This window comes from Chitinophagales bacterium, assembly GCA_041392475.1.
Classification (GTDB): Bacteria; Bacteroidota; Bacteroidia; order Chitinophagales; family UBA2359; genus JAUHXA01.
This window is the reverse complement of the sequence record JAWKLZ010000001.1, coordinates 1,384,117-1,845,489: the sequence shown is the minus strand read 5'-3', so window position 1 is coordinate 1,845,489 and position 461,373 is coordinate 1,384,117. Positions and strand designations below refer to the sequence as shown.

Annotated in this window: 326 protein-coding genes, 2 tRNA genes and 2 pseudogenes (2 of these 330 cut by a window edge); 176 read left to right on the top strand and 154 right to left on the bottom strand. The window is 39.2% G+C overall.

Annotation, left to right across the window (positions count from 1 at the left end; all coding sequences use genetic code 11):
- On the bottom strand, nucleotides 1-2,372 hold the 5' portion of the coding sequence (locus R3E32_06685) for an Ig-like domain-containing protein (protein MEZ4884411.1). It extends 5,395 nt beyond the left edge of the window; only the first 2,372 of its 7,767 coding nucleotides appear in the window; it begins with the start codon at nucleotides 2,370-2,372; its stop codon lies off the left edge, out of view.
- 232 nt (nucleotides 2,373-2,604) lie between these two features.
- Between R3E32_06685 and R3E32_06680 the strand changes: the two genes are divergently transcribed.
- The 3 genes from R3E32_06680 to R3E32_06670 are packed head-to-tail and all read left to right on the top strand — an operon-like array spanning nucleotide 2,605 to nucleotide 8,664.
- Nucleotides 2,605-3,609: a FecR domain-containing protein gene (locus R3E32_06680; GenBank protein ID MEZ4884410.1), complete on the top strand. Its 1,005-nt coding sequence runs from the start codon at nucleotides 2,605-2,607 to the stop codon at nucleotides 3,607-3,609.
- A 20-nt stretch (nucleotides 3,610-3,629) separates the two neighbouring features.
- Entirely contained in the window at nucleotides 3,630-6,269 is a 2,640-nt protein-coding gene (locus R3E32_06675; GenBank protein MEZ4884409.1) for a carboxypeptidase-like regulatory domain-containing protein, read from the top strand.
- Between the two features lie 43 nt (nucleotides 6,270-6,312).
- Nucleotides 6,313-8,664, top strand: coding sequence for a TonB-dependent receptor (locus tag R3E32_06670; protein ID MEZ4884408.1), 2,352 nt, complete (start codon nucleotides 6,313-6,315; stop codon nucleotides 8,662-8,664).
- 77 nt (nucleotides 8,665-8,741) lie between these two features.
- On the opposite strand, the gene R3E32_06665 is transcribed toward R3E32_06670, so the two are convergent.
- Nucleotides 8,742-8,939 carry a hypothetical protein gene (locus R3E32_06665; protein ID MEZ4884407.1) on the bottom strand — a complete coding sequence of 66 codons (198 nt, stop codon included), beginning with the start codon at nucleotides 8,937-8,939 and terminating at the stop codon, nucleotides 8,742-8,744.
- 447 nt (nucleotides 8,940-9,386) lie between these two features.
- On the opposite strand from R3E32_06665, the gene R3E32_06660 reads away from it, so the two are divergent.
- A complete protein-coding gene (locus R3E32_06660; GenBank protein ID MEZ4884406.1) occupies nucleotides 9,387-10,304 on the top strand; it encodes a site-specific tyrosine recombinase in 918 nt (305 codons plus the stop codon).
- A gap of 75 nt (nucleotides 10,305-10,379) precedes the next feature.
- On the opposite strand, the gene R3E32_06655 is transcribed toward R3E32_06660, so the two are convergent.
- Entirely contained in the window at nucleotides 10,380-11,000 is a 621-nt protein-coding gene (locus tag R3E32_06655; GenBank protein ID MEZ4884405.1) for a hypothetical protein, read from the bottom strand.
- 200 nt (nucleotides 11,001-11,200) lie between these two features.
- Here R3E32_06655 and R3E32_06650 point away from each other — a divergent pair, with 200 nt between their 5' ends.
- The 3 genes from R3E32_06650 (at nucleotide 11,201) to R3E32_06640 (ending at nucleotide 15,136) form a co-directional block, all read left to right on the top strand.
- A complete protein-coding gene (locus R3E32_06650; GenBank protein MEZ4884404.1) occupies nucleotides 11,201-13,201 on the top strand; it encodes a S9 family peptidase in 2,001 nt (666 codons plus the stop codon).
- 182 nt (nucleotides 13,202-13,383) lie between these two features.
- A complete protein-coding gene (locus R3E32_06645) occupies nucleotides 13,384-13,962 on the top strand; it encodes a thioredoxin family protein (GenBank protein MEZ4884403.1) in 579 nt (192 codons plus the stop codon).
- 112 nt (nucleotides 13,963-14,074) lie between these two features.
- Nucleotides 14,075-15,136, top strand: coding sequence for a saccharopine dehydrogenase C-terminal domain-containing protein (locus tag R3E32_06640; protein MEZ4884402.1), 1,062 nt, complete (start codon nucleotides 14,075-14,077; stop codon nucleotides 15,134-15,136).
- A 494-nt stretch (nucleotides 15,137-15,630) separates the two neighbouring features.
- On the opposite strand, the gene blaOXA (R3E32_06635) is transcribed toward R3E32_06640, so the two are convergent.
- Nucleotides 15,631-16,458 carry a class D beta-lactamase gene (gene blaOXA, locus R3E32_06635; protein ID MEZ4884401.1) on the bottom strand — a complete coding sequence of 276 codons (828 nt, stop codon included), beginning with the start codon at nucleotides 16,456-16,458 and terminating at the stop codon, nucleotides 15,631-15,633.
- A gap of 206 nt (nucleotides 16,459-16,664) precedes the next feature.
- A complete protein-coding gene (locus tag R3E32_06630; GenBank protein MEZ4884400.1) occupies nucleotides 16,665-17,276 on the bottom strand; it encodes a hypothetical protein in 612 nt (203 codons plus the stop codon).
- A gap of 930 nt (nucleotides 17,277-18,206) precedes the next feature.
- Here R3E32_06630 and R3E32_06625 point away from each other — a divergent pair.
- The 3 genes from R3E32_06625 (at nucleotide 18,207) to R3E32_06615 (ending at nucleotide 25,151) form a co-directional block, all read left to right on the top strand.
- Nucleotides 18,207-21,200 (top strand): TonB-dependent receptor, encoded by a 2,994-nt coding sequence (locus R3E32_06625; GenBank protein MEZ4884399.1) that lies wholly within the window; start codon nucleotides 18,207-18,209, stop codon nucleotides 21,198-21,200.
- A gap of 128 nt (nucleotides 21,201-21,328) precedes the next feature.
- On the top strand, nucleotides 21,329-22,942 hold the full coding sequence (locus R3E32_06620) for a RagB/SusD family nutrient uptake outer membrane protein (GenBank protein MEZ4884398.1): 1,614 nt from the start codon (nucleotides 21,329-21,331) through the stop codon (nucleotides 22,940-22,942).
- Between the two features lie 133 nt (nucleotides 22,943-23,075).
- Nucleotides 23,076-25,151 (top strand): hypothetical protein, encoded by a 2,076-nt coding sequence (locus R3E32_06615; protein ID MEZ4884397.1) that lies wholly within the window; start codon nucleotides 23,076-23,078, stop codon nucleotides 25,149-25,151.
- A gap of 158 nt (nucleotides 25,152-25,309) precedes the next feature.
- On the opposite strand, the gene R3E32_06610 is transcribed toward R3E32_06615, so the two are convergent.
- Nucleotides 25,310-25,477 carry a hypothetical protein gene (locus R3E32_06610; GenBank protein MEZ4884396.1) on the bottom strand — a complete coding sequence of 56 codons (168 nt, stop codon included), beginning with the start codon at nucleotides 25,475-25,477 and terminating at the stop codon, nucleotides 25,310-25,312.
- A gap of 85 nt (nucleotides 25,478-25,562) precedes the next feature.
- On the opposite strand from R3E32_06610, the gene R3E32_06605 reads away from it, so the two are divergent.
- Nucleotides 25,563-25,703: a hypothetical protein gene (locus R3E32_06605; protein MEZ4884395.1), complete on the top strand. Its 141-nt coding sequence runs from the start codon at nucleotides 25,563-25,565 to the stop codon at nucleotides 25,701-25,703.
- A gap of 95 nt (nucleotides 25,704-25,798) precedes the next feature.
- Here R3E32_06605 and R3E32_06600 read toward each other — a convergent pair whose 3' ends face one another.
- Genes R3E32_06600 through R3E32_06585 form a run of 4 tightly spaced genes read right to left on the bottom strand, consistent with a single transcriptional unit; the run spans nucleotide 25,799 to nucleotide 30,514 of the window.
- Nucleotides 25,799-27,913: a hypothetical protein gene (locus R3E32_06600; GenBank protein ID MEZ4884394.1), complete on the bottom strand. Its 2,115-nt coding sequence runs from the start codon at nucleotides 27,911-27,913 to the stop codon at nucleotides 25,799-25,801.
- Between the two features lie 6 nt (nucleotides 27,914-27,919).
- Nucleotides 27,920-28,375 carry a hypothetical protein gene (locus R3E32_06595; GenBank protein MEZ4884393.1) on the bottom strand — a complete coding sequence of 152 codons (456 nt, stop codon included), beginning with the start codon at nucleotides 28,373-28,375 and terminating at the stop codon, nucleotides 27,920-27,922.
- The gene (locus R3E32_06590; GenBank protein ID MEZ4884392.1) at nucleotides 28,368-29,465 is read right to left on the bottom strand and encodes a hypothetical protein; all 1,098 of its coding nucleotides are present in this window, start codon (nucleotides 29,463-29,465) and stop codon (nucleotides 28,368-28,370) included. Before R3E32_06590 ends, R3E32_06595 begins: the two co-directional genes overlap by 8 nt.
- Entirely contained in the window at nucleotides 29,462-30,514 is a 1,053-nt protein-coding gene (locus R3E32_06585; GenBank protein ID MEZ4884391.1) for a hypothetical protein, read from the bottom strand. Before R3E32_06585 ends, R3E32_06590 begins: the two co-directional genes overlap by 4 nt.
- A 1,311-nt stretch (nucleotides 30,515-31,825) precedes the next feature.
- Between R3E32_06585 and R3E32_06580 the strand changes: the two genes are divergently transcribed.
- A complete protein-coding gene (locus R3E32_06580; protein MEZ4884390.1) occupies nucleotides 31,826-32,017 on the top strand; it encodes a hypothetical protein in 192 nt (63 codons plus the stop codon).
- Nucleotides 32,018-32,388: 371 nt separating this feature from the next.
- On the opposite strand, the gene R3E32_06575 is transcribed toward R3E32_06580, so the two are convergent.
- Complete coding sequence (locus R3E32_06575) at nucleotides 32,389-33,159, bottom strand: hypothetical protein (protein ID MEZ4884389.1); 771 nt, start codon at nucleotides 33,157-33,159, stop codon at nucleotides 32,389-32,391.
- A 328-nt stretch (nucleotides 33,160-33,487) separates the two neighbouring features.
- On the opposite strand from R3E32_06575, the gene R3E32_06570 reads away from it, so the two are divergent.
- The 6 genes from R3E32_06570 (at nucleotide 33,488) to R3E32_06545 (ending at nucleotide 36,384) form a co-directional block, all read left to right on the top strand.
- A complete protein-coding gene (locus R3E32_06570; protein ID MEZ4884388.1) occupies nucleotides 33,488-33,679 on the top strand; it encodes a hypothetical protein in 192 nt (63 codons plus the stop codon).
- A gap of 504 nt (nucleotides 33,680-34,183) precedes the next feature.
- Nucleotides 34,184-34,375, top strand: a complete 192-nt coding sequence (locus R3E32_06565; protein MEZ4884387.1) for a hypothetical protein — start codon at nucleotides 34,184-34,186, stop codon at nucleotides 34,373-34,375.
- Between the two features lie 521 nt (nucleotides 34,376-34,896).
- Nucleotides 34,897-35,088, top strand: a complete 192-nt coding sequence (locus tag R3E32_06560) for a hypothetical protein (GenBank protein ID MEZ4884386.1) — start codon at nucleotides 34,897-34,899, stop codon at nucleotides 35,086-35,088.
- 500 nt (nucleotides 35,089-35,588) lie between these two features.
- Complete coding sequence (locus tag R3E32_06555; GenBank protein MEZ4884385.1) at nucleotides 35,589-35,780, top strand: hypothetical protein; 192 nt, start codon at nucleotides 35,589-35,591, stop codon at nucleotides 35,778-35,780.
- Nucleotides 35,781-35,856: 76 nt separating this feature from the next.
- A complete protein-coding gene (locus R3E32_06550; protein ID MEZ4884384.1) occupies nucleotides 35,857-36,042 on the top strand; it encodes a hypothetical protein in 186 nt (61 codons plus the stop codon).
- A gap of 213 nt (nucleotides 36,043-36,255) precedes the next feature.
- Nucleotides 36,256-36,384 (top strand): hypothetical protein, encoded by a 129-nt coding sequence (locus tag R3E32_06545; GenBank protein ID MEZ4884383.1) that lies wholly within the window; start codon nucleotides 36,256-36,258, stop codon nucleotides 36,382-36,384.
- Nucleotides 36,385-36,684: 300 nt separating this feature from the next.
- On the opposite strand, the gene R3E32_06540 is transcribed toward R3E32_06545, so the two are convergent.
- On the bottom strand, nucleotides 36,685-41,067 hold the full coding sequence (locus R3E32_06540) for a hypothetical protein (protein ID MEZ4884382.1): 4,383 nt from the start codon (nucleotides 41,065-41,067) through the stop codon (nucleotides 36,685-36,687).
- A gap of 707 nt (nucleotides 41,068-41,774) precedes the next feature.
- Between R3E32_06540 and R3E32_06535 the strand changes: the two genes are divergently transcribed.
- The gene (locus R3E32_06535; protein MEZ4884381.1) at nucleotides 41,775-43,568 is read left to right on the top strand and encodes a wax ester/triacylglycerol synthase family O-acyltransferase; all 1,794 of its coding nucleotides are present in this window, start codon (nucleotides 41,775-41,777) and stop codon (nucleotides 43,566-43,568) included.
- A 530-nt stretch (nucleotides 43,569-44,098) separates the two neighbouring features.
- Here the strand turns inward: R3E32_06535 and R3E32_06530 are convergent.
- The 4 genes from R3E32_06530 to R3E32_06515 all read right to left on the bottom strand — a co-directional run bounded on the left by R3E32_06530 (nucleotide 44,099) and on the right by R3E32_06515 (nucleotide 49,573).
- Nucleotides 44,099-45,931, bottom strand: coding sequence for a tetratricopeptide repeat protein (locus R3E32_06530; protein ID MEZ4884380.1), 1,833 nt, complete (start codon nucleotides 45,929-45,931; stop codon nucleotides 44,099-44,101).
- A 275-nt stretch (nucleotides 45,932-46,206) separates the two neighbouring features.
- Nucleotides 46,207-47,106, bottom strand: a complete 900-nt coding sequence (gene era, locus R3E32_06525) for a GTPase Era (GenBank protein ID MEZ4884379.1) — start codon at nucleotides 47,104-47,106, stop codon at nucleotides 46,207-46,209.
- An 89-nt stretch (nucleotides 47,107-47,195) separates the two neighbouring features.
- Nucleotides 47,196-47,990: a T9SS type A sorting domain-containing protein gene (locus R3E32_06520; GenBank protein MEZ4884378.1), complete on the bottom strand. Its 795-nt coding sequence runs from the start codon at nucleotides 47,988-47,990 to the stop codon at nucleotides 47,196-47,198.
- 41 nt (nucleotides 47,991-48,031) lie between these two features.
- On the bottom strand, nucleotides 48,032-49,573 hold the full coding sequence (locus tag R3E32_06515) for a hypothetical protein (GenBank protein MEZ4884377.1): 1,542 nt from the start codon (nucleotides 49,571-49,573) through the stop codon (nucleotides 48,032-48,034).
- 272 nt (nucleotides 49,574-49,845) lie between these two features.
- Between R3E32_06515 and R3E32_06510 the strand changes: the two genes are divergently transcribed.
- Complete coding sequence (locus R3E32_06510) at nucleotides 49,846-50,193, top strand: hypothetical protein (protein MEZ4884376.1); 348 nt, start codon at nucleotides 49,846-49,848, stop codon at nucleotides 50,191-50,193.
- A gap of 15 nt (nucleotides 50,194-50,208) precedes the next feature.
- Here R3E32_06510 and R3E32_06505 read toward each other — a convergent pair whose 3' ends face one another.
- Nucleotides 50,209-50,964 (bottom strand): hypothetical protein, encoded by a 756-nt coding sequence (locus tag R3E32_06505; GenBank protein MEZ4884375.1) that lies wholly within the window; start codon nucleotides 50,962-50,964, stop codon nucleotides 50,209-50,211.
- Nucleotides 50,965-51,006: 42 nt separating this feature from the next.
- Between R3E32_06505 and R3E32_06500 the strand changes: the two genes are divergently transcribed.
- Both R3E32_06500 and R3E32_06495 read left to right on the top strand, forming a co-directional pair.
- Nucleotides 51,007-52,341: a hypothetical protein gene (locus R3E32_06500; GenBank protein ID MEZ4884374.1), complete on the top strand. Its 1,335-nt coding sequence runs from the start codon at nucleotides 51,007-51,009 to the stop codon at nucleotides 52,339-52,341.
- A gap of 157 nt (nucleotides 52,342-52,498) precedes the next feature.
- Nucleotides 52,499-54,193 (top strand): hypothetical protein, encoded by a 1,695-nt coding sequence (locus R3E32_06495; protein ID MEZ4884373.1) that lies wholly within the window; start codon nucleotides 52,499-52,501, stop codon nucleotides 54,191-54,193.
- Nucleotides 54,194-54,409: 216 nt separating this feature from the next.
- Here R3E32_06495 and R3E32_06490 read toward each other — a convergent pair whose 3' ends face one another.
- Complete coding sequence (locus R3E32_06490; protein ID MEZ4884372.1) at nucleotides 54,410-55,633, bottom strand: hypothetical protein; 1,224 nt, start codon at nucleotides 55,631-55,633, stop codon at nucleotides 54,410-54,412.
- A 493-nt stretch (nucleotides 55,634-56,126) separates the two neighbouring features.
- Between R3E32_06490 and R3E32_06485 the strand changes: the two genes are divergently transcribed.
- The 5 genes from R3E32_06485 to R3E32_06465 all read left to right on the top strand — a co-directional run bounded on the left by R3E32_06485 (nucleotide 56,127) and on the right by R3E32_06465 (nucleotide 62,760).
- The gene (locus R3E32_06485; protein ID MEZ4884371.1) at nucleotides 56,127-56,591 is read left to right on the top strand and encodes a phosphatidylglycerophosphatase A; all 465 of its coding nucleotides are present in this window, start codon (nucleotides 56,127-56,129) and stop codon (nucleotides 56,589-56,591) included.
- 31 nt (nucleotides 56,592-56,622) lie between these two features.
- On the top strand, nucleotides 56,623-57,405 hold the full coding sequence (locus R3E32_06480) for an amidohydrolase (protein ID MEZ4884370.1): 783 nt from the start codon (nucleotides 56,623-56,625) through the stop codon (nucleotides 57,403-57,405).
- 205 nt (nucleotides 57,406-57,610) lie between these two features.
- Nucleotides 57,611-58,501, top strand: coding sequence for a helix-turn-helix domain-containing protein (locus R3E32_06475; protein ID MEZ4884369.1), 891 nt, complete (start codon nucleotides 57,611-57,613; stop codon nucleotides 58,499-58,501).
- Nucleotides 58,502-58,574: 73 nt separating this feature from the next.
- A complete protein-coding gene (locus R3E32_06470; protein MEZ4884368.1) occupies nucleotides 58,575-60,788 on the top strand; it encodes a hypothetical protein in 2,214 nt (737 codons plus the stop codon).
- A gap of 475 nt (nucleotides 60,789-61,263) precedes the next feature.
- Nucleotides 61,264-62,760: a serine hydrolase gene (locus R3E32_06465; GenBank protein ID MEZ4884367.1), complete on the top strand. Its 1,497-nt coding sequence runs from the start codon at nucleotides 61,264-61,266 to the stop codon at nucleotides 62,758-62,760.
- A 115-nt stretch (nucleotides 62,761-62,875) separates the two neighbouring features.
- Here the strand turns inward: R3E32_06465 and dnaA are convergent, their stop codons facing one another.
- Nucleotides 62,876-64,303 (bottom strand): chromosomal replication initiator protein DnaA, encoded by a 1,428-nt coding sequence (gene dnaA / locus R3E32_06460; protein ID MEZ4884366.1) that lies wholly within the window; start codon nucleotides 64,301-64,303, stop codon nucleotides 62,876-62,878.
- 315 nt (nucleotides 64,304-64,618) lie between these two features.
- Between dnaA and R3E32_06455 the strand changes: the two genes are divergently transcribed.
- Nucleotides 64,619-66,148, top strand: coding sequence for a DUF4301 family protein (locus R3E32_06455; GenBank protein ID MEZ4884365.1), 1,530 nt, complete (start codon nucleotides 64,619-64,621; stop codon nucleotides 66,146-66,148).
- Here R3E32_06455 and R3E32_06450 read toward each other — a convergent pair.
- On the bottom strand, nucleotides 66,108-67,130 hold the full coding sequence (locus R3E32_06450) for a DUF2891 domain-containing protein (GenBank protein MEZ4884364.1): 1,023 nt from the start codon (nucleotides 67,128-67,130) through the stop codon (nucleotides 66,108-66,110). The two genes, R3E32_06455 and R3E32_06450, sit on opposite strands and share 41 nt — an antisense overlap.
- A 154-nt stretch (nucleotides 67,131-67,284) precedes the next feature.
- Here R3E32_06450 and R3E32_06445 point away from each other — a divergent pair, with 154 nt between their 5' ends.
- Together R3E32_06445 and R3E32_06440 are read left to right on the top strand one after the other, a co-directional pair.
- Nucleotides 67,285-67,806: a hypothetical protein gene (locus tag R3E32_06445; protein MEZ4884363.1), complete on the top strand. Its 522-nt coding sequence runs from the start codon at nucleotides 67,285-67,287 to the stop codon at nucleotides 67,804-67,806.
- Between the two features lie 113 nt (nucleotides 67,807-67,919).
- Complete coding sequence (locus R3E32_06440) at nucleotides 67,920-69,026, top strand: VWA domain-containing protein (GenBank protein ID MEZ4884362.1); 1,107 nt, start codon at nucleotides 67,920-67,922, stop codon at nucleotides 69,024-69,026.
- Between the two features lie 38 nt (nucleotides 69,027-69,064).
- On the opposite strand, the gene R3E32_06435 is transcribed toward R3E32_06440, so the two are convergent.
- The 4 genes from R3E32_06435 to R3E32_06420 form a co-directional block, all read right to left on the bottom strand.
- Nucleotides 69,065-70,306, bottom strand: a complete 1,242-nt coding sequence (locus R3E32_06435) for an HD domain-containing protein (protein ID MEZ4884361.1) — start codon at nucleotides 70,304-70,306, stop codon at nucleotides 69,065-69,067.
- A gap of 153 nt (nucleotides 70,307-70,459) precedes the next feature.
- Entirely contained in the window at nucleotides 70,460-71,914 is a 1,455-nt protein-coding gene (locus R3E32_06430) for a SusD/RagB family nutrient-binding outer membrane lipoprotein (GenBank protein ID MEZ4884360.1), read from the bottom strand.
- 188 nt (nucleotides 71,915-72,102) lie between these two features.
- The gene (locus R3E32_06425) at nucleotides 72,103-75,279 is read right to left on the bottom strand and encodes a SusC/RagA family TonB-linked outer membrane protein (GenBank protein MEZ4884359.1); all 3,177 of its coding nucleotides are present in this window, start codon (nucleotides 75,277-75,279) and stop codon (nucleotides 72,103-72,105) included.
- Between the two features lie 919 nt (nucleotides 75,280-76,198).
- On the bottom strand, nucleotides 76,199-77,497 hold the full coding sequence (locus tag R3E32_06420) for a DEAD/DEAH box helicase (GenBank protein MEZ4884358.1): 1,299 nt from the start codon (nucleotides 77,495-77,497) through the stop codon (nucleotides 76,199-76,201).
- A gap of 67 nt (nucleotides 77,498-77,564) precedes the next feature.
- Between R3E32_06420 and R3E32_06415 the strand changes: the two genes are divergently transcribed.
- The 4 genes from R3E32_06415 (at nucleotide 77,565) to R3E32_06400 (ending at nucleotide 83,616) form a co-directional block, all read left to right on the top strand.
- On the top strand, nucleotides 77,565-79,178 hold the full coding sequence (locus R3E32_06415) for an AAA family ATPase (protein MEZ4884357.1): 1,614 nt from the start codon (nucleotides 77,565-77,567) through the stop codon (nucleotides 79,176-79,178).
- A gap of 81 nt (nucleotides 79,179-79,259) precedes the next feature.
- A complete protein-coding gene (locus tag R3E32_06410) occupies nucleotides 79,260-80,336 on the top strand; it encodes a glycosyltransferase family 2 protein (protein ID MEZ4884356.1) in 1,077 nt (358 codons plus the stop codon).
- 155 nt (nucleotides 80,337-80,491) lie between these two features.
- Nucleotides 80,492-83,089 carry an AsmA-like C-terminal region-containing protein gene (locus R3E32_06405; GenBank protein MEZ4884355.1) on the top strand — a complete coding sequence of 866 codons (2,598 nt, stop codon included), beginning with the start codon at nucleotides 80,492-80,494 and terminating at the stop codon, nucleotides 83,087-83,089.
- Nucleotides 83,090-83,151: 62 nt separating this feature from the next.
- Complete coding sequence (locus tag R3E32_06400) at nucleotides 83,152-83,616, top strand: hypothetical protein (GenBank protein MEZ4884354.1); 465 nt, start codon at nucleotides 83,152-83,154, stop codon at nucleotides 83,614-83,616.
- A gap of 129 nt (nucleotides 83,617-83,745) precedes the next feature.
- Here R3E32_06400 and R3E32_06395 read toward each other — a convergent pair whose 3' ends face one another.
- Both R3E32_06395 and R3E32_06390 read right to left on the bottom strand, forming a co-directional pair.
- Nucleotides 83,746-84,663: a hypothetical protein gene (locus tag R3E32_06395; protein MEZ4884353.1), complete on the bottom strand. Its 918-nt coding sequence runs from the start codon at nucleotides 84,661-84,663 to the stop codon at nucleotides 83,746-83,748.
- Between the two features lie 25 nt (nucleotides 84,664-84,688).
- Nucleotides 84,689-86,536 carry an HAD-IC family P-type ATPase gene (locus tag R3E32_06390; GenBank protein ID MEZ4884352.1) on the bottom strand — a complete coding sequence of 616 codons (1,848 nt, stop codon included), beginning with the start codon at nucleotides 86,534-86,536 and terminating at the stop codon, nucleotides 84,689-84,691.
- Between the two features lie 179 nt (nucleotides 86,537-86,715).
- Between R3E32_06390 and R3E32_06385 the strand changes: the two genes are divergently transcribed.
- The 4 genes from R3E32_06385 to R3E32_06370 all read left to right on the top strand — a co-directional run bounded on the left by R3E32_06385 (nucleotide 86,716) and on the right by R3E32_06370 (nucleotide 88,215).
- Nucleotides 86,716-86,789: transfer RNA gene (locus R3E32_06385), tRNA-His, on the top strand.
- A gap of 109 nt (nucleotides 86,790-86,898) precedes the next feature.
- A complete protein-coding gene (locus tag R3E32_06380; protein MEZ4884351.1) occupies nucleotides 86,899-87,117 on the top strand; it encodes a hypothetical protein in 219 nt (72 codons plus the stop codon).
- 381 nt (nucleotides 87,118-87,498) lie between these two features.
- Entirely contained in the window at nucleotides 87,499-87,990 is a 492-nt protein-coding gene (locus R3E32_06375; GenBank protein ID MEZ4884350.1) for a hypothetical protein, read from the top strand.
- A 15-nt stretch (nucleotides 87,991-88,005) separates the two neighbouring features.
- Complete coding sequence (locus R3E32_06370; GenBank protein ID MEZ4884349.1) at nucleotides 88,006-88,215, top strand: hypothetical protein; 210 nt, start codon at nucleotides 88,006-88,008, stop codon at nucleotides 88,213-88,215.
- A 207-nt stretch (nucleotides 88,216-88,422) separates the two neighbouring features.
- Here the strand turns inward: R3E32_06370 and R3E32_06365 are convergent, their stop codons facing one another.
- From R3E32_06365 to R3E32_06315, 11 genes are all read right to left on the bottom strand, one after another.
- On the bottom strand, nucleotides 88,423-90,480 hold the full coding sequence (locus R3E32_06365; protein ID MEZ4884348.1) for a copper-translocating P-type ATPase: 2,058 nt from the start codon (nucleotides 90,478-90,480) through the stop codon (nucleotides 88,423-88,425).
- A 15-nt stretch (nucleotides 90,481-90,495) separates the two neighbouring features.
- Nucleotides 90,496-91,143, bottom strand: a complete 648-nt coding sequence (locus R3E32_06360) for a Crp/Fnr family transcriptional regulator (GenBank protein MEZ4884347.1) — start codon at nucleotides 91,141-91,143, stop codon at nucleotides 90,496-90,498.
- Nucleotides 91,144-91,238: 95 nt separating this feature from the next.
- Entirely contained in the window at nucleotides 91,239-92,333 is a 1,095-nt protein-coding gene (locus tag R3E32_06355; protein ID MEZ4884346.1) for a cytochrome c peroxidase, read from the bottom strand.
- Nucleotides 92,334-92,352: 19 nt separating this feature from the next.
- Nucleotides 92,353-93,369, bottom strand: a complete 1,017-nt coding sequence (locus R3E32_06350) for a cytochrome c peroxidase (protein MEZ4884345.1) — start codon at nucleotides 93,367-93,369, stop codon at nucleotides 92,353-92,355.
- 88 nt (nucleotides 93,370-93,457) lie between these two features.
- Entirely contained in the window at nucleotides 93,458-94,426 is a 969-nt protein-coding gene (locus tag R3E32_06345) for an MbnP family protein (protein MEZ4884344.1), read from the bottom strand.
- A gap of 127 nt (nucleotides 94,427-94,553) precedes the next feature.
- A complete protein-coding gene (locus tag R3E32_06340; GenBank protein MEZ4884343.1) occupies nucleotides 94,554-96,374 on the bottom strand; it encodes an efflux RND transporter periplasmic adaptor subunit in 1,821 nt (606 codons plus the stop codon).
- Nucleotides 96,375-96,386: 12 nt separating this feature from the next.
- Nucleotides 96,387-97,628 (bottom strand): TolC family protein, encoded by a 1,242-nt coding sequence (locus R3E32_06335; GenBank protein ID MEZ4884342.1) that lies wholly within the window; start codon nucleotides 97,626-97,628, stop codon nucleotides 96,387-96,389.
- Between the two features lie 105 nt (nucleotides 97,629-97,733).
- Nucleotides 97,734-101,303 carry an efflux RND transporter permease subunit gene (locus R3E32_06330; GenBank protein ID MEZ4884341.1) on the bottom strand — a complete coding sequence of 1,190 codons (3,570 nt, stop codon included), beginning with the start codon at nucleotides 101,301-101,303 and terminating at the stop codon, nucleotides 97,734-97,736.
- A gap of 244 nt (nucleotides 101,304-101,547) precedes the next feature.
- Entirely contained in the window at nucleotides 101,548-101,997 is a 450-nt protein-coding gene (locus tag R3E32_06325; protein MEZ4884340.1) for a hypothetical protein, read from the bottom strand.
- A gap of 190 nt (nucleotides 101,998-102,187) precedes the next feature.
- Nucleotides 102,188-103,096: an alpha/beta hydrolase gene (locus R3E32_06320; protein ID MEZ4884339.1), complete on the bottom strand. Its 909-nt coding sequence runs from the start codon at nucleotides 103,094-103,096 to the stop codon at nucleotides 102,188-102,190.
- Nucleotides 103,097-103,367: 271 nt separating this feature from the next.
- Nucleotides 103,368-104,123 carry a superoxide dismutase gene (locus tag R3E32_06315; GenBank protein MEZ4884338.1) on the bottom strand — a complete coding sequence of 252 codons (756 nt, stop codon included), beginning with the start codon at nucleotides 104,121-104,123 and terminating at the stop codon, nucleotides 103,368-103,370.
- A 452-nt stretch (nucleotides 104,124-104,575) separates the two neighbouring features.
- Here R3E32_06315 and R3E32_06310 point away from each other — a divergent pair, with 452 nt between their 5' ends.
- A complete protein-coding gene (locus R3E32_06310; protein MEZ4884337.1) occupies nucleotides 104,576-106,474 on the top strand; it encodes a PDZ domain-containing protein in 1,899 nt (632 codons plus the stop codon).
- A 244-nt stretch (nucleotides 106,475-106,718) separates the two neighbouring features.
- Here R3E32_06310 and R3E32_06305 read toward each other — a convergent pair whose 3' ends face one another.
- On the bottom strand, nucleotides 106,719-107,294 hold the full coding sequence (locus R3E32_06305) for an RNA polymerase sigma factor (protein MEZ4884336.1): 576 nt from the start codon (nucleotides 107,292-107,294) through the stop codon (nucleotides 106,719-106,721).
- Nucleotides 107,295-107,874: 580 nt separating this feature from the next.
- Here R3E32_06305 and R3E32_06300 point away from each other — a divergent pair.
- Nucleotides 107,875-108,045 carry a hypothetical protein gene (locus R3E32_06300; GenBank protein MEZ4884335.1) on the top strand — a complete coding sequence of 57 codons (171 nt, stop codon included), beginning with the start codon at nucleotides 107,875-107,877 and terminating at the stop codon, nucleotides 108,043-108,045.
- 291 nt (nucleotides 108,046-108,336) lie between these two features.
- Complete coding sequence (locus tag R3E32_06295; protein MEZ4884334.1) at nucleotides 108,337-110,304, top strand: tetratricopeptide repeat protein; 1,968 nt, start codon at nucleotides 108,337-108,339, stop codon at nucleotides 110,302-110,304.
- Nucleotides 110,305-110,427: 123 nt separating this feature from the next.
- Here the strand turns inward: R3E32_06295 and R3E32_06290 are convergent, their stop codons facing one another.
- Entirely contained in the window at nucleotides 110,428-111,411 is a 984-nt protein-coding gene (locus R3E32_06290) for a DUF1028 domain-containing protein (GenBank protein MEZ4884333.1), read from the bottom strand.
- A gap of 83 nt (nucleotides 111,412-111,494) precedes the next feature.
- Nucleotides 111,495-112,427 (bottom strand): SUMF1/EgtB/PvdO family nonheme iron enzyme, encoded by a 933-nt coding sequence (locus R3E32_06285; protein ID MEZ4884332.1) that lies wholly within the window; start codon nucleotides 112,425-112,427, stop codon nucleotides 111,495-111,497.
- A gap of 145 nt (nucleotides 112,428-112,572) precedes the next feature.
- Between R3E32_06285 and R3E32_06280 the strand changes: the two genes are divergently transcribed.
- The 3 genes from R3E32_06280 to R3E32_06270 all read left to right on the top strand — a co-directional run bounded on the left by R3E32_06280 (nucleotide 112,573) and on the right by R3E32_06270 (nucleotide 115,634).
- Nucleotides 112,573-113,556, top strand: coding sequence for an alpha/beta fold hydrolase (locus tag R3E32_06280; protein ID MEZ4884331.1), 984 nt, complete (start codon nucleotides 112,573-112,575; stop codon nucleotides 113,554-113,556).
- Between the two features lie 43 nt (nucleotides 113,557-113,599).
- Nucleotides 113,600-114,418, top strand: a complete 819-nt coding sequence (locus tag R3E32_06275; protein MEZ4884330.1) for a D-Ala-D-Ala carboxypeptidase family metallohydrolase — start codon at nucleotides 113,600-113,602, stop codon at nucleotides 114,416-114,418.
- 181 nt (nucleotides 114,419-114,599) lie between these two features.
- The gene (locus R3E32_06270) at nucleotides 114,600-115,634 is read left to right on the top strand and encodes an SPFH domain-containing protein (protein MEZ4884329.1); all 1,035 of its coding nucleotides are present in this window, start codon (nucleotides 114,600-114,602) and stop codon (nucleotides 115,632-115,634) included.
- A 246-nt stretch (nucleotides 115,635-115,880) separates the two neighbouring features.
- On the opposite strand, the gene R3E32_06265 is transcribed toward R3E32_06270, so the two are convergent.
- From R3E32_06265 to fbp, 6 genes are all read right to left on the bottom strand, one after another.
- A complete protein-coding gene (locus tag R3E32_06265) occupies nucleotides 115,881-117,722 on the bottom strand; it encodes a T9SS type A sorting domain-containing protein (protein ID MEZ4884328.1) in 1,842 nt (613 codons plus the stop codon).
- 116 nt (nucleotides 117,723-117,838) lie between these two features.
- Nucleotides 117,839-118,597, bottom strand: a complete 759-nt coding sequence (locus tag R3E32_06260; GenBank protein ID MEZ4884327.1) for a hypothetical protein — start codon at nucleotides 118,595-118,597, stop codon at nucleotides 117,839-117,841.
- A 374-nt stretch (nucleotides 118,598-118,971) separates the two neighbouring features.
- Nucleotides 118,972-119,925, bottom strand: coding sequence for a hypothetical protein (locus tag R3E32_06255; protein ID MEZ4884326.1), 954 nt, complete (start codon nucleotides 119,923-119,925; stop codon nucleotides 118,972-118,974).
- Nucleotides 119,926-119,998: 73 nt separating this feature from the next.
- Nucleotides 119,999-120,415 (bottom strand): hypothetical protein, encoded by a 417-nt coding sequence (locus R3E32_06250; GenBank protein MEZ4884325.1) that lies wholly within the window; start codon nucleotides 120,413-120,415, stop codon nucleotides 119,999-120,001.
- Between the two features lie 190 nt (nucleotides 120,416-120,605).
- Nucleotides 120,606-121,271, bottom strand: coding sequence for a SprT-like domain-containing protein (locus R3E32_06245; GenBank protein MEZ4884324.1), 666 nt, complete (start codon nucleotides 121,269-121,271; stop codon nucleotides 120,606-120,608).
- Between the two features lie 104 nt (nucleotides 121,272-121,375).
- Nucleotides 121,376-122,389, bottom strand: coding sequence for a class 1 fructose-bisphosphatase (fbp, locus tag R3E32_06240; protein MEZ4884323.1), 1,014 nt, complete (start codon nucleotides 122,387-122,389; stop codon nucleotides 121,376-121,378).
- 102 nt (nucleotides 122,390-122,491) lie between these two features.
- Between fbp and R3E32_06235 the strand changes: the two genes are divergently transcribed.
- Nucleotides 122,492-122,968: a GNAT family N-acetyltransferase gene (locus tag R3E32_06235; protein ID MEZ4884322.1), complete on the top strand. Its 477-nt coding sequence runs from the start codon at nucleotides 122,492-122,494 to the stop codon at nucleotides 122,966-122,968.
- Nucleotides 122,969-122,993: 25 nt separating this feature from the next.
- On the opposite strand, the gene R3E32_06230 is transcribed toward R3E32_06235, so the two are convergent.
- Both R3E32_06230 and R3E32_06225 read right to left on the bottom strand, forming a co-directional pair.
- Nucleotides 122,994-124,283: a carboxypeptidase-like regulatory domain-containing protein gene (locus R3E32_06230; protein ID MEZ4884321.1), complete on the bottom strand. Its 1,290-nt coding sequence runs from the start codon at nucleotides 124,281-124,283 to the stop codon at nucleotides 122,994-122,996.
- A gap of 226 nt (nucleotides 124,284-124,509) precedes the next feature.
- Nucleotides 124,510-127,602: a DUF5011 domain-containing protein gene (locus R3E32_06225; protein MEZ4884320.1), complete on the bottom strand. Its 3,093-nt coding sequence runs from the start codon at nucleotides 127,600-127,602 to the stop codon at nucleotides 124,510-124,512.
- A 485-nt stretch (nucleotides 127,603-128,087) separates the two neighbouring features.
- Between R3E32_06225 and R3E32_06220 the strand changes: the two genes are divergently transcribed.
- From R3E32_06220 to R3E32_06155, 14 genes are all read left to right on the top strand, one after another.
- Nucleotides 128,088-130,868: a substrate-binding domain-containing protein gene (locus R3E32_06220; GenBank protein ID MEZ4884319.1), complete on the top strand. Its 2,781-nt coding sequence runs from the start codon at nucleotides 128,088-128,090 to the stop codon at nucleotides 130,866-130,868.
- A gap of 219 nt (nucleotides 130,869-131,087) precedes the next feature.
- Entirely contained in the window at nucleotides 131,088-132,413 is a 1,326-nt protein-coding gene (locus R3E32_06215; GenBank protein MEZ4884318.1) for a sugar porter family MFS transporter, read from the top strand.
- A gap of 20 nt (nucleotides 132,414-132,433) precedes the next feature.
- The gene (locus tag R3E32_06210) at nucleotides 132,434-133,324 is read left to right on the top strand and encodes a carbohydrate kinase (protein MEZ4884317.1); all 891 of its coding nucleotides are present in this window, start codon (nucleotides 132,434-132,436) and stop codon (nucleotides 133,322-133,324) included.
- Nucleotides 133,325-133,355: 31 nt separating this feature from the next.
- Nucleotides 133,356-134,117, top strand: a complete 762-nt coding sequence (locus tag R3E32_06205) for an HAD-IIA family hydrolase (protein MEZ4884316.1) — start codon at nucleotides 133,356-133,358, stop codon at nucleotides 134,115-134,117.
- A gap of 111 nt (nucleotides 134,118-134,228) precedes the next feature.
- Nucleotides 134,229-135,884, top strand: a complete 1,656-nt coding sequence (locus tag R3E32_06200; GenBank protein MEZ4884315.1) for a glycoside hydrolase family 32 protein — start codon at nucleotides 134,229-134,231, stop codon at nucleotides 135,882-135,884.
- A 127-nt stretch (nucleotides 135,885-136,011) separates the two neighbouring features.
- Nucleotides 136,012-139,116 (top strand): TonB-dependent receptor, encoded by a 3,105-nt coding sequence (locus R3E32_06195; protein ID MEZ4884314.1) that lies wholly within the window; start codon nucleotides 136,012-136,014, stop codon nucleotides 139,114-139,116.
- Nucleotides 139,117-139,173: 57 nt separating this feature from the next.
- Nucleotides 139,174-140,883 (top strand): RagB/SusD family nutrient uptake outer membrane protein, encoded by a 1,710-nt coding sequence (locus tag R3E32_06190; protein ID MEZ4884313.1) that lies wholly within the window; start codon nucleotides 139,174-139,176, stop codon nucleotides 140,881-140,883.
- 24 nt (nucleotides 140,884-140,907) lie between these two features.
- Complete coding sequence (locus R3E32_06185) at nucleotides 140,908-142,149, top strand: DUF4960 domain-containing protein (protein ID MEZ4884312.1); 1,242 nt, start codon at nucleotides 140,908-140,910, stop codon at nucleotides 142,147-142,149.
- A 91-nt stretch (nucleotides 142,150-142,240) separates the two neighbouring features.
- On the top strand, nucleotides 142,241-145,633 hold the full coding sequence (locus R3E32_06180) for a VCBS repeat-containing protein (GenBank protein MEZ4884311.1): 3,393 nt from the start codon (nucleotides 142,241-142,243) through the stop codon (nucleotides 145,631-145,633).
- Between the two features lie 86 nt (nucleotides 145,634-145,719).
- Complete coding sequence (locus tag R3E32_06175; protein MEZ4884310.1) at nucleotides 145,720-149,049, top strand: VCBS repeat-containing protein; 3,330 nt, start codon at nucleotides 145,720-145,722, stop codon at nucleotides 149,047-149,049.
- A gap of 10 nt (nucleotides 149,050-149,059) precedes the next feature.
- Nucleotides 149,060-151,555 (top strand): LamG-like jellyroll fold domain-containing protein, encoded by a 2,496-nt coding sequence (locus R3E32_06170; GenBank protein ID MEZ4884309.1) that lies wholly within the window; start codon nucleotides 149,060-149,062, stop codon nucleotides 151,553-151,555.
- Between the two features lie 61 nt (nucleotides 151,556-151,616).
- Nucleotides 151,617-153,452, top strand: coding sequence for an FG-GAP-like repeat-containing protein (locus R3E32_06165; protein MEZ4884308.1), 1,836 nt, complete (start codon nucleotides 151,617-151,619; stop codon nucleotides 153,450-153,452).
- 65 nt (nucleotides 153,453-153,517) lie between these two features.
- The gene (locus R3E32_06160) at nucleotides 153,518-155,815 is read left to right on the top strand and encodes a GH32 C-terminal domain-containing protein (GenBank protein ID MEZ4884307.1); all 2,298 of its coding nucleotides are present in this window, start codon (nucleotides 153,518-153,520) and stop codon (nucleotides 155,813-155,815) included.
- A gap of 518 nt (nucleotides 155,816-156,333) precedes the next feature.
- Entirely contained in the window at nucleotides 156,334-158,790 is a 2,457-nt protein-coding gene (locus R3E32_06155) for a GAF domain-containing protein (protein ID MEZ4884306.1), read from the top strand.
- Nucleotides 158,791-158,903: 113 nt separating this feature from the next.
- On the opposite strand, the gene R3E32_06150 is transcribed toward R3E32_06155, so the two are convergent.
- Nucleotides 158,904-160,118: a sterol desaturase family protein gene (locus R3E32_06150; GenBank protein ID MEZ4884305.1), complete on the bottom strand. Its 1,215-nt coding sequence runs from the start codon at nucleotides 160,116-160,118 to the stop codon at nucleotides 158,904-158,906.
- Nucleotides 160,119-160,268: 150 nt separating this feature from the next.
- Here R3E32_06150 and R3E32_06145 point away from each other — a divergent pair, with 150 nt between their 5' ends.
- Genes R3E32_06145 through R3E32_06130 form a run of 4 tightly spaced genes read left to right on the top strand, consistent with a single transcriptional unit; the run spans nucleotide 160,269 to nucleotide 162,541 of the window.
- On the top strand, nucleotides 160,269-160,658 hold the full coding sequence (locus tag R3E32_06145) for a DoxX-like family protein (protein ID MEZ4884304.1): 390 nt from the start codon (nucleotides 160,269-160,271) through the stop codon (nucleotides 160,656-160,658).
- Nucleotides 160,655-161,425, top strand: coding sequence for a DUF2071 domain-containing protein (locus tag R3E32_06140; GenBank protein MEZ4884303.1), 771 nt, complete (start codon nucleotides 160,655-160,657; stop codon nucleotides 161,423-161,425). The genes R3E32_06145 and R3E32_06140 overlap by 4 nt, the downstream gene beginning before the upstream one ends.
- A complete protein-coding gene (locus R3E32_06135; GenBank protein ID MEZ4884302.1) occupies nucleotides 161,392-162,159 on the top strand; it encodes a methyltransferase domain-containing protein in 768 nt (255 codons plus the stop codon). Before R3E32_06140 ends, R3E32_06135 begins: the two co-directional genes overlap by 34 nt.
- Nucleotides 162,143-162,541: a hypothetical protein gene (locus R3E32_06130; protein ID MEZ4884301.1), complete on the top strand. Its 399-nt coding sequence runs from the start codon at nucleotides 162,143-162,145 to the stop codon at nucleotides 162,539-162,541. The genes R3E32_06135 and R3E32_06130 overlap by 17 nt, the downstream gene beginning before the upstream one ends.
- Nucleotides 162,542-162,746: 205 nt before the next feature.
- Here the strand turns inward: R3E32_06130 and R3E32_06125 are convergent, their stop codons facing one another.
- Together R3E32_06125 and R3E32_06120 are read right to left on the bottom strand one after the other, a co-directional pair.
- Nucleotides 162,747-163,136, bottom strand: a complete 390-nt coding sequence (locus R3E32_06125; protein ID MEZ4884300.1) for a response regulator — start codon at nucleotides 163,134-163,136, stop codon at nucleotides 162,747-162,749.
- Complete coding sequence (locus R3E32_06120; GenBank protein ID MEZ4884299.1) at nucleotides 163,102-164,163, bottom strand: ATP-binding protein; 1,062 nt, start codon at nucleotides 164,161-164,163, stop codon at nucleotides 163,102-163,104. Before R3E32_06120 ends, R3E32_06125 begins: the two co-directional genes overlap by 35 nt.
- Nucleotides 164,164-164,741: 578 nt before the next feature.
- On the opposite strand from R3E32_06120, the gene R3E32_06115 reads away from it, so the two are divergent.
- The 8 genes from R3E32_06115 to R3E32_06080 all read left to right on the top strand — a co-directional run bounded on the left by R3E32_06115 (nucleotide 164,742) and on the right by R3E32_06080 (nucleotide 173,851).
- Entirely contained in the window at nucleotides 164,742-165,341 is a 600-nt protein-coding gene (locus tag R3E32_06115; protein MEZ4884298.1) for a TetR/AcrR family transcriptional regulator, read from the top strand.
- A gap of 8 nt (nucleotides 165,342-165,349) precedes the next feature.
- On the top strand, nucleotides 165,350-166,525 hold the full coding sequence (locus R3E32_06110) for a hypothetical protein (protein ID MEZ4884297.1): 1,176 nt from the start codon (nucleotides 165,350-165,352) through the stop codon (nucleotides 166,523-166,525).
- Between the two features lie 26 nt (nucleotides 166,526-166,551).
- Nucleotides 166,552-167,259, top strand: coding sequence for an ABC transporter ATP-binding protein (locus tag R3E32_06105; protein ID MEZ4884296.1), 708 nt, complete (start codon nucleotides 166,552-166,554; stop codon nucleotides 167,257-167,259).
- Between the two features lie 57 nt (nucleotides 167,260-167,316).
- On the top strand, nucleotides 167,317-168,480 hold the full coding sequence (locus R3E32_06100) for an FtsX-like permease family protein (GenBank protein MEZ4884295.1): 1,164 nt from the start codon (nucleotides 167,317-167,319) through the stop codon (nucleotides 168,478-168,480).
- A gap of 21 nt (nucleotides 168,481-168,501) precedes the next feature.
- Nucleotides 168,502-169,665, top strand: coding sequence for an FtsX-like permease family protein (locus R3E32_06095; GenBank protein MEZ4884294.1), 1,164 nt, complete (start codon nucleotides 168,502-168,504; stop codon nucleotides 169,663-169,665).
- A 310-nt stretch (nucleotides 169,666-169,975) separates the two neighbouring features.
- Nucleotides 169,976-171,250 (top strand): FtsX-like permease family protein, encoded by a 1,275-nt coding sequence (locus R3E32_06090; protein ID MEZ4884293.1) that lies wholly within the window; start codon nucleotides 169,976-169,978, stop codon nucleotides 171,248-171,250.
- Nucleotides 171,251-171,370: 120 nt separating this feature from the next.
- On the top strand, nucleotides 171,371-172,108 hold the full coding sequence (locus R3E32_06085) for an outer membrane lipoprotein-sorting protein (protein MEZ4884292.1): 738 nt from the start codon (nucleotides 171,371-171,373) through the stop codon (nucleotides 172,106-172,108).
- 87 nt (nucleotides 172,109-172,195) lie between these two features.
- The gene (locus tag R3E32_06080) at nucleotides 172,196-173,851 is read left to right on the top strand and encodes a DUF4139 domain-containing protein (GenBank protein ID MEZ4884291.1); all 1,656 of its coding nucleotides are present in this window, start codon (nucleotides 172,196-172,198) and stop codon (nucleotides 173,849-173,851) included.
- 112 nt (nucleotides 173,852-173,963) lie between these two features.
- Here the strand turns inward: R3E32_06080 and R3E32_06075 are convergent, their stop codons facing one another.
- The 4 genes from R3E32_06075 to R3E32_06060 form a co-directional block, all read right to left on the bottom strand.
- The gene (locus R3E32_06075; GenBank protein ID MEZ4884290.1) at nucleotides 173,964-174,563 is read right to left on the bottom strand and encodes a hypothetical protein; all 600 of its coding nucleotides are present in this window, start codon (nucleotides 174,561-174,563) and stop codon (nucleotides 173,964-173,966) included.
- A gap of 22 nt (nucleotides 174,564-174,585) precedes the next feature.
- Nucleotides 174,586-175,224, bottom strand: coding sequence for an RloB family protein (locus R3E32_06070; GenBank protein MEZ4884289.1), 639 nt, complete (start codon nucleotides 175,222-175,224; stop codon nucleotides 174,586-174,588).
- The gene (locus tag R3E32_06065) at nucleotides 175,205-176,536 is read right to left on the bottom strand and encodes an ATP-binding protein (protein ID MEZ4884288.1); all 1,332 of its coding nucleotides are present in this window, start codon (nucleotides 176,534-176,536) and stop codon (nucleotides 175,205-175,207) included. Before R3E32_06065 ends, R3E32_06070 begins: the two co-directional genes overlap by 20 nt.
- A 79-nt stretch (nucleotides 176,537-176,615) precedes the next feature.
- The gene (locus tag R3E32_06060; protein MEZ4884287.1) at nucleotides 176,616-178,835 is read right to left on the bottom strand and encodes a VIT and VWA domain-containing protein; all 2,220 of its coding nucleotides are present in this window, start codon (nucleotides 178,833-178,835) and stop codon (nucleotides 176,616-176,618) included.
- A 667-nt stretch (nucleotides 178,836-179,502) separates the two neighbouring features.
- Between R3E32_06060 and R3E32_06055 the strand changes: the two genes are divergently transcribed.
- A complete protein-coding gene (locus R3E32_06055) occupies nucleotides 179,503-180,243 on the top strand; it encodes a DUF4377 domain-containing protein (protein ID MEZ4884286.1) in 741 nt (246 codons plus the stop codon).
- Between the two features lie 78 nt (nucleotides 180,244-180,321).
- On the opposite strand, the gene trpD is transcribed toward R3E32_06055, so the two are convergent.
- Nucleotides 180,322-181,308, bottom strand: a complete 987-nt coding sequence (trpD, locus tag R3E32_06050) for an anthranilate phosphoribosyltransferase (GenBank protein ID MEZ4884285.1) — start codon at nucleotides 181,306-181,308, stop codon at nucleotides 180,322-180,324.
- A 94-nt stretch (nucleotides 181,309-181,402) separates the two neighbouring features.
- Between trpD and queG the strand changes: the two genes are divergently transcribed.
- The 3 genes from queG (at nucleotide 181,403) to R3E32_06035 (ending at nucleotide 184,415) form a co-directional block, all read left to right on the top strand.
- Nucleotides 181,403-182,335: a tRNA epoxyqueuosine(34) reductase QueG gene (gene queG, locus R3E32_06045; GenBank protein ID MEZ4884284.1), complete on the top strand. Its 933-nt coding sequence runs from the start codon at nucleotides 181,403-181,405 to the stop codon at nucleotides 182,333-182,335.
- Between the two features lie 143 nt (nucleotides 182,336-182,478).
- Nucleotides 182,479-183,639 carry a sensor histidine kinase gene (locus R3E32_06040; GenBank protein ID MEZ4884283.1) on the top strand — a complete coding sequence of 387 codons (1,161 nt, stop codon included), beginning with the start codon at nucleotides 182,479-182,481 and terminating at the stop codon, nucleotides 183,637-183,639.
- Nucleotides 183,636-184,415, top strand: a complete 780-nt coding sequence (locus R3E32_06035; protein ID MEZ4884282.1) for a LytTR family DNA-binding domain-containing protein — start codon at nucleotides 183,636-183,638, stop codon at nucleotides 184,413-184,415. The genes R3E32_06040 and R3E32_06035 overlap by 4 nt, the downstream gene beginning before the upstream one ends.
- 140 nt (nucleotides 184,416-184,555) lie before the next feature.
- On the opposite strand, the gene R3E32_06030 is transcribed toward R3E32_06035, so the two are convergent.
- Nucleotides 184,556-185,779 carry a crosslink repair DNA glycosylase YcaQ family protein gene (locus R3E32_06030; GenBank protein MEZ4884281.1) on the bottom strand — a complete coding sequence of 408 codons (1,224 nt, stop codon included), beginning with the start codon at nucleotides 185,777-185,779 and terminating at the stop codon, nucleotides 184,556-184,558.
- 88 nt (nucleotides 185,780-185,867) lie between these two features.
- Between R3E32_06030 and R3E32_06025 the strand changes: the two genes are divergently transcribed.
- The gene (locus tag R3E32_06025) at nucleotides 185,868-188,828 is read left to right on the top strand and encodes a CHAT domain-containing tetratricopeptide repeat protein (GenBank protein ID MEZ4884280.1); all 2,961 of its coding nucleotides are present in this window, start codon (nucleotides 185,868-185,870) and stop codon (nucleotides 188,826-188,828) included.
- 119 nt (nucleotides 188,829-188,947) lie between these two features.
- Here R3E32_06025 and R3E32_06020 read toward each other — a convergent pair whose 3' ends face one another.
- From R3E32_06020 to R3E32_05970, 11 genes are all read right to left on the bottom strand, one after another.
- Nucleotides 188,948-189,232 carry a hypothetical protein gene (locus tag R3E32_06020; GenBank protein ID MEZ4884279.1) on the bottom strand — a complete coding sequence of 95 codons (285 nt, stop codon included), beginning with the start codon at nucleotides 189,230-189,232 and terminating at the stop codon, nucleotides 188,948-188,950.
- A gap of 321 nt (nucleotides 189,233-189,553) precedes the next feature.
- Complete coding sequence (locus R3E32_06015) at nucleotides 189,554-190,915, bottom strand: CAP domain-containing protein (GenBank protein MEZ4884278.1); 1,362 nt, start codon at nucleotides 190,913-190,915, stop codon at nucleotides 189,554-189,556.
- A 128-nt stretch (nucleotides 190,916-191,043) separates the two neighbouring features.
- Nucleotides 191,044-192,636 (bottom strand): sodium:solute symporter family protein, encoded by a 1,593-nt coding sequence (locus R3E32_06010; protein MEZ4884277.1) that lies wholly within the window; start codon nucleotides 192,634-192,636, stop codon nucleotides 191,044-191,046.
- Between the two features lie 99 nt (nucleotides 192,637-192,735).
- Nucleotides 192,736-195,036, bottom strand: a complete 2,301-nt coding sequence (locus tag R3E32_06005) for a hypothetical protein (GenBank protein ID MEZ4884276.1) — start codon at nucleotides 195,034-195,036, stop codon at nucleotides 192,736-192,738.
- Complete coding sequence (locus R3E32_06000) at nucleotides 195,020-198,595, bottom strand: hypothetical protein (protein MEZ4884275.1); 3,576 nt, start codon at nucleotides 198,593-198,595, stop codon at nucleotides 195,020-195,022. The genes R3E32_06005 and R3E32_06000 overlap by 17 nt, the downstream gene beginning before the upstream one ends.
- A 224-nt stretch (nucleotides 198,596-198,819) precedes the next feature.
- Complete coding sequence (locus R3E32_05995; GenBank protein ID MEZ4884274.1) at nucleotides 198,820-200,340, bottom strand: glycosyltransferase family 39 protein; 1,521 nt, start codon at nucleotides 200,338-200,340, stop codon at nucleotides 198,820-198,822.
- Nucleotides 200,341-200,605: 265 nt separating this feature from the next.
- Nucleotides 200,606-201,940, bottom strand: coding sequence for a hypothetical protein (locus R3E32_05990; protein MEZ4884273.1), 1,335 nt, complete (start codon nucleotides 201,938-201,940; stop codon nucleotides 200,606-200,608).
- Between the two features lie 267 nt (nucleotides 201,941-202,207).
- The gene (locus tag R3E32_05985) at nucleotides 202,208-202,942 is read right to left on the bottom strand and encodes a hypothetical protein (protein MEZ4884272.1); all 735 of its coding nucleotides are present in this window, start codon (nucleotides 202,940-202,942) and stop codon (nucleotides 202,208-202,210) included.
- A 194-nt stretch (nucleotides 202,943-203,136) separates the two neighbouring features.
- The gene (locus R3E32_05980; protein MEZ4884271.1) at nucleotides 203,137-204,405 is read right to left on the bottom strand and encodes a PP2C family protein-serine/threonine phosphatase; all 1,269 of its coding nucleotides are present in this window, start codon (nucleotides 204,403-204,405) and stop codon (nucleotides 203,137-203,139) included.
- Between the two features lie 343 nt (nucleotides 204,406-204,748).
- Nucleotides 204,749-205,975 carry an ABC transporter permease gene (locus R3E32_05975; protein MEZ4884270.1) on the bottom strand — a complete coding sequence of 409 codons (1,227 nt, stop codon included), beginning with the start codon at nucleotides 205,973-205,975 and terminating at the stop codon, nucleotides 204,749-204,751.
- A complete protein-coding gene (locus R3E32_05970) occupies nucleotides 205,976-207,052 on the bottom strand; it encodes a glycosyltransferase (protein ID MEZ4884269.1) in 1,077 nt (358 codons plus the stop codon).
- A 278-nt stretch (nucleotides 207,053-207,330) separates the two neighbouring features.
- Here R3E32_05970 and R3E32_05965 point away from each other — a divergent pair, with 278 nt between their 5' ends.
- Both R3E32_05965 and R3E32_05960 read left to right on the top strand, forming a co-directional pair.
- Nucleotides 207,331-207,993: a metal-dependent transcriptional regulator gene (locus tag R3E32_05965; protein MEZ4884268.1), complete on the top strand. Its 663-nt coding sequence runs from the start codon at nucleotides 207,331-207,333 to the stop codon at nucleotides 207,991-207,993.
- Between the two features lie 154 nt (nucleotides 207,994-208,147).
- Nucleotides 208,148-209,524, top strand: a complete 1,377-nt coding sequence (locus R3E32_05960; protein MEZ4884267.1) for a peptidoglycan DD-metalloendopeptidase family protein — start codon at nucleotides 208,148-208,150, stop codon at nucleotides 209,522-209,524.
- A gap of 2 nt (nucleotides 209,525-209,526) precedes the next feature.
- On the opposite strand, the gene R3E32_05955 is transcribed toward R3E32_05960, so the two are convergent.
- Both R3E32_05955 and R3E32_05950 read right to left on the bottom strand, forming a co-directional pair.
- Entirely contained in the window at nucleotides 209,527-209,859 is a 333-nt protein-coding gene (locus R3E32_05955) for a type II toxin-antitoxin system PemK/MazF family toxin (protein MEZ4884266.1), read from the bottom strand.
- On the bottom strand, nucleotides 209,844-210,035 hold the full coding sequence (locus R3E32_05950; protein ID MEZ4884265.1) for a hypothetical protein: 192 nt from the start codon (nucleotides 210,033-210,035) through the stop codon (nucleotides 209,844-209,846). Before R3E32_05950 ends, R3E32_05955 begins: the two co-directional genes overlap by 16 nt.
- Before the next feature lie 313 nt (nucleotides 210,036-210,348).
- Here R3E32_05950 and R3E32_05945 point away from each other — a divergent pair, with 313 nt between their 5' ends.
- Entirely contained in the window at nucleotides 210,349-212,202 is a 1,854-nt protein-coding gene (locus R3E32_05945) for a glycosyltransferase family 39 protein (GenBank protein MEZ4884264.1), read from the top strand.
- Nucleotides 212,203-212,232: 30 nt separating this feature from the next.
- Here the strand turns inward: R3E32_05945 and R3E32_05940 are convergent, their stop codons facing one another.
- Entirely contained in the window at nucleotides 212,233-212,856 is a 624-nt protein-coding gene (locus R3E32_05940; protein ID MEZ4884263.1) for a L,D-transpeptidase, read from the bottom strand.
- A gap of 67 nt (nucleotides 212,857-212,923) precedes the next feature.
- On the opposite strand from R3E32_05940, the gene R3E32_05935 reads away from it, so the two are divergent.
- Nucleotides 212,924-213,787, top strand: coding sequence for an alpha/beta fold hydrolase (locus R3E32_05935; protein MEZ4884262.1), 864 nt, complete (start codon nucleotides 212,924-212,926; stop codon nucleotides 213,785-213,787).
- 172 nt (nucleotides 213,788-213,959) lie between these two features.
- Here R3E32_05935 and R3E32_05930 read toward each other — a convergent pair whose 3' ends face one another.
- Complete coding sequence (locus tag R3E32_05930; GenBank protein MEZ4884261.1) at nucleotides 213,960-214,514, bottom strand: hypothetical protein; 555 nt, start codon at nucleotides 214,512-214,514, stop codon at nucleotides 213,960-213,962.
- A 304-nt stretch (nucleotides 214,515-214,818) separates the two neighbouring features.
- On the opposite strand from R3E32_05930, the gene hisIE reads away from it, so the two are divergent.
- The gene (hisIE, locus tag R3E32_05925) at nucleotides 214,819-215,406 is read left to right on the top strand and encodes a bifunctional phosphoribosyl-AMP cyclohydrolase/phosphoribosyl-ATP diphosphatase HisIE (protein ID MEZ4884260.1); all 588 of its coding nucleotides are present in this window, start codon (nucleotides 214,819-214,821) and stop codon (nucleotides 215,404-215,406) included.
- A 14-nt stretch (nucleotides 215,407-215,420) separates the two neighbouring features.
- Here the strand turns inward: hisIE and R3E32_05920 are convergent, their stop codons facing one another.
- Both R3E32_05920 and R3E32_05915 read right to left on the bottom strand, forming a co-directional pair.
- Nucleotides 215,421-216,011, bottom strand: a complete 591-nt coding sequence (locus R3E32_05920; protein MEZ4884259.1) for a hypothetical protein — start codon at nucleotides 216,009-216,011, stop codon at nucleotides 215,421-215,423.
- A 142-nt stretch (nucleotides 216,012-216,153) separates the two neighbouring features.
- Nucleotides 216,154-218,115 (bottom strand): transglutaminase domain-containing protein, encoded by a 1,962-nt coding sequence (locus R3E32_05915; protein MEZ4884258.1) that lies wholly within the window; start codon nucleotides 218,113-218,115, stop codon nucleotides 216,154-216,156.
- A gap of 470 nt (nucleotides 218,116-218,585) precedes the next feature.
- Between R3E32_05915 and R3E32_05910 the strand changes: the two genes are divergently transcribed.
- From R3E32_05910 to coaD, 5 genes are all read left to right on the top strand, one after another.
- Complete coding sequence (locus R3E32_05910; GenBank protein ID MEZ4884257.1) at nucleotides 218,586-219,602, top strand: MBL fold metallo-hydrolase; 1,017 nt, start codon at nucleotides 218,586-218,588, stop codon at nucleotides 219,600-219,602.
- 160 nt (nucleotides 219,603-219,762) lie between these two features.
- On the top strand, nucleotides 219,763-220,332 hold the full coding sequence (locus tag R3E32_05905) for a hypothetical protein (protein ID MEZ4884256.1): 570 nt from the start codon (nucleotides 219,763-219,765) through the stop codon (nucleotides 220,330-220,332).
- A gap of 130 nt (nucleotides 220,333-220,462) precedes the next feature.
- Nucleotides 220,463-221,326 carry a DUF3822 family protein gene (locus R3E32_05900; protein ID MEZ4884255.1) on the top strand — a complete coding sequence of 288 codons (864 nt, stop codon included), beginning with the start codon at nucleotides 220,463-220,465 and terminating at the stop codon, nucleotides 221,324-221,326.
- Between the two features lie 141 nt (nucleotides 221,327-221,467).
- Nucleotides 221,468-222,052, top strand: coding sequence for an RsmD family RNA methyltransferase (locus R3E32_05895; protein ID MEZ4884254.1), 585 nt, complete (start codon nucleotides 221,468-221,470; stop codon nucleotides 222,050-222,052).
- A 28-nt stretch (nucleotides 222,053-222,080) separates the two neighbouring features.
- Complete coding sequence (gene coaD, locus R3E32_05890; protein MEZ4884253.1) at nucleotides 222,081-222,554, top strand: pantetheine-phosphate adenylyltransferase; 474 nt, start codon at nucleotides 222,081-222,083, stop codon at nucleotides 222,552-222,554.
- Nucleotides 222,555-222,571: 17 nt separating this feature from the next.
- On the opposite strand, the gene R3E32_05885 is transcribed toward coaD, so the two are convergent.
- The 6 genes from R3E32_05885 to R3E32_05860 all read right to left on the bottom strand — a co-directional run bounded on the left by R3E32_05885 (nucleotide 222,572) and on the right by R3E32_05860 (nucleotide 228,522).
- On the bottom strand, nucleotides 222,572-223,873 hold the full coding sequence (locus R3E32_05885) for a serine hydrolase domain-containing protein (GenBank protein MEZ4884252.1): 1,302 nt from the start codon (nucleotides 223,871-223,873) through the stop codon (nucleotides 222,572-222,574).
- Nucleotides 223,874-224,191: 318 nt separating this feature from the next.
- Nucleotides 224,192-225,136, bottom strand: a complete 945-nt coding sequence (locus R3E32_05880; GenBank protein ID MEZ4884251.1) for an alpha/beta fold hydrolase — start codon at nucleotides 225,134-225,136, stop codon at nucleotides 224,192-224,194.
- A 19-nt stretch (nucleotides 225,137-225,155) separates the two neighbouring features.
- Nucleotides 225,156-225,572, bottom strand: a complete 417-nt coding sequence (locus R3E32_05875; GenBank protein ID MEZ4884250.1) for an SET domain-containing protein-lysine N-methyltransferase — start codon at nucleotides 225,570-225,572, stop codon at nucleotides 225,156-225,158.
- A gap of 21 nt (nucleotides 225,573-225,593) precedes the next feature.
- Nucleotides 225,594-226,532: a T9SS type A sorting domain-containing protein gene (locus R3E32_05870; protein ID MEZ4884249.1), complete on the bottom strand. Its 939-nt coding sequence runs from the start codon at nucleotides 226,530-226,532 to the stop codon at nucleotides 225,594-225,596.
- Nucleotides 226,533-226,585: 53 nt separating this feature from the next.
- The gene (locus tag R3E32_05865; protein ID MEZ4884248.1) at nucleotides 226,586-227,518 is read right to left on the bottom strand and encodes a T9SS type A sorting domain-containing protein; all 933 of its coding nucleotides are present in this window, start codon (nucleotides 227,516-227,518) and stop codon (nucleotides 226,586-226,588) included.
- A gap of 53 nt (nucleotides 227,519-227,571) precedes the next feature.
- A complete protein-coding gene (locus tag R3E32_05860; GenBank protein MEZ4884247.1) occupies nucleotides 227,572-228,522 on the bottom strand; it encodes a T9SS type A sorting domain-containing protein in 951 nt (316 codons plus the stop codon).
- A gap of 229 nt (nucleotides 228,523-228,751) precedes the next feature.
- On the opposite strand from R3E32_05860, the gene R3E32_05855 reads away from it, so the two are divergent.
- Both R3E32_05855 and R3E32_05850 read left to right on the top strand, forming a co-directional pair.
- Nucleotides 228,752-231,232, top strand: a complete 2,481-nt coding sequence (locus R3E32_05855) for a von Willebrand factor type A domain-containing protein (GenBank protein MEZ4884246.1) — start codon at nucleotides 228,752-228,754, stop codon at nucleotides 231,230-231,232.
- Entirely contained in the window at nucleotides 231,229-231,510 is a 282-nt protein-coding gene (locus R3E32_05850; protein MEZ4884245.1) for a hypothetical protein, read from the top strand. The genes R3E32_05855 and R3E32_05850 overlap by 4 nt, the downstream gene beginning before the upstream one ends.
- Here the strand turns inward: R3E32_05850 and R3E32_05845 are convergent.
- A complete protein-coding gene (locus R3E32_05845; protein ID MEZ4884244.1) occupies nucleotides 231,507-233,051 on the bottom strand; it encodes an acyl-CoA carboxylase subunit beta in 1,545 nt (514 codons plus the stop codon). The two genes, R3E32_05850 and R3E32_05845, sit on opposite strands and share 4 nt — an antisense overlap.
- Nucleotides 233,052-233,248: 197 nt before the next feature.
- On the opposite strand from R3E32_05845, the gene R3E32_05840 reads away from it, so the two are divergent.
- Complete coding sequence (locus tag R3E32_05840) at nucleotides 233,249-234,079, top strand: T9SS type A sorting domain-containing protein (GenBank protein MEZ4884243.1); 831 nt, start codon at nucleotides 233,249-233,251, stop codon at nucleotides 234,077-234,079.
- Between the two features lie 102 nt (nucleotides 234,080-234,181).
- Here the strand turns inward: R3E32_05840 and R3E32_05835 are convergent, their stop codons facing one another.
- Nucleotides 234,182-234,823 (bottom strand): putative DNA binding domain-containing protein, encoded by a 642-nt coding sequence (locus R3E32_05835; GenBank protein ID MEZ4884242.1) that lies wholly within the window; start codon nucleotides 234,821-234,823, stop codon nucleotides 234,182-234,184.
- 229 nt (nucleotides 234,824-235,052) lie between these two features.
- On the opposite strand from R3E32_05835, the gene R3E32_05830 reads away from it, so the two are divergent.
- The 4 genes from R3E32_05830 to R3E32_05815 all read left to right on the top strand — a co-directional run bounded on the left by R3E32_05830 (nucleotide 235,053) and on the right by R3E32_05815 (nucleotide 241,199).
- Nucleotides 235,053-235,784 (top strand): rhomboid family intramembrane serine protease, encoded by a 732-nt coding sequence (locus R3E32_05830; protein MEZ4884241.1) that lies wholly within the window; start codon nucleotides 235,053-235,055, stop codon nucleotides 235,782-235,784.
- Between the two features lie 292 nt (nucleotides 235,785-236,076).
- On the top strand, nucleotides 236,077-239,730 hold the full coding sequence (locus R3E32_05825; protein ID MEZ4884240.1) for a HAMP domain-containing sensor histidine kinase: 3,654 nt from the start codon (nucleotides 236,077-236,079) through the stop codon (nucleotides 239,728-239,730).
- Between the two features lie 57 nt (nucleotides 239,731-239,787).
- Entirely contained in the window at nucleotides 239,788-240,621 is an 834-nt protein-coding gene (locus R3E32_05820) for a T9SS type A sorting domain-containing protein (GenBank protein ID MEZ4884239.1), read from the top strand.
- Nucleotides 240,622-240,677: 56 nt separating this feature from the next.
- Nucleotides 240,678-241,199 carry a ferritin gene (locus R3E32_05815; GenBank protein MEZ4884238.1) on the top strand — a complete coding sequence of 174 codons (522 nt, stop codon included), beginning with the start codon at nucleotides 240,678-240,680 and terminating at the stop codon, nucleotides 241,197-241,199.
- Between the two features lie 134 nt (nucleotides 241,200-241,333).
- Here R3E32_05815 and R3E32_05810 read toward each other — a convergent pair whose 3' ends face one another.
- Nucleotides 241,334-243,628 carry a TonB-dependent receptor gene (locus R3E32_05810; protein ID MEZ4884237.1) on the bottom strand — a complete coding sequence of 765 codons (2,295 nt, stop codon included), beginning with the start codon at nucleotides 243,626-243,628 and terminating at the stop codon, nucleotides 241,334-241,336.
- Between the two features lie 399 nt (nucleotides 243,629-244,027).
- Between R3E32_05810 and R3E32_05805 the strand changes: the two genes are divergently transcribed.
- Both R3E32_05805 and R3E32_05800 read left to right on the top strand, forming a co-directional pair.
- Nucleotides 244,028-244,570 (top strand): sigma-70 family RNA polymerase sigma factor, encoded by a 543-nt coding sequence (locus R3E32_05805; protein MEZ4884236.1) that lies wholly within the window; start codon nucleotides 244,028-244,030, stop codon nucleotides 244,568-244,570.
- 238 nt (nucleotides 244,571-244,808) lie between these two features.
- On the top strand, nucleotides 244,809-245,081 hold the full coding sequence (locus R3E32_05800) for a hypothetical protein (GenBank protein MEZ4884235.1): 273 nt from the start codon (nucleotides 244,809-244,811) through the stop codon (nucleotides 245,079-245,081).
- 164 nt (nucleotides 245,082-245,245) lie between these two features.
- Here the strand turns inward: R3E32_05800 and R3E32_05795 are convergent, their stop codons facing one another.
- Nucleotides 245,246-246,091 carry an anti-sigma factor gene (locus R3E32_05795; GenBank protein MEZ4884234.1) on the bottom strand — a complete coding sequence of 282 codons (846 nt, stop codon included), beginning with the start codon at nucleotides 246,089-246,091 and terminating at the stop codon, nucleotides 245,246-245,248.
- Nucleotides 246,092-246,587: 496 nt separating this feature from the next.
- Between R3E32_05795 and R3E32_05790 the strand changes: the two genes are divergently transcribed.
- The 5 genes from R3E32_05790 (at nucleotide 246,588) to R3E32_05770 (ending at nucleotide 257,291) form a co-directional block, all read left to right on the top strand.
- Entirely contained in the window at nucleotides 246,588-248,345 is a 1,758-nt protein-coding gene (locus tag R3E32_05790) for a DUF4331 domain-containing protein (GenBank protein ID MEZ4884233.1), read from the top strand.
- Between the two features lie 55 nt (nucleotides 248,346-248,400).
- Complete coding sequence (locus R3E32_05785) at nucleotides 248,401-250,920, top strand: DUF4331 family protein (protein ID MEZ4884232.1); 2,520 nt, start codon at nucleotides 248,401-248,403, stop codon at nucleotides 250,918-250,920.
- Nucleotides 250,921-251,277: 357 nt separating this feature from the next.
- Nucleotides 251,278-253,038, top strand: coding sequence for a DUF4331 domain-containing protein (locus R3E32_05780; GenBank protein MEZ4884231.1), 1,761 nt, complete (start codon nucleotides 251,278-251,280; stop codon nucleotides 253,036-253,038).
- A 136-nt stretch (nucleotides 253,039-253,174) separates the two neighbouring features.
- The gene (locus R3E32_05775; GenBank protein ID MEZ4884230.1) at nucleotides 253,175-255,682 is read left to right on the top strand and encodes a DUF4331 family protein; all 2,508 of its coding nucleotides are present in this window, start codon (nucleotides 253,175-253,177) and stop codon (nucleotides 255,680-255,682) included.
- Nucleotides 255,683-255,920: 238 nt separating this feature from the next.
- Nucleotides 255,921-257,291 (top strand): tetratricopeptide repeat protein, encoded by a 1,371-nt coding sequence (locus R3E32_05770; GenBank protein MEZ4884229.1) that lies wholly within the window; start codon nucleotides 255,921-255,923, stop codon nucleotides 257,289-257,291.
- Between the two features lie 102 nt (nucleotides 257,292-257,393).
- Here the strand turns inward: R3E32_05770 and pgmB are convergent, their stop codons facing one another.
- A complete protein-coding gene (gene pgmB / locus R3E32_05765; GenBank protein ID MEZ4884228.1) occupies nucleotides 257,394-258,071 on the bottom strand; it encodes a beta-phosphoglucomutase in 678 nt (225 codons plus the stop codon).
- A gap of 42 nt (nucleotides 258,072-258,113) precedes the next feature.
- On the opposite strand from pgmB, the gene R3E32_05760 reads away from it, so the two are divergent.
- From R3E32_05760 to R3E32_05730, 7 genes are all read left to right on the top strand, one after another.
- Nucleotides 258,114-259,112, top strand: a complete 999-nt coding sequence (locus R3E32_05760; protein ID MEZ4884227.1) for a PfkB family carbohydrate kinase — start codon at nucleotides 258,114-258,116, stop codon at nucleotides 259,110-259,112.
- A gap of 214 nt (nucleotides 259,113-259,326) precedes the next feature.
- Nucleotides 259,327-261,852 carry a T9SS type A sorting domain-containing protein gene (locus tag R3E32_05755; protein ID MEZ4884226.1) on the top strand — a complete coding sequence of 842 codons (2,526 nt, stop codon included), beginning with the start codon at nucleotides 259,327-259,329 and terminating at the stop codon, nucleotides 261,850-261,852.
- A 341-nt stretch (nucleotides 261,853-262,193) separates the two neighbouring features.
- Nucleotides 262,194-264,101, top strand: coding sequence for a peroxidase family protein (locus R3E32_05750; protein MEZ4884225.1), 1,908 nt, complete (start codon nucleotides 262,194-262,196; stop codon nucleotides 264,099-264,101).
- A gap of 21 nt (nucleotides 264,102-264,122) precedes the next feature.
- Nucleotides 264,123-265,223, top strand: coding sequence for a hypothetical protein (locus tag R3E32_05745; GenBank protein MEZ4884224.1), 1,101 nt, complete (start codon nucleotides 264,123-264,125; stop codon nucleotides 265,221-265,223).
- A 208-nt stretch (nucleotides 265,224-265,431) separates the two neighbouring features.
- Complete coding sequence (locus R3E32_05740; GenBank protein ID MEZ4884223.1) at nucleotides 265,432-267,408, top strand: AAA family ATPase; 1,977 nt, start codon at nucleotides 265,432-265,434, stop codon at nucleotides 267,406-267,408.
- Between the two features lie 394 nt (nucleotides 267,409-267,802).
- A complete protein-coding gene (locus R3E32_05735) occupies nucleotides 267,803-268,369 on the top strand; it encodes a hypothetical protein (protein ID MEZ4884222.1) in 567 nt (188 codons plus the stop codon).
- A 33-nt stretch (nucleotides 268,370-268,402) separates the two neighbouring features.
- Nucleotides 268,403-269,533, top strand: coding sequence for a glycosyltransferase (locus R3E32_05730; GenBank protein MEZ4884221.1), 1,131 nt, complete (start codon nucleotides 268,403-268,405; stop codon nucleotides 269,531-269,533).
- A gap of 135 nt (nucleotides 269,534-269,668) precedes the next feature.
- On the opposite strand, the gene R3E32_05725 is transcribed toward R3E32_05730, so the two are convergent.
- The 3 genes from R3E32_05725 to R3E32_05715 form a co-directional block, all read right to left on the bottom strand.
- Nucleotides 269,669-269,752 (bottom strand) — tRNA-Leu (locus tag R3E32_05725).
- Between the two features lie 118 nt (nucleotides 269,753-269,870).
- Nucleotides 269,871-270,395, bottom strand: coding sequence for a Fe-S protein assembly co-chaperone HscB (hscB, locus tag R3E32_05720; GenBank protein MEZ4884220.1), 525 nt, complete (start codon nucleotides 270,393-270,395; stop codon nucleotides 269,871-269,873).
- A complete protein-coding gene (locus tag R3E32_05715; protein MEZ4884219.1) occupies nucleotides 270,395-270,985 on the bottom strand; it encodes a hypothetical protein in 591 nt (196 codons plus the stop codon). Before R3E32_05715 ends, hscB begins: the two co-directional genes overlap by 1 nt.
- Nucleotides 270,986-271,345: 360 nt before the next feature.
- Here R3E32_05715 and R3E32_05710 point away from each other — a divergent pair, with 360 nt between their 5' ends.
- Nucleotides 271,346-272,644: a DUF2254 domain-containing protein gene (locus R3E32_05710; protein ID MEZ4884218.1), complete on the top strand. Its 1,299-nt coding sequence runs from the start codon at nucleotides 271,346-271,348 to the stop codon at nucleotides 272,642-272,644.
- A gap of 580 nt (nucleotides 272,645-273,224) precedes the next feature.
- Complete coding sequence (locus tag R3E32_05705) at nucleotides 273,225-284,978, top strand: Ig-like domain-containing protein (protein MEZ4884217.1); 11,754 nt, start codon at nucleotides 273,225-273,227, stop codon at nucleotides 284,976-284,978.
- A 336-nt stretch (nucleotides 284,979-285,314) separates the two neighbouring features.
- Here the strand turns inward: R3E32_05705 and R3E32_05700 are convergent, their stop codons facing one another.
- From R3E32_05700 to blaOXA (R3E32_05685), 4 genes are all read right to left on the bottom strand, one after another.
- Nucleotides 285,315-286,751 (bottom strand): ATP-binding protein, encoded by a 1,437-nt coding sequence (locus R3E32_05700; GenBank protein ID MEZ4884216.1) that lies wholly within the window; start codon nucleotides 286,749-286,751, stop codon nucleotides 285,315-285,317.
- A 420-nt stretch (nucleotides 286,752-287,171) separates the two neighbouring features.
- Nucleotides 287,172-290,306 carry an NB-ARC domain-containing protein gene (locus R3E32_05695; protein ID MEZ4884215.1) on the bottom strand — a complete coding sequence of 1,045 codons (3,135 nt, stop codon included), beginning with the start codon at nucleotides 290,304-290,306 and terminating at the stop codon, nucleotides 287,172-287,174.
- A 216-nt stretch (nucleotides 290,307-290,522) separates the two neighbouring features.
- Nucleotides 290,523-291,479, bottom strand: coding sequence for an alpha/beta hydrolase (locus tag R3E32_05690; protein MEZ4884214.1), 957 nt, complete (start codon nucleotides 291,477-291,479; stop codon nucleotides 290,523-290,525).
- Nucleotides 291,480-291,531: 52 nt separating this feature from the next.
- Nucleotides 291,532-292,398, bottom strand: a complete 867-nt coding sequence (gene blaOXA / locus R3E32_05685; GenBank protein ID MEZ4884213.1) for a class D beta-lactamase — start codon at nucleotides 292,396-292,398, stop codon at nucleotides 291,532-291,534.
- A gap of 212 nt (nucleotides 292,399-292,610) precedes the next feature.
- Here blaOXA (R3E32_05685) and mscL point away from each other — a divergent pair, with 212 nt between their 5' ends.
- From mscL to R3E32_05570, 23 genes are all read left to right on the top strand, one after another.
- Nucleotides 292,611-293,039, top strand: coding sequence for a large-conductance mechanosensitive channel protein MscL (gene mscL, locus R3E32_05680; protein MEZ4884212.1), 429 nt, complete (start codon nucleotides 292,611-292,613; stop codon nucleotides 293,037-293,039).
- Between the two features lie 1,581 nt (nucleotides 293,040-294,620).
- The gene (locus tag R3E32_05675) at nucleotides 294,621-296,732 is read left to right on the top strand and encodes an SdrD B-like domain-containing protein (protein ID MEZ4884211.1); all 2,112 of its coding nucleotides are present in this window, start codon (nucleotides 294,621-294,623) and stop codon (nucleotides 296,730-296,732) included.
- On the top strand, nucleotides 296,689-296,889 hold the full coding sequence (locus R3E32_05670) for a SprB repeat-containing protein (protein MEZ4884210.1): 201 nt from the start codon (nucleotides 296,689-296,691) through the stop codon (nucleotides 296,887-296,889). Before R3E32_05675 ends, R3E32_05670 begins: the two co-directional genes overlap by 44 nt.
- A complete protein-coding gene (locus R3E32_05665; GenBank protein MEZ4884209.1) occupies nucleotides 296,828-297,472 on the top strand; it encodes a SprB repeat-containing protein in 645 nt (214 codons plus the stop codon). Before R3E32_05670 ends, R3E32_05665 begins: the two co-directional genes overlap by 62 nt.
- Complete coding sequence (locus tag R3E32_05660) at nucleotides 297,453-297,713, top strand: SprB repeat-containing protein (protein MEZ4884208.1); 261 nt, start codon at nucleotides 297,453-297,455, stop codon at nucleotides 297,711-297,713. Before R3E32_05665 ends, R3E32_05660 begins: the two co-directional genes overlap by 20 nt.
- A gap of 5 nt (nucleotides 297,714-297,718) precedes the next feature.
- Nucleotides 297,719-297,904: a hypothetical protein gene (locus R3E32_05655; GenBank protein MEZ4884207.1), complete on the top strand. Its 186-nt coding sequence runs from the start codon at nucleotides 297,719-297,721 to the stop codon at nucleotides 297,902-297,904.
- On the top strand, nucleotides 297,901-298,113 hold the full coding sequence (locus tag R3E32_05650; protein ID MEZ4884206.1) for a hypothetical protein: 213 nt from the start codon (nucleotides 297,901-297,903) through the stop codon (nucleotides 298,111-298,113). The genes R3E32_05655 and R3E32_05650 overlap by 4 nt, the downstream gene beginning before the upstream one ends.
- Complete coding sequence (locus tag R3E32_05645; protein MEZ4884205.1) at nucleotides 298,062-298,229, top strand: SprB repeat-containing protein; 168 nt, start codon at nucleotides 298,062-298,064, stop codon at nucleotides 298,227-298,229. The genes R3E32_05650 and R3E32_05645 overlap by 52 nt, the downstream gene beginning before the upstream one ends.
- On the top strand, nucleotides 298,168-299,124 hold the full coding sequence (locus R3E32_05640) for a SprB repeat-containing protein (protein MEZ4884204.1): 957 nt from the start codon (nucleotides 298,168-298,170) through the stop codon (nucleotides 299,122-299,124). Before R3E32_05645 ends, R3E32_05640 begins: the two co-directional genes overlap by 62 nt.
- Nucleotides 299,125-299,316: 192 nt before the next feature.
- Nucleotides 299,317-299,577, top strand: a complete 261-nt coding sequence (locus tag R3E32_05635; protein ID MEZ4884203.1) for a SprB repeat-containing protein — start codon at nucleotides 299,317-299,319, stop codon at nucleotides 299,575-299,577.
- Nucleotides 299,516-300,025, top strand: a complete 510-nt coding sequence (locus R3E32_05630; protein MEZ4884202.1) for a hypothetical protein — start codon at nucleotides 299,516-299,518, stop codon at nucleotides 300,023-300,025. Before R3E32_05635 ends, R3E32_05630 begins: the two co-directional genes overlap by 62 nt.
- A 127-nt stretch (nucleotides 300,026-300,152) precedes the next feature.
- Nucleotides 300,153-300,404 carry a SprB repeat-containing protein gene (locus R3E32_05625; protein MEZ4884201.1) on the top strand — a complete coding sequence of 84 codons (252 nt, stop codon included), beginning with the start codon at nucleotides 300,153-300,155 and terminating at the stop codon, nucleotides 300,402-300,404.
- Nucleotides 300,405-300,409: 5 nt separating this feature from the next.
- Nucleotides 300,410-300,628 (top strand): SprB repeat-containing protein, encoded by a 219-nt coding sequence (locus R3E32_05620; protein MEZ4884200.1) that lies wholly within the window; start codon nucleotides 300,410-300,412, stop codon nucleotides 300,626-300,628.
- On the top strand, nucleotides 300,598-300,852 hold the full coding sequence (locus tag R3E32_05615; protein MEZ4884199.1) for a SprB repeat-containing protein: 255 nt from the start codon (nucleotides 300,598-300,600) through the stop codon (nucleotides 300,850-300,852). Before R3E32_05620 ends, R3E32_05615 begins: the two co-directional genes overlap by 31 nt.
- A complete protein-coding gene (locus R3E32_05610; protein MEZ4884198.1) occupies nucleotides 300,822-301,079 on the top strand; it encodes a SprB repeat-containing protein in 258 nt (85 codons plus the stop codon). Before R3E32_05615 ends, R3E32_05610 begins: the two co-directional genes overlap by 31 nt.
- Complete coding sequence (locus R3E32_05605) at nucleotides 301,042-301,446, top strand: SprB repeat-containing protein (GenBank protein ID MEZ4884197.1); 405 nt, start codon at nucleotides 301,042-301,044, stop codon at nucleotides 301,444-301,446. Before R3E32_05610 ends, R3E32_05605 begins: the two co-directional genes overlap by 38 nt.
- 109 nt (nucleotides 301,447-301,555) lie before the next feature.
- Nucleotides 301,556-301,762, top strand: a complete 207-nt coding sequence (locus R3E32_05600) for a hypothetical protein (GenBank protein MEZ4884196.1) — start codon at nucleotides 301,556-301,558, stop codon at nucleotides 301,760-301,762.
- Between the two features lie 48 nt (nucleotides 301,763-301,810).
- A complete protein-coding gene (locus R3E32_05595) occupies nucleotides 301,811-302,059 on the top strand; it encodes a SprB repeat-containing protein (GenBank protein MEZ4884195.1) in 249 nt (82 codons plus the stop codon).
- Nucleotides 302,060-302,064: 5 nt separating this feature from the next.
- Nucleotides 302,065-302,271: a SprB repeat-containing protein gene (locus tag R3E32_05590; protein ID MEZ4884194.1), complete on the top strand. Its 207-nt coding sequence runs from the start codon at nucleotides 302,065-302,067 to the stop codon at nucleotides 302,269-302,271.
- Entirely contained in the window at nucleotides 302,253-302,423 is a 171-nt protein-coding gene (locus R3E32_05585) for a hypothetical protein (GenBank protein MEZ4884193.1), read from the top strand. Before R3E32_05590 ends, R3E32_05585 begins: the two co-directional genes overlap by 19 nt.
- Entirely contained in the window at nucleotides 302,410-302,574 is a 165-nt protein-coding gene (locus R3E32_05580; GenBank protein MEZ4884192.1) for a hypothetical protein, read from the top strand. The genes R3E32_05585 and R3E32_05580 overlap by 14 nt, the downstream gene beginning before the upstream one ends.
- A 304-nt stretch (nucleotides 302,575-302,878) precedes the next feature.
- Nucleotides 302,879-305,104, top strand: coding sequence for a hypothetical protein (locus R3E32_05575; GenBank protein MEZ4884191.1), 2,226 nt, complete (start codon nucleotides 302,879-302,881; stop codon nucleotides 305,102-305,104).
- Nucleotides 305,105-305,121: 17 nt separating this feature from the next.
- Nucleotides 305,122-314,982, top strand: a complete 9,861-nt coding sequence (locus R3E32_05570) for an SdrD B-like domain-containing protein (protein ID MEZ4884190.1) — start codon at nucleotides 305,122-305,124, stop codon at nucleotides 314,980-314,982.
- 233 nt (nucleotides 314,983-315,215) lie between these two features.
- Here R3E32_05570 and R3E32_05565 read toward each other — a convergent pair whose 3' ends face one another.
- Nucleotides 315,216-315,512, bottom strand: a complete 297-nt coding sequence (locus R3E32_05565) for a LytTR family transcriptional regulator DNA-binding domain-containing protein (GenBank protein ID MEZ4884189.1) — start codon at nucleotides 315,510-315,512, stop codon at nucleotides 315,216-315,218.
- Between the two features lie 289 nt (nucleotides 315,513-315,801).
- Between R3E32_05565 and R3E32_05560 the strand changes: the two genes are divergently transcribed.
- The 7 genes and pseudogenes from R3E32_05560 to R3E32_05530 all read left to right on the top strand — a co-directional run bounded on the left by R3E32_05560 (nucleotide 315,802) and on the right by R3E32_05530 (nucleotide 323,547).
- Nucleotides 315,802-316,197, top strand: a complete 396-nt coding sequence (locus tag R3E32_05560) for a hypothetical protein (protein MEZ4884188.1) — start codon at nucleotides 315,802-315,804, stop codon at nucleotides 316,195-316,197.
- A gap of 255 nt (nucleotides 316,198-316,452) precedes the next feature.
- Nucleotides 316,453-316,998, top strand: a complete 546-nt coding sequence (locus tag R3E32_05555; protein ID MEZ4884187.1) for an RNA polymerase sigma factor — start codon at nucleotides 316,453-316,455, stop codon at nucleotides 316,996-316,998.
- A gap of 100 nt (nucleotides 316,999-317,098) precedes the next feature.
- Nucleotides 317,099-318,529 carry a DUF6265 family protein gene (locus tag R3E32_05550; GenBank protein MEZ4884186.1) on the top strand — a complete coding sequence of 477 codons (1,431 nt, stop codon included), beginning with the start codon at nucleotides 317,099-317,101 and terminating at the stop codon, nucleotides 318,527-318,529.
- Between the two features lie 113 nt (nucleotides 318,530-318,642).
- Nucleotides 318,643-319,866: a VWA domain-containing protein gene (locus R3E32_05545; protein ID MEZ4884185.1), complete on the top strand. Its 1,224-nt coding sequence runs from the start codon at nucleotides 318,643-318,645 to the stop codon at nucleotides 319,864-319,866.
- A gap of 409 nt (nucleotides 319,867-320,275) precedes the next feature.
- Nucleotides 320,276-322,567, top strand: coding sequence for a VIT domain-containing protein (locus R3E32_05540; protein ID MEZ4884184.1), 2,292 nt, complete (start codon nucleotides 320,276-320,278; stop codon nucleotides 322,565-322,567).
- A 96-nt stretch (nucleotides 322,568-322,663) separates the two neighbouring features.
- A complete protein-coding gene (locus R3E32_05535; protein ID MEZ4884183.1) occupies nucleotides 322,664-323,263 on the top strand; it encodes an HNH endonuclease in 600 nt (199 codons plus the stop codon).
- 77 nt (nucleotides 323,264-323,340) lie between these two features.
- Nucleotides 323,341-323,547, top strand: a pseudogene (locus tag R3E32_05530) (helix-turn-helix transcriptional regulator).
- Between the two features lie 95 nt (nucleotides 323,548-323,642).
- On the opposite strand, the gene R3E32_05525 reads toward R3E32_05530, so the two are convergent.
- Complete coding sequence (locus tag R3E32_05525; protein MEZ4884182.1) at nucleotides 323,643-325,055, bottom strand: ATP-binding protein; 1,413 nt, start codon at nucleotides 325,053-325,055, stop codon at nucleotides 323,643-323,645.
- Nucleotides 325,056-325,254: 199 nt separating this feature from the next.
- On the opposite strand from R3E32_05525, the gene R3E32_05520 reads away from it, so the two are divergent.
- On the top strand, nucleotides 325,255-325,782 hold the full coding sequence (locus R3E32_05520; protein ID MEZ4884181.1) for a GNAT family N-acetyltransferase: 528 nt from the start codon (nucleotides 325,255-325,257) through the stop codon (nucleotides 325,780-325,782).
- A complete protein-coding gene (locus R3E32_05515) occupies nucleotides 325,779-326,339 on the top strand; it encodes a DUF1697 domain-containing protein (protein MEZ4884180.1) in 561 nt (186 codons plus the stop codon). The genes R3E32_05520 and R3E32_05515 overlap by 4 nt, the downstream gene beginning before the upstream one ends.
- Before the next feature lie 139 nt (nucleotides 326,340-326,478).
- On the opposite strand, the gene R3E32_05510 is transcribed toward R3E32_05515, so the two are convergent.
- A complete protein-coding gene (locus tag R3E32_05510) occupies nucleotides 326,479-327,261 on the bottom strand; it encodes a DUF481 domain-containing protein (GenBank protein ID MEZ4884179.1) in 783 nt (260 codons plus the stop codon).
- A 685-nt stretch (nucleotides 327,262-327,946) separates the two neighbouring features.
- On the opposite strand from R3E32_05510, the gene R3E32_05505 reads away from it, so the two are divergent.
- The 4 genes from R3E32_05505 to R3E32_05490 all read left to right on the top strand — a co-directional run bounded on the left by R3E32_05505 (nucleotide 327,947) and on the right by R3E32_05490 (nucleotide 336,882).
- Nucleotides 327,947-329,722, top strand: coding sequence for an ATP-binding protein (locus R3E32_05505; protein ID MEZ4884178.1), 1,776 nt, complete (start codon nucleotides 327,947-327,949; stop codon nucleotides 329,720-329,722).
- Nucleotides 329,723-330,371: 649 nt separating this feature from the next.
- Nucleotides 330,372-330,578: a hypothetical protein gene (locus R3E32_05500; protein ID MEZ4884177.1), complete on the top strand. Its 207-nt coding sequence runs from the start codon at nucleotides 330,372-330,374 to the stop codon at nucleotides 330,576-330,578.
- Complete coding sequence (locus tag R3E32_05495; protein MEZ4884176.1) at nucleotides 330,575-331,012, top strand: PIN domain-containing protein; 438 nt, start codon at nucleotides 330,575-330,577, stop codon at nucleotides 331,010-331,012. Before R3E32_05500 ends, R3E32_05495 begins: the two co-directional genes overlap by 4 nt.
- Nucleotides 331,013-331,455: 443 nt before the next feature.
- Nucleotides 331,456-336,882 carry a hypothetical protein gene (locus R3E32_05490; protein MEZ4884175.1) on the top strand — a complete coding sequence of 1,809 codons (5,427 nt, stop codon included), beginning with the start codon at nucleotides 331,456-331,458 and terminating at the stop codon, nucleotides 336,880-336,882.
- Between the two features lie 127 nt (nucleotides 336,883-337,009).
- Here R3E32_05490 and R3E32_05485 read toward each other — a convergent pair whose 3' ends face one another.
- From R3E32_05485 to R3E32_05470, 4 genes and pseudogenes are all read right to left on the bottom strand, one after another.
- Complete coding sequence (locus R3E32_05485; protein ID MEZ4884174.1) at nucleotides 337,010-339,619, bottom strand: valine--tRNA ligase; 2,610 nt, start codon at nucleotides 339,617-339,619, stop codon at nucleotides 337,010-337,012.
- A 204-nt stretch (nucleotides 339,620-339,823) separates the two neighbouring features.
- Nucleotides 339,824-340,255, bottom strand: a complete 432-nt coding sequence (locus R3E32_05480; protein ID MEZ4884173.1) for a DUF1801 domain-containing protein — start codon at nucleotides 340,253-340,255, stop codon at nucleotides 339,824-339,826.
- A gap of 29 nt (nucleotides 340,256-340,284) precedes the next feature.
- Nucleotides 340,285-340,620 (bottom strand): hypothetical protein, encoded by a 336-nt coding sequence (locus R3E32_05475; protein MEZ4884172.1) that lies wholly within the window; start codon nucleotides 340,618-340,620, stop codon nucleotides 340,285-340,287.
- 216 nt (nucleotides 340,621-340,836) lie between these two features.
- Nucleotides 340,837-343,800, bottom strand: a pseudogene (locus R3E32_05470) (class I tRNA ligase family protein).
- Between the two features lie 477 nt (nucleotides 343,801-344,277).
- Here R3E32_05470 and R3E32_05465 point away from each other — a divergent pair.
- Both R3E32_05465 and R3E32_05460 read left to right on the top strand, forming a co-directional pair.
- Nucleotides 344,278-345,183, top strand: a complete 906-nt coding sequence (locus tag R3E32_05465) for an Rpn family recombination-promoting nuclease/putative transposase (protein MEZ4884171.1) — start codon at nucleotides 344,278-344,280, stop codon at nucleotides 345,181-345,183.
- 66 nt (nucleotides 345,184-345,249) lie between these two features.
- Nucleotides 345,250-346,197, top strand: a complete 948-nt coding sequence (locus R3E32_05460; protein MEZ4884170.1) for a hypothetical protein — start codon at nucleotides 345,250-345,252, stop codon at nucleotides 346,195-346,197.
- 22 nt (nucleotides 346,198-346,219) lie between these two features.
- Here R3E32_05460 and R3E32_05455 read toward each other — a convergent pair whose 3' ends face one another.
- The 6 genes from R3E32_05455 to R3E32_05430 all read right to left on the bottom strand — a co-directional run bounded on the left by R3E32_05455 (nucleotide 346,220) and on the right by R3E32_05430 (nucleotide 352,397).
- Nucleotides 346,220-346,978 (bottom strand): phosphodiester glycosidase family protein, encoded by a 759-nt coding sequence (locus tag R3E32_05455; protein MEZ4884169.1) that lies wholly within the window; start codon nucleotides 346,976-346,978, stop codon nucleotides 346,220-346,222.
- A 47-nt stretch (nucleotides 346,979-347,025) separates the two neighbouring features.
- Complete coding sequence (locus R3E32_05450; GenBank protein MEZ4884168.1) at nucleotides 347,026-348,366, bottom strand: LamG domain-containing protein; 1,341 nt, start codon at nucleotides 348,364-348,366, stop codon at nucleotides 347,026-347,028.
- Between the two features lie 33 nt (nucleotides 348,367-348,399).
- Nucleotides 348,400-349,632 carry a phosphodiester glycosidase family protein gene (locus tag R3E32_05445; GenBank protein MEZ4884167.1) on the bottom strand — a complete coding sequence of 411 codons (1,233 nt, stop codon included), beginning with the start codon at nucleotides 349,630-349,632 and terminating at the stop codon, nucleotides 348,400-348,402.
- An 84-nt stretch (nucleotides 349,633-349,716) separates the two neighbouring features.
- On the bottom strand, nucleotides 349,717-350,643 hold the full coding sequence (locus tag R3E32_05440; GenBank protein MEZ4884166.1) for a phosphodiester glycosidase family protein: 927 nt from the start codon (nucleotides 350,641-350,643) through the stop codon (nucleotides 349,717-349,719).
- Nucleotides 350,633-351,670, bottom strand: a complete 1,038-nt coding sequence (locus R3E32_05435) for a hypothetical protein (protein MEZ4884165.1) — start codon at nucleotides 351,668-351,670, stop codon at nucleotides 350,633-350,635. The genes R3E32_05440 and R3E32_05435 overlap by 11 nt, the downstream gene beginning before the upstream one ends.
- A gap of 13 nt (nucleotides 351,671-351,683) precedes the next feature.
- The gene (locus tag R3E32_05430) at nucleotides 351,684-352,397 is read right to left on the bottom strand and encodes a hypothetical protein (protein MEZ4884164.1); all 714 of its coding nucleotides are present in this window, start codon (nucleotides 352,395-352,397) and stop codon (nucleotides 351,684-351,686) included.
- 268 nt (nucleotides 352,398-352,665) lie between these two features.
- Between R3E32_05430 and R3E32_05425 the strand changes: the two genes are divergently transcribed.
- Complete coding sequence (locus R3E32_05425) at nucleotides 352,666-353,382, top strand: Bax inhibitor-1 family protein (GenBank protein ID MEZ4884163.1); 717 nt, start codon at nucleotides 352,666-352,668, stop codon at nucleotides 353,380-353,382.
- A gap of 146 nt (nucleotides 353,383-353,528) precedes the next feature.
- Here the strand turns inward: R3E32_05425 and R3E32_05420 are convergent, their stop codons facing one another.
- From R3E32_05420 to R3E32_05410, 3 genes are all read right to left on the bottom strand, one after another.
- Nucleotides 353,529-354,170: a DsbA family protein gene (locus R3E32_05420; GenBank protein MEZ4884162.1), complete on the bottom strand. Its 642-nt coding sequence runs from the start codon at nucleotides 354,168-354,170 to the stop codon at nucleotides 353,529-353,531.
- Nucleotides 354,171-354,318: 148 nt separating this feature from the next.
- Nucleotides 354,319-355,566 carry an ABC transporter permease gene (locus tag R3E32_05415; protein ID MEZ4884161.1) on the bottom strand — a complete coding sequence of 416 codons (1,248 nt, stop codon included), beginning with the start codon at nucleotides 355,564-355,566 and terminating at the stop codon, nucleotides 354,319-354,321.
- Nucleotides 355,567-355,660: 94 nt separating this feature from the next.
- The gene (locus R3E32_05410) at nucleotides 355,661-356,905 is read right to left on the bottom strand and encodes an ABC transporter permease (GenBank protein MEZ4884160.1); all 1,245 of its coding nucleotides are present in this window, start codon (nucleotides 356,903-356,905) and stop codon (nucleotides 355,661-355,663) included.
- Nucleotides 356,906-357,055: 150 nt separating this feature from the next.
- On the opposite strand from R3E32_05410, the gene R3E32_05405 reads away from it, so the two are divergent.
- The 4 genes from R3E32_05405 (at nucleotide 357,056) to R3E32_05390 (ending at nucleotide 362,043) form a co-directional block, all read left to right on the top strand.
- Nucleotides 357,056-359,557, top strand: coding sequence for a T9SS type A sorting domain-containing protein (locus tag R3E32_05405; protein MEZ4884159.1), 2,502 nt, complete (start codon nucleotides 357,056-357,058; stop codon nucleotides 359,555-359,557).
- Nucleotides 359,558-359,677: 120 nt separating this feature from the next.
- Nucleotides 359,678-361,237: an SDR family oxidoreductase gene (locus tag R3E32_05400; GenBank protein MEZ4884158.1), complete on the top strand. Its 1,560-nt coding sequence runs from the start codon at nucleotides 359,678-359,680 to the stop codon at nucleotides 361,235-361,237.
- A gap of 28 nt (nucleotides 361,238-361,265) precedes the next feature.
- A complete protein-coding gene (locus R3E32_05395) occupies nucleotides 361,266-361,469 on the top strand; it encodes a hypothetical protein (protein ID MEZ4884157.1) in 204 nt (67 codons plus the stop codon).
- Nucleotides 361,470-361,515: 46 nt separating this feature from the next.
- On the top strand, nucleotides 361,516-362,043 hold the full coding sequence (locus R3E32_05390) for an O-acetyl-ADP-ribose deacetylase (GenBank protein MEZ4884156.1): 528 nt from the start codon (nucleotides 361,516-361,518) through the stop codon (nucleotides 362,041-362,043).
- 51 nt (nucleotides 362,044-362,094) lie between these two features.
- Here R3E32_05390 and R3E32_05385 read toward each other — a convergent pair whose 3' ends face one another.
- Nucleotides 362,095-362,505: a secondary thiamine-phosphate synthase enzyme YjbQ gene (locus R3E32_05385; GenBank protein ID MEZ4884155.1), complete on the bottom strand. Its 411-nt coding sequence runs from the start codon at nucleotides 362,503-362,505 to the stop codon at nucleotides 362,095-362,097.
- A gap of 120 nt (nucleotides 362,506-362,625) precedes the next feature.
- Here R3E32_05385 and R3E32_05380 point away from each other — a divergent pair, with 120 nt between their 5' ends.
- Complete coding sequence (locus tag R3E32_05380; protein ID MEZ4884154.1) at nucleotides 362,626-363,678, top strand: gliding motility-associated C-terminal domain-containing protein; 1,053 nt, start codon at nucleotides 362,626-362,628, stop codon at nucleotides 363,676-363,678.
- Between the two features lie 484 nt (nucleotides 363,679-364,162).
- On the top strand, nucleotides 364,163-365,971 hold the full coding sequence (locus R3E32_05375; protein ID MEZ4884153.1) for an ABC transporter transmembrane domain-containing protein: 1,809 nt from the start codon (nucleotides 364,163-364,165) through the stop codon (nucleotides 365,969-365,971).
- Between the two features lie 2 nt (nucleotides 365,972-365,973).
- Here R3E32_05375 and R3E32_05370 read toward each other — a convergent pair whose 3' ends face one another.
- The 4 genes from R3E32_05370 to purF all read right to left on the bottom strand — a co-directional run bounded on the left by R3E32_05370 (nucleotide 365,974) and on the right by purF (nucleotide 371,398).
- Entirely contained in the window at nucleotides 365,974-366,645 is a 672-nt protein-coding gene (locus tag R3E32_05370) for a CoA pyrophosphatase (GenBank protein MEZ4884152.1), read from the bottom strand.
- A gap of 260 nt (nucleotides 366,646-366,905) precedes the next feature.
- On the bottom strand, nucleotides 366,906-367,898 hold the full coding sequence (locus R3E32_05365) for a hypothetical protein (GenBank protein MEZ4884151.1): 993 nt from the start codon (nucleotides 367,896-367,898) through the stop codon (nucleotides 366,906-366,908).
- Nucleotides 367,899-368,481: 583 nt separating this feature from the next.
- Nucleotides 368,482-369,669, bottom strand: coding sequence for a methionine aminotransferase (locus tag R3E32_05360; protein MEZ4884150.1), 1,188 nt, complete (start codon nucleotides 369,667-369,669; stop codon nucleotides 368,482-368,484).
- Between the two features lie 295 nt (nucleotides 369,670-369,964).
- Nucleotides 369,965-371,398 carry an amidophosphoribosyltransferase gene (purF, locus tag R3E32_05355; protein ID MEZ4884149.1) on the bottom strand — a complete coding sequence of 478 codons (1,434 nt, stop codon included), beginning with the start codon at nucleotides 371,396-371,398 and terminating at the stop codon, nucleotides 369,965-369,967.
- Between the two features lie 234 nt (nucleotides 371,399-371,632).
- On the opposite strand from purF, the gene R3E32_05350 reads away from it, so the two are divergent.
- Nucleotides 371,633-376,972, top strand: a complete 5,340-nt coding sequence (locus R3E32_05350; protein ID MEZ4884148.1) for a translocation/assembly module TamB domain-containing protein — start codon at nucleotides 371,633-371,635, stop codon at nucleotides 376,970-376,972.
- Here R3E32_05350 and R3E32_05345 read toward each other — a convergent pair.
- The 6 genes from R3E32_05345 to miaB all read right to left on the bottom strand — a co-directional run bounded on the left by R3E32_05345 (nucleotide 376,969) and on the right by miaB (nucleotide 383,584).
- On the bottom strand, nucleotides 376,969-377,739 hold the full coding sequence (locus R3E32_05345; protein MEZ4884147.1) for a methyltransferase domain-containing protein: 771 nt from the start codon (nucleotides 377,737-377,739) through the stop codon (nucleotides 376,969-376,971). The two genes, R3E32_05350 and R3E32_05345, sit on opposite strands and share 4 nt — an antisense overlap.
- Before the next feature lie 225 nt (nucleotides 377,740-377,964).
- Nucleotides 377,965-379,254 carry a sigma-54 dependent transcriptional regulator gene (locus R3E32_05340; GenBank protein ID MEZ4884146.1) on the bottom strand — a complete coding sequence of 430 codons (1,290 nt, stop codon included), beginning with the start codon at nucleotides 379,252-379,254 and terminating at the stop codon, nucleotides 377,965-377,967.
- 48 nt (nucleotides 379,255-379,302) lie between these two features.
- Nucleotides 379,303-380,295 (bottom strand): DNA cytosine methyltransferase, encoded by a 993-nt coding sequence (locus R3E32_05335; protein MEZ4884145.1) that lies wholly within the window; start codon nucleotides 380,293-380,295, stop codon nucleotides 379,303-379,305.
- The gene (locus tag R3E32_05330; GenBank protein MEZ4884144.1) at nucleotides 380,296-381,372 is read right to left on the bottom strand and encodes a HindVP family restriction endonuclease; all 1,077 of its coding nucleotides are present in this window, start codon (nucleotides 381,370-381,372) and stop codon (nucleotides 380,296-380,298) included.
- Between the two features lie 79 nt (nucleotides 381,373-381,451).
- Entirely contained in the window at nucleotides 381,452-381,943 is a 492-nt protein-coding gene (locus R3E32_05325; GenBank protein ID MEZ4884143.1) for a Uma2 family endonuclease, read from the bottom strand.
- A gap of 201 nt (nucleotides 381,944-382,144) precedes the next feature.
- On the bottom strand, nucleotides 382,145-383,584 hold the full coding sequence (gene miaB, locus R3E32_05320) for a tRNA (N6-isopentenyl adenosine(37)-C2)-methylthiotransferase MiaB (GenBank protein ID MEZ4884142.1): 1,440 nt from the start codon (nucleotides 383,582-383,584) through the stop codon (nucleotides 382,145-382,147).
- Between the two features lie 203 nt (nucleotides 383,585-383,787).
- On the opposite strand from miaB, the gene R3E32_05315 reads away from it, so the two are divergent.
- Nucleotides 383,788-385,125, top strand: a complete 1,338-nt coding sequence (locus tag R3E32_05315; GenBank protein MEZ4884141.1) for an ATP-binding protein — start codon at nucleotides 383,788-383,790, stop codon at nucleotides 385,123-385,125.
- Complete coding sequence (locus tag R3E32_05310) at nucleotides 385,122-385,874, top strand: hypothetical protein (protein ID MEZ4884140.1); 753 nt, start codon at nucleotides 385,122-385,124, stop codon at nucleotides 385,872-385,874. The genes R3E32_05315 and R3E32_05310 overlap by 4 nt, the downstream gene beginning before the upstream one ends.
- Here R3E32_05310 and R3E32_05305 read toward each other — a convergent pair.
- Both R3E32_05305 and R3E32_05300 read right to left on the bottom strand, forming a co-directional pair.
- On the bottom strand, nucleotides 385,864-388,149 hold the full coding sequence (locus R3E32_05305; protein MEZ4884139.1) for a glycoside hydrolase family 3 C-terminal domain-containing protein: 2,286 nt from the start codon (nucleotides 388,147-388,149) through the stop codon (nucleotides 385,864-385,866). The two genes, R3E32_05310 and R3E32_05305, sit on opposite strands and share 11 nt — an antisense overlap.
- 30 nt (nucleotides 388,150-388,179) lie before the next feature.
- On the bottom strand, nucleotides 388,180-388,407 hold the full coding sequence (locus tag R3E32_05300; protein MEZ4884138.1) for a 4a-hydroxytetrahydrobiopterin dehydratase: 228 nt from the start codon (nucleotides 388,405-388,407) through the stop codon (nucleotides 388,180-388,182).
- A 67-nt stretch (nucleotides 388,408-388,474) separates the two neighbouring features.
- Between R3E32_05300 and R3E32_05295 the strand changes: the two genes are divergently transcribed.
- Nucleotides 388,475-389,104: a hypothetical protein gene (locus R3E32_05295; protein MEZ4884137.1), complete on the top strand. Its 630-nt coding sequence runs from the start codon at nucleotides 388,475-388,477 to the stop codon at nucleotides 389,102-389,104.
- Between the two features lie 35 nt (nucleotides 389,105-389,139).
- Here the strand turns inward: R3E32_05295 and R3E32_05290 are convergent, their stop codons facing one another.
- Entirely contained in the window at nucleotides 389,140-389,841 is a 702-nt protein-coding gene (locus R3E32_05290; GenBank protein MEZ4884136.1) for a lysoplasmalogenase, read from the bottom strand.
- Nucleotides 389,842-389,883: 42 nt separating this feature from the next.
- On the opposite strand from R3E32_05290, the gene R3E32_05285 reads away from it, so the two are divergent.
- On the top strand, nucleotides 389,884-390,450 hold the full coding sequence (locus R3E32_05285; protein ID MEZ4884135.1) for an NADPH-dependent FMN reductase: 567 nt from the start codon (nucleotides 389,884-389,886) through the stop codon (nucleotides 390,448-390,450).
- Between the two features lie 110 nt (nucleotides 390,451-390,560).
- On the opposite strand, the gene R3E32_05280 is transcribed toward R3E32_05285, so the two are convergent.
- The 4 genes from R3E32_05280 to R3E32_05265 form a co-directional block, all read right to left on the bottom strand.
- Nucleotides 390,561-391,220: a 4'-phosphopantetheinyl transferase superfamily protein gene (locus tag R3E32_05280; GenBank protein ID MEZ4884134.1), complete on the bottom strand. Its 660-nt coding sequence runs from the start codon at nucleotides 391,218-391,220 to the stop codon at nucleotides 390,561-390,563.
- Between the two features lie 59 nt (nucleotides 391,221-391,279).
- Nucleotides 391,280-393,883 carry a membrane or secreted protein gene (locus tag R3E32_05275; protein MEZ4884133.1) on the bottom strand — a complete coding sequence of 868 codons (2,604 nt, stop codon included), beginning with the start codon at nucleotides 393,881-393,883 and terminating at the stop codon, nucleotides 391,280-391,282.
- Nucleotides 393,884-393,925: 42 nt separating this feature from the next.
- The gene (locus tag R3E32_05270; protein ID MEZ4884132.1) at nucleotides 393,926-394,519 is read right to left on the bottom strand and encodes a hypothetical protein; all 594 of its coding nucleotides are present in this window, start codon (nucleotides 394,517-394,519) and stop codon (nucleotides 393,926-393,928) included.
- 79 nt (nucleotides 394,520-394,598) lie between these two features.
- Nucleotides 394,599-395,555: a D-2-hydroxyacid dehydrogenase gene (locus tag R3E32_05265; GenBank protein ID MEZ4884131.1), complete on the bottom strand. Its 957-nt coding sequence runs from the start codon at nucleotides 395,553-395,555 to the stop codon at nucleotides 394,599-394,601.
- Nucleotides 395,556-395,640: 85 nt separating this feature from the next.
- On the opposite strand from R3E32_05265, the gene R3E32_05260 reads away from it, so the two are divergent.
- Entirely contained in the window at nucleotides 395,641-396,330 is a 690-nt protein-coding gene (locus R3E32_05260) for an NgoBV family restriction endonuclease (protein ID MEZ4884130.1), read from the top strand.
- Here R3E32_05260 and dcm read toward each other — a convergent pair.
- The 3 genes from dcm to R3E32_05245 all read right to left on the bottom strand — a co-directional run bounded on the left by dcm (nucleotide 396,317) and on the right by R3E32_05245 (nucleotide 400,929).
- Nucleotides 396,317-397,693 (bottom strand): DNA (cytosine-5-)-methyltransferase, encoded by a 1,377-nt coding sequence (gene dcm, locus R3E32_05255; GenBank protein MEZ4884129.1) that lies wholly within the window; start codon nucleotides 397,691-397,693, stop codon nucleotides 396,317-396,319. The two genes, R3E32_05260 and dcm, sit on opposite strands and share 14 nt — an antisense overlap.
- A complete protein-coding gene (locus R3E32_05250) occupies nucleotides 397,680-397,964 on the bottom strand; it encodes a DUF6471 domain-containing protein (protein MEZ4884128.1) in 285 nt (94 codons plus the stop codon). The genes dcm and R3E32_05250 overlap by 14 nt, the downstream gene beginning before the upstream one ends.
- A 97-nt stretch (nucleotides 397,965-398,061) precedes the next feature.
- A complete protein-coding gene (locus R3E32_05245) occupies nucleotides 398,062-400,929 on the bottom strand; it encodes an AsmA-like C-terminal region-containing protein (GenBank protein MEZ4884127.1) in 2,868 nt (955 codons plus the stop codon).
- Nucleotides 400,930-401,060: 131 nt separating this feature from the next.
- Here R3E32_05245 and R3E32_05240 point away from each other — a divergent pair, with 131 nt between their 5' ends.
- The gene (locus R3E32_05240; protein ID MEZ4884126.1) at nucleotides 401,061-401,513 is read left to right on the top strand and encodes a hypothetical protein; all 453 of its coding nucleotides are present in this window, start codon (nucleotides 401,061-401,063) and stop codon (nucleotides 401,511-401,513) included.
- A 30-nt stretch (nucleotides 401,514-401,543) separates the two neighbouring features.
- On the opposite strand, the gene R3E32_05235 is transcribed toward R3E32_05240, so the two are convergent.
- From R3E32_05235 to R3E32_05225, 3 genes are all read right to left on the bottom strand, one after another.
- A complete protein-coding gene (locus R3E32_05235) occupies nucleotides 401,544-402,098 on the bottom strand; it encodes a hypothetical protein (GenBank protein ID MEZ4884125.1) in 555 nt (184 codons plus the stop codon).
- Nucleotides 402,091-402,525, bottom strand: coding sequence for a MerR family transcriptional regulator (locus R3E32_05230; protein MEZ4884124.1), 435 nt, complete (start codon nucleotides 402,523-402,525; stop codon nucleotides 402,091-402,093). Before R3E32_05230 ends, R3E32_05235 begins: the two co-directional genes overlap by 8 nt.
- 149 nt (nucleotides 402,526-402,674) lie before the next feature.
- On the bottom strand, nucleotides 402,675-403,955 hold the full coding sequence (locus tag R3E32_05225; protein MEZ4884123.1) for a dipeptidase: 1,281 nt from the start codon (nucleotides 403,953-403,955) through the stop codon (nucleotides 402,675-402,677).
- A gap of 163 nt (nucleotides 403,956-404,118) precedes the next feature.
- Here R3E32_05225 and R3E32_05220 point away from each other — a divergent pair, with 163 nt between their 5' ends.
- Complete coding sequence (locus R3E32_05220) at nucleotides 404,119-405,696, top strand: bifunctional metallophosphatase/5'-nucleotidase (GenBank protein MEZ4884122.1); 1,578 nt, start codon at nucleotides 404,119-404,121, stop codon at nucleotides 405,694-405,696.
- 177 nt (nucleotides 405,697-405,873) lie between these two features.
- Nucleotides 405,874-407,772 (top strand): T9SS type A sorting domain-containing protein, encoded by a 1,899-nt coding sequence (locus R3E32_05215; protein MEZ4884121.1) that lies wholly within the window; start codon nucleotides 405,874-405,876, stop codon nucleotides 407,770-407,772.
- Nucleotides 407,773-407,895: 123 nt separating this feature from the next.
- On the opposite strand, the gene R3E32_05210 is transcribed toward R3E32_05215, so the two are convergent.
- Entirely contained in the window at nucleotides 407,896-409,116 is a 1,221-nt protein-coding gene (locus R3E32_05210; protein ID MEZ4884120.1) for an IS4 family transposase, read from the bottom strand.
- Between the two features lie 429 nt (nucleotides 409,117-409,545).
- Here R3E32_05210 and R3E32_05205 point away from each other — a divergent pair, with 429 nt between their 5' ends.
- Entirely contained in the window at nucleotides 409,546-412,527 is a 2,982-nt protein-coding gene (locus R3E32_05205; protein MEZ4884119.1) for a T9SS type A sorting domain-containing protein, read from the top strand.
- Nucleotides 412,528-412,600: 73 nt separating this feature from the next.
- Nucleotides 412,601-413,578 carry a Dam family site-specific DNA-(adenine-N6)-methyltransferase gene (locus R3E32_05200; GenBank protein ID MEZ4884118.1) on the top strand — a complete coding sequence of 326 codons (978 nt, stop codon included), beginning with the start codon at nucleotides 412,601-412,603 and terminating at the stop codon, nucleotides 413,576-413,578.
- A gap of 3 nt (nucleotides 413,579-413,581) precedes the next feature.
- Here the strand turns inward: R3E32_05200 and R3E32_05195 are convergent, their stop codons facing one another.
- The gene (locus tag R3E32_05195; protein ID MEZ4884117.1) at nucleotides 413,582-414,331 is read right to left on the bottom strand and encodes a hypothetical protein; all 750 of its coding nucleotides are present in this window, start codon (nucleotides 414,329-414,331) and stop codon (nucleotides 413,582-413,584) included.
- A gap of 154 nt (nucleotides 414,332-414,485) precedes the next feature.
- Nucleotides 414,486-420,785: a matrixin family metalloprotease gene (locus R3E32_05190; GenBank protein MEZ4884116.1), complete on the bottom strand. Its 6,300-nt coding sequence runs from the start codon at nucleotides 420,783-420,785 to the stop codon at nucleotides 414,486-414,488.
- Nucleotides 420,786-421,252: 467 nt separating this feature from the next.
- On the opposite strand from R3E32_05190, the gene R3E32_05185 reads away from it, so the two are divergent.
- Nucleotides 421,253-423,142: a gliding motility-associated C-terminal domain-containing protein gene (locus tag R3E32_05185; protein ID MEZ4884115.1), complete on the top strand. Its 1,890-nt coding sequence runs from the start codon at nucleotides 421,253-421,255 to the stop codon at nucleotides 423,140-423,142.
- On the opposite strand, the gene R3E32_05180 is transcribed toward R3E32_05185, so the two are convergent.
- The 3 genes from R3E32_05180 to R3E32_05170 all read right to left on the bottom strand — a co-directional run bounded on the left by R3E32_05180 (nucleotide 423,114) and on the right by R3E32_05170 (nucleotide 425,944).
- Entirely contained in the window at nucleotides 423,114-424,001 is an 888-nt protein-coding gene (locus R3E32_05180) for a hypothetical protein (protein MEZ4884114.1), read from the bottom strand. The two genes, R3E32_05185 and R3E32_05180, sit on opposite strands and share 29 nt — an antisense overlap.
- A gap of 21 nt (nucleotides 424,002-424,022) precedes the next feature.
- Nucleotides 424,023-425,309, bottom strand: coding sequence for a GNAT family N-acetyltransferase (locus R3E32_05175; GenBank protein ID MEZ4884113.1), 1,287 nt, complete (start codon nucleotides 425,307-425,309; stop codon nucleotides 424,023-424,025).
- Between the two features lie 107 nt (nucleotides 425,310-425,416).
- Entirely contained in the window at nucleotides 425,417-425,944 is a 528-nt protein-coding gene (locus tag R3E32_05170) for a DinB family protein (protein MEZ4884112.1), read from the bottom strand.
- Between the two features lie 380 nt (nucleotides 425,945-426,324).
- On the opposite strand from R3E32_05170, the gene R3E32_05165 reads away from it, so the two are divergent.
- On the top strand, nucleotides 426,325-427,797 hold the full coding sequence (locus R3E32_05165) for a PLP-dependent aminotransferase family protein (GenBank protein MEZ4884111.1): 1,473 nt from the start codon (nucleotides 426,325-426,327) through the stop codon (nucleotides 427,795-427,797).
- Between the two features lie 56 nt (nucleotides 427,798-427,853).
- Here R3E32_05165 and R3E32_05160 read toward each other — a convergent pair whose 3' ends face one another.
- Nucleotides 427,854-428,675, bottom strand: coding sequence for a mechanosensitive ion channel (locus R3E32_05160; GenBank protein ID MEZ4884110.1), 822 nt, complete (start codon nucleotides 428,673-428,675; stop codon nucleotides 427,854-427,856).
- A gap of 301 nt (nucleotides 428,676-428,976) precedes the next feature.
- Here R3E32_05160 and R3E32_05155 point away from each other — a divergent pair, with 301 nt between their 5' ends.
- Nucleotides 428,977-430,377, top strand: coding sequence for a T9SS type A sorting domain-containing protein (locus tag R3E32_05155; GenBank protein MEZ4884109.1), 1,401 nt, complete (start codon nucleotides 428,977-428,979; stop codon nucleotides 430,375-430,377).
- Nucleotides 430,378-430,498: 121 nt separating this feature from the next.
- On the opposite strand, the gene R3E32_05150 is transcribed toward R3E32_05155, so the two are convergent.
- The 4 genes from R3E32_05150 to R3E32_05135 are packed head-to-tail and all read right to left on the bottom strand — an operon-like array spanning nucleotide 430,499 to nucleotide 431,525.
- Nucleotides 430,499-430,720 (bottom strand): T9SS type A sorting domain-containing protein, encoded by a 222-nt coding sequence (locus tag R3E32_05150; protein MEZ4884108.1) that lies wholly within the window; start codon nucleotides 430,718-430,720, stop codon nucleotides 430,499-430,501.
- A gap of 12 nt (nucleotides 430,721-430,732) precedes the next feature.
- Nucleotides 430,733-430,999, bottom strand: a complete 267-nt coding sequence (locus R3E32_05145) for a Txe/YoeB family addiction module toxin (GenBank protein MEZ4884107.1) — start codon at nucleotides 430,997-430,999, stop codon at nucleotides 430,733-430,735.
- A gap of 11 nt (nucleotides 431,000-431,010) precedes the next feature.
- Nucleotides 431,011-431,325 carry a hypothetical protein gene (locus tag R3E32_05140; protein ID MEZ4884106.1) on the bottom strand — a complete coding sequence of 105 codons (315 nt, stop codon included), beginning with the start codon at nucleotides 431,323-431,325 and terminating at the stop codon, nucleotides 431,011-431,013.
- A gap of 17 nt (nucleotides 431,326-431,342) precedes the next feature.
- Nucleotides 431,343-431,525: a hypothetical protein gene (locus R3E32_05135; GenBank protein ID MEZ4884105.1), complete on the bottom strand. Its 183-nt coding sequence runs from the start codon at nucleotides 431,523-431,525 to the stop codon at nucleotides 431,343-431,345.
- Nucleotides 431,526-432,049: 524 nt separating this feature from the next.
- On the opposite strand from R3E32_05135, the gene ltrA reads away from it, so the two are divergent.
- On the top strand, nucleotides 432,050-433,294 hold the full coding sequence (gene ltrA, locus R3E32_05130) for a group II intron reverse transcriptase/maturase (protein MEZ4884104.1): 1,245 nt from the start codon (nucleotides 432,050-432,052) through the stop codon (nucleotides 433,292-433,294).
- Nucleotides 433,295-433,396: 102 nt separating this feature from the next.
- On the opposite strand, the gene R3E32_05125 is transcribed toward ltrA, so the two are convergent.
- The 3 genes from R3E32_05125 to R3E32_05115 all read right to left on the bottom strand — a co-directional run bounded on the left by R3E32_05125 (nucleotide 433,397) and on the right by R3E32_05115 (nucleotide 435,916).
- Entirely contained in the window at nucleotides 433,397-434,926 is a 1,530-nt protein-coding gene (locus R3E32_05125; protein MEZ4884103.1) for a T9SS type A sorting domain-containing protein, read from the bottom strand.
- A gap of 73 nt (nucleotides 434,927-434,999) precedes the next feature.
- Nucleotides 435,000-435,524 (bottom strand): T9SS type A sorting domain-containing protein, encoded by a 525-nt coding sequence (locus R3E32_05120; GenBank protein MEZ4884102.1) that lies wholly within the window; start codon nucleotides 435,522-435,524, stop codon nucleotides 435,000-435,002.
- Between the two features lie 143 nt (nucleotides 435,525-435,667).
- Nucleotides 435,668-435,916, bottom strand: coding sequence for a T9SS type A sorting domain-containing protein (locus R3E32_05115; GenBank protein ID MEZ4884101.1), 249 nt, complete (start codon nucleotides 435,914-435,916; stop codon nucleotides 435,668-435,670).
- Nucleotides 435,917-435,993: 77 nt separating this feature from the next.
- On the opposite strand from R3E32_05115, the gene R3E32_05110 reads away from it, so the two are divergent.
- Together R3E32_05110 and R3E32_05105 are read left to right on the top strand one after the other, a co-directional pair.
- Entirely contained in the window at nucleotides 435,994-437,028 is a 1,035-nt protein-coding gene (locus tag R3E32_05110; GenBank protein MEZ4884100.1) for a DUF6268 family outer membrane beta-barrel protein, read from the top strand.
- Complete coding sequence (locus R3E32_05105; GenBank protein ID MEZ4884099.1) at nucleotides 437,028-438,422, top strand: hypothetical protein; 1,395 nt, start codon at nucleotides 437,028-437,030, stop codon at nucleotides 438,420-438,422. Before R3E32_05110 ends, R3E32_05105 begins: the two co-directional genes overlap by 1 nt.
- 396 nt (nucleotides 438,423-438,818) lie before the next feature.
- Here the strand turns inward: R3E32_05105 and R3E32_05100 are convergent, their stop codons facing one another.
- Nucleotides 438,819-440,321: a redoxin domain-containing protein gene (locus R3E32_05100; protein ID MEZ4884098.1), complete on the bottom strand. Its 1,503-nt coding sequence runs from the start codon at nucleotides 440,319-440,321 to the stop codon at nucleotides 438,819-438,821.
- Nucleotides 440,322-440,418: 97 nt separating this feature from the next.
- Here R3E32_05100 and R3E32_05095 point away from each other — a divergent pair, with 97 nt between their 5' ends.
- Entirely contained in the window at nucleotides 440,419-441,957 is a 1,539-nt protein-coding gene (locus tag R3E32_05095; protein ID MEZ4884097.1) for a hypothetical protein, read from the top strand.
- Nucleotides 441,958-442,125: 168 nt separating this feature from the next.
- A complete protein-coding gene (locus tag R3E32_05090; protein MEZ4884096.1) occupies nucleotides 442,126-443,058 on the top strand; it encodes a glycosyltransferase family 2 protein in 933 nt (310 codons plus the stop codon).
- Nucleotides 443,059-443,336: 278 nt separating this feature from the next.
- On the opposite strand, the gene R3E32_05085 is transcribed toward R3E32_05090, so the two are convergent.
- Both R3E32_05085 and R3E32_05080 read right to left on the bottom strand, forming a co-directional pair.
- Nucleotides 443,337-444,605 (bottom strand): DUF4105 domain-containing protein, encoded by a 1,269-nt coding sequence (locus R3E32_05085; protein ID MEZ4884095.1) that lies wholly within the window; start codon nucleotides 444,603-444,605, stop codon nucleotides 443,337-443,339.
- A gap of 46 nt (nucleotides 444,606-444,651) precedes the next feature.
- Nucleotides 444,652-446,013, bottom strand: a complete 1,362-nt coding sequence (locus R3E32_05080; protein ID MEZ4884094.1) for a cytochrome P450 — start codon at nucleotides 446,011-446,013, stop codon at nucleotides 444,652-444,654.
- A gap of 671 nt (nucleotides 446,014-446,684) precedes the next feature.
- Here R3E32_05080 and R3E32_05075 point away from each other — a divergent pair.
- Nucleotides 446,685-447,419, top strand: coding sequence for a DUF2064 domain-containing protein (locus tag R3E32_05075; protein MEZ4884093.1), 735 nt, complete (start codon nucleotides 446,685-446,687; stop codon nucleotides 447,417-447,419).
- A gap of 102 nt (nucleotides 447,420-447,521) precedes the next feature.
- Here R3E32_05075 and R3E32_05070 read toward each other — a convergent pair whose 3' ends face one another.
- The 4 genes from R3E32_05070 to R3E32_05055 form a co-directional block, all read right to left on the bottom strand.
- A complete protein-coding gene (locus R3E32_05070) occupies nucleotides 447,522-449,033 on the bottom strand; it encodes an FAD-binding protein (protein ID MEZ4884092.1) in 1,512 nt (503 codons plus the stop codon).
- 44 nt (nucleotides 449,034-449,077) lie between these two features.
- The gene (locus R3E32_05065) at nucleotides 449,078-450,541 is read right to left on the bottom strand and encodes an alpha/beta hydrolase-fold protein (GenBank protein MEZ4884091.1); all 1,464 of its coding nucleotides are present in this window, start codon (nucleotides 450,539-450,541) and stop codon (nucleotides 449,078-449,080) included.
- Nucleotides 450,542-450,659: 118 nt separating this feature from the next.
- Nucleotides 450,660-451,589 (bottom strand): hypothetical protein, encoded by a 930-nt coding sequence (locus R3E32_05060; protein MEZ4884090.1) that lies wholly within the window; start codon nucleotides 451,587-451,589, stop codon nucleotides 450,660-450,662.
- Nucleotides 451,590-452,063: 474 nt separating this feature from the next.
- Complete coding sequence (locus R3E32_05055; GenBank protein MEZ4884089.1) at nucleotides 452,064-454,895, bottom strand: T9SS type A sorting domain-containing protein; 2,832 nt, start codon at nucleotides 454,893-454,895, stop codon at nucleotides 452,064-452,066.
- Between the two features lie 189 nt (nucleotides 454,896-455,084).
- Between R3E32_05055 and R3E32_05050 the strand changes: the two genes are divergently transcribed.
- Entirely contained in the window at nucleotides 455,085-455,429 is a 345-nt protein-coding gene (locus tag R3E32_05050; GenBank protein ID MEZ4884088.1) for a XisI protein, read from the top strand.
- Nucleotides 455,430-455,739: 310 nt separating this feature from the next.
- On the opposite strand, the gene R3E32_05045 is transcribed toward R3E32_05050, so the two are convergent.
- Nucleotides 455,740-461,154, bottom strand: a complete 5,415-nt coding sequence (locus R3E32_05045; GenBank protein MEZ4884087.1) for a T9SS type A sorting domain-containing protein — start codon at nucleotides 461,152-461,154, stop codon at nucleotides 455,740-455,742.
- Nucleotides 461,155-461,323: 169 nt separating this feature from the next.
- On the opposite strand from R3E32_05045, the gene R3E32_05040 reads away from it, so the two are divergent.
- On the top strand, nucleotides 461,324-461,373 hold the 5' end (the start) of the coding sequence (locus R3E32_05040) for a MerR family transcriptional regulator (protein ID MEZ4884086.1). It continues 835 nt past the right edge of the window; the window shows 50 of its 885 coding nt (coding positions 1-50); its start codon is at nucleotides 461,324-461,326; its stop codon lies off the right edge, out of view.

The window sequence follows — 461,373 nt, the reverse complement described above, 5'->3', positions numbered from 1 at the left end:
CATATATCTTCAATGATCAATATCTGAGCTGCCGAAGCCGTACACCCTGTTGGGTTGGTAATCGTCAATTGAACTGTATAAGTACCAGGCTGTTCATACAAATTGGTAACATTGGTAAGCCCTTGTATACCATTGCCATCTCCAAAATTCCAGTTGTACAAAGCTCCTTCTTCCACCCCAGTTGAAGTATCTACCAAAATACTAACAGCTCCCGCACAATTGGGGGTCAAATCAAAACTTACTTGTGGAAATGGCTCAAAGTCAATACTGATGGTGTCTGTCAATATACATCCTCCAAAATCTGCCAAGACTACAAATTTTTGCAACCCTTTTTGTGTACTCTTCAACGAGGCATTGGCTTGAGAACTCAATATTTCGTTTGGTTTGTTTGCATTTATCCATTTGAAATTGCAGTAATTTCCTACGGCTTGAACTGGTATTTTTTCACCAACACAAACGGTTGGTGTGGTAAAAGGCTGACCATTTCCGTTTAGGACTGCCAATGCAGGCATTTCTATAACCGATACATTGTCAAGATAATAGTATGCCGAGTTATCGAACAAAAAGGTGCTATCCAAGTCTAATACCTCGCTATTGCTATTATCTTTGAAGTTTCCAATTGTGAGCCAGTTTGTAGCATTGGTGGCTTTGTAAATGCCTGATATTGTTGTCCAATTGTTTTTGTCTGCAATTGTATTTCCTGAATTGTTAGCGATTTGGGGTGGAAAACCAAATAGCGGTGCTTGTGTATTGACTGCAATAGGATTTGCCGATAAATGTGCTCCTAAATTGCTGATTGCCTTACCCGAACTGTCTGCTAAACTCACATCAAAACGCACACAATAGTTTTTACCGACTTCCAAGGGTTGCAAAATCGGCACACTTGCATACTCCCGATAATCGTTTGCTGCATAGCCAAAAAAGCCTAAATATCCCTCTCCATCCGAAGGCATTTGATTGCCGTATAGATTTGAAGGCACAGTATTGGCGCAAGTGTGGAGGTAATCGGTGCTTCCGTTGGTCGGTGCTTTCCATTGGCTTGCCCCCCCAATTTCTCCCAAATCATTGGGGCAATCGTGGTAGTATTCTATAGAGGGATTGGCGGCTAAATTGCGAAAACCATCCATACAAGGTTGACAATTTTGCTGCAAATCTACCAAGAGTGTATCGCTTGCGCTGCAATTCTCTAAATTATTAACTATCAGTATCACACTGTCAATCAGTATATTGAAAACCTCTGCCCCCCCTCTTGTACTATCCGTAGCTACGATATTGCCGTTTTGATAAAAATCCCATTGATACGTTGCCGCTTCTACAATGCCAGTTCCCAACTCCGTAAATTGCAGATTGTAACCTTCACAAGTGGCTTCAAATCCTATTTCAACTTGTGGCATTGGTCTTACTTCAATAGTAAAAATGTATTCCCGCACACAATTGAAGTCAGTTGTCTGCAAAATGAAACTTTGGGTAGTCATTGTAGCAAAAGCCAAGGTATCGGCATCACTCAAGACTGTAAAAGGGTCGTTCAAACTAAACCATTCATAGCTCTCTGCTCCTGTTGCAGTCAATGTTTGAACATCTCCTTCGCACAATACAGCCGTTTCGGGCTGTGCCAAAATATTCATGTCTTGCATTACTACACTTACAGTTTCCAAAGCAACTACCGAAATGCTATCTATGTAATAATATCCCAACTCTGTAAACCCCGTTTCGCCACCGACTGCCAAGTTTTCAGCATTGGTATTGGCGTTGTTGTAAAAGTTGCCTATTGTAAGCCATTGAAGGGGAGATTGGGCAGTGAAAGTACCGCTGATGCGCTGCCATTCGTTTTTATTTTTTAATACACCTTCTCGGTTTTCAACTTGCGGAACGAAGCCCAAAGGCAGCCCGTTGTTGTTGGGAACAGCATTTTCTGAGAAATATGCGCCAATGTTTTCTACTGCAAAATAACTAAGGTCTGCCAAACTCACATAAAACTCCACACAATATTCGGTATCAGGCTGCAATGCCTCGCTCAACTGAATGGTGATGTAATCCCGTTGTGAAGGCGTGCCTGTGGTATAGGCGGTAAATCCTGCATAAGCTACTCCAGAAAAAGGATTTTGCACACCAAATACATTGTCAGGCACATCTGCCCCGCCGCCATCTTCTACACAAGTATGAAAATGGTTGGGAATTCCTACCTCTTCCCATTCTAAAGCTGTATTGCTCAGAAATCCCAAACCTGATGGACAGGAAAGGGTGTCTTCAAAACTGGGATTGGGTACAAGATTGGTTTGGGCTTGGAGTGAAGTGGTAATAGATACAATAAGTAGTAAAAAATACAAACTGACTGTGTTCGCAAGTGTTACGATGGTTTTTTGTCGTTTCATGGTAGTAGCGTATGCGTTTTTTTGAAGAGGTAAAATTAACAAATATTATCAAATAACATTTTAGATTTACGATAGGTAGTTTAATAGGGTAGCTAATGGTAGATGTAGATGGATGATATATTTTTCAAAGAATTAAAGATTTACTTTTTTTTCAAAAAAAATCTCCCTTCAATAGTGGTAACTCTTTCTTACCTTGTCACTATTTATAAAAGCACGACATTTCAATCAATCAATGGACACATCTATCGAGCATATCATCATTCGCCATCTGAGCAGAACAGCTTCTAAAGAAGAAGAACTACAGTTGCATATATGGCGAGAAGAATCGGAGGCGAATCAAAAAGAATTTGAAGCGACTCAAAAACTATGGCAGTTGACTGAAGGGATTCACAAAGAAGTTGATTTTGATACAGAAGCGGAATGGGAAGATTTTCAAGCAACAATTGGAGCTGAGCCTGTCATTAGAGAACTGCAAACGTCAAAACGACCTTTGTTCAAAGATTTTCTGAGGATTGCAGCCGTATTTTTACTCATGATAGGTGGCGTATGGTTGGCCAAACAAGTTATTCAACCTTCAGGAGCCATCGTTGAATCTGTACAAATTGAAACCCTTCGCAATATGCAAAGAGAGGTGAAATTGGAGGATGGATCGAAAGTTTGGATGAATGAATACACTGTTTTGACTTTTCCCGAAAAATTTGACAGTACAGAGCGCAAGGTTCGACTGGTGGGAGAAGCTTTTTTTGAAGTGGCGAGAGATGAAAACCGCCCTTTCGTCATCCTCAATAAAAACACAGAAACCCGAGTGTTGGGAACTTCCTTCAATCTTCGCACAACGGAAGAAAATGTAGAAGTGACAGTTAGAACGGGTAAGGTCAGTTTGGCTTCAAGAGCCGATAATGCACAATCGGTTACATTGGAGGCGGGTGAAAAAGGAGTATTTGATGTGGAAACTAAAGTTTTGAATAAAGTGAAAGTGGAGGATGAAAATGATTGGTCTTGGCAGACAGAACGATTGGTTTTTACGGATACACCACTGAGTCGGGTGATGAGGGTGCTGTCCAAACACTACAATATCCGCATGGATGCCCGCAACAAAATGCTATTGAATTGCCTGTTTACCAGTGAATTTGAAGCCGCTACACTGGAGGAAGTAATGGAAGTATTGGCTACTTCTCTGCAAGTTAAAATAAAGTTGGAAGCGGGAACGTATTGGATTGAAGGAAAAGGTTGTTGAAATACTAAAGAATTACGAGATTGAAGAAAATACTACTTTTTTGTTGGCTACTTTCTGCAATAACTGTGTTTTTGAACGCCAAAAACAACGGTAAGGAAGAAGGTTTGCTCAATAAAAAGGTAACAGTGAATCAATCCAATGTGTCCATTGAAGAGGTCTTGAAAGAACTGAGCAAAAGGTACAATATTCGGTTTTCGTATAGTAAAAATTTGGTGGCGGTAGAACAAAAAGTAGATATTGACTTCAAAAATAAGCCTCTTCGATTGGTATTGGAGGAATTACTGCAATCCATTGACGCAGACTACAAAATTTTAGGAAAACGAATCATATTGAAGCCGTTACCTAAAAAAAATATACCAACATCTACACCCAAAACACCTGCAAAAAAAGCCATTTTGAAGCAGACAATCCGAGGACGGGTGATTGACCAAAGTACTCAATTGCCGATTGTTGGGGCAAATGTTGTGGTGAAAGATTCTCAACCTTTTATGGGAGCAAGTACAGATTTGGAAGGTAATTTTAGGTTTCCAGATATAGCTGTTGGGCGACATACCTTGTTGGTGTCTTACATTGGATATGAAGGAAAAACGCTTTCCAATGTGTTGATTGGTACAGGCAAAGAGTTGGTTTTGGAGGTTGGTTTAGAAGAATCTTTAAACGAGTTGGATGTGATTGAAGTCAATGCGAGCGCACAAAAAGCCAAACCTATCAATGAGATGGCATTGATCAGTGCATGGTCTGTTTCGGTTGAGGAAACCAAAAGATTTGCAGCAGGAGTAAGTGACCCTGCAAGGACGGTGACGGCTTATGCAGGGGTGATGAGCAATGGGGATTTGGAGGAAAATGCGGTCATTATTAGGGGCAATTCACCAAGAGGAGTTTTGTGGCGATTGGAAGGTGTAGAAATCCCTAATCCCAATCATTTTACTTCGGAAGGTAGCTCAAATGGTGCGATTGGAATACTGAGTACCAATGTGATAGGGAAATCAGATTTTTATACAGGTGCTTTTCCATCAGAGTTTGGAAATGCCCTTTCTGGTGTATTTGATTTGCAACTTAGAAATGGAAATAACGAAAAGAGAGAATATACACTGCAATTGGGGATGTTGGGGCTTGAAGCGGCGATGGAAGGCCCTTTGGTGGAAAAAGGTGGAGCCTCTTATTTAGTGAATTACCGTTATTCAACTTTGGCGATGCTCAATCATCTGGGCATTAATATTGGAGGAAATGGCGATGAAACGAGCTATCAAGATGTGGCATTCAAGTTTCATTTTCCCAATCAAAAAGGGTATTTTTCGTTGTTCGGAATAGGAGGAGTAAGTAGTCATTGGGAACAATTTGAACGGATTGAAGATAATGAAAATGAAAAAATGGGGATTGTAGGGCTGTCTAATTTGCACATTTTCAATGAAAAAACCTATTTGAAGACTTCATTGTCACTTTCTGGAACGAAAATCAAAGATTTAGAAAAAGTTAGTATTGAAGTACCTACTGCAAATTATGATGAAAATTTGAAGAAGACTTTTGGAAAGGCAAAAGTGGCATTGAATTCCAAAATCAATTCACAGCAAAGCATCGAAACGGGCTTGATTTATACCCATTGGTGGTATAACTTCAATACACGTATAAAAAACGATTTATCTGAACCTCCTTACGATGATTTTATGCTTTTTAAAAGTAAGGAAACGACCACTATGTTGCAGGCTTATGGAAGTTGGAAATACCGTTTGGCAAAAAATTGGACTATGGTAAGTGGACTTCACGCTTTGTATTTTGGACTAAATGGAAAGGTGAGTGTAGAACCTCGTGCTTCACTGCAATGGCAATACAATGAGCAAAGTAAGCTTAGTTTTGGATATGGTTTGCACAGTCGAATAGAGTCTTTGGAATATTATTTGGCGAATTATACGTTACCTGATGGCAGTTTGGTACAACAAAATCATGATTTGGATTTGACCAAATCCCATCATCTGGTTTTGGGTTATGATCATTATTTTAGCCCTAAATTGCATTTGAAGGTAGAAACCTATTACCAAAAAATATTCAATGCGCCTGTGTCGGAAGATCCTTCAAGTATTTTTTCCGCCCTTATTTTAGAACAAGGTTTAACGAATAGAAGTTTGCTAAATGATGGTAAAGGAACTAATTACGGTTTAGAGTTTACATTAGAACGTTTTTTTGCAGACAATTACTACTTTCTGACAAATGCTTCTTTATTTCAGTCGAGCTACAAATCATCGGACGGAGTACGCCGCAAGACTCCTTTTGATAGTGGACGCAACTTCAATGTATTGGTAGGCAAGGAGTTGGTAATCGGCTCTAACCAGCAAAATATTTTGGGGCTAAATCTAAGAGGAACTTGGTCGGGCGGCAAACGATACACGCCGATAGATTTAGAATATTCACGTCTCTACAAAGAAGAGGTGAGAGATTTTGCCCATGCTTATGAGCGCATAATGCCCGATTACAAACGCTTGGATGTTCAACTGAGTTACCGCCATAACAAAAGAAAACTGACTGTTGAATGGCGGCTGGATTTGCTGAACGTTACTGGAAATAGGAATATATTGCAGAAGTATTATGATGTAGAAAGTCAGCAAATTGTGGACTATAAAGGCAATAGCATTGTTCCTGTATTAAGTTGGAGATGCGAATTTTAAAGAAAAATTGTAACAATCAAAATACCTAATAAATCAATTAAATATGAAGAATTTTATTTTTATCATGGCGGGTTTTCTATGCCTATACCTCAACGATGAAACGTTGGCACAAAATAGCCAATTGCATCAAACCATTCGTGGAACAGTCATTGACCATGATACCCAAATTCCCATCATTGGCGCAAATGTGGTGGTAGTGGATTCTGATCCGTTTTTGGGTGCAAGTACGGATGTGAATGGCAACTTCAAAATCGAAAAAGCTCCTGTCGGACGACATACTTTGACAATTTCTTTTTTGGGCTACGAAAGCCAAAGCTTACCCAATGTATTGTTGGGGGTAGGGAAAGAATTGGTTATCAATATAGAATTGATAGAGTCAGTGGTCGAAATGAATGAAATCGTAGTGAAGGCAACTCAAAACAAAGCACAGGTTTTGAACGAAATGGCGACGGTAAGCGCACAATCTTTTTCGGTGGAAGAAACCAAACGTTATGCCGCAAGTGTCAGCGATCCTGCACGCATGGTATCGGCTTTTGCAGGAGTTAGTAGTAACGGAGGTGATGACCAAAATGCCATTATCATTCGAGGCAATTCACCAAGAGGTTTGTTGTGGCGAATGGAGGGCGTGGAAATTCCAAACCCTAATCATTTTGCTTCGGAGGGAGCTTCAAGTGGAGGGATTAGCATTTTGAGTGCCAATGTATTGAGTAAGTCTGATTTTTATACAGGAGCTTTTCCGTCAGAGTTTGGCAATGCACTTTCGGGTGTATTTGATTTGAAGTTGCGGAATGGTAATAATGAAAAAAATGAATACACTTTGCAGGCAGGTATTTTGGGGATGGAAGCCGCAGCCGAAGGGCCTTTGAAGAAAGGTAGTGGAGCTTCTTTTTTGGTGAATTACCGCTATTCAACTTTGGCCTTGTTGAACGATTTGGGCGTAGGAATTGTCGGTGACGAGGATGTGACAACTTACCAAGATGTTTCCTTCAAACTGCATATTCCTACCCAAAAAATGGGTACTTTTTCGCTTTGGGGAATCGGCGGTTTGAGTAAAAATACCTACCAACCCAAAGATATTGACTATTCGGATGTCGAAAAAGCAAATATGGGGGCAATGGGTTTGTCGCATCTGGCAATTTTGGGTGATAAAACCTATCTCAAAACTACTTTGTCTTTATCTGCAACGAGCATTGGAGAAGATGAGGAGGACAATGAAGGAACTTATCAAGGGACTTATAAAGAACAATTTAACAAAACCTATGCCCGTGCTTCTATGCGTTTCAATACCAAGTTGAATCGCCAGCATATTGTAGAAAGCGGATTGACCTATACCGCTTTGGGTTACAATTTTTTAGAAAGTTTTCAGTTTCCGAGCATTGAACCACCTTTCAACAATTTTGAACGCTTCAATGAGAAAGGCAATGCCAGTACTTTACAAGCTTATACAAGTTGGAAATTTCGACTCACCGAAAGTTTATCGTGGGTAAATGGAGTCCATTTCCTTCGATTTGGCTTGAATGAAAGTACAGCCGTTGAGCCACGTTCTGCATTGAAGTGGCAATTGCAGCCCAATCAATCTTTGAGTTTTGGTTTTGGAATTCATAGCAAAGTGGAATCATTGGAGTATTATTTGGCGAATCAGTTGTTGGAGGATGGCACAAAATTGCAGCCTAACCGAAACTTGGATTTTTCCAAAGCGCAGCATTATGTTTTGGGCTACGATGTATCGGTCAATAACCAATGGTATTTCAAGACAGAAGCCTACTTTCAAAGGCTTTACAACCTACCAATTAGTTCGGTTGTAGGTTCTATTTTTTCACCGATTTTGTTGGAGGAAGGTTTCAGTACTCAGGATTTGATGAATGAAGGAACAGGACGAAACTATGGGCTGGAATTTACGGCACAGCGATTTTTCTCCAAAGGTTTTTACCTGCTAACGACTGCTTCGCTTTATGAAGCCAAATTTACGGCTTTGGATGGAAAAGAAAGAAACACACCCTTCAATGGAAACTTCAACTTCAATGTGTTGTCAGGAAAGGAATTCAAAGTCGGAAAGCGCAAACAAAATTTGATTGGAGTGAATATGCGGGGAACTTGGGGTGGAAACAGCCGTTTTATACCTATTGATTTAGAACATTCTCGCCAAAATGGAGAAACTGTTCGGAATATTGACGGAGCTTACGAAGAGCGTTATCCCGATTTCATGAAGTTTGACCTACAATTGAGTTACCGCAAAAACAAACGCAGCAAAACAACAGAATGGCGTTTGGATTTGCTCAATGCCTTGAATCGTGAAAATATTTGGGGGGATTATTACAATGTCAATTCACAGACTATTGAGTATGATTATCAAACAGGTTTGATTCCTGTATTAAGTTATCGAGTAGAGTTTTAGATGACACAATAAAAAATGGATATTAGGGATAAGAAGTTGTTGATAGCTTCACTTCTCTAATATCCATCTTTTCGTTGCTAATTATGTGAAAGTCCAAAGTCAAAAGTAGTAGGAGGAACATCTAATTTGCTACGGAGTCGGTCAATCTTCTCAATAATATGGATTATTTCATCTACAATGGTATCATTGTAAGACTTGGTAGAAGACTCAGCAGCATAATGCAACAAGGTTAATTGCAAAATCTCGTTTACTTCAAAAAGAGTATTGGAAAGCATGGCATTAACATTTAGTAAAGAAAATAATCGCTTACATATATAAATAAAAATATTTTTTTAAATGATTTTTATTTTTTGTCAAATTATATTGTTTAAGCCTATTACATTAGCAAAAACGCAACTTGACCGAATAAAAGTTTTAATGAAAATCAGCAATAGAAAAGAAAGGTGAGTTTGAGAGTAGAACAATAGGAGATCAATAATCTTATATCAAAGACGATTTCAGCTTCTTTATGTCACCTGTAAATGTATTATTTTGCAGTGTTTATTTGACTCATGGATATTTTTAGTGGAGTAGTTAAAGACTTTTGTAGTTTCCTTTTGTAGAGCATACTGATTTTCAAACATTCCATATCTTTAAGAATAAACTACAAAAATCTGATTCCACTAAAATCTTCGATGAGCCGTTTATTTTTTTTAAGCATACAAACTTATTTTTGATCTGCAATGCCAGAAAGTCACCTCACATGGAAAACTGCTTTAGTAGAGTTCAAAGCTTATTTGCAGTTGGAACGCTCATTAGCCATAAATTCAGTCGAAGCCTATATGCGTGATATAGAAAAATTGAAGTTATTTGTAATTCAAAGTGAATTAGAATTGCTACCCCAAACCTTAGAGCCAAAACACTGCGAACTTTTCCTCCAAACCTTGACCGAAACGGGCATCAGCATTCGATCACAAGCCCGTATCTTATCGGGAATCAAGGCTTTTTATAAGTTTCTGATGCTCGAAGAATGGATCAAACGCAATCCTGTAAAGCATTTAGAGAGTCCCAAAATAGGAACCAAAGTACCTACTATATTAAGTGTCGAAGAAATCAATCAAATGATTGCAGCCATAGACCTTAGCAAACCTGAAGGCGAACGCAACAAGGCAATTATTGAAGTATTGTATGGTTGTGGGTTGCGTGCATCTGAGCTCACCAGCCTCAAAATTTCCAACCTTTATTTGCAAGCAGGTTTCGTCAGGATTATTGGCAAAAGCAACAAAGAACGACTGGTTCCCATCAATCAATCTGCACTAAAACAAGTTCTTATCTACAAAGAACAAGTACGGGTTCATCAACCCATCAAGCCCAAAATGGAAGATTTTTTGTTTCTAAATCGAAGGGGAAAAAATTTAAGTAGGGTCATGATTTTCAACATTGTGAAACAAGCTGCAAAAGAGGCAGGCATCCAAAAGGTAGTCAGCCCACATACGTTTCGCCACACGTTTGCAACACACCTCTATGAAGGAGGAGCAGATTTAAGAGCAATTCAAGAAATGCTTGGACATGAATCCATTACAACCACCGAAATCTATTCCAAAATTGACCAAAGTTATTTGAGAGATACCTTGATACAATTTCATCCAAGGTTTGGGTAAAAAAAAGCCCGCGATGTTGCATCGCAGGCTCTATTTGCATGAATATGAAAAAAATACGAATTGTTATTGCAGTAACTACAAAGCAACGCCCACGGTGATTTCACCTCTATAGTCCATGTTCTTCAATTTGATGCTGCTCGTTTCTCCAGGGCTGAGATTCTTCAAAACTTCTTTATTGAAGCTATTAAAGCCCGTATTGAATTCAAAACCTATTCGCAATATCTTGAAAAGCGAAAGGTTGGCACCTGCCAACACATTGAAGCCTGTTTTTACGCTGCTATTGTCAATACTATTGTTGTTTACAGTATCATCACCATCGAAGGTAATCGGCACATTCACACCCAAGTAGGGATTGAGCGGTAAACGAAAATGTTTTTCCAAGCCAACATTGACAAAAAAGCTTTCTCGATTCACATCATAACTTGTATTCAACGTGCCATCTTGAAATTTATACTCCAAATCTTTCACACCCGCACCCAAACGAATTGCCCAGAGATTTTGGTCGTAAAAGCGAAGATTTAGGGAAGCAGTTGTGGTATTTTCGTCCAGTACATTGACATTTTCACCTTCCACCCTGTCATTTTCGATAACACTGAAATTGCTGGTTACAGACACTCTTTGTGCGAATACATGACTGGTAGCGAAAAAACTTAAAATAAAAATAATCAAAGGGATTCTATTCAAAATGTTTTTCATGAATTGACTTTTTTAATGATTGTTTTAAATTGAATTAACAAAGTAAAGCGTTTCCTCATGCCTAAATAAGTTATCTAATGTAAATTGAAAATGTTAATAAAAGTCATTAAGTTTTTAACGTTTTTCAATAGTAGTTTGACTTTTGTATCTTGCAAACGTATAATCTAAAGGCAAAAAATAACCTAAAAGTTGCATCAATCATGACAAAAAACAACACAGAAAAGAGAATTACTTCAAAAGACCTATACGATATCCAACTGATTAGCACTTGTGCTTTATCACCCGATGGTCAAACTGTGGTGTATCCTGTGCATTGGGTAGAGGAAAAAACCGAAAAAAAATATGCCAATCTGTGGTCAGTGGATACGAATACTGCAAAAGCCAGACAAATCACTTTTGGCAAACAAATGGATACCAATCCTCAATGGTCACCTGATGGTAAATCCATTGCTTTTACCTCCAATCGTGAAGAAGAAACACAGCTATACATCATACAGTTTGGAGGAGGAGAAGCCGAGAAAATGACAGATGTGAAAGGCTCTATTGGTTATTTTGAGTGGTCGCCCGATGGCAAAAAAATTGTCTTCAATCTGCAAAGAAAAAGCAAAGAATCCATTGAACAGGAAACAGACGAACAAAAAAAGAAATTGGGTGTCGTAGCACGACATTACACCAAAGCTTCCTACAAATTTGACGGAATGGGCTACAAAACTGACACACATTGGGGAATCAGTGTTTTGACAGTGAAAGGCAAAAAAGTGGAAGACCTCACCAAAGGCAAAAAACACGATGAAAACCATCCTACTTGGTCTCCCGATGGCAAAAAAATAGCCTACACCAGCAATATCAGTGATGATGCTCATTTGGCGACCGAGGCAGAGGACTTGTTCGTGATGGAGATAAAAACCAAGAAAAAGCAGAAAATTAGTACACAAGCTGGTCAGCTTCAATTGCCTTCGTGGTCACCCGATGGAGAGTGGATTGCCTATCTTGCCAAAGACGGATTGGAGTGGTATCGAAACAACAACCTGTGGCGGGTAAAGGCAGACGGTTCTTCCGAACCCGAAAACCTCACCAAACAATACGATCTCAACCTCGATACCTACACGACTAATGACACAATGGGCGTACCCGCTCACTCTGCACCTGTATGGTCGAAAGACAGCCAATCCATTACCTTTCAAATCGCCAAACACGGACGGGCCTCTATTCACAATTTGCAGCTTTCGGACAAATCATTGTCCACCGTTTTGGATGAAAAAGGCGTAGCAGGGCCTATCAGTTATGATGCCGAGCAAAACATATTGGCAGTCGTTTTGGGGACAATGACTGATCCTTGCCAAATTGCAGTAAAAAAAGGAAAGAAAGTCAAGGTATTGACGAATTTAAACCATAAACTGCTGCAAAAACGGAATTTGGGTGAAATTGAAGAAGTTTGGTTCAAAGGCGCAGACGAGAACGACCTACAAGGTTGGATAGTGAAACCGCCTAACTTCAATCCTAAGAAAAAATATCCTTCCATTCTACAAATTCACGGCGGCCCTTTGCTGCAATATGGCGAAGCATTTACCCACGAGTTTTACTATTTGGCTGCAAAAGGTTATGTCGTGTATTTTTGCAATCCGAGAGGTGGGCAGGGCTATGGTGAAAATCACGCAAAGGCAATCTGGAACGATTGGGGTGGAGCAGACTACAAAGATTTGATGGCTTGGACAGATTACATGACCAAACTACCCTATATTGATATCAAACGAATGGGCGTGACAGGAGGTAGTTACGGTGGATATATGACCAATTGGATTATTGGGCATACGGATCGCTTCAAAGCAGGAGTAACCCAACGTTGTGTCAGTAATCTGGTGAGTATGTGGGGTTCAAGTGATGGCAATTGGATTTTCCAACAGTGTTTTGGCGACAAACCTCCTTTTGAAGACATGGAAAATTTTTGGCGAATGTCACCCATCAAATACATCGGAAATGCCAAAACGCCTACTTTGGTGATTCACAGCGAAAAAGATTACCGATGCAATTTGGAACAGGGAGAGCAAGTCTATATTGCCTTGAAGAAATTGGGAGTAGATACAGAATTGGTGATTTTTCCCGATGAATCACATGGATTGTCACGCATTGGGCGAACAGATAGAAGAGTAGTGCGTTTAGAACACATTGGACGTTGGTTCGACAAATATCTGGCAAAATAATATTCGATAAACAAAAAAGGTTCTCTGACAATTTTTGTGGAGGTGGCAAAGACTTTGGAAGTTTTGTTTTCCAAAACGTTAAATGAATACCTAAAATAACCCTATTGTTTTTCAATATCTAAACTTCCGAAGTCTATTTTCACAGATTTTGTCTGAGAACCACAAAAAATAACCATCAAAACATGGCAGCAACAGAAACTGTATCCGTAGAATTGGGTTTTGAAGCCCCTGATTTCAATTTATTCGACACCATTTCAGGTGAATACAAAAGCCTTACAGACATCAAAGGTGAAAAAGCAACCGTAGTGATGTTCACCTGCAATCACTGCCCGTTTGTGCTTCACGTCAATGAACAGTTGGTACAATTGGCAAACGATTATATGCCGCAGGGAGTTGGATTTGTAGCCATCAGCTGCAATGACATTGAAAAATACCCACAAGACAGTCCCGAAAAAATGACCGAATTGGCTGCAAAAGTAGGCTATCCTTTTCCCTATCTTTTTGACGAAACACAAGATGTCGCAAAAGCCTACAAAGCTGTTTGTACGCCCGACTTCTCCATTTTTGATGCCGATTTGAAGTGCGTTTACCGAGGTCAATTGGATGCTTCAAGACCAGGCAATGGCAAACCTGTGACGGGAAAAGATATTCGTGCGGCATTAGATGCGACCGTAGCAGGGGAGGAGGTCAATGCTCGTCAAATTCCGAGCATTGGCTGCAATGTCAAATGGAAAGGAGGTATTTTTCCAGACTATGCCTAACTGAAAAATTTAGTATAGCTTCATGTTTATATAATCAGGATAAGTTTTGGCTTGTAGTCAAATTGAATAAATTTGCTGCCTCAAATTTTATCAAAAAATTGTAATTTAAAACATGAAGAAAATATTGACCCTTGGCTTAGGGAAAGTGGGAACATTGGTCGCTACCTTGTTGAGCAAAGATTTTGAAGTGACAGGAATGGACAAAGACGCTCCGCATTATGATTATGACCTACCTTTCACGGTATTGAAGGGAGATGTGAGCGATGGAGAATTTATGGAAAAAATGATTCAAGACTTTGATGCAGTGGTATCTGCATTGCCTTTTTTCCTCAACAAGCCGATTGCAGCACTTGCACACAAACACAGCAAGCACTATTTTGACCTAACCGAAGATGTCGAAACCACCAACTATATTCGTTCATTGAGCGAAACGGCAACATCGGTCATGGCTCCTCAATGTGGTTTGGCTCCAGGTTTGATTGGCATTATTGGGGCTGATTTGACTAAAAGTTTCACCAAAGTTCGGGACATTGAGCTCAGAGTAGGCGCATTGCCTCGTTATCCGAATGGTTTATTGGCCTATTCGTTCACTTGGTCACCTGCGGGAGTCATCAATGAATACTTGAACGATGCAGAGGCAATTCACAATGGAGTCCGCAAAATGATGCCTTCCTTGAATGGTATCGAATACATCAATATTGAAGGTCAAGAATTTGAAGCTTTTACTACTTCTGGCGGTTTGGGAACGATGTGTGAAACCTTTGAAGGAAAAGTAGATACCTTGAACTACAAAACGATGCGTTATCCTGGTCATGCCAAATTGATGCGGTTTTTGATGTATGAATTGATCATGAAGAACGACATACAACAGTTGGAGAATATTTTGAAAAACGCTAAACCTCCTGTTAAAGAGGATGTTGTGTATGTCTATGCAGTTGTTGAAGGTTGGCAAGGTGATAAATTGTTTAGAAATGAATACTACCGTGCATTTCATCCCATCGAAATAGACGGTCAGCATTGGCGGGCGATTTCTTGGACGACGGCTGCAAGTTTGGTGGCGGTGATTGAAATGGTGGCAAATGGTACATTGCCTAACAAAGGTTTTATCAAACAAGAAGAGATTCCTTTTGATGCGTTTTTGGAAACCAAAAATGGTGGTTACTTCAAATCTTAATTTACGGTTTGAAGCATAAAATGTGATTTTGGTTTTTACTTAAATTTTTAGCATTAGACTGAATTGATAAGTTTTTAGTATATAAACGAGCCATCCAAAGTCTTGCAGAGGTCACATGAAAAATCGTCTAAATAAAACAATTTGAATAATTTATTTAGGTATGTTTTTTTGATATAAAAAAATATACGAAATTGCACCCACAACCTCATGTAAAGCACTTGCTGCTAAGGAGTATTCTCCATTAAGAAAGAAAGATAACCACAGACAAACAAAGTGTGTGCAATTTTGTGTATGTAGTGTTGTGAGCAGTGCTTTTTGCCTTATGAGAGGAATGATATAAATTCCAATAGGCGAAGTCTGTGTCCAACGTTTTCGGGCTTGACGAAAGGGGCGATTTTCATCACTGATGCAGACAACCAATGTTTGAATAATGACAAACTATCTGCGGAGTACTGAACCGCCACTTTTGCCAAATCCGTTTTAGCAGCAAATTCTCATTTGTTTGTCAGTTTGAGATTGTTAAGTATTGTATAAACAATTGCTATTCTTGAGTTATCAAAGCTAATGGCACGATTGACATCATTTAATTTCTCGGTGTCTATTAGAACACAATTAGTAAAATAATAAACATTGTCTTTTGTCTCAACATAGCCAACATACCAACCAACGTCTTTGTTGCCATGCTCTCCCCAACCGGTTTTACCTCTTACTACATAATCCAATGTATCCTTTGCAATCATTATGTTCTTTACAATTTCCATTGAGCGTTGGGAAAAAGGCAGGTTATTGTTGCGAAGTTGTTTTAGAAAGTCTATTTGCTGTTCGGGTGAAATATGAAGTCCTCCAGTTAGCCAAAACTTGTCTATGCCGCCCGAAGTGTCTGCATTGCCGTAGTTTGCTTTGTCAAGCCAGTAATTCATACGTTGCCCGCCAACCCTTCTTGCAAGCTCTTGATAATACCAAACTGTTGAGTTTGCAAATGCTGTTTTCATATCGTGGTCTTGGTCCCATAAAGGATTTCTGACTACACTGTCCCAGGGAATAACAAATTTCTCGTCTTTTATTACCCCAGTCTCCAGGCCGATAAGTGAATTGCAAATTTTAAAAGTTGAAGCAGGAGAAAAGACCTGTTTGAATTGGTCTTGATTGTAAAAAGTGTATTTATCCTGTTGTTGGTCGTAAAGAGCAAAAGAACCCTCAACTTGAAATTGGTCATAATATTTCTTGAAGTCATCACGGATTTCAGTCACATGTTTTTGCTTACAAGCAATCAGACCACAAACTGCCAAAGTCAAAACTAATATAGTCTGTTTCGTTGTCATATTTGTTGCTGCTAAAAGAGCGAGTGTACACGCAATTGCACCTACAACTATGTGTAGCGAAAACTCGCTGCTAAGATAAATATATTTAAATACTTTACAGAGTGTAAAGAAGGGGTGGCCTGAACTAAGGACAATCCTAAAGTTCTAACGGAGCAAATGAGATCGAAAACAACCTCACTTATGTCGTTGGACGTTCGCTTTCTTTTTTAATTAATTGGTAATTTCAATTCACTTGTTTTCCAATTTGTTTTTTCTTCCATTTTATTGGTGAATTCCTTCAACCCTACTAAGTGTTGGTGAATTGTAATTATTTTGTTTAAACCTCTTATTTTCAGATACCCTGAGAACGGATTGAATTTGATTTCATTTATTTCGCCCCAGGTAATTTCTTCAACTTTTTTTCTCCAATTTTGAACAATTATTCTTTCATCGTTGAATTGCAGCTTGTGATTTTGATAATACATCAAACAAGGTATTCCTAATCCTCCAAATAAAAAAAGCATCAAAACTCCTATTATATACAATTCTTTTTCTTGGTAATACAATGCTGTTATTACAAATATTGAGGCAAAACATATACTTACATACCCTAAAATTTGATAGAGCTTATTCATTCTCAACTCTATTTCACCATTCATATTTTTAGCAATTTCTTGGCTTGCTCCTTTATTCATATAATTCATTGTCAAGCTAACTGCTAAGCCAATTAATCCGTATAATATAACTTTCTCCCAATCCATTGATTTTTCCTTTTTTCTTAGTGAAGCCCAACTCAAAGGAATGTCTGCGCTCACCAAGCATTCGGCTAATCGCTCCACTTTGATAGTGCAGACATTTCTTTGAACGAAATCGGTGTATAGGGAAGAGGTTCTTGAGTTTGACTGCCTTCCCTACTTTGTAAATATAGCCAAATTCTGTTTTTGGTCAAAAAAAGTAGATAGCAGAATTGTATTGTAGTTTCTGATTTTTAAGCGGTCGTCTATTGTTTCAGTGATAGAGCTACAGCCTAATAATTTGCACACACCAGTTTGATCTGATTGTGTACACCAAACTACAATAGTTTAAACGATTCACGCCAAAAAACTTTTACATCATCTCCAGATTTATTAAAAATAAATATAAATTGTGCAGATTGCTATTTCGCCAAGAAAATACAAGGAGGTGAAAATCAATCAAAAGATTGTGGAAAACAAATTGTAGTAGTAATGATGTAGTCAAAACAAATTGTAGAAAACAAATTGCAGTAGTGATGATGTAGTCAAAAAAGCACAAAATTTGGTTCAATTGTAGTATTGTTGCGCAAATATGTTATTTTTAGCTTTAAGCAAACAATTTCATTATCCATAGAACTTTGCTTGAAATTTGCCCAAAGTTGAAAGTTGTTCCAATAAAAACCTTGATAACCTATTTAAAGGATTATCAATTATTGTTGAGTACGATACTTAGTCAGGGTACACTCTACAATATTCGTAGAGCAAGCTATGAGGCAATCCGTAGCATGTTTACCTAATCACAATGTTCTTCAAAGTTTAATTAGTAATGTTTTGTTTTAGAAATATTGGTTTCCGCATTGATTGTTTATATTACTTAAACCCACCCCTTACCCCTCCCAAGAGGGGAATTTCCCACTTGGTACAAGTATTCCCCTCCTTGGAGGGGCAGGGGTGGGTTGCGATTTATTCCTTTTTAATGCGAAGACCTATAATTACTGTAAATCTAATTTATCATCAACATAAACCAAAATCATTATGATAAAACTGAAACTAGCAATAATTGCTATCATAATTCTAAGCTCACTCAATGCTTTTTCGCAAACCAAGACGATAAGTGGTATTGTGACGGATGCATCTGGGGCCTCACTACCAGGTGCGAGTATTGTTGTGCAAAACACCAATAAAGGTACGGTAACAGATATTGACGGTAATTATACGCTTCAAGATGTCAATGCCTCCGATCAACTGGTATTTAGCTTTATAGGAATGACTCCTCAAGTAGTTGTAGTAGGAGAGCAAACAACCATAAACATCACGCTTCAAGAATCTTCTGAATATTTAGATGAAGTAACCGTAGTAGGTTATGGAACAAGAAAGAAAAGTAATGTAGTTGGAGCCGTTACCAGCGTGAACCTTGAAGAAGCTACTGCTTTGCCTACGACCAATGTTTCAGAGATGCTGAGGGGAAGAGCGGCGGGCGTACAGGTAAACCTTGCTGATGCCAGACCGGGAGGTAGCTCCAATATTGTGATTAGGGGAAATGTATCGGTTGCTCCTAATGGAAATTCTCCATTAATCATAGTTGATGGTTTGCCTTTCGACAACCTCAATGATGTGGCTCCAGATGATATTGCCAATATTGAGATTCTTAAAGATGCTTCTTCAACTGCAATCTATGGTTCAAGGGCTTCAAATGGAGTTATACTTGTCACCACAAAATCGGGTAAAGCAGGTCAAATAAACCTCAATTATCACGGGTTTACGACTACTCAGACGATTACAAGAAACTTTAATCAATACGACGGACAGCAGTATATTGACCTAAAAAGAGAAGCCAATAGAAATCGTTTTACAGGAGAGTACCTCAATGACCTAAACGTTTTTTCACCTTTTGAATTAGATGCTATTGCCAACCAAGAATTTGTAGATTGGGAGGACTTAATATTGGATAATGCACTGCTACAAAGCCATGCCCTTAGCCTTTCTGCTGGTAGTGAAAAAACCAAGGTATTTTCAAGTATAAATTATTTTGACCAAGACGGTATTATTCCCAATTCTGGCTATCGCAGAGCTGCTTTCAAGCTAAATCTCGATCAGCAAATTACGGATAGATTGAGTCTAAAAGGTATTTTCAATTACCAAAATGCCAATCAAGATCAGGAAACAGGTGACTTGAATTTTACAAATATTACTCCTTTGGCAAAACCGTTTGATGAAAATGGAGAGTTGGTGAAATTTTACTTAGGGCCTAATAATACAGCCGTTAGCCCTTTGTGGAACCAAAGAGAATCCGTTGATGAAACCAAAATAAACCTGACGGATGTCAATATTACTCTGAATTATCAAATCTTCCCTGGACTTTCTTATTCACTAAGAACATTTCAGCGAAACAGAAATACCAATAGGGGATTGTATCGAACCTCTCTACATTCGGCAGGAGATGAAGGTGTAGGTGGTTTTGCACAAATCGAAAATACCTTGTTCAGACAATCATTAATTGAAAATATTGTGACCTATGCTCCTGAAATTGGAGAGAATCACTCTATTGATTTTACAGCGGTTCAAGCGTTTGACGAACAAAAGAAAGAGTTTAATCAAATTCAAAAATCAGGCTTCACCAATGATGCCTTAGCTTATAATGGAGATGCAACTAACTTGTTGAGTAATGCCAGAGATGTTTCCAAGCGAAGATTACTTTCCTATTTGGGTAGGGTGCGTTATGACTATTTGGATCGTTATTTATTGGAACTTACTGCAAGAGCAGACGGTGCTTCTGTATTTTCTGAAGACAATAAATGGGGCTTTTTTCCTGCTGCATCTGCTGCTTGGAAAGCTCATTTAGAACCATTTATGGCAGATGTAACCGCAGTCGATGAATTAAAAATTCGCCTTAGTTATGGTGCAACGGGTAACCAAGGGATTAATTCTTTGGAAACCCTTGGGAAAGCCGATGACATACCTTATGTATTTGGTAGTGGAACAGTAAGTGGTGCTACTGCTTCTTCAAGATTGCCGAACCCTAACCTAAAATGGGAAACTACCAGAACCTTCAATATAGGAACGGATTTCAGATTGTTCAATAATTTATTTGAAGGAACGATTGAGTATTATCATGCCAAAACAAGTGATTTGCTATTGGATAGAGCGATTGCAGGAACGACTGGTTTTAATGTCATTCGATTCAACGTAGGTGAGTTGGAAAACAAAGGATTAGAAGCGAGTCTGACAACTAATCTGATTAGAGGAAGTGAATTTAGTTGGTCTGTCGGTACGATTTTCTCCAAGAACAGGAATAAAATTCTTGCCCTTACAGGAGAAGTTGATGATGAAGGAAACCCGATTGACATTACAGGTACGGATGGACGGCGTTTGTCAGTTGGACAATCTATCAACAATATATGGCTACCACAATACGATGGAATTTATCAAGAAGGAGATGATATTGCTGGGAGTGGAAACCCGTTGGCTTCACCTGGCGATATTCGTGTAGTGGATCAAGATGGAAATGGTCAAATTGATAATAGAGACAATGTCTTTACCAATACAGACCCAGATTGGTATGGCTCTATCAACTCAAACATAAGTTACAAAGGATTTAGCTTGTTTGTGGATGTATTTATCGTACAAGGTGCTACAAAATTGAATAACGTGCTGGCAAATGGTGAGTTGTGGAAAGGTGCTCTCAATGGTATTAGGGCTAAGTATTATACTCCCGAATTTCCTTCAACGGAGTATCCTCGCCCCAAGCCAGATACGCACTTACATTTGTTTCCTTTTGCAGTAAGAGATGCCTCTTATGTTCGATTGAGGACAGTAACTTTAGGCTATACTTTTCCAGCGAAGATGTTGGATAATATAGGAATCAGCAATGTGAATATATATTTTACTGGAACTAATCTATTGACAGCCACTGATTTTCGTTCTTACAGTCCTGAACAAGATTTGGTTCAAAACAATGATGATGGAGGAACATTTACTGGTTTCCCAGAAACTCGAAATTTGACCTTCGGTCTTAAATTGGGATTTTAGTCACAACTATTTAGTAGAAGACAGAGGGCAGACCATTTCATTGTCAGAAGTCAAAAAAAGTCATCTGCCTTCCATGTTCTAAAAAGAAAGCAGTCTAACTTGTAAAAAAAATACTTAAAAAAATAAACATGTACATATATACTCAAATAAATTTTAAGAAAAGCATTTGGATGCTGTTCATTGCATTAATTTTCACCTCCTGTGGCGATGATTTTCTGAAAGATGAATTACTTTCTGATACCTCTGTAGATTTCTTATACACTACAGCAGAAGGACTGGAATCGGCTGTAGTTGGTTTATACACGCTTAATCGCCAAATCTATGAAGACAATAGTTTGAATGGGGCCTATCCACTTATTCTTCAGGCTAAAAGTGACCTTGGAGTAGGAGTTACGGGAGAAGTTTCCCTGTATAGTCGCCTACTTTGGGGCGCAAGTATCGGAGATTTTGGGACGGAATCAGGGATCAACAAATACTGGGTTCATTTTTACAAAATTGTGGATCGTTCGAATGCGATTATTCAAGCAGCAGAAAATTTGGACGGAATTGATGAAGATAGAAAAAATCAGATTCTATCAGAAGCAAAGTGTATGAGAGCCAACTCGTTTTTCGTACTATACCGTCTTTTTAACAACATATTTGTAACGACCGAACCTACAACTCCAGAGAATGCTTTTGATGTACCTCAAAATAAATCTTCTAAAGAAGAAATATTTGCTTTAATAACCAGCGATTTGGATTTTGCTATCCAAAATTTAGACTATACAACACCTCAATTTGGGAGATTTACGCAAGGTGCGGCAAGACACATTCGAGCAAAGGTAGCTATGTGGCAAGAAGATTGGGCAACAGCAGCAGCGCAAACAGATGCTGTTATTGAAAGTGGCAGCCATAGCTTGGTGCCGACAACAAAAGAAGTTTTTGCAGGAGATATAAACCATTCCGAAACATTGTTTGCAGCCTTGTTTGCAAGAGAAACGATTGGAGGTGGTGGAGAACATATTTTAAATTGGAATATTGTTTCGCAATACCATGCAGCTCCTGGTCTTGTTCATTCTGTAGAGAATGGAGGAGCTGGAGTAGGGTTTTTGTCTCTAAACAATTATATGATAAACCTCTTAAATGAAGATCCAAACGATGATAGAAAAAATGGTACTTACTACATTTTTGAGTACTTGTATAATGATGAAGAAACATTACCCGCAGGAAAAAATATTGGTGACCCGCTCGATTTGTATGTAAATGATCCAACCGATCAAAACGAGTTTTTGACCTATTATCTTAGACAAAATCCAGGAGTGATTAAATTTTTGGATGAAAATGCAGAACCAACAGATAGAAATCATTATAAAAATATCATGGTCTATCGTTTGGCTGAGACGTATCTAATTGGAGCAGAAGCTCACATGATGTTGGGAGAAACTGCTAAAGCTTTAGAATACCTTAATGCGGTGAGAAACCGAGCAAATGCAGCTTCCAAAACCACTATAGATTTACAAACTATTTTGGACGAAAGAGCAAGAGAATTGGCTTTTGAAGGGCAGCGATGGTACACCCTCAAGAGAACAGGTAAATTATACGAATTTCTTTTGGATCACATGAATAATGACAACATGAATGAGTCTTATCCCGAAGGAAATCCAAAAGTTATCCTCAGAGAATATATGGAAAACTGGCCTATCCCTCCACAACAGATAGACCTATTGGGACCATCATATCCTCAAAATGAGGGGTACAATTGATGGTTAGATGGTTAGATGGTTATACAAGACAACAATATCCAGTGAGCAACAGTTCAACAATCAAACCATCAGCGAAGCGAAACCATTGAGCCATCTACTTAAATTTTAAAAAATAAATCATAAAATTCAAACGATGAAAAACAAAAATATATATATTAAAAAAGCAAATAACGTTCCTGTTTTGCTCATGCTGGTACTTTTCAGTATGACAATTGTATTCTTTGCCTCCTGTAACAAAGAAGATGACATACCCCCACCTTCAGCTTATATAGCTCCTGTGCCAGATACTACTGGAGCCTGCGTTTTTTTAACAGGTAGATCTCCTGAGTTGAATGGAGATGAGGCAATAGATTTTGAATGTGAAGGGCCAGATTACACATTTTTTGGAGAGAAAGATGGAGCTATTACTATCGAATATGTTGAGAATCCTGCAAAAGGAGGTATCAATACTTCTGAAAAAGTGGTGCAAGTAACTCAAACTGCGGGAATAGAACCTTGGGCAGGATTTTTCTTTGATTTATCTTCAAAGATAGATTTTTCAACTTATCAAGGTGTCAAAATCAAATTTTATTCCCCATCTGTAGGTCAGATGATGACCTTAAAATTGGAAGATAGTGCCGACGGAGATATCAATTCAGAAATATCACTTCCTACTACGGTTGCAAATGAATGGGAAGAATTGACCTATACGTTCTCTTCAGGTGATACGGATAAATTTGATCGGGTTGTCTTGTTTTTTGATTACCAAGGCCCCAAAGATGCAGAAACTATCCATTATTTTGATGACATTATACTTGGAGAAGGTGAGATTATCGTTCCTCCAACAGAACCAACTACTGCTGCGCCGACTCCAACTGTTGCAGAGGTAGATGTAATCTCTCTATTTAGTGATGCTTACACCAATGTTGAAGGAACGGATTTTAATCCTAATTGGGGACAAGGTACGGTAGTGACACAAGTTGATATTGCAGGAAACAACACCTTGAAATATGAGAACCTAAATTATCAGGGAATTGTATTGGAAAACTCAATAGACGTTTCTGGAATGTCTTTTTTACATGTTGATTACTGGACGGAAAATTCAACAGGATTTAATGGTTTTCTTATAAGCTCTGGGCCTGCAGAAACACCACATGCTTTTGAGGTAACTATAAGAGAGTGGGTAAGTATTGATATTCCTTTGTCAGAATTTTCGAGCGTAGTAGATTTAATGGATGTTATCCAAATGAAGTTTGATGGTAATGGAACCATTTATTTAGATAATATTTATTTCCATAAAGAACCAACGGGACCAAGCACTGCTGCGCCAACTCCAACTGTTGCAGAATCAGATGTGATTTCTCTATTTAGTGATGCTTACACCAATGTTGAAGGAACAGATTTTAACCCTAATTGGGGACAAGGTACGGTAGTAACACAAGTTGATATTGCAGGAAACAACACCTTAAAATATGAGAATCTAAATTACCAAGGAATTGCATTGGCAAGTTCAATAGACGTTTCAGGAATGAATTTTCTACATGTTGATTATTGGACTCCAAATTCAACAGGATTTAATGGTTTCCTTATCAGCACTGGCCCTGCAGAAACTCCTCATGCTTTTGCAGTAACTACTGGAGAATGGGTAAGTGTGAACATTCCTTTAGAAGAATTTTCAAGTGTGGTAGATCTAACGGATGTCATTCAAATGAAGTTTGACGGCAACGGAACGATTTATTTAGACAATATTTATTTCCATAGAGGACAAGCAACAGAACCTTTTACCGCTGCACCAACGCCAACTGTTCTTGAATCAGATGTAATCTCTGTATTTAGTGATGCTTACTCCAATGTTGAAGGAACAGATTTTAATCCTAATTGGGGACAAGGTACAGTAGTGACACAAGAAAATATTGCAGGAAACAAGGTCTTAAAATATGAGAATCTAAATTATCAAGGAACGCAATTTGCATCTGCATTGGATGTATCAGGAATGAGTATGCTGCATATTGATTATTGGACTGCAAATTCAACAGGATTTAATGGCTTTCTAATCAGTACAGGTCCTGCAGAAACGTTACATACTTTTGAGGTGACAACTGGACAATGGGTAAGTGTGGATATTCCTTTGTCAACATTTTCAAGTGTGGTAAATTTAATGGATGTCATTCAACTGAAGTTTGATGGTGATGGAACGATTTATTTAGACAATATTTATTTCCATAAATAGTTAATTTAAAAACAAAAAATCCCCTTCAATATAGATTTTGGATTCAAAAGAAGGGGATTTTCTAATAATTAACTTTCAGGAATTATTACATGTATTGCAGCTGCAATAAATCCAAAATACCATCTATTCAAAACCGTTCACCTATTCCCTTTCCACCATCACCGCATCCACTTCCTTCTCTCTCTCTCCATCTGATTAAAAGCAGGAATATCCTTCTCCACAATCGCATACCAAGCCGCCAATTGTTCGTCAATCTTAACCGTCACCTCCTTGAAAAAAGCAAGCGTTTGGTCAGTTGGTTGGTAGTCACCGATGCTTGTCGGCAAATCCAAGAATCAAATAAATGCTACCTCTTTAATCTATCCATGACACTATTTTTTCGGTAAAAGGATTGTAAACAATTATTTTCGCTTGAATACGCTATTTTTTTATATTTTTATAGATTCGGTTGTCCAAAGCTTAGGTAATGATACGACTATCAATCTCAAACGATTAGAAGCAGAGGATTATGAAAGTTTGGTGAACTACTATCACCGCATTAGGCATCAATAACGAACCGCCGTATACGAGACCCGTATGTACGGTGGTGTTAGAGGTACTCCCGTAGGCGTTCAATGCCTATGGGCTACCTACTCGATTATGTGCATTTATCTAAATCTTTTAATTACCTTATGAAGATTATCTAATCTAATAAGATTATAACTATCTACCTCCAAGTTTTCTATTAATACATCCAAATCTATTTTTTCGTTTTCATCATTATTTAAAGGTTTATCAATAGAAGTAAAAATTATAATTTGCTTTTCTGTAATTTCTGAACAAACTCTAAATAATTCTTTCAAACTACTAAGATTTGTCCTATGCTGACCTGGTTCGTCAAACATAACAACACCTGGATGATTCGCACCTTTATTCAACAACGCTAGAGTGTAAGCCCAAATGTTGCGTACAAAATCAGAAGCGGAAGAATTTATTCTGATAGATTGTGGAACTTTATCATATTTATGATTCTTATAAACAGGAAAGTATTTAAAAGGTTCTTTCCTGTTCAGAGAGATTTGATATTTCTCATTGCTTTCATAACCAAAATCAAAAAGGAAATTTTTATACTGAGATTCAAATTCTTTTATTCTCTTTTCATCTTCTTCCTCCGATTCTCCCAAATTACTTATTTCTATGTCATTATTATGATATTTATTAGCCAGTACCACTAACTCTTCTTTCAATTCTGCAATTGACTCTCTAAGAATTCTTAAGTTTTCAATTTCGCCCTCAAGCTGCAGTTTTTTCACAACCTCTGATTCAGAAAAAGCTCTATCATCAGAAATCAAATCTTTAGATATAGACTTAATTAGTACTTCTTTTTTCCGTAAACTGTTTTTAAAATACGATAAAAGAATGTTTTTTTCTTTTAGTGTTCCTCTAAGGCTATTAATAGAAGATTCTATTATTCTTTTTTGGCTTTTCAAAAAGCTCGTATTTTCTTCTAACGTTAATTGTGGTATATGTATATTTCTTGTAGAAATGAGATTTGTAGTCACCTCTTGAGCACATGTAGGACATTGATTAGCACCACGCTCATTTATGATATTCTCACTAAAAACTTTACGTAAATTTATGTGGTCTTTTATTTCTGATTCGACTATACTTAGTTGATTAGTGAGGTTGATCAATTGCTGATTATCTACACGTAATTTACTTTCAAATTTTTCAACATAATCTTTTAATTCAGAGTACTCTTTTTTTTGGCTACTGAATTCCAAAATTGTTTGTTCTCTATTTTCTTTTATCCTTGAAACTGGCCTGTTTTCCAATTCTTTCGCTTGCTCTTCTTTGTCCAATAAAAATTGGTTAAATGTAATTTTATCGCCTTCAGCTGTAGAAAACAAAACTGTAATTTTATCAATCGCTATTTTTTCGGTAGTTAGTTCCTGTGGAATATTAACAATAGTTGAATTTGTTTGCTTTTCTAAGTAGGAGAATGCCTTGATTTTTGTTTTCCAATCTTCTGTTATACGATTCTTCTCTTTATTCAATACATCTTTCTTCGTAGAAAGCCGAATTTCATTAAGCTCTAGGAGAAATTCTACAATTTTTTCTTTTGCTCTTGTGATACCAAAAAATGGCATGGTAGCGAAAAAATCTGACCATCCTTTTGTTTGTTCTATAAATAAGGCCGAAAATATAGTTTGTAAATATAAAGGGCTATAATTGCCAGATCGAGAATTATTGCTGACTTGAGGTAGCTCTATATTAATAAAATTACTTAACCAATTATAAAACCCGTTAGGGTCTTCATTATTTCCCCTTGAGTTAACAAAATATATGTCTTTATTAACTTCATCAGTTAATAAATCTAATGATGCTAAATAAACAGTAATATTAGTTGTTTTTACGCTTTCTGAATTAGGAGTAATATATCTTTCTAAACAAACAATTTCATTGTTTTCATTTTCAATTTCTAAAAAAATTTTTGAAGATTGCACTCTATAATTAACCCCTTTTTCGTCATTTTCATTGAGCTTAATTGTAAATTCTTTTTTAAGAGCTTTGTCTAGAGCTTTTTCATTATGAGCACCAAGAAGTTCTTCCATGCCTAAACCGTAATAGACACAAGTATTAATCGTAGTTTTCCCTCTTGAGTTTGGTCCTGCTATTATGTTCAGACCTTTATCAAAGTGAATTTCAAATCCATATAAATCAGTTATATCTTCACTTCTATCTGATAGAATTTCCGTCTTTAGCTTGTTTATCCAGAACATCTTTTTCTATATTAATGACCAATTTTTGTTTGCAAAAATCAATCTCGATTTAGGTATTATTCCCAATGTTTTAATTCTCCCTATTTCGTCTTGGAATAAGTTAAATTTATTAATTGAATCTATCGTATCAACCCCCTTCTTTGTCACTTTAACTTCGAGAGTGTTGCTTACTATGATACGCTCTAGGTAATCATTAATAAAACCTAACGCTAAGACTTCATCAATACCATATTCAAATGTCCATGGTATCAAGCTATTCCTTTTCTGATTTGAGAAATCAAGTAGAACATTATAATTTTCTTCATTCCGTAAGCTCCAAAAAACAATGTGAATAAGTTCTAAATTTGCCTTTTTGCCATACCCACAATACCTTATTATTGCCAACAATAACACAATTTTATAGTAACCATTGTATCTTATAGATATAGAAGTTGGTTTTTGATATAGTTCAACATTAATCATTTGTAGTGAAATTTAATGTGCATATTCCAAGCCATTCAATTATTTGATAATCAGATAGGTCTAAGTTAGTAATATCAGGTAAAATTTCAAGTTCATCCTTTAACTGAGACTGAAGCTGAAGCTTTAGATTGAGTGCTTCACTACTTTCTTTTACGCTTCTTGAATAATCATCTTCTACTTGGTCTACAAACCGCTTAACAATGCTCTTGAATTGTGAATAAAGAATAGGGTAATCGTTTTCAATTGTTCTAATATTCTCTTTCATCGCTAGAAACTTTCGTATTTGTTTTGCAGTCACCCTGTCTATTTTTTCAGAATCAGAATATAGTACATGATTTTTTTTATAAAGTAAGTCGAAGAAATCGCTATTCTCTTCTTTAAATGCCTCTATTTCTCTATCTGTTCTTTCATTTTCTAAATTTTCATTCCATTTAATTAAATTATCAAAATCAGATAAATCTACATATTCTGAAATGTATTCTTTAATGTGTCTTATAGAACAACATTCAATATCATCATTCCAAGCTTTATCTGTAATAACAGATTTTAATATTCCAATTAAAAATGGTGAATTATGTCTATAAATAAACACACCACTTCCTGACAATCCTTTCGCAATAAATTGGCCAGATTCTCCACCTTGATCAAAAGTAATATCTTGTAAAGTGATCTTAAACTGACCTTGATCTTCGCTAATTGATAACACCTTTCCTTCAAAAGGCCTATATTGATCTATGTTGATGCCTTGATAACCGCAAAATTTTATGCCATTTTCTGCTAATACACCTCCACCTAATTTATAGGTATAAAGCATTTTTTGCTCGTTCTCAAAATCTATTTCAATAAGGGCAAAATCATGAATTTTATTGAACTCTATAATTTTTATACTTGTAATTTCTTTAAAACTACAGGTGTAATCATTTTGTTTTTCTATTATGATATCCTTTATGTCAGGCTTGCTATCACCTAAACAATGAGCGGCCGTAAATACATAAAAAGTTTCATCCCCTGGAATAAGCACCCCACTCCCTGTATGTCCATTGCTTTTAATTCGAACACAATATTTTTCAACTTGATTATGTATTCTCATAAACTATAAAATCTATTTTGATTATCAGCACTCCAATTACCATGCTTTAGATCGTTATCATTAATAAAATGGCCTATTCTGTTCTTTAAATCAACAAGGTCGTAATTAAAATAAATTTTCAATTCTTTTTCAGACCTATTGGAATTATAAACTATCCGCGCAATAGTTTCTCTTGCTGGATGTTTATTATTGGCCGTACCTCCATTAGTTGAGATTAAGTAATTATTGCAATTAATCAAACTTAGTAGCTCCTGGGAAGTATTATTCGAACTTCCATGGTGTGAAACCTTTACATAATCAACAATTAAAGGTTTTTTTTCGTTAAAGCCAAGCTCTCTTAGTTTTTTGGATATAATTTCTGGTCTTGAATCAGCAAGCAGCAATAATGAAGTATCTGGGCATTTTAACAAAAATGAAATAGATGATGCATTTAAAACATCATTATCAATATTTTTATCAGGGGTAAAATGTTTTTTACTAAGTTCTTCTAAAGACTGAATATCATTTTTCTTATCTGAAGAAATTTTCGCCTCTATTACTGGTTTATTTACACCCCTTAACAACTCCCATTTCTCATAAAGTTTATTTACAATTTCAGGAGTTGGCGACAAAAATGTAAATTCAATTCCAAGTTTATTTATTTTTCTTTTTTCCGTTGAAATTTGATGAATTTTGACTGCTGGTTTTTTTTCTAGAATAAGTTCTTTTAAACTATCTCCTTGCTTCACACTAATTAGATTACCAGTATTAACTTCGACCAAATCGGGGTTGTTCATCCATATTTCGTCGATATCAATAATCTCTATTAAGCTATTATTAAAGAAACTAATCAAGCCTGCAATATGGTCAGAGTCTATATGACTAAGAACTAGCAGGTTGATACGAGAAATGTTTTTTAATTCATCTCTTAATGAATACCTAAATGTTTGAGCAGTTCCTCCATCAACAAGTATTATAAATTCTTTAGAATCCTCATCAAAAGTTTTAATAAGAATTGAATCACCATGAAAGGCTTTAAGCATTGTTATTTCTGTAGTTGTTCTGGTCAAACTATTTATAATTAAAGCTTTTATAATCAAAAACTAACATCTATTAGTCTTCAAATTTATAACTAATTTATATATTTTTAGTAATAGTTTTCATCTGTCTTTTAAAAGAGTCGAATATTTAACCAATAGGCAAGTCCTATCGAATTGCACACAACTCAAAGGAATGTCTGCGCCTCCTACCCCTTCCAACAATACTCCAAGCTTCCTTAGCGCAGACATTTCAGTTGAACGAAATTGGTGTATAGGGGAAAGGCTCTTAGTTCGGACTGCCTTTTATACTTCGTAAATATAGCCAAATTTTGTTTTGGGGCAAAAAAATGTATGGAGAAATTGCTTTATTTTTAGAATTGGAGGTAAGGACTGGATAAATAGAGCTTTATCAAGTGGTTTGTGAGGTTGTTTGGTGCTTTTGGGGTGCTACTTTTCCATTAGCAATAGTATTGCTTTTCTCCAATGGGTTATTGGAGCAAGATTTTCTTATGTCGTGTTTTTTGGGTGAGGCTCTTGGATTGAAGTTTCTGATGTTTTTAGCCAACCATTCGTGGTCGGGTTTTTCGATGTTTTTTTCGAATTCGACTGCTCCACATTGCTCACAGGCTAAAAGTTCTATGCCTAATAAGGCTCGTATGATTTGCAGGGTTGTGCGAACTGTTGCGCCATTTCTTTTGAGCTTTTGGGGGATTTGGTCTTTGATTTTTGTTTGTTTTATGCTGGCATGTAAGCCATAATATCGCAGCCGCTGAAAGTGTCGGGGTGGGAGGTGTTGTAGGAATTGATGGATGAAATTGAGGGGGTCAAAGGTTTTGATTTTTTTTGGGGCTGCTTGTCCTGTGATTTGATTGCGGTAGTCGTTGTGGATTAATTCTACTTGTTCAACGTCCCGTATAGCTGACGTTGCCAGCTTTTGCTGCCAATGAACGCTGATGCTTTGTGGTGCGCCTTGAATGGTAAATATAACGAAGATTTAGCTTATTGCCTAAAGAATCGTTTGATTTTGTGAAGAGAAAGCAAAATGTCCAGAGAGTGAAAGTCTCTTACAGGCGGGTGTGACGACTCGAACTGTTAGCAAGCTGCAAGGCGGTTTGGGGCGACCCAAGCACTGAAGTAAGCAGGACTGCAAAGGTCGGTACTGACGAATAGTGAACGAAGAAGAGTTTCTGAAAGAAACCAAAGACATAGATATGTCTTTGTCGAAGAGAAGAGCAAAGCGGTAGGATAAGAGGCTGTATAGGTCGGGTAAGGTAGCACATCATACTAACGCCCAAAACGTTGCGGAAGCAATGAGTACCTATACAGTAGATTCAGCAGGGATTGACCGAAGGATATTTACCTTACCGAGGGAGGTCTGTAATTGTAAAGACGGAGGCAACGCATCAGCCGAAGAGCAAACACCGCTTGGTAACAAGCAAGGTGGCAATTGCAGAAGTCAGCAGAGGTCATAGTAGCCGAGTATTGATTGCTCATGGCGAAGGACTGAATCTTACCCTTTTGGAAATTCGATAGGGAGCTATGTTGTCATCCATTGCTGTAAAAGCATAGACAGATAGTAGCCCTATGTTAAAGTACAAAATAGCTGGTGATGGTGAAAAGAGCATCATCGGAGATGGGTAGGAAACCGCCGTATACGAGACCCGTATGTACGGTGGTGTGAGAGGTACTCCCGTAGGCAAGCCGCTTACGGGCTACCTACTCGATTGGCAGTAGTTATTATTATTCTTCCATCCAAAATTCTTTCCATAGTTCCAGTTTTCCAGTTTTTCTGTCGTAAAAGAATTCAAATGGAATTTTTATTTTATGTTTTGGCAAATCGAGATAGGAAATATTTATAGGTTTCAAAGCTTTCTTTATTGTTTTCCTACATTTTCTATCATCTGTCATATTCCACCACCAATCATCAATTTTTTCTCTAAAAGTTTCTCCTTCCCAGTCAACCAAACCTTCTTTAGTTTTCCTTTTCTGTTGTATGTTAAAATATATTTTTCGGCACATAGGTCATACCAAGGTGTAGCAATCGTGTCCCAATCAATTTTCATTTTGACTTGGTAAAAAAGAGTGTCTTGAACTTTTTTTGCAATCTGCATTTGTTTTTTCTCGAGTTCAATCTTATTTGCTATTTTTTCGTTTGAAACAGTTCTTTCGTTTATTTGTAATCCATTTTTAAATGAAATATGAAGTTCCCTATAGATTGAAGCATAGCCCATATGAATGTATTGAATTTGATTTCCTTGAGGGATTACAATTTTTCCAGTAAACCAATTTGCAAATACGGCATCTGTTCCAAACATTTTCTTCAAGTCGGCATTCTTAATTTCAAGTCCACAGTCTTTATGACAACTTGTAATCTGTCTTAAAAATAAACTGTCATTTTTGAGTTCCCAAATCGCTTTATAACCGCGCCAACAAGCTGTTGAGCCACAACCCACAAAGTCTATAAGTTCTCTTTTTCCAATCTGTTCAAAATATTGCTCTAATGGATTTGAAAAAATTGCTACTGTATCACCTTTGTAAATCATATAATCTGGAACTTGCCCTGTTGCAAAAACAGAATTTCCGATTAATAGTCCGAATATGATTGTTATGATGTGTTTCATTCTAATTACTGCCAACGTCCTCGCATAGCCGCCGTAGCCAGCTTTTGCTGGCAATTGCCGACTGCACTTTGTGTGCGCCTTGAATGGTAAATATAACGAAGATTTAGCTTATTGCCTAAATAATCGTTTGATTTTGTGAAGTGAAAGCAAAATGTCCAGAGAGTGAAAGTCTCTTACAGGCGGGTGTGACGACTCGAACTGTTAGCAAGCTGCAAGGTGGTTTGGGGCGACCCATGCACTGAAGTAAGCAGGACTGCAAAGGTTGGTACTGACGAACAGAAACTGGATACGAGGCTGTATAGGTCGGGTAAGGTAGCACATCATACTAACGCCCAAAACGTTGCGGAAGCAATGAGTACCTATACAGTAGATTCAGCAGGGATTGACCGAAGGATATTTACCTTACCGAGGGAGGTCTGTAATTGTAAAGACGGAGGCAACGCATCAGCCTAAGAGCAAACACCGCTTGGTAACAAGCAAGGTGGCAATTGCAGAAGTCAGCAGAGGTCATAGTAGCCGAGCATTGATTGCTCATGGCGAAGGACTGAATCTTACCCTTTTGGAAATTGGATAGGGAGCTATGTTGTTATCCATTGCTGTAAAAGCATAGACAGATAGTAGCCCTATGTTAAAGTACAAAATAGCTGGTGATGGTGAAAAGAGCATCATCGGAGATGGGTAGGAAACCGCCGTATACGAGACCCGTATGTACGGTGGTGTGAGAGGTACTCCCGTAGGCAAGCCGCTTACGGGCTACCTACTCGATGGTGCGCCTTGAATGGTAAATATAACGAAGATTTAGCTTATTGCCTAAATAATCGTTTGATTTTGTGAAGTGAAAGCAAAATGTCCAGAGAGTGAAAGTCTCTTACAGGCGGGTGTGACGACTCGAACTGTTAGCAAGCTGCAAGGTGGTTTGGGGCGACCCAAGCACTGAAGTAAGCAGGACTGCAAAGGTCGGTACTGACGAACAGAAACTGGATATGAGGCTGTATAGGTCGGGTAAGGTAGCCACGCATACTAACGCCCTAAACATCAATTATTTGATGCTGTACTTATACAGTAGATTCAGCAGGGATTGACCGAAGGATATTTACCTTACCGAGGGAGGTCTGTAATTGTAAAGACGGAGGCAACGCATCAGCCGAAGAGCAAACACCGCTTGGTAACAAGCAAGGTGGCAATTGCAGAAGTCAGCAGAGGTCATAGTAGCCGAGTATTGATTGCTCATGGCGAAGGACTGAATCTTACCCTTTTGGAAATTGGATAGGGAGCTATGTTGTCATCCATTGCTGTAAAAGCATAGACAGATAGTAGCCCTATGTTAAAGTACAAAATAGCTGGTGATGGTGAAAAGAGCATCATCGGAGATGGGTAGGAAACCGCCGTATACGAGACCCGTATGTACGGTGGTGTGAGAGGTACTCCCGTAGGCAAACCGCTTACGGGCTACCTACTCGATTGCGCCTTGAATGGTAAATATAACGAAGATTTAGCTTATTGCCTAAATAATCGTTTGATTTTGTGAAGTGAAAGCAAAATGTCCAGAGAGTGAAAGTCTCTTACAGGCGGGTGTGACGACAAAGTCCAGTTCCTTATCTTCGAACTGTTAGCAAGCTGCAAGGTGGTTTGGGGCGACCCATGCACTGGAAGTAAGCAGGACTGCAAAGGTTGGTACTGACGAACAGAAACTGGATACGAGGCTGTATAGGTCGGGTAAGGTAGCACATCATACTAACGCCCAAAACGTTGCGGAAGCAATGAGTACCTATACAGTAGATTCAGCAGGGATTGACCGAAGGATATTTACCTTACCGAGGGAGGTCTGTAATTGTAAAGACGGAGGCAACGCATCAGCCGAAGAGCAAACACCGCTTGGTAACAAGCAAGGTGGCAATTGCAGAAGTCAGCAGAGGTCATAGTAGCCGAGTATTGATTGCTCATGGCGAAGGACTGAATCTTACCCTTTTGGAAATTGGATAGGGAGCTATGTTGTCATCCATTGCTGTAAAAGCATAGACAGATAGTAGCCCTATGTTAAAGTACAAAATAGCTGGTGATGGTGAAAAGAGCATCATCGAGATGGGTAGGAAACCGCCGTATACGAGACCCGTATGTACGGTGGTGTGAGAGGTACTCCCGTAGGCAAACCGCTTACGGGCTACCTACTCGATTGCGCCTTGAATGGTAAATATAACGAAGATTTAGCTTATTGCCTAAAGAATCGTTTGATTTTGTGAAGAGAAAGCAAAATGTCCAGAGAGTGAAAGTCTCTTACAGGCGGGTGTGACGACTCGAACTGTTAGCAAGCTGCAAGGTGGTTTCTCGTGAGGGATGCACTGAAGTAAGCAGGACTGCAAAGGTCGGTACTGACGAACAGAAACTGGATACGAGGCTGTGTAGGTCGGGTAAGGTAGCACATCATACTAATGCCCAAAACGTTGCGGAAGCAATGAGTACCTATACAGTAGATTCAGCAGGGATTGACCGAAGGATATTTACCTTACCGAGGGAGGTCTGTAATTGTAAAGACGGAGGCAACGCATCAGCCTAAGAGCAAACACCGCTTGGTAACAAGCAAGGTGGCAATTGCAGAAGTCAGCAGAGGTCATAGTAGCCGAGTATTGATTGCTCATGGCGAAGGACTGAATCTTACCCTTTTGGAAATTGGATAGGGAGCTATGTTGTCATCCATTGCTGTAAAAGCATAGACAGATAGTAGCCCTATGTTAAAGTACAAAATAGCTGGTGATGGTGAAAAGAGCATCATCGGAGATGGGTAGGAAACCGCCGAGTACGAGACCCGTATGTACGCTCGGTGGTGTGAGAGGTACTCCCGTAGGCAAACCGCTTACGGGCTACCTACTCGATTGCGCCTTGAATGGTAAATATAACGAAGATTTAGCTTATTGCCTAAATAATCGTTTGATTTTGTGAAGTGAAAGCAAAATGTCCAGAGAGTGAAAGTCTCTTACAGGCGGGTGTGACGACTCGAACTGTTAGCAAGCTGCAAGGTGGTTTGGGGCGACCCATGCACTGGAAGTAAGCAGGACTGCAAAGGTTGGTACTGACGAACAGAAACTGGATACGAGGCTGTATAGGTCGGGTAAGGTAGCACATCATACTAACGCCCAAAACGTTGCGGAAGCAATGAGTACCTATACAGTAGATTCAGCAGGGATTGACCGAAGGATATTTACCTTACCGAGGGAGGTCTGTAACTATGGAGACGGAAGCAATGCATCAGCCGAAGAGAAAACACTACTTGGTAACAAGTAAGGTGGTAGTTACAGAAGTCAGCAGAGGTCATAGTAGCCGAGTATTGATTGCTCATGGCGAAGGACTGAATCTTACCCTTTTGGAAATTGGATAGGGAGCTATGTTGTCATCCATTGCTGTAAAAGCATAGACAGATAGTAGCCCTATGTTAAAGTACAAAATAGCTGGTGATGGTGAAAAGAGCATCATCGGAGATGGGTAGGAAACCGCCGTATACGAGACCCGTATGTACGGTGGTGTGAGAGGTACTCCCGTAGGCAAGCCGCTTACGGGCTACCTACTCGATTGTGTTTTCGTGCTTTATTTTTCATACTCAATTATATTTTGAAATACTTGATGTTCTTTAAAAGGATGAGTTGTAAAAAAATCTTGCCTTCTTTCATTCGTTTTAAACCTAACGTCTCTTTCACCCCAAATTGCCCAAACGAATCTTAATTTCTTTTCGCTTAAAAATTTGTTAAGTAAGTCTTTTCGCAAATAAACCAAACTGTGATTATTATTGTAATCATCATGATAATTAATATTGATTGACGCTTTATTTCCATTGGATTCAAACAAGTCAAAAGTTTGTGGCTGATTGAGTAGTTTTAAATGATTCGCAACTTCCTTAGCAACAACAGTTGAATGCCCTGCATCATTGAGGTGACTATGATAACTCTCCCAATTATATTCCATTACTGGCATTAAAGCATAAAACTCTTTTATCTCTGAAACTTCTTTTTCAATTTCATCTGGAAATTCTTTTCGCAAACCTAATTTTTCGTCTTCCATGTCAAAAAACACTGAGGGAAAATAGCCAGGGTCGCCTCTTTTAATTTTGATTTTCTTTTTAGCAGTTATGAATTCCAGAGTTGTGTCGTTTTCATAAGTCGAATCTTTGCAATAATATAACTCACCTGCATAAGTATAATAATTTTCTCGCTTTTCACTTATCCATCTTCCACCTAAATTTTGTTTCTTTAAAAAAACGATTGCCTCATCATATTCTTCTTCTTTTATAAGTAAACTTCTGATAAAAGTGAATCTATGTCTTTCAGCAGGTACATCTTCTTGACATACGTATGCATCTAAGCAAATCCATTCTCCATTATTTCCTGCTACATCTTTCATTGAAAGATAATCTTCAATGAAAGGCATACCACCGTTCTCATACCAATCAACAAGTGGGGTTGCTCTATCCCCTAATAAATCATCTTTGATGAATAATTCTCCTTTTGGCTTTGAAGGGAAACTTGGGTCAATGTCTGCACCTGAAATTCTGAATCTATCCCAATCCCTATCCATTAATCCTAAGTCGTCTCTTAGTCCTGCATTTTCAAAATATGCAATCCATGAATACTTTTTTCCATACCGTTCAATCTTGGCTCTTTCTGTTCTTCCTCTGTTGTAATAGTTGTCATTACCAAGAGCATTTTCTGCGTCTTTAAACAGTTCAGCGTTCCAACCCAAGTCATAAATTCTCCAATAGATTTGTCTGCGAACTTTAATTTTTTCTGGCGGATTAGAATATGAACCACCATCTTTCACGATGTGCCCCAATGTATAATTGCTAAAGTCCATTCGTATCGGACCTGAATAATCATAGTCATTTTCACCATAGTTATGCTCTCCTAAATCTCTTATTCCTCCAAATGAATACGGTGGTCTGACATTTTTAATTTCGTCTTGAGCAAGTGAGGTTGGATTGTGAAGAAGGCAAATTTCAATTGTCCTTCTCGCATAGTCCCTCGCCAAAATATGTGTAGTTGAAAACAGTGCGTTCTCTTTGAAAATTAAATTATAAATACTCTTGCAAATTTCAGGTAGCAAAATATTTCTGAACTTGTCCGACTTAAAGGAGTTATGTTCTGCCATAGTCACTCCATATAAAGCAGCTAAAGTTCTCTCCCAAACATAAGGGTCATTAATTTTCAAAGAATCATAAACCAATGAAGAAAACTCATTCGGGAATTTTCTTCCGTAGTAATAAAGTGCTCTTGTAGCATCGTCTCGCAAAGCCCTGTTTGTGCTTGTCAAAAACCATAAAATTATTTTTGAGAGAACATGTTGCTTCTGAGTTACAATAACAGATTCTTCATTGATGTTCTTACACTGGACTTCAAACTCTGAAATAAAACTTTCAAGGTCATGCGACTTCTTTCTTATGTATTCTGTCCAACTTATATCTCTTTGATTCATTGGCATTGATTCCAAAACCTTTGAAATAAAGAGTGCATTCAAAGGGTGCTTAATATCTCCGAGTGTTTTAAAAGAAAGGTCAAAGAAAATTTTCTTTTTTTGATGAGAACCAAAGAAAAGGTTAGCTACTAAATTTTTGTCTTCGCTTTTTACATATTGAGCAGGTAACTTATACAGTGAAATAATTGATTTACCAAATGCAGAATTCGCAAATGAAATTCGTTTTGAAAATTGGTTGGTAATAATTTTAGGCAAATACTTAAATACCTTGCTTCTTGTAAACTTTACTTTTTTATCTCTTTCAATAAGTTCATGAACAGAAATTCGTTTTAACTGAGGCAACAATAAACAAAGAGAAGAAATTACATCTTCAAAAAATGGATGCTGTCCAGTGTCTTGAATAATTTTTTCAATAAACTCTGTGCTTGTGAAATATTGTAGATTCTGATTCTTGTGGATTAAGTTCTCACTAATCATGTATCCAGCAAGAATATCGTAAGTAAAACTTACATACTCTTGTTTGTCTCTCATGTCACGGGTAACTACAAGCCCTTCGTTAATTAGAATCTCTGCTTTTGATTTATCCTTTTCGTATGGCTTGTTGCTGTCAATTAGACTGTAAAAGTCTTTTACAGGAATTTCCCTTAAGTTATTTTTCCACAAATGATTTGAGAGGACAGCAAGACTTTCAGAGATGAAAGACTCACCTGTTTTTAATAGATGATTGTTTTGTGTAACTCTTTTATTTACTTGGTTCAAGTATTCATTGAATACATCGTAGGTGGATTCTTCTTCAATGTTTACTCCAACTTCATCGCTTGTTTTCCAATTCGGGTTTTTTATTTCACAGAATATTTTAAGAAATATTGGGTCACTAAATTTTTCTAATGGTGCAAAGAATAAATCAGCTTTCAATTTGTACTTTTTGAAATATTTATTTACCGCTTCAAGAATTGTTTCATAATCTTCAAAGCCATATAGGAAATTAAATATTTTATCTGTTGTTTCATTCCAAATTCTTCCTGTGTAAGAACTTCGACAAGTAGTTACAATAATTAAATTATTTGTCTGTGAAATTTTAGAAATCAAACTTCCTAAATGATTCTTCCAGATTGGAGAGAAGAAGCGATTGAAAGTTGTTTCATTTAATCCGTCAATAACAATTGGAATTTTACAGTTCACAATTGAACCGTAAATGTCAAGTGCCTGAATAAATTCATCAAGGGTGAACTCCTGATTAATGTCAAGAATCTGTTTTAATGCTTCGGATAAATTTGTTTCGTCTGTAAACTTATCTCCAGTGATGAATATGCCTGGCTTATCTTCTTTAATCTTTTTGTAAACAATATCACATGAGATATGCGTTTTCCCCTTGGCTGCACCAGCTAAGAAGTGAAGTTCTTTTTGCTTTTCGTGAAAGTAATTTCTAAAGAACTGATTGTAGATGTTTCCAAAGTCTGAAATCAAATAAGAAATACTCGAAGCATCTTTGAATGCTCTTGATTTTTCTTCAAACACTGTATAGTCAATCTTACTGAAGTGCTCAAAGAAATTTTCTCTTATTTCCTTAATATCAAAATTTGAAATAAGGTCTTCAGAATAATTTTTGAAACAGTTGGAAACAAACTCAACTCTTTCAAAAACATAAGCAATGTGATTTTTAAATTCTTTGCAGAGGAGGAAATAATTCTCTCGTTGAACTACTTCCTTTTCACTAATCATTTTTTCATCACGAAAATCTTTTAGGGCAACCTCAATTTGATTTGACTTTTCAAGAAGGTCTTTTTTTAATAGTTCAATGTGTTTGCAATAATTTGAATCAAAGAGTAAGAAGTCTATTTTTGATTGTGTGTATTTGTCAATGCTGTGTAAGTCTGGGTCGTATTTATCTTTTACCTTTTCAAAGTTTTCATCAAATATTTTCTTAAACCACTCATTGGAGAATTCAAGTTCCCCGAAAAAGAAACTCCGAATTCCAATATGTTTTAAATCTTTTAGGAACAAAATGAAAGATGATTCACCCCAATGTTCAAGTTTAATTGTTCTTCCTGTTGGAATCTTGTTTGGTAATTCATTCTCAAACCAGTTTCTTTCACCCTTGCTAAATTTCCCTTTGCTTGAAAGACTATCTGTTGTCAAATCAGTTTTTAAACACAAAAACCATTTCGTTAGGTCTGTATGATTTCTACAAGCTGTTTCCAAAGAATTTTCAATTGCAGAATCTCTTGAACTAATATTCAATCTACCGTTATCTCCAAAAAACTTACATTGCCAGCCCCATTTTTCACCATTTGGTAGATGTAAATAAAATTCAACGCCTCCATCTCCGCCAGCACCATCAATTGGAGTGAAGGTTCCTAAATGTCCAAATTCTTTTTGAGCAATTTGATAGCATAAATGCTCAAAACATTTTTTTGAATCACCCCCATATGGTTTGAGTTTTGTAAAATCTATTTTATCAATTGTTACCATTTTTAATTTAATGTCAGAGATGCCTATGAGCAAACTATTTTGAAAACTGACTAATTTGCTTTCGTTATGAAATTAGTTATCTGCGTTTTTTTTGCATGAAACACAACGGTTGAAATATATGTAGTAAAAATTTTTTAATTTTTATTATCATATATTTCGTTGTTCCAAGCAGTTTTAACTCCTCTCGGAGTTGACTTTCAGTAATTTCATTTCTTTCAGTTATTTAATAAAAATCGAAATGAAATAAATGTCCATATATGGTTGATATATGACTGTTTATTTCTGGTTTTTTCACTACCTTAGCGTTCCCCTGAAACTCATTTCGATGTTCCGCTAAGGTAGTGAAAAAATCGTATTTTTTATAATAACGCCAACCAAATTGCTTGAAGTCAATATTTTATATATTATAATTGATTGGAACTCGTCAATATGTACACCAAGGTGCACATATATCGCAAGTCATTTTTGAATAATTTAGTTGATATTTGTTAGGTACTTTCTTGACAACCAGAAACATCAATAAAAATAAATGAGAAAAAGCCTCAAATAGTTGATATTTCTATATGTCCAAACCCAACCCCGTTCAAAACTACCCATTCCCCACTAAAAATCCAAATTAAATCTAAATTATACCGCAAATATCTGTCCTTGCAGCCTAAGAAAGCCCTCCAAAAACATTTCACCACCAATACCCGCTTTTACCCTATCTTTGTATTCCAAAACAAAACAACCCCTACAATATGTTAGATAAAATCCTCAATCAGTTCAACTCTCCCAATATCCAAGCCATATCAGGTTTAGATGCCACCTTTTTGTATGGCGAAACCCCCACCAGCCCCATGCACGTAGGCAGTGTAGTCGTCATTGAAGGCTCTCTAAAATTTGAGACTTTCCGACAAATCATCCTTTCACGCATCCACCAAATCCCCAAAATGCGCCAGCGATTGGTCTCTGTGCCATTGAGCATGGACTATCCCTATTGGGTTGACGACCCCGAATTTGACATAGATATGCACCTCAGTCACATCGCCTTGCCCCAGCCAGGCGGCTGGCAAGAACTGCGAGATACTGCCTCCCAAATATTCAGCGAACATCTCGACCGTTCCCGTCCCTTGTGGTCTTTTACTTTCGTTGAAGGACTCGACAGTGTTTCGCAAGTGCCAAAAGGTTCGGTGGCGGTCATTTCGAAGATACACCATGTAGCCATTGACGGAGTAGCAGGAGCAGGAATTTTGAGTGTTTTGTACGATATAAGCCCCAAACTAAAAGAAATTCCTGCGCCAAAACCCTATAATCCAGCACCCTTGCCGAATGAATTGGCATTGATAGCAAAAAGTACGGTGAGTTTTGCCACCAATCCCCTCAAGTTTCCCAAGCTGATAACCAATACTTTATCTGCAACCCTCAAAGCGGGTGTATTGTCTCGTGTCCAAAGACTCGATCCTCCTCCAAGTCCATTTAGTGCCCCTTCTACGCCTCTGAATGGCATCATTTCGTCCAGACGCAAATGGAACGCTTCTATTTTGTCATTGGAACGCATCAAGGCATTGAAGAACATCATGGGTACTACGCTAAACGATGTCATATTGGCAATTTGTGCAGGAGCATTGCGGCGGTATTTGTTGGAAAAGAAGAAGTTACCGAAAAAATCTCTGGTAGCCCTTGTCCCCGTTTCTACCCGAACAGAGGCAGAAGCGAATAATGCGGGCAATCAAATTTCTTCCATGTTATTGCAGTTGGCAACTCATATTGAAGATCCGATCGAACGTTTGGAGGTGATTCACGAAAATGCTATGCGTGGAAAAGCCTACCAAAAAGCCCTCGGTGCAAAAACGCTGGCAAATATGGCGGAAGCCGTTCCTTTTGGTTTGGCCAATCAAGCAGCACGTTTGTACTCCCGATTTCATTTGGCAGAAAACCACAAGCCAGTCTTCAATGTTTTGATTACCAATGTACCTGGCCCCAATTTCCCATTGTACATCAATGGGCACAAAGTCTTGTCTATCATGGGCATGGCTCCAATCATTGACGGAATGGGCTTGATTATCACCATTTTTAGCTACAATGGTTTGGTGACGATTTCCCCAACTTCGGATGTCAAAACAATGCCCGATTTGGACACTTTTTCTCGCTATTTACGAGAATCGGCAAATGAATTGGAGGCGGCGATATTGAAGTTGGAAGCAGACAAGAAAGAAGCGGCGGCAAGTAAGGTGACTACTGAAAGCCCTGTTGATTTTTTCCAAAGATTAGAAACCTACTTCAAAAAACATCCTTCTGCAAAAAAAGGCAAGATTCAAATTCATGTCACGGGTTCGATGTCAGACAATTGGCAGATAGACTTCAATGTCATTCCTGCAACAATCAGCGAAGGACAAGCTGAAAATCCCGACTTGGTTATGACCATCCGCAACGACCATTTGAAGCGCATTGCAGAAGGGGATTTGGAAATGGAAACGGCTATTGTTCAAGGTAGGTTGAAAGTTGAAGGAGATGAGGAGTTGTTGAAGGTTTTGAAAATGATTCATGTTTAGTCACTTCAACCAAATAAATTTCCGATTCAGACTTTTGAAGTTTTGTTTAAAAAATTGTTGATTATAAAGAAAATCAACTTCCTTCAAAGAGTAAACTACAAAAGTACCCAGCTCAAATGTGGCATTTATTTGGCTCGCAATCCTAGGCAATGCTTCAAAAATAACTTTGCCAATTTTATTTGGCCCTTTGACAAAATCTGTGATAGGAGGCTTCGGAAGTTTGTCGCTTAAAAAATCAACAAACTATTTTGCTAATATTGGTTTCCGCATTGATTGTTTATATTACTTAATCCCACCCCTTACCCCTCCCAAGAGGGGAATTTCCCACTTGGTACAAGTATTCCCCTCCTTGGAGGGGCAGGGGTGGGTTGCGATTTATTCCTTTTTAATGTGAAGACCTATAATTAATTGCTTATAAAATGAAACTTCCGAAGTCTTTATGGCTTCTACAAAAATTGTCAAAGAACCTTTTATTTGATAAGAAGCTGATATTGAAGTCCTTTTTTAATTTTTATTCCCATTTTAATTCCTTAAGGTATTATATGGTGCTTGATTTTGGGAAACCTCGGTAAGCTAAAATAGAAGGTTGAGCCTTTGCCTTTCTCAGAATTGACCCATATTTCGCCGCCATAAAATTTGATGATTTTATCGCAAATAGCCAAGCCAATACCTGTACCTGTATGGTTGTGTTTTTCTAATTGATTGAAGATTTTAAAAATTTGTTGTTGGTAATCTTCTTCAATGCCAATGCCATTGTCTTCAACCGAAAAAATGTAGGAATCGTTGTTGGTTTTGGCTTTCACTTTGATTTGACACGGCCTATCGCTGCGAAATTTGATAGAATTATTGATAAGGTTCATCAATAGTTGGGTCAAATGCAAACGGTTGCAATAAACAATGGGCAATGCTCCAACTTCAATGTCTGCTTGAGTAGCTTTTATTCGTGATTCCAAAATACGCTGTACTTCTTCAACAACTGACTGTGTTTTCACCTCTTCAATGACCAATCCCTGCACATCTTTGTTCACAGTAGCATATTTCAACAAATCCGACAACAACTCATTCATGTGTGTGGTGTTTTTCAAGATATACTGCATAAATTCAATTGCAGTGGCATCTAAACTATCGCCATATCTTTTTTGAAGCAATGCCGCAAAACTACCAATGTTTCGTAGAGGTTCTTTGAGGTCGTGTGCCACTACATAGGCATATTGCTGCAATTCTTTATTGTTGTATTCCAATACTTTGTAGGATGAAGAAAGGCTTTGGTTTTGCAATTCTACCTTTTTGCGTTTTTCTTCTAACAAGGCAACTTCTTCTTCTTTGTCTAGCAACAAAGCCGCCATTTCTTGTTCCATTTTTTGGTTGTATTGCTTGTCTTGCACCTCTATCACTGCCTTCAAAAAACGATTGGCATTGGCATAGTCTTCCAACATTTCGTAGGTTTCATAAATGCCTTTTAAACAATCAATTCGCTGAGATTCAAAAGAATACTCGTCAATCATTTCCAAGCATTTGTAAAAATATTTCAGTGATTTGTCATACAGTTTTTGCTTCAATCGAATATTGCCGATTCGGTATAGATTCATACACGAATCCAAAAAATAAGAACAATTCCTACTGATTTCTAAAGCTTTGCGGTAGTTTTCCAGAGCCATTTCATAATTTCCCAAATATTCGTGGGCAGAACCTATATCGTGTAAACACTTCACACTCTGCTTCGTAAAGTTGCGGTATTGCATTGCTGTTTCTAGTGCCTGATTGAAGTGTTCGATTGCTTTTTTGTATTTTCCCTGCAAATAATAGTTGCTACCAATATTTATTAAGCAACTGATCAAAGGCTCTGTTTCATTTTGAGATTGGGCAAGACTCATACCTTTTTGAAGATATTCTACGGCTTTATCGTATTTTTTGAGGATAGCGTAGGCGTGGGCAATGTTGTTGTAGAGTGTGGTATTGAAGGATTTGACATCGTATTTCAAGGCTTTGAAGTAATATTCCAAAGCCAATTTGTTGTTGTCTTTGAGTTTGTAGCTATCGCCAATAGCGTTGTATGTTTTTACCAAAGTTGTGGTATCAAAGCACTTTCTGCAAAGATCCAAAGCTTGATTGAAGTATTCCATGGCTATCTCCAAACGACCTTGATGCAAATAGGTCGTTCCCAATATATACATGAGCTTACATTCTGCTGATTTGTCAGCTTTTAAAGTAGCAATCTCCAGTGCTTCTTCTGCCTGCAATATTGCTTTTTGGGGTTGTATGGACGCATGCCATTCTGCCAATTCTAATAATCTATTCAATCGTTTTTCGCCGTCAGATGCTGTTGGCGCTTGGGCCTGAGTTTGCGTAGCTATTGTTGCCATAGTCCTTAGTTGCTTTGGGATTTACTGATAGTTCTTTACTACTGAAACTGTATTTGGAGAAGGGAGGACTAAGAAAAAAAATAACTTTTTAGCTTGTAATTGTATTCACGCTGTTAAATGCAAAAACCAAACCAATTATCACTTCAATATCAAATTATTTTGGTGGCTTGGTGATTTAGGAAACAAAATTCCACGATATTCGGGTTCTTTGACAATTTTATTTGATAACAAACTGATATTGAAGTGTTTTTTTCATTTTCATTTTCATTTCTTCCTTAATGATAGCCCATGTTCTTCAAAAACAAATCGTCGTCACGCCAATTTTCCTTGATTTTTACAAACAATTCGAGGAAAACTTTTTGGTCGAGAAATTTTTCAATGTCTTCACGAGCCTGAGTACCAACTCGCTTCAACATCGAACCGCCTTTGCCAATCAGAATCGGCTTGTGCGATTTTCGATTGGTTAGAATCAAAGCACGGATTCGGGTGAGGTTTTCTTCTTCTTTGTAACTCTCGACCACAACTTCGACCGAATAAGGGATTTCTTGTTTGTAGTTGAGAAGAATTTTTTCACGGATAATTTCCGATACAAAAAAGCGCATGTCCTTGTCGGTCAGCGATTCTTTGTCGTAATACGGCGGATGTTCGGGCAAGTTTTGCAGAATCGTGCCAAACACCAAATTCATATTGGCTTTGAGTAAGGCAGAAATGGGAAGCACTACTTTGGGCGCAAATTTGGCCTTTTCCCAAAGGTCAATTTGGTCGTCCACAAATTGAGGAGTCACCAAGTCTATTTTGTTGAGCAACACAATGATTGGCACTTTGATTTTCTTCAATTTTTCTTCGTACCATTCTACCATGCTGTGTTTTTCGGTAATGTCCAAAATCAACAACACAATGTCGGCATCTTTGAAGGCTACGTTCACAAAACGCATCATGGCTTCCTGCATTTTGTAGTGAGGGTCAATGATTCCTGGCGTATCGGAATACACAATTTGAAAATCTTCACCGTTTACTATCCCCATGATGCGGTGACGGGTTGTTTGGGCTTTGGAGGTGATGATTGCCAAATTTTCGCCCACCAATACATTCATCAAGGTGGATTTGCCTACGTTGGGTCTGCCGATAATGTTCACAAAACCTGCTTTGTGTGCTTGTGTTGTTTCTTTGCTCATTTGCTAGTATTTTTTTGCAAAGATACGGATAGTAAATAGCATCGCCATGAAAACCTTGTTTCAGCTTTAAAATTCTTCCATTATGAGTCTTATTGAACAACCACCCACTTGGTTTGATAAGTGATTTGTTCACCAATACTTAAAGTACAGATATAAATACCATTTTTCAGTCCTTCAATAGACAATTGCGTATGTCCTATAGCAGGATTTACTGCATAATTAGCTATTTGCCTTCCTGTTAAATCAAAGATTTTTAGTTCTCCGAAAGTTTCTTCTTGTGGAGTCCAATAGATATTGGCTATTCCTTTGCTTGGATTGGGCAAGATTTGGAGTTCCTGTTTACCCACTCTGTTACTAAGCGGAGGCAGTATCGTTCTTTTGTGACTTCCACTTCCGTCCAAATCAGGGATATGTGTTTCAAATTGCTCTCCAAAAACCCAATGCAAAATTGCTTGAGCATGAACGGCTACTCTTGTTGGACTACTTGCAATACTGCGAATCGTTGCTTCCTCTTGGGCAGTGATGTCATACCAACTTCTGCCTGCTGATTGCAAACCAATGTGTAGGTTTTGTAAGGCAATGTATTGGGTATTTTCTGCATTGTGGGCAGAGATAAGATTCAAATACTGTTGGGCATTCGCTGTATCGCCTTTTCGGAGATAAAGCGGAATCACTGCTTTGTAGTCGGCTTCATCAGCTTCGTAGAGAACTGCTTGAATCGCTTGGTCCAAGTCCTGTGCTTTTAGGTAGTGCTGAACGATGTATTGCTTTTGCAGTTCTTTTTTGTGCTGCAAATAAGCAATACGGCTTTCGAGTTTGTGGCGTTCCGATACAGGTGTATTGGCTTCGGCTTGTTGAATCGCTTGAATGGAACTGTTCGGCAAATTGGAGCTATTTGATTAATAAATTCTTATGAACTGCCAAGTCAATTCTCCACTTCCAATTCATCCACTCTTTTCTTTACCTTCAATAATATCCCTCCACTACTCCAATTTCGAAACACTTCCTCCCATTCAAAATCTTTCTTCAAAGTTTCCAAATCACTTTCTTCTACATAGACATAGTGCAAATTGAGGTCGGGAGTCAATTCCATCCTTGGGTCAATTTTATTGACCAAGTTGATTTGATTTTCCGTCTTCCATTTCTTTTCGTAGAAGTAAAAAGAAGGAACAAATATCCACTTCAATCCTACATTCACTCGCTCCCCTTCTTCAATCGTAGGAGCAACTTCATCCCGTAAATATTCCATCATTGCCTTTGAATCCCTATCATAGTACCAATCTCGGTAGGTAGTTGTATTGCAAGCACGAATGGTATGGTACACCACAAAAATACTCAAAACGCTTACAACCAATATACCGATTTTTTTGAAGAAAGCAGACCGAAACGCATATTGAAGAGCAAACGAAAAACTCAGAAAAAATAAAGGTATGTAAAACAGCGCAATTCTTTCAAACAAATATTTGGTATCAATCAAATGAAATTGCACAACCGTACTCAACATCGCCAAACTAAATATCAACAACATAGCAGTGAAAGCCCAATCTACATTCCTACCTCTTTGTTTACACCAATGAACCAATAAAATCAAGAGGCTGGTAAAGAAAAAAACGGCAAAAATAATGCTGGTAATGATTTCAATATCACCGCCATAGGGCATTCCATAGATGTAGCTTCTCGCCAAACTCCTCACCGTATCTTGCCAAAATCCATTTATTCCTGCAAAGTAAAACTGATCGGTTTCGACCAATCTTTTGAGGGGTGTGTAAATGATGGCAGCCATGATGAGGGTGACAGTTGGTACAGACCAATGCTTTTGAAGCAGTTCTGGGAGGACAAATTTTTTCGATTGCCAAACATGATAAAGCACATACAAACCCCAAGTTCCCAATAAGGCAACATAATAGTTGAGTAGGGTAAAATTGGTATAAACTGCTAAAAACCCTGCAAAAAATGCCCCAAATAAATATTTGGAGGACTTTCCTTCTTCTTTTACAAAGCGCAAAAAATAATAACAACTCACCGTCATCATCGCTATCGCCAGACCATATCCCCTCCCAATGGAATAGAAATCCAACAAATAAGGATTGGCATTGAGCAGCAACCATGTACAAATCCGAACCCAACGATTTTGATGCAGCAATACCACCAAACGATAGGTGAAAATCAAATAAATGAGGTGGGCTATCAAAGTTGGCAATCGTAGCGTAAATTCACTCGCTCCAAAAAGTGTAATAATGGGTTTGGCTAAGAAGGTCAAAAATATATGACATCCTGCATAGGGCGGGTCTATGATAAAAATACCGTAATAGGAACGCTCTGCATAAGACAATAGCGTAAATTCATCGTGTGTAAACGAGGCATTTAAGGCTTTGTAAATGGTGAATCCCCATAGTAGAATTCCCATCACCACGAACATCAAAAAAAAGCCTTTATCCTGTTGTGAGTAGGGTTGATTATTTCCCATTTTGTCGTTTTTGTGGATGTTGAAATCTCTGCAAAATTAATGATAAAGTTGCCCAAGAAAAATTAGACATTCAAGTTTAACTATCAGATTTTCTTCTCTAATACTTTGCATTTGAAATATTTATCCTTACATTAGCTATATAGTAATTGAAACTTTTTTTGAATCATAACCTTTTTTTGTAATAAAAAATAATGAACGGCAAGAATTTTGTTTTATAAAAGTCAGCCAATTTCAAGAAACAAATTATGCTCAACCAAGTAAAAACAAACAACATGGAAAACTATCAACATGACTTCATTGAAGCACCAGCCGAAGATTTTGACAAAGAAATCTCCTCTCGCAATATCACTTATCGAATTGAAGCAACTGACTCTACTCTAACAAGGGTTTTATATACCAATGAATTTGGGAAAACCATTGACGAAGAAGGGCTTAACCTGCCTTTTGAATATAGTTTTCACAAAAGTTTCAATCCTGCTTCTGCCATCAGTTTGCGTGCCTACAACTATGGAGGCGATGATCTGCAATTGACGATTTTAGTAGATGGGGAAGTAGTCAGTGGTAGAAAATATTTTGGAGAAAACTTCGTGTCAGGTGATTTGATTTACTTCTTCTTATAAACCTTTCCTCTCCCTTTAATCTGTGTAAAACCGTTCGCTCGGTTCTCGGTAAATGGGTAAAATCCACCCAACTCTCGGGCCAATCAATATATCTGTGCGGCTACCTGAGCCATCTGCTTGCGTATTGAAATGGGTGGTACGGCGGCCTTTTGTGAATCCTTCAGTGGCTTCAATGCCAATGTAGAAATTGATACGGCGGTTGAGGCTTAAATGCGTATAACCGATAAATTGGGTAAAAGCCAAGCCACTGGTCAAACGATCGTAGCCCTTTCGGTATTCGCCTTGAAACTGTGGTACGGCACTATTTCTGTCTTCAATCTGTATTTTGTGCTGCAAATAACCCGCACCGAACAATACCGTTATTCCAGAATTAGGATTGACCGTTCCCATCGAAAAAAGTCGCCCAATTTTACCGACCAAAGACAAACCTTGCTGTCGTGCATCCAACTCTGCATACAAGCCATTCACTCCCAATATAAAACCGCCTGCGGTAGTGAGATTTGAAGTATAATTTTCTTCAATGTTTTTTCCAAATAAAAAATGTCCATCTATGCCTAATAACCAATTACTTTTGGTCTTATAAAGCATTCCTACGCCAATGTTCGAATTGCTTCCAAATCGGTCAGCCATGTCACCACCAGGCAATTGGTAAGCATAGTCAAAATGAATCAGATAGGCAGGCAGATTTCCCCCATCTTCTTTTGCGGACTGTGCAAAATTGAAGGTCAAGGTTAAGAATAAACAGCTAATGAGTGTCAATGTATATTTCATAAGCACAAAATTACTATTTTTAGCACAAAAGATGCGCTATCAATGAAAAGGTTCAATCACTTGTTGCAAAAGCGATATTGTTTCTACCTGCTAATTTTCTTGTTTACTTTTTTAGCTCGGCTTGTTTATGGCTTGTGCAGTCCTTTTTGGGGAACAGACGAAAAACAAATTTACTTATTGGGGCTAAAATACTACGCCACAGGAAATTTCCCCTATTATGGGCCAGATGTGGTTTATACACAGACCCAAATTCCTGGTGCACTTCAAGGTATAGTCGTTGGATTACCATTTTTCATCCTCCCCATTCCCGAAGCCCCGTTTCTACTCCTCAATCTATTGAGTACCGGCACACTGATTTTGTTCGCTTACTACCTTCACAAACGTATTCCTACGCTAAGTGGTTGGCTCATCTATGGCTGGTTATTGACTGCTCCGTGGACTCTGAATTATTCTACACACATTGTCAATCCATCCTACGTTTTGCCTGCTGCCATCTTATTTTTCATAGGCACTTTTGAGTTGTTGTTGTTCAACAATCGTCCAATCCTGCGACCACACCACGCCTTTGCAATGATGGGTTTCTCAATTTGTTGGGTCATGCAAATACACCTTTCATTTGTATTGTTGATTCCTTTTACTGCAATTTGTTTCTTGCTCAATATCAGGAAAAAATCTTTTTCGACAATCAGCCGAAACCTATTATTCTTTACATTGGGAGCTGCAATAAGTGGCAGTTTGCTCTTGCCAACTTACTGCAAATACGGCATAGAAGGAGCAGGGCGCATTGAAGCAAATATCGTTTTGCACTTAGAACATTTGACCCAACTACCCACAATCATCACCCGTTTTTTATCATTTTCCAGTTACGAAACAAGCGTTTTTTTAGGCTACAACCTACAAAGTCGCCTTCAGTTTTTGCAGCAGTATCCTTGGTTTTCACCATTTACCGTATTACTTACACTTATAGGTTTTTTGCAGGTAGCCTATTTATTTGTTTCATTTTTCTGCAATTCTGTATTCCATTCAAAAGAAGGAAAACGTTTAAAATGGTTGGTTGCAGCGACCATCGTTATGCTCTACCTTAGTTTTATATTTTCTATAAAAGGGCCTTCACCTCATACTTTTTATGTACTTTTACCTGTTAGTATGTTATATGCTTTTTACTGCTACCAACCACTTTTATCAAAACCCATTTGGAAAAAAATGGCTGCTTTGATGCTTATTCTTGGTCTATTTTTTCATCTTCATTTGGCTCACAACAATTTCAAACACCACTCTTTGTATAAAAATCGAACCATTCCTGAAAAAGCTATTGACCAAAAAAACAATAAAATTTTGGGTGATAGACGTGCAGAAGATTGGGGATGTTGTTATTGAAGTAATCCCTATCGGCAAGCTCTTTGGAACAATATTTGAATTGTAGTACATTTATAGCCAACCACCATTTTACTGCAAAGGTTTCCACTCAAACTTTACTTTTGTATTCTAAACTTCAAATACTGTATTGACTACTGTAAAACTTGTATTAAAAAACATGAAAAAACTATTTTACTTATTGTGTTTTGTATTGATAGCGCACACACTATGGGGACAATCTGAGGCAACGCTTCAACTGGAGCAGGTACGCAGTTTTACCTTTTCTAATAAGGGCAAAGTGGAATATTTGACCTTCAATAACAGCGGCAATCGAATAGCGAGCGTTGGTTATGGACATGTCATCAATATTTGGGATGCCAATTCTGGCAACCTTATATTAAGTCTTCAAGGTCACCAAAATATAGTGAATGACCTGATGTTCAGCAAAGATGGTAATCGCCTGGCAAGTGCTTCAACGGATGGCAATGTCAAATTGTGGGATTTGGAAACGGGTAGAGAAATACAATCCTTTAAAAACCCAGTGTACTTCAAAGAAAATGCAGCATATTTTGTCTTATTCAGCCCTGACGAAAAATACCTCTATTATGGAGGGAAAAACTTCAAACTGATAAAGGCGGAAATTGGCAGTAGTGAAACACCTGAAATCTTGTTTTCGGGTAACTATCGTACGACTACTGCTGACATCTCTCCTGACCAAAAAACACTGGTTTTTGCTTGTGGAAGTAAACTACATTTTCTTGATTTTGCTTCGGGCAAAATTGAAGAATCTAACAACAATGGAGGCCATTATATCAATGACGTGAAGTTTTCGCACGACGGTACTATGCTTGGTGGTTGGAGCGAAGAAGGTAGTCTCCGATTTTGGAAGTACCCCAGTTACAACGAAATATGGCACATTCCAGCCGGGGACAAGGATTATAGTTACATCAGTTTTTCGGCAAATGACCAGCTTATTGCACATGGGAATGCGGCAAATATGTTTAAGATTTGGAATGTGCAAACGAAAAAATTGGAACTAGTGGCTGCAGGACATCAAGACATGGTGAGAAGTGTGTCATTTAGTCCAAACGGGAAATACATTGCCAGTGGTGGCTATGATGGGAAGGTCATTCTTTGGGAATTAGCCTATAAAGAAAAAGCTGTTCCAAAAGTGGAAGAGCCCAAACCTGAGTCTAAACCTGTGATAGAAGAAAAAACTGCTTCTATCCTGCCTCCAAAGGTACTCACTTCTGCCATTACACCTCCTAAAGCGGACACACCAAAACCTACTCCCAAACCTAAAGTGGTCAAAGAAATTCCCAAGCCTGAACCCGTAGTAGAGGTGGTCAAAGAAACTCCTAAACCTGAACCCGTAGTAGAGGTGGTCAAAGAAACTCCTAAACCTGAACCCGTAGTAGAGGTGGTCAAAGAAACTCCTAAACCTGAATCCGTAGTAGAGGTGATCAAAGAAACTCCTAAGCCCAAACCTGCTTATGGTATTGACCTAAACGACAACGGTTTTGTGAACGCCATCAATGGTAGAAAGGTAAGATTGGTAGGCACTATGACTGTTTCGGGAAATCAAGTAGCTTTGGACACTTGGGATGATGGAGAGGTGGACGGTGATAAGGTTTCGATATTCCTAAATGGTGAATGTATTTTGGATAAATACGAGTTGATGGCAGAAAAAAAACGTATTACAGGTACAATTAACCCCACTAAAGACAATTATTTAATCGTATATGCCTACAATGTAGGTCCCAAAGCTCCTGCAATTGCAGCTCTCTGCAAAGCGGAGGAAGATGAAGAAAATCGTATCAGAATGACCGCAGACTACGATTATTGCGAGGCATTGAAGATAATTGTGCAGTAATCATGTAAGAGATAAAACATTGGAAGTATCGCTTTTATAAATAATCATAGGCTTGGAATACAAATACCCATTTTGAAGAAATAAATACTTCCAATGTTTTTTTAGTTGAGTAGTCAGTCATATTTATTTTAACAATTAATATTTTTCAAATAACTGTTTATCAGTGTATTTTTTCATTTTAATTGTCATTTCAATTTTAATTTACTACTTATCGTACTACCGCTTACCTTCCTGCATTTCCATCATTTCTTCCACATCTCCAGAAATCACATGCCCTTTCCGCATAAATATTTCGGACCGAACCTGAATAGGACGAATACCTTCTATGTCTTCAATCACCGTAGTCAAAACCATAAAATTAGGTAGTTCATCAGGAGGGTTTACCTCCAATTCGGTATCTATTTCGAGAGTCCTATTGGTAGAAAAGGTAGTAAACTCAGTACCTATCAACCCTTCATAAATCGGCTCCAATACTTTCTGAGTCCCCAAACTACAACCATCTTTTTCGTCTTGACAATTCACCCAAACTCTGATTTCGCTGTCAAAAATATTCAAACGAAGAGTCGCCGCATTTGGGTCAATATTTTCCCAACTACCGTCAAGCGTAGCAATCAATTTTTCGGCAAGTGCCTTAACCTCTGCATCTGGGTCTTTCACAAAAAACTGACGGTAAACACTCTTTGGTACACCATCCTCATACACTTCCTCTACAATCATGTCAATTCCTACTACCTGCCAATCCTCCATAATCGGACGAATACGCAATTGCGTTTCCAAGCTATTATCTACCCATTTTACCAGTTGTGTACCATCTCCCAATTTCAGGTTTTCCATCTTATATTCACCCATTGCCTTTACTTTGTTGTTCTGTTTCATGAGTTTATAAGGCTGGCAGTACAATTCATTGTTTTTAGAATAGATATTAAAGCGTGGAATTTTCATATCCTCTTCCCACTCGTTCATCCACGAACCTTCCAAAGTCCAAGGGTCAAAACTCGGTCCAATGAGTAAATCATTCGTTTTCACTACATCTCGATGCAATACATCCGTAGAGACCCCTATCCAAGAGCCATTCGGATCAACTATGATAGAATATACCCTAAGTTGTTCGCCAGCAGGCGTTTTCATAGGCATAATCATACATTGTGCTTCCATCAATTTAGTTTCATAACACATTAGCTTTTCAGAAATGTCTAATTTTACTTCTTGGAAGGGAACTCCAATGCCACCTAAGTCAAAATAAGGCAAACTACGGTAGGTATTAACGATGGTTTTGCTGATTTCCATTTTTGAAATCCGCTTAGTTACTGTATCATTGTTCACCCATTCTCCTGCAATATCAAAAAACTGAGAACTGCCCACATATTCATTTTGGGCATTAATGGGCTGTGTGGAGGCAAAAATACATGCCACAACAAAAAAATAAATAAATCTATTCATGTTTTCGCAACTTTTGGGAGTAGCTTAGTCGAAATAATTGTAAAAAACCAAATGCAAGATACAATCTTTGCAATAAGTAACGCAAACAGCTTTAGGTAAGATTGGGAAATTTTACTTTTCTATGTAGTGATGATTCTATTCTACTAAAATAACACTTTTTAGTGACATTGTGTTTTTCATTCGTTTATTTAACTTTTTATGGAAATAAAACCATTAAAAATTTCAAAACTAATTTCTATTATACTTCTAACAATGAATTAATTACGAGCAATTAATAATTTACTATGTGCAGTAGCAATGATAAATCTTTTGAGCGAGCAATTATGTTTAAGGATACAGGTGAGGTAGCTAAGGAAATTGTGAACTAAATTATAGGTATGAACTTACCATACGACTCTAATGGTGAATGAGTTTAGAAATATTGAAGTGGATTCCATCTTTTTATTTTACAATAAGCAATACACCCAGAACAACATTAAAATAAATAAATTCAATGTCTAAATTATATATGTTTTTTGCAACTGGCTTTTATTCAGGACTTGCCCCTAAAGCACCAGGCACAGCAGGTAGTCTGTTTGCCGCCATATTGCTATTCGCAAGCACCAGTTTTGTCCCCGACTTAGTGACAACTTATTCATTATTAGGAGTCATTGCCCTCTTTTTTGTGATAGGTGTTTTTACCACCAATCATTTGGAAGAAACCCTCGGCAAAGACCCCGGATGTATTGTCATTGATGAATTTGTCGGCATGTGGATTAGCCTTCTATTTCTTCCGCTTCAATGGTGGACAATTGCTCTCGGCTTTGTTCTTTTTCGTTTTTTCGACATCCTCAAACCGTTTTTTATTGGAACAATTGACCAAAAAGTCAAAGGTGGATTGGGTGTAATGTTGGACGATGTTTTGGCGGGAATATATGCCAACATTTGCTTGCAACTAATCGTAAGATATTTTATTTGAATTATTTGTCAAAAAACAATAGTATAACATCATGAGTAACCTCAACATCAACCTTATTCAGTCTTTACTTCAATGGGAGAATATAGATGCCAATCTCCACCATTTTGACACCCTCATCAAAACCATTGATACACCTACTGATTTGGTAATACTGCCCGAAATGTTCAACACAGGCTTCACCATGAATGCTGCAAAAGTAGCCGAAAAAATGGGTGGAAAAACGCACCAATGGCTTCAAAACAAGGCACAATCGCTACAAACCACTATCATGGGCAGCGCAGTTATTGAAGAAAATGGCAAGTACTTCAACCGCTTGATTTGGGCTTTTCCTGACGGCACTTTTCAAACCTACGACAAACGACATTTGTTTAGAATGGCAAAAGAGCATGAAACCTATTCTGCTGGCGAAAAACGCCTGATAGTAAATTACAAAGGTTGGAATATTTGCCCCATGATTTGCTACGATTTGCGCTTTCCTGTATGGAGTCGAAACACTGCAAACGAATACGACTTGCTGATTTATGTAGCCAACTGGCCTCAAATGAGGGCATACGTCTGGTCGGGTTTGTTGCACGCAAGGGCAATGGAAAATTTGGCTTATGTTGTTGGGGTCAATAGAATTGGGGAAGATGGCAATAACATCCCATATTCAGGTGATAGTTCGGTAATTGATTCTACTGGAAAAACAATCTGGACTTACTCCCATCAAGAAACTGTTTATTCCTGTACGCTCTCTAAATTGGCTTTGGAAGAATACCGAAATTGCTTTCCTGCATGGATGGATGCCGATAAGTTTGAAATAAACACACTTTAGTCAAAGAGTTCGTGGTAAATTTCTAACCTTTACACAGGCTTGTTGAATATTTGGGCTTTTCGGGGCAATCCTACATTACTCAAATTATTATGTCCTTTATCAATTCGCTGAACATCTGCGTTCTAACATTCCTCATAGATTTTTCACGAACTATTGGCTATAAATGGAACAATGACTTTAAGCCAAATCTTTGATACTATTACCCATGAATACAAAAATACTTCCAACCTATTCTTTTGCCAAAGACAATCCGACAAGCATTGCTTTTCAGCTATTTCCATTGAAAACACGCAAGCAAAAACCGCCGTTTCGTCCACATCGACACAATTTCTATGAGTTGTTTTTCTTTGTAAAAGGAGGAGGTGAGCATATTTTGGACTTCGAACCGATTGAGATATTAGACCGAAGCATTCATTTTGTAGCACCAGGACAGGTGCATTTGGTGCAGCGGGATTTGGATTCTCATGGATTTGCGATTTTGTTTTCGAGAGATTTTTTTCATTTTGATTTGGCGGACAAAAGCTTTTTGAAGGACTTGCCTTTTTGGGAACACACTTCTATGCTGCAAATTGAAGCGGGTGATTTGGAGGAATTTCGGACATTGTTTGAAGCGATGCAGCGGGAATACAAACGAAAAACGAGCATCCAAAAAAGTATTTTGCGGGCTTATTTGCAGATTTTGTTGTTCAAATCGCAGCAGTTGTTTGTCGAACAATATCCGGATTTGAACACGCTGTCCACGCATTTTTCACCTGCAAAAATACTCCTCAAAAAGTTTGAAAGTTTGGTCGAACATCATTTCATCGAGTTGCATCAAGTAAACGATTATGCCCAGCTGCTGGCAGTTACACCCAATCACCTGAACAATGTGGTGAAAAAATTGAAGGGGAAAAATGCAAGTGGGGTAATTTACGAGCGTTTGGTGTTGGAGGTCAAGCGGCTTTTATTGCAGGGAGAACTGTCTAACAAAGAGATAGCCTTTGCGCTTTCCTTCAAAGACCCTGCTTATTTCAGTCGTTTTTTTAAGAACCAAACGGGAGTCAGTCCGAGTGTTTTCAAGCAGCAGATTTACGAAAAGTACCAACTATGGCAGTAATTGTGTATTTTTAGGGAGTAGCAGATGGCTTATCTTTGTGGATATACTTTTGGCTTTAGACAAATCAACGAGCATGAAAAACATTTTTATATTTTTTCTTTTCTTTTCTTCTTTCCATGTTTCCTTCATTGAAGCACAAACTACTCAGTGGCAGCATCTTTCGGGTAGTCATCGAATCAATAGTCTTATCCATGATGGCAATATTATTTGGTTTGGAACAGAGGCGTATGGGGTAGGTCAATACGACCGAACTAGAAACTATACTACTTACTTTAATACAGAAAACTCCAACATTCCTACCAACAATATTAGTCAAATATATTTGACTCCTAAGGGTCAGTTGTGGGCAAGAGGAGAGAACAATTGGTTTGTGTATGATGGTCAAAACTGGACGGTTTTTGATGAAACCAATAGCCCATTGCAGTCGGCTTCAAACTCTACGGCTTATGACATTGCAGGAGCAAAGGATGGAACGGTTTGGTTGATTTCATCGAATGGATTATTGAAATTCAACGGTACAAGTTGGACGACAATTGAAGTTCCCAACCAAGAATTAAATAATTTCACTTCTCAAATAGCAGTGGATGCTGATGATTATTTATGGCTGAATGGCGCCACTCATTTGCTTCAATACGATGGAAACAACTGGCGAGAATTTGTCTATCCAGAAGGAGATATCCTATCGTATAGTTGGGTAAGTGATTTGAAAGTGGATAGCGAGCAGAATGTTTGGATGAGTTTGAGTGGTTATTATCCTGTTGATTTACAAACAGGTGGCTTGGTCAAATTTGATGGCGAAAAATGGACAATTTACAGTGCCTTGGAAACGGGTGTTTCGCTGAACAGTTATTTTTTGGCGATAGATCAAATGAATAAAGTATGGGTGACTTCCAACTCCAATACGATTGTAAGTTTTGATGGACAAGACTTTGAGAGTTATTCTACGATAGTATCAAACGCAAGTATGAATCCATCTGGAATAGCAATTGACGCTCAAAATGAGGTTTGGATTGGTACAAATCGGGGTTTGGAGAAATTGCAGGATGTATGGTTTGAAGAGGTAAAAATTGCTTTTCCCGAACCGTGGCTACTAGAGCGTTTGGCAATCAAACAACATTTGCAGGCTAGTAATATTTGGTTCAAATCACTCGATGGTTTTGTGGTGTTTGATGGTACAAGTTGGACTTATGAGCCTTTTGAAGGTAAATTGGAGGTGTTTAAAACAGGATTTGGTTCTGTAGTGCCTACAACAGACGGCAGTTTTTGGAGTATTAGCCAAGATAAGATTTTTCAGTGTGTGAATAGTGAATGTGTTGAACATGCACCTTTTGACATTGGGACACAACACGGTAGGGTGAATGACGGAATGGAAGATAGGGAGGGCAATATTTGGTTTGTGGTAGATAGGCGGCAGAGGTTGTTTCGATACGATGGTGCGAAATGGACAGATTTGACCGAATCTATGAAACATTTGAACATCAGAAACGGTGAAAGCATTTACGGAATTACCGCTGACCTTAACAACCATATTTGGATTGGTACTTCAAAAGGGAACTTGCATAAATGGGATGGTGAAAGATGGACAAGTTTTGACCTCCGAGACCCACAAGATTTTTACAGCCAACAACCTATTCATGACCTCGCAGTGAACAGCAACAACCATATTTGGGTAGCACATCAGCAGTTTTTGAAGTTGTTTGATGGAGAGCAGGTGATTCAAACACTTGCTTCCGAAGACTTGGGCATCCATGAAACCAATTTTTGGAATTTGAATGTAGATGTTCACAACAATGACCTATGGGTCGGTACGGCAAGTGCAGGGATGCTTCACTTCAACGGCATAGATTGGCAACAATATACTCCTGAAAACAGTCCTTTGACTTACAATTCGATAGACTATATTTTGATTGACCCTAAAGGACACAAATGGATAGTGCCACAATATGGAGGATACGATGTTTTCAGGGAGGAAGGTGTTGCACAACTGATGATGGTCATAGAACCTGATGAGGATGAAGAATCGCATCCTGACTACACTGTGGGGGAAAATATTCCCAATCCATTTACGGATTCTACTCGAATCCCGATAGAACTCGCCGAAGCAAGTTGGGTGAAAATCACCTTATTCGATAATATTGGTCAACTCGTTGCAGAATTTAACGAGCCGCAAGTTTTGGCAGGAAAACATTATTTTGAATTGGATGGAACCCATTTGAAGCCAGATATTTATTACTATACTTTGGAAACGAAGGAGGGTAAAATAAATGGAAAGATGCTGAAACAATGATTTGGTGATTACTCAAAAAAAACTATTTAAGCGAATGCCCATTAATGTATCATTTTCATACATTAATGGGTATTTTAAATATATTCATGTCGTAGTATCTAATATAGGGATTGTTTTAGGTGTTTATACGTTTCCGTGTTTGGGGAATATATCAAAATTCCAATTAACAGAATTTCATTACTATTTACATTTAATTAAAATAAAATATTCAGTCAAGTTATTCCGTTATTTTTTGTTCATCAATACAAGAATTGTTTGTCGTGTAATCACCAAGATTAGTATTCCTTCAATGGTTTGGTATGTAGTTTGCTAATAGGAGATTAGAAAACATCTCCACACGGAGAAGAAAATCACATTTGTCCAAAGAAATTCCCTCCCATTCTTTTCAAACCAGAAAAGCATTTATTTTTTCACATTCCACTCCTCTTTCAAATCCATTTTTTTAATTCTTAACCATTAAAAAGATAGACAAGCCATGAAAAAAAGTCTGCACCTAATTGTGCTGATGCTGTTTTGTATTCAATACAGTAGTTCAGTACAAGCTCAATCAGTACAAGAACTCAAAAGTTGGAATATGGACATAGATAAGGTAGGAAAAATGCACCGATTGTTAGAAGCCTATACATGGATGAAGCAGTTTTCGGGAGTTGTTATTGTTGCCAAGGATGAACATCCAGTTTTTAAATACACCACTAGCTATGCCAATCTTGACTACAAAATACCCAACTCGCTGAACACCCGCTACAACCTCTCCAACATTACACACATCCTCACCGCAACAATTATCATGCAACTCATTGAAGAAGGTAAAATTAGTCGTTATAATTACATCAAAGAATACTTGCCTTCACTGCCATTGGGTGAATTTGAACAGATTACCATACACCATTTATTGACCCATACTTCAGGCATCAAAGATTACTACCAAACTCCAGAATATATCTCCAATTTTACCGAAATCAAAACCATAGATGACTTAACTGCCATTATCTTAAAACAACCACTTTTATTTGGAGTCGGCACAAAAGTCGAAATTTCTGAGTCCAACTATGTACTGCTTGCCAAAATCATTGAAGAATACGCCCAAAAACCCTTTCGTGAATATATGCAGGATAAAATATTTGACCTTGCAGATATGCAAGATTCAGGAGCTTATTTTTGGGATGAAATCGTTAATAACAAGGCCATTGGTTATACCTTCAAAGAAAGTGGAACTCCAAGTAGTCCTCCCAGCCATCTGGGAGCTTTCCCATTTGGTGCAGATGCCGTTTACAGCACCTCAGAAGACCTACTGAAATTTATGATTGCCTTCAATCAACACTTATTTATCACCGCCGAATCCATCAAAAAAATGTTGTCGTATGGTTTTCCTATTGCCGATGGGACAACATTTCAATATGGTTGGCGAACCAAGAAATTGGGTACACAAGATGTAATGTTTCAAAATGGAAGCATTGAAGGTTTGAGTGTAGATTTAAGACATTATCCTGGAGACGGTTATACACTTATTGTTTTGTCAAGTTACTTTGAAGACAAAGCCATAGAACTTGCAGATCACATAGAAAAGGTTTTGTATGAAGAAAATTATGTAGTTGCCAGACATCCGCTTGCCTTCTTTTTAAACGAAATCATCAAGGAAGATGGCATTGAATTTCTTGTTGATAATATAGATTTTATTCTAGAGGTCAACAACTATAAGTTAGATAAAGTATGGACGCTTTATTCACTGGGATATGATTTAATGGATACAGGTAGGATGAAAGAAGCAGGTGAAATTTTTAAAATCAACATCGCCAAATTTCCCAATCAACCAATGGCTTACGACAGTATGGGTGCATTTTACAACAAAAATGGAAACTATGAACTTGCTCTTCAAAATTTTCAGCAAAAATTAAAATTTATTCCTGGTGATAAAAGAGCTTTGTCTATGGTTAATTATTTGCTCGAAAAAATAACAACCGTAAATAATTAAGGTTATGGAGTATATAAAGACTTCGGTAGGTTAGTTTCGTAAAAAATTAATTTTCAACAAAATGCCTATCTCATCCTTTCAAAGGATAAACTACCGAAGTCTCATTTCACAATTCTCACCGACTCATATTGATTTGCTTCTGCAATTCGGTTACATCCTCTTGAAACATTTTGTCAGTTTCCATCAGGTTAAGTACAGCACGACAAGCATGAATCACCGTACTGTGATCCCTTCCGCCAAAGAATTTTCCGATGGCTTTCAGTGAGTTGTCAGTAAAACTTTTGGCTAAGTACATAGATATTTGGCGGGCTTGTACGACTTGACGTTTGCGGGTTTTACCTGTGAGTTGGTCAATCGGCACTTTGAAGTAGTCACTCACAATTTTTTGAATATATTCTACCGATATCTCTTTGGATAAATTGTTCACAAAACTTCGCACAATCGACTTCGCCAAATTGATGTCTATTTCCTTGCGACTCAAAGAAGATTGAGCCAAAAGAGAAATCAATGCCCCTTCCAATTCCCGCACATTTGTATTGATGTGATACGCCATGTATTCTGTCACAGAGCGAGGTACTTCAATGCCATCCATGTAGAGTTTTTTCTCCAAAATGGCAATGCGGGTTTCCAAATCAGGTACTTGTAGGTCAGCCGTCAATCCCCATTTGAAGCGGGAAATTAGCCGTTCTTCCATGCCTTCCAAATCTTTTGGTGGACGATCGGAAGTAAGGATAATTTGTTTGCCAGATTGATGTAAGTGATTGAAGGTATGAAAGAAAATGTCTTGTGTACGGTCTTTATTTGCAAAAAACTGGATGTCGTCCACAATCAACACGTCAATGATTTGATAAAAATTCATAAAATCATTGATAGAACCGTTTTTTACAGCGTCAATGAATTGATTGGTAAACTTTTCGGAAGAAACATACAAGACGGTTTTCTCTTTGAAATTTGCTTTCACGTAGTTGCCAATCGCTTGCGCCAAATGTGTTTTTCCCAAGCCTACTCCTCCATACAGCACCAAAGGATTGAAGGACGTCCCGCCAGGATTATTGGCTACTGCTATTCCTGCCGAACGTGCCAATTGATTACATTCTCCTTCAATGTAATGTTCAAATGTATAATTGGGATTAAGCTGAGATTCGATGTTTTTCATATCTCGAATACCAGGAATTACAAATGGATTCCTGATTGTTGGAAGAGGCTTACCTTTGTTATCCGTTTTAGGCTGCACATTGTCGTTGGCACTCGTAGGCATGTTGATGGTAAGCGGATTGGCATTGTCGTAGTTTCTATCTACGACTATTCGATATTCCAAACGTGCATCTTCCCCTATTTCTTGTCGGATTGTTTTGCGAAGCAGTGCTACATAATGTTCTTCGAGCCACTCATAAAAAAACTGACTTGGCACTTGTATGGTCAACACATGACTCTCTAACTTTACTGGTCTGATAGGTTCAAACCAAGTACGAAAGCTCTGTTCGCTCACATGCGTTCGGATTGTTTCCAAACAATTAGACCATACAGTTTCAAGAGTTTTCATCATAGTTGGCTTGGCTAAAGGTATTTATAAATAATATTTAACCACAAAACATTTAACTTCATTTGGCTATTTTCATTCAAAAAATGAAAGATTTTGAAGCAGTTTTGTGTAGTCGGTGTGAGTTAGGTTATTGAATTAGCGAAATAGCCTACGAAATTCCAAAAAATTTTTGAATAAAAGAAACAATTAACCGCTTGTTTTTCAAGAAGACAGTTGTATTATTAAAAAGCATGATGCACGCTGTTTTATTATGAAGAAAACCGTAATTTTGCTTTGAAAAGCAGTTTTTTTTCTTTAATAGCAAAATACGATACCATGTTTTCGGCAAAAGACCTCACATCTATTTCTCAAAAAGGCATCTCATTGGAAACCTTAGAGACCCAAATTCAAAATTTTCGACAGGGTTTTCCTTTCATGAATCTTGTGAAAGCTGCTACCATTGGAGAGGGCATTTTGCGCTTCAATGATTCACAAAAAAAACAAATGATTGAAAACTTTGAAGAAGCTAGCAAACACCATCGAATCGGCAAGTTTGTTCCTGCTTCTGGTGCTGCAAGTCGAATGTTCAAAGATTTATTTGAAGCCTATCAATCCGATAACTCTCTTATCCAAAAGTATCCCGCTGCTTTACATTTTCTGAATCAAATAAAACACTTTGCATTTTACGAAGAATTGAAGCGAGTTTTGGCAATAGATGGTCACAATCTACAAGATTTATTAGATACTCAAAATTACACTCCTATTTTTGCGTATTTATTGACTGCAAAAGGTTTGGACTATGGCAACCTTCCCAAAGGTCTGCTCAAATTTCATCTTTATGGGGGGAATGTTGTGCGAACTCCTTTTGAAGAACATCTCGTTGAAGGAGCTGATTATAGCCGAAATACAAATGGAAAAGTTTATCTGCATTTCACCGTTTCGCCCGAGCATCGTTCCCGATTTGAGGCATTACTGCAAAAGGTTCGTGCAAAGTACGAGGAGCTTTTTGAAGTACATTTTGAAGTGAGTTTTTCTGAACAACATGCTCACACAGATACCATTGCAGTGGATATGCACAATGCTCCATTTAGAGAAGAAGATGGCAGCATTTTGTTTCGTCCTGGAGGGCACGGCGCATTGATTGAAAACTTGAACGAATTGGGGGAAGTGATTGACATTGTGTTTATTAAAAACATTGACAATGTAGTGCCAGATCATTTGAAAGATACGACTTTCACCTACAAAAAACTCATTGGAGGTGTATTAATGGATTATCAAGAAAAAATCTTTAGCTTTTTGCAGCAGTTAGAAGTACAAAAAACGAATGAATCCCTTAATGAAGAAGTCACTCATTTTCTACAAAAGGAACTTTGTACGATTCTACCCGACCATTTTCACAAATTGACTACCTCCGAAAAAGCCGACTATGTTTACCAAAAATTAAATCGTCCAATACGAGTTTGTGGAATGGTGAAAAATGTTGGGGAACCAGGCGGCGGCCCATTTTGGGCAGAAAATGCAGATGGAAGTATTTCGCTTCAAATTGTGGAAAGTTCACAAATAAATCCCCAAAATGACGAGCAGCAATCAATTCTGCACCATGCTTCTCACTTCAATCCTGTTGATTTAGTCTGTGCTACCAAAAACTACAAAGGGGAACGATTTGACCTGCTCGATTTTCGGGATTCACAGACGGGCTTTATCACCCAAAAATCAAAGGATGGCCGTGAATTGAAGGCCCAAGAATTACCAGGACTTTGGAATGGAGCAATGGCGGATTGGAATACCGTTTTTGTGGAAGTGCCTATTCTTACTTTCAATCCTGTCAAGACGGTGAATGATTTGCTGAGAAAAGAGCATATATAGCAAAACTCGCCAACCAATGTTCTCCCGCATAATCTCCACTCGTCACATTGGGCAGCGCAGCAGCTAAATGCCTGTCTGATGCTGCCTTCAATATGCTTTGTTGAGCAATCGGCAAAGTTTTCACAACTTCTCGAAAACACCATGCTCTCGACAAATTCAAACCATCTAAATGCACCAGTTTCCCATCGCTTCTATCTGTCACCGAAACGGGTGTGAACAAATTTTCGGGATTGCCGTCTGTTAAATTGGGCAAAAACCCTTTTAGCCAAACTTCAAAATCTGTTGGCTGCAAAATGCGACTCATTAAAGCTGCTTCTTGCAGGCTTGGGGAAAAAAAGTCAAACCCATTGGGTTCCCAATTGGCAGGCGCATTTTTGTCGGTCAAAAAGAACACTTTAGCCTTTTCTTCAATTAATTTCTTCAATGCTTCATTTCCAACTGCAATGGCATAATCCCACGCAAAACTCAATCCAAAAGCAGTATTCGGATGTTGTCCCGTGCGAATCGGATAGTTAAGTTTGGGTAAAAAATCAAAATACTTTTTAATCATCAAATCGGTCAATGGCTGCAAATGTTTGTGCCAAACCACCGCATCCTCGTCCTCCCACTTCAATAAGGTTTCGGACAACTTCAACAGCCACGCCCAACCATACGTGCGCTCAAAAGTTTGGTTGTGAGGAGTATGAAAAAAAGCGACTTCTTGCTGTATGTTTTCTTTGGTAAAATGTTGGTAAATGATTTGGCGAATCTTGACAGCTTGCGGCAAGTCGGGAAACTTTTGCAGCAGCGTCACCAACATCCAATGACTGTGTACCGCCGAATGCCAATCGAAGCAACCGTAAAAAGCAGGATGCAATTGTCGAGGTGTTTTCAAATCAGCATTGCTCCCCAAAACCTGCCCTAATTTATTGGGGTATTCTCGCTGAATCCCTTGCATGGCAAGCTCTGCAAAAGATGAAACGGTGTCAAAAGTCAGTTGCATGGCAGAAAAATTGATTTGTATGGTGAATTCTGCAAAAATAGCAAACTCATTGCACTATCGCAGCAAAAATAGGGTGAATGTCAAAATATATAAGCGATGTTTTACAGTTATTGAAGCATATTTTTCTTCACTTCATCCCAAAAAATATTTCACTATGCGAAATCTATTTGTATTCGTTGTCCTCACTTATGTTTTGGTTTCCGCCTGTACCAAAGATTATGAAACTATTTCTACCATTGAAGATACTGCTACAATAGCGGAAGGAACTTACCCAAATGTTGCCGAAGAACTCTGGGTTTATTTTGCTCGTTTTGAAAAGGAAGCGGCTGAAAGGGGGCAAACAATTGACCTAAACAGTTTGAACTTAACAGCAGCTATTGAAGAGCTACATCCCGATGATGTGGCGGGTGTCTGCAATTACAATTCAAGAAATCCCAATCACATAGGTATAGACCAGACTTTTTGGAATCGTGCTGCTAGCCGATGGCGAGAAATGGTGGTCTTTCACGAACTCGGTCATTGTGTTTTGGGTAGAGGACATCGTGAAGATAACTTTGACAACAATCTATGTGTAAGCATTATGCGAAGCGGAACAGGAACTTGTAGAGATGCTTACCAAAGCAGCACAAGGGATTATTATTTGGACGAGTTGTTTGACGAAACAATTGTGCCTTAATCTCGCAACTGTAATCCTTGAACTTACCATGACTTTAAGTGTTGTAGTGATATTATAGAAAAATTTTCGTAGATTAGTTCCTTGAGAACAAATTCACCAATTAACAAAAAAACATGATAGGCTACCGTTTTGGACAATACGTTCCTGAGGAAGACAATCGTTCCACTTTCGAAAAATTGTTGGAGGCGTTTATGGAACTCCTTACCTACACTTCTGGTGATGTACAAGAAGCCTTAGACTGGCTTCAACAACTTGACGAGCAGTACAATCTGACAACGGAGGATTATACAATGGAAGATTTTATTGAAGATTTGAAAAAGCAGGGATATATTGACGGAGACGGCAATTTGCGGAATCCTGCAGGCTTCAAAATGACGGCAAAATCAGAGCAATTGATTCGCAAGCGTTCTTTGGATCAGATATTTGGCAAATTGAAGAAAGGACGACAAGGAAATCACCGTACTCCTTTTAGTGGAAGCGGTGAGGAAACTACTTCTGACCGCCGAAAATTTGAGTTTGGAGATTCTTTGGACAAAATCGCTATGACTGACTCTTTGCGAAATGCACAAATTCAGCATGGCATCAACAATTTTATGCTTACCGAAGATGATCTTGAAGTGCAAGAGAATGAGTACAAAACTCAAAACTCAACGGTGCTGATGATAGATATTTCGCACTCCATGATTTTGTATGGTGAAGACCGCATCACACCTGCTAAAAAAGTGGCAATGGCTCTTTCGGAATTGATTACGACCAAATATCCAAAAGATACACTGGATATTATCGTATTTGGAAACGATGCTTGGCAGATTCAAATAAAAGACCTTCCTTATTTGCAGGTGGGACCTTACCACACCAATACTGTTGCAGGATTGGAGTTGGCGATGGATATACTTCGACGCAAAAAAACGGCCAACAAGCAAATATTTATGATAACCGATGGAAAACCTACTTGTATCAAAGAGGGCAATAAATACACCAAGGTAAGTTGGGGCTTAGACCCAAGAATCCTCAACCGCACGCTCAATTTAGCAGGTCGTTGCCGCAAATTGAAGATTCCGATTACCACTTTTATGATTGCTACTGACCCTTATCTTCAACAGTTTGTACGGGAATTTACGAAGGTAAACAATGGCAAAGCATACTATTCGGGATTGGATAAATTGGGCGAGTTTATTTTTGAAGATTATGAAAGGAATAGGAAGAAAAGGGTGAGGTAAATACAGTTTCAAACCCAAAGCAAAGTCCAAAATCGCCTCTACTTCAATGTTTTTCGTACAATTTCTGGATAACAAATATAATGCTTCACTACAGGATTTGCCAACATTTCAATATTGAAATAGTCAGAAGCATCGGTAATATTTTTAATGTTTTCATCTTTGTACAAAATATTGATTTGAGAGCCTTTGTGCGTGTAAGCACTGTTGCTCGTTTCTCCTACAAAAACCAAATAGCAGGCATCTTCCGAGCTAATTTTGTATTTTTTGGCGACAATTTGAGTGTATTCCTCTACTTTTTGTGGTGAAATCAATTCGTGTCCCAATTCTATCTTCAATAGTTTTCGCTGCATAATTCCTTTGCACAACTCCTTCAATACGATATCTTTTTGATAAAATTGCCAAACCTTAATAGATGCCAAAATATCCGTATCGTCTAACAAAGCAAATTTTTCAAGTATATTTTCATGGTTGTAAAAATCCTCTAAACTGAACTCATTTTGAAGAAAAAACTGCAAAGCAGGAGTTGCAAACAGCTCATGTCCATTTTGAATCAATTTTTTGGCTCTTTGCAAGATTTTAAGCAACATCAATTCTGCTGCAATAACCGTTTTGTGAAGATACACTTGCCAATACATCAATCGGCGAGCAATCAAAAATTTTTCGATGGAATAGATGCCTTTTTCCTCCACGACCAAATGATTGTTTCTGACTGCCAACATTTTGATGATTCTATCCGAACCAACAACTCCTTCTTGTACGCCTGTAAAAAAACTATCACGACTCAAATAGTCCAACCTATCCATATCCAGTTGACTTGATACCAACTCGTGTAAAAAAGCTTTATGATAGTCACCTTTGAAAATTTCAATCGCCAAATCCAAACGACCTCCAAACTCTTTGTTCAATCGTTCCATAAACAAAAGCGACAACATTTCGTGTGGAACGTGGGCCACAATACTGTGTTCCAAAGCGTGAGAAAATGGGCCATGTCCAATATCGTGCATCAAAATAGCAGTAATTGCAGCTTTTCCTTCTTCTTGGTTGATTTTCACTTTCTTTGCCCTCAATCCTTCAATTGCTTGCTTCATCAAGTGTGTTGCACCAAGGGCATGATGAAAACGTGTATGCAATGCGCCAGGATAAACCAAAGAAGTAAGCCCTAACTGTTGAATCCGTCTGAGTCGTTGAAAATAAGGATGTTCTATGAGGTTGAACACCATTTTGTGGGGAATATTGAGGAAACCGTAAACAGGGTCGTTGATGATTTTTTTCTTGTTCAAAGTGAAGTTTGTGTTTAAAAAAAATTGAAAGATGCTTTATTTTGTATATAACATTCGCTTCGATGCTTTGTTTCCAAACAAAAAAAAGCCCCGACCTTACGGTAACGGGACTTTCATTTATCCAAAAAATAGAAGTAAAAAATTGTTTAATACTTATCTCATTATCCACCACATTTCATTTCCAAATACACCACTTGCATCATCAGAAAGTCCCTGACTTTCAATTGCAGCCTGTAGGTTGGTTTCATTTACCAAATATTCAGAAGTTGGATAGGCAAAACGGTGAGGAATGCCTCTACCAGGATAGACAGATTGAGGAACCTCCTGAATTGAAGCAGGATATTTGGTTCTTCTGTATTCAGTATAAGCTTCTGGACCATTTCCAAAAAGAGTAATCCATTTATGCGTAATAATCGCTTCTAGTGCATCTGTATCGTAAAAAGCACTTGCTGCATCCATATAGTCTTGATCTGCAGAGACTCCCATTTTATCCATAGAAGCAGTGATTCCATCCATATATGCCTGTTTATCATTCATTGCCTCTGCTTTGATGAACATTAATTCAGCATAGGTAATAATGCAAGTAGGAGCAGTAGGGTCGTCTATGAAAGCACTGCCTACATAAGAAACAGCGGTTAAGCGCACAGGCTGAACAGAACCATTTGGCTGGCCAACATAGTTTCCTTCATCATTAGATGCTGCAATTACAGGAAGACGAGGATCATTGATAGATGATAAAAGGTCAACCATAGTCTTACTTACTGCGTGATCCACACGGTTATCTATGTTGCGATTCTCATAAATAGGATTTGTTGTATCTGCTGCGCCACTTGTGTAATACAAATCTGCATCATCCGCATTGCTTGTCATCAAATCACCAGAATTCAAAAGCGCAGTCAAAGCACTTGCAGCGGCAGCATCTTTGTGCTTGTAGCGGTTCAAAATTCTTGCACGAAGTGTATTGGCAAATTTGCGCCATTTGCTAATATCACCACCATACAATACATCTCCTTGCCCCAAGTCATCTGCACCTTCGTCAAACATCGATGCGGCAGTAGCTAATTTTTGTTCTAAATCTTTATAAATCGATTCCTGTGTGTCGAATTTAGGCTGAATAGCCTCTGTACCTTTCAATGCTTCAGAATAAGGAATATCTCCCCACATATCTGTCATCACACTGAAATAATATGCCTGCATCACCATTGCTGCAGCTTTCATATTCGGTTCATCTGACCCAGTTTTGTTGATAATGATTTGCAGGTCTTGTAAAGGTCCTGGAACAACTAAACCACTAGTCAATAATGCCCCTGCATACAGGCGTCCCCAATGACTATCAAATGCATCACTACGATAAGCATATTTGTCTTCATCAATATACTGAATTTTAGCATACTGTTGAGACCACAAACCTGCATAGGTCATGTTAAAATTCTCTCCAAGAATTCTTCTGGTTCCACTTGTAATGGACGAAACTAATAAGTTGGTATTGGGAACCGCAGTTGGTTGATTTGGATTGACGTTCATTTGCTCAAAATCATCTGTACACGCAGTAAAGGTGAGGGGTATGAGCATGATAATTAATAAAAATTTGATTAATATATTTTTCATTTTATTTTATTTTTTGATAAATGGATATCTCCAGTGACCTGCTTACTTTAATAAAGTAAGATTGGAAATGGAATGTATCTGTCATAAAGAACTTCACTCTCCACCTAATAAAAATCTATTCGGTGGAGAATGTAAAGTCTTTATTAAACAATCAAAACATTATTTGATTAAAATTATAACTATATGGATTAGAATCCAGCACTCAAAGTGATACCAAAGGTTCTTGCAGATGGCAATTGACCAAACTCAAAACCTTGAACGCCATATTCATTACCAAAAGAAGTTTCAGGATCAATATGAGGTGCATTTGAATCAATCAACCACAAATTACGACCATATACTCCCAAAGACAATCTTTGGATAGGTGTATTTTTGAATACAGAAGAAGGGATACGGTAGTTCAAAGTTACTTCACGCAATTTGATATAACCCCCATCAAATACAGAACGATCATGACCAGCTAATGCATAGTAGAAAAATGCATTCCAACTTTCGGCATCCATAGGCACATCATTTGGACGGTAAGTACCATCACCATTGTCAATAACCCCTTCGTAAACATAACCATTCATGATTTCATCAGTCGTATTGCGACCTTCCAATGATTCCTCTAGTACTCCCGAGTAACGTCCCCACATATTGGTCATTGAGAAAATATCTCCACCTTTTTTGATGTCAATCAAGAAGCTCATATCCAAATTTTTGTAGCTAAAGCTATTGCGAATGCCTCCCAACCAATCAGGTTGAATATTTCCCAATACAGCATTACCTTCAGGATCCAATTGAGGTAAACCACCATCTAATACCAATTGTCCATCATGATATAAGGCTTTTCCTCCTCTAAAAGTACCATAAGGTTGTCCTTCACGAGCTTCCAAATCTAAGCCCCAATAGCGCCCAATACGAACTGCATCTACCCCATCAGGAAGATCTTTTACAGTAGAAGTATTTTTAGACCAGTTCAAAGTTAAGTCCCAAGAAAAGTCTGTTGTTTTGATAGGAGTTACATTCAACATGACTTCCACACCATTGTTCTCAATAGTACCAGCATTCAAGGTACGGAAAGAATAACCAGTAGTTGGAGAAGAATCCACTGAAAGAATTTGATCATCCGTAGCAGCATTGTAGTAAGTCACATCCAAACCAACTCGGTTTAAGAACATTCTCGATTCCAACCCTACTTCAATAGAAGTCGTGCGTTCTGGTTTCAAAACCGCAGGAGGAAGGTTATTACCTTCTGTAAACCTTGGAACACCATTCCAAGATGTAGCAGATTGGAAAGTAGTTGCCAAGCGATAAGGATCTGTATCAGAACCCACTTGTGCCCAAGATCCTCTCACTTTCAACAAATCAAAATTAGAAGAAAGTCCCAATGCTTCTACCAAAGATAGACTCAAGTTGACAGATGGATAGAAATAAGAATTTTCTGCTACAGGCAATGTAGATGCCCAGTCATTACGTCCAGTTACATCTAAGAACAAGAAATCTTTGAAGCCCAAAGACAACATACCGAATACAGAATTCACTTCTTTTTCGTTAGTGACTTGCTCAACTAATGGGTTACCATTGGCATTACCTACGTTGTAAATATCAGGTACTGTCAATGATTCAACAGTAATAGAACTACGAGTATAATCCAATTTACGGTGATTAGCCCCTGCAATGAAGTTTAGATTCAAATCATCCGACAATTTGCGGTCAATATTCAATGTTATTTCAGAGTTGAACTCTTTTACATAAAATTCATCTTCTTCAAAACGGCCACTTGGGTAATCTGCTGTACCTTGTGCAAAAATACGTTTTCTATTTTCCGAGTAAAGATCTGTCATCACTTTACCTTTCAAGGTCATCCAATCTGTTATTTTGTATCCTGCTCCTAAGTGTCCAGTAATACGGTCACGCTGTGTTGGTTTCACGTTTTTGAAAAGTGTGAAGAAAGGATTGTTTTGGTAGTTGTGATTCCAGTTGTACACATTTCCATACTCATCAAATGTATTCCAGTTAGCCCGCAAATCTTTTGTATCAATTTGACGACCAGACCAAATAAACTGCTGCAAAATGTTATCACCAGCATAACCCGTACCAGGACGGTTATCTGAAGATGTATTGGTATAGATAATATTGGATTCTACATCAATCTTAGGCCCTACATTTACACCAAAGTTCAAATTTACACTGTTCTTTTTGTAATCTGTATTAGGAACCATACCTGTTTGATCTACATTTGTATAAGACAAACGAGCGTGTACATTTTCTGCATTACTTGAAATCGCAACATTATTAGTAATCGCCACTCCCGTTTCAAAAATATCTCTAACGTTATCAGGTTGAGCTACCCACGGTTGTTGTGCACCACTGTACTGATCCAACAATGCAGCCTCGCCAGTTTCGTCAATCTCACCATCACCATCGTTGTCTATGCCATCGTTTTCGTTGATGCTAGTATCAAAAGAAGGTCCCCAACTTTCATCTACCCCATCATTCAAACCACCTCCAGCACCATCTACATAAGAGAACTGATGACCTACACCTTGACCAAATTTGTTTTGGTAGTCAGGCAACTTGAAGGGATTGGAGAAAGCAACATTACCTGAGTAATCTACACTCCAACCTTTCCTAGCACCTTTACCAGTTTTGGTAGTAATCAAAATTACCCCATTTGTTGCACGAGAACCATACAATGCAGAAGCATTAGGACCTTTCAATACAGTAAGAGATTCAATATCTTCTGGGTTCAAATCAGAAGCAGCATTACCATAATCTACTGAACCTAATCCATCATCTGTGTGGTAGGTACCATTGTCAATAGGTACACCATTGATAACAAATAATGGTTGGCTATCACCACGTATAGAACTTGATCCGCGAATAACTACACGAGAAGAAGATCCTACACTACCAGAGGCACCAGTAATCTGTACACCAGATACCTTACCAGAAAGTGCGTTCAAAACGTTGGCATCACGAGCACCTGTTAAGTCATCTCCACCTACTTGTTGAACAGAGTAACCCAATGCTTTCTTCTCCCGAGAGATGTTCAAAGCGGTTACTACTACCTCTTCCAAGTCAACACCTGCTTTTAGGTTAACATTGAAAGTAGTTTGAGAACCAATATCTAATGTTTGGCTATCGTAGCCCACATAAGATACTGTCAGCTTTTTTGCATCAGCAGGAACTTGTAAAGAAAATTTACCATCAATGTCGGTAACTGTTCCAACAGTAGTTCCCGTTACGACAATACTAACGCCAGGTAAAGGCTCGCCATCATCAGCGATAGTTCCTGTAACGGTACGTCCCTGTGCAAAAACTTGAAATTGCACACAAAGTGCAAGCATAAGAATGCAAAATCCGTAAAATCTTTTCATGCTTTTCTTTTTTTGTGAAAAATACATTAAAAAATAAATAGTATTATTATTTTTTTATTTCAATCATAGATGTCTTTTCATGTAGTCATCTAAGCATATTTGTGTAGGAAGTTCCTCACATAATTATGTAGGAATAAAGGTGCAGATGGTTGCATACTTTATACTAAAAAAGATGTTTTTTAACATTTAGGAAACAATAATTTTACATTTTGAATATAAGGAAGGTAGGAAATTTGCAATATAAAAATATTGAAAATCAATATTTTGAATAAAAAATGCTAAACATTGCAAAAGGAGACCTGAGCAGTATATTTTTTGCTACCCAAAAAGGTAGGAAATAGTACAAAAGAAGGAAAAAAATGTAGTCTTTAACTCTAATTACAGCATAAACCAGATAAGTGGCAAATTATTTTTTGCACAAAGAACTGACAATTAATAGTTTTAAAAACTAATCACCAGTCACTGTACTAGTACAACTTTTACTAAATAAGTGGTAACATAAAAGGTTGTTCTACCCCTTGTCGTGACTTAAAAATCAAACTTTATATATCATGTAATCTTAAATCTACCTGATAATGTGTATAAAAATGGTTCTCCAAATAGGAAGGATATATGATGTACCATAGACGATATTTGAATACTAAACAGCTGCCATTTATTTAATTTTTTTGTTGTACTAGACTGCCCAAACACGTGTAAAAAGTTCCCCCGTATTATTTTAGTGAAAAACTCACCCCGTGCTTGTTTGCTTTTTCTTCAAACGTAAATTCTTACATTTAAGATTTTCAAGAGCGAGTTTAGCCTCTAATACCGAAAAAGAGCGTCCAAAAGTAGCAACAGTAAAAATAAATTCTGTCAATCCACTGCGATTATTAGGGTTTACCTTGGCTTTAAATTTTAATAGGCTCTCAACTTCTCTTCAACGGTAAATCCCTGCTACCGCCGCAAACTCCAATACACGTTCATCCACAATAATATCATTGTATTTGATGGGATTTTTCAATACAATACCCTCCAATGTCGTACAGCGACTCAGAGCTACATAGATTTGCCCAGGCGCAAAAGCTCCTCTACGCCCCATGTCAATCAATACCTTATCAAAAGTTTTGCCTTGACTCTTGTGAATCGTAATCGCCCAAGCCAACTTCAAAGGATATTGCTCAAAACTACCCAACACTTCCGTATCAATATTACTTTTCTCTTCATTGTAAACATACTTCAACAACTCCCATTTTTCCTTACCCACTGTATGTACGACCTCACCTTTCTCTGTTTCTACTCGTACACTGATTGTGTCGGCATCCAAATATTGAATCGTGCCAATCGTACCATTCACCCACCGTTGATAAGGATCGTTTCTGACAAACATTACCTGCGCTCCTTCTTTGAAGTTCAACAACATATCGTTTGGCAACCTCCTATCTTCAAATTTTCCTTCAATAGAACCCTGATACAAATGCCTTTTGGTGGATAATTTTTCCAACTCTGCCTCATTGATGCGTTGAGCAATCGCATTTGTTGAAGTCAAAGTAATGAACTTTTCTGCTTTTGGAGGAACGAAATAAGGTTTGTAGCGTTCATTGAGGTGGCGAAGCGTGAAATAATCGAGGTTTTTGGTGCGAATCTGGTCCAATAAACCCAAAAAATGACCATCCTTTTGCCGATATACTTTCTTCAATTCGATGTACTTCACATCCACATTGTAGAGTACCTGCGAACTGTAAAAAAACGGTGTTTCGTACATAAATTCAAACAAGCGTTTTTCGACATCATTGGACACCACAGGTGGCAACTGAAACAAATCGCCAATAAAAATCATCTGTACTCCGCCAAAAGGGCGGCTGCGGTATTTGCCATTGACACGCATAAAATAATTAATGGCATCCAACATATCTGCCCGCACCATCGAAATTTCGTCAATGATAATCACATCCAATTCTTCAAACAGCTTGCGGTCTTTGCGCTTGCGAATGTGGTCGGAACTAACGGGATGTGGCGGAAATCCAAAAAAAGAGTGAATCGTTTGTCCTTTCACATTGATGGCCGCAACACCCGTTGGAGCCAAAATCACTGCTTTTTTCTTCGTCGTTTGCCTAAAATGCTGCAACAGCGTAGATTTGCCCGTTCCGGCACGACCCGTCAAAAAAACGTGTTCGTCCGTATTTTCCATCAGGTTCAAAGCCTGTTCAAATTCTTTGTTAAATTCGATTTGCTGCATGAGTACAAAGTAAGTAAAATGAAAATTAAAACCACAATCAAAATTAAAAAATTAGTATCTTCGAAACATGATGCAGAAATTACCCATAGGAGAATCCGATTTTCGAGCCATTATTGAAGATAATCGGTTATACGTAGATAAAACTCAACAAATCTACAATGTCATTACAGGAAGCAAACCGAATTTCTTCTCACGCCCTCGACGCTTTGGAAAATCTTTGATAGTTTCTATCATGGAACATATTTTTGCAGGAGACAAAGAGTTGTTCAAAGATTTATGGATCTATGACAAAATAGATTGGAAGCCACGTCCTGTCATTCGTATTTCTTTAACTGAAATTGATTACAAAAATACAGATTTAGAAACGGCACTTTGTAAGTATATTGATTTGATTGGAGAAAGACATAATGTAAAATTAGATACCCATACCTCAAAAGACAAACTCACCAAACTGATTGAATTGTTATCTGTTGAACAACGAATTGTTATTTTGATTGATGAATACGACAAGCCCATTATAGACTATATTGATGATGAAAAAAAAGCGGAGGAAAATAGAGATATACTAAAAAATATGTACGGGGCATTAAAAGATGGAGTAGTAGCAAAACACCTTCATTTTTTATTCATTACAGGCATTTCTAAATTTTCTAAAACCTCCATTTTTTCAGAACTAAACAATTTAGACGACCTTACCTTAGACCCTTCAACTATAGATATTTGTGGCATTACCCAAACGGAACTCGAAGCCTATTTTGAACCCTATATTCCTCAGGCTACTGCTAACTTGGGTTTGACACATAAGAGCTTATTGAAAGAATTGAAGCGTTGGTACAATGGCTATTCATGGGATGGGAAAACCTTTGTTTACAATCCTTTCTCTATTCTCAATTTTTTCAAAAAAAACGAAATTGCCAATTTCTGGTTTGCCTCGGGAACACCTACTTTGTTGCTGAAGTTTATTAAAAAGCAGAATATAAACCTTGAATACATAGACAAAGTTAAGTTGAGTGCTCATTCTTTTGATACCTTCTCCATCAAAAACATAGACTTCAATCATTTGCTTTTTCAAACAGGTTATTTGACGGTCAAACAAAAAACCTTTAGAAAAGGAAGGGCAACTTATACTTTGGGTTATCCCAATCAAGAAGTCGAAGAATCATTTTTGAAAAACCTAATGGAATACCGTTCCCATCAAGTAGCTTCAGTAGTTGATCAAGCATTGTTGTACATTCAGGATGCCTTGTATAAAAATGATTTAGAGAGTTTTATTGACCAACTTAAAATCATCTTTTCCGATATTGCTTACCAATTGCATCCCAAACACAACAAAAAAGAACCAACAGCCGAAGACGAAGCCAAATTGTTTAAGGCTTGGGAAGGGTATTTTCACAGCATCATTTACTTGCTTATCAAATTTTTAGGACTGCACATTGATGCGGAAATGAGCAAACATCAGGGTCGAATTGATGCCAAAATTGAAGTTGATGATTATATCTATATCATGGAATTCAAATTGGATGCAAAGCCATATAAAGCGATTGAGCAAATAAAAGAACAAAAATATGCCGAGGCCTTCAAAAACACGTCAAAACAAATCATTCTAGTTGGAATCAGTTTTGATAGCAAAGAATGTAATGTGAAAGATTGGACGATGGAAATTATCTCAAGCCAACACTAAAAAACGCCCATCTTCTTCAAATACCCAAACCTCTGTGTCTTTGTACCTCCGTAATCTTAAAAATTAATAAAAATCAAGAAATTGTCTTCAAAATCTCCCAAAGTAGCTGTCGTCATTCTCAATTGGAATGGGATTCATTTCCTTCAAAAATTTCTGCCATCGGTACTTGCTTCAAAGTATAAAAACCTCGACATTTATCTAGCCGACAATGCTTCAACGGATGAATCAGTTGCCTTTGTTGGCTCCAGTTTTCCTTCAATCAGAATTATCCAAAATGCTGAAAATTATGGTTTTGCAAGGGGGTACAATGAAGCATTGAAGCAGGTGGAGGCAGACTATTATGTGCTGCTCAATTCGGATGTGGAAGTCACCGAAAATTGGATTCACCCCATCATTGACCTCATGGAATCCAACAAAAGCATTGCAGCCTGTCAGCCCAAAATTTTGGCTTTTCACCACAAAACCCAGTTTGAATATGCAGGAGCAGCAGGAGGAATGATGGATCGATTTGGTTATACTTTTTGCAGAGGGCGTTTTTTTGACCATTGCGAAGAAGATGTAGGGCAGTATGAAGATATCAGTGAGGTGTTTTGGGCAAGTGGTGCGGCACTGTTTATTCGAGCCAATTTGTACCATGAAATAGGAGGTTTGGATGGTGATTTTTTTGCCCACATGGAAGAAATTGACCTTTGTTGGCGGTTGAAGCGAGCGGGGTACCGTATTTTTTACCACCCCAATTCCGCTGTGTATCATGTAGGTGGAGGCACTTTGCCGCAAGGAAATCCCCGAAAACTCTACCTCAATTTCCGCAATAGTTTGGCGATGATGTACAAGAATTTGACGACATTGCAGCTCTTTACTCTTTTTCCTTTTCGCATTGCATTGGATTTGATTGCAGCCCTAAAGTTTTTGTTATCAGGTGATTTTGCAGATTGTAAAGCTACTTTGAAGGCACAGTTTAATTTTTTTAGCCATCTTTTGAAGTGGCAGCGAAAACGCAGCACTACGCAAAAATGGGTGAATAAAGTACAGATTTCAGTACAACCGAATCAACTTGGATGGTATAAAGGGAGCATTGTTGTGGATTATTTTTTGAAGGGAAAAAAGAAATCGCCAATGAATACAAACGAAAACTTTGTCAACTGTCAAAGACCTTGACAACAGTTGGAGTGACTTGCGTGTTTATTGTTCAACTGTTGAGAGGTTTTCAACTCCTGTCAGAGTTTCAACTTGGGCAACAGTAAGGTAGGTGAAGCCAATAAATTCCCTTATTTTTACAAAGCCAACCAAACCAAGCCAAACCACCAAATACTATGCGTTTCATCAAAATATTCCTAACACTAATCATTTTTGCCTTGATTCTGATTGTGGCAACCGCTACTTTCTTTGAAGAAAAGGTGGAAAACTTTTTGATTCGACAAATCAACAACAACCTCACCACCGAACTCATCATCAAAGGCGATATTGGTTTTTCGTTTATCAGTGATTTTCCCTATGCTTCGCTGACCCTCAATAAAGTATCCATACGAGAAAGCCTTCCGAATAGTAAGCGAAACTTATTGGAAACCGAGCAGATGGCTTTTTTGCTGAATTGGGGAGATGTGTTTGCGAATAGCTACCGCATTCAAAAATTGGTCATCCGAGATGGACAACTCAATTTGCGAACTTTGCAGGAAGGACAAATCAACTACGATATTTTGAAGGAAGAAGACAGTATAAATACCGATCCAGAGGCTGCTGCGGAGGAGGATATGATGTTGAGTTTACAACAAACGGAATTGTACAACATTGAAGTGCACTACATTGACGAGCCGCTCGAACAAGAATTTACCTTCACAATTCCCGACGGTACTTTTGCAGGAGATTTTGGGGCGAATCACTATGTTTTGAACGCCAAAGGAAACATTGAGAGCAAGCAGTTTTACATCGGACAAACGGATTATTTGCCCAATAAAAAAGCGGCTTTGAACCTGCAAATGGATATTGACTGGATCAAAGAACTCTACACTTTTCAGAAAAGCAGTTTGGACATTGAAGGGAATGTATTTGAAATGAATGGTACGCTGCAATTTTTTCAGGGTTACTCCAATTACGATTTGAAGCTCAAAGGAGTAGATTTGGCGTTTGCTAAAGTACTGAATATGATGCCCAATGAATACAAAAGCAACTTGGAGGGGCTGAGTAGTAGTGGCGAAATGTTGTTTGATGCAACGGTAAAGGGCAAATATTCACCCTATCAACAGCCGCAAGTAAATGTGAATTTTGAGTTGGAGAAGGGCAGTGTGAGTCACGAAAAACTGGATTACCCACTGAAAAATATGCGCTTGAAGGGAGCGTTTACGAATGGAAGCAGTCAGAACCAACGCACTTCAGAATTGAATATCGAAAATGTGAGTTTTGAAATGGCGGGTGAATTGCTGCAAGCTTACGCCAAAATCACCAATTTTGAAAAACCGCAACTGAATGTATCGTTTGATGGTTTGGTGTATCTCAAAGCTTTTCGCTCGATGGCAGGGGAGTTTGGGTTGGACAAATTGGATGGAAATGTAAAGGTGGACAAGTTGAAAATGGTGGGCGGTTTGGAGGAATTTTACAACTACGATACCACCTATCCAACTATGCAAGGGAACTTGAAAGCCAAGGATGTAGTGTTTAAATACAACAGTCATTGGGTCGAAAAGATGGAGGGCGAAATGGTGGTCAATAATGGTGATTTGCAGCTAAAAGACCTTCAAATTGACCTCGATAAAAGCGATATTCAACTCAATGGGAAACTGGAGCGTTTTGTGCCTTTGTTGTTTCAAAGTGCGATGAAAGATTCGGTGGTGTTGAGTCGTCCAATTAAAGCGGATTTGGATTTAACCTCCGATTTTATCAGCATGGACGAACTTTTGGAATTTCGCTCAGAAGAGGAAACCGCAGAAGTGGATTCAACAAAATTGGTTGATGCAGTGTATATTAGCAGCGATAGGCAGGATTATATTGTCGGTAGAATTCGACCACATATTGAAAAATTGCAGCGGGAGAAATTGACGATTGAAGACATTGAAGGAGAACTGACTTTCAACAATACGGAGTTTATCATCGAACAGATTTTGATGAAAATTGCAGAGGGAAAGGTGGATTTGAGGGGTGATTTTTCGGTTAATAAAAACGAGGGACTGATTGTCAAATTGGGGATGGATGCTCAGGGAATTGATGTGCAGCAGTTGTTTGAGGAAATGGACAATTTTGGGCAAACCATGATGACGGACAAGAATATCAAAGGTACGCTTTCGACCAAAATGCACCTCAAGGCTTACTTCAATAAGCGGCTGGAATTGGATATGCCTAAGTTGTTGATGGCGGCGGATGTGGCGATTGATGATGGCGAATTGATTGATTTTGAGCCAATGAAGTCGCTTTCTGCTTTTGTGAAAGTTTCGGAGTTGGAGCGGGTGCGATTTGCTCGTTTGGAAAATCAAATCCAAATTGCCCACCAAAAAATGCGTATTCCCACGATGTTTATCAACTCCAATGTGACCCGCATCACCTTTTCAGGTTTGCATACTTTTGAGAACCGCATTTTGTACTATGTGCGGGTGAATCTGTTGGATATTTTGTTGGGCAAATTCAAGAAGAAAAACAAGGAAATAGACCCAGATAAAAATCCGAATGGCGGTGTAAATCTGCATCTTGTGATGCAGGGAGATGCTTTTGACCCCGACATCAAATACATGAAAAAGAAGGCGGTGAAGCAGCAATTTGAAAACGACTCGAAACGCTCGAAAACGGATATTGGACGTATATTGGAGGAGGAATTTGCGGTTGGACGTGGCACGATTCCCGCTTTTGCACCCCGCACTTTTCAGTACGATGATTCGGATGTGGGGATTATTGATTGGTCTGAATTGAAGGAGATTGAGCAGTGAGGAAAATTCAAAACAAACTCAAAATTCAAGTTCAAATAGTTGATACAGAAATTTTAACGACAATGACAAAAACCCTACAAGAACTTTTTGACACGCTTCCACAAGTTGGACGGGTGACATGGATTGGGATTCGCCCCGAAAAAAGAGGCTCTTTGCAGACAGTAGAAAGTGTGGAAGCAGATACCGAACAAGGACTGTTGGGTGATCATTATGGTGGAGGCAGTGGCAAACGGCAGGTGACCTTGATTCAGGGGGAGCATTTGGACAGTGTGGCTTCAATGTTGGGCTTGGAGGTGATTGACCCGCTTTTGACCCGCCGAAACATTGTGGTGCGGGGCATCAATCTGCTGGCATTGAAAGAAAAGCAGTTTCGGATAGGGGAGGCGGTGTTGGAAACAACGGGGCTTGTGTCACCCTTGTTCTCGAATGGAACAAAACTTGGGCGCAGGTGGCTACAATGCGATGCGTGGTCACGGAGGTATTACCGCAAGGGTATTGCAGGGAGGAGCGATTCGCTTAGGGGATGAGGTGCGAAAATTGTAGGGCTGCAAAAAAAGCGGTAAAGACTTCGGAAGTTTTGTTTCTAAAGACATGGAAGGCTTGAAAATCAGTATGTTCTGAAAAGGGAACTTTCGAAGTCTCACCCCTTGAAAAAACTACCGCCAATCATTTTCGGTTGTTTCTCCCAAACCAATGTCCTGTATGCGTTCCATCATATTGACCCCTTCCTTGAGTTCTACCAAACTGAAATAACGGAAGGCAATGAGAATGGAAAAAACAACGCTGGTGAGCAGACTGACGAGAATGGAAATGACGTAAAAAACGCCAAAAAGAAGTTTGCCAATCGCCTCGGAGTCAAGCATACTGCCAATTTGAAATCCAAAATTGGAAAACAGACTGGGAACAGCACTGATGCTGTATAAAAGTAAGGCAGTAACAAGGTACAAACCGAAAGTTTCCCACCAATGATCTTTTATAAGATACATACACCTTTTGATAGCATCTGAAAAGCCGATTTTTTCGTGGATGCGGAGTAGGAAAATGAAGGAAATCGGAATGCTCAGATAAATCCAGCCAAAAAATACAGTCAAAGCACCTAAAAATGGTATGATGGCGATGAACATGGATGCAAAAAACATGAGAAACAAACCCATGTAGGAGAAAAATACGATTTTGCTGTCTCGCCCTAAATAGCGTTTTATGTCGCTAATAGTGAGGCTGTTGTAGTTGTCTTGGGTAATGTATTCTAAGATATAACGATAGCCAGCAGCGGTATAAAAAATACTGCCAATGATGAACATAACAATAGCCAAAAATGAAAGCCCTCCAATCATACTCCAATTGAGGTTTTCGATACCGTTTATATCAGTTAAATTCATCAAATCTACTAGTCCAAAATAGAAGCACATGATGAGTAAAACCAGCCCCACTGCAATGTAAACTCCTGCAACCTGCATCAATATTTTGATCATGGGTACTATATTTTGCCGAGTAAACATAGCTGTCGCGTTGATATGATCACTAAAACTGCGAATCTTTCTAAATTCAATTTTTTCGGTCGAGGAATAACTCATGGTATTGGATTTTTTGAAGTAAGAATTATATTTTCAAGAATAAGAATGTGATAGCCCATACAGTAAAACTGCAAATTGCTGCTAATATAAGGGAAAAATAACCCAAACTCGCAAGAATGACCATAGAAATATTGTAAACAATCGCAAAAATGCTTATCCATCGAACACGAAGCACCAATGACCTACACATTGCTATCAGTTCATTGACGAGTAGCAGACGGTGGTTAAAAATGGCAACTTCTGTTGTTGTTTGATTGGAGGTGTGCTGCTCAGGCAGGTTTTCGAAGGTCATGCCCACAGATACTTGCTTCAATAAATTTTCTTCTGTCGGATGTTCTACAATCATTCCCGCCAAACCTTCCGTTTGAATTTGCTGAAGGATTGCCTTTTTTTGTTCGGGAAATTGTTGAAAATGATATTCTTGAATACCCATTTTTTGGGCGATGTATTGAGTAGGGATTTCCCTGTCACCACTGAGCAGCATCACCTTCAATTGCAGTTCCTTCAATGCAGACACACAAGGTTCTGCTTCTTCTCTCAGGCGGTCTTTCAAATCGAGCCAACCGACCAATTGATTGTTGACCAATACATACACGCTGTGGCCGTCTTCTTTGGTTAATTCCGCTGCAATGTTGTAAGCACCAGCCATATAGGTGTTGCCGCTTGCATCCTTTCCCATGATGCCCAAACCGTGTATAGAGCGAACCTCTTGCAGTGCTAAAGGTTGGACTTCTCCTTCAAAATGCGCTATGATGGCTTTGCCGAAAGGATGTTGACTGTGTGCTTCAAGAGCCAATAGTATGGCTTTGAAGTCATTGGAGGAAATGGTCGTGTGGAAATTGTGGATGTGGAAAATGCCTGTAGTCAAGACACCTGTTTTGCTGAAAATCATGGATTTGAGTGCAGCTATTTTTTTAATGACCAAGCTGTTTTGAAGGCGAATCCCTTTTTGAAACAATTGATCCAACGTCCGCCTATAAGCCAAAGGAACAACGGTTGCCAAGGCTATCGGGCAAACGACGATGAGCAGGCTAGCGAAAAGGGTGAGAACATTGGTTCCTATTTGAAGGGCAGGCAGGGCAGGTTCTATGCTGCTGAGTGCTTGATAACGTCCATAAGCGAGCATTGAAGCCCAAGAGAATACAGCGATTACAAAGGCATTGTTGAAGTAGCGCATCCATAGATGTTCGGACGGAAAATGTCGTTTCAATCGTTGAAGCTGCTCTAAAGATTGGGCCAGAAAAGTGGGAGAGGGGTCTTCGTTTTTTTCAAAAGAAACAATGTTCAACTGCCCCAATTCCAGTTGACTACCTGCCCATACTTTCATGTCCTTGTGTTTGTCTTGCAGCAGATTATTGCCCGTTAGAGCAGATTCGTTTACCAATCCTTCGCCCGAGACGACTCTGCCATCTATCGGAATTAAGTCACCTGCATAAATGGTTAGTGCGGCATTGAAGGGGGCTGTGTTCAGCAGTTGTTCTTTTAGGTCGCATAACCGAAATTCATGCGTAGAAGTGTGCTTTTGCAGGGTTTCTAATAGGTACAAACTCACCAACGAAAAACTCGTGAAGACAGCAAGTGCCTGCCAGAAATAGGGCGTTTGTTGTTCTGCTGCTATGTAATGCACTAGGCTCAAAGTCCACAAAGTGAGCAGGGCAACAAACCACAAAACATTGTTGTGCAGTGTTTTTCGATTGGTGTCTATGTGCCAACTGTCGCTTAGATAATACAAACCCCATACAACAACTGGCAAGGTGAGCAATAGATGCAAAGTGGGATTTTGGAGTAGTGGAATGTGCAAAAAAGGAGCTATACAGAGCAATGCTGCAATCCCAATAGTTACCATGATTTGTCCAGTAGTGGGAGTGTTCATTTGTGGTTTTAGGGCTGTATAGGGTTAGAGAATGACTGCAATATCTTCAAAAAAAATCATATTGCCTGATTTTTTTTAGTAGAAAGGAACTTTAGTGCTTTGAAAATAGTTTAAAAGGTGTAAATTTGCGCTGCTAAAAAACGAATGAGTTGTTATTTGTTTTTTTACTTCAAAAAATGGTGGTTGTAGCTCAGTTGGTTAGAGCGCTGGATTGTGGTTCCAGAGGTCGTGGGTTCAATTCCCATCATCCACCCAATAATCAAATAAAAAACGCCTATTGATGGACAATCAATAGGCGTTTTTTTTATTTTACTGCAGTTCCCTTCTTCTTTTTAGAAGCAAAACTCCAACTATACGCCAAATTGGCTCGCAACTCTGTGAAAATAGGGAGATTGCTACTTATTACTTTCGGCTTCCGATTGATTAGGTTGAGAGATAGCTGGTGTTGTAGTGGCGTTACAAACGCTGGTGGTAATAGACTGTTGTTGAATAGAAGTGATTTAAAAGCAGGGGTTTATTTCTTTGAAGTACTGGAAAATGGTGTGGTGATAGGGAAAGGGAAATTGATGATTAACAACTAAACTTAGGTATAGTGTGAGAATTTGACTAATCCTTGTTGTATCAAATTGCAAGGGATAGGATATTGGATATTGAAAGATGAAAGTCATTTTAAAAAATAGTTTGGTTTACAGTTATGGAAATTTGAAGAAGTACCAAAAAATTTCTATGTATTTTTATATATTTGTGAACATTTTAAAATTAGTAAGACATGAACAAATTTTTTACACTTCTAATCCTCACCCTTCTACTATTCGCTACCTCTTGTAGCAAAGACGAGGAGAGCTTTCTTCAAAGTATTGTAGGTTAGTGCATTTGTTGAATAAATGTAGTTATTTTCAACTGTATTGTTTTAAGCTTTTGTTTCAATTTTTGTATATCTTACGTTTTCAAAACAATACTGTATGGAATTGACGTTTGACATTAGAGGACACTTGATACCCCATAATAGAATTGAAGTAAGTCTTGACCAATTTGAAGAAATCTTTGTAAGTTTGTTTGATACGGATTCTACAAGAACCCATATATTTCAAGAATACCTTCGTTTTTTGAAGGATTTTAAAGAGGAAATCACCGAGAATTTTACACATTGGATAGATGGCAGCTTCGTCACTACTACAAAGAACCCAAGAGACATTGATTTTGTTACCTTAATCCACCATGTAGATTATGAGCAAAAACGGGAACTAATTGACCATAAATACAGGTTGAAACAAGCGAAAGAAGACTATGGAGTAGATGCTTATACGGTTGAGGTTTTCTCCAAAGAACACGAAAAACATTTAATTTGTAGGTCAGATTTGTTATATTGGGATGAATGGTTTAGGAAAACCAAGCGCAATAGAGCCAAAAGAAGTTTTCCCAAAGGATATATTGAAATTAAATTTGGTAATTAATTCAAACATAACAAAATGGAAAATCCACAAATCATAGATGAAAAAATAGTCCGAGTAACGGATATACTCGAACAGGTAGATGAACTCAACAAAATGATTGAATTACACAAGGGTAAATTGGGTAATCCTTCTATGTTGTCGCAATACGAATACATGAAAAACGAATTTGTCAAGGAACTAAACAATATCCTCCAATCTTTTCAGCTTCAATTGCAGGCTGCATAAGAACTTGATTCCGAAGTAACACCCGTCCTTAGACTGATAAAAATGGGTATAACCAAAGAAGAATTTGATAGGGCCATACAAATAAGTCATGCCATCAAAAGATGCTAAATTAGCACAAATAATCTGTGCAGTTTTGCATGAAAATAAATTATGAGGCGTGCTAATAAATCAGGACACACAACTATCTCATCCACAAAAAATCAAAGACTATTCACGCATTTTTCTCTTCAAAAGCTGAGCATTAATCGCCACAATAACGGTACTCATACTCATCAACACAGCTCCAACAGCAGGACTTAACACAAAAGTAGGATACAAAACCCCTGCTGCTAATGGAATTGCAAGTGCATTGTAAGCAGTTGCCCATACCAAATTTTGAATCATTTTTTGATACGTAGCTTTGCCAAACAAAATCAATTTGGCAATATCTTTTGGATTACTATTCACCAAAATAATGTCGGCAGTTTCAGCAGCGACATCTGTTCCCGAACCCACTGCAATACCCACATCCGCATTTGCCAAAGCAGGTGCATCATTGACTCCATCGCCTGTCATTGCCACAAATTCACCTTTCGATTGTAGTTTTTTCACAATATCCACTTTCTCATGTGGTAGAACTTCTGCATAATAACCATCCAAGCCCAAGTGGTCGCTGACCGACTTCGCCACCATTTCATTGTCGCCTGTTGCCATATACACCTTGATGTTGTTCTCCTTCAAAGTTTGTATGGCAGCCTTTGATTCAGGTCTGATTTCGTCTGCCAAAGCAATGAATCCCACCAAATCATCATTGACCAATACAAAAACAACCGTTTCGGCATTGTCAGAAAAAGCATTGTCAGGAATTCCAATATTTTTGTCTTTCAAGTAGTTGGGGCTAACCACACCAATTGATTTCCCATCTACTTGCGCCTGCACACCTTTACCTGTGATGGCTTCAAATTTTTCAGTCTGTGGAGTTTGTATGCCTTCTTCTTTTGCTTTTCGCATGATGCCCGTCGCTATGGGATGCTCCGAATTCTGCTCCAAAGCACTCGCCAATTGCAGTACTTCTTTTGCAGAGTATTCTTCTTCATTGACCGATTCAAAACGGCTTACTCCAAACTCTCCTTTTGTAAGTGTCCCCGTTTTGTCAAATACTACGGCAGATATTTTTCGGGAATTTTCAAAAGCCGTTCGGTTGCGAATCAACAAGCCATTTTGGGCAGACAAAGCGGTAGAAATAGCGACCACCAAAGGAATCGCCAATCCCAAAGCATGAGGGCAAGAAATGACCATTACCGTGACCATTCGCTCCAATGCAAATACAAACTCTTTGCCAAGAGCGAGCCAAGTAAACAATGTACCAAAGCCTGCGGTGAGAGCAACGATGGTGAGCCATTTTGCAGCCGTATTCGCCAGATTCTGGGTTTTCGACTTCGTTTTTTGGGCTTCTTTCACCATATTGACGACTTTATTCAAATACGAATTTTCGCCTGTATTTTCTACTCTGATTTTCAGCGAACCATTGCCATTGATTGCCCCTCCAATTACTTCATCATCTTTGCCTTTTTGGACAGGTTTGGATTCGCCTGTGAGCATGGATTCATTGACATAACTTTCGCCTTCAACGATAGTACCATCAGCAGGAATTTTCTCGCTTGATTTGACCAAAATCATATCTCCTTTCTTCAATTCTTGCAGTGAAATATCCTTAATATCACCATTGTCCAAAACCAAATGCGCTTCTGAAGGCATCATTTCAATCAGCAATTCCAAAGCTTTTGAAGCTCCCAAAACTGATTTCATTTCTATCCAATGTCCCAACAACATAATGGCTATCAATGTAACCAACTCCCAAAAGAATATTTTTCCAGCCAAACCAAACACGACCGCACTGCTATAGGTATAAGCTACAATGATAGCTACTGCAATGAGGGTCATCATTCCCGCCTCCTTTTTCTTCAATTCTTCAACCATGCCCTTCAAAAAAGGAAACCCACCGTAGAAAAATACAAGACTGGATAGCGCAAAAATGACATATAGATGTCCTGGGAAAGTAAGTTCATAGCCCAACAATCCCTGTATCATGGGAGATAGGATGACGACGGGAATACTCAAAATGAGTGAAACCCAAAACCGTTTTTTGAAGTCTTCTATCATCATTCGGTGGTGATCGTGGTGTTCTTCATGTCCGCCATGACCTTCGTGCTTCATGGTTTTTTTATCTTCAGTTTGTGCATGTTCTGACTTGGTTTTTTGATGATGTTGGTGTTCGTGATCCATGTTTAAAAATTTTATTTATTTAGAAAACATTTGCTTCAATTTTTTCAAATCTCTGATTAATATTTTCTTTCGGTTATAATAAATTATATTTTGTTCTTTCAATTCATTGAAGGTAGTTGTTACAGTTTGACGAGAAGCTCCAATTATATCTCCAATTTCTTGGTGTGTAAAGGGATTTTCGATCATTGTATCAAAACCTACTTTTTTGCCTTGTTTCAAGCCCATTTCCAGAATAAAGGAAAGCAACCTTCTGCGGGTAGGCATACTACTCAACAGTGCCCATCTTCTTTCCAATTGAATAAGTCTATAGCTGATTGTTTGTAGAACAAACAGATTGAAGCTTTCATCTGTATTGATTTTTTGAAAGAAATCAGCTTGGCTCATGCTGGCAATTTCCGCATTTGAACTCATGACTTCTGCATAATTGTAGGTTGCTTCTTGGTGAAATAAGCGCAATACGCCAAATATATCTCCTTGAAAAAGTATGGCTTTCGTTATATTCTCGGAATTCTCATTGTAATAACCAATTCTGATTATTCCTTTGTGAATAAAGAATATTTTTTGAACAATATTTTCTGGAAGATATATATAATTGCGTTTTTTGAAGTGATAAGACTTCTCCGAAAAATGTTCGCTGATATTATTGGAGTAAAGTGTTCTCATCTGAATAATCTGTTATTGTTTATTAAGGAAAATACAATTCATTGGATGGTAAGTAGTTGAGTTACAAACCACCCAATGAACTGCAAAACCCACTCTTAGAATGGCGTATCATATTCTTCGTTTTCCAAAAATGTCTGGTCGGTCAGTGTCTTCAAGAAATTCACCAAATCTTGTTTGTCTTGCGGTGTCAAAAACAAACCTGTGTCTTTGGTATTTAGTATTGCAGGATCAACCGTTGCAGACGTTCTGATACCTTGATTGTAGTGGTCAATGACTTGTTCTAGCGTTTTGAAGCGACCATCGTGCATATAGGGGGGGGTAACTGCCACATTCCGCAAACTTGGCACTTTAAACTTCCCTTTGTCAGCTGCATCTTTGGTAACATTTTCTCGTCCAATGTCAGTCAAATTGGCATCTACGTCTAAGCCATTGTTCATGTATTGGTCGTTTTCGAAGTTGATTCCGCCGTGACAGTGGGCGCAATCAGCCCCCGAAAACTGAGGAAAAAATGGATTGTACTCCGTTTCAAACAACTCTTTACCCCGTTGTTCACTTTCGGTCAATTCCACCTCTCCCGCTAAAAATCGATCGTATTTGGAATCATTCGATACGATGCTCAACATGAACTGCTCCATTGCCAAAGCCATTTTTTCGGGGGTAATATCGGGGCTGCCAAAAGCACGGGAAAATTGGTCACGATACATTTTTTCGTTGCTCAATTTTGCCACCACATTGTCCAGTGTTTCGTTCATTTCCAAAGGGTCTTGAATGGGCTTCAAAGCTTGGTCACGTAACAAATGTGCTCGACCATCCCAGAAAAACTCATTGCTGTGCCATGCCATGTTGAATACAGGCATGGCTTGCCGTTTGCCTGGTAGCCCTTCCACTCCAATCGAAAACTTCAAGGTATCGGAAAAACCGTCCAATTGTCGGTGGCAACTCGCACAGGATTGTGTGCCATCTTTCGATAGCTTTTGTTCGTAAAACAACATTTTTCCCAGATGTACACCCTGTATTGTCAAGGGGTTGTCAGCAGGCAAATCTGGTTCGGGAAAATTTCCGTACTTCAATAGGTAAGGTGTTTCGTCTATTTGAATCACCTCTTCTGGTGGACTATCATCTTCTTTGCTGCAGGCAACCGCCAATAAAATGCTGCAAAATATTATTGATAAGTATTTTATTTTATACATGTAATTATGTGTTATTTTTCTATTTATTAAAAAGAGGATTGTTAACAAATTCTTCATCAGTCAAAGACTTCAAAAACGCAATCAACTCTTGTTGTTCTGTTTCGGTCAAGTTGAGGGGCTTCAATAGGTCACTTTTATGGGGATGATTCTTTCCACCTGATTGATAGTGAGCAATTACTTCCTCCAGTGTGTTCATCGAACCATCGTGCATATAAGGAGCTGTCAGTTCAATATTTCGCAAACTCGCCACTTTGAACAAAGCCCTGTCTGCTTCTTTGCTTGTGAGTCGAAACCTTCCTTCGTCCGTATAGTTTTCATACAAACCATTGTTTTCAAAGGCGTAATTGGTGAAATTGAAGCCGCTATGACAGCTACTGCAATGGGTGCGTTCCCCAAAAAAGAGGTTCATCCCATTTATTGCAGCCTCTGAAAGAGCATCCGTTTTCCCATAATTCACATACTGGTCATAGGAACTATAGCCACTCAAAAGACTCCTTTCGAAGCAAGCCAAAGAACGGGTAATCACAAAAGCATCTGGCTCTCGGTCATAAGCCTCCTTCGACATGACCACATATTCTGCGTTTTGTTTCAACCGCTCTGCAATCAACAGAATGTTGAAGTTAAACTCATTATGCTCTTGAATCGGTACCAATGTTTGCATTTCTAAAGTCGGCACACCACCTTCTCGAGTGAAGTAGGGATGGTAAGCCACGTTTGCCAAAGTAGGGCTATTCCGAGTGCCTATTGCTCCTTCTACTCCCAAACTAAAAGGCAAGTTGTCACTAAATGCCAACTGCGGATGGTGACAACTTGCACAACTAATAGAGGAGTCTGCCGATAGAATGGGGTCAAAAAACAGTTTTTTACCCAAATCCCAACGGGCCTGTGTGAATTCGTTTCCTTCTGGCGCATCCACTTCTGGAAAACCCTTGGGAATTTCCATCAAATCAGGCACATACAATGGCTCTATCGCTCCTTCGTCTTGACAGGCAGCCATCGTGAAACATATCAGAAAGAAAAAGCAGATTTTTTTCATTGTAATTGGTTGTATATTAGTAACTGATAATTGGCAACTGTGGATTAGTAACTGATTACCAGTCACCAATCCACTAATCACCACTCTATTAATTCACCTGCAATTTCTTGGTGATAACAGACTTTCCTTCTTTCACCAAACTAATGATGTACAAACCTGCCACATTCAAGTTTAGTGCCATAGGTACATTGCTTTTCACATTGTCCAAAGACTGAATCTCACGACCCAATACATCGTAAACGACTACTTGATATTGAAGGTCTTGAGTGGCTTCAATAGCAATAAAAGCACTTCCTACATTGGCAGGATTTGGGTACAAATTGAAGCCATTGATTTCACTAAAGTCCACAATTGAAGTAGCATTATCAGAAGCGGTGAACACGTAATCTCTAAAGTTTTCGAGTGCTTTTTTAGCTGGGCCATTGTCTCCATGAAGAATCACACCCGAGTTCACGTTGATATTTTCTATCACACGAGTATAGTCTGCATCTAAGTTGATAAGAATCTCATTGTTTGCAGCAGTAACATTCATATCAATGCTGGTTTTGAAGTAGTTGTTATCTCCCAAACCGTGCAATTCGCAATCTTGGTTGAGGAAGTTTCCACCATTTCCTTCATAAGCAATGAAGCGATAACCCGCAGCCCATCCCCAGTGCATGGAAGGGAATTTTGGAGCCAAAGCATGACCATTTGGATAACTTGCAGGGTCGGAGTGATTGTGCTCTTGGTCGACTCCAATGTGGAAACGGATACCTTCAATGGCATCAATGTTGTGCATTCCCAAATCCACTACGGTTTCTCCAGCAGCATCTACCAAAACCCACAGGTCTTTGATTTTCGTCTCGATTGTGCCATTGTGAAGGATAGAAATTTCGGAAATGTAATACTGCAATCGGCTCACATTGAATCGGTTGCCGAGGTTGTTGGTCGCTTCTGTTTGCATCACAAAAGCTTCATCCCCCAACTTGTGGTGAATGTTCAGTTTAATACTGTTTTGAGCGAAGCTGCTGACATTCAACAAGCAGAATGTCAGGGCAAAAAGTAAGAAATTTTTCATCTTGAGTAAAAATTTAATTGATTAAAAATATGTATGTTTAACACATTTTATTCGTGTCAACACATTATTTATTATTTTGAGTATTAAATATTAAGTGGACTCAGTAATCTATCAGTTTACACATCTACTAATCTGCCTTTAGTGTATCTGTCACTGAACCACACTTCATCATTTTATCCCCGAAATAGGGGTTTTGAATTTGGGCCACCTCACTCAACCAATAAGCCCCAATATTGTCAAAACCCATAGGACAAAACTGTACGTACAAATCCGTTCCATCAATGCCAAAAGCCTTCACCATCACTGTCAGCAAATCCGAAACATTGGAAAATTGCTTGCGCTGATCTTCCACACCTTTTGCTTTTTGTAGCAAATCCAAATGCACATTCAAAGGCTTCAATTGCTCCATCCAATAAGTATGCACTTCTCCCTTCAATAGCATCATATCTGTTTTCTCCATCGCTTGCTTCAATGCCATGCTTGCCAAATTCGCTGCTTCAAAATCGGTAGCCACAAGCGCATCCTTCAATTGAAGGTAAGCCGATGCTGTATTTCCCAATTGCAGCTTGAAAGCTTTGGGCGTTTTAGAATGGTAATTAGGTATTTTCACGGCCATATCTTCTTTCGCCATTGCTTCATTTTTAATCGCCACTTGCTTGTTCATCATGCTCGCCTTATTGCTCAACTGTGCTGAAGCATCAATCTTAAATGCACCATTCGTTACTACCTCTGCGCCCGCTTCCAAGCCACTTTCCACCACATAAGCATCGCCCAAACTTACACCCAATTTGATAACTCTGTACTCAAAAGTAGGAATGTCCATTTCTTGATTTTTGATATAAACCACCGACTCCTTGCCTGTCCACAAAACCGCAGTTTTGGGAATGGTCAAAGGTGTACCGCCTTTTTTTGAAGTAGCTGCAATAGGCAAAGGGTTGGTTTTCAGTATGCCTTTGGCAAACATATCGGGCTTCAATTTGCCGCCATTGCTGCTTGCCTCTACCCGCACTGTCGCCACCCTCGTTTGTGGGTCAATGAAAGGGTCAATGAAAGTGATTGGAGCTTTGAAGGTTTTTTCGGGCATTGCAGCCACATTGAATTCGATGACATCGCCTTTCCGAATCCACTGCAAATCTTTTTCATAGATATCAAACAAAACCCATACTTTGCTCAAATTCATTACTTCAAACATCGGACTCCCCGCTTTGATGTGATCGCCCAAATTCACCATCTTTCGCATCACTGTACCATCCACATCCGCAAAAATGTCAATCTCTGTTTTCACCACGCCTCTTTGCTCAATTTCCTGAATCGTACTGACTGGAATTTTCCACAGTTGCAGCTTGTTTTTTGCAGCCTCGTACAAAGCAGGCAGGCGATTTTGCAATTTTTTGGCTTCAAACAATTCCTTTTGTGCCGCCACCAATTCGGGTGAATAGACCGAAGCGATTTTCTGCCCTTTGCGGATATTTTCCCCTTCCGAATTGACATACAACTTTTCAATCCTTCCGCCTACATGTGCTGTTTGCGTACTACTCAACGTTTCGTTCATTTTCACCTTGCCCGCTAATAAAAGTTCTTTGCCTCCGTTTTCTTCGAGACTCGCAGTATTTCCAGCACCTACTTGACCGATTATCGTTGTTTGAATATTCGCCAATTTGACCGCATCAGCAGTCATGGTCAATTGTATGGGATTGTCGCTGTTGCCTGCCTCCAATGGAATCAAATCCATCCCACAAAGCGGACAATCTCCTGGCTCGTTTTGGCGAATTTGGGGGTGCATCGAACACGTCCAAATCGTTTTGCTTTCTGCCGTAGTTGTCGCTTCGAGTTCGTGGTCGTGTGTGTCCATTGCAGCATCGCCGCTGCTTCTGCCAAAGAGCAAAAAGCCAATGCCAATACCCAAAATGAGGGTTACTATTGCTGTGATAATGACTGATTTATTCATAGTTTTATTGTTTCATTCAGTATAAAGTGACTCAATAAAAGCCACTGCAATATTGCCTTCCTTCTGTGCCTTCAATATTGCCAATTGGTCATTTAAAATCTGTCCTTGCATCCGCAGCAATTCTTCAAAATCCTTGTTGTCGGTGCTATAAACCGTTACCAACAAATCGAGCGCACGTTCTGCTAAGTCAATTTGGTCTTTGTAGAGTGCAATTTGTCGTTGGGCGGTGCGGTATTCGGTGAAACCTCGTTCTAAGGCGGTCAATAATTGAAGGCTTATATCGTGTTCTTTTTCCTTCAATGCCAATATTTTGTATTCCTGCTCTTTCACGGCAGCCTCGTATTTTGATTTGAACAAAGGCAATTTTACCATCACCTTGGGCATCAACATATCTTTGCCATTTCCTTTGACTTCCATATCTTTCCGTTTATCGGTCATGGCATATTCTAAGCCCACTCCAAAGCTCGGTTTGAAAGCCCATTCTTCTACTTTGATGCGCTGTTGAATGGCATCTTGTTGAAGCTGAAATTGCTGCAAAGCAGGGTTTTGGGTTTTGATTTTTTCGGCTACAATGTTTTGGTCTTCTGCAATTTCCTTCAATGGCATCGTGTCGGGAATCGCAATGGGTGCTTGTGTATCTCGGTTCAGAATTTGGTTGAATTTCACTTGCAGAAATTGCAGTTTGTCCTGCAAATTTTCGATTTGGGTATTCACCTTATTCTTCTCCATTTGCACCCGCAAAACGTTGGTCATACTTCCCAATCCTGCTTCAAATTTAATTAATGCCAACTGCTCGAAAGCCTCCAACAATTCCAAGTTCTCCTGATGCACTTCAATTGTTTCTTTGGATTCGTAACGTTCGTACCAGATTTGTTTGAGTTCATAGAACAACTGATTTTTTACCACCTCCAATGTTTGTTCTTTTGCTTTTGCCATTGCAGTCACTGCCTCTGCTTTGGCGGTTCGGCTACCTTTTGGTGGAAGCATTTGACTGGCGGATAGCCGCAATCTTTGTGCGCCAACTCTCGTTTCAACGGGTAATAAAAATATACCTCCGCCTACTTCGGGTTCTGGTAATGCGGTGACTTGTGGTATTTTTTCGAGTTCGGATTTTACTTCGTAATTGATGGCTTTTAGTTGGGGGTGGTTTTCAACTGCAATTTGTAGATAATCCTCTAATTCTTGACTGTAAGTGATTTGTGAACAAATACTTAGCAGGCTGATGATGAATATTTGAATTGTTTTTATTTGCATTTTTTTTAATAGTTTCTGTTTTCTATTGTCACCGCTTCAACTGTTGCCAATGTCTTCGACCGTTGACAAAGTTTCCGCTAAACCAAAAAAATCCTCTGTGTTCAATCACCTCAGTTTCAGTTTCGTTTCTTTCCAAATCGCAAACAACACAGGGACGGTAAACATGGTAATCATCTGAATCAACATTCCTCCAAAAGAAGGAATCGCCATCGGTATCATGATGTCCGATCCTCTTCCCGTAGAAGTCAAGACAGGTAACAGAGCCAATATCGTTGTGGCGGTGGTCATCATTGCAGGGCGCACCCGACGTTTGCCCGCTTCAACGACTGCATCTCGAATTTCTGCTACTGTTTTTGGTTCATTTTCCTTAAAAGATTGTTGCAGATAAGTACCTACCAAAACCCCGTCATCTGTAGCAATTCCAAACAAAGCTAAGAATCCCACCCAAACAGCAACGCTTAGGTTAATTGTTTGAATTTGAAGCATATTTCGCATGTTGATTCCAAACAAATCAAAATTCATGAACCAATCCGTGCTGTACAATCCAATCATGATAAAGCCCCCTGCAAAAGCTACTGCAACGCCTGAAAAAACCATAAGAGATAAAGGTATTGACCTAAATTGAAGGTAGAGAATCAAGAAAATCAGCATCAAAGCTAGAGGCATGACCACGCTCAAACGTTTGGAAGCCCGCACCTGATTTTCGTAATTTCCTGCAAAACGGTAACTGATGCCCGCAGGTACGGTGATTTTTCCAACTTCAATTTGTTGTTCCAAATATTGCTGTGCATTCTCCACGACCTCAACCTCCGAAAAGCCCTCTAATTTGTCGAAAAGCACATAACCCACCAAAAAACTGTCCTCACTTTTGATAGCTTGTGGGCCTTGTTCGTATAAGATTTCACCCACTTCGCTCAATGGAATTTCGGTTCCCGAAGGCGTGGGAATCAGCATGTCTTCGATGGCAGCAGGCGAATCCCGCAAAGTCCTCGGATAGCGTACTCGAATTGGGTAACGCTCTCGACCTTCCACGCTTTGGGATAGGCTGATACCTCCAATGGCGACTTCCACATATTGCTGTGCATCTTTGATGGTCAATCCGTAACGTGCCAATTCTGCTCTGTTCCAATCAATCTCCAAGTAAGGTTTGCCGACGATTCTATCTGCAAAAACAGCTTGGGCTTTTACGCCTTCGACTTCCTTCAATGCGGATTCCAATTGCAGCCCAAAGTCTTGGATGATTTGTAAATCAGAGCCTTTGACTTTGATGCCCATTGGCGCACGCATCCCCGTTTGAAGCATTACCAGTCGGGTTTCGATGGGTTGCAATTTGGGGGCAGAAGTTACGCCAGGGAGTTTGGTGGCTTTCACAATTTCGTTCCATATATCATCAGGGCTTTGGATTTCGTCTCGCCATTGTCGAAAGTATTTACCATTGGAGTCGGGGATCAATTCGCCTTTTTCGTCTTGCAGGTATTTACCCTGTTCATCGACTTTGAAGCGGATGCGTTGTCCGTCTTCATCGGTTTTGTATTCGGTTTTATAATTTATGATGTTTTCATACATCGAAATCGGTGCAGGGTCTAAGGCAGATTCTGCCCGCCCTAATTTGCCGACAACGGTTTCGACTTCAGGAATAGATGTTGCAGCCATGTCCAACATTCTCAAGACTTCCAAGTTTTCTTCCATACCTGAATGTGGCATTGAAGTGGGCATGAGGAGGAATGAACCTTCATTCAAAGAGGGCATAAATTCTCGTCCTGTTTTTTGGAAAATGGAGAAGCCTACGTAAATGATGAAAATGGGCAAGAGCAAAAACAACCATTTGAGATGCAGACAAAACCGCAGGATATTTTCGTAGAAATGGATAACCATTTGAAAAAATGCCAATATTGCTGCAATGATCAAACCGACAAATAGAAAATTGATAAGCAGGCTGTTGTTTACGCCTAAGGGCATCCATTTTTGGGTCAAAAAGTAGGCTACGAATAGGGCTACTATATAATTGAGAATGGTTAATGGAGAAACCTTCCATTTAGATTTGGTATTGGATATTGGATATTCAGTCTTTTTGGATTGAAGGAATTTTGGGGTTTTGATTTTGAAGCCAAAAAGCCAGTGTGCGAATGGCGGAATCAAAATAACCGCTACAATGATTGAAGCCAACAATGCAAAGGTTTTGGTGAAAGCCAATGGGCGGAATAGTTTTCCTTCGGCGGCAACCATTGTGAAAACGGGTAAAAAACTGATGATGGTCGTGGCTACGGCGGTAATCACAGCAGAGGCAACTTCGGTAGTCGCTCGATAAACGACCTCCAATTTGTCTTCCGATTCATCGGCTTCCTTCAATCGTTCTAAAATATTCTCGCATAGCACAATGCCCATATCGACCATCGTTCCAATCGCAATTGCAATACCCGACAAAGCCACGATATTGGCATCTACTCCGAAATAACGCATGGCAATAAAACACATCAAAACAGCAATCGGCAGCAATCCCGATACCAACAAAGATGCCCGAAAATTGAGGAGCATGATGATAACGACAATGATGGTGATGAGGATTTCGAGATAAAGGGCTTCCTCCAATGTACCGATGGTTTCGTGAATGAGTTGGGTGCGGTCGTAAAAAGGCACGACTGTCACCTGTGAAAACGTTCCGTCTGCCAGAGTTTTGGTGGGCAAACCACCTGCAATTTCGGCGATTTTGGTTTTGACATTGTTGATGACCTCCAATGGGTTCGCTCCATATCTCGCCACAACGACACCGCCTACAACTTCTGCTCCCGACTTGTCCAATGCGCCCCGACGGGTGGCGGGACCCAAATAGACTTTCGCCACGTCTTTGATGCGAATGGGGGTGTTTTGGCGGGCGACAATGACCGTTTCCTCCAAGTCTTCCAAAGATTTGATGTAGCCCAAACCTCTTACAAAATACTCTACTCGATTGATTTCAATGGTTTTTGCGCCTACGTCAATGTTGCTATTTTGGACGGCTTTGACGACTTGTGGGAGGGTGATGTTGCTGGCCTTTAGCGCATCGGGGTCGAGGTCTATTTGGTATTCTTTGACATATCCTCCCACCGAAGCTACTTCCGAAACGCCCTCTGCTGCCCCCAAACCGTATTTGACATAAAAATCTTGTATGCTCCGCAATTCTTGTAAATCCCAACCGCCTGTCACGTTTCCGTCTGTATCTCGCCCTTCCAATGTGTACCAAAATATTTGCCCCAAAGCGGTGGCATCTGGGCCGAGTGTGGGCTGTACGCCATCTGGCAACAGGCTGCTGGGCAGCGAATTGAGTTTTTCGAGGATGCGGGAACGGCTCCAATAAAATTCTATGTCGTCATTGAAGATGATGTAGATGCTAGAAAAGCCAAACATGGAATTGCTGCGGACTGTACGCACGCCTGGTATTCCCAACAAGGCGGAAGTCAATGGATAGGTGATTTGGTCTTCGATGTCCTGGGGCGAACGTCCCATCCATTTGGTGAAAACGATTTGTTGGTTTTCGCCAATGTCTGGAATGGCATCTACTGCCACAGGGTCTTTGGGTAGCCCGCCTACTTCAAAATTGAAGGGGGCGGTCGACAAACCCCATACCACCATGATCACTAAAAAGAGTATGGCGAAAAGTTTGTTTTCGAGAAAGAAACGGATTGTTTTGTTGAGCATTTAGATATGTTCAAATATTTTTTTCGGTAGCTACGGATTTTCACTGCGTATATGCAATGGCTCACACAGTTTGTATTAAACGGAGAGACAGAGAGATGCAGGGAATTGATATGGTGTGACTACAATTAAAATTGCCGTTACAGAACATCATCTGCGTGCAAATAATTAGCACCGAATAAGAAAATAGATGTAATAAAATCTAATAGACAATGACAAAGGAATAGGTCATCGTTTGAGGAAATGCTCAACAAAGGAAAGATTGTACCAACAATGTGATGTCTCGACAGAGCAGCGGAGGAGAATAGTGTTGAAACTTTGCGTTGGTATGATTGGAAGAGGAATAGATGTCATTGAAGGTAAAATGAAGGATTGCCGCCCATTCAAAAATAGGTGTTATGTCTTGTGAAATAGAAGGACTGATTAGGTTCTGTTCTAAATGGACATATTCCGATTCATTACTGCAACAGCCTTTTACATCACCCTTTTCTGCATGTTTGCAAGTGGGTTTGGGTGCTTGATGGTGTTTGCAGCCCGATGTTTTTTGGCTTTTGATTAGATCATGGCAATTCGGGGGCTGAAAAAACACAGCCATTCCTTTCAATTGATTTTGACAATAGTGTTTGTTGATTGTCAAGCCCATTGAAGTCCCTAAAATGAGTAGGGCAAGGAGGATATGGATTGCTTTTTTGAACATTGAGTGCAAATATAACGGAAAAAAGTCAGAATTGTTTGTTAGAATTTGGTGGAAATGTTATAGAATTTTATTCGCAAATCACATTGAGTGTAGATGCCAAGAATTTGAAAGATTGGGAAAAGCTAGTTTGGTTTTGGAAACTTCTGATGTTTCCATTGAAGGCTTCCGTTTTATTCATCCATTGCCTTCCTTACAAATGTTCTATGAACTCTGCAATATTCCGAATGGCCTTTTTGCTTTCGGGCATGAAATCCGCAAAAAACTGCCAAACGTGGAGCATGTTTTCCCATATTTGTAGGGTGACATCTACACCATCTTGTTTGGCTTTTTCCGCCAATTTGAGGGAATCGTCTATGAGGACTTCATGTGTGCCGACTTGAATAAGCAGCGGCGGCAAACCTGATAAATCTGCATATACGGGAGATACAAGGGGATGTGTGGGAGCGGTGTTTTTGAAGTAGTCTTTGGAGTAGCGGCGTATATCGGCTACGGCAATGATGAGGTCTTTGTCGGCTTTGGTGTGGTAACTTTCGTTTTCACCTACCAAGTCGACCCACGGAGAAAGCAATACGGCTGCTTTGGGTAGTGGAATTTGCAATTGTTTCATTTTGAGTAAGGAAGCAGCGCTGAGTCCGCCTCCAGCTGAGTCGCCCATGAGAATAATTTGAGAAGGGCGGTAGGATTGAAGGAGGTGTTGATAAACGCTGATGGCATCTTCAATGGCTGCTGGAAAGGGATGTTCGGGCGCTAATCGGTAGTCAATTGCCAATACTTTGGCGTGACAGGCTTTTGCGATGTGTGCGATTAGGCGTTGGTGGGTATTGACAGAACAGATGGCGTATCCTCCACCGTGTAGGTAGTAAATGATGTGATTGGCGAGTGGTTTTGAAGGGATTGGTTTTGGGGTGAACCATGTGGAGGGGATGCCCTTGATGTCGGTTTTCTCCGTTTCTACCTTCAAGTTTTTGACGGAAGGTAGTCTTCGGGCTTGCTGCTCAAAGTATTTTCGGACGACTTGAATGGGGTAGTGTTTACCTCCTCTTTTGTGTCGTTGCCATTTGAAGTAAGTTTTGACGGCGAGGCTTGAGAGGCTCTGCATTTTTTTTGGGGATTAAGTGATTTGGACTTTGGATGTAAGACGTAAGACAAAATATTTTGATGTCGTTAGCAGTAAATAATTTAAGGATAATTACATTGAAAATGCAATTTGCTCATAGTCAAATATTTATTGTGCTATTTTTTGAATTTATTTATATTCCAGCAGCATCGCTGCGATACTATTCCGATTTCATTGGAATAGGGACAAGGCTAAAGCCCTTTTGAAGGTATAAATAACTTTAGAATCAGTGTATGTACTTTTTTGCAAGCCACTACATTAATCCTGCAAAACGCTCACTAACACTGCTCCAATCCACTACATTGTAGAAGTTGGCAATGTAGTCGGCTCGGCGGTTTTGGTAGTTGAGGTAATAGGCGTGTTCCCAAACATCTATGCCAAGAATAGGCGTTCCTGCTTTTTCGACCAGACTCTTCATCAAAGGGTTGTCTTGGTTGGGAGTGGTGGTAATGAACATTTTTTTGTCCTCTCCAACACAGAGCCATGCCCATCCCGAACCAAATACAGAACTGGAAGCAGCAGAAAATGCTTCTTTGAATTTACCGATGCTGCCAAATGTCGCATTTAGAGCCTCTTCTAATTGACCTTCGGGTTGTCCGCTTGCTTCGGCAGGGCCTATGACCGACCAGAAAAGACTGTGGTTGAAGTGACCACCGCCATTATTGCGAACAGCAGTGTCAGCGTCTTTATCGGACACACTTTTGACGATTTCCTCCAATGTTTTGCCTTCAAATGATGTTCCTTTTATGGCGGCGTTGAGTTTTTTGACATAGCCCGCATGGTGCTTATCGTGGTGAATTTCCATCGTTTCGGCATCAATATTGGGCGCAAGTGCCGCAAAACTATAGGCCAGAGGAGGTAAGGTAAAAGCATCAGCCGTAGTGGACAGTTCGGCGGGTTTATCAGTAGTTGTATTTTTTTCAGTCGTTTGCTGACAACCTGCTAATGGATTGATGATTATTCCAGCAGTTGTAATTGCAGTAGCTTTGAGAAAAGTTCGTTTGTCCATAGTTTATTTTTTAATCATGCAAATTAATAAGACTTTTGCAGTTTTGGTGATGTTTTGATTTTTTATTACTGTAAATCTTCATTTTGTTGTAAAAAAACCAAAAAAATGTGTCAAAAAATAGGTAAATGTTATGGATTTTGTTTTTTTTGACGATATTTAATGCTTTATATTTACATACTCATTAGCACAACCCTAGATTTTTTCAACTCCTAATTTTAGTAATTTATTCTTCTAATATATTACCATAAAATACCTATGTTTTTGTTTTTTATTATCCAACTCTGTGACAAAACATTCAAAATCAGACTCCTCTCATTTGGTTTGAATGAATGATTTTATTGATGTTTGAAATAGTACGTTTTTTGTAAAAAAACCTTCAAAATGCTACTAGTTCGTCAATATTCAATAAGTGTCCCATAGTCTATTTTTTACTCTAAAATCTCCCAATTGCCATGAGAAATTATCTATTGTTGTGGATTTGTACATTATTATGTCCTTTCGTATTGTCAGCGCAGTTTGAGTCCAATACCATTATTCCTACAAGTCATTATGAAATAGCTTTTCCCAATGCACTGCATCACGAGGCAGAAATCAGCATCACCTATAGACATTTGCCTGATGAGCCATTTATTGTTACGATGAGTTCCACTTCCCCTGGACGATATGCCATTCATCAATTTGGCAAAAACGTGTACAATGTGGCTGCACTAGATGAAGCGGGTCAGGCATTAGAAATAGAACGTATTACCCCTGAGTCTTGGCAGATATTAAAACACAATGGGACTGTAAATGTTCACTATACCTTATTTGCAGATAGAGCAGATGGAACCTATGCCAAAATTGATGATACACACGCACATCTCAACATCCCTGCTACTTTTATGTGGGCAAAAGGTTTGGAAAAATACCCGATTACGGTTGAATTTCATATCCCTGAAAATAGCAAATGGAAGATTGCTACACAGCTTAAATCAACAGCTACTCCTTCAATTTTTTTAGCCCCAAATCTGCAATATTTTATGGATAGTCCCACCAAATTGAGTGATTATAGCTTGCGAGAATGGTCTGTTCAGAATCCTGATGGCAATAAATTGGTTATGCGATTGGCAGTAACGCATGATACGGAGGAAACTGTTATTGATGATTTTGCAGAGATAGTAAAAAGAGTAGTTTTGGAGCAACAGGCTATTTATGGAGAACTACCGAGTTATGATTTTGGTAACTACACTTTTATTTGTGATTACCGAACAGGAATCAATGGTGATGGTATGGAGCATCGAAATTCCACCATGCTCACATCTTCCAATAGTTTGGCTAACAATATAGTACCTTTGATGGGAACTGTATCCCATGAGTTTTTTCATTGTTGGAATGTAGAACGGCTTCGTCCTGCTTCTTTAGAACCTTTTGACTTCGAACATGCCAATATGTGTGGAGAACTGTGGTTTGCAGAAGGTTTTACATCCTATTATGATGATTTAATACTTTGCAGGGTAGGTGTTCACACACTTGATGATTATGCAGCTAAATTGAGTACTGATCTTCAGTATGTATTGAATCAACCTGCAACTGGCTTGTATTCAGCTATTGACATGAGCCAACGTGCGCCTTTTGTAGATGCTGCAAGTCAAATGGATAAAACCAATTTTCAAAATTGCCACACGTCTTATTATCCTTTAGGCAGTGTGATTGGTTTGGCTCTCGACCTTCAATTGCGTAGTTCTTTTGATAATGTGAATTTAGATGACTATATGTATGCGCTTTGGCAATCTTATGGCAAAGAAGAAATCCCATTCACGATACAAGATTTGGAAACCACACTTGCAGAAGTGACAGGGGATAAAAATTTTGCCGACACTTTTTTCAAAGAATATATCTACGGAACTGCTATCAACGACTACAAAGCATTGCTGGCCAATGCTGGTCTGTTACTGCAAAAAAAATATCCTAATCGTGCCTATTTGAGTCGCTGTCAGTATTCTTTTCAAAAAGACAAAGGACTTCAAATCAATTCTGGTACGGTGAAAGGTACTCCACTTTACAATGCTGGCTTAGATGTAGGAGATGTGATTACGGCAATTGACGGAAAAATATTGAAGAATAGCCAATCGCTTCAAGATATATTGAAAACACATGCCGTTGGTGATGAGGTAGAAATCACTTATTTACATCATGGGAATTCTCAAAAAACCGTTGCTACATTATCCGAAGACTATCGTTTGGAAGTGATTACTTATGAGGATGCAGGTTTGAAGGTGGACAAAAAAATCAAGCAATTTAGAGAGGATTGGTTGTCTTCAAAAGTAGTTAAAGCTAAAAAAGGATTGATATTGATGAATGATAGCTATTAGGAAATTTTGCAACTGTTGGATTGGTTTCGAGGAATTTAGTCATATAGTGCCTATCCTCAATAGTAGAATAGATGCGATGGCTTCCATCTACTCTAAAAACAAAACCATCGAATAAGTTGGATACTCATTCGATGGTTGTATATGACTCTACTTCAAATATCAGAAAAATGAGAGTCTATAAAGTAAAAATTGGTCTTGATAACTTAATGTCTAATAGCCCTTAAAATATCTCATAATTAGTTCTCTATTGAATGAACTCTTTATCATATAAGTCAGCAATTTTTCTTTTTGCTCTAAGCAAACGCATTTTTACTGCACTTTCTGCCAAACCGTATTTATCCATAATTTCTTTTAGGGAATATCCTTCTAAGTATTTTAATTCAAGCATTTCTCTAGTTTCGCCAGTAAAACGGCTCAACAATTTTTGAACTCTTTTGAAACGTTGGTAATCGTCTTCTTTATATTCCTCGTAAGGCATCTGTTCTGCAATGTGGATTTGCGTTTCCAAGGATATTTCTGCCCTCTTCTTCTTGTTTCTAACATAGTCTATGCAGTAGTTGTAGGTGATTCGGTACAACCAACTCGAAAAAGCAGATTTACTCTGAAATGAAGAGACATTGCGTAGTGTCTTTACCAGAATATCCTGAGTCAAATCAAAGGCTTTGTCCTTATCTTTTGTGAATGTCAGGCACTTATGATAAACCTTTTGATAGTAACGACTATACAATGTGGCAATACATTTGTCGTCGTTTGTGGCACTGTAGGTAGATAATAATTCGTTGTCGGTGAGTTTTGTGAATTCTGCGTGATGATTAAGCATTTTAAAATTGTGTTAGTGAAAGTGTTGTGGTTTTTTAGTATTTGAATTGTTTATTGTTAATTAATGGCACAAAGGTAACGGCAAAGCAAGGCTAAGAAAACGGCTTAAAAACGTATTTTGAAAAAACGGTAAAACTCGCAGAAACTACGCAAATCACTTAGTTTTCCTATGAATGAAAAAAAGTAGGCAATACTTTATTGAAGAAAAAACCAATACTATGATGACAAATAAGTCTATGCTGCTCCAAAATCAGCCAATAGTCTTTTGGCATAATCTTTTGAAAGTATAGGCCAAAATGATACTATCCTTTTCGATGACAGATAGATTTATTGCTGTGTAAATACTTGTTTATCAGTTTGTAATTGTATTTTTTTATTGTTTTTGAAAAAACTTTTCATGTCATTATTTTATTTTTTTCTCTAATATTTTGGATAGCTATCATCAAGTTTTTTTTAAATATTTTTCTTTTTCAAAATTGGAATTGTTTTTGCTCTTTAGAAAGTGAATCCAAAGCAAGCCATTTGGTTTCACATCTAATTTTACTTTTGGCAAATTTATTAATACTCAAATTTATACGGCAATGAAAAAAGTATCTATTTCTGAATTGAAGCAATTAGACAACGTTAAAGAAATTAACGGTTCTAAAGCAACTGATCTAAAAGGGGGACTTGGCAATTCCTCTCCTATAGCTAAGATTGTACGGGGCATCGTTACTCATTCTTTAGGATTTATTCCTCCTCCTGGCATCTAAACAATACAGGGATTAAGATGTATATACAATCTTCTTTAGATTGTTGAATGTAAGTGGAATAGTTAGGTTAAAATGCCAATTTCTCAACAAACGATAATAGAAGTTGGCATTTTTTTTGCTTTAAGCTGAATATATTCATTGTTACATAACAGCAAATTTTATATCAAAAATAAGCATCTCCCATTTTTATCTATGGCATCTATAAAACCATACTTTTACTGTATTATTTGCTTCTTCTTAAACTCACTTGTCTTTTCTTATGCTGATACTACGGATAGTTTAAAAACTGTTTTGATAGAAATAGGCAACCAGAAGGAAGATAAGTTTATTGAAGTTTTTGAAGATATGGGGACTCTAAGCCTTGAAGAAGAAGAATTGTTGTCTTTGAAACAATCATTGGAAGAAGCTATCACAACAGCAAACTACACCAAACAATTTTCCAAACAAAGTAAGCTGTACGCTTTACTAGCAAAGGTACATATACTGCTCAATAACAATGAAAAAGCATTCGAATCATTTGGGAAATCTATAACAATAGGAAACAATCTATTGGTAAAAAAAGACCAGATTAAAATTTTGAAGAGTATAGCCGAACTATCCCTCACGATGGGTGAATACGAAAAAGCCTATGGTTATCGCCTTCAAATAATGAAAATGTATGAAGAACTGAATGACAAAGAGGGTATTTATTCAACCCTTTACAACATTGGCTCTATCTTCTTCTATCAGCAAAACTTTCCACAAGCATTGGCGCATTATGAGCAAGCACAAGAAATGGCTCAAGCAGCTCAAGACAGTTCTATTATCTATCGAAGTCTTGCTGCAATTGGAAGCGTCTATGGTGAAATAAAAGACAATGATAAATCTGTAAAATACAACTTACAATCTCTAAAAATGGCCGAAAGTATGTCTTTCGATTTGGGGATTGCTTATGCTTCTCATAATGTAGGCTTGAATTACATTATCTTGGAGATGCCCGATAAAGCACTTAGTTATTTTGAAAGAGCCTTAGACTTGATGCAAAAATCAGGAGATAAATTTGGAGAAGCCAATTGTTTGCAAGCCATTAGTGGAGTTTATTCTCAAAACAAAGACTACGCAAAAGCCATTGATTATCTAGAACAATCACTTCTTATACACCAGCAATTGGGAGACCGTTCGAGAATAAGAGAAATATACTTAGATCTTTCCAGAGCTTATTTTAATGATGGTAACTCTGATAAGGCGTATCAAGTGCAAAAAGGATACATCGAACTTCGTGACTCACTCATCAAGGATGAGGCAATGCAGCAAATGGCAGGTTTGAAGCAAACCTATGAATTGGAGAAAAAAGAGAATGAAAAACAAATCGCCATCATGCAAAAAGAGAAGCAAATCGAACAAGTCTATCGGTATGCTTTTTTGGTCGGATTGAGTTTTTTGGTATTGGTAGCTTGGTTATTTTTTAGCCGTTATCAAGAACAAACGGCGATGAACAAACTCTTGGCACAAAAAAATGAGGAAATCCAACTCCAAAACAATAAACTGGCGACTTCAAACCGTGAACTCGAACAGTTTGCCTACATCGCCTCCCACGATTTGAAGGAACCCCTGCGAAACATTGGCGGTTTTACGACACTACTCGAAAGACGTTATCTTATTGAAGGTGATGAGGATGCAAAAGATTTCATGCACTTTATTTCTTCTTCCGTCACCCATATGCACAAGCTACTGACCGACTTATTGGCCTATTCCAGAATTGGGATGCAAGAGGACAATCACGCCGAACATCTCTCACTGAATGACATTGTAAATCAGGTTTCTGGCAATTATCAAACGGCTATCAAACAAAATGAAGTGCGAATAATTGCTGAACATTTACCAACCATTTACGCCAATCGCATACAGATGATACAGTTGTTTCAAAACCTCATAGGAAACGCTATCAAATTTAGAAGTGAAAAAAATCCAGAGATACACATACATTGTGCCGATAACAGCAAGGAATTCATCATTTCGGTGAAAGACAATGGTATTGGGATGGAACAAGAATATACCGACAAGATATTTGTGATTTTCCAACGACTACACAACCGTACCAAATACGAAGGTACGGGCATTGGCTTGGCTATCTGCAAAAAAATTGTAGAACAACACCATGGAAAGATTTGGGTAGAATCACAATCGGGTGAAGGCAGCACTTTTTATTTCTCCCTACCAAAAGAACAAAAAGTGGATATTCTCGCTTCAAAAGCAACTCGAAAAACAGCAGTTGCTTGATTGACGGTTTAAGGGTCAATAATTAACAAGCCATTCGGTTTCTCGTTTAATTTATTAATTATCAATGATTTATGAAAAATTCACAAAATATGGTGCTACAAGCAAACCATTCAACACCTCTCCTTACTGCTTCAATATCTTCTTCAAATCCTCCTCCGACACCTTCAATAAATCCGAATCAATCAAGCGAGGAGTCAGTACCTTCCAGTTTTCGTTTTTAGTAAAAACCTCTTTGAAAATAGGCAAAGCCTCCTTCAATCGGTCATTGTTCACCAGCGTAACAGCGTGCCAAAACTTCATCTCCTCATTCTCTGGAAACATCTCTTCCGCTGCCACATATTCCTTCATTGCCAAATCCATGTCACCATGTTCCACCGCCAAATCACCCTTGTTCATGTGTTCATACGCCCTATGCACCTTCAAAACCCGTTTGATTTCCGCAATCGGATTCTCATGGTCCTCCACCCTCAAATCCACCAAACGGTCTTCCCAAACCTTACCCGTTGATTCACCCCTCACCACCAAAATCGCAGCCGACTGTTTGCCCCGAATATCACCACCCACCGATTCTGCCGCCTCCAAAGCCGCCATCATGCGTTCCGCCAAGGGTGCTTCTGTCGTTTCAAAAGCCTTCGCCATCGCCCCCCAAACTTTATCGTTGAGCATCATATTGGCTTGAACCGAATAGTGCTTTCCTTCAATGTGTCCCGCCGCTTGAATACACTTTTCGCCTGTATGAGCCGCCACTTCACCTTTCGTATTCAACAGTGCTACTTGCCGCACATCCCGACCTTCATCTGCTGCAATCATACTCTCCAAAGCCTGTTTGGGCGATAAACCCACTTTCATCAATGCCAAACCTTGTGGCCCAAAAGCGGGATTCACAAACGACTGCGTAGCCACTACTCCAACCCCTGCTTCGCCCCAAGTCACCAAACTCCCCACCGAAAACCAATGCGACTGAACCGCCACACCCATCTCGCCCGTTTTTTCATCGTAAGCCACTATCGAATAGGTATGTGCAAAGGGTTCGGAACCGTAGAATGTTTGTGCTTTTGTGGTCATGGTCAATAGAATCAATAGGATGGTGATGGAAAGATGTTTCATATTGTTGGTTAATTAGATAATGAATCGTAGAAATCGAGTGCTTAAAATTACGTTTTTTTTCATTTTGATTTCAATTTTAATTTTCATTTCACTGGATTCTCCCAACTACAAACACACCGAAAACCAAGCCATTTGGTTGGTTTATCATATTCGATGTTCGCTTCAATTTTGCTTTCCTCCAATGAATGGCACCAACTTCCACCTTTGGCAATTCCTTTTTCGGAGGTCATTTCGGCTACATTGCCGATGGTGTGGAGAAAGCCGAAGTTGTTGGGGTAGCCTATATTGGCATCAGTACTTATTTCTTTAGAGCCATAAAAATGAAGAGGTTCTTCCTTGTCTATCTGTTTTACCGTATAGACCTGATAGCCTTTCTTAGTTACCTTTTTCCATCCTTTCGATAATTCATCATAACCATGGGGATATTTTGCCTTATCCAAACCACCACTTGCCAAATATTCCCATTCTTCAATAGTTGGAAGTCGGTATTTAGGATAGGGATTTTCTTCTAATAATTGGCTGTCAGCATTATTTTCCTTCAAAAAACGGTCTATCGAAAAGTAATTGGTAGAATCTTGGGAAAAAGTATGACTGATAACTTTCTTATCAATTAACCTAACTTCATAAACCCTATCCGACCGCCAACTACAAAAAGCCAAGGCTTGTTCGTAAGACAATCCCACTACTGGAAAATCATTCAAAGCAGGATGACGAAAATAAATATCAATTAAAAAATCTTCGGTTTCAGTATCCCAAACCAAAGTATCAGGCAATGCTTTCTGGTAGGTTTCTGATTTTTCACCATATATTTCCATTATCCAATACAAATACTCTCGATAATTTATGTTTGAAGCCTCCATCTTATCCGCAAACAAATTCTCTCCAATTTTTATCGTACCAGGCGGATTCTTCAATTTGAAGGTTTCACCACTTTCGGTGACAAACAGGCTTTTATTTGAAGTATTGCAGCCAAATAGAAAAAGCGAGGTGAGGAGTAGAAACAGTGTTTTTTTCACAATATAGAAGATTTGAAGTGTGAGTAAATGGCACAACATTTTCTTTACAAAAGCATTGTATCATTTGAAAACAATTTTTCAAGTAATTTCATTGTTATAAATAACCAGTTTTTTTCCAAAACCTGATAGCTAATATCTCCCTACAATGAAAAAATCCCGCTTCAAATTTTTCCTAAGAATAACAATTTGGCTGTTCATCCTCTTGAACGTCCTTACCTATATACACGCCTACAAGTTCACGCATTTCAGCCTCGAAGACAAAAAGATAGAGCGAAGCAAGGGCATCGAACAACTAACCATGATGGACAAATTGGCTTTGATACCCTTTGGAGTCGACCATCCCAAACCGCAAAACGAAGTCTTGCCTACCAAAAAGTATGAGCGGGTCACATTTCCCTCAAGAGGCGAAAAAGAAATTGAAGGATGGCTTTTGCCTGTCGAAAATGCAAAGGGTACAGTCATATTGTTTCATGGATATTTGGGAGTCAAGTCATTGCAGTTGGAAGAGGCTTATGGCTTCAATGAAATGGGCTACAATGCCTTGATGATAGATTTTTTAGGGCATGGCGGCTCAGAAGGCAAAAGTACAAGCATTGGATATGGCGAGGCAGTAGATGTAATATATGCGTATTATTTTGCAGAAGAAGAACTTATGGAGGACAACATTGTGCTTTTTGGAGCTTCCATGGGAGCAGCAGCTATTCTGCGGGCTTTGAGCATTTCGGATATTCAACCTGCCGCTATTTTGGTGGAATGTCCCTTTGGTTCGATGCAGCAAACCATTCAAAACCGCTTCACCGTCCTCAATGCCCCAAGTTTCCCAACTTCCCAGCTTTTGGTGCTTTGGGGTGGGCTGCAAAATGGTTTTTGGGCCTTCAAGCACAATCCAGCCGATTATGCCAAAGCAGTGCGGACACCTACTTTGTTGATGTATGGCAAAAAAGACAGTCGGGTAATGCTCGAAGAAACCGAGAGCATTTACCAATCCCTTTCGGGCTACAAACACCTCCAAATTTTTGAAAACAGTGGCCATCAATCCTATTGCCGCAATGAACACGAACTTTGGATGCAATCGGTTGAAGTTTTTTTGGAGGAGGTGATGACTGGCGAGCCGTTTCTTTCTATTTGATGTTTCAGCCTCAACTTTATTTCGAGTAATTTCACTTTTCACAATGAACCATTGGAACACTCTATTTGCATTTCTGCTGATAGCCACACTTTGGGCTTGTCAAGAACCGCCGAAAAATTTTGTCGAAAACATTGCCGAAAACATAGAAGTCCATGTATCACAAACCTTTTTAGCAGATGCGATTCCCCTTCAATTGTCTTTTCACATTCGATGGTCTATTGTGGACACCCTACTTTTTCACGAGCAGTTTGACACAACAAAAACCTACAACGAGTCCATCCTCCTTCCCCGCACCAAAGAACTGTGTACCAAAATCACTGCTGCTTACCGTATCAATGATTTCAAGCACAGCAAAAAAATACAGCAGTTTCGGGCAGATGTTGCCTCCGCTCTGCTCCATCATCTTAGTGAAGAAGGTACACTCATTGAAGAAGTGCAACTCACTGATATCCAATTCCCTCCAAAATTCGCCTCCTTCAATCAGAAAGTGTTACCGCTACCTTCCAATTCAAACCTTCCGCCACCGCCAATCGGTGTGGACGAACTTCTTGTGAGTCAACAAGAACGCCTCAAGTTGCAGCTAACAACGCTTCAAATGTTGGTGAAAGCAGAAAAGATTGCAGGAGAAAAGTTTGTATTGAACTCGGGCTATCGGGATAGGGTGAGAAATCGCATGGTTGGCGGAGTAGCCAATTCTGCTCACCTTCGAGGTTTAGCGATGGATATCTCCTTCAATGGCACTGCACAGAAAAAACGCATCCTTGATGCCCTCAAAAAAGTGGGCTTCCAACGTATTGGCGTGTATTACAAACACATTCATGCCGATAATGACCATTCTTTGCCCACACCAGCGAGATGGTGAGATGTGTGTGCAGATGTGTTTCATTCAAAAAAACATTACATCTTTTAAAAAAAAAGGAACTATTTGCAGAAAAAAAATGTAGAAAAAATATACCAAAATTTTTAAGAAGTACGTTAAAAATAGGTACATTAGCAATTGCAAGTCAATTCCCTTCCTTTACACTTTTCAATCAAATATTTCCATGACCAAAAGACCACATTTCACCATTTATGTGTGCCTTGCTGCCTGCGTATTGCAGTTTTGGGCCTGCACCCGTTATAGTAGCACTGCCAATCGTGACCACGTTTTTCAGACAACTTTAAAAGATGTTCGACTGGGTGATGGTGTTCCCATCAACTTAGTCCTATCAATTCGTTGGAAAATCGATGATGCTTCATTGTTTTACGATCAATTCAACAGTTTGGGCGCATACGACTCACTGATGTTGATTCCTCGTGGGCGAGAATTGGCCGGTAAACTATCGAATACATATTCGAGCGTAGATTCTGTATTTACTACACAACGAGAGCCTTATATCCGTGATTTGAAGCAAAGACTACTGGGTGGTTTGGGCGAAGATGGAGTAGAAATCAAGGAAATCATTGTTTCTGATATTTATTTCCCCAAGACTTTTACCGATGCAATGGAGCAAATTGGCTTGCGAGAGCGAGAGTTGGAGCAGATTCGCCTCAAAAACATTCTCGACCTCGAACAAGCCGAAGCCAAACGCAAAAAAGCAAAAGCCGAAGGAACTGTGACAATTGAAGAAGCGAAAGTGGAGGGTGAAGTGGCAGAAATCAATGCCCAGATTGAGCGCAAAAAACGATTGACCAAATTGGCAGAAGCCGAAACCGAAGCACAGGTAATCGAAAAAAAGGCATTGGCAGAAGCTCGCAGAATTCAAGTTTTGGCAGATGCAGAGTTGGAAAAACGCAGAGACCTCAACAATTTGGATGTGGATCAAAAACGAAATTTGCTGACTGTGGATAAGGACAATCAAGTGAATTTAGCAGGTTTATATCAGACTAATCCCGTTTTTGCATCTTTTTTGGTCAATAAAGAGTTGGCTTCTAAAATTCAAATTGCCGTTGTTCCTCCCAATACGGACATCAGTACCTTGAGTGGATTGATTCAAACTGATTTGCAGCAAACTGCAACAGGACCTGTTTACAATTTGGATATAGAAAACCAAAAGAGAAATTTGGAAAACCAGAATGAAGATGAGGAAGATTATTGATGAGATATTGGACTTTGGACGAAAGACATGAGTAGAAACACAAAAGAAGTAAATGTTTGGTTATGAGCAAATTGTATTCCTCTTTCGATTTTGCTTAATTCCTTTGCTGTCAATGGCTTATTCTTTTTTTCTTATGTCTTTTGCCCAAAGTCTAATGAATGTTAAGTGTTATAAAAAAGCCTCTTCAAATAATTGTAAATTTTAAGGAGGCTTTTTTTGAGTAAGAATTATAGGTTTTAGAACCAATTATTTAAGAACTATTGCTTCTGTTTGTTGTCCGTATTTTTCTGAATTCCACTGCAAATAATACAATCCTTTTGGTAATTGACTGGTATCTAATTTTAATGACACTTCATTATCAACTTGTATTTGTTGTATCACTTGCCCATGTAAATTGTGCAATTGAAGTATTCCTTGATGTGCCACTTGAAAATAAACATTTAGAAAATCGTTGCTTGGGTTTGGATAAACTTTCATGTTTAAATGAGTATTCTCAATCACATTTTCCGTAGGTATGTCTGTTATCAAATCATCTTTGTCTATAAGTCCAATAAATCGTTTTCCTATTCTATTAGTAAGGGTTTCTCCAAATTGATTTGTAATAGTGGTATCTCGGTACACAAACATGGAAATTGCAATATCACCATTTTGTAAAGGTATAAGTTTGTCAACAATCACCTTTTGATAGTTTTCGCCTACATTTAGCTGCCAATTAGCTATTTCATCAGTATTTCCTTCTTTGTCCAATTTCACTAAAAAACACTCACTTTCCTCTCTTACCCCTGCAAGAAGGTAGGTATCTTCATTGTATTCGACTGCAGTTTGTAATTCGTCTGTTGTAGGAAAAGTTTGTTTCCACAACAACTCTCCTTCATCATCAAAATTACTAGCATAATAGGGGGCATTATCATCAAATGGTATACTTCCAGTATATAATTTTCCATAAACCAAATAAGTATTAGATGAATGTGATACAAATCTTCCGTTTATACCGACATCGGAGGTGATATCTTTTTTCCATACTAAAGATCTATCACTATCAAGTTTAGCCAATTCAATATGGTGAACAGGGTTGACGAAATTTTCAGCGTTCCATTCTTGTAGAAAAAGCATAGCCCCATCAATACCTGTTCTACCTAAGCCTTTTATTTGATAAAGGTATCTGTTGATAGAATCATTAGTGGCTGTCAAATATTTCTCTTCCCCACTTATTTTGCAATCTCCGTTTGCTTCTAATGTTTTCCAAATTCCTATTGGAGTTAGTGCATTATTTGGAAAGAATTCGGTGATTAAAAATTTATTTTGTTCTGGGAAATGTAACAACTTAGCATTTATGCCCTGTGAATTAAATACAAATGTACCGCCATCTTCCTCTTTCGGGTTTATGTAGCTTACTACTGCTCCATCTATTAGTGAAATACTAGCTTTGAACATATAGCCAATATCCCCAAATATAGCAGCAATAGGTCCTAATGAATGCTCATACCCTATTAGTTCTATAGTAGATTCACTACTTTTATACAAATAGATTGGAGATGTACGAAATTCTGCATTGTTAGTGGGTCTGCTCCTAACTGTAGTCCAATTCGTTCCACCTGTTTTTTTATCAATGCTGGTCAATAGCCATCCTTCTCTTGATTCCAACTCATAAACTAATATAATTTCTTCTTCTAATATTAAACTGGTTCTTAAAAATATTATGTCGGCAGGAATACTTCCTATATCATCAGGATGAGTAGAGGCTGTTTCATTTCTCATAAGCGAGAGCCACTGAATAGGAGTGCCGTCAAATACTGGCAGAGCATCCTGCTTTTTTAGTAGAGGAATGCGTGTAACTCCACCGTCATTTGTTGTATATTGTGTACCATTGTTTCTAGTTTCAATCAGCGTATAATTTGTTGGAGAAATGTAATTTTTGAAAACTTGTCGTCGGGTTACACCTCCATCATCTGTAATGAAAACATCTCCATTTGCTCTGGTTTCCATCAAACTATAATTATCAGGATTGAGGGATTGAGCGTTGGTATATAAGCTTAGGATGGTTAGAAATAAAATGAGGGCTATATGTGTATTTTTTATTGCCAACATACTATTATTTTTTTAGGTTAATTAATTAAAACAAAGAAAACTCTACTTTTATGCAAAAAATAAAGCTTTCTTTGTCTATATCTTATCTCTATATCTTCAATTAGAGTATATTAATTTCATTCTTCATCACCACAAAGAATAGTGCATCTTGTTTGTCCAAGAAATTCATGATTAGAAGGTAGATTACAAGTGGGTACGCTTGTTCCTTCTCCACAAGCAGGATTGCCGACAGTTGTAACAGTTTCTAATGCCTCCACTTGTCCTGTTTGGGTATTAAAACAATGTTGACGTTTTATTATGCAACATTCTGTTTCGGAACATGGTGTTTTAGTAACCCTAACAATTCCTGGGTTATCTCTGTCATAACTGATACAGTAAGATATGCAGCTTTTCAATTCAAAGTTTATTTGTGCTATAGGATTGTATTGAGGACAATGAAGTGTTTGTTGTGTAGATGTTGGTAATTGGTTATAAGTATCAATAAATAACTGATCTCCCAACGAACGCATGACCTCTAAATCTATTTGAGCAAGGACATCCTGATCTATTGTTATAGGAGAGACAGCAGGCCAAGGCGTAATGAAAGTTGACATAAAGGCATCACAGTTTCCATTAATAAGCCCCCAGCCTGAAATATCAACCTGTACTGAGTTATCAACACATTGTTTTGTTCTATAAAAAACGGCAATGTCACAATTAGGATAATTAGGGGCTGGAATAATTATTTGTTGTTGGGAAGACCATGTCCCTCCACAATCATCACCACAGCCTTTCTGTGCATAAGAATCAATGGTGAAAATCGAAAAAATAAAAAATAGTAATGAAATTTTTATTACATAATTTACTGATAATGGAGGGGTATTTACATTTTTCATAGTTAAATGATTTTTAAAAAAGTTAAAAAAATAGTAATGCATTTTATTGTAAACGTTATATAAGTTTTAATAGTTTTAAAAAATAGCAAAAAAAAATCAGTGATTTGAAAAATAATATATGCTTGTTAGTTATTGGTTTGAAAGTCTTTTACTTTTGAAATAAATAAATATTTTGCTTTAAATCATTGACAGCAAATTATTTAAGTGGAGTTTTATTAAAAATGTAATTTACTCACAACCAAAGATTCACTACTATTATAGGTTCATTTAAAAATTTATCAAAAGGGAAAAAATAGACTTTCTATTAAACAGAAAACTACAAAAGTCTTTATTGTATAAATGAAAACTTATAAAATTTAAAATCAATTTGTTTTCTACTTCTTCAACCATTTCACCGCCTTAGGAAGCGTATTTTTAGAAATCAAAAGATAGGGTACAGGATTACCTCCAAAATTGCGAAAAAACCGTTCGACTCCTTCAATCATCGAACCTTCAAAATCAAAAAAATCCACGCCATCAGCCTCTTTTGCCATCTGAATGGCTTCACTTAGCATAAACGCAACCGCTCCCGTTTCTTTGTTTTCGGGATTAGAGTTGCTGCCAAAAATGGTAATCCATCGCTCCGTATCCTTCAAAAACAAACCTCCAGTCTGCAATTCCCCTGCTTTATCTCGCACTTCCAATACCATTCCCTTTTCCCTTTGCTTCAATGCTTCCCACAATTGAGGCAACTTTTGATATTGATTGTCAGGCAAATACTTCTTTTGTTGAAGCGAAAATTGCAGTAAATCGCCAATACTGTCCGATTCTATGAGTGTCAAACCTTGTTCTTTAGATTTGCGAATGGCCTGCCGAACAGATTTGTCAAAACCTTCCTCCAATTCTTTTGCCGTAGCCTCCAAAGATAGCCAATAGGTATATTTGACCTCCAATTGATAGTCCCTCCAATAAAAGGGAAGCGGATAGTCGAATTGAGGTGCAAAGGTAAATTTGAAGAGTTTAATAGAAGTGGGAATATGCTTTACAATCGCCTCACACCATCTTTTTTTGTTGTTCCACTGCGTCAATTGTTTGCCTTCTTGCGGCCGAAAAAGCACCCCCGAATATTGGGCAAATTGGGGTTGAAGGGCATAGGTCACACCCATTTTTTGCGACATAGGCAGGGGCATCACTGCGTTCCAATGTTGCTTGTTTCCAATGACGATTGCCGACCAGTTTGGGCAAACAACATCCAAATACCATGTGCAATGATAGATACAACCTTGTGGCGATGCTGCTACAAAGTCATTCCATTGATGGTCTGCTATTTCATTTCGGGAGAGGAACATGGATATTGGATATTTGGGATTGGATAAGCAAAAACTCAAATTCAAAACGTTAACACCTTAACACTCCAACACCTCAAAACCTCGTTAATTGAAGGGTAATTTCATCGTAATCGTCAGGGCCATAATCAATATAAGTACGCCAAACTTGAAAGTCTGAACCATTCTGCAAGATTTCATAGACCTCAGGTTGATTGTTCATCACTATCACCAACTCAAAACCATCTGTATTCCACACAAAATTTTGGAAAAAGCCATTTGAATTGTCATAAAATTCGCCGCTGCCATCGTCAAAAAAGGTGTATTCGCCGTAGTTGAATACAACCAATTCGTTCAACAAACTATTGTTGGAAAACTCACGCAATTCAAACTGTTGGACATTCCAAATACCGCCCGCCAACTGATTGCGGATAATAGCATCATCGCTGCAAGCAGTATAAAAAAGACTGATAAACACCAACAATACAAGCAATATGTTCGATTTGCTACTCATTATTAGATGAATTGGTTTACGTTTAGGAATGTATAAAAAATAAGTTCCCGATTTAGACTTTTGTAGTTTCATTTAAAAATGTATCAGAAGGAAAAAAATCAACTTTCTATCAACAGAAAACTACAAAAGTCTTTTTATCAATTTAGGAAGTTATTTTTTCGTTATTGCTTACGAAATTTTTGGAAGTACTTCAAAAATCTCTTTTTTCCTCCAAAATAGGGCGGTAATACACTTCTGCAATAGGACTGAAAGCGTACCATTTACCTGTGTTAACCTCTTGGCATTTAAATCGTTTCCTCAATTTGATTCCTTTCACAAACACTTGTCCCGTTGCTGTCACAAATTTAGTTCCTTGTGTCAATTCTTCCACAAAAATCTTTTTGAAGCCATGCGGCAATGCATCAGTAGGAGCATCATACTTTTTGAAAAATTTGTATAATTCCGCATCTACGCAACTCGAAGCAGCAGGATTTTGCATATAAGCTTTAATCGCATTTTCCAAATCAGGCGGAAAAATCTGTTTACCGAGAAAAACAGCCATCAAATCTTGGTAATTTGATTTCCATTCAGTACCATGTGGTTTCACTTGGTTTCGGTATTTTTCGTAGGTTACCAAATGTGCCAATTCATGCACCATCACATTCAAAAAAGAATAGGGATTCAGGTCGTGATTGATAGAAATGCGGTGTCCTTGACCATTGAAGGGAGAGCGATAATCGCCTAATTTTGAAGTCCTTTTTTGGGTGATTTTTAGATAGACCTTGTATTTTACCAGCCAATTGACGATTGTTGGTAGGGCTGCCTTGGGCAAATAATTTTGCAGCCCTTCGGTTATTTTCTTTTCTAAATTGTTCAAAATCAATATGATGCTATGGGTTCAATGTTGTTTGCAATAACAAATATACTGATTCTTAGGTGAATTTAATAAAATCCCGACTTTCTACTCCTCCATCATTGTTCTTATTCTTGCACAAACTGCATGGCTTTTCTTACCATTGCAGTAGAACCCAAGTAGATGGGTAATCGCTGATGCAATTCAGTTGGTAGAATATCCAAAATACGGCGTTTGCCATCCGTAGCCATACCACCCGCTTTTTCTACGATGAATGCCAATGGGTTACATTCATACAGCAGGCGCAATTTGCCTTCTGGATTGTCTTTGGTAGGCGGATAGGCAAAGATTCCTCCTTTGATAAGATTGCGGTGCACATCTGCTACCATCGAACCAATGTAGCGCAAGTTGTAAGGGCGGTTGGTGAAAGGGTCTTTTTCTTTGCAGAAATCCAAGTATCTATTCATGCCATCTAAAAAGTTGGATTGGTAACTTTCATTGACAGAATAAATAGTCCCTTGCACAGGCGTTTGGATATTTCGATGTGACAAACAAAACTCACCAATCGAAGGGTCTAAGGTAAACCCATTTACCCGTGTACCTGTGGTATAAACCAACATGGTAGAAGAACCATAAATGATGTATCCCGCTGCTACCAACTGATTGCCTGGCTGCAAAAAATCTGCTTCAACGCATGGCTGACCATCAGGTGAAATTCGACGGTAAATACCAAAAATTGTTCCTATAGAAACATTTACATCAATATTAGACGAACCATCCAATGGGTCAATACACACTACATATTTAGCATTTCTGGCACGTTCACCTTCAAAAATCACACAATCCTCGTCTTCTTCTGAAGCCAATCCTGCACAAAATTCACTGTTTCGCAAGGCACTTTTGAAGTGCATATTCGCAAAAACGTCTAACCGTTGGACATCTTCTCCATGTACATTGTTGCTTCCTGCAGCTCCCAAAATTCCAACCAAACCTGCCTTGTTTACCTCTCGATTGACTATTTTTGCAGCCAAACCAATGTGGTGCAATAAACCAGACAATTCACCTGTCGCAAAATCAAATCCTTTTTGGCTATCAATAATGAATTCGTTTAAAGTAACGATTTTATGGGTTTCGGAGAACATAGATTTTTGTATTTTTAATTATTAATACTAATATTGGCACAAAGATAACCAAGGGATTTTAAGCAAACCCCTATCAACTGCTAAAAACTTATAGTAATCAATATGCATATTTTTATTCGCAAAGCAACATTGGCAGATTTACCTTCTGCATATCAATTGATTAAAGAATTGGCGGAATATGAAAAGGCTGCCGAAGAGGTAGTTTTGACGCTTGAACAGTTCACCAACGACTTTAAAATAGCACAACCTATCTATCAACTACACGTTGCAGAAATCACCCAGTCAGGCGAAAAGGTGATTGCAGGAATCGCGCTCTTTTATTTTGCCTATTCTACATGGAAGGGCAAAATGGTGTATTTGGAGGATTTAGTGGTCAGTCAGGCTTATCGCCGTCTTGGAATTGGGGAACAGTTGATTGAATCTGTTTTTCAATTTGCGAGAGATGAAAAGGCTAACCAAGTTCGATGGCATGTCTTGGATTGGAATGAACCTGCTATTCGGTTTTACGAAAAACTGGAGGTAAAAATGGAAGAAGAATGGGTGACTTGTAAATTGGAGAAGGATAAATTGTATTTTTAAGGATTAATTATGCTATAATTATTTGTTAATCAATTGTTTTGCTCTTATTTTTATCCAACTTTTTCACATTTTCCTTCAATTCCTCATCAGGTAGAATCACATTGTAGTCCTTCCAAAATTCAGCATCATATTCACCCAATTCTTGCGACAAAACATCTTTGCTGCCAAAAGTTTCCTCCTCTGAGAAATTGACCACCGCTTTTTCGGGAAAAACTGCTGTCACCAAAAAATCAGCGTTGGCATCAATAATCGAAGTAAGTCCTTTTTTCGAGCGTATCAGTTTGAATACAAATCGGTTGTTGGTATAGTGTAGATACCATTTATTACCGTATTTTTTGTAGTCAATTTTGTAGCGCATTTGGATGGGTGTGTATTGAATTCCCATGACTTTTAGAATCAAACGATTTGCCAAGCCAGGAATTTTGTGGTATTCCAAGCCTTTCTCACTCAATCCAGCCTCTACTGTTACAATCGCCAGAGATGCGACTTCAATAAATATTTTTCCACTGAACAGCGATTTTTTGACCTCCTCTTTTTGGTCAAAATCAATGATATATACCTCATGTCCGTTGTAAGTCGTGATGTTGGTCAGTTCAAAATCGTAGTATTTAAAATTTTTGGCTTCAAATGGGCCATCGGGGTTGCGGAGAATATCCGATTCCAAGCCATTGGTAGGCCCACCGTTAATCACAAAAGGCGCAATTTCGGGATCAATCAAACCTTCTCCTTTTCGGGCTTTGAGGATGCGAACTTGGTCTTCTTCTGATTTTTTGGAATACTTGAAGCCGTAGGGTGATTTGCGAACCTCACAAACGGCTTCAGATAGAATCACAAATTTTTCATTTTCAAGCAATTGTTCTCTATAAAATGCATCTGTCATCACCACTTCTGTTGGATAGTTTTCGGGAATTTTCTTCAATGCTTCCTTCAAAATACCCAATGCTCCATCGGCTCTCACTTCAATAGTTGCCAGTGATATATCGAAAGGGGTGAGTTCAATCTTTAAAAATTGATTGAAATCCACTTCCTTCAATGACATACTGTATTTTTCATAGCCCAAATAAGATATTTGTAAACTATCGTTTTGTTTCGATACTGGTATTTTGAACACAAAGTTCCCTTCAATATTGGTGACGCTTCCTATATTGTTGTTTTGTAGTCCAATGTGGGCAAAGGCAAGCGGTTCTTGGGTTGTCTTTGAAGTAATTTGACCACTGATTTGCAAATATTTTAGACTTTGGGCTTGAAGGCAGTTACTGATTAGGAGTTGAAGGAAAATTAGTATTGAAAATAGCAGAAAATGGATTCGATTCATATTTTGGCTGTTGTTGATTTTAATTATAGGAATCGAAGTTTTGAAAGATTGGGTTGTTTCTTACCTTTTATTGCCATCATTTAAATTTTTTCCTACAAAAGAAGAATTTTGATTTTTGGAACATAAAAAAAACTGAGCAACTACAAATATTTCGTTTCTTAACATAATTGTAGCTACTCAGTTACTGGTAAAGTGAATGATTTTTGATCTTCTGTTGTCCAATTAACTAATCCCTAATCACCAACTTCTTGGTCAGCGAACCTTCAGGGGTTTGAATTTTTACGAAATAAATACCTGCGGCTACATTTGCCAAGTCTATCTGCAATAAAGGGTTAGAGCCTATTGTTTGCCGACTTTCATACACCAATTCACCGACAATGTTGTAAACTCCAATTTGGGTTTGCAGATTGATTAAATCCTGAAAATTGACAATGAACTGATTTTTGGCGGGGTTGGGGTAGATGGTGATATCCGAATCAAATAAATGGTCACCAATACCCACATATTCACAGCTATCACTCGTACAAGTTCCTTGCACGATGACCAACCTTTCTGCAAAGCCCACATTGCCGCTCGCATCAGCTACTGAATAACGCACAACATAACTACCTGCTTGCTCGGTACAAACCTCCACTAGCTCTTTACCTTCACTATCAAAAACTTGCGTAACAACTTGATTGGTCAAAGAACCATCAATATCATCAAAAGCATTTGCGCCAAATTCGTTGTAAGTACCTCCACAAGGAGTTACAACAGGCACTGGTCCAATGATAGAAACGGTAGGCTCAGTCGTATCTCTCACCTCGACAATGCGTGTAATTTGGGTTGAATTTCCAGCATTATCCGTTACCATATAAACAACGGTATAATTGCCAATGACTTCCAGATTGACTTCACCCGTTACTACCACTTCATCGGTAATCAAACCGTCCACATTGTCAAAGGCAATAAACCCAGGGTCCACCCATGTTTCACCAATCTGCACCTCTGTCACCACCACTACTCCATCCTCATCCGTAGGATTGAAGGGGTCGTCTATGGTGAGTAAGATGGTAGGAGAAGTTAAATCCGCACCAATCACATTTACCCATCTGGACAATACCGTTTCATTGCCTGCTCTATCCGTTGCCGAATAGATAATTTCAAAAGGTTCAGTTGTTACCATGCTGGTATTCACAAAACCATTTATACCACTATTAGGAGGACAACCAAACAATTCCCCATCGTCAAACACACCTACCCCCAATTCCAAATAAGGCGTATTGACTACTACATCTACCGTATCAAAGGCTGGGAACAATGACAAAATCACCTCATTTGGGTCAAAATTCACAAACGCATCCTCCAAATCCTCTGCCCCCAACAAAATGTAGGGCTGACCAATTATAGCAGGTGAAAAGGTATCTTCAAAAACTTGAGTCTGTCCATCATTTGCCAACAGTATAGTATCTTCAATCTCATTGCCATTCGAATCTGCTACATACAGTACCCAAAGGCCCATATCACCAGGTACATTCACATCGAAGGTAGAACGCACTTCTACATCTTGTGTCAAATCGCCATCAGGGAAGTCAAATACATGGGTATCCAACGTTTCGATAGGAGGAGTACAACCTTCAATGGCATTCGGTACAGTGCCATTGACAAACGGGAAATAGTTGGGGCAAGTGTTGTTCAAATCATTGGGCGTTTGAATATCTTCAACGGCAATCTTGATGTAGTTGATTTCATTCACCACAAAATCATCTTGACCCACCAAAACTCCTGTGGTAGAACTCGCATTGTCCACGGCCGTTCCTGTGAAGGCATCTCGCTGATAAACCAAATGAACATGACTGCCCACATTTCGCTGAATTGAAGGATATACATCTTCCGAAGCAGGGTCGTCTGTAGCGTTGAAAGGACCCTCCCAAGTTTGGCCGCCATCTGTGGATTTGATGAGGTAAATATCTCTATAGATGCGTTCTTTTGGGCGAAGTGTTTCGGCTGCACCATCCCTCACAGAAGAAAACGCTAAATACAAATTGCCCTCAGCGTCAATACCCGCACTTGGATGCCCGACCAAAGAATTGCCATAACTTTGGGTTTCGATATTGATGTCGTTGCCGTCCGTACCATCCACAAAATCAACCCCAGTTTGGCAATCACCATCGTAATCCATTCGCACAGTTTTACCCAAAATCCTCCCTTCATTGGTGTCCATTTCATCGTTCCAATACATCAAACAATTGCTATTCGGCAAATAGCTGATTCCGCCACCGCTTTCAATGTTGAACAAACGATCGTACCACACATGCACTTTGTCGTTGTTGTCAATCAACAAAGCAATGTGTCCGTCGCTAACCACAGCGGGATCAAATTCTCCTGTATCGGGATTTACCACGCTCATATTGGGGGAACTTGTGCTGTTGATAATGGTCACATTCCAAGTATCGCCTTTGTCCATAGACTTATACAAAAACGTTTGAGCGCCATATCTGCCTACTGCAAAAGCCACTACATCGCCACGAGCATCCATAAAATAGCTGTCAGCAGTGATACCCTCTTGTGGCAAATAGTTTTCCATATCGGGAAAAGTCATCACTTGACTCCACGTTTCACCTTCGTCAAACGAGCGAAAGTAGTGCAGTTCGCCATTAATACCATTGATACCCGTTAGCTGTGAACGTGAGGTAATTACGTGAATGTCCTTGCCCGAATTTCCGACCCTTGCCCAAGTTGCATCTACATCTCCTTCAATGATTTTGGTGTTCCACGGGCCATTGCCATCTCGCCAAGTAAACGCCAAACCACCAGCACCCGCTGTTTGGTTGGGAATTGCAGCGTGCGTAACGACAAATACCCGTCCGCTTTCGGTCACGCCAATGTTGGGCCAACCAACTCTGGTGTTTTTCTCTAGTCGTTCGGTCGGTTCGGCAGCCCAAGAACTGCCATTGTCTGACGATTCATTAAAGCCTGTGCCTCTGTCACTTGCGGTGAGGTCAAAAGTTTGACTCATCGTCCAAGTAGCATACACTTTGTCGCCGTCAACAGCTACTCGGCGGCACATACCTGTATTGGTTTGAAGATCGTAGGTCGTTCCACCGAGTCGCACGCCTGCCGCTTTTTGAAGCGGGGCAAAAGGTTTCAACCCATTTTCACTGGGTTTGTTGACGGGCATGCCAATCTCATTTCCGCTAACAGATTGATGGTTAGATGGATTGGTATGTTTGATGATGGAACGTTTCGGACTGAATTGTTGAAGAATAGGCGTACTTTGTTGCGCCTGAATAGTGATGCTCAGTCCAAGCAACACTGTCGTCAGTAAGAATCTAAACATAAGATTTACAGTTTATTGGTTATAAAATAAAGCGTCAAAAAAAAAAGTTTTGTTCGCATTTATTTTTGTCGACCAATAATCCCCTCTGTAAATAGAAAATAGTTTAGCATTTAATGTTGTCAACCAATAATCCGATCTGAAATAATCTCAAAATGTTGTCAATCATTTTGACTTTATCTCTTCAATATTTTTTTTAGCAAAAGTTGTGGCGATTTTTCTACTAGCAATTTAGAGAAAAAAACGTATGTTTCCAAAAGAATAAGTCTTTTTAAAATTAAAACATCAATAAAATGAATTTCAGGTGATAATTTTCTCATTACTGTACTGTAAAAAACGTTTATAGTTTCTATACCAAAGTATTGCCAATTTTTGAAGTGATTTCAATAAAATGAAGTAATTTTGAAAAGATGGATATTGTATCAAAAAACAGGATGTCCTGTGACTTTCAAATTGTCTATATGTTAGAATGTAATAAATAACACCAAATGACTGATAGCCAAAAGCTTCAATTAATCTTAACTATATTTTTTATCTCATTTTTGTTTTCTTCTTGCAATCAAGCACCTCAGGAAAAGAAATTCACTATAGGTTTCTCCCAATGCTGTGCTGACCCTTGGCGAGATGTGATGAACGAAGAAATGTACAGAGAATTAGCTTTTCATCCGGAAATCAATTTTTTGATGAAAGTAGCCAATAACAACAGTCAAGTACAAATCGAACAAATAAAGGAATTGCAGCAAAGCGATATTGACCTACTTATCGTTGCTCCAAATGAAAGCGAACCCTTGACACATATCATCGAAGAAATTTATGAATCGGGCATTCATGTCATTTTGATTGATCGTAAAACCGAATCAGAAAAATACACTGCTTATGTCGGTGCTGATAACTATCAAATCGGCAAAACTGCTGCCCAATACCTGTCCAATCAGTTTAGACGAAAAGGAAAAATCATTGAATTACAGTTGCCTCTATCTATTTCACCTGCAGTAGAAAGAAGTAATGGGTTTAGAGATGCCTTGAAAATGCATCCTGAAATGGAGCTTTTACAAATTCTTGGTGTGGGTTTTTACCTCGAAAACATTGAAAAAAAACTCCCTGATTATCTTAGGAAATATTCTGATATCAATATCATTTTTGGACATACCGATTTGATTTCTGAAACAGCTTATAAGCTAGTGGCCAAGGAAATGCCTGAAAGATTGGATAGCCTCTTTTTTGTAGGAGTAGATGGCATACCTGGAACTGGCAGAGGTATTGAAGCGGTGGAGGAAGGAATTTTGGATATTTCTTTGTTGTATCCTACAGGTGGAGGAGAGGTTATACGATTGGCGTTGTCTATTTTAAACAATGAACCTTTCGATAAGAAAAACTTCCTGCAAACTACTGTTATTGACTCGTCTAATGCCCGTATTCTCAATCTTCAATTTAAAAAGGTAGCTAGTTTGCAAAAACGGATAGATCAACAAAAGAGCTTAATTGAAGCGCTAGAAGTTATTTATCACAATCAACAAACTTTCATTTTTATATTGATTTCTACATTGTTAATTGCCCTACTTTTGTGGATAGCACTTTGGAGGTCGCTCAAAACCAAACAAAAAATCAATGAAAACTTGAGAGCGAAAAATAAGGAGGTATTTGAGCAAAAGGAAGAATTGTTAAAAAAGCAAGAAGAAATTATAAAAATGTCAAATGAAGTAGAGGAGGCAACGCAGGCGAAAGTCAATTTCTTTACCAATATATCTCACGAATTTAGAACTCCACTTACCTTAATTTTGGTTTTCACTGAAGACTTAATCATTCATTCTGACAATCTTGATAAACTTGTAAAGGAAAATATTCGACCTATTCGCGACAATGCCTTGCGCTTGTTGAGGTTGGTCAATCAATTGATGGATTTTAGAAAAGTGGAGAGCAATCGAATGCAGGTCAGAGCTGGTGAAAACAATCTGATTGAATTTGTACAAAACATGATGTATTCTTACTATAAAATTGCAGAAAAGCGGGGGATTGACTTCAAAATGATTTGTAAGGATGAAAATTTAATGGTGTGGTTCGATAGAGATATGATAGACAAAGTGTTGTTCAACATTTTATCAAATGCCTTTAAATTTACGCATGATAATGGCAAGATTTCAATTATTATTTCTGTTGATACTTTTGAAAAATTGGTGAAAATTAAGATTGAAGATAATGGTAGGGGAATGACAGAGGAAGAAGTAAAACATATTTTTGAACCTTTTTATCAAGCAGAGAACAACAATGTGAACGGTGGTACTGGTCTTGGACTTTCGCTTTCTATGGCTCTTGTTAAACTAAACAAAGGGGATATTGTAGTTAGAAGCGAAAAAGGACATAGCACAAGTTTTACTATATTACTACCATTGGGGAATGCTCATTTTGAAAAAGATCAGTTATTTAACAAACAGAATAATCAATTTTTGAACAATGAGCAATACGAATTTGAGACAGTTGAAAGGGATAGTTTACCCTTATCTTCCTTCAAAACGGAATCGGAATACAAACTCTTGATTGTTGAAGACAATGAAGAGTTATTACAATTTCTACACAAAAAATTAAGTTTAGATTATCAAGTATTTATAGCGAAAAATGGCAAAGAGGGTTTGTCTGGAAGTTTTGAAATTATACCTGACTTGATTGTCTGTGATATAGGTTTACCAGAACAAGATGGTTTGGAGATTACAAAAATTCTCAAATCTGATTTAAGAACATCACATATCCCAATTATTTTATTGACTGCTCGCAGTACAATAGAACAACAAATTGAAGGAACAAAAGCAGGAGCAGACTCGTATATAACAAAGCCTTTCAATATACAATTTTTAGAGGAAAAAATTAAAAATCTTCTTCATAACCGACAAATCCTACAAAAGGTATATAGTCAGGATTTAATTGATTTTCAACAACATAATGACCTTAACTTAATTGATCAAGAATTTGTGAAGAAATTTATTACTTATGTTAGTGACAATTTTCATAGACAAGACTTTCAAGTAGCTGATTTATGCGAAGAGTTAAATATTTCACGTTCACAGCTTTATCGCAAAATCAAAGCTTTATTAGACCAAAGTATCAGTGATTATATTCAAAATTTCCGCTTGAAAAAGGCTGAGGAATTGTTGGTGAAAGACGAGTTGAGTATTGCAGAAATTGCCTATCAAGTCGGTTATTCTTCTCCTGATTATTTCACCAAGGTATTTAAATCCAATTATAAAGTTACTCCTACCCAATTTCGTAAGAATTGAACCCACTTTTTCTGCAACTAAAGTACCGATTTGTGAAACAATAATACGGACACTCCAATATTCCTTTTGAATATACTTCATATATTAATGATTGTCAATAATTTATAAAGGTTCTAAGAATTGCGACAATTATAGGTTTATTTGGAATAATAGTTAAGTCTATTTTCATTTTCTATAGATAATTTTGGGCTACAAACAAATGCAAACAAGCAATGCTTTATGAAAAATTACAAAATTATCTTTTGGTCTCTCACCGTTGCCTTGGCAGGATTCCTTTTCGGTTTCGATACAGTCGTTATATCTGGTGCCGATTTATCTCTACAACAACTTTGGGATAAAGGTGAACTTTTTCACGGATTTGTAGTCATGGCATCTGCACTATGGGGAACTGTCATTGGAGCATTATTTGGTGGAATTCCGACTGATAAATTGGGGCGTAAAAAAACACTCTTTTGGATAGGTGTTTTTTATTTTGTTTCAGCAGTTGGCTCTGCATTGGCAAGTGATCCTTGGATATTTGCTTTCTTTCGTTTCTTGGGTGGGTTAGGAGTTGGTGTTTCAACCATAGCTGCACCAGCTTATGTTGCAGAGATAGCCCCGCCCCATGACAGAGGAAAATTGGTAGCTTTGTATCAATTCAATATCGTCTTTGGTATCCTCATTGCCTTTGTTTCCAATTACTTATTAAGTGGCATTGAAGTAGATGCTTGGCGTTGGATGATTGGAGTCGAAGCCATTCCTGCTTTTATTTACACCTTGATGGTATTGACTGTACCTAAAAGTCCACGTTGGCTATTGACCAAAAAGAACGATAGGGCAGCAGCTGCTAAAACACTAAAGTTAATCAATCCAGATACAGACATTGAGGCAATTATAGACAAGATTTTAGCTGAAGAAGAGAATACCAACAAGTCCGAAACCATTTTTCATAAAAAATATCGTTTCCCACTAATGCTTGCTTTTTTGGTTGCTTTCTTCAATCAGTTTTCAGGTATCAATGCGCTTTTGTATTATGCCCCAAGGATTTTCGAATTAGCAGGATTAGAAGCCAGTTCTGCCCTTTTGAGCAGCATAGGAATTGGGATTACAAATATGGTTTTTACCCTTATTGGCCTTTCGTTGATAGATCGTTTGGGGCGAAAGCAACTGATGTATATTGGTTCTATAGGCTACATCCTTTCTCTCTCTTTGGTGGCTATGGCATTTAGCTTTGGATGGAAAGGAATGGCAATACCTACCTTCTTATTCATGTTCATTGCAGCCCATGCTATTGGACAAGGAACAGTGATATGGGTATTTATTTCTGAAATTTTTCCGAATCATTTAAGAGCAAACGGGCAGGCTTTTGGAAGCAGTACACATTGGGTATTGGCAGCAGTCATTCCTTCATTAGTACCCATTTTATTTACCTTAATTGGAGCTGCAACCGTATTTGCATTTTTTGCTTTCATGATGTGTTTACAATTGATTTTTGTTTGGAAGATGATGCCTGAAACGAAAGGTGTTTCATTGGAAGATTTACAGCAACAATTAATTAAACAATAAATTGAAAATCAAATTACAAAATGCTTAATACAAAAATTATTTGTTTCGGAGAAGTTTTGTGGGACATACTGCCTAGTGGTAAAAAAGCGGGAGGTGCGCCTATGAATGTAGCTTATCACTTACAAAATTTCGGTATTTCTACTTCAATGATTAGCAGTGTTGGTAAAGATAATTTAGGATTAGAGTTGATTGCATTTTTACAACAACATTCCTTGCCTACAGATTTTATCACCCAAGATGATACACTTCCAACAGGAACAGTTCATGTTCAATTAGATGAAAATGGGAGTCCATCTTATGAGATAGTGTCGTCAGTTGCATGGGACAACATTCCTCTGGACGAAGCAAGACAAAAAGCTGTGAAAGAAGCAGATGCCTTAGTATTTGGCAGCCTTGCCTGTCGTTCTGTTGGCTCAAGAGAAACCTTGATGTCATTGGCACAACTGGCTCCAATGCGAATATTTGACTTGAATCTTCGCTCACCTTTTTACTCTCAAGAATTAATTGAAAAGCTTTTATCAGTTGCCAATGTAGTAAAAATGAGTGATGAAGAATTAGAAATTATTGGAAATTGGTATTTAGAAGATTTTGATGTAACAACTGTACTTCAATTGGTCTCTAAAAAATTTGGGATAGATACCATCGTATTGACCAAAGGCAAAGAAGGAGCAGTTTGTTTGAACGAAGATAAGATGTACCATCAATCCAGTTTCCCAATAAAAGTGGTAGATACAATTGGTAGTGGTGATTCATTTTTAGCAGCTTTTTTGAAGAAAATGTTTAACTTAGATGATATTCAATCATGCCTCGAATTTGCGTGTGCTATGGGTGGTTTGGTGGCTTCTTCAAAAGGAGGAACTCCAAAAATCACAGAACAGGACGTTTATGAATTTATTGAAAAATGCAAATAACTATTTATAATATACAATAAAAATTAACACCATGAGGCAAGGATTCTTAATTGACATGGATGGGGTAATATATAGCGGTGAAGCATTGATACCAGGAGCGAAAGAGTTCATTGATAAGCTAAACGAGAAAAAAATACCTTACTTGTTTTTGACCAATAACAGCCAAAGAAGTCGCCGTGATGTGGTTAATAAATTGGCAAGATTGGGTATTGAAGCACAAGAAGAAAACGTCTTCAACAGCGCAATGGCAACTGCAAGATTTTTGGCACGCCAAAAGCCACATGGAACAGCTTATGTGTTGGGTGAAGGAGGCTTATTGACCAGTTTACACAAAAATGGTTATGAATTGGTATTGCAAAATCCTGATTTTGTAGTAGTAGGAGAAGGTCGAAATTTTACACTTGAAATGGTCAACAACGCCGTAGATATGATATTAGCAGGTGCCAAACTGATTGCAACTAATTTAGATCCTTCACCTAAGAAGAAAGGTTGGAATAATTTGGGTATCAAAGCAGTAGTAGCCATGTTGGAAGAGGCAACAGGTCGAAAGGCTTTTTCTGTTGGCAAGCCAAGTCCGGTCATGATGCGAGCTGCCCGTAAAGAATTGGGACTAATGACTGAAGAAACAACCATGATTGGAGATACTTTGGATACCGATATTTTAGGAGGTATTCAGATGGGATACCGCACCATTCTATGTTTGACGGGAGTTTCCAAAAAAGAAGATGTAGCAAATTATGCTTTTAGTCCTGATATAGTTGTAAACAGTGTAGCTGAAATTGAATTGTCTTAAAATTAGTTCTGTATAAATAATAAACGTAAAGTTTCATAAATCATGTTTGAGAGTTTTGAAAGCAAGCTTTTGAAACTCTCTATTTTAAATATGCCTAAACATCAAATCAATATGAACCAAAGAAATCTACTACTGACAACTGTATTTTTAGTTATCGTGATTGGCTTATTTGCTTGCAAACAATCACAAACGGATTCTGAAAAGGATAGTACAAAAATCATGGAGCAAGATTCGCCAGCAATTGCCGTAGATGCAAATTTCTACACAGAGCCACACCGCCTTCAATACCATTTTTCGCCTGAGAAAATGTGGATGAACGATCCCAATGGAATGGTCTATTTTGAAGGAGAATACCATCTTTTCTATCAGTACTACCCTGATAGCACTGTTTGGGGGCCAATGCACTGGGCACATTCTGTTAGCAAAGATTTGCTGCATTGGGAACATTTACCCATTGGTTTATATCCTGATTCGTTGGGATATATTTTCTCAGGAAGTGCCGTAGTAGATTGGAAAAATACAAGTGGTTTGGGCGAAAATGGACAAGCACCTTTGATAGCCATTTATACCTACCACGATATGAAAGGTGAAAAAGCAGGTAAAAATGATTTTCAGACACAAGGCATTGCATATAGCAACGACAAAGGACGCACTTGGACCAAATATGAGGGCAATCCCGTAGTTCCAAACCCAGGTATAAAAGATTTCCGAGATCCCAAAGTCATGTGGCACGAAGCAAGCGAACGTTGGGTAATGGTTTTTGCAGCAGGAGACAAGGTTCATTTCTACAATTCTCCTAATTTGAAGGATTGGACACTGACAGGTAAATTCGGCTTAGGGCATGGCAGTCAAGCACGTCCGTGGGAATGTCCTGATTTGTTTGAGTTGCCAGTTGAAGGAACAAGCGAAAGTAAGTGGGTTTTGATTGTAAGCTTGGGTAAGGGCGGCCCCAATAGTGGTTCTGCTACCCAGTATTTTATAGGAGATTTTGATGGTAAAAACTTCACCAATGGCAATGATTCAAAGGAAATACTGTGGATTGATTATGGCAGAGACGACTATGCAGGAGTTACTTGGTCAGATGTTCCTAAAGAAGATGGACGACGATTGTTCATCGGTTGGATGAGCAATTGGGAATATGCACAGGTCGTTCCCACCGATGTTTGGAGAAGTGCAATGACCTTGCCCCGCACATTGACCCTCCAAAAGACTCCAAAGGGAATCCGCTTGTTTTCTAATCCCATTGCAGAAACTCAAAAGTTGAGAACAGGCAAAAAAATGACTTTGGATAAAAAAACCATAGAAAATTCAGAAGATTTAACTGCAAAAATGGACTTCAATCCTTCAATGATAGAAATAGATATCCAATATACACTTTCTAAGAATACCCCTACCGATGTAGGTTTTGCCCTAAGCAATTCAAAAGGAGAAACTTACAAAATAGGATACAATTCCGCCACCCAGCAATTTTACAGCGACCGAACCAAATCGGGAAAAGTGGATTTTTCAGATAAGTTTGCTTCAAAAGTACACACCGCTCCAAGAATTTCTGACAGCAAGACTATTCGTTTACACCTATTTTTTGATTTAGGCTCTGTAGAATTATTCGCTGATAATGGTGCTACTGTATTGACTGATCTCTTTTTTCCAAATGAAGATTTCACCCAATTGCAATTATACGTTGAAGGTGAAGGAATTGAATTGAAGGAAGGAAATATTTATGAATTGAAAAATATTTGGCGGGCAAGTTCAACCGCAAATCCTTAAAACGATAGCCTACTCTAACCTCTTCCTCAAAGGAATTAAATTATACTAATGACAATGTAATCTCTTATGGGAACTGGGAAGATACGGCAAAATATCAACATTTTATTATTAACTAAATACAATGCACATGAAACTTAAATTACTAATTTTCTCTGCACTCCTCTTTTCCTTACAGTTCCTGTATGCACAGCGAACTGTTACAGGAACCGTTACGGATGTAGGGTCTAAAGAAACACTTGTTGGTGCCACAGTGGTTATTACAGGTACCATCACAGGCACAACAACAGACTTCGATGGCAACTTTTCTCTTGAAGTTCCTAATGATGCCAGTTCGCTCACCATTACTTATATTGGATACACTCCACAAGAAGTGTCCATTGTAGGAATCAACAGTGTGAATGTAAGCATGAAAGCGGGAGCAGAGCTAGATGAAGTAGTAGTAGTGGGTTATTCCACCCAACGTAAAGCAGATTTGACAGGTGCGGTTACACCCGTTGAACTGAAAGACATTGAATCGCTTCCCGCAGGTAATCCGATTCAAAATATACAAGGACGCATCCCTGGCGTACAGGTATTCACCAATGGTAATCCAAACTCAACAGCTGCTGTGCGAATCAGAGGGGTTGGTTTAGGACGCTTAGGTTTTAATGATCCTTTGTACGTAATTGATGGGATTCCCACCTTATCAGGAATGCACGAATTGAACCCCAATGACATTGAGTCTATGCAGGTGTTGAGGGATGCAGCTTCTGCCAGTATCTATGGTTCAAGAGCTGCAAATGGTGTGATTATCATTACTACCAAAAATGGGAGTAATGGATTGAAAGTCAATTTAAGAGCCAATGTTTCGGTCGAAAATTTTGATTTTCAAGTGAATCCATTGAATACTGAACAAAGAGCACAAGTTATTTTTCAAGCAGCAGTAAACGATGGCACAAATCCAAACAACGCAAGTCCATTGTATCAGTACGAATGGAATGGTGATTTTGATAATCCTCAGCTCAATAACATATTGCTACCACAATTTATTGATGGACTTCAAACCATGAATCCTGCCAATACAGACTGGTTTAATGAAATCAGTCAAAATTCGGTGATTCAAGATTACAATCTATCTGTTTCTAATGCTTCTGAGCGAGGAAGATACTACCTATCAGCAGGTTACTATAACCACGAAGGAATTGTCAAGGAATCAGAATTTGAACGTATTGCAATAAGAATGAACTCGGAATACGATATTGTTCCAAATAAATTAACGATTGGTGAAAACTTCACAGTAACGAATCAACAAGCCAATCAAGTAAACGATATTGCAGAAGGGGCAATTGGGTTGTCTATCGAACAACAAACCATTGTACCTATACATACAGTAGATGGTGTTGGTTGGGGTGGTCCTACGGGCGGTATTACGGATAGAGACAATCCTGTTCGTTTAATCGAAATGAACAAAGACAATACGAACAACTATAACAGGGCGCTTGGAAATATATTTGTGAACTACGTACCCATTGAAGGGCTTAACCTAAAATCAAGTTTTGGAGTAGATTATGCTTTTTTCTACTATCGAAATTTTACCAAAGCTTTCACTGCAGGAAGTCTCAATTTTGAGGATAGATTGAGTACCCAACACAATAGACAAGGCAACTGGGTTTGGTCAAATACTGCTAACTACAAATTCAGTTTGAACGACAACATGAACTTTGATGTGTTGGTTGGTACCGAAGCCATCAAATTCACCAAAGAGTATTTTGAAGGTATTGCCCAAGGATTTGCCTCTCAAGATCGCAATTTTGCTTATTTGAACCAAAGTACTGCTGGGCAATTGGTGTATGGAACAGGTGACGAATGGGCTTTGAACTCCTACTTCGGTAAATTCAACTACAGCCTTGCCAACAAATACTTATTGTCTGCAACGGTTCGACGTGATGGATCTTCTCGCTTTGGAGAAAATAATCGTTGGGGAACTTTTCCCGCAGCTTCAATAGGATGGGTTATTAGCGAGGAAAGTTTTCTGAGCAATGGTCTTTTTGACTTCTTAAAAATCAGAGGTAGTTGGGGACAAAATGGTAACCAAGAAATCAGCACCCGTGCTGCCCTTTCCATTTTTGAACCTCGATATGCTACGACTTCTCTGTTTACGACTCAACAAGATAATGGTACTGCCTACGATATTAGCGGAGCAAATTCAGGTACATTGCCTTCTGGATTTGCCAGAACCCAAAGTGCCAACCCTGATTTGAAGTGGGAGACTTCTACTCAAACCAATTTTGGATTGGACTTCAATATTTTCAATTACAAAGTATCTGGAAGTGTAGATTATTTCACCAAAGAAACCAAGGATATTCTAACCGCTACTCGACCACTAGCAACAGAAGGAGAGGGAGCACAAAGAATTGTAAATGGTGGTACGGTCGAAAACAGTGGATGGGAATTTGTGTTGGGCTACCAAGACAAAATTGGACAATTGGGTTTTGATATTCAAGGAAACCTATCAACTGCAACCAATGAGGTCGTTTCTTTACCGAGCCAAGTCGTCAACTCTTTCCCTGGTAATGGTCAAGATAAAACGATTTTGGGACGTTCTGTTAACTCTGTTTATGGATTCATTGCAGATGGATTGTTTCAGAACGAAGCAGAAGTAGAAAGTCACGCTACTCAAACAGGTGCAGGTGTAGGACGGATTCGATGGAAAGACTTGAACGAGGATGGAGTAATTGACGAAAATGACCAAGATTTCTTTGCCATTTTTGACAATCCAGACTTTATTTATGGACTAAACCTAAGCTTGGATTACAAAGGTTTTGATTTAGGAGTCTTCTTTCAAGGAGTATCTGGAGGCCAAATCAAAAATGGCTTTAAAATCTTTACCGATTTCACTTCAGTCAACGTGGGTTCAAACTATGGAGACAGAACATTGGAGGCTTGGAGTCCTCAAAATACAGGTTCTTCTATCCCTGCTTTGACTTTAGTGGATAACAACAACGAGGCCAGAGAATCTTCTTACTTATGGGAATCAGGTTCTTACTTAAAACTTCGCAACCTCTCTTTTGGCTACACACCAAAAGCAGATTTTCTCGAAAAATTTGGTTTACAGAGCGCACGTTTTTTCGTGCAAGGACAAAACATCTTGACTATCAAGCCTTCTGAAACAGTTGCTCAAGACCCCGAAACTCCTAATGCAGTTTTCCCTGTTCCCAAAAGGTTTACTGTAGGGCTTAACTTGACTTTTTAAAGCTAAAGTGCTTTAGACTTGATGATTTTAAAAATAACTTAGTAAACAATAAATTAAATGAAAAATATAAATAAATATTTAATTATCCTGCTAGTAGCTATCCTGTTTGTGGCTTGTAGCAAAGACTTTTTGGAGGTAGAACCCAAAGAAGTCCTGAGTTTTGAACAGGCTACACAAGATGCAGATGCTTTGGTAATTGCCGCCTATTCTTGGTTGGGTAATGACCACTACACGGCACCCAATTTTTTATGGCCCACTGGTAATCTAAGAGCTGGTGATTCGCACAAAGGGGGTAATGGCCCTGGTGATATTTTTTCGTATCATGCCTTGTCTGTATATCAGCCAATAATTGCAGACATGAGTACTTTTCCGCCTGATTTGATTGACTTGAACAACAAAAAATGGGAGCGTATTTTTACAGGTATTTCTCGCTGCAATACGGCATTGAGTGTATTGAATGAAGTAGATCCTGCTGTCTTTCCATTGAAAACAGTTCGTCAAGCAGAAATGCGTTTTTTGAGAGGGCATTTCTATTTTGATTTAAAAATTCACCACAAACAAGTCCCTTATATTGATGAAAATACCCCTGCTGAAGAAATATTACAGGTATCCAATGTGGCACTAACCGATCAAGAATTGTGGGATAAAATTGCAGCAGATTTCAGGTTTGCAGCAGATAACTTACCTCCCTCTCAGTCTGAAGTAGGAAGGAGCAATAAATTTACTGCAAAATCTTACTTAGCAAAAACCTTGTTGTACCAAGCCTACGAACAGGACGATAACAATGCTGTGGTTAATATCAACCAAGAAAAATTGAATGAAGTAGTGAGTTTGGTAGATGAGGTTATTGCTTCTGGACAATACGGTTTGGCAGGTGATTATGCTGAGAATTTTCTTTTTCAATTTGAAAATGGATCAGAATCGGTCTTTGCTATCCAACGCTCTATTGATGATGGTTCTCCAGATGGTCGTGGTACTTGGTCTTCGGCTTTGAATTATCCACAATCTGCACAATTTGGTTGCTGTGGATTTCATGTTCCAACGGATAATTTTGTAAACTCTTTCAAAACAAGTAACACTGGGCTGCCACTTTTTGACACATTCAATGAATTTAACTACAATAAAGCTACTGATTCCGTTGATCCACGTTTAGACCACACGGTATATATGGATGGCAAACCCTTCAAATACGACCCGACTTTAATTGTTCAAGGTGATACATGGGCAAGAGCACCCAACGTATATGGAAGTTTTGGTTCAATGAAAGAATTGGAGCATCCTGACTGCGTTTGTAGGGCTGCAAACGGTCCTTTCACCATCACATCAAAAAATACGGTCTTGATTCGGTATGCAGATGTTTTGTTGTGGAAGGCGGAAGCTTTGATTGAATTGGGGCGACAAGCAGAGGCGTTGCCTATCATCAACGAAATTCGCCAAAGAGCAGGAAACAGTACAATTCGTCTGAACAATGCTTCTATCTACAACATTGGACTATATGATGGGTCTAATTGGTCACAGGATTTTGCTCGCCAAGCACTTAGAATGGAACGCCGTTTAGAGTTAGGCTTAGAAGGACACCGTTTCTTTGATTTAGTGCGTTGGGGTATTGCCAAGCAATGGATAGACCAATATTTAGCTGTCGAAAGAACAAGAAGGGAATATTTGAATGATGCAAGTTTTCAAGCGGGCAAACATGAGTATATGCCCATTCCACAAACCCAAATCAATTTGAGTGGCGGATTGTATCAGCAAATCTCTGGCTATTAATTCTTAACAAAAATATTTTTTATAATGAAACATATAAAATTTCTCTTACTGCTGTTCATAACAGCATTTTTCACCTGCGTTTTTTACAGTTGTGAAAAAACAACTTTACCCGATACTACATTGGACATCAATCCAAACAAGGAATTGTTGATAACGGATTTTACCATTCCTGGTGCTCAAAATGTCGTGATTGACAACAGCAAACAAACTATCAATATCTCTGTGGCATGTGGTACAGACTTGACAAGCATCACGCCTACTTTTACGGTGTCTTCGGGGAGTTCTGTTACACCAGCTTCTGCTACTAATGTGAATTTATCCACCACAGTGGAATATACCTTAGTCAGTGGAAATTTATTCAGCACTTGGAAAGTAGAAGCAGAAGTGCTTTGTGTTACTGGCTTTTTAAGTCATGCTGCTACAAGAGGCGATATTAGTGATGATGATGAAAAAGCTGCTGCGAATTGGTTTTTCAGCAATTTTAATGCAGATGTGGCAAGATTCATTAGTTTTGACGACATCAAAGCAAATCCAACTGTTTTGAATGATATCAAAGTGCTTTGGTGGTTGTTGGATGGTGATCCAGTGAATCGCGCCTATTGGACACCCCCTATGGCTACTGATCCAGACGTATTAGGAGCGATTACAAACTGGTACAAAGCAGGAGGCAACCTCTATTTGTATCAATATGGTTGTCAAATGATTTTTCTCACTGGTCGTATGCCTACAAGTACCATTTTAGGCCCTGCAATTGGAGGCGGTGGTGCTGGAAGTGACAATCCTGATACATGGGGCTTGGGAGTGACACCAGGTGGTGATCGTAGTCAAGATATGAGTGGACACCCTATTTTTGCAGGCGTTCCATTTGAAGACAATGGCACTCAAAAATGGATCAAACTTTTGAGTCCAGGATGGAGAGAGGATCGAAACTATATGATGGATAGAATTGCAGATTATTACGGCGAACCATTTGATCAACCAGTACAAAGGATTTATGATGAATTTACGAGTGAATTCGATGTTGTTTGGTTAGGTTCTTGGGATTGGCAAAATGATTACCGAGTAGCAGGTATGTTGGAGTTTTTACCCAATGATGAGTTTCAAGGACGTGCCATTTACAATGGTGTTGGTGGTGCTGAATTCAATATGAATGCAGCAGGTGTAGATGGTTCTACCTCCGAACTCAGCCCAGATGGAAACAATCTTTACCAATCTAACTTAAACAGAATGGCAAGAAACACCATCAATTATTTGATTCAGAATTAATAAGAAGTAATTGGATTGTGAGCAAGTTGAATAAGTATGATTCATGCTTTCGTTTGACTTGCTCTTATTTTTTTTAACATTACCAATAATCATGTCAAAGGGGCTTAACTACCTAGTGTGTATTTCCATTTTCATCAACTTTTTCTTATTTGCCTGCCAAAAAGAAGAAGTTCAGGATACCTCTATGTTGCCCCTTTTCTCTATTCTGAAATCAGATACTACAGGAATTACCTTCAACAACGAAGTCAAAGAAACCTTACAACTGAATGCACTTTTCCACGATTATTACTACAATGGAGCAGGTGTAGCCGTTGGCGATGTCAATGGCGATGAATTACCAGACATTTATTTTGTTTCCAATTTAGACAGCAATCGTTTATACCTCAATGAAGGAAATTTTCGATTCAAAGAAATCACCCATGAAGCCAACGTATGGGGAGGAATAGGATATCACACAGGTACTTCAATGGTGGACATCAATGCAGATGGTCTATTGGATATTTACCTCTGTAAATCAGGAGCTTTTACCGAAGAATTTACCCGAAATTTTCTCTACATCAATCAAGGATTGAATAAAAACGGTATTCCCACCTTCAAAGAAGAAGCCCAAAAGTACAACCTCGATGTACCTTTCACAACTACACAGGCTGCCTTTTTTGATTTTGATAAGGATGGTGATTTAGATGTATTTTTTTCTAATTATGGATTAAAACCTTACAATAGTGACGACTTAGCATCTTTTAGCCAAACGAAGGCGGAAATGTGGGGTGACCGTTTGTTTCAAAACAACAAGGGAGTTTTTGAAGATATTTCAGCATCTGCGGGAATGAAAAATTCACTTCTGGGAGATGGCTTAGGCATAGGAATAAGCGATTTGAACAATGATGGTTGGGCAGATATTTACCTCTGCAACGATTTTTCTGAAAGAGATTTTTTGTACATCAATAACCAAAACGGCACATTCTCAGAAGTAGCACGTGAAGCCCTCAATCATACTTCCAACTATGCAATGGGCAATGACATTGCAGACATTAACAATGATGGATGGTTGGATATAATATCATTGGACATGGTTTCGGAAGACAATTATGGTATCAAAACCAGTATGTCGGCCATGAATCCTGCTATTTTTCAACTGCATATAGATTTGGGCTTGCATTATCAATATATGTTCAACACACTGCAACTGAACAATGGAAAATCTGGTGAAAATGCTTATCCATATTTTTCCGAAATTGGACAAATGGCGGGAATTTCCAGTACCGATTGGAGTTGGTCGCCTCTATTAATAGATTTTGACAATGACGGATTTCGAGATTTGTTTGTATCCAATGGAATCAAAAGAGATTTTAGAAACAACGATTTTTTGAATTTCAAAAAACAACGCTTGGCGCAAATGCAAAGCCAAATGAAGGGTAAAGAAAACCCTCAACTTTTAGAACAATACATCAAAGATGTTTTGGGAAAAATGCCTACTCGTCCCAAACGCAATTATTTTTTTAGAAACAAAGAAACGCTTCAATTTCAAAACGTATCCGAAAGTTGGGCAAATAAGGATTGGGAAAACGTAGCAACGGGAGCCGCTTACGCCGATTTTGATGGAGATGGAGACATGGATATGATCGTCAATATGACTGATGAACCTACGGTTATTTACCAAAACCATGCGAAAGAATTGACCTCTCACCGCTTCCTTCAAATTCAACTTAAAGGTTCAGACAAAAATACATTGGGCATCGGAACGAAGGTGACACTAAAATACAATAAGCAAATCCAAACACATGAAATGCACTTGAGCAGAGGATATATGTCTTCAGTAGAGCCTCTATTGCATTTTGGAGTAGGTGTGCAGAAAAAGATTGATACTATCCTAATAGATTGGCCAGATGGTAAAAAACAATTGCTAACCAATGTGGCTACTAATCAGAAATTGAAGATAAATTATGGGGATGCAATAAACTCAAAATCGACAACTGTAAACAAGCCATTTTTGGTATCAAACAGAACCAAAGCAGCAAAATTGCAGCACCAACACCTCGAAAACGACTACAATGACTTTGAAAAGGAAGTCCTGTTACCACACAAATTATCCGAGTTGGGACCAGCTTTAGCCGTTGCAGATGTAAATGGTGATGGCTTAGAAGATTTTTATGTGGGAGGGGCAATGGACAAAGAAGGTAGCCTATTTTTCCAACAATTGGATGGTACTTTTAAAAAGCAAAATACCAAATTTACTGCACAAGACAAACGCTTTGAAGATACAGATGCACTCTTTTTTGATGTGGAAAATGACGGAGATATGGATTTGTTTGTAGTAAGTGGAGGAAATGAAAAAGAAAACTTTCATTTGGACTATCAAGACCGAGTGTATCTCAACAACGGAAAAGGTGTTTTTGAAAATACTGCTATTCCATACATCAACAGCAGCGGGGGAAAAGTGATTGCAGCAGATTATGACAAAGACGGCAAAACAGATTTATTTATTGCAGGACGATTGCTACCACAGCAATACCCTAAACCTACCAGTAGCTTGATTTTGAAAAATCTAAGCACAAAAGAAAAAATAATTTTCAAAAATGTGACAGGGGATATATGTCCAACTATGAAAGACATTGGCATGGTAACAGATGCCAACTGGGTGGATATGACAGCAGATGGAAATTTGGATTTAGTGTTAGTGGGTGAATGGATGCCAATTGTTATATTTGAACAAAAGAATGGCATATTCGAAAAATTAGAAACTCCAAGTTTAGCGAATACGACAGGTTGGTGGTTCAGTCTTCAATCTGCGGATTTTGACAAGGATGGCGACATGGATTTCATTGCAGGGAACTTAGGGTTGAATTATAAATACAAAGCTTCTGAGGAATCGCCCTTTGAAATATATGCAGGTGATTTTGATGAGAACGGAAACTTGGATATTGCTCTCGGTTACTACAATGAAGGCAATTTGTTTCCGCTAAGAGGGAGAGAATGTAGTTCACAGCAAATTCCCGATATAAAGAAAAAATTTCCGACCTATGATTCTTTTGCCAAAGCAACTTTGAAGGAAGTTTATGGTGAAGCTGCCTTTGAAAATGCCATTCATTACGCTGCCAAGACTTTTGCTTCCACGTATTTTGAAAACAAAGGGGACGGTACTTTTAGACTTCATGCGCTACCAAATCTGGCTCAAATTTCAGCTATCAATGTGGTGGAAGTTGCTGATTTGAACGAGGATGGTTTTGATGATGTGATTGTTGCAGGAAACCTCTATCAATCCGAAGTCGAAACGCCAAGAAATGATGCAAGTTATGGATTGGTTTTGTTGAATGATACCAAAGGTTTTTTCAAGGTTTTACCTCCTTTTGAAAGCGGCTTGTATTTGAAGGGAGATGTGAAAAAAGGAGCCGCTATTCAATTGGCAAACCACAAAGAAGCTTGGTTATTTGCAAAGAACAAAGGTTTTTTGGAGCTAATAGAAAAGAAGATAAGTAAGGAATAAAAATTAAAATGAAAAAACGCGCTGATAAACAGTTGTTTGACTACTTAAAGCAGCATTTTTATTGAAACAATCAAGAATAAAAAAAAATGAAAAAATTAGTTTTATACATATTGTTACTGTTTACTGCAATGTCTTGCCAACAAGAACATCTGGTGGAAGATGCGACAAGTATAAAACTTTTTGAATTCATTCCATCTGAAAAGTCTGGGATTGATTTCAATAACTTTATTATAGAAAATCGAACCATCAATTATTTTGTTTTCATGCAGTTGTATATGGGAGCAGGTGTAGCTGTCGGCGATATCAACAAGGATGGATTACAAGATTTGTACTTCAATGCTAATTTTGGTCAAAACAAACTTTATCTCAACAAAGGCAACCTACAATTTGAAGACATTACCGAAAAAGCAGGAGTAGGCATCAGCGAAGGATTCAGAACGGGTGTAAACATGATAGACATCAATCAAGATGGATTTTTAGACATTTATGTTTGTCGTTCAGGTTGGTATGAAGAAGATTTTATCAAACGCAATTTACTTTATATCAACAATGGAGATGAAACATTTACTGAATCTGCTGCAAAATATGGTTTAGACGACCCTCGAAATTCTGTTCAATCTACTTTTTTCGATTACGACAAGGACGGTGATTTGGATATGTTTTTAATCAACACCACCACCGACTTTTCCTATACCCGCAAAATGGGAAAAATGGATTATTTCCACCAAGAAGAAGGTTTCAAAAAACTCAACTCCAATGATATTTTATATCGAAATAATGGCAACAATACGTTCACGGATGTATCTGCCGAAGCAGGAATTTTATCAGATATTGGTTTTGGACTGAGCGTATTATCTGTAGATTTCAACGATGATGGGTGGACAGACATTTTCATTGGAAATGATTTTGTAACCCCTGATTACCTGTATATCAATCAAGCCGATGGCACTTTCAAAGAACAAAGCAAAGAGTATTTTAAGCACACCGCTTTGTTCAGTATGGGTTCGGATGCAGGAGATATCAACAATGATGGCTTGACAGATTTGTTGTCTTTGGACATGATGCCCAAGGATTACAAACGCAGTAAAACCTCTATGGCAATGGTGGATGCGGTGGCATTTAAAACATCCATTGAATGGGGCTACAATTATCAATATGGTCACAATATGCTGCAATTGAACAATGGAGGCAATCAAAATCCCAGTCAAGAAGTTATACCTTTCAGTGAAATGGCAGAATTGGCTGGAGTGGCAAAATCCGATTGGAGTTGGGCGGGGCATTTATCCGATTTCGATAATGATGGCTACAAAGATATCTACATCACCAATGGATTGAAAAAATATGTCACCGACCAAGATTTTAACACCAAGATTGAAGAGCGGTATCGAACCAAGAATTTTCCTCAAAAATTAGAAGACTTATTAAATGATTTGCCATCGGGGGAAGCCCAAAATTTTATGTACCATAACAAGGGGCAATCAGGCATTCTCTTTTCGGATGTATCAAAGGCTTGGGGCTTGGATACACTATCTTTTTCAAGCGGTTGTGTGGTAGCAGATTTGGACAATGATGGGGATTTAGACATTGTGACGAATAATTCTGATAGCCCTGCTTTTTTGATGGAAAACAAAAGTGAACTATTGCAAAACACCTACTTACGCATCCAATTGCAGGGAAACAAACAGCTGCAATCACAAAATGCGAAGGTCTATTTGAAGGATGAAAATGGGGCACTATTACAGTTTCAAGAAGCGATTACCACAAGAGGTTATTTGTCCAATTCTGAAAGCACACTACATTTTGGCACATCACTTTTGACCGAAGTTCCCTTGGTAGAAGTCCATTGGTTGGATGGTGAAATAAGTCGGATGGAAAATGTTAAAACCAATCAAGTATTGGTCATAGCGTATGAAAACGCCAAAGAAAATACGGTTGAAAAACAGCCTATTGCTACCATTTTTCAAGATAAAACCAACAATATTTCTCCTGCCTTTGTGCATCGTGAAAATGAATTTGATGACTACAAAAACCAAGTATTGCTCCCGCACCGTGAATCTACCAACGGGCCTGCATTGGCAGTTGGAGATGTGAATGGAGATGGTTTGGAGGATTTCTATGTAGGAGGTGCATACCAACAATCTGGAGCTATATACCTTCAAAATGAAACAGCTAAATTTCAGAAAATAGAGGTACAAGCCTTTGAAATAGACAAGGATTTTGAAGATATAGATGCATTGTTTTTTGATGCGGATGGAGATGGAGACCAAGATTTGTATGTGGTCAGTGGAGGAAGCGAATTTGGTTTGAGCAGTCCAAAATACCAAGATAGACTTTACTTCAATGAAAAAGGTGAATTTTCGGAATCTCCGAATGCCTTACCAACGATAGAAGCAAGTGGAGGCAAAGTGGCTGCTAATGATTTTGATGGAGATGGTGATTTAGATTTATTTGTAGGAGGGCGCATTGTACCCAATCAATATCCGTATCCTCCCCGAAGTTATTTGATGAAGAATGAAAAAGGTAAATTTGAAGAAGTGACTACGGACGAACTGCAAAAAATCGGTATGGTCACTGATGCGATATGGCAAGACTTAGATGGAGATAAAGACGATGATTTGTTGGTCGTAGGTGAATGGATGCGGATAGAAGTATTGATTAACAACAATGGTAAAATGCAATTGGCAACAGATGAATGGGGTTTGAATGAAACAAGAGGTTGGTGGAATCGAATTGCGGCAGAGGACATAGATGGAGACGGAGATACGGATTTTGTGGTTGGAAATTTGGGCTTGAACTACAAATTTCACACCTCCAAAGAACAACCTTTTAAGGTATATGCAGGAGATTTTGACCAAAGTGGTACGGTAGAAATTGTGCTAACCAAAGAAGTAGCGGGGGACTATATGCCCATTCGAGGGAAAATGTGTTCTTCTGTGCAAACACCCAGTTTAGCTGAAAAATTTCCCACCTTCAATGCCTTTGCCGATGCGAATATTACAGATATCTACGGCAAAGAAAACCTCCAAAAAGCATTGACATACGATGCACATATCTTTGAAAGTGTGGTGTTAATCAATGAAGGCAATCATTTCACCATCCAATATCTACCAATTCAAGCACAAACTTTTCCCATCAAGGGAATAGTTATTGAAGATGTAAACGGCGATGAAATCAAAGACCTCGTTTTGGGAGGAAATCACTATGCAGCAGAAGTAGAAACGACCCGTGCTGATGCAGGGATAGGTTTGGTATTTTTGGCAGACCAAAAAGGCAACTTCAAACCATTGACGGTTTCAGAAAGTGGTTTTTTTGTTCCAAATGATGTAATTCGGATGAAAAAAGTGGCTTTGGGAAAAATGCGTTGGGGGGTTTTGGTAGCCAATAACAATGGGGAATTGCAATTATTTGAAAAATAAAATATATAAAATGAAAAACACTACATACATAATTATTTTATTGGTCTTATTTTCAAATTTAGGATGGGCGCAAGTCCTTCAATTCAATTTTGAAGAGGAAACAGGGGTAAGCACAACGATAGACTCGGTCAGCTTGGTTGAATTTGCCATCGCCAATCACTTCAATCGTCCCGAACGTATTGAAGGTGTAAAAGGAAACGCTTTGAGACTTGACGGTTGGACGACTTGGATAGAGAAACCCAACTACCAAATTCCAGGTATTACCAACAAAATGACCATAGAATTGTGGTATGCGACCGAAGCTTTTGCAGCGGCAAACGGTGGACTCATAAGTAAGATTGGAGGAGGTACGGGGTTTTCATTGGAGGTAGATAAATTTGGTAAAATCATCTGGGCATTTCATGCCAATGGACAGTTTTATGTGTTGATTTCTGACCAAAAAATTGAGAAATACAAGTGGAACCACATTGTAGCAACGGCAGATTTAGAGAGCAAGGTGGCTAAAATTTACGTCAATGGGGAAGAATGGGCAACCAAAAATTTGGGTGCACACACCGTTTTAACACCCGCAACAGAACCTTTGTATATTGGTCGTCAAACGAATCGCATCCAGTTTGACCAATTTGTTATTTCTGCCTCCAATGGTGCAATAGATGAGTTGTTGATTTACAATGAAATACTTTCAAGTGAAGACCTAATCAATCATTATCAACTTTACGCCAATATGGTTTCAGAATTGACCATTGATCCCAACATTCGACACATAGGGGATCATCTCCGCCCCAAATACCACTCTATGCCCAATACTGCATGGGCAAATGAACCCTATGGCTTGACTTATTTTGAAGACAAGTACCATCTATTTTTTCAGAAAAACCCCAATGGCCCTTATCTAAATTTTATGCACTGGGGGCATTTGAGTAGCCCCGATTTGGTGAATTGGACAGAAGAAAAAATAACATTAGCACCCGATGAAATGCCAGGATTTGACAATTTTGGTACTTGGTCAGGAACAACCATCAAGGATGAAAACGGTGTTCCTGTGATTGCTTATACAGGTGTAGATGGTGCAAAAGCGGGTATTGGTATGGCATTTTCACAAGACAATGATTTGGTAAATTGGGAAAAATATGGACAAAATCCCGTCATTGCAAAAGCTCCAACTATTCTCTCTAATACTGATTTTCGAGACCCTTATATCTGGAAAGAAGGAAATGTTTATTATATGATTATCGGTTCAGGTGTGCCCAACAATGGAGGAGGTATTCTGTTTTTGTATCGCTCCGAAAACTTGACGGATTGGGTAGAATTGCCTTTCTTTTACCGAGATATTATCAGCAGTCGGTCTGGTGTTTTTTGGGAAATGCCTTTCTTTTTGCCACTCAATGACAATGATTACATTTTAGGAGTCACTCCAACTCCCCAAGCCAATCAGCGAGCGCAAGTATTGTATTGGATTGGAAAGTTTGAAAATGAGCGGTTTATTCCCTACAACGCCAACCCGAAAAAATTTGAACTCATCAACGAAAATCTATTAGCTCCTGCAATTGGTATGGACAAAGCAGAACGATTGACTTATATTGGTATAATACCCGAAGACCGTTCGGTAGCAGATCAAGTTGCAGCAGGTTGGCGACAAACTTTTAGCATTCCGAGGTTTATTCGTTTGTTGGAAGATGGGGAAATAGCACACATTCCGCACCCAAATTTGTGTCGTTTGCGGGGAGAAGTCACTCAGATTCTTGATAAAGAAATAAACTTCAACACTTTTAACAATCTACCTGAAATTGCAGGAACACAAACAGAATTGCTTTTTGATATTGAAGCTTCTTCCGATGCCAAATTTTCTATTGAAGTGTACAAAAACTTAGACAACTTGGAGAAGACCGCCATTGAGTTTGATTTTTCGACAAATACGATTTCTCTAAACCGCTTAGAATCTTCTCTTTCGCAGACTTTGGAGGACAAACGAACTGCCAATTATATATTCTCACCAGACAACACTTTGAAGGTGCATATTTTTCTGGACCATTCTACACTCGAAGTATTCATTGATCAATTGGTGGTTTTTTCGGCACGGGTGTACCCTTCAAGAGTAGAAAGCAATAAAGTAGATTTGAAGCTAACACAAGGCTCAGTAAACATTCGACAATTAGATGCTTGGCAACTCAAAAGCATTGGTGAAGAATTGGGTATGGATGTCTGTGAGCCAATGGATTTGCCCAATATGCTTTATACAAGTATAAGAGACATTCATCTTTCAAAGTTGCTCTTTATGATTACTCCCAATCCTTCAAATGGATCTATTTCAATGGACTATTTGGGTACTGAAATATTGAAAAATACCAAACTGCAACTATTAACTACACAAGGTAAATTGATTAGGCAAGAAGATTACGATTTGCAGCCTTCCTCACTTCAATGGTATGACTTAGAAAAAGGGCTTTACCTTTTGAAAATTTCAGCAGAAGAAGGAAGTCGTACCTTCAAATTGTTGGTAAATTAAAATAATAGATATGTTCAAAATACTACAATCATTTTTCTTGCTTTTCTTATTTCAAACAATAATGGCACAAACCCATTTTGAAGAACGTTCGCAAGAGGTAGGTTTAGATTTTATCCACCACGAATTATTTTTGATGGGAGGAGGTGCTGCTGCTTTTGATGCAGATAAGGATGGCGATGAAGACCTTTATGTAACTGGTGGACAAGGCGCAGATGCCTTATTTTTGAATGATGGAATGGGCAATTTTACCAATGTGAGCGTGGAATACGGAATTGAAGCTTTGACCAAAAATGTGGTGACAACATCGGTAACAACAGGCGATATAGACAATGATGGATTTCGAGAAATTTTTGTAGGAACAGTTAGACCCGTTGGCGAAAGCAGTGGTTTTAGTAAAAACTTGCTCTTATGCTTCAATATAGCCAAACAAAAATATGAGGACATTGCAGTGGAGGTAGGCTTGTACAATGAATCCTTTTGTATGGGAGGACATTTTTTTGATGCCAATTTAGACGGTTTACTTGATTTGTATGTCTCAAATTATGTGGAAGTACCCAATGTGGTTGTGAACAATGGACAATTGGTGGCATTTAAGCATGAATGTGGGCGCAATCAGTTGTATATCAATAGCAATAAAAGATTCTTTTCGGAGCGTTCTTCCGTTTATGGGCTGACCGATGATGCCTGTACTTTGGCTGCAACTTCTGCTGATATGGATGGAGATGGAGATGCAGATTTGATACTTGCCAATGATTTTGGAGAGTGGATTGAACCCAATATCATGTATCGAAACGACCATCCTTCTCCTACTTTTACCAATATTAGCGAAAGTTCGGGAACGAATGCCGCTATGTATGGAATGGGGATTGCATTGGGGGATTATGACGAAGATTTGGATGTGGATTGTTATGTGACCAATATTGCTAACAATCGTTTTTTTGAAAATCAAGGGGACAATCTATTCCTCAACAAAGCTCCTCAATTGTCTATCGAAGATGTCTATTCAGAGGAGTCAGGAAATTACACAACAGGTTGGGGAACTTTTTTTGCAGATGCCAACAATGATACTTATTTGGATTTGTTTGTTGCTAATGGTTATGTACGCTCGACTTTGGATAGGGATGGTAAAAAGCAAAAAGACCGTTTGTTTATGGGAAATGCTTTGCATCAGTTTGAAGATAAGAGTGATGAATGTGGGGTGAGTTTTGAAGGTTTGTCTCGTGGGGCGATTCATGCTGACTTCAATGGAGATGGCAAATTGGATATTCTGACTGTCACCAATGAGATTTTGTTTCCAAGTGGCACCAATTTTTTGCAGTATTACGAAAACCAATCAAACGACCAAAACTGGATAGCTTTTCGACTGGAAGGGCAAGCGACAAACCGAGATGCTTTTGGAACTAAGGTGCTTTTACATGCAGGTGGACGGACGTTTTTGCAGGAAGTAAGTGGTGGTAGCAGTCATGCTTCTCAAAATTCGTCTATTCTTCATTTTGGTTTGGCAAACTTAACTGCTGTAGAAAAAGTGGAAATATTTTGGGCAGGAGAAACAATGGAAACAGTGCTGAATCCTGCCATCAATCAAATACACGAAGTCTTACAAATAACTGAAAAAAAAGAGCGCATCATAAAATACGACTCTTATGGCATAGACGGATTAGACATTCGATACATTTCTGCCAACCAAACCCTCGAATTGTTGTTTCAAGGACAGATTTATTCACGCATTGAGTTGTTAATCTACGATTTATCAGGAAAATTATTGAAGCAAACAAATCTTTTATTGCAGCCAAATGAAATGCAAATTCTTCCAACAGAATCTTTGGTGAATGGCGTTTTTATCGTTCAGGCATTGGGTAGAGAAGGAGCGGTTGTGAAGAGATTTGTGAATTACTGATGTAGTTTTGAGCTACATTCTTATGAATTATTTATTGCTTAATACGTATAAAATATCTCTATATAATGAAGTTAGGTTACCAAATTTTCACCGCTGTTTTTTGTGTATTTTTTCTTCAAATTTCTTCCTTTGCACAAGACAATTACAACCAAGAAGCAAGACTTCAATACCATTTTTCTCCACCTCAAAATTGGATCAATGATCCTTGTGGCACAGTTTATTTTGATGGAGAATACCACTTGATGTATCAATACAATCCCTTTGGCAATCAATGGGGTAATATGTCTTGGGGTCATGCGGTTTCAACAGATTTGGTACACTGGGATAACTTACCTTTGGCATTGGGCAAAGATCCTTTGGGGGATATTTTCTCTGGTGGGGCAGTAGTAGATGTTAACAATACTGCTGGCTTCAATACCGATGAATCGGCAGCCATAGTAGCTGTGTTTACACATGCAAGTACGACCCAAAAACAGAGTATGGCGTATAGCACCGACAAAGGGCGAACTTGGACAAAATACGCCAATAATCCCATTATCAACAATCCTGGTATCAACGACTTTAGAGATCCTCAAGTATTTTGGTATATGCCACAGTCCAAGTGGGTTATGACCCTTGCATTGGGCAATCGCATTCGTATTTATTCCTCATTTGATCTCAAAAACTGGAAATTTGAAAGTCATTTTGGAGAAACAATTGGCGCACATGGTGGGGTTTGGGAATGTCCTGATTTGTTTTCGATTCGGGTGGAAGATACCAATGAAGAAAAATGGGTGATGATGGTGAGTATCAATCCTGGTGGACCTGCGGGTGGCTCTGCTACGCAATATTTTGTAGGTGATTTTGACGGAACTACCTTTACACTTATCGAAGAATTTGAACAGGCACTGAATGTTTCCCAGAATGTACCGACTGGTATTTTATTTGAAGATTTTGAAGGGAACGACTATGGCACATGGATAAAAACGGGCAATGCTTTTGGCAATAAACCCGCCAACGGAACTTTAGAGAACCAACAAGCTGTGACGGGTTATCTCGGCAATGGTTTGGTCAATACCTATTTGGGAGGTGATGGTTCACAAGGAAGCCTGACCTCTTCCATATTTACGATAGAAAAACCATTTATTAATTTTCTAATTGGAGGAGGTGCACACGTCAACAGTACTGAAATGCGTCTGCTCATCAATGGTGAAAAAGTGATAGGAACTACTGGCAAAGAAGCAGAACAATTGACTTGGGATTCGTGGGATGTTAGTAATTGGATTGGAAGTGAGGCTCAAATTCAGATTGTAGATTTTCATACAGGAGGATGGGGACACATCAATGTAGATCATATTTTGTTTTCGGGCGAACCTGCTGAAAATACGACAATGGAGGGTTTTTGGACAGATTTTGGCCCTGATTTTTATGCGGGTAGGTCATGGGAGAATATGTCTGAAAGTTCAGACTATCAACGAGTCTGGCTGGCATGGATGAACAACTGGACTTATGCAGATGGATTGCCAACAAGTCCTTGGAGGGGAAGTATGTCACTTCCAAGAGCTATCAAGTTGAAGCAATTAACTCAAGGACTTAGAGTAGTACAAGAGCCTGTGGAATCCTTGCAGAATTTGAGAAAAACACATTTTTCTTTTGGAGAAAAACAATCCGTTGAAGCTGCCAATCAATTTATTATTGATAACTCAATAAAGGGAACTTCTTATGAAATGAAAGTCACTTTTTCTCCAAATAATACAAAATCGGTAGGATTATCCATTCGTGCTAACATCCTTTATGAAACCATAATAGGCTATGATGCAGTTAAGAATCAGGTATTTGTAGATCGTTCTCAATCCAGCCAAACCAATTTTGAGGGAAATTTTAGAGAAGTGTTCAACGCTCCATTGGAGAATACCTCATTAGACATCACTTTGCATATTTTTGTAGATAGGTCTTCCGTTGAAGTATTTGTGAATGAAGGCGAAAGGGTGATTACTGCCCGTATCTTTCCCAGTTTAGCGGCGGATGGTTTGTCGTTTTTTCAAGAAGGAGCTTCTGATGCTACTGTATCTTCTTTTGATTTTTGGAATTTGGCTTCGATTTGGGAAACTGATACGGCTATTGAAAAAAATGAACCTGATGAGTTTCGATTGTATCCCAATCCTGCAAAGGATGTATTTTGGCTGGACATCCCTTCCTCCAAAAATGCAATTTTATCCCTATGGAGTATTGATGGACAAGAAATACCACTTATCTATGTTACTCAAATTAGTACAACAAGTTTGAGAATTGAATTGCCTTTAAGCTTAAAGGAAGGTGTCTATTTTTTGAAAATGGAAGAAGAAGGAAAATCATTTTGTCATAAGGTGGTTATTGGGAAATAGTATTTTTTCTTGTTCTTCAAAGCTATACTTCAAATTTGATAATAAACTGATATTGAAGTATTTTTTTAATTTTTATTCTCATTTATTCCAAATCCATGATTATTCTGTAAGATTTATGGATTCTTTGTTCTGATAGTTTGCCTTCTTACGCCAATTTTTTTGCTCCTACATAATGCCTGAACGGAAATAGATAATTGTGTGTCTATCAAAACATAACTAATGGTTAAAACAAACGAATTTTTTCCTTCAATTTTTATATTCTTATAGCAACTTGATGTTAATTTATTAGGAATTTATTGAAGGTATTGATATATGGGGAAACCTTAAAAAGTCTGTCTGTTTAAGTGTTTAGTTATATTTGGACATTCAATTAGTTAAGAGTTTCCGTTCAAGCACTACATACAAAAAGCTACGCTTGATTGCATTCATTATTTTCCAGTTAAAACCAAAAATCCCCTTTTAGTGTTATACTGTTCAATAAAATTTAACAATACCTTCTCCATAATTTACGATTGAGTATGAACACTTACGAACCTTTCCATATAGACAACCTCACGGCTGCAACCAAAGAAGAATATGAAATGTGGAAAAAAGATTTTCCATTTCAAACCAAATTGAGTTTGAAACCTCTGATTGATTATTGGCGCAATATAGCTGCAAATGGCAAACAAACCTTTGCCATTGTAGCAGATGAAATCATCAAAGGAGTAGAAGCTGCACCAGAGTTGTTACTACCCATTGAAGATGTGGCTTCATTACAAGAGCATCAATCATTGATCAACTTATTGATGTGTTTGGTCAGCCCCTACGCCATCAAAGAAGATGAAATCATGGCTGCAATCGGCCCTTACCAATTGGAAAGAGTGTATGCTACCCCAAAATTCATTGAGGTATTGGGCGAAAACTTTGAGCAGTTTAAGTCCAAAGCCATGTTGTGCGATGAATCCTTGTACTACAAAACCCTAAATGCTTATGCAGCCATTTTGCACAAGTATTATGAAGTGGACATAGAATTGGACAAACCCATGTTAATGCCAATTGCAGATGCCGAAACAGGTTTGCTTCGGTTTTACAAAGGGCATTTTAATGCAAAATTCACGGAAATCATTGCCATAAAAGAGCCTCCAAAATTGACCAAAGAAGACATTGATACACTTTTGAAGAACTTCAATGATTTGGCACTTTGGAAAAAATACATTCCTACGGATGTATTTGAATTACATGGTATCATGTTGTTTAATTTAACAGAAGTAACTGAACAATCTGTCCTTTCTGCCCTTCAATTTGACCTATTGAAGAAAAATGCACTGACCAATCCACAAAATATTACTTTCTTAGAAAGGGAGTTGAAATCCTTATTTATGCTGCCTGATTTGCGTTTAGGTTTGACACCCTATCAAAAGAATTTCAATAAATTAATGAACTTCAATGCAGAGGCACACAGCAGCTTTATACTTCAAAGCAATCATGTTACTTCAAGGATGGCATGCCCATTTCAAATGGGTATGGGCAATGTTTTCCAAGAATTTATCAAAAACAAAACTCCCTACTTTTTCAATAACTTGGGTAAAAAAGCGAATCCCAAACCTTTTGAAGAAAGCTTATTGGAGCAAGACATTCAGAGTGGGGTAATCGTACCTTTGTTCTTTGACAATCAGTTTGTAGGAGTCATTGAATTGATGTCAAAGAATCCACAAGACTTTTCTTCTACAGATTCGATATTCAAAGTAAATGCCATTAATCCTCTATTCTCCATTGCATTTGAACGTGCTTTGGATGAAATGGACGCACAGGTTCAATCTTTTATTAAAGAAAACTATACTTCATTGCATCCTGCTGTTGAATGGAGATTTACACGAGCCGCCATGAATATGTTGGAGCGTAGATCACTTGGTTTAGGAGGTGATTTAGAAAACATTGTGTTTGATGATGTCTATCCTTTGTTTGGTGCAACAGATGTGCGAGATTCTTCTACCAAACGCAACCATGCTATACAAGAGGATTTGATTGCACAATTGAATCTGGCAAAAAATGTATTGGACAGTGCTACGGCTAAGAGTCCTTTACCCTTTTTGGACAGTCTTTGCTACAAAATCAACCAACACATTGGTCGCATTGCGAAAAACTTGGGTTCGAGTGACGAAGTGAATATGCTTAGTTTTTTGAGTCGAGAAGTAGAAAGCCTCTTTCCGTACTTTGAAGAAAATATTCCCCATACCAAAGAAGCTATTGAAGCCTACAAAAATGCTTTAGACCCAGAATTGGGCGTATTGTACGAAAAACGAAAGCAGTTTGAACACAGTATGACCAAGATGAATGAGAAAGTTGCAGAATTTATAGATAAAAGAGAAGAAGAAGCACAGGCTATGTTTCCCCACTATTTTGAAAAATACAAAACAGATGGGGTAGAATACAACATTTACATTGGACAATCACTCAGCGAAAAACAGAATTTCGATCCGCTTTATCTAAAAAACTTGCGTTTGTGGCAATTGATTACCACTGCACAAGTTGCCCAATTGACTGCAAAATTGAAGCCGACTCTGCCTGTTCCTTTAGATGCCACACATCTACTTTTGGTACACAGCGCACCGCTTGCGATTCAGTTCAGAATAGATGAAAAGCAGTTTGATGTGGATGGTGCATACAATATTCGCTATGAAATCATCAAAAAACGCATTGACAAAGCCTACATTCGAGATACAGAAGAACGCCTAACCCAGCCCAACAAAATTGCGATTGTGTATTCACAAGACAAAGAGGCATTGGAATACCGTGAGTATTTAGAGTACCTCTTTCATCAAGGATACATTGAAGAAGATATTGAAGATGTAGAGTTAGAACAATTGCAAGGAGTACAGGGACTTAGAGCTTTGAGGGTAGAGGTGAAATTGCCTTTTGAATTGACGAATAGAGTGCATAAAAATGGCAAAAAATTGAAGAAGGAAATAGTTGAAATGGCTTATTTGGGTTAGAATGGATTCAGATAGGTGTTTTAATAAAGTTTTTTGTAATGTAAAAAAGCAATGTTCCTATTCTAAAAGATAGGAACATTGCTATATCAAGATAGGTTTTGATAATCAATGCACTATGATTTTCGCTTCCAAATGTGCGTTCGACTAAATCCCATTAATTTTCCTGTTACCTGCAATTCGCCAGAAGGCAACAACTTCAAATCTCCATTCACACTGCGCTTTCTACTTAACAAATACAGCGTACCGTTTTTCCAAGTATTGTCACCCACATAGTCAAAATTGCGGAGCAGTAAAATTTCGGATACCGACTTTTCCGCCTTTGCTTCCTCGATGCGTTGTTGGTGTTCAGGGTCAAGCGCACGAATCAATTTACCTTGTATTTTGTGGTTTGCATCTTCAAAAATTTCGATAACCGCATCTCCCATTTCACCCGTTGCCGTCCATTCGCCCAAAATATTGGCTTGCTTTGCAGGTTGGGTATTGAAGGAAAGGCTGAAGAAACCAATCGCCAATGCTCCCCACAAAAAAGCAGCCCTTGAATAACTCTTTTTAGGCGTTTGTATTTCACCAAACCGACGTTCTTGAATTTTGTCAAATTCTGCCACATAGTCAGGATTTTCCGTTCCCATCAGCCTATCCCAAAAGCGAAAATACAAACCGTAATTGCCGTGAAATTTTTTGTGGTGCAAATTATGGTGAACAGAAGTATTGACGACTTCAAATAGAAAAGAATGTCTATACCACTGTGGCATAATCTCATAGCCCAAATGCCCATATACATTGATGGTAAAACTCACCAAACCAAACAGTATCAATGCAATCGGATGCAAAGGCAAGGTAAACACCAATATAAACAAAATCAGATTTTCGAGCAAGGCTTCCAGAATATGGAAGGAGTAAGAAGTCCAAGGCGAAGGATTGACCGATTCGTGATGCGTGCGGTGTACGAGGCGAAACAATGTCTTGCCGTGAACCAAGCGGTGCATCCAGTAGAAATAAGTGTCGTGAATCACCAAACTCAAGACCACACTCACAGGAATCCACCAAAGCGGAAATGTATGAATATCAGCGTAAATTGTGGTGTAGGCTCGAAAAGGACTGAAAAAAACAAGTGCCCCCGTAGTAGCAAGAACTGCCAATGTGACCAGCGAATTTTTGACCTCACTTACGAACCTTTTTCGTTTTTCAGAGGAGGCTTGAATCTTGTTTTTGTGAAAATGTTGTTTGAAAAATACATAAAAAATGAGGAATGGAATCCCTGCAAAAAGGAAATACCGAAAACTGGTGCCGACCAAGATGTACGGCAACTTTTGAATGAACTCTTCCATGATATTGGTTTTTAAAGGATAAATGAAAAATGCGATTTTTTTTTCACCAATTAATTAATTTCGTGTTGTCAAGGACAAAGAAACCTTTTTTTCATTCGGATAGAAAAAATATTCTACCAATCGTTAGAGAACTTCAACGAACAACAAAAAATGCAGAGAGCTCCTAATTACCACAAAGTACTCACCTTCTTAATCGCAATGGTTTGGCTTATCAACGGACTTTTCTGCAAAGTGCTCAATTTAGTGCCTCGACACCGAGAGATTGTAGCCAACATATTGGGCGAAGAATACGCAGGAATTCTGACGGTTTTGATTGGATTGGCAGAAATAGCCATGGCAATATGGATAGTGAGCCGAATTTCACCTCGCTTCAATGCAATAGTTCAAATCGGTATCGTATTGACCATGAACATTCTCGAATTTATACTCGTCCCCAATTTACTACTTTGGGGACGAATCAACATCCTTTTTGCCATTGGATTTGTTTTGTTGGTGTATTACAATGAATTTGTCCTAAAACAACAATTCCTAACTGAATGAATAATCCACTTCAATTCCTAAAAAACCACCCTTTTGCGGTCGAAGCCTTCTTTGAAAGCTCAACTGTATTGACCTTTGCAGCTCCTAAGGAACAACTGCAAGGCCTCATTCCGCCCTGCCTACAATTGGACACATTTCAAGATAAATACGGCTTCATTGCAGTAGCGATGGTACAGACTAAAAATTTGAGACCCAAAGGATTTCCGAAATTTATGGGGAGTAATTTTTTTCTGATTGGTTATCGCATATTCACAAAATACCACAACAATGCTGGTAAACGATTGAGGGGTTTGTACATATTGAAGTCCGAAACAGATCAGAAAAAAATGGAATACTTAGGTAGTATTTTCACCCAATACAAATACGCTACTACCGACATTCAGCAAATTATAACACCCGAAAAAAATCAAATAATTTATTCAAAATCAGGTTTCAAAGTAGAAGTTGTTAAAGATAAACAAGAGACTTCTCTACCTTCAAAATCACCTTTTGCAGACTGGAAAGAAGCACGCCGATTTGCAGGGCCACTGCCTTTCACGTTCACCTACCAGCCCAAAAATCAAAGCGTACTCATCATTGAAGGAGTGCGCCAAAATTGGAAACCGACACCCATTGAAGTCGGCCAATACCATATCCCATTTTTAGACGAACTTCAAATAGAAAATCTTACTTTAGCCAATGCGTTTATCATCAAAAATATTCCGTATCATTGGAAAAAAGGTAAAATCGAACAATGGAAACCAATAGAAAACCCTTTCAAGGAGTAGGCAACATCATCCGTTTCAATTGGCATTTTTATGTACTGTCATTGCTTGCTTTGGCAGTCTTGTTTTTCCTTCAAAGCTACACAGTGGGATTACTTCAATGGCTCATTTTGCTTTCGATTTTGGGCATTGTAGTCACCACTTTTGTTTCACTTTTGGTGTCTTATTATGTTTATGACCTTTCTCCGCTTTATCAATTGAAGTGGATAGATAATTTAAAATCAATGCCTAAGTCGGCTAATATTGTAAATGTCAATGCAGGTTTTGACGAAACAAGCGTTCTACTCAAAGACCAATTTCCAGATGCCAACTTAACCGTACTCGACTTCTACGACCCCACCAAACACACCGAAATTTCCATCAAAAGAGCTAGAAAAGCCTATCCTCCATATCCCAATACCCAAACAATTGCCACCAACTTCATTCCATTGAAGGACAATGCTATAAATGCGGTATTCGCCATTTTATCCGCCCATGAAATCAGAAACGAAGCAGAAAGAATTGTCTTTTTCAAAGAACTGCAAAGAGTACTTCAACCAAGAGGACAAATCGTTGTTACAGAACATTTGCGAGATACTGCTAACTTTATGGCATACAACATCGGATTTTTTCACTTTCACTCCAAATCTACTTGGCTCAAAACCTTTGGAGGGGCGGAATTGAAGGTGGTAAAGGAAGTTAAAACCACCCCATTTATCAGCACTTTTATACTCGAAAAAAATGGAACTACATCTTAAAATAATCGGTTCGCTGTTCGTAATATTGGCATTCGTCCATGTCATTTTCCCCAAATACTTCAATTGGCGTACAGAATTTCAGGCAGTTAGCTTAATCAATCGACAAATAATGTATGTGCATACTTTTTTCATTGCATTGGTTATATTCTTGATGGGGCTTCTGTGCCTAAGTTCTTCCACCGAAATCACTACAACTCCTTTGGGAAACAAAATTGCTTTGGGCTTTGCTATTTTTTGGACAATTCGCCTTGTGATTCAATTCTTTGGATATTCTTCGGAGCTATGGAAGGATAAGTGGTTTGAAACGGTCGTCCATATCTTGTTTTCTATTTTGTGGACGTATGTGAGCGGGGTATTTTGGTGGGTTTATTTGGGGAAATAGGGGTGAAATAGTAGCAAAACTTCTTGTATTGGAGTTTTCAAGCAAAAAAGGAAGTTTCCAGAATTGTTTTGGATGAAAGTGGCGGAGGATTGAGAAGATAAGTAGTAAATCAAAATTAAAATGAAAAAAACACACTGATAAACAGTTGTTTGAGTAATTTTAATTATTAATATAAATATGGCTGACTAATGAGAAGCAGATAAACTTACAACACCGCTATTATCTCCTCCAAAATTTCTTGTGTAAGCGGTTTGTGCTTAAACTGTGAAATAATTTCATACTTAAATGCCTTTTCTTCATCCTTGATATTCCGTGAAGTAGTCAGCATCACAATCATACAAGCGTTCAGTTTTTCATCCAGTCCGTTTTTCAGAATGTTTTCAATGAGTTCCCACCCATTCATTTTAGGCATATTGATATCGAGGAAAATAATGTTGGGCAGTTCCTGCGTGTCTTTCAAATGCTCCAAGGCTTCAGTAGGGTCGTCAAATACATCAATGCGCTCACAACAATTGACTCTTTGAATGATGATCTTGTGATAAAAATTGGTTACCGCATCATCATCTATCAGCATGATTGAATTTATCTTCTTCATATTTCTTTATAGTGAAGTAAAAAATTGAGCCGTGTGGGGTATTAGATTCTACCCAAATATTTCCTTCGTGTAGTTCAGCGACTTTTCTGCAATGTGCAAGCCCAATACCCGTTCCATTGTATTGTTTTTGTGAATGTAATCGCTTGAACATTTGAAAAATAGTATCATAATGATTATTATCTATCCCAATTCCATTATCTGATACACCAAAAGTATAACAATTTGCGCTTTTCTCACAACTTATTTTGATTATTGGATTTCTATTAGCATGTTTAAACTTGATGGCATTGGATAGCAAATTTTGAAGAAGTGAGCGCAGTTCATTCCGATAAGCCATCATGGTAGGGAGTTTTTCGGATTCCACGACCGTATTAGTTTCTTGTATTTGCAAGTTTAAGTCCAGCATCACTTCGTCTAAAAGAGCCTTCATATCCACCCAATCAAGGGCTTGCTCATATCCAATCTTAGCGTAGGTCATGATGCTTTCTATCATATTGCTCATTCTATCAGTCGAATCGTTCAGAAACTGAATAGATTGTTTGGTTTGATCATCCTCACTTTCCACCGTATTAACGACCAAGTTTGCCATATTTTTGATATTTCTCAAGGGTTCTTGCAGGTCATGAGAGGTCACATAAATAATATTTTCTAACTGTTCGTTTTTGTTGTGAAGTTGCACATTTCGCTGCCTTATCTCCTCCAAAGCATCTGTATTTCGCTGTTCATAAATTTTTAACTCTATATACAATGAATGGGATAAATTGGCTGCCGTAGCCAAAGCAATGATAAAATTGATGTATTCCCCTATATAAATTCTTGACCCCTCATTGATTGGGCCATTCTGCAAAACGTAAGTGTAAACGACAATGTGTATAATGGACATCAATATCAAAAATAAAAAGGGAATATAATGATTTTTGAATAAAAGAAATGAGGTCGCCATCAATATGGTAAAAAACATCTGCGATTGAATGTCGTAACCTGCATAAATCAAGGTGTAGAAAATCAAACCGTTTGTAATAAACATTATCAAAATTCGATTGGCAAAAAAGCGTTTTCGATAATTCAAATAGAAGCAAATTGCAGAAAGAACACTCGTTAGTAGATAAGGAATGATTTCTACGATTTTGTTTTGATATAAAAACAAAACACAGTACAGCGCACACACACAAATAAGCGATGCCGCAATGGTATTGCAAACCTTTATTCTAAATTTTTCAATTTGGTTTGAATTTTCAGACGTTCCCAATTCCGAAATATTCGTCCAAAGTTTGACTATTGATGTGATTGGATGGAGATTAGTAAACATATTAATATCTATTCGATAGAGTGTACTCTTTTGAAAGCTAAAAGTTGCGTAGGATTAAGCAAGCCTAAGTGAATTTGGGAGGCTTTTTGTCATTGTTTAGATTCCAAATGTCAAATTAGCTTAGTTTGCTTATATGACAATAATCACTCCAATCTCCCACTTTGCTACCCTGTTTTTCCACCTAATTTTTCTGCTTACTCTAATAGTCTATGCGAATATCTGCTATTTTAGAAAAAAAGTGATACTATTTAATTAGAATGAAACTATTTTAGTAACTTTATAATTACAATAGTAACATGACCAATACAGTAAATACAAAAAGAAACAAAAGTCAGAAAGCCGTCCTCCAAAGTGCCAAAACACTCTTTTGGAAACATGGCATTCGTAGGGTGACAGTCGAAGAAATCTGCAAAGAAGCAGAGGTGAGTAAGATGACTTTCTATCGCAACTTCAATAATAAGAATGAAGTTGCCCAGCAAATTTTGGAGGATTTGGCAAATGAGGGCTTTGAACAGTATCAAGCCATCATGCGCCAAGAAATTCCTTTTCCAGAAAAAGTGACTCAACTCATTGAATTGAAGCACGAAACATCAGACGGAATCAGCCAAGAATTTGTGAGCGACATTTATGAACACAATCATTCCGAGCTGCAAGACAAACTGACACAATACCATCAGCGATCTATGAATGAATTGAAGAAGGACTTGGAAAATGCACAGCGAGAAGGTTGGATTAGGCAAGACCTCAAAATATCCTTTGTCCTATACATGATCAATGCACTCAACGACAAAATGTTGGACAAAGAATTGACGGCGATGTATGACACCCCAACTGATTTGATTATGGAATTGACCAAGTTCTGTTTTTATGGAATGTCACCAATGAATGAAAATTGAAATTAGGCATGAAATACAAAAATATGGTGGAAAATAAATACTTAAAGTTTACCTTCCGATTTTCGATTGTAGCATGGTTATTTATTTCCTTCAATGGTTTTGCACAAAACAAAGTAGAATTCGATGGACAAATTTCTGCAATAGGAAGCTTTGCACCCGACAATGAAATAGATGTGTTTTTGGGTGTACGCTACATACCTGAATTAAACTATCAAGTTCCATTGGATTCTGCCCAGACCAAATCATTTGATTTTGAAGCATCTGTAAATATAGCAGGCTCTATTTTCTCCAATTCTTTCAAAACCAACACCACCGATGGAGATATTCAGCCTTACCGAATATGGGCGAGATACACCAACAAACAATTTGAAGTAAGAGTCGGATTGCAGAAAATTGACTTTGGCGCAGCCGCCATTATTCGTCCCCTCCAATGGTTTAACCAAATAGATCCTCGTGACCCACTGCAATTGACCAATGGAGTATATGGTATTTTAGGACGTTACTATTTTTTGAACAATGCAAACATTTGGTTGTGGACATTGTATGGCAATGAAAAAACAAGAGGATTTGATTTTGTAGAGACCAATAAGAAAATACCCGAATTTGGAGGACGCATACAATATCCTACTTCAAAAGGAGAAATTGCACTATCTTACCATCACCGAACCGCCTCTTCAATGGCCCTGACTTTAATGCCGCAATACCAGAAAATACCAGAAAACAGAATCGGCATAGACGGAAAATGGGACATTGGAGTAGGCTTGTGGTTTGAAGGAGTATTGGTACACAAAACCAAAAACCTCGGAAGCCTCACCAATCAAGCTCTCTTCAATATTGGAACAGATTATACTTTTGGCATCGGCAACGGACTCAATATAATACTTGAACATTTACTTGTATCTTTTGACGAAAAACCTTTGCAGCTTGAAAATACGGTCAACATCACTGCCACTACCATTAGTTATCCGCTTGGTTTTTTCGACAATGTAAGTTCCGTTTTTACCTACAATTGGGGGGTACAAGATGTCACTTTTGCGCTAAATTACCAGCATCAATTCAAAAAAATAATTGGCTATCTTATTGCTTCCTATACACCTTCTAACCAATTTGGCATTCAACAAAACGATTTGGTAAATCAGTTCGCAGGGCCAGCAGTGAGGGCAATGTTGGTGTATAATCATTGATTAATCAAAGAGTTCAATCCAATACTATGGAAACAATCATTTCATTACACAACCTAGTCAAACGGTATCCCGTAGGAGAAGGCGAGTTCACCGCTTTGAGTGACATCAATTTGCAATTCCAAAAAGGAGAATTTGCAGGATTTGTGGGACCCAGCGGTTCAGGCAAAACCACTTTGCTAAACATCATCGGCTCATTGGACAGCCCAACCGAAGGAACGGCAATGGTCATGGGAAAAGACATCGCCAAACTATCGCACAAAGAATCCGCCATGCTGCGAAACAAACACATCGGATTCATCTTTCAAGTCTTCAATCTGTTGCCCGTTTACACCGTTTACGAAAACGTGGAATTTGCCCTTTTGCTGCAAAATATTCCTGAAGCCGAGCGCAAAAAAAGGGTTATGGAAGCCTTAGAGTGGGTAGGATTGACCAAACTCGCCCAAAAGAAACCCGACAAACTTTCGGGTGGAGAAGGGCAGCGAGTAGCCATTGCAAGAGCGATTGTGAAACGTCCACAAATCCTATTGGCAGACGAACCCACCGCCAATTTAGATGCTGAAAATGCCCACATCATTTTGAAGATTATGAAACGATTGAATAAGGAGCTGGATACTACTTTCCTCTTTTCGACACACGACGAAAAGGTGATGAAATACCTTGATAGAATTGTGTCTTTGCGGGATGGGAAGGTGGAAGAAGATGAACTTCAATTTGATGCAAGACAAAAGATGTAAGACAAAAGATGTAAGACAAAAGATTTGCGACTGTTGTCTTACTAAAATAACCAAACAATGAAACTAGCATTTCAATTGGCCTATCGAAACCTTGTTGGTGCAGGTCTGCGGACTTGGCTCAATGTTCTTGTGTTGGCTTTTGCTTTTATTCTCATTATTTTCTTCAATGGTTGGCTCGACGGTTGGAACCTACAAGCCAAAACTGATACCATTGCCTGGGAATACGGAAATGGGCATTTGCTGCACAAGGACTACGATCCGTATGATGCGTTTACTTTGCAAGATGGACATGGTGAATTTGGTGCAGACTTATCCCAAAATGCCTGTCCCATTTTGATACGTCAAGCCTCCATTTATCCAGAAGGTAGGATGGTGGCAGTATTGCTGAAGGGCATTGACCTTAATCAAACAATCCTTGATCTTCCGACCCAATCATTGAAAGGCAGTCAAGCAAATATCCCAGTCATGATGGGGGAAGGAATGGCGGCATCTATCAAATTGAAGGTAGGGGACGAAGTTTTGTTGAGGTGGCGAGACAAAAATGGTACTTTCGATGCTTCAAATCTTACGCTTGTCAAAATATTTGATACCGATGTCCCCACAGTCGACAGAGGTCAAATTTGGATGCCGATTGACCGACTTTGGGAAATGACAGATTTGGAAAATCATGCTACAATGTTCGTTGTCAATGAAAAATTTAAAGTTCCTCAAAACACCACAGACTGGACTTTTATAAGTCAAAACGAACTGCTCTACAACCTTAACCAAATCATGAAAACAGAAAGGGTAAGCAGTAGTATTTTATACATCTTGTTGTTGGCGATTGCCTTGCTTGCCATTTTCGATACACAGGTATTGTCAGTTTTTAGGAGGCAAAGAGAGATAGGAACTTATATTGCCCTCGGTATGACTCGGTCACAAGTCGTTGGTTTATTTACCATTGAAGGAGGAATGTACAGTTTATTCGCAGTAGTGGCAGGCTCCATCATAGGTTTCCCTATTTTTGTATGGTTGGCAAATGCGGGAATTCCTATGCCAGTCGACTCGACTAAAGATATGGGAATTTCGGTTTCGGAAATTATTTATCCTGTCTTTGGCTTTCAATTGATTGTGGGGACTTTTTTCCTTGTTGTTCTTTCTGCAACGATAGTTAGCTATCTCCCCGCAAAGAAAATTGCTAATATGAACCCTGTCGAAGCATTGAAGGGAAAGCTGCAATGAAAAATCAAAAATAATCAAACAATGAAGTTAGCCTTTCAATTAGCTTACAAAAATCTGATTGGAGCAGGTCTGCGGACTTGGCTCAATGTCAGCGTGTTGACTTTTACTTTTATTCTCATCATCTTCTTCAATGGAATGTTGGATGGATGGCACCAACAAGCCAAAACCGACAGCATTGCTTGGGAATATGGCAATGGTCAATTGCTTCACAAAAACTACGACCCTTTTGACCCTTTCACGCTACAAGACGGGCATGGAGAATTTAGTGCAGCATTGGCAAAAACCACAGTGCCGATATTGATTCGTCAAGCCTCAATTTATCCCGAAGGACGTATGTTGTCGGTTGCGCTCAAAGGGATTGATATAAACCAGAATATCTTGGCATTGCCAACTCAATCATTGAAGGATAGCGAAGCAAACATTCCCGTCATGATGGGAAAAGGGATGGCAGAATCTGCCAAATTGAAGGAAGGGGATGAGATTTTGCTCCGATGGCGAGACAAAAACGGCACATTCGATGCTTCAAATATTACGCTGGTCAAAATATTCGATACCGATGTGCCAACTGTTGATAAAGGACAAATTTGGATGGGAATCGATCAACTTTGGCAAATGACGAGCCTGCAAAATCATGCTACCATGTTGATTGCCAACAAAAAATTTGAAGGAAATCAATCGGGAGATTGGAACTTCAAAAGTCAAGAAGAACTTTTGAGTGACATCACCGAAATCATTTCCATGAAAAAAGCAAGCAGTTCGATTATGTATCTTTTGTTGTTGGCGATTGCACTTTTGGCGATTTTTGACACACAGGTTTTGTCGGTTTTTAGGCGGCAAAAAGAAATCGGTACGTACATTGCGCTCGGCATGACCCGCCCACAAGTCGTTGGCATTTTTACGGTTGAAGGAAGTATGTACAGCATTTTTGCGACCATTGTAGGTTGTATTATCGGGATTCCACTTTTTATTTGGTTGGCAAAAACAGGTATTGCGTTGCCTGCTGCTTCAACTTCGCAAGACATGGGAATTGCGATTTCGGAAGTTATTTATCCCGTTTATGGTTTGACGCTTATTTTGGGTACAATTTTATTGGTCGTTCTTTCTGCAACAATAGTGAGTTATCTACCTGCAAAGAAAATTTCGAGGATGAATCCCGTTGAAGCATTGAAGGGGAAGCTGCAATGAGAGGCGAGAGGAGGGAAGCATAGGAAGTAGGAGGTGAGAAGTAGGAAGTAGGAAGCGAGAAGTAGAAGTAGGAGGTAGGAAGCGAGAAGTAGGACGTAGAAGTAGGAAGCGAGAAGTAGGAAGTAAGGTAAGGTAAGGAACACTTCAAAAATAAATTTACAAAGTTCATTTCATAAATAGCTGATTGTAAAGTGTATTTTTCATTTTCATTTGTTCCTTAGGTACTGACTCGTTCTATTTCTTACTTCTCACCTCCTATTTCACGCTTCCAAATTTTAATTTTTATTTGAGTTTTTAATTTTAATTTTCCATGATAAAATTCTTACTAAAAGGCATCTTGCGAGATAAAAGCCGAAGCATTTTACCGATTATCATTGTCAGTATTGGCGTGGCACTAACTGTTTTGTTGAGTGGCTATATGCGGGGTGCAATGGGGGACGTGACCGACCAAAATGCCCGATTTGATACAGGACACGTCAAGGTTATGACGAAAGCGTATGCCGAAAACATTGACCAACTTCCTAACGATTTGGCACTCCTTGAAGTCACTAGTTTGATTGAGTCGCTTCAAAATGATTTTCCTCAAATGTATTGGGTCAAACGCACCCGTTTTGGAGGCTTGATTGATGTGCCTGATGAAAATGGAAATTCGAAGGGGCAAGGCCCTGCTTCTGGATTGGCTATCAATTTGTTGGGGAAAGAAAGCGGCGAAGCCAAAAGAATGAACATCGAAAGTTCTATTGTGACTGGTAACCTACCTGATGAACGAGGTGAGGCTTTGATTGGGCATGATTTCGCTCAAAAATTAGGGCTGAAAATTGGCGATGAATTTACTTATTTTGGAACGACTATGAACGGTAGCATGAGTTTCCAAAACTTCAAAATTAGTGGTACAATTCGTTATGGAATGGCTGCAATGGACAGGGGGGCCTTGGTGATTGACATTGCGGATGCTCAGAAAATGCTTGATATGGAAGATGGAACGGGGGAGGTGTTGGGCTTCTTGAAAAGCAAAGTCTATGACGATAAACAAGCCATTGAAGTTGCCGATGCCTTCAATGCCAAGTATGTCAATGATCCTGACGAGTTTGCACCTGTGATGCAGACCTTGAAGCAGCAAAACAATTTGGCGGATTTGTTGGACTATGCGGATGTGATGTCGGGTTTATTCGTTTTTATGTTTGTGGCTGCAATGTCGGTGGTGCTTTGGAATACAGGCTTGCTGGCAGGCTTGCGGCGCTACAAAGAGTTTGGGATTCGCTTGGCATTGGGAGAGTCGAAAGGGGCGATTTATAGAGCATTGATTTTGGAGGCAGTTTTGATTGGTGTGATTGGTTCGATTATTGGAACGGTTGTTGGGTTGGGCTTTACGTATTATCTGCAGGTGTATGGTATTGACATCAGCAGTTATGTTGAAAATTCGAGCATGTTGATGCCTTCGGTGATTCGTGCCAAAATCACGCCTGAATTGTTTTACATCGGCTTTGTTCCTGGTTTGGCTGCAATGGTTTTAGGGAATATGCTTTCGGGAATGGGAATTTATAAGCGAGAAACTGCGAGTTTGTTTAAGGAGTTGGAAGTTTAGTGGATTGGTGAATGGTAACTGTTCGTTGGTGACAGTTGGTTCCTCTATTCTAAAAAGTGAACTTTCAATCAAAAAAGTAGTCTAATCATACAATTAAGCTCATTAAAAACAGCATAAAACATGAAAATCCTATTAACAGCAATCTTTTCAATTGCACTACTTTTCTTTAATTATCCTGCACCTGACGCAGCGGAAATCCTTAAAAAAGTAGATGCCAACATGGTGTCTAAAACGAGTATCACCGAATCTGAAATGGTGATCCATGGTCGAAGAAACAGCCGAACGGTTGTATCGAAAGGTTATGCGGAGGGCAACAAAAAATCCTTTACCGAATACCTCGCTCCTGATAGAGAAAAGGGGACGAAAATGCTGAAATTGGAGGATAAATTGTGGATTTATTCGCCTTCAACGGATAGAACGATTCAATTGTCGGGTCACATGCTTCGACAGTCGGTGATGGGTTCTGATTTGTCGTATGAAGATGCGATGGAAGACCGAAAATTGACGGATATGTACAATGCGAAAGTGATGGGTGAGGAAACGATTGACGGAAGAAAAGCATGGGTTTTGGAGTTGAACGCCAAAGTGGAGGATGTGAGCTACCAAAAACTCAAAATGTGGGTTGACCAAGAGCGTTTTGTGCCATTGAAAGAGGAAATGTACGCTAAAAGTGGTCAGTTATTGAAGAAAACGACCATGAGTGATTTTGCGAAAATGGACGGTCGTTGGTATCCTAAAAAGACGAATTTCAAGGATGTTTTGAAGTCGGGCAAAGGCACGGATTTTATCGTCAAAACGATTGAGTTTGATGCGGAGATTCCTGCGTACTTGTTTAGTAAGGCGGCATTGAAGAAATAAACTTCATTTTTCCAGACACCCAAAACAATCGAATTGACATCTAATAGAAATGGAAACATTTTTTATTCATTTCACAATTCAATTCGTATGAAATCATTGCATTTCTTTTTGAATCTATTTTGCATACTTTTTTTACTTCAAAATTTCAAACTTCAAGCCGATCCAATCAAGGTAAGTACCAATATTGAAGGCGTTACCGTTTACCAACAACAAGCTAAAATAATTCGGAATGCCCAAAAATCAATCCCCGCAGGAGAAAGCGAATTGGTATTGCAGGATTTATCGAGTCAAGTAGATGGACAAAGTTTGCAAGTTTCTGTCAATGATGGCGTTAAATTGCTGTCTGCAACGTTTCAGGTGAATTATTTGAAAGACCCAAAGAAAACGGTCGAGATTGCTACTTTGGAGGATTCACTTACTTTGTCGCAGTTTGAATTAGACTGGGTAAAGCAGCAAATTTCTGTGTATCAAGGGGAAGAAAAATTGATGGATTTAAACAGCCAGAAAGTGGGAACGGAAACCAAAGGGCTATCAGCGCAGGATTTGAAGGAGGTGATGGTTTTTTACCGCAAACAATTGATGGAAATCAAAAAGGAATTGTTGAAGTTGGAGCGTGAAAAAACGACTTTGCAGAATAGTGTGAACCGTATTCAACAACAATTGCGACAAGTACAAACCGAAAAGACGAAAGCAGTGGGAGAGGTGGTCTTGAAATTGGTCGCCAAATCACCTATGACTGCCAAAATTGAACTTTCTTACATCGTACAAGAGGCAGGTTGGAAGCCCATTTACGACATCCGAGCAGCCAATATTGAAGAGCCTGTCACACTTTCTTACAAGGCAAATATCTTTCAACATACGGGACAAGATTGGAGTAATGTGGCACTAACGGTTTCGACTGGCAACCCTTCAAAGAGCAATAACCGCCCTATTTTATCGCCTCACTATTTGGCGTTTGTGGAGGCGTATAGCTCTTATTTTTCGGGAACTGCAAAGAAGGATGCTACTCAGTTGATGAACACCATGCAGATTCCTGCTGATGGAGATTTGGCAAGAAACAGAAATAATTTAGCTGAAACAGAATCTCTGTACCTTGAAGATCGCAAGGAGGAGGATGTGGTGTTGAATCAAAATCAATTGAATCTATCTTTTGAAGTGACTGCAAAACAGACAATTCCTACAGATGGGCAGTATCATCTAGTGGATTTGAAGGACTACGAAATTGCGGCGGAATACGATTATCACACCGTTCCAAAATTGGACGAAGGGGCGTTTTTGTTGGCGAAAATCACGGATTGGGGCAGTTTGAATTTGTTGGCGGGCAATGCCAATATTTTCTTTGACGATACCTACATTGGTCAATCATTCATCAATCCTGTGACAACTGCCGATACTTTGCTGTTGTCTTTTGGAAGGGATGAGCAGATTCAGGTGAAGCGCACAGAATTGAACGATTTGAGTGAAACCAACTTTTTGGGCAACAAACGTATTGAAACCAAAACGTATGAGATAAGTGTGCGAAACAACAAAAGCACAACGGCTCACATCGAAATTTTGGACCAAGTTCCGATTTCTCAAAATGAAGAGATTGAAGTCAAATTGATTGACAAAGATGGAGCAGAATACACCGAAAGATACGGCAAATTGCTTTGGCGTTTGGACATTCCTGCGGGTCAAACCAAAAAGCTGAAATTGCAGTACAGTGTGAAATATCCTAAAAGTAAGTTGGTAGCAGGTTTATAGACATCTAAAGTGAGACTTTTGAAGATAGTTGGTTGCTGACCGAAAATATTCACCAATTGTAAGATTGTGAATGTTTTGTGAAGCTAAACTTCAAAAGTCTTAATTGCGAAGTTTATTTTTTCAATTTCTTCAAAAAAGTCGGATATCCGATGGAATCTAAGTGCTGCAAAACGGAGAAATCCATATTGAGGTATTGAAGGGCTGCAAAAAAGTTTTGGCGGCTGTCATTGTATGTGCCAAATGCTTCTAAACCAAAAGTATAAAAGGTTTTGGCGTATTGTTCTATCCACAATTCGGTAAATTCTACGCCACAACCTTCTGCTAAAAATACTTCGGTCGTATAGCGCACTTCATTGAGGTTCACTATTTCGTACTTCTTTTTGTAGCGTTTCTTTTCTATCGACACCCATTCACCCAACAGTCTGTTGTCAATGGTATTGAGGATGTTTTGAGGTTCTTTGGTACTCCATTTTTGCCAATGTTCTATCACACCGTGATTTTGAAGTTCATCGTCAGCGCATTTGACCTTTATTTCATGGTTTCCTTCACGGATTTTCACGCCTGTATTCAGAGAATCCGATTGCAGGTAATAGTCCGTTCTGTCTGATTCTCTGATACCTGCGCCAATTTGGGGTAGGTTATGGTAGATATTCCATAAAAGGTCTTTGTCTTCTGAGAACCAACGTATTTCTGTGCTTTTGAAAGGGGGCATAAGGTTTTGGTTTTTAGTGTTTTTACTCAATACCTAAAAGCTCGAATATTTTGTAGATTTCGGCTTTTGCAGATTCGGGATCTTCAAAGTCAAAATCACCCAGTTTTTGGGCATTTTCTACGGCTGTTTTTTGGTGAGGTTTGAGTTGACTGTAAATATCGTTGTCTCGTTTTTTGTAGTATTTTTGTGATTTTTCATAGTCAGCTAAGTATTTCTTTTTAAGTTCTTTACCCGCATCATCGCACTTGGAGTAATACTTGCTTGTTGACTCAAAATGCAGCAAATACCAAAATTCCAAGCACGGATTGTTAATCAGAACATAGACATTTGGGTATTTTTCCAACTGCTCAGCATATTCTCTAAATTCTTGAATTTTAGATTTTTGACCTTTTTTTGTGTCTTTGCTTTCTTTGACAACAGTATCAAAATCCAATACCCATATAACTTTATCATAGCCTTTTTCGATATTTTCAACAATCGTATCATATTGCCCCTTCAATGCCTTTTTCTTGGCAAGTTCTGGTTTGATGTCGACCTTAGTTGGCAGCGACTCAAATTGTTTCAACATCTGAAAGTACCAAACCTCCGTTTCTCCATCTACTACAATGGAATACGTCTTTTTGCCGCTGTTTCTATCCCTTCTATTTTTTCTCCTCGCCATCTTCCAAATCAATATAGTAATCTCCTAAATCTGGTACTGCACCCAATTTGCCAATTTTGTAGGCATTGTAAACAGAACTTGTGTTGCCTATCACAGAAGAATCAAAGTCGGCTATTGAAAACAAATCGGTACTGCCATCCTCTTGTTTTTCGGTCAGCCAAATCGCATCGTTCCTAAAAATGTCTTTTTCCATCAATAATTCTCGCAAGTGTGTTGTCGCAATCAATTGAGAATGTTTGGCATTCACCAAAAAAGTCAATAAAAAGTGTTTCAATAAATCGGGGTGTAGGGAAGATTCCAATTCATCAATAGAAAAAATAGTTTCATTCCGAATCATCAAATCTAATAAGCCACTGAATTGAAAATAGCGTTGTGTACCTTGTGATTCGTTATTATAGGATAATATATAGCTATTATCTTTTTCATCACTTTTTACGGTATGTTGGAAAAAAATGTCTTTAATTTCAAACTCTCCTTTTCTTACATTTTCAATTAAATCATTAAGAGGAATTGATAATGATTTAGAAATGCTAAACAAATCACCCATTTTTATTTCATTGTCATCTAATGACTTAATTTTAAAGTCTGAGATATTAAAATCTGCCTTTTTCAGAAATTGAAGAACATTGAATTTATCAATATTGCCATTTTCTATTGCAGTAGAAATAGAATCTGATAAATTATTATGAGGTAGAATTAAAGGCTTCAATCTGATTGAAAACCAATTAGTCACTTCCTGCAATTCATTCGATTCAAAATTGGTTTTCAAATACCCACCCAAAACCGTATTGTTCCAAAGTGTATTTGCTTCTAAAGTCGCTTTTGATTCCTTGTTGATTTTGATTTTACTGCCAAATTTAATTGAACTGAGTTGTTTATGTACATCGGTTTTGCGCTTATAGACAGTAGTTTTATTGGGATTGTAGAAATATAATTTTTCGTTTAGGATGGCATTCTGATTAAATTCCAGTTCATATAAGTATTTTACTTTGTTCTGCATGAACTCCAAAGTAAAAAAGGAATTTTCAGTTGGGGTATTTTTGTCAAACAGAAAAGGTTGAAAATCGAAGGTTTCGGTTTTTTTTTCCAATGGTTCTAAGACCATATTTCTCAAAAAATCCAATGCTTTCAAAATATTGGATTTTCCCGAACCATTGGGGCCATAAATCAATCCCAACTTCAATAAGCGCAAGTCTTTTTTGGGGGTAATGATATAATATTCTTCCAAATCATCTGAGGTAGAAGCCTCAAATGATAAGGTGATTTCTTCTTTTATAGAAGTGAAGTTTTTGATAGAAAAATTGATAATCATGGTTTTTCTTGATAGAAATTTGTAAATGACTTATCAAATCTAAAGAGAAAACCATGAAAATTGTTTTCTCATCGAAAAATTATTTCTTCTCCTCCTTCACCGCTTCCACCAACCAATACGCCTTCTTATTCCCAAACAAAATAATTTCTTCCCCTTTCCAAACAATATCCGTCAATTCGGGATTGCTCGATAACATCGTGTAGTATTCAGGCGAATTGAAGGGCGTTTTTTTCGGAGTCAAGTCGTATTCTTGTACACGAGCATCCATCCAAAGCCCAGAAGTAGTTTTGTAAAAAGGCATATTTTCGATGTACATCACATCCGTACTACTAGCAGTTGTTTCGTTGAGTGCCAGTAAACTATGCACATCGTGCAATTTTTGAATCAAAGTACTTGCTTGCATACTACCCTCACCTTTGGCTTGTTTCATCGCTTCAAAATCAGCCCTACAAGCCGCTTCATCTGCAAAAAACGATACCGCAGGTTCAAAATCCGTATCGTAATAACCTTCCTCCAAAATCACATAATTGCTATAAGGTGAAACAATTCCGTTTTCGTGAGCTGTTTCCGCAATCTGTTCCATCCAATCTTCATCGCCCTCCAATCGAACCTTGTCCAATTGTGCAGCCACCGAACGTGCAGCCCACAAACGTTTCACATAAGGGTAAGCCGTGTTTTCTTCGGGAAAATCAAACTCCATATCAAAACGCTGCAAATCACCATTGCCCGAACCCGTAATCGAAACCTTTGTTTTACCCGCTTTTTGGTAGCGACCAATCACATTCAAAGGGCGGTTTTTGAAAAGGTTGCGAACATTTGCAGGATAACTATCAATTACATCAAAATTATCAATATTGTAGAGGTGTAAGTTTACTGCAATAGGGTCATTGATGTTGCTATAAATCTCGTTGATGCGCTCCTCTACCTTTTCATTCGACAAGATATAGTGACTTTCTGCCAAAGTATGAGCTGCAATTTGATCTAACAAATGTACATGTGCTTGTTTGCCCATGCCGATGGTATAAAAATGCAAATTGCGGAGGCTGATGTTTTTTACCAGTGTCAGCAAATCTTGATCCGATGTTGCGCCTACCGAAGCCTCGCTGCCATTGATAAAAACCACAAAATACGGGTGTACTTTTTCGGGATTTTGAGGGATAGAAGCCTTCAATGCCGCTTCAATATTGGATTTCCCGCCCGATTTTGAAGCATTGATAAAAGTAGTTGCTTTGGCAATGTTGGCACTATTTGCAGCTTGATTGGTGTCAAACGCTTTTTCGACATCATCGGCATATCGAACGATATTGAAGCGGTCTTTGGCGTGCAGTTGCTTCAATGCCGCTGTCAATGCCTTTTTGGAAGCCTCCAAATTTGCAGAACCCATTTCTGCGGAAGCATCCAATACAAATAATACATCCTTGTTGGTGATTGCATCATCCGTCACATAACCTGCATCAAAACTCAACATAAAATATCCATCCTCACCTGCTTCTTTGTATGGATAGAGTGTGTAATCCACTGTACCTTTTGCAGTACTGTAGTAAAAACCCAAGTTTTTGGTTTGGTTCGCTTGTCGGCGGCTGCTGATTTGTATGCTTCCTTCACTGTCGTTTTTGCGCTTAAATTCAAGCTCTTCGGGTTTGTGGGTTGTAGAATAAAACTGCTTGATTTTTTCGCCAGCAGGAGCTTTGATATTAATATTGAGGTCAAACTCTCGAAGTGGCTTGTAAAACGACTGTGAACTCATATTGTAGGCAAAAAAGTTCTTGTTGTCATCTTGAAGCAGTTTCTGTTTGTATGAGATTCGCATGGTGTAAAGGCTGCGAGGGGTAAATGTATAGATGCTTACTTTGTATAGATTTTGGTTGGCAAATTCCCAATAACGAGGATTTTTGGTCCGCCTCACCATTTCTTCAATGACATTGTGTGCTTGTGCGTCAGTGTATAAATCGGCTTTGAAAGTGCGGTCTGCAATCTTCATTTCAAAATCCTCCAAAGGTAAATCTTTGGGGATTGGCAGTAAAAAATAGGCTTGAATGGTATCGAAAGAAGGATTGTAAAAACTCTGGGTTAACTCCGTAGTTGCTACTCCATCTGCAATGCTAATGTCTGCTTTTTCAGACCAAAACTCAGTAGTATGGGGATTGAAGTCATCGGGAAAAGCACGCATATAAGGACTGATTCTTTCGGTAGGTCTCCAATAATAATCTTCTGGACTGACCATCATAAAACCACCTGCAAAACTGGAAACTATCGGGAAACAGGTCAAGAATAGGAAAAGTGAAAATATTTTCTTCATGGTTAGATACAATTGTGTTAAGAAGCAATAAATAGCAAATAATGAGTGTTGTAGTCGAAATCAAAATCGGGATCTTTTTTTGAATTTCAACGATTTTGGTGGGTGGTTTATAGAAAATTAGTGCGAAAAATACGGCTTTTTTAGATAAAATGTTGTTTTTTGGTTCATCTACGTCTTCAAAAGTACAAGTTGTGTGCTTAAATTTTATTGGTGATTTGACAAAATCTGTAAAATGCGACTTCGGTAGTTCAAGATTCTTGCATTTAAGTCATAAATGCAAGAGTTAACAAATTTTGGACTTTGGACAAAAGAAGTAAATGTTTGGATATGAGTAAATAGCATTTTTAATGTAATTTCACTTAATTTCTTTGTTTTCAATGATTTAAAATCTTTTGTCTTATGTCTTTAATCTTCCGTCCAAAGTCTAAAATAAATTGGACCTTTATTATTGATCTATTTTCTGGAAAATGCGTTCAAATTTAGCGGTATTTACCGAGACTTAAATGTTTGGATTGAAGTGACTTGTAGTGTTGGGAAGAACCAAGCATTGCATTTTATGATATAAACAGCCACCAAAATGGTCAAAAAGTGCATCTAAGAAGTAGTGGCATCTTTGAGAACAGGGTGTAGGAAAAAAATGATTCAAAATATAAATTGTAAAAAAAATATGAATAACCAATTGATTTTTATTGTATTATTATTTGTGTTTGGTGCTGTGGGATGTACTGCAACCAAAAACACGACCAACAAAAAAGAGACAACTATGGATGCGAACAAAAATACGACTTCAAAAGAGGGTGAATACATCTATTGGGTAAACAGTAGGAGAGTGGATTGTGTGGGTGAAGGGCCTCAAAAATGCTTGCAGGTTCAGAAAGGGGAAATTATGGCGGATGCGAACTGGGAGTTTTTTTACTCCCGTATTGAAGGGTTTAACTACGAAGAGGGGAATATTTACAAATTGATAGTGAAAGAAACCACTAAACCCCAAAATCAAGTGCCAGCAGGAGGTTCTTCTATTCGATATGAGTTGGTGAAGGTGATAGACAAACAGGTGGATGCGAAATTGAGGCTTTACGATATATGGGCTTTGGAAAGTATTGATGGTCAGGAAATAGATATTAAAACGCTTCGCAAGCATCCAAGCATAGAAATCAATTTGACGACCATGAGGGTGATGGGTAATGATGGCTGCAATAGTTTGATGGGAGACATCAAAAGTGTTGGAGCTAAAAATTTGGTTTTTGGAGCATTGGCTGGAACTAAGATGGCTTGTCCCAATATGGAATTGTCCAGCCGATTTAATCAGCGACTTGCTGAGGTTCAGTACTATCAACTCAAAGGACTTAAATTGTATTTGTTGGATGGAGCATCCAATGAGTTGCTGCGCTTTAGGAAGGTGGATTGAGGTCAAATAAAATTAAATTATAAAAATAAAATTTATTCAATTCGTATTGTTTATACGAATTGAATAAATGAATAAAAATTACTCCACTAATTTCTTAAAACTTTTAAGTGCCTTTCCGCTCTTCAATGAATTTTCAGCTACTGCAATGGCATCTTCTATACTCAATTCAGGACGAGCTGTTTTGATGGCCATTCCTGCATTTGCAAAAACCACACTGTTTTGTTCAGGCGTGCCTTTTCCCTCCAAAATGGTGTAAAATAATTTTGCAGCTTCTTCAATAGTAGAGCCACCTGCTAAGTCTATGGAATTCAATTGTTTTAATCCTAAATCCTTTGCTTCAAGAAGTTGTTCCTTTCCATTGCTAATAGCCTTGAAAGAGCCTGTCAAGGATATTTCGTCATAACCATCCAAAGCGTGTAAAATACAAAATCGTTTATCCGTTTTTTGGTAAAGGTAGGCATACAAACGTGCTAATTCCAAACTAAAAACACCTACCAATTGCTGTTGTGGGAAAGCAGGATTAACCATAGGTCCCAGCATATTGAAGAAAGTTTTTACGCCCATTTGTTGACGCACAGGCGCAACATTTTTCATGGCGGGATGGAAAAAAGGGGCATGAAGAAAACAGATATTTGCTTCATCTATTTTTCGGCGTAGATGGTCTATGTTGTTGGTAAATTCACAGCCGTGGTATTGCATCACATTGGACGAACCCGAAACCGAAGAAACGCCATAATTTCCATGTTTGGCAACCTTGATGCCCGAACCTGCGACTACAAAACTCGACAAGGTAGAAATATTGAAAGTATCTTTCCCATCACCACCTGTTCCACACAAATCAATGACTTCACGTCCCTGCATATCCACAGGAATACACAGTTCGAGCATTGCATCTCGGAATCCCTCCAATTCTTCGACGGTAATACTCCGCATGATAAAAACGGTCAGAAAACTGGCGATTTGTGGGTGGTTGTATGATCCATTTGCGATGTTTTTGAGGATTTCTTTTGCCTCGGATTTGGATAAGGTTTTATGCTCAAATAAATGGTTGAGTATTGCTTTCATCTGTTTGGTGTTAAACTACTGCGGTTGAAAATGAAAATTGATTTATATTGCAGGTAATGATAGTGCATATTTGCAGAAAGAAAAAGAAATTGGGATGAAATCATTTGTAAACAAACATACACATCAAATCAAACAAGCAGCTTATCAGATGGGTTTTCAATATGTGGGAATTTCTAAAGCGGAATTTTTGGAGGAGGAGGTTGCAAATTTGGAGGAATGGCTGAAGAGAGGATATCACGGCAAAATGACTTATATGGAGAATCATTTTGACAAACGTTTGGATCCAAAGAAGTTGGTAGATGGGGCAAAATCAGTGGTTACGCTACTGTATAATTATGAAACACCTAAAAAACAAATGGATGAATCTGCTCCCAAAATTTCTAAGTATGCGTATGGAAAGGATTATCATTTTGTGATTAAGGATAAGTTGAAGGAGCTACTGCAATGGATTCAGGAGGAAATAGGCGAGGTAAATGGAAGGTGTTTTGTTGATTCAGCACCCGTTTTGGAGCGTGCTTGGGCTGCAAAAAGTGGCGTGGGGTGGATTGGTAAACATTCGTTGTTGATTACTCGGTCTGCTGGTTCTTATTTCTTTTTGGCGGAGTTAATTATAGATCTTGAGTTGGAAGCAGATGGGCCTATCAAGGATTATTGTGGCACATGTACACGGTGTATAGATGCTTGTCCGACAGGAGCAATAGTAGGAGATAAGATTGTAGATGGTAGCAAGTGTATTTCCTATTTCACAATAGAATTGAAGGAAGAAATTCCTACTTCAATGGCTGGGAAGTTGGACAATTGGATGTTTGGTTGTGATGTTTGTCAACAGGTTTGCCCATGGAATCGCTTCGCAAAACCACACAAAGAGCCTGCTTTTGAGCCTCATCCTGATTTACTGCAAATGAATCGGCGAGAATGGCAAGAGTTGACGAGGGAGGTCTTCAATGAGGTTTTTAAGAAATCGGCGGTGAAACGTACTAAGTTTGAAGGATTGAAACGGAATATATCGTTCAATGAGGAGAATTGACGTGACGTTATAGAACATCCTTATTTTGCAGGTTGTTTACCCCCAAGATTTGGTTTTATATCCCAATTTTTGAAGTGGTAGGGGCTTGTTTATCTAAATTGCGTTTTTATTTAGAATAAAGATGGTAATAGATTAGTATGACAATGCGAAAAATCACAAAAGGCCAAGTAAAAGTCTATCAGACATTGCAAAATGATGTTTTTCAGCATTTTGTGTTTGGCGGATTGGTGTATGTTATTACTTTTTGTGTGTTTGCTATTCACGCATGGCAGTCTGGTGCAGCATTGCAGAATCCGCTTAGAAATAATTGGGAGGCCTTTATTGTTATTTTTCGAGAAGCACTTATTTATACATTGTTGATGGGAGTTCCTGTTTATGTAAACTTTTTTTTGGTGTATAAACGTAGTTTGCAGTTTTTTTCAGAAAAACGGTATCTCAACGAAAAAGGGATTGAAAGTTGGCGTTTTTACTTGTTTTTGATGATGAGTGGTTTATCTGCGGCTATTTTTGCATTGCCTGTTACTTGGATACTCAATCATTATTTGGAACTTATTTCTCCTCCCTATACACATAGTTTAATTGTTATTTTACTGCTAATTATCTGTACAACAGGGATTTCTTTTGTGAAAGATATGCTGGAGCGCAGTCGTTATTGGGAGCGCAAAGAACGGCAGGAAACGATTGCAAGACGCAAAAGATTGGAGCAGGAGTTGTTGTTTATTAAAAAACAAATACGCCCTCATTTTTTGTTCAATACGCTTCAAAATCTGCAAATTTTGGCAAAACAAAAATCGGACTTGCTACCTGATTTGATGGCAAAATTATCTAAGTTATTGCGCTATTTATTGTATCGGACGAATGAAAAAAGAGTTCCTTTGGATCAAGAATTGGATTTTATTCGCTCTTATATAGAATTAGAAAAAATTCAGATGGGAACTTCAACGGAGTTTAGTTTTGAAGTGATGGGAGAGGAGACACAGGGGCAAGTGATAGCACCTATGATTTTACTTATTTTTGTAGAAAATTGTTTCAAACATTACAATAAAGGAAGTGTAGATAATAAGAGAATTGATATACATATTGAAGTGAAGGAAAAAGAGTTGATTTTGAATACTTCCAATACTTTTAAACCCAATGTTCACAATGAAAATACGCCATTACAGGATGTAGAGGGAGGACTTGGTTTGGCCAGTGTAGAAGAAAATTTACGCTTGATTTATAAAGAAAATTATCAATTGAAGACCTTTGTGGAAGACAATCAAATTTTTAAAACCTCTTTAAAACTACCATTGACCTATACATGAAAACACATTTTTCTTACATTGTAGTAGAAGATGTTCCGCTTCAAAGAGCGAACTTGATATATATGCTCTCTAACCGATTGGATTTGAAGCTGCTGAAAGAGTTCGAAACGGCAAGAGATGCGTACACTTATTTGAGTCAAGAGGATGCTGCCATGCCAGATTTGCTTTTTTTGGATATTGAAATGCCTGAGGTGAATGGCTTGCACCTATTGGAGGCAACCAAAAAATTTGTGCATCAACCTCGGGTAATTATCACTTCTGCCCATGAACAATACGCTATACCAAGCTATGACTACGATGTGTCGGGCTATGTATTGAAGCCTTTGGAAACGGAAAAACTATACAAAGCCATAGACAAGGCAATCAATGAATTGAAACCTACTGTTAAAGATAAGCAAGAGGCTTCGAGTCTTTCTTCATTTGGTGGGGCAGAGCCTTCGTCGTTTTTGATTCAAGTGGGAGATAGAATGGTGAAAATTAATTTTGAAGAACTGATTTATTGTGAAGGAGCTAACAACAATATCAGGGTTATTACAATCAATCAAGAATATGAGACACGTAAAACCTTGAAAAGTATGTCCGATGAATTGCCTGATAGTCAGTTTTTTAGAGTTCATGATAGTTTTATTGTTAATTTATTTTACCTCAAAAGTTACACAAAACGCCTTACAGCTATTGAACTGTGCTATGAACAGGATTGCTACAATGTTGTAGTCGGTCGAAAATATCGGGCAAATTTGAAGGAACGTTTGCAGGAGAGTGAAGCCAAAAAATGAACTAACCACAATCTGCATCAGTCAGATATTTTATAAAGCCACGAACTAAATAATGAAAACCAATTAGTTCGCACAACACAGGTTAAATGTTTTGTGGTATTATCAATTTGACCAGACTTTCCAATGCAGCAATAAGATTTTTATATGCGCCTCATTGCTTCAACCAATCTATCCCCAAACTCTCTTGGTACAACCCGTTCTACTTCAATTTTTTCACACCCATTGAATTGAGCGAATACCCAAAACTGTTGCACCAAATCAGGCATTGCAGCCTCCAAATTTTTTAGGGTAAAATGGCTTTCAAATACCAAATTTCGGAGGAAGAAAGTTTTTAGTTTTCGGTCGGCTTTCGCATCTAAGCGTCCGATAAATTGTGTTCCCCACAAAATCGGCAAACAAAAATAACCATATACCCTTTTTGGTGCAGGTACATAACACTCAATCGTATAATCGTAGTCAAACAACTCCTTCAATCGTTTGCGTTGTATTACCACATTGTCAAAAGGCGAAAGAATGTGTACTTTTTCGGTTGAATTGTGGGCTATTTTCTCCAATTGCGACAATTGTTGGGGAGTCGTATAGTAAGTAGCGGAGGGAATGCCTTCGACTTTTACAACTTCAATGATTTTGTCTTCCAAAAGCTGTGGAATACGGGCTTTTACCCAATCTTTCGTTTCCTTACTCCGCAAATAGGGAATCTGTTCATAACTTACCAATCCATGTGCTTCAATAGCACTCAGAATCAAATAATCCGCCATTTCGGAAGGTGTAGGAAGTTCGGTTTTCACATGACTTGGCAGCACATTTTCGGTGAGGTCATATACTTTCTGAAAACCCGTGCGTGCGCTAATCATCAGTTTACCCTCCATAAACAACTGCTCCAAAGCACGTTTTGCTGGCTTCCAATTCCACATACCCGTTTCAAAATCCACAGGTTTCTCAAAATCCTTGCTTCTCAATGGACCTTCCGCTTTGATGCGATCCATCACAAAGTCTTTCATATTTGTTTCTGGACGAGTCCAGTGTTGTTTGCCATTGGCGTAGCGGTTCATTCTGGGCAAACTAAACCGAAAATCATCTATCGGAAGGTAAGCGGCTGCATGACTCCAATATTCCCAGACCAATCGCTCATTGGCTTGCAAATCTAAGAGCTTACTTTTTTGGTAATCAGGCAGACGGGTCCACAAGGTGTGGTGATGCGCCCGTTCCACTACCGAAATGGTGTCAATCTGAACATAAGTCATTCGCTGCAAAGCTTTCACAATACCCTCTTTCCCTTTTCCGAAAGAAGCCGATTGCAGCAAACCTTGACTTTGAAGTGCCATTTGTCTGGCTTGTCGTTGGGTGATGTTGCTTGTTTTCAAATCTTTTATTTATTGAACCAAGTTAAGATTTTTTTTAAAACACTCACAAACTAAATTTTTAGTAACTTAATAGCCTAAAATCCGATTCATGAAAAATCCAATCCAACAAGCAGAGGCATATTTCACCGAAGCCAAAAAAGAAGAAGAGAAAGGACGTTACAAGGAGGCGATTCTTTTACTGCAAAAAGCGGCAGAAATATACCAAAAGCAAGAGGATGTTTTGCAGTATATTGAAAAACAGGTCGCTATAAGCGATATGTATGGTCATGCTCATAAGTTTGAGGAAATGTATGTGCTACTTCAGGTCATTTTGAAGCAAACACTCGATTTATCTACATCTAAACAACAACAAGGATTATTAGCGGGGATTTACAACAATTTTGGAATTTATTATCATCAGCACATTGGAGATTTTCACGAAGCACAGATGTATTATGAAAAAGCATTAGGGATTCAAAAAATAAACTTCGATGCACAAGACCTCTCTTTAGCAACGAGTTATAGTAATATTGCCTTTTGTCAAGGATACAAAGGAGATTACCAAGACTCGTTCGATTATTTTAAGAAAGCCTTAGAAATCTATCTTTTTCATTATGGAAAAACCAGTTTGGAAGTAGGCAATTCCTACAATAATTTGGGTTGGAGTCTTACCCAATGTGGAGATTATGTTCAAGCAGAAGTGTATTTTAAAAAAGCACTGCAAATTTACACCCAAATTTACGATGAACCCAATGAATCTATGGCTCTTAGCTATAACAATATTGCTTTTTGTTTGCTTCAAAATCAAAATTATGAAGAGGCACTCAATTACTACAAAAAATCATTGGAAATACGGTTAAGAACAGAGAACGAAGCGCACAATATGATTGCACCGCTTTATCGAAACATCGGTATAACACACACCAAATTAGGGAACTATGAAGAAGCGACTGTTTCTCACCGAAAGGCATTGAAGATATACTTGCAATTGTTTGACGAAAACCACTTGTCTGTCTCCTTGCCTTACATGGCATTGGGATACAATTTATTTGTCCAGCAAAAGTTGGAAGAGGCTATTTCGGTTTTTGAAAAAGCATTGAAGATAAGACAAGGTTCATTGGAACAAAAACATCCGCTCTTGGGAGAAAATTACATGGCTATTGCACGATGCCTTCAAGAACAAAAGCACTTTGCAGCAGCACTTCAACAATATCAAAATGCCTTAATTAGCCTCTGCGACCACTTTGAAGTGAAAGATACGTACATCAATCCCTCCAACTTACAAGACAATAAATCTGCAATATTTTTAAGCAAAACCTTGTACAACAAAGCCCAAACTTTTTACCAATTATACACTGAAGAATCGAAAGAAATCACAGACCTAAATGCAGCTTACCAGACCTATTACACTGCCATACATTTCATAGACTACCTACGCCAAAACTATCAGGCAGAAGGCTCCAAGCTCATCTTATCACGAGAAAACTTACCTATTTATGAGGGAGCGATAGAGGTCGCTTTTGCACTGTATCAACAAACAGACGAACTTGCTTATTTATACCAAGCCTTCGATTTTTCCGAAAAAAGCAAGGCATTGATTTTGCTCTCCAATCTAACAGAAGCCGATGCCAAAATTGCCGCACACATACCTGGCGAGTTGCTGCAAAGAGAAAACAAACTCAAAAGCGACATTAGTAATTTGGATAAAAAAATCAGGCAGGAAAAATTGAAGTACACTGAGGCCAACGAAACCCTTGTCAGAGAATGGCAAGGGCAGTATTTCGATTTAGACCAAGCTTATCAGCAGCTAATTGCTCATTTTGAAGTCACTTACCCCGAATACCACCAACTGAAATATGAAATACAAACACCCAAAATCGAGGATATTCAGCAGCAAATGTCTGTTGCTACTGCTATGATTGAATATTTCATGGGTGAACGGAATATTTATATTTTTGTGCTGACCAAAACCAATATGAGATTGGTAAAAGTTGATAAACCAAAAGATTTTGAAAAGAGTATCAGTCATTTTCAAAGAGCGATCGATACAGGCTCAATTACCCGTTTTGTGGCAGCATCGAGTCAAATGTATAGCTACCTGATTTACCCCATTGAAGCCCAACTTGTCGCCCAAAAACGACTCATAATCATTGCCGATGACCAACTGCATCGCCTTAGTTTTGAAACGCTTATAAACCCAATGGGAGTTGACGAAACTACTTACTCGAAGCTACCCTATTTGATTGCAGACTACCAAATCATCTATCAGTATTCGGCTGCATTGTGGCTGCATACCTACCACAAACATCAAAAAACCGCTCAACAAAAGGACAGTTTCTTTGGAATTGCACCCGTTTCTTTTGGGACTACTCAGCGACCAACAAAAGGATATATCATCAAAAGTGGGCAAATAAATACTGAAAAATATCGGCGCAATGTGGTATTGAAGTCGGCAAATAGTGAGCATGAAGTATTGGTGGATTTGGAGGCAACTGAAGCTGAGGTCAAGGATATTTACACCCTTTTCTGCAACAAACAATTGGATGCCACGGCTTTGTTTTATGACCAAGCTTCAAAAGAAAACTTGCAGCAATACATCTCCAACACCAAATATGTGCTGCTTTCTACGCATGGATTTGTCAACAAAAAAATGCCGTCTTTGTCGGGTTTGTATCTTTATCGAACACCCAAAACAGCACTTCAAGAAATAGACAATGGAATGCAACAAGAAGAAAACGACAAATTGTATATCAGTGAAACCTATCATCTACATTTGTCCGCTGATTTGGTGGTTTTGAGTAGTTGTGAAAGTGGTATCGGGGATCTCCGTAAAGGGGAGGGAATGATTGCGCTCAATCGGGGATTTTTGTATGCAGGAGCATCGAATGTAATTTATTCTTTGTTCAAAATTCCACAGGATGCTTCGAGTGAAATCGTTCGTTTTTTCTTTCAACAAGTGCTTGACAACCAATCTGATTATGCCGATGCATTGCGAAATGCCAAACTGAAACTCATTGCAGAAAATCGAGAAATGAGGGACTGGGCAGGGTTTGCACTGTTGGGGGTGTAAGTAAAACCCTTGTGGATGTTTTATTCTCCTCCCATCACCAACTCCCTTGCGGGACAGCTTTTTTGTGTCAATCTCGATACCACAAAAATACCCAACAAACCGCTGACCATCGCCAAAGTTCAGAAAGGAAAAACCACAACTCTATTTTCAACCATAGGATAAGGCAGCAATTGTGGAACTTCCAATGTGACTTCTCCTCCTCCAAATCGCAGCACAAAAGACACGATAAGACCGACCAAACTACCATAATAATTGGCCTTTTTGTCGAACAAAGCCATGACCAATTGTGGGAATAAAATGCAGTAAACGAAGTCGCTACACAAAAACCAGAGCGCATACACACTTTTTACCTGCAATGCCAACAAAGTCGCTGCAATGCCAATAATCCAAATACAACGCTTCAACACCACTGCCAGTTTTTCAGGGCTGACATCAGGCTAAATCAAGGGGCGATACACATTGCCATACTCGAAGCCGACAAAATAGAAGAATCTACGGACGACATCACCGCTGCCGCAATCGCACCCAAGGCAATGGTGCTGACTCATGGATTGGTCAAATAACGGGCTACTTAAGGGAGGGGCAAAGAAGCATTTTCAGGAGCTGCCACACCCACGCTTGACCAATCTAACACATCTCCAATCTTCCTTTTCCGAAAGAAGTCGATTGCAGCAAACCCTGGCTTTGAAGGGCAAGTTGTTGGGTGATAGAATTTGGTTTCAAATTTACTGTTTCTTTATGAAAATATGTGTCAAATAATACATACCATTGCCTTTATTGACTACGCCAATACCTGTATGTGTATAGTTACTTTGTTCGATATTGTCACGGTGTCCTTTACTCTCAAGCCACGCATCGAAGGCTTCTTGAGCAGATGGCTGTATGGCTACATTCTCGCCACGCATGATTACACCACCAATCACTTGTGTCAACTGTGTCATTCTTTCACTAAAGTTGTCATGACTTATCTTGCCTTTGTTTTTCATGTACATCGAATGGTTACGAGCATATTGCTGAATGGTTGTATGCATCTGTAAAACTCCTAATCCTAAGCTTTTTCGGTGATTGTTCACCAATGCCAAAATTTGTTCTTCCATTGTTTCTTCTACTGATTTATTGGGTGTTGGAGTCGGTGTTGGAGTCGGTGTTGGTGTTGGAGTCGGCGTTGGAGTCGGTGTTGGTGTTGGAGTCGGTGTTGGTGTTGGAGTTGGAGTCGGTGTTGGAGTTGGAGTTGGAGTCGGTGTTGGAGTTGGTGTTGGAGTTGGAGTTGGTGTTGGAGTTGGAGTCGGTGTTGGAGTCGGTGTTGGAGTCGGGGTTGGAGTTGGAGTCGGTGTTGGAGTTGGTGTTGGAGTCGGTGTTGGTGTTGGGGTCGGTGTTGGTGTTGGAGTCGGGGTTGGAGTCGGTTTGGGTTTACCTTCAGGTTGTTTTCCTAATCCATTTCCAAAAGCGTATGTTTGTTGTATTTGTTCATTGGCAATTACCATACCGACCAATTTTCCTGTTTCTGCATGTCGAATCACCCACGAATGGTCAATATAGGTATCCTGTTTGTAGCTATCCCCTGCTTTTAACATGAAAAATTTTTTCTCTACTCCTCGAAAATCTTTCCAATAAACAATGACATCGAAGTTGTTGCTATTTTTAAAGATTAAATTTACTTTTTGTGTAGATTCAAGAGACTTAACGGCACTCAAATCTATTTGAATAGTAGGTTTATTGGCACTGGCTGCAAATTGAAGGATATCTGCTTTGCTATATTGGTCTTGCGCTAGCCATTGCTCATTTTCGGATGTTTGGTGTTTGTAGGTTTCACCATGCGCCAAAGATTTGACCAAAGTTGGTTTACCATTTTTATCTTTTTTAAAAAGATTCAGGGTAAGCAAAGTCTGGTTTTTAAAGGTCATCACAAAACTACTCGAATTGGTACCATAAGTTCGAGGAGTGTCATGCCCGTCTTTTTCATCATGGGTACGTTTTCCAAAACGATACTTTGTTTGTGCTTCCACTTGTGGGGATAGAAAATAACAGCTAAATAGACCAATAAAGGCCAATAATAAAATTCTGTTTAGAACTTTTCTTTTGTTCATAGTGAAAAAGGATTTTAGGAAAATTTGAAATTATGATTAGTTATAAGAGTGGGCAATGGCTTATGTAAATTAGCATAATAAAACTAAGTTAAAACTTTTTTACCAAAGAAAATCGAATAAATCTACTTTTATTCCTCCTCCATCACCAACTCCTTCGCAGGACAACTTTTCTGAGTCAATCTCGATACCACAAAAATACACACCAAGCCGCTGACCATTGCCAAAGTTCGGAAAGGAAACAAAACCACTCCATTTTCGACCATCGGATAGGGCAGTAATTGCGGAATTCCCAAAGTTGCCTCTCCCCCACCGAATCGCAGCACAAACGACACAATAAACCCCACCAAACTACCATAATAATTGGCCTTTTTGTCGAACAAAGCCATGACCAATTGTGGGAATAAAATGCAGTAAACGAAGTCGCTACACAAAAACCAGAGCGCATACACACTTTTTACCTGCAATGCCAACAAAGTCGCTGCAATCCCAATAATCCAAATACAACGCTTCAACACCACTGCCAGTTTTTCAGGACTTACATCGGGCTGAATCAAAGGACGATACACATTCCAACTCGCCATGCTTGAAGCCGATAAAATCGAAGAATCCACCGACGACATCACTGCTGCTGCAATAGCACCCAAGGCAATCGTACTGACCCACGGATTGGTCAAATAGCGGGCCACATAAGGCAGGGTCAAAGACGCATTCTCAGGAACTGCAACGCCCACACTTGACCAATCTACCACATCCCCAATCACGCCAATCATAATAGCAGGAATAGCCGCCGCCATACACACAAAACCTGCAATGATGGAAAGCCATACAGCTGTGTTTTCGTTTTTTGCAGACAAAACCCGTTGAAAATACACTTGCCATGCCACGCCACCAAAAATGAGCAACAAAGCATAGTCGAGCCAATTCCAATAATAATTGCCCCATTCGGGATGCCGCCAACCGTCAATTGGAGGAAAAAAACTGCTCAAACTGCCTTTTTTGTCCACATACATCTGCCACGCATTTTCCCATCCACCCACATGCTGCAATGCAAAGGGGATGACCAATATCAAGCCAACAAACAAAAAAATCAACTGCACAATATCGGTCAGCGCAACTGCCCACAACCCACCTAAGGCAGTGTATGCAATAGCAATCATAGCAGAAAGTACAATCGAAGTATTGAAGTCCAAGCCCAGAACCGTTCCGAAGGTCGTTCCCAAAGCGGTCAATATTGCAGCCGACCAAAAAATTTCACCTGTGAGGGCGGGAAGAAAGAGTAGGGCAGCCATCTGTTTGCCAAAGCGTTGTTCCAAAGGGTCGAGCATGGTTTTGAATTGGTAGCGGCGCATTTTTCGGGCAAAAAACAAACCACCTACTACCAAACTCAGCGCATATCCCCACGGTGCTTGTACCCATGCCAAACCAGAACTGACTGTGTATTCGGCAGTTCCGTTGATGTATCCGCCACCTACCCATGTTGCGCTCATCGTAAATACGGCAATGAACAAGGGGATGCTTCGCCCTGCCAACATGACTTCGGTGACACTATCAGATTTTCGGAGGCTTGCAGCATAAATACCCAAGTAGAAAATGAGTCCATAAAAGACCATCATGGACACGAATCCTCCCCAATGTACTTCTTTTTCAAGGTAATACAAGGCAGCGGCAATGACCAACATGGCGGCTAAAAGGATGAAAAGTGGACGAAATTGTTTGGACATTGTTTTTTGGTGGAGTAGATATTTTTTATTCTATGTTTTTTATATTTATAATTCTGATTTTGATGTACTCAAAGTGAGTATATTATCTTCTACACATGATTATTTTTTTAACTCACGCAGATATTTAAATGGAAACGGTAAAACAGTTAAATTACCTTGCTTTACAAAATCAACTGCCATTGTTTCTAAAAGTTGGTCAAAAACAAGTTGGCTTTGTTTCCCCTTCAAATTTCTAACTGCTTTGATTTTACGTATATTGGTAGCATTTTGGAAACTTGTCTGAAGTTGTTCTGGAACAATGCCCACAAAATAAAAAGCCTCCATTAAATTTTCGCTTTGAAAGTAAATATTTGTGCTTGAAGCAAAAAGCTCGTCCATATCTTCTTTTCCCTTGAAAAAATGATGTAAAACATCTTTTTTGCCCAGATAAGAATATGAGTTTTCGTAATAAAAACGACAGAACTCTTTCTTAATTTTTGTTTGATTACTTAAACTCTCTGACTTGAATTTCTGAATTCTTTCTTCAAGATTTTTAATTTCAGATTGTAATCCATTTTTTTTTGCTTCTTTTAAGTCTTTTTCTAAATGTTTGATTTTTTTTACATCATAAAAAAGGGTGTTCAAATCGTGTTTTGTAAATTTTTCTTTATAAGACTTAGTTTTTGAAATTATTTTATCAAACCTCTCGTCTTTTGCAAATAATTCGTTTTTTTGAATAAATTTTTCGAACATTCTCAAAATAGCTGATTTGGATATTTCTGTGTCTTGATTTTCTAATTCCAAAGTTTCTCCAATTTTCTCAATTTCTTGAATGGTAAACAGTGGCGTTTCGAAAATCAGATTGATATCTTGATGATTAGAAACTAACAAACAATTCAAAAATTCCCTTCCATTGAACTTATCGTATTGTTGGTAAATCGCCTTATATCTTTCATAGGCGGAATTTGAGAAAACTTCATTATATAGGCAAGTTTTGTAAGTCAATCTACCATCTGTTGAAACTTTTAATAAGTGATAGTTAAATTTTTTATCTTTTTTATCTTGATTTTCTTCTTTTACTTCTTCCTTACCCATAAAAAGCCACTCCCCGAAAGTCCAATCTATAATGGTAATTTTGCCATTTCTTATATCATTTTTAATATAACTTTCTTTAAAAATAACATCAACAGCAGCTTTTTCAATTGTTCGTTTTCTTGTTGTCTTATTTTTCTTTTCAAAATCATCGGTAGTGATGTGATGTATTAAATAATTTTTGTTTTTACAATATTCATCTGTAAGGTTATTATTTTTATAATACTGCTTATTACGAATTATGCGAATATTAATGGATTTTTTTGATAAATTACCAATACATATATTTCCAATGTTGTAATTTGTATTGGTCAAAAAAACTTGTAAGTTTTGAGCCAATTCCTGTGCCTCCTTATCATTTTTTAAGCTATCTGCAATATTAATAACAATAGGGATACTGTGACAAAATTCTTGTATTCTTGTTTTCACCTTATTAGAGAGGGTTTTGTCAAATTCTGTTTTTTCTGCATTAAAAGGTAATTGAACGAAATTAACATTAATATATTCATTCAAATGTTCTTTTACCTCTTTCAAAAAAAGATAGAGTACCCCACTTTTTGAAACTTCAAATTTTTCCCAATTTGAAAAGTCTAAAAAAGGAATATTACTTTTTTTACCATCTATTTGAGCTAATATGTATGTGCTGTTAGGTTTTTTATTATATTCGGTACTTTTCAATCTTCGCATACTTCGGATGTTATCTGATAGAATTTCATATTGGACATAATCTTTTAGTTTAGTCTTTCTATTAGTAAAATTCATCTTACCTGTCATTTTCAAGTTGGAAAAAGTTTTTACATGTAATCTTAAATGTAAATGATAATCTAATTCTAATTTTAATGTGATGTATTGCCAAGTAATTTTTGGAGAATCTTTTTTTTGTTTTGCCTCATTTGTTTTTACTACCCAATACAATCCACCCGTTATATTAGAATACTTAGTGTTTTTTGTAGCAGTATTTGCTAAACTATTAAATAAAAGTTGTGCTAAATGGCGTGTATCAATTTCATTTTTATCTCTTAAATTAGTAATTTGAGAAAATTGTACTTCATCAGAATTTTTAATGAGGTTTTGTATTTTCTCCTCCAACTCAAATTCATTCTTAAATTTTGTTTTTTCAAATAAAGCATAAAAAGCTTTAGAGGCAAGATAGACAACAGATTTAACCCCATTTAGCTCTTGTTTCACTTCATCTATTAAAGAATACTGATAGCCAACCTTTTTAGCATCAATCTTAAATTTATACACCCAAAAATCTTTAGTTATATTTTTATAGTTTTCACTTGAAAACAAAATTATTTTGTCTAATTGATTAGTTTTGTATTGCACTTTTTAAGAGTTTTATAAGGTTATGTAATTTTTCAGAGTCAATAGTGAAAGATTTTTTGTCAATTAAGAAAGGGACTTCAATCAATTGTCCTTTTTGACTTTCATGAATCTTAAACCTATTATCTGATAATATATTGATAATAAAAACTTTTTTGAAAACAAATCCTTTTCGTTTAATATCAGCTATTTTTAGTGAAAATATTTTTTCAATTTGTTCTTTGTAACTTTGGCTATTATTATCATTCCAAAATTTAAAATCTATAAAAATACCATCATCAAGCATAAAATCAAACCGTTCAAAAATATTTTGTGGTAATTCTTGCAAAATCTTTTCAGGCATAATATAATTTTCAAAAATGAATTTGCCTATGACTTCGCCTAAAGCACCTTTATAGATATTGTTAAAAATTTCAGGAGCAATGATATAATCGTTTACTTGAAAATCAGTCGCATAGTCTTGTGTGTTGAAATAATCTTGTATATCTTTTATTTTCATCAAATCAGGTAAATTAATCGCTTTGGCAGAAACTTCTTTTCCCTTTCCTGAGAAATCAATTTTAATATTGGAATAGTCATTTATTTGGGTAAAATGATAACAATTTTTTGGTTCAAACTCTTTAAAATTGCTGTCTAACATTGGCACATAAATGAACTGCCAGTTTTTCAGATTACTTGATTTCTCAAATTCTTGTTTAGATATAGTAGGGTATTTCAGCACAATTTCCCGAAGTTCTTGCCAATCTCTAATGTTTTCTTCATTCCAGTATTTGCCTTTTACTTTAGCATTTATCCAATTATGGGAATAGATGTTATTTTGTTCTATTTCCATAATTTTATCATTATTTAGTAATTCTTCCTCTTGTTCAAATTGTGCCTTCTCAATCAACGCTTCAAATTCCTTTAGGCATAGATAGTTTGAAGTATCAAAATATTTGATTTGTTGTGCTATTGCTTTATCTGCATAAATATAAATTTCATTGTTTTTGAAATGAGTGCGATTAATTCTACCAATAGCTTGTATTACTTCTTTGGCTACAAAGTTCCTGTAATCTTCTGTAAGATATAGACTTTTATATATTTCCTTGGGAAAGAAAACATCAAAACGCCTATCCTTATAATAAGCTTTTTTAAATGTAAGTTTGATTTCATAAACAAGTTGTTGATAAAAAATCTTATTAGCTTGAAAAAGCATTTCAGCTTGAAAAATACGTTTATTCACGTCAAAATTCGTTAGTTGTTCATTATTGACGTTGACCAGAAGATTGCTTGGTTTATCCAAATAAATAGCATCAAAATCTTTTAATCTTTCAGGTATATAGCCTTTAGGAGTATAAGTTTGTTTGATTTTTCCTTTTGTGAGAAATTCATCAAAGTTATCTAAGGCGTATTGAATATTTTGCCCTGCGCCCAAAGTTTGGTAAGTTGTTATCAAAAATAATTTTTGTCCTTTTTTAAGTAATTCCAAAATTTCTGTTTTCTTATCATCAAAATCTTTGGAATTGAGAACCTTGAATGATTTTTTGACATCAAAATTATCTTTATTAGAAGAAAATAAACTTTCTTTTTGATATTTTTGAATAATAGCACTAAAAAACATTTCTAATATTTTCAAATCACAAGAGACTTTATTATAGTCAGGGTGTGTATTGAGGAAGCAAAGGAAAGATTGGATATTATCGTTTTGTATAAATTTTTGATAGACGTTTGCTATTTTTAAATATCTTTTTAATTCAAAATCATTTTCTTCTGAATTTTGATATTTTTCAAGTTCTGTTAATAGCTCGTTGGTTTTAAGTTTACCAAATTCGAAATTCCTTAAAGTTTTTTTCCAACTTTCAATGCTTAAAAAATCTGCTTTGACAGAAACATAATCTTTATTTCGTTTGACAAATTCATCTTTCAGAGTTTGTATTTCATTATAACTTAGTTCAAGGTAATTTTCTTTTAAATTTCTATGTAAGTATTTTAAGTCATAGTTCCCTATAACTGTTTTCATTTTAGCAGTTGCAGAAATACCTATAACTAAGTTATTAGTTGCTAAATTAAGTAATAATTTTTCTGGTGTAGTATCAAATTCTGTTATGTATATTTTAGATTTAGTGTCATGTAATTCGCTATCTTCAAAATTATAATAGCGAAATCCATTGTTATGAAAACTAAAGTCATTTTTTATTTCACTTTCTTTACTTTTTTGTTTGTGTTGGAATTGTTTTATTTGAATACTATCAATGAGGTGTAGTTTCTGTTCTCTTGTTAGCTTTAATTCATCAAAAAAAGTATATAAAGCATTTTCAAATGTAAAATTATCAATGTTTGGGTTTTCATTTTTGATTTGTTTATAATTTTCTGCTATCAATTTTGCACCCTTTTTGAAAAAGTTGATGAAACTCTTAATAGCTGTCAAAAACTCTGTGATACTTGGCTTATCTCTACGGGCAGCATCTTTTTCAACAAAGTGAACATTATTTATTCTCTCATTTTCGTCTTGTTGTAAATAAATAAAACTCTTTTTATCACCTACAATGGTGTGATATTGATAGTCATGGAAAAGAAAATTTTTTTGATTGTTTAGTCCAAAAGTCTTTACTGAATAATTGATATTATATTCATCGTTTATTTTAGTTGCTTCGCTTTTTAGGTTTTCAATGATATGGGCAATGTCTTGTAAATCAGCTTTTTTTTCTTTGAGTTTTTCCCACTGCTGTGAGTTTTTGTAAAATATTTGAGGAATGGTCAAAGATGTAAAGCTACTGTATATTTGCTCAAATAAGCCGATAATATCAACTCGTTTTTTGAGTTGTGTTTCAATAATATTTTTAAGTATAACCTCTTTGCTCGCATCGAATTCGTCAATAAAAATAAGTGCATTTTTTAAAAAATTATTATCAAAAAAGTAATACGATTTCTCTATTATTGGACTATTTTTCACTAAAAACTTATCTACACTCAAAAAGAAAATTCGTTTTTCAAAACTTAACGCTGCTGGATATACTTTTGCAACCCATTGAAAATCTTTGTCATTTTTCAATAAATCAATACGGACTTCTTTTTTTTTGCCTTTTTCGTAAAAATATTTTGTGAGTAATTTTCTAAACCTTGGTTCATAATCGCTTTGGATTTCTTTTCTTACTTTGTCTTGTAATTGAATAAACAAAGAGTTTTTTTTTCTTTTATTCAAATCCTCATAAAATTTGATGTTAGCTTGTAAAGTTTTAAATTCTTCGGTTTCTTTAATAAATTCAGGAATCTTATTAAGATTAGGGAGCAGATTTTCAAGTACGCAATCAAGATTTGAATTAATGAATACTACGTCATTCTCAAAATCTTTTAGTCTATTTTCTTTTTCAAAAAAATGTTTGAAAGTGGTATCATGTGGTAGGTTTTTTTTGAGTTCAGTAAGAAAAATAATTTTCTTATCTGATTTTTGATAGTCTTGATAAATGTATTTCAAAACTTCATAAGTCTTACCAAAGCCTGTTGGTAAATCTATTAATAAAAGTCCTGTTTTTTTAGGATTTGAAATATCACAATATTTTTCAAGAAGGGGAAATAATTTCATTTTGCAAGTTTTCTATAATTGTAAGTTTAAGGAAATGTATAGATTTGTTTTTATTGCAGTATAAATTTTTTAATAGAATAAATCTATCTTCTAAAAATTGCATTTAATGTTTGATTTCAAGTGATTTTAGTTAGGTGTAAAAATAACAAAGCTTTATACAAAATCAAACATATTGTATTATTTTAAATAGTTTTAATAAAAATTAAAATGAAACATCAAAACCTTCACCAATCCTCAAACCCAACCTTCAATCCTCGACACAAAAAAACATGTGTTCCATTCTCCCTTGCAATAGGATGACTCAATTGTGTAGCCAATTCAACCGCCTCACAATCCACTGCAAAATCTGCCCTTGAATCTCGGTTGTCCACCACAATCAAGTTTTTGGGTTTCAAAGAATCGTCCCACCAAAGAAGGTAGCTGCTGTTGCGGCTATGGGCTTTAGGTAAACCGTATTGTTTTCCATACCAATTGATTGCGCCTGCCTGACCATAATTTCCTGCATAAATCGCTGTTTCAGAACGTTCTGATTCGGGAATTTGCTGATAGATATACGCCACCAACTCGACCAATTCCCCCCAACCGTGCATATCGGCATAATCTTGCGTTAGGTCGTGTCGTTCGCCATCCTCCCAACGAATCGGCCCATCCAAACCATAGTTATCCGCCATATACAACATATAACTTTTGGCTTCTGCAACAGGCAAAATGGGCAGAACGTAGGGAATTGCAAACAGATTGCAGAGCAATACCCAAATTATGAGAGCAGGGCGTAGCCATTTTCGCCAATTATTCCCCTTCGTTCCTACTTCAATCGCCAATGCTCCCGCTGCAATCAACATCGGATATGCACCCAAAGAATAGTAATCTTTACCGCTCAACAGCAATAATACAACGATGATACTCAAAAATATCCATGCCAAAATACGGTAGGATTGCATCTTGGGAGAAAGCAGCAAATAACCCAATCCCAACAAAACTATCCAACAATTCAAACCTTGCATCAACAACTGACTTATCAGGAAATCAAATACATTGACGTGCGCCAATTGGTTGTCACTCAATTCTTGCAGGTGCGTCAGTTCGGGGAAATCATGGGCGGTTTGCCAAATCAAATTGGGTAACCAAATCAGTAGTGCGGTCAAAACTCCCAAGTACAACCACTTAGATTGAAAAGCTTTTCTGTGTATCGGATGCAGCAACAAACCCACAAAAATCCCAAAAGCAAATAGTAGAACAGAATATTTATTGAGCATTGCCAAACCCATGGCTATACCTAAGTGAATCCAGGTATGTGGATTTTGGTGGTTGATCCAACGCAGCAAAATGTAGGCACTCAAAATCCAGTAAAACTGATTGAAGGAAACGGGTTGAAACAAAGTATTGGAACCCAAATAAGCAGGTGACATCAGAAAAACCAGTCCTGTCAATACTTGTGCAAATTTACCTCCACCCAATTCTCTCGCAATTAAAGCGGTAAATATCAATCCTGCTGCGCCTACCATTGCAGGAAAAAAACGTATGGCAAAAATGGTGTCACCCAACAAATTGCGGCTGATATTGGCGAATATTGCTATTGAAGGAGGTATTTCTGCAAAACCCCATGCCAGATGTTCTCCCAAAGCAATGTATAGAAATTCATCTCGATGGAAACCGTATTGCCCATTTGTAAAGAAGTGAACCAAGAGTTTTGCAGTGGCTAAAAAAACGAGCCATTTGTAGGGGATTGGAGTAGGGTTTTTCATTTTGGGATTGGATAAAGTAAAACAGAATCTAAGATTACTGATGTTTGTTGGGTATTTAGTGTTATGTAAAACCAAAAACGATGTCGCCAAAAATAGAACATACTTTTAATACAGCCAAAAAAGAAGATTTATTGAAAATATTTTAATTGCTAATTTTACATAAAACAATGATTATGAGATCAATAATAATTGTTTGATTTTATTCACCATTCACCATTCACCATTCACCATTCACCATTCACCATTCACCATTCACCATTCACCGTCATTTCCCCAACTGCTCATAATACCATTCAATTCTTCTTTTGCAAACTTCTTGAAAATCTGGTACTTCTTTATCCCTATCATCTAACATGATACAAACTGAAGCATTCGGACGGTACCAGATTGTGTCTTTTATCAACAAAGCTGTACAATCATTGAAAGGTAGTTGATTGGCTCGGTTGTAGTCCTGACAAGCAGAACGGGTGGTGAACAAAACTTCTTCTTCTGGGGTAAACCATGTTTTGCCTTTGCTATCAATGATTGGGCGACAAATACTTGTTTTATAGTTGTTTTCACGTTTGTATTGTTCACAAAGTAACTTCGATTCAAAAGCATTGGAGTGTTGTTCCAACTGTTCATAAGGTGCGCCACTGTATTCATCGTTGAGATTGAAAATGGCGTGGGCGGTTTCGTGGACTACCGTTCCGAGGTTGTAGGGTTCGGCGGTGAAGAAACTGTGGGTGACGATGTTGGTTCTTTCTGCAATGAATGCGCCGTCTGTGATGTCTTCTTGGTGCAAAAGGGCATAGGCATCAATTCCCTGCAATGGATTGGTGGTCACGATGGAAGGCATGGGCATATCGGTGTGAATGATCAAATCTGCGCTGGTTTCAAAGCGGGTATAATAAAAAAGCCATTTTTCTTTGTAGGCTTCAATCATGTTGTTGGCATGATAACCTTTGTAAATCAAGGTTTCTACATCCTTCAAATATTTCCGCAAATCTCCGTGGTAGTCAGTATCTATCAAAAAACAGATGTTGATGCGGTTTTTGACTGCAATGGTATCGGTGGAGGAATACAGCAAAATTTTATCCGTTTCCCACGGTGAATCCCCAGCGTCAAATATGGCTTGCCGTTCGCTGGTATGCCCTTCGGTGTTGGTAACTTTGAATTGGAAGAAAACATTGGAGTGAGCAGGAAAACCTTCTGTGGTGAAACTCAACTCAATGGTATCTTTTGAAGGAGAAAAAAGCCATGTTTTCACTAGTCCCCAATTGCCGCCTTCCCGCCTTTTTTTACTCGGCAAATTTGCCTCATTTCTATACAATTCGTATTCATAGACTCCAAGTGTTACTTTTTCGATTCCACTGTCATCAAAGGCTTTCACACTATATGTCACAGGTATTTCATTGTTAGGATGTAAGGGACTGTATTGCCAATAAGCGATGGTAGGAGCAAGGGTTTGTTGGATGTTATTGGGTTCTGAGGAATTGTCTGATGTAGTGTGTTTTGTACCCTTATCGCCTCGCTCTGATACTCGCTTTGCATTGTCACAACTGATACACAGGCAAATAGCTAAACAGATGAGTACATATCGGAAAATGTGGTTTATCACAGTGCTAGTTTTTTGTGGGTTTTAGATGCAGCTATTAAAACGATGCTTCAAGTTTACATAATCTACAAACGAGTTGGTTCTTTTGAAGGTTGTGAACATCTTAAAGATATAAACTTCTGAACTGTTCTCAATCTTCACTATTGTGTGGGAAAATAGCAATAGGGGCTAGTGCAGTTAAAAGCAAGAAAGTGGTAACTTCATCAAGGCACAGTTTGAATGAATTCAACGATACTAAAGTTGCCATTTATTGATTTTTATTACAATAGGTTACTTTTCTTCCATAAATGCCGCAACACCTTGTGTAATTTGCTCAAGTACACCCAAAACAGCTGATTTAATGGCTCTTTTTTGCATGGTTTCCACATCAAAATCAGTGTCTTGTTTTTCGGCTAATTCTTCGTGCGTCAATACATCAGCGTGTGGAATCATACCTGTACGAATGTCCATCAGCAATGCCTCACAATTGGCAAAAGCTTTGGCTTGGTCTTTTTTGAAGAGTTTGTATTTGTAGTAAAGGTCACTTTGAAGGTGAAAAATCAGGAGTGCATCTGCCTGCAATCTCACTGCAGCTTCTCGTAGTTGGGTGATAGATGAACGTTCGTTTGCCAAAATAGAAGGCATCAGAATCACCTTTTCAACTCGTTTTGAAGCCTTCAATCCATTGACTACGGCTTCCATGTAGTCTTGCTGCAAATGCAGGTATTCCTCATTGTCCCAATAAGTTCCGTAGTAGCGATTGGAGTAACTGTTAGCTGTTGGCGTATAATTGAAAATGGCAATTCGCACTGCCTCTGGAAACACAATTTTTCCATTCAATAGTTTTTGAATGTCTTCTTCTGATAAAGTGCTGTCTTTGCTTTTGAATAGGGATTCAGTTAGTGTGGGTTTGTCCTGCTGCAAACGGTAACTGTTTGTAGGAGGGAGGCTTGCAGATTTTGGAGTACTGCAGTTGGTGAAAAATAGCAAGATAAATAGGGTGTAAAGAAATTGAAGTGGTTTCATTGTAATCATATTTAAACACCAAATAACATGTTACTAAAGATTGCGAATAAAATAGTTTCCTGATTTGGAGCAAAGACTTTCTAAATTTTTGCTTTGAAAAGAACGGAACTGCAAGACTAATCCGTCATTTTTTGAGAATAAATTTCGGAAGTTGATAGCGTTATGCTGGCGTTCTAAATTATCTTCTCTCAGTACTAATGCAAGCGATAACTCAATATGGTAATGTCATCTGTATAGGTTTGGTTTCCTTTGAAGGTTTTGATTTGCTGCAACAGTTCCATATTGAAGTCGTCCATAGAAAGTGTGTTGTTTGCCTGCACAAAAGAGGTCAATCTTTCCATTTCAAAATATTCGCCAGCTTCGTTTTCTAAGTCAGTCAGCCCATCGGTATAGGTGATGATTACAGTATTTGGTAAAACATCCAAAGCCGTAGATTCTACCAATGGAAGTTTGTCAAATGCCCCGAGAATGGTACAGCCTTGATCTAATAAACTGAAAGAACCATTGTTGGACAAAATGGGAGGGTTGTGTCCAGCATTGATGTATCGGAGGGTGCGTTCCTTCAAATTGTGTCGGGCAATGAAAAAGGTGATAAATTTATCGCCATTGGTTATTTCGAGGATGCGTTGATTCAGCTTTTGTATCAATTGCGGTAAATCGTTGTTTTCCTTGGCCAAAGCCCGAAGCATTGCTTGAAAGTTCGCCATAATCAATGCCGCTGCAATACCTTTTCCTGAAATGTCTGCCATACAAACCAATAGGTCGTTGCCTTCCTTATCGAGTTTGATGACATCATAGTAGTCACCGCTGATGTTGTGATGGGGCATATATACAGCCGCCATTTCGATGGCAATGCTATTAGGTAAACTGCTCGGAATGAGCATGTTTTGTACACGTTCAGCTACTTCGAGTTCTTTTTTGAGGCTTTCCTGTTCCAGTTCTTTTTTGAAGAGTCTTTTGTTTTCGATGGCAACCACGATGATGTTTGTAATCGTCTGAACGAATTTAATCATGTCTGTAATAGAAGATCTGTTCATATCCATTTTGAGGTGCATATCACCCAACAAGATAAAGGCCAGAGGCTCTTTTTTGTGATAAACGGGAATGATTAAATCAAACTGCTCTAGAATATTGGTTGTCAAGTTTGTCAAACCGTGTATAAAAGTAGCTTTGGTGAAACCCAGAAGATGATCTTCAACTTTCATCTCACTTGATTCACTACTCACACCATACTTACACACACACTTCCATTGGTAGTTTTTGTGGAAAACGATCACTTTGTTGATGCCTTCTGTTCGCATCATAAACTCGTAAATGCGAAACAATTCTTTTGCGCTCACATTGTGATTGATGGCATTGGTGATTTCCAATACCGAATTGATTCGCATATCTCTCATTTGCAGCTTTTTTTGCAATTTTTCGAGATTTACTTTATATTTAGAGTTTTTTAAATCGCTATCCATTGAAATATTTTAGGACTTAATGAGCAAGCTAAGTAATGAAAATTATATCAAGAATTAAAATGAAAACTGTTTTTGTGTATAGGCAGTTTGAAATTTCAAATCGGGAAATGAATTTTTGACCATTACTAAAAATGAGAAACTGTTGGTAAAATTGAAATCTAAGTGATGCACGTCCGATAGCTTTATCCAAGTTTTGTATGCTTGAAACGTCTAAAAATAGTGAAAATTTTTGTGGCTTTACTATTTTTTGATAAATAGACTTGAAGGAATTGTCGATTTTTATACTTTTTAGTGTGTGAAAATAGCAAAAATTTTGCCGATTGTCATTGTTTTGCAATAAAAATTAAACCTGTGTTTTTACATCCAATGCATCTCGAAGTCCATTCCCCAACAAATTGAAAGCCAATACCATAACGGAAATGGCAATGCCAGGAAAAAGTGCCAAATAAGCCTTGTCGGTGCCAATATAATTTCGATATTCATTGAGCATCGTTCCCCATGAAGGGGTGGGTGGCTGAACGCCGATACCTAAAAAGCTCAAACCTGCTTCAATGATGATAGCGGATGCAAAATTGGCTGCAGTCACCACCACCAAAGGGCCTACAATGTTCGGCAAAATATGTCGAGCAATGATGCGTACGTTTCCAAATCCCAGACTTTTGGCAGCCTCTACATACTCTTGTTCTCGCAGACTCAAAATCTGCCCCCGCACAATCCGAGCTACTTCTACCCACATCGTCAGCCCAACGGCTAAATATATTTGCCAAAAATCTCGCCCCAAGGTCAAGACCAGCGCAAACACCAACAACAAAAGCGGAATAGACCAAAAAACATTAATTAACCACATCACCAGATCATCTACCACGCCTCCAAAATATCCACCGATTGCGCCAATTGTAATGCCGATTATCAAAGAAATCAACACTGCCATCAGCCCAATAGAAAGCGAAATCCGCACGCCCAATATCAAACGACTCAAGGTATCTCTTCCAAATTTATCCGTACCAAGTAAATAGCGTTTTTCTTCAATGTGGTTTTCTTTGACCACTTTTTGAAGTGCTTCAATACTCGTTCTGTGTTCCTTATCTTCTAAATCCAAGTAAACAATTTCTTGTCCTTCGGTGCGAATACTATTTATCGTTGCTGAAATAGGAAAAACTACTTCCGCCAAATTGAAAGTATCAATATCCGAAGTATTGACCCCACCTGTATAGCGGTGTATAATGATATTGGTACTATCAAAATGGTATTCTTTCATCGGAACGAGTTTGTAAGGATTTTCTCGTCCATCTATGAGTAGCTGAAAAAAACTCTCTTGGCGATCTGCTCGATTTTTTTGAACCTTGAGCATTTCGATGGTAAAGCCAGGAGGCTCAGTTGCTATTTCGAGTACTTGGTCGTTGGCAGAAGGCGTAGAATCAGGAGTCAACAGATAACCGAAAATGGCAATCAGCACGGCCAATACAATCACAACAAACCCACCCACTGCAGGCTTGTTTTTTAGCAAACGCTTCAGTGCTTTTTGATTGGGAGATAAATACTCTCTTTGTTTCTGTGTTTGTTCGTTCATTTATTTTACTTTTCGCCCTTTCCATTCAAATTGACCAAATTGACTCCACACACCAATCACAATGATGTATAGAATGTGTGCCAATTGAGCAGGTAAAAATAGGGATAATAATTCATTTCGATTGAAAAAACGACAAGCTGTTCGTAGATAGGCAAAATCGAAAATAGATTTGAGTACAAATTGAAGGAGAAATAACTGCAATAGGTCTGCATTCCAAAAAATACCTGCTATCAAATTGAAGAAGATGCTTATATTGAAGAGGTACACTGCTACAAGAAAAAAAATAATGCGTTTGTCTTTGTACTGTGCTGATTTTGAAGCCCATCGAAGGCGTTGCTGCACAAAACTTGCCCAATCTGGTTGAGGATAGGTGTAAACAGTGGCATCCAAATTTTTGAGGAAACGAATTTGATTGGGAAATTTTTGAGCTATTTTGGTCATCAACAACATATCGTCACCCGAAGCTATATGATCTATTCCTTCAAAACCATTCACTGTTTCAAAAGCAGCTCTTGTGTAAGCCATATTTGCGCCATTGCTCATATCTGCAATGCCCAAATGAACAGAAGCACCTGTCGATACCATCATTCCCATAAAATCCAATGATTGAAACCGTTGTGCGAAATTCTGCTCTTCTTTGTAACAAACAGGTGCTGCAATTAACTGTGGACGGGTTTCTTCAAAATATCCTACAATCGTTTGAAGCCAAAGCGGATTCATCACACAATCTGCATCCGTAGTGACCATCAATTCTTGCTGTGACTGAGCAATCGCTAACTCCAATGCTTTCTTTTTGAAGGAATTGAGTGACTTTCTTTCTTCTTCAGTCACCATATCTGCCAATCGCAACAATTGAAGATTCGGCACTCTTTCTGCCAAATATTCTACTAAATCCGCCGTTTTATCTGTTGAAAAATCGTCTATCACTATGATTTGCAGTAAATCAATAGGATAACGCTGCTCCAGAATCGCCCGTAAGCAGTTGATAATGTGTTCTTCTTCGTTGCGGGCAGGAATGAGGACACAGACAGTTGTTTTGAAGGGGGTAGATTTTTGTTGGGGCTTCCAATTAGGCATTGTTGTCCACCCAAAGACATACGTACCAATGAGTAACAAATAGAACACCGTCAGTAACAAACAAAATAAAATAAAAAAAAGCATACGTAAAACTTCAAATTCAAGATGAAAGCTGAGAACTTGTTCAGTTTTTTTCAATCGGCATTTAATAGAAAAAGTATGTAATCTAAGCAATAAACCTTCAAAATTACAAATGCGTTTGAATTTTCATTTCAATTTTATTTTCATTTCAATCCTGATTTATTCTTTATCTTTGTAACATAACCAAACAATTGTTAATGATTTCTACGACCGAAGAAGATTACCTCAAAGCCATTTATCATATCCACGAAAACATGGAAGGCAATCACGTAAAAACGAGCGCTATTGCACAATCCATGAATACATCAGCGGCCTCTGTTACCGATATGATGAAAAGGCTCAATGAAAAACAATTGGTCATACATGAGAAATACAAGGGGGTGCGACTGACCAAAATAGGAGAAGATATTGTCAAAAAGCTGATTCGCAAACACAGACTTTGGGAAGTCTTTTTGGTCGAAAAACTCAAATTTACTTGGGATGAAATACATGAAATTGCCGAACAACTCGAACATATTCACTCACCTACATTGACCAACCGTTTGGATGCTTTCTTGGGGCATCCAAAATTTGATCCACATGGCGACCCGATTCCCGATGAACAAGGCAACATTTATGAACGCAAACAATTTTTGCTTTCTGACCTTCAAAAAGGACAAAAAGTAGTCATTGTAGGTGTTGTCCAACATGAACCTCGATTTTTGCGTTACCTTGCAGAACAACAACTGGTATTGGGAACAACTTTGGAACTGCTCAAATATTATGAATTTGACGGATCCATGACTTTGCAGGTAAGCGACAATCGAACTCTCACAATTTCTAGTAAGGTCAGTCAAAATTTGTATGTTAAAAGTGTGTGAGGAACAAATGAAAATTAAAATGGAAATTAAAATGAAAAAGATAATTCAAAATCAGCTTTTTATGAAATTGCATTTGTTTTCTGAGTTTTACTAAACTTGGATAGTTTGTTCTAAGATTTTAACTTAGCCACCGATTACAACAAAAAAAAGGATTTTGAAAAAAACAGGTACGCTAATAGCTCTTGTAATGGGATTGATGGTTGGTGCAATCTTAAATTTTACCAACTTATTGGATTTCATACATTTCGATTTTAACACCCCAACCGTAAAAAAGAAACTTCCTTCAATGGTCAATGGCTTGACTTTCCTGCAATCGGAAGCTGCCCGAAAATTTGACATAGATGCAAGCAAATATTTTGTGCACCACAATGAAATTCAGAAGAATGAGTTTTTGAGTGATATTTTGCTCGGCTGCAATGTGCCTTACCCAATCATAGACAAATCTGCCCGAAAAGCTACCGATGTATTTCCCGTCACCAAATTGCGAGTAGGCAAACCCTACACCGTTTTGTGTGATAGTACACAGCGAGCTGCTTTCTTTATCTACGAACCCAATCCCATTGACTATGTGGTGTTTGACCTTCGAGATTCTATTCAAGTATATGCCGCTGCCCGACCTGTCGAAACCCGTATTCAAACCACTTCTGGCACGATTCATTCCTCTTTATCTGTGGCGATGGAGAGAGGCCTTACAGACCCACAACTTTCTTTGGATCTTTCCGAAATATTTGCATGGACCATTGACTTCTTTCGCATCCAAAAAGGCGACCAATACAAAGTCATTTATGAACAAAAATATGTAGATGGCGAACCTGTAGGCATTGGTAAAATCCATGCCGCCTACTTCAAATATTGGGGCAGCGACAACTATGCTTTTGCCTTCAATCAATCCGACGAAGGAATTGAAGAAGACCTGCAATATTTTGACGAACAGGGACAATCTGTCCGCCGAGCCTTCCTCAAAGCTCCTCTTAAATACAGCCGCATTTCTTCAAAATTTACCCACAAACGTTTTCACCCCGTCCTCAAACGCTACAAATCTCACCTCGGTACAGACTATGCTGCTGCAACAGGCACGCCGATTTTGGCAGTAGGCGCAGGAACCGTCACGGATAGGGCGTATGGTCGAGGAAATGGACGATTTGTGAAAATTCGCCACAACAGCGTTTACACTACTCAATACCTTCACATGAGCAAATTTGCAAGCGGTGTGAATGTCGGCACAAGGGTTCGGCAAGGGCAAGTAATTGGTTATGTGGGAAGTACGGGCTTGGCAACGGGGCCACATCTGTGTTTTCGGTTTTGGAAGAATGGTCAACAGGTGAATCCTCTGACCGAAAAAATGCCGCCTGCCCATCCTGTCAAGCCCGAATTGGCAGACGATTATTGTGTCTATAAAGATTCTATCAAATTGGTGTTGGATGCCATTGAGTTTCCTTTGGAGGAAAATGATGGGTTTTTGGAGGAAGTGGAAGACGACTTGGAAGAAGAAAATGACTCTACTGCTATGGAAGAAACTTCCATGCTGTAACTTTATAAATCAAAAATTTCTTCTATTTTCTGTTTGACTTCAATCCTTTTTTGGTGGTTGAGTTTTCCAACTTTGTAGGCAATAATATTATTAGAGGCAGTAAAAAGCCGATTTGTCCGAATATTACTTGACCTATTTAGACTGCCTTCCTCAAAATCTGAATTGCTCAATAACACTGCATACCGATCACTTCTGTTTTGTCCTGTGATTTGACATAGCACTACATCATCACCTTGTAGAGTGGCAACTATTAAAGCGGGTCTGCGATGTGAACCAGACAAATCTGAAAAAGGAAAAGGAACGACCACTATATCGCCTACTATAAGTCTTTCCATAGTTCCATTTCATCTTTACTCAACCAATCTTTTGCCAATATTGCTTCAGATGCCAAATGCGTTTGAAGTGTATCATCTTCATGTCCATTCAGTTTTTCTATCAAATGCAAGAATTCATCTACCCATTCATCAGGCATTGCTTTTACCTGCTCAATTAATAAAGCTTTTTTTGTCATTAATGTATCTTTTTTAGTTAGCACGAGAATAAATGTAATAAAAATTATTCTTTCTCTAAAGAATGTAAGATTTTCATTTGCCCCTATGACTTCTTCAATGTTCGTATAAACCACCTCATCGCTGCAATTGGAGTGCATACTACAGCAGAATGTAACTATGAATAAATATTTTAAAAAATAGACCATAAGAATATTTTTTTTGACCAATGTTTGGAAAGAAAGAAAGGCGGTATTTTAAAGTAGTCGTAGTGTGATTTTTGATGACTAAAATTAGTACCTTAACGCCTGTAAAACCTATGCTGTTTTGTTACCTATGAAAAAATACCATTTCCTACTATTTCTTTATTCTCTGCTTATCCTTGAACGATTCTACGGAATTTGGTTCTTGCGTTGGGCATTTGATGAGGAGCAAAATTTTGGAGGCGGTACGGCAATGCTCAAAGGGGGTTTGAACTTGTTTGGGGCAGGTATTCCGAATCCAGAAATGGAGTATTTGGTGACTATTTATGGTGTTGTGGGTAAATACCTTGCAGTCATTCCTGCTGCAATGGGTTTTGCATTGGAGAAAATATTGCCAATAGATTTGCCGATTCCTTTGGGCTTGATTTTTACCCGTATTGTAGTGTCTTTTTTGCCGAGTGTGCTGACGATTGTTTTGATGCACCGAATCGTTGGTTTGATTAGTGATAGTAAGGTGTTTCTTTTTTCTACGCTTGCTCTTTTCTTGTTTACCTTCAAGCACATAGAAACCTCACATTATGGCGTGTCAGACGCACTTTCGACTTTTTTTGTGGTGTTGAGTGTGTATTGTTTTTTGCAGTATTCATTGAAGGGAAAGCGAAAGTATTTGATTTGGACGGCTGTAGTTTGTGTGTTGACAGTTTCTACCAAAATCAATGTGGGGGTGGTGGTTACGGCGGTGGTGTTTGTGTGTTTGATTTTTGAAGGGAGAGACGGAGAGGTGGAGAGTTTTTGGGAAGAGGGAGAAAAAAGTAGAGGAAACCTTACCAACAGTTGCAAACTTTGGCAATGGTTGAAACGAGCAGAACACAGAGGCACAGAGGCACAGAGGATTTTTGAAGGGACAGATGGAGAGGTGGAGGGTTTTTGGGAAGAGGGAGAAAAAAGTAGAGGAAACCTTGCCAACAGTTGCAAACTTTGGCAATGGTTGAAACGAGCAGAACACAGAGGCACAGAGGCACAGAGGATTTTTGAAGGGAGAGATGGAGAGGTGGGGAGTTTTTGGAAGAAAATGATGGTGTTTGGAGGGGCTTGGGGACTTGCTTTTGTGGTGATTAACTTGCCTTATTTGATTCAGATTGAAGTGTGGTACAGTGAATTGGTTCGACACATAAACGAATATCCCTATACAATCAAAGGAACTTGGCAAACTCCTTTTTATTTTCATCCTCCTTTTGGAGTAGGTTGGGGAATTTTGTTGTTGACTTTTGCAGGGATAATACACTATTTGTTTGATAAACAGGCTTTTTTGTTCAAAAGTAAAATGGCGGCAAATAGTGTATTTTTTCCAGCCTTGTTCTTTTTGATTTTGTTCTATATGTATCTTACTTTTAGTCGGGGCATCATTCACCGTTGGACGATTCCGATGACTCCTTTTTTGGTGTTATTTGCAGGGTATTGTATTGCTGCTCTTTATGATTGGTGTTTGTGTTATGCCCAACAATTTGACAAGTGGATAGGAGGGGGCGTTGTATTGCTTATTTTGGTGATGAACTTTCAAACTATTGGTCATGTACTTCAATATGATTTGGCATTGACCGCTAAGCCAACTACTTATGAAAAACTCCAAAACTTTGTTGATGAAAATGTATCACCCAATACCTGTATTTACAATGTGGAAGGAATTGTATTGACACATTGCAGTGAAGAAGCCCCTGCGAATATTGAAGCGTTGAAAAGCAGTGAACTTCAATACATCATTTTTTCTGATTTTTGGTTTTCCGAAAGGCGTTACCCTGTTTCTATTTTATACCTTGATGTGATTGATGAAAGAACGCATGGCAATTGGCGAAGCATCCGAAACTACATTGAAGGAGAGGGGAGTGGCTGGAAATTGGAACAAATTATTGAACCTGAATTTTTTAGCTATTGGAGTACGAATATTGCACAAGCACCTATTTTTTATGTGTATAAATCATTGAAGTAATTTGGTGAAAATTGATTGGAGGAACATCCTTCAATTTTCTGTTCCGAAACCCTCGATTTCTATTTTTGTTCCTTTGCTGATGTAAGGGTAAAATTCATCAATGTGTTTGTTTTTCAAAGAGATACAACCCAAAGTCCAGTTTTTACCCATATCAATCAAAAAATCCTGTCCGTTGGGTACTCCATGAATACCGATTTGTCCGCCGATTGTTGCTTTTTCTGCAATCTTGCCATCTTTTTTCGCTTTTTGATGTTTGTGCCAAGAGTCTTTGGTGGGATAATCCACCCAAATAAATTTTGACCATTTTTTATGTGGATATCGATCTCGTACTACAAAAAGCCCTTCTGGTGTACAGCCATCGCCTTCAGTTCGTTTGTCGTCAATTGGATTGAAACCAAAGACAACGGGATAGGATTTGAGTGTTGTGCTATCTGCCATAATGTGAAGTTCACGTTTTTTTTTAGAAATGTAAATGCATAGGGCTTTTTGGGGAATTTGAAGCGAATCTATAATGTGTGAAATAGGAATAGATTGATTTACATATACTTTTGGAGGAGGTTGTTTTATTTGCTCTTTGAAATGGTTGCAGCTCACTGCGAATAGTAAGCAGCAGATTGCTAAAATGTCAAATAGATTTGGGTGTAGTTTGGTCATTGGACAGATGATTTTTTGCTATATTGAACGGTGATTTTTCCGAGAATATTTCCAAACCGTGTAAACTATGATTCCGATTACTTTGAATGATTCCAGAATCAAGAATTTAGTAAGTATTTGTTTTCTTCAAATTGGGAAGATGTTGGGAACTATCCTATTACTTAGTGTGTTTTTAAGTGCTTGTCAATCAGGCCAAAATAACACACAGACTCAGGTGATTACTGAAAACAATACTCCTGACATACAACCTCCAAAGCCTTCTCCTTCAACTTCCTTTACACTGCCCTATAGATTGAATCCGAGTAACTTACCCGAAAATGAAAAAGCTCCTATTGTATTTGCATTGCACGGCTTCAAAAGCAATATGGATGATTTGTTTGGACTCAAAGATTATATAGATCCCCGATTTACCTTTGTTAGTGTTCAAGCACCTCATAGCGCAGGAGAAAATCAATACAAATGGTATGACTTAGTGTTTTCCAACAAGGGGGATGTGAGTAGCAATACGACCGAAGCGGCTGAAAGTGTGCAGATTTTGTCCAGTTTCATTGATGCAGCAGTTGCACAATTGAAAGCGGATGTAGATCAAGTTTATTTATTGGGATTCAGTCAAGGAGCAATGATGAGTTTGTACTTAGCTTTGTCTGAACCCCAAAAAATTGCAGGTGTTGCCGTTTTGAGTGGCAAAATGATTGAGGGCTTGGAAAGTCACATTAGTCAAAATAGAGATGATTTATCCAATCTTTCTGTATTGGTGACACACGGCAAAAACGACAATGTTATAAGCATTGAACAAGCAAGAGAAATGAATCAGATGCTTGAAAAATTACCTGTTCGCCTTAGCTACAATGAATACAATATGGGACATCAAATCTCAGAGCAATGTTTGAAGGATATAAGTAAGTGGTTTGAAAATAGTATAAATAGATAAATGACAGATGGGTTCTACTTAGATATACTTGGACTTTGGACGAAAGAAGTAGGAAGCAAGAAGCAAGATATAAGTAATTGATAATTAGATTCCTGCTTCTTGTATCTTTGCTCTCTCGTCAAAAGTCTAAATACATTAAATCCTTCAAAAATATGCTACTGAATAGTTGGCTCTATTCTGAATCATTTTGAATGATATTCAAGCTTTTGGTTTTACCAAACCATTCAACTGATTTGCGATTGTACGCCAATGCAGCTTCTTCGGCAGTTTCAAAAACACCCAGTTCATGTGGTATTTTGCCTTTGAAAATAGCTGCTCGATAGTTGCCACTTGGAAGTTTGTAAACACCACGGTAATTGCTATCTGTATTCCCGCTGTACGGAATGTTACGGATAATTTGTGAGGAAGTAGCCCACATCAAATTGTTCGTACGACAATCCAACCTTTCTGCATTTTTGAATGTTACCAGCAAGCGTTTCTCGCTCTCTGGTTGAGGAATAAGGCGTTCTGCTAAATAGCGGTGCACATAGATTGTTTCATTTTTATAGCCTTTCCCATCAGGTTTCGGGTGATTCTTTTGGTAAAAAGCATAGCCATAAGAATGAATTCTTAGGTGTTTCAATAAATCAATAGATTTGAAGTATGGGTTGTTGGTCAACAACTCATAACCGTCATCGGATACCAATAATAGTTTATCGGTATTTTTTAAAGGGATTTTGTAAAGCATTTGATTAAAAAATTGAACGTTTGAAAAAAAATAATAACAAAAAAATGTATTGTAAAATGGGTGTGTATTATCAAAATTAAAAAATGTAAAATTAACAAATATTCATTACTATACAAACTAAAAAAAGCATCTGCAATCAATTCAAATAATTAAATAGTTAAAATTAATTGTAAAACAGTATATTTCTTTAAATATACGATAGGATAATTTTTTGCTAAAATAACATTTTTCTTAATTGAAGCAAAATATCTTTTGTTATTAATAGCTTTGTAGATGATTATTCTCAAAAAAACTGAAAAATACAATGAATCTTGATTTTATCAAAATGGATGGTTTGATTCCTGCAATAGTGCAAGATGCGGATACACACAAAGTGTTGATGCTTGGATATATGAATGAGGAGGCACTTCAAAAAACACTTGCCGAAAAACGGGTGACTTTTTACAGTCGGTCGAAAGAGAGGCTGTGGACAAAAGGAGAAACTTCAGGCAATTTTTTGGAGCTTGTCAGTCTAAAGGAAGATTGTGACAGTGATGCCTTATTGGTGAAAGTACGTCCTAAAGGGCCTGTTTGTCATACAGGTAGTGATACTTGCTTTGAAGAGAAAAACCAACAAGCACATTTTTTGGCGCATTTGGAGCGGGTGATTCAAAACCGAAAAAAACACCCTCAAGCCAATTCTTATACCAGTAGTTTATTTGAAAAAGGTATTAATAAAGTAGCGCAGAAAGTAGGAGAGGAGGCAGTAGAGTTGGTGATTGAAGCGAAGGACAACGATAAAACTCTTTTTTTGGGAGAAGCTGCCGATTTGATGTATCATTACCTCGTACTTTTGGCTGCAAAAAATTACACTTTAGAGGAAGTGATTGAAGTATTGAAGCTACGTCATTGACAGATAGAGGTTTGTTATTCTATTGTTGGTGAACGCCTTTTGCTAACAAAATACCAGATTCTTAGAATGAGTACGACTACTAATATGACAACTAAAGGAATGTGTGCGGATTCGGTCAATGAACGTTTCCAATAGCTACTCATAAATATGCTCCAAATCCAATATCCACCTACTGTGTGTAAGATTTTCCATTGTCGGGTTGTTAAATATTGTGCGAAAAAGGAAAATGAGGTCAGCAACATCAATACAATAAATAAGTAAGCAATGCTACCTGCTGCAATAGAAGTTTTGGCTGCTAAATCAAAAACTGGATGGAAATAGTATTGAAGGATGAGTAAGAATTTTAAGTGAATAAGGTGAATGATGGCAAAGGAAATGCCTATGTATTTTCGATTAGTCAATAACCAAGCAGAAAAAATATTTTGAAGTAGGTGATGTAAACTCGAGGCTACAAATGCGCTGCAAAACAGCAGGAAACTGATTCGTGCTGACCACTTAATAGCTTCTCTTGTAGATACTTCATTGAAGCCAAGCACCATGAAAAACGATAGAAATATCATTATAGATAGTCCGACAGTTACTTGAACAATGCTCCATTTTTTCATGAAATTACGAATTAAAATGAATTTTCTTTTGAAAAGGGCGCAAGATTTTAAAGAGTTGATGAGGCGTGTTTTAAAAGAAATTTGTTTGCCATAATTAGATTGTATATTTGCACTTATTTTTTGCCTAAAATATAGTACAGTATTAGTCTGTTTCACCTGCTTCTCGCAATATGCCATCTACTATCTTCATTCTATCCTTGCACTTAGTGGTTATTTCTGTTAATTGCTCTTTTCTCAATTCGGAAAGTGATTTCACAAATGCCACTCGTTTTTCAAACAATTGATCTTCAATTTGTTGCTCTAATTCCAATAGTTTGTTTTCCGCAATCGCCAATTTTCTATCCTCCTGCAGTTTGTTGAGAAAATCCTTCTGATAGCTCATTTTGTCATAATAATCTTGGTTTTTCAGGTCGTATGCTACCTTTAACTTTTGGTTTAGTGCATCATACTGAGCATCTTCTCCCATATCAGCAGCCATCATGCGTTTGTTTTGGCGCAGTAGTTTTTTGTTTTCTTTCAGCATAGCGATAGCAGAACTATCTTTTATTCCCTTTATGTCAATCAGCATTTCTATAGTATCTAAAATGGCATCATTGTGATTTTGAATGTCTTGAATACAAATACTTTTCAAACTGTCAATTTTTTCGCCATAAGGCTTCAATTGCTCTAGTTTCGCTTGAGAGATGTTTAATTGAATCCGCAAGTCAACATTTTGTAGAACTTGAGGTGCGAAGGCATGCTCGAACTCCCAGTTTTGAGCAATTTTTTTGTAGTAATACTGTGTGCTATCTCTCAGCGATTTGGAGTCAGACATCGCTTCTTCAATCATAAGCTCATTTTTTTGAATGATTTCTTGGTTGATTTTTAGTAAAGAATCTGCCTCTTCTCGTTGATTTTTAGGTTTGGTCGTATCTTTAAGATTATCACTAGTCGCTTCTTTTGCTTTACTTTCCCAATCCTTAGCCCGTTCAGATAAACGGCTGATGCGTTCACCAATTCTATCGGATTCTCTATCAAACCCTTCTATCATTTTTGTATTTCGGATAGTGTAGCTTTTATTTGGAGTTAAAATTTCGCTTCGTTGGGTAGTAAGTTTATTCTTGTCACGACTGTACATTGCAGATATATCTTCCTTGTATTTTTGTGCATTTTCTAAAGCAAGCAGATAGTGTTTTTTGGCTTGTTTACACACACTCACATTGCGAGTCCTACTTTCGGTAAGGTCAAGTGCATAACTTGCGCTGCTATAAGTGATTAGCTTATGATTGCGGGGATTGAACTCCAATGCGTTCTCTGCAATATAAACAGGTTTGTAAAAGGAGTGAGATAGGTCGTACTTCGCAAGGTGGCGATTGTAGTGTAGTGTGGTATCAGTAGGATTGGCTGCTAAAAATGCTACAACAGATTCGTTGCCGTGTTCAAATGTATCTAAAGGCATTGGATGGTAATTCAACTGCCACATGGGATCGGCAGGTAAATGGGTTAAAATCCAATCCTTCGGATGTGCCAAAAAATAGGCTTCTCTAAATCTTGGTGTCCACTCCAGAGCTTGGCTATTAGGGTCGTGTTTCGAAGCATCTTCGGGTCGTGCTATTTGCTTGATACTCTCTATCGAGCCACTTAGCAAAGCCATATCGACCATGTACCAAGTGCTGTCCAGCTCGACAGCATTCCATGTATGGTTGGTAATATAGAATGAATCACCCTCATCGTAGAACATATCTTTTAAATATCCTCTCACTTTATAGCATTTTATTTTTGCTTCTTGACACATTGCCAAAAACAAATGGGCGTGGTGCTCAGGGCCTGCCAATCTTCTCAGAATAATATCGGTTGGCAAAACATCTTCCTCCTTTTGGTTTAATACCGCATCTACATCTATGGCAATATTGTTGCTTATCCATACTGCAATTGCCCTGACCTTATCAAAATCATTGTCGTATTCTTCGGTTAAATATTTGGTCAAAGTAGCCATGTCAATTGCCTTACCTGCAGGATTGGTTTTGGAATGAGCATCGACTTGACTGAAATCTCTATCTTTTTGCGCCATTATTGAGCCACTTACCAATAGAGAAAAGAATAAAAAAGTAATTAGTTGTTTCATATATTTATGTGTGTTGAAAACTATTTGCAGAAATTGATTCATATAAGTATTAAGAAGAATGACCGAGAATCTTGAAATTTATTTTATAAAATGCTGATTTTCAAAATTAGTAGGAGCAAAAGGATAAACTTCAAAGAGTTTTCGCTACCAATATCTTCAATGAATTCATAATTTTGAAATAAAGCTAAAAGATTTTGAAGGATTTTGGCAAACGCTGCAATAGAAAATGTGTAATTTGTCTTACCAAAGGCTTAAACTACAAAAAAGGAGCGTATTTTCATCCTTCCGCCGAACCCCAAAAATATAAAATTGGTGGAGTATAGCGTGAGGACACTTTGGTAAAGCTAAAAATACTGCTGCCTACACCTATAAGTGGTTAAAAATATAAAACACAAAAAATCATAGTATTAACATGCTTAATTGGGTAATTAAATTTATTTTTACGAAAATTTAATTACTTTTTTTTACTTATGGACAAGAACATCACCTATCGTTTCAACCCACAACTTCCATTTGTCAAAGAGAACCTAAAAGGCAATAAGATGGAGAATGGAAAATATGTCAATGACAAACGCCGCAAACATCCTGCCTATTCGACCATTCTAAAATGGCAACTCGGAGGAAACCCACAAGCAAAAGAAAAAAAAGCAGATAACTATAAACCTGATTGGCAGGAAAATAGGAACATATTTGAGAGTCAGGAAAATACGCTTATGTGGCTTGGGCATGCTTGTTTTTTTATACGAATCAATGGCGTTTCCCTTTTGACTGATCCCTGTTTGGGGCGTGTAAGTGGCTTATTGAAGCGAAATGTTCCAATTCCCTGTGATGTCAGTGACATAAGAGGTATTGACTATATTTTGATGTCGCATGGACATAGAGATCATTTCGATGTTCCTTCTCTCAAAAAAATCCTTCAATACAATCCAAAAGCACATTTTTTAGCACCAATGGATTTGGGAAGCCTCATTCTCCCTCTTGGGACTCAAAATTATCAAGAAGCAGCGTGGTACCAACAATACCAAATCCCACAAGACGATTTGCAAATTTCTTTTTTGCCTGCTATCCATTGGAATAGACGTGGTTTATTTGACTTCAATGACATGCTTTGGGGCAGTTTTTTGATTCAAAGTCCTGACTACAATATATACTTTGCCGGAGATACCGCTTATGGGCAACATTTTCAGCAGATTAGAAACACTTTTGGCGACATCACGATTGATGCTACAATGATGCCAATTGGTGCATACAAACCAGCGATGGTCATGCAAGGGTCACATGTCAATCCTCAAGAAGCTGTGCAGGCCTTCAATGAATTGCAGTCCAATACTTTTATTCCAATGCACTTTGGTACTTATGATTTAAGCGATGAACCGATTGGAGAACCTATTCGTAGTTTAAGAGCATTGAGTCAACAAGGAGAATTGAAGGGAAATCTGAAAGAATTGGCAGTAGGAGAGGCTTGGAAATTGAAAAGAAACCCTTGAAAAAATATAAAAATGGTTTTTATGATAAAAATTTCACCAAAGATTTTTCATTTCACTTAAAATCTCGTACTTTTCAACTTAATAATTGACAAAGATTTCTTTTAATTTTTCAAAAATCGTATTATTGCGTATTGTAAAAATCTGCAACTAAACACAAGATATGAACGGATTAAAAATAGGTTTGAATATTGCGCTACTTTTGATTGTAGCCTACTTGTCTTATGCATTGGTTAACACTGTCAAAGAACCAATTGACTTCGAAAACGAAAAAGTGAGAAGGAATGAGGATCTCATTTCAAAACTGGAAAAAATCAGGCAAAGTCAAACGGCGTTCAAAGATTTGTACACCGAGTATGCAAGTGATTGGGATACTTTGGTGACTGTTGTAAAGAACGATAGTTTCCAGGTAACGAAAATAATCGGGAATCCAGATGACACTACTATTGTCACCAAAAAGGAAATCATCAAAATATCAATTTTGGATTCTCTTTTTGCAGGACGAACCTCTATGGCAGATTCGCTTCCTTTTGTACCCAATACCAATGGTATAAAGTTTGACATTCAAGCTGATACTATTGTTAGAAGTGGTGTGACCATACCCGCTTTTGAAGTTTCTGTACCTTATACAGATGCTTATAACGGACTTCAGAAAAAGTATTATGCTCAAAAAGTAGGCGAAGCTTTCAAAGTAGGTTCCATCAAAGAAGGACATACCAATATTTCCTACTAAGACACAAGTTTGACATTTTAATAGCGATTCGATTGAAAAATCGTTATCAAGCTGTACATTCACAAAGCGATGCTATGATGTCCTATTCATAGCATCGCTTTCTTGTTCAATACATTAAATACCTTGACCTCTGGAAACACTAAGCAACATACAGGTAAACCACCAAATAAAACATCGTTTTTTTGACAATCTCAATGTCAACAACCATGTTTTGTCTGTTTATATCGGGCGAGATGAAATTTCTTATGCCATCATCAATTATGAAGACCATGTAGTCGTATTTTTGAAGTCCTATCGTTTGCGGGAAATCAATAACTTCTTTGCCTACAAACTATTGGTCAAAGAGTGTTTGGAACAAGAAGAACTGTTCAATCGAGAATTCAAAAAAATAAATGTTGGAATCAATGCGGCCGATTTTACTCTAGTACCACACGATTTTTTTGACAGCCAAAAAATGGAAGAATACCACCGCTTCAATCATCATACAGAAGGAAATCTTGAGTATTTTTTCGATGTTATTGACGAACCAAAAATTGTCAATATTTTTGGAGTAGAGAGTTACTTGTTGGATACCTTTGAAAGCACCTTGGGAATTTTTGACATCAAACACAGCCAAACACATTTGATTCAAGAAGTCCTGAAAACAAGCAGCATGGTAGAAGGTCGAAAAATTTATATCAACCTTCAAAGAAATCACGTCGATGTTGTAGGTATTTACCGATACAAACTACTGATCGCCAATTCTTATCAATATGAAAATGGAGAGCATTTACTGTATCAAACGCTCAATGCTGCCAAGCATATAGGTTTTGATTTTGAAAACGATACATGCGTTTTGATTGGAGATATTGGAGTTGATGACAAAACTTACCAATTATTATCCAAATACATACAACACTTAGAGTTTGGTGAGCGACCGAGTTTGGTCAAATATTGCAGCGAATTGGATGTCATTCCCAACCATTATCACTTCAATTTGTTCTGTATTTCTTAAGTGATTTTAGTATAGCCAATAAAATAAGTTCCTCTATAGCATAAAGACTTTCGCCCAAAGTCTAAATCAGGATATTATTTTATGGATAATCCCTATTTATTTGTATATCAAAAACTTTTTCTTCAAAATTAATTGTCAAATATGAGAATCATTGGCGGCAAGCACAAAGGTTATAAATTTACCCCTCCCTCCAAAACCCCTGCTCGTCCGACAACCGACCGTGCAAAAGAAGGGCTATTTAACATTCTCTACAATACCTTTGATTTTGAATACACAAAAGTGTTGGATTTGTTTGGAGGTACAGGTAGTATCAGTTATGAATTTGCATCGAGGGGGTGTCAAGACATCACTCTGGTTGAAGTGGATAAAGGCAATATCAAATTTATCCATAGAATCGTTGAAGAACTGGAATTCCCCATCAAGATTGTGCAGTTGGATGTTTTCAAATTTATGCGAACCAACCCACTGCAGTATGATTTGATTTTTGCTGGGCCACCTTATCCGCTTACCAATTTAGACACAATTCCAGATAAAGTGTTTGAACATCAAATCATTGCGCCCGAGGGTTGGCTCGTTTTGGAGCATAATCCGAAGCACAAGTTTGATGACCACCCATATTTTTTGGAAAAGAGAAATTATGGCACCACCATATTCAGCATTTTTGAAGCTCCAAGTGTGGAAATAGAAACAGAACAAACAGATATTCCACCAGTACAAAATAATTAGCTACAGCTTTTTTAATTACTACAAACGTATGTCCAAAATAGCAGTTTTTCCTGGTTCTTTCGACCCGATTACCAAAGGTCATTTAGACATCCTTCAAAGGGCAGTACCTCTTTTTGATGAAGTAATCGTTGCGATAGGCATCAATTCTCAGAAAAAATACCTCTTTTCGCTCGAACAAAGATTGGCATTTATTGAAGCAACCTTTGAAGATGAGCCAAAGGTGAAAACTGCTACTTACGAAGGATTGACAGTGGAGTTCTGCAAAAACATTGGCGCAAAATATTTGGTGAGAGGCTTGCGCTCCAACTTAGATTTTGAATACGAAAAACCCATTGCCCAACTCAACAACGACCTTTATCCTGATATGGAAACCATTTTCCTAATCAGCCAACCACAATACGGACACATCAGTTCGACCATCATTCGTGAAATCTACAAAAACGATGGCGATATTTCGCAGTTTTTGCCCAAAGCAGCTTGGAACTTGATGAAGAAAAATTGACTCCTCAATCACCAACTTCAATCTTCCAAAGCTCCATAAATAATCGCATACAATTTCTCCCAAAATTCGGGGTGATAAGAAGGATACACTTGAGTCATGGCAACCATCACCATATCTTCAACTGGATCTACCCAATATTTTGTGTTGAAAATACCACCCCAACCAAAAGTACCAACAGAACCTGATGTGCGAGAAAGACTGGATTCGGTCAGCATCGAAAAACCAAGTGAAAAAGTAGCCCCGTTTTTCCCCATAAGTCCATAGTCTTCAATGCCCAAATGCTGCAATTGATCCGTTGCAGTCATCAACTCTACCGTTTTTCGTCCCAAAATATGCTTGCCATTGTAGCTGCCCTTGTTGAGCAACATCTGTGCAAAAATGGCATAATCCATTGTTGTCGAACTCAAACCTGCACCTCCCGAAAAATAATCCCTTTCCTCCATCATTGGATAAGCATAGGTATAGGTACGGATATCATGTTTATTCAAACCCTTGTTTTGTACTTCATAATAAACTGGAACTAAACGAGCAGATAAGTTTTTGGGTAAGTAAAAATGTGTTTCTTTCATGCTCAAAGGCTTGAAAATGTATTCACTGCAAAACTGCCCCAAAGTCTGTCCCGACAAAACTTCGACCAAACGGCCCAAAACATCGGTGCTGTGTCCATAAGTAAATTTTTCACCAGGTTGGTGCATCAAAGGTTGTTCTGAAAGCCGCTTAGACATACTTGCAGTCGTCATGCCTTGACCCGCTAAATCCATCACCGTTGCACCATTTTTGGCGTAAATCGCTCCTGAAACTTTGCTTATAAAATCGTAGGAAATTCCCGAACTGTGCGTCAATAAATGTCGAATCGTTATTGGATTTTTGGCTTCAACCGTTGTGTAAGTGCTGTCTGCCTCATTGAAGCTATCCAACACTTTTGCGTCTTTCCATTCGGGCAAATACCACCAAACAGGGTCGTCTAAACGGAACAATCCCTTTTCGAAGAGCATAAAAGTGGCTACGGTTGTCACGCTTTTGGTCATGGATGCCAAGCGAAAAATATCGTCTTTTTGGTAAGGTATTTTCGCATCTACGTCCTTGTTACCAAACGTTTTGAAGTAAGCAACTTTACCTTTTCGAGCAATCAAAACAGTGCCACCTGGTAGCCAGTTTTTGTCAATATACTGTTGAAACAGGGCATCAATGTTTTCCAACTGTTTAGAGGATATGCCCACAGTTTCGGGTTTTGCCTCAGCCAAAGGTTGGGCTTGCAGATTGACTGCTATAAAAAGGCAAACGGTCAAAAAGAGAAAGTAAGTCGTTTTGCAGTTCATATTTGTATTTTGAAAATTGTTTGTGTTTCTATGACAAAATCTATGATTTTTAGACTTTGGACGAAAGAAGTAGGAAGCAAGATGCGACATATAAAAAATTGATAATCAAAACCTTAACCTATTGATGTGATTGAGTACAAATAACTGGTTATCAATTAATTAAACTCTTACTTCTTACATCTTTGCTCCTTCGTCCAAAGTCTAAATGATTTAAGACTTCAGAAGTTTATCTTTTAAGAAAATCAAATGGCTGCTATTGACATGGCAATTAAACTTTTGAACAACGAAACTTCCGAAGTCTTGCCTTTTTATTGGTAGCTATTGCTTCAAAAAATCTCCCTCCAATCCCTTCAAAAACACATTCACCAATTCTTTGTATTCTTCGGTATGAAACAACACATCACGGGTATGGTCGCCGCCCCAATCCAAGTGATGAAAGGTGAAATTGTTGGGTTTCAATTTTTTGGCAATGTTCACCGATTGTTGAGAGTTGGTCTGTTCATCTGTTTGAGAATGAATTAACAAAACAGGTTCTTCAATTTTGGAAGCAGCTTCGAGGATATTTGCTTCATGGTAATCTATTCCCGCCCGCCAATTGACCACACCCATCACCCCAACCGAAAGAGCAGATGCCGCCATGCCATAATCACGGTTGGCTCGCTCAAAAATAGCTGAATACCAATCCTGAAACGGTGCGTCTGCAATGATGAACGCCACATTTCGAGCATCAGCTCCAGCCGTCAAAACAGTTGCAGCCCCCCAAGATGCTCCCAACCAACCAATTTGTTTATCAGTTAAGCCTTTTTCTTTTTCTACCCAATCCGTCACCGCCAATAAATCTTTGGATTCCTTGATACCGCCCGTAGCATAGATGCCCCCGCTTTCGCCATGCGCTCGATGATCGTACAAAACCAAATCACAACGACAGTCCTCTAATGCAGGCACATACTTCAATGAACCCGCCCAAGTGTCGGTCCATCCATGCGCCAAAATGACTACACAATGAGTTGTATCTGATTTTTGAAAATATTTTCCTTTGATTTGAATGCCGTCAAAAGAAGTGACCGAAATGTCTGTTGGAGAGGGGAGTAGTGCCATCATGGATTCATAAGTCTTTCCCCAATTAGAGATGATTCTGGATTTGGTCAATGCGTCCGAACTATGGGGAAACAAAATTCGGTCGGACAAAGCCCAAGATACATATACATAAGCTGCTGCAAAAACAACCAACAAAAAGAGAAAAAAGCGTTTGAAGAATTTCATCGTGGATGGTGTTTGGTGTTCACTTTTCGCCTGTAAATATCTCACTTTCTTCCACATTCTCAAACCACAATTTGGGGGCATCTTTCAAGCCACCTGTGTAGTCAATAAAAATCTCACTGCATTTCTCAATCATTCGAGTACAATGTATTTCGATTTTTTGGTTGTCTATGTCAAAGACTATTTCCGCATTGGGTGTATAACTGTGGTTGTAAATAGACCCGTAGCCCAACACAAAACACCTTTGGGGATGGGGTTTTGGAGAAATAAAATAATAGTCAAACAGAGAAGTTTGGTCAATCAGCTTGTAGTCTTTGGGAGGAATAATGAGGACAGGACACAACTCAATGATGTCTCCTTTCTGCAATGGGTGAAGTGTGAAAACACCTCGCCCTCGCCCTTCTGATTCGGTGATGTAAAGTCCTGGTACGTGCATCATATCAGCAAGGTACGAAAAAAATCACTCTACCAACACTTTCCCATTCGCCAATACTTCTCCCTTTGCCTTCAACTGAAAGAGGTACAATCCTTTCTGCAAACCTTCGATGTTAACCTTTGAAGTTCCGACATTCGACACAGGATAAATTACCTGCAATTGACCTACCGTATTGAAAATCAATAACTCAACGTTTCGTTTTGCAGCCAAATCTGTTCCTACTTCAATGGTGAGTAGGTTTTTTGCAGGGTTTGGGAAAATTTGAAGGGAAGGGTAAGTTGGGTTTGCTTCAATTGAAGTTGTGCCTACTTCGATGATGACAAGGGCAGTATCTATAAAAGTTAAACTTCCAACTGTCCAATCCTGTATACTTTTTACCTTGTATTGAAATGAATCTATACCTACAAAATTATCATTAGGAATATAGTTAATGTGCCTTTCTTCAACTATGGTAGCTATTCCAAAATTAGCACCATCAAGAATTTCAATTATTTTCATATTAATGCCGTTATCATTGTTCAATACATAAACAGTGACTGGTGTATTGACTTGAGTATAAGCAGAATCATTCTGAGTGATTAAAGGAATTGGTGATATATCAGGTTCGGAACAGTTAGGGTCACAATATTCTTCACAATTTCCTTGGACAATTACCAATCGATATTCTGTTGAACTATTTTCACTATTATCTGTGGCAGAATAAGTTACGATATAAGAGCCTGCATTAACAGTACAAACACAATCGCCTCCAATTTTCACCCCCAAAGTTCCATCTATATTATCAATAGCATTTGCACCAAATTCGATGTAATTGCCATAACAAGGTATCACAATGATAGAAGAATCTATAAGCGTCACCACAGGCGGAATCGTATCTTCTTGAGCATTAATATCAACAACATTCGAGAAGAAAAATATAAAAAGTATATTTGTTCGCAAAAATAAAGTGAATAAGTATTTCATAATGAAAATATTTTGATGGTTGGAAAAATTTGAAATATAAAAAAACAGTAAAATCACTCTACCAACACTTTCCCATTCGCCAATACTTCTCCCTTTGCCTTCAACTGAAAGATGTACAATCCTTTCTGCAAACCTTCGATGTTAACCTTTGAAGTTCCGACATTCGATATAGGATAACTTACCTGCAATTGCCCTACCGTATTGAAAATCAATAACTCAACATTTTGTTTTGCAGTCAAGCCTGTTCCTGCTTCAATGGTGAGTAGGTCTTTTGCAGGGTTTGGGAAAATTTGAAGGGAAGGGTAAGTTGGGTTTGCTTCAATTGAAGTTGTGCCTACTTCGATGATGACATAAGCTCTACTGGTCCAATCTGAATGGTTTTTAGATTGGTATTGTAAAGTATCTTGCCCTATATAACCCAAGTATGGTTCATATTGAATCAATTGTTCGTCAATAATGGTGGCGATTCCGTGGTTAGGAATTGTTAGTATATCTGTCACTCTTGGATTTGAAGTAGTTGTCCCGTAGTCATTTGCTAAGACGGGTATGGTAATAATTGTATTTATTTGAGTCTGAACAAAATCATCTTCTGCAAAGAAATAACTCATCAGTAATTCTTGAGGACAAAAATCATCGGGACAAACTCCGCTACATTCCCCCTGAACAATGACCAAGCGAGATGCCTCTCCGATATTTCCACTTGCATCTGTTGCTGTATAAGTAACAACATAGGTATTTGGGTGAAAATAGACATCACAAATACAATCGCTGCTTACTGAAACATCTAAAACTCCATCCACATCATCATAAGCTATTGCTCCAAATTCGATATAATTGTTATCACAATGTTGAAGAATAGGCACAGGCCCAAAAACCGTCACCACAGGCGGAATCGTATCTTCTTGAGCATTAATATCAACAACATTCGAGAAGAAAAATATAAAAAGTATATTTGTTCGCAAAAATAAAGTGAATAAGTATTTCATAATGAAAATATTTTGATGGTTGGAAAAATTTGAAATATAAAAAAACAGTAAAATCACTCTACCAACACTTTCCCATTCGCCAATACTTCTCCCTTTGCCTTCAACTGAAAGATGTACAATCCTTTCTGCAAACCTTCGATGTTAACCTTTGAAGTTCCGACATTCGACACAGGATAAATTACCTTCAATTGCCCTACCGTATTGAAAATCAATAACTCAACGTTTCGTTTTGCAGCCAAATCTGTTCCTACTTCAATGGTGAGTAGGTCTTTTGCAGGGTTTGGGAAAATTTGAAGGGAAGGGTAAGTTGGGTTTGCTTCAATTGAAGTTGTGCCTACTTCGATGATGACAAGGGCAGTATCTTCTTGAGTTATAAGCCCGTAATCTGGTATATTGTGAGAACTTTTAATTTCATATAGCATTGTATCAACACCAACGAAATTATTATTAGGTTGATATTCAATCCATTTATTATCAATTATCATTGCAGTGCCTGATTTGGGTTCTGAAACAATGCTATTGACGATTAAATTTTTGCCTTCATCATTGGCTAAAACAGGAATGGTAATGGGTTGATTAGAGTTTGTTTCAATGAAATCATCTTGCGCTTTTGTTACTTGTGGAGAGATAATATAATGATGGTCGCATTCCCAGTAAGGTTCACACCATATATTACACGACCCCTGAACTATCACTAAGCGAGCTTCTATTGAACTATTTCCACTTGCGTCTTCTGCAGTATAAGTAACAAAATAAGAGCCTGAATATGTTTCACAAATACAATCCCCACCTATCGTTACAGGTACAAAACCATCTACTTCATCATACGCTTCTGCACCAAATTCAGTATAATCTCCATCACAAGGCACCACTACTATGGGAACAGGAACAGGACTAAGTATATTTATTATAGGCGGAATCGTATCTTCTTGAGCAAGAAGTACATTCGATTGAAGGAGGCAAAAAATAACGGAAATAAGAAAGTAGCTACATAAATTTTTCATAACAAAATCAGTTGTGATTTGAGAAAATGGAAGTGAATGAAAAATGTAGCATTTGTTGTCTAATAAATCCCTTAATGCTAATGTATTACTTATTCTGCAAAAAAACAAGTAAGACAGATAAAAACACAGAATTTGAATTGTTAATAAAGCGTTAATGTTTCGTTAATGGATGCATAAAATTTGGTAAAAATGTAAAATGGGTAATAACTTGCAGCAAAACCATCAAACTATGCGACAATTACTACCCATTATTTTTTTCGTTCTTTCGTTTTATTCTTCTATTTTGTCTGCCCAAAACGAACTTCCCTCCAATGCACAGCCCGGCAAATGTTATGCGAAATGTTTGATTCCAGACCAATACGAAACGATAACAGAACAGGTTTTGCTCAAAGAAGCCGCCACTCGAATCGAAATTATCCCTGCTGTTTACGACACCATTGAAGAACAAATACTCGAAAAAGAGGCTTATACAGTTCTGAATTTAGTGCCAGTTGTATTTGAAACCAGATCAGAAGAACTGTTGGTTAAAGAAGCGTCAAGTCGGTTGATTTATCAAGCACCTGTTTTTGATACGATTAGCGAGCAAGTTTTGGTGCAACCTGCAAGAACAATGTGGAGCAAAGGCAGAGCAATTGCAGGTTGTTTGAGTGCAAACCCTGAAGATTGTACAACCATGTGTTTAACAGAAATACCTGCTGAATACCAAACCCTTACCCGTCAGTTATTGCAAAAGCCTGCAACAATCGAAGAAATAGAAATACCCGCCGAATACAAAACCATCACCAAAGCTGTTGTTAAAACTTCTGCTCAAATTGTAGAAAACACCATTCCTGCCGTTTACCGAACCATACAAAAAGTAATTGTCAAAACTCCTGCAACAACAAAAGTAGTAGAAATTCCTGCTGAATATAGTACGGTAGCAACTCGAAAACTGGTCAGACCAGGAGGCTTTACCGATTGGGTAGAAGTGCTTTGTGAAGCTAAAATCACTCAAACCAAAGTTGCCGAAATTCAGCAAGCATTGAAGGCGAGAGGCTATGATGTCGGCGCAGTTGACAATGTGATGGGAGCAAAAACCAAACAAGCCTTGGTCGAATATCAAAAAAAATCAGGTTTACCTGTTGGAAATTTGAACATAGAAACAATGAGGAGTTTGGGAACAGATAGCGGTTCGCCCAATATTCGATACAATTCAATTCCTCCACCAAATTCACCTCCTCCTTCATACCCTTCAATCGTTGCTCCAAATGCCCGACCTGTTCCTCCACCGCCTCTCATTGCAGTCGAGGAGGTGAACACAGAACAATACGACAAAATCACAGAAAACGGTTTTGAAAAATCCACCGAAAAGCCCCTTTCCACTTTCAGCATTGATGTCGACAAAGCTTCGTATAGCAACATTCGCCGATTTATTAATGGAGGGCAATTGCCGCCCAAAGATGCGGTGCGTATTGAAGAAATGGTCAATTATTTCGACTATGATTATCCACAACCGACCGATGAACATCCTTTTTCTATCAATACCGAAATGGGAAAATGTCCGTGGAACACCGACAACTATTTGCTACACATTGGATTGCAGGGAAAGGATATTTCTTTAGAAAACATTCCTGCCAACAATTTGGTCTTTCTATTGGATGTATCGGGTTCGATGGATTCACCCAATAAATTGCCCCTATTGAAGGAATCACTGAAAATGTTGGCACGTCAGATGCGTCCGCAAGACAAAGTTTCGGTGGTTGTGTATGCAGGGGCAGCAGGATTGGTTTTGCCACCCACATCGGGAACGGACAAATTGCAGATTTTTGATGCCCTTGACCGATTGAATGCAGGCGGTTCGACAGCAGGCGGAGCGGGGATTGAATTGGCCTACAAAGTTGCTCAAGAACAATTGATACAAGACGGCAACAATCGGGTGATTTTGGCAACAGATGGCGACTTCAATGTGGGTATTTCCTCCGATGAAGCATTGGTAGAACTCATTGAGAACAAACGACAAACGGGCATTTATTTGACTGTACTGGGCTTTGGTACAGGCAATTACCAAGACTCCAAAATGGAAAAATTGGCGGACAAAGGAAATGGCAATTACGCTTATATTGACAATATCATGGAAGCCAAAAAAGTATTGCTCAACGAGCTGAGTGGCACGCTTTTTACGATTGCCAAAGATGTGAAAATTCAAGTGGAATTCAACCCTGCAAAGGTTGCCTCCTATCGTTTGATTGGTTATGAAAACCGCCTGTTGGCAGCCCAAGATTTTCAAGACGACACCAAAGATGCGGGTGAAATTGGCGCAGGGCATACCGTCACGGCACTCTACGAAATTGTGCCATTGAAGGGCAAACCAAAAGCGAAAGATTTGAAGGTGAATCCATTGCAGTATGAGGAAGCCGAGCGAAAACCGACCAAATTTAAACAAGACGAATGGGTAAACATCCATTTTCGCTACAAACCTCCAACTTGGGACAGCAGCAAGTTATTGACCCATTCTGTCAAAACCAACCAAATCGCTCAGGTTTCCGACAATTTCACCTTTTCGGCGGCGGTCGCTTCTTTTGGGATGTTGCTTCGAGATTCGGAACACAAAGGCACTGCTTCTTATTCAACCGTGGAGCGTTTGGGCAAAGCTGCAAAGGGAGAGGATAAAGAAGGCTATCGGAAGGAATTTTTGGAGTTGGTGGGGACGGTGAAAGAAATAGAGAAATGAAACACAATTACCAAGCACATAAGGAACTGTTCGATAGACTTGGAATAAAGGCAACCGAGCAAAAAAACGGTGTCTTTTGTGAATTTGCCACCGACCAAATCAAAGCCTATCAACTCCTACACATCCTACTCCACGAACTGGGACATCACTACGACCGAATCAAAACAAAAAGTAAACGCAAAGCTCCAAGAGGAGAAAATCTTGCAGAGAATTTCGCTTTTGAATACGAAGAACAAATGTGGTTGGATTACCAGAATGCTTTTGGGGTGGTGTTCTAAAGCGGCATATTCCCATGTTTCTTCTTGGGCAACTTCAATACCTTGTTTTCCAGCATTTTGAATCCTTTAATCAACTTGATGCGGGTATCTTTGGGGTGAATCACCTCATCAATAAAACCCCGTTCGGCAGCACGGTAAGGGTTCGCAAATTTTTCGGTATAATCGTCCACTTTTTCCTGCAATTTGGCTGAGGGATCTTCGGCTTGAGCAATTTCATTGCGGAAAATAATCTCGGCAGCTCCCGAAGCACCCATCACTGCAATTTCGGCAGAGGGCCAAGCAAAGTTGAGGTCTGCGCCAATGTGTTTGGAGTTCATCACATCATAGGCCCCACCATAGGCTTTTCGGGTAATGACCGTCACTTTAGGCACAGTCGCTTCACTAAAGGCATAGAGCAATTTTGCACCGTTGGTAATGATGGCGTTCCATTCTTGATCCGTTCCTGGCAAAAATCCTGGCACGTCCACCAAGACCAATAAGGGGATATTGAAGGCATCACAAAAACGCACAAATCTCGCTCCTTTTTTGGAGGAATTGATATCCAAAACGCCCGCCAAATACGCAGGTTGATTCGCCACGACTCCAATGCTCCGCCCTGCAATCCGTGCAAAACCCACTACCATGTTTTCAGCATAGCCTTTATGCACTTCCAAAAACGATTCGCCATCTACCACTCCTTCAATGACTTCTCGCATATCATAGGGTTGGTTTGGTGATTCGGGCAACAAATCGGTCAATTCTGGACGGGTTTCGTCTTTTTGGACTTCGTAGGGATAAACAGGTGCATCTTCTTCGCAGTTTTGCGGCATATAGCTCAACAAGTCTTTGAGGGTGTTGATGCAAACGACTTCGTTGGCGCAGGCAAAATGTGTGACTCCCGACTTCGTTGCATGAGTTGTCGCTCCGCCCAATTCGTCGTGTGTCACCGTTTCATGTGTAACCGTTTTGACCACATTTGGACCCGTCACATACATGTAGGAACTGTTTTCGACCATCAAAATGAAGTCGGTAATCGCTGGAGAATAGACCGCACCGCCCGCACAAGGGCCCATGATGGCAGAAAGTTGTGGAATCACCCCAGAAGACAGCGTATTGCGGAGGAAAATATCGGCATAACCTCCCAAAGAATTTACGCCCTCTTGAATCCTTGCGCCTCCCGAATCGTTCATCCCAATCAAAGGCGCACCGTTTTGCATCGCCAAATCCATGATTTTGCAGATTTTTTCGGCATGTGTTTCGGAGAGCGAGCCTCCAAAAACGGTGAAATCTTGCGAAAAAACATAGGTCAATCGCCCATTTATCGTACCATAACCTGTCACGACTCCATCTCCCAAAAACTTCTGATTTTCCATCCCAAAGTCCTTAGAGCGATGTGTCACCAACATCCCAATTTCTTCAAAACTACCTTCGTCCATCAACAATTCGATGCGTTCTCTGGCGGTTAGTTTGCCTTTTGCGTGTTGTTTGGCAATGCGTTTTTCGCCACCTCCCAATTGGGCTTGGGTGATTTTGGATTGGAGGTTTTGGAGTTTGTCTTGCATGGTTGTAGATGCTTTAGCTGCTTGTTTGATGCGTTTGATTCTATGGATGCGAAGGTATTGCTTGTTTGGTGAAAATCCAAATTTGATGTAAGGTGGAATTGTAGAGAGTGAATTGTTAATGCTTTGTTAATGAGTATTTAAAAATTGCAGCAAAATAAAATGAATATTAAATTGCAGCTATCAAAAATTTCAAAGTTATGCAACGATTTTTGCCAATTCTATTTTTCCTTCTTTTCTGCTGTCCTTCAATGGCACAAATGGACTCAAATGTTCAATACATTTTTCTGCCTCCTGTTTTTGAAACGGTTAGAGATAGTGTGATGGTGAAGCCTGCAAGAATTGAGTGGAGAAAAGGTGGAATACCTATTTGTTGTATATCAGAGTGTCCGCCTGATTTCAGAATGTGGGTACTACGAGAAATTCCACCTCAATATGAAACTACTACCCATGAGATTCTAAAACAGGCAGCGAAAAAACTCATTTACCATCCTCCTGTTTTTGAAACAGTTAGAGATAGTGTGATGGTGAAGCCTGCAAGTGGGAAATGGATTAAAGCCCTTGCATCGGAAGAGGAACTACCGAAAATGCTTTGTTGCTATCCATTAGAAGATTGTAAAGTATGGAAGTTTATAGAAACACCTGCTGAATATCAAACCATCACTTACCAAATCCTTAAATCACCTGCCTATTTTGAAGACCCTTCAATGGCGGATGAAGAGGAAACAGAAGTCTTTGAAGAAAATAAAATTGTAGAAAAAACAAGCTTCAAAAAATCAGTTGAAGTTCCAAACTCCCATTCCTCACTTCAATTCTATCCAAATCCTGCAAATAATCTCGTTACTATTGAAGTCCAAACACCTATTGAAGAACTGTTTGTCACCGATTTTGCAGGTAAAATTGTACTGCAATTTGACCGAATCAACGAAAAAATAAGCTTTTCTGTTAGTACATTTCCGTCGGGTATCTATTTTTTGAGGTACCCTGATGGGAATTTTTGGAGGAGTGAGAGGTTGGTGATTGTGAGGTGAATTGTCTATAATTTCTCCAAATGAGTGATGGCATTTGAATCTTCTCTTTCACCTTGACAACACTTAAAAAGTTCATCAACGGTTGGAATAGCATATTTGCCTCTAAGCCAACACATAATAATTCTCCCCACTGGCATCTATTTCTCGCAGTACGCCATCGAGGGTCAGTTTGACGAGTGAACGGCGGGCTCGGCGTTTGGAGATGTTGACGAGGCTCATGTATTGTTTGAGGGTGATTTTTTCACGATTTTCCAAATATTTCAACAATCCCTTTTCTTTGGAGTCTAAGTCCAAGTCGGGTTCTTCGGAAGATGATTCGGGAGTTTCGATTTGAAGGGATTTTTGGACAATGGGGTTGGCAATCATGGTTTTGTCACGGGTTCGGATATAGGCTCGTTTTTGTCCTTTTGAGTCGGTGATGTGGTGGGGTTTGTTGTTGCTGCGGGGCACATAGGCAGCTACGACGACCAGGGATTCGTTTATCTCTAATTGGTCAAACTGCACAACGACAGGGAGTTCTGACATCATGGCGGCATCTTTTAGTTTTTGGATGGTTCGCTTGGGGTCTGTCAGCCCGACTATTTCACCATCATCTGCTACGCCTACGACAATCGTGCCGCCTTTGGTATTGGCGAATGCACAGATGGTTTTGGCAATTTTGGAGGTGTGGGTAATCTCCATTTTGAATTCCAAATTGGTGCCTTCGCCTTGGTCAATCCATTGAAGTAGCTCGGTGAATGTCATGTAGATAGATAAATATTGAAGTGAAAAGAAAAGTCAAAATTATACATTCCTGTTCGGAATGTCAATTCTGCTTCAAACAAGTGTTGATTGTTTCGGGTTTTGATTGGATTGAACTATTTTGAAGACTCAGGCATTAAGCAGTAGATATAAGTCATTTTTTAGAAATTCTACTTCGATGAGTTGGTAAAATACTTCATTGAAGTGAAGGAGGACACTTCAATTTTTCTTTATGAATCCTTTAGACACAGAAAAACAAAAGGTAAAGTATAGCTTGCTGCTTCCGTCATTATTTGTCGTGTTGTTGTGGGTGATTAAGTTGGTGGAACTCGGAAGTGGTTATTCCTTTTCCAATTGGGGAATCGAGCCTCGCACGCTTTTGGGATTGAGGGGCATTGTTTTTTCACCTTTTTTGCATGGTGATTTATCCCATTTGTTCTCCAATTCATTTCCGATTATACTATTGGGATTCATTGTTTTGCACAATTATCGTCCGATTGCTTTTGAGTTGTTGTTTTGGTTGGTGGTGATGAGTGGTTTTTGGACTTGGGTGATTGGGAGGCCTTCGTATCACATTGGCGCAAGTGGAGTTATCTATGGCATGGCGTTTTTTGTATTTTTTAGTGGTATTTTGCGAAAAGATGTGCGGTCAATGGCCTTGGCATTATTGGTGACGTTTTTTTATGGTGGTTTGGTTTGGGGTTTATTGCCGATTCAGGAGGGAGTGTCTTGGGAAGGTCATATTGCAGGAGCATTGGCGGGGATCATTTGCGCTTTTTACTTTAGACATGAGGCCAAACAGGATGTACCGCTTTATTTGCAAGAAGAGGAAGAAGACCTGGAAATTATTGAAGAACCCTTTTGGATGCCCAAATCGAAAGAACTCCCCAACACCCTAGCGGATAATAAACAGCAGTGGAATGTTCAGTATCATTACATTAAGAAAAAAGCAGAAGAAGATTGATTTTTGGTTTATAAATCAAGGCATTAAAATTCGACATTAAAGTTTTATGTTGGCATAATTTATGCGTATTTTGCATTAAACCTTGAATAGTTACGCTTAACTCTACTTATCCACCAAAATCTATCCAAGAATTAAAAAGGCATTACTATTGCAAACTCTATTCAAATACATATACCAAATTTTACTGGCTTCAATAGTATTGCTATTGGTCTCCTTTATAGGGCAATACTATTCTTCACAATCTCCTTCTCTTCCTAAAACAGCCAATAAAATCAATTCCAAATTGCAAAAAATGGAAGCTGATTTCTATGAGTTGATTCAAGACAATGAATTGATAAGAAAAATAGAAAAAAGCGAGTATTCGAAGGAGGAATTACAGCAATTGATAGAAAAGCCATATATTATTCTCACTTATTTTCAGAATCAAATATTTTTTTGGAATTCCAATGAAGTGGTGATTCCAGAAGGGATGATTACAGAATCGAAGGATGGCGCAAGTATTGTAAGCCTGAAAAACGGTTATTATCAGTTGGTGAAAAAAACCATTAGTGCAAGTGAAAGAGGAAGTCAACAAGGAGAGATGAAAATCATTGCGCTTCAATTGATTCAACACAATTATGACTCAGAAAATAAATACTTAAAAAATCAACTGAGTGCTGATTTCAATATTTCGACAGGTATAAAGGTAAGTGTTGATAGTTTGGTCAGTAAAAATAAAGTACAACTCGCCAATTCTGAACCGCCACTTTATGTATATTTTGATCACAACCTCACTGCTTCCAATTTTCATTACCTCTGGTTGTTTATATGGATTCTCGGTTTATTGGGGTTTTTACTTGTTTTGGTAGTCATTGCCAACTATTTGCAGAGCAAGTACCGGCCTTGGAGTGGATTTTTATTTTTGTTTACAAGTATTGGACTCCTTGGGTTTTTGATTACAAAATATTACATACCAACATTTCTCAATGTTTTTCCTATCTTTTTCTCAGAAAATGTTGATAGTCCGTCTTATCTTAGTTCTTTGGGTAGTTTATTGTTGATAGTCTTTTTGGTTCTTTGGTTGATTGTTTTTTTCTACCGAAAAATTAATATACCCCTACACAGTGATTATCCATATTTCAAGAAATTAAGTATTTACCTTGCTTTTTTGACTGTTTTGTTGGTCTATACTTCCGCTACCTTTTACGTCATCAGATCCTTGGTGCTACATTTCAAAGTAGCTTTTGACATCACCAATTTCATCTATTTGGAATTCAAAACGATTGTAGGTGGATTCATTTTGATGATATTATTGATAGGTTTCTTTTTGGTCTGCAAAAAAATAGCAAGTATTGTTCATCAATTGGGCTTGTCAGTTGAGCAAAAAGTAATAGGTTTTGTGGTTATTTCTGTTTTGTATATTGCCTACCTACAATTGATTACTTTTGAACAATATCACATATTTGTGTTGGGCTGGATACTCATCTTCAATTTGTTGTTGGATTGGTTTTTAAATACGCTCAGCAAAGAAAATGGATTGAAGAGAATGTTGTTGTGGGTATTTGTTTTTTCGGCTTTTACAGCGATGTTGCTACACAACCTTAGTATGGAAAGGGAACAAGAAATTCGGCAACAAATTGTAGAACAGGTAATTACGGAAGAGGATAAGATTGCAGAATTTATGTTTGAAGATGCTGCAAAAAAAATCATGCTGGAAGACGATGTGATTCGTTTGTATTACCGCAATCCGCTTTTGCCTGAAAAAGAATTGAAGGAACGTATTTTGCAGAAACACTTTGGGGGCAGCTTCAATAAATACAAAATTGACATTGAAGCCTACAAAAAAAGAGGTCAATCCCTCAAGAATACTGAGAAAACTGTGCGTTTGGAAGATTACGAAGGACGCATGAAATTTCAGAAAAAGACCTTGGCGCACTATCTTTCTTTGATTCCCAATACTTCAACAGGTGGCTACAACTATCTGGCAAAACTTCCCATATTTCCGTTGGATGATGACCTAACCTTGTTGGGGTATTTAATCATTGAAATGGAGAAAAAATCTGATAAGGAGAATGTTTATCCTGAGTTGATTATCGAAGATAAATTTAGAGAACCCGCTGAGTTTATTGATTACAGTTATGCGGTTTACAAAGACGGTGATTTGAGAACACACAAAGGAAACTTTGCCTATGATTATCGGCAAGACTCCCTTTTCTCCTCTCATGGTAACGAAAGCAAACACATCACCTACGATGGTTATTCGCACTTTATTCAAAATTCAGAAGATGGAAAAACCATCATCGTTTCGAGGGAAAGCAAAGGAATCATGGATTACCTATCTATGTTCTCCCATTTGTTTTTGATTTCAGGCTTTACGGTATTGTTCATATCCTTTCTTATTTATATCATTAAACATTCCAAGAATATTCGTATTAGGGATTTATTTTATTCCTCTTTGAGGATGAGAATCAATGTAGCCATGTTGTCCATTTTGTTGGTGTCGTTTGTGGTGATTGCATTGGTGAGTATCCTCTATTTTTACCAAAAAACAACCCATTATCACCAAGAAATACTGCTGCAAAAGCAAAAAGAAGTGCTGACTTCCATAGAAAATACCCTTCAAAAAGATGCCAATTCTATACGGCGCTACGACTCTTTTACAAATGCCAGCGAATGGGAAAGTAGGGTAGATGCTCTGGCGAGTATTCATTCAATGGACATCAATCTTTTTGATAGCAATGGTCAGTTGCTGCAATCTTCTCAAGATGCCATATTCGAAAAACAATTGCGGTCGACACAGATGGATCCAGTGGCATTTCACCAGATGTCGCAAGCTTATAAGAGCCAATTTATTCACCATGAAACGATTGGCACACTTTCATACCTGTCATCTTATGTGCCTATCAAAAACGAAAAAGGGACAGTTGTTGGATTTTTGAATCTTCCCTACTTTGCGAAAGAAAAGGAATTGAGAAGCGAGATTTCTGCCTTTTTGGTCACATTAATCAATGTATATGTAGTGATATGGCTCATTGCAGCATTGTTGGCTTTGGCTATTGCCAATTCTATTACCAATCCATTGAAGATGATTAGCGACAAACTCAAAAATATTCGTCTAGGTCAGCAAAATGATTTATTGGAGTGGCCTGACAACGATGAAATTGGAACTTTGGTGACACAGTACAATGAGACCATCATAGAATTGGATAAGAGTGCCAAAAAATTGGCTAAAAACGAACGGGAGTATGCTTGGCGGCAAATGGCAAAGCAAGTAGCACATGAAATTAAAAACCCATTGACTCCCATGAAATTGAGCATTCAACACCTTCAAAGGGCTATCAAAGACAATCGCCCCAATGTAGGAGCATTGATGGATAGGGTAAGCCGTACTTTGGTAGAACAAATTGACACCCTTTCTCGGATTGCAACAGAATTTTCATCTTTTGCTCAAATGCCTACACCTATCAACGAAATGATGAATATCAACGAAGTAATCGAGAATACAGTGACACTCTATAAAGATACCGAAAATGTGCGGGTCTTCAAACTCATGCCAGAAGATACTTGTTATGTAAACGCAGATAAAGATCAATTAATTAGGGTATTTAACAATCTAATTAAAAATGCGATTCAAGCCATTCCAGATGGAAAACAAGGTATTATTGTCGTGAATGTAAAAAAAGCCAAAAACTCTATTGTGATAGGTGTAGCAGACAATGGCTGTGGAATTGACGAAGAGAAAAAAGACAAGGTTTTTGTGCCGAATTTTACAACCAAAAACTCAGGCATGGGTTTAGGCTTGGCCATGTCAAAAAGCATCGTAGAAGCAGCAAAAGGTTTGATATGGTTTGAATCGAAAGTAGATGAAGGAACTACTTTTTATGTCAAACTTCCATTGGAAGAAATGGAAGAACCTACTTTTAGCATGGCATTTAGATCTACCTATTTACTTGACGAACAAGAATAAATAATAGTCAAATCACCTAAAAAAAATAACCTATTCACCACCAAATACTCTACTCCAATGACACAAAAATCACAATCTTCATTTTTGACTTTACTGATTGGCTTGTTGTTCACTACAACCATTGCAATGGCACAAAGCGATTGCCAAACAGAAGAACCTCCTTATTCTGGTTTTTTTGGCGTATATCCAAGACCTCAAAATGATACTTTACCCGATGGAAGTATATTGTTTAGTGACGGATTGCCTGCGGCCTGTCAAGGACAGCCTTATACCTTTGACCTAACCGTAATCATGCCTGATTCTATCTATGCAGGTGAATTTTTACCCGCATTGACTATTTTCGTAGATATAGACCGAGCAGTCCTCACCAATCCTAATTCTATTGGTTTGCCTTCGGGTTTCACCTTTGAAACAAGTGCGACCAATTGGACGATTTATGGTGGTGTCGTTGAATGTATCCGCATCACAGGAATGAGCAATCAGATTGGAGAATATCCTTTGCTGCTAAAAATAACTGCCTATTCACCCGACATATTTTTTCCCGTTCCAATTGAATTTGGAGGATATGTATTGCGGGTTGTAGCACCACAAGAAGAATGTTTCACTTCAATAAAAGATACGCATTCAATCACTTTTGATCAAACCTACAATGCGCCCAATCCTTTTCAAGATCAAACAAGTATTCACTTGACTTCCAAACAAAACACTTCTTTGACCTTGTCCATTTTTGACATTGCAGGCAAAAAGGTGCATGAACGTTCACTTCAAGCTCAAATTGGGGAAAATGAGTGGACAATTGATGCCCATTTGCTTTCGCTGCAATCGGGTGTTTACCTATATACGTTAGGGAATGGTACGGATATAGTTGGAGGGAAAATGATGGTGAAATAGTTAGAAATAAATTAAAAACACACAAAATTTTATTTGTAATAAATATTTGATTAAGTATGATTTCTGAAAAAATGACGGATGCACTCAACAAACAAATTGTTTTGGAGGGCTATGCTTCCTTTTTGTATTTATCTATGGCAAGTTGGTGCGACAAACAAGGTTTAGAAGGTTGCGCCCAATTTATGCACCGCCAATCTTCTGAAGAATTACAACACATGCTTCGCTTGTTTAGCTACATGAGTGAGGTCGATGCCCATGCTTTGACTCCTGCCATTCCGCAGCCGCCACATGAGTTTGAGTCCGTGAGGATGATGTTCCAAAAGGTTTATGAACATGAACAAAAAGTAACCCAATCTATTCATCAACTCATGCACCTTGCAACGAGTGAAAATGATTATGTTACCATAAATTTCCTTCAATGGTACATTACCGAACAAAGGGAAGAAGAAAGCCTAATGCGAACCATTTTGGATAAAATTAAGCTGATTGGAGATGGCTCACAAAGCCTGTATTATGTGGATAAAGAGTTGGCACGTATCAATGCGGCAGAGGTGGCTGCTGAAGGTACAGGAAATTAAATTGAATTCAAATAATTACTTGTAAACAAATAAGTTGAATTTCAAGAAAGGCTATGCTAAATCATCTCATAGCCTTTCTAATATTATAGTTTTTCGTACCATTTGTTGAACTTTTCACTCATCTGTAATTCATATTAGAAAAATACCCCAATACTCATCTTCCCAAAAAACGGAGTACCAGGAGTAAAGTGAATCTCCGACACTGGCTCGATTTCATTCGCCAAACGAGACTCCGTATCAAATTGAGTTTCATTCCAAGCTGTATCCAATAGATTTTCTATCGAAAGACCAACTTCAAAACGAGAGTTGGTGTATTTCACCACCGCATCCAAAATAAAGTAACCTTCCGCCGTGATGCTATTGTCTTCATTTGCAGGACGGTCGCCCATCTGTCGATAGCGCAAACTGCCATTGAAGCCAGAAGGATGCTGAACTGTCAAACCACCAATACTTGTAAACAGAGGAGCTAAAGGAATGTTATTTGCACCTTCAGGTTCACCGATTACTTTGGCTTTGGTTAGGTTGATGTCTGTATCCAAAAATAACCAATCGTTGAGCTGATACCGAAGAGAAAGATCCAATCCATAGCGTTCGGTTTCGCCACTTGGCTCTACCACACCTGCATCGCCTACATAGACAAATTCCTGCTCCAAATTCAATCGCCACACGCCCATATTGACCAACAACCTATTCAGTGGTTTCCACAACATACCGAAGTCTGTACCAAAAGCTTTTGGGAGAATTTCAGTGCCATTTTGTGCCACAACTACTCGTGTATCATTGGAGTGAAAGCCAATACCTGCTTTGCCGTATAGTTGTAAATTTTTGCTGACATCATAATAAAGGCTGAGTTTGGGTGCCAAAATACCTTTGTTTTGAGACTGATTTTCATAGGTTGTTTGAAGAAAATCAACGTATTGAAATTGAAATTGATCATAACGCAAACCACCATGAATGTTTAGCTTATCCGAAACTTCCCAAGCCGCATCTACATACGCACTAAGGTTGGTTTCGTCAATATCACCATACGCCAAACGCTCCAAAGTTGTCGTGCGGTTTTTGGTGTGTGACAGTTCATTTTCATCACTGTTGTCAAAGCGAATACCTCCTCCGATTTCGGTGTAGAGTGGACGGTTTGCCAAGTTACTTTCTATATCATAAGAAGTATTGTAGCCAAAAATATGTCGGTCTTCTTTTTGGCGAATTTGGTCGCCATTTTCGGCATCCTCTAGGAAGAAGGTGAAATTGGAGTAAAGTTCAAAATCGTAGTGTGAATAGTAAAATTGGTTTTTGAAGAGGTTGCCATTTTCGGTAAAAGAAGTCATCTGCAAATTGAGATTGGTACGACTTGTATTGCCTCCCTCTGTATCATCAATCGCTCCAAAACGCCCAATCAAGCCCCTGTCAACTGCCCGTTGCGGTATTTGTCCAGAAGCATCCCACTGACTATTGAAGTGAGAGAAAGTAGCGGTCAATATTTTGTTTTCATTGAGGTGTTGGTGGTATTTTCCCATGAGATTGATGCGCCGAAAGTTTTGGGAACTTTCAAAGGGACCATTGGTGAATAAATATTCGGATGCGATATAAGCACTTTGTTTGCGTTCATCGCTTTCCTTACCCAATACATCTACAAGGGCAACGGCTCGTTTGGTATCAAACTGACCTGCCTCCAATTTGACCATGCTTTTGTCGAGTGCATTTTTGGTGCGAAAATCCACATATCCTGCCGTAGTGAAATCACCTTGACGAGCGTAATAGGGTCCTTTATCAAACTGGGTAAGTCCAATTGTTTCAGGAATCAAGAAGTGAAGATCAGCATATCCTTGACCATGTGCATGAGAGACCATATTGACGGGCATTCCATCTACATTGAGTCGAATATCAGTTCCATGGTCTATGTCAAAGCCTCTAAGAAATATTTGTTCAGCTTTTCCTCCTCCTGCGTGTTGTCCGATGAAAAGTCCTGGCACAGCACGCAAAATATCTTGTGAAGAATTGGCAGGTCTAAGTGCAACGTCAATAGCTTGAATGCTGCTGAGTTGATCTTTCATACTGCCATTGGCTCTCACAATGGCTTCATTGAGTTGTAAGCTACTGGCTTTTAGATAAGTGACAGGTGTAACAGTTGCTTCATCTTTTACTTCAATGGCAAATTCTTGCGCTTCAAAACCTATAAAAGATATTTTGACTTGGTAAATTCCTGGTGATAAATGATTGAAACGGTATATACCAAATTCATTCGTTACAGCTCCTTGTTCCGAATTGTTGAGCCAGATATTTGCGCCAATCAAGGGGAGTTTTGTGTCATTATCATATACTGTGCCTTTTACTGTACCCTGATGTGCAAAAAGACAGATATGCGACAAAAACAGTAAACTTATTACAGCAGTGAATCTAAAATATTTAAGATTATTAAATATCTTTGTCATGATATGTTTTTTTTGAAGGATAGACTTTAAAAAAAGAAAAGTATTCTTTGATAGCATTTTAGGGAATATTTTATTTTGTAAAAATAGAGTTCAAATATAAATTCTTTCTTGAAGAAAGACTGTCATTTTAGCGACTCGTCATTTTTGAATGAATGATTAGAATGTTGTATAATTTTTATTTGACGTGAACTAAGTTAAAATTTGAGTGTTAGTTTTAGTATATTTACTTTCACCTACGAATTTAGCTACTATTTGGATTATATTAAATTTAAATCTTGAGCAATATTATTTTTGTTATTGCTTAATCTTTCAGTATAATTTCTTATTTTTGAGGGAAATAATTATTTTTTAAAAGTGGACTTAACAAACTCTACCAAGACATTACAAAGCCAACAATACTTGAAAACAAACAGTCCCAAAATATCAGAGGAACAGTTAGTTGCCTTGTTGAAGTTACACAATAAAGTAGCATTAAATTTATTGTATGATAGCTATGCAGCAGCACTATATGGCGTGATTATGCGGATTACCCAATCAAAGCATCATGCAGAAAATATTTTGCAGGATACGTTCATCAAAATTTGGAAGAACATAGACAGTTATGATGCGTCAAAAGGTCGTTTTTTCACTTGGATGCTGAATATCGCTCGAAATGCTTCTATAGACTTCGTTCGTTCTAAAGCATACCGCAAAAACTCCAAAACGGACAGTATCGATGATCAAGTATATACTCCCAATGAATTGAGTACTGAAACCAATGTTCATGCAATTGGCTTACAATCAATAGTTGAAAAGTTAAATCCTGATTTAAAACAAATTATAGATTTGGTCTATTTTCAAGGTTTTACTCAAAGAGAAATAGCGGATCAATTCGACATACCATTAGGAACGGTAAAATCACGCGTACGAATAGCGATAAGAGAATTGCGAAAATTGATGTAACTGTTCTGATTGAATAAAACAAAATCTAATCCAAAAGCGTTTAATTAACCTACCAATCATTATTAAAAGATAAGTAACAGAATTGACGAGAATTTTACCTGCCTTATTAAACTATCTAAGCAAAATTTAATCTTATTTTTATAAGATCTTCGATTTTTACTATTCCTTTAAATAAAATCCCTATTGTTTAAAAACTTACCTAAGAACAAATTAACTGTTAACTTAGAATACCAAAGTTATGTCAAAAATTAATGAATTTATCAATTCGGGTACATTAGAAGCATATTGTTTAGGGATGGTATGTGATGGAGAAAGAAGATATGTTGAAAATATATGTTCAAAAAATAATATTATTCAGGCAGAACTAGAAGGCATTCAAAGAAGCCTTGAATACTATGCGGCTAGTTTCCAACTTGCACCACCTGCCTATATTAAAGATAGAATATTGTTTGCTATTGATAATTTAGACCTAAACATTGGCTTGAGTAAAAAGAAGGGCAGGAGAAGATAAGCCTATCAGCAATTATTTATTTCCAATTGAACTGTTCTGTTCTTCAAATACTCATCCGATGAATGTGATACTGAGATATAAGAAAATTACAAAAAAATAGCCTGCTTAGAATTTCTAAGCAGGCTATTTTTTTGTAATGAAAGTGAAATAATACAATTTATTATCTAAATTAATTTAACCTCTCCCACGACATATAGTTGTTCGAGTGTAGGTTGTTCGCTACCACCTTTGTTTTCAAGCGTTACGGCAAAAGCATCTGCGGCTTCGATGTTTTTAACCTTCAATATGCCCGTTTCTACATTAAAAACACCCGCATCAATGGGCTTTCCATCCTTCAATGCCCACAACTGATATTGCTTTTCGGAAGGAGGAGTAGGTAATTCTGCAACTTTAACATATACTTCTTGAGACTCTACATTCCAATATACATAAGCCAATGATTCGGGATGGTTTTCATTGCCCGCCATCTTGATAATTCTATTATCGGGATTTTGCAAAACATTCAATTCTAAGTTTGCAACATTGTATTTTGCCTGCATACTATTGAAGTTGTCAGAAATAGATTCTTTTTCTTGATTAAGTAATGCTATTTCAGTCTTTGCCTCCTTCAGTTGCGTATGGTATTTCCAGTTTAAAGCAGCACTTAGTATCAGTAGAATAGTAGCTGCTGCCGTAAGATATTGTAAATTTCGTATGCGTTTTGTAGAAACTATGGATGGAATTGAATTTTCAACAACATTTTTTGTGGGAGGATTAGTTTGGATTGTATTCTCCAATGTGTTGTTCATATTTTCAGTTGCAGCAGCCACACTCTGAAATATATTTTGTGGAGGTTCTACAGAGTGGAGAATGGCATAAAACTCTAAAGCTTCTTGAATTTCTAACAATTCAAGTTTTATAGCATCATACCCATCAAGTATTACTTCAACTTCTTGTTTTTCTATTTCCGAAAGCATATCCAAAGCATACAGCTCTAAAATACCCGATGATATGTAATTTTGTATGTTCAAAATATTGAAGGTATATATTTATTATAAATTAAAAACCTATGATAATAATAGTAGACAAAAATCTAACAAGAAATGATTATTAAAGTTAAAAAATTAAGGTCGTTCCATACATACGAAGAAAACAAATGGTTGGATTATTCATTTCTTGCAAAAAAAAATAATCTCTATTCAACTATTCACAATTGATACTACTTATAGCTAAATATTCCCAAAAAAAAACGACACCGAATAAATAATTGCTACAAAATTGAAGGGTTTTTGTTCTCAATTTTCACATTTTATTTTTACTACCAAATCATAACTGGGTGCTTTATGTTAGAGGGAAAATCTAAAAAATCCATAAAGCATTGATAAATAGCATTTCAGGAATTTAATTTTGTCAATACTATATTTTTTTTTTTTATCGTAATCCAAGCTTCTTTTTCTGTCGTAAGTTAGAATGACAATTAAAAAGGTAAACAATATCCTTATTCATTTTAATTCTAAATACTTAACTATGTTTTCATTAAAGTTACTCCAACCTCATGGCAGTATTCAAACTATGTGGCTAATGTTTCTGGGCATGATGTTGTCCATCGGAATAGTTAGCACACCAGTTGAAGCATCTAGCCATAGAGAAGCACCATTAATTTCTAATGACCCCTTGGCAGACAACACAGATGTTTATGCTTTCAGAAGCCCTGATGCTCCAAACACTGTTACAATCATTGCCAATTACATTCCCGCAGAACTTCCACAAGGAGGGCCTAACTATTATTCTTTTGGGGAGAATATTCGCTACGAGATTCATGTTGACAACGATGCAAGTTCTTCTTGCGAAGAAATCATTTACAGATTCACCTTCTCCAAAACAAACGAAGACCCTACTACTTTCTTCAATATTCGATTTGGAGAAAACTTAAAAACCACATATACACTTCAAAGAAGTATGGATGGTGGTGCAAGTTTCACAACCATTGTGTCTAATGGTGTTGTTCCTCCAAACAATATTGGACCTCGTTCTATCGAAAGTCAAAACACAGTAGTTGGATTGGGAGCAAGCAGCTACGAAGAATTAATGACAGCAGCTATTACAACGGCTTCAACAGGAGAGAAAGTATTCTGTGGGCCAGTAGATGATCCTTTCTTTGTAGATTTAGGAGGCATTTTTGATTTAGGTGATGCACCTCGTCAATCAGGCACTTCCAGAGATGGATTGGGTGGCTACAATTGCCATACCATCTCTATTCAAATACCGATTTCAACGCTTCAAAAAGATGGAAAAGATGTAAGCGAAGCAACCGATATTTTGGATGGCGATTTTGTGATTGGTGTTTGGGCATCCGCTAGTCGTCCTTCTGTAAGAACCTTGAGCAGCAGTGGAGATTTGATTAATGACAGTGGCACTTGGGTTCAAGTTTCTCGTTTGGGCATGCCATTGACCAACGAAGCCGTTATTCCAATCATGTCAAAAGACTATTGGAATTCTTTAAGTCCATGTGGTGAAGATGCAGCATTGTATGAGCATTTTTACAATCCAGAATTGGCCTTGTATATGGACGACGATTTGTTTGGTGGCGCAGTACCCGCATTTGCTCCATTGCGTATTCAGAAAAACTCTTTGGGTCTTGGATTAGACTTTACCAATGGTGCTGACGGTGCTTTTATATTGAAGGGATCGGCTGCCGTAGCAGGAACTGCATTAGACGATGCAATTTTTGGTACATTGTTACTACCCAAAGCAGGTGCACCTCGTTCAGTGGATTTATGGCCAATTTTCTACACAGGAGCACCGAATTTTCCTCCTTATCAATTGGCAACAGGCAAAGGGGGCAATCCATTAGCAGCAGGTAAGCCATTCATCAATAACTTTTTGCCAACTGCTGGCGATATGCTTCGATTGAACATGGCAGTACCTCCAACCCCTCGCGATGATGCTGCTTTCAGCTCATTGGGTTTGGTTCAAGCAGCAGTTTTAGGATTGTTAGATCCACAATTTGCAAACACCAGCATACAGTTCATTCCAAATATGGATGGTTTCCCAAATGGTCGTCGTTTAGAAGACGATGTAACCCGTATCGAATTGCAAGCAGTTTCAGGTATTGTATTGGCTGCAATTGGCTTATGGTATGATGATTTTGATGGCACAAATCCTGTTACCGAAGATTTATTGAATGTATTAGGCTACACCACAGGTGTTGAAGCCAATGACAAACCATTTCAAGCTATTTTCCCTTATGTAGCGGCTCCGTGGAGAGGAACAGAAGGTTTCTAAACCAAACCTCATTCTATTCTAAAACAATATCTAATAAAAAAATAAAATTTATATAATGAAATTTATCAATTTTTTAACAAGCTCTATGCTTTTGGCAGTGCTATTGACCTGTTTTAGCTACACAGCGTCAGAAGCTTCCAGTCACCGAGAAGCTCCCCTCATTGCCAACGATCCATTGGCGGACAATACAGATGTTTATGCTTTTGTAAGTCCCGACAATCCAGAAACAGTTACCATTATTGCCAACTACATCCCCGCCCAGTTACCTCATGGTGGACCTAACTATTACAACTTTGGTGAAAATATAAGATATGAAATTCACGTTGACAACGATGCTAGTACACCAGGTGACGATATCATTTACCGCTTTACATTTACCCAAACCAATGAAGATGGCACTACCTTCTTCAATATCCGATTGGGCGCACAAAACCTAAAAACGACCTATACCTTGCAGCGCAGTATAGACGGCGGAGCGACTTTTTCTACCGTTGTTATGAACGGTGTAGTTCCTCCAAACAATATTGGCCCACGTTCTATTCAAACAGGCGTTGGTTTAGGTGCAACAGATTACGAAACATTGATACAAAATGCTATTACGACTTCAAGTACAGGTGAAAGGGTATTTTGTGGCCCCGCTGACGATCCATTTTATGTAGATTTGGGTGGAATTTTTGACTTAGGAGATTCTCCACGATTAGATAGTCCTCCAGCTACAGATGGTTTGGCGTGCTACAATGTACACTCTATTGCCCTTCAAATCCCCATTTCTACTTTGCAGAAAGACGGTAAAAGTGCAAGCCAAGCAGCTAATATTTTGGATGGTGATTTTGTAATTGGTGTTTGGGCATCAGCAAGTCGTCCAAAAATCAGAACATTGAATGGTGATGGTACAGTAACAGTAGATGGTAGCCAAGGTTGGGTACAAGTATCTCGCTTGGGAATGCCTTTGACCAACGAAGCAGTTATTCCAATTGCAGCAAAAGACCAATGGAATGCAGATACTCCTTATTCAGAAGATCCTGCAAACTATGAATATTTCTACAATCCAGAATTGGCATTGTATATGGATGAGAGTCAATTTGCAGTTGCAGTACCTGCTTTCAATCCTTTACGTATTCAAACAGCTTCCCTTGGAGCATTTGATTTCAGAAACGGTGCAGACGGCTTATTTGCTTTGAAAGGTAATTCAGCTTTAGATGGAACTGCATTGGATGATGCCATTTTCGGTACATTATTGTTACCAAAAGCTGGCGCACCTCGTTCTGTGGATTTATGGCCTATTTTCTTTACAGGGGCGCCCAATTTCCCGCCATATCAATTGGCAACAGGAAAAGATGGAAATCCATTAGCGGCAGGTAAACCATTTATTAACAATTTCTTACCAACAGGTGGAGATGTGCTTCGATTGAATATGGCAGTACCTCCAACAGATAGAAACAGTGATGATTTTAGTTCATTGGGTTTGGTACAAGCAGCAGTTTTGGGTTTGGTAGATCCACGATTCAATACAAATGCTGATTTAGAGTTTATTCCAAACATGGATGGTTTCCCGAATGGTCGTCGTTTGGAAGATGATGTTACACGTATTGAATTACAAGCTGTTTCAGGAATCGTATTGGCTGCAATTGGTTTGTGGTACGATGATGGAGCTGGAGTTACCGAAGATTTGTTGAATGTATTGACTTATACAACTGGAATCGAACAAAACGATAAATCTTTGAAGTCAGCTTTCCCTTACGTAGCCAGTCCATTTATTGGAACAGGAGCATGTGGAGGTACAGAAGTTGTGAATCCAAGAGATTGTGACATCAGTGTTACACAAACATCTGGTTCTGCTTTTGATTATTATACTTTAGCATTGACAGGAGTAGCACCATTTACGGTTAGTTTTGACGATAGATCAGGAGCAGTAACTTTCAGAAAACGTGGCAACAGCGTCACTCTATCCGTAGGCACAGGAGCAAGCTTTACACTAAGAGTAGTGGATGCAAACGGTTGTGTGGCTACTATTAGTGGTGGTATTGGTGGAGAATTGTTGACCGTTGCATTGGTTAGTACAACCATTGAAAGTGGAAAAGATGCCGATGATGGTGCATTGGATATCAGCGTGTCTGGCGGTTCTGGAGACTACGAATACATGTGGTCTAATGGAGCAACAACACAAGACATTAGTGGACTTTCTACGGGAACTTACACCGTTACGATTACAGATGGAACTTATACTACTGTCAAGAAATTCATAGTACCAGTTGCAGCAGGTGGCAGTGGTGGTCGTGGTGGCAAAGCAGCCATTGCAGAGTTATCAGATGCTTCTTTGTTGATTTCTCCAAACCCAGCTAGTTTGAATGCTGACCTTCAATTTGTGGTGAACCAAGCACAAACAGTTAGCTTAGAAATTTACACGATTTCTGGTCAAAAATTGGCTACCCTTTTCAATGGTGCAGTTGATGCAGAACATTCTTACCAAATACCTTTGGATGTTACTGAATTACCTGCGGGTATTTACATTGCCAGATTGAGTGATAGTCAAGGCAACATGATTACCAACAGCAAACTGATTGTTTCTAAATAAATGATTTAGTATTGTTTAATAAAAGTTTTTAAAATTGTTAGATGCTATCTTTTTTTAATTAAGAAGATGGCATCTTTTTTTATTTTTTTTTTGAATCTCCGTAATCCAAACATTCTTTTCTCTCGTAAGTTAAACCGAGCACCGACAATACAATTAGTGTTCATCTATTAATTGAAAAAAATAAAAGGAAATCGAAATCATAAATGTGTACCTATTCATTTCCTTCAAAAAAACACATAACAATTAATTTTTTTGAAGAATTACAGCATATGTTTGTATTAATAGCTTGGTAATCATCCTAAAGTTTTTATTTCTTTTCATTATTAATCTCATTTCTTAATTCTAAATACTTTAACTATGTATTCAACAAAGTCACCTCATTTTATGGGGAGTACCCAAAGTCTATGGTTAATGTTCCTTTGCCTACTCATGACATTCGGAATATTTTCTACTCCCGTTGAAGCTTCCAGCCATAGAGAAGCTCCATTGATTGCCAATGACCCACTGGCAGACAACACGGATTTATACGCTTTTAGAAGCCCAGACAATCCGAATATGGTAACTATCATTGCGAATTTCATTCCTGCTGAATTGCCACAAGGCGGTCCAAACTATTACACTTTTGGCGAAAACATTCGATATGAAATTCATATTGACAATGATGCAGGAGTAGTGGGCGACGAAATTATTTACCGAGCCACATTTACCCACACAAACGAAGACCCAACCACCTTCTTCAATATCCGATTGGGCGCACAAAACAGAAAAGCTACCTACACACTCGAAAGAAGTGTAGATGGCGGTGAAACCTTCCAAATCATTGTAGAAAATGGTATCGTACCTCCTACAAATATCGGCCCTCGTTCTATCGAAAGTGGCGTTGGTTTAGGTGCTACAAGTTATGCTTCTCTTTCCAATAGTGCTATCACTACTGCCTCTACTGGTGAAAGAGTTTTTTGTGGTCCAGTAGATGATCCATTTTATGTAGATTTAGGAGCTGTATTTGACTTAGGAAACTTGCCACGTCAAGGAGGCGAAAACCCTCGTGATGGTTTAGGTGGTGTAAACTGCCATACAATTGCCCTTCAAATCCCTATCAGCACCCTTCAAAAAGACGGAATGGGCGTAAATATGGCAGACAATATATTAGATGGAAACTACGTCATCGGCGTATGGGCTTCTGCAAGTCGCCCTTCAATGCGTACACTCAACACAGATGGTACAAAACCTACCGACAGTGGTATGTGGGTACAAGTATCTCGCTTGGGAATGCCATTGACCAATGAAGCAGTTATTCCTATTGGCTCAAAAGACGAGTGGAATTCAAGAACTCCTTACAACGAAAATCCAGACCACTTCGAATATTTCTACAATCCAGAATTGGCATTGTACATGGATGATGATCAATTTGGTGGTGCTGTACCAGCATTTGCCCCTTTACGTATCCAAACAAACTCATTGGGTCTTGGATTAGATTTCACCAACGGTGGAGACGGATTATTCCCATTGAAGGGTTCAGATGCAGTTGCAGGAACAGCTTTGGATGATGCAGTTTTCGGAACCTTGTTGTTACCAAAAGCAGGCGCACCACGTTCTGCCGATTTATGGCCAATTTTTCACACAGGAGCACCCAATTTCCCACCTTATCAATTGGCAACAGGCAAAGCAGGTAATCCACTTGCAGCAGGTAAACCATTCATCAACAATTTCTTGCCAAATGGTGGTGACATGCTTCGTTTGAACATGGCCGTACCAGCTACTCCAAGAAATAGTGCAGACTTTAGCGCATTGGGTTTGGTTCAAGCAGCTGTTTTAGGATTGGTTGATCCTCGCTTCAATACCAATACAGATATCGAATCTATTCCAAATATGGATGGTTTCCCGAATGGTCGCCGATTGGAAGATGATGTAACACGTATTGAATTACAAGCAGTTTCAGGTATCGTATTGGCTGCAATTGGTTTGTGGTACGACGATTTTGATGGAGAAAATCCAGTATCACAAGATTTGATTGACGTTTTGACCTACTCTACTGGCGTAGATGAAAACGACGCTCCTTTTAGAAGTGCTTTCCCATATTTGGCTTTGCCTTGGAGAGGAACAGAAGTTGGACAGTAATAGAGGTAGATTTCAGAAGTTCGTTAAAACTTCTGAAATCTGATTCCCATAGTTCAATCAAACATTTTAACAATCCTTACAATAAATATAACAAATGAAATCAATAAAATTTAATATATCATCCAAAGCAATCCAGATGTTGCTTTTAATACTGGTGCCGCTCATGGCATTTGCTTCCAGTCATAGAGAAGCACCCCTTATTTCTGACGACCCTTTGGCAGACAACACGGATGTGTATGCTTTTGTGAGTCCAGACAATCCAAACATGGTCACAATTATTGCGAACTACATTCCCGCAGAATTGCCACACGGAGGACCTAACTACTATACTTTTGGAGAAAATGTGCGTTACGAAATTCACATTGACAACAACACCGCAACAGCAGGAGACGACATCGTTTACCGTGCTACTTTCACCCGAACCAACGAAGATCCAACAACTTTCTTCAACATACGTTTGGGCGCACAAAACATCAAAGCGACCTATACACTCGAAAGAAGCATAGATGGTGGAATGAGTTTTCAAACCATTGTAATGGATGGGGTTGTTCCTCCAAACAATATTGGACCTCGTTCTATCACAGGAGGAGCTGGTTTAAATGCTCCTGATTATGCAAGTCTTATGCAATCAGCCATTACTACTGCTTCAACAGGCGAAACCATATTTTGCGGTCCAGTTGATGATCCATTCTTTGTAGATTTAGGTGGTGTATTTGACTTAGGTGATTTACCTCGTCAAGACGGTACATCAGTTGATGGGCTTGCATTTTTGAATACACATGCTATCGCTCTACAAATCCCAATTTCCACTTTGCAGAAAGACGGAAAAGGTGTGAGCGAAGCTGCTAATATTTTAGATGGTGATTTTGTAATAGGTGTTTGGGCTTCTGCAAGTCGCCCTCAAATCAGAACACTTGGTATGGGAGGCAGCATGTCCTTCGATGGTGACTGGGTGCAAGTTTCCCGCTTAGGTATGCCATTGACCAATGAGGCAGTTATTCCTATTGGCTCAAAAGATGAGTGGAATGCCCGAACTCCTTATAACGAAAATCCAGACCACTTTGAATATTTCTACAATCCTGAATTGGCATTGTACATGGATGATGATCAATTTGGTGGTGCTGTACCAGCATTTGCATCTTTGCGTATCCAAACAAACTCATTGGGTCTTGGATTAGATTTCACCAACGGTGGAGACGGACTATTCCCATTGAAAGGTTCAGATGCAGTTGCAGGAACAGCTTTAGATGACGCTATCTTTGGTACATTGTTATTACCAAAAGCAGGCGCACCACGTTCTGTGGACTTATGGCCTATCTTTCACACAGGAGCACCGAATTTTCCTCCATATCAATTGGCAACAGGCAAAGCAGGTAATCCACTTGCAGTAGGTAAACCTTTCATTGGCAACTTCTTGCCAAATGGTGGTGACATGCTTCGTTTGAACATGGCTGTACCAGCTACTCCAAGAAATAGTGCAGACTTTAGCGCATTGGGTTTGGTTCAAGCAGCTGTTTTGGGCTTGGTTGATCCTCGCTTCAATGGAACTGCTGATCTTGAATTCATTCCTAACATGGATGGTTTCCCGAATGGTCGCCGATTGGAAGATGATGTAACACGCATTGAATTACAAGCTGTTTCAGGCATCGTATTGGCTGCAATTGGTTTGTGGTACGATGATTTTGATGGAGAAAATCCAGTGACAGAGCAATTGTTGAATGTATTGACTTACTCTACTGGTGTAAATGAAAATGACCTTCCTTTCCAAACGAGTTTCCCATACCTTGCTGAACCACATAGCGGAACAGGTGCTGGTAGCGGAAAAGAAATCATTGAAGAAGTTGTATGTGCTATCATGATTCAAAACCAAGTAATTTGTGATGAACCGAATGGTATCTATACAGTTGATGCTTGGATTGATGGAGGAACAGGCCCTTACACAGTTTCTGGTACGTTCAACGGACAAGTTGAGAACCAAGAACCATTTTTGATTGGCCCATTGGCAGACGGAACCAACTATGAAATCTATGTAGTAGATGCAAACGGCTGTGAGCAATCATTTATCTCTGATATCATCGCTTGTACCAAATTACCAGTTGAATTGTTGGCTTTTGAAGGAGAAGTTCAAAAAGAAGGCAACTACTTGACATGGGCAACAGCATCTGAATCCAACAACGCTTACTTTACATTGGAGCGTTCATTGAACGGAACTGATTTTGAAGCTATCACTAAAATAGTGGGCGCTGGAACTACTTCCGCTTCAAATAGTTACAACTTCTTAGACAGAGAAGCACCTATTGGAACCTCTTACTACCGATTGAAACAAACAGACTTCAATGGTCAGTCAGAATCCTTCAAAACGATTGCTTTGAACAGAGGAGAACGCAACATCAATTTGAATATTGAAGGTGTAAGAACCCTACAAGGTGGTGTGGTTTCAATTGACTACACTTACAATAGCGACAATATGGTGAACATTCATGTTTACGATGCAGTTGGTAAATTGCTTTATTCAGACAAAGCAAACGCTACAAGAGGAGAAAATACGCATCAAATTAACTTTACGGCTGCAAACAGCGGTATGTATATCGTGACGATTACAGACGGTAAAGAGGTAGCAAGCACCAAAATCCTCAAACAATAATTGAACGATAAGGATTATATAAAAGAAAGGGAGCAAGTGGCTTCAAAACTACTTGTTTCCTGACTTTTAAATTTTAGAACACAGATAAATCATCAAAAGAGAAGTTGCCTATTAAAAGATGTTTTTGATTACCGCACATAATCAATTTCATTAATCTACTTTTTTTAATGTAAATTTTACCTGTGTTCTATTTTTCTATACAAAATAAAATCATCTAACTTTAAAAATTCTCACAACAATGCAAATCATCATCAAACAATATCTATTAACCATCCTTGTTTTATTCAGCATTTCTTTCACCAGTTGTCAGCAAGGAAGCAGCACTACTACTGCAAGTGCTAGCACTATAAACGAAACAACCTCTGCTATTTCGGATTTTGAAATTCCTCAACTATTAGAAAGAGAAGGAGCAATAGCCAAACTTAGCGAATGGGACTACGTACAGAAAACCGCCAAGGAATTGCAGGCAAAAATGAAAAAGAATCCTGCTGACCACAAATCTTCTATCTATTTGGCACTTTTATACATGCAAGAAGCCCGCATTACTGGAGAACACCCTTATTACTATCCTGCTGCACTAAAAATTTTGGACTACGTAATTGCTCAAAAACCTGCAAACAAGCAAATGCACTTTCAGGCATTGGTCAGTGAAGCATCCGTATATTTATCGCAACATGAATTTCAAAAAGCATTGGATGTCAGCAAAGAAGCATTGGCTCTTGAAGACCACGATGCACAAGTATATGGCGCATTGTGTGATGCAAATGTAGAATTGGGAAATTATGCAGAAGGAGTGAAAATGGCTGATAAAATGGTGAGCATTCGCCCTGATTTACGCTCTTATTCCAGAGTATCTTACCTTCGAGAATTGCACGGCGACTACAAAGGAGCGATTGAAGCCATGAAATTAGCCGTTTCAGCTGGACTTCCTGGCGACGAAGCTACCGCATGGTCACGCATCACTTTAGGCAATCTATACCGAAACTATGGCGACTTGGAAAATGCTGCAATTCAATACAAAACAGCCTTAGCAGAACGCCCAAATTATGCTTTTGCTACCGCAGGATTGGCTAAAATCGAAATCGCAAAAGGCAACTATGAAGAAGCTAAAAAAATGCTAAACGAAGCAACAGAAGTGATGCCTGAGTTTTCATTTTATCAAACCTTAGCTGAAGTAAACCAAATAGAAGGAAATACTGAGGAGGTAAACAAACTCAATTCTGAGTTGATTCAAATGTTGCAAGAAGACCAAGAAAGTGGTCACAACATGGATATGGAATTGGCTAACATTTATTTGACTCTTGACAACAATCCCGAAAAAGCTTTGACCTATGCAGAACGAGCATACAACAAGCGTCCTAACAACATTACTGTCAATCAAGCAATGGCAAAAATTTACTACAAACAAGGGAATTATGAAACGGCTGCAAAACACATCGAAAAAGCACTTCAAACGAACTACAAAGATCCAGAACTACTCTGTTTGGCAGGTTTGGTGAAATACAAAATGGGAGCAAAAACGGATGGTATCACCTTTATCAAAGAATCCATGGCCTTGAATCCTAAAATGAGCAACGACTTGACAAAAGAAGCAAAAGCTATTTTATAGAAAAGAGGTTTTTAATAGATTTTATTTTTGGTTTTAAGGCACAGCCCGTGATGAATAATTGCGGGCTTTTTTTAATGAGATTCAAGTAATAAAAAAGTAAGATTACTCAATTCCCAATTTCTGTTTCAGCCCTTCAAAATTCAATCCTTCAAAACCTTCAATCACACAATCTGCGTGTCCTAAATGGCTAGGTGAGCCAACACCCACCGCATGGAAACCACCTCTCAAAGCCGCCTCTACACCCGAAGCAGCATCTTCAAATACAATGCTATTGTGTGGATCAATACCCAACTCACTTGCTCCCATCAAAAAAACATCGGGTTCTGGTTTAGAAATGGTACATTTCTGCCCATCAACAATGCTTTCAAAATAGTGAGCAATGCCAATGACTTCCAACACAGTAGGGGTATTTTTACTCGCCGAACCAATACCCAACTTGATGTTGTATCCTTGTAGTTCATGAATAAAATCCATCACACCTGGCAAAATTTCATCGGCAGTCATGGTTATAATCAAAGCCTTGTACCATTCATTTTTGATGGTTGCCAATTCCATTTTTTCCTTTTCGGTGAAATTCAAATTCAAACCGTGTTCCTCATTTCCCCAGCCAATAATCAAATCCAGTGAACCCAAACGGCTGACCCCCTTCAATTCTTCATTCTTTTGTGCATCAAAATCAAAACCAAATTTCTCATTGGCCAATCGTCGCCATGCCTGAAAATGATATTTTGCCGTATCTACAATCACTCCATCCAAGTCAAAAATACATCCTTCAATCATTTTTATCTATTTTTGCGCCAAATATACACTAAAACTGCAACAATGAACAAAAAACACAAAATAGCAGTGGTCGGACCAATCCCCAAAGACCATATCACTACGCACAAAGGTTTGGTCGTTGAAAAATATGGCTGCATCACACATCCTACCATAGCACTTTCTAAGCTTTTGAAAGACAGTGGATATGTCTATCCAATAGCTCATATCAGCCAATCACATGAATTGCCAATACATACTATTTTTTCTGCGTATAAAAATATTGTGGAGGAAGGTGTATCGTCAGTACATGATCAAGGAACAGTCATAAAATTGCGTTTTGTGGATCAAAATAATCGCTTGGAAAAACAAATAGCTTATATGCATCCTATCATAGCAGAAGATATGGCAGTAGCTTTGGATGCAGATGTATTTGTTTTCGTGCCTATTACTGACTTTGAAGTGCCATTGGAAACACTCAAATATTTGAAAGCGAATAGCAAAGGCTTGATTATTTTTGATGCACATGGCCCTACTTCAACAGCGACTACAAAAGGTGATCGTTACCGAAGGTTTTGGATTGACCGTGATTTGTGGCTGCCTTATATTGATGTATTGAAAATGAATATTGAAGAAGCTGGCTGTTGCTGGTTTCCAAAAGAAATTCAACCTAAGGATTTGGAAGATGATTATATAGAACTCAGCGAAAAACAAAGGGCGGATTTTGCAGAACATGTTTTGTCAAAGGGAGTGAAAGCGGTTTACATCACTTTAGATTCGAGAGGTTGTGCTATTTACACTATGAAAAATGGTCAGATGCAGCAAGATTTCGTTCCATCTGTTAGGGTGAGTGAGGTGATAGATACGACAGGTTGTGGTGATTCGTTTGCAGGAGGGCTGGCTTTTGGGCTTTTGGAGGACAAAACCGATTACATCAAAGCGGCACAATACGCCAATGCACTGGGCGCACAACGCACACAGGGTACTACTTTTGAAGTCTTCAAATCTTTGGAAGAAACCAACGAGATGATTCGAAAAAATTATGGCGATCAATCAAAAGTGTAACTTTCGCTTCAATTTAGATGAAGGACTTAATATTGTTAGATGAAAGATACAAGACACAAGATGAAACACTATAAGGAATGGGCAATGAAAGATTTGGGTAAATTTGTATTGATTTTTTCTTTCTTTAGTAACTACTCATGTCCAGCTTATGTTTTTCTACTGATGTTTTTTGCCTAAGTAGAAAAAAATGTTTGACTAAAATTGCAGTAACACAATGAATAAATGGATACTTTTAGTTTGTAGTTTTTTGATTACAAACGGATTATACGCACAATTTCAAACGGTTTTTCAAGGAACGTATGGTGGTGCAAACACAGGAGATTTTGGAGAATCTGGCATAGAAACGGCAGATGGGAATTTGGTTTTTGCAGGAACAACGGCCAACTTAGGCAATGGAGGGTATGATTTCTATTTGGTCAAAACGGATCGTGATGGCAATGAGCTTTGGTCAAACGCTTACGGAACGATTGCCAATGAAGTAGCTTATGGAGTCCAAGAGTTGGCAGATGGAAGTTTGATTTGTGTCGGCAATACCGACTTGTTTCTGACTACTCCTCAAATCTATGTGGTTAAAACCGATGTAAATGGCAATGAAATTTGGGCGCAAACAGTAGGCGATCTCAACACTTTTGCCGCAGATATCACCAAAACTTCTGATGGTGGAGTAGTCATTGCAGGAGATAGAAATGACGATCCTTATTTGCTCAAAATAGACTCAGAAGGAACTTTACAATGGGACAATACGCTCGGGTTTGGTGCAATTAGGGGATTGGAGTCGGTTAGTGAAACAACAGATGGAGGTTTTATTGTGTTGGCTACTGCTACATCGAATGTCGGACCAGAAATAATTTTAATCAAAACAGATAACGAGGGTGATTTTGAATGGTCGAGTTTCATATTGGAACAGCAAGAAGTCAGCCGTTTGGATGCACGGGATGTTATTCCTACGTTGGATGGCGGCTACTTGGCAATGGCGAGTGTAAGAGGTGGATTGGATGCTATTTTTCTGCACAAAACCAGTGCAGAAGGTGATAGCATTTGGTCGAAACAATATTTGGTGGATGGTGTAAATATTGACCCTCAGCGAATAGTGGAAATGGCAGACAATAGTATATGGATAGTTGGTGAAGGTTTGATGAACAATACAGATGGTGGAACCGATGTATTTGTATTGAAGCTGGATAAAGATGGAAATGTGCTTTTTGAACAAACGTATAGTTATGGCGGATTTGAAGGTGGTTATGATATTGTGGCTACAATTTCCAATGATTTGGTCATTGTAGGTACAACAGATTCGTTCAATGGTTCGGGAAATGACGTATTGGCTATTCGTGTCACTTCAACGGGGGAAACGGTTTGGCAAGAAAGTTATGGAAAAATCGGGAATGCAGATTTTGACCAAGCTTATGGAGTACTGCAAACGGCGGATAGTGGCTATTTGATTGCAGGTCATTCGGATAGCTTCAATGAAAGAGGAGATTTGGATATGTACCTCATCAAACTCAACGAAGGGGGAGAAGTAACATGGACAAAAACCTTGGATTTCTTCAATGGCAGAGATGTTTGTTACAATGTAGTGCCGGCAAACGGACTGGGGTATGCACTATATGGCAGTAGTGAAAACGAAGAAGGTCTTTCGATTTCTCAATTGACCCGCATTGACGAGGATGGAAATGTAATGTGGACACATCGGTTTGAGAACCTTCTGCCTGTTTTTACAAAAGGAATCAGTGCTTTAGCTGATGGCGGTTTTGTGATTTGTGGACGGTTATCGGCAGGCGGTGTGTATTATGCCAAGTTGAATTCAGATGGAGATATTGTTTGGGAAAACAGTTATGTAGGAAATGTGGCCTACAATATCAAACCGACAAGTGATGGCGGTTATGTGTTGGCGGGTCGAGGTAATTTCCTTCAAGATTCGGAAACCAATGCTTTTTATACGCCACTTCAAGTGGTGAAAACCGATGAAAATGGGGAGGTAGTTTGGGAATATATAGCAGGTAGTGGGTTGAATTTATTGTCGAGAGCTTTTGATGTAATCGAAACCATATCAGGCGGTTTTGTATTGATTGGCGCACGGACAGGTGAAAGTTCGGACGATTCCAATTTATTGATTGCCAAATTGAGCGATACGGGCAGCCTTATTTGGGAGAAAGAATTGTTGTTGAATGATTACAGTTTCAATAACTATGTAGTACAACAAACAAGCGACAATGGATTGATGTTTGTAGGAAATGTTGGCGACTCAGGCGATCCCAGTAGGCGAGGTTTTCTATTGAAGACAGATGGCATTGGCAATCAAAAATGGATTCGCTATTTAGGTGAAGATGTTGGGACGTTTCCTACTTTGTATGGTGCTTTGCAAACGAATGATGGTGGTTATGCTACAGTAGGTTCTATAGTGGTAAACAATTCGGTAGATATGTATTTTGTGAAAGCCGATGAATTGGGTTTCACTGAAATAGTAGGCATTTTTTCGCCCACAGTTCGTTTACTGCTACAATTGGCTCCAAATCCGAGCAATGGTCGCTTCCAAATGACCTTTGAAGGGGAACAAATTGGTGTGGTGGATGTACACATTTTTGATACAGCAGGTCGGAAAGTTTTTGATCATTCAGGCTACAAAAACAGCCATATCTACCAACAAGAACTGGACATTAGTGACTTGAACAGTGGTATTTATGTCATTGAAGTGATTAGCGGTGACAAAAGGTATTCACAGCAGTTGATACTGAAATAAAGAGCAACTAGTAAATTATTAGATTTTGGACGAAGGAGCAAAAATGCAAGAAGTGAGAATTTAATTAATTGATAATCAATTATTTGAAGTTAATTACGTCAATGGGTTAAAATTTTGATTATTAATTTTTTATATCTCGCATCTTGCTTCCTATTTACTTTCATCCAAAGTCCAAATGAACAGATAATTGCAGTATTTTAATGGGTAAAATAACGCTCACACACTACTTGTTTTGTGAGTTTCGTACTCAATTTTTTGCCTGATTATTGTATAGATGGAGAAAAAAAACGTAATTTGGGTCAATAAACACAACCCTTTAATCCAAATAAATCACCATCATTATGAAATTATCTTTATCATTTCTCACTGTACTATCTTTTTTTACACTTTTCATACAAGCACAAGACAATCGTTCGTTTGATGGCCGTATGAACAATGTATCGTCTCCTGATTGGGGCGCAACAGGCGAAAAACTTACCAGAGTTGTTACCAATGGATATGCTGACGGAATGTCTGAACCAGGTATGGTGGATTATCCCAATCCAAGAATGATTAGCAACCTCCTTTACGATCAACCCGAATCCATGCCCAACCCCATGAATATTAGTGATTATGGATGGGCATTTGGACAATTCATAGACCACGACATTACCTTTGTGGACGATATGTTGGATGAAGTAATCAGCATACCTGTTCCACAATTTGATCCCATTTTTGACCCAACGGGTACAGGTACTTCTGAAATATTTATGCGTCGCTCAAAGTACGACCTCTCCACAGGTTTTACCACAAACAATCCCCGTGCCCAAATCAATGATATAACCGCTTGGATAGATGCCTCCAATGTATATGGTTCGGATGAAAATCGAGCCAATTGGTTGCGGACCTTTGAAAATGGAAAACTCAAGACATCAGAAGGTAACTTCTTGCCGTTCAATACGCTGACTGGTAATTTTGAAGGAGATATTGATCCCAATGCACCTTTTATGGTGATTGAAGGTGCGCCAATGCCCAAGCATTTTGTTGCAGGAGATGTAAGAGCGAATGAACAACCGATTTTGACTTGTGTGCATACCTTGTTTATGCGTGAACACAATCGCTTATGTGGTGAAATTGCAGCAATGCACCCAACTTGGAACGATGAACAATTGTACCAATATGCTCGAAAAATGGTAGGAGCATATATTCAATCCATTGCCTTCAATGAATGGTTACCTGCTTTGGGAATTACACTGGATGATTATACAGGATATGATGAAACGAGAAATCCAAATATAATGAACGTCTTTTCTGCTGCTGCCTTTCGTTTGGGGCATACTTTGTTGAACGATCATTTGGTAAGAATGGACAATGATGGACAAACCATTTCAGAGGGTAATATTCGTTTGAAAGATGCTTTTTTCAACCCTTTTGTTGTGGTAGCACAAGGGGGAATAGATCCGATACTGAAAGGAATGGCAACCCAAGCTCAACAGACGTTTGACACAAAGGTAGTAGGCGACTTGCGTAATTTTTTATTTGCTCAATCAGGTGCAGGAGGTTTGGACTTAGTGGCTATCAATATCAATCGAGCAAGAGAAAGAGGTTTGCCTGGTTATAATAAAATTCGTAGTGATTTTGGAATGGGGTCTGTCGCCGATTTTGCTGCAATAACATCTAATTTAGAACTGCAAAATCAACTACAATCAATTTATGGAAATGTGGATGCAATCGACCCGTGGGTTGGTATGTTGGCGGAAGACCATAAGATAGGATCAGCAGTTGGCAGTACCGTTTACCTCATTTTGCAGCATCAATTTCAAGACTTGAGAGATGGTGACCGCTTTTTTTATAAAAACGATCCCGCATTTACGATAGAAGATATTGAAGCAATCGACAACACAAGTTTGGCTCAAATTGTATTGAGAAATACAGATATTACTTTTCTTCAAGAAAACATTTTCTTTGCGAAATCACATGACGAAGTAGTGGCTATTCAAGATGTTACTTCTATTCAAAACTTAGTATCACTTTATCCAAATCCAACACAAAACGAATTTACCCTATCTTTGGATATTTCTAAAACCGTCAATGCCCAACTTCAAATTTTTAGTATCAACGGAGAACTCATGGATACACAAAACTTTGAAGTAAAAAAAGGTAAGCAACAAATGAAATATCAATTTCCTGACAATCTTACAAATGGAATCTATTACGTTGTGATGACAATAGACGGAGAAATAAGGAGAGAGAAGGTGGTGAAAATATAAAATAAATTATTCTATAAACAGATGTATCAAAATTTAGACTTAAAGCTCACAAGAGAACTTCCACACATTGATCGACAGCCTATTGTATGGCAAAGTCCTTCAAACATAGCCTTGGTGAAATACTGGGGAAAATATGGGCGGCAATTGCCTCGCAATACCTCCATCAGTTTCACCCTCTCGCAAGCCTACACCGAAACATCCGTAATGTATGGCATGAAAAAAAATAAAGGAATTTCTTTGGATTTTCGCTTTGAAGGAGAACACAACGAAGCTTTTGCAGAGAAAATTCGCAGTTATTTAGCTTCTATTACCGACATATTTCCTTTTTTGGTTCAACTACATCTGAGCATCAAATCCTCCAATTCTTTTCCCCATTCATCAGGTATCGCTTCCTCTGCATCGAGCATGAGTGCTTTGGCTTTGTGCCTTTGCAGCATTGAGCAACAACTGTTTGGCACACCTGTAAGCGAAGGAGAATTTTGGCAAAAAGCCTCTTATGTAGCTCGTTTGGGTTCTGGAAGTGCTTCAAGATCGGTTTTTCCCAAATTAGCTGTTTGGGGGCGGCATCCCGAAATCAATGGCAGTGCGGATGAATATGCGCTGCCTTTTGCCCATCATTTACACCCTAATTTCAAGGAGTTTGAAGATGCCATATTGATTGTTAGTAGCGACACCAAATCGGTATCAAGTCGAGCGGGACACACCCTTATGGAAGGGAATCCCTATGCGGCTACACGCTACAAAGAAGCCAACCAAAATGTGCTGCAAATAGTAGAGGCATTGAAGTCAGGAGATTACGAAAAGTTTATGCAGGTTGTTGAAATGGAAGCATTGACGCTGCATACCTTGATGATGACCTCTAGCCCTTCTTTTATTTTGATGCAACCGAATACGCTTACCATTATCCGAAAAATTCAAGATTTTCGCCGTCAATCAGGACATCCAGTTTGTTTCACTTTAGATGCAGGGCCGAATGTCCATGTGTTGTATCCTTCCTCTTCCAAAAAAGCCGTTGAAGCCTTCATTGAAGCAGAATTACTGCCTCATTGTGAAGACCGATATTGGATTTCGGATAGGATAGGGAGTGGCCCGACAATAGTTGCAGCTGATTTATTGGCATAGGTTTTAGGACAGATTGTGTTTGATATTGGATTTTTCATTGTTTCCATCACATCCGACACATTACATACCTCACATAAAATTAAATTCAATTATTGCATTTTTAGGAAACTAATTTGCTCAAAATTAAGTTTATAGGGCAGAATATATGAACATGAAAAATCCCGACTTAAAACAGTACATTCTTAAGCGTAAGAAAACCCTTGAATTTGTGAAGCAACAACTCAAGGAAGAATTCATTGGACTGGATGATATCATTGATGAAATCATCAGTTTGATGCACCCATGGTATTTGTTTCCCGATAACCAAATGCGCCCTACGGTCATCAATCTTTGGGGAATGACAGGAACAGGTAAAACGGCTTTGGTTAGGCGTTTGGTCGAAATACTGGACATTCTGCAAGCTTATCTTCACATTGATATTGGCGAATTTGGCAGCACCAATACAAGCGGTACGTGGCTTAAATCTATGTTTACCCAAGATTTGCAGCATCACCACGAACGGGAGTGTATCATCTGTTTAGACGAATTTCAATTTGCCCGCACCATCAACGAATCAGGAGCAGAAGTGGATCGTGACAAACTTCGAATCATCTGGGAACTATTGGATTCGGGTAAGTTTAACTACAATGCTTCACCCAGTCAATACTACATCAATCGAGGCTACAAAGCGATCAAACTACTCAACAAATGTATTGAATTTGGAGTAGAAATTGCCGATGGGAAAGTGGTCGAGAACTACGAGGCGTTTGCCAAAATATTTAGAGGTTTCGGCTTTTTTGGCTACAATTCTGGCAAAAAGAAACTGAAAGCCAACTATTTCTCTTCTCCCGATTTTGTGGGCGGTTTGAACTCATTGGTAGGTGACAAATACACCTCTTCACTCGACATCAAAGATGAGTTGAGGCGAATGGGTATTGAAGAAATAGTGGATTACCTCTATGAAGCAGTGAACTATGAAGGTTCGATGAAAATGATGGATTTGTCAAAAGCCTTGATTTTTGTGATTGGCAACTTGGATGAAGCTTATTATATGAGCTACAACATCAATCCCGACATCAGTGCAGACGATTTTCACAAAAGCACTTTGAGAATCACCATTGCAGACATCAAATCTGCTTTACAACACCGATTCCGAAACGAGCAAATTGCACGTTTGGGGAACAACCACATCATTTACCCTGCCTTCAATGCCGAAAATTACCGCATCTTTATTGAGCGGAAATTGAAGGAAATGAACGCAACAATTGAAGAACGCTTCAAACTTCGATTGGAGTTTGACGAAAGCATCATAGACATTATCTACAAAGAAGGTGTTTTTCCGACTCAAGGCGCACGTCCTGTACTGACAACCATCAAAAACTTGGTGGATTCTTACATCAGCCAGATTATCTGCGATATGATTGAGAATGATTGGCAACCTGCCTACATTACTTGGGCCTTTGATGAAGATAAATACCACATTCACTTCTACGATTTGGTAGGTCAGTTGATTGCCGAAAAAAGCTACAAAGTCAACCTCAAAGTTCACGAACTTCGCAAGGCGAAAGACGATGATGTGCAAGCACACATTGCTGTGCATGAATGTGGACACGCTGTTTTGGCGGCTTTGACCCTTCACATTGTACCCGATTTGGTGGTCACTCGTACGGTTGACAATGAGGCAGCTGGCTTCTGCAAAATCAATTTTCCCGAGCATATTCTGACCCGTGAATTGATTGAGAAAAATATTACCATCACTTTGGGCGGATATGTAGCCGAAAAGATTATTTTTGGTTTAGACCACACTTCTTCTGGTGTGCGTCAAGACATTGTGCAAGCAACTCAGTTGGCAAACAACGCCATCAAATCGTATGCTATGGGTAAGGATCCTATCAAAGTAGCGGTGATGGAATCGGAGTTCAACGACTTTTTCTTCCACAAAGACGAACACGAAAATGAGGCTTTGGACTTGATCAAAAGGTGTGAGCAAGAAGCTGAAAAATTACTCAAAAACAACAGGCATTTATTGCTGCAAATGGCGAATTATCTTACTTCTCATTCTCGCATGACCAAAGATGAGATTCAGGAATATGTGGTCAAATACAGCAATGAGGAATGGGTGAAAAAAGAAGGCTTTATGCAGCAGAATGATTACTTCAAGTTTAAGCAAATCATTCAGTCGGAATTGAAGGAAGGGGAGAAGTAAGTAGTGTATCAAAATTAAAATGAAGAAAAAACATACTGATAAACAGTTGTTTGAGAAATTTTAATTGTTAAGATAAATATGGCTGACTACTTAGGTTGGAAATTCAATTCGACTTCAAACTAAAAAATCGACCTCAAGTATTTTAGACTTTGGACGAAGGAGCAAAGAAGTAAGAGTTTAATTAATTGATAACCAGTTATTTGTACTCAATCACATCAATAGGTTAAGGTTTTGATTATCAATTTTTTATATGTCGCATCTTGCTTCCTACTTCTTTCGTCCAAAGTCTAAAATACTGTAAGAAAAAAGGAACTTTATCGCCCAAACTGATAAAGTTCCTTTTGTGTTTTCAATAGAATCCAAAAAAGGTTTTGGGCTTAAAAAATGAAGTAGTATGAAATATTTCTTTGTGACCTTATTGGTGTGTCTGTTTGGCTGCAATTACAACTCCAACAAATCAGAAAGTCAATCAAATTCCGATGACAGCAATGTTGTAAACATCCCCGAAGGTGCAGTTGAAGGGGATTACAATGGTGATGGTCATTCGGAATATATGTGGCTAATTGCTCCAAAAATTGTAGTAGAATCAATGGATTGTGAAGGAGAATGTGAGTGCTTGATTCAGTTTTCTGACCCCAATATTCTACCCATCAAAGTGGAAATGTGTATTGGTGGTGAACCTGTTAATGAAAGCGATTTGAATGAAAACGGGACGGATGAAATTGGATTGCTTCCCAGTTGGTTCACAAGTTGCTGGATGGCTTATTATGTTTGGACTTTCTCTAATGGAAAGTGGATTCATGCCGTAGAACCGATTTCTACTCACTGCAATCAGTGGGAGGAAGGAGTAAAACCGATTGAAAAAGACCCCAACCACAAAGGCAATGTTCTCATTCATTACAGCTTACACGCAGACACAAGCATTGTGACACAATCAAAGTCGGTGGAAATCGCTAAGTGAAATGAAAATGAAAGAAGACTAGATTGTAAAAACATGAACCTTCACATCTTATCCTTCGATATTCCCTATCCTGCCAACTATGGCGGTGTGATTGATGTATTCTACAAACTCAAAACGCTCCATCAATTAGGTGTGAAAATCACCCTACATTGTTTTCAGTACGGCAACCGCAAAGAAGCGAAAGAATTGGAGCAATTCTGCGAAATAGTGTATTATTATCCTCGTCAGACAGGAATCAAAGGTTTTTCACTGCAACATCCCTACATTGTCAGTTCTCGAAAATCCAACGAATTATTGGCTAACCTACTCAAAAACAATACTCCGATTCTGTTTGAAGGTTTGCACACTTGTTATTATTTAGACCACCCCCAATTGCAGCATCGGCAAAAATGGGTGAGAATGCACAACATCGAGTGGGAATATTACCAAGCCCTTGCAGAATCTGAAAAAAGCTGGATTAAGAAAATTTACTTCAATGTTGAAGCACGTTTACTGAAACGATTTGAAGCCAAGTTGCAACATGCACAGACTATTTTTGCCATTTCACCCAACGACTGCAATTACCTTCAACAACGTTTTCAAAACGTTCATTATCTTCCTGCATTTCATTCCAATGAAACCCTGCAAAGCCAAACTGGAAAAGGTACTTATGCGTTGTATCACGGCAATTTGAGTGTCAATGAAAACCACGAAGCTGTTATGTTTTTGGTAGATGAAGTCTTTGGTCAATTGAAGTATCCGCTTATCATTGCAGGCAGCAAACCCCAAAAAGAACTCATTGAAGCCGTTGGAAACAAAGCCAATGTCGAATTAGAAATTTTTCCCTCCAATGAGCGATTACAGCAATTGATTCAAGATGCTCACATTAACATCCTCCCTACATTCCAAGCTACGGGCATCAAATTGAAGTTGTTAAATGCTTTGTACAATGGGCGTTTTTGCTTGGTCAATAAGCTGATGGTTGTGAATACAGGTTTGGAAGGTCTTTGCAGTATTGCAGATTCGGCAGAAGAATTTCAGAAGCAAATTGAGGTATTGAAGGAGCGAGTTTTTTTGAAGGAGGATATTGAAGCACGTAGTAAAGTATTCGAAGGACAGTTTTCAAATCAAGAAAACTGTAGGAGGTTGGTTGATTTAATGAGTGATGTGAGTCAAAATTTATAATCGTCCGCTCTTTTTTATCTAAAAGTTCTCCTATTTATTCATCAGAGCAGACTCTGTTCAAAACCTCAAGACTTAACTCAAATAAAAAAAGCCTACCACAAATAAATGTGATAGGCTTTCTATCTTTTGGAATAGTACCCAGGGCGGGGCTCGAACCCGCACGAGTTTAACCTCACTGGTGTTTGAGACCAGCGCGTCTACCAATTCCGCCACCTGGGCATTTTGATAAGATTAAGTAGGTGAATTATACAACTTTTAACGGTGTTAAAAAGTTCCTTCCACCCGCTCATTCAACCAAAAAATTAAGAACAAAAATTGATTGAAAATCGCTTTTCTCTCAATCGGCTGCAAATTTATTCAAAGATTCTCGAATACGCAACAAATAACGCTTTTTAAAATAAAAATCTTTCACTTTTTTTAAATCGCTCTCATCCGACACTCCATCTTTGTAGTTTTCAATGATGTATGATACACTTTCAAATAAGTCTGCTTCAATGCGATTTACTTGTTGGGTGATTTGCTTCAAATTGGCGGCATCTGCTTCAAATTGAAGATCCATCAAAGCTTCATTGACCTCCATCATTTCCATCAAAAACATTGGAGGCAATTGGTACTTTTCACCCTCTTCTATTATCCCCTTACATTCCAGCACATACTTAATGCGGCTATTTAAGTTAGAAAGTGTTTTGAAGGCTTTGTTGTTGATAGTAGCCTTTTCCAATACATCTTCCTGTTCAGAAGCAGATGCTTGCACAAAAAAATCGGGATGGTATTTTCGGCTGTATTCGTAAAACTTGCGCTTTAGCTTTTTCGCATCAATTTTGAAGGCAATGGGTAACTGATAGAATTCAAAGTAATTCATTAAGCCATAGCAGGTTTAAATTGAGGTCCATAAAGCATCAAATAACGCTCGTCACCCGAAGTAGATCGTTCTTCCATATGTATACCTTTGGCATACCACTGCTTCAATACATCACCCATTTTTTCGGCATCCTCTTGACTTGGAAGTACAAAATTGAGTTCGTATGCTTCTCCGTCTGCCACAAAACTGATTACGTTACCATCTCCTTTTTTGGGACTTAACAATCCGCCATAACCGTCATAAATAACTGTCAAATCTTTGACTTCTGTAATGGGGCAATGCCATTTTCTATCCACACCTTCTAACTCAAACTCAATAGCGTCTGATGTCAAATTCAATTCCCCTACTTCTTCATAGTTTTTGTGGTACCAATTGTAGAAAAATAGGAATGGAATCAACAATAAGAGTAGGAAAATAAAGCTACTGCTGAACAATACCGGAGTATCCAACATATTCATTTTGTAATACGCTGGTATAAAGCTCAATAAAACGACTACTAAAAAACTTGGAAGAATCACTTTGAATAAGCCACTTGTACTTTCAACCTTATCTGGTTTAGCAATTTCTGTATGAAAACCTGTGCTTGCCATAATTAATTGACGATTGGTTATAAAATGAAATATTTTAGGCTGCAAAGATAATGTTAAAAGGCAAAATCAGAAGCATAATAGTAAAAATCCTTTAGTAATCGTTATTTTGCTCCCCCAAAAAGTCAATTGATAATCTATTTAGACTTTGGACGAGGGAGCAGAGATGCGAGAAGTGAGATATTAATCAATTGATAATGAATAATTTACGATTAAATGGTAAGGATAAGTAAATAATTGATTATCAAACATTTACATCTTGTTTCCCGCTTCTCACTTCTTTCGTCCAAAGCCCAAAATCTATAAACCTAATTCAACACACCCGGTTATTTCCGTAGAACTTCAAATATTGCAGCCAGCTCTATGATAAAAATCAAAAACAAAGTTTTATCCTTCTACCGTGCCATCATTACCAGCATTGCCTTTTACCCAACCATCATAGCATCGGTAGGCTTCATTTCGATATTCATCATCACGGTACTAAAGAACTATGAAATTACAAATATCATTGAAGACTTCATTCCTGATGCAATAGTAGTAAAAGACATCGAAACGGCTCGTGTCGTATTGAGCGTTATTATAGGGGGATTATTCAGTCTTACTGTCTTCAGCTTTTCGATGGTAATGGTTGTATTGAATCAAGCCGCTAGTAATTTTTCTCCTCGTTTATTACCCGGACTTATTTCCAACAAACGCCATCAAATAGTCTTGGGTGTTTATCTAGGTACCTTGATTTATTGCATTTTCACCCTTATGAGTATATCTCCATCTGAAAAAGAATATCAATTAGACGAATTTTCAATTTTATATGCCATTATTTTGAGTATTATATGTTTAGGCTTATTTGTTTACTTCATCCATTCTATCTCACAAGAGGTGCAAATCAGCCACATATTGCGTCAGATTTTTCGAAGCACCAAAACACACTTATTAGAGCTAAAAGAAGACGCAAATCGCCAAATCAAGAAAGCACCCAATACAGATGGATGGCAAGAATTGTTTAATAAAGAAACGGGATATTTTCAGGATTTTTCGGACAAAACCCTCGCTGAAATTGCCGAAAAACACGATACTGTTTTTTACATCATACCTTCCAAAGGCATGTTTGTATTGGAAAATACTCCTGCAATAAAATCCCAAAAAACACTTAGCGAAGAAGTCGGTCAAGAGGCCTTGTCTTGTCTTCAATTTTCTGATACCGAACTTATTGAAGACAATTATTTGCTGGGTTTCAAACAGATTACCGAAATTGCGGTGAAAGCCATGTCCCCAGGCATCAACGACCCAGGAACTGCCCTCAATGCCATTGATTACCTCACCGAACTTTTCGGCCTCAGAATGAAAATAGACGATACCCAGTCCTACAAATCCGAAGAAGGAACGGTTCGTGTACATCTTCATGTGGTTAACTTCAAAGATTTAATATACAGCACCTTCGCATCTCTTCGTCAATACTGCAAACACGATGTTATCATCGTCCGAAAACTTCTACAAGTCCTTAAATATCTACATTTTCAAACTACCGAAGATTCCGAATACCACAAAATCATTAACGAAGAAATTGACACACTATTAGCCGACGCCAACTATTCTATCCAAAACGAAACAGACCTTCAAGTTATCAAAGAATTCGTAAAACGGCTCAAAAAAAAATATCCATAAACTGAGGCCAATGCTTGTAGTAATCTAAACGGCTAACCTCCACGAAGTCTATCAAGTATGCCTATATTACCTATGCTTTCCAGAAAGGAAAAATTGAACTTGCGATAATATGACAATACAATGACAATATTTTTTTATAGTAATTACCTCTCATTTTATTGAGATATAATTATTTGTCTGTCATTGAATTATTGAAAAAATGCTTCGTATCTATTCTCCTTTTCCTCTTAACTACTTCCTTCAAAGTGGAATAATTCTTGATTGTGCTTCATCAAACTAATGAAAGTTTTTATCCATTGGTTATTAACCATTAACCATCAAACTTTCCTTCAAAAAATAAGACAATTTGAAATAGCGCATTCAAGTCAAGCTTTTACCACACTAAAATAAAATTTTACTTCAACCTGCCACTTCTCAAACCAGTTGAGCAAATTAAAATAAAAAGCTCAAAAGAAACCGTAAATAATTGCCAGTCAGCTTCTTTTTGATTTTTTTTTTAATAGGTTTTCCCCTAATAATTAATGCTGTTGAAATTTACATTATGAAATCAATACGTACTTTTTTTGTATACTTACAATGTTTGTTCCTTCCATTGCTCGCCTCCGCAATGACCTGCAATGAACTACAAATAGTGAGCATCACCCAAACCCCAACAGGCTGCAACAACAACATTGCAACGGCCGTCATCAACATTGCAGCAACAAGCGGCAATTACAGTTATCAATGGACAGACTTATCCGACAACAGCCTCCTTTCACAAACCATAGGCACAAATCAAGTTCAAGACGATATCTCCAATCTGGGAGCAGGTTACTACCAAATTGTGGTTGAAGATTTAGACAACAATTGCAGTGAAACTGCCTATTTTTCTATTGAAAACCAAGATGCTGCAAAAGTTGACATCGTTCATGTAGCAGCACCAAGTAACTGTGAAACAAATGATGGTTTTGTCCTCTTCAATGCCGATTCTGAGGATGTAGAAATCACCATTATTGATCTTCAAAATACCAATAAAAAACTAACAGGAGACTTCCCCAATAGTACCATTGCAGGACTCAGTAGTGGTGAATACATACTTCAAATAAAGAACAATGGTGATTGTTCCAATTTTTACTTCTTTGAAGTACCCATAGGCGAACCCAATTTTGAAATAAGTGCAGGTATCTCGAAGCCAAATTGTAATGCCAACAATGGCATCATTACCTTAAACGTGACCAATGATTCGGGCAATGCTATAACTTACAATTGGTTAAATCCAAGTGGCAATCCCATGAATCCTGCCAATCCACTTCAAATACCGGGCTTATCCGCAGGAATATACACCCTCAACGCCAGCAGTGGTATGGGTTGTGAAAAACAATACCAATTCAAAATAGAAAGCAATACCACCATGCGAATTGATGTCACCACCATTTTGGATGTAAGGTGTACAGCAGATGGTAATGGTAGTTTTGACTTTAGGATGATAGATGGTTCAGCACCCTATACTTATTCTATTCCAGAATTGGGAATAGTAGATAAAGAGATCAACAGTGCCACCACCACCGTTGATGGTTTGAGCAGAGGAACATATACCCTTCAAGTCACCGACAATTCTAAATGTAGCGTTATCACAAGCATTGAAGTAATCGAGCCTACATATTTTGAGTTGGATTTCATTGGCACAAAAGAAGTTGCTTATTGCGATGCAACAGATGGTGAAATTTGTTTTTACCTAACAGGCGGAACACCTCCCTATCGAATCAGTGATGACAACAATGATTTTGGCGTTTTTGAGGCAAGTAACCAAGCACACTGCATCTCCAATTTAGCCGCCGATACTTACAATCTCAACATCATAGACGATAGTGGCTGTATGGTATCTGTACCAAGCATCGTTGTTGCAGCCCCCGACGACTGTACCTGTTGCAACAACTTTCGAATGTTGAGTAGCAGTGAAACCAATACCAACTGTGGTAGCACCAATGGAATATCCAGCATCACATTAGATGGAGGTTCAGGCAATTATACTGTCACATGGCACAATGCTTTGACCAACGTCATTGTCACAGACAAATCCAGTTCGCAAGCACTTATTTCAGCAACATCCATGGGACCAGGTAGCTACTATGCCATTGCAGAAGACAGCGATTGCAACTGTATGCCCCTGCGTCACGACTTCAATATCAATGAATCCGATGCTGCAACAGTCAACATCATTTTTGAAAACATGACCCTACTTTGTGCAGACGAAAATAGAGCATCATTTGAGTTTGAAGTAGTGGGCGGAAACGAACCTTTTACCTATCAAATACTCGGTAGTGACATCATCGGTACCGTTACAGATATCCGTTCTACACTCATAGATAATTTACCTGTTGGAGAATATGTGGTAGAAGTCACAGACTTTTTTGGCTGCAAAGGATACAGCACCTTGGTCAACACCGTTGCTCCTGAACCCATTGTAATAGACGCAGAAGTTTTCAACATTGCCCAATGCAATGACAATCAAGCAGGAAGCATTGGTTTGAATATCACAGGCGGAACACCTCCATACCGCATAACCGATGCCAATAATGATTATGGTTTCTTCAATGCAGGTCAAGCCTATATAAGAGATTTAACAACAGGAACTTACAGTTTTGATATCACCGACGATAATGGTTGTGCCGTAAATATGGGAGCTTTGACCATCACCTCTACCTTCAATTGTGCTAACTGCAATTGTGCTGCTTTCGACCTTCAAAACATCAGCAGCACACCCGAATCTTGTGTAGGCAATGATGGGAGTTTGGATTTAAATTTGAGCAATGGCGTGGGCCCTTTCACCTACACCCTACGAAAAGATGGAAACACTCTTATCCAATACCAAACTACTGCAAACATTTTTACCTTCAATGGTTTACCTGCGGGCAATTACGACATTGATGTAGTAGATGCCAACTGCAATTGTGAAATTCTCAACGAAACAAGCAGCATCGGAAGTAGTGGTATTGAAGCGACTTCTGCCCAAACCGACATAGACTGCAATACCCCAACAGGCGAAATTTGCCTAATCATTTTAGGCGGCAATGCACCCTATACGGTCAATAACGGAACAAGCGACATCGGCAGTTTTGCAGAAGCAACGGAGCAATGTATCTCTGATTTGACAGCAGGCACATACAACTATACCATCACCGATGAGGACGGTTGCAGCACAGTCAAAACCTTCAATATCCAATCAAGTGATGTGCAAATTGAAGTTGACCGAATTTTACTGAATGCTACACAAGGCAACAGCGACGGCGAATTTTGTTTGACCATCACAGGCGGTGCAGCCCCATATCAAGTGACCGACAACAGCACTGATTACGGCAATTTCTCGGAAGCAAGCACACAGTGCGTAAGCGATGTGCCAGCAGCAACTTACACCCTGACCATCACCGATGCCAACGGTTGCACTACCACCGAAACCTTCACCATTGAAGAAGAAATCGTAGTGAGCAGCATTGAAGCAGTCGTTAATTCCACAACAGATGCTTCTTGCAGTGGAAACGATGGTGCATTTTGCGTAACGATTTCAGGTGGAATTGCTCCCTATACTTTAACAGACGGTGACTTGAGCATCTCTGATATTGCAGAATCAACTGAAAACTGTACCAATAACCTAACAGCAAATACGTATAATTTTACCGTTTCTGACAGCAACGGAAATACAGCATCTCAAACATTGGCCATTACCATCACACAAGCAGACGGCAGCATCAATGTAAGCCCTACGACTACTGGCGAAACTTGTGTTGGTGGAGATGGTTCATTTTGTGTGACCATTTCGGGCGGAACGGCCCCTTACAGTGTCACTGATGGCACAACAGATTTTGGAACTTTTGAAGAAAACGCTGAAAAATGTGTGTCAAACTTGTCCTCAGGAATCTACTCACTCATCATTTCAGATGCCAACGCTTGTACAACAGCAGAAAGTGTGACAATAGGTTTAGAAGGAAACAATGTGGCGGTAATACCCGAAGTCAGTGATGCTTCTTGTGGAAACAGTGATGGCGAAATTTGCCTAACAATTTCGGGTGGTTCTGCTCCATACAGTGTGAGCGATACGAACAACAACTATGGAGATTTTGACGAAAATACACAGGCTTGTATCCCCGGATTGGGAGAAGGCACGTATGAATTGAACATTGCAGATGCCAATGGTTGTCAAAAAACGGAAACAGTTACTGTAAATACTTCAACAGCTAACAACAGTATCGCCATTACTGCAAATGCAACTTCGGGATGTAGCGACAATTCTGGTCAAATCTGCTTGACCATTTCGGGTGGAATGGCCCCTTATGCGATCAGCGATGAATCGACCAATTACGGTGATTTAGCTGAAGCCACCGAGCAGTGTTTCAGTAGTTTAGCCGCAGGTGCATACAACTTTAGCGTCACTGATGCCAACGGTTGTACAGCTATCGAAACGGCTACCATCAACCAAGGTGCAGCCAACAACATCGCCATTACAGTGGATAGCAAAAGCTCCTGTAATGGCGCATTGACCTGTGTAATCATTGAAGGAGGAAATGCTCCTTACAACTTGTTAATAGATACCAAAACCTATGGCCCTTTTGGTGAAGGCACAGAAAATTGCTTCAATGCTTTGTCAAATGGTTTTCATAACCTTGTTGCGACAGACAATACTGGATGCACCAAAGCCAAAACCGTTTTGATTAGCAATCCAAGTGGAGGTGGCGATACCAATATCACCGCAACTATCAATACAATTCCTGCAAGCTGCAATGGCGTTAATACAGGCTCGGTTTGTTTGACGATTTCGGGTGGAGTAGCTCCTTATTCGGTTCGTGAATTAGATGCTGTTTTCCCCTTAGAGTTTTTGGAAGCCACCGAAAACTGTATTGACAACCTTGCCGCAAGAACCTATACATTCACTATCACCGACAGCGACGGATGCAGTTTTGAAGAAACCGTAGCGGTGGGCGATTCTGCTGGCAATCTTTCGGCAACCGTGAACACAATTCCTGCAAGTTGCAATAGCGTTAATACAGGCTCGGTTTGTTTGACGATTTCGGGAGGAGTAGCCCCTTATTCAGTGAGAGAATTGGATGCTGTTTTTCCTTTAGAGTTTTTGGAAGCCACCGAAAACTGCATTGATAACCTTGCTGCAAGAACCTACACATTCACCATCACCGACAGCGAAGGATGTAGTTTTGAAGAAATCGCAACAGTTGGCACAACGACCGCCAATATTTCGGCAATGGTCAGAACCAATCCAACGACTTGTGAGGGCAATGGCAATGATGGCGAAATTTGCTTGATCATTTCCGGTGGAACTGCTCCCTACATCATAACAGACAACAACAACCAAACATATACTAATTTTGAAAACGCCACTGAAAAATGTACAGCGAGTTTTGCAGCAGGGGATTATACGTTGAACATCACGGATTCAAACGGTTGTACTTTTACTACAAGCGCAACGGTAGCAGCTGCAACGGATTGTGGAGAAAAGACACCTCCCGTTGCAGTGAATGACAGTTTCAATTTTGAAGGAAATGATATTCACTGTTTCAATGTGCTCAAAAATGATACGCAAACAGAGGGTGATGATTTGACGCTCCAAAACTTTAGCCAACCGAGTCAAGGAAAAGTTGCTTTAGGAACAAGTGTTGGTGAATTGTGCTACACGCCTCCAACGGATTTTGAAGGAGTAGTGAGTTTCACCTACACTGTTTGTGACGACGATGGATGTGTGGACGGAACGGTAAGTTTGACCATTACGCAAGACAACACGCCTTGTGAAAATCCATCTGGACTTTGCACAGGCATCATGACTCCGATTAATTTCTGTGTCGAATTTTGCGAATTGGAAGGAGTGATTGAAATCGAAGATGTGCAAACAACCTTCGATTGTGGAATCACCACCGAAGGACTTTGTGTAAAATATGTCCCTCTGCCTGGTTTTATTGAAATGCAAGATATTTTGCAGGTGATTGGTTGCAATTCACAAGGAGTCTGCGATACCGTTTTTGTGGATATTTATGTAGGAGACTGTTCCAATGTGAACCAAGCCCCTGATGCAGTGAATGATAGCGCAAATTCTGTTGGAAGTCCAGTGAGCATCAATGTACTTCAAAACGATTCAGACCCTGATGGAGACCCCATCAATATTACCGAGTTTACCCAACCTACAAACGGTACAGTCACGCAAGTCGGTACAGAATTGGTTTATACGCCCAACCCAGGTTTTGAAGGAAACGATACGTTCACTTATACCATCTGCGATGATAGCGGAGCTTGTGATACTGCAACAGTAACGGTCAGCGTAGAATTGCCTTGCGTCAATCCCGATGATTTGTGTACAGGATTGATGACACCTATCGAAATTTGTGTAGAGTTCTGCAATGTCGAAGGAATTGACGAGGTGGACGATGTAATCACTCTTTTCGATTGTGGCATCAACACAGAAGGTTTGTGCGTTACCTATACGCCCCTTCCAGGCTTTATTGACATGACCGAACATTTGCAAATCATTGGCTGCAATGCACTCGGGGTTTGTGATACCGTTTTTGTGGACATTTATGTGGGAGATTGCAGCAGTGTCAACAAACCTCCAATTGCAAACAACGACTTTGCAGTGACCACTGAAAATATGGCTATTCCTATAGCTGTTTTGGTCAATGACAGCGATCCTGATGGCGACCCGATTACCATCACCGAATTTACGCAGGGGGCTAACGGAACAGTCAAAATAGACGGAAATACTTTGGTTTATACGCCCAATACGGATTTTGTAGGAGAAGATACTTTTACCTATACAATATGTGACGACAGCAGTGAATGTGACACGGCAACAGTGACGGTTCAAGTAAATGAATTGAATAGCAATCTGCCTCCCATCGCAGTCGACGATACGGCTGAAACGGATGAAAATGTACCTGTTACCATCAATGTGACTGCCAACGATAGCGACCCTAATGGTGATACCTTTACTATCACTGGTTTTACCAGTCCTGCAAATGGCACGGTGGCTTTGGTAGGTGGTGCTTTGGTTTATACGCCCAACGCTGGTTTTTCGGGTACAGATACTTTTACCTATCAAATTTGTGACAATGGCGGTTTGTGTGATGAAGCAACGGTAACGGTGACAGTGAACGACAATTGCAGTGAGTTTGGTCAATTTATATGTGCCGAGCCACTTCAAACCATCGAAATCTGTCCGGTTTTCTGCGATTTGCCCGGTGAAGAACTGCACATCATTTCAGCACACTCCACATTTGAGTGTGGCACAGATATTCCCGAAAATTCGCTTTGTTTCGATTATACGCCACTTCCAGGCTTTAATTTGACTGATTCTATTGAAATAATTGCTTGTACGATGGATAGTTTGCTGTGTGATACGGTGATTTTCTACGTATTCTCTGGTTGCTCCAATCCGATTGCATTTGACGATACAGCCACAACTCCCAATAACCAAACGGCAACAATTGACGTGTTGGCAAACGATTGGGGTGTGAATTGTATTGAAGAACTGGATATGAACATTATCAGCAATCCTTCAAATGGTATTGCGATGGTGAATCAGAACAATGAAGTGGTTTATACGCCCAATCCCAATTTTGTGGGCGTAGATGTGCTTCAATACCAACTCTGCGACCTGTGTGGTGATAACAAATGCGATGAAGCAACAGTGACCATTACCGTAACCGATGGTGGTGGTGATCCGATTGTGATTGCCCAACCCGATGTGGTTCAAACACCTTTTGGCATTTCGATTGACATTGATGTATTGGCGAACGATACAGGTAACAATTTGCAGATTACAAACGTTACGCCCGCTTCAAATGGAACGGCTGCAATCAACCCAGGTGGTGGAAGCATCATTTATGAACCCAATGCAGGATATTCTGGCACCGATTATTTCTTTTATACAATATGCGACCCAACAGGCGTATTTTGCAGTACGACCATTGTTTCCGTGACCGTTTTGCCTGAAAATACACCCAATCAGCCTCCTACTGCAAATGATGACACGGCAACTACGCCTGTTAATGTCGCTGTAACGATTCCCGTTTTGGCGAATGACAGCGACCCTGAAAATGCTCCTTTGAGTTTGATTTCGATTACCGAGCAGCCTACCAATGGTTTGGTTACGATTGTAGGTAGTCAAGTAGTTTATACGCCTTTCCCTGGGTTTGAAGGAACGGATGTTTTTGTTTATGTCGCTTGTGATCCAGGTGGATTGTGCGATCAAGCAACGGTGACGGTTGCAGTAGGAGAGGGAGGTATTCCAAACAATCCGCCTGTGGCAAATCCTGATGAAGTCAGTACTCCTCTGAATACACCGATTACGATTGGCGTATTGGCAAACGACAGTGACCCCGATGGCGACAATTTGACGGTAACATTGGGTTCTGATCCGATGAATGGTATTGCAGCAGTTTCGCCCGATGGCTCTATTATTTACACGCCTCAAACTGGTTTTGAAGGAGTGGATTATTTGACCTATATTCTCTGCGATGATGGCAGCCCAATCTTGTGCGATACGACTTATGTGACCATCAATGTGACGAATGACGGTGGAGGCGAAGATCCGATTGTGATTGCAGCCCCAGATGTGGTGCAAACACCTTTCAATATTTCTATCAACATTGATGTGTTGGCAAACGACACAGGAGAAAATTTAGTGATTACCAACGCAACTCAAGGCGAAAACGGCATTGTAGCGATTGCATCGGATGGTGGAAGTATTGTCTATCAACCCAATGCAGGTTTTTCGGGAACAGATTATTTCTTCTATACGATTTGCGACCCGACGGGTGTGTTCTGCGATAGCACGATTGTATCGGTGACAGTATTGCCCCAAAACAATGCGAACTTGCCGCCAAATGCGAACAACGACATTGTGGTAACACCTCAAAATACGCCGATTACAATTGATGTATTGGCAAATGACAGCGACCCAGAAGGTGCTCCTTTGACGGTAGTTTCTATCTCGAATCAGCCAACAAATGGAACGGCTGAAATTGTAAGTGGAGAAGTAGTTTATACACCGAATCCTGATTTTGTGGGTGTTGATAGCTTCACCTATATTGTTTGTGATCCTCAAGGATTGTGTGACGAAGCGACGGTAGGTATTGCCGTGGGCTTGGAGGAATTTCCAAACAACCCACCGATTGCCGTTGAGGATGTGGCAAATACTACTACAAATACGCCTGTCACGATTCCCGTTTTGGCGAATGACAGTGATCCCGATGGCGACGATTTGACTGTTACTTTGGGCTCTGACCCAATGCACGGAACGGCTTCTGTAGATGAAAATGGCAACATCAATTATACGCCTGAAGCAGGTTTTGAAGGCACTGATTTCTTGACCTATATCTTGTGTGATGATGGTCAGCCTGTGTTGTGTGATACAACTTTTGTGACCATTACAGTTGAAGCTGACAATGGTGAAAATCAACCGCCTATTGCAGTAGATGATACGGGCAGCACTTTGATTGGTACGCCTGTGGATATTTTGGTATTGAACAATGATAGTGACCCTGATGGCGACAACATTGTGATTACCGCCATTTTGACTCAACCTGCAAATGGCTCTGCTTTGATAGGCATGGATACAGCGAGTATTACTTATTTGCCGAATGCTGGTTTTATCGGTACGGATTGTTTTGAGTATCAAATCTGTGACCCTGAAGGTTTGTGTGATGTGGCTACGGTTTGTGTGACGGTTCAGCCTCCTGCGGATGCAAATCCTGATGTGGCATTTACACCTATTAATACGCCTGTTGCCATTGCAGTTTTGGTGAACGATTTGGGAGTGGAATTGACGATTACTGGCTTTACCCAACCCGAAAATGGTTCGGTGGCTTTGAATCCAGACAATACGTTTACCTACACGCCAAATACTGGCTTTACAGGAGACGATTATTTCACCTACCAAATTTGTGATGTTTTCGGCAATTGCGATGAAACTGTGGTAGCGGTGAATGTGTATGACGGTGAAATTACGGGTAATCATCCGCCAACTGCCAACAATGATACGGCAGAAACGCCTATCAATACACCTGTGACGGTGCCTGTTTTGGACAATGATAGTGACCCCGATGGCGACCCATTGACGGTGACAGATTTATTGGATATTCCTGTGGGAGTAGGCTTGGAGATTACGGATGATGGAACAACGGTAACGGTTACGCCTGACCCAGATTTTGAAGGTTGTGTGGTGTTTAGCTACATCGTTTGTGATTCCTTCAATGCCTGCGATACGGCACAAGTGGGTGTGGCTGTGGGTGATGTAGATTGTTTGAACAATGCACCGATTGCAGTTGATGACGATTTTACAACTCCACAAGGCACTGCAATCAGCTTCGATGTGTTGGAGAACGACAGCGACCCCGATGGCGACAATTTGACGGCTGCGCCCATCACCGAACCTGCAAATGGTACGCTATTGCAGGAAGAAGATGGCACGTTTACCTACATTCCAAATGCGGATTTCATAGGTACAGACTACTTCTTATATACGGCTTGTGACGATGGTACTACGCCTCCGCTTTGCGATACGGCTGTGGTGACGATTGTTGTTCAACCATCAGAAGTTGAGCCAATTGTAGCGAATCCTGACATCGTACAAACTGCTGTGAATACACCTATCGACATTCCTGTTTTGGACAATGATGAAGGAGCAGGTTTGACCGTGAGCGGAATTGTGACCGACCCCGAAAATGGTACGGCAACAACGGACGGTACAACGGTGATTTACACGCCCGACACCGACTTTGTAGGAACGGATTACTTCATTTACGAAGCCTGCAATGCGACTGGTCAATGCGACACAACTTTGGTGACGGTGATTGTTTTGCCCGATTCAGTGACTAATATTGCACCTGTGGCGGTAAACGATGTGGCGACAACGCCTGTGAGTACGCCTGTTCAGATTGCAGTTTTGTTGAACGATTTTGACCCCTTTGGCGGTGATACTTTGGTAATTACCACTTTCACTGTTCCAACAAATGGCACCACAATTTTTGATGCAAATGGTGTGTTTACCTACACTCCTGACCCTGACTTTATCGGAATTGACAGCTTTACTTATACGATTTGTGACAACGGCACTCCGATATTGTGTGATGTAGGTACGGTGGTTATCAATGTGGGCAGTGATGAATTGCCGAACAATCCTCCGATTGCGGTAGATGATGAAGTGACTACGCCTCCAAATACGCCTATCAGCATCCCGATTCTCGGCAATGATAGTGACCCTGATGGCGACAATTTGGTGGTAACATTTGTTTCTATACCGATTCACGGAACGGCTGAATTGGTAGGGGATGAGGTGCTTTATACACCCGATTCGACCTATTTGGGCGACGACTTTTTCAGCTATATTATCTGCGATGATGGTCAGCCTGTGTTATGTGATACGGCTTATGTGACGATTCACATCATGGACGAAATCGTGGACAATACCATCAACATTACCGTCACTGAAAATAGCGACAATGTGATTTGTTTGGACAGTTTGATTGCATTGGGTATCTTGACTTTGGACTTTATCCCCGATAGCCTCAACATTACTTCGCTTCCTTCAAATGGCATTGCAACGCCAAGCGATACGAGTTTGATTTGCTTCAATTATGCACCTGATACGGACTTTACGGGAACTGACCAATTGATTCTGGAAGTGTGTGAAGGTACGGTTTGCGAAACAGTGACTGTGAACATCAATGTAATTCCTTTGGATGGCATTGTGGTCATTGCAGAAGATGATGCGGTGACGACTGACCTCAATACACCAATTGACATTCCTGTTCTCGGCAACGATGCCTACCCGACTGATGGTAGCGGTGTGGTGGACTTGATTATCATTGACTTGCCCTCAAATGGTACGGTCGTGGTGAATGGCGACATCTTGGGGGATACAACGATTACCTACACGCCCAACATTGATTTTGCAGGAGTGGACAGCTTCCGATATGCGTTGTGCTATACTTTCCCTGATACGGCAATCTGTGATACGGCTTTGGTAATCATCACGATTGATTCGGAAAACAATGGTTGTGATTTGAAGTTTGCCAATGCTTTTTCTCCAAATGGCGACAATATCAACGACTTGTTCTTGATTGAGAATGCAGACAATTTGGAGGAATGTTTTGAGACGATTGGCGAGTTGGTGATTTTCAACCGTTGGGGGGATGAGGTCTATCGTGTGGATGGCTACGACAACTCTGTGGCTTGGGATGGTACTTGGCAAAACAATGGGAAGGATGTTCCTGATGGTACTTACTTCTATGTGTTGAGGTACATTGTGGATACCCGTCCTGTGGCGCAGAATGGTTTTGTGGAGGTTTGTCGGTAGGAACGGTTGACGATTGACGGTGGACGACTGACGGATATTGATTTTGAAACTGTGCTTTCTTTTCACTTTGATGGGAAGCGGAACTAAAGAATGATTTTTTTGGAGACCCTTCAAATTACTTGGTAGTTTGGAGGGTTTTTCTTTTTGAACTGCTGCCCGCTTCTATTGTCGTCAAGTTCTGCGAACGTTGGCGAAATATATGCTACCTCTACAACTAAGTGAATTTCGCCAACACCTGAAAGGTTTGGCGACACTTGAACGAAACGGAATGGAGCCTGCCCCAGAAGTCGGGGAATTGGGTACTCAGAGGAATTTTTGCTTGTACTGTACGGTTTGTTACTCCAAAAACAAATCCTTCAATGTCACTACTTGGTCAATAAAATTGACTTTATGGCTATTTTCAACCACTCCCATCGTGGTGATAAGGGTCGTGAACAGGTGTTTTTTTGTTTTGGAGTGGTAGCGAAAGACCTTCTTTTTGGTTTGAATGTTGTCGACATCTTTTTTGGTGACAACATAATCTTCTATACTGAATTTGATTTCACAAATATTGATGGATTGGTCGCTACGGTCAATCAAAAGGTCTATCTGGGCACCAGGTAAGCCGTCTTTGGGGCGGGTAACGAAAGAAGCAATAGAAGAAGTCATTCCTGCTATGCTCAAAGCCTTTCGGATTTGGTCAATATGTGTGAGGCAAATATTTTCAAAGGTATAACCACTCCAAGTTTTCCACAAAGGTAGGTCGCTCAATTTATTGAAGTCCAATTGATTGCTTTTTCCCAAAGGCTCTAAAAACGTGAGGTAAAACAGCGAATAGGCATCTGTCAGCCGATAAAGACTCTCTTTTACCTTTTTGCCATATCCTCCATAAATGGTCAAGAAACCTGATGATTCCAATTCGTACAAAATATCTGTCAATTTTCCGCTATTGGTCAGTTTGGTCGTTTGGATAATTTCTTGCCTCGTCAATCCCTTTCGTTTGCTCGCCAAAGCCCGAACAATGGCAACGTGTTTTTGGTAGTCTTTGAAAAGAGAGGCAAACAAACGCTCAAATTCGTGGCGCAAATAACCCGAAGGTGCAAAACAAATTTTTTGTATGTTTTGAATAACAGAAAGCCCTGGCTTGATTTGGTCTAAATACATCGGAATACCACCCATGACCATATATAACTGCAAGATTTGATATTGGTTGAGTTTGATGTTGCTTGCTAGGCAATAAGCTGCGGTTTCGGCTAAAGTGAATGGATAGAGAAACAACAAGCGGGTCACTCTGTTGTGCAATCCTCCTCTATTGTTGATGACTTTTTTAATCATCCAAGAAGCGGCTGAACCACAAATAACGACCACAATGTTCTGCTTCACCCCCCAACTGTTCCAAAAATAACTCAAACCAGTCAGAAAACCCGATTTTGGAGTGGCTAACCACGGCAATTCATCCAAAAAAACCACCATTTTTGCCTGTTTTTCGAGTCCCTCCAAAGCAAGGGTCAAATGATCGAAGGCTTTTAGCCAAGATTTGGGCATTTTCTCCAATTTGTAGTTGGGAAAGTGTTTGCTCATTTTGAGCATGAAGTTTTCGATTTGGTCACGTTTGTTTCCATATTGCAGTCCTGTGATTTCAAAATCAATGTGTTCGGCATACACCTGACTGACCAAATAGGTTTTTCCCACGCGTCGCCTACCCACCAAAGCGAGCATTTCGGGTTTGGTTGAAGCCAATGCTTCTGTTAGTTCTTGTTTTTGAGCTGTTCTGCCTATGATAAACTGATTCATGCACATCATTTTTTTCTGCAAAAGATAGATTAAGCAGATTATTGAAAGGATAAAGTGCTTAATCTATGTAAATATAGGTAGATTAAGTAGATTATCGAAGCGTGGAGTGAACAGGAATTTGGTATTCGGAGGCTTTACAAACAGAGTCGGAGCTATGCTCCTGATACGCAGTTTCTTAGGAGCGTAGCTCCGACCCTGTTTGTAGGACATTATTGGAGGAGTCAATAAAAGGTACAGCGTACCGACACAACCTTGCGACAATTTGGGATGCACCCAAAACTATGCTTCCAAAGTCAAGTGTGATTCTTTTTCGTAAACGATTCGTGTTCAAAGCTATTAGAGTAAAAACCTTGACAATCTTGGATGCCGAAAAAATCGGTACACCTGCAAGGTTTGGCAACGTTTGAAACGGAACACCAACTACCCCAATCCCTCCAAAACATTCCGAACTATATCTAAATACTGCTTAAATTGAGCATGTTGAGGAGCAATTTGATGCAATTCTGCAAAATGTTGTTCCGCTTCTTCCAAATAAGGTTTTGCTTTTTGTGCGTCAGAAGAAAGAAAAATAGAAGCCAACTTGACATACGAGATCGCCAAGCCGTTTTTAAACCCTACATTCGACGGATTCGCTTCATACAGTTCTTTCTCCAATTGATTGTAGTCCTCAAAATATTGCAAGGCTTTCGCCAAATTCCCAAGGCTGCTCTGCGTAGAGCCCAATTTCTCGTAAGAAATCGCCAAGCCGTTTTTAAAGCCAACATTTGACGGATAGGCAGCATACAGTTCTTTGGTTAATTGTGCATCCTCCTCAAAAAATTTCAAAGCCTGCTCCAAATTCCCTAAGCTGCTCTGCGTAGAGCCCAATTTCTCGTAAGAAATCGCTAAGCCGTTTTTAAAGCCAACATTCGACGGATAGGCAGCATACAGTTCTTCAAATAAGTCCGTTTCATCCTCAAAAAATTTCAAAGCCTGCTCCAAATTCCCTAAGCTGCTGTGGGTCTCACCCAATTTGGAGTAAGAAATCGCCAAGCCGTTTTTAAAGCCAACATTCGACGGATAGGCAGCATACAGTTCTTTACTTAACTGTGCATCTTCCTCAAAAAATTTCAAAGCCTGCTCCAAATTCCCTAAGCTGCTGTGGGTCGAACCCAATTTCTCGTAAGAAATCGCCAAGATATTTTTGTTATAGGGTTCATTGGGTTCTAAGACACACAATTTTTGAGAAATATCTTTGCATGTTTCGTAACAATTAATTGCCTGTTGTAAATTGCCCGTTATGGTATGATAGCCTCCAGTTCTTTCGGCAAGTAGAGCCAAGTTGTAATGAGGTTTTTGAATGGTTGAGAGGATAGAGAGGGCATAACGAGCAAATAAGATTCCTTCTTTGTAAGTGCTGCCTATGATGTGCGTCCCTTCGTAGTCCAATTTATCAATCAACTTGCTCACCAAAACCCCACAATCCTCCAATAAATCAGTATGTTTGCTTCTGCTTACTTCTTGCACGACAGGACTGATTCTAAAAGTCACCTGTTGTTCTTCAAAATCCAACCACCCTTTTTGGGCAAGTGAAAGTAGCTGGGTTTCCAATTTTTCAGTTTTAGAATCGCTTTGCAGAGCGTTTTTAATCGCTTCCCATTGAAGTGCTTCCATGCCCTCTTTTAGGAGGAATTCTTTTATCCGTTCTTCGCCATGTTCTTCTATCAAGCCTTTGATTTGCTGCGTTTCTTCCTCACTTAGCGAAGCTATCAACAAAGACTCCAAGATCCCAAACTCAATATTCTCCGCAGGCAAGACCGAAAACACCGCCAACAATGCCTTTTCAGCCTCCGACAATTCCCCCAAATCGTACATCGCTGCAATAATCGTTTCGGGTGTCGCTCGCTCGAAGTGTTGGTAGTCCGCATCCACGACTTTGCTTTGGCTCAATTGCAGCAAGCCACGGTTTTGAAGGTCGTGTAGGAGGTCTTGCAGGTGGTAGCGGGTGCGGATTCGGTTGAGGCGAGCGAGGTTTTTGGCGAGCAGTTCTATTACCAGGGTATTGCTGCCAACTGCTCGTAGGATGCCTTTCAGCAAGTCGTTTTCTTCGGGTCGGTGTTTGGGGTAGTGGGTTTGAAAGAGTTCGATGGCTTGTGCTTCGGGCAGGGCTTCTATGGGATAAGTTGCGGCATTGCGAAAGGTGGTGATGCGGGTCGTCAGCAGCAGGTGTAAATTGGAGCAGGTTCGCAGGGCTTTGTAGTGTGTGTGTAGGTCGTCGAGCTTGTTGGCATTGTCTATCACCAACAGGCAGGGCGCAGGGAGGTTTTGCAGTTTTTGGAGGAGGAGGTCGAGGCGTTGTTCGGTCGTTTCGGTCGGGGCGAATTGCAGCTTTAGCGGAATTGCCAAGGTCAAGAGGGCTTCGGCGATGCTTTTTTCGGCAAATACCCACGCCAAGTGTCGGTAGCGGTCGGCGTTTTGGTGGTAGTAGTGCGATGCCAAAGTGGTTTTGCCCATGCCACCCCTGCCATTCACCAAGAGCAAAATGTTTTCGCTTTTGCCATTTCCATTTCCATTGCCTTTTGCTTGTGCTTTGTTCCAGAGGCGTTCAGAGATGGCTTTGAGGTCTTCTTGTCTGCCGATGAATACTTCGGAGAGAAAGGCGGCATTGGTGAGGTGTTTGGGGATGTCAGCTTTGGTTTCGATATTTTTGACTTCCTCCAAGATTTTTTCGGAAAGTTTGATGTGTTTCTCTTGTTTCGCTGCAATGTTTCCCATTTCTTTTTGCAGTTCGGTCAATACCTGCCGAATCGTCCGCAAATCTTCTATCACCAATCGCATACGGTACTGCAGACTTTGGATAGTGGTTTCCAAAGCAGCCGATAGAACCGTTCCGCCCTGTTCGCCCTCCAGTTTGGCAAGCACTTTTTGCATTTGCAGCTGTGTCAACACCTGCCCTTTCTTCAATCCGTCTATGACCATCAACTGATAGGCTTTCCAGACTTTTACATTGTTTTCTTGGCTGTCTTTGAGGATTTCGCCAAAATAAAGCTGCACCAAAGGCTGCAAGTTCTCCAAAAAGTAGTTTTGAAAATTCCCGTCAATGCGTTCGGCAGTTTCGACATAATCCGCCAAAGTTTGCTGCATTTGGGCTTTGGCGTGTGTTTGGTTGTTGAGGTAGTGCTGCACAAAATCTTCGGTTATCGCCTCCTCAAAGGGCGGTAACTGTGCGGCTACATCGCTTTGCAGTTCCTCCAAAAAATCGGTGACTTGTTGGCGAATGGAGTCGTCTATGTTTTTTTCGCTGTACGCACGTTTGATTTCCTCCAATGCGGCTTTGACGGCTTCCCGAAAACCTCTTTGTAGGTCGTGATTGGCGGCATCTTGTCGGGGTATGCGGTTGTTGAGGGCTTGCAGCATTTGTTCGCCTCCCCCAATGAGTTGATGGCTCGCCAAATCTGCGAATACATTGCTAATCAGTTGTCCTGTGGTTTCGTTTATCAAACCGCCTGTGACTGCGGACAGCCCTGCAAAGGCAACAGAAGTGGCGAATTTGGTGGCTATTTCTTTATTGGGCATTGTATGGTTTTGATTTTTGTCTATATATAGAATCGTTTGAGGAGGGGTAAAAGTTCCGTTTGGTTGTTAATTTTCAAGTGTTGGCAAGGTTTTGCGCCTCGCTGATTTTGTCAACACTTGACAAAATAGTGGACTCACTACCTTATCTATGGAGACCCTCACCGCAATCGGCAGAAACGATTTTGAAGTAATCTTGGCTGACTAAAAATGTTGCAGTCAATAAGTATTGTTGAGAAATAGCAAGACATCACGGGCCGTTTCATCGGGAATTTCCTCCATAGGTACATGGCCAATGCCTTGGTAAGTCACCAACTTAGCACGGGGTAAATCATCGAAAAAACGGGTGGCATTTTCTACAGGCAGCCAATTATCGGCTTCTCCCCAGAGAATCAATGTAGGTTGTTGGATATTTTGGATAAGAGCGATTTCTTGTTCCAACGTTTCACTGCTCACCAGATTGGCACGAACAATAAAGGCACTTCGATTGCCTTCACGCAACTGCATATCATAGTAGCGGTCAATCAATTCATCGGTTACCAAGCTATCATTTCCATAGACATCATACAGACTCTTGGCAACCAGAGAACGGGGAGTGATGTAGCGCATAAGGGTACTTGTCATTTGGTTGCGGGCCAATTTGAAGGCAATAGGAGTAGGCTTGTTATTGGGATACCCAGAAGCATCAATCAAGACCAATTTTTGAACTTTTTTGGGATATTTTGAAGTGTATCGCCAAGCAATATGCCCGCCCAGTGAATTGCCAACCATAACACAACTATCTACTTTCAGTTTTTGAAGTACCTGATCGACAAAATCTACATAATAATCCATGCTGTAATTGTGCGATGGATTCGGGCCTGTCAATCCAAAAGCAGGTAGGTCAAAGCGAATCAAGCGGTAGTTTTTTTCAAAATGTGGTATCCAGCCTTCCCATGTATGTAGTGAAGCAGCTGTGCCATGAATCAATACCATTGCAGTAGAATCAACCGCACCTTCAATGCGATAATGCACAGGCATCCCGTCAATTTCTACAAACTGAGAAGGAGGAGGGGCATATTTTTCTTTTAAATCAGATAATGAAATATCTGTATGAAAGTGAATAGCACTAAATATCAGAACTACTGCCAGTAGTACGAGCAGTGTAATTAAAGCGATTTTTTTGAATAGTTGCATTTTGGCAGATCAATTTAGTAATGGCCAAAAGTGACCATTGTTCTTCAATTGGCTACTTTTCTTCTTCGATTGCTTTTGTATCCAAATCTTTCAAGTTCATGATGCCAGGTTGAGATAAAATAGCACGGGTAATTCTCATTCTAGCAGCAGCTTGTTTTTCTTCTGTAATGTCTATGTTGATACAGAAAAAGTAAGCATTGTCACCCGTTTCAATATAGCCAACCCACCAGCCTATTTGTGGGTCAAACAGTTGCGCCCATCCAGTTTTTGCACGCATCGTAAACTGATTATTCTGTTCAATGATAAGAATTTTTTTCACAATATCCATGCTCCGCTGCGAAAAAGGTAAATCATTGGAATAAAGCCTACTCAAAAACTCAATCTGTTCTTTGGGGGTAATTCGCAGGTTGCCCTCCAACCAAAAATCATCAATATTCTCCGAAATATCTTGATTCCCATATCCCACCTTATCTATCCAAGACTGCATTTTTTTTGCACCGATTTTTCGGGCCAAAACCTGGTAAAACCACACTGCCGAATATTGAATAGCTGACTCCATATCGTGATTGCGGTTCCATTTATCCCAGCCTCTATCTACACCGTCCCATTTAATCACCTGTTTTTCGTCCTTCACCACACCCTCTTCCAATGCCACTAAGGAATTGAAAATCTTGAAGGTCGAAGCGGGAATATAAGGATGCTCATTGCGTTGAGGATCATAATCTACAATATAATCTTTTGCGTTCCAATCATATAGCAAGAAAGAACCTTTCACCCCTTCTTTGATAAATTCCCTATCCACATCATATAGATTGGCTTTCTTAACACTACCTGTAGAAGAGTTATTCGACTGACAAGCATTAAATAAAACGATGATTATCAGGCTACAAAAAACTCTCTTCAATAACTTCAATTTCATATTTTTTCTATTATTTTTTTTGTTAAAAGGCTGCAAAGGTAAAACGATAATTGTGTAGAAATACTATAACTGTAAAAATTATAGCCAGTATTTAACCACAAACGATTGATTAATGCATCTCTATAAAGCCATTTCAGTACACAAATAATTAAACGTTTTTAGGTCTTTTGCGTTTTAAGCGTGTATCAAAAACATCATAAAATAAGCAACCGATGAAATTTTTTCAAGAATTCAAAGAATTTGCAGTAAAAGGAAACGTAATAGACATGGCAATTGGTATCATCATTGGTACAGCCTTCAATAAAATTGTCAGTTCTTTGGTCAGTGATATTATCACTCCGCCAATCGGTTATTTTTTGGGAAATGTTGATTTTACAGACCTCAAAATTGTCCTTCAACAAAAAGAAGTTGCTGCAAATGGAGAAGTCCTTCAAGAATTGGTTGCCATCAACTACGGCAATTTTATCCAAGTAGGAATTGATTTTCTATTGATTGCTTTTTCCATGTTCATTGTTATCAAAGTTATGAACAGTGTCAAACGAAAATCGGAAGACGAAGGAGAAGCAAGTGTTCCTACCCCCAAAAATATTCAGTTGCTCTCCGAAATTCGAGATTTGATGAAGCAGCAAGTCAACAAATAATTCTATTTTTTATACAAAATAGAGTGATGAAGTACCGACATAACTACAATTAAAATATATCGTTAGTGTACAATATAAATTTATTATATTTCAAAGGCTCATCCCGTCGATTCACTGGAACAGAAATTTTTTAATATTTCAGCAGCATCACCACGGCTCTATTAGTAGGAATAATGGTATCTAACTTTTATGTAGAGGAATCGTTTCGATGCCGTATATAATCAATCGTTTGGCTATGTAAAAGCTACGCTACTAATCGCTTCAATTCAATCTGCTTTTCTACACATCTGAGATTCCAATTAAATCGGAATGGGGCTTGGGCTATGCGCTTTTGAGTTTCAAACAACTTTCCTTACAGTGTATTAGCCATCTGACTTAAAAGTGCTAATGTACTCATTAGCAGCAAACTTCCTCTTTGAAGGAGATTTAACCTGAATAATTCATAAACTATGGCAATTATGTGAAATGAGACTTCATTAGTTTGTCCTTTGAAAAAATCAGATGAGCATTTTATTGAAGATTGATTTTTTACGAAAAAACTACCGAAGTCTTTATCATCAAATCTCTGTGTTCTCTCTGTTTCTCCGTTTAACAAAAAGTACCTGAGCTATTGGTTTTCAACAATAGTCAAAAATTTGAGAATTATTCAGGTTAGACTTTGGACAAAAGATAAAATGCATAAGACAAAAAGTTTTAAATCATTGACAGCAAAGGAATTAAGTGAAAATACAATTTATTCATAATCAAATATTTACTTCTTTTATCTTTCTACTTATGTGTTTCGTCTAAAGTCCAAAAGAGATGAGAGGAGGAAATTTAAAGAGCTTTGCTCAATGAACATACTACGGCATTGTTTATCTAAAAAAGAGTAAGCTTAACTATTTGGTATGTTTTTTGTGAAGATTCATTACACACTTAATTTTTTATCACAACTCTCTCTACAAGTAACCCTCCTATCCTTTTAACCAAATATTATTGATGCATTAGGTTTTATCAAAACCAATAAACCAACTCCTATATCTTCTCATTTTACTAAAAAAAGGGGATTTAGATACAAGAGTATGTTGTTTTTTGCACAATAATCCATGTGTATTTTTTTAATTTAAAATAATATTTTTATTGAAAACATTATTTTTTAAAAACATATTAATAAAAATATATTAAATTGTCATTTTATTGTCAAGTTTATGATTGTATATTATCAATACAATTTTCAAAAGTATTTTGGCATATTATATGCTTGTAAAAGTAAGAAGCCATTAAAGGAATGACCAATTCCATACCTACCACTACCTACTCCTACCATAAACATCTTCAATTAGTCATTTTTATTATTACTTATAAATAATTATTAGGCAGAGATTTGAGTAAATTTTTGTCATTATTTTAGAATATATTTATTTATAACATTTGTACACACACACACAGCCTAATTAAGGTTCTTGAAAAAATAATTTTATGAATTTCCACCCCTACTGTCGTAAAAAGAATACACAAAGTCCGTGTAATCCTAAAACTATTTATTTCCTAGGCAAAAGATTGTCAAGCATTTTTATCCATTCAAATTCGTTTTTCCACGCCATGAAAAAACCGTTACATTCCCTCAATAATTATTGTTGGATAGCTCTTCTTATGCTATTCACTTCTTTTTCTATTCAAGCTCAAACAGACCTTTCTGTCACAAAAACGGTCACCAATAGCGAACCTGCAATAGGAGACCTAATAACCTATACCATTATTGTAGAGAACCAAAGTGCAACAGAGGCCACAGGAGTTGTTCTTACAGATAATTTGCCTATTGGCGTTGACTATCAAGCCAATAGTGTTACTGCAGGAAGTTTTGCACATTCATCTGGAACAGGAACATGGACAATAGGAACAGTATCTGCCAGTAGCTCCGAAACCCTTACAGTTACAGTAGAAGTGCTGTCCAGCGGAATCCACTTCAATGAAGTAGAAGTCACCGCATCCGACCAAACAGATCCTGACTCTACACCCAACAATGGGCGAAACGACGAAGACGATTTTGCAGATGTCTGCATTAGTGTTCCCGAATATTTGTACGGAGGCAGTTTCACCGCAACAGTTGAAGCAGGCTTAACCGACATTCAATGGTATGAAGGTAGCACAGACCCCGGAGACGCTCTAATAGGAGAGAACAATACAACCCTTAATATTACCACAATAGGAAACTATTATTATACAGGAAAAGATGCCAATGGTTGTGATATTAGCCTTTGTTGTCCAATAATAATTGAGTCCGAACCCCAAAAAGTAGCTGTCGGTAATTTTGTCTTTTTAGACAATGATTTAAATGGAACCTTCAATGTTGGAGATGCCGCAATACCAGGTGTTACTGTTCAACTTTTTCGAGCTGATTCATCATTTCTCTCTACTCCACTTGCAACAGCTATTACCGATGGTAATGGCTATTACTATTTTGATATGCTTGACCCAGGCGAGTATAAACTATTTATACCCGATAATCAATTTGATGTTGGACAAGCTTTAGTAAACACACAAAGTACTATAGGAACAGGTGATGCTACTACCGATGACGACGACAACGGGAGATATATTGGTGTGACAACAGGAAGAGGAGTTGGAACAATAGTCATTGAACTTTTGGTTGGAGGTGAGCCAACCTCTGAAACTGGACAAGGAGCAAACCAATATCCAGGGCTATTAAGCGACGGAAGTGTCAACGAAACCATTGACTTTGGTTTTATGGAAAGCGTGGCAATTGGTAATCTTGTTTACAATGATTTAAACTGCAATGGTATTTACGATGCAGGAGATACCGGTATTGAAGGTGTGGAAATGAGACTATACAAAGAAGGAGCAATTCTTCCAAAACCTGAAAGACTCGTTGTAACTGCTGCAGATGGAAGTTATATTTTTGATGATCTCGCACCAGGTAGATATTTTGTCGGAATCTTATCCTCAGAATTTAATGTAGGAGAACCCTTGGAAGGACTTATCTCCCTTGAAGGTGGAAGTGATGATGAAACCATTGATGATAATACGGATTCGAATGGCAGACTCAATGCAAGTTTTTTTAATATGATTACCTCTGGAATCATTGATGTAAAGCCAAACGTAGAACCTTTGAATGAGCAGGGCTTTTCTTTTTATGCAGGTACTTTGCCAGACGATAATGTGAATTTGACAATCGACTTTGCATTCACAGGCTCTAATGCGTGTTCTATAGATGTAGCTCTAACAGGTATAGACATCTTGTGTTTTGGTGAAAACACGGGTAGCATAAGCACAGCAGTAACAGGCGGCGTAGGCGGCAATACCTATATATGGTCGAATGGTGCAACAACCGCCTCCATTAATACGATAAGTGCAGGTACTTATACAGTAACCGTTACTGATAGCAATGGTACAAAAGCAACAAACGAAGTGACGCTTAGCGAACCAAGCGACATCGTTCTTACTACTTCAAACAGCCCAGTCAGCATCAACAGCGGCAACGACGGCACAGTAGGAGTCAGCGCAACAGGCGGGAACTACACCTATGAATGGTCGAACGCAGGCAAATGCCACTATAACAGGCTTAACCGCAGGCATTTACACCGTCACCGTGACCGATGCCCACAACTGCACCGACACGGCCGAAGCCACGGTAAGCGAACCCGACCAATTGACCATCAATTTAGTAGGAGTCGACATCTTGTGTTTCGGTGAAAACACAGGCGAAATCACCAGCAGCAGCACAGGCGGCGTAGGCGGCAACGAATACCTTTGGTCAAACGGTCTGCACAACCGCTTCAATAAACACCTTGACAGCAGGCACTTACACGGTAACTGTAACAGACGACAACGGCGCAACCGCCACGGATGAAATCACCCTAAGCGAACCAAGCGACATCGTTCTTACTACTTCAAACAGCCCAGTCAGCATCAACGGTGGCAACGACGGCACAGTAGGAGTCAGCGCAACAGGCGGCACTCCGAACTACACCTATGAATGGTCCAATGCAAATGCCACTATAACAGGCTTAACCGCAGGCATTTACACCGTCACCGTGACCGATGCCCACAACTGCACCGACACGGCCGAAGCCACGGTAAGCGAACCCGACCAATTGACCATCAATTTAGTAGGAGTCGACATCTTGTGCTTCGGTGAAAACACAGGCGAAATCACCAGCAGCAGCACAGGCGGTGTAGGCGGCAACGAATACCTTTGGTCAAACGCCACAACTTCAAACATAAGCGATTTAATTGCAGGCACTTACACGGTAACGGTAACAGACGACAACGGCGCAACCGCCACGGATGAAATCACCCTAAGCGAACCAAGCGACATTACATTAAGCACCTCCAACACCCCAGTAAGCATCAACGGCGGCAACGACGGCACAGTAGGAGTCAGCGCAACAGGCGGCACTCCGAACTACACCTATGAATGGTCGAACGCATAGGCACGATGCCACTATAACAGGCTTAACGGCAGGCATTTACACCGTCACCGTGACCGATGCCCACAACTGCACCGACACGGCCGAAGCCACGGTAAGCGAACCCGACCAATTGACCATCAATTTAGTAGGAGTCGACATCTTGTGCTTCGGTGAAAACACAGGCGAAATCACCAGCAGCAGCACAGGCGGTGTAGGCGGCAACGAATACCTTTGGTCAAACGGTGCACAACCGCTTCAATAAACACCTTGACAGCAGGCACTTACACGGTAACGGTAACAGACGACAACGGCGCAACCGCCACGGATGAAATCACCCTAAGCGAACCAAGCGACATCGTTCTTACTACTTCAAACAGCCCCGTCAGCATCAACGGCGGCAACGACGGCACAGTAGGAGTCAGCGCAACAGGCGACCCCAAACTACACCTATGAATGGTCGAACGCGATACACCGATGCCACTATAACAGGCTTAACCGCAGGCATTTACACCGTCACCGTGACCGATGCCCACAACTGCACCGACACGGCCGAAGCCACGGTAAGCGAACCCGACCAATTGACCATCAATTTAGTAGGAGTCGACATCTTGTGTTCGGTGAAAACACAGGCGAAATCACCAGCAGCAGCACAGGCGGCGTAGGCGGCAACGAATACCTTTGGTCAAACGGTCTGCACAACCGCTTCAATAAACACCTTGACAGCAGGCACTTACACGGTAACGGTAACAGACGACAACGGCGCAACCGCCACGGATGAAATCACCCTAAGCGAACCAAGCGACATCGTTCTGACTACTTCAAACAGCCCCGTCAGCATCAACGGCGGCAACGACGGCACAGTAGGAGTCAGCGCAACAGGCGGCACCCCGAACTACACCTATGAATGGTCGAACGCAGGCGCCGATGCCACTATAACAGGCTTAACCGCAGGCATTTACACCGTCACCGTGACCGATGCCCACAACTGCACCGACACGGCCGAAGCCACGGTAAGCGAACCCGACCAATTGACCATCAATTTAGTAGGAGTCGACATCTTGTGCTTTGGTGAAAGCACAGGCGAAATCACCAGCAGCAGCACAGGCGGCGTAGGCGGCAACGAATACCTTTGGTCAAACGGTGCCACAACTTCAAACATAAGCGATTTAATTGCAGGCACTTATACGGTAACGGTAACAGACGACAACGGTGCAACCGCCACGGATGAAATCACCCTAACCGAACCAAGCGACATCGTTCTTACTACTTCAAACAGCCCAGTCAGCATCAACGGTGGCAACGACGGCACAGTAGGAGTCAGCGCAACAGGCGGCACTCCGAACTACACCTATGAATGGTCGAACGCAGATGCCACTATAACAGGCTTAACCGCAGGCATTTACACCGTCACCGTGACCGATGCCCACAACTGCACCGACACGGCCGAAGCCACCGTAAGCGAACCCGACCAATTGACCATCAATTTAGTAGGAGTCGACATCTTGTGTTTCGGTGAAAACACAGGCGAAATCACCAGCAGCAGCACAGGCGGCGTAGGCGGCAACGAATACCTTTGGTCAAACGGTCTGCACAACCGCTTCAATAAACACCTTGACAGCAGGCACTTACACGGTAACGGTAACAGACGACAACGGTGCAACCGCCACGGATGAAATCACCCTAAGCCAACCAAGCGACATCGTTCATTAAGCACCTTCAACAGCCCCGTCAGCATCAACGGCGGCAACGACGGCACAGTAGGAGTCAGCGCAACAGGCGGCACTACGAACTACACCTATGAATGGTCGAACGCAGGCATAGATGCCACTATAACAGGCTTAACCGCAGGCATTTACACCGTCACCGTGACCGATGCCCACAACTGCACCGACACGGCCGAAGCCACCGTAAGCGAACCCGACCAATTGACCATCAATTTAGTAGGAGTCGACATCTTGTGTTTCGGTGAAAACACAGGCGAAATCACCAGCAGCAGCACAGGCGGCGTAGGCGGCAACGAATACCTTTGGTCAAACGGTGTGCACAACCGCTTCAATAAACACCTTGACAGCAGGCACTTACACGGTAACGGTAACAGACGACAACGGTGCAACCGCCACGGATGAAATCACCCTAAGCCAACCAAGCGACATTACATTAAGCACCTCCAACACCCCCGTCAGCATCAACAGCGGCAACGACGGCACAGTAGGAGTCAGCGCAACAGGCGGCACTCCGAACTACACCTATGAATGGTCCGATGCAGGCACCGATGCCACTATAACAGGCTTAACCGCAGGCATTTACACCGTCACCGTGACCGATGCCCACAACTGCACCGACACGGCCGAAGCCACGGTAAGCGAACCCGACCAATTGACCATCAATTTAGTAGGAGTCGACATCTTGTGTTTTGGTGAAAACACAGGCGAAATCACCAGCAGCAGCACAGGCGGTGTAGGCGGCAACGAATACCTTTGGTCAAACGGTCACAACTTCAAACATAAGCGATTTAATTGCAGGCACTTACACGGTAACGGTAACAGACGACAACGGCGCAACCGCCACGGATGAAATCACCCTAAGCGAACCAAGCGACATCGTTCTTAAGCACCTCAAACAGCCCAGTCAGCATCAACGGCGGCAACGACGGCACAGTAGGAGTCAGCGCAACAGGCGGCACTCCGAACTACACCTATGAATGGTCGAACGCAGCGCCACTATAACAGGCTTAACGGCAGGCATTTACACCGTCACCGTGACCGATGCCCACAACTGCACCGACACGGCCGAAGCCACGGTAAGCGAACCCGACCAATTGACCATCAATTTAGTAGGAGTCGACATCTTGTGCTTCGGTGAAAACACAGGCGAAATCACCAGCAGCAGCACAGGCGGTGTAGGCGGCAACGAATACCTTTGGTCAAACGGTGCTGCACAACCGCTTCAATAAACACCTTGACAGCAGGCACTTACACGGTAACGGTAACAGACGACAACGGCGCAACCGCCACGGATGAAATCACCCTAAGCGAACCAAGCGACATCGTTCTTACTACTTCAAACAGCCCCGTCAGCATCAACGGCGGCAACGACGGCACAGTAGGAGTCAGCGCAACAGGCGGCACCCCAAACTACACCTATGAATGGTCGAACGCAGGACCGATGCCACTATAACAGGCTTAACCGCAGGCATTTACACCGTCACCGTGACCGATGCCCACAACTGCACCGACACGGCCGAAGCCACGGTAAGCGAACCCGACCAATTGACCATCAATTTAGTAGGAGTCGACATCTTGTGCTTTGGTGAAAACACAGGCGAAATCACCAGCAGCAGCACAGGCGGTGTAGGCGGCAACGAATACCTTTGGTCAAACGGTGCACAACTTCAAACATAAGCGATTTAATTGCAGGCACTTACACGGTAACGGTAACAGACGACAACGGCGCAACCGCCACGGATGAAATCACCCTAAGCGAACCAAGCGACATCGTTCTTACTACTTCAAACAGCCCAGTCAGCATCAACGGCGGCAACGACGGCACAGTAGGAGTCAGCGCAACAGGCGGCACTCCAAACTACACCTATGAATGGTCGAACGCAGACGCATCGATGCCACTATAACAGGCTTAACCGCAGGCATTTACACCGTCACCGTGACCGATGCCCACAACTGCACCGACACGAAGCCACGGTAAGCGAACCCGACCAATTGACCATCAATTTAGTAGGAGTCGACATCTTGTGTTTCGGTGAAAACACAGGCGAAATCACCAGCAGCAGCACAGGCGGTGTAGGCGGCAACGAATACCTTTGGTCAAACATAGGTGCCACTATAACAGGCTTAACAACCGCTTCAATAAACAACTTAAACAACGGTAAACGATTGAAATCACCTAAGCGAACCAAGCACATCGGCACTTCAAACAGCCCAGTAAGCATCAACGGTAACGGCACAGTAACAACAGGCGGCACGAAACTACACCTATGAATGCGCAACCGCCACGGAACCGCAGGCATTTAAATGACACCAACTGCAAGCGAACCAAGCGAACCCGACCAATTGACCATTTTAGTAGGAGTCGACATCTTGTGCTTCGGTGAAAACACAGGCGAAATCACCAGCAGCAGCACAGGCGGCGTATCAACGGCAAACGGTCTGCAACAACTTCAAACATAAGCGATTTACGCACTTACGGCAACGACGTAAAGACGACAACGGCGCAACCGCCACGGATGAAATCACCCTAACCGAACCAAGCGACATCGTTCTTACTACTTCAAACAGCCCAGTCAGCATCAACTAACGACGGCACATAGGTCAGCGCAACGCGGCACTCAAACTACACCTATGAATGGTCGAACGCAGGCCCACTATAACAGGCTTAACCGCAGGCATTTACACCGTCACCGTGACCGATGCCCACAACTGCACCGACACGGCCGAAGCCACGGTAAGCGAACCCGACCAATTGACCATCAATTTAGTAGGAGTCGACATCTTGTGCTTCGGTGAAAACACAGGCGAAATCACCAGCAGCAGCACAGGCGGTGTAGGCGGCAACGAATACCTTTGGTCAAACGGTGCACAACCGCTTCAATAAACACCTTGACAGCAGGCACTTACACGGTAACGGTAACAGACGACAACGGCGCAACCGCCACGGATGAAATCACCCTAAGCCAACCAAGCGACATTACATTAAGCACCTCCAACACCCCCGTCAGCATCAACGGCGGCAACGACGGCACAGTAGGAGTCAGCGCAACAGGCGGCACTCCAAACTACACCTATGAATGGTCGAACGCGGCATAAGCACAGGTGCCACTATAACAGGCTTAACCGCAGGCATTTACACCGTCACCGTGACCGATGCCCACAACTGCACCGACACGGCCGAAGCCACCGTAAGCGAACCCGACCAATTGACCATCAATTTAGTAAGTCGACATCTTGTGTTTCGGTGAAAACACAGGCGAAATCACCAGCAGCAGCACAGGCGGCGTAGGCGGCAACGAATACCTTTGGTCAAACGGTGCAACAACCGCTTCAATAAACACCTTGACAGCAGGCACTGGTAACGGTAACAGACGACAACGGCGCAACCGCCACGGATGAAATCACCCTAATACAGGAACTTAATCAACAGCAACGACGGCAAACTGTGAGTCATCTTGTGCTTTGGTGAAAACACAGGCGAAATCACCAGCAGGAGTCAGCGCAACAGGCGGCACTCACGGTAACGGTAACAGACGACAACGGCGCAACCGCCACGGATGAAATCACCCTAAGCGAACCAAGCGACATCGTTCTTACTACTTCAAACAGCCCCGTCAGCATCAACGGCGGCAACGACGGCACAGTACAATGGTCGAACGCTGCCACTATAACAGGCTTAACCGCAGGCATTTACACCGTCACCGTGACCGATGCCCACAACTGCACCGACACGGCCGAAGCCACGGTAAGCGAACCCGACCAATTGACCATCAATTTAGTAGGAGTCGACATCTTGTGTTTTGGTGAAAACACAGGCGAAATCACCAGCAGCAGCACAGGCGGTGTAGGCGGCAACGAATACCTTTGGTCAAACATCAACGGCGGCAACGACGGCACAGTAGGAGTCAGCGCAACAGGCGGCACTCCAAACTACACCGATGCCCACAACTGCACCGACACGGCCGAAGCCACCGTAAGCGAACCCGACCAATTGCAAATAGGAGCAAGTGTTGTAGATGTATTGTGTTTTGGTGATAATACAGGAACTGTAACTACTTTGGTAAGTGGTGGTGTTATTCCTTACACTTATAATTGGTCTAACGGTATCATTAATAAGAGCATTTCAAATGTTGCGGCAGGTACTTATACTGTTACAGTTACAGATAAGAATGGTGCAAGCAGCACGGCACAGGCAACAATAAACGAGCCTACGGATTTGGTTTTAACTACTTCTGGAACGGATGTAACCATTAATGGAATCAGTGATGGTACAGCAAGTGCGAATGTGGGTGGTGGAACACCTCTCTATACCTATTTGTGGTCAAATGGTAGTACCACTGCAACTATTGACAATTTATCAGTAGGTGCTTATACTGTGACTGTTACCGATGGAAACAATTGTCAAGAAATAGATGCAGTTGCCATTGGTGAACCTGATGCAGTAGTAGTTGCTTTAATAGATGTAGATGTTTTGTGTTATGGAGAGAATACTGGTAGCGCATCAACTACTGTTAGTGGTGGTGTTGGTAGCTATGCTTATGTTTGGTCAAATGGAAGCAGTAGCAGCAGTATTTCAAGTGTTAGTGCAGGTATTTACACTGTAACTGTTAGCGATGATAATGGGGCAACGGCTACAGCGAGTACAGAAATTACCGAGCCAAGCGAATTGACCGCAAGCGTAGAAGATGCAGCATTGGCTTGTTTTGGTGATGACAATGGCGAATTGACAGTGGTAGCAAATGGCGGCACAACGGATTACAGCTATGTATGGTCAAATGGCGATGCAACGGCAGCAATTACAGGCTTAACCGCAGGCACTTACACAGTGACTGTAACAGATGCAAACAATTGCAGCACAACTGCAACGGCAACCGTAAGCGAGCCAAGCGAATTGACCGCAAGCGTAGAAGATGCAGCATTGGCTTGTTTCGGAGATGACAATGGCGAATTGACTGCAACAGCACAAGGCGGCACAACGGATTACAGCTATGTTTGGTCAAACGGTGATGCGACAGCAGCAATTACAGGCTTAACCGCAGGCACTTACACAGTGACTGTAACAGATGCAAACAATTGCAGCACAACTGCAACGGCAACCGTAACAGAGCCAAGCGAATTGACCGCAAGCGTAGAAGATGCAGAATTGGCTTGTTTTGGTGATGACAATGGCGAATTGACTGCAACAGCACAAGGTGGCACAACGGATTACAGCTATGTATGGTCAAATGGCGATGCAACAGCAGCAATTACAGGCTTAACCGCAGGCACTTACACAGTGACTGTAACAGATGCCAACAATTGCAGCACAACTGCAACGGCAACCGTAAGCGAGCCAAGCGAATTGACCGCAAGCGTAGAAGATGCTGAATTGGCTTGTTTTGGTGATGACAATGGCGAATTGACTGCAACAGCACAAGGTGGCACAACCGATTACAGCTATGTTTGGTCAAATGGCGATGCAACGGCAGCAATTACAGGCTTAACGGCAGGCACTTACACAGTGACTGTAACAGATGCAAACAATTGCAGCACAACTGCAACGGCAACCGTAAGCGAGCCAAGCGAATTGACCGCAAGCGCAGAAGATGCAGAATTGGCTTGTTTTGGTGATGACAATGGCGAATTGACTGCAACAGCACAAGGTGGCACAACGGATTACAGCTATGTATGGTCAAATGGCGATGCAACAGCAGCAATTACAGGCTTAACCGCAGGCACTTACACAGTGACTGTAACAGATGCAAACAATTGCAGCACAACTGCAACGGCAACCGTAAGCGAGCCAAGCGAATTGACCGCAAGCGTAGAAGATGCTGAATTGGCTTGTTTTGGTGATGACAATGGCGGACTGCAACAGCACAAGGCGGCACAACCGATTACAGCTATGTTTGGTCAAATGGCGATGCAACAGCAGCAATTACAGGCTTAACCGCAGGCACTTACACAGTGACTGTAACAGATGCCAACAATTGCAGCACAACTGCAACGGCAACAGTAACCGAGCCAAGCGAATTGACCGCAAGCGTAGAAGATACAGCATTGGCTTGTTTTGGTGATGACAATGGCGAATTGACAGTGGTAGCAAATGGCGGCACAACCGATTACAGCTATGCTTGGTCAAACGGTGATGCGACAGCAGCAATTACAGGCTTAACCGCAGGCACTTACACAGTGACTGTAACAGATGCAAACAATTGCAGCACAACTGCAACGGCAACCGTAAGCGAGCCAAGCGAATTGACCGCAAGTGTTTCCGACCACGATTTAGCCTGTTTCGGAGATGACAATGGCGAATTGACTGCAACAGCACAAGGTGGCACAACGGATTACAGCTATGTTTGGTCAAATGGCGATGCAACAGCAGCAATTACAGGCTTAACCGCAGGCACTTACACAGTGACTGTAACGGATGCAAACAATTGCAGCACAACTGCAACGGCAATCGTAACAGAGCCAAGCGAATTGACTGCAAGCGCAGAAGATGCTGAGTTGGCTTGTTTTGGAGATGACAATGGTGAATTGACAGTCGTAGCAAATGGCGGAACAACCGATTACAGCTATGTATGGTCAAACGGCGATGCAACGGCAGCGATTACAGGCTTAACCGCAGGCACTTACACGGTGACTGTAACAGATGCAAACAATTGCAGCACAACTGCAACGGCAACCGTAAGCGAGCCAAGCGAATTGACCGCAAGTGTTTCCGACCACGATTTAGCCTGTTTCGGCGATGACAATGGCGAACTTTCTGCAATTGCAAATGGCGGCACAACCGATTACAGCTATGCTTGGTCAAACGGCGATGCGACAGCAGCAATTACAGGCTTAACCGCAGGTACTTACACAGTGACTGTAACGGATGCAAACAATTGCAGCACAACTGCAACGGCAATCGTAACAGAGCCAAGCGAATTGACTGCAAGCGCAGAAGATGCTGAGTTGGCTTGTTTTGGAGATGACAATGGTGAATTGACAGTCGTAGCAAATGGCGGAACAACCGATTACAGCTATGTATGGTCAAACGGCGATGCAACGGCAGCGATTACAGGCTTAACCGCAGGCACTTACACGGTGACTGTAACAGATGCAAACAATTGCAGCACAACTGCAACGGCAATCGTAACAGAGCCAAGCGAATTGACCGCAAGTGTTTCCGACCACGATTTAGCCTGTTTCGGCGATGACAATGGCGAACTTTCTGCAATTGCAAATGGCGGCACAACCGATTACAGCTATGCTTGGTCAAACGGCGATGCGACAGCAGCAATTACAGGCTTAACCGCAGGTACTTACACAGTGACTGTAACGGATGCAAACAATTGCAGCACAACTGCAACGGCAATCGTAACAGAGCCAAGCGAATTGACTGCAAGCGCAGAAGATGCTGAGTTGGCTTGTTTTGGAGATGACAATGGTGAATTGACAGTCGTAGCAAATGGCGGAACAACCGATTACAGCTATGTATGGTCAAACGGCGATGCAACGGCAGCGATTACAGGCTTAACCGCAGGCACTTACACGGTGACTGTAACAGATGCAAACAATTGCAGCACAACTGCAACAGCAACAGTAACCGAGCCAAGCGAATTGACCGCAAGCGTAGAAGATACGGCATTGGCTTGTTTTGGTGATGACAATGGCGAATTGACAGTGGTAGCAAATGGCGGCACAACGGATTACAGCTATGTTTGGTCAAATGGCGATGCAACGGCAGCAATTACAGGCTTAACCGCAGGCACTTACACAGTGACTGTAACAGATGCCAACAATTGCAGCACAACTGCAACGGCAACCGTAAGCGAGCCAAGCGAATTGACCGCAAGCGTAGAAGATGCAGCATTGGCTTGTTTTGGTGATGACAATGGCGAATTGACTGCAACAGCACAAGGTGGCACAACGGATTACAGCTATGCTTGGTCAAACGGTGATGCGACAGCAGCAATTACAGGCTTAACCGCAGGCACTTACACAGTGACTGTAACAGATGCAAACAATTGCAGCACAACTGCAACAGCAACCGTAACCGAGCCAGAAGGTATTGAAATGAGTATTGCAGCAACACATTTGGATTGTAGCAATGACGATGATGGAACGGCAGAGGTGACTGCAACGGGAGGTACAGGTTCATTGACTTATGTTTGGTCGAATGGAGAAACAGGTGCGGCAATTGACGGATTGATTTTGGGCAACTACACAGTGACCGTAACAGACGAAAACAATTGTTCTGCAACAGAGCAAGTAGCAATTACCTCCGCTTCTGACTGTTCTTCTTTGGGGGATTTTGTATGGCTGGACGTAAATGGCAATGGAGTGCAAGACGATGTTGCGATTGAAGAAGGGATTGAAGGAGTGAAAGTAGTCTTGTATGAAGCAAACGGCACATTTGTAGCGGAAACAACGACTGATGAAAACGGTTTCTACTTATTTGACGACCTTCAATCAGGCACTTATTATGTTGTATTTACTGCTCCTGATGGGTTGATTGCTACATCTGCAAATCAAGGCGATGACACAAAAGACAGCGATGCAAAGACAACAACTGGGCAAACTGATGACATCGTATTGGGTGTTGGAGAATTCAATGAAACCATCGATGCAGGGTATTATGAGCCTGTAAACTTGGGTGATTTTGTGTGGTTGGATTTGAACAGCGATGGTGATTTTGATGAAGGCGAAACACCTCTTGCTGGTATTCCTGTGAAGTTGTTTGATGCAGATGGAAATATCGTGAGTTCAACGACGACTGATGAAAATGGCATTTACGGATTTGACAACTTGCCTCCAGGCACTTACACTGTGAGCGTACCGAACTTTGGTCCTGATGGTGAAGAATTGACTACGGACAACCACCAAACAACAACTTTGCTTTCAGGCGAAGAAGATTTGACTTTAGACTTTGGATATGGTGCGATTGTGAACAGCTTGGGAGATTTCGTTTGGCTGGATGAAAACGGCAATGGTTCGCAAGGCGGTAATGAAGAAGGTATTGAAGGGGTGACGGTAACGCTTTATAATGCCAATACGGATGAAGAATTGGCAATTACAACCACAGATGAAGACGGTTATTACTTGTTCACAGGCTTGTTGGATGGCAACTACTATGTAGTGTTTGGCGATGTAGCAAATATGGTGAGAACCGACAGAGATGCAGGCGGAAATGACGGCAACGACAGTGATGCCGATGAAAACGGCAAGTCTCATACAGTGAAATTAAGTGGTGGGGAAGAAAATCTAAGTATAGATGCAGGTTATTTACCGTTGGCACGTTTGGGAGATTTCGTATGGCTGGATTTGGACAAAGACGGCAATCAAGATGAAGGTGAGCCTGGCATAGAAGGCGTGACGGTTACTTTGTTGGATGAAAACGGTGATGAAATTGCTACAACGACAACAGATGAAAACGGCTTGTATAGCTTTGAAGGTTTGATGCCTGGTACTTACACTGTATTTGTAGCGGCAAATGGACCAAATGGAGAAACGCCAACAACTGGCACTTCTCAAACGACTACCCTTACAGCAGGTCAACAAGATTTGACACTCGACTTTGGTTATGCGCCATTGTTGAACAGCTTGGGAGATTTCGTTTGGTTGGATGAAAACAAAAATGGCACACAAGGTGGCAATGAGGAAGGTATTGAAGGAGTCACTGTAACGCTCTACAATGCAGACACAGACGAAGAATTGGCGACTACTTCAACGGATGAAAATGGTTTTTACTTGTTCACTGAATTACCTGATGGCAACTACTATGTAGTGTTTGAAGGAATTGACAGTATGGAAAGAACAGAAGCAGACAAAGGTGGAAACGATGCGAAAGACAGTGATGCAGACGAAAATGGACAATCACACACCGTTACCTTAGAAGGTGGCGACAACGATTTGACCATTGACGCAGGATACTATTTCGTTACAAACTTAGGTGATTTCGTATGGTTGGATGTCGATAGAGATGGTATTCAAGACGAAGGTGAGCAAGGCATTGAAGGAGTTACTGTAACACTTTACAATGCAACAAACAATCAAGCACTTGATGCAACGACTACCGACGAAAACGGTTTCTACTTGTTTGAAGACTTAGACGCAGGTGAGTATTACATCGTGTTTGGGGAAGTACAAGGATATTTATTAAGCCCTGCAAATGAAGGCGGTAACGATGCAAAAGACAGCGATGCCGATGAAAATGGACAGTCACAAACCGTTACTTTGGCGTTGGGCAACAGCGATTTGACGATTGATGCTGGTTTCTTCCCTGCTTGTACATTAGTATTAGTATCAGAAGTAAGCGATTGTTTCTACAATGAAAATACAGGTAGCAGTAAAGCAACGGTAACTGTGACTGTTAATTGGACAAATGCTGTATTTGGCGACAATGTAGTGGTAAACGTTGGAAGTAATAGCCAAACATGGTCAACAGGAGATGGAAGCGGTAGCATTGACTTTGAATTCTTAGTTCCTGCAAACGGCAACTTCGGCAATATCACCGCTTCAATTGGCGAATTCTGCTCAGAAGACAGTTTCTTTGAAGCTCCTGCACCTTGCGAAGTGGTGAACAGTTTAGGAGATTTCGTATGGTTGGATGAAAATGGTAATGGAATTCAAGACGTTGGTGAAGAAGGCATTGAAGGTGTACAAGTAACCTTGTTCAATGCGGACACCAACGGATCAATTACTTCATCAACTACGGACGAAAGCGGTTTCTACTTGTTCGACAACCTACCTGACGGCAACTATTTTGTGGTCTTTGGTGATGTAGAAGACTTCAATAGAACAACTGCAAACGAAGGCGATAATGATGCAACAGACAGCGATGCAGGCACGAATGGACAAACAGCAAGCGTTACCTTAGAAGGTGGCGAAAGCGATTTGACCTTCGATGCGGGCTATTATGCACCTGTTACGATTGGCAACTATGTATGGTTGGATTTGAATGGTGACGGAGTACAAGATGATGAAGAAAACGGCTTGGGTGGAATCACCGTAACACTTTTGGATGCTGATGGAAATGTAGTTGCAACAACTACGACCAACGGTAATGGAATCTATACCTTCAACAACTTGCCTCCAGGCACTTACACGGTTAGCGTTCCTGCAATCGGCAACAATGGCGAAACGCCAAGCACGCCTACAACCATTACCCACACATTGACTTCTGGCGAAACCAACTTGACTTATGACTTTGGTTACACACCATTGTTGAACGGTTTGGGAGACTTTGTATGGCTAGATGACAATGGCAATGGCTTGCAAGATGCGGGTGAAAGAGGCATTGAAGGTGTAACAGTAACGCTTTACAATGCAGATACCGACGAACAATTGGCAACAACTTCAACAGACGAAGACGGAGCTTATTCCTTCAATGGTTTGTTGGACGGCAGCTATTATGTAGTCTTTGGCGATGCAAACGGATTGGATAGAACTTCTGCAAACGAAGGTGATAATGAAGCAGCAGATAGCGATGCCAACCAAAACGGACAATCTCACACCGTTGATTTGGCAGCAGGAGACTTCAATAGAGATGTAGATGCGGGTTATTACGCACCTGTTACCATTGGAGATTACGTATGGTTGGATGAAAACGGAAATGGACAACAAGGTGGCAATGAAGTTGGATTGGGAGGCGTAACGCTGACCTTGTTCAACGAAGATGGCGCAGTAGTCGCTACCACAACTTCCGACGAAAATGGTTTCTACTCATTCACTAACTTGGCACCAGGTACTTACACCGTTAGCGTGTCCATCTTAGGCCCTAATGGCGAAACCATCACGACTGCCAGCAGTATGACAACTACCTTGTTGTCTGGTGAAAGTGATTTGGACTTAGACTTTGGTTATCAAACAATAGCCGAGCCATTGGGTGCAATAGGAGATTTCGTTTGGATTGACCAAAACGGCAATGGCGTTCAGGATGCAGGTGATACAGGCATTGCAGGCGTAGAAGTTGAATTGTTCAATGCAGACACAGGAGCTTCAATGGGAACAACTACTACTGGAACGCTTGGAGATTACTTATTCACAGGCTTAGCAGCAGGCAACTACTACGTACAGTTTGATTTGCCAACGGGCTACCAAACTTCTCCACAATTTGCAACAGCCGACTTTAGAGCAGACAGCAATGCAGATGAAAACGGCACAAGCGATACGATTGCATTGGGTGAAGGCGAGCAGAATTTCACCATTGACGCAGGTATTTATTTACCCGTACAGTTGGGAGATTTTGTTTGGAATGATATGAATGGCGATGGTGTTCAAGATGCTGGTGAGCAAGGCATTGAAGGAGTTACGGTAGTATTGTTGGGCGAAAACGGCAATGTCTTGGCTACAATTGATACAGACGAAAACGGGTTCTACTTGTTTGACAATTTGGCACCAGGGACTTACAGCACATTGGTTCCACCATTGTTACCAACAGGTGAGGAGCCAACGACCTTTATTCAGATGACTACTACATTGGAGTCAGGAGAATCAGACCTTGATTTGGACTTCGGATATTGGATTCCACCAGTGAATGGCTTAGGAGATTATGTTTGGTTGGATGAAAATGCCAATGGTATTCAAGACGAAGGTGAGCCAGGCTTGCAGGACATTATCGTGAATATTTACGATGCCAACACAGGTGAGTTGGTAAACAGCACCTTGACCGACGAAAATGGCTTCTATTGGTTTGGTGGATTGGCGAACGGCAGCTACTACATCGTGATAGACAAAATATCAGGTACACTACAAGTGACCGAGCAGAATGAAGGTGGTGATGAAACCAATGACAGCGATATCGACAATACCTTGACTTCAGACGTTGTTACCTTAGAAGGAGGCATTGACTATCCTGATTTGGATGCAGGTTTGTTTGAACTTGCAGGATTAGGTGGAACAGTTTGGTTGGATTTGAACGGAGATGGTGTAATGGATTTGAATGAAGTAGGTATTGAGGGCGTTCCTGTGACACTTTTGGATGCAGACGGCAATATCTTCGCAACAACTACTACTGACCCTGATGGAAATTACACTTTCAGTGGATTGGTTCCTGGCGAATACACGGTGATGGTTCCTGAATTTGGACCAAATGGCGAAACCCTTACGACTCCAATGGAATTGACCACTGTTTTGTTCTCTGGTGATTATGTAGGCAATCTTGATTTTGGTTACGAACCAGTTGATGGAGTGAGCAGTTTGGGCGGTTTGACATGGTTGGATTTGGACGGTGATGGTGTGAAAGATGCTAACGAAGACATCTTGGGAGGCATTGAAGTAACACTGTTGGACGGCAACGGAAATGTTATTGCTTCAACGATTACCAATCCTGATGGAACATACATTTTTGTAGGCTTGAATTCTGGCAATTACAGCGTTCAAGCAGAAACAACAGGACCAAATGGCGAAACCATTACGACCCCAATCGTTCTTGTGACGGAATTAGGCTACAACGAACACATTGACGGCTTGGATTTTGGTTATCAGCCTTCTGATGGATTGGGTGCAATTGGAGATTTGGTTTGGTATGATACCGATGGTGATGGCGTGAAAGATCCATCAGAAGTAGGGATTGCAGGTGTAACTGTCACTTTGACCTTGCCCGATGGTACAAGCATCACAACGACGACCAATGTAACAGGATATTACTTGTTTGACGAGTTACCAGCAGGGAATTATGTGGTGACAGTAGGTGCAGGGCCATTAGGCACAACGATTACGACTGTCAATAGCTTCAATGTGAACTTAGGTGAAGGCGACCAATACTTGATAGCTGACTTTGGGTTCATGCCAGAAGAAGAACTGTTGGGTGCAATTGGAGATTTGGTATGGTTTGATATTGACGGAGATGGCGATTTGGATTCGTTTGAGATTGGAATTGGAGGCGTGACCGTTACCATTTATGATGCTGGTGGACATCCGATTCGCACTGTGATTACCAACTTGGATGGTTACTATTTGTTTGAAGATTTACCAGAAGGTGAATACACTGTGATAGTGGACGAAACGACTGCACCTGTTGGCTTGATTCCTTCAACACCGATTACTGTCACTTACAATTTGGCATCGGGTGAAATCTATTTGGATGCCGACTTTGGATTTACAATAGACGGTGGTGGTTCACCAGCCGAATACTGTACAGGACAATTGACAACCATTGAATTGTGTGTAAATTTGGAGGCAGGTGAAATTCTGTTGCCAGATGCCACACATACACTCTTCGATTGCAGCATCCAATCTTCTTCCAGCAATTGTGTGGAATACACGCCACTACCGGGTTTTGAAGGAAACGAAATTGTGACGCTTACGATTTGCAACGAAAACGATTTGACCGATTGCCACCAAGAAGTATTCTTGATTGCAGTAGGTTGTTTGCCGCCAAATGCTGTAAACGATGTCGCTTCCATTGCGCCTACTTCAACAATGTTTAATGGCAGCGTTACCAACACTACTTCTGGCTACGATGGCATCAGCGTCAATGTGTGGGCAAACGACTACGATATGTGTTACGATGGTTGGACAACAGCCATCACCAGCAATCCTGCAAATGGTACAGCAACGATTAGCACCAACGGTATCATTGATTATGTACCCAATGAAGGTTTTGAAGGTGTGGATCAATTGACCTATCAAATTTGCAACGAATGTGGTTCTTGTAATACAGCAGTTGTGACCATTGATGTAACCTTGCCCGATAATCCTTGCGAAACGGAAGATTTCAATATCTGTGTGAAACCGATTACACCTATCGAAATTTGTCCTGACTTCTGTTTGGACGGCGAATACGAAATTACTTCTGCCAAAACGACCTACAATTGTAGCATTTCAGTAGCCGATCAATGTATCACCTACACAGCCTTGCCACTCTTTGCAGGGAACGATGTCGTAGAAATCATTGCTTGCACCTTGGACGGAACGGTTTGCGATACGAGCTATGTTTACATCACTGTATCCAACGATTGTAGCGATGTGAACAATCCTCCGATTGCGGTAGATGACAGTGCGGTATCGCCACTTGGCAATACGATTGCCATTGCAGTCATGGACAATGATTCTGACCCTGATGGCGATACCTTCACCATTACTGCCTTTACCGAACCATCTTCGGGTGTTGTGGTATTGAACGGTAACTTGTTTGAATACACGCCGCTTCCTGGTTATGTGGGTGAAGATTCGTTTACCTACCAAATCTGTGATTCCCATGGTGCGTGTGATGAGGCTACGGTAACGATTGAAGTGACAGGTAAATCCTGCAAAGACACCTTGTACTTGTGTGCTGAACCATTGCAACCTTTGGTCATTTGTCCTGAATTTTGCGGACTTCCTAATAGCGATAATATAACGATTACCTCTGCAAATACGACTTACAGTTGTAGCTTACAAATGTTGGACGATGGATGTATTCAATACACAGCCTTGCCGCTTTTTGCAGGACAAGAAATTATTACCATCGTTGGCTGCAATGCTTTCGGTCAATGTGATACTTCTTATGCAGTGATTCAGGTGACAGGCTGCAATGACGATGGCCCTGGTAAATCGATTTCTACACCATTCTCTACTACTGAAAATGTTGAGGAAACGCTTACCGAACTGACCATCAACAGCATCTTGCCTGTTCCTGCCAAAGATTTTGTGACCATCAACTTCACGATGATTCCTGGTGATGCAACGATTGAAGTGTATGGAATGACGGGACAACGCATGAGTGTGAATGAACTTTCTTCTGCGAATATGCAGAACATGATTCGCTTGGATGTGATGGATTATCCTGTGGGTGTGTATGTTGTGAAGATTCAGGCGGGAGATGAAGTGATTAGTAGCAAGTTTATCAAACGATAGACGGTGGACGCTTGACGGAGAGATTTTTATAGATTTCATCAATAAAAAAAACGGCTTTTTCTACTGTGAGGGTAGAGGAAGCCGTTTTTTTGTTCAACCATTGACAATATTAGAAATTGTTGTCAAGGTTTCGCCTTTCACTTGAAATATTGCTGCAAATTTTGTTATGTCGTAAAACCTTGACAATACCTAAAAAGTTGGACAACGGGTTATGAATGCCATAATTAACTTTCTTATAACTTCTCAATGTGCTTCAAAAAAGCAGTATGTTGTCGGTGTGCAATCGGCACTTGCCATTGCCATTTGGGATGCAGATATACCATGCGCTCTCGGCTGTCAATAGTGTTAATGTGGAGCAGATTGAGGATATAGTGTTGGTGGGTGCGGACAAAGGAAGTGGGGAATTTTTCTTCAATGACTTGAAAATGGTGGGGAATAAGACGGTCTTTGTAGTAGAAAAAATCGGCAGAATCAGCAGTTGAAATAGGAGAGGAGTAGGCTGGGAGTTGCGCTGTAATTTTGTGGTTCATTGCCAAACGTTTGGCTTTTTCTTCTCGTTTCACCAACTTCATGCACTCTTTCTGGAATGCGCCAATCTCTTTGGTCAGTGAAATTGTCCGAGTTCTTGGTAGGTCATGGATTTGGTTTATGTGAAAATGGGAATTGTCGGGGCGAATTTACGGAGAATTGGAGGAATAAATGTCGCTGTGTTTTTTCAAAGTTCTGATTTATTCGGAATGTTCCCAACGATGCTGCTGAATGGAATAATGAAAGATTTGGTTAGAAAAAAATATTATTTTAATTCATTAGTCTATGATTATGAATAATTTGCAAAGTATTTGGGCGATGGAAATACCTGCAAAGGAAGGCAAACAAATAGAAGAAGAATATAGAAAAGAACTGATTGGAAATGGATTTAGAATAGCTGAACAGGACGAAATATACAACAAAGAATATGTCGCTTGTAGTTTTGCATGGCTGTCAGTTTTGCTGTCCTACATCAAAGGTGTCATTGAAGATGATAAAAAATGGGGAAGAAGTAGATTCAGACAAAGAATCATCAATGGTTTGGAGAGGTTTATTGAAATCTCAGCAGAAAAGAAAAAATTTGACAATTTGTTGGAATTGAGTAAAATAGTGTTGGGAAAATTATTGAAACTTTGGGGCATTGAAGAAAGCAGCATTTCAGTCTATCCTGGGCTGGTTAAAAAATAAAATTCAAGATTTTTTCACTTCAATGTGAAATGTATAAAGCATTCATAGCTAAATTATTAAAATGGAAAATGACGAAAATTTTAACCCTTTCATCATCCTTACAAATACAAAACCCTAAGTTTTTTTCAAAAAATCTACTTTCCAGACACCAAAACCACCCCTTTACATCATCTATAGAAATAGAACGGCAAGTCAAGAAGAATGCAACAATAAAGCCATTCGACAGTCAAATAATAAACCATTTAGCAAAATCCCTTGACCGAAACACAACTCATAGCAGCCTGTAAAAAAGGCAACCGAAAAGCACAGCGTATTTTGTACGAACGCTATGCCGCCAAAATGTTTGGGGTGTGTCGAAGGTATGTCCACAATGAAGCAGATGTAGAAGATACTTTATTAAACGCTTTTTACAAGGTATTTGCCAACATCCACACATTTGAAGACAAAGGAAGTTTTGAAGGTTGGATTCGGCGAATAGTGGTGAACGAGGCCCTGATGTTTTTGCGAAAAAAAAAGCGGGTCAGTACCCTCTACGTCGAATTGAGTGACACCGAAATAGAAGCACCAACGGCAGCAAAAGCGCAGGACGATCTGCAAGAAGCAGACATATTGAAGTTGTTGGACGAACTACCTGACGGTTATCGCACCATTTTTAACCTCTACGCTATTGAAGGTTACAAACACCGTGAAATAGCCGATATGTTGGGAATCAGTATCAATACTTCCAAATCACAACTCATCAAAGCTCGAAAAATGTTGCAGGATTTATTGGCTGCAAACAGTGGGTATCGGGTGGCGTGATAAAAAATGGTTGAATTGTTATATGGCTGAATTGCTAAGTAGAGAAAAACAATGAAACCATACAACAATATAACAATACAGCAATGTAACAATACGAAAGATGAACCTCAAAGATATAGACAAATTATTCAACGAACATCAGCATCAATTCGACAAGATGCCCTCCAACAAATTGTGGGAGCGTCTCGAAGAAAAGCTGGATGCCACACCTTCAATGTGGGAAGAAAAACCCCGACCAAAGAAGGTGCATTGGCTGCGCTATGTCGCTGCTGCTGCGGTGATTCTGGTGATGATGGTTCCTGCCATATACTTTACCAATGCCCCTCAAGGAGATTTGGCAATGGAACAACCTGCTAACTACAACGAATCACCTGCTGAAAACAACCCTTCTGTTAGGTCGGCAGATATGGAAAGTATGAAAATGAAGAGCGATACTGCAATGAGTATAAGCAAAGAAAATAACTCTCCCAATACTGAAATTGCAGCGAACGAAGAACGTAAAGAAGAAGAGACTCTAATTGCTGCAAAAAGTAGAGACAACAATAAAGACAAGCCAAAATTTACTTCAAAAAACAACACAACCATTGCCTCGAATTCCAATCAAACAATCGATAAGCCAACAATTGTTACGGCTGCTCCAAAACCTTCCATTTCAACTACAAATAGAAGTTTGAAAGCGATTAGCCCGAATACAAGTGAATCTTCCATGACTGAGGATGCAGATATAGCAATAGAAGAGGAAGTAATGGAAATGGAAGCAGACGATGCTGGACAAGTTTTGGACGAGGTGAATATAAACGCTTACAGTGCTGCAAAACCTGTTTCAAAAGCCGCAAAACCTACAGTAAAAGCCACCTTCAATATCACCGACACCAATGAAGCCTATGCCTACTCCCGCTACAATGCCGACTTCAATCGAAGCAGCCTCAGCAATATGATGCCTTATGATGGATATGGAGACGAAAGACGATCACAAAGCACCTTAGAAATGGAGTCTGCCAAAAAAATAGAATCTACAAAAGCAGGCAGTTCAAAGAAAAGTAAAGAAAATTCTAACAACAATATTATGCTCAAAAGATCAGCTTCAAAAACAGATATGGATGGTGCATCTTCTGCAAAGTCATTGGGTTTTTTGTCTTCCTTAGAAGGAAACTGGTCCTTCTATTTGAACGGTATGTTTTTTGAAGAAAACTGGAAAATGACACCCAACGGTACTCTCTTAGGAACTGCAAAAACCTTGCAGAATGGCGCAATCCTTTTTGCAGAAGACCTCAGCATACATTCACTACAAGGAGATAAAATGACTTACACGATTAACCATCCCAACAATTCGCAATCCCTTACCTACCAACTACGCACCTCCGAAACGAGTACAGACAATGAAAACTACTTCATCTTTGACAACCTTCAAAACGATTTTCCTCGCACCATCACCTATCGCTTGATGAATATAGATATGCTGAAAATTACCTTTGAAGGACAAAAAGACGGGAAGCCAATATTCAAAGAATTGATATTGAATAGACTTTAGCAAATCCAAATCTGAAAGCTCCAATGGAGCGACATATTGTAACATAGGATGAAACCCTATGATAAACTAAATCTCATAATTCAGGGCGATAGCCCTATGAAAACCTCAAAATCATGAAAAAATTACTTTTGCTCTCAGCCCTCGTACTCATTGCAGTAGTCAGCATGACCAACATCAACATCCAAATTGACTTCAATGGCAATGAATACAAATCACCCAAAATGAATGACCGAACTCCTTTACATGAGTTTGTCGCCAAACCAATAGTCCTCAAAAACAATGGTGAAAGCAATATACAAGTTGCCTTGCTTTTGGACACCAGCAACAGCATGGACGGACTCATAGACCAAGCCAAATCTCAATTGTGGAAAATGGTTAACGAGCTCGCCCTCGCTAAAGACCAAGAAGGCAACGTTCCCAACCTTCAAATTGCGCTGTATGAATACGGAAACGACCAACTTTCGAGTAAGGAAGGCTACATTCGTCAAGTTGCGCCCATGACCACCGACCTCGATTTGATTTCCGAAAAACTCTTTGCCCTCACCACCAATGGAGGAGAAGAATACTGTGGTCATGTCATCCAAACCGCCACTAAAAACCTAGAATGGAGCGACAGCAACAACGACCTCAAGATCATCTTCATTGCAGGAAACGAACCTTTCACACAAGGCAATGTCGACTACAAAAAATCCTGCAAAACGGCCATCGAAAACGGCATCATCATCAACACCATTTTCTGCGGTGACTACGAAGAAGGTATTCGCACCCAATGGAAAGACGGAGCAGATTTGGCAGATGGTAAATACCTCAACATCAACCAAAACGAAGCTGTCGTACACATCGAAACACCTTACGACAAAGAAATTGGTGAACTCAACAACAAACTCAACGACACTTACATCGGATACGGCAGCAAAGGAAAAGCCAAAAAAGAACGCCAAATGATTCAAGATAGCAATGCAAGTTCTTATGGTACTTCCAATGTTGCCCAACGAGCTATGTCCAAATCCTCTGCCGCCTACAAAAACTCCGATTGGGATTTGATTGATGCAGTTGAAGAATCAGCCGTTGAAGTAGAAAAATTGGAAGAAGAGGCACTGCCCGAAGAAATGAAGGATATGGACACAGACGAGCGCAAAGCCTACATCGAATCCAAAGCCAATGAACGCAAGGAAGTGCAAGCACAAATTCAAGAACTCTCCAAAAAACGCCGAGATTACGAAGCCACCGAACGTGCAAAAATGGCTACGGAAGGTAGCAGCACTTTGGACGATGCCATGATTGGTACGATTCGAGAACAGGCTAAGTCTAAGGCTTATAAGTTTAAAGAGCAGTAAAGGATAAGAGACTTCGGAAGTTTGCCATTTAGAAAGGTCTTGTATTTTTTTTAATAGCCAATCTATCATAAAATAAATCTTCCGAAGTCTTTTCCACACAATCTGTTAATCTCGATTCTTGGGCTACGAATCGTTATAATTAATCTTACAAAGCTACTTCGTTAGCAGTACAATATTTGTAGAAATTATCTAAGAACAAAATCACCAACTCTGTATGGAGTTGAACACAAACAATATGGCTTGAACTCCATACGAAGTTCTGAGCCTATACCTTCTTCATTTTTCTACAAATATTCAAGTCCTATGAACTTCTCAACGCAACTTCAAAATATCGCCAATCTCTACATATCAAAGCTCCAACGGAGCGACATACTCTAACATTGGGCAGCAGCCCTATGAACCAACAAACATGAAAAAATTAACTTCAATAATAATCCTACTTCTATTTTCCTTTCCCTTCAATAGCTACGCAGGCGGCTTGATGATAGCCACCCATAAAACCGATGGATGGACCATACCGAGAGATTTTCCTCCAATGCCACCCATTGAGCCACGTCGTCCACCCATGCCCGTCAATCCATTCCCATTGGAGGTCAAATCCGAAAAAGTGGAAATCAACATTGAAGGACAGGCAGCTAAGACGAGTATTGACCAAACGTTTTACAATCCCGACAACCGACAATTGGAAGGTTACTTTTTGTTTCCCATTCCCAAAGACGCAACATTGAACAACTTTTCGATGTACATCAACGGCAAAGAAACGGCTGCCGAACTATTGGATGCCGACAAAGCCCGCAAAATTTACGAAGACATTGTGCGTCAATTGAGAGACCCCGCACTGTTGGAATACAGTCAACAAGGACTGTTCAAAGTGCGGATTTTTCCGATAGAACCTCGAAGCGAAACCCGCATCAAAATCGCCTATTCGCAATTGCTCGATCAAGATGATGGAACGGTAGAATATGTCTATCCTTTGAACACCGAAAAATACTCCGCCAAACCGCTGCAAAACCTCAGTTTGGTGGTGAACATGGAAGCGGACAACGACCTGAAAACCATCTATTCACCCACCCACGAAGTAGAAATCATCCGCAAAGGAGCGAAACAAGCCAAAATTGGTTTTGAAGCATCAGAGGTGAAGCCCAATGTCGACTTCAAACTCTACTTCAATACCGACAATCAAGCCATTGGTGCATCGGTTTTGTCCTTCAAACCCAACAAAAAAGACGGTTTTTTCTTGCTGACCTTCCATCCTGGCATTGCAGAACAGGAGCAGGAAATTGCCGAAAAAGACATCACTTTTGTCCTAGACGTATCGGGCAGTATGTCGGGTGAAAAACTGGAGAAAGCCAAAGAATCGCTGCTGTTTTGCGTCAATAATTTGAACAAAGGAGATCACTTCAATATCGTGCGTTTTTCGACTGAGGCGAGGAGTTTGTTTGACGATTTGCAGGAAGCGAATAAGGACAATGTATTGGAAGCGAGAACGTTTATTGAAGGTTTGAAAGCAGTTGGAGGCACGAATATTGACGAGGCTCTCGAAAAAGCCTTGTCCGCCAAATCCCGAGAAGACCGCCCCTACATGGTGGTGTTCATTACGGACGGAAAACCTACAATTGGCGTGACGGAAGAAGACGAATTAGTAAAAAAATTGACCGCCTACAACAGTGAAAATACACGCATTTTTACCTTTGGAATTGGCGAGGACATCAATACGCATTTGCTCGACAAAATCACTGAACACACCAAAGCTTTTCGCAGCTATATCCTTCCAGACGAAGACATTGAAGTGAAGATTTCTAACTTTTACACCAAAGTCAGTTCGCCCGTTTTGACGGATTTGAAGCTGGGGTTTAGCCGCAATGTGAACGTTTTTCAGACCTATCCCAAAGACCTACCCGATTTGTTCAAAGGTTCGTCTGTCACCGTTTTGGGGCGATACGACAACAAGGGCAGCGACAATGTGAGTGTGATGCTTTCGGGCAAAGTGAATGGTCAAAGCAAGTCTTTCAAATATGATGCAAGTCTGCCCAACGATACATACGAAAAACACGATTTCATTCCACCGCTTTGGGCTTCAAGGGCAGTTGGTTATCTACTCGACCAAATCCGACTGCATGGCAACGACAAAGAATTGGTGGAGGAAGTGGTTACTTTGGCGAAAGAATACGGGATTGTAACTCCCTATACGAGTTATTTGATTTTGGAGGATGAGGAAATGCGGCGTGGAACTACTGGGCGTGCAAGTCCTCGCCCTATTGAACAACCCGATTTTTGGGAACGCAACAGCAACATGGACAGTGCAGAGGAAGAATATGGTGCGATGAAACGCAAGGAGGGCGCAAACAGTGTTCGCAGCAGTCAAGAGATTCAATCGCTCAACAAGGCTTCTAATATTGGTCAAACAAAACAGGGACAAAGCCGAATGTATAAAGGGACTTCAAAAGACGATAACGAAGACATCGCCAATCAATACCGCAATATTCAAGGTCGTGCGGTCTATCAAAATCAGGGCAATTCTTGGATCGATGCGGAAGTCCTTTCGCCCAAAAACCAAAATGCCAAACGCCAACGCATTGCTTTTGCTTCGGAGGAATACTTTGATTTGTTGAAGAAAACGCCTAAGGTTTCGGAGTTTTTGAGCTTGGGGAATAATGTGGTGTTTTATTGGGAAGGGGTTGTGTATGAGGTTTTTGAATGAGGTATTTTTAAGAATCGAATATAAATTTGTATCTTTATTCAAAATAATACTTACATTTAACATGTAATAAAAAATTGCAATTTTAATAGTTTTACTATGTGGAAACCTGTTGAACAAATAAAAAAAGCTTTAATTGAATTAAATGGTGTTGGAAAATTAGATGAGATATATGATAGGTGTCCAAACTATTCAGATTCTTATTTAAGGAAAGTGATACAATCTTATTCTAGTGATAGTAATACATACCCAAAATATAAAGATTTATTTTTTTCAGTAAATGGTATTGGTAAAGGTGTTTGGGGATTAAGAAATTTCTTTCCACAAATTGAGAATAATATGTCACTAGAAAACAATCCAATTAGAGGCTTATCCTTACAAAATAGAATAGTAAGGGATACAGCTTTGGTTAAAGAAATAAAGAAAATGGTAGCAAATAAATGCCAATTATGTAATTTATACTTTAAACTACCAAACGGAAAATTCTATATAGAAGGACATCACATTAAACCTTTAGGACAACCCTATAATGGTCCAGATTCTGCTGATAATATATTAATTGTTTGTCCAAATTGTCATATAAAGTGTGATTATAAATTAATAGAGCTAAATTTGAATAGCATAATGAATAATAAACAAAATATATCTCAAAAATATATTGATTTTCATAATTATGAATACAAAGTACATTATTTATAATTTATTTTTTTAGAAAAAAACTAAATCAATGGATTTAAAACTACTCCAACTAAAATACGGAGTAAGAGGAATTTGAAGCAAAGGCAGAAGCATATTATTTGTGTGAAATGCTGAAAGAAAAAAGAAAAGATGCTCAAATTTCGCAGAAGACATTGGCTGAAAAAACGGCCCTTAAATCTTCGTTTTTATCTCGTATCGAAAACGGGAAGGTAGATGTTCAGTTATCTACCTTTCTTAAAATATTGAACAGCATGGGGATGCGAATAGATATTGTAGAAAATTAAAACAATATTTATGACTGCCGTACAACAAATTATTTACTGCTTTCGCAGAAAGCCAAAGGTTAATCTACAATACCTCGACACAATAATTGGAGGAATTATTCAAAAAGCACCACCATCGTCAAATCATTTTGAATCATTCCTTTATAGGGGCTTTGAGCCAATCCATAAGTCGAAATGATGGTCAAAAAAATGGCTTTTTTCGTTTGAGTAGCCTCTCGGAAAGAACCCATTTTGTTTCGTAGATTGGCGGCATATTGCTTGTTGATGGTGAAAGGACTGATGGAAAATTTCATTTCACAAAGATTGATAACCCTATCCTTGCGGTCAATCAATAGGTCTATTTGTGCTTCGGGAGAAGTCCAAGTTGCCACAGAAGTTTGGACACCTGCTATCCCCAAAGCCTGTTTGATTTGTGAAACATGGTGTAAACAAACCATCTCAAAAGCATAGCCACTCCATGCTCTAAATGTAGGAGATTGAAGTGCATTTATCCAAAAATTTTCATCATCAGGGCTTGATTTTTGGATAAAATTGAGGTAAAACAAAGAATAAAAGTCCACCAATTGATAAAGGCTTTCCCGTTTTTTCTTTCCAAAGCCTTGATAACGCCTAATAAAACTGCTTTCTTCCAATTCCTTCAAAACACGGGTCAAGCCACCACCATTAGATAGTTTGGTCAATCGGATGATTTCGGCTCGACTTAAACCCTTTTTTTTCTGTGCCAAAGCTTCAATGATGGCAAGATGTTTTTCCGATTTTTTAAACAAAGAAGCATACAATTCTTCATATTCATCCCTAAAAGGTGCATTGTATTCAAAACACAATTCATTGACATTCTGTGTGGCACTAAATCTTGAGTCAATTTTCTCTAAATAAAAGGGAATCCCTCCAAAAACCATATACAACAGAATGATTTGATATCTGTCGTAAACAATGCCTTTGTATTTGAGTAGTTCCTCTGTTTCCGCCAAATTGAAAGGCGATAGTTTCATTCGGTCAGTAACTCTATTGTGCAATCCTCCTCTATTCTTTAGTAAGTTTTTGACCATCCAAGAAGCAGCCGAACCGCAGACAATCAATAGAATATCATCTCTTGCACTTGCCCAACTGTTCCAAAAATGCTCTAAACCTGATAGGAAATTAGCCCCACGTGTATCCAACCACGGCAATTCATCCAAAAAAATCACCTTTTTGTCAGTCGTTTCATCTGCCTCCAATAAAGTAATCAATTGTTCAAAAGCTGTAAACCAGTTTTTGGCAGGTTCAAGGTCATTGCTTTGAGGGAAGTATCGCTGCAATGCTGCGTGAAATTTGGTCAATTGCCCTCGGGTGTTTACATTCGCCATTCCCGTCAGTTGAAAAGCGAATTGATTGTCAAATACTTGCCTTACCAAAAAAGTTTTCCCGACTCTTCGCCGCCCATAAATCGCAACAAATTCAGATTTGTGGGATTGAAGGTGTTTTCTAAGTTTTTGGATTTCTTTTTGTCTGCCAATCAGTTTTTGCATGATTTTAGAGTGTTTTTGGCTCTAAATATACAAAAAATGGAGATAAAGCCAAAATAAAATTTTGATTTGGCTTTATCTGTTTGTAAAATGGACTTAGAGCCGAAAAATGAACTTTAGAACATGTTTTATTTTGTTTGTGTTATTAGTTAAAACAATGAAAAATCTGCAAATATTGAGAAAGGAATAAAAGGATAAAACAATGCTCCTCCTAAGAAAAGCAAACCTCACCGATCTCCAAACCCTCCAACATTGGGACAAGCAAGAACACGTCATAGAATCTGACCCAAATGACGATTGGAATTGGGAAACTGAACTCACAAGAGAACCAGAATGGAGGCAACAACTCATTGCAGAAGTCGATGGAAAACCGATTGGTTTTGTGCAAATCATTGACCCTGCAAAAGAAGAAACCCATTATTGGGGCGACATTGAAGCAAACAAAAGAGCGATTGATATTTGGATTGGAGAGAAAAAAAACTTGGGGAAAGGATATGGTACGAAGATGATGCAATTGGCTCTTAAAATATGTTTTGCAGATTTGGAGGTCAATGAGGTGTTGATTGACCCTTTGGAGTCCAACACAGAGGCTATCCGATTTTACAAAAGATTGGGTTTTGAATTCAAAGAGAAAAGGCAATTTGGAGAGGATAAGTGCGAGGTGTATTCGATTAGTAGGGGGCAATGGATGATTCAAATGGACAATGACAAACTGAATAAAAGCAAATGAAATCAAAAAAAGAACAATACGTTGCCTTTCTAAGAGGAATCAATGTAGGTGGTCACCACAAAGTCCCGATGGCAGACCTTCGCAAAGAAATGGAAAATCTGAAGTTTGAAAAAGTGGTGACGCTTCTAAATTCAGGTAATATCGTATTTGATGCAATTGCAGGTGATTTGGAGAGGCTCGAAAAAACGCTTTCAGAACATTTGGAAAAAACGTTTGGCTTTCCGATACCAACAATCGTCAGAAAAGCTGAAACGATTGATGAATTATTGAAGGACAATCCCTTCAAAGACATAATTCTCACCAAAGACATTCGATTGTATGTTTCGTTTTTGCAAACAGATACCGAAACCGATTTGGAGTTACCTTGGGAGAGTGAGGATAAATCCTTCAAAATAATCAGTGTGAGCGACAAAACCATTGTAAGTGTTTTAGATCTTTCGATATCCAAAACGCCAAAAGCAATGGACGCATTGGAGAAATATTTTGGAAAGGACATCACCACTCGAAATTGGAATACCATCAAACGAATAGAAAAAAAGCTGGAAGATAGTCGCTAAACTATTGGTTTTGTGTAAATTATTAACCCTATTGAAGTAAGCGATTCTGACATAGAAGCAGACAAACGGGTGATTAAAAGATGGGTTGGAGAAAAAGAAAGTCAAGACGAAGTAGCAATAAAAAAATACTATACTTCAATCAGAAATTAAATCGCAGACCATTTACAAAATTGTACAGTCTATCGGGTGCGCCCTTTGCTGGATGACTATCATAAATATAAGAAATGGCTACGGTAAAATTGAACTGCTTACTGATGGGCAATACTACGTTTGATTGGGTTGTGATTCGATAGTCCGAAAAATCTGTAAATAAAGGTTGATAATAAGTTGTGGAGGAAATGGTAATATTTTCGACGGGAAGCCATTCAAAAGAAAAATAAGTGCTTAGTCGATGGTTTTGATGTGTAAGTTGCTCCAAGGATTCTTCTTCATATTCATATAAATAGGTAACACCATAAAATCCATTGCCTTTACCTTTTTGGTACAGCCGAAAGCGTAAGCCTGTCCCTGTTAAAACCCTGAGATCAATATTCGCCAGTTTGTTGGTTTGAATTTGAAAAAGAGCTTCATACGTCAACCTATTTCTAATTCTATAATTGTACCTAAAATGCTGAAAGCCTTGATTAATAAACCTATTTTCGTCAAATTTTGCAAAGCTATAATCTGTAATACTTAGTAGTAAATGTTTTTTGACCAATCGCTCAAATTGGGCATTGCCATCCATTCTAAAAATTTTGGATTTGTTTTGAGTCCAGCTAAATGCCAAGCCAATTCGACCCAACCATTTTACACTATCTTGAGTAGTTTCATCCTCTATTTGTAGTCGTCTGTCTTCAATATTAATGATTTGAGCATTGAGTATTAAATTCCCCGTAAATAGGAGAAAGACAATGATGACAAGGTGTACATAGATTTTTAACACGGTTACAAAAGTTTAAGTATTCTATAGATAGTTGGTTGTAATTTCGATACAGGACAAAACGTTTAATTTACTCGGAATAAAAACATCATATATTTTTATACATGTAAATTCATTTAATTAACAATATTGTATAAACTTACAAGATTTATACCTATAAGGTTTTATTGAATGAACAAACTTTTGTCTGTACTCATGGTTGTAATGTTTATTATGGCAAGCATTCAACTACTGTACTTTGATTTTTTGTAATAATGGAGATTATTTTTTGTATCTTATAGGAATATTGGACTTTGGACGAAAGAAGTAGGAAGCAATATGCGAGATATAAAAAAAATGATAATCAAAGCCTTAATCCATTGATGTAATTAGATACAAATAGTTACTTATCAATCAATTAAATTCTTATTTTTTACATCTTTGCTCCCTCGTCCGAAGTCTAAAGGAACAAAATACAACATCTTTTTCAAACAATATAAAATGACGCATTGGTTTGTCTTTTGAGAGAAATCTGTAGGAACTCTTCTACAAGAACAATTTTCATGAAGAGAAATGTTGATATACAGTATCTTTTGATGTGCCAAGATAATTTTGGTAAAATTTTTGCTTTCTATACAGATAAAAATACAAGAGGAGAATAAGATCTTCCCTCTCCAAAGAAACTCCATTCAAGTCTAAAATTTTGCCAATGCAAGGATCAATCAATCAACATAGTTCTGACGAAAAATTGAATCAAAATGATCTTTGGGAGATTGTCGAATCATTGAATAATCCCCCTACGATACTTCCCAATAACATTGTTTCTATTGTTGAAAACGCACTCATTCTTGCTGAAAAACAATCAGACAAAAAGCTTTTATTTCTATTACATCTCAGATTTGGAAGTTATTGGATCAAAAGACAAAACTATGGAGAAGCTAAAAAACATACCAAATTAGCCTTGCAGTTCGCTAGGGAGTGTGAGAGTGATGAAAAAATTACAGCAGCCAGAATAAACTTGGGAATCATCTGTACAGATACCAATAAACTGAACGATGCACTTTCTCACCTAACCAAAGCTCTGGACAAACCTGCTACTCATCAAAAATTCAATATTTATGCATCAATTGCAGGAGTATATACAAGGCTAGAAAGACAGGAAGCGGCATTAGAATACTTCGAAAAAGCTAAAAATGAAGTAGCCTATCAAACCGATTTAAGATTTGCTGGCTTGTATATCTGCACGGGCTACGCACTCTATAGGCTCGAAAGGTATGACGAAGCACTCAAAGACATAAATATTGCTATCGAACTATTCAAAGACGAGCCTGCATACAAACAAGAAATGGCTATGTGTTTATCGAATCTTGGCAAGATTACATTTTCACAAGGAATATACGATGAAAGCCTTGGGCATACTCAAAAATCGCTTTTATTATACGAGGAGTTGCAGAATCCTCAGTTTGCTTTGTCTGAGTTACTATGCTTAGCAAAAATATATTTGGAACTGAATCAATTAGATTTTGCTTACGATGCCTTAAAAAAAATGCTCCAACCTTCCACAAAAGAAGATCTCTTGCAGCTCTACATACAAGCAATAAGAATGATTATCGATGTTACAAAAAAAATGAAGAAGCTAAAAGAGTGTATTGACTATCAAAATGAACTTATTGAAATCCAATTTGAATATTTCTATCCCGAAAAGAAGGATAAAATCGAAGCACTACTCAATAAAAAAGAAGAGAAAATCGATGTGTTGATACTGAAGAATCAGAAAATTGAAAAACAAAATCAACAACTCCAACAATACAATAAAGAATTGGAGCAATATGCTTTCATCATTGCACACGACCTCAAAGAACCGCTCTGCAATATTTCTGGGTTTACCACCCTTTTGAAAGGTCAATATCAGCAACGATTGAATCCAGAAGTCACTGATTTCCTTCAATACATAGAATCGGGTACACAACACATGCATCAACTATTGGAAGACCTATTGCAGTATTCCACGATTCGTATAGATCATATGAAGGTTAAAACAGTAGCCTTAACCAATATTATTCAAGAAGTATTTGAAGAAGCGAAACAGTCTTTATCTATCAAAGAAGCCCATATTTCGATATCAGACGAGCTTCCTTCTCTATACGCCGAGTCGAAACACATCAAGTGGTTGTTAAGCCAACTCATTAGAAATTCCCTTAAATTCAGTCATAGAGACCGAATTAGTCTGATAGAAATTCGCAGTTATGAGCAAAACCAAAAAATCTTCATTGAAGTCAAAGACAATGGAATAGGCATCGAAAAAGTCCATCAACAAAAAGTCTTTCGCATCTTCCAACGCCTAAACAAAGAGGATTACAAGGTTACAGGTATTGGGTTGGCGATGTGCAAAAAAATCGTAGGGCTATATGATGGTGAAATAGACATAGATTCCGAAGTTGGCGTGGGTACGAGGGTTTATTTTCACTTGCCTGTTGTCAATTAATAGTGGTGTTTTAAATCAATAGTTCGTAGTTTTTTTCTAATGAATTGATAATTAGATTATTATAAAATAAATTAAATTTTTGCAACTATCTGATAATCAAATCTCTGCGTTTCTCTGTCTCTGCGTTTAGTAAAAACTACCCGAACCATTGTTAAATGGAATATATACAATATCAACCATAATCATATATTATGCTTGTTTACCCAACACTTACAGCCCTTGTTGCCATTTTTTATTTTGCGGTACAACTTTTCCGCAAACGACTCAACTTCAAGCTAGAATTAGGCTTACTTGCAATCTACCTTATAGTGCTAACTTTATCCTACCATTTTTTTGACTTAGACGAGATTTACAAGTATTCCCAAAGAAGATACTACCCACTTGACTATTTTTTTACCTATTCGGAAAGACAAACTTTGGGAATTCACTTCGTCATTCTCACATCCTTTCTTTTCTCCCTCCGATATTTTATCAGAATGTCCAAACCAAATTTAGGCAAAAAGTAGAAAAACGGTGATTTGCAATTTTTCTGAGGTATAGCGTTTGGGGTTGTAACAAAGGTAGGAATATTGGATTATTTTGGAGAATAAGGGAACGGTAAAGGAGGAATTGTTGTTATATTTAGAGTTCAAAACGAAATCATACAAAAATGCGAATCCAAAATACTGCAAATGAAATTGTGATTAGCCTACCCAAAGGGTTGATGAGTGTTACGGAAATTCAAAATCTAATTGATTATTTTCGATATCGGGAATTGGTGGCTAAAAGTAAAGCTACCGAGGCGGAGATTGAGGCTTTGAGTGAGGAGATAAATGTGGGGATTGCGAAACGTCGTGCAAAACTTGGTAGGATATGAAAATCATTGTAGATACAAATATTCTGATGAGTAGCATACTCAATTCAGAAAGCAGAGTTGGGCAAATGCTTATCAATGAGTTAGATGACATTCCAAAATACTCTTCCTACTTCCTATTTGTGGAAATATTTGATAAAAAAGAGAAAATCATTAAATACTCACGAATGGAAGAAGAAGAAGTATTGGAATTATTATTTTTGGTGCTTAAAAAAATCCAATTTGTGAATGAAAGTCAAATTTCTGATTTGAGTTTTGAAAAGGCAAGGGAATTAACCGAAGATATTGATGTAAAGGATATTGGTTTTGTCGCATTGACGATTGAACTGGAGGCAATACTTTGGACAGGAGATAAAAAACTGTATAGAGGATTGAAGGCGAAAGGTTTTGAGAATGTGGTGAATTTAGAGGATTTGAGAGAGATGTTGGGAAAGTAAAGTGGCAGACTCACCTTAAAAAATCAAGGTGAGTCGTCCTTCAAAGAGGGATTCCCCTCATTATCAGTATATTCCCCCTTTGAAGGGGGGCAGGGGGATGTTGCGCCAGTTTTGACACACTGTAAAATTATTTCCGTTACACTGTATTCAACATAGTAGAAAAAGTTATAAAAATGTAGTGATTCTTTCAGCTATTCTCGGTTTAAAAAATTAACATTATCGAATACTCTTTTAATAAGCAATATACAATTGTGTTAAGAAATCCAGTTTTTTCTTAGCATAATTGTTTAGAACTCACTAACAGCTTTTTTTATAATTACAAAAATCTAAACCGAGAACGGCTGTGATTCTTTGTATTCTATTAATTTTTGATGATATTTGAAAAATATTACAAGTACAATTCAAATTCAAAAACATTATTAATCATTTAACATAAAAATAAAATGATAACACTCCGAAAAACTTTTAAGTATGAAGGAAACATCAATACTTCTCCAATAAACAATGTAGTTTTAGAAGTCAGTACTCCAGTATTTTCTTTTTCTAAAAAAAATAGAAATATAGTTGATTACAAGAAGACGGAGGTTAAACAAAATCTTAATAATAGAACATATAGAATCGACCTTCCAATAGATTTCTTTCTTATCGAATCAACTAAATTAAATCTCACAAATTTCTATAAATTTAATCTTCATGCATTGTCAGAGAAAAGTAATATTGATGATTATACCTTCAAAATATATACTAACGTAAATGATAGTTTTGGGAATATTTTAAGATATATGGAAGGGGAAGCACTAATTGTATTAAAAAATAATAAAAAAATTTCTAATTCATTTATTAACAATGATTTTTTATTATTGAATGCTTTGATAATAAAAAAATTATATAATCAAATCATTGCTATTGATCCATCTCATTCTTCTCTAAGCAAACAAAACTTAATAAATATCATTAATAACATATCTGTTCAAAGAGGAGCAAATATTAAAATAACTGAAAATAAGAATGTAATAGATTACATAAAAGATGGATTAAGTAAATTAAATATAAAAACTCCCGAAAAAATCATTAGTGTAATAGAAAGAGACTTTAATAACCTTTTCGACTTCCCCATCTTTGTTCCTGAAATAAAAAGATTAGAAGTTGCAGGAAATTTTATAGTGATTTCTAACTCAAATATCACTAAAGAACATTTTGATTTTTATAAATTATCCATAGAATATTCACAAAAAAATTCAGAAATAGTATTATTGTCTAATGATTGGAGTTCAAGTACTTTCGATTTAGATAACAAAACTGCAGAATTTTCTTTTACATCTATGGGAAGGCCTATTAGTATTAATAATATAGTTGGTCTTATTAGAGTAAAAGTAAAAGGTTTTCTGGGAAATACTCTATGGTTTAAAGAGTTTGATTCGGATGACAAAAATTTACAAAATCTCACGATTAAAGTGCCTTTAAACCTCCCCGAACAAATAGATAATTTTTCAGGTATTGGAAAACCGAATATCATGAAAAAACTTAGAGGACAAATAGTTCATATGGGGATAAAGAACCGTTCTTTAAAAGATATAACAGTCATCGTACAAGCTAAAGAAAATGAGAATCAAAATTGGATAATTATTGGTTCTGCAAAAACAGATAATTCAGGTAATTTTACTCTTGATTATCCATTTGGAAAGTACACTCAAGCTCAAATTACATCATCTTTAACACCTGAAAGCCCTGTGGCTATTCAGGTTGATGCCACTAACCAGAACAACCAAATTATTTCAGATAATTTTTTATATCTTTTAATTACAGACGAAAACATAATTTCTAATAATGGTGATAACGAGGGCGACTGTGGTTGTAATAGTTTAAGTTCAAATACTACTGCAAAAAGACTTCCAGATGACACTGATTTAATTGAGTCCGATGAATATACACAAGATATAGGTGGAAGTTGCCTAAACCTTACAACCCCCAATCGTACTTTGAGGGAATATAATTACAACGCAATAGTTCGCACCTCTGACCCAGACGTAGCAAAGTATGTACTTCAAAAAAACGACGATGGAGGCAAAGTTGTTTTTAAGTTAGAAGGAGTAGGAAAAACATTAGATAGAAAAACAATAGGCATAAACAATCCCATAAGATGGCAAGATGCTCCTGACGCTCAGAAAAACCTTTCTCTGTATCAAGCTGTAACCATAGCAACAGGTCATATTTTACATTATAAAACTATTTTTAAAGCTGATGGTTATTCTCTAGGTGATTTATTATACTCACTCCCCTTAGCTCCTGGTCAGAAAAAACAAATCGTTGTATTTGACTCTAACCATTCTTTTACAGGAGCAGAAAGCCAATCTATTTCACAAGATGAAGAACTTGATGCAGAACTTACCAATGATAGGTTCATTACAGATTTTATAAGTGGAGGTGTTAATGAAGACTTAAGTGGTGATAGTTCCGCTTCTACAAGTGGAATAGGAGCAGGTCTTGGAGCAGGGGTTTCCTATCAAGGTATTGGAGCTAACCTAGGTGTAGCAGGTGGAGTCGCTAATTCACATTCTTCTGCTTCACAAAATAGCTCAAGAAATATTTCCCAGTACTTCAATGAAGTTCTTAGACAATCTATTAGACAAAATTCAGAAAGTTTTAGAAAATTAAATGCATCTGTAATTACCACAGCTAAAGAAAATCAAAACTATTCGGCAACAACAGAGGTTGTTGCGAATCATAATCATTGTCATTCGCTCACAATGATGTATTTTGAAGTACTTAGGCATTATGCAATATATCAAGAATTGACGAGTGTAGAAGAATGTGTTTTTGTTCCATTATTGATGACCAATTTTACTACTGAAAACATTCATAAATGGAAAGATGTATTAGCACAGCATTTATTACCCATTCATTCAAATACTTATCTATACCGTCCTTTTCTCAAAAGACGAAGTCGTTATAATTATCGCCGTCACCCTCTATTAAAAGCATTCGATGCAAATGAAAGAATAAAGACTAATTATGAACGTGTTGATTATCCAGCAGAAGGAGAAAGTTATGCTGATGGTGAAATAGAACAGATAAAGGGATATTTTATTATGAATATTAATATCCCAAGACCAAAAACTAAATATGATAGAATACTATCACTACCACTTGCTAAAAAAATAGAAACCCATAGAGAAGTGGATATGATAGGTACTTTAGATCAAGGGGCATGGAATGTCCTTAAGGGTCTTTTTGGGGGAGGGATTGTTAAATATAAAAATATAGAAGAAGAAGTATATTATACACAAAAAATTTTTGATGCATTTATGCATTTAGATCCAAATTATGATAGGGTTCCTCCTGCTAAATGCATCAGAATTATGGATTTTGAACCAATACGAGTACCTGTTGAAGATTCATCTGGAAATACAGTAAACATTACTACTACAGGACTCAACTTTTTTGAAGATGACATGATAAGTGAAAAACTTTGGACAAGCTATTCTAAAATATTGCGTTTTGATAGTGTATTTAAGCTGTTAAATGCCTATTTTAAAGGCAGATTAATTGCAGAATGGGATACAATTTTTTATCAAGAACTTTTACCTGATATCTTCAAAGAAATAGTAGATTCTATTTCTATTGATACATTCAATTTAGATTTCTCCACAAATGCAAGATATGCAGGAAGAAACAGAAGAATCAGTGTAACTTTTAATTCAACAGGAAGTGATAGTAGAAAGAGGTCAGAATTACCTCTATACATTAAAATAAAATCAACTAACCCTGACATCATTGAGCTAAAGGGACACATAAAACTAAATGTTGTAAAAACAAGTATTAATTATACAACAGCTCACTTTAACGGTATTCTTTATAGAGGTGGTTATATCTCGGATGATTTATTAGATGAAGTAAGCCTCTATATTCCCCAAAATTCAAGGGATAAAAAAAATCCAAGAAAAGAAGATAGGTATTTAGTCAATACATTATTAGAACACTTAAATGGAAATTTAGAATACTATAATAAACTGCTTTGGCGTAAACTTGATAGAGATAGACGATATATGCTTTTAGATGGGTTTCAAATCCAAATTTTCAATAGTTTTGGAAACCCAATAGGCTATAGAAGCATTGCATCTGTGGTAAAAAATAGACTCATCACTATAGCTGGTAACTCACTCGTATTTCCTGTGGCAGCAGGGTACAAAGTTAGTCAATCTTATATAACCGAAAAAATAGGAGAGAATGTAGTACAAGAGATATCTTTGTTTGACCATTACAAACCCCTAACTCCGCCACAACCTTATCGAATTAGTGTCCCAAGTAAAGGTGTTTTTATGGAAGCAATACAAGGTGCTTGTGATGCTTGTGAAAATGTAAAAGAGAATTCCTCTCAAGATTGGGAGAAATTTAGAGCAGATGAACCTACCCCTATTGCTCAAATTATCCCTCCTACGCCAACCATAACCGATTATAAGCCAACTTATAAAGACTTTGCACCTCCTTTAGTTAGTATTCAAAATGCGCCTAATACGCCTGCCCCTGCGGAAGGATTGGCAGCATTATCAGACTTATTAAAAAACAGTAGTTTTAAAGATATAACTGGTTTATCACAGAATCAATTAAATGCCTTAGAAACACTTAAAAAATCACTCGAAACAGCAAAAGATTTTGGAGAACAAGCATCAGGCTTAGCTAAACTAACTGTAGGGTTGGATGCTATTGAAAAAGGCAAAAAAAGTGGAGTTCTTTCAAATGAACAAGCCAAAGAAATGGCTAAAAAATTGGCAGACGAAACCTTACCAAAATCTGATAATGAAAGGCGAGAGAACACTAAAAAGGATATTGAACTAATTGAAGAAATGAAAGAAAAAGGAGCGATTGACTCTGAAAAGGCTAAAGAGTTAAATGAGGCTATTGTTAAAAAAGATAAAGGAATAACAACAGCTACACCTGAAACGCCTAAGCAAGATATTTTTGATTTATGCATAGAGTCTCATTTTAATTATACATTACCAGATAATACTATTATCGACAAATGGACTAATTTAGAAAGTAATCAAGGTATTTTTATAATGGATGGCTTCAATATCAGAAAATATACACTAACAGCTAGACATTTACAGCTACTAAACGATTTCAAAAAATATTTAATCGAAAATGGAGGGAAAATCCTTGCTATAATTGGTAGAGCAAGCAACACCTCATACAACTATAAAGGTAAAGATGGAAATTTACCTTTATCGGTTTGTAGGGCTGCAAAAGTCGCAGATTTTTTAGATGTTGATAGTGAAATAGTATATGGTTTTGGAGATAAAAAACCATATAGAAACTTGAGGGGAGAACAGGCTTTTGAAAGGAATGTTACTATTGTATACAGCTTACCCTTTCCTTCCCCAAGTACTTTACCAACTCCGCCCGGCAAGAATAATACTACAGGAAGTAAAAAATGGGAAATTCTCACCTATTATACTATTACTGGTGATATTCCTGTTCCAGAATTTCCTTTATTAGGAATAGGAGTAGGGTATATAATGGGAGAACTAAAAGATGCCACTTCAGGTGAACAAAAGAGGTTTGCAATAACATTAGGATTAGCTAACTTAGGTACTGCAGGAGGCTTAAACATTACAACTCCTGTAAATGCTGGTAGCTTCTCATCATTTGACACAGATAGAAATTACACATTTGAAGATTTTGATGGAACATTAGCAACATTAACAGGAATAGTAGCAGGGCTTATTACTGCATATAGTTCAATAACTATTAGGTTGTTAAATTCAGAAGGAAAAATTACAGAGTTTGAAATGTCAGGTTTTGAAATTGGAATGATTAAGGATATTCTTCTAACAGCTCAAGTTGGTTATTTTTTCTTATTAGATGATTAATGCAGACATTACTATAACAAAAAACGGTGAATCGCCTATTAGCCATTCACCGTTCCATTTTATCATTGATTCAATAGTATTGCAGAGAAATCTCATATCCCATTTCTCTACTCTGTGACTTCCTCTTTCACAAATTCCCCAACTGCTCCATCAAAGCTCCAATTTTCCCCTCAGTATCCGCCAACTTCTTCTTCTCCATATCCACCACCGCAGCAGGCGCATTGCTCACAAAACGTTCATTGCCGAGTTTTTTATTCAAAATCTTTTTCAGTCCCTCCAAATAATCCAATTCCTTCTGGATTTTTTGGCGTTCCTCCTCCAAATCCACCTTATCACCCAAAGGCACAAAGAAAGTATCTTTATCAATTCGGAAGCTTACCGCACCACTCACATCCTCATCCGTAAAGTCAAACGACTCCAAAAAAGCCTTGCGCTTCAATAGCGAAATCATGTCTTCAAACAAGGCAGGGTTATCCGTTTTTACGCTCAATTGAAGCGGTTCACGTTGCTTCAATTGTTGACTGTTTCGCAGGTCACGAAGTTTGGTGAGCAGTTCCTTAGCCGCTTCACCTTTGTCAATTGCAGCCTGATTGAAGTCCGACACTTCGGGATATTTTGCTATACAAATTGAATCGCCTTCTGGTCTATCCTTTAGGTTGTGGTAGATTTCTTCCGTCAAGAAAGGCATAAAAGGATGTACCAACTTGATGCACTTCTCAAAAAGTTCAATCGTTTTGTCGTAGGTATATTGGTCTATTGGCTGTTGGTATTCGGGCTTCGCCATTTCGAGATACACCGAAAAGAAATCATTCCAAACAAAGGAGTAAATATTTTTGAGTGCTTCCGAAATGCTGTAAGTTTCGTATTGTTTTTCGGTTTCTGCCACTACCTGATTGAAGCGATTTTCAAACCAATCCACAATTGGGTCAATGTTTTCGTTTTTACCTTCCTTCACTTCCCAACCTTTCACCAATCGAAGGGCATTCCAAATCTTGTTGCTAAAGTTTCGACCCTGTTCACACAACTTGTTGTCAAACAGCAAATCACCACCCGCAGGAGAACTCATCAACAAACCAACCCGAACACCATCCGCACCATATTCTTCAATCAAACCCAAAGGGTCAGGAGAATTGCCCAAAGACTTCGACATCTTGCGTCCTTGTTTATCCCGAACCATGCCTGTGTAATAGACATCTTTGAAAGGATATTGACCCTCCCATTCATAACCCGCCATGACCATCCGAGCCACCCACAAAAACAAAATATCCCATCCCGTCACCAATACCGAAGTCGGGTAGTAATAATCCACTTCATCACGGTTCTCAAAACCATCAAAAACCGAAATGGGCCACAACCAAGACGAAAACCAAGTATCGACTACATCAGGATCTTGCTGCAAATCGGCTGCCGTCAAATTAGAATTGCCGCTTTGCGCTTTCGCCAATTCGAGTGCTTCTTCCGCAGTTTCGGCACAAACATGACTGCCATCCGCCAAGTAGTAAATCGGAATCCGCTGTCCCCACCACAATTGACGAGAAATACACCAATCCCGAATATTTTCCATCCAATGACGGTAGGTATTCTTGTATTTTGAAGGGAAAAACTGAATCGTGTCGTTCATCACCGCCTCCAAAGCAGGCTTTGCAGTTTCCTCCATTCGCATATACCATTGAGGGGTAATGCGAGGCTCAACTACCACATTTGTTCGCTCCGAAAAACCAACTTTATGCGGCAAATCTTCTACTTTTACCAAGTTTCCTGCAGCCTCCAAATCCTTCGCTATCAGTTTTCTAGCTTTATCTCTGTCTTCTCCAATGTACAACTGTGCAGCTTCGCTCATAGTACCATCGGGATTCAATACATCAATAATTTCTAAGTTGTGTTTTTTCCCAAGTGCAAAGTCATTCGCATCGTGAGCAGGCGTGATTTTCAAACCACCCGTTCCAAATTCCATATCTACATACTCGTCATAGATAATCGGAATCGCACGGTTGATCAAAGGCACAAGCACCTTTTTGCCCTTCAAATGTTGGTAACGCTCATCCTCAGGATGGAAACAAACCGCTGTATCACCCATAATCGTTTCTGGTCGAGTTGTAGCAACCGTAATCCATTCATCTTCTGTCCCTTCAATTTTGTAGCGAACATGGTAAAGCTTGGCATTCACATCTTTGTAAATCACCTCTTGATCCGAAAGAGCCGTTTGAGCCGCAACATCCCAATGCCCGATTCGATTGGCTCGATATATTTTGCCTTTGCGGTACAAATCCACAAACACCTTCACCACCGCATCCGAAAGCTTGTCTTCGAGGGTAAAACGGGTACGACTCCAATCACAACTCACGCCCAATTTTCGCAACTGTTGGAAAATGATGCCACCATATTTGTCCGTCCATTCCCAAGCGTGCTTCAAAAACTCCTCACGCCCAATGTCATGCTTACTAATCCCCTTCTCCTTCAACATCTTGACGACCTTCGCCTCCGTTGCAATTGAAGCGTGATCACTTCCAGGCACCCAACAGGCATTATAGCCCTGCATACGTGCACGGCGAATCAAAAGGTCTTGAATCGTATTGTTCAGCATGTGTCCCATGTGCAAGACACCCGTTACATTTGGCGGAGGAATGACAATTGTATAAGGTTCTCTGTCATCAGGTACAGAGTGAAACAATTCGTGTTTCTCCCAATACTCATACCATTTTTCTTCAACGTCTTGTGGATTGTATTGTGTATTCATATTCTCTATTGTTGCTTAATTTAGGGCAAAATCTCCTATTGAAAGGGGTAGGGGTTCAAAGCATCTCTTTTCTTAATACCTTGATTCAGTACGAATAGTTCCCCTTGTTTCTCGATTGAAGGCGCAAAAATAGTGAAAAACTGCAAAGGATAAACTATTTTAGTTTCTTCAAAATTCTAAAATAAGCCTCTATAATTGGACAATTCACTGCCCATCAGGATATCTTTCCGAAATATACGCTACTGACTCTTTCACCAATTCCTTCAATGTATCCAAGTCAATATCTTCCAACTTGTTGATATACAGACACGATTTACCTGTTTTGTGTTTGCCCAATTGCTGCATCAGTTCATCGTATCGCTCAAATCCGCCCATGATGTAGAGGGTCAATGAAGTTTTGCGGGGTGAAAAACCGACTTTCAAAAAATCACCTTCTCGACCACTTTCATATTTGTAGTGATATGTTCCAAAGCCTACAATGCTCGTTCCCCACATCTTAGGCGTTTCACCAGTCACTTCTTCCATTAGCTTCAAAACGGTTTTGCTGTCTGTTCGTCTTTTTTCGTTTTCTACCTTGTCCAGAAAATCATGTACACTGAGTTCAGTTTGTATGGTTTTGTTTTGATTCTTTGCCATAATTGGATGATTTTGGTTGGTTGTTGAAGCTAATTTAACGATTCTCTCACTTTCTGTATAAATTCAGTAGATGCGCCTGTCAATTCAGCGATTTCTTCATTAGACCAAGTAGGGTATTTACGTAACATGCGAGTGATTGTCGCTTTCAAAGTGGCTATTCTCCCTTCTTTTTTCCCTTCTTTTTTTCCTTCTAACTTAATCATATCATAAGTACTCATAGTCAATTCATTTAAAGGTTTAGGTAATTGCTGAACTATTTTAACCACTTCTTCTCGCTTTAAATCAGTGGTTTGTAGTATGTAAACAACCACAACCTCCAAAAAGTTTCTCCCTTTCTTTGGCTTCAAATAACAAACTATTCCCAAATTCTTTCTTTTGGAATAACACAAAACCCACAAATAAAATTTACGAAACAGGGGAAAGGACTTTCCCCTGTTTCGTAAGTTTTAAACAACAATATTGATAATCCTCCCCTTCACATACACAAACTTACGTACCGTCTGACCATCAATCCATTGCTGCACCGTTTCGTCTGCCATTACAGCAGTTTCCACCTCCTCTTTCGAAATATCCAGCGGAAAATCCATACGAGCACGCACTTTTTTGCCGATTTGAATCGGATAGGTATGCGTATCTTCTTTGATGAACTTTTCTTCGTGAGTCGGGTAAGTTGCGCTGTGAACCGTTCCCTCATTGCCCAACTTGTGCCACAATTCCTCCGCAATGTAAGGCGCAAAAGGAGCAATCAAAACCACCAAAGGCTGCAAAATTGCCCGTTTATTGCAGTTCATTCTCCCCAATTCGTTCGTACACTCCATGAATGCACTCACACACGTATTGAAGCTCAAACGCTCAATATCTTGATTGATTTTCTTAATTGTATTGTGCAAAACCTTCAATTCCTTCGCATCCGCTTTTTCATCCGACACATTCATCTTGCCATCTTCATCAATGTCAAACAAACGCCAAAACCTCCGCAAAAATTTAGAAACCCCTTCGATACCATCTGTATTCCACGGCTTTGACTGCTCCAAAGGGCCCAAAAACATCTCAAACATTCGGAAACAATCCGCACCATACTGCGCCACCATGTCATCGGGATTCACCACATTGTATTTCGACTTCGACATCTTCTCAACCGCATATCCACACAAATACTGCCCATCTTCATTGGTAACGAACACCGCATTGGCATATTCAAACCTTGATTTCATGAACTTTTCTATGTCCAAATAATCATTACTTACAATATTCACATCCACATGCAATTCCGTTACAAATTCTTGCATATTGTGTTTTTCCACATGATCCAAAGAGAAAAACAAAGGATGTGCTTCAATTTCGTCCAAATGAGAATTATTGACCTGACCTTCAAAAGCCCGTTTGATGCGCTTGATAATGATGTCAAAATTGTTGTAATATTTACCGATTTCTTGCGTGGAAATACCCAAAATTTTCCAACCTTCTTCTTCAAATCTTGGCTGCAATTCATCTACATACCGCTTCAAATCCTGCCCCGATTTGATTTCCAAAGCCAACTTATGTTCGGGAAAAGCAAAATCTACATAATCCCCTGCAATTGGATAATCCGTTTGAAAATCCATCTCGTATTTTTGCAATTCTCGTTTGAAGAACTGCTCCGCAAAAGCTTCATTGGCACGATACACAAAATTGGAGCGACCTTGAATCATGCCCTGATTCACCAATCTTTTGAAAGGCTCTTTGGTCGTTACCAAGCCCAAATCATACAAAAACTTGTGCCATGTTCGGCTGTAAATCAAGTGACCCACAGCGTGTTCCGTTCCGCCAATGTACAAGTCCACATTCTGCCAATATTCCTCCGCTTCCTTCGATACAAATGCACCTTCGTTGTTAGCATCCATATAGCGCAAGAAATACCAGCTCGAACCCGCATAACCAGGCATCGTGTCCGTTTCTCTGCGACCTTCCGAAGTGTTCACCCACTCGTCCACCGAAGCCAAAGGAGATTCACCCGTTCCAGTCGGTGTGTAGCTCTCCACATCGGGCAAAGTGACGGGCAATTCGCTCTCATCCAATGCGTAAGGAATCCCATTGCGATACACAATTGGGAAAGGTTCGCCCCAATATCTTTGACGAGAATAGCCCGCATCCCTCATCCTAAAATTGATGCGTCGAGTACCAATCCCTCTTTCTTCCAATCGTTCGATAATCGCCTGAATTGCATCCATGACCTCCATTCCATTGATGAAATCGGAGTTAATCATCTTACCCACTTTGTCTTCAATGCCAGCCCCAGGATAGCCGCTTTTGTCAATGATTTGTACAATCGGGATTCCAAATTTTTCTGCAAAACGTTGGTCACGCTCATCGTCCGCAGGTACAGCCATGATTGCACCTGTACCGTAGCCAATCAAGACATACTCACTGATGTAAATCGGCACTTTTTCACCCGAAAAAGGATGCACTGAGTATGCTCCTGTAAAGGCACCCGTCACCGACTTTTCTGCTTGACGCTCAATATCAGAACGGCGGTTCACATAGTCCAAATATTCATCAATTTCGGCTTGTTGGTCAGGCGTTGTGATTTGCTGCACCAATTCGTGTTCTGGAGCCAAAACCATAAAAGTGACACCAAAAATCGTGTCGGGACGGGTTGTGAAAATTTCAAATTTTTGATCGGTATCTGCAATGTCAAACCACATACTTGCGCCCTCCGAGCGACCGAACCAATTGCGCTGCATTTCCTTCATCGCTTCCGACCAATCCAACTCTTCCAAATCGTCCAATAAACGCTGCACAAAAGCGGTTGTACGCATAAACCATTGACGCATTTCTTTGCGGAAAACGGGATATCCGCCTCGCTCCGAAAAGCCATCTTTCACCTCATCATTCGCCAACACTGTTCCCAATTCTGGACACCAATTGACAGTTGTATAAGACTGATACGCCAAACGAAAATCCATCAAAATCGTTTGTTGCTCCTGCTCACTTTTGGATTTCCATTCTTCTGCCGTAAAATGGTGTTCTTCACCACTTGCACCATTTGCAGCAGCACTTCCTCCCGCTTCAAATTTTGGAATCAAGGTTTCTTCAATGTATTCGGCTTTGTTGGTTTCGTTGTTGAACCAAGATTTGAACAATTGCAAGAAAATCCATTGCGTCCATTTGTAGTAATTTGGGTCACACGTTTGGACTTCTCTGCTCCAATCGTAACAAAAACCCAATTGCCGCAATTGACCCTTGTAGGTCTTGATGTTGTCGTGTGTCGTTTTGGCAGGATGCTGACCCGTCTGAATAGCATATTGTTCGGCTGGCAAACCAAAAGCATCAAAACCCATGGGATGCAAGACATTGAAGCCCTTCAATCGTTTGTAACGGCTGTAAATATCAGAGGCAATGTAGCCCAACGGATGCCCAACATGCAAACCCGAACCTGATGGATAAGGAAACATATCCAATACATAATATTTGGGCTTTTCGGATTGAGTTTCAATTTTGTATATTTCTTGTTTTTCCCAATGGGCTTGCCACTTTTTTTCTATTTCGTTAAAATTGTATTCCATTGTTTTATATTGTTGAATTGTTTTATTGCTAAATTGTTGAGATTGCTATATGGTTGTTTTGAATAATAGCAAATAATGTTCCTACTGAAAAGATTTTGCTGAAACGGCAATTTCGATAGCTATTCTCGGCAATAATTTAAGTAATCAGACATTCCTAAGTTATTGTAAAGGATGCAAAATTAGTAAAAAAGAAAACTTGTTGAAATTCAGTTAGGACTATTTGAAAGGAAAAGGCAACAATAGGCAGACTTTCTGCCGTCACCTTCAATGGTCGGAGGTTAGGTAGTAGCTCGCAGGGCGAGCAGGAGGAATAAGGAAGTGTGATATGTTGAAGAAACGCAATTCATTTGTTTGTCTAAAATGGAATTTGCTGATTGAAAATGCTTGAAGTGTATAACTATGGCAAGGTAAGAAAAGTTCCTAAAATGTGAACGATATTGATTATTTTTGTGTAGGATTCTTCAAAATAACCTGCAAATGTCAAGCATATTCATCAACCCTTTTACCGATTTTGGCTTCAAAAAACTCTTTGGAGAAGAAGTCAACAAGGATTTACTCATCGACTTCTTGAATGAGTTAATACCTGTTGAAAAACACACGATTGTTGACCTCACTTACCTTAGAAACGAACACTTATCTAACCATGAAGACGATAGAAGGGCGGTCTATGATTTGTATTGTGAAAACGAAAAAGGGGAGAAATTTATCGTTGAGATTCAACGAGCCAAGCAAAAATTCTTTAGAGACAGAAGTATTTATTATTCCACTTTTCCGATTCAAGAACAAGCCAAAACAGGCAACAAATGGGATTTTGAATTGAAGGCAGTTTATACCGTTGCCATTATGGACTTCACCTTTGAAGATGGTAGAAAACGACAAAAAGAGGAGGAGGAGGAATTTTCCTTTTTGCATACGATTCAATTGATGGATATTGAACGAAAAAGTGTTTTTTATGACAAACTGACATTTATTTATTTAGAAGTTCCAAAGTTTGATAAACAAGAAAGCGAATTGGTGACACATTTCGACAAATGGATGTATATTTTGAAGAACCTCTATCGCTTCAAAAAACGCCCAAAAGCCCTTCAAGAACGGATTTTTCAACGTCTATTTGATGCCGCAGAATTGGCTCGTTTCAGTAAAAAAGACCGCATGGCTTATGAAGAAAACTTGAAGATTTATCGGGATTTCTTGAAGATTTATCGGGATTTTATGAATGTGGTCAATACGGCAGTAGAGGAAGCAGTTGAAAAAACGAAAAAAGAAAGTAAAGTAGAGGTTGCAGCAAAAGCATTGGAGAAAGGTTTTACAGTAGAAGATGTAAGCGATATCACAGGCTTATCTTTAAAAACCATCGAAAAAATCAAACAAAAAATGGAATAATGTGAAAACATAGCTGTTGATTTTGTATATTTACAATCTAAGTAAATTGTAAACAATTTTCCGATTATGTTTTTAAGAAGGAACGAAATCAATGAAGTTCTTTGGAATCAATTTATTGAAGCATCACCACAAGGATGTATCTATTTTTACACTTGGTATTTGGACATTGTATGCCCCAATTGGTCCGCCATTGTCATCGGCAATGAGAACAACTGGAATGCCTTAATACCATTGCCCGTTTCCCAGAAAATGGGCATCTCTTACGCCCTTCAACCGCTTTTCGCCCAATACTTAGGGGTATTGTTTCGTCCGCAAACAGGCAAAATGGTCACACAGTGGAGCAACAAAAAAAGCTGGTGTGAAGCCATTATTCGTTGTCTCCCAAGCTCTCTAAAGCTGTTCAATTTTACCTTTTCCCCCCAATTTGACTACCCAATTCCGTTCTATTGGAAAGATTATCAAATCACTAACAAATACACTTATTGGCTCTCACTAAAACCTTCTCTGCCCACATTGCAGCAAAACTTTAGGACTTCGGTTAGGAAGGCTATTCTCAAATGCGAAAAAGCAGGTATTCGTCATCACATAACAAGCGATATACACCATATTATACAATTTGCTAAAAAACAAAAACAATTTTTGGCGGACATACATTATGAAAAATTACCCGTTTTGTGGGAAGTTCTTCAAGAAAAAGGCAAAGGTTTGGCGATAGAAATGCGTGATACACAAGGAAAATTGCATACAGGAGGATTGTTTTTGAAAGACAAAAATCGCTGGATCAATTTGTTTGGCTGCAATGCAAATCCTGACAGTAAAGCAATAGGGGCAGGTGCGGCAATGTTGGCGCAAGCTATTTTGATGGCAAAAGAAGCAGGGATGGAATATTTTGACTTTGAAGGTTCTATGCTTGAAGGAGTTGAACGATTTTATCGCAACTTTGGAGGCAATCCCATTCCTTATATACAGGTTTCCAAAAATACATTTCCACCTCCATTGAAGTGGATAATGTAGTTATTAGCTATTTTGGTTCTCATCATTCACTTACTCCAATCATCACCCCAAAATCGCCCCCCAACTGTTTTCGCTTCAATGCGGGCAGGTACATTTCCGAAATCGCTCCATCCAAGTACAGCGCATTTTCGCACTTCAATTTTTCCTTAAACAACATCGCAAAGGTCCAAAAATTCACTTTTTCGTTGGAAATCGCAAAAACGAGGTGGGTATCGTCAAGGATACCCACGCCGCTTCTGATATAGGTACTTGTAGAACCTTCGTTGAATTTAGGATGTAGCTGACCTTCAATGACCAACATCGGCCCCGACTGTGTAGCATAGCGCACCGACTCTTTTTCCTTCAATGCTGGATATTGAGAAGATTCGAGGACTTTTGCAGTGTTTTCTGTGAGCAAAAACACGCCGTTGGGTTTCATGTAGAAATTGAGGATTTGTTCGGAATCACCCAAGTTAATCGGATTGCGTTCCACACCATTTTCGACATACAATCCTTGCGGTTCGCTGTCATACGGTGGCAAGTACATCCCGCCATTGGTCGCAAAAATCAGTTTTTCACCTCGTTGCTTCAAATGTTTTTGGAGATTCTCCAAACTGTGAAACTTTACTTTCTGTTCATCCTCCAAATACATTTTCACTTCTTGTTGGGTGATGTCCACATGATAGACATCAAAAGTGTGATTGCGATAAGTGAGCGTATCGGCTTGTTTTGCAGCTTGTTGAAAGTTGGCGAATGCTACCAAGAGCAAAACAGGGAACAGATAAAGAATAGATTGTTTCATTTGATTTTTACTTTTGTACAACTTCAAACTCCAACACAACCCAAAAATCAATCTGGATCAAACACAATTTTCACCCCTCCGCTTTTCGTTAAATCCGAGTTAATCGTCAAAACACGGGTTCTACCCACGCCATCGTCAATCTCCAAAGTCAAGGTATTTGGAGGAATTCCTCCCAAATTCCAGGCCTTAGAAAAAAGGTAATTTTCTACTTTGGGAATGACCTGAACTTCAAAGACTTCCCTTGTTTTGTCTTTGTGTCGAATCGCATATTTATCTGCAATCCACTGTCCATTGAAGTTGATAGAAACCGTATCACCATCCTCTTCTTCGTGGTCATAAATCAAAAACTTCAATTTATCGGAGCGAACAGTGATGGTTCGGTCGTAGTCAATTGGGATGCCTTCAAAAGAAGTGGGAGGAACAGGAACTCTGGTAGTGGGTGTAGTAGGTATGGTGGTAGGTTGTGTGGGTACAGGTCTTGGAGGAGGCGTAGTTGTTGGCGGGTCAACGGTTGGTGTGCGGCGGTTTGTAGGGGTTTTCTTTTCGGGAATCGGTTGTGGTTCGATTTCTGGATTGGGCGTTTTGCCTTTTTTGGGAGGGACTTTCGTCACGCAAGGTTTGGGCGTATCTCTATCCGATTGGTCCCAAAAAAGGGATTGAATTTCTTGGTTGCTCAAGGCTCGATTGTAAATCCTCAAGTCGTCCATACTCCCATGAAAATATTCCATCACCCCTGGCACATCCCGCCCTATTTCAAGCGGCAAACTGTTGGGTTCAAACTCGGTGTAATAAGGCATATCCATGACCTTGATGCCATTGAGGAAGGCTTTCACGCTGTGTCCATCGTAGGTAGAAGCGTAAAAATACCATGTATCAAACTCGAAAGGTTGTTTCAATTCTTCGGTAAAATCGGTGTTGACCGATACAGTGACAATCGTAGATTGAAGGCGGTACTGTGGGCTGTTATCTGTTTCTTCGGGTAGGTCGGATTTGCAGCATATTGTCATCCATTTCAAATCTGCAAAAGCTGCGCCATCATTGATTTTGACCCATGCCGAAATGGTGATTTCATCGCGGGGTGAACTTAGGCTTTTGGAGTCAGGGACAGAGATAAAACCTGTTGAACCATCAAAATACATCGCTCCACATTCATTGCCAAAACGGTCTTCGGTCGGCTCTACTTTGCCTATAATGTCACCGTGATTGTTGTTGCCTGCTACATCTCGTGCATCAGCATTCATCAAAAAACGGGCAACTAAACCGTAGGCAAGGTTGCTGTCGCTTCCATTTGATGCCGAAAGATATTCAGATGACATTTGAGGATAAGCAGCTACACTACAAAGAGATAGCCCCAGTACAAAGACAGATAGAAAGTGTTTTTTTTGCATGGTTGTTAATGTTTTATGGACACAAAATATTGTTCATTCTACGACTCCAATCATCACCCCATAATCCAATCCTGTATCAAAACGATTGAGTTCAGGGATGTGCATTTGGGAAATCGTTCCATCGAGGTAAAGGGCATTGTTGCAGCCCAAATAATCTTGAAAAAGTTTGGCGAAATGGTAGAAATTCACGGGTTTATGAGAAATGACAAAAGCCACTTTTTGTGAATTGATGATGCCAACTCCACTGCGTAGACGTTTGCTGGTAGATTCTGGTTGAAATTGAGGGTGAATCGTTCCGTTTGTGACCAACATCGGTCCTGATTGTGTGGCAAACAAGGTGTTGGTTTCGTAAGCTCTTGCTGCAAAATCATCGGAGGACATCACCTTTGCATTGCCGCTTTTTTCAATCAAAAACACACCATTGGGCTTCATGTAGAAATTGCCAGAAGGTTTGTCGCTCAGGTCAATAGGCTGAATGGTCAATCCATTTTCGATGTATAGACCTACTGGACTCATTTCGGGCGAAAACATTCCACCATTGGTCGCAAACTTCAATTCCTTGCGCTCGGTTTGAAGCCCTGTTTTGAGGTTGGTGAAATTGGCGTATCGCTGCCCTTTACGGTCTTTCCAAAATAAGTTTATCTTATCTTCTTTCAGATCAACTATGTAAATATCAAAAATATTGTTTTCCCAATACGGAATGTGTACCCGCATCGCTCCGCTTCCTGTGTGTGAGGCAAACATACTTTTGATGACACTCAAATAGGAGGCTTCGGTGAGCAGGGGAGAGGCTGTTTCTGAAACGGGATTTATTGCAGTAGGAACATTTTCTTTAAGTCTTGTTAGTTCTTTTTTGAGGTAGTTGTTCTCGTAGAGTAAATTGTTGTTGTTGACTTGCAAATCTTCCAATCTTTTGTTCAAACCCATTAGACTCGAAGGTGTGTTGGTTTTATTGATAAGTTCCATATTGAAGTTGCGGCAAGATTGCAGTCGTGCTTGAAAATCAACGCTATCTCTTCTCAAACGCCTGTTTTCTGCCTGCAATGCTGCTATGTTTCCGTCATCCATATTTTTTACTGCAAAGTGTTGATTGGTACTTGGGTTATAGGTCAAAATAGTAGGCTTTGTACTGTCATTACCCGACATTTTGGAGGAGGTGCAGGCTGTTGGCAATAAGAGCAAGAAAATCAAGGTGATGGAGTAAATCAACCATATTTGATGTAAAAATAAAACTTTGAATGAAATATGTAGGGTTATTTTTTTCATGTATATTGCTGTTTTTGTATTTTAAAAGGAGACTTTCGAAGTCTTTATTGCCTTGTCATTTGCGCCATCCACAAAATCTGCGATTTACATTGCCTCTTTCTCCGTTTCTGTCACTGCAATCATTACCCCAAATTTGCCAACAGAATCGTATCGTCCCAATTCGGGCAAATACATTTCGGAGATAACCCCATCCAAATACAGCGCATTTTGGCAGCCGAATTTTTGCTGAAAAAAGCTGGCGAAATCGTAAAAATTCACTTCCGTATTGGAGATTGCAAATACAACAGTTTGGTCATCAATGATACCGACTCCGCTACGGATATTGGTATTGGTAGATTCCTCACCGAATTTTGAATGTATCTTGCCATCTATCAGCAACATAGGCCCCGATTGTGTTGCAAATTCCATATTCCGCATCAATGAGTCATTGAAGGTTTTGCTGGGAATGATGTGTGCTTCTCCATTTTTAGTGATGTAAAAAATACCATTCGGCTGCATGAAAAAATTGCCGCTTTCTTGTTTTAAGTTGATGGGCTGTACCACCTGACCGTTTTCTATGTATAAACCTACTGGTTCATAAGCAGAGGTGAACATTCCTCCATTGGTGGCAAACAAAAGTTTCTTGTTTTCTTGTTGCAATTGAAGGTCTAACTGATGGAAACTTTGGATGTTTTTCTTGTTTTTGTCTTTCAAAAAAAAACCAATATCATCTGTTTGTAAATCAATTATATAACTATCATAACTGGCCCCTCTGAAAGTCTGACCTTCAAATGATTCTTGCGTGTTTTTGTTGGTAGAGATTTGTGTATCTGGGCTTTTTTGTATGGAATTATTTTTAGCCTCCGTCTCCGTATTTCCGTTGGAGTTCTGATTGAGAGGCGTATTCATTCCAGGGAATTGAAAAACGGACATATTTCCATTGCTGGTAAGTGAATCAATAGCGAATAAGGCTCCAATGAAACCTCCAATAATGACCAATGCTTTGATATTTCCGAAACCCTTAGTCTTCATAATAATATGCTACCAAATTTGTTGCCTTTGTAAGCGGCTTGTCACCTTGTATATCGCTGTATTTATTGCCATTTTTGCTATACACCTCCAAAATGTTGTACCATCCTGTGTCGAGGTTCAACATAGCTACTACATTGATTTTCTTTTCATTGAGGTAGTTCATGATGTTCTTGGCAATATCGTAGAGGTAGCCTTCCTCTTGAATGTTGAACAAGATATGCACTACTTCCCCTTCTCCATCAATCGCCAAAACCAACATCCTTCTTTCGGCTCTTTCGGTGCGTCCTCTTTCGTCTATTCGCAGTTCGTTTCGATAGGCTAAAAGGTGGGTTTGAAAAATAGTGGCTTCCTCTTGTTTTGCCCATGCAATGAGTGCTGTTCTATCAGCAGATTCTTTCACATCTACTCGCCTTTCAAGCGTTTGCAGCCAAAGATTACCTTCTTCAATGTCAGATACCACTATGCCGCCTGTGGCATAAACGAGCACCAAACCGTCCATGTCATCTCTATAATTTCGGTTGACGACATTGCCGTTGTCGACAGTCAAACCTGCTGGAATCATGTTTGAATTGCCACTGCTTTCGGTTGTATAAGCACCACTGCAAACCAGCACAATGTCTTTGCTGCCTTGCCATGAACGGTATTTGCTGTACACACTTCGGTCGTCATTGAGGTCTTTGTAGGCAAAATATTTGGCTTTTACCTTGCCCGACTTTCGCTTCATCCAGATAGATTGCCCGTATTCGTCCCCGTCTGTGGTGAGGGTGAAAACTTTGATATTGTCGTTAAAAATACTCGAATGGTATTCTTCTTGCAGTTGTAAGGGATTGAAGTAATTGGTTGTAGAAAAATTAAAGTCGCCCATTGCAGCTTTGCTGATGGTCACTGAACTTTCTGTCGACTTTGTAGTCGGTTTTGAAGTGGGTGGTGAGGCATTGAAGGAGAAAAAATAGTTGCCTAAAGCATAAATGTTTAGTAAAAATAGCAGCAAAAAAAGTGACGTATTAAGCGTATTTTTTTCTTTCATAAAACAGGATGATTTAATGGTTTTGAATAATTTCACTGGTTGTAAGATTCCCTTTTTTCTTTCGGAAATAAAGGGCAAATAGGGCGAGTGGTAACATCAAGACCAACATACATTCGACTAAATATCGGCTGCGAACCCTGCTCCAAATATAGCCCCAATTGTGGTGCTGGACATGAAACAGGAGCTTTGAAAGGTTGCTTTTGGGAATGTCAATAAAGTAGTTGCAGTCTTCTAATCTTTGAACGTAGAATCGGGTTTGCCAATTGTCTATCTCTAAAGTTCCTTCTTTAATTCCTGCTTCTACTTTTTCTGCAATTTGGCTCAGTAGGTAATCACCTAGGATGTCAAAACTCATATCGTGTTTTGGGGTGATTTGATTCAAAGCCTTCAAATAGAGCCAACCTACTTCAATGGTGTTTTTGGTTTGTTTGAAGTTGTTGATATTGACGGGTTTTTGCTGCAAATATTTTTCGCCTAAGATGGTAATAAACTCATTTCCCGATTTACCTTTTTCGTTCAATAGTTGTCGGTCTTTCTCCAATGTTTGGTAATCACTCAGTTTGGTTTGTTCCAAATAAGTTTCAAAAGGAAAATGTTGTAGAAACGATTTGCTTTCAAGTGCCTCATTTTGTTGAAAATACGATTCCATTCCTTCAAAAGCAAAACAGAAATTGAAGGGAAGCGAAATGATTGCAAAGAGTACAGGGAGCAGTTGTTTTTGCTTCATTTTCTTGGTAATATTGAGGGTGTCTTAATAGATAATTGTTGGTTCGATACATGATAAGGCACCAGTTTTTAAAGACAATTATTCTTTCAAAGGATGCTTTGGAGTTTTGTTTTTTTAACATTTTTTAGGTTTTCTTCTAAAAATCAGCATTATTCCCTATATTTACCCAACAAAAAAAGCAGAGGTAAGGAACTAATTATTACCATTGCTTGTTTAAAAACGAGATTATTCATCATTTTACAATAAACACTAAAACAAAAAACGGAATATGGAAGATACCAGATTTTTAAATACTTCTTCTCCTTATGCTGAACAAGGTTCGGCTGTAGCGAGAGCTGAATTTATCAAAAAGACTTATTTGCACCTCGCCCTGGCGATTCTGGGATTCATCGGTGTAGAAGCCTTGTTTTTGAATACACCTATGATTGTCAATGCTGCCATGTGGTTTGTAGGCGGTTTCCAATGGCTATTGCTATTGGGTGGATTTATGTTTGTGACCAATATGGCTGAAAATTGGGCGAGAACTTCTACGGATCGCAGCAAACAGTACCGAGCATTGGCACTATATGTGATAGCAGAGGCGTTTATCTTTGTACCTTTGATTTACATCGCTATGTCAGTGACAGGTAGCGGAGCGATTGTCCAAGAAGCAGGTATATTAACTGCTTGTTTGTTTACAGGATTGACTGCCATTGCTTTCTTCTCCAACAAAGACTTTTCTTTCCTCAAATCTTTTCTGACTGTTGGCTTTTTGATTGCCTTCGGATTGATTGTTTTGGGCGTTATTTTTGGCTTTGATTTGGGCTTGTTTTTCTCTGGCGCAATGGTAATGTTGGCTGCGGGTACGATTCTCTACCAAACTTCTAACATCATGCGTGACTATCACACTGACCAATATGTAGCGGCTTCTTTGGGGCTATTTGCTTCATTTATGTTGCTGTTTTGGTACATTTTGGATATTTTGATGCGATTTAGTGGAGACTAATTTTTTTTGTCTTTCGATAGATACTTTATACAACAGCCCAAGATTTTATTTGAAGTCTTGGGCTGTTTTTTTTTGAGAGATAGGCAAAAATTAAAATCCCCGATTTAAAATTACGAGCCACCTAATAGCAAGTTTTTATTCATCCTTTAATTCCTCACCGCTGCAATCAAATATTCGATTTTGGACTTCAAATTTTCATATTTGGTGTAGCCATTCACCACGATTTTGTAACCTCCGTCAATTCCTAAAACCACCGTAGGAAACCCTCTAATTCCCCAATTTTTGCAGACATCAAAATCCATTTGGAGTAATTCTTTGTATTTTGGTGAGAGGAATTTGGAGCGAAATACGATGAAAGGAATGTTGAGTTTTTCGCAGATGGGTTTGTAGAAATCAACCGATTTGGGGTCTTTGTTCTCCAAATAGAATCCTTTTTGAATGGCTTTGAAGAAGTCGAATTCTTGTTTGGGCGACATTTCTCGCACTACCCTCACCGCACGGCAAGCAGGCTCGGTATCATAGTCAAAGTGTTCTTTTTCAAATAATTCATACCCAAACTCCTGACCGCTTTCTTCGTGAACGTGTTTCCAATGGTCTTTCAAAAAGTTTTTCATCTGTTCATCCCAAGCATCCCCTCCGCCAGCTCTGAGTCCTCCCATGATGAGGGTAAATTTTGCTTTTTCAGCATAGTCGTTTTTCAGTTGGGTGATTTCGGGCGAAAAACCATAACACCATGAACACATGGGATCTGCAAGGTAGATGATTTCTAAAGGAAATACAGTAGGCATACGTTTTATGGATTTTAGGTTAGCAAGGAATACATGAGACTGAAATTCCTAGGAGGCTGCAAAATTAAACAAAATCACCTACATCCTAAAGCATCTTCCTTTTGTGCTACAAAGCATTGATTATTAGCTACCATCTTCATTTTTTCTCTTACTCACTCCTCAAAGCCACCACAGGATCCACGCTTGCTGCCTTCAATCCTGGCACCAAACCCGCCAAAGTTCCAGCAACCAGCAAAACCATAATCGCCCAAAATGCCGCATTGAAGTCTATTTCGGGGTTGGCAAAAAAATCACTTTCAAGGTCAAAATTCTTCAACAAACTGTTCAGCCCTTCCACTGCCAAAACGCCCAATACCAAGCCCATATAACCCGCCATACTTGTCAAAACCAGCGATTCCTGCAAAATCATGCCGATGATAGAAGAAGGGTGTGCGCCAATAGCCTTGCGAATGCCAATTTCACGGGTTCGTTCCTTTACAATAATCATCATGATGTTGCCCACACCTACTACTCCTGCAATAATGGTCAAAATGGCAACTAGCCAACTGAATACCCGAATCCCTGCAAAAAGCGTTTGGATTTCTCCATATTCCTGCGCCAAATTTGCCGAGCCAAAAGCCCGTTTGTCGTCAGGAGATACGTTATGTCGTTGCGCCAGCAAGGACTTTACCTCCGTTTCCACTCTAACAGAAGGTACATTTTCTTTTGGAATCAAGGCAAACCAATCTATCTCATTCCCACGTCCAAAAGATTGCTGCACACTCGTTAGCGGCAAAAATATGGACTGTAAATCTTCAATTGCATCCTCTCCCTTTCCTTTGGTAGTAAATGTGCCGACTACTTTAAAAGGTACTCCTGCAATCTCAATATATTCTCCCACTGCTTCTTTTTCATCTCCAAATAATATTTCCTTTACCCGTCCTCCAATCACTGCAATTTTTCGATTTTCGTCCATATCATTATCGTTGACGAATCGCCCATTATTTATAAGCAAAGCTTTGACTTTCAAAAAACTGGGATAGTCACCATTGATTTGAAAAGCTCCACTTTTGTCGGCATAAGTTGTATTGAGTGCGCCCATTTGCAGTCGAGGAGAAATCACTTCAATACTGGCTATGTTTTCTTTGACCGCCATAATATCTTCATTTTTCAACTGCAAAGACCGCCCTGCTTTATACCCTTTGTAGGGTATTCCTGTCCGCTGTGTCCACACAAAAACGGCATTTTTATTGAAGTCAAAACCTTGCAAAACCCCATTTTTAAGTCCTGCTCCTGCACCCAATAATATGACCAGCATAAAGATACCCCAAAAAACACCAAAAGCGGTCAAAGCGGTTCGCAGCTTGTGCTTGCCGATTGTGTAAAAAATCTCTTGCCATTTATCGAAGTCGAACATTGTTTTTTTGTTTTGAAGTGTTGGTGTGCTGATGTGTTGGTGTTTTGAAAGGTATTCTATTCCAAAGCTTATATTCCGTTCAATAACATAAAAATCATCCCCTCAAAGCCTCCACAGGTTTGATTCTTGCAGCTCTCATTGCAGGGAAAAAGCCCGCCAAAGTACCTGCAATAATCAACAAAATAACTGCTGTAATGACGACAGGAAAATTTACTTGAGGGTTGGAGAAATAGGGGACACCTTCGCCCGCCAACTCCAAAAGGTAATTCAAGCCCTCCAATAAACCAACCCCGACCAAAACACCCATATATCCTGCAATGGAGGTAATCAAAATAGATTCTTGTAAAATCAAACCTACTATCGAATTTGGTGTTGCACCCATCGCTTTGCGAACGCCAATCTCACGGGTTCGTTCCTTTACTACGATGATCATAATGTTGCTAATACCCACAATACCCGCAATCAAAGTGCCGATTCCGACCAGCCATATAAAAGATTTGATGCCTAAAAACAGGTTATTTATCTGCTGAAAACTGTCTTCTTGGTTGTGAGTCCAAAATGCCTGATTATCGTCAGGAGAAACGGTGTGTCTTTGCCTCAAAAGGGTCAAAACACGTTGCTCCAAATCCCGTCCTGATACACCCACTTTGGTAGTGACTGCAAATAAACGTACACTTTTGTCGGGGTTGAAGGTTTGCTGAAACATACTGAAAGGTGTGTAAATACGCTCCGAAAAACGTCCTCCCCATCCTTCATCGTGAAACAATCCTACGACTTTCAGTAAAACCCCTTTGATGTTGATGTATTGACCAATCGGATTTTCGTCTTTTTCAAAAAGCACTTCCGATACTCTATCACCAATTACACACACTTTTCGCTTCGACAAGTTGTCATTGAAGTTGAGTTTTCTTCCCTTCAAATACTGTTGATGAACCTTGATATTGAAGTAATCTTTTCCCGCTCCCAAAACCATAAAAGAGGAAGATTTTGAGCCCCTCACCACATTGAAATTTCCTCCCAGCCAGTTTTCAGCAGCAATAAATTCTACTCCTTCAATGTGTTCTTCGACTGCCTGCAAATCAGCTTCGGTGAATTGCAATTCTCGCCCAGGTTGCATTCCATTGTAAGGCAAGGAAGTTTGCCCAGTGAAAAACCAAATACTGTTGGTCGCATCCAAGACCATGTCTTTCATTACCCCATTTTGCAGCCCTTGCCCTGCACCCAACAAGATAATGAGCATCAAAATCCCCCAAAATACTCCAAATGCAGTAGCGATTGTTCGTAATTTGTGTTTGCGGATGATGCTAAAAATCTCTTGCCACTTGTCCAAATCAAACATAGAAGGTTTTTTTGTCGGTAAAATATCTATCTGCAATAAAAATAACCCTATTTCGACATCTATTCCAAATAATTAAGCAATTTTAACCTCGCTTGCCATAATTATATCAAAAAATTGTATTTTTAAGCCCTACTAAATAAAATCATTAATATGAAGCCATTCAATTACTTAAACATTTTCTTTCTGTTTTTTATGCTCTTTAGTGCTTTCAATGTCGTAGAAGCACGCCACCTTATTGGAGGAGAGTTGTCCTATACTTGTTTGGGCGATGACAACTATCAAATCAGTTTGGAGATTTTTCGGGACTGCAACTGTATCAATTGTGCCGATTTTGACGATCCAGCTCGTGTAGTTGTTTTTGATACGAATGGCAATCAACGACAAGATTTGAATATTTTTAGTCCTCAAATCACCAATGTTCCGCTCAATACTGGTGGACTTTGTTTGGAGAACGTTCCCGATGTTTGTGTTGAACGAGGGTTATATCAAACTACGGTTGCTTTACCCCCACTTGCAGGAGGATACTATATTGTTTATCAACGTTGTTGTAGAAACGAAACGATTGTAAACCTTTCCATTCCTTCAGATCAAGGGAATACCTATGTGATTGCAGTACCAGAAGCAGATTTGACTGGAACTGATCCTTGTACGAATAGTTCCCCGAGATTCAATAATTTCCCCCCTATTTTGATTTGCGCCAACAGCCCTTTGGTGTTTGACCACTCTGCTACTGACGAAGATGGTGATGAATTGGTCTATTCACTGTGTACACCTTTTCAAGGGGCGAATCCAAATGATCCTTTGCCTGCCTTCGTTCCGCCGCCGCCTTATGACCCAATCGTTTGGCGAGCACCTTATTCCGAAACCAATCAATTAGGAGGAACACCTCAAATAACGATTGATCCTATGACTGGCGAATTGCGGGCATTTCCAGATGCAACAGGGCAGTATGTAGTAGGTATTTGTGTTTCGGAGTACAGAGACGGTGTGTTATTGAGTCAAAATATTCGTGATTTTCAGTTTAATGTGGCAGAATGTGACATCGTATTGGCGGATATTACGGTAGATATAGTAGGCGAAGCAACTGTTTGTGCGGGTGAAAGTTTCCAATTGGAATCCACCATTTTTGGTGCTGACACTTTTATATGGTCGCCTTTCACAGGTTTGGACAATCCCAACCTTTTGAATCCAACCATTTTGTCCGTTACAGAACCTGTTACCTATGTATTGATTGCCACCGATTTCTCGACGGGTTGTGAAGACACGGATACAATCACTGTATATCCAGTGACGGCCATTGCAGATGCGGGAACTGATATGACCACTTGTTCGCAAGGTTCGGTAGAACTGCAAGGTAGTGGAGGGGAAAGTTATTTGTGGACACCCAACACAGGATTGAGCAACCCCAACATTGCCAATCCAATGGCTTCTCCGACCGAAACAACTACTTATACGCTTACAGTGACATCGGGGCAAGACTGTCAAGATACGGCGGAAGTGACAGTGTTTGTGGTAGATACCTCTGACCCAGGGGATGTTTCTGGCAGTTTGGAAGTTATTTGTGATGGTGATGCCATTGCAGTGACACACAACGGTTTTGGTTTGACCAATGGCGATGTAGGCGGCTATGTTTTGCACACAAATCCGAACGATGTATTGGGTTCAGTCGTGGCTCAAAATACGAATGGTAGTTTTTCTTTGGAAGACAACCCAGCTATCATTCCGAATACAGTGTATTACCTCTCTCCAATTGTAGGGCCAGAAGGAAGTATGGCGGGATTGCCCAATTTTGAAGATGCTTGTACGGTTTTGGCAGAGGGAACGCCTGTGGTGTTTCTTGCTCCAATTTCTTATTTGGTTGACGAATTTTGCGATTTGAATACAGGCGATTATTATGTGAGCGTGCAATTGATGGGCGGTTATCCTGCCTACAACAATAGTTTGACTTACAGTGTGTCGGGAGATTTTCAAGGAACGTTCGGCTTCAATGAAGTGTTTACAGCCGTATTTCCTGAGTCGGGTATGAATGAATATGAATTCACGATTGCTGACGATTGTGGAGCAGTTTTGCTGAGTGGTAATCCTTTTGAATGTGCCAAAAATCCTGTAGAATTGCTGCAATTTGAAGGGGAAGTGAAAACGGATGGGAATTTGCTGCAATGGGTAACGGCAAGCGAGTCGAACAATTCCCACTTCAATATTGCTCGCTCGATGGATGGGAAATATTTTGAAAATGTGGCTGTTGTAAATAGTTTAGGGGATAATCAAACGGTTCAAACCTACGCCTATATGGATAGAACGGCTCCAAATGGATTGGTATATTACCAATTGAGTCAAACGGATCTGAATGGTTTGTCTGAAACTTTGGCAACCATTGGTTTGCAGAGAGGAGAACGGGGTTTGGTACTGGAAAGTTTGTATCCTGTTCCTGCCGAAAAATTGGTGAATATTCTTTTGCAAGTGCCTACGGATGGATTGCTTCAATGGAAAGTCGTGAACATTCATGGACAGTCGGTGTATGAGGCAAATAGATTGGTTCAAAGTGGATTGAATGAACTTACTTTGGAGGTAGCGGAATGGACGGACGGCATTTATTTTTTGCAGATGGAAGTAGCTGGTGAATTTGTGGTGACAAAAATGGTGGTGCGGTAAGCAATGTACAGTGATTAGTAAATTAGTGACTGGTGATTAGTTTTCAAAACTATTAATTATCAGTTTTGCTTTGATGCTACATCTTTCTATTTTTGTGCTTTCTAAAGCACATATTGAAGTATGACCACAGACAAAGAAGAAGACAAGTCTAAAGATTTGACCACAGAACAGATTGCAGAATGTATTGCAGTGTTGCAGGCATTGAATAAGAATAGCCATCAGGTTTTTGAACTACCCAAGGAGATGAGAGAGTCCTTGATGAAAGCAGCAGGTAGGCTTTCAAGACCCAGTAAAAAGGAATTTGAAAAGCGGAAGAAAGATGCAAAAAAGGCAGAAAAGCGGAAACAAATCGAAAAAGACAAACATGCCCGCAAAGAAACGGGTATTAGAAGTGCAAGAGAAGCGGCTATTTTTGTTGCTCCAAAAATGATTGCGCTGACAGGGAGTGAAGCCGAAGATGCGCCTGAACTCAGCACTCCCCGAAATTGCTATGTCTGCAAAGTGGGATATAACAAACTACATCATTTCTACGATTCGATGTGCAAAGACTGTGGCGATTTCAACTATGCCAAACGCTACCAAACGGCGGATATGAGAGGGCAAGTGGCTTTGGTGACAGGTTCTCGCCTCAAAATTGGCTACCACATTACGCTTATGATGTTGAAAGCAGGAGCTACGGTGATTGCAACAACAAGATTTCCAGTAGATTCTGCTTTGCGTTATTCCAAAGAACCCGATTTTGAAATGTGGGGACATCGGCTGAAAATTCATGGTTTGGATTTGCGGCACATACCAAGTGTAGAAATTTTCTGCAATTTTATCGAACAGCAATACGACCGCTTAGATGTACTCATCAACAATGCTGCTCAGACGGTTAGGCGACCTTCTGGTTTTTACGAACACTTGATGCCCAATGAAGAAAAATCTATTACAGAACTACCCCGCTACGCACAGATGCTTTTGACGGATCATGATGCTTGTTTGCAAGAATTGAGGACATTGAGTATGGGTTTTGCGGAGGGAGAAAACAAAAATTTACCTGTCACTTGGCATGGTAAGCAGCTCGGTATTGGTTTGAGTGCTTCTGCAAAATTGTCGCAAATCCCATACAGCATTGATGATACACTGCCAACGAAAGAAGTTTTTCCTGTAGGCGAATTGGATTCCGACCTGCAACAAGTGGATTTGCGGAAAACAAACAGTTGGCGTTTGAAGCTGGGAGAGGTCAGCACCAATGAGATGTTGGAGGTGCAATTGGTCAATTCGGTTGCTCCTTTTGTGCTGTGCAACCGCTTTTCAAACTTGATGAAAAAAGAGAATACGGGTATGAAACACATCATCAATGTCACTGCAATGGAGGGCAAATTTTACCGCTTTCACAAGGCTGCCCGACATCCGCACACCAACATGGCAAAGGCTGCTCTCAATATGATGACGCACACCGCAGCATCAGATTTGGCGAAATACGGCATCTTTATGAACGCTGTTGATACAGGTTGGGTAACGGATGAAGACCCTGCTGAGTTGGCAAAATACAAACAAAAAGTACATGATTTTCAACCTCCTTTGGACATCGTGGACGGGGCTGCAAGGGTGATGGATCCTCTGTTTGATGGCATCAATACGGGGAAACATTGGTGCGGGAAGTTTTTGAAGGATTATCGGCCGATTGATTGGTAGGGAGAGGGAAATTAAAATCGGAATAAAAATGAAAAAAAGACATCCTTACTATTTAAGGTGGTGGTGGCGACAAAGACTGCCTTGGTTTCTCATCAATATTGGAATAGGTGATAAAGGAGAAAACTGCGAGTTGGCAAATGCGGAACATGTTTGGTACAACATTGATAATAAGACAAGTGGGTGCTATTACTGCAAGAAAATTGCAAAAGAGAAGCTATGGCTATCAGAATAATTGTATGTTTTTAGGATACCTTTTTTGGAAAACTCAATAGATAAAAATGAAAATCGAACTAACCAAAGGAGACATCACCAAATTTGAAGTAGATGTCATTGTCAATGCTGCAAACACTTCGCTGTTAGGTGGTGGTGGTGTAGATGGAGCGATTCACAGAGCGGGTGGAAAAGAAATTTTGGATGAATGTAGGTTGATTCGGAATCGACAAGGAGGTTGCAAAGTGGGAGAAGCGGTAATGACTACGGCAGGCAAATTGAAGGCAAAAAAAGTGATTCACACAGTCGACCCTAAATGGAATGAGGGCAAATCGGAAGAAGAAAACAAATTGAAGAACTGCTATCTAAACTCAATAGCACTTGCCGAAGAACATGGTTTTGAATCTATTGCCTTTCCGAACATTAGTACAGGGATTTACAAATTTCCGAAGGAGAAGGCAGCCAAGATTGCAATAGAAACAGTGTCAAATACAGATTCTTCAAAATTGGGCAAGGTGGTTTTTGTGTGTTTTGACGAAGAAAACTATGCAATTTATCAAGAACAATTGCATAGGATGAGCGTGATTTTTACTTAATGTTTTTCACAGAATACAAAAAGTTTTTGAAACTTTTGTATTCTGTCAGTTTTAACTCCAAACCGTCAATACCAACTTCCGCCCACCTCCACGGTTCCTAAACTCACACAAATAAACCGCTTGCCAAGTTCCCAAATTCAAACGGTGGTTTGTAATCGGAATTGTCACCGAGCTACCCGACATTACCGCCTTGATGTGAGCAGGCATATCATCAGGCCCTTCAAGTGTATGTACATAAGCAGGGTCGTTTTCGGGTACTAAGCGATTGAACACCGTTTCAAAGTCGGTCAATACACCGGGGTCTGCCCCTTCATTGATGCAAATACCTGCCGAAGTGTGTTTGATGAAAACATGGAGCAAACCCATTGCAGGTAAATCATTCAATTGATTCACAATGTGATGGGTAATGAGGTGAAAACCTCTACGAAAAGTAGGGAGTTGGATTTCAGTTTGTTGAATCATTTTTTTGAAAAATTTTTTTAAAAAAAATAATGAAATGATGCACAAACAGGTACTATTTTCAGTTGTAAACTTATAGTATCTGTTTGTGGATAGGCTGCAATGTAAAATCAAAAATGGAATATGGCAAAGTTTTTCTTCAGTATCTCGTTCATATTGTATATCTACAGTCCTTCACTTTCTGGACAACAGTTTTTGAACGGTAGTTTTGAAAAGCACGATTTGGAATGTGGTATAAATCTTCCCAATGGACAATTTAATCTTCATGTTCAAGATATTTTCGCTTTCGGAGGACAGAGCGAAATTGACTTATTAACCGATTCCTGTGGATTTGACTATGCAGTAGATGGACGTTACTTTGTTGCACTTTATAGTAGGAATTTTTCAGATGAGATGTCGATGTCGCTCACCAAACCTTTGTTTCCAAGCAAACAATATAAAATTAATTTTTTTAGTAGATTGGGTCAAGATATTTTTAATGAGAGTAGCAGTGTGCGAATAGGCTTATCCAATGACGAAGGTGACTTTGGAGAGAAGATTTTTACAACTCCCATTTTGGATACGATTTGGCAGGAATATTCCATTCAATTTGAACCTGATTTTATTACTAATTATATAACAATTGGTCTATTTTCTGGTGATGAAACATGGGTTTTTTTGGATGATTTCACTTTGAATTGCCCAGATATCAACTTAGGAAATGATACCATTTTGTGTTACGCCGACAATTTTTTATTGCAGATTGAGGAAGGGTTTGAAAGTTATCTTTGGAGTGATGCTTCTACTTCCACAGAATTAATCGTTCACGAAGCTGGCACATATTGGATTGAAGTCGTTGATAGCACTTGCATACTACAAGATACGATCACAATTGCCGAATACGATTATCAATGTCAATGTACTGTTGTTGTACCCAATGCATTTTCTCCCAATGGAGATGGAATTAACGATGTTTTTGAGCCTGTTTCTGCTTGCGATATATTGGATTATCAGCTGCAAATCTTCAACCGTTGGGGTGAAAGGGTTTTTCAGTCTTTTGATCCAAAAGAAAGTTGGAATGGATTGTTAGTGGGTGAAACGATAGATATCGGAACTTATACTTATGTTATTCAACATCGGTTTGTACATCAAGAGTTTGAACAATTGAAAACAGGATATTTCGTGTTATTAGAATGATTTGTTGATTATGTGAGCAAATCGTAAAGTTTTGTTGATAAACTATCAAAGTTATGGCTGATTACCTTATAAATAAAGTTTTTTGACACGCCAAAAGGGTGTAGCTCAGAGCCTACTTGTTAGAACAATAGATAGAATTGAAGTTATTAAGAGCGTAGCTTTGGCACAACTAAATAGTTGATTGTCTGTGGCGTTGAGGCTACGCCTCTTTTAGGGAATCTATTTGGGGGTATTTCTACAATTAGTGCTGCAGCTATGCTAAACTATTTCTGTTAGAGTGTACTGATTAGGAGAAGGTCTCTTGGCTTTGTTGGGAGTTGTATTTCAGTTTATTGAATCATATAAATGATTTTTGCAGGTCTTTGAAGGTGTAATATTTTAAAAAACAATGTAAGTGCTGAACTGTTTAAGAGTCAAATTTGAATTACTTTTGCAGTTTTATAAAGCTAGTTAGCTGTTTCATTTTATTTCAAATTACCTCTATATGAGTCGTGGACGAAACAAAGTGACCGAAGATTTACCCAAAAAAAGCCTCAATAAAGAAGGTTTCAAACATTTACTGGGTATTTTTCGCTACACACTTCCCTATAAAATAGTATTTATCATTGGCTTGATTTTCTTGGTTTTGTCAACTGCTACATCGCTTGCATTTCCTTATATAGCCAGTTTGTTGGCGGATGCTTCTTTGGGAGAAGAGGGTGCCGTCAGTTGGAGTATCAATCAAATTGCTTTGGGACTTTTGGTTATTTTGATATTGCAGGGCATTTTCTCTTATTTACGAATAGTTTTGTTTTCTATCGTTAGTGAAAAAGCGATGGCAGATATTCGCAGAGACTTGTATGCCAAGCTCATATCACTAAATATCCCCTTTTTTGAAAACCGAAGAGTAGGGGAGTTGTCCAGTAGAATGACCGCAGATGTGACCCAACTTCAAAACACGCTATCCATTTATCTTGCTGAATTTTTGCGGCAAATTGCTACCCTTATCATTGGTATTGGTATCATCGCTATGACATCTATCAAGCTGACCTTGTGGATGTTGTCTACTTTTCCCATTGCTATCATCGCTGCAATGGTTTTTGGGGGGTATATTCGCAAGCTTTCTCGTCAGACACAAGATGCTTTGGCAGAATCGAATGTGATTGTTGAAGAATCTTTGCAGGCAATCAGTGTGGTCAAAGCCTTTACAAATGAATGGTTTGAGCAGATTCGCTACAATAGGTCTATGGACAAAGTGGTGGATTTGGCATTGAAGGCCGCAAGGTATCGAGGAGCGTTTGTCTCCTTTTTGATTTCAGCTGTTTTTGGAGGAATTATCATTGTACTTTGGCAAGGAGCTTTATTGGTTGAAGCAGGTGCTATGACAATTGGTGAGCTGGTGCGGTTTGTACTTTACACTTTTTTCATTGGTGGTGCTATGGGCGGTATGGGTGATTTGTACGGCAATATCCAAAAGTCTATTGGTTCATCCGAACGCATTTCGGATCTTTTGAAGGAAGAATCAGAGGTTAAGGTTCGCACTCCTAAAACAGGTTTGACGACTTCACCGAAACAAAAAATCAATGGTGATATTGATTTTGAAAATGTGAAATTTCATTACCCTACCCGAAAAGACATCCGAGTTCTCAAGAACATTTCGCTACACATTCCACAGGGTTCAAAGATTGCTTTAGTGGGACACAGTGGCGCAGGAAAATCCACCATTATTCAGTTGTTGCTTCGTTTTTATGCAGTAGATAGTGGACGAATTTTGGTAGATGGAAAAAATGTAGAAGATTACGACATAAGCAGTTATAGAGAAAATATTGGTATGGTACCACAAGAGGTGATGTTGTTTGGAGGAACGATTCGGGACAACATTGCGTATGGTAATCCTGCTGCAAATGAAGAAGCGATTTATGAGGCTGCAAAAAAAGCCAATGCGCTCGAATTTATCGAAACTTTCCCCGAAACTTTTGATACATTGGTGGGAGAAAGAGGGGTGAAACTCTCTGGTGGTCAGCGACAAAGAATCGCCATTGCTAGAGCTATTTTGAAGAACCCTTCTATTTTGATTTTGGATGAAGCCACAAGTTCTTTGGATTCCGAATCCGAAAATTTGGTACAGTCAGCCCTAAACGAACTGATGAAAAACCGCACGACTATCATCATTGCCCACCGTCTTTCTACCATCAGAGAGGTGGATTGTATTTATGTATTGGAGGGAGGTGAAATTGTGGAGAAGGGTTCTCACGATGTTTTGGCTGGAATGGAAGAAGGAATGTATTACAATTTGTTGTACAATCAAGGGTAGTTTTACCCAAACTGCAATGTAGGATGATCAAAAGTCCGCATCAACTTCACCATCTCCGAAATCATCCTTGCAGTTCCCCCCCAGATAAGTGTGTCATTTGCTGCATAAGCAGGCATATCTAAAAAATCGCCATTTATCAAGGGTACTTTTTTGATGCGAATATTGTCGGGATTGAGAAGGTCGTTGAAGTGAACATCCAATACTTCTGCTACTTCCGAGTGATCGGGAATGTACTGTGGTTTGTGGTCTAAGAAACCGACAATGGGCGTGACGAGTGCATTGCTTGGGGGAATGTAAACAGGAGAAAGTTTGCCAATGATATTGTCTCTATGCACACGTACACCAACTTCTTCTTCCATTTCTCGAATAGCAGTTGCAATCAAATCCGCATCTTCTTTCTCGGCTTTTCCGCCTGGGAAAGCGATTTGACTTGGATGTGTGCGGCTATTATTGGGGCGTAGCATCATGGGAAGGTAAACATCGCCTTCATGTTCATAAAAAGCCATCATAACTGCACAGATGCGGGGTGGTTTTTTAGAGAGTCGTTCTTTGGTAGCTTTTTCTTCTGCCAAAATAAATTCAACGAGTTTTGCAGGTAGGTTTTCATTGTGAATATTTTGATGGGGGAGTTCCCCTTTTAGTCGTTGCCTAAGGAAATCAATTAATTGCTGCATAAATTTGATATTTTTGATACGATACGAAACAGCAAACATAAGACTAAAGTTTTGGGATAGGAGTGGTGTTGGAAGATTTTTTAGGTTTCTGATGATAGGAATATAAAAAAAAAGAGTAGGATGATACAAAAATGACCATCCTACTCAAAATTCACCCTAAAAAAATTATTACTATGACCTGTATTGTTTTAACTCACAAAGAAGGTAAAGCATAGAGTTAGGGGGCGGCTCATAATTTTACCTATATATCATTAAGAATTTTATCTCAGTTCAAAATTAGAGCTACCTACCTCGTATCCTTGGTGGTAAACAGCGGTGGTATAAGTACCCGGCGAGAAAGTCGAATTTTGATCCCAATACATACAATAGGTTTGTTCTTGGTTTTGAAAATCAATGACCGATTTTGCAGTATATTTCATTGGCTCATCTGTTTCGGCATTGGTAAAAACACCAGAACCCATTTCATCAACTGCCAATACTGTTCCTTGAGGAGACATGATTTGTACATATACTTCCTTTTCCCCTATTTCGGCAATTGGATTGGGCTGGACATCGAAGCAAATCTTGATTTTCTCGGCTTTCTTATCATTTTTGGTCGTTAACTCTTTTCCGTTGCTTTTGAAGCGAACACCTACCACATCAATGTCATCTACTTCCAAAACGGAAGCTCTTGTTACCTTGCTTTGAAGTACATCTCGTTCTTCTGATAAGTTGGCTTTTTCACCTGCAAGCATGGTAGCAGTTTCGTTTAGTTCTTCGTTGGCAACTGTCAATTCATCAATTGCTGCTGTTTTCACAGTAATGTCTGTTTTCAGCGTTCCGTTTTCTTGATTCAGTGCGGCGTTAGTAGCCATCAAACCTTCAACTTTTACTTTGTAGTCACCCGCTATAATTCGTAAAGACTCAATCAATAATTTAGCCTCTGATAATTTTTTGCGGTTGAACTGATTGTTACCAAGCAATTTTTCAATTTCTGCTTTTTGTTCTTCAATTTGTCCTTCTAAGGCAAGCAAACCCTCACTTTTTTCACTGTTTTCTATTTTGTAACTGTCTAATTCTTCGAGAGTTGCCTGATAACTGTCTTTCAAATCTTGGTGTTCTACTTCAATAAACTCACTGTAACTTTGAATTTCGGTTTTCTTTTCTTGGTTGTTGAAAAAAAGAATACCATTGACAATCAATGAGCCAACTAAGAGCGCTGCCAATAAAACCTTAGTGGAATCGAAACGATTGGCTGATGTTGTGTCAGTCATAAGTGTTGATTTTTAGTTAAAAAAATAGGAATTAATAAAGAATGTAAATAGTTTATGCCAGTGTTGGTATTTAATGTTAATAAATATCTGTTATAAATAAATAATATTTTTTATTTATTTTTACAAGACAATTCCCTTACCATATTTTATGGAATTGTAAAAGCTGATAAATCGTGTTTGTGTTGATGAAAAATAAACAAAATAGTAGCTTCAATAGTATTGAAGTACAAAAATATGTGGTTTAAGAAAATGAATGTGAGGTTATTTCAATAGAAATGGGTATGTCCTGAAAAATATTGATTTTTTAGATTAAAACAAAAGGACAAAAGTTAGTACAAATATTAGGATGGTTTGAGTCTGAAATTGCGTTTATTTTTTGAACAATCATATTTGGGATGTTTGTTTCGAAATTACAAGTTTAGAAACGCACCTTGTTGAAAAAATGTTGTAAAAAGAGTTAAAATTTTTTAACAATTTTCCCTCTTCCTTCAAAAATAATGCTCTAAAACAAGTTATTGTTTTGATAACCAGTAAGATATTTTTATGCTATTTTTTAGGTTTTTTCAGATATTTTTTTATTTTGTCAAACTTTGCAAAGCAATTTTGCTGCTTGTTCCAATGTTTCGTCTGTTTTAGCAAAACAAAATCTAATGATTTTTTCGTCCAAATGATTGTTGTAAAAAACCGAAACGGGAATGGCTGCTACTCCGATTTCTTTGGTGAGTCTTTGTACAAAATCAGTATCTTTTTCGTCTGAAATTGCAGAAAAATCAGCCAATTGAAAGTAAGAACCTTTTGCAGGCTGTAATTTGAAGCGGCTACCTTGCATCAACTCCAAAAAATAGTCTCGTTTTTTTTGATAAAAAGCAGACAAACCCATGTAGCTATTAGGATTTTGAAGGTATTCTGCCAATGCATATTGAATAGGTGTATTGACTGAAAACACCATGAATTGATGTACTTTTTGAAATTCTTTCATCAAATAAGAAGGAGCAATACAAAAACCCATTTTCCATCCTGTATTGTGAAAAGTCTTCCCAAAAGAACCACAAACCAAAGTACGGTGCATCAGTTCGGGGTAATTCAGCAAACTTTTGTGTTTTTCACCGTCGAAGGTAATGTGTTCATAAACTTCATCGCTTAAAATGAGCATATCCGAACCGCTAACGATTTTTTTTAGTTCTTGCAGGTCATCCTCTTTCAGAGTTGTTCCTGTTGGATTGTGAGGCGAATTGATGATAATCATGCGGGTGCGGGTCGTAATGACTTTTTTCACCATATCCCAAGGAATTCGATAGTCTGGCGCATTGAGGGGAATGTAAATGGGCTTTCCACCTGCAACTTGTATGGCAGGAATGTAGCTATCATAAGCAGGTTCAAATATGATAACTTCCTCATCTTCTTGCACAAAGGTAGTGATAGCAGTATAAATAGCTTGAGTCGCTCCTGAAGTTATGGTGATATTTTCATCAGGCGAAATATCGGCATGATAAAGCGCTTTTGCTTTTTGGGCGATGGCTTCTCGTAGAGCATACACACCTGCCATAGGTGCATATTGATTCAATCCTTTTTGCATTGCCTTGTAGGTCAGTTCAATCAATTCGGAGGGCATATCGAAATTGGGAAAACCCTGAGATAGGTTAATGGCATTGTGTTGATTCGCCAAAGCGGACATAACACTGAAAATGGAAGAGCCAGTTCTTGGAAGTTTTGAGCGTATAGGAATGGTTAGTTGTTGCATATTGGTTTGTTCATTTGTTAATTGGTTCACCTGTTTATTCGTTTGAGAACCGATTTAGTCAGTGAAAACTAAAGTCTTGCGATTTTTCCAACAAATCTTTAATTTCTGAACCACAAAAGACACAAAAGATTTTCACATAGGATTTTTTTCTTTTATGTCCTTTTGATGCTTTTGTGGTTCAATTTCTATATGGTACTGGCTATATTAGGTTAGGAATGATCAAAAATTAACTTCCGATTTAAAATTCCGAACGGCTTGATTAACAAGCGGTTTTTCATTCCTTACTTGCAGTTTTATGGTTCTTACACAAAATTTCGACACACCTCTATTTGACTTGACTAAATTCTCTTTCCTTTCTAATTTGTTTCAAATATTTTTTGGAACCACCAACAGGATATTCACCCGAAAAACAGGCATTGCAGAAGTTGAAATCTTTATACAAACTTTTCAAATCCTCTAAAGACTGATAAATAACTGCATCGGCTTCAATGGCTTCAGTTATTTCCTGCAATGTTTTTTTGCTGGCAATCAGGTCGGTGCTTACCGCCATGTCAATACCATATATACAAGGATATTTGATGGGAGGAGCTGCTGAAATAAAGTAAACTTCCTTAGCACCTGCTTCCCGTAGGATTTGTACGATTCGTTTTGAAGTTGTCCCCCTCACGATTGAATCATCTACAACAGCTACTTTTTTGCCCTCTACAACTTGTTTGATAGGGTTTAGTTTTCGCTTCACCATTTTTTCCCTTTCTTTTTGAGAAGGAGAAATAAAACTCCGACCGATATGGCTATTTTTAGAAAACCCCCTTCGATAAGGAACTTCAAGTACTTCTGCCAATCCCGATGCTGCAAAATAACCCGATGAAGGTACGTCAATCACAATATCTGGTTGAAGTCCAGCCTCTTTTATTTTTTTACCCAACATACGTCCCATTCTTACCCTTTCAGAGGCTACCAATCGGTTTTGAATCACAGAAGATTCATCTGCAAAATAAATGTACTCAAAAATACAGAATTTTTCACTTTGTTGCTGACCATTTCTACGGTGCACATTTCCCTCCATATCAATAAATACCGCTTCGCCTGCATTCAAATCTCCAATCATTTCGTAACCCAAATAGTCAAAGCAAGCTGATTCTGAGGCAAAAGCATAAACTGTACCTTCTTCGGTCTCTTTCTTGCCCATTACCACAGGGCGAATCCCAAAAGCATCTGTAAACGCCAATAAACCACGATTCGCAATGATGGTAATGGTTGAATATGCACCTTTTACTTTTAGTTGCAAACGTTCTACTGCGTCAAAAATGTCCTTAACTTGGAGATTTTTTAAATCATTTTTTGCCAATTCAGTCGCAAAAGTGTAGAGTATCAATTCAAGATCATTGGAGGTTTCCAATAATATTTGTCTTTCTTCATAGAGTTCATTTCTCAATTCCTTAAAGTTGACCACATTGCCATTGTGAACCATGGACAAGCCAAAAGGATAATTTATTGTAAAAGGTTGAGCATTAGACAAATCATTTGTTCCTTGTGTGGTGTAGCGGGTATGTCCAATCCCGATAGGCCCCTTCAATCTCTTAAGATGTTTCTTTTCAAAAACATTGTTAACCAGGCCCAAGCCCTTTTTCATTCGAAAAGTTTTATCGAAAGTGACGATTCCTGCCGCATCCTGCCCTCGATGCTGCAATGCCAACAATCCACTCAACAAATCAAATACCACATCTTCTTTGCCAAAAAAACCAACAATTGCACACATAAATCGTTTATATTTCAGAAATTAATGATTGTTTCCTTAGAAGCTGCAAAGTTAGCATCATAAATCAATATCTTGGGAAAAGGAATTGATTTTTGCTCAAAATTCAGATGAAACATTGAAAATTTTCTAAGCAATGAAGTGAAAAATAGATAAAAAAAGTAGAATGATTATTTATTTGTAGCTTATTGTCTTACAATCTATATAGATTATTTTTTCATTATTAGCCAAATAACCTTGAAATCCATTTTACAAAAAATACTGCGATATACCCTTTATCTAATTCTCACCTTCTTGGTGATTTTTGGAATTTTGGTGCTCTTGCTTCAACAGCCAAGTTTTCAGACATGGACAACGAAAAAAGTGACCAACTACTTATCCCAAAAACTGGATACAAGAGTAGAAATTGGTCGCGTGGACATTGATTTTTTCAAAAAAATTGTCCTTGAAGATATTTACATAGAAGATCTCCAGAAAGATACCTTATTATATGCGGGAAAGCTGAAAGCCGATATAGGTATGTTTAGTTTTTTCAAGCAGCAATTGGATATCACAGGAATTAATCTGGAAAATGGTCGTGTCAATATCAAAAGAACTGTTTCAGATAGCACCTACAATTTTCAGTTTATCATTGATGCTTTCACACCCCAAACACCCATAGATACAACTGCTTTGCCATGGCATCTACAAATAGACGCTTTGCAGGTAGCACATACAAAAGTGAATGTGGTAGATGAAATAGGAGGCTTTGAATTGTTGTCCGATATTGGAGATGTTGAATTGAATATCAATACTATAAATCTTAATGAACAGCAGGTGGATCTTAGTTGGATGGATGTAAGCGATGCTAAAATTGCTTATTATCTATTACCTACTTATTCAGATAGCCTTTCACAAAATATTGCAGGTGAGCCAACATCCGAGCTGTCATTTAGATTGCCTTATACAGGTTGGGACATCCAAATTGGTGAATTATCGATGAATAATAATCGGTTTATCTATCAAGACAAAAATGTACCAATAGATAGCACTGCTAGTAATTCTTTGGAATATACAAATTTTGATTTGAAAGATATTACAGGAAATTTCCAGGACATAGAGTGGACAGCAGATAAAATTGCAGCTGAATTAAATAATTTAACTGCAAGAGAAAAACAAAGTGATTTTTATTTGAAGAATTTGGCTGCCAATGTGTTATTGGATTCAACACAAGTGGTTTTGGACAATCTTTTGTTTGAAACATCAAAATCCAATATTTCAACAGATATTCAGTTGGGTTTCAATAGTTTTGATGAATTGATGAACTTCAATGAAAATGTTGAGATTGAAGCGAAAGTCAAAACGTCTACTTTGTCAATGGAAGATGTGGTGCAATTGCTTCCACAAATAACTGAAGTAGAGGGCTTCAATGCCAACAACAAAGAAACCATTACATTTGGTGGAGATTTTAGTGGTACAGTGGCCAACATTGAAGCAAAAAATGTGAGTATCAAAACGGCCAACAGTACGGTATTGAAGGGAAATGGACGCATTACTGGTTTGCCTGATGTTTATGGCGCACGATTCAACGTTCAAGTGCAACAATTGTCGAGTAGTTATGCCGATTTGCAGAAATTTTTGAAGGGTATCCCATTGCCCAAAGGTTTGAAGGATTTGGGGCGGCTTTCGGTTAGCGGCAATATCAGTGGTGATGCGGCCAATTTTACAGCCCAAAAAGTGAAGTTTACGACAAACAGTAAAACGGCTTTTAGTGGAAATATGCACATTGAAGGATTACCTGATTATGACAATATGATCTTTGATATTCAGGCGGACGAACTGACCACAAGCTATGAAGATATTGTTGCATTAGTGGAAGATAAGACTTTAATTCCGAGTGTGATAGGAGAGTGGGGAGTCTTGGATTTATCGGGGCATTTTGCAGGGAATATGGATGATTTTGAAGGCACTGAGGTTCGGTTTTATACAGAAGCCAACAGCCCTGTTTTTGAAGGGAAAGTAGGGATTCAAAATATTATGGATTTAGAAAATGCTTATTTTGATATTGAAGCGGACAAATTGCAGCTCACTTATTCTGATATTAATGGATTGGCAAACGGAACATTACCGCCCCAAATGTCAAATTTGGGCAATATTTCCTACAATGGTAGTTTTGAAGGTGGTATATATGAATTTTATCTCAAAGGAAGGTTGCTGACCAGTATAGGCAATTTGCAGACCGATTCTTATATCAAATTCAACCAAGATTACAGTTTTGCGAATTATCGAAGTCAGTCCAGTTTGGAACAATTTGACATTGGAAAATTGATAGGAAATGAACAAGTGGGCGAGGTGTCATTGAAGGGACATATCGAGGGTAGTGGACTTACGATAGAAAGTATAATTGCGGATATTGATGTAATTGTAGATGCCGCTAATTATCAAGGATATACGTATCAAGATGTGCAAATGAAGGGAAAATTGCAGGAATTGCAGTTTGCGGGTAATTTGAAGAGTGCAGACCCGAATGCTCGTTTGACTTTTGATGGAATACTCAATTTCAACAAACCGAACCTGGCTTATCAATTTGAAACCAAGATTGATACCTTGAATTTGAAGACTCTGGGATTGTTGTCAGAAGATCTGAGAATACATGATCTGCAAATTGAATCCGATTTGAAAGGACCAGATTTGGATCATTTGGAAGGTGATTTACTAGCCCATCATATTCGCTTACAATCAGATACTCTCTTTTTTGAATTGGATAGCCTTAACCTCAAATTGCGTCAATATGACAACGATAAAAAGAGGCTAACTATATCTTCTGATGTTTTGGTTGTCGACATTGATGGCAATTTCAACCCGACTGAAGTTCCTGCAATGATGTTAAGGTACATCAACAATCACTTTGACATCAAAGAGTTTTTGGACAATACTGAAACAGTAGCCGCAACAGAACGCCCATTTACACTTTCTGGAATACCTACGGAAGAGCCAATTCGACCCAATTATAATTTTACGATTGAAATGGGAAATATTGTGCCGCTTGCAAAGGTGTTTTTACCTGATTTACAGCAGTTGGATACATTGTACTTGGAAGGAAACTTTGATGACAAAGACCATTTTTTGCACTTTGATAGTTACACTCCAAAGTTGGTATATGGTAATTTGATCTTGAGCAATTTGGAGTTGAATACTTCGGGAGACGAGCAAGAAATCAATTTGACACTACGTATGGATGAGATTCGGTATGGGAATAGTATGCAGCTTCCACAAAGTGTTTTGACGGCTTCTATGTTTGACGACAGGTTGATTTTAGGTGCAGATATTGAAGGAGATAAAGAATTGGCTAAGTTGCAATTTGAAGGTGAAATTTTGAAACTGATGCCTAATCGCTATCAGTTCTCCTTGATGAATGACCTCCAACTGAATGATAAGACTTGGATTATTGAGCCTAAAAATGCTGTCGTATTTGGCCCCAAATTTCTAAATATTCGCCAATTCAATTTGAAGACGGGTGAGGAAGAATTGAGAGTCAATAGCCAAGATTATGAAGATGGACAGGCTCCTATCAAGATTGATTTTACCAAATTTGCTTTGGGAGAAATATCTAATTTGTTGAATGCTGAAAAACTACAATTTGGAGGAGCTATGAATGGCCAAATCACCTTGGCTGATCCACTTCAAAATCTTCAATTTACTTCTAATCTCCGCATTGATGACTTGATGTTGAACGATTTGCGGTTGGGAAATGCGCTTATGTTGGTGAACCAAGAAGATGCTGATAAAATAGCAGTGAATGTGAACATTGCAGGTGGAGCAATGGCGGGAAGTATATTGGGTGATTATCGAATATCAAGCAATGCTATCAATTTGAATATCAATATGCAGGAGTGGGAGATGAAATTATTAGATCCTTTCGCAACTACTTTGATAGAAAACAGTGAGGGTACTTTTTCGGGTAAACTGGCACTTACTGGCAAATTGGATGCACCTATTTTAACTGGTCGAATCAAATTTAATGAAGCAAATACGGTAGTTGTTTTTTCTAAAACACGCTACTCTCTTGACAATCAAGAAATAACTTTCACAAACAATTCGATAGAGTTGAACAATGTAATCGTGAAAGACGAACTCAATCAAACGGCGATGGTTACAGGTCGTATTTGGCACAAAAATCTGGATGATTTGCGCTTAGACCTTCAATTGAAGACCGATAACTTTCATTTACTCAATACAACAATTGAGGACAATGATTTTTATTTTGGTACTATCTTCATGGGCGCAAATATCAATGTGACAGGCCCTGTGGAATTGATTAAAATTCGAGGGAATGCATCTACAAAAGAAGGTTCTACGCTATACATCAATCAATCAAGTGAAAGTATTGGAGGAGGAGAAGAAAGTTTCATAACTTTTGTTGATTTTTCGGCTATTGATTCGACAAAAGATACACTAAATGTGGTAAAAGTAATTCGTCCTGAAATCAATACAAATGTATCGGGTTTTGATATTTTAGTGAATTTGGATGCCCGTACGAATGCCGAAATGCAGTTGATTATTGACCCCCTTTCTGATGACCGAATTATCTGTCGAGGGGAAGGGAATCTAACAGTACAAATGACTCCTTTGGGTGATTTTTATTTGACAGGTAGATATGTGATAGATCAAGGAAGTTATACGTTTACGTATGAAGGAATTTTTCAGCGCAATTTTTCGGTACGGAAAGGAGGATACATAGATTTTGTAGGCGATATATTTGACGCTCGAATGCACCTGAGTGCTGTTTATAAAGTCAAAACAGGCACTTATGACCTCATTGCCAATGAGATAAATGACCCTAACTCGCCTGAGGCAACTGCCGCTCGACGACCTACGGAGGTGGAAGTATTGATGAATTTGGACGGTGAACTGCTTAGTCCCGAATTGACTTTTGATATACAACTCCCCGAAATTCAAGGTTCTTTGGTTAATAGTGCAGTGCTGCGTAAATTGCAGGACATCAAGGATGAAGAGGCTGAGTTGAACAAACAAGTGTTTGGTTTGCTGCTCTTCCAAAATTTTATTTTATCGCAATCCAATACAAACTTGGGTTCGACAAGCGAAAATATTGCACTGTCGAGTGTAAGTAGCTTAATTACAAGCCAACTCAATAATTTTGCAGGTAAATATGTAAAAGGGTTGGAGATTGGAGTCAGTGTAGATACGTATGAATCGGGTTCTGGAAATGTGGGCAAAACAACCGAACTGGAATTGGAACTTCGGCAGCGTTTATTCAATGATCGATTGACTATAGAACTTGGGAGTAATGTAGATTTGTCGGGGGAACAAAATGCAAATGTGGATGGAAATACGGCCTTTGTAGGAGATTTTATTCTTACCTACAAATTGACTGAGGATGGGCGTTATTTGATTCGTGCATTTAGTAAGACTGATTTTGATGTCTTCAGTGGAGGGAATGTATTTGAGAATGGAGTTGGCGTCTCTTTTCGTAATTCTTTGAAAAATAAAGAAAAAGAAATAAAAAAAGAAGATATTGAAGAAGAGGATAGGCCGCAAGAAGGTTTGCCAGAAAAAGGTTTGCAGCAAGAAGACTAAAATTTTATTCCTACAAACAAACCTACTTCATGTACAAATTCCTTCAATCGCCCATCTTCAATTTCTACCTTAAAATAAGTTTGGAAATCTTTGGGTAAATTCAAAATAGTCGTCTCCAATTTTTCCTTTTCCTTCAAAGGCATTTGCGCCCTATCCGCCCAAGTTTGGAAATTTTTGGAGCGAAACCAACGTGCAAAATATTGAAGATCAAAACCCATTTCTGCCATCCACTGAATCCAAGTAGCAACCGTATAAGCCTCAACATGGCTATCATCTCGCCTTTTTTCAATTTCGTTCATCCATTTAGCCAATTCAACTGATTCTGGTGCAATGTTGTCAATCAACAAAAACTGTCCAGATGGCTTCAATACACGATAGGCTTCTTTCACAAATTTTTGAGGATCAGCGAAGTGATGAGGCGCAATGCGGCAAGTCACAATGTCAAAACAGGCATCTTCAAAAGGTAGGTTTTCAGCTTCTGCAAATTGAAATTCAATATTGAAACCTTGTTGAAGCGCAAATTTTTTGGCTTCTTGTAGCATTTCAGGCGTAAGGTCGGTTGCTATAACGTCTGCGCCCGCCTTAGCAAACTGTATGGCCGTATGTCCGCCCCCCGTTGCAATGTCTAAAACCTTTTTCTCTTTTACCCCACCCGCTTGTTCGAGCATCCATTGAAGATCTTGTCCTTCTGCATGTCCTTGACTATGAATGTATGACTTTGCCGTTTTTCCAAATTGAGCTTGTACTTTTTGTTTGATTGTGGTCATGTTGATAGTAGTATTTATGTGTTTGACAAATATCGCTCAATTTGATCAAAAATATGAATATCAACAGATTGAATGCAGTAATGTAGTAGATAGAAAAAAACAATAGGCGCGCAGTATAGAATTTATTCCATCAGAAAATCCCAATAACTTAAAAGAGGCTGTCTCAAAGAGGGAGATAACCGAAATTTTAGAAATTTCGGTTATATATATTCTTTTTTTAAAAGTTTAATACTTGATGTTGTACTCCTTGATTTTGCGGTAAAGTGTGCGCTCAGAAATGCCCAGATCTGTAGCCGCATCCTTGCGTTTTCCCCTATGCTTTTTGAGAGCTTTTTCAATCAATTCACGTTCCTTTTCTTCAATTTTCAGTGATTCTTCGACTACTTCTGCCGAATTGTATTCTTCTGAGGGAGTATTGTTGGTAGGATAAATGCGGTCTAAATTTTTGACAACTATAGAATTGGAGTCGTAATTAATTGGAGGAGATGGAGTTTGATTGTAGGGAATGGCAGATTCGTAATTGTCTATTTTTGGTGGCAACATACCTGCGTTTGACGGCATGGGATTGTTGGTGCGTATCATCTGAATCATCAATCGTTTCAAATCTTGAATATCTTGTTGCATCTGCAATAGGACTTTGTAAAACACTTCTCGCTCCGACATATCGTTGTAACCATCGTTGTTGTCATATCCACCCCCCGATAAAATAGGGAACTTGGCGAAACTGCGTGGGTTGGTCGGCAAGAAGTGAATCAATTGGTCGGCATCTATCAAGCGCTCAGGAGAAAGGACTGTAATTTGTTCCGCAATGTTTTTGAGTTCTCGAATATTTCCCCTCCAACGGTAATCTATTAACACATCTTTCGCTTCTTCCGTCAACTTAATGGGACTGATGCGGTTGTGTTCCGAAAAATCAACGGTGAATTTGCGAAACAGTTGATAAATGTCTTCTTTTCGTTCTCGCAAAGGTGGAATGGTAATCGGAACAGTGTTGAGGCGGTAATACAAATCTTCCCTAAATCTACCTTTCCGAACTGCTTCCATCAAATCCACATTCGTAGCCGCAATGACCCGTACATCCGTCTTTTGGGGTTTGGAAGATCCAACTTTGATGAATTCTCCCGACTCCAATACCCGCAACAATCGCTTTTGTGTATCCATGGGCATCTCACCAATCTCGTCCAAAAATATTGTTCCGCCATTAACCGTCTCAAAATAGCCTTTTCGACTGTCCGCCGCACCTGTAAACGCACCTTTTTCATGTCCAAAAAGCTCTGAGTCAATTGTTCCTGAAGGTATCGCTCCACAGTTGACTGCAATGAAATCGTTGTGTTTTCGCTTGCTCAAACTGTGTATGACGTGTGAAAATACTTCTTTTCCGACTCCACTTTCTCCGAGTATTAAGATACTGAGGTCGGTCGGAGCTACTTGCATCGCCGTTTGCAGGGCATTGTTCAATCCTTTTGAATTGCCAATGATACCAAATCGTCTTTTTATTGCTTGAATGTCTTGCATGTATGCCTTGATGGTTATCTTTTATTTTTGACGTTGATTTTCAAATTATTAGCTTGCTTCTGCAAAAGGAGTTTCTTTAATAGTTTCTCCAAAATCCAGTTTCAATTGTCCTATTGGTTGTCTTGATTCTTCGGAAACATCTTTTATATATTCCACTATACAGTTCGCTACAAACTCTCCTAGTTTCACAGGAACAGCATTGCCAATCATCTGCTCCAATTTGGTTTTTGTACCCTTGAATTTGAAGGATTTGGGAAAAGTTTGGATATAACTTCGTTCAATCGTTGTTAGAGGTCTTACTTTTTCTGTAACAGAGGAAGTATCTCCCAAATGTTCTTCATAAGTCTTTGGTATTGGTCGATTTACTCCCCTAATAGTTGGACTTGGTTCGTAAATACTAAATATTCCTCGTCTTTTGTAGCTTCTTGGATGTCGATAGTAATGTTCTAAACCAAGAGAATTTCCCAAATAATCATAGACGGTCATTCTTTTTTTAGACAAATTCTTATCTAAGTAGGGAGTTAAAAAATCGTCCTGTTCGCCTAATTTTCCTACCATAAAAAATCGTTTTCTTGCTTGTGGAACGCCACAATAACTTGCATCCAAAACAGTTTTGCTAATCCCATAACCCGCTTTCTTCAATATCTCAATTGCTTGTCTTAAAACCCTGCTTTTCCTGATTCTTTCCACATTTTCCATCACAAACCATTGGGGTTGAACTGCACACACAATTTCTGCAAAAGTAATGGTCAAATCTGCTCGTCCTAAGGTATCATCTCTTTTTCCTGCGCTTGAAAAATCTTGACAAGGCGGCCCTCCCATAATTAAATCAGGATTCAAAGATTCAATAAACTCCTTACTTTCATTGGTACTAAGGTCAAAATCATAAATTGGATGCTCAAAATTGTCTTTATAGACTTCAATTGCAGGTTTCCAATTGTCAAAAGCTGCAATGACTTCAAAACCAACATTGGAGAAGCCCAAAGACATTCCACCGCAACCTGAGAATAAGTCGACTGTTTTTATGTTTGCTGTTTCCATTTATTCAAAAAGTTTAGGTGAGTTGTAAATAATCGCATCAAATCTTCTTTCTGGGCTTAAAAGTTCTTGTCCACCTCCTAAAATGATTTCTTGAATATCTTCTTTTCTAATTCTTGGTTTCGTCAATTCAGTACAAGACATATAAGGGTGAGTTGTCTTTCCACTTACTGCAAAAGCTTTGTCATTCTTCGTATTGTAAGAAAGGTTGTCAATGACTTCTGCGTGATTAAACTGTCCTTTTTCTGCAAAATCATGTAGCATTTTGAATAGCCAAATCATGGTTCTTATAGGCCTATTGATTTTGTGTATTTCTCTTATCAAACTTCTACGAACAATATCCAAAAACAATTGACTAAACGCTAAATTCGACCAAACAAAAACATCCAAACAGTTGTCTGCCAAAATAGGAGATTTCCCTTTTGTTTTCCAAATAGGTTGCATCAACAAAGGTTCTTGCTTGCCCAATAAAGACAGCATTATTTTATCCAGAATAACTACTATTTTAGAAAGATATGGAGTAATAACTTGACCTATATTCCAATTTGCTATGTTAGCAAAATCTTTTGAAAAATATTTCTTCAATTCATTTCGACTGCCTTTGAAGCAATGAGCGATACTACAAGCGAGGTAAACAATTGTGTCAGGGCGCACAACCAATTCACAACCATACTTAGATTCTTCTAATTCACAAGTTGTATGGTCAGGTAAAGCAGTTAGTTTTATTTCAAGCGGTTTTAACACATGTCCACTATTTCTACTTTGTGTGACTAAATCGACTCTTGGTAAATACCCAACTAATAATTGTTGGTAAGGAGAGTAGGCTGATTCAAAAGCATAAAATAAATCGTCTGATTGCGGTGATAAGCCAAATAATTCTATAGTTGATATTTGATTATGAACTACTTCTAAGTTTTGGTTTAGCTTCAAATAAATATTTTTATGATTAATAGAGTGTATATATGCCGATAAAGCAGCAGGAAAAGAGGAATTAAATTGATTTTTCCCCCAAGTATCTTTTTGGGTGAAATCTCGATTAGAGTGATTTATTCCAAATAATCTAGGTTTATTCACAAGCATTTATCTATAACTTTAGTGCTAATTGTTTTGATATTCCTTCAACTTCTTCTTTCTTGCCTATTGCTATATAGAAAAATCTCTACGAAAAAACCTCCCCCAACTTCAATTCAATCCCCAACTGCCCATCCTTCAAAACATCCAATTTAGAAAAAATCTCAAATTCATCAGGTTCACTAAACACATAAACCGTCTGAACAGGAGGAACAACCAACCAATAAGATTTCACGCCACTTGCAAAAAAGGAAGTGGATTTATCCACCAATTCTGCAAAATTTTGGGGGGGCGACAATATCTCTATCACTCCCAAAGGAACTTCATTCGTGCTTATTTGGTCTTTACGGGCATTGAAGCGAATATGGACATTGTTTTTGGCATAAATCGCAATATATGGCACTTGTTTGTCTTCATCCAATTTTGTAGTCAGTTCTGAAATAACTCTGTACTTATCAGCATACAAGCTACCAATCAAAATAATGATATTGGCTTGAATGATACCATGATTCAAACTCGGCATTGGTTTTCCTCTGTTTGATTCGTAAAGTGATGGCATTTTATCTGCAATTGCTTTCATTATCTTTGATTTTATATTTAAACATTCAAATGAATAAATACGTTTTCCTTTTCCCAAAAAACATCCCTACCCCATAATCAAAACCTCTGTGTTCAATTACTCCTCCCCAAAAAAATCTCTGCGTCTCTCCACCTCTGCGTTCAATTTTGCGCCACATGAGCAACTAAATTCTCTGTGTCTCCAAGCCTCTGTGTTCAATAACTAAACAACCCTCCCCCTCATACTCGCCCCCGTACAACTCTCCACCAATACATTCACATACTCCCCAACCTGATAATTTTCCCTCGGAAAATTCACCATTTTATTCTGGTCCGTTCGCCCACACAAATCCGCATCCGAGCGTTTAGAAGGCTTCTCAATCAAGACCTTAAACACCTTACCCACATCCGCCTGATTGCGCTCCAAAGAATGAATTTGCTGCAAAGCGATGATTTCCTGCAAACGTCTTTTTTTCACCTTTGTTGGTATATCGTCCTCATAACGTCTTGCAGCCAAAGTACCTGGTCGCTCTGAATACATAAACATATACGCCATTTCGTATTTCACATATTCCTGCATCGCCAATGTTTCTTGGTGATCTTCCTCCGTTTCTGAACAAAAACCAGCGATGATGTCGGTAGAAATTGCACAATCTGGAAGGATTCGGCGGATAGCATCCACACGATTGATGTACCACTCTCGGTCATACGTTCGGTTCATTTTCTTCAAAATGCGAGAACTGCCTGCTTGAACGGGTAGGTGAATGTAATTGCAGATATTTTCGTATTTTTTCATCGTATGAAGCACCTCATCCGTGATGTCTTTGGGGTGAGAAGTCGAAAACCGCACCCGCAAATCTGGACTTAAAAGTGCCACCATTTCCAACAAATTCGCAAAGTTGACCACCTTTTCAGTTTCGGGATTTGTCCATTTGAAGGAATCCACATTCTGCCCCAAAAGCGTCACCTCTTTGTAGCCATTGTCGACCAAATTTTGTGCTTCTGCCACAATCGAAAAAGCATTTCGGCTGCGCTCACGACCTCTCGTAAACGGCACCACACAAAACGAACACATATTGTCGCAACCCCGCATAATCGAAATAAAAGCGGTCACTCCATTCGAGTCCAAACGAACAGGACTGATATCGGCATACGTTTCCTCTCTCGACAACAACACATTGACCGATTTTTGTCCCCCTTCCGTTTCTGCTACCAAGTCGGGCAGCGAACGGTAGGCATCAGGCCCAACGACCATATCCACCATTTGCTCCTGCTCCAAAAGAGTCGTTTTCAAGCGTTCTGCCATACAGCCCAAAATACCAATCAACGCATCGGGGCGGCTTTCCTTCACCTTTCGCAGTGTTTTCAGGCGTGTTCTAATACGGTCTTCCGCTTTCTCGCGAATCGAACAAGTATTCAACAAAATCAAATCTGCTTCCTCATGGTTTCGAGTCGCTCCATAACCTGCATTTTTGAGGATAGAAGCCACAATTTCGCTGTCATTGAAGTTCATTTGACAACCATAACTTTCTATATAGTAGTGCTTTCCATTGAAGTTTTCAACGGGTGCATCTTGTGTCAAAACCTGCCCTTGCTGGTCTTCAGGTAGCGGTTTGTTGGTAAATTTTTCGATTTCTGCTGCTAGCAAATTGAGCTTCTGCATGGTATTTTTCAATTTTTATAAAAGGACTGCAAAGGTACATATTTTTGGTAGAATGACATATTGTCAGTCTGTTTATTGGTGAGAACGTTAGGGTTTTGTTTTTGGTTCATAAAAGGTAGAATAGATTAAAGTTAAAGGTTAGAATTGCAGAGATGATTTTTTCGTAGTATCTTTATTTCCAGTAAAATCACATTAAAAACCCTATGGAACAACAAAAAAAAATAGAAGAACCTCTTTATTTTATGGATTTGGTGGTTGAGAATGTGCGCTGTTTTAAGGAAAAACAAACGGTGGATTTATCCAATGAAGAGAAACGACCTGCTCAATGGACAATTATTTTGGGAGATAATGGAACAGGGAAAACGACTTTATTGAAGTGTTTGGCTTTTTTGCAGCCTCAAAAAAAAGAGTTTGCATTAGACGAAAGTGGAATTTTATATGGGATTGGTTTATTAGGAGCTTCTTTTTTAGATATAACAATAAAGTTTTTTAGTGAAGGTAATAGAAGAGCTTTTATAAGATGTAATTTCTTTTCAGAAGGTAAAATATCTTCTAACACTTCAAAATTAAAGTATTTTACAAGATATGAAATATCTCATCTGGATTCATCATATTCTGGACTCATAATTGAAGATTTTCATGAAGAAAATATCTTCATAATCGCCTACGGAGCATCTCGAAAAATGGGAACAGGTTCACTCACCGAATCCCGAAACCCTTTTCCAATGGCGACTTTATTTGACGAAAACGCCAGTTTAATCAATGCAGAAGCATGGTTATTGGAAACCGATTATGCCATCAAAAGTGCTAAGGGAGAAACCAAAAAATACCTTCAAAAACACTACAAAAAAGTAAAAGAAACACTTCAAAACCTACTACCTGATGTAGAGGATTTTCGCATCAGAGAAATCACCAAAACCCAAACACAAGCTGCCATTGAAGTAAAAACGCCTTACGGTTGGGTGGCGATGAAAAATTTGAGTTTGGGTTATCAGTCCTTCATTGCATGGGTCGTGGATTTAGCGGCTCGATTGTTTGAGCGTTATCCAGATAGCGAAAATCCTTTGGAAGAACCCTGTATTGTTTTGGTGGACGAGATTGACCTGCATTTACATCCCAAATGGCAGCGAAAGGTAATTGATTTTTTGACCCAAATCTTCAAAAACGCTCAATTCATTGTCACTGCTCACAGCCCTTTGATTGTTCAATCTGCTGAAAATGCGAATATTGTATTGTTGAAGCGAGAGGGAGATAGTGTGAAGATTTATAACAACAAGGACGAAGATGTCATCAAAGGATGGCGGGTCGACCAAATATTGACGAGCGATTTATTTGGATTGGAGAGTGCAAGACCTCCTAAATACGATTCCTATTTGAAGCGAAAGAAAGAGATTTTGGAGAAAGATGAATTGTCCGAAAAGGATAAGGAAGAATTGGAGGAAATTGCCAAGCATTTGGAGGAAATGCCTTTGGGGAATGAATTGAGTAATGATGCTTTGGAGGCATTGAAAAAAGCTGCTGAAATATTGAAAGCCCAATGATTCGGATATTCAAACCCAAAGATATTCCCAAGAAATTACTCAAAGAGGGAAAAGAGGAAACCAAACGTTTGATTGACCTTTTTGACCACGATGAAGACTACCAAAAAGGAATCAAGAAATTTGAGTTCAACAGTAAAATTTATGGACACAAAAAGGTCAAAAATGCCTTGATAAATGCACAGCATGGAAAGTGTTGTTTTTGTGAACGAAAAACAGAAGTTGGTGACGTAGAGCATTATAGAGGCAAAGGTGGTTACCAACAATCTTCAACGGATATAGTGATTAAGCCTGGTTATTATTGGTTGGCTTACGATTGGAGCAACCTGTTTTTTTGTTGTGAAACATGTAATCGTTCCTACAAAAGAAACTATTTTCCACTTGCCAATCCCGATAAAAGAGCAGATGGTTTTTTGAGAAATATTGAAGAAGAAAATCCTTTGATTATCAATCCGCAAGAAGAAGACCCTGAAAATTATATCGAGTATCTTGGTTTTTCGGCAAGAGCTATTGAAGGAAATTCCAAAGGCAAAGAAACCATTGAGAGAACGGGATTGAATCGCCCATTTTTGGATGAAAATCGCAGAGATTCTTATGAGATTATAAAAGAGTTATACTTGTTATCCCAAGACAAAAGTATTCCTGAATCAAAAAGATTTGAGTTGGAAAAGATTGTACGTCAATGTGCTTTACCAGATAAAGAGTATTCTTTGATGATAAAATGTGCCATCAAGCACGAGTTCAAATACTGATTTTTCTCAACAATTCACTCACCATCTCCTCCGATATTTTCCCCTTCGTAAAGCTTACCGCCTTGAAAAGTGGCAAATCCAACACTATCGCCTTGCCAAATTCAAAAGCATCTTTTTGACTTTGTTCATCGGGAAATTCCGCATCCATAAACATCATGTTCATCAACTTTTCCATCATCGGACTGACCAAATCGCTCGTTTTTGGATGCACAATCAACTCTTTGAAGGTAGTGTAGCGGTCAAATAGGAGAGCGAGGTTTTGGGTCGTTTGGAAGTGTAGCGTTTCCTGAAGGTGAATGTCTTGCGAAGAACTGCCGACCAAGATATTGAAGGAATTGGAAATTGTCACCCATTGTTTGTAGGAGGTATCGTAAAAAGCAAAATCTCGCCAATTGAGGGTCATTGTCACCCTTTTTTCTTCGCCCACTTCAAGGGCGACTTTGGCGAAAGCCTTCAATTCTTTGAGGGGGGCATTCGGGAAATTGCCGTTGCTACTCACATATAACTGAATGATTTCTTGACCAGCCCGATTGCCCGTGTTTTTGACCGTTACGCTGACTTCCAAAATGTCTTCATTGGTCATCAATTCGTGGCTGAGTTCCATTTTTTGATACTCAAAAGAAGTGTAGGACAAGCCAAAACCGAAGGGAAACAAAGGCGTAACTTGCTTTTTGTCGTAGTAGCGATAACCCACAAAACGCCCTTCTCCATAATTTACCTGCCTGTTTTCGCCGGGGAAATTCAAAAAAGCAGGCGTATCCTCCAATTTTTGAGGGAAAGTTTCGGTGAGTTTGCCCGAAGGATTGACCCGCCCAAAAAGCACATCTGCAATTGCAGCACCGCCTCCTTGACCACCCAACCAAGATTCCAAAATTCCTTTCACCTGATTCGCCCACGGCATCGCAATTGCCGAACCATTTTGCAGCACAACAACGGTATTTGGCTGAACTGCTGCAACGGCTTCAATCAACTGAACATGGCTTGGAGGTATGTCAATGTGTTGTCGGTCATACCCTTCCGTTTCATAGCTATTTGGCAATCCTGCAAAAATAATGGCAACATCCGCCAATTGAGCCGCTTGTTGAGCATCTTCCAACAATTCATTGTCTAAGTAATCATCATTGGTAGAACCATTGCAGAAACTCAAATCCATGCCCGTTACCAAATTTCGGTAAATCTCTTGAAATGGTATGTCAACCTTTGTAGGATTCACCCGAGAGCTTCCATTTCCTTGATAACGTGGATATTCTGCAAAGTCCCCAATGACTGCAAAGCTTTTGAAGCGTTTTGAAGAAATGGGTAGAATGTTGTCTTCGTTTTTCAACAACACAATGCTTTCTGCGGCCGCTTTTTGAGCCAGTGTGTGGTGTTCCTCTGCATTGAAGGTAAGACCTGTTTTTTTCTGTTCTGCCAACTTCAAAATAATGCCTAACAAATCCGACACTACTTCATTGAGTCTTTCTTCCTTCAATGTGCCATTTTGGACAGCTTCCACAATCAATTTGTCGTTGATACCATCGTTGCCAGGCATTTCAAGCTGCAAACCTGCCTTGATGCCTTCTACTCGATCATGCACAGCTCCCCAATCCGACATCACAAAACCTTCAAAACCCCACTCTTCCTTCAATATTTCATGGAGTAAATAGCGGTGTTCGGCTGCAAAAATGCCGTTGATACGGTTGTAAGCACACATCAAAGTCGTAGGCTGTGCTTCTTTCACTGCAATTTCAAATCCTCGCAAATAGATTTCTCGCAAAGTGCGTTCATCCACTTCTGCGCTTACAGTCATGCGCTCAAACTCTTGGTTGTTCACTGCAAAATGCTTCAAAGAAGTGCCAACGCCTTGACTCTGAACGCCATTAATAAAAGCTGCTGCAATTTTTCCCGACAAAATTGGATCTTCAGAATAGTATTCAAAATTGCGGCCATTGAGGGGTGAGCGTTTGATGTTTGCGCCAGGGCCAAGTAAAATTTGCACATCTTGTGCTTGACACTCTTCTCCAATTGCAGCACCTACTTCCTGAATCAAATCGGTGTTCCAAGTTGAAGCCAAAGCTACGGCCGTTGGAAAACAAGTCGCTTTTTCGCTGTTGCCAAATCCTTCGCCTTTTTCTCGCCTCAAACCGTGTGGCCCATCGGTCATCATAATCGAGGGAATGCCCAATCTTTCGATGGGCTTGGTGCGCCAATTGTCTAAGCCAGAACAGAGTGCGGCTTTTTCTTCGAGGGTGAGTTGGGAGATGAGGAATTGGATATTGGAGGTTGTGGGAAGCATAATTAAGTTTGAAGTATTGAAAAATGATTATCACAATGTATCAATTGCAGCCGCTAATTTACGGTCTTTTTCGGTAACTATATCACCTGCGTCATGTGTACTGAGGCTTAATTTTACTTTATTATAGACATTGTAGATTTCGGGATGGTGGTTGTGTTTTTCGGCTAAGATGGCTACTTTGGTTAGAAAAGCGAAAGCAGTAATGAAATCATCGAATTGAAATTCTCGGACGAGTTTGTTGTTTTGTTCGTTCCACATATTGAAGGTTGTTTTTGGTGTTTTACTTATCTTTTAACCGTTTTAGGCATAATAATGTTTCTATTGTATGGTAGTCGAATCTCCGATAAACATTACTAAAAGAAAGCAAATTATTCGTATTTCCCAAAAGTTAATCAACAAAGGAAGTGGGAGTAATATCGCAGAATTATTGAAAAAAGATGCTTTTACTTTTAACCAAATTTCTATTGACCAATTGATAAAAAATACAAAATATGTGATTGTAGGAGATATCGCTACTCGCTATTATATGCCCGAACGCTTTATGAAAGACATTGATATTCTGATATTGGCAGAAAATAATGCACAAGTTGAAGAGGAATTGTTAGAAATGGGCTATGTTCAAACCGGCACACTGACTATTGGAAGAACGAGCTGGAAAAGCCCATCAGGAGAATTATTGGACGTGCTTGTGGCAGATGAAGAATGGACTTATGAAGCCATTCACCAAGCCAACTACTTCGATGATGGACTTCCGATTATTTCATTGCCTTATCTTGTGTTGATGAAATTGCGTTCGGGTAGAGTGCAAGATATTGCAGATATTACTCGTATGATGGGATTAGCTGATGAAAAAATGCTTCAAAAAGTTAAGGTCACAATTCAACGCTATCTACCAACTGCCTTAGAAGATTTAGAAAGTTTAATTATGCTTGGAAAATGGGAATATGGTGAATAGTATTTTACTCGTAATTTCGATGTGTTTATAATTGCTTATCTATCCAATTTGTCACTCCAAAGCTGCTTCAAAATCCCCACAACAATCAAATATTGCCCCAAACAATAAGTTGCCATAATCCACAAACCCGATGCTGCAATGGGTGCATGAAATTTATGGATGGCAATGAGCGAATCCGAAACGAGAAAGGATATTGCGCCAATCATCACCCATCTAAAACTCGAAGGGGAGACTTTTTCATAGCGACTTGCAGACATAATGTTCATCAAAATAATGGTAAACGAATAAATTATGACTGGGATTAACATCTCGCCCAATCCTTCCTTTAAATAGCTAATCAAACCAATACCAATAGCAAAATAAATGAGTATGGCGAATCCGACTATTTTTGTAGAACCTTTTGTGGACTTGAGAGTTTTGGTAAATGCGAATATGTAGCAAACATGGGCGAATAGAAAACTAACCAAGCCCAAGAGAAAATACAATTCGCTGTACTTTTGGAACATCAAAAGAACATCACCCAGCCACGAAAAAAACAGTGCAATTAGCATGGTTTTGCTCAATAAGGACAATGGTTTGGGCGTACTTTGGTGAAAATATATACCCAAAACAAACATCAACAAAGGTTTGGTGATGTATTCCAAAGATGCTGTATTGCTAAAACTGCTGATAACAATGTGAATAGCAGTCAATAAACTGAAAAGAAGTGCAAATGGAAGTAGTTTGTGAGTTTTCATGCACCAATATAAAAAGATAAATTAACATCAATCGTAAAAAACATGAACATTGTAGTGATTTCGGGGAGTGTTCGGATAGGAAGAGAAACCCATAAAGTAGCAGAATATTTGACGGCAAAATTGAAGGAAAATACAACTGCGTATGTTCACCTCATTGATTTGATGGCTTATCCGCTTCCGATTATGGAAGAAACCTACGGCAATCTCAAAACCTTGCCAGAAGGTTTGATAGAATTACAAAAACTGCTTCACCAAGCAGATGCAATGATTTGGGTGTCACCTGAATACCATGGTACCTGTACGGGGGCACTCAAAAACATGTTGGACTACTTTTGGGTAGAATTTTACCGCAAACCTATTGGTGTAGCGGCGGCAGCAACGGGTAGAATGGGCGGCATCAATGCTTCTACTTCCATGCAGCAATTGGTGCTTTCGGTTGGAGCTTATGCCATGCCTTTGAAGTTGATAGTCCCTTTTGTAGATAAGGCTTTTGACGAAAATGGATTGCCTGTTGAAGGAGATGTAGAGAAAGGTTTTGTAGATTTTACATCTGAATTTTTGTGGTTTGCAGAGGCGATTGTAGCGAAGAAGATGGTGGTAAGTGCGTAAGACTGATTATAAAATGAATCCTGATTTAGACTTTTGAAGTTTTGGTTCAGAAATTTATCTTTCAGTAAGAAAACCAGCGTTTTATAAAAGAAAACTTCAAAAGTCTTCGTTCAAAATAACAGTGCTTCAATTGTCATTTCCTGTACTTCAAAACCTTCAATGGGTTCAGTAGAAGCCAGATAGCTGGCATAATCGTCCACCAACTGCAAAGGTTGAAGGTAAAAAATTTGGTCTTCCACTTTGGCGGTCAATCCTTCAATCAGCACTTGCGGCAATGGAATACTCAAACCACGACCATCTACTTTGATGATGGCTTCTTTTTGGCACCAACGCTCAAAAAAGGCTCTTTCCGTATTTTGAGCACCGTACATCTGTTGTATTTCTATAGTCGAAAATTGTTTGGTGAAATGATGGATTTCGATAGGGCGAATGTGTTCAACGTCAATGCCAATGCGCTGTTTTTCGCTTACTACACAAGCCACTACAAAGCCAGAGTGAGTGATATTGAAGTCCATTTTTATTTCCATATTTTCAGGGAAATAAGGGCGTTGGTAAGTCGTATATTGCAGGTGACTCAACAATTTTTTGTCGTACCCAAATTCCTTCAAAGCTTTTGCTAACAACAATTTGCCCCACAATCCCGCCTGTTGATCTTTCCAACGTCTGTACCTTCTTATTTTCTGTTGAATAGGAATCGGAAGTTGTTGAAGGTAGGTATTGAAGGTTTTAGCAGGAAGTTGGTCGGGATGGTGTATGAAGAAGATTTTCATATAAGTTGAAATTACATCAAATAGTTGAAAATAGGAAATACATTTTACTTCATCAAAAATCACCTCAACATCACTCCTACAATTCCTACACCATGCGCTTTCATGCGTTGGTTCTCTTCAATATCAGGTCCAATAGAAATTTGAATTCCTTCAATATCGGCCATATTCAGTTGATGTTGAGTAGTGGCATCTGCTTCAAAATAGTAGGGCAAAAAAGTTGGATAAGGACGGGGCATAGTGATGGTTTTCACTTCTTTCAATGCTGCAATAGGGATTTCGTATTCCTGTAAAGTTGTTCCCAGTTCAACAACTTTGCCATAAGCTCTACCATCTTTAGTGGTAAGTGAAATTTGTATGGGTTTGGGTTCTGCGTCTAATGAACGGGCCTTAAGAACCAAAACTTTCTTTTCAGTTAGTTGCGTTCGTAAGTGATTGACTTTTCGGTTGATGTAGTATTTGATGCTGTAATCGTAAATTGGGGTAGCATTGAGATTTTCTTCGTCTTTTTGGAACAATTCGTTTATTCTGATTTGGTATTCCGCTTCATGGGCTTGGTTGGTAGGAATCAATTGAGAATCTCTTGACCACCAGCTCAGTGAAAGTTTTGTCCAATCCTCTTGAGCATCAAATAAGTAAATTGGCTGCTCTTTTTTGATGACCCGCACGCTGTAAGGAGTGCGCTCATAAAAATCCCAATCGTAGGGAAAACCCGTTTTTGCAGCAGGAAAAGTGGTGTTCTCATCGCTGCTTTTTACATATAAGTAGTAGGTCAAAAAACCTTGCTTGGTTTGATTCTTTGGAATAGTTGCAACATATTTGAAGCCTTCTTTTCGCTCCATTTCTATCAATTTCCAATCCAAGCCGCTGGTCAATTGTAGTTGTACTTTGAAGTTGGGATTGGGGCTGATTACCTGCGCCGTTATTTTCAAATCTTCGTTTGCAGTCGTTGAAGCAAAGGGTTCATGTACCAAATAGATTTTATCCACTGTACTTTTGGGAGCGTGAAATTCACCCAATCGAATGTTTTGCCAATTGTCCGAGGCCTTCCATTTGGAGTTTATACCTGCTTTGGTGAGTAGGTAACTGCCAGGAGTGATCGTAAATAGGCCATTTTTTGTTTGGGTTTTGAAGGAATTACCGTCATTGAGAGGGTGGATATTGAAGTCCATTCCCAAATCATTTAGTTTGATATTTATTTGGTTTTCATTCCATTGAATTACTGCCACTTTTTTGTCGAGGCTGTTTCTACCATATGGATTTCGGATGATAAGTGCGTCAGGCATTACCTCCAATCGCCAAACGCCCTTTTCGAGTTTGTCCAGAAAGTAAGCTCCTGTTCCACTGTATTCCACGATTGGAGAACTGCCATGTCCTGCAAGGTGTTGGAGTTTTGCAGAATTTTTGGGAGCGATGGAAGTGCTGTTGGTGTGAAAATATTTTTCATTGGTATTGAACATCGCGAGATTCTGTTCGTAGTTTACCAAAAAGTCGTCAAATTCGGCGTTTTGGGGGTATGCACCAAAATCTTTGTACATCGGAATGTGGTGAAAAACCTCTGAACATATCTTCAAACTCAATGCCTTGTCTGGTGTATAGGCTAAATTCATGTGGTGCGTATTGTACTCCGTATTGGCATACGCTAAATAAGTGGGGTCATACGCAAAATGTGTGGCAATCTGAATACCTGTTGTTCTGAACGAACGAGCCATTGCAGGATAAATGTAGGATTTGCCAATATCTGCTGCATCAAATTCATAGACCAATTTCGCTGCTTTGTGCTTTTTGATGGTCGCTTCAAAAGGAATGTCGTACTTGTCCACATTCGGTAGAAAATTTCCCTGCAATTCTTCTTGATAACCCAAACCCGTTGGATACCATTGGAAGGTGCCGCCTTGAATATCGGCTTTGAAGTAGTCGTCTGCTAAATGTACGCTGTGGCTGATGTTGTAAAAAATAGGTTTTTCGTAGCCCGTTTTGCGGACAGATTCGACCATTCCTTTTACAAATTTGGTGACTTTTTCGGGAGCTTCTCGGTGATGCGGTTCGTTGCTGATTTCGATGGCAATGAGGCGAGGATCGTTTTTGTACGCAACTTGTGTATAAGGATTGACATGGTTCATGAATTGGTACAAATAATTCTGTTGGGCTGCAATGGCATCGGGATTTGTGAGGCATTTGTCTTTGCCATATTTTGCAGAAAATCCCGGCGTTTTGTCATCGGGTTCAGGCCAACCGTTGCCCCAAAAAGCAATGGGGGTGATGACATAGTTGATGTTTCGTTCACCTAATTTTTTCAATAAATAATCAAAAGCGTTTAAGTGTTCATTGAACAACAAATTTCCCAAAGTGTCACTGATTTCGGTGTCCCAAACATGAACTCTATAAAGGTCGAATCCCAATCGGGAAAAGTGATACACATCTTCATCAATTGCCTCCAACGGATTGACTCCCAACTTCAATGCTGACCGATACGCATGTGCAAAAGGGGTGGTATAGTTCACTCCAAAACCTTGTATTTCTTCTTGTGTATCTGCCCATTTCATCACACCCGAATCGTCTATTACGACTCCTCGTTTGGTGGGGGAAGTGTTGGGTTGTTGTGCTTGAAGTATGAAAATATTGAAGGAGGAGATGAGGAGCAATAAAAGGGAAAAGTGTTTCATAGAGAAAGGGTTTATAACTTGTTAAGTCTTTTAGGAAATTGCTTACTCCTTATTCTTCCCCGTAAAAACGCTTACCTTAGAATTAAGCGGATTCCCTGAAGCACGGCGATAAGCTACAATCTGTCCTGTGTGGTAAATCGCATCTGCAATTGGGCCGTTGAGTAAATTCCAAAAGGGAAAACTCGATGATTTATCACCTCTTTTGAAGACAATATCGAACTTTTTGAGGTCTTTTTTCTTGCTGTTTTTTAGTATTTCACTCGCTATTTTGAAGTTCTCCAAAGTGCGTTTTCGGGTTTCTTCAAAGCTCAATTCTTCAGGTTCAGTAGGAACATTTGCTTTTTGTTGAATCGCATTGAGAACTGTTTGACTAAGGCCGTGAATATGCTCTATGGTATGTCCTGCGCTTCTGCTGTCTTCACTGGGTTTGTATTCGAGGTCTTCTGTTCGCAAACTATCGGTTGCCCAATAGTAGCGATAACCCAAACCGTCTAACATTCTCGCCACAGTAGTCGTAGCAGAATATTTGTCGGGATAGTCGGGGATTTGGTGATAGGGTAGGGGAGAATTACCTGTTTGAGAATAGAGGTTCGTAGCCATAAATAGGGTGATTAGAAGGAGTAAGTATTTGATCATATTGCCTGTAAGGTTTGAAACGAGAAGGTTTGCCAAAGTTAATAAAATGAAGTGAAAATGGGAGAACAAAGCCCAAAAATCAACTCACCACATTTTGTGGTTTTCCCTTCAAAAAAGCTTCAATGTTGTCTGCTACAATCTGAATCAAACGGCTTCTCGATTCTCGGGTTGCCCAAGCAAGGTGAGGAGTAATGATGCAATTGGGAAGGTTGAGAAGGAGGTGGTTTTGTGGAGGCGGTTCTTCTGAAAGTACGTCTAAAGCTGCCCCCGCAATCGAACCATACAAAAGTGCTTCTCGTAAGTCCGCTTCATTGACCAAACCGCCTCGCCCTGTGTTGATTAAGAAGGCAGTGGGTTTCATAATCGAAAGTGTTTTGCGGTTGACGATGTGGGTGTTTTCGTAGGTCAAAGGGGCGTGTAGGGTCAATACATCACTTTTGCCAAACAAGGTCGGAATGTCCACCAATTTCACATATTGAGGTGTAGGTTTGTTGGGATTTTTTCGGACGGCGAGGATGTTCATATCAAAAGCCATTGCAATTTTGATGACCTGCTGCCCGATTTGACCTGTGCCATACACGCCTATCGTTTTGCCTGCCAATTCCATCATCGGACTTTTGGTATAAGACCAATCTTTGGAGTTTGCCCATTCATTGTTTTGGACGCTTTGGTTGTGAAGTGCGACTTGATTGGTCAATTGAAGCAAAAGTGCAAAAACGTGTTGCGCTACCGAAGGAGAACCATAACCAATTGCATTGCATATTGTGATGCCGCATTTTTGAGCTGTTTTTACATCAATGTTGTTGTAGCCCGTTGCAAGTGTACAGACACATTTTAGCTTTGGGGATAATTTGTTGAGCATCGTTTCATCCAAAACTACCTTATTGACCACCAAAATCTCTGCTTGTTTGGCTCGGTCAAATACTAAGTCGGGAGGAGTTCTATCGTAAATAGTTGTTTCCCCTAGTTGGGTGATACCTTTCCAACTCAAATCACCAGAATTGGCTACATAGCCGTCTAAGATTACAATGTTCATAGGAAGAATATTAGTAGGTCAAGAAAGATAATTTAATTACATTTGAGTTTGAATCGTTATTTATCACAATTTTCAAAATGCAAACATGCCGAGCAAATTAAGAGTATCAGCAGCACAAATTTACAATGAACTTGTCAATAATTTTGACATCAAAAGTAAGATTGGAAGTGTTGAAATAAAATTAGGGAATATTACTGCAAGGTACAATGGAAAAGATGCTGTTGGCGATTTGCTTCAAGAATGGATTAGAAATTGGTTTGATAGCAAAAACTATTATTACAGAACTAGAGGAAATACTCAAGAATTTCCTGATTTCTTGCTTTCTGATAGCGATACTGGAGACTTTCTGGAGATAAAAACATTCAATGCCGATGCAGGTCCTGCATTTGATATCGCAAATTTTGATTCATATTGCACATCATTATTGACCAAACCCGAAAGAATTGAAGCAGATTATTTGATTTTGAGTTATAGGATGATTAATGCTGAACTTAGAATTCATAATGTTTGGTTAAAGAAAGTTTGGGAGATTTCAAGCCCCTCTGGACCTAACCCAATCAAAGTTCAAACAAAGAGAGGGCAGATTTACAACATACGTCCATGTACATGGTATTCACAAAGACTTAAACACGTAGCTTTTACAAATAAAATAGATTTTCTCAGAGCTTTAGCTGATACTCAAGATATGTATCTTCAGTGTGCAGGATATAGAGAAAATTGGTTGTACAATGTGATTAATAAATATGCTGAAAATACAGGACTTATGCTTCTATGATTACTTCTTCGATTCGTTCTACCTTTTTGTCTTTTAAGTCTATAGCTTCCAGAACCCTTTCTGCAATAGCTTTCACCACAGGAACGACAACTGTATTGCCGAGTAAATCAAAGGCAAAACGTTCTTTAACAGGTATTTTATAATTTTCGGGATAACCAAAAATTCTTAGACCTTCTCTTATTGTCAACCTTCTAATGCCATTCCCATCAGGAACTACAATTTTCGCCATATCTGTTGCAACAAGGGTAGGAGCGATGTCATTGGGATCTAAAACCTTGTTTACTTCAAAGCTCAGTTTTCCTGTCACAATATTGTAGCCTTTCGGTTTTGTTTCATCATATATCCGAGATTGTATAGTGCCATTTTCTGTTTCCTGTGTCACCAATTTTTTGGGATGTTCAAAACGTAAATAACCCTTTTCAACCAAATCGTCCAGTAATTCTTTTAAGTTGTAACTGCTAAATAAATTATTGGAAGGAGCAAAAGTTTGAATTTGCTTCAAAGTCAAGGGCATACCATCCATCCAATCAATGCCAATCTCTTTCGCCCAATGCTTTTTTCTACGTTCTTTAAATAGTTGATTCAATAAAGAGATTTGTTCTTTTGTGCATTCGCCCTTAAGCCCAATATCCCAACTATGAATGTTGTTCTTGCCGCCTCGTTTGTCTTTTATAGATTTACCATACAGTTCTTGAATCGTAAAGTGAGCCAATAGTTTCTGAGTAAAATCGGTATTCATAGTTTCCTTGCCTTCTTCCAAGACACTCCTCAAAACCTTGTATTCCACATAAAAATCCTTCAATGAAATTTTGTGGTCTTTCGTGCCAACGATAAACACTCTCTTTCTTGACTGAGGCACACCAAAATTTACAGAATCCAGAACCTCCCAAGATACCTGATAACCAAGTTCTTTTTCAAGCTTATAGATAATTGTTGATAAAGTTCTACCTATAGGGTCTTTTTTGTTTTCTAAATCATGTTTAACCAAACCTTCTACATTTTCGAGTATAAAACCCATAGGTTGATGGTATTTGATTATTCTTTCAATCTCAAAAAACAAAGTTCCTCTTGTATCAGCAAAACCTTGCCTTTTCCCGCCAGTGCTAAATGGTTGACAAGGAAAACCTCCAAAAAGGAAATCAAAATTTGGAATATCCTCATTTTTTACTTGAAAAATATCTCCCACAAAGTTTTCATGGTCATGATTGTACTTCAAAGTTTTGATTGCATGAGGCTTGATTTCAGAGGTCATCACACACTCTGCTTCAATACCTTTATCTTGACATGCTTGTTCAAAACCCAAGCGGATTCCTCCTAATCCAGCGAACAAATCAATAAAACGTAGTTTATTATTTTTTATCATTATTTATTGTGTATTCAATTTTTGGCTCGGCAGCAATGCTTAAATTTGTTGGATAATCGCTAATATCCAATTTTGAACAACCAATTACATCTAAACATTGTAGGAAGAAAGTTGCACTAAAAGTTCCTCTGCTAATTTTGCTTGCAATACTTGATTTCGTTTCATTCAAACCCACATTGTTTAGAAGAATAACCAAATCGGTAGTTGTTATACCTCTTTTAACCAATTCAGATTTTAATAATCGTTTGACTTTTTCATTGGTATAAAGCATAGATGTAATTTTATAATGCAATTTTAAAGAAAAAATCTCATATATGCAATAATAATCTCAAAAATGCTCATTTCTTTAAAAAAGAAAACTTCATTTTTTAATTCCCCGAAGTATCCACAGGTTCCTCCTTCTTTTTCGGTTTCCCAAAAAGATTTTTCAAAGTTTCATTCGCTTTGTCTTTGGCGTTTTTACCCAAATTTTGCTCCAGCGAATCCTTAGAACCTTTGGTGTCGTCCTTTCCGCCCTTCAATAAGTCCGTTGCCTTGTCTGCCACACCTTTTGTACCATTTTCTTTGAGGTCTTTCACTTGATCTTTCAAGAAAACCTTTGCAGAATCAGGATTCTCCAAGGCTTTACTTTTCAAGTCTTTGGTCAATCCACCTGCTTTATCTTTTAGTTCGTCTTTCACCTCATTGGTAGCCTGTGTGATTTTTTCTTTTTGCTTGTCCACCAATTCTTTCGCCTCATCTTTCACCATGTTGACCGATTCGTCAATGAGTTCCTTTGCAGCATCTACAACCGATTTACCCGCCGAAGCCAAAGCATCCGTAAAGTCGGTTTCCACTTTTGGATCTTGCAGTGTACCCGTTAGTTTGAGATTGATGTTGATAAAATCTGGCACATCCAATACAATGTCTTTTTTAGCCAGCTGCTCGGTTAGGCTCAATACCAGCGATTTAGCTTGTGCGCCCAGCTTGTCTCTCGGTACTTGTACCTTGATGTCGTAGTCCAAAGTTTGGTCGAAACCATGTGTACCAAATATGTTCATTTTTACCCCAAAAGGACTGATATCGAAAGGTTTGACTGATACACGTCCATTTTCAAAAGAAAAAATAGTGCTGGCATCGAAATTTTTGACTTGTTCTAATTCCTTGATTTGAAGTGCATTTGCTATTTTGTCCATTGGTTTGAATCCTGCAATGCTTCCCTTCAACACTGCAAACAAACCATTTCCATCAAAAGTGCTCATGTCGGGCATCATGTTTTCGTTCAGATTACCCGAAACCTTAAATTTTGAAGAAAAATTACCTTTGATGTATTTGGCAATCGGAGCGAGTTTTTCCATCGAATTGAAGGTGATAAACGCCTGAACTACATCAATTTCTTTCATATCATACTCCATACTCACATGAGGCTTATTGGAATGGTCTTTGGTACTATAAGAACCATTCATCACAATGCTTCCATCCAAGGTTTCTGACGAAAAATCGGCGAGTTCAATAGATTCATCTTTGACTAAGAGTTTACCTGTTACATTTTTCAGTTCGATGTTGTCGTACAACACTTTACCTGCTTTTGCAGTGATGGTCATATCGATGTTTTCGGGAACTTCAAACACTTCATAGACCTCCGAAGCACCTTTCGCATCGGGATCTGCTGGCAAGGTTTCTCCTTCCTCCAAAAGCCACTCATTGCAGTCAAATTGATTGGATTGAATGTCTGCCTTTCCTGTCAATGTTCCTTTCCCAAACGCATAGCCTAGAATATTTTCCACACTTGCCGAACCCTTAAAATCACTGCGTCCCACGATTGCATTGATGTCACGCACTTGCACGTTGCTGGGCGTAAAAAACATAGATAAACTCTTGACATTCAAATCTTGTGGTAAATTGGTTGATGCATAAATCAAATCATTTACCTTCAAATCTCCACTCATGTCAAACTGTTCGTAGCGACTCTGTTCGACATCCGACATCTTTCCTTTGGCTACAATATCCGCTTCAATCATACCCGACATTTTCGCTCCTTCCATCGGATAACTTTGCGCCAAATTGGTGAGATTTACCTTACCTTTTGCTTTCATGTCAAAATTGGGGTCAGAAACGGGGGTTTTGATATTTGCTACGATTTCAAATGGGTCTTGATCTACTTGAAAGGCAAATTTGGAGAAGTTGATTTCGGTATGATCGGGAACACCATCTGGATTTTTGATTTGCATATCAACTTGGATGTTTTCCACTGCTTTCGGCAAATCAGGGTATTGAAAATAAGCGTCCATTGCCTTCAAATCTACATTGAAGCCAGGCATTTTTTGTGCATTGTACGTACCTTTCACAAAGCCCTTCAATGCCATTCGCCCCTTTGTTTCGACACCTTTAAAATCATTCATGTAAATAGCGGGCATCAAAGACAGCAAATATTTGAAGTCTGATTCTTTGGCATCAAAGGTGATGTCCATGTTGATATCGTCCGAAGTAGGAGGCATTTGTAGCCAACCATCTACGTCAATTGGTAGCGCATTCAGCAATACTTTTCCGCCTTTGAAGGTATATTTTCCGTTCACCATGTCCATCGCAAAATCTGTGTCAACTTTTGTTTTCACCCGATTGAGGTAAGCAATTCCCTCATAATTGATGGTAAAAGCATCCATCGTAGTTTTGGTATTGAGCGTGAATAAGTCTTGCGTAAAATCTCCTTTCCCTTCATGATTCAGTCCTTTTATCGTCACTTTGGTATCCAAAGAAGCGTCGTCGTAAATGATGTCGGTATTGGCAAGACTGTATGCTTGAACGCCTACATTGAAGGTCGTGGGTTCGGCTTCGGCATTCGTCACTTCAATAGTGTCTGGCAAAGTCACATCCCAATTCGCTCGTCCATCTCTCAACACTTTTGCCAAAATTTTGGCATCAATGACCTTGACCTGCTTGACTTCAATTTGTTCTTGATTAAAAAGTGATTTAACATTGACAGTCAGTGCCAACTGAGAAATATTGGCAAGTGTATCTCCTTCAAAATCGCCCTTTCCTGCTATCTCTAAGTTTTCTAAGCATACATGTAAATCTGGAAAATCCTTGATGAGCGAGAGGCTAATATCGCTGAAATCAACATGCGCATTCAGATTGGCATTGAGTTGTTCTTTGGCAAAAGTGACTATCTTGGCTTTGAAAAAATTGGGGGCAATTATCAATGCTGCAACAAACAGCAAAACAATGCCGAGTATGATGAGGGAAATTTTCTTTATCATTTGTGTAATTAAGTTCAAAAATTAAAAATAAATTGCGTAACTAGCTTATGGACTATTTTTTAGAAAGTAGTAACGCTATAGATAAAACACTTCGTCTTATTAAATGTTCTTATAATAAAAAATACCTACTCATGAAATTCTCTTGTTTATTATTACTTTTTAGCTCCTTTGTGTTTTTGTTTGGCTGCAATGGTGATGCTGCAAAAACTCCGTCTGAACCAATTTCTCAAGTGAAAGAACTGCAAAAAGAGGTCATGAAAATCCACGATGAAGCGATGGCTAAAATGGATTTGATATACCGATTGAAGAAGCAGGTCAGTAGTCTGGCAGACAGCCTAATGAAAAACGACCCTTCTTTGACTCCAAAAGCTAAGATTGGCTTTAATGAATATATCATAAGTTTAGAAGCGGCTGACGAATCCATGATGAATTGGATGCGAAATTACAAAGCACCTAAGGATAAAAGCGAAGAGGAGGCGATGGCATATCTTCAAGACCAAATGCAAAAAATTGAAAAAGTCAAAAAAGAAATGAATGAGGCGATTACAGGAGCAGAAGAATTTGTGAAAAAATACCAACCCTAAATTTGATTTTTGAAAACTTCAAAATTTTCATCATTTATTGTTCTTCTTCCAAGCTTTGACTCCCCACCAAGCAATTAGCACCAAACATACGCCACAAAGCAGCCATTTCCCATTCGCAAAACAGGCACTCAAACCCACCATAAAAGCATTGATAAGTTCGGTATGTGTCAGCAACAAAAGGTGCATCACATTCTCAAAAATGTCTCCTGTGCCAGCCAAAAAAGGAAGAAACAGTACGAAATTGTATTGAGTAGAAACCTCAGAACGGTTCATCACCATCGCCAAAGCAGTGGCAAGAAACAAACTGTAAGCGAGAGGATGCAAAAACAGGTCAAGATAGTAATGTTGAAAATAGTGAGGCAAAAGGCCGTAAGCTCGCCATTCCGAAATGATTTGTTGGAAAGTAGTTACCGAAAAAGTGGTTTGTAGTTGCAGCACCTTTTCGCTTCCCAAAGGATTGATAATATAGGCTATCACCGACTGAAAAACCAAAAAAATAATCCCAAAAACCAACAAAAACTGAGGCTTATTTAATTGTTGTCTGATGAAAGAAGCATATTTGTCTATCATTTGAGCCTTATTCATTATCTACTAAATTTCTCATTTCTACCAAAAATGTCCGAATATTCTTCAAGGTCTTGATAACTTTCTGCCTGTTTTCCAATTCATCACGGTTTTCCTTCAATTTATTTTTGGCACCTTCAAGCGTATAACCCCGTTCTTTCACTAGATTGTGGATAAGGCGTACTGTTTCAACATCTTTTTCGGTGTAGAGGCGATTGCCCTGACGGTTTTTCTTGGGTTTGAGAATCGAAAATTCCGTTTCCCAATAACGCAACAAGGAAGCATTTACGTCAAACATTTCAGCAACTTCACCGATACTATAGTATCTTTTTTTCATACCTTTTGCTTGAGAAACCAGATTTTTTGGGAAATCGAAGTGCATTTGTTTTTCTAAGTCAGACTTATCTTGACTGCCAAATGCTTGAAGATTAGATTTCTTTTTTGACATGGTTATTGAAGGAAGCGGACTTGAGTTAATAAGTTCACACTCAAAATACAAATTCAGGTTCAAAAACGCAAATTTTTTGAAAAATTGTAGGGTGAAGACTTCCGAAATTTGCTTTTTGAAATAGTAAATTTCGGAAGTCTGTACTAAAACTAACTCTGTTTCTGCAAATCCTTTGATACCTCCAAAACCTTATTCCATACTCGAAAAACATTCCCGTAACAAATTTTTTGAATGTCCTCAGATGAATAACCACGCTTCAACAAGACATAAATCAAATTGGGATAATCCGAAACATCCTTCAATCCAGTCGGTAAACTATCGCCCACACCATCGTAATCCGAACCAAAACCCACATGATCTACTCCTGCCAATTTCACTACATGGTCAATATGGTCTGCCACTTTTTCCACATCTGCAAACAAAGTCGGGTGGTCAATTTTGAATTGTTCGATAATCGGTTTTGCAGTAGAATCCTCGTCCGTCAAACCCTTTGCAGCCAATATCTGCTTGAGCGTATCACTCATGGCATCGTAGTGATTGCGGCTTGCTTCATCCACAAAAGTAGAACCGAAGTTGATCATGATTACCCCATCGTTTTTGCCCAATTTTTCGATCATATCATCACTCATATTTCGTTCAAAACCAGGGGTGAAATATCGAGCCGAAGAGTGAGAAGCAATCACAGGGGCTTTGCTGAGTTTCATCACCTGATAAAACGTGCTGTCCGAAACGTGTGAAATATCCACCATAATCCCCACACGATTCATTTCTGCCACCACATCCCGACCAAAATCACTCAATCCGTTCCAAAGTCGAGTTGTATCGTAAGAAGAATCACAAATTTGGTTGTTTTTGGAGTGCGTCAAAGTCACATAGCTAATGCCTCTATCCCTGAAATACTTCACATTCGCCAAATCATCTTCAATTGGTGCGCCATTTTCCATACCCATTGGAAGCGCAATTTTACCCGCTTTTACAATAGATTCCACTTCGGCTGGCGTACTCGCTATCGTAAAATTATCGGGAATACTGTCTGCAATCGCCGTCACCATATCAATCAATCCATCTGCAAACTTCTTTGCACCACCTGTTTGGTAACTTGCAGGAATGTAAATGGACATAAAAGGTGCGTCCAAGCCACCTTCTTTCGCACGTTTGAAGTCAAAATCACCCTCGTCCGTTTCAATCGGAATACCCAAGTATTTTCTGGTCAATTGAAAGTTTTGGACAGTCAGCCGATACGGCAAATCCACATGACCATCTACGATAATGTAGTCATGCGCCAGTTGTTGAGCTTGTTGACGGTATTGCTCGTCTTTTACTTCGGTCGTGTCATTTTGGGGTTGACTACTCGATTCGTTTCCACAAGAAACCATGCAAAATGTTAATGCACATAACAATAAATTAAAAAAGTGTTGTGTTGTTTTCATTTGTTATTGATGGGTTAGTTGTTAAATCATTTAATGGACAAAATAAGGATAATGTCAAGAAAATCTACTCAAATTAGTAGTATCAAGAATTTTTCTTGTCGAAAAAATGTCCTTATCTTACTCAACTAATGCTTTTTTTAAATCAAAAAAACCTCTTTTAAACATGAAAAACTATCTTTTTTTACTCTTTTTAGCCACCCTTTTAGTCACCTTCAATAGTTGCGACCCTTCCAAAAAAACCATCAAAACTCCTACATCAGATGTTCCTGCAATGGAAGATGTGGATGATGGTATGATTGAAGTCGTATTTTTGCAGATGAACGATGTCTATGAAATCGCCCCATTGGAAGGCGGCAAAGTAGGCGGATTGGCAAGAGTAGCCACGATTCGTGAGCAATTATTGAAGGAAAATCCATTGGTTATCACCGTTTTGGCAGGCGATTTTTTGAGTCCTTCCCTCATTGGCACATTGAAGTTTGAAGGCAGTCGTATCAAAGGTAAACAGATGGTGGAAACCATGAATGTGATGGGAGTAGATGTCGTTACATTCGGCAATCACGAGTTTGACCTAGACGAAGACGATTTGCAAGCTCGCATCAATGAATCCAAATTTGAGTGGGTTGTGGCAAATGTGCTTCAAAAAGACAGCGCAGACAATATAAAGCCTTTCGCCAAAATGGTGGATGGCGAAGCCCAAAACCTCCCCGATACCTATCAGCTCAACCTCACCGACGAAGACGGTACAAATGTAAGCATCGGCATTTTATCGGTTTGTTTGAGTGATAACAAAAAAGAATATGTATATTACGATGATATTTTTGAATCTGCCGTACAAGCTTATGGCGAAATGAAAGCTGAAACAGACTATATCGTAGGCTTGACCCACCTCAATGTAGAAGACGATTTGGAATTGGCCAAAAAACTTCCACTGCCCCTCATCATGGGAGGACACGATCACGACAATATGTACCACGAAGTCGGAGCAAACAGAGTCGCTAAAGCAGATGCCAATGCCAAAACTGTCTATGTACACCGCCTGAACTTCAATAAAAAAACAGGGACGGTCAAAGTGAACTCCGAATTGGTGGAAATCAACGACAAAGTAGCCGAAGATGAAGAAGTGAAAAAAGTCGTGGATAAATGGAATGATATTGCAGATAAAAGCATGAAAGAAGCAGGTTTTGACCCCAACGAAACCCTCACTACCCTCAAAGAACCTTTGGACGGACGTGAGAAAACTATGCGAAATGGCCCAACCAACATGGGCGACATGATTACCAAAGCCATGCTCAAAGCTGCTCCAAAGTCGATAGCCGCTTTCACCAATTCAGGTTCGGTGCGATTAGACGATTTCTTGAAAGGTGCAATCACACAAGTCGACATCATACGTACTTTGCCCTTTGGCGGGAGTATTGTAGAAGTCGAAATGTCGGGCGAACTCTTACACGAAATTTTGGTCATTGGACGAGAAAATGCAGGCACAGGCGGCTACCTTCAATGGCAGAAAATCACCTACAACGAAGCAGACAATACTTGGACGATTAACGGCAAAACCCTCAATCCAACCACAACTTACCGAGTCGCATTGACCGACTTTCTACTCACAGGTCTGGAAAAAGATTTGGATTTTTTGACCCGTGACAATCCCGACATTTTTAAGATTTATGAAGCAGAGAAGGGAGACATAGATGATTTGAGGGCAGATGTTAGAAAGGCGGTTATTGAGTATTTGAAGGAATAAAAGAAATCCTTTAATTGTTATTTTTTGGATAAGCCAAAAAAAGGGATATTTCAAAGAGAAATTAAAATTATTTGGAAATTTTGACAGAAAACTGACTTTTTAACATAGGAATCTCAAAAATTTAACTTAGATTTAACACTTATTTTTTATTAAACCAATTACTAAAATTTTAAGATGATGACAAGATTTTTTACAAAATGTTTGGTGCTGTTGTGTTTAGCAGTTCTTTGTTGTTTTTCGCTGCAAAATGCTGCTGCTCAGTGTGGAGCAGGAGAAGTTAGCGTAGGTATAAAAATCCATGAGACAGGTGATTTTCTTAGTGAAGTAGGCTGGCAATTAGTGGATAGTGGTGCTAATGAAATAGCATCGGATTGTGACCCAACTGCTGAAGCCTGTACACAACTTTGTTTAACAGAGGGAGAAAATTACACTTTCAATGCTTTTGATTCTTTTGGGGATGGATGGAATGGCAATTCATTTTCCATTTACTTGATTGATGGTCCCAATGCAGGTTGTGAAATCATCAATGGTTCACCTAGCAACAATACTCTAGGAAGTTCAATTTGTCCTAGTGGAGGTGACTTAGAAGATCAATTTGTTTTTGACCCAGCCGCCCCTGCCTGTGCCACATTGATTGATTTGAGTGGCTGTACCGATCCCTCTGCCACCAACTACGATGCCTGTGCTGCAACCGATGACGGCTCATGTGTTTATCCTCCTGACAACGATTTATGTGCAGATGCAGAAACCATCGAATGTGGAGATGTTTTGTCTGGCACAACTGTAAATGCAAACTTTGATGATGTAGGCTCTTGTGTAACCTCCAATACTTCTCCTGGTGTATGGTATCATTTTATCGGCACAGGAGCAGATGTAACAGTAGATATTTGTGGTGCTACACATGACTCTAAAATGAGCATTTTTGAAGGTGATTGTGGTGATTTAGTCTGTGTCATTGGAGAAGATGATGATTATGCTGTTTGTGGAGGAAATGACCCTTCTGTTGATTTTACCAGCGTGAAGTGTAAAGATTATTATATTTTGGTGCATGGGTTTAGTAGTGGCACAGGAGATTTTGACATTACCTTAACTTGTTCAGAAGATATTGAAGTAGTAGCCGAAGGCTGTACAGACCCTAATGCACACAATTATGAAGCAGCGGCTTGTGTTGACAACGGTTCCTGCGAAACCTGTGATGATAAAATCTTGAATGGCGATGAAATAGATGTGGACTGCGGTGGTGCATTGTGCGCTCCTTGTCCTTGTGGTATTCAGGTCAATACCGATGTCGTAGCATCAGAGTCAGGTTGTGCGCCAGGAGCTAAACAGAGAGTCGTTTTGGTTTCATTCACTGGAGGAATTCCACCGATTACCTATACACCAATGGGTCAAGGTAGTACATTCATCTCCGAAAAAGCCCCAGGCGTGTATCAAGTAGTAGGTTATGGACCTTGGAGCATTTCTGCCTCCGACCCAAGTGGCTGTTTCCAAATCGCACAAAGCAGCGACATGGTGTATGTCTCTGACCAAAGTGCGACCAACGAAACAGCAGCGGGGGCAGCAGATGGTACGGCTACCGTAGAAGCGACAGGCGGTACACCTCCTTATGACGTAGCGTGGTCGAACGGTTCAACAGGTACAATTGAAGCCTCTGGCGGAACACATACCATCACCAATGCAGTAAGCGGCTACCATGAAGCAGTGGTAACCGATGCAAATGGTGAAGTAGCCAAAGTTTGTATCTATGTCGGCCGCAATTCTTCAACTGGTGGCGGACGAGGTAGAGGCCGTAAAACAGCCGACATCACAACTGCAAGCACTTTGATCGCTCAACCAAATCCATTTGCAAATTCAACGATTGTTCACTTCAATATTGCCGAAACGAGCAATGCTACCGTAAGCGTCTTTGCATTGGATGGCAAACAAGTGACAACTGTTTTTGAAGGACAAGCAGAAGCGGGTGAAAATTACCACGTTGAATTGAACGCTTCTCAATTTGCGACAGGTGTTTATATTCTTCGATTGACCACCGATTCAGGTGTAGTCGAGCATCAACGCATTGTAGTAGCGAAATAGGCTTTTACGACTGACGTTTTTCTTGTAAAACTTAGAATAGAAATCCCATTGATTCGATAAGAGTCAATGGGATTTTTATATTTATTCGATAATTGTCAATATCGTATAAGGACTGTACGGAACTTATGGTTCCTTAAATTTAAGATTTTTCAATTTCTGCTTTACAATGATTTTTGCTTTCTCTTCAGCAAGTTGATTAAGAATTGAAAAAAGTAACTGTTCTTCAAATAGTAATCTTGGAATTTTATATCCTTTTAACTTGTTTTCTTCCTTGAAAACAGTGAGTAAAAGAGCAAATATTAGTGTGAGATATATTTGAGTTTTTACTCCATTTTTAGTCCGATTTAACAAGTGCTTGATGCTTAATTCTTGTTTGATAAATCTGAAAAAGACTTCAATTTCCCACCGTAATTTGTAAATCTGAGCAATGATTTGAGCTGGTAATTCTGTAATATTAGTGATGAAAAAAAGTCTTTTTCCTGTATCTTCTATTTCAATTTCAATGAGCCGAAACTCATAATCAACCTTTTGATTGCCTTCTTTAAATAGATGTACTACACTGTCTTGTACTATTTTATTTCCCTCAACAGTTTCTAAATCAGTTGCATCATTATAGGTTCGAATGAACTCATATTTTAGATTATCAGCTCCTCTGGTTACGAAATTAATCCCTTGATTATCAAATGATTTAAACTTTTCTCTGCCTTTTAAACCACTATCAAATACAACAAAATCATGTTCGGTGGGTTGAGCGGCAAGAATACCTTCATACAGGGCAGTTTCTTCACTCAAATGAGCTTGGTCAAAAAAACTCTTGACATACTTAGGCAAACGACCTTTCATTCCAACAGTAAATTTGAGTTGGACTTTTTCAAACCCCTCTTCAGGAGGGCGACCTACTCGCATCCCCCAACTTACCAAAGCCGAACTAATCGCAATAAGAGTAGAATCAAATCGAAAAACTCTATTTATCAGTTCTTTGTTAGAAAAGTAAGTAGAAAAATGACCATAACACCATTCAAAAATAGATTGAAAGTAATTGCTGTTAATTTTACTTAATCTGTCTGCTATTGAACTATGACGTGTTTGATGACCGTCATTCTTAGTGCTTATATAATCAAAGATAGGAGAATTATACAAGGTTTCTAATACATGCGTACTTAGCCGATTACTTCGGCTCATACCGTATAAAAAGAGTTCTAAAATCACACGACCTCGAAAATGGCTTACATTCCAATCCACTTTTGTCTCCTTTTTAGCACTTTCTAAGAGGCTTTTAGGGATTAATTCGAGAATATCTGTTACTTTTACTTGCTTTTTGTTCTTTTGAGTCAATCTGTTCATTTGTATAATATACTAATAATAAACGACTTATCCAAATTTATCAAAGTTCCGTACAAGCGTTATATCGTATAACAAAAATTATTTGACATTTACAAGGGCATAGCCCTGACTCTATCTGTAGAAAATAAATGGAATAGAAACGATTAGGAGCGTAGCTTCGGCACAACTAAATAACTGATTTTCTATGGTGTCGAGGCTACGCCCCTTGAAGAAAATGTTACCTGCAGTTCTACAAATAGTGTCGCAGCGATGCTGCTGAAACATAAAGAAATTTGAGAAGTTTAGTCAATGGGATTTTTTTTTTTATCTGCAAAATCTGTGATAAAGCATATCAAAAAACACAATGTCGTACAAAACACACTCCAATGTAGGGCGATTTTGTAATATTGCAGCTTCAGTTTATGCGTCCATCATCCACAATCACAAAAAATGAACAAATTTTTACCTTTTTTATTGACTATCATTTTGTTATCTTTCAATGCACAAGCACAAGACCGCCACGAAATAGATGAAAATGAAGTATCTATTTTTGCTGACCGTTTACACATTGAAGTAGAAAATCCCATCAAGCAACAGCAACTTCAAAATTCTGATTTGTGGCACCGCTTTGAAGCCCGTCATGGGTCATGGTTTGTAGGCTTCAATACGATTACCGAATTGCCAATGCGGGCAGCAGGAAAAGGTATTGATGTTGTCATTGAAGGAAATGCCCAACAAAAAGCCCTTTATTTTTTGGAGCGAGAACTGGCAGATTTTAATTTGCCGCTCGAAGCATTGCAGTTTCAGCAAACAAATGAAACGGCAAAGTACGATTATGTGCAGTTTAAACAATTTTACCAAGGGCGAGAAGTGTTGAATAGTAGGGCTTCAATAAGGATTACACCTGACGATAAAGTCGTGGCGTTTACCTTAGACTTGTTTCAAAATATTGAAGTAAACGAACAGCCTGTTTTGCCATTGCAGGTATTGAAGCAGTTGGCATTGAAGGACATAGAAGGAACGGTAAGCGAATTATCGATTTATCCCGAATTGAAAATTTTACCCATTCCTTTTTCTACTGCCCAATACGAATTCAAAGTCGTGTATGAGGCAGATATGGTAGGGAAAGGTACACACAATGAGCCGTTTAACTACTATGTCCTAATGGATGCCCATACTGGACAAACCTACTATCGCAGCAACCGCATTGCTACTTACCATCCTGCGGATAACCCTTATATGATGGGCAATGTGACGGATAACTCCAACTTGGGCAGCGAGTTGAGGGCATTGCCGAATATGCGGGTGGTAATAGGAGGAGAGGAGTTTATCACCAATTCGCAGGGGCAGATTCCGTTTACGTCTGATGCCGAATTGCAGGGAACAGCATATTTAGAAGGGCCTTATTGTCAGGTATTGATTGGAGCAGAGGGTGAAAATGTGCCCTCTTATCCGATTGTGATTCCTGTGAACGGCAATGAAGTACACTTACCAGATACGGCAAAACTTTGGGAATCATCGGTCTTTTACCACACCAATCGAGTGCATGATTTTATGAAACCGTGGCTACCCGATGAATTTACCTTGCTCGATTATTCTATGCCTACTCGTGTACAAAGGACAGATGGTAGCTGCAATGCTTTTTACAATTGGTATGGCATCAATTTTTACAAACAGGGCGGAGGTTGCTATAGTTTGGCAGAATTTGCAGATGTGGTTTTCCATGAATATGGTCATGGTATCAACCATCGAGTGTATGAATATTATGGGGGTTCGATGTCAAACAGTTCTATCAATGAAGGTTATGCAGATGTTTGGTCGCATGGCATTACCCAAAATCCCATATTGGCAGGAGGGTACATGATTGGCAATTCTAATTCTTTTATTCGCCGCTACAATGGCTTCAAAAAGCGTTTCCCAGACAATTGGATCAGTGGGTTTCAGCACAACAACGGCGAAATCGTTGCAGGTTCGTGGATTGATTTGCAGCAAACAATTGGTTTTGACCGAGCTTTTGAGTTGTTTGTGAACAGTCAGGCAGCCGCACCGATGCGTCCAAATGGTCAAGAGGGGCGTTTGTATTCAGATGTACTTTTTGAAGCCTTGATTGCAGATGACGACGATGGTGATTTGTCGAATGGAACGCCCAATAGTACGCAGATTTTCAAAGCTTTTGGAGATCACGGTATTTACTTGCAAGTAGATGCAGATATTACCTTTGAAGAAACGCCAAATGTGCCTGCCAATACGGTCATTGAAGTGCCTGTTATTTTGGACATTGACTTCAATTATTTGCCTTATTTGGAGCGCATCCGATTGAAGTATAAGGACCAACGTGCGACAACCTTCAAAGACATTGACGTGATTAGTCTATCGGGTGACAACAACTATACTGCTTTTATGCTGCCTTTCGCAAAGGGAACGGTGGTGAATTTTTACTTTGAGATACAAGACAGTGGAGGCGCAAATCTACCTGCCATTACTTTCCCTTATGGTGTCACAAATGTGGGTTTGCCCAATCATCCGTACCAGCTTCTGGTGGGCTACAATTTGCTCGAAAACGATGATTTTTCGGATTCGGCTGATTTGTGGAGTACGGCTGTGGAAGAGGATGATGCAATGGCAGAACGCTGGGAGATTGGTTCGCCCATGCAAACGGCTTTGTTTAGTGGGGATGTGGTGCAATCGGGCATGGACTATTCGGCAAGTAACGACAATCAATGTGCGGTGACGGGCTTGAATGTCGAATTTCAAGACTACAGTTTGGATGAAAATCGAACAGGCGTTTGGGCAGGTAAAACAACCTTGACTTCTCGTATCTATGATTTGACTGATTTTGAGGAACCTGCATTTTCGTATTATCGTTGGTTTACGAATCATCAAGGGGTGAATCCGAATACGGAGGCTTGGCGGGTGTATATCACGAACGATGGCACAACGTGGAAATTGGTGGAAAATACCTTGACAGGGGATCGTTCTTGGCGATTTGTGGCGGTGCGTGTGCGGGATTATGTCGAGCCTTCTGCAACGGTTCAACTGCGGTTTGTAGCAGAGGACAAAACGCCTGACATTATTCCGATTGGCGGAGGGGAGCCTTATGATGGGGTGAGTTTGGTAGAAGCGATGTTGGACGATGTGAATTTGTATGATACGGCTTTGATGACGGATATTGAGGATATTGCCATCGAACAAAACAATTGGTTGACCTATCCTAATCCTGCAAACGAGGTGTTGAACATCCGCTATTTGGGTGAAAAGTTAAGCTCCAATATTGTACTTCAATTGTACGGTATGACTGGAAAATTGCAGCATGAACAAATACTTACCCAAGAAATAGAAACGGTGGATACTCGCTCTTTGGTTCAAGGCATTTATTGGCTGCAAATTGTGGGTGAACAGGTGCTGTATCAGCAGAAGATTGTGGTGGAATAGTTTGGGAAAGAAGCAAAAGAATTGCATTTTAGCTAAAGAAAGGTTATTTTTGCTAAAAGAAAATTCTAATTAAATGGCTCATACATCTATACATAGTCCTTTTAGATATGCAGGTGGAAAATATTATGCTCGGAAGTTGATTTTAGAGCATTTACCTCCACATACACATTATATTGAGCCTTTTGCGGGAGGGGCGAGCATTTTTTTTGCTAAACAAAAAGCGAAAGTCAATCAATTGAATGACAAAGATTCAGACCTCGTAAATGTCTATCAAGCTATTAGGGATTTTCCTGACCAATTGATTGACTTTTTAACCATTAATGAAAAATCTATGGAGTTTTTGCCTTCCACATACATTGAAGGGGAAATTCTTGGTAATCCAATTCCTGCAAAGAAAGAACTCCATACTTTTTTTAAGAAGGAATTTAAGCCAACAAATTCAATAGAGGAAGCGGGTAGATGGTTTTATTTGAATCGCACTTCTTACAGTGGCATTATGAATAATAAAAATATGTATTGGGGCTATGGTGCAAAGTATTCTATGCAACCTAAGAATTGGCCAGCCAACATCAGACGTACAAGCAAAAAACTCCAAGATGTAGAGCTTACTGTCCAAGATTTTGAAACGGTAATAGACAATGCTCCTGATAATGCACTTTTATTTATTGACCCTCCTTACTTCAATGCCGATCAAGATAAATTTTACAGTTGTTCTTTTGACAAAGAAGACCATTATAGATTAGAAAAATGTCTGAAAAGAAACAGTAATCGTCTTCAACTATTCATCACTTATGATAATACAGATGAAATTAGACAGTTGTATAATTGGATGATCGAAATGCACGATAAGGAATGGAATTATTGCATACAACGTACAGATGATCAGAAGAATGGAACAGAAAAAAAGGGAAGTAGATACAAAGGAAAAGAGCTTTTTATTTTAAATTTTCAAACGATTGAAGAAGCGTCTGAACTTATTCCAACAGCCAAACAAGGACATATTCCTTTCCCTGAAATTATAGATAACAATACAGTTGATTTGGTAGCTTGATGTTTATGATCTCTCTTTGTGTTTTTCTTTTACAATAGCAATCAAGCGTTTTTCAATTTCTTGAATAGGCCGCCAGTGAGGGTCATTTTTTAATTTCACATAGGGTGTGCGAGGGATAAATCCATTTTCTGCTATATCAGAAGGAATGCAAAATCGCCAATCGTTTTCTGCTTTTAGAAGCAAATCCTTGTTGTTATCCACATCATAAAATTCATACAAAACGCGTTTAGTCTTATCATTGTGAATGATTTCTAAGTCTTCGCCAACTGTATTTCCCTGAATAAGGGCGTTCAATGGATTGGTGATGATTACATCAAACGTATCAACAGCATATCTATCATTGGAAGTGCCAGCTAAGCTGATATTGCTTCTCGAACGATGGCATTTTACTTTAAAATGTGGTTCTTTTATATTTCTTGCACGCTCTCCATTGTTCATACTGCCCCTCACTCCACTTTTGCTTTCTATTTTTAGGCTGATGCCGCTCCTTCTATGTGTGACGGAAATATCCTCATCAGTTTTCCCCGTTTGAGCATTGAGGTTTAGTTTTTGAACACTCCAATTTCTTTTAGAAAGAATAGATGCCAAAGCATACAATGCGTTGTATTCCATCGCTTTGCCTCTAATCATAGGCACAACTTTTTGGTCCTCCAAAATCTCAAATAAATGTTCAATAGGAATACTGTATTTTTTGCAGTAAACGACCATTTCTTTTACCAACTTGTTCAACTCCTCAACGTTCATATCATTCATATTTTGCCTTTAAAGAGATATGCAATAATAGGTACATTTATTTACAAAAATGAATGAAAAGGACTGTTTCAAACGAGTAGATAACCGAAATTTTCAAAATTTCGGTTATCTGTTTTGCCTTTCTACTTATGTCTTTCGTCTAAAATCGCATACTTCAATGCGTTACTACCAATCTTTCATACAGTCGGGTAGTATCATCCAACACCAATTGCAGCACATACACACCAGCAGGAAGATTTCCACCATTGATTTCAATCGAATGTAAGTTACCGCTCTTTACTTGTCCTTCAAACAAGCGTTGAAGTTGTCGTCCTTCAATGCTGAACAAATCAATGGTAATGTGTTGAGAAGCGTAGGTACGGAATTGAAGTGTGGTCAATTCGTTGAAAGGATTGGGTAAAATAGTGAATTCTTGGAAAAACGCTATATCTTCAATACCATTAATCAATTCTACTGTCACCTCTGCGCTTGCCGAGCAGTCATTTTCATGTGTTACGGTCACACTGTATAGCCCAGGGATATTGGTTGTTAGAAACTGTCCAGTATGTCCTGTGTGCCAGAGGTATTCATCGTTTGCGCTGTAAGAACCTGCATCCAAAGTAGTAGATTCATTGTCTGTGATTTGCAAATCACCTGTTATTTGTACATCCGGTGTTGAAATCATATTTACTTCTACATGATTCAATCCTGTACAGCCATTTGTGTCTGTGACGACTAAGGTGTACATTCCCGATTCCGTAACCGTTAAGATGGGATCAAGTTCACCTGTGGACCAACCATACGCTTGATATCCAATCTCGCCAATAAGTTGAGTGCTTTCACCTTCACAAAAGGTAAGATTGCCCAAAATCTGAGGGGTAAAAGGAGGAATCAACTCAACTGCTGCCATTGCAGTACCCGAACAGCCATCTGCATTGCTCACTTGAACAGTGTAGTTTCCTGCCATATCGGTTTCAATTGTGCGGCTTGTTTCACCTGTACTCCATAAATAGGTATCAAATCCGTCACCCGCATCCAAGACTGTACTCTCGGTATTGCAGATGCTTAAATCACCAGAAATTGTAGGTGTTAAACTGTCAGAAAGCGCAACAACTTGGGAGGTCGTACCTGTGCATCCATTTGTATCTGTCACTGTCACTGTGTAAGTACCTGCTTGGCTAACGACAATTTGTTTGGTAGTTGCGCCTGTATTCCACTTGTATTCAGCATAATTTTCTGATACTTCAAGGGTTGTAGAATTGCCATTGCAGAGAGTAGCACTGCCTGTAAGAGAAACTTGCAGTTCGGTTCGTTCTTCCACATTTACCAACACTCCCGCTGTACAGCCATTGAAGTCTGTCACTAACACGCCGTAATCACCCGATTCAGTGACGGTAATAATGCGGCTTGTTTCACCTGTACTCCATTGGTAAGTAGCATAACCCAAAGGTGCTGAAAGAATTGTGCTGGCATCGGCACAAAACTGCAATTCTCCTTGTATGGTTGGGACAGCTGCCTCCAAAACGGTAATGGTCACTTGATTCGTTGCCTCACATCCGTTTTCATCCACAACTGTTACTCTATAAATACCTGCTGTTGTCACCGTAATCGTCCTTGTGTTTTCGCCAGATTCCCATTTATAACTTTCATAACCTTCTTCGGTAGTCAAGGTCGTAGAACTGCCTACACAAAACTGAGTTGCCCCTTCAATGATTGGAGAAGACGCAATGTTTGCTTGAATGGCAATTGCCGCACTTGCCGAACAGCCATTTGCATCTTTGGTTTCAACACTGTAATTGCCGCTTGTAGTTACTTCAATCGTTCTGGTGGTTTCGCCTGTATTCCACAAGTATTGGTCAAAACCTGCTCCTGCATCCAAAGTTGTACTTTCCCCCAAACAAAAATTCGTGTTTCCTGTGATGTTGGGGCTGACAGGCGTATGTATTGTTACCGTCACTTCATCCACACCGATACATCCACTCGCATCTGTGACGGTAACACTGTAAGTGCCACTTTCGGTTACGTTGATGATTCTGGAAGTTGCGCCAGTTGACCAAGCATGACTGGAATAACCCGCACCAGCATCTAAAAGGGTAAACGCACCTTCACAAATATCTAAATCTCCTGTAATGGTAGGTGTCAGCCCCGTAGTTTGCTGAATATCAACGCTTTCGGTATTGACACATCCATTTTGGTCGGTTACTTCCACACTATACGTTCCTGCTGTTTGAACAACAATACTTTTTGAAGTAGCTCCTGTATTCCACAAGTATTTGACAAAATTCTGAGTTACCGAAAGTGTTGTATTGCTTCCCTCACAATAAGACAAACTACCTGCAATGGTAACTGTTGGAAGGTCAAATATATTTGTTTGAATGGAATCCATTCCTGTGCAGCCATTTGTACTTGTCACCGTTACCCCAAAATTGTCGGCTGTGGAAACGGTAATCATACGACTTGTTTCACCTGTTGTCCAAAGGTATTCATTGAAGCCCGCACCAGCATCCAAAGTCGTATTTGCGCCTTCACAAAAATCAGTATTGCCTGTAATCGTTGGTTGAGGTGTCGCTATTGTATTGACAACCAAACTTGTTGAATTGCTGCAATTGTTGTTGTTGGTAACAGTCACACTGTACGCTTCCGCTTGAGTGACCTCAATGGTTTGGCTTGTTTGACCTGTATTCCACAAATAAAAATCATAACCTTCTCCAGCATCCAAAACAGTGCTTTGCCCTTCGCAGAAAGTCGAATTGCCTTCAATGCTTACTTGCGGCAAGGGTAAAGTGTTGATAGTAATGGACGCATTGCCACTGCATCCGTTTGTGTCTTCAACTTCCACACTATAAGTGCCTGCTGTGGTGATAGTAATGACTTGGCTGAGTTCACCCGTATTCCACAAATAAGCAGCATAACCTTCTCCTGCATCCAAAACAGTGCTGCCCCCTGTACAGAAAGTAGTGCTGCCGCTAATCGTAGGTTCGGGATTGTTCAATACTACCGTGCTGATTTCGCTGGTTCCTGTGCATTCATTTGCGTCTGTCACTTCAATACTGTAAGTGCCTGTCTCCGAAACGATAATGCTTGGAGTAGTTGCGCCATTGGACCAGAGGTAAGATTCATATATTGCAGAAACAGAAAGTTCTGTATTGCCACCTTCACAAATATCCGAAATGCCATTGATGATTGGAGAGGGTAGGGGATGAGCGATTACTTCAACTTCATTCGTTCCCGTACAGCCATTTTCGTCCGTGACCACTACCTTGTAAGTTCCCGCACTATTCACTTCAATGCTTGGAGTGGTCATGCTATTGGACCAGATTATTTTTGTGTAAATGGCTGCAACGGATAAAGTTGTGCTTGCTCCTTCACAGAAAAATAAGTTGCCTTCAATAGTTGGAGTCGGTAGTGGATTCACTTCAATGCTCACTTCATCCATTGCAGTACATCCATTTGAGTCGGTTACGATAACCGAATATATACCCGTTTGATTGACTGAAATACTGGGATTTTCGCTTTCATTTGACCAAAGATAACTTTCAAAAATTTCATTTACAGAGAGTTCTACACTTTCGCCTTCGCATATACTTCCTCCTCCTTCAATGTTCACTTGCGGCAAATTGTTTGTTACAACTGTTACTTCATCTGTTCCAGTACAGCCATTTTCGTCCACCACAGTTACATTGTAAGTTCCTGCTTGGTTGACGCTTATACTTGGGTTGGTGCTGCCGTTTGACCAAAGGTAGCTGCTGTATGTTTGGTTCAATGTCAAAAGGGTATTGTCGCCTTGGCAAATCGTCAAATCGCCTTCAATTTCTGGTTGAAGTTCGGCAATAAGCTCTACAACTACGGTTTGTGTACCTGTGCAACCATTTCCGTCGGTTACAGTTACAGAATAAGTGCCTGCCTGATTGACGGTAATGTTGTTGGAAGTGCCGCCATTTGACCAGTTATAGGCATTGAAGCCTGTGTTTGCAGTAAGTGTAGTTGTACTGCCATTGCAAATTTGCAAGTTACCTGTGATGTTTGGGTTTGGAGTAGGTTGTTTGATCACTACTATTTCGTCTGTTGCAGTACAGCCATTGCTGTCTGTTACTAAAACGGAATATGTTCCTGATTGTGAAACGTTTGTTCCAGATGTGATTGCTCCATTCGACCATAGATAGGCACTGAAACCATTGTCTGCAAAAATGAAGGCATTGCTGCCATTGCAGAAAAAGGTATCTCCTTGAACATTGGGTATTGGAGGAGTGTGGGCAAAAACCGTATGCGTATCCGTATTGCTGCAACCATTGGAGTTGGTGACGGTAACGGTGTAAATTCCTTCTGCACCGACATTGATGAGTGGAGTCGTTTGACCAGTGGACCATAGATAGGACTGAAAACCGCTTCCTGCAAAGAGTTCAATTGTTTCGTTTGGACAAAAACCATTTTCACCTGTGATTTGTGGTTGGGGCAATGAATCTGCTGAAACAATGACGGTATCTGTCCCTGTGCATCCATTTGCATCGGTGACAGTGAGGGTGTAAGTGCCTGGAGTATTGATCATGATGGCAAAGGAAGTTGCACCTGTTGACCATAAATAAGAACTGTAAACATCTCCCGCAGTCAGGGTAGTGTTTTCGCCAACACAAAAAGACAGTTCTCCTGTAATGTTTGGTTGTGGTTCATTGGTTTGGGTGACGGTGAAAGAGTCTGTTCCTGTACATCCGTTGATGTCGGTGACAATGACCGTATATGTGCCTGCTGTACTTACGTTTATCGTTTGCGAAGTAGCGTTTGTCGACCAGTCATAACTATCCGAAGCACTATAAGAACCTGCATTTAAACTGGTGCTTTGACCTGGGCAAAAGCTGCTATTTCCAGTAATATTCACTGCAATGGGAAGGCAGCCGCCACTTAGTGAGCAGTTGCTACTGTTCAGTGCAATCATTTCTTCACTGAAGTTATTGGGAAAAAAACAGTATTCGTTGTTGTCTGTGCTATAAGCCATTTTTGCGTTTCCACCTGCAATGTCTTCCATGGATAAAATACGGTTATCTGTACCATTGGACATTACATAGTGCATTACATCGTTGTTGGCACCAATAGTATGCCCTAATCCATGTAAATGCCCCAATTCATGCAATGCTACGGATTCAAAATCGTAGGTCAAGGCAAAAGGGGTACTTGGTGCAGGACCAAAATTCCATGTTGCGCCATTGGTGGGTGGACTGTCAAATTCTATGTCTATTTTGCGTGCCCACCAGAGGGTGTTTTCTTGGTTGCAGACACCTGTGGCAGTTCCTGAGAAGTAACTGTAAGAGCGTCCTAAAATTCCTGATGGCAATCCTGTATTGAAGGTAATGATGCTGATATCATCTGCTGAATTGCTACTCGAAATATTAGTGGTGGTTGTGCTTGGTTTCCAATTGATGTGAGTAGCACACCTCCAACTTTCTAATGCTCTTTCGAAGGCTGCCTTTGCAGCTGTATTGTTGTTGAAATTGGTGTTGTAATGAAAGGTGTAACCTCCTTGGGTGTCCATATCTACTAAAAAGTAGCGTTGGCGTGTGACTTCACTGAATCCTGAATAAGCGTTTTCGATGCAATTGTGTGCCCAATCAACTTGTAAAACATTGGAGGAGGTGATGCCATTGACTTGAACTGTTCCTGTACCTGCATTTTGGTTTACTTTTTCTTGTATGGAAGTGTTTGTCCAAAATAGTACATCACTTGCATAAGCAGATGCGACCATTGTTTGCCCACCATTGTCAGCATTGGCATAATATACTGCATCTTGAGTGCCGAAACCAGAACCATTGATGGTGAGGTAATTGGCAGGATTGACCGTTCCTCCATGAGCTGGATTTGGACTCATGGTATTGATGGGTAAAAGAGAGAAAGAAGGATTGTTGATTAGGTCTTTGAAGAGTGGATTTTTTAGTTTTACTTGACCTTTCTTTTTACCAAGTTCTTCTAATAATTTGTTGTCTGCTTGTGTACGAGGCAAGAATGGTTTGCCATCAGGAGTTGTTATAGATTGTTTAGTGAGGTGGGTAATTCTATCGAATTGTGCTTGTTCTTCGTATTTGGTATTGTTGTGTAATTCGGAGTATAAACCAAATTGTTTGGTGATGGCTCCCTGTGCATCTGCATAGGTTTCTGATTGAAGAAAGGAGGGGCGTTTTTTCCGAATGTTTTTATTGTCAATGATTTGGTTATCACCCTGCAAAAAGAAAATATATTCATTTCGGGGATAAATATCGAATCTTGGAAAAACATGGAGTGCGTCTGCACCAACTACTCCTCCTGTTGTGATGACACCAATTTCTGTTGCGCCGTTGTTGCCTTTGAAGTAAGCAGTGACTTCGATGACGTTCAAAGTATAAATGCGGCTATTTTCTGCATCCCAATAAGGGAATTGATTTTTGAGGTGACCGAGTACAATGATAGGTGCGTTTTTTTCTTTTTCTTCAATGCTGACTGGGTACGTCATACACTGTCCTACTGCTTTTGTGGAAGATAATAATGTAAGGAATAGTACAATGCCAAAAAAAAGCAGTATTGGCGAGTTGATATTTTTTATCATTACTAAAGTATTTGAAATGGACTAAATAATAGTCATGGGATTTTTTTATAGAAAATTTTAATCAATTGTAATGAACAGTTAATTTGTAGAGGGTTATAATGGCTAATTGCATCACAAATTTGTCTATGAGCTATTTAGAAACCAAAACTGTTCCAAAGTTTAGTAGTGAGGGTGCAAGTTACAACATAATAATGTCATTTTATTTTTTGAGTTGTAAGTTGTGTGACAATATTGGCAGGAGTGATTGTCACAACTGGATTTTTTGTTCAACTATGCAGGTAATTTACAGTTGTTTAACCATACATTGTTTTGTTTTTGGAAACGATATGGGTATCTTACCTATTGATTATATTTTTTGGAAAAATCAGTTCTCTATGAAACCTGTTAATATTCGAGTTTTGGTTGTTTGGATGGTGTGTTTATTTTCTTTACAGATGGTTATTTTTGCAGATGGAGAGGAGGGGAGTTGTCAGGGCAGTTTGGGGGATAATATATTCACCAATGGTGACTTTGGTTCGGGAGTTGTTAATTTGGTCACCACCAATCCACAAATTGCACCAGGTTATAACTATACAACCAACGTTCCACCAGGCGATGGGTTTTACACGATTACGAACAATACAGGTGCATGGGGTAATTTATATCCTTCTTGGTTGGCTATCAGGGACAACAGTGCTGATCCTAACGGCTACATGATGGTCGTCAATGCTGATTTTTCACCAGGGTTATTCTACGAACAAGAGGTGACAGGCCTGTGTCCAAACACACAATACGAGTTTAGTGCCGATATTATCAATATGATTCGTATAGGCACCTCAGGGCATTCTGATCCCAATGTAGAGTTTCTTTTGAATAGTAACGTGATTTTATCAACAGGATATATTTTGAAAAGCAACCAATGGAATACCTATAGCTTTTCTTTTTGTACAGGGGAAAATGAAACTAGCCTCACCTTATCCATTATCAACAGTGCTCCAGGAGGGATTGGCAATGATTTGGCTTTGGACAATATTAGTTTTCGGACTTGCGGCCCACTCGCAACGATTGTAGATGATGACAAAACTTCCTATATCTGTATGGGTGCGGATACGCAGGATTTTACTTTACAATCGACGGTGGAGGATGCTACCTACACCTATTTTCAATGGCAGGTGAAACCAATTAATGGGTCTGATTGGCAAGACATTGCAGGGGCAACAGGGCCTACTTACAACATTACCAATTTTAGTAGTGGGGAATTACTGTACCGATACATTATCGCCAATTCTGCTGAAAATCTTCAAAATGCGAAATGTCGTCTGAATTCTACGATTAAGCAAGTAGTTGCTTTACCAATTGAATTTGAGGTGACAACGACAATTTGTGAAGGTAATGAACTGGAAGTTGGAAACAATGTTTACACAAGCACGGGAGTTTATGTAGATTCTTTGGTTTCGAGTATTGGCTGCGATAGTATTCTCACAACCAATCTTACGGTATTGCCAAATCCCAATATAGATGCTGATATTGAAACACTTTCACCCAAATGTATTGGAGAAAGCAATGCACTAATTGAAGTAATAGAAGTTTTTAGAGGAACGCCTCCTTATACTTATTGGCTCAACAATACGGAACTCAACACAACGGGTATTTTTAGAAATTTGATGGCAGGAAACCACGAATTGCAGATCATAGACAAGTATGGATGCGATTTTGTGACCCAAATCTTAATTGAAGAGCCTGAATCTTTGGTTGTAGAAACGATTGATCCTGTTAAAATTGCAATAGGAGAGAGCCTTACTTTGAATACCACTGTGACTCAAACGGATGTAGATTTCCAATGGACTCCTGCCAATGGCTTAGATTGTACGACTTGCGCCAATCCTACTGCAACCTCTTTTGAAACAACCACTTATTCTGTGACTGTAAGGAATGGTGAGGGATGTGTGGCTTCGGATAGTGTGCGGATTGAAGTAGATAAAAATTTCCGATTGGCAATCTCTACTGCTTTCTCTCCCAATGAGGACGGAGTGAACGATTATTTTGAAATTTCAACTCCTTTCGGAAATGCTATTCAAACGCTGCAACAGATGAAAATTTTTAACCGTTGGGGGCAAGTGATTCATGAACAAAGTGAACCTGCAAAATTGCCTTTGTTGGTGAAGTGGGACGGACGCAATGATTTTCGATTGGTGGATACAGGTGTATATGTTTACCTGCTGCAATTTGAGTTGATTGATGGCAGTTCACAAATGTTTAGTGGGACGGTGACGGTGTTGTATTGATTTGTACTTTCACCAATTCACCCAACCTTCTCACCGCCTCCTCTTCTAAGTCCAAAAACAAAGAAGGTTCAATCAATTCCAATTCCATCAAATAAAGTTGTTCTTCTCTTTCTATAGCATCTATTCTGGCGTAATAGTGTGGTAAATCAATAGATTGAAGTATATGGGTAGCTTGTGAAATAAGCGCAGGGCTGACTTCTATCAGTTGATTCCTCCCACCATAATTTCCTTGGATTCGGAAATCACCTGTTGGGTTGGACTTCAATACCACATGGCTAAACTTTCCACCAAAAAACACGAAAGAATATTCCCCTCTTGTGTTGATTTCAGGCATAAAAGGTTGCACCATTACATCTCGTTCCATTACCAACGCTTCAAAGTTATTTTGTTGTTTTTCGGCAGTCGGTAGGTCGGTCAACCAAGTGTGAAAAGCATCCAGCGAAACAGCAGGTTTGACAACGGCTTTCCACCATCCATTTTTCTCCAAAATTTCCTTCAACGAAAACTTGCTGCCTCGCTTCGCAAAAAAGGTGGGAACGATTTGTACTCCATTCGCTTCCATCTCTTTCAAATAAGATTTGTGCATGTTCCAGCGAATTGTTTTGACAGGATTCAAAACGTTTACCCGCTTTTCCTCCAACAATTGCAGCCACTCCCTCCACGCTTCAATGTGTTTGTGGTAATCCCAAGTCGAGCGAATCAATACCATATCGAAGTCTTGCCAAACAATCTTTGCATCATTCCATACGGCATACAGTACTTCAAAACCTGCATGACGCAGATAATCCGCCAACAATTTATCATCTTCTGCTGGATGTGGTAAGTTTCGGCAGGTCGCAAAAGCTATTTTTTTAGACATAATGATAATATGTGGTGGTTTTTAGTAAGGATTCGGTGTCAATTTTTCCATCACTCGACCAGGATGTGCTGCAATCTGAAAATCGGCTTTTTTATACAAATTTTGAGCCGTTTCGGTCATTAGCATCCACCGCCTAAGTCCTTGCAAATCTGGGTAATCGAGGATGGTTTGGGTAAGCCACAATGCCAAACCTTGACCTCTAAATCCTTCTTCAACGAATACATCTGCAAGGTAAGCAAAGGTCGCACAATCGGTGATTACCCTTGCAAAACCAATTTGTTGTTCATGGTGGTACAATCCAAAATTTAAGGAGTTTTGCAGCGATTTTTCGACAATGGCTTTCGGAACATTTTTGGCCCAATAACTCTCTTTGTGAAGGTATTGGAAAATGTACTCTATATCAAGCAATGAATCGTTGGTCGAAATTTGATACCTTCCTTTTTCTGCAATGAATGGATTTACAGATTTTCCCTTCTTCAACTTTGCCTCACCGCCTTCTGGCCCGTAAAATACCACCCATGTCACAAAATCGTCAGAAAAATCCTCAAAACGATGCTCCACACCCGCTGGAACAAACAATACATCGCCTGCTTCAAAAGAATGCCGCACCCCATCATTGAAGAAAATACCCCTTCCTCGATACACCACATAGAGTTCGTCTCGTGTGTGCGGTGTCTGCAAATCCATCTTGTCGGGTTGGTAAATTTCCACCACCATGCTACCATGCTGCAAAGTTTCTACAAAACGTTTGCCATCAGTTCGGTTTGTCAATTTTCCCAAGGCTGTTGCTGCATCAATTCTACAATTTTCTTGGATAAACTGCTCTCTTGTATTGTTTTGTGAAGTTTCTTCAATGGCTTCAATGTCGTCAAAAATTTGGTGGAGGTGGTGTTCCAAATGCCGCACATAATCGCTTATCCACCATTGCAGCGTGCTTTCAGAGCCATCGGTGTTCCATACTTTTAGCGGCAATTTTTCAGGAGGCATTTGCTTCCAAATCCGTACAATTTGCTGGTTGATGTTCAGCCACAACTGCATCACCGCTTGAATGGGCATTTGCTGATAAGCATTGATTCGTACACAATCATCTTGTGCATATCCCTGTATTTGATAAGGTTCGGCACTGTATTGAATTTCCACAAATCGCCGCAAGTTGTTCTGTGCAGAATCTACCAAATGCCCCAAAATTTCCTTTTTTGACCATTTATGCGGTTGTGGTTTCTGCTCCAAAACCGTTGAAGGAATTTTTTGAAGTTGGGTCGGAACAGTTTGAAGGTGCTGTTCGAGGAAAAGAATGAGTTGTTGCATTTTTTGTTTTTGTTGTTTTGGAGTGTTAAGGTGTTAAGGTTTTGGGGTGTTGATATTTTATTTTCTTACATATTGCACCTTACATCCTACATCTTTAATCTTTCGTCTCACACAAGATACCTTTCTTTTACAATTGCCAAATGGTGTATTTCATGTCCTGCAATGATATACGCCAATGCTCTTGCTGAAATTGGATAGTTACTTGCTGTTCCCATTCTACCCCACATTTCATCGTCAAAATGTAGGAAAAGTGAAATTGTAGATGCTCTAACCGCCATGTATTCAGCCAATAAGGATTCGGGACTTCGTTCGTTGGCATTGCAGTAAAGGATGAAATCGTCTTGTTCAAATTCAGGAAGAGCAGTCTTGTCATTGCGGGCAATTCGCAAGGCACGGTAAGCCATGATGCGTTCTGTGTCAATGATGTGCAATAAGATTTCTTTGATGGTCCATTTACCTTCTGCATATCGGTAATCCCATTTATCGGCAGGAATATACTGACAAAAATGTTCCATCGCTTTTTGTCCTTCTGATAAGGCTGCAATGATGTCATTGGTCGCTACTTTGTTGATGTAGCGTTTAAAATAATCGTTGGATTCGTGCAAGGCGGGTCTTTGGAGTTTGATTGTTGTCATGCTTTTTTGTTGTTTTGAAGTGTTGATGTTTTTTGGTTGTGAGACTTTGGAAGTTTTTTCTTAAAAATATAGAATGTTTGAAAATCAGTATGCTCTCAAAAGAAAATTTCCAAAGTCTTTATATTTTATCAGTAACTTATATTATTGAAGTTGCTTAGTTACTTAGTTGCATTGATGTTTTTTGAGATTTCACTAAAAGGTAGCGTCCCACAATTGTAGGAAACACTACCTTTATTGTTATCCAGAAAAAAAAGAATGAAAAGAATTATTTGTTTTTCCAAAAATACGTCATATCTGGACTACTGTAAGCAACCACTTTTATCTTTTTGAATAGTCCACTTTTTTACATAAATTCGCTTTCATTTTCATTTTATCTCCTTATGCTTCCTTACCGTTTATTGATAGAGATTGACAAAAGCTGTTCACAGCCTATTTATCTGCAAATTGTGAATGGGTTTATCCAACAGATTCAAAATGGCATTATCAAATCAGGCATCAAACTGCCTGGTTCTCGAAAATTGGCAGAATTGCTTGATGTTCACCGAAAAACAGTGGTGACAGCTATGGAAGAACTCTATGCACAGGGTTGGGTAGAGTTGGTGCCGTATAAGGGGACGTATATAGCGAGTTGTCTGCCAGAGGTGAAGTCTAAAAACTGGTCGAATGAAGTGGTCAATAGCACGATGCCTGATACAGCAGGTTTTGAAGTACAAGGAGTTGTGCCTTCTAAAATTCCAACTATTTTAACCCAGCGACTTGCTTTTGATGATGGCTATCCCGATGTGCGGCTGGCTCCTGTTGAAGAAATGGCAACGGCTTATGCCCGAAATTTACGGCGATATGCGGGCAGTAGTGTGTTGAGTTATGGTAATTTGTATGGTCAAGAGCAGTTGCGGTTGGTGTTGTCGGAGGAGTTTAATGTCACCCGTGGCTTGAGGAGTACGGCAGACAATATTTTGATTACCCGTGGTAGCCAAATGGCGATTTATTTGACCATCAATACCCTGATTCACAAAGGAGATAAGGTGATTGTAGGCGAAACCAATTATCATGTTGCCAATCGCTGTTTTCAAATGGTAGGAGCCGAAATGTTGCGGATTCCTGTGGACAAAGATGGGTTGCTTGTGGACGAAATAGAAACTTTGTGCATCCAACACAAGATTAGGGCAATCTACGTTACCTCACATCACCATCACCCAACGACAGTGACATTGAAGCCTGAGCGACGAATTCAACTGCTGGTCTTTGCCGAAAAATATCGGTTTATCATCATTGAGGATGATTACGACTATGAGTACCATTATGGCAACAGTCCTGTACTGCCTTTGGCGAGTGCCGATCGCCAAGGTTTAGTGGTGTATATTGGTTCTTTCTCCAAGCTTACCGCACCTGTTTTTCGATTGGGCTATGTGATTGCGTCCAAAAATGTGATTACCGAATTGGTCAAATTGCGGCGAGTGATTGATTTGCAGGGGGATGCGGTATTGGAGTTGGCGTTTGCCGAAATGATGGAAGCGGGCATTATTCGCCGATATTTGAAAAAGGCGTTGAAGCAATACCGAATTAGGCGAAATATCTTTTGTGACCTACTGCAAAATAACTTGGCGGATGTGGTCAACTTTGATGTTCCTTCGGGAGGGATGGCGGTATGGGGGCAATTTACAGAAAAGGTGAGTTTGGTCGAACTCTCTAAGATTGCACCCAAATATGATGTATATATTGGTGATGGACAGATTCACAATCCCCTCAACAAAAACTTGAACAACACCCGATTGGGTTTTGCTTCAATGAATGAACAGGAAATGGAAGAAGCGATTGGCGTTTTGGCGCAGGTGATTCACCAGCATTTTTGAAATCGCTGAATCAAACTGTCTGATTATGAGTACATTGAATTTAATGTACTCACCAATTACCCTTTCGCATTGATGTGATGCACAACTCTTTGTGGGAAAGGAATTTCAATGCCTGCTTTATCCAAAGCAATTTTGCCTTTTTCCAAAATTTGAACCGTTACAGCAGGGCCATCTAATGGCTTACACCATGGACGCATATCTAAATCCACACTGCTGTCACCTAAGTTTACTACTGCTACACTTGGAGCAGGTTCTTGCAGTACCAAAGGGTGATTTTGAAGCACTTCCATGAGAGCCTCTCTTGCCTTACCAATATTCTCTCCATAACCAATACCAATCGCAAGGTGTAGTCGAATTAAGCCCGCTTGTGACATATTCACTATGTTATTGCCCGAAACCGAACCATTGGGTAGGTAAATAGTTTGTTTGTCGTTGGTTTCTAGAATGGTCGTAAATAGCTGAATTTCTTTTACAAATCCTTCGTGTCCTTGTGCTTTGATATAGTCACCTACATTGAACGGACGAAAGAAAAGAATCAGAAAACCTCCTGCAAGATTTCCTAAACTGCCCTGCATTGCCAAACCAGCTGCCAATCCAAATGCTCCCAAAACGGCAACAAAAGAGGTGGTTTCAATACCCAAAGTCGAAATGACTGCCAATAAGAGCATGATTTTGAGGAGGATAGAAGTAGTAGAAGTAATAACAGGTTTTAAGGTGGGGTCAATTCTGTTTTTATTGACTATTTTTTGAATGGTTCGGTTGATGATTCCAACTACCCACCAACCAATGATTAAGAATAGAAAACCTCCAACGAAACGGGTGCCATATGTTAAGACGAGTTGTTCAATATTTGCTAAATCTAAACTTGAGAAGTCCATAATCTAAAATTCTTGGTTAAACATCACATTTTAATCTAAAACTTGGAATACTACCCAAAAAAGGGGAGGCAATATTTAGTGACAAAGATATTAAATAACCACCACAATTGAATTAATTTACTGATTTTATTGACCACAAACGTTTTGTGATATAAAATTTCAAAAAGTTGCATTGCTTCAGCAAAAATTGTTAAAGAGCATAAATAAATTCAGAGTCTGCTAGAAATGGTTTATTTTTGTGTAGATAGCAACCCTCTCACCACTGTTTAGTTTAAGTAAATTCCAAAATTTTCAAAAAATCATGAAAAAACGAGTACCCTTTTTGTTTGTTTATACTGTTTTGTTTTTCTGTTTGGGCTACATCTTTTGTTCCATCCCCCTAAAAGCACAAATTTGTCCCATATTGAGCCATCCTTCCGCCATTTCTTCCGACCACCCAACACTTGATGTGCTGCAATGGCAAATAGGTTATTCACTCTTGGCAGAAGTATGCGAAGCATCAGCAGGAGTCCTGACTGTCAATGTAGAAGACGGATGTTTGATGGGGGAGGAGTTGGAGGCTTCAACCAATGATACACACCAAACAGCAGCAGGATATACGCTTTATTATGCCCTTTGGGATGTCACCAACCCCAATGCTCCACGCTTCAAAGCCATCAACACAACGGGTATTTTTGATGCGCCTACCGAAACAAAAACCTATCAAATCTATGCATACAGCGAAAAAACAGATGACGCACCCATTCCTTCCTTGATTACCCATCCCCATCTGCCCATCACTGCAATAGGAACAGAACAAGCAGGCTGTTTTCAAGTCGTTGCGACCAATCCCTTCAAGGTCTTGGGAACGTTTCGTTTAGAAAGTGTGAGCAGTGTCGAAAATTCCAACATTCATATCTATGAAATTTGCGGTGGACAACTGCCCTACGACTACGATTTTCAAACAACAGGCGGATTTTCGACAATTGACGAATTTCCGAGCAGTAATCCCAATTGCCGCCAAGTCAGGCTGGTCTATGCCACAGGTGCAACTTGGAATTTGAGCATCAAAGACGCTGGGAATTGCAGCAATGTGTTGGCTTACAGTAGTTCGAGTAGTGCGTTCCCAATCATATCAAGTTTTGAAGTGACACCCGAACATTGCCCTGCTGATTTTGATGGAGCTATTTCGGTGTTTGTTGAGGGCGGAATCAAGTGTGATGCGCCCAACGAACCGTATGCCTACGCTTGGGAAGGGTCCGACGGTTTTACGAGCGATAAAGCCACGATTACCAAACTCAAAGCAGGGTTTTATACGGTAGTGGTGACGGACTGCATTGGCAATACCACCACCGAAAGCATTTATGTGTATCGTGGCGGAGATGAAATCATTGGAGGCGGACGATCTCGTGCAGGTTGCCGCAGAGAGGCTGGAAAAACGGCCTTGGAAAATACGGCAATGGAATGGATTGAAGTCTATCCAAATCCCATTGTGCAGGAAGCCTATCTCGAATTTAGTTTGGAAAAATCAGCTGCCATTGAAGCACGTTTATTGAACTTCAATGGACAGGAAGTTACCAACTTGTTTGGTGGAAAGGTAGAAGATGGTGTGAAACAGCGCATTGCATTTTCGGTCAATGAATTACCTGCTGGTATGTATATCCTTCAATTGCAGGCTGATTCGGGATGGCAGTATTTTGAGAAGGTGCAGGTGGTGAAATAGAGGGATTGTGTGGGATAGGTTGGTATAGGAAAATTCCTCGAATCCAACTCAAACTCATTCACTTCAATTGTCGGTACTAGAAAACAGAAATTTTCAAAATTTCTGTTTTCTCATTTTGAGCTTATTCCACGACCATCTTCTCCCTCCCCCAAATCGCTCCTGTTTCATCCTCCAAGACCACCAAATACACGCCACTCCGCCAATCCACAACTTCCAATTGCAGGATTTTCTGTCCCAAATCCAAAGGAATTTGTGTGATTAATTGCCCTGTGGTATTGTAAACCGAAAGCTGTGTGGCGGGTGTGTTCCAAGAAAATTGTACTTGTTGAACGCTATACTTGATCCAAAGATTGACTTATTTGGAGTAATGAAATCGACATTGAAAAACGACAACATTTGCGTTTTCATCCATTTTATAAACCAATCTGTGTTCTTGTGTAATTCTTCTTGACCAATACCCAGCAAAATCGTATTTTAAGGCTTCTGGGTTACCCAAACCTTTATAGGGATGTTTTCGTATATCGGCAATCAATACAATGATTTTTGACAATATTTTACGGTCATTCTTAGCCCAATAGAATAAGTCTTCAAATCCTGTATTTTCAAATATTACTTCTTCCATCTGTGTGATTTCTATAGTTTTTGCAGATTTTCCCAACTAATTTTTTTCAAGTTCTTCCCAACCTCATAGTTCTCAATTGCATTCAGCAACCTTTCTTTGTTTACAGGGGAACTTGAAAGATAAGCTGTGTCATCTTCAAAATCATCTTCAATAGCTTGCACTGAAATCAGCAATTTGCGATTTGGGAACAAAGTTTTTAGAGAATTTAAGAAATCCTCATTCAACTCGTTGGCGTTTATTTTATAAGTTGTTTCCATTACGAAATTTATTTTTGAGCAATAAGATATGTAAAGTTGATAACAGTCATTGATAAAAATAGGTTTCATTTCAACCAATTTGTGATTTAATCAATGGCAATCAAAGCCAAGTCTTTGTACTGCTGCCAAGTAGTGGTATGAGAAGGTAAATTTTGCAGGTATTTTCGCATTTTAAAATATTTTACATTCAGAAACACATCTTTATACAAACGAACAGCAAGCAGAAAAGGTTGGATGTCAATCAACAAACCAAACGAAAACTTTGTCAACGGTCGCAGACCTTGGTGTGTCCTGAATGCTCATAGAGCAATGCTATCATTGAGATGGAGGAAACGACCCTCCGAAGGCTACTTACAGGAGTCGCCTTCAAACCACCTTCGGGTGCTTTAACTGTGAAGTTAAGGTACTGAGCGCAGAAGGAAAAGGCTATTGGCTAAATAGTCAGGTAAGTATGAAAGAGCTGAACGCAAGTGAACCACTGATGAAGCATCGAAACAACCAACCGACCTCGTCAAAAGCGAAAATCAGGGTCATTTCGTGATAACTTTAGCGGCAACCTGTTTACTGGCTAAAGGGTGAGCGGTGTATAAGTGGCAGGACTTTCATATAGGCTCAATGATGGAACAGGAGAGACGAACATCTATGACAATACTCTGAGAAAGAGTAAGATGTTCGAGTCGGACTATGTCATAGTAGTGTTGAAGATTCTGTAATGGGATTGGAGCGAAGGGCATAGCTCATTTACGTTTTAATATTTTAACAACCTCAAAAAAAAAAAAAAGGAAGGATTAGGATGGTTAAAACAAAGTCACAGCCTATTACCAAACAGATGGTATGGGCAGCGTATAAACGAGTGAAGACGAATCAAGGCGGTTCAGGAGTGGATGGAATGAGTTTATCTGATTTAGAGACAGACTTATCCAACCAACTGTATAAACTATGGAATCGACTGAGCTCAGGTAGTTACTTTCCACCTCCTGTCAAAGAGGTGGAAATACCGAAAGGAAATGGCAAAACACGTAAGTTGGGTATACCCACGGTTTTAGACCGCATCGCCCAACAGGTAGTTAAAGACCATTTAGAACCAAAGATAGAACCTTGTTTTCACAACAGTTCTTATGGCTATCGCCCGAATCGCTCTGCACATGCAGCGATTGGAGTAGCTAAAGAGCATTGTTGGAGATTAGATTGGGTGATTGACTTGGATATAAAGGGTTTCTTTGATGAACTGAATCATGAGCTGTTGTTTAAGGCACTGTATCGTCATACGGACGAGAAATGGGTGTTGATGTATATAGATAGATGGCTAAAGGCGAGTGTAATCACAAAAGATGGCACGAAGCGAGAGCGAACGAAAGGTACACCTCAAGGAGGTGTTATTAGTCCCTTATTAGCCAATCTATATTTGCATTATGGATTTGATAAATGGATGGAAAAGCAATTCCCAAGTTTATCATTTGAAAGATATGCAGATGACATCATTGTTCACTGTCAAAGTGAGCGACAAGCTGAATATGTGTTGAGTCAAATTCGGGAACGACTACAAGCCTGTAAACTTGAATTACATCCCGACAAAACCAAGATAGTGTATTGTCGAGACAGTAATCGCAAGCAATCAACAGACAAACCCATGCAGTTTACTTTTCTGGGCTATGATTTCAAAGCGAGGAAAAGTAAGAATAGTCGAGATAATCGGGTATTTTACAGTTTTACACCTGCTATCAGCAACAAAGCAAAACAGCGGATAATCAAAGAACTCAGGCAACTTGGAATACAAAGGCGCACGGGTACAACTATCTACGGTCTTGCTAAAATGCTCAATAGAAAGTTGGAAGGCTGGATAAACTACTATGGTCGATACCGAAAATCGGTCATGTGGAAAATATTCTCAGTACTCAATATTCGGCTAATACGATGGGCAAGGAACACTTACAAACGGTTTAAGGGCAGTTGGCGCAAAGCTCACAAAGCTTTAAAGCAATTGCAGAAACGACAACCGAATCTATTTGTTCACTGGCGGCATGGCTATACGATTTAGACTGAATGAGAAGAGCCGTATGAGTCGAGAGGTTCACGTACGGTTCTGTGAGAGGCTGGGGGTGAAATTCCCCCGACCTACTCGACACAACAGTTGAAGTGACTACCGTACCACCATCTTCTCCCTCCCCCAAATCGCTCCTGTTTCATCTTCCAAAACCACCAAATACACGCCACTCCGCCAATCCACAACTTCCAATTGCAGGATTTTCTGTCCCAAATCCAAAGGAATTTGTGTGATTAATTGTCCTGTGGTATTGTAAACCGAAAGCTGTGTGGCAGGTGTGTTCCAAGAAAACTGTACTTGGTCTTGTGTGGGGTTGGGGAAAATGTGTAGGGAGTTTTGCTGCAATAGTGGTTCGTTTTCAATGCCTACTATCACGTCACAACTTTCTCCCTCGGCTAAGGCTTCAAATTCGCCCATGCAGTTGACTTTAACAACCCAAATATTAAAGCTTTCATCATTTTCCACATCATCAGGATTAAAAGCCTGTCCAACAGCAATCATTCCACCATCATTCGCAGCCACCATATCATAAAAATTTTGGTGTTTGGTTCTAACCGTATAATATTCCTTCTCCCAAATCAATTCTCCTTCTGAACTCAACCTTCCCATCCATCCCAATGTACTTGTAGAATTTCGGTCGTACCAACCTGCAAAACCAATAGAGCCATCTTTTAATTCTACTGCCTTGATAAGATTGTATTCTTCAATAGAATATTTCGATTCCCATTTCCAAAGAATGTTGTAATTGGTATCTATTTTAGCAATGTAATCAATGGTTACTATTTCACCATCTATCAATTTTCCCTCACAAGAATGTACCAAATAATTTCCATCTTTTAGTAATTCTATACCCATACCACAGTCCGTGTATTCTGTTCCGAATACTTGCTCATCAACGATATTCCCCTCTCCGTCCAATTCCAAAATATAGCCATCGTACTCTCCCAAAATGGAATTATCCAAAAAACCTCCAAACAACATATTTCCATTCGGCAGAACTTGAACACTTGTCGAATTGTCAAAGCCCTCATTGTCAATGTGCTTTTCCCATAATAAATTACCTTCCTTATCTGTCCGAATTATGTAAATATCGTAGGCATCCAAGCCTTCTCCTGTTTCTGAAAAATTTTGAGATACCCCTGTCATCACAAAACCACCATCTGCCAATTGTTTGGCTTGCAAGCCTGTATCGTAGTCCTCATAGCCATAAGTATGAAACCAGTCTTTATTACCTAAACTATCAAATTTTCCGATTAAGTATTTGGCAGGTAAATTTTCAGGAAATGCCTGTGCGTATCCTCCTCCAAAGGCGAAACCACCATCTTGAGTTTGTATCAGACCATTAAAACCCGTATAAAGAACTGCTGTACTATCAGCATATTTTTGCAGCCATATTTGATTTCCGTATTCATCTAATTTCATTAGAAATATAGACTGAATGCTGTAATTTTCTCTAACTTCATGGTCAAGGTATGCACCTAAAATCACTATATCTCCATTTTCTAATTGAGTTATGGAGTAAGCAGTTTCTGTTTCAGAGCTGAAATCAATGGTTTTATTAAAGTAGATTTGGGCAGATGCACATTTACATATAAATAAAAAAAATACCAAATAATATTTCATCATCAAAATTTAGTGATTAAAAAAAACTTGGCAACCCCAAATCATGGGCTGCCAAGCACTACATTAAAATTTCATATTAATGGTTTACAACTAATTTTTGGTGTGTCCATATTTTTCCTTCAATCTCCAAAGCACATATATATATGCCATTGGCTAAATGATGGATATTTATGCCCTCTCCATTTTGAACCTTGTATTGTTCCAACTTTTTACCAACTGCATTGTAAATATGCAAACTTGCTTCGGAAGTAGGATTGTTCCAGCGAATTTGAAGGTAGCTGTTAGCAGGATTGGGCATCAATTGAAGAATATTCTCAGTTATTACACCTTTTAAAGTACTTGCCCTCTTAGAAGATTGACTTGGAAATACAGGACTATCTATGGCATAGTTTTCTCCAAAAGCTTGATACAATATCCCTTTTGCATGATTGGCATAGACGGTGTTGGTTGCTGCGATGTTTCTGACCTTCTGTTCTTGTGTGCTGTTCATATTGCTATAAGCTATTCCACTCTGTTGAAGGTCAATGGCAATCAAAGCCAAGTCTTTGTACTGCTGCCAAGTAGTGGTATGAGAAGGTAAATTTTGTAGGTATTTTCGCATTTTAAAATATTTTACATTCAGAAACACATCTTTATACAAACGAACAGCAAGCAGAAAAGGTTGGATGTCAATCAACAAACCAAACGAAAACTTTGGCAACGGTTAGATTCTTACAGAATAAACCTTGACAACAGTTGAAGTGACTACCGTACCACCAACTTCTCCCTCCCCCAAATCGCTCCTGTTTCATCTTCCAACACCACCAAATACACGCCACTCCGCCAATCCACAACTTCCAATTGCAGGGTTTTCTGTCCCAAATCCAAAGGAATTTGTGTGATTAATTGCCCTGTGGTATTGTAAACCGAAAGCTGTGTGGCGAGTGTGTTCCAAGAAAATTGCACTTGGTCTTGTGTGGGATTGGGGAAAATGTGTAGGGAGTTTTGCTTCAATAGTGGTTCGTTGACGTTGAGTCGTCCTAAAAAACCCTATATTTGTCGAGTTCAATAGGTCAATATTTACAAAAGCTATGCGATTCATACAACTTAGAAAATGGTTATTGTGGACTACCATTGGCTTTCTAAGCCTTTGTACTTCCACTATTTTTGCACAAGAGAATTTACTCACCTGTCCTGATTCCACCTTTTGTGTGCCGAGCGTAGATGGAATGCCCCGCAGCAAGGGCATCATCTTTGAATACGAGAGAGTGGTGGACTACGGCATCAAAGCCAACTCTTCCAACCCTTCCATTGGAGATGTGAATGATGGAGGTATCAAAGTAAACAGACAAATCCAGTTTGTTTGCCGCCTACCTGTTTACAACAAAGAACACCTCAAAATAGCAGCAGGATTTCGCTACTTCACCGAAGAATTTCGCTTCGATGCCACCGACTATCCACTTTTTCAGAGCTTAGAAGACCGAGCCCTCAAAAGCATAGGCTTGTCAGCTTATATTGTTAAATCTTTTCGAGGCAACAAGTTCTTTTTGGTCAAATTGGGAGCAGATTTGAATGGCGATTACAACCAAGACATTGCGCCCAAAGCAGATTTTTTGAGGTACTCGCTCGTGCCATTGTTTGGGTGGAAAAAGAACAATCAAATCGCCTATGGTGTGGGTTTGGCCTATTCCTATGTTTTTGGTACTCCAAGATTTATACCCGTCATTGCTTACAACAACACTTTTAATCGCCGATGGGGAATAGAAATGTTGTTGCCTGGAAGCATTCGACTGCGACACAATATGAGTGAATCTGACATCTTTTACTTCACCACAAAAATTAACGGAGCCAGCTATCGCATCAACCTACACGACGAAGCCGCATTTGCCCAATACGATATTTTGGACCTCAAAAAATCGGAAATCAGGATATTTGCGACCTATGAGCGAGAAATTTACGATTTTGTATGGTTTGGCGTGAACAGCGGACTCCGCAAAAATCTCAGCTTCTACCTCAATGATTCCCTGAACGGTGGCGGCGAGCGAATCATTGAAGGGGATGTGAGGCGGGCCTTTTTCTTCAATGTCAGTTTGTTTTTAGTTCCCCCTCGAAAATTTATAGATTGATGAGCGATAAAAAAGGTTCTACAAGCAGTGCATTGCTGTTGTTGAGTATGGTCATTTTGGTGGGTTTGGTTTTTTATAGACAATTGTTTGAAGACAATGGCCTGTTGGTCAAAGGTAAAACCGATAATTGCGACGAATACCTACAAGATGCAGACAGCCTTTTTGCAGCAAAGCAATACGACAAAGCCCTCAATGTGTATCAAAATGTGCTGGACTGCAAACCCAATGACCGCTATACCAAAGCCCAAATTCGGGAATGTACCGAAAACTTAGACGATACTTTTCAGCGCACTTTTGGCGGTGCCGAACGGGATGAAGGTCGCAGTGTTGTGTCGGCTCACAATGGCGGATATGTCATTGCAGCAAATACCGAGAGTTTTGGTAGCGGAGGAAGCGACATTCACCTCATGAAACTCGACCGACTCGGGCAGTTGGATTGGCGGCGAAACTATGGCGGTTTGCGGGACGAAAAAGCCAACGACTTGATTGCCACCAAAAATGGGGGTTATTTGGTGGTTGGTTCTACCCAAACTTATGGCAAAGGCGAAGAAGATATGTGGCTTTTGAAGCTCAACAGCAGCGGGCGGAAGGATTGGGAAAGAACCTATGGCGGTGAAAAACAAGACATTGGTTTGAAGGTAATCGCTCTGCAAGACGGCAATTTTGTACTTTCGGGTTTGACACAATCGCAGGGCATGGGAAAGGGAGATGTTTGGTTGCTCAAAATAGATGCGGACGGCGATGTGCTTTGGGAAAAAACGATGGGAGGCGAAGATTGGGATGTCGGAATGGATGTGGTAGAAGCAGAAGCAGGAAGTTTAATCGTGGTTGGTTATTCACAGTCCTTCAATGAAAAACGGACGGCAGACGGTTGGGCTGCTAAAATAGATGCAAGTGGCGACAGCATTTATTGGACGCAAACTTTTGGAGGAGAACAGTCCGATATTTTCACCAACATTGTAGCGGCAAAAGACAGTACCTATATTTTGGCGGGCAATACCAAATCTTACGGCAATGGGGCAGAGGATGTTTGGATGTTGAAAATTGATAACAAAGGGCGCAAAATCTGGCAAAAAACTGTTGGCGGCAAAGGGCGAGATATAGCCAACAACTTGATGGTTACTTCAATGGGTGAATATACGGTTGTCGGACAAACTTCTTCGGCTGGTGCAGGGGCGGAGGATGCTTGGCTGCTGGGTATGGATGAAAGTGGGCGTTTTCTATGGAAAAACGAAGTGGGTAGCAAAGGCATGGATTCGGGAACGGCCATCGTTGAAACGGCAGACAAGGGCTATGTGATGGTCGGTGCAACGCCTACCGACAAAGGGGATATGGATATTTGGGTAATCCATTTGGACGGTCGAGGACGCAAGGCGCATGGGGAATTGCAGTAAGAAATAGCTTGCTCCGAGAACTCGCAGAAAGTGAAAATGGAGGAATGGTAAAATGGGTAATGAAAAACAGATAACCGAAATTTTAGAAATTTCGGTTATCTACCCTTTTTAAAACCGTATCCTATCGTTTGGTCACTATTCACGCAAATCCTTGAACAAAGCCTGCCCCGATTATCGGGGAATCGACTACGAAAAAGAATATGCCTGTATTGAGTGAGATTCCTTTCTGTAAACTATTCTTGTTCAAAGCTGTATGAAGGTTATCGAACTTAGGGCGTATCTTACCTGTTTTGAAGTTTACCAAACTTTTTAGTCAAAAAAAATATCAAATGGATTGTTCTCAAAATTTAATATACTCACTATTAATGAGTTATTTGAATTTACTTTTTGAATTTTCTATTTTCCTTCCGAAGCTTTCTTCATTTCTGCTTCTTTATCCGCATAAAACCTTTCCAGCATACTGTCAAACTGTTCTTCACCCAAACGTTTAGCAACGATTTCTTTGTTTTCGTCGAGCAGATATACCGTTGGTGTGCTGTAAATATCGTACACCTGTCGGAAATTGGATTTGTTTTGTGGGTCAATCACATGAATAAATGGAAAATCTTTGCCTTTGAGATACCCTTTCCATTTGTCCACCTCACTGCGGGTACAAACCGCATAAACTTTGAAGCCCTTGTCTTTGTACTTGTTGTATAGTTTGGTGATTTCAGGCATACGCTTTTTGCAGTTGCCACATTTGTAGTCCCAAAACAACACCATCAAATAAGAAGCCTCTACATCGTGCATCGAAACCATCTGCCCCTCTAAATCCTGCATTTTCATATTGCGGGCCTTCATGCCAATCAAATTGTAGCGCAATTTTTGGTAGCGTTCATTGATTTGCTCTTTTTGTTTATTCGTTATCCAATCAGCCTGACCCTTCAAATAGTAATTTGCTGCCAAATGCACAAAAACTCCTTCCATACCCATGATTTTTGACTGTTGGTATTTTTGAGTGATATAGCCCAGCGCATACTTAAACAATTCGTCGTTTGCCTTTGCATTTTCGATGATGATGTCAGCCGCCACATTGATAGAGTCGGGATGTTTGGGCGTATAAGTTTCAAGAAATTTTTCGATTTTGCTGTGAAAAATAGGAGTACGCAAAATCCGATTGTCCGAAAAGCTGAACCCATCCCAAAAGTGATTTTTGACATAGTAAAAAGCATAAAAAGGGTCAGCATCTTCCGCTTCTTTTCCTTCAACTGCTTCACCTTCTTCAACCGCTTCTGCTGTTGGTTTTTTAGGGGGAGTGACCTCTTCCATACACCTAAACAAGAAGGCAGTATAGCTATCAGGATGTTCTTTCATTAGGTCTTTTCGGTAGTCAAAAATGACCTTTTCAGCTTTACTGATGGCTGTTTGTTTTTCCTTCCGAGCCTCTTTTTCCGTTTCGGGAATCTCCTTCAATGCCTCTTTCATCTCTTGAATGGCATTACCTTGTTTGGAGAGAAAACGCTGATAATCATTAAAAATGACATTTTCTTCAGAGTCCGATACTTTCATAGAGTTGACAAAATCAGTCGTATCTACTTCAATGCTAAATTTTTGTGCATCTGATTCGCTTGGCACCAAAAATTCAAAATAACGACTGCCTGAATAAACGCCTAAATAAATGCCAGGGGGCAGAGCTTCCTCACCTTCAAATGTGGCGATGCCTTTTTTATCAATAACCGCCGTATCTTGAATAAAAATTTTGTGTCCGAGATGATACGCCAATAGCATCGTCGTATCTTGGACATTGGTGGCTTTTAGCTTTATTTTATATCCATCTGCAAAAGCATTGGAAGCAAATAAAAAACAAATAACAAAAAGAGAGAAGTATTGAAAAAAGCGTTGAGAATTATATTTAATCATGGTCAATATGAATTTTTACCCAAAATTACCAAAATTTTATCACTACAAATTGACAAATACCAAGTGAGTCCGTTTATTTTTGTTCAAATTATTCTGGATGAATTGGTTTGACAAATCGAGATTTACTGGTCATACACCTTACTATGGGTGTATTGCACTGTTTTACATTGTACTTACCCTTTGCAGCCTACACATTCCCTTTTTTTGGGACAATGTGTATTTGGTGTCAAAAATGGCACACTATTATTACGAAAATTCCTTCCCTTCTGTTGTGTTGCCGCTTCAATTAGATAGCGGACATCCACCTTTTTATGCCATTTATATCGCTGCAATGTGGACATTTTTCGGTAAAACATTGGCGGTCAGTCATTGGGCAGTATTTCCTTTTTTGGTCGGATTGGGAATTGCCTACTATCATTTAGCCCGCTATTTTTTACCTTCCAAAGCCCTGCCTTATGCCTTACTGCTGCTTTTTGCAGAACCCACCCTATTGGCTCAGAGTGTATTGGGAGGCGTTGACATTGCTTTAGTCTGTTTGTATTTACTCGCCCTAAATGGCATTTTTTACCGCAAACCATGGCTCTTATCACTTGCATTGTGCGGCATGGCAGCCTTTAGTTTGAGGGGAATCATTGCAGTAGGTTTATTGGGGATGACCGATTTTTTGGCAAGAATGGTAGATTCAAAAGAATGGGAAGAAGCGAGAAAGCGCAATTTGGGAGAAAAAACGATTTGGATTGAGGTATTTATTTTGCACCTTATTTCAGTTGTTCGCCAAATCATTCTAGCTTATCTCCCTGCAATGGTTTTGGTGGTTGGATGGTTGGTGTATCATTATCAGGTCAATGGTTTTTTGACCTCTAATCCCGATTCTCCGTGGGCAAATGGATATGGATATGTGGACTTCAATGGATGGCGGCGAAATCTCATGTTTACAGCTTGGCGTTTATTGGATTATGGACGAGTAATACTATGGTTTTTTGCCGCTATTTTACTCCTTCAATACTGGCAAAAACGCAAAACACCCACTTTAAAAACCGATGCTTTTCCTTCAAATTTCAATTCACTCTTTATTTTTACCATCCTACCTTTGATATTATACCTTCCTTTCCTCACCTTGCGCCAAACGCACATTTTACACCGCTATTTTATCCCTACATTTTTGTTAGTGAGTGTATTGTTTAGTGCAGTATTATTTGTAATTCAAAGTAAAAAATTGCGAAATCTTATTTTCATTGCAGCCGTGCTAAGTTTGTTGAGCGGACATTTTTGGATCTATCCCGAAAGGTTTCCTGCTGGTTCAGATGCTTCCCTGCTGTTTTTACCCTATTTTGAACTAAGCGACCAAATGACAGCTTACATTGAAGCACAACAAATTCCATTTGAAGAAATTGGAACAGAATTTCCAGCTGTTCGCCCCCGCAAATTTACCCGCCTCAACAATGACCGCCGCCAATTTGCAGATAGAGATAGTCGTTCACAACTCACTGATTTCAAATATATCTTGGAGTCCAACATCATGAATGATTTTGACATCAAATATTTGGAAATATTGCGGAAGGAGGGAGGTGATTGGCAATTGAAGCAAGAATATAGAAAAGGGCAAGTGTATATTCGTTTGTATGAACGGTATTAAAAATGCTTGTGAAAGGAGACTTTTGAAGCTTTTTTTTGAGAATACAGGAATGTTCTAATTTCCAGCACTTTCGAGGTTAAACTTCAAAAGTCTGGAAATGAAAAAGGTTTCACCTCAGTTTTTCTTGGAATTTGCGACATTTGCAGTCAACAAACCAAGCATACAAACATGGAGTCATTTCGTCAGCCAATCCTATTATCCATTGTATCACCCGTTTATCTTGCCGAAGAGATGGTAGATGAACTAGTGAGGCAAATCATTGTTGCTGCCGAACAAGTCACGCCCTATTTCGAGATTGTATTGGTAGAAGATGGCAGTCCCGATCATTCTTGGCGAAAAATTGAAGCGAATTGTCAGAAAGACAAGCGGGTGAAGGGCTTGCGTTTGAGCCGAAATTTTGGACAATATCCTGCAATCATGGCAGGTTTGAAGGCTGCAAAAGGGGATTATGTAGTGGTCATGGATTGTGATTTGCAGGACGATCCGATTTACATTCCGACTTTGTTTGAAAAGGCAAAAAAAGGAGATTTTGACATTGTGTTTACTTACGCCCAACAACACAATCAGTCTATGATGCGGCGTTTCACTTCAAAGGCGTACAATGCTTTGTTGAAGTTTTTGGCAGACTACAAGGGTTTTGACCGTCATGTTCGCAACTACTCGATTATCAGCCGAAAAGTGGTCAATGTTTTGCTGCAATTCAGCGATGAAGAACGCCATTATTTGATGGTATTAAGGTGGTTGGGTTTCGACTATGATTTGATGGAAATCAAACACAAAAGCCGAGCAGAGGGCGGGAGTTCCTATTCTTTCGCCAAACTTTTTCAAATGGCCATTACAGGCATTACCTACCAATCTTTGAAGCTGCTGCATTTTGCCATTTATATCGGTTTGACACTAAATATCATTGCAGTAGGGTGGGGGATAGCCGCTTTTTTTGCAGAAGGTTCTTTGGCTTTAGGCGCTTTGATGTTGTTTTGTACGGCGTTGATATTGATGGCGATTGGTATTTTGGGTGTTTATTTAGGCAAAGTTTTCAATGAGGTTCGCAATCGCCCACGGTTTTTGGTGAGCGAGACTTTGAATGTAGCAGAAGACTAATACAGTGATTAGTAAATTAGTGATTGGTGATTAGTTTTCAAAACTATTAATTGTCAGTTCTTTGTGTAAAAAAAATACATTGCCACTTATATAGTTTATACTGTGCTAAGTACAGGACAAAAGCATGTTTTGGATTTAAACCTTATGGGTTTAGATTTTAAAAATACATACAATTCTGTTGAATTGAAAAAAATACATGAATGAAAATTTATGAGCTTTTAATTAGGTATAAATGCTTGTGAAATGAAACTCTCTAAGTCTAAAAGTATTCACTCTTCTTACTTGGTAATCTCCTTTCGTAATGACTCGGTTAAAAGCTCTGTATGCGAAGGGCCTGTTTTTTTGTTGAGGTAATAATACAACACTCCGCACCTCAAAATAATCGTCAACATAATGGGAATGAACGCAATGTGCATTGCTTGGGGCAAAAAACTCCAAAGCAACAGAAAAGCGGTGTTCAATATGGCAAAAAACAAGAAGTAGAGGTTTAAACGTTTGATTTTTTGGGCTTTGAAGAGGAGTATAAAACTAAGTAGGTGAATGGGATTTGCCCAAAGAATGTTGAAGTTGTTGTCGGTTGTAGAATGGTCAGTTGCAAACCACAATAGGAAGAGTATCAGTCCTGCTAACCCGACAATTAAAAAAAGAATTTTATCTAAATACAACTTGTCAAAATTGGGTGGGCGAAAATAAGACCACAATAAAATCAGCACAAACAGCAAGGAAAAAACAAAAATGGGGCGTTGCCAAAAAGGATAGTCTTTTGACAGTGGAGGTTTATCTACGATGGTTGTTTTCTGTTTCACAAAAGGGATTTTCTCTCCATTATTGAGGATGAATGCATTGTCGAAAGCTGATTCCAGATATTCAGGTAGAAACATATAATTGATGGGTTCTGCAATTTGATCCACATCTGCTCCCAAAGCCAAGTCAATCCCAAAATCTGCCCATTGTTTGCTCGTCAAATTTTGGTCAAGCAATTGCCTAAACGTTTTTTCTTTTTCGATAAATTCACTTTCAAACACCAATGAATCTCCCAATACTTCTACAAAAATATCTCTGATACGAGAAGAACAATTGTCGAAGAAGAAATCGTATAGATAGAAGCGATTTTCGGGTAAATAATTGATTTCCAGTTTGTCAAATAGTTGTTGTTTCACAGTCGAATCCAATGCCAAGGTTTGCTGCACAACTGCCCTATTGCGTACATTGTAGGCGTAGTAGAATTGACGAAATGGATCTCTATCCATTTTGTAGTTGAGTTTTCCCCGCATAAATTTGACATAAAACCCCGGCGTATCAAAATCAAAAGTACCGTAATTGTACACATTGTCAATGCCTTGAACAGGGTCATGTACCCGAATGGCACTGTGTCCGAAAGCTGCATACAGGTCTTCTCCTGCATCGCAAGTCATCAGGCTCACCTCTGCCTGATTGGAAAGTTGAGGAGCAGCCATTGAAGTTGGAGTCCACATACAGAGTAAGCAACTGACAATGAATAAGTAGTGCTTCAATTGAATGATTCGACTGTTTGCAAGTAAATTCATTGATATTTGAACTTGTTTTTTACGTTTTTGATACTTCATTTCCACTTCAACCTTTATTTCTCTCCTTCAATCGCGCCAAAATACCGTTTTTTGGGCGCAAAGTTATCAAGGGAAGGATGTCAATATCTTGATTTTCTACGAGTTCAATTCGGAATTTTCGAATCATTTCTGCAACGACCAACTGCATTTCCATGTACGCAAATTGCTGCCCAATGCACAAACGAGGGCCACCGCCAAATGGAAAATAACTAAAGGCAGGGCGTTCTTTCATCGCTTCTTTGGTGAAACGGTCGGGGTCAAAATGCTCAGGATTGTCCCAATAATTTGGATTGCGGTGTGCGCCATAGATAAATAAGCTGATAACCTGTCCTTTAGGTACGTCAAATTCACCCAATTTGTCATCCGATAATGCCACTCTGTCCATAATCCATGCAGGCGGATACAAACGCATGGTTTCTTGTAGCACTTGTTTAGTATATTGTAGTTGTGGAATGTCTTCAAAACTGACCAAACGATTTCCCAAAACATTTTCCGTTTCCTTCAAAATTTTAGCCTCTATATCTTGATTTTGACTCAATAAGTACCAAGTCCAAGCGAGTGCATTGGCGGAGGTTTCGTGTCCTGCCACAAACAGAATAAGGCTTTCGTCACGTAGCTGTTGGTTGTCCATACCTTCGCCCGTATCCTCATACCGTGCGCTCAAGAGCATGTCCAACAAATCATCGTGTTCCTCATTGCTGCTTTTTCGTTGATTGATAATGTTTTGCAGTAATTGATCGAGTTGTTCACTTATCTTTTTTTGACGGTAATCTTCTCCACTCACAAATAGCCACGGTTTTAGATAAGGCTGCCTTACTTTGGTGATGATGTATTTTTGTTGTTCTGTGATTACGTGGTCAATCAGCTCTAAATCTTTTGAGGTAATACCTGTACTGAACAGCGATTTGGCGACAATTCTCAGGGTAATTTTCATCATCTCTTTGGACAAATCTATCACCTCACCCGTTTGAGCATACCCTTTCAATTCTGTTATAAACTGCTGTGTTTCTTGCTGCATGATGCTGACCAAAGCCTGCAATTTTTGGCGGTGAAACCCTGGCTGAATCAAACGTCTTTGTCGCAGCCAATAGCTTCCATCTGTGGTCAACAGACCATTTCCGATTTGCTTGGCGAGCGTTTTGATGATTTTTGATTTATGGTAGTTTTTGTGGTTTTGTTGGAGTATGTATTGTATGTGAGCAGGATCTTGGGTTACAATCATTCTCATAGGGCCGATGTAGGTCGCATACGTATCGCCGTATCTTTTCATCGAATTGTTAATCATCGGGATGGGATTGGCTGCAAAATCTTTGATTCGATAGAGTGACTTGAGAAATGAAATTTGAGGCAGTTTCTTGGAATAATTCATAGGAGGTGACGGATTTTTAGGTTGGCTACAAAATTAATAAACTCTATGAGGAACTTTTCAAAAATTAGACCCGCTGCAAAAATAAGTGGTTTTTTGACAAAATCTGTGAAATGAGACTTCGGTAGTTTATCTTTTGAAAGGGTTACATGGGCATCTTATTGAAGATTATTTTTTTCGGGCCTACCGAAGTCTTTATAGCTTCTACAAATTTGTCAAAGAACCAAATAAATTTATAATTTATTTTTAAAACGTAAAGTTAAAACATTTGGACTTTGGACGAAAGAAGTAGGAAGCAAGAAGTGAGATATAAAAGATTGGTTGTTAATAAATTAAAATCCTGCTTCTTGCATCTTTTCTCCCCAGTCCAAAGATTAAAAAACAGCCTTACTAAACAGATAGTTTTGATTTTTAGATGCTTGTAGTACAAGTTTATTGCGGGAAATTTGACTTGTAATATACATTCCTATTGTCTTTTCGATTTGATGAGGAAGAAAAGGCTAATTTTGCAGCGACTCTGATAAATAAAAGAGGTCAAGAAGGAGCTGAATTCTCAAAAAATAGTGTTTTTGACATATACTTAGCATAATTATTGTTTAGTAGTGTCTGAGTTGAGACAGCAATATGTCACAAATCCTTAGTTATTTTGCTCAAAGTTAAAAATCTACTTTAGAATGAAAGACAATTGTTTAAAAACTGCGATACTTTTATTCACCCGAACACCTTACAATGCTGAATCCACTAAAAATTTAGCATTGAATGTACGGCATAAGGAGGGCGATATATTGGTAAAAATATTGGGACAACATTTTCTGCAAACTGCGGAAGCGACAGGAATGCCTGTTTATAGAATAGAAACAACCAATCTCAAAGGGGTTAATTTTGGCAGCAAACTCCTGTATGGTTTTGATAAACTCTTTGAAATGAATTATGAGCAAGTCATTGTGATAGGCAATGACTATTTACATATTTCTACGGAAATGCTTGTGTCTGCTCAAAACTTATTGAGTACCAAAGACGTAATTATAGGGCCAACATTTGATGGGGGGAGTTACTTGTTTGGGTGTTCAAAAGATGCCTATCTGCGCACCAATTTATTGGAACTTAGATGGGGAACGAATCACCTATTTGAAGATATGGTGATGAATGCGGCAATTGACGATTTGAAAGTGGGGTTTTTACCCACCGAAATTGTTATGGATACACCCAGCGATTTTCAACTTTGCCTTCAAAAATATCCTCCCTTTGAAAGTATGGCTGCACAGATTGAAGATACCCTTGATGCTTTTGAGTCATCTGTTCTACAATATGAGTTGTCCGAAACCATAGACAGCCGTATTTTTTATACACCACCTTATGTATTGGATTCATTGGATGAAGGTGAAGTGTTCTGTTTTTGTTTGAATTAATTACAATATCTAACAAATAATATTTAAGAGTGTTTTTATTGTTTTATAGAATGTGTGTGTAGAGAAATCAATAGGGCAATAGAAACTTGTTCTGTCATCATTTCAAACCTTCACACTCTGCTCATGCCAAATCACATTCTCTCCATCGTACTTTCGTTTTATTTGTTGCAATCGAGGGTAATTCTTTCCGTAATACGCTGTTTCCCAGTTCTCAAAATGAATATCGGGATAGTTGCGGTAGTGGGCTGAAATACCGTGATTGGTGAAAATCGTTTGAATTTCTTGGAAAGCAGTCACCAGTTTTTGACCCTGTGTGTCTTTTTCGTAGTAGGCTTGCAGTTCTGATAGGTAAGGGTAGGAGCGATGCGGATAAGCAGAAACAGCTTCAAAATCGGGATTGGCAATTTCACCTCCCAAAGTGTTGACTTGGTAAATTAAACCTGGATTTTCGTGTACTTTTTGGATTACCGCTTCAATACAACCTTCAATATCTGCAAAGCCCTTGTACAAGCCCGCACAGGCATTTTTGAAGTAAAGCGGTGTTTGAATACCGTAGTATCTTTTGAGGGATTTCGGCAAATCCGTTTCGACTTCGCCAATCGTCGTTTTGTCCATTGAAGTAGAAAACGTATCCAGTAAAGGCTTGATTTCTGCAATGCGGTTTTCGGCATCCGTAATCAAAACGGTCAATGTTTTGCCATTCAAGACATACGCTCCAAAACAAGAATTGGGCAATTGTGCGGTCATTTCAAACCATTTTTGCAACAAAGATTTGGCACGGGTCACATCCAATTTGTAGGCTTTGAAAAGGTGTCGGGTGAAGGTTTTAGGGGCTTCGTGGGCTTTGAAGGTCATGTTGGCGACCACTCCAAAATTGCCGTTTCCACCGCCTCTACACGCCCAAAGAAGTTCATCTTCATTTTTAGCTTTGTGGATTTTTCCATTTCCATCTATCAAAGTCAATGCTTTCATGCTGTCGCAGGTCAAGCCAAATTTTCGTCCAAATAAACCGTAGCCGCCACCCAATGCCAAGCCGCCAATACCTACTCCTGCACACGAACCCGCAGGAATGATTTTTCCTTTCGGTAAAAGCGCATCGTAAATCTCCTTGAGCGTGAGGCCACAACCGAGTTTGACCGTATTATCGTCCAGCCATTCCACTTCCTTCAATAAAGACAGGTTGATGCACATTCCACCATCGTTGCTCGAAAAACCTTCAAAACTATGCCCTCCGCTTTTCACACACACCTGTAATTTGTACTGCTTGGCATATTTCACCGATTCTGCAATACCTTCCTCATTTTTACAAAGCGCAATGATTTTTGGCTGTTTGGGGACTCGCAAATTGAAGCCCACATTAAGGTCTGAATATTCAGCATCTTCCATTCTGAAAAATACCACATTTTCGCTTTTGAAGAGCTCGTCAATTTGCTCAACTTGTTCTTCAATCGTATCGGGTTTTTCTTCAATCGGTGGGTTTGACGTATTTGGTGGAATCTCTGTATTAGGAGTAGTTGAAGGCGTTTTGGGTTTGCAGGAAGGCAGGTAAATGCTTGCGCCTGCGAGTAACATGGTTTTGATAAAAGCCCTTCTTTTTTGTTCTTGTGTAGTCATTTGGTAATTTATTATTTGATTGTTTTGCCCAAAGTGTAAAATTATTACCTCGCCAATACCATTCTTTCCGAATGTATCAATTTGCCATCCAAAGTCACTTGCAGCATGTAAAAACCATTGTTCATTTTTTGAAGGTCAAAACGGTTGCTTTTATTGTTCAAAGAGTGACTTTGAACGATTTTCCCATCAATTGTGCGAATGGTCAGAATACCCTTTTGGAAAGATTGATTTACTTGTAAATATAGTTTTTCTATTACAGGATTTGGGTAAAAAAGAATGGGTTTCTCTACGGTATTTGCTTCAATATCAGTGTCTAAATCCACTTCAAAAAGCCATTGGTAGCTGTCACTAAATTCTCTTGCCCAGAACCATTCACTGTGTTCACCGTCCGCTTTCACCACATTCTTTACCTCGTCCATCCCAAAACCAACCTCTAAGAAAGTTTCGTACATATTTTCGACATCAATCACCACCGAACCACCGTCTTCTTTTCCGCCCGATAATAGACAAATCCGCATTTCGGCTTGATGTCCACTCGCCAAAACATGCGTATAGGCTTCGCCCGAAAACCAATAGGAAGGTGAAAAAATGCCCGCTTTACTGAAAACGTCTTGGTATTCCAGCACTGTATAGTGTGAAATCAAACCGCCCATAGAACTCCCCATAATGCCAGTGTATTCCCGTTCGGGCTTTGTTCGGTAATTCTCGTCAATATAAGGTTTGAGCGTAGTCACCAAAAAATTGGCATACTCATCACCTTCACCACCGCCATAACTCACATTGACCCACGGCGAATATTCGTCAATTCGCTCTCCTTCGCCATTGTCAATGCCTACCACAATACAACCTTCGTCACCTTGCTCAAACAATTTGGTCAGCGTTTCGTCCACTTCCCATTCTCCTGCAAAACTTGTTTCGGACATGAACAAGTTTTGGGCATCGTGCATGTATAAAGTTCGGTAGTGTTTATTGGAAGCTGTATCGTAGTCAGGAGGAAGGTAAATCCAAATTCTGCGATTGCGGTCAAGTTCTGGCATATAAAAGTCTTCATCCACTATGTGAACATTTGGTGGTAAGTTCAATATCCCACTTCCACCGTCTAAATCTTCCCAACCCAATATTTCAATCTCTATGGTTTGTGGACTGCCATTGTAATTGAACTGGCGATTGGGGCGAAATTCCCCATTTTCATTTCCTTCTACTGTTTCCCAACTGCCTCTTGTAAATTTGAATTCCAGTAAACCTATCGTTAAATTTTTGGTGAGGCTATACGTTCCGTCTTGGTTTTTGGTGAACTGCATATTGGTATCTCCTCCATTCCACCCATTGAAGCCACCTGCAAGGTGAATGATGGCATTAGCAGGTGTATTGGAAGGCGTTTTGGTGATGTGAAAAGTGAGTTGGGCGAAAGCGGAAAGACTGCTAAAAAGTAGGCATAAAAAGATGGCAAACAGTTGTGTGAATGTGTGTTTGCAGCAATATTTGTTTGTCAAGATATTGAAGTTCATTTCATGGAATTTTTGAAGGTGAATAGGCTAAAAGTAGAACGAACATCCAAAAATCGCATTTTTTTTCAAGATTACCACAAAACCTCTTATCATTTTGCCGTTCCACAATTCCACTACCTCACCATCTTTTCAAGTCTGCAATCGGCATCCTCGCCAATCCCAATCCTTCTTGACCATATTCATTTCCGTTGTAAATCATGTATAATTGGTTTTCAAAAGTAAAAACTTGGGCGTAACACATTGCCGTATTATCCCAGCCTTTTTCGGACACGTCAATGCCTACCAAATCGTCTCGGCGAGTAAAGTTGATGCCATCATTGGAGTAGGCATAACCAATGCGATACTGTTCTCCTCTGTAAGTATGCCAAAGGTGGTAAATTCCCGATGTGTCTTTGTAAATCGTTGGGCGGCAAATCGAATATTCACTTTCCGCTTCAATGTTGATGCAAATATGGTTGTTGCGTCGCCAATGAATGCCGTTGTCTGATTCAGCATATTTGATAACGTAGTAGTGTTTGTGATCGCTTGGTTTTTGGCCCCACTTCAAAAAACAAGTGTAGTACAATCGCCACAAATCGCCTTCTTTTCGCACACAAGCAGAGCCAAAAGACAAATAATCGTCGTTGGTGCGGGGCAAAATAGGCGCACGAGAAAACCGCTCAAAACTGCCATCTGCTTGCTGAATCGCCAGGCCCAATTGCAGATTGAAGGGAGTCAAAACCGTTGGCATCCATCCCACATAGTACATCCAAAGCCGCCCATTGTGTTCGACCATCCAAGGATAGGACACCCCATTTTCGTCAAAACTTCCCAATTCTCCCACGCTGAAAAGTGGTTGCTCACTTATCTCCAAAATCTGCTGTGGTTGGCGGATGTCAATGCGAATTTTGCCGATTTGCGAACGGTTTTTGGAGTCTCGACCAGTGATGTAAATGTCAAACAGTGAACTGTCTGCAATTTGAACAGCATAGGAAGGGCCTGCAAAAGTACTAACCCATTCTAAATCAGGTTGTGGGGCAATGATTCTATCCAGTTTTTGCCATTTCATGGAGTTTGTCAATCTTTTTTGAAGTGGGAAAATACTATCTTCTCTTCAATTTTTCTACTTTTGCCAAATTAGAACGATAGCCATAGTAGTTGAGTCTTAATAAGCTCTAATGAAAAAAGCACTATTTTTTCATATCAAAAATTATGTAGTTTTCACTAATATGAGTGTCACCGCACCACCACCTTCTCCCAAACATCCCCCAACTTCAACAAATACAAACCTTTTTGTAAGCTGCATCCATTTTGAAGGAAATTTTTATAAAACCAAGAAGGGCGTAGCCAAGACCCAATTTGTAGAAAAAAATGAAATGATAAACTATTAGGAGCGTAGCTTCGACACAACTAAGAAGCTGATTTTATAGGGTGTCGAGGCTATGCCCCTTATGTGGTATTTTTTTTAGTCCTTGTCTACAAATAGAGCCGCAGCAATGCTGCTAAAACAGCGAAAATCTGATACAATTTAGCAAACTACTTCCTACCGCACCACCATCTTCTCCCAAACATCCCCCAACTTCAACAAATACAAACCTTTCTGCAATCCACTACAATCCACTTCCACTCTATTTGCGCTCCCTTCAATATTTTGACGCAGAACCACTTGCCCCAAAGTGTTCACCAACTCCAATTCCAAATTTTGAAGGGAAGGATTGCTAAATTCTATGAATAGTAAACCATGACTTGGATTGGGGTAAAAACGACGAAAATGAAATTGAAAATTGGGATGAGAAGGATGAATATGCAAGCTAATAGTTACAAAATAAGAAACAGTACCATCTAAATCTACCTGTGAAAGTCGGTAATAGTTAGCTCCAACAAAAGGATGCCTATGTAGAAAGCTGTATTTTTGAGGTTTAGAGGTTGTTCCTATGCTATTGATAGTGGCAATTCTTTCAAAGTTTTGACCATTTTGAGAATGTTCCAATTGAAAATAGTCATTATTGACTTCTGAAGCCGTTTCCCATTCAATAAAATTTCCATTGTGTTTCACTTCTCCTCTAAAAGCCGTTATTTCAACAGGTAAAGTCGTTTTCAAACAGTTTTGAACCGAAGCAATATTGGTCGTAATCGGTGCATTGAAGTCGAAGTAAATGTGTGCTTGATTTGCAATCACCAAACCCTCTACATTCTCACTTTTTTGGCGAATGCTAAACGACACAAAACCATGACTTTCAGGTTCATTGTTTAGGCTGTCCAGCAAATTGATGTTGTCAAAAATCCATACCAAAACATTGGGTTGATGGAACTCCAATTCGTAATGGTGGCTACTCGCTCCTCTCCGAAAACTTTCCAATTCAACCGATTGCGGCAAAGTGTCCATTACCATCACCCGATAAGCCGTATCATTTCCCGTATTCTGAAAGCGAATCGTATAGTCCAACCAGCCATTTTCCACCACACAATCACCACCTTCAATCGGTTGTTCGTATTCCACTTGTATATCATTCGGGTCGTAAGAATTAGTGACATCCAGGCAGGTAATGGATTCATCTATCGGACGTGCTTCACCACAGTGGTCATTCGGAAAAATGCGGGCTTCTACACAAACTTGTTCGTCAATAGACGCATCACAAACGACTTGATAGTACACATAAATACTCCGACATCTGCCCCATTCCAACATCGAAGGTTCAAAAACGTACAGTCCATTTTCTTCCACAAAAGGTGTCGAACTTGTAATGTTTTCGAGCAGAGGGCTGATTTGTAGCTCAATGCGAATATTGTTTGCATCCGTATTTCCATCATTGCAGTATTCAATCGCCAATCGTCCTTCTCTACAAGCTCTTGCCCTCGAAATGCCTACATCAATGTTCATCAATTGGCAGGGAATCGAAGCTTGAAGGGCAAAGTCAATGTTTTCGATGGTTTGGTAAAGGCTGTCAAAAGTAACTTGGTAGTTTTCTTCACAATTGGCTTCCCAAAGGTCGGGAGTGGTGGAAATGGAGATGTTGTAAGTGCCTGAATCCAAAGGTAAAGAATAAGAACCATTGGGGTTTACAGTTGTCAATGTACTTTCGTTATTGATTTTCAAATGAACATCTGAAATTGCCCTTTCTCCTTCTTCAACTTGACAATTGTTGTTGGAGTCTGCGAAAATGTTGCCTTCGATGTAGTTTTTGCAGGAATAACCATAGGAGTCGAACTTGGTGAGGTGAACAACATCTGTATTGTTATCTTCCCATACCGCTACAAACCCACCATCAGTTGTGGCTTTTATTTTAATAAGATGAGCATTTGCTACAGTAGGATGCTCAAAAATTCGCTCCCAAATTAGATTTCCAAGCTTATCCACTTTGAGGAGTTTTTCAGTGTATAGATTGCCTATCAATCCTTCGCCTGATATGATGAAATGTTGATCAGTTGTTTGTATCAATTGGTAGGGAATTAATGGAAAAAGTTTGATTTCGTGACCTTTAAAAATAGTACCTATTGTGAAACCTTCTGGAGTATTAAAATTTAAAAAATCAGAAATGAAGTAAGTTATATTATCCTCACGTCCCATAACTAAATCAATAATTGTACTTTCAGATGTAAAATCAAATCCTAAATTCAATGTAGAATGATAATAATCTTCCCATTCTAATCTTCCCAATGAACCTTCTTGAAAAGTAGTAGCAATGGAACCAGTTACAATATCATAATCTAAATATTCACCACTTCCCGCTAAGATTGGTTTATCATTGTTGTCTATTTCTACAATATTGGCTCTTGACGAGATATGACACAATCCTCCCCAAAATTCTACATCGCACTCCTCATCTTCTTTTTCGTCATCAATAACTGCTCGGCTTAATTGATTGCCTTCAAAATCAAATTTGAGAAGTAAGGCTAATTCTTCTACTAAAGAAATAGGGTCGTCGTAGGTAGATCCAGCAACAATTATTTCATTATTCGCATTTATTTTGATGTCTCTTACGCTATCATTTGGAGATATTTCAAAGATTTTTTTATCAATCAGTTTTCCATTGGCCTCAACTTCAATAAAAAAAATGGAGAATGTTGAATTATCGAAAAAAGTACCCAAAACTTGATAATTTCCTTCTGAATCTTGACGAATATACATTGGGTAAATATTGCCTTCATTGGAGTATGTTTCACTCCAAAGTTCATTGCCCAACACATCTGTTTTTAGTAGAAAAATGTCTTCTCCAACTTTTCCCACAACAATATAACCCTCATCTACAGTTTGTTCAATCAAGTGAACACCAGTCAAATTAGGTACTTCATAAGACTGATTACACAATTGTGCTTCAACAATTTGACAAAAACAAACAAACAACAAACAAAAAATCAGTAGTCGTTTTTTCATAATACAAACGGTTTCGATAATTGAAAGAAATAGGTTTCTATATGGTTAACGCAAAACTTGAAAAAGGTAAACTGTTTTTGTTTTGTAGAACCTAATTTTGTTACTTCAACAAACTCACAGAACGACTTATGGCTGCGAAAGACTTATACCTCAAGATTGTAGTCATTGCTTTAGAAAAAGTATCGTAGAATGGATAAAGTAAAAAAATACAAAGAAATCGTTAAAAAACTCACCTTTGAAGTAGGCAAGTTGGGAACAAAACCCGATGATGTATTGAAAACTCAATTCATTACAGACGACGAACACGGCCACTATCTATTGTACTTCAATGGTTGGATAAGCGAAACCAAACGTACCTATGGTTGTTTTATGCACATTGATGTCACCGATGAAGGCAAAGTTTGGCTTCAATATGATGGTACGGATTTAATCATTGCACAACAATTGATGGACAAAGGAATAGCCAAAGAAGACTTGATTCTGGGCTTCAAAGCCCCTTATAAGCGGGAGTTGATGGGGTTTCCTGTAGAGTAAACTTTTCTACCGCACCACCTTCTCCCAAACATCCCCCAACTTCAACAAATACAAACCTTTTTGTAAGCTGCATCCATTTTGAAGGAAATTTTTATAAAACCAAGAAGGGCGTAGCCAAGACCCAATTTGTAGAAAAAAATGAAATGATAAACTATTAGGAGCGTAGCTTCGACACAACTAAGAAGCTGATTTTATAGGGTGTCGAGGCTATGCCCCTTATGTGGTATTTTTTTTAGTCCTTTTCTACAAATAGAGCCGCAGCAATGCTGCTAAAACAGCGAAAATCTGATACAATTTAGCAAACTACTTCCTACCGCACCACCACCTTCTCCCAAACATCCCCCAACTTCAACAAATACAAACCTTTCTGCAATCCACTACAATCCACTTCCACTCTATTTGCGCTCCCTTCAATGTTTTGACGCAGAACCACTTGCCCCAAAGTATTCACCAACTCCAATTCCAAATTTTGAAGGGAAGGATTGCCAAATTCGATGAATAACACATCCGAAGTAGGAATAGGATAAATGTTTTGGATGTAAAGTTTTGAAGGGTTTTGACGGTGAAGGCTGACCGTTCCGAGATAGCGAGTAGTTGCGTTCAAATCCGTTTGAGAAAGGCGGTAATAAGTTGTGCCGATTGGAGGAAAATGGTCTAAAAAGCTGTAAGTCTGAGAGAAAGAAGTTGTACCCAATCCTTTTATCTTGCCAATCCCTTCAAAATTTTTGCCGTCCTCCGAACGCTCCAAAGTATAAAAATCGTTGTTGGTTTCGGAGGCGGTGAACCATTGAAGGAAGTTGCCATTTTTCTGCACAGTTCCCTCAAAAGCAATTAGTTCTATCGGTAAAGTCACACAATCTCCTATGCCTGCAATTTGCATAAAACAGCCCTTTGCATCCGTCACCGTGATAGAGTAGGGCATACCCATATCAAAAGTGTCGGTAATGAAAATCGCCCAAGAAGTCGTTGCTTCGACACTCCCCGAAAGAGTATAGGGAGGCGTTCCTCCTTCGATGCTCAAAACGATTTCGTAAGATGCCTCCTCCTCAATGCAAAACAACTGCTCATTCACCAAAAGCGTATTGTTGGTAGGAGTCAAATTTTCGATAACCAAAGGCATTTCCTCGCAACTTTCACAGTTTTCGGATGCCGCCAATGCCACCAAAATCGGAAAACCCAAAACCTCTGCCACGCCAAAATTTTCGCTCACGCTTACCGTTTGTCCTGCTGCAATCGGCGCATCGTACAAGATACTGCCCAAAAACACATCTTCTTCATCCAATAGGTCATTGAAGTTGGTGTCCAAATAGACTTCAACGGAATAGGTGCTTTCACTCGTTTGATTGCCAGTATTTTGGAACGAAACAAACAATTCAAATTCATTGTCATTTGCTGCACAATCCACCGTTGCAGTAGCCGCAGCCAAAGAAATTGCTGCACCGTTTGTAGGAATCTCAAAAAAGGCGCTGCCCTCATTTGTTTGAATGGCCAAAGCACAATCCTCGTTGTCGGTGCTGCAATTGGCGTTTTGCAGTTCGATGGTTTGGGCAATCACTTCAAGCGTTTCACCCAAACAAGCAAAGTTTTCATCGGCAAGCACTTCAAAACGAAATACGATGGAATCCAATGGATTGTCATTGAATTGAATCGCAAAATCCAACTGTTCGCCCGTTGCAATATCCACCACTTCGGGGACTTCTACCTTGCCCGTCACGATTTGCAGCGAGTTGTCGGCATAATGCAGGTTTTCAGGCAAAAAGAGGTAAACGTGGGCATCGTTTTCGTTGATAAGTTGGTTGTTGGCAGAAGCTATTTTCACTTCAATCGTGGTTGTATTGTCACAAGACTGCAAAGGCAAAGCCGCAATTTGGAGTTCAGTTTGATAGGAATTGCTCACATCTTGAATCAAAATAGGCGGTAACAATTGGCTGAATCCATTACCGAGTGCAGGCGCACCACAAGGCAAATTCGCAAAAACGCTCGCCCGAATACTCGAACCCGCCACAAAATTGCAGTCCGTTGTGAAGCCCAATCGAATCTTTGCTTTGCGCTCATTGGCATTGCTGCTCAGGGCAAAACCATTGATTCCCAAAGTCGAAATCGCTCCAATCGGTTCGTTTTCGGCATCGGCAAGCCCCAAGTCAATGACCAACTGATTGCCTTCAATGGCAGCCGTGAAAGCACGAGGAGGCGTTCCTAAAGGATATTCAATCGTGGTCGAATCCGTCAGCATCAAACCCTGCAAAGGCGGCAAATCCAAAACCAAAACGGGCGAGGTGATGTTGGCGAGTTGTGCGCTGTTGATAGTAAATTCATAGAACATTGTATCACAAAGTTGAGCTGCTCCAATCGGTGTTTCTACATCCAATTGTACTTCCGCTTCTTTGGGGTGAATGGTGATGGAGCGCAGGGCGTTGTCGCAGCGCATTTCGTCTATGTTGTTGGGATAACCCATACAGTCCCAACTGTAAAATACTTTCAATATACTCGATTCGGCGCAGTTGCTATACGCCAATTGCAGCTCAATGTCCACACATTGAAGGGCCGCAATGTCACCCAATTGCAGCAATTGCAATCCATCGTCCAAAGTGGTCAAAGTGCCGATATTTGCGCCAATTACGCTAATGTCCTCGTTTTCTGCTTCAAACAGCAAAAAAGCGTTGGACATGGCAAGTTGTCCTGTATTGTTGCAAAACTCCAATTGAGCTGATACTTGCCCTGCCAACCCGTCAATATTGGGAGTAATCAGCCCCGCGCCAATTTGCGGTTTGAAGTATTCGGCGGGATAGGTTTGGTGCAAAACCAAATGATTTCTGCAATCGGGTTCGGTACTGTGGTAATTGTTTTCGATGTAAAAAGTAGCTTCAATTTCGTCGTAGCCCCTGCAATCTGCCAAAAAGTCCATCTGAAAATATCCTCCAATGCGCTCCATTGTAGTGGCAGTCGAGTCTTTCAGAAAGGAAGTTCGGTCGCCAATGGGCCAATTACCATCATTGACAAAGGTGTATTGCAGTTGTTCGCCTTTTGCTTCAATGTTGGGATTTTGTAGTAAATAATCTCCTACAGGGTTTGGTAGGTAATTCATTCTTGCAGAACCATCTAAGTATTGAAGCGTTGCAGGAAATCGAAAACTCACCGAATCAAATCGGAAAACTGGCCGAATCTCATTGAAGAAAAAATCTCGGATAGTAGGGCCATTTTCAAGCGTATCAATCTCATATCCCCATTCCATACTCAGGGTTTGTGCTTCGCAAACAGAAATGACATAAGTAGTGTCTGGTAAGGCAGTTTTGTTTTGGTAGAGTTGAATATTGCTGGAAGTAGCGGTGCAGTGCAGCAATATAGGTTCTTGGCTTACAAGGTCTTCTGCATAATATTGTAGTGAAACCGTAGGATTGAGAACGACATCGGTACTCAGTCCTTCTTCTACCACCACAAAATATGCTTCAACAAAAAGGGAATCACCAAGTGAAAGATGGGCATTGTTCAATTCGGATGGCTCAAATAAACTTTCAATATCAAAATCAATCGCCTTCAATTCTCCTTGTCCAACTTCGTTGAGTGCTAATGTATCGGAAATTGGCGTATCAAAATAAGCTTGCTGCTCTGAATCGTACCAGCGAAGACTTCCTGAAAGCCAATTCAATATCTCACCATTTTCATTAGCTAGGGGGTAATACAAGCGCAAACGAATGTCTTCAAAGGCTTCAATAGATTCTGCAACACTGGTTTGTGATTGGTAGCGAATGGTGTCACAAGCCAATGCAAATTGTAGGTTGAGGGAATCTTGGTTTGGATCGACTTTTTCTTGCAGATCAAAATCGCTCCAACCGAAAGTCAGTCTTTTCATGAAAGCCTTTGATTCCAAAAGATTTACGCAAGTGTCGGGTAGTGGGTCTAAATCGGGAGATTTGGAGAATGAGCCACAATCTATGGCTTCAAAACAGTCACATCCTTCTTCACATTCATACAACAATTCAAAGTTCAGTTGGTAGTTTTTAGGGTCTTTTTGTCCTGTCCATTGCAGGTCGAGGAGGATGCAGTTTACGCTAATGCCTTCAATACCTGTTACTTCAATGGTGCTGTCATTTTGAGCCGTAGCGGTCAAGGGTGTGCCATCGGTGAGGTAGGCGTTGGGTAGATTGGGCGACAAGACCAAACTGTCGGAAATCGTAACAAGTAGTTTGGTTTGGTCGCTGGGGCAATTGAGGTTTTGTTCAATGTTGCTGCATACCTTCAATGTGCCTATTTGCCCTACTTTGATGGTGTTGGACAAACTCGCTTGTGGGGCTTGATAGGAACGCTCTATGGTAAAACCGCTTTCTACGGCTTGCTCGTAGAGGCTTGCGCCACAAAAGTCGTTGTAGAAAATGTGGGAGGCATCGGTCAAAATGCCTACATCACAAAAACAGTCCTCGAAGCACTCAAAGTCCATTTCGTAGCGAACACGCAGGGTGTCACCTGCCAACAAATCGTCGTAAAACCCATCACCGTCTGCATCTGTCAAGCCAAAAGTAGTGTCTTTGTTGGCGGCAATGTTGATGGCGTATTTGCCTGATTGATAGTTACCTTTGGTGTAAGGTTGGTCGTTGAGGAAGATGTTGGTCAAAACGCCTGCTCTCAATGGGCAAGGGGGCGGAATGAGTTTGGAGAATTCCCATTCGAGATTGACTAGTAGGCTGATGATGTAGCCTGGGTCGTTTTCGTTGGGTGTGCCTTCGTTGATGACCAAGAATTCACCTTGTCCATTGGTGCAAGTGCCTGGAGAACTGTATTGAAGGGGAACAACTCGAATGGCGGGTTCGTCTGCACCGCCTAGAACCACAACATTGCCTGTGGTGCCAGAGAAGGGATTGCAGTCGTTTGCATTGCAGCCCCACACAACATTGTGTTGGGTTTCAATCAATAAGGTTTGGCAGGTATAGGTTCGCAGTTCTTCTCGGAGGGTAATGCTTTCGCCGTCGTCAAAACATTCGTCGCCATTGCCGATGCTCGTAAAAATTTCGTTGAGTGAGGCAAAAACGGTGTCACCCGAAAAGGTTAGTGGGATGTTGTAGAGACCAAATGCGATGGCTTCTACGTTTAGACCTTGCTCTAAGACAAGGATATAGGTGACATCATCGGTACAAGCGAATCCGCCATTGTTGATGGTGATGTTTCTAAAAATTTTCTGTCCTGAATCGCCTACAACGGGGTCGGGTTGAAAAATGCTCAAACTGGCAAATTGAATGCCGTAGTTGGCATCTTGTGCTGCAATGTTGGTGCCGTTTTGGGATAGGGTAATGTGGTCTTCAAAAGTGCCGCCCATTTGTGCGAAATCTATGGCGAGGCAATTGGCGGTTCGCTGCATTTCAAAGGATAAGGTTTCGCCACTTAACCATATTTCGCCATTTGGGTCTATTTGCAATTGCAGTTCAGAGGGCTGAGGAATGTTGGTGATATTCAAAGAAATGTTTGTAGGTATTTCTAAGATGGTGAGTGAATTTTCGAGGTATTCAATGCCTTCTGACAGTTCTATTTTTACGTCAATGATTTGCGTAAGGTCTTGGGTAGGTGTGAGGGAAATGTGCAAAATATTGGCTTCACCGCAAACATTGAGGTCGGTTGCAATGCTTTGAATGTTGATTTGGGCTTGAATTTGAACCAACGGGAGGAGGAATGTCAAGAAAGCGATTAGGAATAAAGCAAGTAATGGTAATGGCGTTTTGGAGTAGATGTATTGCATACGTTGATTTATTTTAGTCTATAGACGTTTCAATATAGGTATTTTGCTGCCTTAGCGTAAATTTTTGATGAAAAAAGCTGCCATTTTCAACAATCACCACTTTTCTATGTTGTGTATTTGTTCTGAAATAAATCATTCATTATTTGATATTGGTAAACTGAAACGTTACATGGCAAATTATTCGATCAAAGAAATAGAGCATCTTTCAGGAGTGAAAGC

What these genes read in the sequence shown, in the direction of transcription:
- R3E32_06680 (MEZ4884410.1), top strand. Translation starts at nt 2,605, where the DNA reads ATGGACACATCTATCGAGCATATCATCATTCGCCATCTGAGCAGAACA.
- R3E32_06670 (MEZ4884408.1), top strand. Translation starts at nt 6,313, where the DNA reads ATGAAGAATTTTATTTTTATCATGGCGGGTTTTCTATGCCTATACCTC.
- R3E32_06665 (MEZ4884407.1), bottom strand. Translation starts at nt 8,939, where the DNA reads ATGCTTTCCAATACTCTTTTTGAAGTAAACGAGATTTTGCAATTAACC.
- R3E32_06660 (MEZ4884406.1), top strand. Translation starts at nt 9,387, where the DNA reads ATGCCAGAAAGTCACCTCACATGGAAAACTGCTTTAGTAGAGTTCAAA.
- R3E32_06655 (MEZ4884405.1), bottom strand. Translation starts at nt 11,000, where the DNA reads ATGAAAAACATTTTGAATAGAATCCCTTTGATTATTTTTATTTTAAGT.
- R3E32_06650 (MEZ4884404.1), top strand. Translation starts at nt 11,201, where the DNA reads ATGACAAAAAACAACACAGAAAAGAGAATTACTTCAAAAGACCTATAC.
- R3E32_06645 (MEZ4884403.1), top strand. Translation starts at nt 13,384, where the DNA reads ATGGCAGCAACAGAAACTGTATCCGTAGAATTGGGTTTTGAAGCCCCT.
- R3E32_06640 (MEZ4884402.1), top strand. Translation starts at nt 14,075, where the DNA reads ATGAAGAAAATATTGACCCTTGGCTTAGGGAAAGTGGGAACATTGGTC.
- blaOXA (MEZ4884401.1), bottom strand. Translation starts at nt 16,458, where the DNA reads ATGACAACGAAACAGACTATATTAGTTTTGACTTTGGCAGTTTGTGGT.
- R3E32_06625 (MEZ4884399.1), top strand. Translation starts at nt 18,207, where the DNA reads ATGATAAAACTGAAACTAGCAATAATTGCTATCATAATTCTAAGCTCA.
- R3E32_06620 (MEZ4884398.1), top strand. Translation starts at nt 21,329, where the DNA reads ATGTACATATATACTCAAATAAATTTTAAGAAAAGCATTTGGATGCTG.
- R3E32_06615 (MEZ4884397.1), top strand. Translation starts at nt 23,076, where the DNA reads ATGAAAAACAAAAATATATATATTAAAAAAGCAAATAACGTTCCTGTT.
- R3E32_06600 (MEZ4884394.1), bottom strand. Translation starts at nt 27,913, where the DNA reads ATGTTCTGGATAAACAAGCTAAAGACGGAAATTCTATCAGATAGAAGT.
- R3E32_06595 (MEZ4884393.1), bottom strand. Translation starts at nt 28,375, where the DNA reads ATGATTAATGTTGAACTATATCAAAAACCAACTTCTATATCTATAAGA.
- R3E32_06590 (MEZ4884392.1), bottom strand. Translation starts at nt 29,465, where the DNA reads ATGAGAATACATAATCAAGTTGAAAAATATTGTGTTCGAATTAAAAGC.
- R3E32_06550 (MEZ4884384.1), top strand. Translation starts at nt 35,857, where the DNA reads ATGGTGAAAAGAGCATCATCGGAGATGGGTAGGAAACCGCCGAGTACG.
- R3E32_06545 (MEZ4884383.1), top strand. Translation starts at nt 36,256, where the DNA reads ATGAGTACCTATACAGTAGATTCAGCAGGGATTGACCGAAGGATATTT.
- R3E32_06535 (MEZ4884381.1), top strand. Translation starts at nt 41,775, where the DNA reads ATGTTAGATAAAATCCTCAATCAGTTCAACTCTCCCAATATCCAAGCC.
- R3E32_06530 (MEZ4884380.1), bottom strand. Translation starts at nt 45,931, where the DNA reads ATGGCAACAATAGCTACGCAAACTCAGGCCCAAGCGCCAACAGCATCT.
- era (MEZ4884379.1), bottom strand. Translation starts at nt 47,106, where the DNA reads ATGAGCAAAGAAACAACACAAGCACACAAAGCAGGTTTTGTGAACATT.
- R3E32_06515 (MEZ4884377.1), bottom strand. Translation starts at nt 49,573, where the DNA reads ATGGGAAATAATCAACCCTACTCACAACAGGATAAAGGCTTTTTTTTG.
- R3E32_06510 (MEZ4884376.1), top strand. Translation starts at nt 49,846, where the DNA reads ATGGAAAACTATCAACATGACTTCATTGAAGCACCAGCCGAAGATTTT.
- R3E32_06505 (MEZ4884375.1), bottom strand. Translation starts at nt 50,964, where the DNA reads ATGAAATATACATTGACACTCATTAGCTGTTTATTCTTAACCTTGACC.
- R3E32_06500 (MEZ4884374.1), top strand. Translation starts at nt 51,007, where the DNA reads ATGAAAAGGTTCAATCACTTGTTGCAAAAGCGATATTGTTTCTACCTG.
- R3E32_06495 (MEZ4884373.1), top strand. Translation starts at nt 52,499, where the DNA reads ATGAAAAAACTATTTTACTTATTGTGTTTTGTATTGATAGCGCACACA.
- R3E32_06490 (MEZ4884372.1), bottom strand. Translation starts at nt 55,633, where the DNA reads ATGAATAGATTTATTTATTTTTTTGTTGTGGCATGTATTTTTGCCTCC.
- R3E32_06485 (MEZ4884371.1), top strand. Translation starts at nt 56,127, where the DNA reads ATGTCTAAATTATATATGTTTTTTGCAACTGGCTTTTATTCAGGACTT.
- R3E32_06480 (MEZ4884370.1), top strand. Translation starts at nt 56,623, where the DNA reads ATGAGTAACCTCAACATCAACCTTATTCAGTCTTTACTTCAATGGGAG.
- R3E32_06475 (MEZ4884369.1), top strand. Translation starts at nt 57,611, where the DNA reads ATGAATACAAAAATACTTCCAACCTATTCTTTTGCCAAAGACAATCCG.
- R3E32_06470 (MEZ4884368.1), top strand. Translation starts at nt 58,575, where the DNA reads ATGAAAAACATTTTTATATTTTTTCTTTTCTTTTCTTCTTTCCATGTT.
- R3E32_06465 (MEZ4884367.1), top strand. Translation starts at nt 61,264, where the DNA reads ATGAAAAAAAGTCTGCACCTAATTGTGCTGATGCTGTTTTGTATTCAA.
- dnaA (MEZ4884366.1), bottom strand. Translation starts at nt 64,303, where the DNA reads ATGAAAACTCTTGAAACTGTATGGTCTAATTGTTTGGAAACAATCCGA.
- R3E32_06455 (MEZ4884365.1), top strand. Translation starts at nt 64,619, where the DNA reads ATGTTTTCGGCAAAAGACCTCACATCTATTTCTCAAAAAGGCATCTCA.
- R3E32_06450 (MEZ4884364.1), bottom strand. Translation starts at nt 67,130, where the DNA reads ATGCAACTGACTTTTGACACCGTTTCATCTTTTGCAGAGCTTGCCATG.
- R3E32_06445 (MEZ4884363.1), top strand. Translation starts at nt 67,285, where the DNA reads ATGCGAAATCTATTTGTATTCGTTGTCCTCACTTATGTTTTGGTTTCC.
- R3E32_06440 (MEZ4884362.1), top strand. Translation starts at nt 67,920, where the DNA reads ATGATAGGCTACCGTTTTGGACAATACGTTCCTGAGGAAGACAATCGT.
- R3E32_06430 (MEZ4884360.1), bottom strand. Translation starts at nt 71,914, where the DNA reads ATGAAAAATATATTAATCAAATTTTTATTAATTATCATGCTCATACCC.
- R3E32_06425 (MEZ4884359.1), bottom strand. Translation starts at nt 75,279, where the DNA reads ATGAAAAGATTTTACGGATTTTGCATTCTTATGCTTGCACTTTGTGTG.
- R3E32_06420 (MEZ4884358.1), bottom strand. Translation starts at nt 77,497, where the DNA reads ATGCAGCAAATCGAATTTAACAAAGAATTTGAACAGGCTTTGAACCTG.
- R3E32_06415 (MEZ4884357.1), top strand. Translation starts at nt 77,565, where the DNA reads ATGATGCAGAAATTACCCATAGGAGAATCCGATTTTCGAGCCATTATT.
- R3E32_06405 (MEZ4884355.1), top strand. Translation starts at nt 80,492, where the DNA reads ATGCGTTTCATCAAAATATTCCTAACACTAATCATTTTTGCCTTGATT.
- R3E32_06400 (MEZ4884354.1), top strand. Translation starts at nt 83,152, where the DNA reads ATGACAAAAACCCTACAAGAACTTTTTGACACGCTTCCACAAGTTGGA.
- R3E32_06395 (MEZ4884353.1), bottom strand. Translation starts at nt 84,663, where the DNA reads ATGAGTTATTCCTCGACCGAAAAAATTGAATTTAGAAAGATTCGCAGT.
- R3E32_06390 (MEZ4884352.1), bottom strand. Translation starts at nt 86,536, where the DNA reads ATGAACACTCCCACTACTGGACAAATCATGGTAACTATTGGGATTGCA.
- R3E32_06375 (MEZ4884350.1), top strand. Translation starts at nt 87,499, where the DNA reads ATGGAATTGACGTTTGACATTAGAGGACACTTGATACCCCATAATAGA.
- R3E32_06370 (MEZ4884349.1), top strand. Translation starts at nt 88,006, where the DNA reads ATGGAAAATCCACAAATCATAGATGAAAAAATAGTCCGAGTAACGGAT.
- R3E32_06365 (MEZ4884348.1), bottom strand. Translation starts at nt 90,480, where the DNA reads ATGGATCACGAACACCAACATCATCAAAAAACCAAGTCAGAACATGCA.
- R3E32_06360 (MEZ4884347.1), bottom strand. Translation starts at nt 91,143, where the DNA reads ATGAGAACACTTTACTCCAATAATATCAGCGAACATTTTTCGGAGAAG.
- R3E32_06355 (MEZ4884346.1), bottom strand. Translation starts at nt 92,333, where the DNA reads ATGTATAAAATAAAATACTTATCAATAATATTTTGCAGCATTTTATTG.
- R3E32_06350 (MEZ4884345.1), bottom strand. Translation starts at nt 93,369, where the DNA reads ATGAAAAAAATCTGCTTTTTCTTTCTGATATGTTTCACGATGGCTGCC.
- R3E32_06345 (MEZ4884344.1), bottom strand. Translation starts at nt 94,426, where the DNA reads ATGAAAAATTTCTTACTTTTTGCCCTGACATTCTGCTTGTTGAATGTC.
- R3E32_06340 (MEZ4884343.1), bottom strand. Translation starts at nt 96,374, where the DNA reads ATGAATAAATCAGTCATTATCACAGCAATAGTAACCCTCATTTTGGGT.
- R3E32_06335 (MEZ4884342.1), bottom strand. Translation starts at nt 97,628, where the DNA reads ATGCAAATAAAAACAATTCAAATATTCATCATCAGCCTGCTAAGTATT.
- R3E32_06330 (MEZ4884341.1), bottom strand. Translation starts at nt 101,303, where the DNA reads ATGCTCAACAAAACAATCCGTTTCTTTCTCGAAAACAAACTTTTCGCC.
- R3E32_06325 (MEZ4884340.1), bottom strand. Translation starts at nt 101,997, where the DNA reads ATGTTCAAAAAAGCAATCCATATCCTCCTTGCCCTACTCATTTTAGGG.
- R3E32_06320 (MEZ4884339.1), bottom strand. Translation starts at nt 103,096, where the DNA reads ATGCAGAGCCTCTCAAGCCTCGCCGTCAAAACTTACTTCAAATGGCAA.
- R3E32_06315 (MEZ4884338.1), bottom strand. Translation starts at nt 104,123, where the DNA reads ATGGACAAACGAACTTTTCTCAAAGCTACTGCAATTACAACTGCTGGA.
- R3E32_06310 (MEZ4884337.1), top strand. Translation starts at nt 104,576, where the DNA reads ATGAGAAATTATCTATTGTTGTGGATTTGTACATTATTATGTCCTTTC.
- R3E32_06305 (MEZ4884336.1), bottom strand. Translation starts at nt 107,294, where the DNA reads ATGCTTAATCATCACGCAGAATTCACAAAACTCACCGACAACGAATTA.
- R3E32_06300 (MEZ4884335.1), top strand. Translation starts at nt 107,875, where the DNA reads ATGAAAAAAGTATCTATTTCTGAATTGAAGCAATTAGACAACGTTAAA.
- R3E32_06290 (MEZ4884333.1), bottom strand. Translation starts at nt 111,411, where the DNA reads ATGAAACATCTTTCCATCACCATCCTATTGATTCTATTGACCATGACC.
- R3E32_06280 (MEZ4884331.1), top strand. Translation starts at nt 112,573, where the DNA reads ATGAAAAAATCCCGCTTCAAATTTTTCCTAAGAATAACAATTTGGCTG.
- R3E32_06275 (MEZ4884330.1), top strand. Translation starts at nt 113,600, where the DNA reads ATGAACCATTGGAACACTCTATTTGCATTTCTGCTGATAGCCACACTT.
- R3E32_06270 (MEZ4884329.1), top strand. Translation starts at nt 114,600, where the DNA reads ATGACCAAAAGACCACATTTCACCATTTATGTGTGCCTTGCTGCCTGC.
- R3E32_06265 (MEZ4884328.1), bottom strand. Translation starts at nt 117,722, where the DNA reads ATGTTGGCAATAAAAAATACACATATAGCCCTCATTTTATTTCTAACC.
- R3E32_06260 (MEZ4884327.1), bottom strand. Translation starts at nt 118,597, where the DNA reads ATGAAAAATGTAAATACCCCTCCATTATCAGTAAATTATGTAATAAAA.
- R3E32_06255 (MEZ4884326.1), bottom strand. Translation starts at nt 119,925, where the DNA reads ATGTTCCTCTCCCGAAATGAAATAGCAGACCATCAATGGAATGACTTT.
- R3E32_06250 (MEZ4884325.1), bottom strand. Translation starts at nt 120,415, where the DNA reads ATGAGTAGCAAATCGAACATATTGCTTGTATTGTTGGTGTTTATCAGT.
- fbp (MEZ4884323.1), bottom strand. Translation starts at nt 122,389, where the DNA reads ATGTTCTCCGAAACCCATAAAATCGTTACTTTAAACGAATTCATTATT.
- R3E32_06235 (MEZ4884322.1), top strand. Translation starts at nt 122,492, where the DNA reads ATGCATATTTTTATTCGCAAAGCAACATTGGCAGATTTACCTTCTGCA.
- R3E32_06230 (MEZ4884321.1), bottom strand. Translation starts at nt 124,283, where the DNA reads ATGAATCGAATCCATTTTCTGCTATTTTCAATACTAATTTTCCTTCAA.
- R3E32_06225 (MEZ4884320.1), bottom strand. Translation starts at nt 127,602, where the DNA reads ATGTTTAGATTCTTACTGACGACAGTGTTGCTTGGACTGAGCATCACT.
- R3E32_06220 (MEZ4884319.1), top strand. Translation starts at nt 128,088, where the DNA reads ATGACTGATAGCCAAAAGCTTCAATTAATCTTAACTATATTTTTTATC.
- R3E32_06215 (MEZ4884318.1), top strand. Translation starts at nt 131,088, where the DNA reads ATGAAAAATTACAAAATTATCTTTTGGTCTCTCACCGTTGCCTTGGCA.
- R3E32_06210 (MEZ4884317.1), top strand. Translation starts at nt 132,434, where the DNA reads ATGCTTAATACAAAAATTATTTGTTTCGGAGAAGTTTTGTGGGACATA.
- R3E32_06205 (MEZ4884316.1), top strand. Translation starts at nt 133,356, where the DNA reads ATGAGGCAAGGATTCTTAATTGACATGGATGGGGTAATATATAGCGGT.
- R3E32_06200 (MEZ4884315.1), top strand. Translation starts at nt 134,229, where the DNA reads ATGAACCAAAGAAATCTACTACTGACAACTGTATTTTTAGTTATCGTG.
- R3E32_06195 (MEZ4884314.1), top strand. Translation starts at nt 136,012, where the DNA reads ATGAAACTTAAATTACTAATTTTCTCTGCACTCCTCTTTTCCTTACAG.
- R3E32_06190 (MEZ4884313.1), top strand. Translation starts at nt 139,174, where the DNA reads ATGAAAAATATAAATAAATATTTAATTATCCTGCTAGTAGCTATCCTG.
- R3E32_06185 (MEZ4884312.1), top strand. Translation starts at nt 140,908, where the DNA reads ATGAAACATATAAAATTTCTCTTACTGCTGTTCATAACAGCATTTTTC.
- R3E32_06180 (MEZ4884311.1), top strand. Translation starts at nt 142,241, where the DNA reads ATGTCAAAGGGGCTTAACTACCTAGTGTGTATTTCCATTTTCATCAAC.
- R3E32_06175 (MEZ4884310.1), top strand. Translation starts at nt 145,720, where the DNA reads ATGAAAAAATTAGTTTTATACATATTGTTACTGTTTACTGCAATGTCT.
- R3E32_06170 (MEZ4884309.1), top strand. Translation starts at nt 149,060, where the DNA reads ATGAAAAACACTACATACATAATTATTTTATTGGTCTTATTTTCAAAT.
- R3E32_06165 (MEZ4884308.1), top strand. Translation starts at nt 151,617, where the DNA reads ATGGCACAAACCCATTTTGAAGAACGTTCGCAAGAGGTAGGTTTAGAT.
- R3E32_06160 (MEZ4884307.1), top strand. Translation starts at nt 153,518, where the DNA reads ATGAAGTTAGGTTACCAAATTTTCACCGCTGTTTTTTGTGTATTTTTT.
- R3E32_06155 (MEZ4884306.1), top strand. Translation starts at nt 156,334, where the DNA reads ATGAACACTTACGAACCTTTCCATATAGACAACCTCACGGCTGCAACC.
- R3E32_06150 (MEZ4884305.1), bottom strand. Translation starts at nt 160,118, where the DNA reads ATGGAAGAGTTCATTCAAAAGTTGCCGTACATCTTGGTCGGCACCAGT.
- R3E32_06145 (MEZ4884304.1), top strand. Translation starts at nt 160,269, where the DNA reads ATGCAGAGAGCTCCTAATTACCACAAAGTACTCACCTTCTTAATCGCA.
- R3E32_06140 (MEZ4884303.1), top strand. Translation starts at nt 160,655, where the DNA reads ATGAATAATCCACTTCAATTCCTAAAAAACCACCCTTTTGCGGTCGAA.
- R3E32_06135 (MEZ4884302.1), top strand. Translation starts at nt 161,392, where the DNA reads ATGGAAACCAATAGAAAACCCTTTCAAGGAGTAGGCAACATCATCCGT.
- R3E32_06130 (MEZ4884301.1), top strand. Translation starts at nt 162,143, where the DNA reads ATGGAACTACATCTTAAAATAATCGGTTCGCTGTTCGTAATATTGGCA.
- R3E32_06125 (MEZ4884300.1), bottom strand. Translation starts at nt 163,136, where the DNA reads ATGAAGAAGATAAATTCAATCATGCTGATAGATGATGATGCGGTAACC.
- R3E32_06120 (MEZ4884299.1), bottom strand. Translation starts at nt 164,163, where the DNA reads ATGTTTATTACAAACGGTTTGATTTTCTACACCTTGATTTATGCAGGT.
- R3E32_06115 (MEZ4884298.1), top strand. Translation starts at nt 164,742, where the DNA reads ATGACCAATACAGTAAATACAAAAAGAAACAAAAGTCAGAAAGCCGTC.
- R3E32_06110 (MEZ4884297.1), top strand. Translation starts at nt 165,350, where the DNA reads ATGAAATACAAAAATATGGTGGAAAATAAATACTTAAAGTTTACCTTC.
- R3E32_06105 (MEZ4884296.1), top strand. Translation starts at nt 166,552, where the DNA reads ATGGAAACAATCATTTCATTACACAACCTAGTCAAACGGTATCCCGTA.
- R3E32_06100 (MEZ4884295.1), top strand. Translation starts at nt 167,317, where the DNA reads ATGAAACTAGCATTTCAATTGGCCTATCGAAACCTTGTTGGTGCAGGT.
- R3E32_06095 (MEZ4884294.1), top strand. Translation starts at nt 168,502, where the DNA reads ATGAAGTTAGCCTTTCAATTAGCTTACAAAAATCTGATTGGAGCAGGT.
- R3E32_06090 (MEZ4884293.1), top strand. Translation starts at nt 169,976, where the DNA reads ATGATAAAATTCTTACTAAAAGGCATCTTGCGAGATAAAAGCCGAAGC.
- R3E32_06085 (MEZ4884292.1), top strand. Translation starts at nt 171,371, where the DNA reads ATGAAAATCCTATTAACAGCAATCTTTTCAATTGCACTACTTTTCTTT.
- R3E32_06080 (MEZ4884291.1), top strand. Translation starts at nt 172,196, where the DNA reads ATGAAATCATTGCATTTCTTTTTGAATCTATTTTGCATACTTTTTTTA.
- R3E32_06075 (MEZ4884290.1), bottom strand. Translation starts at nt 174,563, where the DNA reads ATGCCCCCTTTCAAAAGCACAGAAATACGTTGGTTCTCAGAAGACAAA.
- R3E32_06070 (MEZ4884289.1), bottom strand. Translation starts at nt 175,224, where the DNA reads ATGGCGAGGAGAAAAAATAGAAGGGATAGAAACAGCGGCAAAAAGACG.
- R3E32_06065 (MEZ4884288.1), bottom strand. Translation starts at nt 176,536, where the DNA reads ATGATTATCAATTTTTCTATCAAAAACTTCACTTCTATAAAAGAAGAA.
- R3E32_06060 (MEZ4884287.1), bottom strand. Translation starts at nt 178,835, where the DNA reads ATGAAGAAAATATTTTCACTTTTCCTATTCTTGACCTGTTTCCCGATA.
- R3E32_06055 (MEZ4884286.1), top strand. Translation starts at nt 179,503, where the DNA reads ATGAATAACCAATTGATTTTTATTGTATTATTATTTGTGTTTGGTGCT.
- trpD (MEZ4884285.1), bottom strand. Translation starts at nt 181,308, where the DNA reads ATGAAAGCAATACTCAACCATTTATTTGAGCATAAAACCTTATCCAAA.
- queG (MEZ4884284.1), top strand. Translation starts at nt 181,403, where the DNA reads ATGAAATCATTTGTAAACAAACATACACATCAAATCAAACAAGCAGCT.
- R3E32_06040 (MEZ4884283.1), top strand. Translation starts at nt 182,479, where the DNA reads ATGCGAAAAATCACAAAAGGCCAAGTAAAAGTCTATCAGACATTGCAA.
- R3E32_06035 (MEZ4884282.1), top strand. Translation starts at nt 183,636, where the DNA reads ATGAAAACACATTTTTCTTACATTGTAGTAGAAGATGTTCCGCTTCAA.
- R3E32_06025 (MEZ4884280.1), top strand. Translation starts at nt 185,868, where the DNA reads ATGAAAAATCCAATCCAACAAGCAGAGGCATATTTCACCGAAGCCAAA.
- R3E32_06015 (MEZ4884278.1), bottom strand. Translation starts at nt 190,915, where the DNA reads ATGAACAAAAGAAAAGTTCTAAACAGAATTTTATTATTGGCCTTTATT.
- R3E32_06010 (MEZ4884277.1), bottom strand. Translation starts at nt 192,636, where the DNA reads ATGTCCAAACAATTTCGTCCACTTTTCATCCTTTTAGCCGCCATGTTG.
- R3E32_06000 (MEZ4884275.1), bottom strand. Translation starts at nt 198,595, where the DNA reads ATGAAATTATTTCCCCTTCTTGAAAAATATTGTGATATTTCAAATCCT.
- R3E32_05995 (MEZ4884274.1), bottom strand. Translation starts at nt 200,340, where the DNA reads ATGAAAAACCCTACTCCAATCCCCTACAAATGGCTCGTTTTTTTAGCC.
- R3E32_05985 (MEZ4884272.1), bottom strand. Translation starts at nt 202,942, where the DNA reads ATGAAACCACTTCAATTTCTTTACACCCTATTTATCTTGCTATTTTTC.
- R3E32_05980 (MEZ4884271.1), bottom strand. Translation starts at nt 204,405, where the DNA reads ATGGATAGCGATTTAAAAAACTCTAAATATAAAGTAAATCTCGAAAAA.
- R3E32_05975 (MEZ4884270.1), bottom strand. Translation starts at nt 205,975, where the DNA reads ATGAACGAACAAACACAGAAACAAAGAGAGTATTTATCTCCCAATCAA.
- R3E32_05970 (MEZ4884269.1), bottom strand. Translation starts at nt 207,052, where the DNA reads ATGCCTAATTGGAAGCCCCAACAAAAATCTACCCCCTTCAAAACAACT.
- R3E32_05965 (MEZ4884268.1), top strand. Translation starts at nt 207,331, where the DNA reads ATGATTTCTACGACCGAAGAAGATTACCTCAAAGCCATTTATCATATC.
- R3E32_05955 (MEZ4884266.1), bottom strand. Translation starts at nt 209,859, where the DNA reads ATGGAAAGACTTATAGTAGGCGATATAGTGGTCGTTCCTTTTCCTTTT.
- R3E32_05950 (MEZ4884265.1), bottom strand. Translation starts at nt 210,035, where the DNA reads ATGACAAAAAAAGCTTTATTAATTGAGCAGGTAAAAGCAATGCCTGAT.
- R3E32_05945 (MEZ4884264.1), top strand. Translation starts at nt 210,349, where the DNA reads ATGAAAAAATACCATTTCCTACTATTTCTTTATTCTCTGCTTATCCTT.
- R3E32_05940 (MEZ4884263.1), bottom strand. Translation starts at nt 212,856, where the DNA reads ATGACCAAACTACACCCAAATCTATTTGACATTTTAGCAATCTGCTGC.
- R3E32_05935 (MEZ4884262.1), top strand. Translation starts at nt 212,924, where the DNA reads ATGATTCCGATTACTTTGAATGATTCCAGAATCAAGAATTTAGTAAGT.
- R3E32_05930 (MEZ4884261.1), bottom strand. Translation starts at nt 214,514, where the DNA reads ATGCTTTACAAAATCCCTTTAAAAAATACCGATAAACTATTATTGGTA.
- hisIE (MEZ4884260.1), top strand. Translation starts at nt 214,819, where the DNA reads ATGAATCTTGATTTTATCAAAATGGATGGTTTGATTCCTGCAATAGTG.
- R3E32_05920 (MEZ4884259.1), bottom strand. Translation starts at nt 216,011, where the DNA reads ATGAAAAAATGGAGCATTGTTCAAGTAACTGTCGGACTATCTATAATG.
- R3E32_05915 (MEZ4884258.1), bottom strand. Translation starts at nt 218,115, where the DNA reads ATGAAACAACTAATTACTTTTTTATTCTTTTCTCTATTGGTAAGTGGC.
- R3E32_05910 (MEZ4884257.1), top strand. Translation starts at nt 218,586, where the DNA reads ATGGACAAGAACATCACCTATCGTTTCAACCCACAACTTCCATTTGTC.
- R3E32_05905 (MEZ4884256.1), top strand. Translation starts at nt 219,763, where the DNA reads ATGAACGGATTAAAAATAGGTTTGAATATTGCGCTACTTTTGATTGTA.
- R3E32_05895 (MEZ4884254.1), top strand. Translation starts at nt 221,468, where the DNA reads ATGAGAATCATTGGCGGCAAGCACAAAGGTTATAAATTTACCCCTCCC.
- coaD (MEZ4884253.1), top strand. Translation starts at nt 222,081, where the DNA reads ATGTCCAAAATAGCAGTTTTTCCTGGTTCTTTCGACCCGATTACCAAA.
- R3E32_05885 (MEZ4884252.1), bottom strand. Translation starts at nt 223,873, where the DNA reads ATGAACTGCAAAACGACTTACTTTCTCTTTTTGACCGTTTGCCTTTTT.
- R3E32_05880 (MEZ4884251.1), bottom strand. Translation starts at nt 225,136, where the DNA reads ATGAAATTCTTCAAACGCTTTTTTCTCTTTTTGTTGGTTGTTTTTGCA.
- R3E32_05875 (MEZ4884250.1), bottom strand. Translation starts at nt 225,572, where the DNA reads ATGATGCACGTACCAGGACTTTACATCACCGAATCAGAAGGGCGAGGG.
- R3E32_05870 (MEZ4884249.1), bottom strand. Translation starts at nt 226,532, where the DNA reads ATGAAATACTTATTCACTTTATTTTTGCGAACAAATATACTTTTTATA.
- R3E32_05865 (MEZ4884248.1), bottom strand. Translation starts at nt 227,518, where the DNA reads ATGAAATACTTATTCACTTTATTTTTGCGAACAAATATACTTTTTATA.
- R3E32_05860 (MEZ4884247.1), bottom strand. Translation starts at nt 228,522, where the DNA reads ATGAAAAATTTATGTAGCTACTTTCTTATTTCCGTTATTTTTTGCCTC.
- R3E32_05855 (MEZ4884246.1), top strand. Translation starts at nt 228,752, where the DNA reads ATGCGACAATTACTACCCATTATTTTTTTCGTTCTTTCGTTTTATTCT.
- R3E32_05850 (MEZ4884245.1), top strand. Translation starts at nt 231,229, where the DNA reads ATGAAACACAATTACCAAGCACATAAGGAACTGTTCGATAGACTTGGA.
- R3E32_05845 (MEZ4884244.1), bottom strand. Translation starts at nt 233,051, where the DNA reads ATGCAAGACAAACTCCAAAACCTCCAATCCAAAATCACCCAAGCCCAA.
- R3E32_05840 (MEZ4884243.1), top strand. Translation starts at nt 233,249, where the DNA reads ATGCAACGATTTTTGCCAATTCTATTTTTCCTTCTTTTCTGCTGTCCT.
- R3E32_05835 (MEZ4884242.1), bottom strand. Translation starts at nt 234,823, where the DNA reads ATGACATTCACCGAGCTACTTCAATGGATTGACCAAGGCGAAGGCACC.
- R3E32_05830 (MEZ4884241.1), top strand. Translation starts at nt 235,053, where the DNA reads ATGAATCCTTTAGACACAGAAAAACAAAAGGTAAAGTATAGCTTGCTG.
- R3E32_05825 (MEZ4884240.1), top strand. Translation starts at nt 236,077, where the DNA reads ATGGAAGCTGATTTCTATGAGTTGATTCAAGACAATGAATTGATAAGA.
- R3E32_05820 (MEZ4884239.1), top strand. Translation starts at nt 239,788, where the DNA reads ATGACACAAAAATCACAATCTTCATTTTTGACTTTACTGATTGGCTTG.
- R3E32_05815 (MEZ4884238.1), top strand. Translation starts at nt 240,678, where the DNA reads ATGATTTCTGAAAAAATGACGGATGCACTCAACAAACAAATTGTTTTG.
- R3E32_05810 (MEZ4884237.1), bottom strand. Translation starts at nt 243,628, where the DNA reads ATGACAAAGATATTTAATAATCTTAAATATTTTAGATTCACTGCTGTA.
- R3E32_05800 (MEZ4884235.1), top strand. Translation starts at nt 244,809, where the DNA reads ATGTCAAAAATTAATGAATTTATCAATTCGGGTACATTAGAAGCATAT.
- R3E32_05790 (MEZ4884233.1), top strand. Translation starts at nt 246,588, where the DNA reads ATGTTTTCATTAAAGTTACTCCAACCTCATGGCAGTATTCAAACTATG.
- R3E32_05785 (MEZ4884232.1), top strand. Translation starts at nt 248,401, where the DNA reads ATGAAATTTATCAATTTTTTAACAAGCTCTATGCTTTTGGCAGTGCTA.
- R3E32_05780 (MEZ4884231.1), top strand. Translation starts at nt 251,278, where the DNA reads ATGTATTCAACAAAGTCACCTCATTTTATGGGGAGTACCCAAAGTCTA.
- R3E32_05775 (MEZ4884230.1), top strand. Translation starts at nt 253,175, where the DNA reads ATGTTGCTTTTAATACTGGTGCCGCTCATGGCATTTGCTTCCAGTCAT.
- R3E32_05770 (MEZ4884229.1), top strand. Translation starts at nt 255,921, where the DNA reads ATGCAAATCATCATCAAACAATATCTATTAACCATCCTTGTTTTATTC.
- pgmB (MEZ4884228.1), bottom strand. Translation starts at nt 258,071, where the DNA reads ATGATTGAAGGATGTATTTTTGACTTGGATGGAGTGATTGTAGATACG.
- R3E32_05760 (MEZ4884227.1), top strand. Translation starts at nt 258,114, where the DNA reads ATGAACAAAAAACACAAAATAGCAGTGGTCGGACCAATCCCCAAAGAC.
- R3E32_05755 (MEZ4884226.1), top strand. Translation starts at nt 259,327, where the DNA reads ATGAATAAATGGATACTTTTAGTTTGTAGTTTTTTGATTACAAACGGA.
- R3E32_05750 (MEZ4884225.1), top strand. Translation starts at nt 262,194, where the DNA reads ATGAAATTATCTTTATCATTTCTCACTGTACTATCTTTTTTTACACTT.
- R3E32_05745 (MEZ4884224.1), top strand. Translation starts at nt 264,123, where the DNA reads ATGTATCAAAATTTAGACTTAAAGCTCACAAGAGAACTTCCACACATT.
- R3E32_05735 (MEZ4884222.1), top strand. Translation starts at nt 267,803, where the DNA reads ATGAAATATTTCTTTGTGACCTTATTGGTGTGTCTGTTTGGCTGCAAT.
- R3E32_05730 (MEZ4884221.1), top strand. Translation starts at nt 268,403, where the DNA reads ATGAACCTTCACATCTTATCCTTCGATATTCCCTATCCTGCCAACTAT.
- hscB (MEZ4884220.1), bottom strand. Translation starts at nt 270,395, where the DNA reads ATGAATTACTTTGAATTCTATCAGTTACCCATTGCCTTCAAAATTGAT.
- R3E32_05715 (MEZ4884219.1), bottom strand. Translation starts at nt 270,985, where the DNA reads ATGGCAAGCACAGGTTTTCATACAGAAATTGCTAAACCAGATAAGGTT.
- R3E32_05710 (MEZ4884218.1), top strand. Translation starts at nt 271,346, where the DNA reads ATGATAAAAATCAAAAACAAAGTTTTATCCTTCTACCGTGCCATCATT.
- R3E32_05700 (MEZ4884216.1), bottom strand. Translation starts at nt 286,751, where the DNA reads ATGAATCAGTTTATCATAGGCAGAACAGCTCAAAAACAAGAACTAACA.
- R3E32_05695 (MEZ4884215.1), bottom strand. Translation starts at nt 290,306, where the DNA reads ATGCCCAATAAAGAAATAGCCACCAAATTCGCCACTTCTGTTGCCTTT.
- R3E32_05690 (MEZ4884214.1), bottom strand. Translation starts at nt 291,479, where the DNA reads ATGCAACTATTCAAAAAAATCGCTTTAATTACACTGCTCGTACTACTG.
- blaOXA (MEZ4884213.1), bottom strand. Translation starts at nt 292,398, where the DNA reads ATGAAATTGAAGTTATTGAAGAGAGTTTTTTGTAGCCTGATAATCATC.
- mscL (MEZ4884212.1), top strand. Translation starts at nt 292,611, where the DNA reads ATGAAATTTTTTCAAGAATTCAAAGAATTTGCAGTAAAAGGAAACGTA.
- R3E32_05675 (MEZ4884211.1), top strand. Translation starts at nt 294,621, where the DNA reads ATGAAAAAACCGTTACATTCCCTCAATAATTATTGTTGGATAGCTCTT.
- R3E32_05660 (MEZ4884208.1), top strand. Translation starts at nt 297,453, where the DNA reads ATGAATGGTCGAACGCATAGGCACGATGCCACTATAACAGGCTTAACG.
- R3E32_05650 (MEZ4884206.1), top strand. Translation starts at nt 297,901, where the DNA reads ATGAATGGTCGAACGCGATACACCGATGCCACTATAACAGGCTTAACC.
- R3E32_05625 (MEZ4884201.1), top strand. Translation starts at nt 300,153, where the DNA reads ATGGTCGAACGCAGCGCCACTATAACAGGCTTAACGGCAGGCATTTAC.
- R3E32_05615 (MEZ4884199.1), top strand. Translation starts at nt 300,598, where the DNA reads ATGGTCGAACGCAGGACCGATGCCACTATAACAGGCTTAACCGCAGGC.
- R3E32_05605 (MEZ4884197.1), top strand. Translation starts at nt 301,042, where the DNA reads ATGAATGGTCGAACGCAGACGCATCGATGCCACTATAACAGGCTTAAC.
- R3E32_05595 (MEZ4884195.1), top strand. Translation starts at nt 301,811, where the DNA reads ATGGTCGAACGCAGGCCCACTATAACAGGCTTAACCGCAGGCATTTAC.
- R3E32_05585 (MEZ4884193.1), top strand. Translation starts at nt 302,253, where the DNA reads ATGGTCGAACGCGGCATAAGCACAGGTGCCACTATAACAGGCTTAACC.
- R3E32_05565 (MEZ4884189.1), bottom strand. Translation starts at nt 315,512, where the DNA reads ATGAACCACAAAATTACAGCGCAACTCCCAGCCTACTCCTCTCCTATT.
- R3E32_05560 (MEZ4884188.1), top strand. Translation starts at nt 315,802, where the DNA reads ATGAATAATTTGCAAAGTATTTGGGCGATGGAAATACCTGCAAAGGAA.
- R3E32_05550 (MEZ4884186.1), top strand. Translation starts at nt 317,099, where the DNA reads ATGAACCTCAAAGATATAGACAAATTATTCAACGAACATCAGCATCAA.
- R3E32_05545 (MEZ4884185.1), top strand. Translation starts at nt 318,643, where the DNA reads ATGAAAAAATTACTTTTGCTCTCAGCCCTCGTACTCATTGCAGTAGTC.
- R3E32_05540 (MEZ4884184.1), top strand. Translation starts at nt 320,276, where the DNA reads ATGAAAAAATTAACTTCAATAATAATCCTACTTCTATTTTCCTTTCCC.
- R3E32_05535 (MEZ4884183.1), top strand. Translation starts at nt 322,664, where the DNA reads ATGTGGAAACCTGTTGAACAAATAAAAAAAGCTTTAATTGAATTAAAT.
- R3E32_05525 (MEZ4884182.1), bottom strand. Translation starts at nt 325,055, where the DNA reads ATGCAAAAACTGATTGGCAGACAAAAAGAAATCCAAAAACTTAGAAAA.
- R3E32_05520 (MEZ4884181.1), top strand. Translation starts at nt 325,255, where the DNA reads ATGCTCCTCCTAAGAAAAGCAAACCTCACCGATCTCCAAACCCTCCAA.
- R3E32_05515 (MEZ4884180.1), top strand. Translation starts at nt 325,779, where the DNA reads ATGAAATCAAAAAAAGAACAATACGTTGCCTTTCTAAGAGGAATCAAT.
- R3E32_05505 (MEZ4884178.1), top strand. Translation starts at nt 327,947, where the DNA reads ATGCAAGGATCAATCAATCAACATAGTTCTGACGAAAAATTGAATCAA.
- R3E32_05500 (MEZ4884177.1), top strand. Translation starts at nt 330,372, where the DNA reads ATGCGAATCCAAAATACTGCAAATGAAATTGTGATTAGCCTACCCAAA.
- R3E32_05495 (MEZ4884176.1), top strand. Translation starts at nt 330,575, where the DNA reads ATGAAAATCATTGTAGATACAAATATTCTGATGAGTAGCATACTCAAT.
- R3E32_05490 (MEZ4884175.1), top strand. Translation starts at nt 331,456, where the DNA reads ATGATAACACTCCGAAAAACTTTTAAGTATGAAGGAAACATCAATACT.
- R3E32_05485 (MEZ4884174.1), bottom strand. Translation starts at nt 339,619, where the DNA reads ATGAATACACAATACAATCCACAAGACGTTGAAGAAAAATGGTATGAG.
- R3E32_05480 (MEZ4884173.1), bottom strand. Translation starts at nt 340,255, where the DNA reads ATGGCAAAGAATCAAAACAAAACCATACAAACTGAACTCAGTGTACAT.
- R3E32_05465 (MEZ4884171.1), top strand. Translation starts at nt 344,278, where the DNA reads ATGTCAAGCATATTCATCAACCCTTTTACCGATTTTGGCTTCAAAAAA.
- R3E32_05460 (MEZ4884170.1), top strand. Translation starts at nt 345,250, where the DNA reads ATGTTTTTAAGAAGGAACGAAATCAATGAAGTTCTTTGGAATCAATTT.
- R3E32_05455 (MEZ4884169.1), bottom strand. Translation starts at nt 346,978, where the DNA reads ATGAAACAATCTATTCTTTATCTGTTCCCTGTTTTGCTCTTGGTAGCA.
- R3E32_05450 (MEZ4884168.1), bottom strand. Translation starts at nt 348,366, where the DNA reads ATGCAAAAAAAACACTTTCTATCTGTCTTTGTACTGGGGCTATCTCTT.
- R3E32_05445 (MEZ4884167.1), bottom strand. Translation starts at nt 349,632, where the DNA reads ATGAAAAAAATAACCCTACATATTTCATTCAAAGTTTTATTTTTACAT.
- R3E32_05440 (MEZ4884166.1), bottom strand. Translation starts at nt 350,643, where the DNA reads ATGAAGACTAAGGGTTTCGGAAATATCAAAGCATTGGTCATTATTGGA.
- R3E32_05435 (MEZ4884165.1), bottom strand. Translation starts at nt 351,670, where the DNA reads ATGAAAGAAAAAAATACGCTTAATACGTCACTTTTTTTGCTGCTATTT.
- R3E32_05430 (MEZ4884164.1), bottom strand. Translation starts at nt 352,397, where the DNA reads ATGAAGCAAAAACAACTGCTCCCTGTACTCTTTGCAATCATTTCGCTT.
- R3E32_05425 (MEZ4884163.1), top strand. Translation starts at nt 352,666, where the DNA reads ATGGAAGATACCAGATTTTTAAATACTTCTTCTCCTTATGCTGAACAA.
- R3E32_05420 (MEZ4884162.1), bottom strand. Translation starts at nt 354,170, where the DNA reads ATGCCTACTGTATTTCCTTTAGAAATCATCTACCTTGCAGATCCCATG.
- R3E32_05415 (MEZ4884161.1), bottom strand. Translation starts at nt 355,566, where the DNA reads ATGTTCGACTTCGATAAATGGCAAGAGATTTTTTACACAATCGGCAAG.
- R3E32_05410 (MEZ4884160.1), bottom strand. Translation starts at nt 356,905, where the DNA reads ATGTTTGATTTGGACAAGTGGCAAGAGATTTTTAGCATCATCCGCAAA.
- R3E32_05405 (MEZ4884159.1), top strand. Translation starts at nt 357,056, where the DNA reads ATGAAGCCATTCAATTACTTAAACATTTTCTTTCTGTTTTTTATGCTC.
- R3E32_05400 (MEZ4884158.1), top strand. Translation starts at nt 359,678, where the DNA reads ATGACCACAGACAAAGAAGAAGACAAGTCTAAAGATTTGACCACAGAA.
- R3E32_05395 (MEZ4884157.1), top strand. Translation starts at nt 361,266, where the DNA reads ATGAAAAAAAGACATCCTTACTATTTAAGGTGGTGGTGGCGACAAAGA.
- R3E32_05390 (MEZ4884156.1), top strand. Translation starts at nt 361,516, where the DNA reads ATGAAAATCGAACTAACCAAAGGAGACATCACCAAATTTGAAGTAGAT.
- R3E32_05385 (MEZ4884155.1), bottom strand. Translation starts at nt 362,505, where the DNA reads ATGATTCAACAAACTGAAATCCAACTCCCTACTTTTCGTAGAGGTTTT.
- R3E32_05380 (MEZ4884154.1), top strand. Translation starts at nt 362,626, where the DNA reads ATGGCAAAGTTTTTCTTCAGTATCTCGTTCATATTGTATATCTACAGT.
- R3E32_05375 (MEZ4884153.1), top strand. Translation starts at nt 364,163, where the DNA reads ATGAGTCGTGGACGAAACAAAGTGACCGAAGATTTACCCAAAAAAAGC.
- R3E32_05370 (MEZ4884152.1), bottom strand. Translation starts at nt 366,645, where the DNA reads ATGCAGCAATTAATTGATTTCCTTAGGCAACGACTAAAAGGGGAACTC.
- R3E32_05365 (MEZ4884151.1), bottom strand. Translation starts at nt 367,898, where the DNA reads ATGACTGACACAACATCAGCCAATCGTTTCGATTCCACTAAGGTTTTA.
- purF (MEZ4884149.1), bottom strand. Translation starts at nt 371,398, where the DNA reads ATGTGTGCAATTGTTGGTTTTTTTGGCAAAGAAGATGTGGTATTTGAT.
- R3E32_05345 (MEZ4884147.1), bottom strand. Translation starts at nt 377,739, where the DNA reads ATGACCACAATCAAACAAAAAGTACAAGCTCAATTTGGAAAAACGGCA.
- R3E32_05340 (MEZ4884146.1), bottom strand. Translation starts at nt 379,254, where the DNA reads ATGCAAGACATTCAAGCAATAAAAAGACGATTTGGTATCATTGGCAAT.
- R3E32_05335 (MEZ4884145.1), bottom strand. Translation starts at nt 380,295, where the DNA reads ATGGAAACAGCAAACATAAAAACAGTCGACTTATTCTCAGGTTGCGGT.
- R3E32_05330 (MEZ4884144.1), bottom strand. Translation starts at nt 381,372, where the DNA reads ATGCTTGTGAATAAACCTAGATTATTTGGAATAAATCACTCTAATCGA.
- R3E32_05325 (MEZ4884143.1), bottom strand. Translation starts at nt 381,943, where the DNA reads ATGAAAGCAATTGCAGATAAAATGCCATCACTTTACGAATCAAACAGA.
- miaB (MEZ4884142.1), bottom strand. Translation starts at nt 383,584, where the DNA reads ATGCAGAAGCTCAATTTGCTAGCAGCAGAAATCGAAAAATTTACCAAC.
- R3E32_05315 (MEZ4884141.1), top strand. Translation starts at nt 383,788, where the DNA reads ATGGAACAACAAAAAAAAATAGAAGAACCTCTTTATTTTATGGATTTG.
- R3E32_05310 (MEZ4884140.1), top strand. Translation starts at nt 385,122, where the DNA reads ATGATTCGGATATTCAAACCCAAAGATATTCCCAAGAAATTACTCAAA.
- R3E32_05305 (MEZ4884139.1), bottom strand. Translation starts at nt 388,149, where the DNA reads ATGCTTCCCACAACCTCCAATATCCAATTCCTCATCTCCCAACTCACC.
- R3E32_05300 (MEZ4884138.1), bottom strand. Translation starts at nt 388,407, where the DNA reads ATGTGGAACGAACAAAACAACAAACTCGTCCGAGAATTTCAATTCGAT.
- R3E32_05295 (MEZ4884137.1), top strand. Translation starts at nt 388,475, where the DNA reads ATGGTAGTCGAATCTCCGATAAACATTACTAAAAGAAAGCAAATTATT.
- R3E32_05290 (MEZ4884136.1), bottom strand. Translation starts at nt 389,841, where the DNA reads ATGAAAACTCACAAACTACTTCCATTTGCACTTCTTTTCAGTTTATTG.
- R3E32_05285 (MEZ4884135.1), top strand. Translation starts at nt 389,884, where the DNA reads ATGAACATTGTAGTGATTTCGGGGAGTGTTCGGATAGGAAGAGAAACC.
- R3E32_05280 (MEZ4884134.1), bottom strand. Translation starts at nt 391,220, where the DNA reads ATGAAAATCTTCTTCATACACCATCCCGACCAACTTCCTGCTAAAACC.
- R3E32_05275 (MEZ4884133.1), bottom strand. Translation starts at nt 393,883, where the DNA reads ATGAAACACTTTTCCCTTTTATTGCTCCTCATCTCCTCCTTCAATATT.
- R3E32_05270 (MEZ4884132.1), bottom strand. Translation starts at nt 394,519, where the DNA reads ATGATCAAATACTTACTCCTTCTAATCACCCTATTTATGGCTACGAAC.
- R3E32_05265 (MEZ4884131.1), bottom strand. Translation starts at nt 395,555, where the DNA reads ATGAACATTGTAATCTTAGACGGCTATGTAGCCAATTCTGGTGATTTG.
- R3E32_05260 (MEZ4884130.1), top strand. Translation starts at nt 395,641, where the DNA reads ATGCCGAGCAAATTAAGAGTATCAGCAGCACAAATTTACAATGAACTT.
- dcm (MEZ4884129.1), bottom strand. Translation starts at nt 397,693, where the DNA reads ATGATAAAAAATAATAAACTACGTTTTATTGATTTGTTCGCTGGATTA.
- R3E32_05250 (MEZ4884128.1), bottom strand. Translation starts at nt 397,964, where the DNA reads ATGCTTTATACCAATGAAAAAGTCAAACGATTATTAAAATCTGAATTG.
- R3E32_05245 (MEZ4884127.1), bottom strand. Translation starts at nt 400,929, where the DNA reads ATGATAAAGAAAATTTCCCTCATCATACTCGGCATTGTTTTGCTGTTT.
- R3E32_05240 (MEZ4884126.1), top strand. Translation starts at nt 401,061, where the DNA reads ATGAAATTCTCTTGTTTATTATTACTTTTTAGCTCCTTTGTGTTTTTG.
- R3E32_05235 (MEZ4884125.1), bottom strand. Translation starts at nt 402,098, where the DNA reads ATGAATAAGGCTCAAATGATAGACAAATATGCTTCTTTCATCAGACAA.
- R3E32_05230 (MEZ4884124.1), bottom strand. Translation starts at nt 402,525, where the DNA reads ATGTCAAAAAAGAAATCTAATCTTCAAGCATTTGGCAGTCAAGATAAG.
- R3E32_05225 (MEZ4884123.1), bottom strand. Translation starts at nt 403,955, where the DNA reads ATGAAAACAACACAACACTTTTTTAATTTATTGTTATGTGCATTAACA.
- R3E32_05220 (MEZ4884122.1), top strand. Translation starts at nt 404,119, where the DNA reads ATGAAAAACTATCTTTTTTTACTCTTTTTAGCCACCCTTTTAGTCACC.
- R3E32_05215 (MEZ4884121.1), top strand. Translation starts at nt 405,874, where the DNA reads ATGACAAGATTTTTTACAAAATGTTTGGTGCTGTTGTGTTTAGCAGTT.
- R3E32_05210 (MEZ4884120.1), bottom strand. Translation starts at nt 409,116, where the DNA reads ATGAACAGATTGACTCAAAAGAACAAAAAGCAAGTAAAAGTAACAGAT.
- R3E32_05205 (MEZ4884119.1), top strand. Translation starts at nt 409,546, where the DNA reads ATGAACAAATTTTTACCTTTTTTATTGACTATCATTTTGTTATCTTTC.
- R3E32_05200 (MEZ4884118.1), top strand. Translation starts at nt 412,601, where the DNA reads ATGGCTCATACATCTATACATAGTCCTTTTAGATATGCAGGTGGAAAA.
- R3E32_05195 (MEZ4884117.1), bottom strand. Translation starts at nt 414,331, where the DNA reads ATGAATGATATGAACGTTGAGGAGTTGAACAAGTTGGTAAAAGAAATG.
- R3E32_05190 (MEZ4884116.1), bottom strand. Translation starts at nt 420,785, where the DNA reads ATGACGTACCCAGTCAGCATTGAAGAAAAAGAAAAAAACGCACCTATC.
- R3E32_05185 (MEZ4884115.1), top strand. Translation starts at nt 421,253, where the DNA reads ATGAAACCTGTTAATATTCGAGTTTTGGTTGTTTGGATGGTGTGTTTA.
- R3E32_05180 (MEZ4884114.1), bottom strand. Translation starts at nt 424,001, where the DNA reads ATGTCTAAAAAAATAGCTTTTGCGACCTGCCGAAACTTACCACATCCA.
- R3E32_05175 (MEZ4884113.1), bottom strand. Translation starts at nt 425,309, where the DNA reads ATGCAACAACTCATTCTTTTCCTCGAACAGCACCTTCAAACTGTTCCG.
- R3E32_05170 (MEZ4884112.1), bottom strand. Translation starts at nt 425,944, where the DNA reads ATGACAACAATCAAACTCCAAAGACCCGCCTTGCACGAATCCAACGAT.
- R3E32_05165 (MEZ4884111.1), top strand. Translation starts at nt 426,325, where the DNA reads ATGCTTCCTTACCGTTTATTGATAGAGATTGACAAAAGCTGTTCACAG.
- R3E32_05160 (MEZ4884110.1), bottom strand. Translation starts at nt 428,675, where the DNA reads ATGGACTTCTCAAGTTTAGATTTAGCAAATATTGAACAACTCGTCTTA.
- R3E32_05155 (MEZ4884109.1), top strand. Translation starts at nt 428,977, where the DNA reads ATGAAAAAACGAGTACCCTTTTTGTTTGTTTATACTGTTTTGTTTTTC.
- R3E32_05145 (MEZ4884107.1), bottom strand. Translation starts at nt 430,999, where the DNA reads ATGGAAGAAGTAATATTTGAAAATACAGGATTTGAAGACTTATTCTAT.
- R3E32_05140 (MEZ4884106.1), bottom strand. Translation starts at nt 431,325, where the DNA reads ATGAAACCTATTTTTATCAATGACTGTTATCAACTTTACATATCTTAT.
- ltrA (MEZ4884104.1), top strand. Translation starts at nt 432,050, where the DNA reads ATGGTTAAAACAAAGTCACAGCCTATTACCAAACAGATGGTATGGGCA.
- R3E32_05125 (MEZ4884103.1), bottom strand. Translation starts at nt 434,926, where the DNA reads ATGATGAAATATTATTTGGTATTTTTTTTATTTATATGTAAATGTGCA.
- R3E32_05120 (MEZ4884102.1), bottom strand. Translation starts at nt 435,524, where the DNA reads ATGCGAAAATACCTACAAAATTTACCTTCTCATACCACTACTTGGCAG.
- R3E32_05110 (MEZ4884100.1), top strand. Translation starts at nt 435,994, where the DNA reads ATGCGATTCATACAACTTAGAAAATGGTTATTGTGGACTACCATTGGC.
- R3E32_05105 (MEZ4884099.1), top strand. Translation starts at nt 437,028, where the DNA reads ATGAGCGATAAAAAAGGTTCTACAAGCAGTGCATTGCTGTTGTTGAGT.
- R3E32_05100 (MEZ4884098.1), bottom strand. Translation starts at nt 440,321, where the DNA reads ATGATTAAATATAATTCTCAACGCTTTTTTCAATACTTCTCTCTTTTT.
- R3E32_05095 (MEZ4884097.1), top strand. Translation starts at nt 440,419, where the DNA reads ATGAATTGGTTTGACAAATCGAGATTTACTGGTCATACACCTTACTAT.
- R3E32_05090 (MEZ4884096.1), top strand. Translation starts at nt 442,126, where the DNA reads ATGGAGTCATTTCGTCAGCCAATCCTATTATCCATTGTATCACCCGTT.
- R3E32_05085 (MEZ4884095.1), bottom strand. Translation starts at nt 444,605, where the DNA reads ATGAATTTACTTGCAAACAGTCGAATCATTCAATTGAAGCACTACTTA.
- R3E32_05080 (MEZ4884094.1), bottom strand. Translation starts at nt 446,013, where the DNA reads ATGAATTATTCCAAGAAACTGCCTCAAATTTCATTTCTCAAGTCACTC.
- R3E32_05075 (MEZ4884093.1), top strand. Translation starts at nt 446,685, where the DNA reads ATGAAAGACAATTGTTTAAAAACTGCGATACTTTTATTCACCCGAACA.
- R3E32_05070 (MEZ4884092.1), bottom strand. Translation starts at nt 449,033, where the DNA reads ATGACTACACAAGAACAAAAAAGAAGGGCTTTTATCAAAACCATGTTA.
- R3E32_05065 (MEZ4884091.1), bottom strand. Translation starts at nt 450,541, where the DNA reads ATGAACTTCAATATCTTGACAAACAAATATTGCTGCAAACACACATTC.
- R3E32_05060 (MEZ4884090.1), bottom strand. Translation starts at nt 451,589, where the DNA reads ATGAAATGGCAAAAACTGGATAGAATCATTGCCCCACAACCTGATTTA.
- R3E32_05055 (MEZ4884089.1), bottom strand. Translation starts at nt 454,895, where the DNA reads ATGAAAAAACGACTACTGATTTTTTGTTTGTTGTTTGTTTGTTTTTGT.
- R3E32_05050 (MEZ4884088.1), top strand. Translation starts at nt 455,085, where the DNA reads ATGGATAAAGTAAAAAAATACAAAGAAATCGTTAAAAAACTCACCTTT.
- R3E32_05045 (MEZ4884087.1), bottom strand. Translation starts at nt 461,154, where the DNA reads ATGCAATACATCTACTCCAAAACGCCATTACCATTACTTGCTTTATTC.